Origin of the sequence: Allobosea sp. TAF32, from assembly GCF_052113585.1 — a bacterium.
GTDB lineage: Bacteria > Pseudomonadota > Alphaproteobacteria > Rhizobiales > Beijerinckiaceae > Allobosea.
Genome location: NZ_JBFRDM010000009.1, coordinates 1 through 461373 on the forward strand (window position 1 = coordinate 1; position 461373 = coordinate 461373).

A 461373-nucleotide genomic window follows, 5' to 3' on the forward strand; every position below is an offset into this window, starting at 1 on the left:
GACAAGGAACCCGAGTTCCTGTTCGTGCCGCCGGACCAGGTCCGGAAGGTGGCCGAGGAAACCGGTGCCATTCCCTATGATGTGCCCGGCGTCGAGTACACGCATGTCGGAGAGGGATGCAGCTTCGACACTTTCGTCGAGAAGCACGATCTCGCCAAGGATGCGGCCATCGCCACGGTGGCAGCCATCGTCCGCGGAGCCGATACCGACAGGCACGATCTCACGCCGCAATCGGCCGGGCTGCTGGCGATCTCGATGGGGCTGCGCGATTTGTCGCCGGATGATCATGAGGTCCTGAGGAGCGGCTTCATCATCTACGACGCGCTTTATGCCTGGGCATCCCGCCGGAAGGGCGAAACCCATAGCTGGCCACCGGCGGCGAACGCTGCTGCGGCCTGAGGTCGTCCATCGGGCATCGGAGCGAGCCCGTGCCATGCATCGTGGCGGAACCAGCGCTCTGGCGGCCGCTGTCACCTGCCAGCCCTGCTACCCGCGCGCGTTTTCCTGTCAGCTCCCGCTGCGCGGCCCCGAGGCGGTGGAGCGCGCAGATCTTGGCATTCCCTTACAGGTCAGTGCTCTGGGGAAGAATGACGAGGTCGCGGATCGTGACGTTGCGCGGCCGCGTCAGCATGAAATGCACGGCCTCCGCCACCTCCTCAGCTTCGATCAAGCCACCGCGAGCGCGCTCCGCATCGAGCTTTTCCTGTGGCCAGTCAGCGATCAGCGCCGTCACCACCGGGCCAGGCAGGACCGCGCCGACGCGCAGGCCGTGCGGGATGACCTGGCGGCGCAGGGCATGGACGAAGGCCTGCACCGCATGTTTCGAGGCCGTATAGACCGGCTCCCACACCACCGGCACGACCCCTGCCACCGAGCTGGTGACGAGGATGTCGCCGGTCTTGCGCGCGATCATGTGCGGCAGCACGGCATGGATACTGCGAAAGACCGCATTGACGTTGAGGTTCAGCATGCGGTCCCAGGCATCGGGGTCGCCCTCGCTGACGGGGCCGCCGACATAGGCGCCGGCATTGGCATGGAAGATGTCGAGCGGGCCGGCCTTGTCGAGGATACCAGGCAGCATGCCGGCGACCGAGGCGGGATCGCTGAGGTCGACGACGAGCGGGATCGCCGCCGAGCCGAGGGGCTCGCAAACCTGCGCGAGAGCCTTGCTGTCGCGATCGACGAGGACGACGCGGGCACCGGCGGCGAGCAGCCGTTTCGCGCAGGCAAGGCCGATTCCCGAGGCTGCGCCGGTGATTGCCGCGACTTGTCCGGTCAGTTCCTGGGTCACGACGGGGTCTCCGATAAGGCTTGAGTCCGGGCGGGCGAGATGACCTCGCGCGCCTGGCGCGCGGCCCCTTGCAGTGTTTCGAATGCGGTAAAGCGTCGATCGTGAATCCGTGCGATCTCAGCGCCGGCGGGGGTGAAGACGGCTGCACCCTGCGCCATGTCGGTCATGGCTTGCGCGAGGTCGGGGAACGCCCCGGCAGCGGTTGCGGCAAGCATGGCCGAGCCGAGCAGGACGGGGTCGACATCATCAGGCACCAGCACCGGCAGCCCGGCGCAATCAGCCAGGAGCTGCCGGATCAGGGGTTGGCGGCCGGCGCCGCCGCTGAGCACGATGGCCTCGACGACGGCGCCCTTCGCCCGGCTGGCCTCGACGATCTGGCGCAGGCCGTAGCCGATGCCGGTGAGCCCGGCGATATAGAGGGCGGCGAGATGATCGAGGTCGTGCTCCATGCCGAGCCCGGCGATCAGCGCGCGCGCATGCGGATCGGCATGGGGCGAGCGGTTGCCGAGGAAATCCGGCACGACGACGAGCCCCTCGGCGAGATGCACCGCGTCCGAGGGGCTGGCGACATGCTGCGCGACACGGGCGGCGAGCCAACCGGGGAGGGCGATGCCTTGCGTCTCGGCCCAGTGCCGTGCCTCGGGCGTCGCGGGATGGAAGCCGATGAGCTGCTCGATGGCGGCGCCTGCGCCGGATTGGCCACCCTCGCTCAGCCAAAGGCCCGGCGCCATCGCCGAGAAATACGGCCCCCAGATGCCGGGGATGAAGATCGGCTCGCGGCTGCTGGCCATGGTGCAGGCAGAAGTGCCGAAGACATAGGCCATGCGCGTCAGCGCCGTACCATGCGGCGAGCGCACACCGACCGAACCGACACCACCGGCATGGGCGTCGATCAACCCGGCCGCAACGGCAGTGCCGGCGTTCAGGCCGAGTTCGGCGGCGGCATGTTCGGTGAGCCCGTTGCCGAGTGCCGTGCCGCCCGGAACGATCTCGGTGCCGATCCGCTTGAATTCATCATCCGGGAGGTCACCGAGGCCGATCTGGCGGAAATAGCCGGCATCCCATCGCTCCTCATGGGCGAGATAGGTCCATTTGCAGGTCACCGTGCAGGTCGAGCGCGCGAGCGAGCCGGTCGCGCGCCAGCTCAAGAAATCGGCGAGGTCGAAGAACTGCCAGGCCGCATCATAGGTCGCGGGCAGCTTCTCCTTGAGCCACAGCAGCTTCGGCGTTTCCATCTCGGGCGAGATCGTGCCGCCGACATAGGCGAGAACGGGGTGGCGCGTGGCGTTGATGCGCTCGGCCTGCTCGATGGCGCGGTGATCCATCCAGACGATGATGTCGCGGCTGGGCTTGCCATGCGGCCCGACGGGGAGGGGCGTGCCGCCCGGCCCCAGCACGACCAGCGAGCAGGTCGCATCGAAGCCGATGCCGGCGATCGCGTTGGGACTAAGCCCGGTTTGCCCCATAGCCTCGCGCACACTGGCGCAGACGGCCTGCCAGATATCCGCGCTCGATTGCTCGGCGATATCAGGCCCGTCCCGGTAGAGCGCAATGTCGCGCTTGGCCGTCGCGACCATGCGCCCGTCCCGGTCGAAGATGCCGGCCCGGGCACTGCCGGTGCCAACGTCGATGCCGATGAAATGCCCGGTCATGTCAGGCCGCGGCACGGTTCGGCGGCCCGGCGCGGGTGCCGTCGGGATTGCGCAGGTAGACGCCGCGTTCGAGCTGCTGGCGGCGCAGTTCTCCGACATCGATATCGGCCGGCGGGCGGTTGCCGCGCACCGAGATCTTGGCGGCGCGGCCGGCGGCCTCGCCCATCGCCATGCAGGTCGCCATGACGCGGATCGCGCCCATCGCCTCATGGGTCGCCGAGATGCTGCGGCCGGCCACCAGCAGATTGCCGATCTTCTGCGGCACCAGCGAGCGATAGGGAATGTCGTAGCAGTCGCCGCACCAGATCAGCGTGCAGCCGTCATCGGATGGGCGGTGGATGTCGATCGGGTAGCTGGCGACCGCGATGGCGTCGTCGAAATGCGTGCAGGCGAGCACATCCTCCTGCGTCATCACGTATTGGCCGAGGATGCGGCGCGTTTCGCGAATGCCGAGGAAGGGCGCCGTCTTGGTGAAATAGGCCTTCTCGAAGCCCGGTACGTAGTTCACGAGATAGGTGACGATGTCGTCGATCTGGGCGCGGCCCTCGATCTCGCCCTTGGTCAAGCTGCGGGCGTCGGTGCCATCAGTGCCCTTGACGCGGGTCATGTTGATCCAGACCTCGCCCTTCTTCAGCCCGGTGATGATGATCGTGCGCTCGTTCGGGATCTTCAGGCCGCGCTCGGCCTTGGCCTTGGCCATCAACTCGCGCATCCCGACGACGATGAACTGGTGGTTCTGGCCGAAATACTCGGCCGGGATGAAGTCGGTGAGATAGGTGCGCGCAGCCGGCGGCGCGTTGGCGATCGAAAGCCTCAGCGCATCGGTGTCGACACCGGCGAGGCAGAACATCAATGTCGGCGGCTGCATGCCGCCCTCGGCGTTGCCCTTCTCGGTCGGCACCCCGGCGCTGTAGGCGACGTCGGCGTCGCCGCTGCAGTCGATCACGACCTTGGCGAGGATCGCGGTGCGGCCGCTCTTGCTCTCGGTGATGACGCCGCGGATCGTGTCGTTCTCGACCAGTGCGCCGGCAAAGAAGGTGTAGAACAGCACGTCCACGCCGGCCTCGGTCAGCATTTCCAGCGCGACGGTCTTCACCGCCTCGGGCTCGACCAGCGTGATGCCCATATGGAGCGGGCAGGGCCGGTGCTCGCTGGCGCCCTGGCGCTCCCGGCGCAGGCGCTCGATGAATTTCTGCGGCAGCCCATCGATGATCTGGTTGCCCTTCTGGCCGAGGAAACCGAGCACCGGCAGGCCGATCGTCATGTTGCCGCCGACGAAGCTGCGGCTTTCGATCAGCCCGACGCGCAGGCCGTCCTCGGCCGCCGCCAGTGCAGCGGTGATTCCGGATGGGCCGCCGCCGACGACGAGCACGTCGTACTCGGCCGAGACGGGAATGGAGCGGGCCGGCTCCTCGATGGAGCGGGGCGATGCGGTCGACATGACGATATGTCCTTCAGAGTTAGACGATATGCGATGCGCCTGCGGGGCGTCTTGCCCCGCAGGTTGGAAGATCGATCAGCCCGGCATCATCGGCTTGACGCGTTCGATGATGGCGGAGACCGCGTCCTTGACCGGCTTGCGGCCGAGCACGGCGAGCTGGACCTCCTCGAGGAAGATCGCCTGCGCGCGGGCCGCTTCCGGGAAGGGTGGGAAGGCGCCGCGCGCCGTCGCCAGCACCTTAGCCTCGACCGCAGCGAGCGCGTTGCCGGCCTTCAGCTTCTCGTCCGCATAGGTCGAGACCCGCACCGGACCGTTGCCGTTCATGGCCATGCCGAGCGTCACACGCTTGCTGGAGACTTCCCTGATGAAGCTCCAGGCCAGCGCCTTGTCCCTGGCGTTCTTCGGGATCGACATCGCCCAGGCCTCGACGACCGAAGCCATCGGCATCTTGCCCTGGATCGCCTTGGAACCGGGGAAGGGGACGGCCTTGATCTTGCCGGGGAATTTGCTCTGCTCGGCATTGTTGAGCTGCGCGCCACGGGCGAAGGGCAGCACGGTGAAGGCGGCGCGGCCCTGCTGGAGCCATGTGACCTGATCGTCGTTCTTGGTCGTGGCATAGCTGCGCGGCAGGCTGCCGGCTTCGAACATGCCACGCAGTGCCGCCAATCCCTGCTCCAGCGCCTCGCGGTTCGGCACCAGCTTGAGGTCGGGGCTGATGAAGTCGCCTCCATAGGCGCGAGCGAACATCACCGGGAAGACGGCGAGGTCGCTCGCCAGCACCATGCCGGTGACAGGCGTGCCGGCCTTGGAGGTGAAACTCGTCTTCTTCGCCTGCTCGATCAGCTCTTCCAAAGTCGTTGGCGGGCCGGAGATGCCGGCCTCCTCCAGCAGCGCCTCGTTGTAGAACAGTCCTTGCGTCGCATGGCGGATGGGTATGCCGATCAGCTTGCCGTCGACTGTCATGCCTTGCACTAGGCCGGGCGCGATGTCGCCGAAATCCTCGATTCCCTCCTTGTCCTGATACTGGCCCAGAGGCTCGAACAGCGCGGCGATCTGCGAGGTCGGCCGGTTGTCGATGAGATAGCCGACACCGTACTCGGTCTCCTTCAGGCTGGCCTCGCGGAAGAGCCGGTCCTGCAAAGGATTGGAGTCGAAGGTCGTGAAGGCGGTCTCGGCGTCATTGGCCTTGCGCCAGCCCGCCATCAGGTCGCCGTCGCCGCTGCCGAGCACGGTCTGGTGGACCTTGTGGCTGAGCACGTTCAGCGTCTTGCCGACGGCGAATGCCGGGGCGATTGCGAGCGCAGCGGCGGCACCTGCTGTGCTGGCGACGAAGGCACGGCGGGTGAGCTTGGTTTCAGGCTTGTTCGACATTTTTTCCTCCCTCTTTTTGGTTGGCTATCCCTTCGTCGAACCGGCTGTGAGTCCGGCCACGAGGTAGCGGTTCATGAAGACGACGAAGATGAGGACGGGCACGAGCTGCACCGTCGCGGCCGCGAAGAGGATCCCCCAGTCGACCCCATCGATGGAGCCGATCATCTCTGAGATCACGAGCGGGGCGGTCTTGGCCTTCGTCGCCGTGAAGATGAAGGCGAAGAGGAATTCGTTCCACGAGAACACGATGACGAAGACCGCGACCGCGAGCACGCCCGGCATCGCCAGCGGCATGATGATCTGGCGCAGGATGGTCATGCGGCTGGCGCCATCGATGGAAGCCGCCTCGTCCAGCTCGCGCGGGATCTGGTCCATGAATGTGCGCATCAGCACCGTGCCCAGCGAGACGAAGAAGGTCGCGTAGAGCAGGATCAACACGAGATGAGTGTCGCTGAGTCCGAGCCAGTTCACGATCGGGAACAGCGGCAGCGTCACTACGATCGGCGGGATCAGTCTGACGATGATCAGGCTGCCCATGCTGGCGTTGAGCCAGCGGCCGGAATTCCGCGAATAAACATAGCCGGCGCAGGCGCTGGCGACGATGGCGAGCAGCGTCGCGCCGACAGTGATCAGCAGGCTGTTGAGCAGCCCCTCGAAGAACACGCCCCACGAACGCCAGAGCTCGACGTAGTGCTTGAAGGTCGGCGTGAACAGCCATTTCGGCGGCACGGCGAAGATGTCCTGCCCCGGCTTCAGCGACGACAGGGCGATGAACAGGATCGGGAACAGCGACCAGAACAGGATCGCGGCGACGGCGAGCGCCTTGCCGCCACCGATGAGGAGACGCTCAGTGCGCATGAGCCACGCCTCCGCGCTTGAGCAGGAAGACGTAGGCGCCGGCGAGCAGGAGCGAGATCACGACCATAATCCAGGCGGTCGCCGCGGCCGAGCCGAAGGCGTTGAAGCTGAAGGCCTCCTGATAGAGGTAGATCGCGACCACCTCGGTCGAGCGCGCCGGGCCGCCCTTGGTCAGCAGCCAGGCCTCCGAGAACAGGCGGAAGGCGAAGATGTAGCGGAAAAGCAGGGCGATCAGCATGGCAGGGCCGAGCAGCGGCAGCGTCACGCGGCGAAAGGCTTGCCAACGCGTCGCGCCGTCGATCCGGGCGGCTTCGTAGAGCTCGGCGGGGATGGCGAGGCGGGCCGCATAGACGATGACGAAGGTGAAGGGCAGGTGCAGCCAGATCGTCAGCAGGCCGATCAGGATCATCGCGTGCGACGGCTCGAAGGACCAATCGAGCGTCGGCAAGCTGAGCGCCCGCAGCGCCAGCGTGATCGGCCCGGCATCGGGGTCGAACAGGAAGCGCCACATTACCACCGCCGTGACCTCGCTGACCGCATAGGGCGCGAGCACGGCGACGAGCAGGAAGCGGCGGAAGGGCAGGCCGCTGGCGAAGAGCAGGGCCATACCCAGCCCGACGGCAAGCTCCAGATGTACGGCCACGACGACGAGAACGACCGTATTGAACAACGCGCTGCGGAAGGCGGGATCGGTGAGGACGCGCCAGTAGTTCTGCAAGCCGACGAAGCTCGGCGCCTGGCCGAAGCTCGAGGTGTTCAGGCTCAACCAGACGACATAGAGCGACGGCAGCACGATCACGCTCAGGATGAGCAGATGCACCGGCGCCAGCAGCGGCAATATCCGTGCCGTTCTCTGTAGTTGCACGCATTTCCTCCAAAACTTCTTTCGCTCCGGGCTCTGTCGGCCCGGTGGCTCGGACGGGGGCGTCCGCAGTGGATGTCGGTCAGTGCACCGGCTTGGGCGAGGCGGTCGGTCTCTCCGTGTCCGGAAGTGGATCGGGTGCGCCGGCGTGGCCGCCAGCCGCCGCGATGGCGGTGAGATCGCGCACGGAGTCGCGGATTTGCAGGCTGGCTTGCAACACCGAATGCCCGGGGGCAGCCTGGTCTCCGGACATGCGTGCACGCAGGCGCCGCCAGGCGGCTGCGGCGATCTCGTCAATCGGCTGGCGGATCGCGGTGAGGCCGGTCTTGCGAGCGCTCATCCAGGGATAGTCGTCGAAGCCGACGACCGAGACGGGGTCGGGGATGTCGATCCGCAGCCGCGCCAGCGCCGACAGCGTGCTCAGCGTGGTGACGTTGGTGAGTGCGATGATGGCGCTCGGCTGCGCATGCCGTTCGAGCCATTGCAGGAAAGCCGTGGCGCCGCGGTCGGCGTTCGAGCCGAGTTCGACGACCGTCGGCTCTCGGCCAAGCACGCTCCCGATCAGGTCGCAGGCGCCGCGGACACGCTCGCGGATCGGCGAGATGCCGAGGCTGGAGGCGGCGACGAGAATATCGCGATGTCCCTTTGCGAGGAGATGCCGCGCCGCGATCTCGCCCGCCTCGCGGTTGTTGATCGCCACGGTATCGACGACCGATCCCTCTGGCTGTACGCGGTCGGCGAAAACGATCGGAAGGCGGCCGACCTCATTGCGTAGCGCTTCCGGAACCGCATCGGAGCAGGGGACTGCGATCAGCCCCGAGGGGCGCCAGGCCAACAGGGTGCGCAGCCGCGATTGCTCCAGCCCGAGATCGTCACGGGAGCTCGCGACAAGAATGTCGTAGCCGTCTTGCTGCGCGAGAACTTCAAGCTGCGAGACCAGCGAAGTGAAGAAGACGTCGTCGAGATCGGGCACGAGCACGCCGACCACGCGGGCCTGGCCCGAGCGCAGCTGCGAGGCCGCCCGGTCGACCTGATAGGCGAGTTCTTCCGCGGCCTTCAGCACGCGCTCGCGCAGATCGGCATTCACCGGCTTGTTGCCGCTGAAGACGTTCGAGACGGTCGCAATGGACACGCCAGCGCGAGCTGCCACCTCCCGGATCGTTACGCGCCCGCCTTGCATCCGCGCCTCGTTAAACGTTTTACAGTAAAACGTTTAACGGGTTCGAGGCTCGACTGCAAGAGCGTTTCTGCTGCGGTCGGCGGGATCGCGGTCAGATGCTATGCCGACTTATGATGTGCGCCTGGTCCAGGATTGTTGCCACGATCCTGATGGGACGCGCACGAGGCTCTGTTTCGCTCGGGGTCCGGAGGGCGTGTTCAGGTGGTGAGCGGGACAGGCTGACGCCAGGGTCGGTACTCACCCGCCGTGACGCGTGCGATTTGGATCTCGGTTGGAGGCTCGATCGTCGCATATCGCTGGGTGCCGCTGGACCAGCGCCGCCGCGCGATCCAATCGTCTCGGTGACACGAAAAAGTGCCCGGCCCACCGAAGTGGAGCCGGGCCGTGCTGCGATCAATCAGAGCGTCGGTTCGACACGCAGGTTCTGGTCCCGGTGTTCGCCGCCGAGCGTCGCCGCCCAGGCCGCGGCGGCCGCTCCCACCAACAGAGCAGCCGCAGTCAGGAACGCGGTCAGAACCGCGATCTTTCGCGCGTGCTCCGCCACCTGCTTGGCCGTTTCCTTGGCCTGCGAGAGCCGGGTATAAGCATCGTCGATGCGCTTTTGCGCATCCTGCTCGCTGATGCCCGACCGCGCGGCCAGCCGCGATGCCAGATAGTCCCGGTCGCTCGGCTCGATCTTGCCGTTCTTCAGCGCGTTGACAAATATCCGGGAGGCCTCGTCGCGCTCCTGGGCCGTCGGTTGCTGCTGACCGTTGGCGCGCATGACGTTGTCGAGCGCCATCGCGAGCGGATCGACATTCTGGGACACCAGCGATCCCACGCCCGAGCTTGCGCTGGCGATGCCACTGGCGGCCGTCTTGGCGGCTCCGAACAGCGAGGAGGTCGCGACGAAGGTGATCAGGAGCGCGCCCGTCGCCCAGACGAGCAGGCCATGGGCGGCGTCGCGCACCTTGCGCTCGTCGCCGTTGGCGTCGAAGCTCGGCTGGCGCATGCGGCCGGCGAGATAGCCACCGGCCATTGTCGCCGAAGCCATGACCCAGAGTGCCCAGAGTGCTGCTGCGACCGCCAGAGCGGTGGCACTGGAGCTCTTCTCGAAATCGGCGGAGACCATCGAAAGGCCGATCGCCGAGCCGAAGACCGTCATGATGGTCGAGATGGCAGTCGCGATCACCGCGCCGCCGATGATCGGCCCCCACTGCACATAGGAGCGGTTCTCCTTGTTGACGGTCACGGGGGCGACGACGACGTCCGTTCCAGACATGGACATGGCGAATTCCTATCGAAGACCGAGGAACGACAGGATGGCCATGATGACCACCACGAGACCGACGAGATAAATAATGCCATCCATGAACCCCTCCTGCAGGCGAGCGAAAGTGAGGGCGAAACGGTTGGCGCTGGGGATAGGTTCCGGAAGAACGCGCTTTGGAAGGATTGCCCGGTGGTCGGCGAGCCATGGCGCATCGCGATGTTTCGCCATCGACGCCAGGGCCCTTGCCCGAGACTCGCCACCTCTCGACCTTCAGGCCCAAGAATTTACATATTAGATTTGATCGCTGCGCCGATCACGGCGCAGATCTATGTGCCCCGCGCCCGTGCGATCGCATTGATGATTGCTGATGGACTGTAGGGCTTGGACACGACCACTTCGCCATTGGCGCCCACCTCCGAGATGTCGCCTGTCGCAAACACCACGCAGAGCGAGCTGATCTGCTCTCTCGCTTCTCGAGCGAGTTCGACGCCCGACGCGCCGGGCAGCTTCACATCGGTGACGAGCACATCGACCGGACGATCCTGCAGAATGGACAGGGCCTCTTCGGCACTGCTCGCCTCCAGAATCGAGAAGCCAGCATCCTCAAGGATGTCGGAGGTGTTCATGCGGATCAGCGCGTCGTCCTCGACGATCAGGACGCTCGCAGGTTTCGGTGCGGCAGGTTCTGCTCCGCCGCCCTCACCTGGCGCCTGATCCGTCTTTTGGGGAGTGCGTGCCTTCTGGCTCGACAGCACCAGGCGGATCTTTCGCGCCAATGCTTCCCGCGTATACGGCTTGGACAGGAGCTCCACGCCCGCATCCAGACGGCCGCCATGAACGATGGAGTTCTCCGTGTAGCCCGACGTGAACAGCACGGCGAGATGCGGAAGGCGTTCGCGCGCGAGCCTCGCGAGCTCGGGGCTCTTCAATTGTCCGGGCATCACCACATCGGTGAACAGCAGATCGATGGGGACGCCGCTTTCGATGACGTGAAGCGCGCTTGTCGCGTCGCTGGCCCGCAAAACGCGATAGCCGAGATCGGTCAGCAGCTCGATCACCGTGCCGCGAACCTGCTCGTCATCCTCGACCACCAGAACCGTCTCGGTGCCCCCGGCAATCGGGCTGTTGTCGACGGCCGTTTCGACGGCCTCCTTCTGGAACGATCGGGGCAGGTAGAGCCTGACCGTGGTTCCGTGATCGAGTTCCGAATAGATTTTGACGTGGCCGCCAGACTGCTTGACGAAGCCATAGACCATCGAGAGGCCGAGCCCGGTGCCTTTTCCCTCCGGTTTCGTCGAGAAAAACGGGTCGAAGGCTTTCGCCAACACCTCGGGCGACAGGCCGGAGCCGGTGTCGCTCACGGCGAGCATGACATACTGACCTGCCGCCACGTCGCGGTGCCTGGCGGCGTAGCTGTCATCGAGATGCGCATTGGCAAGGTCGATCGTCAGCTTCCCCGAACCGTTCATGGCATCGCGGGCGTTGATCGCCAGGTTGAGCAGCGCGTTCTCGACCTGCGTCGGGTCGATCAGGGAATTCCACAGCCCTCCGCCCACGACCGTCTCCACCTCGATGCCCTCGCCGAGGGTGCGGCTGAGCATGTCGTCCATGCCGCGAACGAGACGCCCGAGATTGACGACCTTGGGTTCGAGCGGCTGCCGCCGGCCGAAAGCGAGCAATTGCGAAGCGAGCTTCGAACCGCGGGCAACGCCCGTCATGGCATTGGCGATGCGGCGCTCGGCCTTTTCGTCCCCGGCGACATCCTTGGCCAGGAGCTGCAAGTTGCCCGAAATCACCTGCAGCAGATTGTTGAAGTCATGCGCCACCCCGCCGGTCAGCTGGCCGATCGCCTCCATTTTCTGGCTGTGGCGCAAAGCCTCTTCCGCAGCGATCAGCTTCTGCGTGCGTTCCGAAACGATCTGTTCGAGCGTCTCGTTTAGCTTGGCCAAAGCCAGCTCGGCCTGGCGACGCGCCGTAATATCCTGAAAGAGCACCGCGACCTGTCGTTTGCTAGCCGGCTCGATCCGGATCGCTGCCAGCTCCAGGAAGCGCCCGGTGGCGACGAGCTCCTGCTGAAAGCGAATGGGCGTGCCCGTTCGGAGGACGGCGCCATAGCGCTCCACCCATGCGTCGGCTTCAGCTCCGACCATCTCGCGCAGCTTCTGACCGACGACATTCGGAATCCCGGCATGCCGGGCATAGGCGGCATTAGCCTCGATATGAATGTAGTCGCTGTCGGGCCCGTGCGGTCCATCGAAGAACTCGATGATGCAGAAGCCTTCGTCGATCGCGTCGAAAAGGCCCTTTTAGAGGGCGGTGCTCTCGGACAGAATGCGCTCGGCCAGGCTTCGCTCCGTCGTGTCGCTTCCCTGCACGAAAATGCCGGTCACATTGCCCTGCGGACCGACGAGCGGCTGATAGACGAAATCGAGGAAACGCTCCGAAATCGGGCCGCCAGGCCGAGCCTGAATCACGAATCTTGCGCCAGACGCCGTATACGCCTTGCCCGATCGATAAACCGCGTCGAGGATCCGGACGAAGCCTTGCGCGTCCGCTTCGGGCAGCGCTTCGGCGACGGTCTTGCCGATAAGATCGCGACCACCCGCCAATTCCAGATAGCTCGGATTCGCCAGCTGAAAACGATGGTCCGGTCCCTGCAGCAGCGCCATGAAGGTCGGCGCCTGATCGAACATCTCGGAGAGGAGCGAGGCGATATTGACGTCGCTGGCGGGCAAGGCCGTTTTCCTGGAAGCAGAGTGGTTGATCGGTCGTACGGTATCTGCGAGCCCCGGCAAAGCGCCTCAGCCCGATCGAGATAGTCTAGTGCCGGAGTATCCGTTGCCCGACACGCTCCAGATCGGCAACGAAGCGCGCATACTCACGAGATCGGGCTTCCTCATCCGGCAGGCGGAGAAGAAAGGACGGATGAACGGTCGCCAGCAGCGGCGTGCCGTCTTGAAGCGCCATCTCGCGATCCCGGGCGCTCGCCAGCGAGCCGGCATGCCCCGTCAGCGAGCGCAGAGCCGTAGCGCCCAGCGCCACGACGAGCGGGGGCTTCACGAACTGCAATTCGAGATCGAGCCAGAAGCGGCAAGCGCTGATCTCCCCGACATTGGGCTTCTCGTGAATGCGGCGCTTGCCGCGCAGCTGGAATTTGAAGTGCTTCACCGCATTGGTGACGTAGGCGCGGCTGCGCTCAAGGCCGGCCTCGCGCATCGCCCGATCGAACAACTGCCCTGCGGGCCCGACGAACGGACGGCCCGCAAGGTCCTCCTGGTCACCCGGCTGCTCTCCGACGAAGAGGACGGGCGCGTCCAGCGGGCCTTCGCCGAAAACCGTCTGCGTGGCGTTGCAATGAAGATCGCAGCGCCTGCATCGTTGCGCCGCCATGGCTGCTTCTTGCCAGGACGTGATGGCCGATTCATCGGGGGAAAGCTCGGGCCGGCGCCGAAGCTGCCTGACATGTCGTTCGGGTGGCTGCGTCGGGGCGCGCATGACCATATCCTCTGCTCGCCGGGTTGCGCTTGCGATCAGAGGCACAATCAGTTCGGCCTCGGGTAGGTTCCGCCAGTATTTTGCAGGCATCTCGCTTTTCATCGCTTGCGGCTTGAGGCGGGCCGGGTTGAAGATATTGGCGTAGTAGGTGAGCCAGTAGGTCTCCATGGCATCGCCGTCCGGAGCGTCGGCTTTGCAGGCGGCTGCGCCGAGTTGCAGGACCGTGCCATCCCAATGCAGCGGTCCCTGCGGCGTCATGATCGACCAGATCATCGTGCCGAAGCGCGCCGTGAAGAATGCCGCCGCCCGTTCGAGGATGAAGTGCTCCGGCTCGAACCAGGCGATGAAGGGTCCGTTCTCGCCCGCACCCGATACGGCGCGGAAGCGCACGAAGGCCGTCATCTTGTGCAGGTCACGACGAACCGAGCGGGCCATCGCGTCGGCGCGCGCGACATCGGGATCGACACTGTCTTCCAGCAGCCGCGGCTCTCGCTGCAGGCGTAACAGCAGGCGGTGAAGCAGGGCGAAACGCCCGGCATCCCGATGGCAGATGACATTCTCGGCAAGCTCAATGAAGCGGCGGGGTACGGTAAGCGCGGCAGATTCGGCATCGGCCGGCGGGATGCGCTCCGTCGCGAACAAGTCGGCACCGTCTTCACCCGTCAGCCAAGCGACGGCCTCCGGCCGGATGCCAGCAAGCGCCAGCCGGCGCGCCTCGCGGCGCCATCCCGCAAAGTCGGCAGGCCCGTTCAGCCGGGCCGCGATCACGGGAACAGCGTCAGCTGCCGCGGCGGCGGCATCAACCGGGCGCGCAGATTGGGGGCTTCGAGCGCGCTGCTCGGTTGCCAGCCCTCCGCCAGGATGAAATGCCGGACCGTCGCGAGCGAACGCGTCAGCCGCGCGACATCCTCCAGCCGCAGCCGGCGGAAACGGCGCGAGGCCAGTATGCGATCGACACTGCGCGCGCCGAGCCCGGGCACGCGCAGCAAGGTTTCGCGGCCGGCCCGGTTCACATCGACGGGGAAGCGGCCGCGTTCGCGCAGCGCCCAGGCAAGCTTCGGGTCGATATCGAGATCAAGCATCTCGCTGCGCCCGAGGATTTCTTCGGTCTCGAAGCCATAGAAGCGCGTCAGCCAATCGGCCTGATAGAGCCGGTGCTCGCGCATCAGGGGCGGCGGCTGGAGCGGCAATTGGCGCGAGGCGTCCGGGATCGGGCTGAAGGCCGAATAATAGACGCGCTTCAGGCCGAAGCTGCCATAAAGCCAGGCGCTGCGCTTCAGGATGGCGGCGTCGCTTGCGCCGTCGGCGCCGACGATCATCTGCGTGCTTTGCCCGGCAGGCGAGAAGGCCGGGGCCTTCGTACCCTTGTCGCGCTCCTCGCGGGCTTCGTCGATCTTCAGCTTGAGGCCGCCCATCGCGCTCTTGATCTCGGCCGCCCGCTTTTCGGGGGCGAAGCGCGTCAAAGCCGCCTCGCTCGGCAATTCGACATTGATCGACACCCGGTCGGCGAAAAGCCCGGCGCGCTCGATCAGATCGCGGCTCGCGCCGGGGATCAGCTTGAGATGGATATAGCCGCGGAACGCATGGCGCCGGCGCAGCGTTTCGGCAACACGGATCAGTTCCGCCATCGTGTAATCGGCCGAGCGGATGATGCCCGAGGACAGAAAGAGGCCTTCGATATAATTGCGGGGTAGAAATTCAGGGTCAGCGCGACGACTTCCTCGACCGAAAAGCGGGCGCGGCGGACATTGCTCGACGAACGGTTGATGCAGAAGACGCAGTCGAAGCTGCAGAAATTCGTCAGCAGGATCTTGAGCAGCGAGATGCAGCGGCCGTCGGGCGCGTAGGAGTGGCAGATGCCGGAACCCGTGGTCGAGCCCAGGCCCTTCCCGTTACGCGAATCCCGTTTGGTGGTGCTGCTCGATGCGCAGGAAGCGTCATATTTCGCGGCGTCGCTGAGGATTTCGAGCTTTTCCAGAACCGAAAGCTGCGCCATCGTCTTTCCTTTCGTTCCCTATATGTTCTTAGCGTGCCCCGAATCTGGATTCAAGCCAACCTGGCGGATGATCGTATCGCTGGATCGGGGCAGCCAAACAAATCAGCATTGAAGGCAGCGCCGCATCCGCGGATTTTGCATTATGGCGGTATCGATACGGTACGATTCTGGATGCTCGCGGAATGATTGAGATCAGACGTTTCCTACGCGACGAGACCAACGAGCTTCATCGTGAACTCGACGCCATTGTCGGAGGATTCTCGAACCGCGCCGAATATGCCCGCTTCCTGCAAGGCACGTTTTGCCATCGGGCGCCGGTCGAGGCCGCATTGCTAGGCTGGGCCGCGCAGCCTTCCTCCCGGTGGCCCCGCAAGCTCGTGCCCGAGCTGAAGGCGGATCTCGCCGGCCTGTCCATCCCCTTGCCGATGACCGAACCTTTCCATCTGTCAAATGACATGGCTGCGTTCCTGGGGGCTGCCTATGTTCTCGAAGGCTCGGCTCTAGGGGCTCGCGTGCTCGTGAAGGGAGTGGAGGGCCTCGGGTTCGGACCTCAATTTGGCGCACGCTACCTCTCGGCCCAGGCCGCCTCGCTCGATAGCTGGCGCGAACTTTTGGCGGCGCTCGAGGGGCTCGACCGGCAGGGATGGGGTGCTGCAGCGCAATCGGCGAGAGCCGTCTTCCTGCACGCCATCCAGGCCTTCAGATCGGAAGTACTCTCTCCCGCATGACGACCGTTGACCTGACGAACTGCGATCGCGAGCCGATCCATATTCCCGGTAGCGTGCAGCCTCATGGCTGCATGATCGTTTGCGATGCCGAGGTGGTGACGATCAGGCGCCATTCGACCAATGCGAGCGCCTTCCTCGGCCTCAAGGAGTTCGAGCTCGTCGGGCGCAAGCTCGAAGAAATCCTCGGTGGGCCGGTCGTGCACGAGATGCGCAATGCGCTTGCCCGCTCCGGGGTGCCGTCGCGGGCTGGGCTGATGCCGCGCTATCGCCTGGCCGCGCTGGATCGCGAACTGGACATCTCGATCCATTCCTTCAAAGGCAACGCCATCATCGAGTTCGAGGCGAGCGTCCCGGCTGGGCCGAGCTCGCCGCTCGAATTCGCGCGGACATTGGTCGGGCGGCTCTCCGATGTCACGAACCCGGCCCAGCTCATCAAGAATGCGGCGCGTCTGCTCAGGGCCGTGCTCCAGTACGACCGGGTGATGATCTATCAGTTCGCGCACGATGGTTCCGGCAAGGTCGTCAGCGAGGCGAAGCGACCGGACCTGGAGAGCTTCCTCGGCCAGCATTTCCCCGCGAGCGACATCCCGCAGCAGGCCCGGCAGCTCTATATCCTCAATCCCATCCGCGTCGTTTCGGATTCGAGCGGCGAACGCTTCCCGATCACTCCGGTGCTCGATGCGGCCGGGGAACCGCTTGACCTCTCCTATGCCCATCTGCGCAGCGTCTCGCCTATCCATTGCGAGTACCTGCGGAACATGGGCGTCTCGGCCTCGATGTCGGTGTCGATCATCGTCGACGGCGCGCTCTGGGGGCTGATCGCCTGTCACCACTATCGCCCGCGCTCGCTCTCGATGAACCGCCGGATAGCGGCGGAGATCTTCGGCGAGTTCTTCGCGCTGCAGCTCGGTGCGCTCACACAAAAGCAGATGCTGCTCGCAGCTGAACGGGCGCGGGATTTCCTCAATGGCCTGCTCTCGTCCGCTGCGCATGTGACCGATGCCTCGGGCTTCCTCGGCCAGCATCTCGCCGAATTCCGCAATCTGGTGGAAAGCGACGGCGTCGGTGTCTGGGTGCAGGGCGAGTGGCGTGCCGAAGGGAGCGCGCCACCGGCCGAATTTGCGGAGGAACTCGCAGCCTTCGCAGGCGAGGTCTGCGACGGGCGCATCTGGGCAACGACGGCGCTGGCCGAGGCGCTGCCCGCCGCGCGCGTCCATGCCGATCGTTTCGCCGGAATTCTCGCCATTCCGCTCTCCCAGATACCGCGCGACTATCTCTTCTTCTTTCGCCGGGAGCTGGTCCATACAATCGAATGGGGCGGCGACCCCAACAAAACCTACACGACCGGCCCCCATGGCGACCGCCTGACGCCGCGGCAGAGCTTCGCGGTCTGGAAGGAGACGGTGGCCGGCCATTCCAAGGTCTGGACGCCGGTCGAGCGCGAGCTGGCCGAATCGGCGCGCCGGACCCTTATCGAAGTCGTATTGCGACAGAGCGAGCTTCTCGCCGACGAGCGGAACAAGGCCGAGATCCGCCAGAAGATGCTCAACCAGGAGCTCAACCACCGGGTCAAGAATATCCTCGCCCTGATCAGGTCGATCGTCGCCCATCCGCTCGCTGAGGGGGCGACGATCGAAGCCTATGTGACCTCGCTGAAGGGGCGCATTGAAGCGCTCGCCATCGCCCATGACCAGGCTATGAGAGCGAGCGGGGGAGGGGTGCTGCTCGATCTCGTCAATGCGGAAGCCTCGCCCTACCGGACAAGCGGCGGCACGATCGCGGTTCGCGGTCCGGCCGTCTCCCTGGACGCTCGCGCCTTCTCGGTCGTCGCTCTCGTGATCCATGAATTGATCACCAACGCCGCGAAGTATGGCGCGCTTTCCGTCAAGACCGGCGAGCTCACCGTCGATTGGTCGGCCAGCGCCGGAGGCGATTGCGAGATCGTCTGGAAGGAGCGCGGTGGGCCGCCGGTCAAGCCGCCGTCGCGTCAGGGCTTCGGCAGCATCCTGATCGATCGCAGCATTCCGTTCGACCTCGGCGGTCGCAGCGATTTGACCTTCGAGCCCGAGGGCATCACGGCCAAGTTCTGCATTCCCGCCAAATTCGTCCGCTGGACCGAGGACACGACCGTACCGGTCGATGCTCCTGCGCCTGTCCGCGGCAAGCCCGGCCGGCCGCTCGAAGGCAAATGCGTGCTGCTGGTCGAGGACCAGTTCATCATCGCGATGGATTGCGAGGACATGCTGGCGAGGCTGGGCGCCAGGCAGGTCGAGGTCTGTGCGAACGTCTCCGAGGCCTTGTCGTTCCTGACCCGGACGGTGCCGGATCTGGCGATTCTCGACGTCAATCTCGGTTCCGAAACCTCGGAGCCGATCGGCAATCGCCTGCGCGAGCTCGGCGTGCGCTTCCTCTTCGCGACAGGCTATGACGATCTCGCGATCCTCGGGGTCGCCGAAGCGGCGACGCTGCGCAAGCCTTACAATGTGGCCTCGCTCGAGGCCGCGCTCCGCAAGCTTTCGGCAGGCGTCTAGCTTGCGGGTGTTCGGCGCAGCTCAGGCCGCGTCGGAACGCGGAGGCGCCAGCTCGGCCAGCGAGAGGTCCATGACGGCGCGGGTGCCACGGCCGCCGGTATCCTCGTAGCGCAGCTCGGTGGCGAGGCTCTTGGCCATCGCGCGGACGATCTTGCTGCCGAGACCGGTTCCCCTGATCGGACCCGTGCCGCTCCAGCCGACGCCGTCGTCGACGACCTCGAGCGTGACCTTGTCGCCGTCGCAGGAGAGGCTCACCCGAACCTCGCCGTTGCCGCTCGGATACGCGTATTTCAGTGCGTTGGTGACCAGCTCGGTCGCGATCAGCCCGATCGAGATCGCCTTGTCGGTTTTCGCCAGCACGGGTTCCGCCTCGAAGCGGATCGTCGGCATCTGGCCCGAGCCTGCCAGCGACTGCGCGAATTCCTCCAGCAGGGAGCGGAGATAGCCGGCCAGGTCGACGGCGCGGACATCGTCGGAGGTGTAGAGGCTGCGATGGAGGTTGCCGATCGCAGTGATCCGGGCCTGCGTCTCGGCTAGCGCTGCCTTCGCGCCGAGGTCCTCGACCGAGTTGGCCTGCATCCGCACGAGCGAGCCGACCAATGACAGGCTGTTGGCAACGCGGTGATTGACCTCGGCCAGCAGCGTCACCGCCCGGTCGCGCGCCGCCCGGACTTCCTGCTCCGCCTGTTCGCGGGCGCGAGTCAGGCGCGTCTTGACGACGGCATGTTCCAGCGCTGCCCGCAGCAGCACCTCGAAATCATCGCCGACCGTCTTGACGACATAGTCCATGGCGCCGGCCTTGAGCGCGGTCACCGCGATCGACAACTCCGACGATGCCGTAACGTAGATGATCGCCGGAGAAGCGGCGTCGGTGGAAAGCGCTGCGAGGACATCGAGGCCGGAAGCCGTGCCGAGATCGTGGTCGAGGATGATGACATCGATCCCGCCGGCTTCTGCGCGCGAGAGGCCTGCCTCGGCAGTCTCAACATGCTCGACGACATAGTTGTGGCGCGCGAGCATGCGCTGCACGAGCCGCCCCAGCGTCGCGTCGTCGTCGATATAGAGAACGTTGATCGGCCGGTTCGGCATCAGCGGCGGCCACGCAAGCGGGTCATGGTGTTTCCGGAACCTGGATTACGGAGAAGAACAGCCCGAGCTGGCGGATCGCATGGGCGAAGCCGTCATAGTCGACGGGCTTGGTGATGTAGACGTTGGCGCCAAGGTCGTAGCAGCGCTGGATCTCGCGGCTGTCGTCGGTGGTGGTGAGCACGACGACCGGCGAGCGCCTGGTATGGGCATTCGCCTTCACCTTCTCGAGGATGTCGACGCCGCCCATGTCCGGCAGGTTGAGATCGAGCAGGATGAGCAACTGGCGGCCGGCGCTGACGGCGCCGGAGCCGTCGGCGCCGAACAGGTAGTTCAGCGCATCCGTCCCGTTGGCGAAGGGGATGATCTCGTTGCTGACGCCGGCGCGGCGGATGTTCTTCTCGATGAGGCGGGCATGGCCTTCATCGTCCTCGATCATGATGATCGAGACGGGCGTTCCATTGGTCACGCTTTGGCACTCCGTCTGTAGGCCGCAAGGTCGGGGGGCAGGGTCACGGTAAAGGTCGTGCCCTTTCCAAGTTCTGAGCGCACGGCAATGTCGCCGCCGAGATTGCGCACCATCGTGCGGACATGGGCGAGGCCGATGCCTTCGCCAGCCGTATTCTGCGCGCCGGAGCGGCGAAAGAGCTCAAAGATGCGCTCGTGATCTGTCCCCGCGATGCCGCGTCCATTATCCTCGATTTCGATCTTCACCCAGCCGCGGCGCTCCCGTCGGCTCCGCACGGATATCCGGATCGGGCGATCCGGAGCCCGGTATTTGATGGCATTGTCCAGAAGGTTGCCCATGATCTGATCGAGTGACAGGCGATCGCTGACGAGGCGGGGAACCTGTGAATCAATCTCGATCCCGCCGCCTTCCTCCGCGCTGGCCTGATGGTGGACCGCGGCTGCCGCCGTCTCGATGAGCGCGGTGAGGTCGACGCTCTCGGCCCGCAATTCGCGCCCGCCCTCGCGCGAGATCTTGAGGATCGCGTTGATGAGCCCGTCCATCTTGCGCGTCGATGAGCGGATGAAGCCGATCGCCTCGGCGACATCGATGCTCAGTGCCTCTTGCGCCGCGGCCTTCTGCTCCGGGGAGGCTGCGTTTCCGGCCGTGACATAGGCATCGATCGGCTTGAACATCGCTTCCAGCTCGCTGGTAAAGCCCATGATGTTCACCAGTGGCGCCCGAAGGTCATGCGTTACGATATAGGCGAAGCGCTGGACCTCCTCGTTCGCCTTGACGAGCGCATCGGTACGTTCGCGCACGCGCTCCTCTAGGCCGGCATTGAGAAGCTCGACTTCCCGGCGCGCGGCGACAAGTTCGCGCGTGTAGCTGATGATCGTCCAGCTCGCCGCGCCAGCCATCGCCAGGATGAGAAGCGCCCCGACGATCGTGGTCCAGCGCAGCCGGGTCGAGGCCGTGACCTGCGCGTCGATCGCCTCCCTGAGTTCCGTTTCCGAAACCTCCAGAATCGCGGCGAGATCGGAGCGCAAATCATCCATCAAACGCTTGCCCGTGCCGCTGCGGACCAGGCTCAGCGCCGTCTCGGTGTCGCCCTTGCGGGTCGCGTCGACCGTGGCGGCAAGTTCCGTCATCTTCTGGTCGAGCTCGTTGTCGACCCGCTGCAGGATCGGGCCGATCTCGGGCAGCCTGGCTGCAGCCCGTTCAAGCCGGGCGCGCTGGTCCGGAAGCCGGGAGAACGCCGTGTTGTAGGGAGCAAGATAGCTCTCGTCGCGCGTCAGCAGGTAGCCGCGCTGACCCGTCTCCGCGTCCTGCACCAGAGACAGCAGATCGGCGGTGGCGCTCCTCACCGCGCGCGCCGCGGTCACCTCGCCGAAATAGCGCTCGCTTGCCGTCGTCAGCCAAAGCGACGTTGCGACGATGACGACCAGTACGGCGATGCCGATGGCCAGAAGCAGGGCGTTCGAGCGTTGGAAGAACGCCTGGGAGATAGGCATGCAGAGGACCAGCGGGAGAGGTTCACCTCTCTGCGCCAATCAAAGTGCCAAGAGCAATATCAAATGACATTGCCACGCCTTCATCCTTGTGCATCGCGCAGAGGTGGATGTGGCGATCGCAACAAGAGAGCATCGGCTTGGAGCGCGGCCGCGTACAGAGCCTGCCCTTCAACCTCGTCTCTTGGGATCTGAGGCCGCGGGAAGACCCTCCAGGCGCAAACTGGCCATGTAGATTTCCGTCCCCTCCGCATCCTCGACGGTGACCGAAAGCGACATGTGGTCGCCATTTGGCAGCTTTTCGCGGTTCAAGGCAGCGAGCAGCTCTTTGGCTGCATTTCGCGCGGACTGGTCATCGGGCAAATCGGTGCCTTCCTCGTCGATTTCGAGCTTCTCTCCGTCGCGCGTATGAAAGAAGTAGCTGGGCATGCCTGCCTAATTCAGCCGAGGCCAACCTGTTCCTCAATCGCCCTCGATTTTGGTGGCGCCCGGCTGGAGATGAAGATAGTCCGGATCAAAATCCGCCAAGCGGCAGAGCCCCTTCCAGTCCAGAACCGTCAGGCGATTTGCCCGGATGCGAACAAGCCTGGCCTCCCGGATTTCTCGAAGCTTCTTGTTCATGTGAACCGTGGAAAGGCCGAGTGCATCGGCGATTTCAGGCTGCGTCAAAGGCAGATTGCAGGTCACGCCGTCTGACAAGCCGATGGCTGTCATCTTGGTGATGAACTCGCAGAACAGGTGGGCGATGCGGCTGGGTGCCGAGCGCCGCCCAATGCCGACCATCCATTCGCGGTAAATCGAGGCTTCGATCAGCGTTTCGCGCCAGAACGCTTCGGAAATTCGATAAGATGCCCGAGTGAGTGCTCGGACGGCATCATGGGGGATCAAGCCGACGATCGCCGGCGTGAGCGCTCCCAGGCAGTGATCCATGCGCTCGATGAGCAGCGAATGGATATCGGGAATGTCGCCCGGGAGGTGGAGCGACAAGATCTGACGTGCACCATCGCCGACAATTTTGTAGCGGCAAACGAGGCCTTCGGCGACGAGGCAGCACTGCTTCGTGACCTCACCTTCACGGACGATGTCCTGGCTGGCTTCGAAGCGCTTCAGGGTGAGCGGCAAATCCAGCAGCTTCTCCCTCTCGACAGCAGGCAGGGGGACATGCGTTTCAAGCTTCAGAACGAGCCGTTCCAGATATTGCCGCTTCTCCATTCGCTCCCTGCCGTTTCAGGTGGCGCCATACCAAGACATATCCATTCAGTTTCATGTGCACGTCAAATTCCGCGCCTGGCAGAACGCAACCACACTCCTTGTCCAACACCGCCGCATGCCCGGCATCCTGGCTCCCACACCGCCCTTGGGGCCTCGGGGCGGCGTCCGCTGTCCGCCGCCTCGAGACGACTGAATCAGGGCCTCGCACCGGGCGCGGCGACGGCTTTTTCAGCGATATCGGCGCCAGTCGGAACCATTGCGCGGTCCCGATGTTAAAGCGGCGCCTTCCGATGGGAGCGCTGCATCGCCGCCTCGCGCCGGCGCCTGTCACCTGGATTCTCCACTAGCGAGCGGTGCCCATGCGAAGTCCGGCAGGCAATACGGAAAAATCGGCTGAGCATTCGCCGTCCCATCGGGCACTCTTCGGCCTGGACGCCCTAAACTTCTTCCTCGCCGACGTGCGCGACGGGCTGGGGCCTTATCTCGCGATCTATCTCATCGCCGTGCGAGGCCCCGCGCAAGGCTGGAACGAGGCTACGACCGGGCTCGTCATGACCATTGCCGGCATTGTCGGGCTCATCGCTCAGACGCCGGCTGGCGCGCTCATCGACAGGAGCCGCAACAAGCCGGCGATCATCATCGCCTCGGCCGTAGCGGTGACGCTGTCTTGCCTGGCCTTGCCGTTCATCGGCAATTTCTATCTCGTGATCGGCACGCAATCGGTCGCGGCGGTGGCGGGTGCGGTCTTTCCGCCGGCATTGGCCGCGATCACGCTGGGCCTCGTCGGGCCGAAGCTGTTTTCCAGGCGCATCGGCCGAAACGAAGCTTTCAACCATCTCGGCAACGCCGTGTCGGCGGCGATCGCCGGGGCGACGGCCTATGTCTTCGGCCCGATCGTGGTGTTTTGGCTGATGGCCGTGCTCGCCGTCTTCAGTATTGGCGCCATGCTGCTGGTACCGCAGAAAGAGATCGACGATGATGTCGCGCGTGGCTTTGACGAGACGGTCGACGACGAGCAGCCCTCCGGGCTGAAGGCGCTTCTGCAGAACCGCCACCTGATGCTGTTCGCCTTGCTCTGTGCCATCTTCCACCTGTCCAATGCCGCGATGCTGACCTCCGTCGGCCAGTTGCTGACACATGTGGTCGGCAAGGAGCAGGCGACGTCCCTGATCGCCATCTGCATCGTCATCGCGCAATGCGTCATGGTGCCGATGGCGATGATGGTCGGCGCCAAGGCCGACGCCTGGGGCCGCAAGCCGATCTTCCTCGCCGCTTTCGGTGTTCTCGCCCTGCGCGGCGCGCTCTATGTCGTCTCCGACGATCCGTTCTGGCTGGTCGCGGTTCAGGCGCTCGATGGAGTGGGAGCCGGCATCTTCGGCGCACTCTTTCCGGTCGTCGTGGCAGATCTCACCCGCGGTACCGGCCGCTTCAACGTGTCTCAGGGCGCGGTCGCGACGTTCCAGGGTGTCGGCGCCTCGCTTTCGGCCTCGCTCGCGGGCGTCATCATTGTCGAGGCCAGCTATTCGGCAGCTTTCCTGACGCTAGCCACGATAGCCGGTTGCGGCTTTGTCCTCTATCTCCTGGCCATGCCCGAGACACGCAGCTATCAGCCTCCAACCGACCGTGGCGCAGCTCCGTCCGGGGCTGCGATCAGCGAAAGGGCAGTGTAAGCGGATGACCGGCTGGGGCCTCGGCGTGACCCAGATCGCAGCGATAGCGATCTTTATCGTCACCTATGTCGCGATCGCCATCGGCCGGATGCCAGGCCTGCGCGTCGACCGGGCGGGTGCGGCGCTCATCGGCGCCGCTCTCATGGTCGCTTGCGGAGTGCTCCCTTTGGAGGAGGCCTACCGCGCTGTCGATCTCGACACCATCGCGCTGCTCCTCGGCATGATGATCGTCGTCGCCAATCTGCGACTCTCCGGCTTCTTCCGCATGGCCACGGGCTGGGCGGTCGGAAGGGCCCACTACCCGGCGCTGCTGCTGGCGGCGGTCGTGGTGACGACGGGCGTCCTCTCCGCCTTCCTAGTCAACGACGCCATCTGCCTGGTGATGACGCCGATCGTGATAACCCTGACACGCGCACTCGGCCGCAACTCCGTGCCCTATCTCGTGGCCGTGGCGCTCGCCTCGAATGTCGGATCGACGGCGACGATCACTGGCAACCCCCAAAATATGATCATCGGCAACCTGTCGGGGATCTCCTATGGCGCTTTTGCGGGAGCGTTGGCGCCGGTCGCCGCGCTCGGCCTCCTCCTGACGATCTTGCTCGTCGTAGCTCTCAACCCCAGCGAATACGTCACCAGGCAGACGCTGCCGAGCGTATCGGTGCCGGCGCATTATCATAACTGGCTGGCCGCCAAATCGGCGCTCGTCGCGCTCGGGATGATCGTGTTGTTCTTCCTGGGCCAGCCCGTCGCAAAGGTGGCGATCTGCGCAGCCGCGCTGCTTCTCCTCACCCGCCGGATCGCACCGAGAAAGGTTTATGCCGAAATCGACGGTCCGCTGCTGCTTATGTTCGCCGGCCTCTTCGTCGTCGTGCGCGGGCTGGAACATGCAGTGCTGACGAAGGATGTCGTCGCCCAGGCGGCGCATTTCGACCTCGGCAATGTCGCGGTATTGACCGGCGTCACTGCCGTGCTGTCGAATCTCGTCAGCAACGTTCCGGCCGTGCTCGTGTTGAAACCCTTCATCGAGCAGTTGCAGGAGCCACAGAGAGCCTGGATCGTCGTGGCAATGGCTTCGACGCTTGCCGGCAACTTCACCCTGCTGGGATCCGTGGCGAACCTGATCGTCGCCGAGCGCGCGGCCAAGGACGGTATCACGATCGATTTCTGGACCTATTTCAGAATCGGCGCGCCGCTGACCCTCGTCACGATGACCGTTGGAATACTCTTGCTTTCGTAACGGCGCCGCCGGCTGCAGCGCCGATGTGGCGATGTGCCGAGGTCTGCTTTCGGGCCGAGCGCCAGGTCCCGCTCATAGCGCGGGACCGCATCTGAACTCGGCATCGCTTTGGCTGCTGCCGATGGGCTTAGACGCATGCCCAGCCGGCCGGTGGTTCTTGCGCGGATGCAGGGGAGGTGCAGTGCGGGCAGATGCGCGCATGCCCGCAGAATGCGCGGCAGAGGGGCGGGAGGCCGTCGACGATGTTCCAGGAGGCGCTCACGCACCTCGTTTTGCCATCGGCGTGCCTGGGAGATTTTTCCTTGCGACACCATAGCCTTAGGATGTGACCAAAGACCTGGAGGCATGCTGGCGGAAGGGGTGGGATTCGAACCCACGGTGGGCTTGCACCCACGGCGGTTTTCAAGACCGCTGCCTTAAACCACTCGGCCACCCTTCCGGCCATGGTTCAATGCAATCGGGGCCGCCGATTTGCAAGGGGGCTGTCAGGTTTAGACCGCAGTTTTCGGATGAAACGAGCCATAGTTCCCAGACGAAGCCAATGCGCCTGGCTCCGTGCGGCAATAGTGGCGTTAAGGTCACGCCCGGTGGAAAAGATGGCGAAGGTCTGTCGCGCAGGTTGACATGCGCCACTGTTCGGACACCTTTGTGCCCGCTCAAAGACAGGGACTCCTGTTCGGCGAATCCTCGGTGCAGGTATTTCGCTGTTTAACGATCCCTTAAAGGAATTGACCGAAAACTCGGTCAAGCCGCGCGTGCGGCTTGGGCGAAGCCGTGGTTTTTGGCGCAGAAAGCGGAAGAGCAAAACGATGCGGGACGCTAGCTTTTCGGCCAAGGAGCTCTCCTCCAGCGTGACCGGATCGCCGCCAGCGTCTTCTTCCGTCTCGTCCATTGCGCGTCTCGGCTGCGTCGTGCTGGCTGGCCTGTTCGTCGCCAACTGCGCCGGCAATCAGACCGCCGGCCGTCGCTCAAAGGAGATCGGCGCTTTCCCGCAGTGGAAATACGGCCCCGCCAGCCCGCGCGTCGTCGCGGACGGCGAGGAGGTGCCGAAGGGCGGCGGTCGCCAACTCGTCGGCAAGGCCTATTCGGTCGCCGGCAAACGCTACGTGCCCTATGAAAAGCCTGTCGGCTATGCCGCTGTCGGCCTGGCCTCGTGGTATGGCGAGGCCTTCCACGGTCGCCGCACGGCCAATGGCGAGGTCTATGACCGCAACAGCATTTCCGCCGCGCACCCAACGATGCCGCTGCCGGCCTATGCGCGTGTCACGAACCTTCTGAACAATCGCTCGATCATCGTGCGCGTCAACGATCGCGGCCCCTATCACGGCAATCGCCTGATGGACGTTTCGCAGAAGACTGCCGATGCGCTTGCCTTCCGCCATCTCGGGACGGCGCGCATCAAGATGGAATATCTCGGCCAGGCCTCGCTCGCCGGCTCTGACGACAATCTCCTGCTTGCAACGCTCCGCACCGACGGCAGCCAGGCGCCGATCCCGGGCACCAGCGCACGGACGATGGTTGCCAGCACAGAAGGGGTAGCCACGACGCGCACGCGCAGCGCCGATATCGACGCTCCCGCCCTGGTGGCGGAGCCGGAGCCCGTTCCGGTTCCCGAGGTCAGCCAGCCCGTCGCGCAGGCCTATGCTCCTCAAACGACGCGTGTGATCTCGCCGTCGTCGCCGGTCATGGCCACGCTTGCATCCGCCGGTCCCGCGGCTTCCGCAGCCATGCCGGTCCGCGCCGCCCCGCTGCCGCCGAGCCGGCCTTTCGATCTCGATACCATCGCCAACGCCGGAAAGCCGGTTGCGGTTCCCGCTGCGCTGCGCTCCACGCTGCCGCCGCCGCGCGGCACGTCCGCAAGCCTGCTGAACGTGCCCGAGAAGGGGCTCGCCAGGACCCAGCCGGTCAACCGGCTCGCTTTCCAGGCCGTGTTGCCGCCGACGCGCAACTGAAGCCAATTTTCTTGACCTGATGCCGGGCGCTCTGCTTCACATCGAGGCATGAGCGCCTTTCGTGATGCGAACCTGTCTGCTGCGGCTCTGCCGCCGGTTCGGTGGTTGGGCGCCGGCGTGGTTGTCCTGCTCTGGGCTCTCATTCTTGCCGCTCCGGTTCGTGCCCAGAACTTCCAGTCGCAGGCGCCTTTTGCGGTCTTGCTCGATTCGGATACAGGCGCCGTCCTCTACGAGAAATCGGCCGACGAATTGATGGTCCCGGCGAGCATGGCGAAGCTCGCGACGGTGCTGGTCGCCTTTCAGGACATCAGCGCCGGCCGCCTGTCGCTCGACAGCGAGATCGGCATCTCCGAGAACGCCTGGCGCAAGGGCGGGGCGCCTTCGGGTGGCTCTGCGATGTTCGCCATCGTCAACAGCCGCATCAAGCTGTCCGATATCCTGCAGGGCATCATCGTTCAGTCCGGCAACGACGCTTCGATCGCCCTGGCCGAAGCGATCGCCGGCGATGAGGCGACCTTTGGACGGATCATGACGGAGCGGGTGCGTGCGCTGGGGCTCACCAAATCCGTCTTCCGCAATGCAACCGGCATGGCTGATCCGCAGCAACGGGTGACGGCGCGCGAGCTCGCCCTGCTCGCGGACCACATCATCAAGACCTATCCGGAACTCTACAAGATCTTCGGCCAGCGCGAGTTCACCTGGAACAAGATCAGACAGCAGAACCGCAACCCGCTGTTGACGATGGATATCGGCGCCGACGGGCTGAAGACGGGGAATATCGACGAGTCGGGCTTTGGCCTGGTCGGCTCGGCTGTCCAGAACGGCCAGCGCCTCATCGTCGTCGTCAATGGCCTCAAGACAGCGCGGGACCGGGCGGCTGAAGCCCGCAAGCTCCTGGAATGGGGCTTCCGCGCTTTCGAGCGGCGGCAACTCTTCGCCAATGGCGAGACCGTGGGAGAGGCTAGCGTCTATGGCGGCGAGAAGGGGCGCGTCGCGCTGCGCAGTAAAGGGGCCATCAGCCTCCTCCTGCCGCGGGGCAGCACGGAGCGCCTCGCCGCGCGTATCGTCTATCGCGGCCCGCTTATCGTTCCCGTCCAGGAGGGGGCGGAAGTGGCCCGTCTCATCGTGACGCGCGGCGATATCAAAACGCTGGACGTGCCCCTCTATGCAGCCGAAACGGTGCAGGCCGGCACGCTGCAGAGCCGCGCGCTCGATGCGCTGTTCGAGGCCACGACCGGCTGGGTCCGCAAGGCGCTGGGCCGGAGCTGAGCGGATCGACATGGACAAGGGACGATTCATCACCCTCGAGGGCGGCGAGGGCGCCGGCAAATCGACGCTGGCGCGCGCATTGGCGGGGCGGCTCGGCGAGGCCGGCTTTGCGACCCGGACGACGCGCGAGCCTGGCGGCTCGCCCAAGGCCGAGGCTATTCGCGAGATGATCCTGGCGGGGCAGGCCAAGGACTATGGCGCCTTCGCCGAGGCCCTGATGTTCTCGGCAGCACGGATCGACCATATCGACAGCCTGATCCGCCCTGCGCTCGAAGGCGGCGAATGGGTGATCTGCGATCGCTTCATCGATTCGACGCGGGTCTATCAGGGCGTGCTGGGCAAGATCGACCCGGCTCTGCTGGCCGCGCTCGAATCCGTGACCGTCGCCGGGCTGATGCCGGATCTCACCCTGATCCTCGATCTCGATCCCGAGATCGGCCTCGCCCGTGCCGCAAAACGGCGCCGGCCCGGAGAGGCGGTCGATCGATTCGAGGGCGAAACGCTGGCCTTCCATCGCAATCTGCGCCAAGCCTATCGCGACATTGCCGCCCGGGAGCCGCGGCGCTGCGTCCTGCTCGATGCAACGCTGTCGCCCGAGGCGCTTGCGGAAGCGGCGTGGAGGGCGGTGGGCGAGCGCCTGCAAACCAGACCGGAAGCGTGATGCGAGAGACCAGCGACGAACCCGACCGGCTGCCGATTGCGCCGCACCCGCGCGAGACGCTGAGCCTGATCGGCCACGAGGCGCAGGAGCGCGCCTTTCTCGATGCGGTCTCGTCCGGCCGGATGCATCACGCGTGGCTGCTCGGCGGGCCGGAAGGCATCGGCAAGGCGAGCTTCGCCTATCGGGCGGCGCGCTTCATGCTCGCTGCCGGCGATCCGCGGATGCGCGCCGCGCAGAAGCGCGATCTCGCCATGCCCGGGAGCGACCCCGCCTCGCGGCGCGTCATGGCGCAGTCGCATCCCGATCTGCATGTGCTGCGGCGGGTGCCCAAGCCGGACGGCAAGAGCTACACCAGCAACATCCCGGTCGATGCGGTGCGACGGGTCATCGACCGCTTCGGCGCGAGCGCCGCCGAGGGCGGATGGCGCGTCTGCATCGTCGATTCCGCCGAGGATATGGAGCGCTCCGCCGCGAATGCGCTGCTGAAGCTGCTGGAGGAGCCGCCGCCGCGGGCGCTGTTCCTGATCGTCGCCCATGCGCCGGGCCGCATGCTGCCGACGATCCGCTCGCGATGCCGCCTCCTGACCTTCGCCCCGCTCGACGAAGCCGGAGTGATGGAGGCCGGAAGCCTGGCGCTGGAGCGGATGCAGGCGCCGCTCGACGGCTCGGCATTGCGGCGAGCCGCGAGCCTTGCCGAAGGCTCGGTGCGGCGGGCGCTGACCTATGTCGATCCCGAGACGCTCGCCCTGGTCGAAGCGGTGAGGGCGCGCCTCGACGCGTTGCCGCATGTCGACACCCCGGCGCTGCTGGCCCTGGCCGAGGATGTCGCCGGTAAGGCCGGAGAGCGCGATTTCGCGGTGATGATCGAGACGGTGCAGGGCTGGATCTCCGACCACCTGCACGCGCATGCTGCAGCGCAACCGGCGCGTCTTGCACCACTTGCGGAGGTATGGGAAAAGCTTGGACAGCAGGCGCGAGAGGTCGAGACGTACAACCTCGACCGTCGACCGCTGGTGATGACGATGTTTCATGATCTGTCGGCTGCGGTTTCCCGCTCGCGCGCAGCGTGAAGCGAAGCTCTCGGACAGATGATGGCAACCGCCCCGAAATTCTACCTGACGACCGCGATCCATTACACCAACGGGCCGCCGCATATCGGCCACGCCTATGAGATGGTGGCGGCCGACGCGATCGCGCGGTTCAAGCGGCTGGATGGCTACGACGTCTTCGCCATGACCGGCACGGACGAGCACGGCCAGAAGGTTCAGCGCACGGCGGCCCAGAACGGCCTGTCGGCGAAGGAGTTCGTCGACAAGATCGCGGCGCGGTTCCAGGAGATGGAGCAGCGCCTCGGCTGCTCTTTCGACCGCTTCATCCGCACGACCGACCCCGACCACGAGGTCTCGACCGACGAGCTTTGGCGGCGCATGGAGGCCAATGGCGACATCTATCTCGCCAAGTATTCCGGCTGGTATTCGGTGCGCGACGAGGCCTTCTACGGGGAGGAGGAGACGACTCTCCAGCCCGACGGCACGCGCCTGGGGGGGCAGGGGACGCCGGTCGAGTGGGTGGAGGAAGAGAGTTACTTCTTCCGCCTCGCCAAGTACCAGGACGCCCTGCTGAAGCTCTACGATGAGGTCCCGGACTTCATTTCGCCGGAGACGCGCAGGAACGAGGTCGTCTCCTTCGTCAAGGGAGGACTCGAGGATCTCTCGATCAGCCGCACGACCTTCGACTGGGGCCTGCCGGTGCCGGGCGCCCCGAAGCACGTCATGTATGTCTGGGTCGACGCGCTCAACAACTACCTCACCGGGACGGGCTTCCCCGATCCCGCGAGTTCCCGCGCGCATTATTGGCCGGCCGATGTCCACATCATCGGCAAGGACATCGTGCGCTTCCATGCGGTTTACTGGCCGGCCTTCCTGATGTCGGCGGGGCTGCCGCTGCCGAAGCGCGTCTTCGGCCACGGCTTCCTGCTGAACAAGGGCACGAAGATGTCGAAGTCGCTCGGCAACGTGGTCGATCCCTTCGACCTCGCCGAGACCTATGGCGTCGACCAGCTGCGCTATTTCTTCCTGCGCGAGGTTTCCTTCGGCCAGGACGGCAATTACAGCCATGATGCCATTGTCGGGCGGATCAATGCCGACCTCGCCAACGACCTCGGCAATCTGGCGCAGCGCTCGCTGTCGATGATCGCCAAGAACTGCGAGGGCAGGGTGCCACCCTGCGGGACGCTGACCGAGGCGGACAAGGCCATGCTCGCCATGGCCGACGGCGCGCTCGCGAAGGCCCGCGACATGATGAAGGATTTCGCCCTGCATAGCCTGCTGGCCGATATCTGGGCGGTGGTGGCGGAGGCGAACCGCTATTTCGCCGCCAACGAGCCCTGGCGCCTGACCAAGACCGATCCGGCGCGCCGCGACACCGTGCTTTACGTCACGATCGAGGTGATCCGGCAAGTCGCGATCCTGGTGCAGCCGGTGATGCCGCAGGCAGCGGGCAAACTGCTCGACCTCCTCGGCGTGCCCACTGAGGCGCGCAGCTTTGCTGCGCTTGGTGAGATCGGACGTCTGGCCAGCGGGACACCTCTGCCGGCGCCGAGCGCGGTGTTCCCGCGCTATGTCGAGCCCGAGGATGGTCAGGCGGCGTGATGGTCATCGACACACACTGCCATCTCGACTTTCCGGACTTCGCGGCGGAGCTGCCGGCTTATATCGCGCGGGCCGAAGCCGCGGGCGTCGGCCGGATGGTCACGATCTCGACCCGCGTCGCGCGCTTCGCGGATTATGCTGCGATCGCGGAGCGCTTCCCGTCGGTCTGGTTCTCGGTCGGCACCCATCCGCATCAGGCGCATGAGGAGCTCGACATCACGGCCGAGCGGTTGGCGGAACTGTCGGGCCATCCGCGCTGTGTCGCGATCGGGGAGGCCGGGCTCGACTACCACTACGATTCCAGCCCGCGCGACGCGCAGGCGCAGGGGCTGCGCACCCATATCGCCGCCGCCCGGATGACGCAGTTGCCGCTCGTCATCCACGCCCGCGAAGCGGATGACGACATGATCGCGATTCTGCGGGAGGAAACCGGGAAGGGCGCTTTCCCGGCGATTCTGCACTGCTTCACGGCGGGAGAGGCGCTCGCCATGGCCGGCGTCGAACTCGGCTTCTACGTATCCTTCTCCGGCATCCTGACCTTCAAGACCTCGGAGAACCTGCGCCGCATCGCGCGGATGGTCCCGCGCGAGCGCCTGCTGGTCGAGACGGATGCGCCCTATCTGGCTCCCGTCCCGTTCAGAGGCAAACGCAATGAACCGGCCTATGTCGTTGAAACGGCGAAGGTTCTGGCGGATGCGATCGGCGTGCCCTTCGACGAAGCCGCTCGGATCACCACCGAGAACGCCCGGCGCTGCTACTGGAAGATGGACCACGCCGCGCCGGTTGCGCGGGTCGCCTGATCCCGCGCCATGACGCTGACGGCTACGATCCTCGGCTGCGGTTCCTCGGGTGGCGTGCCAAGGCCTGGCTCCGGTTGGGGGGCCTGCGACCCGAGCAATCCAAAGAATCGCCGGCGTCGCTGCTCGATTCTGCTGACGCGTTCGGGACCGGACGGCACGACCCGGGTTCTCGTCGATACTTCTCCGGACCTGCGTGAACAGCTCTTGTCCGCCGAGGTGGAGGCGCTCGACGGCGTGCTGATGACGCATGACCATGCCGACCATAGCCATGGCATCGACGATCTACGCGCGCTTGTCCTGCATATGCGCCAGCGCATCCGCATCTATGCCGATACAACCACACAAGCCTCGCTGCGCACACGCTTCGGCTATCTCTTCGAGACGCCGGCGGGCAGTTACTACCCGCCGATCCTCGATCTCGACCAGATCACTGCCGGACGCAGCCAGACGATCGACGGCGCGGGCGGACCGATCGAAGCGCTGCCATTCCGGGTCGAGCACGGGCCGAATTACGAAGCGCTCGGCTTCCGTTTCGGCTCACTGGCCTATCTGCCCGATGTCAGCCTGATCCCGCCGGCAGCAATGGAAGCCATGGCCGGCCTCGATATCCTGATTCTCGACTGCCTGCGCGAGACGCCGCATCCGAGCCATTTCCATCTGGCTCAGTCGCTCGATGCCATCGCCGCGCTGAAGCCGCGACGCGCGATCTTGACCAATCTCCATGTCGATCTGGATTATGCGAGCCTCGCCAGCCGCTTGGCGGACAATATCGCAGTGGCATTCGATGGAATGACGCTGACGATTGCCGAATAGGGCAACCATCCCGGCGCTCAAGCGCTCCCAAATGGTGAGGTTCGTCCTCGGAATGGGCCGACACCGGGCTCTCCCGGCGGCGTGGTGGCCGCCGAGGATATGGCCGAGGCTTGCCGGGCATGCCTGGGGGTAGCGAATGCTACGCGATGACCGGCCTGCGCAGCGGCGAAGCTGCGTATCAGACAAAATGAGGTCGGAGAGGCCCGGCCGCAGCGTCACATCGCAATTGTCGGGCGCAGCGTGCTAGCCCGAGGCTCCATCTTAGCCTATGCGGGTCTTTGCTCCGAATATGCGCGAACCATCACGCTCATGGCGCCCAAAGCCGGGCATTCCGCATGGAGGCGATCGCCCGGCTCGATAGGTCCAACTCCCTGGGGTGTCCCGGTATAAACGATGTCGCCGGGATAGAGCGTATAGAATGAGGATGCGAATTCGATGATGCGCGCGACATCGTAGATCATGTCGGCCGTCGAAGTGCGTTGCTTGATATCGCCATTCCGACGCAAGGTCAGTTCAAGATCGTTCGGGCTGGGAATTTCGTCGGCCGTGGTCAGCCAGGGGCCAAGAACAGAGTAGGAGTCAATCGACTTCCTGAAGCTGCGGTCCTCCGTTCCGCGGACGGTGATATCCAGGCCGAGGCAATATCCGGCAACATGGTCAAGGGCGTCCATGCGCGAAACACAGCTCGCCGTCTTGCCGATGATGGCGACGAGTTCGATTTCATGATCCGTGCGTCGATCGGGAAAACGAAGGGCGATCCCCTGGGAGGGGCCGACAAGAGATGACGTTGCCTTCAGAAACAGACCCGCCTTTCCGATCTCGGGAATATTATGGCCGGGTGAAATGTTGCTCGCCTGCATCTCGAGGATATGGGCCATGTAGTTGACCGGGGCGGCGACAATCTTGCCGGGAAACTTCACCGGAGACAGGAGATCGACCTTGTCCAGCGAAAAGGAACGAAAGCTCGTCAGACTGTCCGGCAATGCTTTGCGAAGGTCTCGTATGCTCCATACGAAAGGATCGCCCAAATCATCAGCGGCAATTCTGGATGACAAGCTCTCGGCCAGTTCGGTAACGTCGAAAACCCTGCCGTCCGATACCACGCCGACATTGTCGTCATTAAAGCGGCACAGCTTCATCATTCAATCCTTCTTCTTTGCGTGCCGCCGTATGCCGGGTCGAAACTTGCCCAGGATGGTGCTCAGCGCATGCGATGGCGAACCGGATAAAGATGAGCATACCGATAGTTGGTATGCTGTCAAATGACGCGCGGCTTATGCGCGCCGCCCCGCACGAGCGGCGCGCTCCCCCGCCGATCAGAGCGTCAGGCGCCCCCCGACGCGTCGCGCTTTCGAGAGGTTTTGCTCGGCTTGGCGACCTTCACGTCGATCGGCTTTTTCGGCCGCGAGATGTTCTTGCGTGCCGCGAAATCTTCGAGCAGCTCGTCATTGAGCGGCGCGCGGCTGAACGTGTTGTTGACCCGAACGATCTGGGTCAACATTTCCATGAAACGGCGCTTATCCGGCGCGCTGAGAGGGGCGAGAATGCGCTCCTCGCAGCGATTGATCATGGGCTCGATCTGCCTGACGACCTCCTGGCCGCGCTTCGTGGCGTTCAGGAGCTGGCGGCGTCGATCCGTTTCGGAACGCTCTCGCGTGATGAGACCTTTTTCCTCGAGGCGGTCCAAGACCTTGACGATCGTCGTCTTGTCGAAGGCGATCATGCTGCTCAGACTGGCCTGATCGACGTTGGGGATCTCGTCGATCATATGCAGTGCTGCATATTGCACGGTTGTCAGACCGAGCTCGCTCGTCTCCTCAAGAAAGATCGCGACGGCAATCTGGTTCATGCGGCGGATCAGGTGGCCGGCTCGCGAGTAGAAAACTTCAAGCGTCATTTCGGAACGTGCCTGAACAAGATTCGGACAATCTTTGCAGCGGAAGTCGCCTTCAAGGCGACCCAAGAATCGCGAATGTTATCGTTCAACGTCGCAGAGGACTAGGCTCAGGCAGGACTATGCTCGGGCCCGATATCGACCGGTCAGCTCCGAGCCCGCTCCTGTCCGTCAAGCCATGCCGCCATCACACATCGAAAAAGACGGTTTCTGCTGCACCTTGCATGTGAACGTCCCATCGGTATTCGTCTGGCGTCGTTGACGACGGGCGCGCGACCAGCGTGTGGCGCCGTTGTGGATCGACCAATCCCAGAACATGGTCCTGCTCGTTCGCGTGCTCGTCGCCGAAGTAGATGCGCGTCACGAGATGCGTGAGCTGCCCTCTCATGAACAGGGTCACGTTGATGTGCGGAGCTTGATGGCGACCGTCGGTACTTTCTGGGCGCCCGGGCTTGATCGTCTTGAAGCTGAAGGAGCCATCGTCACGCATGGGAATCCGGCCGAACCCGAAAAAGGACTGATCCGGCTCTTCGTTTCGTCGGTCTTCGGGATGATGGTAGCGTCCGGTCGCATCCGCTTGCCAGAGCTCCAGAACCGCATCGGGAATCGGCTGGCCGTCTCCGTCCAGTATCGTCCCGGTCACGGTGATGCTCTGCCCCTGCGCCGCCGCAAGTGTCAGGTCGGTCGTGTAAAGGGCTTCGAACCCGATGTGGAAGTACGGCCCAACGGTTTGGGATGCTGTCAGCGTCATGGTCACGGGCGGCTTCCTTCAGTGGTGCTCGGGGGTCGCGTCGCGCCCGCGCAGAACGATGTCGAAGCGGTAGCCCAGGGCCCAGTCGGGTTCGGTCACGTCGAGGTCAAATCGCGCGATCAGGCGTTCACGCGCCTTCTCGTCATGGATGCTGTTGTAGATCGGGTCATAAGCCATCAGCGGGTCACCGGGAAAATACATCTGCGTGACAATGCGGGTGAGAAAGCTCGGCCCGAAGACGGAGAAGTGCAGATGTTGGGGGCGCCAGGCATTGGCGTGGTTCTTCCAGGGATAGGAGCCCGGCTTGATCGTCACGAAGCGGTATTGCCCAGCCGCGTCGGTGACCGTACGCCCGGCGCCGCTGAAATTGGGATCGAGCGGTGCGGCATGCTGGTCATTTTTGTGGAGATACCGGCCGGCGGCGTTGGCCTGCCACAATTCGACGAGCGTGTGAGGGACGGGGCGCCCATCCTCGTCGAGCACGCGGCCGGTCACGATGATCCGCTCTCCGAGAGGCTCGGCCGCATGCATGCGGGTCAGATCGTGGTCTTCGGCGCGAATGCGTCCATGACCGAAGACAGGGCCGGTGATCTCCGAAAGCTGGTGCGGGATCAGCACGAGAGGCTGCTTGGGGGCCCGCTTTATGGTGGATGTGTAGTCCGGGTAGAGGTGAGGCGGGTGAATTCCGGCCGAAGGCCGGCGATAGCGGACGAGCGTGGTCATTGTGAGCGATCTCCGTCTTGGCGCCGTCAGGCTTCCTTGAATGCTTCTTCTCGTGTCCGGCGCAGGGCGGGGAGCACGACGGCGGCGAGCAACGCGGCCGAGACGATCAACAGGCCCAGGCTGATAGGTTCGGTCGTGAACACGGTCGGGTCGCCGTGGGAAAGGATCATCGCCCGGCGCAGATTCTCTTCCATCATCGGCCCGAGGATGAACCCGAGCAGCATCGGCGCGGGCTCGCAGCCAACCTTGAAGAAGACGTATCCGAGCGTGGCGAAAATCGCGGCGAGTACGACCTCGAACGCGGAGTTGTTCACGGTATAGACGCCGATGACGCAGAAGAAGAGAATGCAGGGAAACAGGAAGCGATAGGGAACTGTCAGCAACCGGACCCAGATGCCGACGAGTGGCAGATTGATCACCACGAGCATCAGGTTTCCGACCCACATGCTGGCGATGACGCCCCAGAACAGGCTGGGCTGCTGGGTCATGACGCTCGGGCCCGGTGCCACGCCCTGGATCATCAGCGCGCCCAGCATCATCGCCATGACGGGGTTCGAAGGGATGCCGAGCGTCAGCATCGGGATGAACGAGGTCTGCGCACCGGCATTGTTGGCTGATTCAGGGCTCGCGACGCCCTCGATCGCGCCATGTCCAAAACGGGACGGATCCTTGGCGATCTTCTTTTCGATGGCGTAGGCCGCAAAGGAACTCAGCAAGGCGCCGCCACCAGGCAGAACGCCGAGGATCGCGCCAATGCCCGTGCCACGCAGGATGGGCATGATCGACGCGCGCATTTCATCGCGCGACGGCATCAGCGAGCCGATGACCCTGCTCGCGGACCGGTCATGCCGATGCTCGAGATTGCTGATGATCTCGAACATGCCGAAAAGCCCCATCGCAATCGGCATGAAGCCGATGCCGTCGATTAATTCGGGAATGTCGAAGGTGTAACGAAGGTCGCCCGTATTGAGGTCGGTTCCGACAAGTCCCAGGAGCAGGCCGAGACAAGTCATGGCGAGGGCTTTCAGGAGCGAGCCCTGCGCGAGCACGACGGCTCCGACGAGGCCTAGCACCATCAAGGAAAAGTACTCTGCCGGGCCGAACTGCAGCGCGACCCGGGTCAGAGGCGGGCTGGCCAGCGCTATGAGCAGCGTCGAGACGGTGCCGGCGAAGAAGGAGCCGATGGCGGCGACCGCAAGCGCAGCGCCAGCGCGACCGCGACGTGCCATGGCGTGCCCGTCGAGACAGGTGACGACTGAGGTGGACTCACCGGGCGTATTGATCAGAATCGCCGTGGTGGAACCGCCGTACTGGGCACCATAGTAAATCCCCGCCAGCATGATGAGCGCTGCCGTCGGTGTCAGATAGAACGTAATCGGCAGCAACATCGCCATCGTCGCCACCGGGCCGATCCCCGGCAGGACACCGATGAGCGTTCCGATCAGAACGCCAACAAAGCAGAAGAGAAGATTCATGGGGGTGAAGGCGACGGAGAGGCCGAGGGCCAGGTTGTCGAAGATTTCCATGGGTTCTACCTCCAACCCGCAAGGATTTTGATCGGCAGTCCGAGAACAAAGACGAACAGAACCGAGGCTGCGATTGCGAGGCCGATGGAGAGGGCGGCCATCTCCCGGAACTTGAATTCGTGGCCGGCGAGGGCGCCGATCATGATCACGGCGATTGTGCCGATGGCCAGGCCGAGACGGTCGACCAGGGCCGCGAAGGCGAGGACGCCCGCGACGATCAGGATCAAAGAGCGAATGTTGAAATAGGTAATCGGTTCGCCGCCGATCGCCACGCCGCGGATCGCGATGGTCGCCCCCAATCCGACGAGGAGCCAGCACAACAGCGTTGGCAAATATCCCGGCCCCATTCGCAGCGCGGAGCCGACCGGGTAGTTGCTTCCAAGCCAGAGGCCGAGACCCCCCAATGAGGCGAAGATGAGGCCGGCGAGGACTTCCTGATTCAGATGAAGCCGCATGCTCATGCTCCTTCCGCGATGGCTGCGAATTGTTGGGACCGCCGGTGATTCCGGACCTCGCCTTCGTCTGCGTTCCCCACGGTGGATTCCGAAGGGGGCAGATCCGCAGGCGTCACCATATGGGCGATCTGATAGAAACCGGAGACGGGTGAACCGGCGGCGCCGCGCCGGATCACCTCGTCCGGCGGAAGCAATCTGGCGGTCGCGCTTTCCAGGTTTGCGGCGCTATAGCCTTCGACGACAAGGATCCAATCGGCGGTGTCGTCGGCGCGACCGCGCAGCGCCTGCTCATGCGTAGCTTGCGGCGCCCAAGCGGGCGCATGCTCGAGGAGATGCGCGCCTACGACGCCTGGTTGCGACATGAGCGACGGCAGTGCGGTTTCGACGAGCCACCGGCGAAGTTCGCTTGAGCCCGCGCCATCGTCGCGCGGGGTCAGGCGAACGGCCTGGATATAGGCGCCGATTCCCGAGCCGTGGCTCGCGGTCACCTGGCTCGGGGTGCGGCTCAGGCGTTGGACCAACGCCATGATGGAACGAGTCCATACGGAGGGATTGTTCAGGCGGGCCAGATAGGCGGGTGAGGCGATTGTCGCGAGTTGGTCGACTTCGTAGAGAACGAAGTATCGCGGGGCGTTGCCACTTATCGAGACGCCCCGTCTGGCGCGCAGGAAGCCCGGAATACCAAGGCGTTCCAGGAAGTGTTCGTTCGAATGCCACTCGTCATGCGCAGCATGGTGTTCCGGCGCGATGTCGCACCACATGACGAGCGCACCCTTGCCCAGCAAAGGCATGACATGCTCCATCTCATCGAGCTGAGGTTTGGGAGAACGGCGCAGCAGGCTGCGCCGAGACGTTACTCGGCGCGCGCGCCAGAGGCCTTGACGACCTGGCCAAGACGCGTGGTTTCAGACGCCATGACGGCGGCAAACTCTTCGGGCGAGTTGCCGATGATGTTCACTCCGAATTCCGTCATGCGAGCGACGACATCGGGATGCTTCAGTGCTTTGATGAATTCGGCATTGAGCTTGTTGATCACCGGCGCGGGCGTATTCGCCGGCGCCGCGATGCCGAACCAGGCGCTGAGCTCATAGCCAGGAAATCCCGCCTCGGCCATGGTCGGCACGTCCGGCAGCATCGCCGAGCGCTTGCTGTCGGTGACGGCCAGCCCCTTGAGATTGCCGTCGCGGACCAGCGGACCAGAGCCGGGAATACCGTCGAAGATGAGATCGAGCCGGCCGGCCAGCAGGTCGGGAAGGATCTGTGCCGTGCCCTTGTACGGCACATGGACGACACTGCTTCCCGTCCCGGACTTGAACATCTCTCCGAGCAAATGGCCGCCGCTGCCGATGCCTTGCGAAGCGAAGGAGAGGGGCTTCGCTTTGGACAACGCGACAAGATCAGCCGGTGTCTTGGCCGGGCTGTTTTTCGGCACAGCCAGCACATGCGACATGCTGAAGATTTCAGTGACCGGCGAGAAATCCTTCACCGGGTCGTAAGAGAGCTTGGCATAGAGGGATTGGTTGATGGCGTGGCTGCCGATATTTGCCAAGAACAGAGTATAGCCATCCGGCTTGGCCTGCTTGACCACCATCGCGCCGACCTGACCGCCGCCGCCCGGCCGGTTGTCGATCACCACCGGCTGGCCAATGCTGTCGGATACTTTGGCCGCGACAAGCCGCGTTGCTTGGTCAGCGACGCCTCCCGGAGGAAACGGCACGACGATCGTGATCGGCTTTGACGGGAAATCCTGTGCCGCTGCGGAGGCGATGCCTGCGGCGAGTACAAGGGTGGTAAGGAGCGCTAGTCCCCGATGCTTTGACATGATGTCGTTTCTCTCCCAACTGGAATAAGTCCGCCTTTTTTGTTTCGATCCGATGCCGGCGGGGCCTTCGAATCCTTTGCGCCACGTTCAGTGGATCGAACCGAGATGAACTGAGGTGTCGTGCTTCCTGATTGTTTTTCGCGATGATTTCACGCGGATTTGCGGGGCGACTGCAGGTCTTCCGCAGAGAAGCCCGCCAATTTGCGATAGCGATCCTGCCAGGCCACGAGTTCTGTCTGCGATATGACGTCGTTGATGTGGTCGAAGCGCTTTCCGCCTGTCCGTTCCTCGACGACACGGAGGATGGCGTCCGGCGCCTGGCTGCGATTGGCGATGACGACGTCGCCGGTGGCCTTCAGGCGCTTCGACTCGTACTCCTTGAGGGCGGCGAGCGGATCGTCCCCGCCGGACAGGAGAACGGCGATAGTGTTGGCGTCGATGATCGCCTGGGCAGCGCCATTGGAGCCGCGTGGCATCATGGGGTGAGCGGCATCGCCGAGAAGGGTAATGCGCCCGGCAGTCCAGAACCGCAGAGGATCCTGATCCACCATCGGATATTCCAGGATCACGTCGGCGGCACGGAGCATCGCGGGAATATCCAGCCAATCGAACCGCGCATGTTCGAAATGGCCTATGAATTCCTCGACGCTGCTCCCCCGGTTCCAGTCGCGCGTCTGCTCATTCGGGCGTGACAGTTCGATCACCCAATTGATGAGCTGCCTGCCTTCGCCGTCGATGTCGTTGCGAATGGGATAGGTAATGAGCTTACCCGTCTCATAGGTCCCCATATAGACCATGCTGGCGCCGCTCAGGAACGGCTTCCATCGGGTCGCGCCGCGGTACTGCGTGGTGCCCTGATAGCGTGGCTTCGCCTCTTCGGGATGGAATTGCTTGCGCGCGGCGGAATGGACGCCGTCGCAGGCGATGACGATGCTGGCCCGCACTGTCTTGATGACGACGCCGGCTGCATCCCCGAAATGCACGATGGCCTCGTCGCCAGCCTGATCGACCGCGACGCAACGGTGGCCGAAGGTGATCGCGTCGCGTCCGAGACGGTTCAGGACCGCCTCGACGAGAACGGTATGAAGGTCCGCACGATGGATCGAGACCTGCGGCCATTCATAGCCCGCGAATTGACCGCGGGGTTCCGAGTAAACATGCTGGCCATGGCTCGTGTAGAAACAATACTCCCGCGTCGGAATCCCTTTTTCGACGAGGCGCTCGACGATCCCGAGCTCACCCAGCTCCCGGATGGCATGCGGGAGCAAATTCAACCCTACGCCCAAGGGCTTGAACTCAGGTGCGCCCTCATAGAGCCGACACCTGATCCCCACCCTTTGCAGCGCCAAGGCGAGTGTCAACCCACCAATGCCCGCTCCAATGATCAGGACGTCCAGATCCTGTTTTTGAGCCATTCTTCCCCCCGTTTCAGGTCGACAGCAGCCAGTGATGACCAGCGCTCACCGACGCGTTTCTTCTCGCAGGTGGCCAATACGGTCGGTCAGCGCGCGATCCGTCATCAGGAAGAGTGTCGCAGGGCCGGAGGTGGCGTTGTGCTCGATCCACTGCCAGCGCGGCAGCGTGAAGACGTCATGCTGCTTCCACTCGAAGCGGGTATCGCCGATCTGGCTGACACCCTCACCTTCGATGACGACGACCATGGCCGTCGCGGTCGTGCGCATCGGCACCGTCGCACTACCCGGCGTCAGGCCGAGGGCGAAGCAATCGAGGGTCGGCATGATCGGACCGCCATCGACCGGGTTGATATAACGCAAGCGACGTGACCCGTCCGCCGCGGGCGGCATCGCCTTCAGGGCTCCCGACACACGGCTCCACGAGTAACGGTAGAGTGGCGAGTAGGGGACGGTGACGTCGCCCTCGGGCAGCACGCCGCCTTCGCACAGACTTGCATCGTCCATCTGTGCAAGGCCGCGATCGGGGATCGGGCCAGGCCCCACCTCGAAGAAGACGGTGCCGAGCTGGCGCGCGAGCGGGTAGTCGAGTCCATCGAACCAGACGGCCCGGGTCTTTCCCGAGTGATGGTGCTCGTGCCAGCTCCAGGCAGGCGTGAGAATGAGGTCGCCCGGCTCCATCGGGCAGGGCTTGCCGTCGACGACCGTGACCGCGCCGTCTCCCATCATGGCAAGCCGCAGCGCGGCGAGGGTATGGCGGTGAGCGTGCGCCGATTCGCCCGGCTCGAGAATCTGAAGGCCGCCCGAGAGCGTCGGCGTCGAGAATACGGTTCCGGGGAAGGCCGGATGGGTGAGAAGCAGCACCCGGCGTTCAGCCTCCTGCATGCTGATCTCGCGGGCCGACCTCTCGATCAGCTCCGACATCGATGCCCACGGCCAGATGATGGGTTCGTAGTACTGCGGCTCCCGCGTGTTGAGACGCATGTAGCGGTCCCAAAGCGGTTGAACGTTCACAGCCTCCATCGCCTCCAGGAGACCGGACTTGCTGTCCGCGCTATCGGGCCGCTCGGCCAAACCACGTCGCTCGCTCATCGCTCTTCCTCCGATCCGGCTTTTTGTGTCGCCGGGCTTGCCTCAGTATGGACTATCACCAATAATTGGCGTACCAACTAATTTGTCAAGCGGTTCTTGGAGCCGAAAGAAAAGCTGGGGGTCACGCCAATGTCACAGAGTCGCGATCGGTGCCCGACCGCGAAGCGAATGGAAGCCGACCGTTCGCGAGCGCAGGCCGAATCCCAGAGGCGATGTCAGATCATCGGCCTGCGAGGGGCCGGCACACAGCAGGGCATCTTTGTCATGCGCGGGAAGGCCGACAGCTTGCGCGCTACAATCAATCTCGCCCGGAAGCACTGAGGGGGCAAAGCAATGACAATCCGTGTCGCCGCCATTGAAGTCAGTCATTGGCATGCGCTTTATGATGCCGCCTATCTGCGGCAGATTCATCAGATGCCGGACGTCCAACTCGTCGGCTTGCAGGATCCCGATCCGAACGTCGCCGCATGGACAGCGGCGCAACTGGGCGGCGGAGTGGCGGTTTTCACCGACTATCGCGAGATGCTGCGCGCGGTGAAGCCTGATTTCGTGATCGCGCTCGGGCGCCACAGCGCGATGGCGGAGGTCGGGCATCACCTGCTCGACGAGGGGCTTCCTTTCCTCATGGAAAAGCCGATGGGTTTCGATGCGCGGGAGGTGCTTGCGCTGGCGGAGAAGACACGAGCGAAGGGCGGCTTTGCCGCCGTGCCGATGCCGCAGCGCAATTCCGCCTTCGTGCGCAAGGCAAGGGGGATGATCGACGAGGGCAGGTTCGGGCCGCTGTCGCATATCTACATGCGCATGAACCGCTTCTCATCGGCTCGCTATGTCGCGTGGAATTCGGCCTGGATGCTCGACCCGTCCCAGTCGAACGGCGGCGCGCTGCGCAATCTGGGCGCCCATGGCTTCGATGCCTTCTTGCATCTGACCGGGGAGGACGCCGAGATCACCGGTGCCCAGATCAGCCGGCGTGCCTTGGGAACCTCAGTCGACGATTACGCCTCTGTGCTGATCCGCTCGAAAAGCGGTGTGCTCGGGACATTGGAGGTCGGCAACGCCTATCCGCGTCGCACCGCGGAAGGCGGCCCGTACAAGGGGCCGAGCCGCGACAAGTTTCTGGACGGTGCGGATGGCGAATGGAAGGTCTCGGGCCGGGATGCGCTGCTCATGTCGAAAGACGGCGCGCTGCGCCTCGTCACGTCGGACGATGAAGAGACCGCCCCGAGTACTCCGACGACAAATCCGAGCTACGAGGTCATTGCCGAAGCACTCCGCCGTTGGAAATCCGGCGATCGTCCCGAGGTGGACGTCTACGACTGCTATCGGGCCGTAAAGCTCATCGACGAAGCTTACGGTGTCGCCGAGCTGCATGGATAGCGCGCCGTTGGCGCGACCTTGCCAAACGACACAAAGACGTTCCCGGGAGACATGTCTTGAGTAAACTACGATTGTCCGTCGCGATCGGAGGCTATGATCGCAACCGCCCGTTGATCGATGGCGAGGTCAAGATCGACGGGGTGGACCCGGTCTTCATGACGCTCGATCCGGAGGAGATCTTCTTCCGCGCTTTCCGTCATACGGAGTTCGACATCTGCGAGCTGTCCTTCAGCAGCCACGTGGTCAAGCTGGCTCAGGGAACCAGCCGGTATGTGGGCGTGCCCGCCTTCGTGTCGCGCGCCTTTCGCCACACGTCGATTTACGTCCGGTCCGACCGAGGCATCCGGGAACCGCGCGACCTGATCGGCCGCCGCATCGGCATCCCCGAGTATCAGCTCACTGCCTGCGTCTGGGCCCGCGCGTTCCTCGAGGACGATTTCGGCGTGAAACCGTCCGATGTCGTCTGGGTGCGAGGTGGCATCGAAGAGCCGGGGCGGCCGGAGAAGATCAGACTCGATCTCCCCTCGCAGATCCGTATCGAGAACGCTCCCGAAGGACGATCGCTCAACAGTCTCCTCCTCAGCGGCGAGATCGACGCGTTCATCGGCCCTCGCGCTCCGTCGTCATATGATCAGGGGAACCCCTTGGTCACGCGCCTGTTCGCCGATCCGACGGCCGCGGCGATCAGCTATTTCAGGCACACGCGCATCTTCCCGATCATGCACGTCATCGGCGTCCGTCGCGAGCTGGTCGAGGCCCAGCCCTGGTTGCCGGCGGCCTGCCTCAAGGCCTTCGAGAGCTCCAAGAATGCCGCGATCCTGAAGCTGACGGACACATCGGCGACGAAAGTCACCCTGCCATTCGTCGAGGAACAGCTCAAGGCTGCGCGGGATCTGATGGGGCCGGATTTCTGGCCTTATGGCGTCGCGTCGAACCGCCCTACCATCGAGGCGTTCCTCGACCATCACCACAGGCAGGGGCTCTCGTCGCGACGGGTAGCGCTTGAGGAGGTGTTCCATCCCTCGACCCTGGACGCCCATAAGATCTAGCCCGAACCGGCAATTACCCGGCGGTCGGCCGCGGCATCGGCTCCTGCGCCGGTCCCGGCCAGGGCAGCACACCGTTCCGCGCGCATGAGGCTCCCATCAAGCGCGCGGAACTGCGGCACGTCGGGGGTAAGAAAGCTGGACGATGTCAAACAACGATACAGGGCCGGGGCACTCGGTTCATCGTCGCCGGCTTTATTTCAAATCAGCTTGAGAGCGCCCTTGTAGAGAGCGTCTACCGCGTGTAATTTTGATATAATTCCTTGCCGAACGCAGTATTCCATCATTTTCTCGATGGATGAGCGCATCGCTTCCGCGCCATTGATATTTGGCGTATTCGGGTCGGCCGGCGCAGCATCCGCGCTCTGATTCAGGAGGCTCACGATCTCCTGGACCGCGCCCGGCTCATCCGCGACGAGCCGGTCGGATACGACGGCGACATGGTTGATCTGGTAGTGGCCGAAGCACTGGTGCCAGGCCGCGGGATCGCGGGGCAGGCCATTGTCGATGACGGCCGAGAGACCGGCGCGCTCGGAGGGCACGAGGAGCGCCGCATCGAGCTCTCCGGCGAGCAGCATGTCCCGCAGCCCGGATGCGGCGGGAGCGCGCCGTACCGTCGCCGGAGGATTGGCTGAGGGCAGGTGGGGCTCCTCGACCGTGACCCATTCGACGGCGTCGGCCGGAAGGTCCCAGAGTTCGTCAAGCAGGCCGCGGACCCAGGCCGGGCTCGTCTGCGCATAGGCTCTGACGCCGATGCGTTTGCCGGCGAGTTGCCCCGGCGACAGCTTGCCTCGGCGCGGATCATGGACCAGGGCAGGGTGCTGAACGCGGTGGTTGAGCGTGATCGGCAGGAGGCTGAGAGGCCGGCCGGCCTCATACGCCTGCAGGAAGGTCACCAGCGCAAGTTCGCCGAAGGCGAAGCCCGGATCGTTCAGGAATTGCTTGAAGCCATCCTGGATCGGTTGGGCCTGGACATAGGAGATGTCGAACATGTCGGAGCGGAGCGCGCCGCTCTTGAGTGCCTTTGTGCGCGGCGTGTCGTCCAACAGCGCCTGCAGCACGGGCCGCCACCGTGGCGATTGTGAGAGCATGATCGTTTGGACTCCTGTCTGAACGCCGGCCTGCCAGTGCGAGTTGCGCGCATGCACGAGGCAGGTGTCGCGCTCGATCCTAGGCCGCGAACAGCACGGCTCCTTCCGAGGGGACCCAGAGATAGACCTGCGAGGACGCGACGTCGGCCTGCGATTCCACCTTCGCGATCGATCCAGCGACGTCGAGTTCATATTGGAAACGAGCGCCCAGATAGCTGCATGACAGCACGCGGGCCGACAGGACGGCGCCATCTTCTCCCGGACGCTGTTCCTTCGACTGCAGCAACCGCATCCTGTCCGGGCGAACCGAAATGCGAACCGAACTTTCCAGCGGCAGGGTCCGGTGGCTTTTCAGGCGCAGGAACTGGTCTTCGCCGATGCTGACGACGTTGCCGTCGGCGGTGTCGTTTCCGACGACCCGGCCCGGGAAGAAGCTGCTGGTGCCGATGAAGTCGGCCACGAAGGGGTCGGCGGGGCTGGCGTAGATCTCATGCGGGGTGCCGATCTGGACGATGCGGCCCTTGTTCATGACCACGATGCGGTCGCTGAGCGCGAGCGCCTCGCTCTGGTCATGGGTGACATAGATCGTGGTCAGCCGAACCTGATCCTTGAGCTGGCCGAGCCAGACGCGAGCGCGCTCGCGCAGCTTGGCGTCGAGATTGGAGAGCGGCTCGTCGAGGAGCAGGACGTCCGGCTTGTAGACCAGCGTGCGGGCGAGCGCGACGCGCTGCTGCTGTCCGCCGGAAAGCTCATGCGGATAGCGATCGGCATAGCTTTCCATTTCCACGAGTCCGAGCGCCTCGGTCACCCGCCGGTCCTTCTCGGCGCCCTTGACCTTCCTGAGCTTGAGCGGAAAGGCGACGTTGTCGCGCACGCTCATATGGGGCCACAACGCATAGGACTGGAAGACGAGCCCGAAATTGCGCTGTTCCGCCGGCAGAGAAAAGCCGTTTTGTCCATCGAACAGCACGGTCTCGCCGGTGCGGATCGAACCGTCCGTCGGCTGGTCGAGCCCCGCAACCGCCGCAAGGGTCGTCGACTTGCCGCAGCCCGACGGGCCGAGAAGGGTCACGAATTCGCCATCGGCAATGTGAAGGTCGAAGTCGCTGAGGGCCGTCACGGCGCCGAAGCGCTTGGTCAGTCCCTGGATGATGAGCTCAGTCATAAAGCTTGACCTTGAAGAGCGTCCGCGCAGCGAAGATGAACAGCACCGTCAGCAGGATCTGGACCGTTGCCAGAGCCGACAATGTGCCCATCTCGCCGAGGACCCAGTATTGGAGGAGCGTCGTTCCGATGACCTCGCTGCCGGGCGCGATCAGGAAGATGGCGATGGAGTATTCCTTCAGGAAGTGGATGAAGAGGATCGCGAAGCCCGAGAACATCGCCGGCTTGATGAGGCGCAGGACGATTGCACGGACCGTCGTCAGCCAGTCCGCGCCGACGACGCGGGCGGCTCGATCGAGATCCGGGCCGATCTGAAGGAGGGCAGGCGAGAGGCTCGCGAAGGCCGTGGGAATATAGCGCATCGTGTAGGCCACCATCAGGACGACGATGCTGTTGCGCAGCCAGCCGAGCGGCGGAATGAAGACCATCGCATAGAAGAAGCCGATGCCGGCGATCAGGCCGGGGATCGCGCGCGGGAACAGCGCCACATATTCAAGCGCGCGCCGGAAGCGGAAGTCGGAGCGGTGAACGACGAGGGTCAATGCGGCGATGAAGGCAATCGCCACGGCGCTGCCGACGATCGCGATGACGAGGGTGTTGCCGATTGCGCGGAGATTGGCTTCCGACGAGAAGACAGCGGCGAAATTGTCGAGCGTCAGGACGTCCGCCATCGGCACGAGCGGGCTGAGGAAGCGCGTAAAGGCACGCAGCACCAGCACGCCGAGCGGAAGCACGATGAATAGCGTCGTATAGGTGAAGAGGAAGCCGAAGGCGATCCAGCGCACCGCACCGAGATCGAAGAGCCGCTTGCGGGAGGCCTTGCCGCCGACGGTGACGTATCGCCGCGCATTGCGCAGCATCCGTCCTTGAAGGAAGACCAGGATGGACACGATGACCAGGAGAAGCGTCGCCGCCGTCGCGACCAGGCCGTAGTTCGGGCGGGGCGCCGCGACGCCCTGGGAATAGAGATAGGTCGTCAGAAGCGTGATGCCGCCCGGCTCGCCGAAGATGAGGGGGATCGACAGCATCTCCAGGGAGCTGGTGAAGCTGAGCACGCTGCCATAGAGGATCGCCGGCGTGAGCAGCGGCAAGGTGATCGAGAAAAGGGTGCGTGCCGCACCCGCGCCGCAGCTGCGTGCCGCGTCTTCCAGCGCGGGGTCGGCGAGCTTGGTCGAGCCCAGGCAATAGAGCGCCGCCAGGGGTGATTGCGAGATGCCGGCGACGAGCGCCATGCCGCCCAGCGAATACAGATTCCAAGGCTGCTCGCCAACGATCCCCTGCACCCACAAGGTGATGTACCCGGCCGGCCCGTACATCAGGAACCAGCCGAACGACAGGATCAGATGGGAGATGAACAGGGGCCAAAGCAGCATGCTCCCGAAAAGGCGGCGCCCGGGCACATTCGTGCGGCCGATCAGGACGGCGCTGACCACGCCCAGGACCTGTGACACGATCGTCGAGATGAAGGCGAAGACCAGCGTGTTGTAGATGATCGTGCCGAAGCCTTCCGAGCCGAACAGATCGGAGTAGTTCCTGATGCTGAGCTGCGCCTGCTCGTCATAGAGCGGCCGGTCCAGCACGGATTGGTACAACAGCGGCAGGATCGGCCCTGCGACCAGGACCAGCGCCATGACGGCGATGATGTATTGCAGGATGACGCTGCGCGCGGGGTGGTTCGCCACTCCCGAGGCGAGCCCTGTCCGGCGCTGCATCGCGCGCGCGTCGAATGCGGGGATGTCCAGCTGGCTCATGACGGTTCCATTCGTTTCGTACCGTCGGTCAGGCGCGGTTGGCGTCGCGCCATTTCCGCACGAAGGCTTCGTGGTCGTTCACCAGGCCGCGGTCGTAATTGACCAGGATCGCATTTTCCGTGCCGATTTCCCGTTCGATCTGCGAGAAAGTCTCGGCTCCGCCGACGCTCTCGGACGTGACGGATGGCCTGACCGGCGTGCGCGAGCCTGCCGCCAGCGCCTTTTGCCCGGTCTCCGACAGCATGAAGTCGAGAAGCAGCTTCGCCGAATTCGGGCGCGCCGACTTGATGGGGATGCCGAGGCCCCGGAAGACCATCGGCGTGCCGTCGCTGATATAGCTCATGCCGACGATGCGCGCGCGCGCGGGATCGCGGACTGCCATGCGGGCGGCCGAAGATCCGCAGAAATAAGCCAGGACATATTCGCCGGTGGTCACCTTCTCGACCATCGGACCGGCCGAGCGCTCGAACCGCGTCTCCGGCCCGAGAGTGCGGTACCAGTCCCAGACTTTGTCGCCATGGTGCCTGGCGAAAAAGTAGTGGGCGTTGTAGCCGTAGGACGTCAGGTTGGCGCTGTAGCTCGTGAGCTTGCGGCGAAATATGCCAGGATTGGCTTTCACCTTCTCGACGAGATCGGCGAAACTGGTCGGCCAGAGCTTCTCCGGCAGAAGCGCCTTGTTCCAGAGGAAGACGAGCGGATCGAGCGCGGCTGTGTAGAGTCCGGGGCTCGGACGACTCCAGACCGGATAGGCACCGGCTTCCGGCGAGGCGTAAGCCAGGATCTGGTTGCGATCGATCATGTCGATCCAGGCGTCGGGCGCCACGGTGACGATGAGATCCGCCGTGCGGCTGCCGGTCGCGGATTCCGCGAAGTAGCGCTCCATGGCTTCGTTGGCGTTGATGTCCAATGTCTGGACGGAGATCCAGGGATACGCCGCCTTGAAGGCCTCAAGCGTCGGGCGCCATTGGCCCGGCGACATGTTCGAGTACGCAATGAGATCCGGCTCGGCACGCGAGGCCTCGATGAGCCTCGCGTAATCGGGCGGATAGTTCGCAGGTATGTTCTGCGCCGAAGCCCTTGTCGCGGACATGGCCAGTCCGGCCGCACCCATCCGCAAGAAACCACGCCTGTCCATCATCGGTCATCCTCCCATTTTTTTATCGTTGGAGATGTTTAGTAGGATCGCGAGCTCATCGCTCCTTCGCGGAAACGTATTTCAAACCCGCCCGCGCCAGCGCCGGCCTCATCTCGTAGATGTCCAGGCCCAGTTCGCCGGCCGCGAGGCGCGCGCGGCGCTGGCTTTCGCCGGCGATCCGTTTGCGCGCCGCCGCCAGCACCGCTTCGGCACGCTGACGCGGCAGCACCAGAACCCCGTCGTCATCCGCCACGACGACGTCTCCGGGCTGCACATGAGCTCCGGCGCAGACCACCGGCACATTCACCGAACCCAGCGTCGCCTTGACCGTGCCGCGGGCCGAGATGACGCGGGACCACACCGGGAAACCCATCTCCGTCAGCGAGCTGACGTCCCGGACGCCGCCATCGATGACGAGCCCTCTCACGCCCCGCGCCTGAAGCGAGGTCGCAAGCAGATCGCCGAACATGCCATCGCTATTCGCGGCGGTGCAGGCGACCACGAGGATGTCGCCGGGCTGGCATTGCTCGACGGCGACATGCAGCATCCAGTTGTCGCTGGGCTGGGCCAGAACCGTCACGGCCGAGCCGGCAATTGCGGCTCCCGGAAAGATCGGCCCCAGATAGGGGTCCATCAAGCCCGGCGCGCGGCCGGCTGCCTCATGCGACGTCGCGACGCCGCATTTGCCGAGCTCGTCGATGATCGCTCCGGCGGCGCGCTCGATATCGGTGACGACGATCCCGAGCTCGCTCATGCGAAGGCCTCCACCGCCTCTGGATAGGCGGAGCTGTAGGCCTCGCCATAGGTCATAGGCCGCCCGGAATTGCGCCCGCCCTGCATGCCGCGGTTGAGGGCCACGCGCTCATAATAATCCCAGAGATGGCGCTGGGCCGGCAGGGCCTCGAAAGCCCTGCGCTTCACCTCCCAGACCTCGGTGATGTTGAGAATCCGGTCGGGCCGGAAGCCGCATTGCTCGGGCTGATGCGGTTCGAAGGCGTAGAGCTGGGGCGCATTGTAGCTGACCTGCGGACCGGGCTTGTGACCGGCCGCCTGCGCCACGATGCGCGCCTCGCGGGCAAAGCGGGCGGCCTCCGGATGGTCGACATTGTACGGGTCGGCATCGGCATGCGTGAGCACGAAGGAGGGCATGAGTTCGCGATAGATATCGATCATCCGGTCGAGCATCGCGGAGGTCAGATGCAGCGGGTAATCACCGGCGTCGAAGAACTCGATCTCGGCGCCGAGCACGGCCGCGGCAGCCTCGGCTTCCGCCTGCCGCGCATGTTTGCAGGCTTCGAGGGTCATGCCAGGCTGCTTCCATGCGCCCTGGCTCTCGCCCCGCTCGCCGAAGGAGAGGCAGACGATCTTCATTCGCACGCCGCGGCGGGCGTGCAGGGCGATTGCGCCACCGGCGCGCCAGACGAAATCGCCGGGGTGGGCGCTGACCACCAATCCGCTTGCAGGTGCCGTCACGTCTTGCTCTCCAAAACTGCGCCGATGAGATCGGCCGAAGACAAAAGCCGGTTGAGGTCAGGGCCCGCGATCACGCCCGCCTTGTCCATGAGGGCGATTTCCTGGGCCGTGTGCCCGATCTCCGTCAGGATCTCGACGGTGTGCTCGCCGAGCGTCGGCGGCTGGCGCTCGATGCCGGGGCGTGCGCCATCGAAGCCGACCGGCAGGGCAGGGAGGCCGAAGGTCCTGGCATCCCCGCTGAGTGTGGTGACGGCGACGTCAAGCAAGCCTCCGCTTGCGAGCAGATGCGCGTCATCGAAGAGATCGGTGGGCTTGCCGACCGGGGCGAAGGGAATCGAGGCGGCCACGCAGCGCTCCTGCACGGTGTCGCGCGCAAGCGGCAGCAGCGCTTCCTGGATGCGCGGCAGTAACCAGCTCCGTTCGGCGTTGCGCAACGCGTTGCTCGCCAGCCGCGGATCGCCCGCGAGTTCCTGCAGGCCGAACATCTCGACGAAGCGGCTCCATTGCATGTTGCTGGTCACGCCGATGAAGACCTGCTCGTCGCGGGCGACGTCGAACACGTTGTAGATGGCCCACGCCCCGTGCCTGATCGGCATCGGGCGAGGGTCGTTGCCCGTCGCGGCGAAACCCGCCATATGCGTCAGCATCAGGAAGGCGCCGGTTTCGAACAGGGCGCTGCCGACCTTCTGGCCCTTGCCGGTGCGATTGCGCTCCGAGAGCGCGGCGAGGACGGCGGTGACCCCGAAGATCCCTCCAAGAATGTCGGTGATCGACGATCCCGCCCGAAGCGGCCTTCCGGGCGGGCCGGTCATATAGGCGAGGCCGGTCTGGAACTGGATGACCTCGTCGAGTGCCGGCCGCCTCTCGTAGGGGCCGCCGAGAAAGCCCTTCAAGGCGAGATAAAGCAGGCGTGGATTGACTGCGCTCAGCTCTTCATAGCCGCAGCCCAGCCGCTCCATCGTTCCGGGACCGTAGTTTTCGATGACGATATCGGCACCGGCGACGAGACGGTGGACGGCCCGGCGTCCCTCCGGATTCTTCAGGTCGATCGCGAGACTGCGCTTGTTGCGGTTGAAGCCCGGAAAGAACCCCGCGCCAAATCCCGGCAGGCTGCGGGTGTGGTCGCCTTCCGGCGCGGGCTCGATCTTGACGACGTCCGCTCCAAGGTCGGCAAACAGGAGACCTGCCGTCGGCCCCATGATCATATGGCTGAATTCGAGGACCTTGAGCCCTCGCAACGGCTTGGCGGACATCAGGCGGAACCTCGCAGGGCGTCGAGCGAACCGGCGTGGATCAGTTCGCTGGGGAGGGTGTGGCCGACGATGGCTTCGGCCATCCGCCCCACCTCGATCAGGGCATCCAGGTCGACGCCCGTTTCGACGCCGATTTCGTGACAGAGAAGGACGAGTTCCTCGGTGCTGATGTTGCCGGCCGCGCCCTTCTGGCCGGCGAAGGGGCAGCCACCGAGCCCGCCGACCGTGGAGTCGAAAAAGTCGACGCCCATTTTCAGGCCTGCATAGGCGTTCGCGACCGCGAGACCCCGGGTGTCGTGGAGATGCAGCGTGATGCGCTTGTCGGGCCATTTCGCGCGGACCTCGCCGACAAGCGCCTCGACGCGCGGCGGCGTCGCCCAGCCCATCGTATCCGATAGCGAGATCCGCTCGATCTCGACACCGGCTTCGGCGGCGACGCCGAAGCCGTCCTGCAACGTCGCGATCACCTGCTCGCGCGAAACGTCTCCCTGATAGTTGCAGCCGAAGGCGGCCATCACGCCGACCCGCTTGACGGGCACGCCGCGCGCGATGTGGAGAGCCGTCTGCCGGCGGCTCGCCTCGACCTGCTCGGCATGGCTGCGATTGAGATTTCTGCGCGTGAACGCTTCCGAAGCCGTCAGCGAGATCGAACCGTAGAGCGTGAGCTTGTCGGCAGCGGCGAGGGCGCGGTCGAGGCCCTTCTCGTTGAACCACAGCGCCGTATAGCTGACGCCGTCTTTGGGCTTCATCTGCGCGACGACGTCGTCGGCGTCGGCCCAGCCCGGAACGACCCGTGGATTGACGAAGGAGCAGACCTGAATGCGCTTGAGGCCGGTCTCGGCCAGCGCCTCGATCAGCCGCACCTTATCGGCTGTCGCGATCGGGCCCGGCTCGATCTGGAAGCCCTCGCGCGGGCCTTCCTCGTGAATCTCGATGGAGGCTGGAAGATCAGCCATGCGCCCGGAAACCTCCCAAAAGACTCGGCGGTCAGTGGCGCCGCGAGTTCGTTGCCGCCAAGTTGCGTGCCGGGAGCGATATCGTCCAATATATTTTAAGGGGTCCCGTGAAAGCCTGAACGTATCACTGGGCCGGCATCATCGAGGCAGTTCCCCATGGAAATCCGGCATGTGCGCTATTTTCTGGCAGTGGCGGAGGAAGCAAGCTTTCGGCGTGCAGCGGAGCGGCTGAACATCAGTCAGCCCCCGCTGAGCAGCCAGATCCGCGACCTTGAGAAGGAGTTCGGGACGACGCTGTTTCACCGCACCACGCATGGTGTGGAATTGACGACCTCCGGGAAGTTTCTGCTCGAGCCGTTCCGGGACCTTCTCGATCGCTTCAACGACACGCTCGCCTTGGCGAAATCCGCGGGCCGCGGAGAAGCCGGCCGGCTTCGCATCGGCTTTCTGGCGTCGGTTCCGATGCATGAGATGTTCCCGCGCATTCTGAGAGCGTTCCGCCAGCGCTATCCCAATGTTGCGCTCGACATGTCTCACCTGCCGACCGGGACCCAGCTGCAGATGCTGGCGAATGATCAGCTCGATCTCGGCTTTCTGCGCCCGCTCGTGCCAAGCTCGCCGCTCCGGAGCATCCAGATGATCGAGTTATGGCGCGACCGGCTCGAGGTCTTCTTCTCGGCAGATCATCCTCTTTCACGCCGCGACGGCCCGGTCGAGCTGGACGCCCTCGCGGATGAGGACTTCGTCGCGTTCAAGCGGCAGGTCGGCAGCGGCCTATTCGAGCACACGCTGGCACTCTGCAAACGTGCGGGTTTCGTGCCCCGGGTGGTGCAGCAGAGCAGCGATGGCGGCGCGTTGCTCGGCTTCGTCGGCGCGGGCCTGGGCATCGCGATCCTGCCGCGGGTTTACGCTTCCAAAGGGTTGCCGGGGATCGACCATCGCGAGTTGCGCGCGCGCGATGCGAATACCGGAATAGCCCTGGCGAAGACCTTGAACAAGACGGCGCCTCTCGCGGAGCGTTTCCTTCGTCTCGTGGAAGAGGTTCGTGATGCGGGCGCGGATGATCGGGCGAAGCCACCCTCTGGTTGAGCAGGATCTGGGTCGATAAGCCCTTGCTTTGAAAGGGATGATCCGCACGACGTTCCACGCTACCTGCTCAGGGAGCTCTTCTGCCGATTTGGCCCTGAGGAAGGGGACCGCGAAGACGTTTCTGACGCTGCGCGCGTTCTCTGCCGACGCGCTGTCTTCCGGCTTTGGGCCGAGGCGGACAGAATGCGCTTGAGCCCCGCTAAAAATGCGGCGCCTGAGAGTGCAGACCAACGCCCCCGGCCGATCGGAGCACCGAGCGATCGAAAAAAACGCCGGAGACTGGATAGGTGCCGGCTCCCGATGCGCCTCGTGTCCCACATAGCTGACGTAATGGAAGCATCGTCTTGCTGATTTAACCGTATGTTAATTCGCTTGTTTACTGAGTCTCTAAACTGGCAGAGTATTGGGGCATGCAGGATAAGTCCCGTCCCCGGATATCGATAGCGATCGTCGACGACCATCCGCTGCTGGCGGAAGGGATCGCGACCGTTCTGTCGCGCCGCGACGATTTTGTCGTGGCAGAGATCGGCGCGAGCGCGGCCGACATTATTGATATCGTCGACCGGCGGATCTGCGACGTGCTGATCGTCGATCTCAACATGCCCGGCGACGTCTTCGGTGCGTTGGCCGCGCTGCGTGACATCGCGCCTGCTTGTCGCGTCGTCGTCTTTACGGCCTCGACCGACACCGATCATGCAGTCAGGGCTCTTGGTGCCGGAGCCGCCGGATATGTGCTGAAGGGCAGCAGCGCGAGCGAATTGCTCGACGCGGTGGAGGCTGCACTGCGCGGCGAAGTCTACATCACTCCCGCCTTCGCGGCGAAGGTGATCAGCGCCCTGAACAGCAAGGCCGCCGAGAAGCAAGCGGTGATCAGCACGAAACTGAGCGTGCGCGAGGAGCAGATCGTTCGCCTTCTGCTATGCGGCAAGCAGAACCGCGAGATCGCCCGGAGCCTTGAGCTGAGCGAGAAGACGGTCAAGAGCTACATGACCAATCTGATGACCAAGCTCAGGGCACGCAACCGGCTCGAGGTCGTCATCGCCGCCCAGAAGATGAAGCCGAGCGATTTCTCCTCGGCGGGGCGCTGAGGCGGCTTCGACCGAGCTTGCTTGGACCCAGCTTGCTCGTCTCTGCCCGCTAGAGCCCCGTCGTCGGTGAGCGTCGGCGCACCGGCAGCAGCGCCCTGAGCTGCAGTCCGCCCTGCGGTTGCGGCGTGATGGTCAGGCTGCCGCGCAGGGCTTTCACCCGGGTTTCCAGCCCCCGCAGGCCGAGCCGCGGCCGCTGCAGGGTGGGCTCGGGCTGCTGGGCCTCGTTTCCGGGGCCGTCGTCGGAAATCACGATCTCCAGCGTTTCGGCAGCAAAGCGCGTCGCGACATGCTGGCCGCGTCCCTGTGCGTGCTTGTATCCGTTCATCAAAGCCTCTTGAACGACGCGGAAGGCGCAGAAGCGGATCGCCTCCGGCATCTGCTCGGGGAGATCGACGAGGTTTCGGCCGACGGCCGTACCGGTCTGCTGCTCATGTCGCTTGATCGCGGCCTCGATCGTGTCAGACGGCGAGAGGTCGCGGATTTCGGGCAGGACCAGCCCTGCGGAAAGATTGCGCAGCTCGGCCAGCGTCTGCTGGATGAGGCGCTCCAGCGGTGCCCGCAGCTCCGGAGGCTTGTCGGGGAGCCGGAGCATCAGCAGGCTGAGCATCTGGATCGGCCCGTCATGGAGGTCGGCGCCGATGCGGGCGAGATAGACCTCGTTCGAGACGGCCGAGTCGAGCCGGGCCCGGTCCGCAGCACGGCGGAGCATGTTGTTCCGTCTGGCCAGTGCGGAGGCACGCGCGAGATTGGCTGCCAGGAGCGATTGCTGCGAGCTGATGGTCCGGCTGGCGCGCCTGATCGTGAGGGAGAGCAGGAAACCGATGATGATCGCGACGTTGAGAATCAGGAACCAGGTCGCGTAGCGCAACTGCACGACTTCGCGGTCGAGCGAGTGGCTCACCTCATAGAATTCGCCGATGGCAACGATTGTCCGGGTGCCGGGCTTGTAGATCGGCGCGTAGCTTTCGAGCAGCCCCGGGTCGTCCCGACCATCGCCGTGGCTGTCGTTCTGGATGGACACCAGAACCCGGCCTTCCAGGAGCGTGGCGAGCCGCGAAGGTTGAAGTCGCGCCGCCTCCTTCGCCTGGCCGGTGCTGTAGACGAGTTGACCGGATCGGCTCCAGATCTTGATCATGGTCACACGCTGGCCGAGCCGGCTATCGGCGATCAACGCCTGGATTCTCTGCTTGCTCTCTTCCGTCAGCGCGTCTGCATGCTCGAGTTCGAGGACATGGGGGGCGAGAAGGGCTTCGAGGTAATGGGCCCCGATCTCGGCCATGCCCTGCTCCCAGCCATTGCGAATGCGGCGCTCGACCCAATAGCCAAGGGTGACCATCGACAGCCCGACGACGAGCGAGGCGGCGATGGTGAAGCGGCGCTCCAGGCTTTGCGCGGTCCATCGCCGCCGCAGCCTATCGAGAGCGGATACGGACTTTCGTCGGTACTCGGCGCCATCCAAGGTCGATGTATCGCCCCCGACTTCGGGCCCTAAATCTTTCTCGACCTTTCCATCTACCGGGTTGAGCATCCGTCAGGCACTCTGTTGCTTAACAAAGTATTAAATCGGGGATGTCTGCGGTCTGTTTTGTAGGAAGACGCGGGGCAAGACGGCGTCGATCGGCAAAATCTACATTAGATCGCGAAATTTGTCTTTAGGTTAACGCTGCGGAAGGTGGTTTCCGCAGTTGGGCTTTCGCGCGCCGATTTGGGAGATCCCGGCTATGGTCAATATCGTCAGGCACGATCTCGAGTTCATCCTGCGGCAGATCAAGATCGCCGAGGCGCATTCGAGCGGAACGCCGCTCGACCAGATCTATGTCAATGATCAGGGCGATATCGTTCCGGAAGGAACGGCCGGCACCGTGCTGGCGATCAGCCATCCGCTCGCGCCCTACGGCCTCAGGACGGTGGATGGCAGCTACAACAATCTCGTCGCGGGACGCGAGGAGTGGGGGGCGGCCGACAACAGCTTCCCGCGGATCACGACGCCGTCCTATCGCGCCGAAGGCGATGACAGCATCAGCTTCGGCCCCGGCGGGACCGTCGGCGGGAACTACGGTCCGACCGGTTCGGTTGCCGATGCGGATCCGCGCATCATCTCCAACCTGATCGTCGACCAGACGCTGGACAATCCGGCCGCCATCTATGCGGCTCTCGTCTATGCCGGCCTGTCCGGCGGCGCACTCAACGCTGCACTCCAGGCCATCGTCCAGGCCAAGGCCGCGCTCGATGCGGCGATCGCGGCTGGGCCCGGCCAGGCGGCCACCATCGCCGCGCTCCAGGCCGAGGTCACCACCGCTGGCGGCGCGCTCACCGACGCCCAGGCCGATGCCGCCGATGCCGCCGCAGCTCTTCAGGCCGCTGCGGCCGCGAGCACTGTCGAGCAGGATGAACTCGCCGCGGCACAGCAGGCCACCGCGCAAGCGGAGGCGACTTTCAGCGCTCTGATGGCGGATGGCGACAACTCGCCCGCGGGCCAGGCTGCGGAGCAGGCGGCATTGGCTGCCTGGCAGGCCGCCCAGCTCGCCGAGGATCAGGCCGTGGCCGAGGCGAATGCCGCAGCATCAGCCGTGGCCGGCGCACAATCCGTCGTGGTTCAGGCAAACGCCGCCGTGCTCGCAGCGACGGCCGAGCTCGCCACGGCGCAGGCCAATCTCGCGGCCGCCCAGCATGTCGAGCTGGCCGAGACGCAGCTCGATACGCTGCTCCAGACGCATGGCGTCGAGATGGAGGGCAACACCGTCATCATCCCGAATGTCGCACCCGACGAGGGGCTGTCGGCGCCCTACAATTCCTGGTTCACGCTGTTTGGCCAGTTCTTCGATCACGGCCTCGATCTGGTCCAGAAGGGCGGCAACGGCACGATCTACATCCCGCTGCAGCCGGATGACCCGCTCTATGATCCGGCGCACCCGGAAACCAATTTCATGGTGCTCACGAGGGCGCCGACGAACGCGACCAATCTGACGACCCCTTGGGTGGATCAGAACCAGACCTACACCTCCTCCGGCTCGCACCAGCTCTTCCTGCGCGAATACGCGATGGTCTCGGACCCGGATTTCCCGGGGCTGGTTCCGGTCGCGACCGGCAAGCTGCTGGAAGGCACGCGTGGCCAGCCGCAGGGCGAGCACGGCGGCCTGGCGACCTGGGCCGACGTCAAGGCGCAGGCCAGGGCCGTTCTCGGCATAGAGCTGGCCGATAGCGATGTGCTCAATGTGCCGCTCTTCGTGATGGACGATTACGGTCAGTTCGTTCGGGGCCAGAACGGCTTCCCGCAGATGGTCACGAGCCTGGGGGCCGACAACAAGTTCGGCGGCAGCGGCGCAGATGCCGACACGGTCGTCGAAGGTAACCCGGCCGCTCCGATCTCCACGGCAGGCGCGGTCCGCACCGGGCACGCCTTCCTCGACGACATCGCGCACGCCGCCGTGCCGGGTCTGGTGGACCATGACCGCAATCCGGCGACCCCGATGATCCTGAAGACGGCGGACACCGATGACGCTGCGGGCAACGAGATCCCGGTGAACGAGTTCGGCGTCGCCGTCACCTATGACAACGAATTGCTCGACGCGCACTACATCACCGGCGACGGGCGCGGAAACGAGAATATCGGCCTGTCGGCGGTGCACCACATCTTCCACTCCGAGCACAACCGTACGGTCCAGCAGATCAAGGAGAAGGCGCTGGCCGCCGCGGACCTTGCCTTCCTGAACGAATGGCTGCTCACCGACGTCGCCGCGCTGCCGACGAACCCGCAAGCGATCGCCGCGCTGCAGTGGGACGGCGAACGGCTGTTCCAGGCTGCCCGCTTCTCGACGGAGATGCAGTACCAGCACCTCGTCTTCGAGGAGTTCGCCCGCAAGATTCAGCCGGATGTGGACGCCTTCGTCTTCAACCCGTCGACGGATATCAATCCCGCGATCTTCGCCGAGTTCGCGCATGTCGTTTACCGCTTCGGCCACTCGATGCTGCGCGAGGAGATCGCCGTCACCAACGCCGACGGTTCGGATGGCAGTCTCGCGCTGTTCGATGCCTTCCTGAATCCGCTCGCCTTCGGTTCTGCGACGGTGGATCATGCGGCTGCCGCAGGCGCGATCGTGCGCGGCATGACCAGCCAGGTCGGCAACGAGATCGACGAATTCGTCACCCATGTGCTGCGCAACCAACTCGTCGGCATTCCGCTCGATCTGGCGGCGCTGAACATCGCCCGCGGCCGGGAGGCCGGCATTCCATCGCTGAACGAGGCGCGCGCGCAATTCAAGGAGGTCGCCAACGGCGACACCCAGCTGGACCCCTACACGAGCTGGACCGACTTCGCGCTCAACCTGAAGAATCCGGCCTCGATCGTGAACTTCATTGCGGCCTATGGCACGCATTCCACGATCGTCGCCGCCACTACGACGGACGCCAAGCGCGATGCCGCGATGAAGCTCGTTTTCGGCGGCACCGGGGCTCCCGCCGACCGGCTCGATTTCCTCAATGCAAAGGGAGCCTATGCCGGCGGCAGCCTCGGCGGCCTGAACGATGTCGATCTCTGGGTCGGGGGCCTCGCCGAGAAGAAGATGGCGTTCGGAGGCATGCTCGGCTCGACCTTCTCCTTCATCTTCGAGCTGCAGCTGGAGAACCTGCAGAATGGCGACCGGTTCTATTACCTGTCGCGCGTCCAGGGGCTCAATTTCCTGAACGAGCTGGAGAACAACTCCTTCGCCAAGATGGTTCTCGCCAATACCGATCTCGGTGCGCAGGGCTACGCGGTGCCGGGCGACATCTTCTCGGTGCCGGACCATGTCATCTATCTGGACGCCAGGGAGCAGGCGAAATTCGGCATCGCGGAACCGGAGAACGACGATCCCTTCCTCGAGGCGCTGTCGAGCTTCGTCGAGCGCCGGGACGCCGCCGGAAACCTGATCGAGTACGAGCGCAACCCCGACGGCACCTTCGTGCGTGATCAGGCCGGCAACGTCATCGTCGCGGCCGGGAGCCAGGGGGCCGGCCAGATCGCTGCCCATCTGCGCGTCAACAGCAACGACCACGTCCTCATCCAGGGCACGAACGGCAACGACGTCATCATCGCCGGGGGCGGCGACGACAGCGTCTGGGGACGAGGGGGCAACGACCGCATCGAGGCCGGCTACGGCGTCGACAAGATCCATGGCGGCGACGGTGACGACATCATCACCAACAGCGGCACCGATATCGGCGAAGTCGACATGCTGCACGGCGAAGCCGGCAACGACGTCATCCATGGCGGCAGCGGCCTTGCCCTGCTCTTCGGCAACGAGGGCAAGGATGTCCTCATCGCCGGCCCCGACGGCAAGGAGGCTTTCGGCGGCCTGGGAGACGACTTCATTCTCGGCGGCGAGGGCGGCGACTTCCTGCTCGGCAACGAGGGCGACGACTGGATCGAAGGCGGCGGCGGCTTCGACACCACAGCCGGCGACAACTCCGAACTGTTCTTCAACTCGACGATCATCGGCCACGACGTGATGTTCGCCGGGACCGACGAGCATGATTTCGACGCCGAATCCGGCGACGACATCATGGTCCAGGGCGAAAGCGTCATGCGCAACGAGGGCATGCTCGGCTTCGATTGGGCGATCCACAAGGGCAACAATCAGAATGCGGAATCGGATCTCCTCGTCCCGATTTTCACAACCGACCAGCAAGACATCCTTCGCGACCGCTTTGACGCAGTCGAAGCGCTTTCGGGCTGGGACAAAAACGACACGCTGAAGGGCGACAACCGCGCCGATCCCGCGCTGGGCGGCGAGGGGGGCGGCGGACTTGCCGGCGCCGAGAATACGATGACCGGCCACCAGCTCACCCAGGCGGGCGTCGACCGCATCACGGGGTTGAGGGACGTGCTCGGCAACTGGGTGGCCGCCGCGCCGGCCGGCTCGACTGCGGAGCAGCGCGAGCAGATCGTCGCCTTTGACGACGGCAATATCCTGCTCGGCGGCGGCGGCAGCGATACCATCGAAGGCCGTGGCGGCAACGACGTGATCGACGGCGACGCCTGGCTCAATGTGCGCATCGCGATCCGCGACACCAACGGCGTCGAGATCGCCACGACCGACGGCCTCGCCAAGCCGATCGCGCTGACCGAGGCCGGGCTGGCGCTCGGCTACCAGGGCTGGGCCGGCGAGCCCCTCCACACGCTGATGCTGTCCGGCGCGATCAACCCGGTCCAGCTCAACATCGTCCGCGAAATTCGTGCGACGAATGGCGCGGGCGACGTCGATACGGCGGTCTTCAGCGACAACTTCGCCAACTACACCATTACCCGCGACAGCGACGGCTCACTGCTCGTCAGCCACGACACAGTGACGGTCGGCCTCACCTCCGACGGAACGGACAAACTCTGGAACATCGAGCAACTGCGATTTGCCGATCGGACCGTCAGCCTGTCGGCGCCGCAGCTGAGCCTCAACGCCTACGATCCCGGCGGCAACTACGCGGATAATTTCGGCACGGCCAACTACGGCAACTCGAATGGCAGCCTGAACTGGGGACCGGACTGGGTCGAGACCGGTGATGACGGCAGCGCGACGAGTGCGAACGGGCAGATCCGCATCAACGGCGGAACGCTGCAGTTCGATGCGGGAAACGGCGCCACGCTGGAGCGTGCGGTCGACCTGAGTGCGGCTTCCTTCGCCAGGCTGAGCTTCCAGGCGAATCCGGACAATCTCGATGCGGGCGAGCAGGTCGCGGTCTTCTTCGCCGCTGACGGCGTCAACTTCGTCGAACTCGCCACCATCACAGGCGATGGCGGCGCGACGCAGCACTCTTTTGAGCTGGCGGGGCCGTTCGCCGCGACGGCCGCCTTGCGCTTCGTGGCCTCGAACATCAGCGCCGCCAACGAGCTGGTGTCGATCGACAACTTATCGATCGACCTGCAGCGGCCAGCGGTCGCCCCGACTGTCAATCACCAGGCGACCTTCACCGAAGGTGGCGCCGGCGTGGCAATCGCGTCCTTGCCTGGGATCACGGAGGACAGCGGCACGATCAACGCGGCCACAGTCACGCTCACCAATGCGCAGGCCGGCGATTCTCTCTCCGCGCCTGCGACCTTGCCGGGCGGCATCACGCGCACGATCGACACCTCCGTTCCCGGTGTCGTCACGATCCGGATGACGGGCGCCGCTTCGGTCGCGAACTACCAGGCGGCCATTCAGATGGTCACCTTCAGCAACAGCTCGCAGGATCCGGGCGCTATCGACCGCGTCGTCCATGTGAGTGTCACGGACACGCTGCTCAGCAGCAATGTCGCGGTCAGCACGATCCATGTGGTGCCTGTCAACGACGCCCCCGTGGCTTCGAACGACACGGTCATCACCAACTTCGCCACCGTCCCTTTCGCTATCCCCGAATGGGCGCTGCTTGCGAACGACACCGATGCCGACAGCGCTGCGCTCGACATTACGGCCGCCCAGATCAACAATGCGAGCCTGGCTGCGATAAGCCTGACGGCGAATCCTGGCTCCGTCACGGTGACGGACAACGCCCAGGCGGGTGGCACCTTCACCTACACCGCCAGCGACGGCACAGCGACCGATACCGCCCAGGTCACGATCACCCGCGACACCACCGGCACGATCGATGGCACGGCTGCGGCGAACATCCTGATCGGGGACGGCGGCAACAGCACTTTCGCCGGCGGCGGCGGCAACGACGTCATCCTGGCCGGAGCAGGCAACGACACGATCAATTGGTCGGCGGGCGTCCTCACCAATGACGGCCGCGATTTCGTCGATGGCGGCGCCGGGACGCTCGATCGTTTCGTGGTCAATGGCAGCATCCTGGCCGAGACCTTCGTGGTCTATGCCCGCGCCGCGGCGCCCGCCGCCATCGTCGCGACGCTGCGCCCCGAGACCGAGATCGTGATCACGCGCAACGGCGCGGTGATCGCGGAGCTCGATAATATCGAGGAGATCACCATCAATACGGGCCTGGGCGCGGATACCGTCCAGGCAGTCGGCGACTTCTCGCCCACCAGCCTCAACTTCAACACGATCACCATCAACGGCGACGGCGGCGACGACACCGTCGACATCTCGACGCTGGCCTCGGCACACCGCATCGTGTTCCGGTCGAATGGCGGCAATGACACGATTGTCGGGACTTTGCGGCCGCAGGACGTGATCGAGCTCCCCGACGGCGCCCTGCCGGAGGACTATGAATTCACGACGGACGAGAACGGCGTCACGACGATGACGAGCGCGACGCACAGCATCTGCTTTACGGCGGGCGACGAGGGTTTGCCCCAGTTCGGCTCCGGCAATCACCCGGACGATGACGACGATGATGACGACGCGCCGACCTATCCCGGCGACGACGAAAACGACGACGAGGATCCGGTCGGCTCCGGCGACGATGACGACGATGACGACGATGACGATCCGTCCTGCGGCTGCGACGATGATGACGACGGCCCGGGGACGCCGGCGCCCAATCCGAACCCTGCGAGCGGCGGCACGTTGCGCAGCGGAACAGCGGCGGCCGATGTCCTGATCGGCACGGCGGGTGCCGACAACATCATCGGCCTCGGCGGCGACGACACGCTGACCGGCGAGGCCGGCGCCGATGCGATCTCGGCAGGCGAAGGGGCTGATTTCGTCGATGCTGGCGACGGCCGCGACGTGGTCTTCGCCGGAGCGGGCGACGATCAGGTCTTCGGCGGTGGCGGGGCCGACATGCTCTATGGCGAGGCCGGCAACGACCGGATCTTCGGCGGGGCGGGCAACGACCTGATCGATGCCGGCGCCGGCAAGGACACCGTGGTCGGGGGGAGTGGGGACGACCTCATGATCGGCACGGCCGGCGACGACGACGACACCTATTTCGGTGACGAGATCGACGGCGGCAGCGGTTCGGATACGCTCGATTTCTCGACGATCACGGCGAATCTGACCGTCGATCTTGGGAACGGCGCGCTTGGTCGCGGCAGCGCGGTCAGCAGCCAGACCGGCACCGATACGCTGTGGAGCATCGAGAATGTCGCGACCGGCTCGGGCAACGACACGATCACGGCGAGCGATGCGGTGAATGTGATGGAAGGCGGCTCGGGCAACGACACCTTCCGCTTCCTCAGCACGCAGGGCGCGGATGGCGACACCATCCTCGACTTCCAGCCCGGAGACCGGCTCGATCTCAGCGCGATCGACGCGGATGCGAGCCAGGCCGGCAACCAGAGCTTCACTCTGGCCAACGGCGGAAGCTTCACCGCCTCGGCCCAGCTTACGGTCACCTACGAGACCCGTGCGGATGGCGACTACACCATCGTCAAGGGCAATGTCGATGCGGCGACGGATGCCGAGTTCCAGATCAACCTGAAGGGCAGTCACAACCTGACAGCCGGCAGCTTCATCGTCTGATCGAACCGGCGGCGGGCGGGCGGACCGGGGGGCCGCCCGCCCGATCCTTCTTTACTCGATAGTCCTCGCACTCGCATTTTCGGGGGCCATAATGGCACCGTCCAAGACGCTTTCCTCCGCCCGCAAGCGCGACGCCGCCCGGCTGACGCACGGGTTGCGCCGCGTCGCGCTCTTCCTGTTCGCCGTCTCCGGCCTCATCAACGTGCTGGCGCTGACCGGCTCATTCTACATGATGCAGGTCTACGACCGGGCGCTCACCAGCGGCAGCATCCAGACCCTGGCGGCGCTCTCGGCACTCGCCATCGGACTCTACCTTTTCCAGGGCTGCTTCGACATCATCCGCTCGCAGGTGCTGGTGCGTGTCGGCGCGCGCTTCGATAACGAGATCGCGCCGATCGCGCATCGCGTCACGATCGACATGCCGCGCTTCGGCTTCTCGACGGTGGAGGCCACGGAGAGGGGCCGCGACGTCGACACGGTGCGCAGCTTCCTCGGCGGGCAGGGGCCGGGCGCCTTGTTCGACCTGCCCTGGATTCCGCTCTACCTCGCCTTCGTCTATTTGCTGCACCCCTGGCTCGGGGCGCTGACGCTGGCGGGAGCGGTCGTGCTGACGATGCTGACGCTGCTCAGCGAGGTGACGACCCGGCACATCAACAATGAGACCCGGCAGGCGGCGATCGCGCGCGGGGCAATCGCCGACAGCAATGCCCGCAACGCCGAGGTGCTCAAGGCGATGGGCTTCGCGCCGCGCGCGGTCGAGCGTTTCGACGCGGTGAATCGCGAGCACCTCCTGCTCCAGACGCGTTCCAGCGATCTCGGTGGCACCTTCGGCGCCATCTCGCGCGTACTGCGCATGGTCCTGCAATCGGCGACGCTGGGGCTCGGCGCCTATCTCACCATCAAGGGCGAGCTCTCCGCCGGTGCCATCATCGCCGCCTCCGTCGCCTCGGCCCGCGCGCTTGCGCCGGTCGATCAGGCGATCGCCAACTGGAAGCCCTTCGTCGCCGCGCGCATGGCCTTCCAGCGGTTGCGCGAGACCATGACCGCGCTGAGCAAGGCGGTCGAGCCGATGGAGCTGCCGGCCCCGCGCCGGTCGCTGAAGATCGACAAGATCACGGTCGCCGCACCGGGCAGCGGCCAGGTGTTGCTGAGCGAGGCGAGCTTCGATGTTCAGGCCGGCACGGCCGTCGGCATCATCGGCCCGAGCGGCGGCGGCAAGACCACGCTCGTCCGGGCGATCACCGGCATCTGGCCGATCCTGCGCGGCGCGGTGCGCCTCGACGGCGCCGAGCTGGAGCAGTGGCCGGAGGAGACGATCGGCCGCCATCTCGGCTATCTGCCGCAGGAGGTCGCGCTGCTCGACGCCACTGTCGAGGAGAACATCGCGCGCCTGGCCGAGAATGCCGATCCGGCAGAGGTCGTCGAGGCGGCGATGGCCGCTGGCATCCACGAGATGATCCTGCGTCTTCCCCAGGGCTACAAGACCCAGCTCGGACCGCAGGGCACCGCGCTATCCGCCGGCCAGCGCCAGCGCATCGGGCTTGCCCGCGCCCTCTATGGCAATCCCTTCCTTGTCGTCATGGACGAGCCCAACTCCAATCTCGACGGGGAAGGCGAGGCCGCCTTGACCGCCGCGATCGGGCAGGTGAAGGCGCGCGGCGGGATCGTCGTCATCGTCGCCCACCGCCCCAGCGCGCTTCAGGCCGTGGACGATGTCGGACTGATCCAGGCCGGCAAGCTCGTCGCCTTCGGCCCGCGTGACAAGATCCTCGCGCCGGCTCAGCCGCGTACCGCCGCTTCGCCCAGCGCCCCGGCTGCGGTTCAGGCAACAGCCGAGCGCGCCGCCTTCATGCCGCGGGCGGTGGGGATCGGCGAACATCCGGCAGCTCTTCACGGACGGGTGACGGCATGATCTCGATCAAGGCTGCAAAACCGGCGGAACAACCGCTTCCCGACTCCGCCCAGATCTACCGCAAGGCGCAGGATGCGGCCATTGCGGCGCCGCGCTGGCCCGGCGTGCTCGCTCTCGCCGTGACGGCGGTCGTGCTCTATCTGAAAAGCCTGTTCCCAGGCGAGGCGAGAACCGACGCCTCGGCGTCCCCCGCTGCGAAAGATGACGCGCAGCCTGGGGAAGCGCCCCGCAGGCCATCCCTGGCTGAAGGGGATGAGGCGTCGCCGGCCTCGGGCGAGCAGGTCGACGAAACGGGGGCGCTGGGCAACGAGCCGGCCGCTGCCAGGGCCGTCGGTTCGGGGGCGGCGGGGCCTGATGTGCCCGGCCTGCCCGATTTCCTCAATATCGACTCGCGACTGATCGACTACGAGCTGCTACCCCTGCCGCGCTATCCCTCGCCGATCTTCGAGTTCGGATTGGGGTTTTCGGCGAACAACGACAATGGCTGGCGCAGCTTTTCGTTGGCTGCGATTTCCGGTGGCGGCGCGCCGGCGCGCGCGGGCACGGACGGTGGCGGCCAATCCGCACGCTCCGGCAAAGAGGACTGGGAGGGGCCTGGCGACCCGCGACCGAAGCCCGGGCCCGGCGATGATGACGGCGACGACACGCCGGAAGAACCGCGCAACCGCGCCCCGCGCATAGCCGGCCCTGTCCAGCTCGCCGATATCGGCGGTTGCCAGACCCTGATGATCGCGAGCCTCGCTCTGCTCGCGGGAGCGACCGATGCCGATGCCGATCCGCTCGTGGTGGTTGGCCTCAAGGCTTCCTATGGTCAACTCACCGCGGCCGAAGCTGGTTGGGTCTTCAAGCCGCAAGCCGGCTGGTACGGCACGGTCACGCTGACCTACTGGATCAGCGACGGCGAGGCTTATGTGCAGCAGACGGCCACGCTTCGCGTGCTCGAATTCCTCGATCTGGCCGGCACCGCCGGCGATGACACGCTGCTCGGCAGCGACTGTGCCGACCGTATCGCGGGGCTCGGCGGAAACGATATCGTTGACGCACGCGGCGGGAACGACGTCATCGTGACCGGAGCGGGCGATGATCACATTGTCGGCGGGGCCGGCAGCGACCAGATCGACGCGGGAGCGGGCAACGATATCGTCTTCGGTGGCGCCGGGAACGACGTCATCCGCGGCGGTGCCGGCAACGACAGCCTGCACGGCGGCGACGGCGACGACACGATCTATGGCGAAGACGGTGACGACGTGATCACCGGTGGCGCCGGCAACGACATCATCGATGCCGGGCCGGGCAACGATACGATCGATGCCGGCCCCGGCGACAACACCGTCCACGCGGGGCCGGGCGACGATATCGTGACGGCCGATGGCGGCAACAACATCGTGCTCGCCGAAGCCGGCGACGACCGGGTGATGCTCGGTGGGGGCAACGATGTCGTCCGCGCCGGGACGGGCAACGACCATGTCAGCGCAGGCGGCGGCGACGATCGCGTCTTCGGCGACGAGGGCTGCGACCAATTATTCGGAGACGCCGGCAACGACGTGCTCGACGGTGGCGCCGGCAGCGATCATGTCTCAGGCGGGGCGGGCAACGACTGGATCGTGGCGACGAGCGATGCTGCCGCCGATTGCTATGATGGCGGGGAGGGGCAGGACACGCTGGATCTCTCCGCCACCGAGCACGGCGTCACCGTCGATCTGAAGCGTGGCAAGGCGCTTGGCATCGAGATCGGCTCCGACACGGTGGTCGATTTCGAGACCATTCTCGGCGGCAGCGGCAACGATTGCCTGATCGTCGGGGAAAAGGCCGTCACGTTGAGCGGCGGGGAGGGTGATGACCGTTTCGTCTTTGCGGTCGAGGACGACCCCGAGCGGACCGACGATCTCGTCCATCAGATCCTCGATCTCGAGGCCGGCGACCGCATCGTCATCAAGCAGTACCAGCTTCGCTCACGCGATGACGATGATGACGGCGATGATGATCAGGATGGCGACGGTTTCGGCCAAGCCTATGGCGACGGCAACGACAGCCGCCCCTTCCGCTTCCGCATCGAAAAGATCGGCGAGCACGAGCGCACCTACGTCGACGTCTATGTCGAGCAGGCGGAAGCGAAGGATTTCTCGATCGAAATCTACGGCAGTCACAAGCTCTATTACGTCTGAACGCAGAAAAGCCGGCCGCATTGAACGGCCGGCATGGGGAACGCGCCGATGAACGCCCATAATCACGATTTCACCGCTGCTTTCGCAAAGTCCCCGCACGAGACGCAGGATGCCCGCCTGAATTTCCGGCTGCGCAGCCATGTCGTCGTCGGTTCGGCGCTCGCCTTGCTTCTCGTGCTCGGCTGCGGCGGCTGGGCCGCGACTGCCGCGCTGAATGGCGCTGTCGTGACGCAAGGAACGGTCAAGATCGACCAGAATCTCAAGGAGGTGCAGCACCGTGACGGCGGCATCGTCCAGTCGATCGCCGTGCGGCAGGGCGATCGTGTCGCGGAAGGCCAGGTGCTTTTCCGGCTCGACGATGTCCAGACGCGCGCCGAGCTTTCGATCATTCATTCGCAGCTCGCCGAGAATCTCGGCCGCAAGGCCAGGTTGCTCGCCGAGCGCGACAATCTCGCGAGTGTCGCCTATTCGCCGGAGATTGCGCGGCTCTCCGACGAGGTCGACCATATCCTGGAAGGCGAGACGCGCCTGTTCACCGGCAACAAGGCCAACCGGGACAGCCGCAAGGAACAGCTGGAAATCTCGATCGTCCAGTCCGGCGAGGAGATCCGTGGGTTGGAGGCGCGCCAGGTCGCGAAGGTCGAGGAAATCCGCCTCGTCGAGCTGGAGCGCGCCAAATATCTCAGCCTTTTCCAGAAAGGTTTCATCGATGGCGTGAAGGTCTTCAACATCAACCGGGAATGGGCCCGTCTGCTAGGCGAGCGCGGCGAGATCGACGCGACGCTCGCCCGCGCCAAGCTGCGCATCAGCGATGCCCGCCTGCAGATCATCGCAATCGACGAGACGGCAAGGACCGAAGCCCAGCGCGAATTGCGCCAGGTCGAGGCCAAGCTGTCCGAGCTGAGCGACCGCCGCGTTGCCAACGAGGATCGGCTCGCGCGCATGGAGATCCGGGCGCCGATCGCGGGCACCGTCAATGAGCTGATGATCTTCACCGTGGGAGGCGTCATCACGCCGGCAGCTCGGCTTGCGACTGTCGTGCCACGGAACTCGACGCTGATGGTCGAAGTGCGCGTCGCGCCGAACGATATCGACCAGGTTCATGTCGGCCAGACGGCGCGCATGCGCTTCTCCGCCTTCAATCGCAACACCACGCCGGAGGTGTCGGGAAAGCTGGTCCATCTCTCGCCGGCAACGACAAAGGACCCGGTGAGCGGGCAGAGCTTCTATATCGGGGAGGTCCAGATCCAAGACGCGGCGATCGCCCTCGGCGACCGTCAATTGCTGCCCGGCATGCCTGTCGAGGTCTTCATTTCGACGGGAGATCGCACGGCATTGTCATATCTGATCAAACCACTCATGGATCATGCGGAACGGGTCTTCCGAGAACGCTAGGATTCCGGGCTTCGGAGCCGGATGCGCGCGCTGGAAACCACCAGCCTGATATTCGGATGCCGACGGGGGTCTCCTTCCACGAGCTGCCCGAAGGCCTCGAGGTCAAGTTCGTGCCTGCTTTCGGGGTCCGTTAGGTGCGTCAGTGCGCGGCATCGGGCCGGGCCGCGAGAGGTTGAGACACCGGCTGGCCGACACCGCGAGCAAGCTGGCCAAGGCAGAGAGCTGGACCGCCAATTTCCAGGTCCCTGCCGACCGGACGGCGCTCTTAGCAATCTGGATGCCGGCGTCGCCCGGGGCGGCCGCCGGCCTGGAAGGTCGCATCGACCTTCCAGGTATAGTCACGCGCATAATCGCCTGGACACCATTTGTCCTTTGGACTGCCCGTATGGGCAACGTCTGGACCGGGGGGCGATGCCGCAGCCTAGGCCGGCAGGACGACCACCTTCGTCTTGACCGGCGTTTGCGAATAGAGATGGATCATGTCCTGGCTGAGCAGGCCGACACAGCCGCTCGTGATGCCTGAGCCGATCGATTCAGGCTCGCTGCTGGCATAGATCGTGTAGAGCGTATAGGCGCCGTTCTGATAGAGATAGAGCGTGCGGGCACCGAGCGGATTTTCGAGGCCGCCCGGCATGCCGCGGGCGTATTTGGCCGCCTCGGGCTGGCGCTTGATCATTTCCTTGGGCGGTGTCCAGGTCGCCCATTCGGCCTTGCGCCCGACATAGGCGTCACCGCTCCACCGGAACCCGTCGCGGCCGACATTCGCACCGTAGCGGGTGGCGTTTCCACCCTCCTCGACGCGGTAAACGTAGTAGTTGCCGGGATCGACGATAATCGTGCCTGGCGCTTCCTTGGTGTCATAGCGCACCGTACGGCGATAATATTTCGGATCGACCTTGCTGATATCCGCCGCTGGGATCGGGAATTTCTCCTCAGGCGCCGGCCCGTAGAGTCTCTGCGCTTCGGCGAAGCTCATGCCGTCAGAGACCGCGCAACCGCCGAGCCCGAGCGCGCCGACGCCAACGGCCGATCCGACCAGAAACGATCGGCGATCGAGAAGTCCAGGCCCCGCCATCCTTCGCGTCTCGCCGACATCGGCATTCCCACCGCGCGTGATCATGATCTGGCCGTTTTCCATGTCCCGTTACCCGCTGAACGTCTTGCTGGGCCGACATTGCCGTCACATGGCGCGGCTGGCAAGCGTGGCTTTCGCTGCGCCGGGCTTTCGCCGGCACCGCAAAAGTCGATGCGATCGCTCAATCTCGACCCGCGCGGCACCCGGCCCGGCGCGATCGGAGGAGGCTGCGATAGCGCGGCGTGCCCCTTCCGCGGCGGATCGGATTGGCCCCGCCGGGAGGCGGTTGCCCTGGAACGATTCCGCGCGTCACACGTTTAGAGTCGTGCGTGTGGAGTTGGGGCCATGTGTGCGCGGCGCATTCTCAGAGCCGGACTGAGCGGACATACGCTTCAGGGGCCGCTTACCCGACGACGGAAGCTAGAGCGCCTCTTCACCGATCCGATGCCTGAGCGTGTCGAGCCCTGTCTCGCCCTGCTGAGCAGCAAGGCGCCGACGGGGCGCGACTGGTCTTACGAGATCAAGTGGGACGGCTACCGCCTCGCGGTCCACATCGAGCGCGACCAGCGGGTTCGGATCATCACGCGCGGCGGTTATGACTGGACGTCGCGTTTCCCGGTGATTGCTCACGACGCCCTGCAACTTGGTGTCGGCAGTGCCATCATGGACGGGGAGGCGGTCATCGTCGACGACCGCGGCGCCCCGGATTTCGGCGCGCTGCAGAAGGCTCTTGGCAGCCTCGGCGGCACGCAGAGCGCTTCCCGGGCAATCTTCTATGCCTTCGACCTGCTTTATCTGAACGGCCATGATATCCGTGCGCTCAGCTGCGAGGAGCGACGGGGCATTCTTGAGGACATCCTGGGCGATTCCCCTCACAATTCCGTCCATCTGAGCGAGGACATCAACGCGGATGGGCCGGCATTGCTGCGCCTGGCCGGCGAGATGGGGCTGGAGGGCATCATTGCGAAGCGGCGCTCCGCTCCCTATCGATCCGGGCGAGGCGGAGATTGGCTCAAGATCAAGTGCGTCCAGTCGGAGAGCTTCGTCATCATCGGCTATGAGCCTTCGAACGAGGCTCTCGGCGGCGTCGGCCGCATACTGGTCGCGGCTCGCGAGGATGGCCATCTCGTCTATGTCGGAAGCGTGCTGGCTGGCTTTTCCGAAGCCAGCGCAACGGCCCTGCGGAGGCAGATGGACCGGATTCTCACCGAAAAGCCCGCTGTGAACATGACCGGCCGGAGCAAGGCATATCGTTGGATCAAGCCGGAGCTGGTCGCGGAGATCGAATTCCGTGCCTGGACCGACGACGGCAAGCTGCGCCACGCATCTTTCAAGGGGTTGCGTGAGCGCGCCGACGAGGCATCGATCTACGAGCTGTCGGATCAGTAAGCACTCCGGCCCGCTGGCGGCGCGGTCATCTGGCGCGTCGACGAGCCAAGCGCATCCGCGATCTGAGGCGGCGCAGGAGCGCGCTGCCCGGTCACGTCTCACCATGAGGGAGCCGATCATCGAAGAATGAGGCCCCCTCGTTTCTCGCGGACGTTCGCTCCTGCCCTCATGAGACACGCGCCTGTGCCCGGGACAGGCGGTCCGAACTACGCTCGATGACCGACCATGCGCAGAAAGGCCGCGAGCCTTGGATGGGTCGCAGCGTTCGCCAGCTCCGCTGGCCTGCCGCGCTCGATCACGCGGCCGGCTTCCATGAACCAGATCTCGTCGGCGACCTCGCGGGCGAAGCCGATCTCATGCGTGACGCAGATCATGGTCATGCCGGCCGCGCAAGCCGCTTCATCGCAGCCAGAACCTCGCCGACCATCTCCGGATCGAGCGCCGGGGTCGGCTCGTCGAACAGCATCACCTCGGGATCCATAGCCAGGAAGCGCGCTCGCCGCACGCGTTGCGGCGAGCGCCCAGCAGTCATGCGATTCCACGGCGCGCAGCCTGCCGAGGGATTAGGCCTTGGACCGCGCGCCGGCATGACGTACCCGCATCCTGCGGAGGCCGGCTTGAGCTGGGCTTCGATAACCACGCCTGCTGCCGATTCCAGCGGCGTGGCCAGCCAGAAGCTGTCCAGCGCTTCAGGCCGACGCCGACACGTCGTGCTTGGTCGTCCCGCGGATGACCGCCGGGTGGCGCTCGTACCAACCCTTGCTCCGGTTGACGATCGCGACCACCGACAGCATCACCGGCACCTCGATCAGCACTCCGACGACCGTCGCAAGTGCCGCGCCCGAGTTGAAGCCGAAGAGGCTGATTGCGGCTGCGACGGCGAGTTCAAAGAAGTTGCTCGCGCCGATCAGCGCGGAAGGACCGGCCACGCAATGCGCCTCGCCGCTCATTCGGTTGAGCAGGTAGGCCAGGCCCGAGTTGAAATACACCTGGATCAGGATCGGCACCGCGAGCATCGCGATGATGAGCGGCTGCGCCAGGATCTGCTCGCCTTGGAAGCCGAAGAGCAGCACCAGCGTCGCCAGCAATGCCACCAGCGAGATCGGCGCGAGAATGCCGAGGAGGCGGTCTAGCGTGGCCGGGCCGCCCTGAGCCAGGAGCTGGCGCCTCACGAACTGGGCCACGATCACCGGGATGACGATATAGAGAGCGACCGACAGCAGCAGCGTGTCCCAAGGCACGGTGATGGCCGAGAGGCCCAGCAGCAGGGCCACGATCGGCGCGAAGGCTACGATCATGATCGCGTCGTTGAGGGCTACCTGGCTGAGCGTGAACAGGGGCTCGCCCTTTGTCAGATTCGACCAGACGAAGACCATCGCCGTGCAGGGCGCCGCAGCGAGGATGATCAGGCCTGCGATGTAGCTGTTGATCTGATCCGCCGGCAGGTAAGGCCGGAAGAGCCAGGAGATGAAGATCCAGCCGAGCGCGGCCATCGAGAAGGGTTTGACCGCCCAGTTGACGAAGAGGGTGACGCCGATGCCGCGCCAGTGGCGCCCGACCTCGCCCAGCGCCGCGAAATCGATCTTCAGCAGCATCGGCACGATCATCAGCCAGATCAGCACCGCCACCGGGAGGTTGACCTTGGCGATCTCAGCCGCGCCGATCACCTGGAAGACGCCGGGCACAGCGTGGCCGAGCGCGATGCCCGCGACGATGCAAAGGCCGACCCAGAGGGTAAGATAGCGTTCGAAAGTCGACATCGCTCTCAGGCGGGGCTGGATGAATCGACGACCAGCTCACCGTCTTCCTTGCGGAACTCGCCGAGCTGCGGGGGCAAGAGGTCGAGCACACGCTCGGACGGGCGACACAGCCGAACGCCCTTCGGCGTCACGACGAATGGTCGATTCAGGAGAATGGGGTGGGCTTCGATGGCGTCGAGCAGGGCTTCATCGCCGAGCGAGGAATCGTCCAGGCCAAGCTCGGCATAAGGCGTTCCCTTTTCGCGTAGCGCCTGGCGCAGCGTGAGACCGGCGCGATCGACGAGCTCGCGCACCATTCCGCGCGAGGGCGGTGTCGTCAGGTACTCGACGACGTGCGGCTCGACACCTGCATTCCGGATCATCGCGAGCGTGTTGCGGGAGGTCCCGCAATTCGGGTTGTGGTAGATGACGACATCCATCTGAAATGACTCCGGCACAGACGTTTCGTGCTCAGGCCGCAAGGCGCAAGCTGTTCAGCGAGGGGAAGGGAGCGGCGCCGATCCGCAGCGGTCTAGGCGGTTTCCTCGATTTCGTTCGCCGTCGGCGAGGTCGCGCCGCAGGCCGAGACCGCCGCGCCCAGCGGTGCGCAGATCTCCGTCCGTCCGCCGCAGCAATCGTGCAGCAGAAAGGTGACGAGGCGCTGCACCGCTTCGAGGTTGGCGCGATAGATGATGGAGCGGCTCCGGCGTTCGGTGCGGACCAGCCCGGCCCGCGCCAGGACACCCAGGTGCGACGACATGGTGTTCTGCGGCACGGCAAGGCGCCGCGCTATTTCTCCCGCGGGCAGACCTTCCGGCTCATGCTGCACCAGCAAGCGAAACACGTCGAGGCGGGTCTGCTGCGCGAGAGCTGCAAGGGCCAGAATGATCTGCTGTGATTCCATAAATCGAGGTTAGTGGATATATGGATGTTCTGCAAGCCGCCGCCGCTCGACCGTGGTCGGGCAGGGCAGGGGAATTCGTTTTCAGGCGTCCGACATCAAGGCGGCGACGCGCTCGCCGACCATCATGGCCGGCGCGTTGATGTTGCCCGAGGGAATGGTCGGGAAGATCGAGGCATCCGCGACGCGCAAGGCGTCGATGCCGTGCAGCCGCAACCGGGCATCGACGACTGCATCGCGTGGGTCGGGACCCATCCGACAGGTCCTGCAGGGGTGGAAGACCGAGTAGGCGTTCGCGCGGATGTCGGCGACATGCGCCTCCGCGTCGATGGCCTCCGGCCCCGGCCGGATTGCGGAATCGATCACGGCGGAGAGTGTGGGGGTCGCCGCGAGCCGGTGCAGGTAGCGGGCGCCCGCAAGAAGTTCGCCGAGATCCTCTGGCTCGGCGAGGTAGTTCGGCGCGATCTCCGGTGCGACGTGGGGATTGGGCGAGCGGATCGCGACATGGCCGCGGCTGAGTGGCCGGCAGGGCGAAACGCTGAGGCTGAAACCGGGAAAGAGGTCGGGCTTCATCAGGGCGCGCACACCGGGGATCGCGCGCTCATAGCTCAGCGGCGAGAAATAGAGCTGCATGTCCGGCCGTGGCAGCTCGGGTTTGGTGCGGAAGAAGCCGCCGCCCTGGTTGACGCTGAGCGCGAGGGGCCCGCGCCGCCGCAGCAGGTAGTTCGCGGCCATGCCGATGCGGGCCGGCCAGGATAAGAGCGCGTCGTTCAGGCTCGGAAGCTTCGAGCGGTAGACGTGATCGTAGCAGAGATGGTCCTGCAGGTTACGGCCGACGGCTGGCAGATCGAGCAGCGGCACGATGCCGTGTTGCTTCAACAGTTCCGCCGGGCCGATCCCCGATAGTTGCAGGAGCTGCGGCGTGTTGAAGGCACCGCCGGACAGGACGACTTCCCCGCGGGCGCGAAAGCGCAAGGTTTCGCCGCCGCGCCGGGCCTCGACGCCGACGGCGCGCCGGCCGTCGAACAGGATGCGCGTGACATGGGTGTCGGTTTGCAGCTTCACGCGCCCGCGCCGCCGCGCCGGATGCAGGAAGGCGCGTGCCGCCGATTCGCGTCGGCCGGCGCGCGTCGTGATCTGGTAGAAGCCCGCGCCCTCGCTGGTCGCGCCGTTCAGGTCCGGATTGAAGCGAAGGCCTGCTTCGCCCGCGGCCCTGACGAAAAGGGGTGTGAGCGGATGGACTTCTCCGGCGACATCCTCGACATGGAGCGGCCCGCCTGCGCCATGCCAGTCGGAGGCGCCCAGCGCATGGTCCTCGATCCGCTTGTAGGCGGCGAGCACCTCGGTCCAGCCCCAGCCGGGGTTGCCGAGCCGTTCCCAGGCGTCGAAATCCTCGGCCTGGCCACGAGCATAGACCATGGCATTGATCGCGCTGGAGCCGCCGACGATCTTGCCCCGCGGCTGGTAGATTTCGCGTCCGTTCAGTTCCGGCTGCGCCGTGGTCCGGTACATCCAGTTCAGGCGGGGATGGTAGAAGGTCTTGCCGTAGCCGATCGGCAGATGGACCCAGGGGCTGAGATCGCGCGGCCCGGCCTCGATCACCAGGACCGAGCCTTGGCCCGCCTCCGCCAGCCGGCCGGCGAGCACGCACCCGGCCGAGCCCGCTCCGACGATGATCACGTCCCATTCCGTCAAGATGCTCGTCCTAGCGATGCTTTGAGGGTGTATTGGCCAGCGTTTCCGCCTCCGCTCCTAGGAAGAATTGGGTCTCTCGCTAAGGGCCATTCCCGCTGAAACGCCAGTCCAGTTCTCGCCTGCGGCGAGGCTGTCGATGCTGCCGCGCAGGTCGCGCGCACCGGCCCGGATTTCCGCCGGCGTGAAGCCGCTGAAGCCGAGCACGAGACCGTCCCGCGCGACGGGTTCGAGGCAGAAGCGACTGATCGGCGCGACCGTCACGCCGCGACGGGCCGCTGCCTGTGTCAGTACGACGGCATCCAACCTGTCCCTGAGGAAGGCGACGGTATGCATGCCGGTTTGCGTGGGCACCACCTGCAGGTCCGGCGCCAGATATTCGCGCGCCGCTTCTTCCAGCGCCTGGTAGCGCTCCTGATAGAGCTTGCGCATGCGTCTCACATGCGTCGCGAAATGCCCCTCGACGATGAAATCCGCAACGATGCCTTGCAGCGCCGTCGGCACGCCCGGCGAGAAGGCCTCGAGGCAGATGCCGATCTGCTCGACCAGATGCGACGGCGCGACGAGGAAGCCGAGCCGCAGCGAGGGAAACAGCGTCTTCGAGAAGGTCCCGACATAGATCACCCGGCCGCTGCGGTCGATGCTCGTCAGCGTCGCCATCGGGGCGCCCTGGAAGCAGAATTCGCCGTCCCAGTCGTCCTCGATGATCCAGGCGCCGTTGGCCTCGGCGGCGTCGAGCAAGGCGAGGCGCCGCTCCAGACTCATCTTGGCGCCAAGCGGCTGCTGATGCGCAGGCGTCACGAAGGCGAGCCTGAATTCGGGCGCGCGGCGCAGTCCTTCCTCGACCACGAGGCCGGCCTCGTCGACCGGAACGGGCACGATCTCGACTCCCGACTGGATCATGCTGTTGCGCGCGCCGATCGCGCCGGGATCCTCGAACCAGACCTTGTCGCCGGGATCGAGCAGCGTGGCCGCGATCAGGTGGAAAGCTTGCTGAGCTCCCGCCACCACGAAGACCTGCTGCCATTCGCAGGCGATGCCGCGGTTGAGCCGCAGATGCGCGGCGATGGCCTGGCGCAGCGGCCGTGCACCGTGCGGATCGGGATAGCCGAGCACCTGATGGCGCGCCTTGCGCCAGTGCTTCCCGGAAAGCCGCGCCCATTGCGCCATCGGGAAAGCGTCGAAGGCCGGCATCGCCGTGGTGAAGGCGCGGGGCTGGTGCGGCAGGCGCGTGCCGAACAGCTTGGATGCCGTGTTCATCGCCTGCGCCAACTTGACCCGCGCGGTGGGCGCGGCAACGGCCGCGGCGGCCGGAGCAGGGCGCTCGTTAGCCAGCGCCTGGCTGACATAGGTGCCGGAGCCGACGCGGGTCTCGATCAGCCCTTCGGCGGCGAGCCGCTCGAAACTCTCGACGATGGTGGTGCGGGCAACCCTGAATTCCTGCGCCAGCGTGCGCGTCGCCGGCAGGCGCTCGCCGACCTTGAGGGTGCCGCCGAGGATCAGTTCGCGCAAGCCCGCGCAGATCTGGACGCTGAGCCCATGCTCGCCCGCGCGGTCGAGCACGATCGACTGGAGCAGGGCGCCTTCCTCGCGTTTGACCATGGCGCCTCGTTTGAGAGTGGACTGTCAGTTTGACGAGAATGGACCTTGGGATCAGGCCAATTCAAGTCCCTCCTTGCGCCGAAGCTGTCCGCGGTTCGCCGGTCGGCGATCGCGAAACGGGACAGCGCCAGCGATGAAGATCACCCGGCTCGAAAGCTTCTCGACCCAGGACGTCGGCTTCGTCCGCGCGACATGCGAGGATGGCAGCCAGGGCTGGGGCCAGTTCTCGCCCTATAATGCCGACATCACCGCGACCGTCTTCCACCGGCAGGTCGCGCGCTGGGCCGTCGGCGAAGACGCCTTCGCCGTCGACGAACTCGTCGCGACCATCGGCGAGCGCGAGCACAAGTTTCCGGGCTCCTATCTCTGCCGCGCCATGACGGGGCTCGATACGGCCCTATGGGACCTGCGCGGGCGGATCGAGCGGAAGAGCGTCTGCGAACTGCTCGGCGGCACGCCGCGTCCCTTCCCGGTCTACGCCTCCAGCATGAAGCGCGGCGAGATCACGCCGGAGGCGGAGGCCGAGCGCTTCCGGCGCCTGCGCGACGCCCACGGCTATCGCGCCTTCAAGTTCCGGGTCGGGCGGGAATGCGGCCGCGATATCGACGAATGGCCGGGGCGGACGGACGCGATCGTGCCGCAGATCAGGCGGGCGCTCGGCGCCGAGGCGACGCTGCTCGTCGACGGCAATAGCGGCTATTCGCCGGCCAAGGCCATTGCTGTGGGCAAGATGCTGCAGGATCACGGCATCGTCCATTTCGAGGAGCCTTGCCCCTATTGGGAGCATGCCTGGACGCGCGAGGTCCGCGAGGCGCTCGATCTCGACGTGACCGGCGGCGAGCAGGACTGCGACCTCGCCGTCTGGCGCGCCATGATCGACGGCGGCGTGGTCGACGTCGTGCAGCCGGACATCTGCTATATCGGCGGCGTCGGGCGGATGCTGAAAGTGGCGCGCTGGGCCGAGGCCGCCGGCCTGCCAGTGACGCCGCATTCGGCCAACCAGTCTCTGGTGACGGTGTTCACGCTGCACATCATGGGCGCGCTCGCCAATGCCGGGCCCTATGTCGAGTTCTCCATCGAGGGACCGGATTATTACCCCTGGGAGCAGGGCCTTCTGCGCAACCCGCCGCAGGCGCGCGACGGCATGGTCGCGATCCCCGACGGGCCGGGCTGGGGCGTCGAGATTGAGCCGTCCTGGCTCGACAAGGCCGCCTATCAGGTCACGGAGATCGGCACGTGATCGTGGACCGCGCCGAGCTCATCGGCGAAGCCCAGCGGACGGGTACGCTCGCCGGCCTGCCGAGCGGGCATTTCATCGAGGGGCGCTTCGCCGAGTCCGTCTCCGGGCGGCGGATGGAGAGCTTCGATCCCGGTCGGGGCAAGGTTTTCGCCTTGGTCGCAGCCGGTGGTGCCGAGGATATCGACCGTGCGGTGGCGGCGGCGCGTAGGGCTCTCTCCGGCCCGTGGTCGCGTCTCGGCCCGGCCGCGCGGGGCGAAATTCTGATGCGCGCAAGCCGCCTGATCGCGGAGCGCTCGGCCCGTTTCGCCGTGGTCGAGACCCTCGATTCCGGCAAGCGGCTCGTTGAGGCCGAGGGCGATGTCGGCGGCGTCGTGAAGGCCTTCGCCTATTGTGCCGGCGCGGCCGACAAGCTGCATGGCGACAGCATGCCGCTCGGCCCCGACCATATCGGATTGACGATCGAGGAGCCGGTCGGCGTCGCCGCCCAGATCGTGCCCTGGAACTACCCGCTCTCGACTGCCGCGCGCGGGATTGCGCCAGCGCTCGCCGCCGGCTGCTCACTCGTGGTCAAGCCAGCCGAGCAGACGCCTTTCTCCACGCTCATGCTGGCGGAGTTGCTTGACGAGGCCGGTCTGCCGGAAGGCGTGCTCAATGTCGTCGCCGGGACCGGCACTGAGGCGGGCGCAGCCCTCGTCGCCCATCCCGGCATCGATCACATCACCTTCACCGGCTCGGTTGCGACCGGGCAGCGCGTGATGCGCGCCGCGGCCGAGCATGTCACCCGGCTCGTGCTGGAGCTTGGCGGAAAGTCTCCCCTCGTCGTGCTCGCCGATTGCGATATCGACGCGGCCGTTGCCGGGGTCATGGAAGCGATCTTCGAGAATGCCGGGCAGATCTGCTCGGCCGGCTCGCGCCTGATCGTCGAGGAAGCGATCGCGCAGCCCCTGCTCGAACGCCTCGCCGCAAGCGCGCAGGCATTGCGGCCGGGCCATGGCCTGAGCGATGCCGGGATCGGGCCGATCAACTCGCCGGCGCAGCTGGCGCGCGTCGATGCCCATGTCGACCGCGCCCGCGCCGCCGGGAACCGCATCCTGGCCGGAGGCGCAATCGTGCCGCCGGAGGATTGCGGTGGCGGCTGGTTCTACCAGCCGACCATCGTGCTCGCTGATGGCCCTGACGATCCGCTGGTGCAGGAGGAAATCTTCGGCCCGGTGCTGACGGTCCAGATCGTCGCGGATTTCGAGGCAGCGATCGCCGCCGCCAATGCCACCTCCTATGCGCTGGTGGCGGGCATCTACACGCGCGATCACGCCAAGGCCTGGCGTTTCGCAAGGGCGGTCGATGCTGGCCAGGTCTACATCAACGAGTTCTTTGCCGGCGGCATCGCGATGCCCTTCGGCGGCAATCGCAAGTCCGGCTTCGGCCGCGCAAAAGGCATGGCGGGCTTGCGCAGCTACTGCAAGCTCAAGAGTGTAGTGGCGCGAGTCTGATCCGGGGGGATGACGAAGACGATGCCGAGCGATCTGTTCGCGAGCGATTTCAAGGCTGCGCCCTATTGGTGGGATGAGGTGCCCCGGCCCGACCTGCCGCGGACCGATCCCCCTGCACAGGCGGAGGTCGTCATCGTCGGCTCCGGCTATACCGGCCTGCAGGCGGCGCTCCAGACGACGCGTGGCGGGCGTCGTACCGTCGTGCTCGACACGGAGGCCGCCGGCTTCGGCTGCAGTACCCGCAATGGCGGGCAGATCTCCACCAGCGTGAAGCCCGGCCATGCCGAGCTGGTTCGGCGCCATGGCGAGAAGCGCGCCTTCGCGATCATGCAGGAGGGCCGGAACTCCTTGCGCTTCATTGGCGACTTCGTCCGTGACGAGGAGATCGACTGCGATTTCGGCGTCGTTGGCCGTTTCCACGCGGCGCATGCGCCGGGCAAATATGAGGAGCTGGCCCGCAGTGTCGGAACCCAGCCGAAGGGGCTCGAAGTCGCCTGCCATGTCGTGCCGCGTTCAGAGCAGCGCACGGAGATCGGCTCCGATCTCTACCATGGTGGCGTCGTCTATGAGAGCCACGCCTCGATCAACCCGGCCCGCTACCATCAGGGGCTGTTGCAGCGCGTCGTCGCGGCCGGTGCCGAACTCGTGCCGCATTGCCCGGCGACGGGCATCGAGCGGATCGGGCAGGATTTCCTGGTCCAGACGCCGCGCGGCATGATCCGCACCCGCGACGTCGTCATCGCCACCAACGGGTATACGGGGCCGCTGACCGGCTGGCTGCGCCGCCGCGTCATCCCGATCGGCAGCTATGTCATCGCGACCGAGACGCTCGATCCGGGGCTGGTCGACAGGCTGATCCCGCGCAACCGCATCGTCAGCGACACCCGCAAGGTGGTCTATTACTATCGCGCCTCGCCGGACAGGCGGCGGATCATCTTCGGCGGCCGCGTCTCGCTGAGCGAGACCGATCCGCGCCGCAGCGGGCCGAAATTGCACGCCGCCATGAGCGGGATATTCCCGGAACTCGCGGCCAGCAAGATCAGCCATTCCTGGTGCGGCTTCGTCGCCTACAGCTTCGACGAGCTGATGCATATCGGCCGCCATGACGGGATGCACTATGCGATGGGCTATTGCGGCTCGGGCGTCGGCATGGCGAGCTATCTCGGCATGCGGCTCGGCCAGCAGGTGCTCGGCCTGGCTGAGGGCAAGACCGCTTTCGACGGCCTGCCCTTCCAGACGCGACCCTTCTACAGCGGCAAGCCGTGGTTCCTCGCGCCTTCGGTGCTCTACTACAACCTGCTCGATCGAATGGCCCGCTGACGCAGCTGGAGTGGCCGCCCCGAATTCTCAGAGTGGACCTTATCGCCAGACCAATTTCGCCGAACTCTGCATAAGGCAGGGAGTGTGGACGCCGTTTGCCGGGCCAACCGCGCTCACATCGCCAGGGAACGCACTGAACAAGAACGTATCGTTCAAAGGGAGAACCGACACATGCCGCGCCAGCCGATGACGCCGACGAGAACCGCCCTGGCCCTCATCCTGGGCCTGCTGAGCGCTGCGCCCGCTTTGGCGCAGGAACTGACCGTCGTCTCCTTCGGCGGCTCCTATCAGGAGGGGCAGAGCAAGGCGTTGTTCCAGCCCGCCGCCAAGGCGCTGGGCATCAAGATCAAGGAGGAGACCTATACCAGCATCGCCGATCTGCGCCTCAAGGTGAAGGCCGGCGCCGTGACCTGGGACGTCGTCGCCAGCGGCTCGGGCAGCGCGGCCCGCGCCGGCGCCGAGGGCATCCTGGAGAAGCTCGACTACAAGGTGATCGACACCTCGAATTTCCTGCCCGGTACGGCGCAGGATTACTGCGTCGGCGGCGACGTGTTCTCGACCGTGCTCGCCTGGAACACCAAGACCTATGGCCAGAACGGCCCACAGAGCTGGGCCGATTTCTGGGACGTCAAGAAATTCCCCGGCAAGCGTTCCTATCGCAAGGGCGTCGCCGGCGCGCTGGAGCCGGCGCTGATGGCCGACGGCGTTCCCGCCGAGAAGGTCTACGAGGTCCTGTCCCAGCCCGGCGGCATCGAGCGCGCGATCAAGAAGATCCGCGAGCTCAAGCCTCATATCGCGGTCTGGTGGAGTTCGGGCGCGCAGCATGCCCAGTTGATGAAGGACGGTGAGGTCGACATGATCACCGGCTGGAACGGCCGTTTCGACGTCGCCGCCAAGGACGGCGCAAAGGTCGCCTACACCTTCAACCAGGGCCTGCTCGACTATGACTGCTTCGCGGTCGCCAAAGGCGCGCCGAACAAGGACCTGGCGATGAAATTCCTCGCCGAGATCAGCAAACCGCAATACCAGGCCGAGTTCACGAAATACATCACCTACGGCCCGACCAACAACAAGGCCTATGAGGGTGGCGCGATCGACGCGGCCTATGCCAAGACGCTGCCGTCCCATCCCGACAATGCCGGCAAGCAGCTGACGATCGATCTGGACTGGTACATCAAGTACGAAGCCCAGGCCTCCTCCGCCTACCAGAACATGCTGACCGAATGAGGCTGGCCGGCGACCACGAGCGGCCGCGCGATGCGGCCGCTTCAGTACCGGGTTCCGCGACGGCCCTGCCGATCGCGGTCCGCCGGCTGAGCAAGGCCTATGGCGCGGTGCCGGTTCTGGACGAGATCGATCTCGATGTCCGGCCCGGCGAGTTCCTGACCCTGCTCGGCCCGTCCGGCTCGGGCAAGACGACGCTGCTGATGGCGATCGCCGGCTTCCTGCGGCCCGACAAGGGCAGCATCCGCTTCGGCGAGCGCGAGGTCGTTCGTCTCGCGCCGCACAAGCGCGAGATCGGCATGGTCTTCCAGAACTACGCGCTGTTCCCGCACATGGATGTCGCTGGTAATGTCGGCTTCCCCTTGCGGCTGCGGCGCGTGCCGGCGGCCGAGACCGCGCGTCGGGTCGAGGCGGCGCTTGAGATGTTCCAGCTCGGGGGCTTCGGCAGCCGCCGTATCGACCAGCTCTCCGGCGGCCAGCGCCAGCGCGTCGCGCTCGCCCGCGCCATCGTCTTCGAGCCGCGCATCATCCTGATGGACGAACCGCTCTCGGCTTTGGACAAGCAGTTGCGCGAGCGCATGCAGATCGAGTTGCGCCAGCTCCATGAGCGCCTCGGCACGACCACCGTCTATGTCACGCACGACCAGCGCGAGGCGCTGACCATGTCAGACCGCGTCGCCATCCTCGACCGCGGCCGCATCGCCCGCATCGACACCCCGCGCGCGATCTATGACGATCCCCGCAGCCGCTTCGTCGCCGAGTTCATCGGCGAATCCTCCTTCCTCGACGTCGCGGTGACCGACGGCGCCGCCAGGGCCGGCGGCGCGACCATCCGCGCCAAGAACCTGCCAATGCAGCACGGGCGCTGCACGATGGTGCTGCGGCCGGAGCGTCTGCATCGGCTGGGGCCAGGCGAAGGCGAGGGGATGAACTGCTTCGACGGCCGCGTGACCGGCGCCGTCTACCAAGGCGACACGCTGCTGCTGCAGGCGGCGCTCGGCGACGGCAGCCCGGTTGCGCTGCGCCTGACGACCCGCGGCGGCGAGGGGCCGCCGCCTGCACCCGGGACGCCCATCCGCATCGGCATCGCCGTCTCCGACACCGTGCTGCTGCCGGGCGAGGCGCGGGGCGCGTCGTGACGACCGCTGGCACTTTCGCGTCCGCCGGCCCGGCCGGGGATGACCACGCCGCAGGCTTGCGGCGCGACCAGTGGCGCGAGCGCATGGGGCTGGCGGGGCTGGCCGCGCCCGCGCTCCTGCTCGTCACCATCACCATGCTCGTTCCGGTCGGCTGGCTGTTCGGCCTGTCATTCCTCGACGATAGCGGCGCGCTGAGCCTTGAGAATTACCGGCGCATGCTGGCCGAGCCCTCCTATGGCCGGACCTTCCTGACCACCTTCGAGATCAGCCTCGCAACCACGCTGATCTGCATCATGCTCGGCTATCCCCTGGCCTACTTCCTGTCGCAGCTGCCGCGACGGGCCGCCAATCTCTGCATGATCGCGGTGCTCCTGCCGTTCTGGACGTCGCTTCTGGTGCGTACCTATGCCTGGCTCGTGCTGCTCCAGCGCAGCGGGCTGGTGAACACATGGGGCATGAAGCTCGGCCTCTGGAGCGAACCTTTGCAACTCGTGCACAATCTCGGCGGAACGCTGATCGGCATGGTCCATATCATGCTGCCCTTCATGGTCCTGCCGCTCTACGGCACGATGCGCGCGATCGACCGCAACCTGCTGCGCGCTGCCGCCAGCCTCGGCTCGACGCCGGTCCATGGCTTCTGGACGGTGTTCTTTCCGCTCTCGCTGCCGGGGCTCGCGGCTGGCGCCTCGCTCGTCTTCGTGCTCTGCCTCGGCTTCTACGTGACGCCCGCCATGCTCGGCGGCGGCAAGGTAACGATGGTCTCGAACCGCATCGCCAACGATATCGAACTCTTCTTCAATTGGGGCGCTGCGAGCGCGCTCGGCGTCGTGCTCCTGGTGATCACGCTCGCCGTGCTGGTGCTGGCGGCGCGCCTGTCGCGCGGTGCCGGCCTGTTCGGGGCAGGGCACTGAGATGAGCTGGCTCGATCGTCCCGCCAGCGACACGCAGATCAGCCATCGCGCGCGCCTCTGGCTCTATGGGCTCGGCGCGCTGGTCCTGGCCTTCCTGGCCATACCGACGCTGATCGTCATCCCGATGTCCTTCTCCCAGTCGCAATATCTGGAGTTCCCGCCGCGGGAATGGTCGCTGCGCTGGTACGAGGCTTATTTCTCCTCATCGAGCTGGATGGCGGCGACCGCGACCTCCTTCAAGGCCGGCTTCTGCACGGCGCTGCTTGCGACGCCACTAGGCACGCTCGCGGCCTACGGCCTGCACGCCTCGCGGCTGCGCTTCGCGGGGCTTGCGATCCTTGCGCTGCTGACGCCGACGATCGTGCCGGTCATCCTCGTCGGCATCGCGCTGTTCTATGCCTATGTGCAGCTCAAGATGGTCAATTCTTTCCTCGGCATCGTGCTGGCGCATACGATGCTGGCGGTGCCGATCGTCATGATGATCGTGGGCTCGGCCCTGAAGAGCTTCGATCTCGATCAGGAGCGGGTCGCGCGCAGTCTTGGCGCCACGCGGACGCAGGCCTTCCTGCAGGTGACCGCCCCCCAGATCGGTTTCGCCCTCGTCACCTCCGCGGTCCTGTCGTTCCTGACCTCCTTCGACGAGGTCGTCGTTGCGCTGTTCGTCTCGGGCGGCGACAATGCGACTCTGACGCGGATGATGTTTTTGGCGCTGCGCGATCAGATCGACCCGACCATCGCGGCGATCTCGACGATCATGATCGTGATGACGTCGCTGCTGCTGGCCGTGTCGCAGTTCGTCGGCAAACGGGACGTCTAGCGATCGTGCGGCTCGTGCGAAACCGCATGCCTGTCCGCGATCCCTTCACATCCGCATGGTCGACGTCATCCCATCGGAAGGCGAGAATTCGCTCCGAAGCCGTCCTCGATCGAGAACTGCCGGCCGCGAGACCGGCCCTGGCGCCGAGGCAGACCGTCCACTAACAATCGCATCGGGCCGGTCGGGTGGGGGGCGGGTCAAACCCGGATCACTCCCGTTCGTGCGCCAATGTGATTCCAGAACCTGGTCCGGCCTAAAACAAGATTGAGCAGCAGGGGCTATTCTCGGCAACACAGGCGCTGACAGGTCTAGGGATGGATACTTCTACGCTTCAAATTGTCCATAGGGTGATGAGCGAACGGAGCATCCGGGGCACTGCCCGGGTGATGAGGAAGCCGGTTTCGAGCATTGCCGCGGCGGTCGACCGGCTTGAGAGCGAGATTTCGGTGCCGCTTGTGCAGAAGGCTGGGACGAGCGTTGTCCTGACTCTCGAGGCTGAGAGGCTTTCTCCTGCCATCAAGCAGCTCGCCGACCACGTCCAGGACATCATGGCGATCGGCAATCGGCGCGACATTTCGCTGAGCCTGAGCGCGTTGACCCGCTTTGCACATGTCGCCGAAACCGGCAGCATCCGCCGGGCGGCCAAGTCTCTTGGGCTGGGCCAACCCCAGCTTGCCCGCCAGATCGCGCATGTCGAAGCGACGCTCGGCTGTCGTCTGCTCAATCGCCACGTCGCCGGCTCGACGATGACGGAGGCGGGAAAGCGGCTGGTAAGGTCGACACGTGCTCTCGAAGCGATATGGAGCGAACTTGCACATTCGGCCGCCGGACGTTCCCGCCGCAGTGCCGCGACGATCCGGCTTGGCTCGATCATCCCCATGGGCCACGACAGCTTCGTCGCGACGCTGCTCGCCTCGCTCGTCGCGACCTGGATGAACGACAAGCCCCGCCAACCCCTTCTGGTGGCCAGCACGACGACCGAAGGGCTCATCGCCGGCCTGAAGAGCGGCACCTACGATGCGGTTCTCCTGAACAGCGTCACCGTCCCGACGGATTTCGAGAGCTATCTGATCGCCCGGTCGCCGCTGTCGCTCGTTGGTCCGTCGGAGGTCATCGAACTGGGGGAGGGCAGGGACGACCTGGCCAGGATCGTGCTTGGCTCACCCATCGCCGTCCCGAGCCCAAGAAGCGGGCTACGCCAGATCATCAATCGCCTGCTGGCTGAAACCCTTACCGAAACCGAGCTCGACAGGCTGAAGGTGATCGAGCTGGATTCGATGCCCGTCATCATCAATCTCGTTCTGCATCACGGGGCTGTTTCGGTCCTGCCGTCGGAATCGGTCGCCCGAATCCGCGGCGACTTGCGCCAAATCCCGCTGCCTTCCGAATTGGCTCTGCCTTATTGGCTCGTCTGCGGCAAGAACGAGAGTGGACGCCAGACCGCCCGCGCCATCCTGAAGGTGCTCGCGGGGCTGGGCTATGGCGACAAGGCGAAATAGCGCCAGCAGGTTGGGAGGTACGATCGGCATCGCCGTGGGAGCGGACGGCTGCGCATTTCGCCCTATCGTTCGGAAATGGTGATTAGAACGATCCTCCCTTCCAATTGGCGATTTTCGAAATTTTTCCCAATGCTGCGCCGAACTATGCTCATTTCATCTAAGTAGCTGATATTGCTCGAAAATGAATCGAAACGTAGGCCGCGATGGTGCATACCGTACGCTAGTCTGCAGATTCTGGGATATCCCAAAACATATACACCTTGACGCGAGGTCATAGGGGCCTTCTCAGCGGTCGGAAGCTGTGCTTGGCTACCCCGATAAGAAGACCTTCAGGGGAACCAATGCGTATCATAACTGCCCGCGAGGCGGCCGCTCGGCTGCGCGACGGGATGAGCGTTGCTGTCTCCGGTTTCGGAGGATGCTGCCATCCCGAGGCGATCACCGCCGCGGTCGAGGACAGGTACCTCGCCGAAGCCGCGCCTCGCGACCTGACCCTACTTTTTGCCGCCAGTGCCGGCGACCGCAAGACCCGCGGGATGGGCCATTTTGGCTATGAGGGGCTGGTCAAGCGCGTCATAGCCGGCGGCTGGCGCGGAACCCCGCGTCTCGGCAATCTCGCCCTCGAAGAGAAGATCGAAGCCTATTGCTGGCCCCAAGGGGTCATCGCCCAGCTGTATCGGGCGATTGCCGCCGGCCAGCCGGGCGTCATCACCCATATCGGGCTGGGCTCGTTCATGGACCCGAACAGCGGCGGCGGGCGGATGAACGCCTCGACGCGCGAGACCCTCGTCGAGCGCGTGTCCCTGCGCGGCCGGGACTGGCTGCTCTACCCGTCCATGCCACTCGACTGCGTGATGCTGCGTGGCACGACGGCCGACGAGGACGGGAACGTTACGATGGAGGACGAAGCGTTCCCGCTCGACGTGCTGGCGATGGCCCAGGCAGGGCGCAATTCCGGCGGCGTGGTGATGGTGCAGGTCAAGCAGGTCGCCCGGCGCGGTTCGCTGGCGCCCGGCGATGTGCGCATTCCCGGCACCCTGGTCGACTATGTCGTGGTTTGCGAGGATCCGGCCCAGCACGGCATCAGCTTCGGCGAGACCGACAACCCCTCCTATACCGGCCGGTTGCAAGCCGCCGCCGGCAGTCTCGAGCCGCTTGCGCTGTCGGTGGACAAGGTCATCCAGCGCCGCGCCTTCCAGGAACTGCTCGGGCTCGATCGCCCGGTCATCAATCTCGGCATCGGCATCCCGGCTGGCATCGGACGCATCGCCAGCGAAGAGGGGCTCGACGGCTATACGGTCACCATCGAATCCGGTGTCATCGGCGGCGTGCCCGCCGAGGAACTGTCGTTCGGCGCTGCGATCAATCCATCGTCGGTGATCCCGCAGGCATCCCAGTTCGACTTCTACGACGGCGGCGGCCTCGACATCGCCTTCCTCGGCATGGCCGAAGTGGACGTGCGCGGCGCGGTCAACGTCAGCCGCTTCGGCAAGTCGATCGTCGGCGTCGGTGGTTTCACCAACATTTCACAGACGGCGCGCCGCATCGTCTATGTCGGCGCGTTCTCGACCGGCGGCACCGAGATCGAGATCCGCGACGGCAGGCTCGCCATCGTGAACGACGGGCGGCTGTGCAAGATCGTCGACCGGGTGGCGCAGGTCAGCTCCGACCCAACCTTCGCGCCCGCCGGGCAGGCACAGATTGTCGTCACCGAACGGGCGGTCTTCAAGGTCTTGGACGGCCGGCTGACGCTGACCGAAGTGGCCCCCGGCATCGACGTCAGGAAGCATGTCCTCGAGCGGCTGCCGGACGGCGTCGCGATTGCCGATCACCTCGCAACGATGGATGCCCGTCTCTACGCGACGCGTGCAATGAAGGACTTCGCCGCATGAACATTCGCGAGGCAGTTGTCATCGTCACCGGTTCGGCCACGGGCGTCGGCGCGGCCGCCGTCCGGCAGTTCGCCGAGCGGGGCGCGCGCGTCGCGGTCAACTACAACCGCAGCAAGGCCGAGGCCGACGAGACTGCCGATGCCTGCCGGGCGCTCGGGTCCGAGGTCATCGTGGTGCAGGGTGACGTCGCCGATGACGGCGCCTGCCGGGCGATGGTCGGCGCGGTCGTGGAGCGTTGGGGTCGGCTGGACGCGCTCGTCAACAACGCCGCCATGACGGTGAAGTCGAATCCCTTCGACCTGGAAACCCTGTCCGCCGGCGACTTCCACGACGTCTTCGCCGTTAACGTCATCGGTGCCTACCAGATGTGCAGGGCGGCGATCCCGCCGATGCGGGCCAGCGGCGGCGGCGCCATCGTCAACGTCTCCTCCAATGTCGCCTTTACCGGGGGAGGCAGCTCTCTCGCCTATACCGCGTCGAAGGGTGCGCTGAATGCGCTGACCCTGGCGCTTGCGCGCACCTGTGGGCCGGACATCCGGGTCAACGCCGTCTGCCCCGGCGTGATCGACACGCGCTGGATGCGCCAGACGCTCGGTACGGAGGCCTATTCCGCGCTGGCACAGCGGTTTTCCGAGACGGCGCCACTGGGCCGCGTCGCCACGCCCGACGATGTCGCCGGCGCCGTGGTGTGGCTGGTCGAGGGCGCCGACTTCGTCACCGGAGAATTGCTGTCGGTCGATGGCGGGGTGCGGCTGGGCGGCGGCGTGCGCAAGCAGGCGCCGCGCACGGGGGACGGTTCGTGAGCCTTCCTGCCGGCTCGATCCTGGATTTCGCCATCCCCGAGACGCGCCAGACGGTCACGGCGAGGGACGCGATCCTCTACGCCCTGTCCGTGGGTTACGGCGGCGCACCGCTGGACCCCGCGCATCTGCGCTTCCTTTACGAGGCCGACCTGGCGACGGCGCCGACGCTCGCCAACGTCGTGGCGCATGCGGGCCCATGGATGAAGCAGGTGGGCGTCGACTGGAGCCAGGTCGTGCACGCCGAGCACCGCCTGACCATCCATCGCCCGATGCCGCTCGACACGCCGCTGGTGTCACATACGCAAAGCCTGTCGGTTGTCGACCGGGGTGCCGGCAAGGGCATGTTCGCGGCATTCGAACGCGTCGTGTCGAACGAGGCGACCGGCGAGGCGGTGGCGTCGATCGTGCAGACCAACGCCTGCCGGGGCGACGGCGGCTGTGGCTCCGCCGGTACGCCGCCCGAACCGCTGCCGCCGGTTCCCAATCGGCAACCCGACGTCTCCTGCCAGTTGGCCATCGCCGAGGACGCGGCACTTCTCTACCGGCTGAACGGCGATCTCAATCCCTTGCACGTCGATCCCGCGGCGGCCGAAAGGGGTGGTTTCCGCCGGCCCATCCTGCACGGGCTATGCACGTTCGGACATGCCGGCTACGCGCTGTCGCGGATGGCCTCCGGCTCCGGGCTTGCCGCGCTCGCCGCGATTGCCGCCCGCTTCACCGCACCGGCGTTTCCGGGGGACACGCTGGAATTCCAGATGTGGCGCTCCGGCCAGGACATCCGCTTCCGATGCACCGCGCCGTCGCGCGGCGCGACGGTTCTCGACAACGGCGTGGCGCGGCTCGCATGACCAGCCAATTTCCCTATTCGGTTCGAGAAGCGCCGCCTCCGAGCCCATTCAGCGAAGACGGACGCCGGCAGCCTCCGGCGGAAAGAAACGAGAGCATGACCAGCACGCCCGAAACCGTGGTGTTGAAGACCCCTCCGGCGACGATCGGCGACATCGTCGCCATCGCGCGCCATGATGCCCGCATCGAAATCTCGCCCGAAGTCGAGCAGCGTATGGCTGCCGCGCGCGCTGTCGTCGACCGTTATGCCGAGCTGAACCTGCCCGCCTATGGGCTCACGACCGGGCTCGGCGCCGGTGTGGACACGCGCCTCGCGGCCGACGATCTCGTCACTTTCCAGATCAGGGTGCCGCAGGCGCGCGCCGTCGGCGTAGGAGCGGCTTTGCCGCGCGAGGCTGTCCGGGCGATGATGGCAGTCCGGGTCGCCGGCATGGCGGCGGGTGGCTCGGGCGTCTCGCCGCGCATCGTCGGATCGATGGTCGCGGCGCTGAACGCCGGCTTCCATCCGGTCGTTCCCTCGCTCGGCTCGATCGGCGCCGCCGACCTCGCCCCGCTCGCGCATATGGGGCGGGCGCTTCTCGGCTATGGCGAGGCGGAGTTCGGCGGCGAGGTGATGCCGGCCCTCGAAGCACTGAAGAGGGCGGGCCTGGAGCCGCTCGCGCTTGGGCCGAAGGACGGCCATGCGATCGTCGTCGCCAACAGCCTGTCGGTCTCCCAGGCCTGCCTCGTCCTCCATGACATCGAACGCCTGTTCGAGTGGTCGCTGCTGTCGGTTGCGCTGAACTTCGAAGGCTTTCGCGCCAATACGACTGCCTTCGACGACCGCGCCCTTGCGGCACGGCCCGCCTTCGGCCAGCGGGCCGTCGCGGCGCGCCTGCGGGAACTCCTTTCAGGCAGTTCGCTGCTCGCGGAGGGGGCGGCGCGGCGTCTGCAGGACCCGCTCAGCTATCGCTGCGCGCCGCAGGTCTGGGGGGCGCTGTCGCATGCTATGGCGGAGGCCAGGGAAGCGACCGAGATCGAGCTCTCCAGCTCGGGCGACAACCCCGTCGTCCTGGCTTCGGAGGGGCTCATCCTCTCGCACGCCAACTTCGACCTGACGGCCTTCGTTCTGGCCTGGGAACGGCTGGGGCAGGCGCTGGCGCATTGTGCAGCGGCGACGGCCTACCGGACCATGAAGATCATGTCGCCCGGCATGTCGGACCTGCCGCGCTTCCTGACCTCGATGGGCCAGAACCGCTCCGGCTTCGCCACCGTCCAGAAGACCGTGTCGGCATTGGAGGCGGAAATCCGCCATCTCGCCGCGCCGGTCTCGCTCACGCCGATCCCTGTCGCCGACGGCGTCGAGGACCAGGCCTCGATGGCGCCGAGCGTTCTGGCGAAGACGGCGACCATCGTCGAGCGGCTGCGCTACCTCGTGGCGATCGAACTCATAGCCTCCGCCCAGGCGGTCGATCTGCGGGGCGTGCAAGACGAGCTCGGCGCCGGGTCTGGCGATGCCTACCGCTTCGTGCGCAGCCTGGTCGACCCGCTGGGAGAGGACCGGGCGCAGGGGCCGGATTTCATGTGCCTCGCGGACGCCATTTCGCACGCCGCTCCGGCGGGGAGGGACTGACAGGACGGCCGAACGAAGCCGCAGGACCCGGGAGGAAGACGGCCAGGCGCAGCCGGCCGGTCCAATGGAGACGCCTACCCAACGCTGCAATACAGAGGGAAACAACAATGAAGAAGTGGACCACGAAGGCTATCGTCGCAACCATCGCGATGGCGGCAGCGACACTGCAGCTGGCTGCGGCGGAACCGATCAAAGTAGGCAGCAAGAATTTCACCGAGCAGTACATCCTGGCCGAAATGTATGCCGCCGTGCTGGAAAAGGCCGGTTTCAAGGTTGAGCGCAAGATCAATCTCGGCGGCACCCTCATCGCCCACCAGGCGCTGACCACAGGTCAGATCGATCTCTATCCGGAATACACCGGCACGGCGCTGTCGGCCGTGGTGAAGGGCGAGACATCGACCGACCCGCAGAAGGTCTATGATGAGGTCAAGGATTTCTACGCCAAGAAATTCAACCTCATCTGGTTGAGGCCAACCGGGGTCAACAACGGCTACGTCATCGTCGTGCGCCGCGAGACGGCTCAGCAGAACCAGCTCAAAACCCTCTCCGACCTTGCCAAGGTGTCAGGTTCGATGGTCTTCGGCGGTGGGCCCGAATTCCCCGAACGCAAGGACGGCCTCCCGGGCCTGAAGCTGGTCTACGGTGCGGTATTCAAGGAATTCAAGCAGTTCGCCAAGCTCGGCCTGCGCTATGACGCGCTGCAGCAGAAGGACATCGACGGGGCGAACGGCGCTGCGACGGATTGGCAGATCGTATCGCAAAACCTCGTGGCTCTGGACGACGACAAGGGTTTGTTCCCACCCTACTACGTTGCCCCGGTGGTTCGCCGTCAGACGCTCGAGGCCAATCCGAAAATCGCCGAACTGCTCGAGGCCGTCGGTACGCAAATCGACAACGCGACGATGCGCACCCTCAACGCCCGCGTCGAGAAGGACCGCGAAGAGCCTCGCGATGTCGCCGTGTCCTTCCTGAAGGACAAGGGCCTGCTCCGCTGACGCCCGGTCCCTTGCCGGCCGGGACCTCCCGCTCGGCAAGGGACCGTCCCTGACGTCGACCCCGACAGCACGGCAACCGGCCCCTATCGGTTGGCTGCGGCCGGCAGCGAACGCGCATGCCGATCTCCCTGCCGGGTGCAGTCCCGGCAGAGGAGGGGGCGCGACCTTCCATTCGAACTGAAATCTGGGAAGACGAGAAATGCAGGAAATCTGGATCGACTACATCAACGCCTTGGACACCAAGGCGCTGGAGCTGACCAACGACGAAATCCTCGATGCGGTGTCGGAAGCGCTGGCCGCGCAGGGGCGGGGCGAGACGGTGATCGAGCCTAGGGTTCACCTCGTTCCCGAGAGCTCCGACAAGGGGCACTTCAACGTGCTGCGCGGCTATGTGAAGCCGCTCGACTACGCCGGCGTGAAGGTGGTCGGCGATTTCGTCGACAACTACAAGGTCGGCTTGCCCTCCGAAATGGCAGTGCTGAATCTGTTCGATCCGCGCACCGGCATGCCCAAAGCCATCATCGACGCGACGGCCATCACCGACATGCGTACCGGCGCGATCACCGCGCTCGGCGCCAAGCATCTGGCGCGCAAGGACAGCAAGATCCTGGGCCATGTCGGCGCGCGCGGCACGTCCTACTGGAACGTCCGCCTGCTCGACCACCTGTTCGATTTCGACGAGATCCGTGTCCATTCGCGCCGCCCCGAGAGCCGCGAGGGCTTTGCCGCACGGCTGGAAAAGGATCTCGGCAAGAAAATCATCGTGACGGACAACTGGGAGGATTGCCTGAAGGGCGCGGACATCATGGTGGAGGCGAGCCGCCTGCCCGAGCCCACGCCGCTGTTCAAGACAAGCTGGGTGAAGAAGGGCGCCTTCGTGGTTCCCTACGGAACGATGAGCGCGCTGGAGTTCGATCTCACGGACATCATGGACAAGGTCGTCGTCGACGACTGGGGCCAGTGCCAGCCGGGACGTCCCTTCGGCGCGCTGCGCCGACATGTCGACGAGGGCAAGGTAACCCTGGAGACGCTGCACGCCGAGATGGGACAGATCGTCTGCGGCGCCAAGCCGGGGCGCGAGAGCGACGACGAGACCATCCTGTTCTGGCATCGCGGACTAAGCAGCACGGACGTGGCGCTGGGTGCGGCGATCGTCGCGAAGGCGAAGCGCATGAACCTCGGCCAGAAACTCCGTTTTGCCTGACCGCATCATGAGCGACGCCAAACTCATCGCCTGTTCGCGAATGTACAATGTCTCGGCGGGCGTGCGCGTCCGGTGGGACGACCTGTTCGCGTGGCTGAGCCAAGAGGCCGGTGTGGCGCTGGACATCGTCGCTCACGCTTCGCCCGCGCCGCTCGCCGAACTCTGGGAACGGCGCGACATGGGGGCCGTGTTCATGTGTGGCTTCCCCCTGTCGCGCTGGTGCGAGGCGCAGCGTCCGACGATCCTGGCCGCACCCGTGGCGGAAGCGCCGTGGGCCGGCGGGCGACCCTATTATGCCAGCCACATCGTCGTGACCGAAGACGGCCCAATCAGATCGGCCGCGCAGCTTGGGACCGCAACCTGGGGATGGACGGTGCGGGATTCGCAGTCGGGGTACCACGCGCCGCGCGGCTTGCTTGCCGACCTCCTGCAAGGGAAATTGCTCGGGCGGTCGCCGGTGGGGCCGCTACTGAACCCCTCCGGCGTGGTGGAGGCGCTGCGCTGCGGCCGCATCGAGGCGGGCCCGATCGACGCCTACGCCTACGAATTGTTGGCGATGCATCAGCCGGACGCATTGGCCGGGCTGCGGATCGTCGCGACAACTGAACCGACACCCTGTCCGCCGCTCGTCTCGTCTCCCGGCGTGCCCGCCGAGATGCTGTCCACGCTGCGGCAGGCGCTGCTGCGGGCGCATGAGTGCGAGGACGGGCGTGGGCTGCTGCGCCAGCTCGGCCTAGCGCGGTTCGCGCATCCCGACGTGGCCGACTACCGGATCCTCGCCGAACGCGCGGATGCGGTCGACCGGAGGCTCGCCGCGTGGTGACGCCAGAGCCAACCAGCCTGAGCTGCGTCGTTTGATCGGCAGAGGTAACGGGCGGGTCTCCCAGGGGACCTGAGAGCTAGGAGCATCGTTTTGACTTGGGTTCCAAAGAATATCCCCCGGCTCGCCGAGGCATTGATGGAGCATCTGTACCTGGTCTTCTCCTCGGTGGGGATCGCTTTGGTGGTTTCGCTTGCCGTCGGCATCTGGGCCGCCCGGCGTCCAAGGACTTTCACCAGCATCATTCTGGTGACGAGCATCCTCTTCGCCATTCCCAGCCTCGCGCTGTTCGCCTTGCTCATCCCCGTGATGGGCATCGGGCCGGCGCCTGCGATCCTGGGGCTCGCCGCCTATTCGCTGATGATCCTGGTCCGCAACATCGGCACGGGGTTCCAGGCGATCCCGGATGAAATCCTCGAGGCGGCGCACGGCATGGGCTACGGGACCGCCCGCAGGATCTGGGAGGTCGAGCTGCCGCTCGCGATGCCGTACATCGTCGGCGGAATCCGCCTCGCGGTCGTAACGGTCATCGGCATCGCGACCGTCGCCGCCTACATCAATGCCGGCGGTCTCGGCGTCATCATCTTCCAGGGCATCGACCAGAGGTTCCCCGAAAAGATCATCGCCGGCGGGCTGCTGACCTCGGCTCTCGCGCTGTCGGCCGACTACTTCCTCACATTGATGGAAAAGGCGCTGCGCCGGCGCAATGGGAGGCAAGCCCGATGATCGTCATCGAAGCTTTTCAGTGGATCGCCGCAAATCTCGGCACGTTCACCGGTGCGTTCAACCGGCATATGGCGATGAGCCTGATTTCGCTGGGCGTCGCGCTGGCTATAGCCCTTCCGTTGGGCGTCGCCGTGGCAAGATCGCCGCGCGCCGCCTTCGTGACGGTCAACGTCGCCGGCGCCGCACGCTCCATCCCGAGCCTCGCCATTCTGGCAGCCGCCATGCCGATCATGGGCATCGGCCTCTGGCCATCGGTGATCGCGTTGGTCGTTCTGGCCGTCCCTCCACTGCTGCTGAATACGATCATCGGCATACGGGAAGTCGATCCGGCTGTCCTTGATGCCGCCAACGGGATGGGACTGGGGCGAGCGGAGATTCTCTGGCAGATCGAACTGCCGCTGGCCGTGCCCTCAATCCTTTCCGGCGTCCGCACGGCGGCCATCCAGGTCATCGGCGGAGCCGCCCTCGCATCCTTCATCGGCGGCGGCGGCCTGGGCGATTTCATCAATGCCGGCATCGCCATCATGGACATGCCGCGTCTCCTGGTGGGGGCGATCCCGATCGCGCTTCTGGCGATCTTTGCGGAGCTGGCGTTCGGCTGGCTCGAACGCAGCGTTTCCTACCGGCTCTGACAGCGGAACAGGGATACCAAGATGATACGCCTCGAAAATGTGACCAAGAACTTTGCCGGCAGCGATCGCCCTGCGGTGGACAATCTCGAGCTTCACATCGAAGCCGGGACGACCGTTGCCATGATCGGCCCTTCGGGCTGCGGCAAGACGACCACCATGCGCATGATCAACTGCCTGGAGACCCCGACCCGCGGCCGGGTTCTGGTGAACGGCCGCAACGTCGCCGACACCGATCCGAAGCAGCTACGCCGAACCATCGGCTACGTCATCCAGCAAGTCGGTCTGTTTCCGCATATGACGATCGCCCGCAACATCGCCACCGTGCCCCGCCTGCTGGGCTGGGACAAGGCGCGGACCGACCGGCGCATCAACGAGCTTCTCGAACTCGTGAGCCTCGATCCGAGCGTCATGCGCGATCGCCTGCCTCATGAACTGTCGGGCGGCCAGCGGCAGCGTGTCGGCTTCGCCAGGGCCCTGGCTGCCGATCCCGCCATCATGCTGATGGACGAGCCCTTCGGCGCCATCGACCCGATCACCAGAGTCCGTCTCCAGGACGAATTTCGCCAGATCCTGAAGAAGGTCAGCAAGACCGTCGTCATCGTCACGCACGACATCGACGAAGCGATCAAGATGGGCGACCGCGTCGCGATCATGCGCGACGGTCGGTTGCTGCAATACGACAGCCCCGAGGCGATCCTAGCCAATCCGGCCAATGCATTCGTCGAGAACTTCCTCGGTCCCGATCGGACCATCAAGCGGCTCAGCCTGATCAATGTCGCGAGCGTGATGGCGCCGCCCCGTTCGTTCGCCGAGGGCCCTCAGATCTCGCCGGATGCCAACCTGCATGTGGCGCTCGCATCCATCCTGGGCAAAAATCTCCAAGGCTTGGACGTCAAGGCACCGGACGGCACGGTCGTCGGTTATCTCGACCGAGATGCCATCCTTGCCTGTAACGTTGAACCTCATCCGGTTTGAAGTTCGCTCCGGTCCGACGATCCAATTCATCAATGGCGGCTCAGTCGCTCCAGGACCGCTCCATGCAGCGCCGGGCTGCCGCTTGCCACGACGCAGCGATGGCCCGAATGGATCGTGAGCTCCCGGCCCTCCCAATCGGTGATCGCACCGCCGGCATTGCGCACGATCGGCGTCAGCGCGCAGTAGTCGAAGGGGTCGAGCCCGCCGTCGACGCTGATGTCGAGCGCTCCGTCCGAGACACGGCCATAGGCGTGACAGCCGCCGCCATAGACGCACCATTTCGTATCGTTCCGGAGTCGTTCGAAGGCCGCCCGCTCACCGGCATCGAAGGGTTCGGGATTGCCGTTGCCGAGAATGGCATCGGGCAGCGACGCGCCCTTGCGGGTCTGCACCGCCTCGCCGTTGCGCTGCGTCGGCAGCCCGTCGCCGCCGATCCAGCGCTCGGCCGTGACGGGGTTGTCGATGATCCCGAGGATCGGCGTACCCTTGTAGGCCAGCGCGATCAGCGTGCCGAAGGTCGGGATACCGGTGATGAACGCCTTGGTGCCGTCGATCGGATCGATGATCCAGACGAAGTCGCGGTCGAGGCCGAAGGATTCGTATTCCTCACCCAGGATGCCGTGATCGGGGTGGGCGGAGGCGAGCTCGCGGCGCAGGCGGTCCTCGACGCGGCGGTCGATCTCGGTGACCGGGCTGCGATCGGCCTTGGTGTCGAAGCTGCGGCCCCTGGCGATCGCGTCGCGGATGATTGCGCCGCTCAAGTCGGCGAGCCGCCCGCCGAAGCCGGCGAAGGCGTGGATGTCAGGTTTGGACATGGGCTTCTCCGGCGATGACCGCCGTGGACTTGGCGGGCGCGCGCTGGTGTCTCGCGAGCCGGTATTCGAGGGCTCGCAGGGCTGCGGTCAGGATGGCGGCGATGACGAGATAGATCGCGGCTGCGGTCACGAAGAGCTCGTAGGGCGCGAAGGTGCGCGCCACGATCGTGTTGGCGGTGCCGGTCAGCTCCATGATCGTGATGGTGCTCGCCAGCGACGTCGCCTTGAGCATGCTGACGACCTCGTTGGCATAGGCCGGAAGAGCGAGGCGGAAGGCGCGTGGCAGGATGATGACGCGATACGTCATCGGTCCGGACATGCCGCAGGCATGGGCCGCCTCGATCTCCCCGGCCGGCACCGCCTGGATCGCGCCACGCAGGATATTCGCCGTATAGGCGGCGGTGTGCAGTGCGAAGGTCAGGACCGCGCAGAACCACGGCTCCCGGATGAAGGGCCAGAGCGCGCTCTCGCGGATGAAGTCGAACTGCGACAGGCCGTAATAGACCAGGAAGATCTGGACCAGGAGCGGCGTGCCCCTGAAGAAGGAGATGTAGAAGGCGACGACCGCGCGGACCGGAGCGGGCGCCTCCAGCCGGGCGATCGCCATCGGCACGGCCAGCACCAACCCGAGCACGAGGGCGGTCGTCAGGAGTTGCAGGCTGAGCCAGGTGCCCTCGATCAGGGCGGGCAGGCTCTCGATCATCAGGGCCGGGTTCATCGCGCCAGCTCCCGTTCGCCGCGGCTGGCGCGGCGTTCCAGTTGGGCGACGAGCAGACCGTTGCTGGTGGTCAGTGCGTAGAAAATGATCGCGGCGATCAGGTAGAAGCGGAACGGCTCGCCCGTGACCGCGGTCGCCATGGTGCTGACCCGCATGACCTCTTCCAGCCCGACGACAGAGACGAGGGAGGTGTCCTTGATCAGCGAGATCCAGTTATTGCCGAGGCCCGGCAGGGCGAAGCGCCAGATCTGCGGCAGGCGCACCGTCGTGAAGGCATCCCACCAAGAGAAGCCGAAGGCTTCCGCCGCCTCGATCTGGCCTTTCGGAATGGCGAGGAAGGCGCCGCGCAACACCTCCGCGGCATAGCCGCCGAAGACGAGGCTGAGCGCGAAGACGCCCGCCGCGAAGGCGGGAATCTCGACGAAACCTGCCGCCGCGCCGATCGATTTCGCGAGTCCGGTCAGCGTGACCGAACCGCCGAAATAGATGATCAGGATGATCAGCAGCTCGGGCGTGCCGCGCATCGCCAGGGTGAACAGGAAGCCGAGCTGCCGGACCGGCCACCAGCGGGAGAGCTGGGCGAGCGCGCCGAGAATGCCCCAGACGAGCCCGAGCGCCAGCGCGGCGAAGGCGACCTCGAGTGTCGTCAGCGCACCGTGCAGGAGCTGGCCGCCCCAGCCCATCAGGATATCCATCGCGACCTCCGCGGCTCTCCGGCTTGGCTCGCTCGCCAGCGGTCAGGGGAGGACGCTGAACGACCAGTAGCGATCATTGATCGCCTTGAAGGAGCCGTCCTTGAACGAGGCGTTCAGCGCCGCGTCGATCTCGTCGCGGAGCGCGCTGTCCTCCTTGCGCAGCGCCACGCCGACGCCGGGACCGAACAGCGCGACGTTGTTGATCTCAGGGCCGACGAAATGGAATTTCTCGCCGCGCGGCTTCTGCAGGAAATCGCCGTCAAGCTTGATCGGCCCGGCAAAGGCGAGGTCGATCCGGCCCGATTGCAGGTCGAGCAGCAGGTTGTCGACCGTGTCGTACTGAGCGAGCTTCACGCCGGGGAACTCCTTGGTCATGAACTGCTCGTAGGTCGAGGAGCGCTGGAGCCCGACGGTCTTGCCGGCCAGTGCCTTCGGGTCCGGCTTGCCGTCAGCCGAGACCGGCTGGACGTTCAGCGTCTTGGCGCCGACGAAGCGGGCTGTGGAGGAGCGGTAGGGCACGCTGAAGTCGATCGACTTCTTGCGCTCGTCGGTGATCGACATGCTCGCCACGATCAGGTCGAACTTGCCGGCGAGCAGCGCCGGGATCATGCCGTCCCATTGCTGGCAGACGAAGACGAGATTGACGTTGAGGCGCTTGCCGATCTCGCGGGCCACGTCGATGTCGAAGCCCTGCAGCTCACCCTTGGCGTCGCGGAAATTGAAGGGCGGGTAGGTACATTCGCTGCCGACCTTGACGTCCTTCGCGGCTGCGCCCGCGGTGAAGGCGCCGAGCAATCCAGCGGCGACGAGAAATGGCTTCAGCATGTCGATCTCCCCTTTTGTCTGACGGCTCGATTCACAGGATGCGCTGCAGGAAGGCGCGGCAGCGCTCGGAGCGCGGATCGCCGAGGACCTGCTCGGGCGGGCCGCGCTCCTCGACGACGCCGCGGTGCAGGAACAGGACCTCGCTGGAGATCTCGCGGGCGAAGCCCATCTCATGGGTCACGATGATCATCGTGCGCCCTTCGGCGGCGAGCGTGCGCATCACCGCGAGCACCTCGCCCACAAGCTCGGGATCGAGCGCCGATGTCGGCTCGTCGAAGAGCAGCAGCGCGGGCTCCATCGCGAGCGCCCGGGCGATGCCGACGCGCTGCTGCTGGCCGCCGGAGATATGGGCGGGATAGGCGTGGCGCTTTTCGATCAGCCCGACCTTTTCGAGATAGGCCTCGGCGCGCTCTGTCGCCTCCTTGCGGCTCAGCCCAAGCACCTTGATCGGCGCCACCGCAATGTTTTCCAGAACGGTCAGGTGGGTCCAGAGATTGAAGCTCTGGAACACCATGCCGATACGGCTGCGCATCCGGTTGATCTGCTTGCGGTCGAGCTTTCCCTGGCCGGCGCCCTGCTGCGTCAGGCGGACCGTCTCGCCCTCGAAGCGGATGGTGCCGGCATCGGGAAACTCGAGGAAATTGATGCAGCGCAGGAAGGTGCTCTTGCCCGAGCCGCTGGCGCCGATCATCGTGACGACGTCGTGGCTGCGCGCCGTCAGATCAAGCCCCTTGAGGACGGCAAGGTCCCCGAAGCTCTTCCTGACACCCTCGACTTCCAGGACAGTGCTGCGTTCGACGTTCATGAGAACTCCGCTGGTGCGGAGAACATGCGGGGCGGGGAAGGACCTCCCAAGGTCCAATTTTGCGATTTCGCTGGGGTCCAGTTTCGGCCTGGATCGAAAGCGCGCAAGCGCCGTTACTTGACGGTTTTGCAGGCCGCCTCGACGGCACGCACCACCGCTTCGGCGCAGGCCGGCAGATTCTCGGTGCCGGTATTGCCGAAGCCGATGACGAGTCCGCGCCGGGCCGGGCCGCGGCAATATTGCGACAGAGCCGGGCAGTCTAAGCCCCAGCTCAGAAGCGATGCGGCGGCGGCGGTATCGTCGAACGGGACCCGGGACCTGATCGTGAGATGCAGACCCGCCGTGACCTGCGGGACAGTGAAGCGATCGCCGAGGCGCCGCCGCAGATGTTCGCCGAGCAAGAGCGAGCGCTCCCGGTAGATCGCCCGCATGCGCCGCAAATGCGCTGCCAGATGCCCCTCCGCCATGAAGGCGGCGACCAGCGCCTGGTCCGGCTGCGGCGCGTAGAGCGAGAAGACGCGCTGCGCCTGGGTGAAGGCTTCGATCAGGTTCGGCGGCACAACGAGATAGGCCAGCCTGAGGCCCGGTGCCAGAGCGCGGTTGAACGAGCTGGTATAGATGACGCGGGCATGGGGACCAGCGGCGAAGAGCGGTGGCTGTGCCTCTCCCGACCAGCGGATCTCACTGTTGAAATCGTCCTCTAGCACCCAGCTGCCATGGGTCTGTGCCCAGGCGAGCAGCGCCTGGCGCCGTGCCGGCGGCATCGAGCATCCGAACGGGTATTGCTCGACTGGAGAGATGACGACCAGTTTCGGCAGCGCCCCGACCTCAGCCCGGGTCGGGAGCGCGGCGGCGTCGAGCCCCATCTCGTCCACCGGAAGGGGGTGGATGCGCAGGCCGCTGAGCTCGAAGGTGGCGAGCTCGGCCAGGTGGCCGGGGTCCTCGACCGCGACGGTGTCGCCGACGTCAAGCAGGACATGGGCAACGAGCGCAGCCGCCTGGAGGGTGCTGCCGATGACGATGACCTGTTCCGGCGCACAGGCCAGGCCTCGCGCTTCTGCCAGATAGGCGGCGATCTGGTGGGTGAGGCCGGCGCGAGGATGGCCCACGCCATAGCCCGTTTGCGAGATGGCGCGCGAACGCCAGTGCCGCGCCGCGATCCGGCTGAAGATCTCATAGGGAAATTCGTCGAGCGCAGGCATGCCCGGACTGAGGCCCAGCATCTCCGAGCGCTCGGGTGGGAGGCGAAATTCGATCAAACGGGCCGCACGTTCCGACAACACGGTCTCGCCGGACGGCGGTGTGGACAAGCCGGGCGTAGCTCGTGTCTGGTGATCCTCGGGCAGGATCCTGTCGACGAAGGTACCGGAGCCATGGGCGCGCCGGACATAGCCTTCCGCCTCCAACCGGTCATAGGCCTGCACCACCGTATTGCGTGCGAGCGATAACTCCTTGGCCAGGATGCGGCTGGGCGGCAGTCGCGTGCCGCGCGGAAGCATCCCCTCGACGATGCCGGCGCGGAACCGGGCGAAGATCTGCTCATAGAGCGGGATATCGCTATCGCGCTCGAGCCTGATCAGGTTCCAGACGGGATAGTTGAACTGGTTGGCCATTCGCCCTCGTCAGGCTGACACGCTCCTTCCGAATGGACGCGGACGCCGGATTCTCCAAGCGGATTTCGCGGTGGTCCTCCCGCGCCAAGCTCGATCTCTGGGACCTCGCGGCCGGTTGATGCGGCATCCCGTCGGAGGATGCACGATGCTTGTCGAAGCTCGGCAGGTCCATCAGCGCCTGGCCTGGAATACCGGGTGCATCACCGGCCCTTTGCGGAGCTTGGCAACGTCAGGTGCCCAAGTAAATTCCGGCGAACTCGCACAGGCGCCGCTTTGGCGGCTTCCCAAATGAGAAGGGTCGTCACTCCTTCAGCCAGAGAAGTGACGTCCGGGACAATGAAACCGTCAACTCCTGCCCGATCTGGAAGATCTCGCGACCGGATTGAAACGGTGCATCCACCGCCACCTCCGTTTCCCCAACCCTGACGAGATAGCGGACGCTCGCCCCGAGGAATTCGCGCCCTGCTACGGAGCCAGGTAGCGAGATGCCGTCGGCATTCCCAGCCAGAGTCGCATGCTGCGGGCGAAAGACGAGCTTGGCGCCGGGAGCGACCTCATGGCCAACCGGCAGAACGAGGCCTCCGGCAAGCTCGAAGCCTCGGCCGTCGGCAGTGGCCCGTCCATCGAGGATGTTTGCGCTTCCGAGAAAATTCGCGACGAAAAGATTGGCTGGATTCTCATAAAGCTCCATCGGCGTCCCGACCTGCTGGACGATCCCGTCATTCATGACCGCGATCCGATCGCAGATCGTGTTTGCCTCCTCCTGGTCGTGGGTGACGAAGATCGTGGTCAGGCCGAGACGCTGCTGCAGGTCGCGCAATTCGCGGCGTACATGCACCCGCATCTTGGCATCGAGATTGGAGAGCGGCTCGTCGAGCAGCAGCACCTTGGGCTCGACCGCGACGGTACGGGCGACCGCGACGCGCTGCTGCTGGCCGCCGGAGAGCTGCGAGGGCCGCCGCTCGGCGAGATGGGCGAGGCCGACGAGGCCCAGTGCCGCCTCGACGCGGCGCTCGACCTCGGCGCGCTTCACGCCGCGCTCCTCCAGCCCGAAGGCGACGTTGCGGCGCACCGTCATATGCGGCCACAGCGCATAGGACTGGAAGACCATGCCGACGTCGCGCTTCCACGGCGGCAGGTCGGTGATGGGCTTGCCGCCGATCCGGACCTCGCCGGCATCGGCATGGTTGAAGCCGGCGATCAGGCGCAAGAGCGTGGTCTTGCCGCAGCCGGAGGGGCCGAGGAAGGCGAAGAACTCGCCAGGCTTGATCGCCAGGTTGATGTCCTTGAGCACATGGTTGGTGCCGTAGGAGAGGTTGACGCCTTCGATGTCGACTGAGACGGCGGGTGTGGTCAGGGAGACGGTCGCGTTCATGATCAGTGGCCCATTCCCTTGGCCTTCTGGCTGCGTTCGATGATGAGATGGGAGAGGAAGGTGCAGGCCGCGACGAGGATCACCGCGACGACGCCGAGCGCGGCACCGGGGCCGCGGCCCGCCGCCGACTGCATGAAGACATAGAGCCCATAGGCCAGCGGCGCGTCGGAATTGGACTGCACCAGCATCAGCGTCGCCGAGAGCTCGACGGCCGCCGTCGAGAACGAGGTGACGAAGCCGGCAAGGATGCCGCCAGCCATCAGCGGCACGACGATGCGCCGGACCGTGCGCGCCTTGGTAGCTCCCAGGTTCTCGGCGGCTTCCTCGAGCGAGACCGAGATCTGCTGGAGCGCCGCATAGCAGGCGCGCAGGGCATAGGGCAGGCGCCGGATGGCGAGCGCCATCACGATGGTGATCCAGAGCGCGGCGAGAGGCGTCCCGTCCGGCAGGGTGATGCCGTAGAAGGTTCGCAGGTACCCGATGCCGAGCACCACGCCGGGGATCGCAAGCGCGGCTGTCGCCATCCAGTCGAGCCATTCGCGGCCGACGAGCTTGGTCCGCAGCACGAGATAGGCGATGGCGACGCCGAGCACGACGTCGATGCCGCCGGCGATCGTCGCGTAGATCAGCGTGTTCTTGATGTAGACCGAGCTCTCGCCGAAGACGCGGGCGTAATGCGCCGTCGTGAAGGCGTCGGGCAGGGGCGAATAGGACCAGATCGTCGCGAAGGAGAGCAGCAGCAGGCCCAGATGCGGTGCCAGCACCAGCGCGAGGATCAGGATGACGATGCCGTAGCCGAACACGGCCTCCATCGGCGTCATCACGCGCTTGGCGAGGCCGCCGCCGCCGCGCTGCGTCGTGGCGTAATCGCGCCCCTTCAACGCCCTTGCCGAGAGCCACATCGCCGTGACCGAGGCGACGATCAGAACGACCGAGATGACATAACCCATCGGGTCGGCGATGCCGATCGAGGTCACCCGCAGATAGGCCTGTGGCGCCAGCATGTCCTTGACGTTGAGCAGGAGCGGGGTCGCGAGGTCGTCGAAGACCTTGACGAAGACCAGCGAGGCGCCGGCGAGATAGCCCGGCATGGCGAGCGGGAAGACGATCCGCCGAAACAGCCGGAAACCGGAGGAGCCGAGATTCTGCGCGGCCTCTTCCATGGCGCGGTCGACATTGCGGAGCGCCGCCGAGAGATTGATCAGGATGAACGGGAAATAATGGACGGACTGGACGAAGATGACGCCGTTCAGCCCCTCCATGAAGTCGATTTTGAAGCCGAACCAGTCGTCGAGCAGCAGGTTGATCGAACCGTTGCGGCCGAAGAAGAGCTGCATCGCCACCGCCCCGACGAAGGGCGGCATGATCAGCGGCAGGAAGCCGAGTGTCTGGACGATGGCCGCGCCGCGGAAGACGAACCGTGTCGTCAGATAAGCCAGCGGCAGGGCGAAGACCGAGGCCCAGACCACCGACATTGCAGAGACATAGAACGAGTTCCACAACGAGCGCATGAATAGCTCTGTGCGAACGAAATCGTAGAAATTGACCAGCGTGAAGGTCGAGGTGCCCTTCTCGGTGAAGGCGACATAGATCACCGTCGCCACCGGCAGCACCAGGAACATCAGGAGGAAGGCGGCGATCGCCAGCGCCAGCGCGACCTGGCCGGGCGTGCCGGCGATGCGACGGGGGCGGGGAGCCGAGGTCGGAATGGCTGTCATGAGATCGCTGCGCGGGCTGTCATCCCGTGCGCGCCGCGGCATGAAATGCCGCTGCGCAGACACGGGACCGTCTTCAGGAAAGGCGCCTCTTCGTCACGCGGTCCCGCATCTGCGCCGCAGCGCGCTCGGGATGACATGCGCGGTAGAGCTTATTTCGCAGCCTTGAGAGCCTCTTCCGCCTTGGCCTTGGCCTTGGCGTAGTTGTCGCGGGCGAAGCTCGCCCACTGACTCTCGACCTCGGCCTGGCGGGCGCCCTTCTCCTTGGCGCCGGTGAAGGCGCCGCGCAGCTCCGCGCTCGCGGCCTGCGCCTCGTTGACCGGCATGGCGGCGAGCAGCACGCGGGCTTCCTCGGCCAGCGCTTTGGCCTTGTCGTTCGGCTTCTTGGCCAGGGCCGCATCGACCTCGTGCAGCACCTTGCTGACGCCCTTCAGCGCATCGAGCTGGAAGGAGATCAACTGGTCGAACAAGGTGTCGACCACCGCGGTGCGCTGCTCCGACTTGTCGACATCGAAGCCGATCATCTTCTGGAAGCGCGGATCGGTGAAGGGGTTCGGGTAGTCGGCGCCGGCCTTGGCATAGACGGCGGGATTGACCGGCAGGCGGCGGATGCCGGGCTCGAGCAGCACCTCCTGGCCGGCGGGCGAGAGCAGGAACTCGATGAAGGCTTCGGCAGCCGCCTTGTTCGGCGGGTTGGCGACGATGCCGACATTGGCCGGGACCACCGTCGTCACGCTCGGATAGACGAACTTCACCGGGAAGCCCGAGGCCTGGGCCGAGAAGGCGAAGAAGTCGATGACGATGCCGACGCCGACCTGGCCGGAATTGACCTGTTCGGGCACGCCGAAGGAGCGCTCGTTGATCGAGCGGAAATTGCCGGCCATCTCCTTGATGGTACGCCAGCCCTTGTCCCAGCCCTCGCCCTGCAGGATCGTCTCGATCGTCAGGTGGGTCGTCCCGGAGCGCGACGGCGCCGCGATCGCGACATGGTCGTAGAAGATCGGCTTGGCGAGGTCCTGCCACTCCTTGGGCTCGGGCAGTTTGTTGGCCTTGGCATAGCGGTCGTTCCACATGATGCCGTAGCCGGAGGCGGCAAAGCCGAAATAGTAGCCCTGCGGATCGTTGATCGGATAGGAGCCGATCTTGTCGGGGATGCCGGTCGCCTTGGGCTTGTAGGCGGTGAGCAGCTTCTTGCCCTTCAGCACCTCGAAGGCGTCGGGCGCCGAGGCCCAGAACAGGTCGACCTGGTTGTTGGCCTTGGTCTCCTCGACATATTTCACACCGGCATTGGTGTTGCGGTTCTGCACTTCGAGCGTGACGCCCGGAACCGCCTTCTCGAACGCCTTCTTGATTGGATCCGTGACATCCTTCGAGAATGAGGTCACGACCGTGACCTTGCCCGACGACGTCTGGGCGAAGGCCACTGCAGGCAGGCTCACCGCGCCCAGCGCGGCGGCGATCACGAAACGGCGCGTCAACATTGTGAATCTCCCTCCGAGGTATTGTTGGTTGGGGTGAGCCCGGCGGAACTGCTCATTGTTCCACTGTCCGGCTCCCAGGCGAATGTCGGCAGGCAATAGCGCGGCGCGCCGGCGTTGCGGGCGAACAGGTCCTCGCAGCTTCGCCGAAACGCCTGGCTGCCTTCGTTCCAGCTCAGTTCGTCGCGATGAATGCCGCCGGCGATGAAGAGGCAATCCACGCCGGCGCGCGCCGCGCCGGCCAGGTCGTGTTCGAGCGAGTCCCCGATCGCGAGCAGGCGGTTGGGAGGCAATCCCAGCCGCTCCAGACAGGTGCGATAGATGCGCGCCTCCGGCTTGCCGTGATAATGCACCGTCCCGCCCATCCGCTCATAGGCGAGAGCGACTGCTCCGGGCGCCTCGAGCAGACGCCCGCCCGGATGGACACGGTGGCGATCCGGGTTGCCGCAGATCATCGGCAGCCCCAGTCGCAGAGCTCGTTCGAGTACGGCCCGCCACCCGGCGGCCGACTGCCTCTCGGCATCGATGCTGAGCGTGAAGAGAAAATCCGCCTCCTCGGGGGCTTCCACGAGAGTGAGGCCCAGGCCGTCGGCGAGATGTTGCTCGCCGGGCCGCGTGAGCGGCAGGCAACGCTGGCCGAGGTCTCGGTAGCCGGGCTCATCACGCCTCAACAGCGCATCCCGGGCATCGTCGCCGGCGGAAACCACAACGTCGTAGAGGTCGCGGTGAAAGCCCATACTGGCGAGGATCGCGTCGTTCTCGCTGCCTCCGCGTCCCGAGTTCGAGAGGATGATGACGCGCTTGCCGGCTGCTCGAAGCGCCCGAAGGCAGGCCACGGCTCCTTCGTGAGCGGCAGCGCCGTCGTGCAGCACCCCCCACTGATCCAGCAGGAACCCGTCATAACGCCCGGCCAGCTGCGCCACGCCCTCCACGAAGATTGTCTGCCGATGCAGATCAGACGATGCGAGAGCGGACATAGGCCGAAAGCGCCTCGCTGATGATGACGATGCCGAGGATGGCGATCAGGATGACGATCGCCTGCGACCAGGCGAACTGGTTGATCGAGGCGTAGAGCAGGAGCCCGATGCCGCCAGCGCCGACGAAGCCGAGCACGCTCGACTCCCGCACATTGATGTCCCAGCGATAAATCGAGGTGCCGATCAGCACCGGCAGGATCTGCGGGAGGATCGCGATGCCATAGACCTGCAAGGTGCTTGCGCCGGTCGATTCCACCGCCTCGATCTGGCCGCCATCGACCTCCTCGATCGCCTCGGCGACGAGCTTGGCGATGAAGCCGATCGAGCGGGCCGCCACCGCGCAGATGCCGGCGACCGGCCCCGGCCCGAAGATCGCGACGAAGAGGAGGCCCCAGATCACCGTGTTGATCGAGCGCGACAGCACCAGCATGGAGCGTCCGATGAGCCAGGTCGCCTGGTTGTAGGTGGTGTTGCGCGCCGCGAGGAAGGCGACCGGTAGCGTGAAGACGATGGCGATCATCGTGCCGAGCGTCGCGATGTGCAGCGTCTCGATCAGCGGCTGGACGATGCGCGGCAGATAGGACCAGCGCGGCGGCCACATCCGCGCGATCAGGTCCGCCGCCTGCTCGTGGGCATCGGCGAAGAAGGCCCACTCGATGTCGAGCGCCGAGACCGACCACGCCGCAGCGACCGCGATGCCGCCGAGCCAGAGCCAGTGCACGATGCGCTCGCGCAGCGAATAGCGTTCCCACTGGTCGGGATAGCGGCGCATCGGCGCGCGGTCCTGCGGGAGCTGATGCGCCGTCATCTCAGCCTCCGCCTGGCCCAGTCGCTGAACCATTCGCCGAAGGCGACCATCGCCGCGATCGTCAGCAGGATCGCGCTGGCGAAGTCGAAATCATAGCGCGAGAACGAGGCCGAGAGCGTCTGGCCGATGCCGCCGGCCCCGACGATGCCGATCACGGTCGAATGCCGGAGGTTGGAATCGAGCCGGTAGATCAGCACGCCCAGCATCTTGACCAGGACCTGCGGGACGACCGCGTAGAAGAAGGTCTGGCCGAAGCTCGCGCCGGTGGCACGGATCGCCTCGACCGGGCCCGGCTTCATGTTCTCGATATCCTCGGCCAGCATCTTGCCGAGGAAGATCGCCGAGGAGAAGGCGAGCGTCAGCAAGCCGGCAACCGGGCCGAAGCCGAACAGCTTCACGAAGAAGATCGCGATGATGACCTCGTGGAAGGTCCGCCCCGTGACGATGAAGGCGCGTGCCAGCAGATAGAGCGGCCGGGGCGAGAGATTGGCCGCGGCCGCGATGCCGATCGGGATCGACAGCACCGCGCCGATGATCGTCGCGGCGATGGCGATCTGTACGCTCTCGACCATGCCGGTCAGCAAAAGCTGCCAGCGGCCGAAATCAGGTGGAACCATGCGTGCGAGGATCGTCCAGGCGCGTGGCAAGCCGGCGAGGATGCGGGCCGTGTCGACATTGAGCGTCGAGAGCGACCAGACAAGATAGGCGCAGACCAGCGCCCAGAAGGCGAGCCGCCGGTCGGGGCTGCCGAAGATGCTGGGCGCACGCCATTTGCTGGGATGGGAGGCTGCCGCCACCGTCATGACAGTGCGCCGAGCGGGGCCATCGTAGCGCTCGCGGGAAAAGTCTCGGCCTCCTCGTCCTGTGGGGTCGACCAGTCCTCCTCGCCATAGATTCGCGTCAGCGCCGCATCGGTCAGGGCCGGGGCCTCCGCATCAAAGACGACCAACCCGTCCTTCATGCCGATGATGCGGTCGGCATGGGCGCGGGCGAGCGCGACGTCGTGGATATTGATGATGGCCGGTGTCTGGCGCTCAGCGACGAGCTCGCGCACGAGGCGCATGATCTGGCGCGACGTCTTGGGATCGAGGCTCGCGGTTGGCTCGTCGAGGAGCAGCAGGTCCGGCCGCTGCATCAGGGCGCGTGCGATGCCGACACGCTGGCGCTGCCCGCCGGAGAGCGCGTCCGCCCGCTGGTTGTGGTAGCCATCGAGGCCGACGCGGTCGAGCAGGGCGAAGGCCGCCTGGATATCTTCGGGCGGGAAGCGGTAGCGCAACGAGGCAAGGAGGCCGGTATAGCCGAGCCGCCCCGACAACACGTTCTGCATGACGCTGAGCCGCTCGACCAGATTGTATTCCTGGAAGATCATGCCGATGCGGCGCCGTGCGGCGCGCAGGCCACGCCGGTCGAGCGCGACGATATCCTCGCCGGTGAGCCGCACGCTGCCCGCAGTCGGCTCGACCAGCCGATTGATGCAGCGGATGAACGTGCTCTTGCCGGCCCCCGAGGAGCCGATCACCGCCACGAGCTGCGGCCTGTCGATCACGACATCGACCCCGCCGAGCGCCTTCTTGCCGGTTGGATAGACCTTGGTCAGCCCCTCGACGGCCAGCAGCGGCGCGCCGCTGCCTGCCGCCGCCCCGAACGCAGCCGACATCAATCGCCCTTCAGCTTCGAGAGGCCGTCCTGGGTATAGGTGATGCCGCTGTTGCTCTGGATCAGGATGATGTCGCTCCAGGCGTCCTTGTAGCTGAGCTCCTTGAAGCCTTTGGTGTCCTTGAACTCCTTGGCGAGCGCGGAATTAAGGAAGTCGAAGGTCAGGAAGGCCTGCTTGATCCTGGCCTGCAGCTCGGGCTTGAGGTCATGGGCGAGACCGAAGGCCGTGCGCGGGAACGGGCTCGACTCATAGACGATGCGGATGTCGTCGCGCTTGAACATGCCGCGATCGGCCATACGCTCGACGACGCTGGAGGCGACCGGCGCCGCATCGTAGTCCTTGTTGACCACGCCCATGATCGAGTTGTCGTGCTTGCCCGAGTAGAGGACCTCGTAGTCCTTGCCGGGTACGACGCCCTTCTCCTTGAACAGGATGCGCGGCGCGGTGTCGCCGGAGTTCGACGAGGGCGCGACATGGGCCACGCGCTTGCCCTTGAGATCAGCGATGCTCTTGATCGGCGAATCCTTCGGCACGATGAGCTGGAGCGTGTAGCCGATCGAATCGTCCTTCTTCGCCATTGCGACAATCGGCACGAAGCCTGCGAGATTGACCGCAAACGGCGTCGGTCCACTGGCGACGCCCGCGATGTGAAGGCGCCCGGAGCGCATCGCCTCGACCTGCGCGGCATAGGACTCGGCGCCGAACCATTTGATCTTCTTGCCGGTGACCTTGCTCAGATGGGCGAGGAAGTCGGCGAAGACGTTTTCGTAGACCGACGGATCTTCGACCGGCGTGTAGGAGAAGATCAGCGTATCGGGGTCTTTCTGTTTCGCCGCATCGGTCGGCGTGTCGGCGAGCAAGTCGCGATTGGCGTCGCAATAGCGTGCATCGAGCGTCCCGCGGTTCGCACAATCCTGCGCCTGCGCGGAGCCCGCGAGCCCGACACCAAGAGCGAACAGGCAAAGGAACGCGGTTTTGACGCGCAGCATGGCAACCTCCCCGGAAGCGGCGCCTGTGAACAGCGCTCGTGTAAGATTTCTTCCATCCTGATCAATATCGATCAGCGTGACAAGGGTTGCCGGCTACTCAGATGCCACTGCGCCTCCTAGGCGACCAGCCAGCGACTGCCGCTCTTGAGCCAGGCTTGGCGTAGCGGCTCGGTCGGTTCGGCATCGACGACGAACAGGTCTACCATGCCTGGCTCGGCGATCCTGGCGGTGCCGACTTGGCCGAATTTGCTGTGGTCTGCGAGCACGGCCGTCTGACGAGACCGGGCCATCGCCGCCTGACGAACGGCAATCTTCTCGAGATCGAAGTCCATCGGCGCACCGTCGTCGTCGAAACCACCGGCGCCGAGAATTGCATAGTCGAAGCGGAAACCCGCAATCATGCTGATGGCCTGCTGGCCAACGAGGGACCCGTTGGCACCGCGGGTGATTCCGCCTGTGACTACGACCTCGAACACGCCGCCTTGGCAGAAGATCTGTGCGACCGAAACACTTGCGGTCACGACACGCAGTCCCGGCTTCCCTAGCAATGCACGGGCTGCGGCTTCTACAGTGGTGCCAACGTCGAGGAACACCGAAGCGCCTGGTGGAACGACGTCCGCCAGAGCCGCTCCGATCCGCTGCTTGCCCTTGGGTGAAATGGTGAGCTTCTGGGCGTAGGCCGAGCGGATGCCGCCCGACGCCAGGCCCGCGCCGCCATGGAAGCGTTGCAGATAATTCTGTTCCTGCAGACGGATGATTTCGCGCCTGATTGTCTGGGTCGACACGCCGAAGCGGGCTGCGAGAGTCTCGATCGTCGTGAAGCCGACTTCCTGCACAACGGCGAGAATCTGTTTCTGGCGAGAGGTGAGGCCGAGCGTCGGCATATAGCTCCACCGGCAATGGGGGGAAGTTCGATTCCGAGCCCTAGTAACAACGAATGAAAAAATGGGCCAAGCCCTGTCGTGCCGCGCATCGGCGCATCCTATGCGAATGCGGCACTCGGCCTCGCCAAGCGCCCGACGGATGCAACATTGGCGAGGTTGGCATCAGAGCTTCAGCGTAGCCAGCACTTTTCTAAGTCCCGGCTCTTCCACAAGGTCGGCCGCGTCCTTCAGGCTAAACCAATGTCGCAGGCGCTGTGCCTGTTCGGGCCAGTGGGACAACTGCTCTGTGACAAGCAATGGATAGAGGCGAACTTTGCAGAGCCTGAATTCCGCTTCCATTCGCTTCCAATAGAGATACCGCCCGACGGCCTTCTTTTTCATCAGCCCAACCGCGCCAGCTTCTTCACGCGCCTCTCTTGCTGCTGCGTCATGAGCTTTCAGTCTCTTGATCGGCCACCCCTTTGGCACGGTCCAGCGTTTTGTCGAACGCGTAGTGACGAGCAGAACCTCCCAAGAACCGGCGGCTGTCCGTCGAAGCGGTAACGCTCCGACTTGCAGATTAGCCTTGCCGTTTTCCCGGGGTTTCTTCATTGCACCAGTGTGGTTTCGAGACGCCGCGCTTTCTGGCGGACTCACAGGAGCCCGGCGAGACGATCTCGCCAAGTACGCTATTGCTCAGCTGTGGCGACCGGGGCAGGGGACAGCGCGGCGTTGAGCCCGGCGGCGAAGCCGTCAGGCAGCGGCGCCCCATCGATCCAGCAATGGCGGACGATGGCGATCCGGCCCGAATCGATCAGGCTGTTTTCGTCGCCGGGCCGGCTCGTATGAGGCCGGCCGCGCCGGATGCGCCAGACGATGCGCTCGCCATCATCTGACTTTACATCGGCCGCTCCGGCGATCTTGTCGCGGCCAATCGTGGCGAGGCCTGCCTCTGCCGGCAGGTCTTTCGGCAGGTTGACGCTCAGATAGGCGCCCTCGCGACTCCAGAGCGCGCGACGCTGCCAGAGATTCTCGATCAGGGCGGCGAGTGCCGTGATATCCCGTTCCTCGGATGCGCCGCCCTTGGTGCGGGAGAACCCGATCGCCGGAACGTCCCAGAAGCTCGCCTCGCGCGCAATTGACAGCGTGCCGGAATAGGCGGCGTCTTCGGCGGCGTTGCGACCGTCGTTGACTCCGGACAGGACGAGATCGGGACGGCCTCCATCGCGGAACAGCACGGTCATGGCGGCGACGACGCAATCGGCCGGGGTGCCGTCCAACGCGTAGACCTGCTGCTCGCGACGGGTCAGCGTCAGGTCGCGATCGAAGGAGAGATGGTGGCTTGCTGCCGTCCATTTCCGCTCGGGGGCGACGACCCAGATATCGGACGCCACGCGGGAGGCGGCCTGACGGAGCAGCGCGATCCCGGCTGCGTCGATGCCGTCGTCATTGGCAATGAGGATGCGCATGGCTCAGATCTCGATCTTGTCGCCGGGCTTCAAGTCGGCCACGAGGCGGGGGATGGTGGCGGCGAGATTGCGGGCAGTTGCGGCGTCGCAGGAATGGGCGAGCACGCGACCGGCACCGTTGGCCGCGGCGATGGCGGCATTCTCCGGCAGCGTGGGATGGGTTGGGAACCGCAGCCAATCGGCTTTTCCGGCAGCGCGCAACGCATCGGCAGGGCTGCCTTTCGGGATATGGCCGGTCAGCAGCACAGGATGCCCCGCGCGCTCCGCCTGGTGGAGCGCAGCCTTGGAGGGACCTGCGAGCCCCATTCCGTCGTCGCAGAGCAGGGCGGCCGGAGGCAGCGGCTGCCCCTCTTCCCAGAGGAGTGCAGCGGCGAGGCGGTGCGACAAAACCTCGGCGATGCCGGGCTTCAGCCAGCCGCTGGCGGCGATCTGTGCGGCAAGGGCGTTTCGCATCGAAGGGTGGATTGCGATCGGCCCCCCGATCAGCCCGATCAGTTCGATTGAACGGCCGGATAGCGGGGTCGGCAAGACACTCCCTTGCGGATGGCGGTCCAGCCAGCGCGTGATGGCAGCGCCACGCTCGGCGGCGGGGACATTGTCGGCACCATAGGACGCATCGACGAGCAACAGGTCGCTGGCTGGCAGCGGGTCCATCGCGAAGACGGGGCTGGCCGGCACGACATCGCCACAGTAAACAAGCCCGCGCCCGCCCGCGGAAAGATGGCACCAGACGCCGCCCACGACATGGCCGCTGCGGCCCGTATGAATGGTCAGCGGACCGATGGCGAATTCCCGGCCGGGCGCGATGGTCTCGATAGCGGCCATCCGCACGAGCGCATGCTCTTGCGGCGTCGCATAGGCGGCGAGTGTGGCGTCGGCTTCAGCCGCACTCTCGGTCGTCATCAGGATCCGGCCCATAAAGCCATGGGCGAGGCACCAGCCCAGTGCCGCGACATGGTCCTCATGGGCATGAGTGACGATGATCGCATCAAGGCGCTCGAGCTCGGACGGGCTGATCGCAGGGTAGTAGCTAGGGCCTCGCGGCACGCTGGTGTCGACACCAGCATCGAGCAGAAGACGCGTCCCGCCTTCCTCGACGCCGATGCAGGTGCGGCCCTTCTCGCCGACGCCGCCATGAATGGTCAGTTTCATACGCAGATCTCATACGGCCGATGTCATGCGGCCTTGTCCGTGACGCCGTGCTCCGGAATCACCCAGCCATCATTGATGGCGATGCGGATCGCCTCGCCTGCCTGGGCGGGGGCCGGCTCGGCGGCGTCGAGATGCAGGATGACACCTTCGTTCGCGGCCGGCCGTGCCTCGAGCCGAAAGTACCCGCCCTGATAGGACAGCCGCTCGACATCGGCGGAAAGGCCGCTGTCTCCTGCGGGCGCGATGCCGATGTCGCGTGCACGCAGGCAGAGCTTCGCCCGTTCGGTGACGGTCTGGTCGGGCCGGCAGCGCACTACCGCCTCCACGCCAAGCACGCTGACCTTGCAGCGGCCGGCCTGCGGCGCGGAGAGAACCGCCGCGGGCAGGACCATGCCCTCGCCGATGAAGCCGGCGACGAGGGCGTTCGCGGGTTCCCGGTAAAGCAAGGAAGGCGTAGCGAGCTGGAGCAGCCGGCCACGGTCCATCACGGCGATACGGTCGGCCAGCGCCATCGCCTCGGCCTGGTCGTGGGTGATGTAGACCATGGTCGTTCCCGTGCGCTCGTGGAAGCGGGCGAATTCGTCCTCCATCGAAGCACGCAAATGCACGTCGAGATTGGCCAGCGGCTCGTCGAGCAGCACCAGCGAGGGCTCGGTCACGAGGCATCGGGCGAGCGCGACGCGCTGGCGCTGGCCGCCGGAGAGCATGCCGGGGCGGCGCTCGGCGAAGCCGTTCAGGCCGACGAGGTCGAGCGCTGAAGCGACGCGACGCGCCCGCTCGGGATCGCGCACGCCGGCGACGGTGAGTCCATAGGCGACGTTCTCCGCCACCGTCATATGCGGCCAGAGCGCATAGGACTGGAAGACGATGCCGAGTTTGCGGTGCTCGGGCGGAACATGGGATTCCGCTGACGAGACCAGCCGGTCGCCGATGCGTATTGAGCCGCCGTCGAGCTTGTCGAAACCGGCGATCTGACGCAGCAGCGTGGTCTTGCCGCAGCCAGAGGCGCCGAGCACGGCGAGGAATTCGCCGTCCGCGACATCGATCGAGACGTCGTCGAGTGCGATAAAGGAGCCGAAGCGCTTCTGCGCCCGGTCGATGGTTAGTCGCGCCACGGCAGGACTCCCTGGTGCAATCTCTGGGCGAAGAGGGTGGTTGAAGCCATCAGCCCGACGGTGACGAGCACGGTGATCGTCGCCAGCGCCGAGGCATAGGTGGAATCACCGCCCTGCTCGAACGAGAAGACCACGACGCCCAGCGTCTCGGCCCCCGACGACCAGAGCAGTGCGGAGACGGTGAGTTCGTTGAAGGCGGTCAGGAAGATCAGCAGCGCTCCGGCGACCGCGGCAGGGGCGACCAACGGAAAGATGACCGTGACGAGGCGGCGCGGCAGGCCGGCACCCGCAATCTGTGCAGCCTCCTCCAGTGTGCGATCGACCTGAAGATATCCGCTGACGACGGGTCTCAGGCCAAGCACGAGGAAGCGGGCGAGATAAGCGAAAACGATGATCCAGATCGTGTTGTAAAGCGAGATACCGAAGATCGGTCTGAGGAAGAGCAGAATGGCGGCGATTGCGAGCACGACGCCCGGCATCGCATAGGGCAACTCGGCGGCAAGGTTCAGCAGGCGCAGGGTCCGGGATTTCTTCCAGACGAGGAAATAGCCGAGCGGCACGCAGATCAGCACGATGGCGAGCGCCGCCCCGGCCGACATCAGGAAGCTGTTGACGAAGGCGCGCTTCGAGGCGGCGTGCTCGATCAGCACATAGGCATAATTGGCGAGCGTCGCCGTCGCTGCATTGAGCGGCACGCCGAAGGCCGGGATCAGCGACGTCGTCAGCAGGCCGAGGAAGGGCAGCGCCAGGACGAGGACCGCGAAGGTCCAGAGCAGGATCTCGACCGGCGCCCGCCAACGGCCGAGCTCGAAGGGCCGCGCGGCGCTGGAGGTCGTGGTGATGCGGAAATCGCGACGGCGCATCATGAAATCCTGCAGCAGGATGCCCGCCATCGCGATGGCGCCGATCAGCAGGGAGAGGATCGCGACTTCGGAGAGCACGCCAGGGCCGAGGCCGGCCAGGCGCTGATAGATCAGCGTCGGCAACACCAGGAAGTTGCCGGGGATGCCGAGGAAGGCCGGTATGCCGAAATTGCCGAGGCAGGAGACGAAGCAGAGCGCTATGCCGGCGACGAGGGGCGGCGTCATCAGCGGCAGCACGACGGTGCGCAGCACCGTGAGCGGGCCGGCGCCGGCGGCGAGCCCGGCCTCGATCAGTTCCTTCGGCAGAGCGCGAAGCCCCGCACGCAGGGTCAGAAAGACCAGCGGCGCATATTGGATGCCGAGCAGCAGTATGATGCCTTCGCGAGAATAGAGCGGGTTGCGGCTGCCGAGCGGCGGAGCCAGTCCGATCAGCTTGAGCAGCGTGCTCGACGGGCCGAAGAGCTGCAGCCAGGCGAGAGCCGTGACCTGCGGCGCGATCATCAGCGGCAGGACGAAGCAGAAGGTGAAGGCGTTGCGGGCGCGGATGTCGGTCAGCGTCGCGATCAGCGCGACCGCGCCGCCGATCAGGACCGCGAGCACGGTGCCTGCTATCGCCGTGACGAGGCTGTTCCAGGTCGCAGTCCAGGTCGCCGGGCTGGCGAGCACCTTGCCGAGCGCGGTCGTCGAGAGCTGGCCGCCAGGGGCGAAACCCTCGACGACCAGTCGCCCGATCGGTAGCAGCGACAGTACGGCGACGAGACCGACGAGACCCCAGAGAAGGCCCGCCTCCTCGACGCGCGTACGAAGCGTCGCGGTATCAGCGAGGGACATGCGCACCCAGCCGGCTCAGTTGCCGAACATGGTGGCGAAGCGGGCCTTGTCGGCCTCCGTCGCCTTGACCACGGCCGGGATGTCCGAAGCCATCACGTTGATCTTGGTGCCCTCCGGCAGCCAAGACGGCGAGCCGACGCTGGGCTTGGCCGGAATGTAGCCCATGGCGAGCGCCAGCTTCTGGCCGTCATCGGAGAGGATGAAGTCGACGAAGGCCTTGGCGGCAGCCACGTTCTTGGTCGTCTTCACGATGGCGACGGGCTCGGTTACGGCGGGCGCGCCCTCCTTCGGGAAAACGAAGTCGATCGGCGAACCCTGCTTCTTGGCGTTGTAGGCCATGAAATCGACCAGCACGCCATAGGCCTTCTCGCCGGTGGCGACCGAGCGCAGCACCGCGCCATTGCCGCGCACCGCCACGGCCTCGTTGGCCCTCAGCCCCTCGAACAGCTTCCAGCCGAGATCGGGACGCGCCGTCATCGTCGACAGCATGATCGCCGCAGCGCCCGAATAGAGCGGGCTCGGCATCGAGATCTGTCCCTTGTAGCCCGGCTTGTCGAGATCGGCCCAGGAAGCCGGTTTCTCCTTCGCGGCGGTATTGTAGGCGATCCCGGTCGTAATCAGCTTGGAGCCGAAATAGCTCTTGTCCTTGTCAAAGGACCCTTCCAGCAGGCCTTCGGTCTTCGCGCCGGGATAGGCGAGAAGCTGGTTCTGTGCCTTCAGGATTTCCATGCTCGCCGCGTCCGCGATCAGCAACACGTCCGCGCCGGGCTGGCCGGCGGAAATCTCGGCCGCAAGCTTGCCCATCACCTCGGTCGTGCCGGAGCGGAAGATGTCGATCTCGACATTGGGGTAGGCCTTCTTGAAGGCTGCGGTGGTCTGGGCGGCATCCTTCTCGGGCTGTGAGGTATAGAGTACCAGCTTGCCCGAGGGCGCCTGGGCGAAGGCCGGGGCAGCCGCGAGCAGGGTGCCGAAGGCGGCGGCGATCAGGAACCTGCGTTTCGTCGGGGTCATCGTTTTGTCTCCTCCGTTATTTGCCGCCGACCTTTACGCTTGTCGCGTCGGTCGATCTCGATCATCGATGGTCTATGGCCGGCGCCCGTTGAGGTGCCGACGGTGACGTTCAATCACAAAATGACTTCGGGGTTCTCCACCGCCTCCCGCAGGTCGGCCATGAAGCGGGCGGCTGCCACCCCGTCCACGATGCGGTGATCCGAGGAAAGGGTGAAGTTCGCCATCGGCCTGAGCACGATCTGCCCATCGCGCCCGACCGGCTTGTCGAGCGTGCGCCCGATTGCGAGGATCGCCCCCTGCGGCGGGTTGATGATCGCCGTGAAGCTGTCGACGCCATACATGCCAAGATTGGAAATGGTGAAGGTGCCGCCCCCGAGCTCTGCCGGCGTCAGCGTGCGCTTCGCCATGCCGTCGCGCAGCCTGGCGAACTCGCGAGCCATGGCAGGCATGTCCATGCCGGCGGCATCGCGCAACACAGGGACGACGAGGTCGCCATCGCGTTCCATGGCGATGCCGATGTCGACGCGCTCGTGGAAGCGCGTCGCCTCGCCCTCGGCCGAGGCGTTGATGACCGGGTGGTCACGCAGGATGCGTGCGGCGATGCGCGCGATCAGCACGGTGATGCTGGGCTTGGGTGCGCCGATCCGCTCATGCCGAGCCGTGAGACGGCGCAGCAGCTCGCGCGCCGCGCTCATCTCGATCTCGGAGGTGAGATAGAAATGCGGCGCCGTGCGCATGCTCTCGGAGAGCCGGCTCGCGACGATGCGTCGGATGGCGGAGAAAGGTTGCAGGCGGCCTTCGGAAGCGCTGGCAGGCGTCGGCGCCGGGCGAGCCTCCTGCGTCTGAGTGCAGCGGGGCCGCTGCTCCAAATGACGCTTCACATCCGCTTCGCCGATGCGCCCGCGCGGCCCCGTGCCGGCCACTGTCTTGAGGTCGAGCGCATTCTGGCGGGCGATGCGGCGGGCGAGGGGCGTCGCGCGCAGGCCCGGCGCCGCGGATTGAGCCGCAGAGGCGCCTGACGCCGGGGCCGCGCCTTCAGGGTTGGAGGTGGCAGCCGCCACGGAAGCCGCAGCGGCTGCCGGCTCGGACGGCGTGGTGGCGGCCTCGCCGTCGAGGTAGATCCAGGCGACGGGCGTTCCCACCGTGATCGGCACGCCGGTCTCGAGCTTGATACCGCGGATCGCGCCGCTGGCCGGCGCCTCGACCTCCATCACGGCCTTGTTGGTGCCGATTTCGAAGATCGTGTCGCCCTGGCGGACAAGATCGCCTTCCTCGACATGCCAGGCCTCGATCGTGCCCGTCTCCATGTCCATGTCGACCTTGGGAAGGATGACCTCGACCGGCATCAGGCTTCCCCGCGACGCACGAGATTGGCTGCGGCGACGACGATGTCGTCCTCCTGCGGGACGGCGGCCTTTTCCAGCACCGGATTGTAGGGGATCGGCGCATCGGCGCCGCCCAGCCGGATGATCGGCGCGTCCAAGAAATCGAAGACCTCGCTCTCGGCGATCATCGCCGAGATCTCGGCACCGATACCCATTGTCTTCACGCCCTCGTAGACCACCACGAGGCGATGCGTCTTGCGCACGCTCTCGGCAATGGTCGTGAAGTCGATCGGGCGGATCGAGCGCAGGTCGATCACCTCCGCCGAGATGCCATCGGCCGCGAGACGCTCGGCCGCGGCCTCCGCCTTGCGGGCCATGATCGAGGAGCCGACGATGGTGACGTCCGTGCCCTCGCGGCGGATCGCCGCCTGGCCGATCGGCACGCGATAGGCCTCGGCCGGGACATGGCCCTTGGTCTTGTAGAGCAGCTTGTGCTCGAAGATCAGCACCGGGTTGGGGTCGTCGATCGCTGCGAGCAGCATGCCCTTGGCGTCATGCGGGGTGCTTGGCTGCAGGACCTTGAGACCCGGCACATGCGCGAACCAGGCTTCCAGGCTCTGGCTGTGCTGCGCGGCGGCGCCGGTGCCCGAGCCGCCGGGGAGGCGCACCACCATCGGGACGCTCGCCTTCCCGCCGAACATGAAGCGGATCTTGGCCGCCTGGTTGACGAGTTGCTCCATGGCAAGCGTAACGAAATCCGAGAACTGGATCTCCAGCACCGGCCGCATACCGGTGATCGCCGCGCCGACGGCGGCTCCGGCAATACCGAGTTCGCTGATCGGGGTGTCGATCACGCGCTCCTTGCCGAAGCGGTGGACGAGATCGCCGGAGACGCCGAAGGCGCCGCCATAGATTCCGACGTCCTCGCCGAAGAGGAAGACGCGTTCGTCGGCCTCCATCGCCTGACCAAGCGCCTCGCGCACGGCCTCGGCATAGGACAGCTCGCGGATCTCGCTCACGGCTTCGAGCGTGTCAGAGGGCATAGACGTCACGGGTCAGGTCTTTCGGATCGGGGTCCGGGCAGGCGCGGGCGAATTCGACGGCAGCGTCGATGTCGCTCTGGGCATCCTCCTCCAGCTTCATCAGTGTCGTAGCGTCGAACCGGTCATGCGCCTTGAGCTCGTCCTCCAGGCGCCGGATCGGGTCCTGCGCCCGCCACTCCTCGATCTCCTCCTTGGTCCGGTAGAGATTGCGGTCGCTCTTGGAATGGCCGCGCCAGCGATAGGTCTTGCACTCGATCAGCGAAGGGCCTTCGCCGGCGCGGGCCCGCGCAATCGCTTCGCGCGCCACCGCCGCGACGCCGGCGAGATCGTTTCCGTCGAGGCTGTGGCCCGGCATGGCATAGGCGGCGGCACGATCGGCGACATTCGCCACCGCCATGGCGCGCGAGATGTCCATCGACATGCCGTATTTGTTGTTCTCGCAGACGAAGACGACCGGCAGCTTCCAGATCGAAGCCATGTTGAGTGCTTCGTGGAAGGCGCCCTCGTTCGAGGCGCCGTCGCCGAAGAAGACCATGCAGACGCGGCCGTTCTTCTGGGCCTTGATGCTCATGCCGACGCCGACCGCGATCGGCAGGCCGCCGCCGACGATGCCGTTGGCGCCGAGATTGCCGCCCTCGACATCGGCGATGTGCATCGAGCCGCCGCGGCCCTTGCAGTAGCCGGTCTCCTTGCCGAAGAACTCGGCGAACATCAGCTTGGGCTCGGCGCCGCGCGCGATGCAGTGGCCATGGCCGCGATGGGTCGAGAGGATGTAATCGTGCGCTTCGAGCGGCAGCGTCGTGCCGACAGCGCTCGCCTCCTGGCCGATCGACAGGTGCATCGTGCCGTGGATCAGGCCGCGCATATAGCTCGCCTCGGCCGCCTCCTCGAACTTGCGGATCAGGTGCATCCGGGTCAGCGCGCGGGCCACCGTCCCGTCGTCGAGCGCGGCGAGTTCGGGCCGCTGGTTGGGCCTCGGCGCGGCGCTCGCCATCTCGTCCGTCTTGCGTGCGCTCATGCCTGGGCTCCGGAGGTTAGCGCGGCGATCATCGCGTCCTGAGCGCGGCGCACCTCCACGATCTTCAAGCGCTCGTCGGGGGTGGCGTCGGCGAGCGTGATCAATTCGCCCTTGGCGACGGCCCGCGTCATGGTCGCGCCCTGCGCGAGGCCGATCGGCAGGGCCTTGCGGGCCTGCGCGTCGGCGCGGGAGAGGGCGAAGCCGCGATAGCCGTATTCGCCGATGGCATCGAGCGTCTCGCCGGCCGCGAGATCGCGCTTGGCGATGCAGCCGACCTCGGAGGTCGGCACCGGCAGCGGGCGCATATGACTCTGGTTGAAAATGACGGCGGCGGCGGCCGAGAGGGGCACTTCCAGGCTCGTCAGGTGATAGGGCCGGAAGAAGGAGTAGTAAGGGCCGGGGCCCAGATGCAGGTCGCTCATCCGCTCGCGGACGCGGGGATGGCGCATCTCGGCGACGGCGAAGACGCCGGGCGCGACGCCCTTGGCCACGGAGAAATCGACCACGCCCTTGTGCGAGAGCAGGCCGCCTTCCTCCTTCGGGCAGAAATAGTTCTGCAATTCGTCCTTCGGCGCGGCCGGGCCGTGCATGCCGGGGATGTCGGGGATGAAGCCGCAGGCGTTGGCGATGGCGACCATCTCGACCATCGTTTTCGAGCCATCGACGAATTCGACGAGCATGCGTGGGTTCATGTTCCGGCGCGTGGCTTCCTCGACATAGTCGGCCGGCACGGCGTCGATGCGGAAGGGGTTGTTCTTGCCCTTGCCGGCGGCGACGACGGGATAACCCATGGCGCGCACGAAATTGATCAGTTCCATCGCGGCGGCGGGCTCGTCGCCGGCGCCGAGCGTATAGACCACGCCGGCCTTGGCAGCTTCGACCGCGAGATAGGAGCCGATGGTGATGTCGGCCTCGACATTCATCATCACGATATGCTTGCGCGCGGCGATCGCGGTCAGCGCGACGCGCGAGCCGGCCTCGGGATTGCCGGTGGCGTCGATGATGACGTCGACATGGGGCGAACGGCAGATCAGGTCGAGCGAGGTCGTGGCGGCGATGCGGCCCTTGCGTCTGCTGGCATCGAGCCCGGCCTCGTCGGTGACGTTATCGACTTCGCCCTTGCGCCCGGCCAGTGCGGCCGCCTCCGCGACGCGATCGGGCGCGATGTCGGCGACGGCGGCGATCTCGATGCCGGTCATCTGGGAGATCTGGACGACGATGTCTGTTCCCATTTGGCCGGCGCCGATCAAGCCGACACGAACGCGCTTGCCGGAGGCCTCCCGCAAGTCGAGGGCCTCGGCCAAAGACAGGCCGGCTATGGGCGCGCCTGGAGGCAGTTGCGTCAGAAGCGCAGCCATCGTTTCGGAATCTCCCTAAGGACATATGTTCTTTGCTTGGAACAAAAGATCGTATCTTTTGTTCTGTCAATAGCCCATATGTGCAGGCCTATTGCGTTTCGCATTGCGATGCTGCGATGTTGGCAACGAGTGCGGGGCAGCTTGGCGACGAAACGGTGGAAGACACATTCGATTCTGGACATTTCCCGCGTGAGGAGTCGGTTGCGGATGCGAAAGTTCGTGCGGCCTGGCTCTATTATGTCGAGGGGCTGACGCAGGAGCAGATCGCAGACCTTCTCGGCCTCAGCCGGATCAAGGTGGTCCGCATGCTGGCCGCGGCGCGCAGCGAAGGCCTGGTTAAGATCAGGATCGAGGCGCGCTCGGCCCGGCAGGTCGGGTTGGAGCGCGGGCTGGTCACCACCTTCGGACTGCAGGAGGCGGTGGTCGTGCCGACGGCGCGCGATCCGGCCAACATCTCGGCGCTGGTCGGCCATGCCGCGGGCGTTTGGCTTTCGGACCGGCTGCAAGACAACATGTCGCTTGCGGTCGGCTGGGGGCAGACGCTGCACCAGGCGCTACGCGGCATCCAGCCGCGACAGATCGAGGCGATGTCGGTCGTGTCGCTCCTCGGAGGACTGACCCATTCGCGCAGCATCAATCCGTCCGCCGTGGCGCGCCGCGTCGCCGACATGTTCGGAGCGGATTGCTTTCAGCTCACGGCGCCGGTCTTCGTTTCAAACCCCGAGCTACGGGAGGCGCTCTGGCGCGAGCCGACGCTACGGGATCTGATCGATCGGGCGCGTGCGGCGGACCTCGCGTTGATCAGCGTCGGCGATCTCGCCCCGGATTCGACGCTGTTCCGCGAAGCGATCCTGCCTCGTGCCGATCTGGTCTCGCTGAAGAAGGCGGGTGCCGTCGGCGACCTCGTCTGCCATTTCGTCGATGCCGAAGGGCAATTGGTCGATCACCCCGTCAACCAGCGCGTGATGGCGATCAGCCCTGCGGACCTGCGGGGTATCGGGCTGGTCGCGATCGCCGCCGGCGGCGCGCATAAGGAGGGAGCGATCCGCGCAGCCCTGCGTGCGAGCGGCGCCAAGGTCCTGATTACGGATGAAGGCGCCGCCGAAGGCCTGCTGGCCGGAAACGCCGAAGCACGACAGAGTGAATGGCGCGCACGCGCATAGAAGAGATTCGGGAGGGTTCGATGGTCAGCAATTTAGGGCAATTCGCACAAAACTCGCTTCAGTTCCGCCCTTCAGACGTTCGCCTCATGCTGGAGCGCGTGCATTCTCATGTCGTCAAGCCGCGCATGTCGGCTGAGGAACTGCTCGAAGTCGTCCAAAGATTGGGCTTCGCAACGGTCGAGGCCTTCGGGGACAAGATCGGCCTTGAGCCGCGAACCTCTGAGAGCTGGGCTCGCTACGGCCTTTCGCGCGATGCTGCACAATTGCTGTTGGCTCTCTTGAATTATCGCCAGCGTCTGCTCGCAGCGATGGACGACTTCGAGAAAACCACGCAAATCCCGCTGGACGGCTTCTTCGAAGACCAGCAGCTGCCCTAAACGCGAGCAGTGCCGATGCCTGCGGGCGAGAGCCTGCTGAGCGCACTGACTTCCGCCCTAAACAATTGAGTGGTGCTGATAATACCTGCTGCTGAGGCGCGCCGCCCGCTCCGATTGGGAACCCACCCAGTTAGCAGCTGTCGTTGCGGACTACTTCGCCATGGTATCGCCCGCACCCGGCGCTTATCGGCTCCCGCGTCTCTTCAAAACTTCCTGAGGCGACTGTTCCGGGCGATGAAATCGGCGAGGTAGGAAGCCTCGCTGGACGCGGCGGAGTGAGCATAGAGCCCGACATCGATATAGGGAGACCGGGGAAAGGAGCCCGAACCATCCAAGATGCGACAGTCGCTTGGCACCGTCGCGGCGATCATCGGTCCGATGCCAATTCCGACACGCACGGCGGTGATCATGGCGACCAATGTCGACGCTTCGCAGACGACGCTCCATCTGCGCTTGAGGCTCGCAAGGGCAGCCATCGTCGGCGCGCGCCACGGGCAGGATTCCGCGAACATGATGATCGGCAAGGGCGCGTCGGTCGATAGAACCAGGTCTGAGCGCGCAATCCAGTGCAGTTCCTCGTTCCAGACCAAAATCGGCTTGCGAGCAATCTGAGAGACGTCGCAGATCGTCACATCGAGCTTGTCGGCCTCGAACAGCGAGGCGAGGCGGCGGTTGGGCTCCACGATGATATCGATGTCGATTCTCGGATTCTGATCGCGGAATGCCTTGAGGATCTGGATCAGACGCGTCGCCGCGAAATCCTCGACGACGCCGAGCCTGACCCGTCCTTCGATCTCGTCCCCCTGAAATCGCCGCCGTACCTCCTCGTTCAGGGCAATCATCTCGCGCGCGTAGGTCGCGAAAAGCTGGCCGTCTGCGGTCAGCGTCAAGCCGCGCGAGGAGCGCTCGAACAATTCCTTGCCGACCAGGTCCTCCAGCTTGCGAATCTGCATGCTGACGGCAGCCTGGGTGCGATTCAGGGTGTTCGCCGCGCCATTCACCGTGCCGATTTCGGCGGCAGTCAAAAAGGCGCGCAGGAGGTAGGGGTCGAGATTCATCGTTCACATATCATTATATTGCGGGCGCGCAGAGTCGCCCAAAGTTCCCTTGTTTCTCATATGATTACAAGATCTGGAGTGCCAGGCGCGTTCGCGTGCCTTCCGGCTCGGCATTCAGTTTTCCTTATGCCCTCTCCAGTCTTTTGAGGCTATCCGGGACGGAGCCGGGGTGCCACCGTCCAGGCCAGATAATGCGTCGCTTCTCGAGGGCCGATACCCGGAAGGCGACGAAGCCCGGATGGTGAAGCGACAATCATGCCATTTGATATTCTCGACCTGGAAGACTTGCGCGCGCGCTATGGCAGCGCCGGCGGCGGAGAGATGTTCGATCCGCATTTCCGGGACGTCGCGCGGCAGATCTTTCGCGATTCCGACGGCCGCAAATGGCCGTTTGCCGATCCTGCCACGCTGCTGGATGGGCCCTTCATCGCTAATGGCCTGACCCCGAAAATTCTGGAAACCCTCGATGTTGCCCTGATCGGGGTTCCAATGGATCTCGGCGTGACCAATCGCAATGGCGCCCGCTTCGGGCCGCGAGCCGTCGGGGCGATCGATCGGGTCGGCCCCTACGAACATATCTTGCGGCTGGCGCCGATGGGCACGCTCGCCGTTGCCGATGTCGGCGACGTGCCGATGAGAAGCCGCTTCGATCTGGCGGAATGCCATGCCGATATCGAAGCCTGCTACCGCATGGTGTCCGGGACGCGGGCCGTCCCGCTTTCGGTTGGCGGTGACCATTCGATGACCGGCTCGATCCTCAAGGCATTGGGCGCAGGGCGTCCGGTCGGAATGATCCAGATCGACGCGCATTGCGACACCGCCGGTCCCTATGAGGGCTCGAAGTTCCACCATGGCGGCCCGTTTCGCGAGGCCGTTCTGGCGGGCGCCCTGGACCCACGCCGGACGGTGCAGATCGGAATTCGCGGCGGCGCGGAATATCTTTGGGAGTTTTCCTACGCCTCGGGCATGACCGTCATCCACGCCGAGGAACTCGTCGAACAGGGCATTCCAGCCGTGATCGCGAAGGCCCGCGAGGTCGTCGGCGATGGCCCCACCTACATCACCTTCGACGTGGACAGCCTCGATCCGGCATTTGCGCCGGGGACCGGCACGCCGGAGGTGGGCGGCCTCCTGCCGCGAGAGGCCTTGCAGTTGCTGCGCGGATTCGCCGGCCTCGATATCATCGGCGCGGATGTCGTCGAGGTCGCTCCCCAATACGATCCGACCAGCAATACCGCGCAGATTGCCGCGCAGGTTCTGTTCGAGCTCCTATGCCTCATAGCACTGAAGAACGGTGAAAAACCGCAATAATAACCAGCAATCGATCAGAGGGGATTACAATAATGGATAAATTCGAAGGTCGCGGCTTCTTCAGCCGTCACGTTTCGCGCCGCTCTTTCATCAAGGCGGGTGCAGCAATCGGTCTGGGTACATCTGTCGGCGCATCGCTGCGGCCGGCCCTGGCCGCGGATGATCAGGTTCTGAGCCTGCTGAGCTGGCCTGGGCACGCGGGCCCGGAGGTCGTCGGCGAGTTCGAGAAGAAGTACAACGTCAAAGTCCAGGCCAAGGAATATACCGGCGGCGAGGAGATGCTGGCGCTGCTGCAATCGTCACCCCCGGGCACTTTCGACGTCGTCCTGACCGACGCCGAATACGTCACCATGCTCGCTCAGGCCGGAAAGATCGACGCGCTCGATCCGGCCCAATATCCGCTGAACGATTTCTGGCCGCAGTTCCAGAAATTCCCGACCCATTGGAAGGACGGCAAGCTCTACTCGCTGATGAACAGCTTCGGCTATCTCGGGCTGGTGTACAACAACACGAAGATCTCGGCCGAAGAAGCCAAATCCTACAAGATTCTCTGGGACAAGAAAGTCGCCAAGAAAGTCGGCATGTACGATTGGTATCTGCCCAATATGTCGTGCCTCAGCATGTATAATGGCAACAAGCCGCCCTCAGACCTCAATAAGGCGCAGTTCGAAAAGCTCAGCCAGACCTTGCTGTCGCTGTCGCCGCAGATGTCCGGCATCGGCCCGTGGTCGTCTGTCTTCTCCTCGCTGACCAATGGCGAGGCCTGGGTCATGCCGGGCGTCGGCGCCTGGGCAGCCATTCTCCTGCAGAAGAACGGCGTGCCCATTACCGCCACCATTCCCGACGAGGGGGCGGTGCAATGGACGGAGTCGCTTTCGATCGTCTCTTCGTCGCGGAAGAAGGATCTCGCGGTCAAGTTCCTGCAGTACCGCGCCTCGCCCGAGGGGCAGGTGAAGACGGCGACGAAATCGTCCTATGTCGCGTCGATGCCCAACAAGGCCGCCTGGGAACTGCTCAACAAGACGGACCCGAAGATGGCCGATCTGCTGGAGCATCGCCTCGATACGCGCAACGTCATGACGGAAATCACCGAGGGCAAGATCCAGATTCGCGGTTTGCCGACGCAGCAGTCCATCGAGGAATGGACCGACGTCTGGACTCGATTCAAGAACGCGTGATCGTCATGGCCGGTGGCAGCTCGCTGCCACCGGCTCGCTGTCCTTCTTTACGGGAACTCAAGACAATGCCAGGCGACGCGACCCGCGAAGGCCGCGCCAGCGGTGGAAGGAGCCTGTTCGGAGTGGCCCTCGGCGCTCCGATGCTGGTCTGCCAGATACTGCTGTTCGTGGTGCCACTCGGCTTCCTCGTCATGATGACGTTCTGGAGCGTCCGAAACTTCGCGCTTTCACCCGATTTCACCTTCGCCAACTGGAACAAGGTGCTCTCGACCGGCTATTTCTGGGATATCTATCTGCGCACGCTGCTCTATGCGCTCCTTGCCGCAGCCATCACGAGCCTCGTGAGCTTTCCGGGGGCATTTTACCTCGCCTACCGCGCTTCGGCCGGCGTTCGCCGCATCGTCGTCTTCCTGCTGATCACACCGTATTTCACCAGCTATCTCGTGCGCATCTACTCCTGGAAGATTCTGCTCACGGATCAGGGCCTGATCAATCTCGCTCTCGGCGGGCTCGGGCTCGGCCCCTTCCGGATGTACAACAACCTGTTCGGAACGATGGTAGGCTATGTCACCCTCTGCTTTCCGCTGGTCCTGCTGATCCAGTTGATCAGCCTGTCCAATGTCGACCGGCGCCTCATCGAGGCCGCCCATAATCTGGGGTGCGGCCGCCTGCGCACGGTGTTCGCGGTCGTCATCCCCTCGGCCAAGATCGGACTTGTCCTGGCTGGGACATTTGCCTTCGTCCTCGCCTTTGGCGACTTCGTCAGTCCCACTCTTCTGGGTGGCAGCAAGCCGCCGGTCCTGAGCATCCTCATGGTCGACACGGTGCGCTCGGGCTCGGATTGGCCCCGTGCCTCCGTCATCGCCATGGTCATGGTCGTGACCCTGCTGGCGGCGGGCCTCGGCGCCCTCAAGCTCGCTTACGGAAAGCAGGGAGCGGCAGCGCGATGACCAACCGTCTGATCGGCTGGGCGCTGCTCGGCTACGTCGTGCTCATGATCGCCTTCATTCTGGCGCCGATCGTCTCGAGCTTCGTTTTCTCCTTCAATGCAGGGCGCTTTCCGAGCCTGCCCTGGCAGGGGTTCAGCACGGATTGGTATGTCGCGGTTCTGACCGAGCCGGCCATCCGGTCGGGGCTCGCCAACAGCCTGATCGTGGCCGTGTGTTCGGCCGCGATCGCGACCGTCCTCGGCTTCACCGCTGCCTATACCGACTATCGCTACAATTTCACGGGTAAGGCGGTCTATGTGGCGCTGGCGATGCTGCCGCCAAACGTCCCGGTGATGATCCTCGGCCTCGCCATGCTGGTCTACCAGAGCCAGCTTTCCCTCGCGGGCGCCCTGCATTCGGTGATCATCGCCCATGTGATCTATTGTGCGCCCTTCGCCATGGCGCTGATCCGCCTGCGCCTGTCGCAGATGGATCCCGATCTGGAGGCGGCCGCCTGGAATCTAGGGGCTGGCCAGACACAGGCGCTACGGCATGTCATCCTCCCCTTTGCGCTACCGTCGATCCTGGCCGCCTTCTTTCTGACGATGGCCGTTTCTTTCGACGAGTTCGCGATGGCCTGGTTCGTCTCCGGCTTCAACGAGACGCTGCCGGTGCGGATTCTGGTCCTGCTGCAGCGGGAGGTCAGCCCGCGGGTCAACGCGATCGGCAGCATCGTCTTCTTCGTGACCATCCTCCTGGCGCTTGTGGCGCTGGCCTTGTTCTCCTGGCGCCGGACCGGCGACCGTCCTGAGCGCCCCCCGATTTCTTCGAACAAAAGCGACGCGTGATGAACTCGCCCCTGCTCGTTCTCGATAAGGTTGAAAAGGACTATGGCGGTTTCACTGCGGTGAAATCGATCGATCTGGTCGTCGAATCCGGCGAGTTCATCGCCATCATGGGTCCCAGCGGCTGCGGCAAGACCACGACGCTCCGCATGATCGCCGGGCTCGAAGTGCCGACGGCCGGCGAGATCCGGCTGCGCGACAAGGTGTTGAACCATGTCGACCCCTGGCAGCGCCAAACCCCGCTGGTCTGGCAGAGCCTGGCCCTCTTTCCCTTCCTCAACGTTCGTCAGAACGTCGAATTCGGCCTGAAGATGCGCGGCGTCGATGCCTCGGCCCGGCGCGCAAAGGCCGATGGCTGGCTCGAACGCCTCGGTCTCGGAGCCTTCGCGACGCGCCCGGTCACGCAATTGTCCGGTGGTCAGCGCCAGCGTGTCGCCTTGGCCCGCTCGCTCGTCCTGGAACCTGAACTACTGCTCCTGGACGAGCCGCTGAGCGCGCTCGATGCCCATCTCGTCGTGAAGATGCAGGCCGAATTGATCCAGCTGCAGAAACAGCTCGGCATCACCTTCTGCTATGTCACCCACAGCCAGTCGGAAGCCTTCGCCATGGCAGACCGGGTGGTGATCATGAACGGCGGAACGATCCAGCAGGTCGGCGCTCCCCGGGAGATTTTCCGCAAGCCTGCGAACCGCTTCGTGGCGGAGTTCATCGGCACCAACAACATCATCGCCGGCAAGGTTCGCTCCGATGGCGGTGGCTCGATGATCGAGTCGGGCTTCGGCATCCTGCAGCTTCCGCGCAGCAGCGATCTAGCACCGGGGCGCAAGGTCGAATTGGTGATCGGCGCCGATTTCCTGACGCTGTCGCGCGAGCGTCCCGATCTGCCGAACCTCGTGCCGGTGCGCGTCCTCGGCGAGCAGTTTGTCGGCTCGGTCGTGGTGGTTCATCTCGACGCCGGCGACGAGCGCAGCCTTCGGGCCCAATTGCCCTTGCACCAGTTCGAGCAGCTTGCGCCGGCGCATGGCGAGGCACTGTTCGCCGGTTGGCAGCCGGGCAATGCCTATGTCCTCGAAACCTGATCGTCCGAGAGAATACGGGGAAATGACGTGACCAGCTTCCGAATGACCGAAATGACGTGGCTCGAATACCGCGATGCGATCGCGCGCGGCGCCACCCTGCTGGTTCCGGTCGGCGCGACCGAGCAGCACGGCCCGCATCTGCCCCTTTCGGTCGACGTCATCCTGCCCACGGCAGTGTGCGAAGGCGTAGCTGAGGGCGGCGGCTATCTCGTCGCGCCGCCGCTGGCTTACGGCTACAAATCCATGCCGCGCTCCGGCGGAGGGCAGCACTTTCCGGGCACGACGAGCCTCGATGCGGCGAGCCTGATCGCGCAGGTCAAGGACATCTCGCGCGAATTCGTGCGGCATGGCGTGCGCAACATCGCGTTCATCGTCGGCCACACCGAGAATCTCTGGCATGTCAGTGAAGGATGCGATCTCGCCTACCGCGAGAACGCACACCTCGCCGATGGCCTTCGCATTCTCAATGTCGGCTACTGGCAGTTCCTGCCCGCGGAAACCGCGACTGCCATCTTCGGCACGACGCAGATCGACTGGGACCTTGAGCACGCCGGCATCATGGAGACTTCCATGATGCTGCATCTGCGGCCCGACCTCGTCCATATGGAGCGCCTGGTCGAACATGCGCCGTCCCGCGTGCCGGGTTACGAGCTTTGGCCGCACGACATCGAAGCCGTTCCATCGGATGGCGTGCTCAACACCGCGACCGCGGCGACCGCGGACAAAGGCAAGCAATTCCTCGATGCCTATGTTTCCAGCCTGACACAGGCATTGAAGCAGGCGTTCGATCGAACTTAGAGCCGTATGGTTTGGAGTTTGAGCGCCAGAGCGCTCTCCGGTGGTCGCGTACCCGCTCGGTTCTACCATGCGGGTTCGCCCAGCGGCACGCCGGATGACTCAGCTTCGAGCTTTTTGACCGCCTGCGCGATGGTCAGACAGCAGGCTGGAAATAGAATTCCAAGACGCTCATCGGCTCAAGATAGCGGAAGTCCAAGGCCTGGTCGAAAGCCGTGCCCAGCATCTCCTTGACGCCGACGATCGCCAGATAGGGCGTCGTCTTGAACAGCGCGATCATGTAGCTGGCGCAGGTGCGACGACGACCTTCAGCATCTGCGGCGTCAGCACGAGCAGCTTGGTCTGCCAGCGACATAGCTGAAGTATTCTCGATCGCGATATTGCGTCGGAGCACGCTCTCTATTTGCTCCTGGTAACGCACGATATTCGGCGCCAGGAACGCGACAGATAGTTATACCCGCCCCTTATCAGATGGCATTCCATCAGCCCGTCGACGTCTCGAATGCCGGCCTCGAACTTGGTGATGTCGTCGATCCCGTGGTGACCCGGTGTCACTTCGTGAACACGGTCACGCTGCTCGTTAGTTTCGCGAGGTCGAGCCTTGCTCCATAGCCCTGATATACCCCAGGATGTTGATGTCGATCCGATCGAGCTTGTGATGCCCAGCCATGTGCTGCCTTGAGCTTACGGATCGAAGGGGAGGGCGAAACTCGCCTTCACCCGGTCCATCACCACCAGAGTTTTGAAGCCCTTGATGTCGGGGTTTTCATAGAAGAACCGGCGAGTGAAGCGCTCGTAGTCCTCCATGTCCCGCGCCGTGACATGCAGCACGAAATCCGCATCGCCGGTGACATAGAAGCCGATCATCACCTCCCTGGTCGCCCGGATCGAGGCCTTGAAGCGGTCGACGATGTCGGCCCGCTCGCGCTCCAACGTCACCAGCACCAGCATCGAGAGCGGCCGCCCGACGGCGCGCGGCGAGACGATGGCGACATCGGCCTCGATCACGCCTTCATCGCGCAGGCGCTTGAGGCGGCGCTGGCAGGCGGTCGCGGAGAGACCGACGCGCTCGCCGAGTTCGGCTGTCGTCAGCCGGTTGTTCTGCTGGACCGCATCCAGAAGTCTGCGATCCAGGCTGTCGAGTTCGATCATTCTGAAAACCTGCGTTGTTTCGTCGATCTAAGCCGAAAATCATCGTGAAAGCGCGTGCTTCGACGGCATGGGACGCATTCTCTGCACTAGCGTCCTCGCCACTCAATCATCGAAGCGGAGGATGTGATGCAGGGTTTATCCGCGAAAGCGCTGAAAGAGCTGAAGCGTTCCGACCTGCTGGAGAGCCGGGCCTTCGTCGATGGCAGCTGGCGCGCGGCGGACGAGCAGATCCCGGTCGTCGATCCCGCGACGCAGGAAACCATCGCGACCATTGCTTCGCTGCCGCTGGAAGCCGTTGATGAGGCAGTGGCTGCAGCCGTCGCTGCTCAGAAGCTCTGGCGCGAGACCCTGCCTGTCGAGCGCGGCCGCTTGCTGCGCGACTGGGCGGCGGCGATGCGGCGCAATGTCGACGATCTCGCCGTGATCATGACCGCCGAGCAGGGCAAGCCGCTGGCGGAATCCCATGGCGAGATCGCCTATGCCGCGGCCTTCCTCGATTGGTTCGCGGCCGAAGGCGAGCGCAGCTATGGCGAGACCATCCCGAGCCATCTGCCGGGCAGCCGACTCTCGGTGCAGATGCAGCCGATCGGGGTTGCCGCCGCGGTTACGCCGTGGAACTTTCCGAGCGCGATGATCACCCGCAAGGCCGGCGCGGCGCTGGCCGCCGGCTGTGCGATGGTGGTGAAGCCCGCTCCCGAAACGCCGCTCTCGGCGCTGGCGCTGGCGAAGCTCGCCGAGGAGGTCGGCTTCGGCATCTTCCAGGTGCTCACCGGCGATGCCGCGCCGATGGCGCATCGCCTGCTGGCGCATGCCGAGATCCGCGCCTTCTCCTTCACCGGCTCGACGGAGATTGGCCGCCTCCTGCTCGGCCATGCCGCACAGACAGTCAAACGCACTTCGCTGGAGCTCGGCGGCCACGCGCCCTTCATCGTCTTCGACGACGCGCCGCTGGACAAGGCGGTCATCGGCGGCATCGCGGCGAAGTTCGCGACCTCGGGGCAGGACTGCCTCGCTGCCAACCGCATCTATGTCCAGCGCGGCGCCTATGAGCGCTTCGTCGCGGCTTATGCGGAGGCCACTGCCCGCCTCAAAGTCGGGCACGGTCTGGAGGAGGGCGTCGATATCGGCCCGATGACGCGCCCCTCCGTCGCCGCGAAATGCCGCGAGCAGGTCGCGCAGGCGATCGCCGCTGGTGCCCGGCTGGTCGCGGGCGGGCAGGACAGCCCGCTCGGCGGAAATTTCGTCCAGCCTGCGGTGCTGGCCGACGTCACCGACGACATGCTCATCGCCCGCGAGGAGACCTTCGGCCCGGTCGCCGCGATCCTGCCCTTCGATACCGAGGAGGAGGTCGTCGCCCGCGCCAATGCAACCGAGATGGGGCTCGCCGCCTATCTCTACACCGAGGATCTGCGCCGGGCGATGCGTCTCACCGACCAGCTCGAATACGGCATGGTCGCGGTCAACACGCCGAAATTCACCGGCGCGCCGATCCCCTTCGGCGGCTGGAAGCAGTCCGGCCTCGGCCGCGAGGGCTCGCGCCACGGCCTCAGCGAATATCTCGAAGCGAAATATGTCTGCTTCGGCAATCTGGCAGCGTAATCAAGGAGATGAGACAATGACGATCGACGTCGCGGCGATCGGCGCGCTGGATCGCGCCAGCACCCTGCACCCCTTCACCCAGCTCAAGGACTTCGCCACCGGCAAGCTGGGCGAGCCCACCATCGTCGAGACCGGCAAGGGTATCCGCATCCAGGACGCGACCGGCCGCAGCTATATCGACGGCTTCGCCGGGCTCTACTGCGTCAATATCGGCTATGGCCGCACCGAGGTTGCCGAGGCGATCTCCCGGCAGGCCTATCGGCTGGCCTATTACCATTCCTACGCCGCCCACACGACCGACGAACTCGCCATCCTATCCGATCGCCTTGTGAAGATGGCGCCGGGCAGGATGAGCAAGGTCTTCTACGGGATGTCGGGCTCCGACGCCAACGAGACCCAGGCCAAGCTCGTCTGGTACTACAACAACCTGCGCGGCCAGCCGCGGAAGAAGAAGATCATCTCGCGCCTGCGCGGCTATCATGGCTGCTCGGTCGTCTCCGGTTCGATGACCGGGATGAGCTTCTATCACGACCATATGGATCTGCCGTTCTCCGGTATCCTCCACACCGGCGCGCCGCACCACTACTGGGGTGCGCAGCAAGGTGAGACCGAGACCGAGTTCTCGAAGCGCCTTGCCGTCGAGCTTGAAGAGCTGATCCTGCGCGAGGGGCCGGAGACTGTCGGCGCCTTCATTGGCGAGCCGGTGCTCGGCACGGGCGGCATCACCCCGCCACCGGAAGGCTACTGGACCGCGATCCAGGCGGTTCTGCGCAAATACGACGTGCTGCTGATCGCAGACGAGGTCGTCACCGGCTTCGGCCGCATCGGCGCGCCCTTCGGCTCGCATCTCTACGGCATCGAGCCGGACCTGATCACCGTCGCCAAGGGTTTGACCTCGGCCTATTTCCCGCTCTCCGCCGCGATCGTCGGCGAGAAGGTCTATAAAGTGATGGAGGAGGGCGCGGACCGGGTCGGCGCCTTCTCGCATGGCTACACCTATTCCGGCCATCCCATCGGCGCGGCAGCGGCGAATGCGGTGCTCGACATTGTCGAGACGGAGGATCTGGCGGGCAAGGCGCGCGATGTCGGCGGCTATTTCCAGGAGCGGCTGAAGGCGGTCTTCGCGCAGCTCCCGATCGTCGGCGAGGTCCGCGGCGTCGGCATGCTCGGTGCGCTGGAATTCGTCGCCAACCGCGAGTCCAAGACGCGCTTCGATCCCGCCCTCAAGGTCGGCGCCCGCATTTCCAAGGCGGCGCGCGATCGCGGGCTGATCGCCAGGGCGATGCCCCATGGCGAGATCCTCGGCTTCGCGCCGCCGCTGGTCACGACCACCGACGAGATCGACGAGATCGTCGCCATCGCCGAGAAGGCGGTGCGGCAGGTGATGGGCGAACTCGCCCGCGACAAGGTCGCGCTCGCCTGAGATGGCGCTCCCAAGCGGCTCAGGCCATGAAAAAAGGGCCCGCCGATCAGGCGGGCCCTGCGGGGCTGGGAGAGTCGTCCGGCCCAGCGGCGTCAGGCGTTCACCAGTTCCCGCTTCATCTCTTCCATGTCCTGGAAGCGATCGGCGAGGCGGGGATGGGCGCGGCTGTTGTCGGCGGCGCCGATCGCGACCAGCACCTCGTCGGCGGCCGGAGCATCCGGAATCAGGAACTGGGCGGTGAGGAAGTGGGAGCGCTTGCCGGTCTCGGTCTTGTGGATCATCGGCAGCGAGAGCAGCGCGCCCGGCGCGTTGCGGGTGTTGGTGAAGCTCAGATAGGCCGTGCCCTTCACCGCATCGCGGAACATGTTGCCGAAGCGCAGCGTGTGGATCAGCGCCGAGGCGTGCTCGATCTCGCCATTGGTGCCGACGGCGGCAGCCTTGCCATAGGCCTCGACGTGCTCGGCCGGCATCACGGCGACGAGGCGTTTCGTCAGCTCCTCGCCGAGCCGGGGCGCGATGCGCAGGATCTCCGGGCGCAAATTCTCGACGAATCCCTTGCCCGCCCAGGGGTTGTGCAGCACGGCGGCCACGACGACGAAGCGCACCGGCTTGTCGGCGGCCTTGCCGCCCTCGATGAAGGTTTCCTCGACAAAGGTCGAGATCTTGCGAAGGCCGTAATCCATGGCGTGTCCACCTGTTGCGATCGTGAATGGATGGGAGCAGCCTAGCCAGGCCGTTCCCGTATCGTCTTCCATCGGAACGCGGGAAGAAACTCATGGATCGACCTGCGATGCGGCGTAAGATCGCCTGCGGTCGGTAGGGAGAGACCCATGGCGGATCAGGCCTCGCAGATGCGTTCGTTGCGCGATGTCGCAAGCCGGATCAATTCCGGCGGCGATCTCGACACGGTGCTCCGCGATCTCATCCGCGCTGCCTGCGAGCATGGCGGCTGGGCGCTGGGGTCGATCATGGCAATCGACGCGCCTCATGGCGACGCTCATGTCGTCGTCCGCCATGATCCGACCTTGCTACGCCGACGTCTGGAGGATCGCTGGGAGTTGGCCACCAGCCCCGCCCTGATCGCGCTCCAGCGCAATGAGCCCGTCCACATCCGGGACGCGCGCGTCTCGGAGGAGTTTCCGGGCTATCGCCGGGAGGCCTTCGAACGCGACTATCGCACCGTGCTGGTGCTGCCGATGAGCTGCGCAGACGCGCAGGGGCGGGCCATGGTGCTGAACGTCGTCTCCCGCGACATTCAGGACGTCTCGGCCGACGACCTCGCCTTCATGAGCATGATCGTCCATCTCGGCGGCATCGCCGTCGAGCGCGAGCATCGCTTGCGCGCAGAGCGCCAAGCGGCCGAGCAGTTGCAGAACGCATTGCAGACCCAGACCACGCTGCTGCAAGCGGTTCTGTCGGGCGGCTCGACCGCGGCGCTCTCGACAATGCTGGCCGAACTGCTGCCGGAAGCGATCCTGGTGGTGGATTTCGCCGGCAATGCGCTCGCCGCCAGCCGCTCGCCGGCGCCGCTGCATTTCGACGATGCCGCCTGGCAGCGGGCGCTCGACGGCGCGATCGGCGCCCAGATCACGGCCGCCGCACGCGACGCCGTGGCAGTGGGCCGCACCGAGCCTCTGGTTCTGCGCCTCGACGTTGGAGCTCAGCGGCTGCAGATCACGGCGCGGATCGAGGCGCTCGATGTCGATGGGCAGGCTGTCGGCGCGCTGGTGATCTTTCCGGAAGCCGGGGAGGGCGCCGGCGATCTCCGGCGCCTGCTGCTCGACAGCGTGAAATTCGCCTTGAGCGTCCAGATGATGCGCAGCGTCATCCGCTTCCGCTTCGAGACGCGCACGCTGACGGAGCTCTTTTTCGAGATCGTGGAGCGGCGCTGGCGGGATGCCGACGACATCGTCCAGCGCGGCCGGCGACTCGGGCTGGCGCTGGGCGCTCGGGCCCGGATGATCGTGGTGGATTTTCCCGACGGCCCGTCCTTGCCGGCCGATATCGGCATTGACTGCCATCATGCCGTAACGCGGCTCGCGCGCCAGATGAACCTGCCGATCAATGTCATCGCGGTCGGCGGGGGGCTCGTCTGCCTCGTTCCCGAGGAGAAGAGCGGCGAGACGGAGCGCGCCGGGAAGCTGGCGCGCCGCATGGTCGAGGTGCTCCGCCACAGTTTCAGCCGCGAGCCGATCGCCGTGCTCGGTGGCATCTGTGACGGGCTCGAGAGCTATCCCAAGGAATGGGATCGCTGCTGGCGGATGATCCGCATCGCGCGTTCCTTCGGGCGCAGTGGAACGTTGTCGGCCTTCGATTTTGGCCCGATGCCGATGCTGATCGGCGCCGCGGAGTCGGTGGATGTACGCAGCTTCGTCGATGGCGCGATCGGTGCGGTGATCGCGCATGATCGCAAGCACGACACGCCGTATCTGGCGACGCTTGCGGCCTATCTGCGCGAGGGCTGCCGCGCCCAGGCCTGCGCCGATGCGATGGGGCTCCACGTCACGACGTTGCGCTACCGGCTCTCGCGGATCCAGGATCTTTTCGGCATAGATCCGGAGACCGCCGACAAGCGCTTTGCGATCGAGCTTGCCATCCGGCTGCACGGCGTCATCGAGAACACCGAAGCGACGGTGGCCTGAGGCGAAACTCGCTTCCACCGATCCGGCGAAACATTTCCGGAATTTGTCCAGCTATTCCTAGGAAGCGAACGGCAGCCTCGGCGCCTAGCCTCTTACCACGATCCCGCATTGATCGAGGTGAGGCGGATGCTCGCTCCCGCGGAAAAGACAGCAACGGCAATCGATCCGGTCGCGCTGCGACGCGCTTTCGGAACCTTCGTCACCGGCGTCACCGTGATCACGACGCGCGATGCCGAGGGGGCACCCCGCGGCATGACCGCGAACTCCTTCACCTCGGTTTCGCTCGATCCGCCGCTGCTTCTGGTCTGCGTCGGCAAGAGCGCCCATAGCTACGGCGCCTTCAACAGTTCCGGCGCCTTCGCGGTCAATCTCCTGCACGAGGCGCAGACCGATATCTCGAACCTGTTCGCCTCAAAGGCCGCGAACAAGTTCGACGCGATCAATCATGACCACGTCCATACCGGCGCGCCGGTGCTCACCGATTGCCTGACCTGGTTCGACTGCACCGTGCATAGCCGCGTCGATGCCGGCGATCACCTGGTGCTGATCGGCGAGGTGCAGGCGTTCGGTACGAGCCCTTCCGCGCCACTCGGCTTCTGCCGCGGCCGCTATGCGAATGTGAAGGATCCGCTGCCGCCGGGCTGGCTTGAATCCCAGGGTATGATCGTCGGTTATCTGATCGAGTCCGACGGCAGGCTTTTGCTGCGGTCGGATGGCAAGGGCGGCTGGGTGCTGCCGAGCGCGAAGCGCCGCATCGCCGATAGCGAGCTGAAGCTCGACGGTGGCGAGGCGCTGACGCTCCTGCCCGACGACACCTTCCTCTACTCCGTCTTCGACGTCACCGACGGCGATCCGGGCTACCTGATCTACCGCGCCCGCCTCGCACAGGCAGCGGCCTCGCAACCGCTTTCCGCCGGCTTGCGCTTCTTCCCGATCGACCAGCTTCCCTATGACGAGATTCCGACCCGGGAAATCTCCTCGATGCTGCGCCGCTACGTCCGCGAGAGCGCCAGCAAGCGCTTCGGAATCTACATGGATTCCGATGATGGCGGCCGCCTCGCCATGGTCGGCGATGCGCAGCCCTGGGCCAACCTTCCGCAAATCTGAGCTGGCAGAGCGACCATGAAGACGACCGTCAAATCTCTCGAAGGTTCGCGCCAGGGCCTGTTCATCGATGGCGCCTTCGTCGCGCCCAGGAGCGGCGCCTACGTCGCGTCATACGATCCGACCACGGCCGTGCCCTGGTACGAATTCGCCCAGGGCGACGCCCATGATGTCGACGCCGCCGTGCGCTCGGCCAGGGCCGCCTTCGTCAACCCGGCCTGGCGTCGGATGACGCAGACCGAGCGCGGCAAGCTGGTGCGCCGTCTCGGCGAGCTTGTGCTCGCGAACGCCGACGAGCTCGCGATGATCGAGTGCCGCGACAACGGCAAGCTGCTCAAGGAGATGCGCGCCCAGATGCGGGCGATCCCGGACTCCTATTTCTACTTCGCCGGCATGGCCGACAAGCTTCAGGGCGATACGATTCCGGTCAACAAGCTCGACTCGCTGAACTTCAACCTGCGCGAGCCTCTTGGCGTGATTGGCATGATCATTCCCTGGAACTCGCCGCTGATGATGCTGACCGGCACGCTGGCGCCCTGCCTCGCTATCGGCAACACCATCGTCGTGAAGCCTTCTGAGCACGCGACCGCCTCCAGCCTCGCGCTGGCCGAACTCGCGATCGAGGCCGGCATGCCGCCGGGCGTGATCAATGTCGTCACCGGCGACGGCGCCACCACCGGCGAGGCGCTGACGCGCCATCCCGGCATCGCCAAATACGTCTTCACCGGCTCGACTTTCACGGGCCGCAAGATAGCGGCCAATGCCGCGCACCACCTCGCTCCCTGCCAGATGGAGCTCGGCGGCAAGTCACCTCACGTCATCTTCTCCGATGTCGATATCGATCGCGCGGTGAACGGCGTCGTCTCCGGCGTCTTTGCCGCCGCGGGCCAGACCTGCGTCGCGGGCTCGCGCTGCTTCGTCGAGCGGCCGATCTATGATCGTTTCGTCGAGGCGCTGGTCGAGCGCACGCGCCGCATCAAGGTCGGCCATCCGCAGAGCGAAGACACCGATATCGGTCCGGTCGCGCTCGCCTCGCAGCTCGCCAAGGTCGAGGACTATGTCGGCTCGGGCGTGCGCGAGGGTGCGAAGGTCGCGGTCGGCGGGCGGAAGCCGCAGGACGGCGAGCTGGCCCGCGGCTGGTATTTCGAGCCGACCGTCATGGTCGAGGCCCGCAACGACATGCGCTTCATGCGCGAGGAGATCTTCGGGCCGGTCGTCGGCATCGTGCCGTTCGAGACCGAGGCCGAGATGATCCAGCTCGCCAACGATACCGAATACGGCCTCGCCTCGGGCATCTGGACCAAGGATATCGACCGGGCGATGCGTTTCGCCCGCGAGATCGATGCCGGCACCGTCTGGATCAACACCTACCGCTCTGCCGCTTACATGTCCGCCAATGGCGGCATGAAGAACAGCGGCTACGGCCGCCGCGGCGGCTTCGAGGTCATGCGCGAGTTCTCGCGCCTGAAGAACGTTCTCATCGACTACTCGGGCGCCATGCAGGACCCGTTCGTGATCCGCCTGCGCTGAGCGGCCCACGGCGTGAGCCAGAACGACGGAGGAATGCCATGAAATTCGCTGTTTCCATCAGCATGGAGCGCTTCTCGCCGGACGAGTCCATGCAGGACGCCGTCAGGAACTTCCGTGCGCTGGCGAAAGTCGCCGACGAGGGCGGCTTCGAGACGCTATGGACCGCCGAGCACCACACCATCGAGTGCACGATCTCGCCGAACCCCTTTCAGACACTGACCTGGCTCGCCCAGCATACCGACCGCATCCGGTTGGGCACCGCGACGCTGGTGGCGCCCTACTGGTCGCCGATCCGCCTCGCCGGCGAGGCGGCGCTCTGCGACCACCTGACGGGCGGGCGCCTGGAATTCGGCATCGCGCGCGGCGCCTATCAATACGAGTTCGACCGTATGGCCGGCGGCATTCCCCAGCAGGAAGGCGTCGCCTTCATGAAGGAGCTGGTCCCGGCGGTGCGGAAGCTCTGGGCCGGTGACTACGAGCATGACGGTCACTACTGGAAGTTCCCGCTCGCCACCTCGGTGCCCAAGCCCTTGCAGCAGCCGCACCCGGCGATCTGGGTGGCGGCACGCGACCCCGGCACCTTCGACTGGGCGGTGGGCATCGGCGCCAATATCCTCTCGACGCCGCTCTCGGCGCCGCCGGCTGAGGTCGGCGTGCTCGGCGAGAAATTCCGCAAGGCGGTGGCCGATCACCCGGAGCGCCCGCGTCCGCGCCTGATGATGCAGCGGCGCACTTGCGTCTACGACCGGCAGGCGGATTGGGAGCTCGCCGTGCGGCACTCGGTCGACTATGGCGGCTATTTCGAGAACCTGATGCAGAACAGCGGTGCGGTAAGGAACGGTTTCCCCGAGGCCATTCCGTTCGAGACCATCGCCAACCGCGACAACTACAATCCGCAGGCGGTGCGCGACAATCTGATGTTCGGCACGCCGGACGAGATCATCCGCAAGCTGCAGGTCTACGAGGATGCCGGCGTCGACCAGTTCGCGCTGGGCCTCTCCTTCAACCTGCCTTTCGCATTGCAGATGAAGACGCTGCGGCTCTTCATCGACGAGGTGATGCCGCATTTCGCCGCCCGCGAGCGCGAGAAGACCAAGGCGGCGGCGCAGGCTCCGCGCCTGGCCGCGGTCGGGCACTAAGGCGATGGCTGGCGCGACATTGCCTGCCCGGCGTGCCGAGCCGGCGCAGGGACCGCAAAGCCTGACCGTCGGCGGCGTCACGCTGAATTACCGGATCGAGGGGGAGGGCGAGCCGCTGATCTGTATTCACGGCGTCGGCTCCTATCTCGAGGCCTGGGAGGGCGTGGTCGAGCGCCTCTCAGACCGTTTCCGCATCCTGAGCTTCGACCTGCGCGGCCATGGCCGCTCGAGCAAGCCGCGCGGCCGCTACGAGATCGACGATTTCGTCGGCGACGTGCTGGCACTGGCCGATCATACCGGGTTCGGCAGCTTCAACCTCGCCGGCTTCTCGCTTGGTGGGCTGATCGCACAGCGCCTGGCGCTGACGCATCAACAGCGCATCCGCCGCCTCATTCTGCTGGCAACCGTCGCCGGGCGCACCGAAGAAGAGCGGGAACGTGTCGCCGCCCGACTTACCGCCCTGCAGGCGGGCGATCGCGGCTCGCATTACGACGCCTCGCTCTCGCGCTGGCTGACCGAAGACTTCCAGGCGAAGAACCCGGAACTCATCGCCAAGCTGCGCCAGCGCAATGCGGAGAACGACCCGGAGTGCTATGCTGCGGCCTATCGCGTGCTGGCCCAAACGGATTTCGGCGGGCTGCTCGACCAGATCCGCGTGCCCGTCCTGATCGCGACCGGGGAAGAGGACGCCGGCTCCAATCCGCGCATGGCGCGCTACATGCACGAGCGCATTTCCGGCTCGAAGCTGCACATCCTGCCGGGCCTGCGCCACTCGATCCTGACCGAGGCGCCCGAGCAGGTCGCCGGGCTGATGCGCGGCTTCCTCGGGGACGGCAGGGAGGAGCGGCAGCCATGATCGTCGAAGAACGCATCTACCGGATCCGCAACGGCCGGATGGGCCGCTATCTCCAGTTGGTCCGCGAGGAAGGGCTGGCGATCCAGCAGCCGATCCTCGGGCATCTGGTCGGCTATTTCACCACCGAGATCGGGGCGCTCAGCCATGTGACCCATCTTTGGGCCTATGCCGATTTCGAGGACAGGACGCGCCGGCGCCAGCAGCTCGCGGACGACCCGCGCTGGCAGGCCTTCCTGCCCAAGCTGTCGGAGAACATCGAGCAGGCCGAGAACCGGATCCTGCTGCCGACGGATTTTTCGCCGCTCCGCTAGCAGCGGCCGCCTGCGTTTTCCTCCAGGGGGACGAGGGAGAGGAACGTTCCTCCATCGGATCGCAGGAAGACGCGTCATCCCCGCCGGCACTTAATGGTGTCGGCAGGCAGGTCGAACAAGCCCGATCAATCGGGCGCCGAGAAGAGGGGTCCGGACATGACCGAGCGACTGCAAATCCAGAATCTGTACAAGATATTTTCGAGCACGCTCCGCCCGGCGCTGGAGATGCTCGCGAAGGGCGGCAACAAGAACGAGGTCTTCGAGAAGCTCGGCGCGGTGGTCGGGCTCAACAACGTCTCGCTGAGCGTGCCCGAGGGTGCCATGTACATGGTCATGGGCCTGTCGGGCTCGGGCAAGTCGACGCTGGCGCGCTGCATCAACCGGCTGAACGAGCCGAGCGGCGGCAAGATCCTGCTCGACGGGCGCGACATCGTTCCGCTGGGCGAGGAGGAGCTACGCGAGGTGCGCCGCACCCGCATCTCCATGGTTTTCCAGCATTTCGCACTGCTGCCCAACAAGCGCGTCATCGAGAATGTCGAATTCGGCCTGAAGCTGCGCGGCATTGCGCCCGGCGAGCGGCGCCGCCGCGCCGAGGAGGTGCTGAGCGTCGTTGGACTCGGCCGCTGGGGCTACCACTTCCCGCATGAGCTGTCGGGCGGCATGCGCCAGCGCGTCGGCCTCGCCCGCGCGCTGGCGACCGACGCCGACATTCTGATCATGGACGAAGCCTTCAGCGCGCTCGACCCGCTGATCCGTACCGAGATGCAGGACGAATTGCTGCGCCTGCAGCGCACGCTGAACAAGACGATCCTGTTCATCACCCATGATTTCCAGGAGGCGCTGAAGCTCGGCACCCGCATCGCCATCATGTCCGATGGTGAGCTGGTGCGCGAAGGCACGCCGCAGTCGATCGTGCTGGAGCCGGGCAGCGACTATGTCGCCGCCTTCACCCGCGAGGTCGACCGCGCCCGGCTGTTCGATGCGCGTTCCGTGATGCGGCCGGGCGAGCCGATCCTGCAGTCGGAGCGCGGAGCGCTGATCGGCGAGGCCGGCGGCGCCGGCTTCGTGCTCGACCGCGACGGCAAGGTGCTGGGGACGCTCGACGCCGAAGCTTGCGGGCAAGCCCGTGCAGGCGGCGAGATCGCCGCCCCGAGCGGCGATTATGTCAGCGTCCCGCCCGGCGCGAAGCTCCTCGACGTGGCCCGCAGCTATCGCGACGGCCGCCCGATCGCGGTCGTCGACGATGACGGCAAGTTCATGGGGTCGCTCGGCGCCGACGACATCCTCGCCCGCATCTCATCCACCACTCCCAAGCCCGCTTCGGTCGGAGAGCATCATGCTTAAAGCCGACGATCTCGCCGTTTTCCCGATCGACGCCTGGATCCAGCAGGGCGTCAGCTGGGTCGCGCTCAATCTGCGGCCGATCTTCCTCGCCATCAAATGGCCGGTCGAGAACCTGCTGAGCCTCAATGACTGGCTCCTCCACGCCATTCCGTTCCCGCTCTTCGTGGTCGGCTTCTTCCTGCTGGCCTGGCGGCTCTCCACGCCCGGCATCGCGATCTTCAGTGCGGTATCGCTGATCGTGATCGCCATGCTCGGCGTCTGGAACGAGGCGATGACGACGCTCTCGCTGATCTCGACCGCCATCGTCTTCTGCGCCGTCATCGGCATTCCGATCGGCATCTGGTGCGCGCGCAGCGACCGGGTCTGGAACGTCGTCCGCCCGATCCTCGACATCATGCAGACCACGCCGAGCTTCGTTTATCTCGTGCCGGTGGTGATGCTGTTCGGCGTCGGCACCGTGCCCGGCGAGGTCGCGGTCGTGACGGCGGCGGCGCCCCCGCTGATCCGCTTCACCAATCTCGGCATCCGCATGGTGGAGCACGAGATCGTCGAGGCCGGTCTCGCCTTCGGTGCGGACAAGCGCCAGCTCCTCTTCGAGATCCAGCTGCCGCTGGCTATCCCGACCATCCTCGGCGGCCTGAACCAGACCGTCCTGACGGCGATGGTGCTCTCGGTGGTCGTCGCCATGATCGGTGCGGAGGGCCTCGGCCTCGTCGTGCTGCAGGGCCTTGGCCGCCTCGATGTCGGCCGTGCTGCTGTGGGCGGCATCGCCATCGTGCTCCTCGCCATGGTGCTCGACCGGATCACGCAGAAGCTCGCCGCTCCCAAGGCCGGTGGCAGGGCAGCTGCACGCGCCTCGTTGCTCGGCGCGGTCGCGCGGCTGTTCAAGGGCGGTCGGCCGGACGAGACCGTCCAGGCCGTGGCACCGGTGAAGCAGGCGCTCTGAACGCGTTGCGGAGCCTCCACGCCGCGGGAGGTGCTCGCACTCAAGGAATGGCCGGGACAGCGCAGCGTTCCGGTTTTTAAGACCCGTCGCAAGGGCGGGCAGGGGAAAGCAACCACGGCCGGCACGGTCGACGACGAGGAGAACAGTTGATGACCATGACCAGATTGAAGATGCTGACGGTGGCAATGGCCGCTGGCGCGCTCGCCTTTGCGGCGGCGCCTGCTCAGGCGCAGGAACTGCCCGGCAAGGGCAAGACCGTGCGCTACGCCCAGAGCGACAGCCTCGGCGCCAACTACGTCACCGCCCAGATCGTGATGAAAGCGCTGAAGGAGCTCGGCTACGACGTCAAGCTCAGCACCGTGAACACGACGCTGTTCTTCCAGGCGGCGGGGCAGGGCGATCTCGACCTTGCGACCGACGTCAACTTCCCGCAACGCGAGCCGGGCTTCCGCGCGGTGGAGAAGGATGCCGAGATCGTCGGAGGCGGCATGATCGTCGGCGGCGGCATCAACGGCTACCTGATCGACAAGAAGACCGCTGACGCCCACAACATCACCTCTCTGATCCAGATGAAGGACCCCAAGATCGCGGCGCTGTTCGGCAAGGACGGCAAGGCCGACCTGATCAACTGCGATCCCGGCTGGTCCTGCGGCGACGTCGTCGATTTCCAGCTCGACAAGTTCGGCCTGAAGGACAACGTCAAGTCGATCCGCGGCAAGTACGAGGCGCTGATGGTCGAGGCCGTGGCCCGCGTGAAGCGCGGCGAGCCGGCCTTCTTCTATGCCTGGAGCCCGTCCTGGGTGAACAACGCGCTCGTTCCCGGCAAGGATGTCGTCTGGCTGCCGACGCCGGAGGACGCGCTGCCGCCCTCCGTCCCGAACAAGGGTTCGGCCCTGGTCAAGGGCGTCAAGGGCTGCGCCGGCGGCGCCGATCCCTGCCGCATGGCCATGGCCTCCTGGAACTGGGGTTCGGTCGCCAACAAGAAGTTTATCGCCGCGAATCCGGCTGTGAAGGCGCTCGTCGAGAACATGAAGTTCCCGCTCGAGGACTGGTCCCACTGGGAGTTCAATATTAACAAGAACGGCGGCAGCAACGCCCTCATCACGAAGATGGCCGAAGAATGGGTTGGTGCGCACAAGACCCAGTTCGACAGCTGGGTCGCGGCCGGGCGCGCTGCGAAGTAAGCGAAGGCGATATTTCAACGCTTTGGAAGGGCGGGGCCGGTTTCGGCCTCGCCCATTTTTTCGAACTCGGACTGTTGAGCAGCAGCCATAAGCCTCCGCAGAAACTGCTGCGGCGAGGCCGCCCTCACACGAGAATAGATCCACGGCAACATCGTGCGACCAAAGTTGATAAGTGCAGCGCCCTGCTTCATTTGCCTGAACCTAGGCTCCGCGAATTCACATTCAGTTGATCGATTGCTTTCCCCGAAACGTCGCCTTGAATTGATCTAAACGCAGTGTCCCTATGTCGGTCTGGGCGTTATGGGCATCGGCTTAGGATCGCCTCATGCAGACTGTGGAATGCGCCGTCTCGAGCGTCGATGCTTTGGTAGCGGCCACCAAGGGCGCGGGTATCCAGCGAATCGCCGTTCACGGCAGTCTGACGAACGTGCCGTCGATCCGTCTGTCTCCCGGGCTGAGCCGCGGACGGATCGAATTGCGCGGCGTCACGACGACTGGCTGCGTTCGGATCCTCGCCCGCGACAAGGTTCGCGCAGGCCATGTCGATGTGAACGGGCTCGATATCATCGCGGCCGATGCTCGGAGCGAGACAGAACGCCCGCACGGATATGGCGTCTATGTCATCACTGGCGCGTTCGAGATCGAGTTCACCGGCGGCATCAAGACTAACGGAGCCGGCGTAGCTCCCATCGAACAACATGGCGCGATCGAATCCCTGCGCGTGAGCGGCGGCTTGGTTGCCGCCGGCGGAGGCTTCGACAGAATCTGACGGGGTGCCGGGTCTCCCCGCGCGATGATCGGAGGAGGAAAGCGATGTCCAGCGAACCGATCCGCGATCCCGTCAAGGACCATCTGCTGACGCCAGAGAATGCGGCCTTCATCATCATCGACGACCAGCCGGTGCAGGTGAAATCCATCGCCTCGATGGACCGCCCGTTGCTGATCGCACCACTATCAATTCTTGGGAAGATGTCGAATTCCGCAAGGCTGTCGAAGCAACCGGCCGCGAGAAGCTCGTTTCAGCCGCGGACTGAGCGGCCTCAAACCGCCGCGCCTAAATGGAGGTTTCGATGACCGTACATAAAGTTGGCTACCTTATCGGCAGCCTCGCCAAGGGATCGATCAATCGCAAACTCGCGAAGGCGTTGGTCCAACTTGCGCCCCCGGAGCTGGAAATGTCGGAGGTGTCCTTCAAGGATCTGCCGCTCTACAGCTACGACTACGATACTGATTTTCCGCCTTCTGCACGCGCCTTCAAGGATGCGCTCGCTGCCGTAGAGGCCGTCCTCTTCATCACGCCGGAGTATAATCGTTCGATCCCCGGCGGGTTGAAAAACGCAATCGACTGGGCCAGCCGCCCCTATGGCAAGAATTCGTTCACGCGCAAGCCATCTGCAGTCATCGGCACGTCGCCCGGCGCGATCGGAACGGCCGTCGCCCAGCAGAGTCTACGCAGTGTGCTCAGTTTCTGTAATTCGCCGCAGATGAACGCTCCTGAAGCCTATATTCGCTTCACTCCGGGCCTGATTTCCGATGATGGTGAGGTGAGCAATGAAGAAACCGAAGATTTCTTGCGAAACTATATGACCGAATTCCATACCTTCATCGCAAGGGTTCTTTCAGTCCTGCCTCCGGACGCGTAGGGGGCGGACTATTCCGACGCCGACGCTGTCGGCTCAAATCCGCCGGCGTCGCGACTGCAACATCGGACATATGTCATGCAGGCTTCAAAAGCGCATCCTGATCCTGGCCGCCGGCTTCTGCTTTTCGGACTTGTTTCGGCCTACACGGCATCCTTGATCCCGTGGGCGCTGGCTCAGGAAGCGACGGACGCAGACCATGGCGCGTTCCTGGCGCTGTCGGCCATCCTGGCAGGGCGCCCGTCGCTCGACGCGGCACAGTCCCTGCGTCTGTTCGGCGCCCTTGTGGCCGACGATCCCGGTTTTCCTGCTGCAACGAAGGCGCTGCTCGACATGATCGAGCAGCGCAAGATCGATCCCATGCAGTTGCAGAAAACTTTGGACGACGAAAAGTCGTCACTGGCGCCGTTGCCGACCCGGATCGTGACGGCCTGGTACATGGGCATCGTTGGGGACGGGACCAAGGCGCGCTGCCTCGCCTTCGAGACGGCGCTTAATGCGCAGACCGTCGCCGACGTTTTGAAGCCGCCGACCTATGCCTACGGCGCCTATGGCAGTTGGGCGCGAAGCCCGATCTGAGGAAAACACGATGGCCGATACGCTGTCAGCGGACTTCGTCGTCATCGGATCGGGGATCATCGGTTCGCTGGTCGCTCGCAAGCTTGCGCTCGCCGGCGCGTCGGTTCTCATTCTCGAAGCCGGCCCACGCGTCACGCGTGGCGAACTGGTCGCACGCTTCCGCAATTCGCCGCGCCGCAGCGACTGGATGTCGCCTTATCCGCCCGCGGCCTGGGCACCGCATCCGATCTATCAGCCGGAGCCGAACAACTATCTCGTACAGGCCGGACCCTACCCCTACGCCGCCGAGTATGTTCGGCAAGTCGGCGGCACGACATGGCATTGGGCGGCCCAAGCCTGGCGCAATCTGCCCAACGATTTCAAGATCAAAACCTTGTATGGCGTCGGCGTCGACTGGCCGATGAGTTATGACGACATCGAGCCCTTCTACCAGGAGGCCGAGGAGATCATGGGCGTTTCGGGCGCGCCCGACACCGGCTCGCCGCGTAACAAGCCCTTCCCGATGGAGCCGGTCGCCGAGCCTTTTGCCATGCGCCGCCTGCGAGAGCGGCTCGCCTCCGACTACCCGGTCGTGACCAACACCACGGCGCGCAACAGCCGGCCCTATGACGGCCGGCCGGCCTGCTGCGGCAACAACTCCTGCCAGCCAATCTGCCCCATCGATGCCCAGTACCATGGTGGGCTCGCGGCGGCCGCCGCCGAGACGGCCGGGGCAAAGCTGGTTCCCAACGCCAATGTCTACAAGCTCGAACATGACGAGAAGGGCCGCATCGCGGCGGCGCTTTACTACGATCCCGACAAGGTCTCGCACCGGGTCACCGGCAAGACCTTCATAGTCGCTGCCAACGGCATCGAAAGCCCGCGCCTGCTGCTGCTGTCGGCCAGCGGCAAGTTCCCGAAGGGCCTCGCCAACAGCTCCGACATGGTCGGCCGCAATCTGATGGATCATCCGAGCACCTCGCTGACCTTCGACGCCGACGAGGAGGTATGGCTGGGACGGGGACCGCAAAGCCCGAGTTCGATCAATACGATGCGCGACGGCGCGTTCCGCTCCGAGCACGCTCCCTACCGGCTGGATTTCACCAACATCTCGCGTGTCGATGGTGCCACGAAAAGTCTAATCGCGGCCGGCGTTTATGGTACGGAACTGGAGAAGCGCCTGCGCTACAGTGCGGCCCGCGAGATGAACGTGAAGAACGTGCTCGAGGTGCTACCGGATCCCGAGCACCGTATAACCCTGAGCTCCGAGAAGGATGCGATGGGTATTCCGAAGCCCGAAGCGCATTATGCGATCGCCGACTACACTAAGCGTGGTCATGAGCGCTCCCAGCAGGACTTCCGCCGCATCGCCGAACTGATGGGTGGGACCAACCTGCGCTTCAGCAGGGACGGCGACTTCGCCAACAACCAGCACATTTGCGGCACGCTCAGCATGGGCAGCAACCCCAAAATCTCAGTCTGCGATCAATGGGGACGTGCGCACGACCACGAGAACCTTTTCCTGGCGAGCACCGGCGTGCTGCCGACTTCCGCGACCTGCAACTCGACGGAGAACGGCCTGGCGGTCGCCCTGCGCTCGGTCGCGCATATTCTGGGGCGGAAGAGCGCCTCGCTTGCCACTCCGATGAGCGAAGCGAAGAGATGAGCCGCGCGATGCATCGCCTGTTTTCCGGTTTCGCGCTTACCCTGGCGTTGTCCGTGCCCGGCACGTCAGACGCGCAGCAGTCCACCGGGGCCGGGGTCGATCAGATCGCGCATGGAAAATACCTCGCCACGGCATCCGATTGCATGGCCTGCCATACGGCGCCCGGCGGCGCGGCCATGGCCGGCGGCCTTTCCATTGCCACGCCCATCGGCCCGATCGTTGCCACCAACATCACGCCATCGAAGGCAAACGGCATCGGCAATTACACGCTTGAACAGTTCGACGCCGCGTTGCGCAAAGGCGTGCGGGCGGACGGCAGGCAGCTCTACCCAGCGATGCCCTATACCTCTTATGCGCAACTATCCGACGACGACGTCGCCGCGCTCTACGCCTATTTCATGAATGACGTGGTGCCGATCGAAACTCGCCCTGCCGAAACGAAACTGCCGTTCCCGTTCAACATCCGCCTGTCGATGGCCGCCTGGAACCTGCTGTTCCTCGACAAAGGCCCGTTCAAGCCGGATCCCGCGCATAACGCCGAATGGAACCGGGGCGCCTATCTCGTGCGTGGGCCGGCGCATTGCGGAAGCTGCCATACACCGCGCAATCTGTTCATGGCGGAAAAGACGTCGAGCGAAATGGCCGGGGGCGAGGTTGGCTTCTGGTATGCGCCCAACATCACATCCGACCCCAACAGCGGGATTGGTGGATGGAGCGTCGAAGAACTGGTCACCTATATGCGCGACGGCCACGCTTCAGGAAAAAGCCAGGCCACTGGCCCGATGGCAGAAGCAATCGACTACAGCTTGCGGTTTTTGACCGAGAAAGACCTGAAGGCGATCGCGATTTACCTTAAAACGGTTTCGCCTATTCGCGATCCGGCCGACACGAAGCCGGTCTTTGACTGGGGCGAACCGTCAGATGAACTGGCGAGTATCCGCGGCGTGGCGCTGCCGTCGAACCCGGACGCCATGAGCGGTCCGCAGATTTACGATGCTTATTGCGCAACCTGCCACCAGGCGCAGGGACAGGGCAGCTTCAAGGGCGGCCTGCCGTCGCTGCTGCACAACACCGCGTTGGGCAGGACCAATACCAACAATCTGGTGATGGTCATCCTGGATGGGCTGCGCCGCCAGCCGGATGTTTTTATGCCGGGCTTCGCCAAGGAGCTTTCGGATACGCAGGTTGCAACCCTGAGCAACTATCTGATCCAGCATTTCGGCAACCCGGCGGCCAAGGTCTCTGTCGAACAAGCAGCCTCGGTTCGGAGCGGAACAACAAGCACCGTCCTCGTCACTCTCGCGCAGTCGGCCATGGCGGCGGGGGGGCTTGTCGTGATTGGCCTTATCAGTTGGTTCCTTGTGCGGCGGAATAAAAGCAGGCGCACAGCGCAGATCGGAAGATAATCTCGTTTTTGACTGTTGCGCATGCAGCACTGGCAGCATTTGGAAGACTAGGAAGGTGATGGCGACGTAATTCCGGAATCGCGACCGCGAGATAGGATATCGGCGTTACGCTGACGGATCGTAGTTATACTCAGGTCAAATAGCGCCTCGAAACAATGGAAGATTTCGCGATCGCGATGGTCGATGAGCTTGAGCCTCCTGCGAACAGCCGCAATCGCTTCACCGGCGGATACTAGCCAAGGGCAGGAGGAGATTATGATGGCTGGGCATGCCTACTCCCGAAGTGCATCTGCAGTCCTGGCGGACATGGCCAAGCTGCTGCCCGATCTCGAGGCGCTCTATAAGGACGTTCACGCGCATCCCGAACTGTCGATGCAGGAGACGCGAACCGCGAGCCTCGCCGCGGACAAGCTCAGGAAAGCCGGCTTCGAGGTGACAACTGGGGTGGGTAAGACGGGCGTGGTCGGATTGCTTCGCAACGGCGAGGGGCCGACGGTCATGCTGCGGGCCGACATGGACGCGTTGCCGATCGCCGAGAACACTGGCCTGGACTATGCCAGCAAGGTCACAGCGACGGATGCCGAAGGCAGCACCGTCCCGGTAGGCCATATGTGCGGCCATGACATGCACGTCGCCTGGCTGGTCGGTGCGGCGACGTTGCTGTCGCAGGCGCGCGGTGCCTGGAAGGGCACGTTGATGGCCGTCTTCCAGCCCGGCGAGGAAACCGCGCAAGGCGCTCAGGCGATGATCGATGACGGTCTGCTTCAACGTTTCCCAACGCCCGATGTCGTGCTTGGCCAGCATGTCATGGTCGGCCCCGCCGGCAGCGTCGCCGGAAGCGCTGGACCGATCACGTCCGCTGCAGACAGCCTGCAAATCCGCCTGTTCGGGCGCGGCGCGCACGGGTCGATGCCGCAGGCCAGCATCGATCCCGTCGTCATGGCGGCATCCGTTGTCCTGCGGCTCCAGGCTATCGTGTCCCGCGAGGTTGCCGCAAACGACGCGGCAGTGGTCACTGTGGGCGTGCTACAGGCAGGCACCAAGGAAAACGTCATACCCGACGACGCCGTCATCAAGCTCAATGTGCGTACGTTCGACGAAGGCGTGCGCAAGCATGTGCTCGCCGCCATCGAGCGGATCGTCAACGCTGAGGCCGAAGCCTCCGGCGCGCCGCGCAAACCGGAGATCACGCCGCTCGATCGCTACCCTCTGAACGTCAATGACGAAGCCGCCAGCAACCGCATCGCCGCAGCGTTTCGCGGGTATTTTTCGCCCGATCGGGTGAAGCATACTGGTCCCGCCCCTGCGAGCGAGGACTTTGGTTGCTTCGGCACCGCATGGCAGGTGCCTTCGGTATTCTGGTTCGTGGGTGGCAACGATCCCAAGGTCTATGCCGAGGCCAAGGCGGCCGGCAAGCTGAACGAATTGCCGGTCAATCACAGCCCGCAATTCGCGCCGGTTCTGCATCCTACGCTGGAAACGGGCGTCGAGGCACTGGTTGTCGGAGCGCTCGCTTGGCTGGGCGCAAAAACAACATGAACTGCTCCACCCGATTGCGACGGAGGTCAGTCTCAGTTGAATGCTGTTCGGTGCTTTCGTCCGGATGCGCCAGGATTTCGCGGGCGGATTCGTCATGATCGCGATCGAAACCTTTGTGCGAATTCTCGACCTGGGCGGCACCTTCGTTTTCGCGATCAGCGGGGCGGTTGCCGCAGTCAATCGCCGCCTCGATATCTTCGGTATCCTCGTCCTATCGTTCGTCACCGGCAATTTTGGCGGCATCACTCGTGACGTCCTCATCGGCGCCATCCCGCCTGCCGCTCTGACGGATTGGCGGTATCTGCTGGTCTCAGTCCTGGCCGGGCTCATCACCTTCTTCTGGTATGCAGGCGTCGACAAGCTGCGTAGCCCCGTCCTCTTGTTCGACGCGGTGGGCCTTTCGTTTTTCGCGGTGGTCGGTGCACAGAAGGCGCTCGAGTTCGGACTAAACCCGGTGATGTCAGCGCTTCTGGGAATGATGACCGGAATCGGCGGAGGCATGACGCGCGATGTTCTGCTTGCGGAGATTCCACACGTGTTGCGTTCCGATTTATACGCCGTCGCAGCGCTGACCGCCGCGTCTTTCGTGGTTGTCGGCCATGTGCTCGGCCTTTCCTATGGCGTTTCAGCGCTGGCTGGAGCCGCCGTGTGCTTCGGCCTTCGTTTCATGGCGATCAGGCGTGGTTGGCATCTTCCGATTGCGCATCTCTCCGCGCAGCGGCGTGCCGAAAGAGATAATTCGGACGACGAGCGACGGCGATGAACTCCCCAACCAGCATCCTCGACCAGGCGAACGCTCAGGGGGAAGCGAAAATACAGCTGCACCGCATGGGCGATGATCGCCGGCGGGAAACGATGGCCCGTGTAGATGATGGGCGGAAGACCTATACGGTTACTCGACCAATGAGGAGGTCGATGTCGTCGCGATGGCGCGCCGCGCCGGCCATGCCATCGGGCTTGCTAATTTCGTTGCAACCAAACCCCTGTCTGATCCCCCGGTCCGAGGCGGCGCGCGCATACCGTCGGCCGGCGCATCGACACCGCCCGCCAAATCCGGTCGCGTTCAGGGAGCCCGAGGCCGCAGCGGCGGTGCACCGGCCAAGCCCCCCAGCCTCGCATCGATCGAGTATTTGCCTGCTCCCGTGACGTAGAGCAGGAAGAGGCCACCCATGATGCTGACGTTCTTGTAGAAGTTGATCATGTTCTCATAGTGGTCGGCCCCGGCCATGGTCCAGAAGGGATGACCGATGAACGCGCTGGCAATGGTGTAGAGTGCCAGCACCACTGCCAGGGGCCGTGTCCAGACACCAAGAATGACTGCGATGGACACGAAAAACTCGACGACGATCGCCACGAGGGTGGCAATCATCGGCAGGGGAACGCCGGTCTGCGTCATGTAGGCAACGGTCCCGGAGTAATCGGTGAGCTTGCTCCAACCGAATATCAGGAACAGCAGAGCAAGCAGGATTCGAGCAATCAGAATGACCTCATCCTTGATCCTCTTGGCGCCGAAGTCGGTCATGATCCGCCTCCATGTTCATCGGTGGGTTGCGATCTCTGCCGGGTGCCCTCAAACACTCTAATTTTACTCCCTTTTGGATTCCGGAGTAGGGTTAATTGCGCCTTCGAAACTGAACGCCTCGAGGACTTCTTCTACGATTTGCCGATCCAGATGCCCGAGCTCGTCGTGTCGCAGATCTGCCACCCGCGGATAGATGCCGATGCCGGCCATCGCTGGCTCCGTGCACTGGTATTCGAAGCGTTCGGCAAGGGTCCTTAATCACACGCGAAGCCCGCGGCCGCCGCCAGGGGAACTTGGGGCCGTGGTCAGCGCCGCGCTTTGCAATGCTTTCAGCACGACCAAGGCCAAGGTCAACCACCGGGTCGCGCCAAAAGCGGAATCACGATCTGTCCCGGGAGCGGGCTTTCCTGATGTCAGCCACGGGGCAACTCGGCTACGCGATATCTGGTCAAACTGAACCGCTCGAAAGCGGACATTCCGAATGCCGGGTATCGGCCATCAGCGGAAGCTCCGTGGGTAGCCAAGCTTGATCCGCTTGGCCTCTCCACCCAAAAAGAAAGATAGCGGTTGTCAGCGGGGAGGGGACGGGGAAGTGGACGGCGACGCAGTGAATGGCTTCCAACCAACGCGCACAATCGCAGGCACGACGCCTTTCTGAACCAAAACAAGCGCGCGTCACTAAAGGGGTGGCTGGACAAGCTTTCTAAATGGTGAGGACTCAATCAATTCCGGGGGCTGACACACACAGTGGACAAAATGTGCCGCATAAAAACCTTCTAGGGCGGCGCCCGACGGAGTTCGGGGCCTGAATTAGCCATTTTCTTTCATGTCCGGGAGGCTTGCCAAGAGCCTCCCGCCCGGCGGCCGTTCTTGCGCAGAGCAGGGCCTGCTGACGATCAGCGATGGCGCCAATGCGGCGGACGCCGGCGCTGACGACGATGGCGCGGCGGCTGCCCGTGCTGGCGCTGGCGGTTGTAGTGCAATTGCGGCCGCTGCTGGCTGAAGGCGGCGTCGGCCTCGTCCAGCGCGCGCGCGATCTCTACCGTGACCGGCCGATCGCCGCCGGGGAGAAAGCCGGTTTCGGCAGCGGCACTTTTCGGCGCCAGGCCGACGCCGCCTAGAAGGCCCAACAGGAACAGGCGCCTGTCCATCATACCGTTTTGCTCCCTTTACCGGCACGGATTCGCCGGCCTTGCAGCCCGGGCGCGCGTTCCGGCCTGTGTTGCGTTTGAGACATCCGCATAGCCCTCTACGAGGCCAGCGAATTCCTGTAGAGCTTCCCGTCCTTCATGATGACGGCGAGGCTCCGATCAGGCTGCTCAATGAGCTTGAGATCGTCGAGCAGGTTTCCGTTCACGACAAGAAGGTCCGCCAGCGCTCCCGGTTCGATGACACCGAGCTTACCGGGGTAGGGGTTGCGCGGGCCGGACAATGCCAGGAGCTCGGCATTGCCTGCGGTCGCCATGCGCAGCGCTTCGGCGTTACTGTACCATTGGCCGAGATGAGTGAGCATCACGCCCTGGCGGGGCGTCATCTCGGGCGAGAACAGCAGGTCGGATCCCCAGGCCGTCTTGATGCCGTGCTTCCGGACGAGTTCGTAGGCCCGCGGCGTGCTGGCGAAGACCTGCAGCATCCGCTCGCGGCTCGGCCCCGTCAGCGGCACGGAATCCGCCTCGGTCAGGAAGGGCTGGATGCTCAGCCAGATGCCCTTCTGAGCCAGCAGGCCAGCGGTTTCCTCGTCCATCAGATGGGCGTGCTCGATGCAGGCGGCGCCCGCCGCCACCGCGCGCTGGACCGTGCGCGGCGCGTAGGCATGGACGGTGACATAGGTGTTCCAGTCGCTGGCGATGGCGACCGCCGCCCGGAGATCGCTCTCGCTGAATGTCGTCATGTCGAGCGGGCTGCGCGGCGAGGAGACGCCGCCGCCGCCCACGAGCTTGATCTGCGAGGCGCCCTGCATCAGCTGCTCGCGGATTCTCATTCTGAGGTCGCCGACATCGTCCGCGATCGCGGCAGCCCCCATGCTTTCGATCAGGCTGAGGCGCGCCGGATCGCGCGGGATGTCGCTCAGCATGCGCAGGTCGCCATGCCCGCCGGTCGTCGTGATCATCGCGCCCGAAGGAAAGATGCGCGGCCCAGGGATGATGCCCGCGTCGATAGCCTGCTTGAAGGCGAAGACCGGTCCGCCTACGTCACGGACCGTGGTGAAACCGCGCAGCAGCGTGCGGTTTGCTTCGGCCGTCGAGGCCGTGAAGATCGAGCCGGGCTCGCCGGTCATCAGTGTCGGCGCGGGAACGGCTGCGAACAGCGTATGCCAATGGGCATCGATCAGGCCCGGCATCAACATGCGGCCGCCGCAGTCGATCACCGTCCAGTCTCCCTGGGGCGGATTGTTGCTGGTTTCGAGCGCGGCGATCCGATTGCCCTCGACCAGGACCTGCGCGCCCTGTTGGAGGCTGCTGGACTTGCCGTCGAACAGGCTGACCTGCCGGAACAAGGTCTTGATCGGGGGACGCGTGCCCTGCGCCCGAGCCGGCGCGACCGCTGCGCCGGCCAGCAAGGCCGCTCCCGTCAGGAGGCCCCGGCGCGTGAAGGCATCGAGGCGCTGCGAGGCCTGGACGAGCATCGGGTTGGAGCAGCCGCAGGCTGCGCCGTGGATCAGGTGCTGATATTTCTTGCCCACGCGGATCATGCTTTTCCTCCTGGGCAGCAGGATGCGAGGCGCGTGGAGCGCGCCTCGCGGATCAGGCTTCGAAGACCATCATCCGCCGACGTCACGGCGGTCCCATGACCTCCGGACCGAATGATCGGCGACCGTCAGGGGCAGCGCGCCTCGAAGGTGCGGCCGTAGCGGTCGCGATAGATGCAGTTGTTGGGGGTGGTCGCGCGCCCGATCACGGCACCCGTGATACCGCCGATCGCGGCACCGACAGCCGCGCCACGCCCGCCGCCCGCAATGCCGCCGATCGCAGCTCCAGTGCCGGCGCCGATGAGTCCGCCGCCCAGCGTCCGCTGATCGGCCGAGTCGGCATTGCAGCCCGCGAGGACCAGGCCAGCCGCAAGTAGAGCAAACTTCCAACGCATCGTATTCCTCCCTCAGAAGCGCCAGATCAATGGCACGATGAAAACCGCGACGACGAAGAACCAGATCAGGAGCGGCAGCCCGAGCTTCCAATAGTCGCTGAAGATGTAGCCGCCGGGGCCCATCACCATCAGATTGGTCGGAGTGGCGATCGGCGTCAGGAAGGCGCCGGCGGCGGCGACGGCGGTGCTCATCAGCACGGGGCGCGGCGAGATGCCCATGCTGGCGGCGGCGGCGACGCCGATCGGGATGACGATCAGCGCGGTCGCTGTGTTGCTGATGAGCTGCCCCATGATCGCGGTCAACACGAACAGGCCGGCGAGCAGCGCGGTAGGGCCGGCATCGCCGACCAGGCCGACGAGTCGGTCCGCGAGCATCTTCGCCGCGCCCGTCTCGATCATCGCGGTCGAGAGCGGCATCATCGCGCCGACCAGGATCACGGTCGTCCAGCTGATCGCGCGGTAGGATTGTTCGACTGTCATGATGCCGCAGAGGATGATGGCGCCGGCCGCCAGCAGGCCCGCCACGGCGGAGGGCACCACACCGGTCGCCAGCATCAGCACCATCGCGAACAGGATGATGATCGCCTGCTTGGCTCCCGGCCCCATCGGCACGGCCTGCCGCCGCACCAGCTCCGGTGAGCTGACGACCAGCACGTCCGGGTCGTCGAGATGGGTGTCGAGCGCTTTCCACGTGCCCTGAAGCAGCATGGTGTCGCCGGCTTGCAGCATGACGCCGGCGGCCTTGGTTGCGCCGACGGTCGGAGCCGCGCTCGCGCCGCGCTGGACGGCGAGTATGATCAGGTCGCCGCTTTCGGTGACCATGCCCGGAAACACGGACTGGCCGATCAAGCCGGAGCGCGGCGGGATCACCACCTCGGCCAAGCCCGAGCGGCGGTTGAACAGGGTTTCCTCGCTGTCGCCGGCCCCTTCCTCACGGAAGGCGAGATGCATCTTGGCCGAGAAATTGGCAGCCGCCTCGGCGTCGCCGCGCAGCAGCAGATAATCGCCCTCGGCGATGGTTGTCCGACGCAGCGGGCCGGCCGTGTTGCCGTCCTGGACCGCCACCAGTTGAAGCCCGGGCCATTCGTCCAGCGCGATCGCGCCGGATGACGCTCCGACATAGGGGCAGCTCGCGCGGACACGCAATTGATGGAGGCCGCTTGCCAACCCGTATTGCTCGACCAGCGTGCGGGCATGGCGGCTGAAATCAGCCGGCATGGTCGCGCCATTGCGCTGCGGCAGCAGCTTTTCGCCGAAGAGGATGATGATCGCCATCGTGCCGGCGAGCAGAGGGATGCCGGCCAAAGCGAATTCGAAGAAGCCGAAGCCGCCGACGCCGGCGTCGAGCCCGGCTTCGGAGACCAGCACGTTCACCGGCGTGCCGGTGAGCGCAAGCATGGAGCCGGCATGACCGGCGAAGACCAGCGGCATCAGCAGCTGCGACGAGTTGCGCTTGAGCCGGACCGCGATGACGACGACGACCGGCAGCAGCGCGGCGACCGCGCCATTGAGGCTGATCAGCGCGACGAGAAGCGCGACCAGCGCCATCATCATCAGCAGCAGACGTGTTCGGCTTTCCTCACCCGCGCCCTTGATCAGGAGCTGGCCCGCCCAGGCAGTGACGCCCGTCACCTCGAGGCCGGAGCTGACGACGAAGAGCGAGGCAATAAAGATGACGGCGGGATCGCCCAGGCCGCTCAGCGCTTGCGGCAAGGTGAGGACGCCGGTCGCCCACAAGCCGAGCGCCGTGCCCATCGCGACGAGCACGACGGGCACCTTGTTCGTGACGAACAGGACGACGGCAATCGCGATGATGATGCCGGTATAGGCGATCGGACTCACGCATCAGCTCCTTGTGGGTCCTGCTCGATCGCAGACCCTGCTTGGAAGGGTCTCAGTCCTCGAGCGTCGCCATCAGGATGCCGAGCCGGCAGCCCTTCTCGTACTCGGTCAGGTTCACATATTCCTTGATCGTGTGGATCTCGGCCTGGCCGGCGCCGATCGTGATCGTCGGCACGCCATGCTTGTCGAGCCAGTTCGCGTCGAGGCCGCCATTGGAGAACAGGTAGTTCGGCTCGATGCCGAGAATGCCGAGGGCCTTGGCGGCGCGCTTCACCACCGGCGAATTCTTGTCGAGCTCGAAAGGCGGATAGGCCGGCTTATGGGTGAAGGTCACCTTTGCGGTCTCGCCGCCATCGTCCTTGACCTCAGCTTGCGCCTTGGCGAAGGCGGCCTTGAAAGCCTCGGCGATCTTCGTGGCGAAGGCGGCCTCAGGGCTGCGCGCTTCGCCGCGGATATAGGCGTAATCCGTCACGACATTGGTGGCGTCGCCGGCTGCGACCGTGCCGCCCTTGCCGCCGAAAATGCCGACATTGCTGGTTCCGCGCCCGTCCGGCTTGACGATCTTGCCGAACCAGCCCTCGCGGCGGGCCTCCGCTATGGCGATCGAGCCGACGAGCGTGGCCGAGATGCCCTTTTCGGGCGCGACGCCGGCATGCGACGCCTTGCCGGTGATCTCGACCTCCCAGTTCTCCTGGCCGACCGCGCCGATCAGCAACTCGGAAGCGAGCTGGCCATCGACATTGACGCACATGACGGCGCCGCCGAGGTCCTTCGGATTCAGCTCGCGCGCGCCGTGCAGGCCGCTTTCCTCGCGCACCGTGAACAGCAGCGTGATCGGCGGATGCGGCAGCTTGTGCTTGATTAGCGTCTCTGCGAGCACGACGAGCAGGGCGACGCCGGTGCGGGCATCGCCGCCCAGCGCCGTGGTGCCGTCGGAGACGATGCGGTCACCCTCGCGCTTCGGCTTGGCGCCGGCGCAGAGCGGCACAGTGTCGAGATGGGTCGAGAACAGCAGGCGCGGGCCGGCCTTGGTGCCCGGCAGGTCCACGATCAGGTTTCCCGTCTCGGTCGGCAGGGGAATGCGCTTGTTGGCGTCGTCGAAGCGGATGGCCGAGGCGGGCACGCCGACGGCCTTGAGCGCGTCGCTGACCGCGGCGCCGATATTCGCCTCCTTGCCGGTCACGCCCTCGACCGAGAGGAAGCGCATGAGATGGGCGATGGCGGCTTCGACATCGAGCGGGATGGATGGTGTCGTCATGATCTGCATCCGGTCGGGTTGAGTTGGCGACGGGGGAGGCCGGCGAAGAGGCTCACAGCCCCCAGGGCAGGCCGAGCATCTTCCAGACGGCGAAGAGCGCCGTCCACAGCACGAACATCCACACGACATAGGGCAGCATCAGCGAGACCACGGTGCCGACGCCGGCGTTCCTGTCGTATCTCTGGATGAAGCCGACCACGAGAGCGAAATAGGCGTTGAGCGGCGTGATCGCGTTCATCGGGGAATCGCCTATGCGATAGGCGGCGAGCACGGCCTCGGGCTCGACGCCGAGCTTCATCAGCAGCGGCACGAAGACCGGAGCGAAGATCGCCCATTTCGCGATCGCGCCGGTCAGCAGGAGGTCGATGAGCGCGACCACGACGATGAAGCCGAGCAGCAGCGGCAGGGCGCCGATATTGGCTGCCTGCAGCATCCCGGAAAGGCTCAGCGCCATCACCGTGCCGATATTGGTGTAGGTGAAATAGGCGACGAATTGGCTGAGCACGAAGAAGAGGAAAATCGTGCCGCCCATGTTCTTGATCGATTTCTCGATCGCGGCGATGACCTCCGACAGCGTCCTCAGGGTCCCGGCGCCGATGCCGTAGGCCCAGCCGGTGATCAGGAACATCAGCATGATCAGGGCGATCAGGCCGTTCATGAAGGGCGAGTTGCCGATGAGCTCGCCGGTCGTCGGGTTGCGCAGCGGCGCGCCCGCGGGGAGCGTCAGCAGGCAGAATACCGCGATCAGCGCGAGCAGGCCGAAGCCGGCGAAGCGAAGCCCGCGCGACTCCGCCTCGGACAGCACGGCGCCCTGCTCGGTGACGGTTCCCTCGGCCGCCAGCTTCGGATCGTAGGCTCCAAGGCGCGGCGAGATCATCTTGTCGGTGATGAAGGCGATGATGACGGTCAGGAACAGCACCGAGGCGATCGAGAACCAGAGATTGGAAGCCAGGCCGATCGTGCGGTTGGGGTCGACGAGGCGCGCCGCATCATTGGTGAACTCAACCAGAACGGCGTCGAGCGGCTTGATCAGCATGTTGACGGTGAAGGCTCCGGCCACTGCAGCGAAACCCAACGCCAGACCGGCAACCGGATGGCGCCCGACAGCGAGATAGGCGATGCCGGCCAGCGGAATCAGCACGAGATAGCCGGCGTCGGCCGCGATGCTGGCGAGGATGCCGACAAAGGCCAGGATATAGGTCAGCGCCCAGTGCGGGGAGACGATGACCAGCTTGCGGATCAGCGCGGTGACGAGCCCCGATTCCTCGGCGACGCCGGCGCCGATCATCGCGACGATCATCAGCCCCACCGCCGTGAAGCTCATGAAGTTCGGGATCAGCGACGAATACATGAAGCGGATGCCGTCGATCGTCAGCAGGCTTTGGATCGCCGTGCTCGCCGTCTCGATCTTGTGCGTGTCGGGATTGATCCGCTCGAAGGTGACGGCGGCGCCGAAGAGCCCGAGCACGGCCGACAGGACGATCACGATGCCGATGAGGATCAGGAAGATGATGACGGGGTGGGGAACCATGTTCCCGACCTTCTCGACGGTGTCGAGGAACCTCTGCATGGTTGTCTTCGGCGCGGCGGCGTCAGTCGTCATCGCTCTTATCCCCCTTGAGCCAAGGCCCTCGACGCAAGATCAGCGGCAGGCCCGCACGACCCGATGATGGGCGCCGACAAGACTCCGAGTCTCGAAAGCGAACCATAAATCCGGGCACGGGGAGGGCATCGGCAGAGAATCCCAAACTTTGGGCCCCCTGTCCCAAAGTTCAGCCGGTCACGGCGGCAGGAGATGCTTTCGCTTGCCGTGGGCCAGGGGGTTTCCTACGGTCTGCTGCGCATGCGAAATGCCGCCTACCGGTAACCAACGAGTCGAAGCGATGCCAGCTCGGGGCAAAGAAAATGGCCGCGCAAGCTGGGCGGGGGCCGGCTGCGCGACCGACGGCAGGATTCAGCCTGAGCTGCGCGCGCATATCGGCCGGATGGTTCGATGCCGTCTTGCTCTCCTGGTATTTGCCGTCGGTCTCGGCGCTTGCGCCTCGACGCCGCAGGGGCTGCTGCAGCCCGTCGCCGCGGCGCCCGGAACCGACCGGGTCGATATGCTGGCTGCAACGACGCGCGCAGCCTCGCCCGATCCCGGTATCCTCTTCACCGGCGACCGGGGCGAGCATGTTTCGTTCAGCAATATCATCGTCTCGATCCCGCGTGAGCGCGAGGCCGGCACAATCCAGTTGCCGCGCTCGGTTCCCGGCAATCCCGCCACGGATTTCGTCGTCACAAGCGCGACGCCGGTGCCGAAAGCCAAACTCGTCGACTGGTTCCGTTCGACGAGCGGGCGGTCGAAGCGCGTCTTCGTCTTCGTCCACGGATTCAACACGCCGTTCGACCGCGCAGTCTTCCGTTTCGCGCAGCTGGCGCATGATGCGGATGCCGATGCGGCGCCCGTGCTGTTCTCCTGGCCATCGCGCGGCTATCTGCTCGACTACAGCCGCGACTTCGACAACGCCTCCTACTCGCGCTCGGATCTGGCGGATCTGCTGAAGGTGGCGGCTGCGAGCCCCTCGGTTCGGGAAATCTTGATCCTGGCCCATTCGATGGGGAGCTGGCCAGCGGTCGAAGCGGTCAGGCAGATCGCCCTCAGGGATGGCGGCGTCCCGCGCAAGATCAGCAACCTCATCCTGGCATCGCCAGATCTCGATGTCGGGGTCTTCCGCCGTCAGATCGAGGATATGGGTCCGAAACGACCGCAGATCACCCTGTTCACGGCACAGCACGACCGGGCACTGCAGCTGTCCCGCTTCATTTCGCGCGGGGGGACCCGGCTCGGCGGTATCGACCCGACGCAGGAGGAGTACCGCACCCAGTTCGCGGGGCTGTCCGGGATCACCGTGATCGATCTGTCCGCGATCAATGCGGGGGACAGGATCAACCATGATCTGTTCGCGGCCAGCCCGGACGCCGTTCGCCTGATCGGCGACAGGTTGCTGCAAGGCCAGGTGATCACCGATGTCGACGTCCCGGCACCGCTGGCTGCTGCCGGGGCGATCGGCTCGGCGGCGACACTCCTCGTCACCGCGCCGATCAGAGTGTTCGATGCCGCAGCGACGCCATAGGGTTGACGGCCTAGGTCGATGGTGCCAATATTTGACTGATATAATAAATTTGAAATACTGAATAAGCAATATTGATCTTGTTTCGGTTTATTGACTTCGATCAATTTCAATCGACTTCGGGTTGTGTTGGAATTTCACCTTACTTCTGACGAGCGTCGAATGATCGGAGTGTCCGATGCCGGCTTTCTCTCATGGCGGAGTGAGGAAGGACGCCAGCGTGTTTTCCGTAGCGCATTTTTGCACTGCAGAGCTTCACGCGAAGGATCAATTTGACGCTTGGCGGTCCTTGCATGGGAACACCATCGAGCTTTTCCCGACGCGCGAATCCCWGGCGGGATTCGCCGCCGAATTCTCCTCATGGCGCGTGGGTGAGCTTGCTCTGACGCATGTCGTCTATTCCGGCGCGCCGGACAGGCAATGGCGGCACCGGCCCAAATCCTATCTCGATCATTGGTGCGTCGTGCTGGCGCGGACGAAGGCTGCGAATGGCGTGCTGCACGAAGAGCTGAGCTTCCGTTCGCTGGCGCTCCCTTATGAGGGGAGAGCCCGGGACAGCGAGGTTATCACCCTGTATCTCCCGCGCGACCAGCGCGTTGCCGACGAGCAGCGCTTCGATTGGGCGCATGATCTGGCCGTGAGCCAGGATTTCGCGCCGCTGCTCATCGGCTACTTGGACAGTCTGGTGCGACAGCTGCCGCACGTCACCGCGGAGCATGCAGCAAGCCTCGAAATGCCGACCAGGGCGCTCGTTGCGGCCTGCATCATCCCGCAATCGGTTTACCAAGAGGCGGCGAGGGCGCCTCTTGGGTCGGTTCTCGTCGACAGGGCCCGCAACGTCGTGCGCCAGAACATGGCCTCGCCGGATTTCGGCCCTGAACGGCTGGCCCGCCTGCTGGCGATGTCCCGCTCGAAGCTCTACCGGCTTTTCGAGAACTGTGGCGGGGTGGCTCATTTCATCAACAGGGAGCGGCTGCGCGAAGCCCATCTCCGGTTGAGCTCGCAGCGTGAAACGCTTTCGATCCACGCGATCGGAAGCGAGGTCGGCTTCGTCGATCATTCCACCTTCAGCCGGGCCTTTCGCCGCGAGTTCGGCTACAGCCCGACCGAAGCGCGTGAGCAGGGGATCGTGCGCGCCTTCACCGATGAGCGGGGCGAGGCGATCGAAGGCTGAACGATGCGGCTTCGAGCACGTGCCAGAACGCCGCGTTTCGGCCGGTGGACCTCAGATTCCGCTGTTCGGCAGGTCCCGCTAGCGAGCCCGGCCGCTGGCCTGCCCAGGGGGCGGCTTTCGCTTCTCTACGCATGTCTGTTCTTCGAACTTGGGGTCAATCTCCCGTTCTTCCCGCTCTGGCTGCAAGCCCAGTCTCTCGACGCCGACGCCATCGGCATCGTTCTGGCGGCGCCGTTGCTGATCCGAATTATCGCGAATCCCACGGTCGGGGCGTTCGCGGACCGGAGCGGACGCATCTCGGCGACGCTTGCGGTCTGCGCGGCGCTGGTTGCTGCCGGCACCTGCCTCCTGACCGTGGCGCGCGGCTTCTGGCCGATCCTCGCCGTCGTCGTCGCCATTGCTCTGGCGCAGGGCCCATTGATTGCCTTGGCCGACGCGATGACGCTCGGCCGTCTCGCCGAAACGCCGCGATCCGAGCTGACTTACGGGCGCATCCGGCTGTGGGGATCGCTCGGTTTCGCGGCAGCCAATCTCGCAGCCGGCTGGTCGCTCGAATGGTTTTCGACCTCTTCGATCGTCCCAATGCTGCTGCTCTCGTCCGTCCTCACGGCGGCGGCCGCTACCAGCTGCATGGCCCCCCGATCGAACGGCCCGCGCGCTGCCGAAGCGAGCGAAGCGCGGGCGGTGCGCCCATTGCTGCTCATCGGCACAATTGCCGGCGCTGCCTTGGTGCAGGCAAGCCACGCCGCATACTATGGCTTCGGTACGCTCCATTGGCAGGCAGCCGGGGTTCCCGGCGCAGCGATGGGCGGGCTCTGGGCGCTCGGTGTCCTGTCCGAGGTCGTGTTGTTTTCCTTCCTTGGCTACCGCGTCAAAGGCGTCTCGAGCGCAGCTGGCCTGCTGGTCGGCGCGGCGGTCGCCACCATCCTGCGCTGGGGAGCGATGTCGCAGGATCCGAGCCTTTCCACGCTAGTGTTTCTCCAGTTGACGCATGGGGTGACATTCGGCGCTACGCATCTTGCCGGCATCTTTCTCCTCGCGCGGCTGGCGCCGGGCGGAATGCAAGCCAGTGCCCAGGCCTGGCTCGCCGGCAGTTGGGCCGGCGCCATGGGCGTCCTGACGACGCTTTGCGGCCTGCTCTACGAGACGTGGGGAGAGCAGATCTACCTCGTCATGGCCGTTGTCGCCGCGGCCGGGCTCTCCCTGTTGCTGGCGGTTGCCCTAGGTCTGCGCCGTGTCTCGACGCGGGAACCGTTGAGCGTGACCTAGCGGGAGAGTGACCTTTCCCAACAATGGGATGAGCAGCCCAGAGTTGGGATTCTGAGCTAATCCACGCCTCCTCGGCTGTTGCTAGCGTCGATCCAGGGTCCCGAAGAGCTTTGCTGGGCGCAAACGCGCTTGCGGATGCGCGACGCGGCAGCCGTCAGAGGAACAGTTCGATGCAGAGGCGAGGCTTACGGCGTCCGGGGCCGACACGGCACCGGGGGGCTTCCGCGGAGCGGGCATGAGGCGCAGCGAAGCTTCATCGCGCCTGGGCTGCGTCGCGGCCGCGGCCGTCGTCGCGCTCGGCGTCGCCTCCTGCAATCGGGAGGAGAAGGAGGCTCCGCCTCCGGTGCGCTATGTCCGCACCGTGACGGTCGAGGCGCCGCGCCAGGCGCCCGATCTCGCCTTCACCGGCCATATCGAAGCGCAGGATCAGGCCTCGCTTGCGTTCCGCATCGGCGGACGGATGGCTGAGCGCCTTGTCGGCGTCGGCGCGAGCGTGAAGGAGGGAGAGATCGTCGCGCGGCTCGACCCCGAGAACGAGCTCAACGATCTCCGCTCGGCCCAGGCTGCGCTCACGGCCGCGCAGGGCGATCTGCGCAAGGCAGAGAACCAGTTCCAGCGGCAGAGCCATCTGCTCGATCGCCACATCACCACGCAGGCCGATTTCGAGGCCGCCCAGCAGGCGCTCACGGCGGCCCGCGCGCAGGTCGACGCCGCCCAGGCGCGTGTTCGCTCCGCCGAGGACGTCGTCGGCTTCACGACGTTAACGGCTGACGCGCCGGGCATCGTGACGCGCGTCGGTGCCGAGCCTTCCGAGGTCGTCACGGCCGGCCGGATGATCGTCCAGCTCGCGCGGCGAGAGGGCCGCGACGCGGTCTTCGAGATCCCGGCCGATCTGGTGCGTCAGCTCACGCCCGGCATGCCGGTGCGGGTTGCGCTGACCGGGGAGGCGGGAGCGGAGGCGACCGGACGCGTACGTGAGATCGCGCCGCAGGCGGACCCGGTGACCCGGACCTTCCGGATCAGGGTCGGCCTCACCGACCCCACGCCGGCCTTCCGGCTCGGCGCCGCGGTCTCGGGCTCGATCCGCGCCGGCGCGAGCGGCGCCATCACCATCCCCGCGACGGCCCTGACGCAGCGTGATCAGGCGACAGGGGCATGGGTGGTCGACCCCAAGAACCTGACGGTCTCGCTGCGGAAGCTCGACGTCGCTAGCGCGGACCCGGCGGCGGTCAGGATCGCCAAGGGCTTGGACATCGGCGACATCGTCGTCACCGCCGGTGCGGGGCTTCTGCGTGAAGGCCAGCGCGTACGCCTGATCGGAGCGGAGCCGCGATGAGCTTCAACCTCTCGGAATGGGCGCTGAAGAGCCGCTCGGTCGTGATCTATCTCATGATCGTGGCGGTCGCGGCCGGAATCTTCGCTTTCATCCGGCTCGGCCGCAACGAGGACCCGGCTTTCGTCATCAAGACGATGGTGGTTTCGGCGGTTTGGCCCGGCGCCAGCATGGAAGACACGCTGAGCCAGGTCACCGAGCGCCTCGAGCGGCAGCTCGAGGAGACGCCCGGCCTCGACAGCGTGCGCAGCTACACCAAGCCCGGCGTGACGACGATCTTCGTCAACCTCAAAGGTGAAGTGCCCGGCCGCCTGGTCCAGGACACCTGGTACAGAGTGCGCAATCTCATCGCCGATATGCGGCACACACTTCCGGCCGGCACACTCGGGCCGTTCTTCAACGACCGCTTCGGCGACACGTTCGGCATCATCTACGGCTTCACCTCGGACGGCTTCTCCAGCCGCGAGCTGCGCGACCATGTCGAGACCATCCGGTCGCGCCTGCTGCTCGTGCCCGATGTCTCGAAGATCGAGATCATCGGCGCGCAGGATGAACGCATCTTCATCGAATTCTCGGTGAGAGAGCTCGCCAATCTCGGCCTCGATCGTTCCGCGCTGCTTGCGGCGCTCCAGGCGCAGAACGTGGTACGGCCGGCGGGCGAGGTGCAGACGCAGGACGAGACGTTCTCGGTACGGGTGTCCGGCGCCTTCCAGTCCGAGGCCGATCTGCTCGGCATCAACTTCCCGGCCGGCGACCGGATGGTACGCCTCGCCGACATCGCGACGATCAGGCGCGGGCAGGTCGATCCGCCGACGCCGATGTTCCGCGTCAATGGGCGCGATGCGATCGGGCTTGGCATCGCCATGCGCGAGGGCGGCGACATCCTGGCGCTCGGCAGCAACATCAAGAAGGCGATGGCGGGGATCACCGCCGGCCTGCCGCTGGGCATCGAGCCTTATCTCGTCGCCGACCAGGCCGTAACGGTCTCGCACGCGATCAACGACTTCATGACCTCGCTCTGGCAGGCGGTCGGCATCATCCTCTTCATCAGCTTCATTAGCCTTGGCGTGCGGCCGGGCCTCGTCGTCGCGCTCGCGATCCCGCTGACGCTCGCCATCGTCTTCGCCTGTATGCTGGTCGCCGGCATCGACATGCAGCGAATCTCGCTCGGCGCGCTCATCATCGCGCTCGCGCTATTGGTCGACGACGCCATGACCACGACCGATGCCATGGTCACGCGGCTGGCCGCAGGCGACGCGAAGATGAAGGCGGCGACCTTCGCCTTCGACAAATACGCCACTGCGATGCTGGCCGGCACGCTGGTGACCATCGCCGGCTTCGTGCCGATCGGCTTCGCGGCGAGCTCGGCCGGCGAATACACCTTCTCGCTCTTCGCGGTGGTGACGATCGCGCTCGTCGTATCCTGGTTCGTGGCCGTCCTCTTCGCTCCGGTGCTCGGCGTCGCCATGCTGAAGGCACCTGACGCTTCGGCCCAGGGCAAAGAGCCGGGGCGGGTCGAGCGCGGATTCCGCTCACTGCTCTCCGGCGCGATCAGGCTGCGCTGGGTGACGATCGCAGTGACGCTCGGCCTGTTCGTGGCGTCGATCCTGGCGCTGGCGCTCGTGCCGCGGCAGTTCTTCCCGGCCTCGGACCGGCCCGAGCTGCTCGTCGACCTCACCCTGCCGCAGAACGCCTCGATCTATGCGAGCGAGGATCTCGTCGACCGCTTCGAGGCCTCGCTGAAGGGTGATCCCGATGTCGAGCGCTGGAGCACCTATGTCGGCCGCGGCGCGATCCGCTTCTACCTGCCGCTGAATGCGCAGCTTCCCAACGACTTCTTCAGCCAGGCCGTGATCGTCGCCAAGGACGTGGCTGCGCGCGAGCGCTTGCAGAAAAAGCTCGAGGCGCTTCTCGCGAAGGACTTCCCCAATGTGGTCGGGCGCGTCTCGCCGCTCGAGCTCGGCCCGCCAGTCGGCTGGCCCGTGCAGTACCGCGTGAGCGGCCCGGACATCGCCGAGGTCCGCACCATCGCGATGCAGCTCGCGCAGGTCGTCGCGTCGAACCCCAAGGCGCTCCAGATCAATTTCGACTGGATCGAGCCCGCCCGCGAACTGCGCCTGCGCGTCGACCAGGACGAGGCGCGCCGGCTCGGCCTCAGCTCCGCCGCGGTCGCCGCGATCGTCAACACCGTAGTCTCCGGCACGGTCGTCACCCAGGTGCGCGACTCCATCTACCTCGTCGACGTCGTCGTGCGGGCCCAGGACGCCGAGCGCGCCTCGCTCGACACACTACGCAGCATGCAGGTCGCGCTGCCGAGCGGCCGCTCGGTGCCGGTCTCGCAGTTCGTGAGCTTCAGCTACGGGCTCGATGCGCCGCTGATCTGGCGTCGCGACCGGGTGCCGAACCTGACGGTCTCTGCCGATGTGCCGCCCGGCACCTTGCCGGATGCCGTCGTCGGCGCACTGCAGCCCTCGGTTGACGCGCTGCGGAAGACGCTGCCGGCCGGCTACGACATCACCGTCGGCGGCACGGTCGAGGAGAGCGCCAAGTCGCAGGCATCGGTCATCGCCGTGATCCCCGTGATGCTGCTGATCATGTTCACGGTGCTGATGGCGCAGCTCAGGAGCTTCAGGCTCTTCGCCATCGTGCTCAGCATCGCGCCGCTCGGACTGATCGGCGTCGTCGGAGCGCTGCTGCTTTCCGGCAAGCCGCTCGGCTTCGTCGCGCTGCTCGGCATCCTCGCTTTGATCGGCATCATCACCAAGAACGCGGTGATCCTGGTCGGACAGATCGAGGACGAGCGTGCAGCCGGCAAGGGCGTGGTCGAAGCCGCCATCGACGCCGCCGGCACGCGCTTCCGCCCGATCATGCTGACGGCCATCTCGACCGTGCTCGGCATGATCCCGATCGCGCCGACCGTGTTCTGGGGGCCGATGGCCTTCGCGATCATGGGCGGCCTGCTGGTCGCGACCGTGCTGACCCTCGTTCTTCTGCCTGTCCTCTACGTCACCGTCTTCGGCGCAGCGAGCGCGGGCGGCAGGGCGGGGCGGACGGCCGGTGCGGGAGGCTCCCTGTCATGAGCGCGATCGCGACGAGGCGGATGCCGATGAACGGGTTGGGACGGGTCGCCGCCGCCGCGCTACTGGGAACAGTCCTCGTTTCCTGCAGTAGCGAGAAGGCGCCGCAGGCGGAGGGGAGGCCGGTCGGGGTCGTCACGGTCGAGGCCGGGCAGTTCTCCGACGACATCCAGCTCAGCGGGGAGATCCAGGCGAAGAAGGATGTCGGGCTCGCCTTCCGCATCGGCGGGCGCGTCCTCGAACGCCCGGTGAATGTCGGCGACCGGGTGAAGGCGGGGCAGGTCATCGCAAGGCTCGAACCGGCCCTCGAACAGAATGCGCTGGCGGCAGCCAAGGCGGCGCTGGAAGCTGCCCGCGGCGAGGTCGACACGGCGCGCAACACCTTCGAGCGCCAGGAGCGCCTGATGGCGCAGGGCTTCACCACGAGGCCGCGTTTCGACCAGGCGCAGCGCGCCCAGGAAACCGCGCAGGCCCGGCTGGAGAATGCGGAGGCGCAGCTCGAGCTGGCGCGGGACCGGCTCGGCTTCACCGAATTGCGCACCAATGTCGACGGCGTGGTGACGGCGCGGCAGATCGAGCCCGGGGAGGTCGTGCAGCCCGGTCAGGTCGTCGTCCAGATCGCCCGCGACGACAGCCGTGATGCGGTCTTCAACGTGCCGGCCGCCGTGCTCGATACCCATCTCAGCGACGCTCGGATCCGCGTCGCGCTGGCCGATGCGCCGACGGTGACGGCCTATGGCGCAGTGCGCGAGGTCGCCCCGCAGGCCGATCCGGTGACGCGGACCTTCGCCATCAGGGTCGGCTTGCAGAATCCGCCCGAGGCGATGCGGCTCGGCTCCACCGTCGTCGGCACGGTCGAGCTCACCACCGCCGCAATCGTCTCGATCCCCGCGAGCGCGCTGACCCAGCAGGGCCGCTCGCCCGCCGTGTGGATCGTCGATCCCGTCAAGTCGACCGTCTCCCTGCGCAGCGTCGATGTGCTGCGCTTCGATCCGGGCAAGGTCATCCTGTCACAGGGGCTGGAGCCGGGTGAAACGATCGTCTCGGCCGGTATCCAGGCGCTGCATCCCGGTCAGCGCGTCAGGCTGTTGCCCGAGCAGCGATCCGGCTCGCGCCAGGAGGCCGCTGCTTCGCCGCAGCGACCGTGACGCGGCGGCAGGAGCTGGCGCGATACCAGGTCAAAGCGTTTCGAAATGTGGCCACCGACACGATGTTTCCCCGGCAGAGGGCATCCATGGAGATCATTCCGGCAGTCGGAGAAGCGGAAAAGCTCGGGGCCGAGTTGCTCGTCCTCGGCGTCTTCGGCGATGGCCCGCTGACGGGGTCGGCTCGGGCCGTGAACGATCGCTGCTCCGGCCGGCTCGCCGGCATCCTCGGCCGGGCCGGTCTCGGAGACGCCGTTGGCGCCATGCATATGGTCGGGCCGTTGCCGGGCGTCGCGGCGAAACGACTGCTGCTGGTCGGCCTCGGACGTGCGGAGACTTTTTCGGACAGGGCCTATCGCCAGGCACTCTCCGTCGTGGCCAAAGCCCTCAATGGCGACCCCGCTACCGAGGTAGTCGTGACGCTGGCGGAGAACGAGGTCCCGCGCCGGACGCTCAGCTGGCGGATGCAGCAGGCGGGGCGCATCCTCGCCGATGGCCGCTATGATTTCGGATTGCCTGACGTGCCCATTCGGGAGGAGCGGCGCAACATCATGCTGCTGGTGCCGCAAACCCTGACCTCGGAGCTGGTCACGGCGCTTCGGCAGGGCGTGGCCATCGGAGAGGGCGTCTCCTTCGCCAAGGAGCTCGGAAACCTGCCGCCGGATTTGTGCACGCCGACTTTCATCGCGCGGACGGCCGAGGCGATGGCGAACCAGTTCGGCTTCAGCGTCGACGTGCTCGGGCGGCGCGAATTCGAGGAACACGGGCTGGCGGCGTTTCTCGCCGGAGAACAGATCGCCGCTGGCGACTGCAAACTCATCGTCCTGAGAAGTGACCGGCGCTTGGCGACGGGCCGGCCGATTGTCCTGATCGGTAACGGCGTGGCGGCGCTGGACGCGCTGCCCGAGCATGAGCAGCGCCTGCATCGCGCCCCGATCCGCGACATGCGCGGGATCGCCAGCGTGCTGGGCGCGATGCGGACGGTGGAACGGCTCGGCCTCGCTCTGAATGTCGTGGGGCTCATCGTCGCCAGCCAGGGTTGGACACCGCGTCAAGGCGGATGGCGCCCAGCCGCGCCGAAAGCAGTCCGGCGCCGGCAGGCACATGAGTCCTCGCTGCTCGGCGACGTGCTCGGCTACGCCGCGCAGTTTTCGCCGAGCTGCGTCATCGATGTCGCAGCGCTGACGCGCGCCTGCGTCGTCGCCTTGGGCAGTCATGCCAGCGGCCTGTTCGCCAATGACGAAGCTCTTGCATCGGAACTGATGAAATGCGGTGGACGGTCTGGCGATCGCGTCTGGCGGCTGCCGCTATGGGATGATGATCCGGCGTCCTCTGCGGCCGGTGAGGCGGACCCGGCCGACGAACCGCCCGACGCCATCGCCGCCGCCTCCGATCTGGCCCGCTTCGCCACCGCCTATCCCTGGGCGCATCTGGACATCTCCGGAACCGCTTCAACCGCCGGCCGAATCCGCGGCGCTACGGGGCGTCCTGTCCCGCTGCTGGCCGAATTCCTGATCGGCAGGGCACAGGCGGTACCCGGCCAGTCAATCTTTCCCCCCCGCCCGAACCCGGAGCTACACTCATGAGCGATCTCGTTTTCATCGCCTTTCCGACCGAACAGAAGGCCGAGGAGGTCCGTCAGAAGGTCCTCTCGCTTCAGCGCGAATACCTGATCGAGCTCGGCGACGCCGTCGTCGTGGTCAAGGACGACAAGGGCCACGTCAAGCTGAACCAGATGATCAACCTGACCGCCACGGGCGCGGCTTCCGGCGCGCTCTGGGGCACGCTGATCGGCTTCATCTTCCTGTCGCCGCTCATCGGCACCGCGATCGGCGCCGCCTCGGGTGCGCTGGGCGGCAAGTTCAGCGACATCGGCATCAACGACCAGTTCATGAAGGATGCCGCCTCGGCGCTCCAGCCGAACACCGCCGGTCTCTTCCTGCTGATCCGCAAGATGACCACCGACAAGGTTCTGGCCGATCTCAAGGGAACCGGCGGCACGTTGATCAGCACCTCCTTCGATGAAACGAAGGAAGCCCAGCTGCGCGAAGCCCTCTCGGCCGTGGCGGACACGCAAGCGGCCGCGACGTGACCCTGGACTGGAGCCTGGGAGCGGAGGCCGCCGTCTGGGCGGCGTCGACCGCGCGTCTCGAGGATTTCCGGCCTCTGCTTCCGGCGGAGGAGGAGATCGTCGCCAGGCTCCAGTCCGGCAATTTCGACAGGCTGGGGGATGGCATCCTGCCGACGCAGGCGGATCCGACCCGGTCGGTTCGCGCCGCCTTCCTGCGCTTCCTGATCCTGGGCGGCGAGCCGGGCTTCCGCCCGCATGAGAAGGGCGTCCTGATCCGGGGCGCCTGGATCACGGAGGTCCTCGATCTCGAAGCCTGCCGCGTCTTCCGCGATATCGGCCTGAACGACTGCCATTTCGAGGCGACGCCGATCCTGCGCGCGGCGATCATCAACCGGCTGTTCCTCGATGGCTCGCGGCTTCCCGGCCTGCAGGGCGAGCGATTGGAGGCGCGCGGCGGGGTCTATCTGCGCGGCGCGGAGGTCGAAGGGGCGGTCAATCTCGACCAAGCGCGGCTCGGCGGGAACCTGCAATGCGATGGTGCGGCGATCCGCAACCGCGGAGACTATGCGCTGCTGGGCCGCAGCCTGGAGGCTCGCAACGTGCTCCTGCGCGGGGCGATGTTGCGCGGCGGGATCAACCTGTCCGGCGCCGTGCTGGCCGCCGATCTGGATGCGGCCGGTGCGAGCATCCCCGCTTTCGATCGAATGGCGCTCGACGCCGGCGAGATCGCCTGCCACGGCAGCGTCGTCCTGCGCGGCACCCGAATCACGGGGGAGGTGCGGCTGACCGGCTCGGCCATCGCCGGCGATCTCGATTGCTCCGGCACGACCGTGGAAAATGCCGGGAAGACGGCCATCGAAGCGAGCCGTGTCGTGGTCAAGGGCGCGTTCTTCCTGCGGCGCGAGGCAAGGCTGGACGGCACGCTCGCACTCACCGGCGCCTCGATTGGCACGATCCATGACGAGGCAGCGAGCTGGCCGAGGGCCGGTGACCTGCTCCTCAACCGCTGCCGCTATGGCGCCTTCATCGACGGGCCGGTCGATGCCGAGAGCCGTCTGGACTGGCTGGCGCGTCAAACGCCCAAGCGTTGGGGCGAGGATTTCTGGCCGCAGCCCTACGAGCAGCTCGCCGCCGTCTTTCGCGAGATGGGCCATGGCGAGGATGCCAGCTCCGTCCTCGTCATCAAGGAACGCCTGCAGCGCAGGGCGCGCCGCGCCCGGACGGAGAACCCGGTCTGGCGGGTAATTCTCTTCGTCGCCGACGGCATCCTCGGGATCACGCTCGGATACGGCCGCAGGCCGCTTTTCGCGCTCGTCTGGCTGGTGTTCTTCTGGCTCGTGGGCGTCGCGATCTTCGCTTATGCCGAGCGCCAGGGCGCGCTGATGCCCAACAGCGCCGTGGTGCTGCGCGCGCCCGAATGGACCTTGTGCGGCATTGAGCGGAGCGAGCAGCGCCCGCTGGTCGCCACCGGCCCCTCGCAAGGGCTGGCGGCGCCCGGCCAGAACCAGCTCGCCTGCTTCCGGCAACGCTGGGAGGCCTCGAGCTACCCCGCCTTCAGCCCCTGGATGTATTCGCTCGACACGCTGCTTCCTGTGCTCGACATGGGGCAGCGTACCTTCTGGCGGCCGAATCCGACCAAGCCGGGGGGACGGGCCGCCATCAACTACTTCTATTTCCAGTCGGTCGTCGGCTGGGCCTTGAGCCTGCTCGCCGTCGCGGGCTTCTCCGGGCTGGTGAAGTCGTCGTGAGGCGGCCTGTTCTATCAACAAGGGTGAAATCGTGAGCAAGGCACCTTCCACTTCCAGCAGCGCCAGCGATGAGCGCGGCAGTGCAGCGTCGCGCGAGCCGCTCAACATCGATCTCGCCTTGCAGGGCGGCGGCGCACATGGCGCCTACACCTGGGGCGTGCTGAACCGGATCCTCGAGGAAGACTGGCTGACGATCGAGGCTATCTCGGGCACCTCGGCCGGCGCCATGAACGCCGCGGTCCTCGCTTCCGGCTATGTCACGGGCGGACGGGCCGGCGCGCGCGAGGCCCTGAACGAATTCTGGCGGAAGGTCTCGGACGCTGCGCGCTTCAGCCCGTTCCAGCGTTCGCCGCTCGATGTCCTGCTTGGGCGCTGGACGCTCGACACCTCGCCGCTGTTCGTGGCGATGGACATGATGTCCCGCGTCGTCTCGCCCTATAGCCTCAACCCGATGGGCACGAACCCGCTGACGGACATCCTCGCCGAGGTGATCGACTTCGAGGCGCTCGCGAAATGCCCGATCAAGCTGTTCATCAGCGCGACGAATGTCCGGACCGGCCGCAACCGCGTTTTCCGGAACGCCGAAATCACCCCCGAGGTGCTGCTCGCCTCGGCCTGCCTGCCGACCTTGTTTCAAGCCGTCGAGATCGACGGCGACAGCTATTGGGACGGCGGCTACTCCGGCAACCCGACCATGACCCCGTTGATCGAGGAGAGCAACGCGAGCGACACGATCCTCGTCCAGATCAATCCGGTCGAGCGGCCGGGCACACCGCGGACGGCGCGCGACATTCTCAACCGCCTCAACGAGGTCTCCTTCAACGCGGTTCTGCTGAAGGAGCTGCGCATGATGGCTCTCCTGCAGCGTGAGGCAGTCTCCGGCTCGGGCGAGGGCGCCCGCTGGGCGCGCATGCGCATCCACCGCATCGCCAGCGACGCGATGACGGAGCTCGGCTACTCTTCCAAACTCAATGCCGAGTGGGAGTTCCTGACGATGCTGCATGACGAGGGCAGGCGCTCGGCCGAGATGTTCTACCGGACGCATCGCGACGAGATCGGAAAGCGCTCGACGCTCGATCTCGCCGAGTTCACCAAGGGGGTTTGACGGGTGTCTTTGAAATCGAGCCGTGTCGGCGACGCTCCGGATGCGGAATTGGGCGGGCCTATGACGAGTGGCGGCATCTATCAGGCGGCCCAGGTCGTCGTTGCGACGATCCTCGTCGTTGCGGCGCTGTCGATCGCGAGTTCGGTCTTCGCGCCGGTCGCCTTCGCGCTGTTCATCATCGCGCTGGTCTGGCCCCTGCAGAAGATGCTTCAGGGCTTTCTACCGCGGCTGCTCGCGCTCGCGGTCAGCGTAATCGTCATGACCGTCGCGTTCGTCTATGTCGGGTCGCTGGTGGTGTCCGCGTTCGGACGTGTCGGGCGCTGGATCGTCAGCGACGCCGCCCGCTTCCAGGCTTTCTATGACCAGATCACACTCTGGCTCGAAGGACACGGCATAGCGGTCGCGGGAGCCTGGTCGGAGGCGTTCAGTGTCGGCTGGATGCTGCGCACCGCGCAGACCGTGACCGGCCGCCTGAACAGCACCATGAGCTTCTGGCTCGTTGTTCTCGTCTACGTCTTTCTCGGGCTGCTGGAGGTCGACGATTTCGGCCGCAAGCTCAAGGGCATGCGCAACCGCGCCGCTGGGGCCTTGCTGCTGCAAGGCAGCATGATGACGGCGGCCAAAATCAGGCGCTACATGCTGGTGCGAACGCTGATGAGCCTGATCACCGGCGTCCTGGTCTGGCTCTTCGCCAGAGCCGTCGGGCTGCAACTGGCCGAGGAATGGGGCTTCATCGCCTTCTCGCTCAACTACATCCCGTTCCTCGGGCCGCTCGTCGCCACCGTCTTCCCGACGCTGTTCGCGATGACGCAGTTCGGCTCCTGGCAGGCGGTGGTCGCGGTCTTCGCCTGCCTCAACCTGATCCAGTTCGTCGTCGGCAGCTATGTCGAGCCGCGCGTGGCCGGCAGTGCGCTCTCGATCTCGCCGGCGACAGTGCTGTTCTCGGTGTTCTTCTGGAGCTATCTCTGGGGTGTGTTCGGCGCCTTCATCGGCGTGCCCATCACCATCGCCTTCCTCACCTTCTGCGCCCTGCATCCGTCGAGCCTGTGGCTCGCCGAAATCTTCGGCTCGCCGCAGAAGGAAGATAAGGTCCCCGAAGGCGCGCCCGTCACGCCGTAATGGCGGGCGGTGCCGGCGCGATCAGGATGCGCTGCGGTTCGAGCAGCGCGATCCCCTCGGGCGCTGCCGCCAGCGTGTGAATGTAGAAGCAGGTTGGCTCCGCATTCGTCGCCTCCATGACCGGGGAGGGCGCGGAGACGATCTTCAGCGCGCCGCAGCGCCCGATCCAGTCGATATGGCGGTGGCCGTGCATCGCGACCATGCGGGCGGCGACGGGCCGCAGCAGCCGCAAGAGGCGGCTGCCGTTGATCAGCGCGGTTCCGATCCGCTCCGAAAAGGCTTTCGCCGGTTTCGGATATTCGATCGGGTGGTGATGGAGCGCCAAAATCCACCGCGCCTGCGGGAAGGCGCGGGCCGCGGCGATGGTGGCCTGCATGTCCTCCTCGGCGACCAGCCCAAGAGCGTTGGTGAAGGAGAAATGCGCCTCGGCATTCGAGTTGAGCAGGATGACGCCGAGCCCGTCCGGTTCCGCCGGCGGCAGCACCATCGGAAAGGCATCCGCCCAGACGGCTTCGAGTCCCACCGCTCGGCGCAGGCCGCCGGCGTCGGCGAAGGCGGCGATCTTCTCGCGATGCGGTTCAAGCGCCGCGCTGAGGCTGCCTGCGAGCCTGGTCCGGCGCTGGTCGAAGACCTGCACGCGCTCGCCCTGCAGGGCCGCCATGGCGGAAAGGGTCCGCATCTGGCGCAGGTGCTTGCCCGGGCTTCCCGGCAGCTCGAGCCGGGCGGGATTGGCGCGGTCGACGATGTTGACGTCGTGATTGCCCGGCAGGATCAGGCAGCGACCGGCGAGGGCGGGATGGCGTTCCATCGCGTCGAGGAATTCGCCCCACTCGGCCGAGCGCCCGGCATCGGTCATGTCCCCGGTGATGAGCAGCAGGTCGAGCGGCTCGCTCTCGTGGATCTCCGCCAGCCTGTCGAGCACCTGCAGGAAGCGTTCGTTGCCGCGCGGACCGGCGCGCCCGCTTTCGATCCGGAAGCCATAGCGCTCGCCGACGACATGGACGTCGGAAAGATGGGCGACGCGCCATCGCCGCGCCGATGCGGCCGCGGTGTCGAAGCCGCCGAGGTCGCGTGGCTGATCCATCAGGCCGTCGGCCATGCCCCAGAGCAGCGACGCCACCGCCAGATAGACCGACATCAGCGCGACGGCATTTGCGAGAGCCGGCACGACGAGCCGCAGCGGGTCGATGAAGTCGGCGAAGCCGCCCGACCAGCGTGTCGCCGGCCAGACCAGGGCGAAGACCGCCCCGGCGACGGCGCAGCCCAGCAAGCCTGCCCCGATCGCGCTGCCTGCCCGCAATCGTGCGCGCTTATCGGGATCGGCTCCGACGGAACTGAAACTCTCCGCAAGATGCTGCAGCCCTTCGCGGCAGACCGCGTAGCCCGGCTGGACCACCAGAGCGTTCAACGACCAGAAGCTCTTCTCGGCGATGCGGAACAGCGGCCGGAAGCCATACCAGCCGACTATGCCGACAAGTGCGAGCAAAACGAGCGAGCCGATCCCGGCCAGCGCCACCACGCGGCCCGATACGGATGCGAACCACGCCGTCACCACCAGCGGAGCTGCGCCCAGCAGGAGGCTCGGCAGCAAGGCGCCCAGAACCCAGGCGAGCGCGAGCTTGGGCAGGCTGATCTCGCCGAGCAGACTGCCGGCGATCGCGATCAGCGAGTGCTTCTTGGTGCTGCTGGCATCGTCCTCGGCGTCGCCGTTGCGCGGTTCGATGATCATGGACACGGCACCCCGGCGGAGCCGAGAGCTGTGATTGGCGAAAGCCTTGGCCGATTCATGCGATCCCCGGAGTGCGGCATGGAACGCATCCTGCTCATATCGGGCGGGCCACTGCCAGCAGCGCAGGCGAGAATGGGACGCGGCGCACAGGAGTGAGACGTCGGGCTGATGTTGCCCGCGGAGGTGGAAGCTACCTTGGTCTCACGGCCCGGCAGGGCACCCACCAGAGACGGGCGGATGGAATGAAGGCGGCGGCCGCAGCCGACGACGCGCCCCTCTCGGCGCTCTTCGCCCGAGGGCTTGGGCTGCTGCTGCTTTGGGTGATCCTGATGGGACCGGCGCTCGAGGATTTGCCGGTCGGGCTGGTCGCCAGCGCCTGCGGAGTCTGGGCCAGCACGGCTCTCTGGCCGCCCGGCGGGAAGCTCTCATGGATTGGCCTCCTTGGTTTTCTGGCTCGCTTTCTCCCGCAATCCGTCGTTGCAGGTCTCGACGTGGCGCGGCGCGCCTTTGCACGCGAGCCCGACCTGCAGCCCGGTTTTGCGACCTGCCTCTTCTTGATCCCTGCCGGCCTCGCGCTCGACTCGGCCTGCGCCGTGATGAGCCTGCAACCGGGCAAGCTGCCCGTTTCCGCCGAGCCCGACGGGACGTTGCTGATCCACTGCCTCGATCTGCGCGAGGCCGTGGCCGAGCAGGTCGCCGAAGACGAGGCGGCATTCCTGCGCATCCTCGGACCGGGGCGGCACGATGGCTGATTTCCTCACCGGGGCCGCGCTCTTCATCCTGGCCGTAACGGCGATAGCGCTGTTCCGCGTGCTGCGTTCCGGCATCGTTCCCGAACGCATGATGGCCGTACAGCTGCTGGGGACCGGCGGAGCGGCGGCCCTCCTGCTGCTGGGAACTGCTTCCGGATCGGCGGCGACGAGCGATGTCGCGCTGCTGCTCGCGCTGTTCGCGGCGTTCTCCTGCGTCGCCTTCGTGCTTGGCGCCGACGGGCCGGGCGCCGATGGGGATTCGTCGAAGGAGCGGCAGTGAGCGGCCTCGCCGACATCGTCACAGTCGTTCTCGCGACGGCGGGAGCGCTGCTCTTTCTCGCCGGCACGCTCGGCTTGCTGCGCTTCCCCGATACGTTGAGCCGGCTGCACGCCATCAGCAAGGCGGACAATCTGGGGCTCGGCTTGATCGTTCTCGGTCTCCTGCCACAGGCGGCGAGCGTCACGGGCTCGCTGAAGCTGATCTGCGTCTGGCTGCTCGCTCAGCTTTCGGCCGCGACGGCGAGCCAGCTGCTCGCGCGCGCCCTCCGCCGCGACCGGGCCGAGCCATGACGCTCCTGCTCGATCTCGCGCTCGTCGCCTGGCTGCTGGGGCTCGCGGCCTATGTGGTCGCGCAGCCGGATGAACGCAGCGCGATCATCGCCTTCCTCGCCTTCGGGCTCCTGCTCGGGTTGGTTTGGGTCCGGCTCGCGGCGCCGGACGTCGCGCTGACGGAAATCGCCATCGGAGGGGGCGGGACTGGCATCCTGCTGCTGCGAGCGGAAGCGGCGCTGCGCGGCCGCGGCAAGCATGAGGAAGCGATGACGCGCGCCGGCAAGCTCGCCGTGGCCGTGGGCTGCGCCGCGATCTCCGCAGGGCTCGCCTTTGCCGTGCTGACTCTTTCGGCGCCCGCTCCGACGCTGGCGCCGCCCGCTTCGGAGGCGCTGGGGACGACGGGGCTTGGCAACCCCGTCACTGCCGTGCTGCTGGCCTATCGCGCGCTCGACACCCTGCTGGAGAAGGTCGTCGTGCTGCTCGCGCTGATCGGGGTCTGGTCCCTGGCGCCTGACGGGGTCTGGGGTGGCGCCCCGGAGGTGAAGCCCGCCGCCGTTCCGGGGCCGCTGGCCTATCTCGCGCGCATCCTGCCACCCTTCGGAATCGTGATCGGCGTCTACATGTTCTGGGTCGGGGCCGACGCGCCGGGCGGCACCTTCCAGGCCGGCACGGTGCTTGCCGCGATGTGGCTGCTGGTGATGATGGCGGGTCTCCGTCCACCGCCCGATACGGCGCGCCCGCTGCTTCGGCTTGCGCTCACGGGCGGCCCGGCCCTGTTCCTGGCGATCGCCTTTCTCGGCTTCGCTGTTGCCGACGGCTTCCTCGCCTATCCGAAAGGGCTCGCCAAGCCGCTGATCGTGGCGATCGAGGCGGCCCTCACTCTGTCCGTCGCCGCGGCGCTCGCCATGCTGGTGGCCGGCCCGGCCCGAAAGGCGCCCACACGATGACGGCGGCGCTGCAGCCCGGCATTCTGTTCGGCCTGTGCGGCGCTGCGCTCGTCGGCATCGGGCTCTTCACCATCGTCACGAGCCCCGTCCTGCTGCGGCGGATCGTGGGCTGCAACATTCTCGGCGCGGGCATCTTCCTCGTCTTCGGCGCCGTCGCGCGGCGGGGCGCCGCCGCCGGCTTCGAAGCGGACCCGGTGCCACAGGCTCTGGTCATCACCGGGATCGTCGTCGCCTTTTCGGCGAGTGCGCTGGCCGTTGCCCTGCTGAAGCGGCTCTCCGAGCTGAATGTGGGCGATCAGTCAGATGCCTCCGCGCCGGCCGAACGGCGGAGCGGGTCATGACGCCGCTCGTCCATGCCACCACGCCGGGCGGCTTCCTGCTGGTTCTGGCCGTGATCCTGCCGGTCTGTGCCGTGCTCGCCATCCTCGCCTGCGGGCCGCGCAGCGCGGCGCGGATTGCGATGACGACGTTTGCGGCCGGGCTCGCCGTTGCCGTCGCGATCGCCTTCGAACTCGCCTCCAGCGGCACGGCGCTGTCCTATGTCGTCGGTGCCTGGCAGCCGCCGCTCGGTATCGCGCTGCGGGCCGACGGGCTTTCGGGTGCCATGCTCGTCATGACGGCGCTGGTCGTCGTCACGGTCGGCCTTTTCGCACGAACCCAGCACAAGCTTCATGAGGGCGCAGACGACGGGCGTGCGCAGACGACGTTCTGGCTGATGCTGCTCGCGCTCTGGAGTGCATTGAATGCCGTCTTCGTCGGCGAGGACCTGTTCAATCTCTATGTCGCGCTGGAGCTGCTGACCTTCGCAGCGGTGCCGCTGGTCTGCCTCGACGGCCGGGCGGAAACCGTCAAAGCCGCGCTGCGCTACCTGTTGTTCGCGCTGATCGGCTCGCTGCTCTACTTGCTCGGGACCGGGCTGATCTACGGCCAGTACGGCACGCTCGACCTGCTCGCGCTCTCGCGCCTGAGCCGGCAAGATCCGGCGCTCGCGGCGGCACTGGCGCTGATGATCGTCGGGCTTCTGGCCAAGGCGGCGCTGTTCCCGCTGCATCTGTGGCTGCCGCCGGCCCATGCCGGGGCGCCCGCGCCGGCAAGCGCCGTGCTCTCGGCGCTGGTGATCAAGGCGCCGATCTTCCTGATCCTGCGGCTGGTGCTCGATGTCGCTCCGCCGCAATCGGCCGCGATCGCCGGCCAGATGCTGGCCGTCCTCGGCGCGACCTCGATCCTGTTCTGTAGCGTCATGGCGCTCCGGCAGGCCCGGCTCAAGCTGATGATCGCCTATTCGACGGTCGCGCAGATCGGCTATCTCTTCATCGTCTTTCCGCTGGCGGCCGGCAGCGCCGAGCTGCCGCCCTGGGGAACGATCGCTTGGACCGGCGGCGCGCTCCAGCTCATCTCTCACGCGCTGGCGAAGGCGGCGATGTTCCTTGCGGCCGGCGTCATCGCCGAGGCCTACGGCCATGACCGCATTGCCGATCTCGGCGGCTTCGGCCGGGTGCTGCCGCTCAGCGCGGCGGCCTTCGGCCTCGCCGGGCTGTCGCTGATGGGCATTCCGCCAAGCGGCGGCTTCGTCGCCAAATGCCTGTTGCTGACGGCGGCGGTCATCCAGGGCAATCCCTGGCTGGCCGCGACGATTCTGGCCGGCGGGCTTCTCGCCGGAGGCTACGTCTTCCGCGTGATCGACAAGGCACTCGCCGTCCCCGCCGTTCCCGTCGCGCCGCGACGCAAAGTGCCGCGCCGGCTCGAACTCGCGGCGCTGGCACTGGCCCTGGCCGCCGTTCTGCTCGGCTTCGTGCCGCTGCGCCCCTTCGGCTTCCTGCAGATCGGCCGCGACGGCCTCGCCACGGCGTTGGCGCCATGACTGCCGCCGGTCTCCTCCTAGCTTCGGCCCTGCTCGTGCCGCTCCTGCTTGCCGCGTGCTGCCTGTCGGCCTGGTTCCGGGCGAGGGTGCTGGCCGTGCTCGTCATTGCCCCGCTCCCGGCGCTTGCGGGGGCCATCTTCGTGCCCGAAGGCCGCTTCGCCTTCTTCCCGGCTCCGTTCAGGCTGACGCTCGTGCTCGACCAGCCGGGCGCGATCCTGCTCGGGGGAGCAGCGCTGCTCTGGAGCGCGGCTGGCGCCTATGCAGCCTCATCGATGGCTCGCGATCCCGGTGGGTCGCGCTTCGCCATCTGGTGGCTGCTGACGCTCGCGGGCAGCCTCGGCCTCTTCATCGTCGGCGATGTCGTGAACTTCTATCTGCTGTTCACGCTGGCGAGCCTCGCGGCCTATGGCCTGATCATCCATGAGCAGAGCGCTGCCGCGCACCGGGCCGGCGTCATCTATGTCGTGCTAGCACTGCTGGCGGAGGCGTTCCTGCTGATCGCGCTGGTGATGCTGGCGGCAGGCCATCCCGACGCCAACCCCCAGATCCGCAGCGTCGTCGCCGATCTCTCGGCCAATCCGATGCGCGACGGCATCGTCGCGCTGTTCATCCTCGGCTTCGCGCTGAAGATGGGGCTGGTGCCGCTCCATGTCTGGCTGCCCCTGGCGCATCCGGCGGCGCCGACCCCGGCCTCGGCGGTGCTGAGCGGCGTCGTGGTCAAGGCCGGCGTGATCGGGCTGATCCGCTTCCTGCCCTTCGAGGCCGGGATGCCGTTCGCGGGTGCCGTCCTGATCGGCGCGGGCCTCGTCACAGCGTATTACGGTGCCATGCTCGGCATCACCCAGCGGCGCGCCAAGACGGTGCTGGCCTATTCCACCGTGAGCCAGATGGGGCTGCTCGCCGTGCTGCTCGGCGTCGGCCTCGACACGGCCGACCCGGCCGCCACCCATCTGACGGCCTACTACGCCGTCCACCACACGCTGGTGAAGGGCGCGCTCTTTCTCGGCATCGGCATCCTCGCCGCAACCGGCGGGCGTCGGCTGACGCCTGTTCTGCTGCTGACGGCCGTGCTGGCGCTGAGCCTCGGCGGCCTGCCGCTGACCAGCGGGGCGCTGGCCAAGCTCGCGACCAAGCCGATGCTCGGCTATGGTTGGCTCGCCGGCGCGATGACGCTCGCCGCCGCGGGCAGCACCGCGCTGATGGTGCATTTCCTGCTGATCGTCCGCCGCGACACGCTCGACAACCCTGTCGGATCGCCGCCGCTCGGGCAGCTCCTGCCCTGGCTCGTCGTGCTGGCCGCCTCGCTCGTCATCCCCTGGTCGCTCTATCCGGCCGTGTCCGGCGAACCCATCGCCAGCCTGCTCGAGCCCGAGGCGCTCTGGAAGGTGAGCTGGCCGATGCTGCTGGGCGCGGCGGTGATGCTCTTCGTCGACCGCTGGCCGCAACGCCTGGGCAGGATTCCGGAGGGAGACATCGTCGTCCTCGCGCAAAAGGGCGGCCCGTTGGTTCGTGGCATCTCGAACCGCATCGGAGAAATCGATGTGCATCTCCGGCGCTGGCCCGCCGCCGGGTTGGGGCTGATCGCCCTTGCCATCCTGCTCGGCGGCGCTTTGATGCTCAGGACCTGACGAAGGCCTGCAGGAGACCGCTGCGTGACACCGATCGAAAGTACCGCCGTCGTCACCGTGGCCGCGATCGTCCTGTTCACCTGGAACAGGCTTCCGGTCGTCGTGGTCGCGATCGGGGCGGCGCTGGCGCTCTGCGCCACGGGCGTGGTGACGCTCGAGCAGGCCTTCGCCGGCTTCGGCGACCGCGCCGCCCTTTTCGTCGCCAGCCTCTTCATCATCAGCGCGGCGCTGGACAAGACCGGCGTGACCGCCTGGGCGGGGCAATATCTGATCGCCAAGGCCGGCAGCGATGGACAGACGCGTCTGCTGATCATCATCATGGTCGCGGCCGGCTGTCTCAGCGCGCTCATCAGCGGCAGCGGCTCGGTCGCAGCCCTCATGCCGGTGGCGGTCATGGCCGCGGTGCGGCTGCGCCAGTCGCCGGCCCAGCTCCTGATGCCGCTCGCCTTCGCCTCCCATGCCGGCTCCAACCTGCTGCTGACTGGAGCGCCCAAGAACATCCTGGTGTCCGAGGCGCTGGAGGATGCCGGCCTGCAGGGATTCGCTTTTGCCGAGTTCGCGCTCGTCGGCCTGCCGCTGCTGGCGGGCACGATGGCGATCATCCTGCTGCTGGGCAAACGCCTGCTGCCGCAGCAGAGTAGCGCGCGGCTGCCGGCCGATTTTAGCCGGCACGCTCAGACTCTCGTTGAGCATTACGGGTTAAGCGACGGGATTTTCAGGCTGCGCGTGCGCTCGACCTCCTCCTATATCGGTGTCAGCCCGCTCGAGGTCGATCTCAACGCGGACGGGCGGCTCGGCCTGATGGCCGTGCAGGCGGGAGCTTCCGGCACACCATTGCGGGCGCCGGCCATTTCCGAGGGGGACTATCTCCTCGTGCGCGGCGATGCGGAGGCCGTCGCGACGCTGGCAGCCGACAAGCATCTCGCCCTGCGCGACGACCCTGCTCAGAAAGGCTTGTTCAGCCGCCGCTCGGGGCTGGCGGAGGTGGTGATTCCGCCGCGCTCGGCACTGATCGGCCGTGCGCTCTTTCCAGGAATGGTGACGGACAGTGGCGATCTCGTCGTGCTGGCCGTCCAGCGCGCGGGGGTCGATCTGGAGCCGGGCGATGCTCTCTTGGCCGGCGATACGCTGCTGCTCGAAGGCAGTTGGGAAGCGCTCGATCTCCAGCTCGACGATCCCGACGTGCTCGTCGTCAACTCGCCCGACCTCGTCCGGCGCCAGGCCGTGCCGATGGGCGCGGGCGCCGGAGTGGCGCTGGCGGTGTTGACCTGCCTCGTCGCCGCGCTCGCGACGGGTATCCTGCCGCCGGCCGTCGCCGGGCTGCTCGGTGCCGGGGCCCTTATCGCCGCCGGCATCATGACCGTCGAGCAGGCATACCGTGCGATCAACTGGACGACGGTGATCCTGATCGCGGCGATGATGCCGCTCTCCACCGCGATGGTGCAGTCGGGCGCGGCCAAGGTCGTGGCCGACCATCTCGTGGCTCTGACGGGCGGGGCAGGGCCTATCGTCTTCCTCGCCGGTCTCTTCGTGCTGACGGCGAGCCTCGGCCAGGTCATGAGCAACACCGCGACGACGATGCTGGTCATTCCGATCGCAATGGCCGCCGCTGCCGGCATGGGCGTATCGCCGCGGCCGGTGCTGATGAGCCTGTGCGTCGCCGGCTCGGCCTCGTTCCTGACCCCGATCGCGACCGCGACCAACATGATGGTCATGGGGCCGGGCGGCTACAGCTTCAACAGCTACTGGAAGCTCGGCACACCGCTGATGCTCTGGTTCTTCGTAATGGCGGTCTTTTACGTACCGCTGATCTGGCGGTTCTGAAGGGTTGCCGGCGCCCCGACCTCAGGCCGAAGGCCCTTCGAAGCGCTTCCAGCTCCAGAGGGCGACGAGCACGATCAGGGACCCGATAAAGGCGGCAATCACATCCCTGAGCGAAATCGCGATGTTGTCGAGACCCGGCAGGATCTGAAACCAGCGGAAGAGCAGTCCGCCGACCACGGCGCCCGCCAGACCCACGGCGAGATTCCGCAGGAGGCCGAAGCCGCGCTTGTCCCATTTGATCGTGAGGCCGGCGAGGCCGCCGCCGATCACCCCGATGATGATCCAGACAATCACATGATCGAGCGTCTGCATGTTCCCCCCCAAGTCGCGATCGATGGCGGGACGACGTTCGCTCTGGCCGCCCGCAGAAACAACGCTAGAGCATCGCCGCACGTCTTCGATTCGCGGAAATGCTCTAGTTCTTTGTTTTACCGCATTTTCTTCACGCGAGACGATACCCGCGACGCTCGAAAATGCTTTAGAAAGAGACCCAGTGGCACCGGCGAACAGGCCTTCCCCACCGATCCCAATGGGTCCGGCAAACCCGCCGGCGGCGGCGATTATGGCGGTGCCAGTGCCGATAGTGATGCCGGCGGTGGACCGGGTGGCCCCTGCGATTCTGGGACCAGTCGATCGGTGTCCCGTCGGGCAGCCTGAGTTCCTGATCCGGCAATGGCGTCGGCTGCCGCGGCGCCGCTTCGGCCTCGAGGGCCGGCAGGGCCAGGGCGGACCCCGTTGCAAGGGCAAGCAATCCGAGCAGAAATGAACGTCGTTCCATGGGATACGCTCCAGACTGGCTTCGGAAATGACAATGTAGGGCGTCCGAAGGGCGGGGCCAACATCTTCGGCACCTCGCAAGGCCGCTTTCAAACCATGTCGTTACCGGAACATCTTGGTCAGAATCGCCGCGACATGCCGCAGGGCGACATCCTTCAAGCGTCGCCGGTGCTAGGCGATATGGAGCGAGAAGCCCAGCACCGCAGCGGCGACGGAAACGAAACCAGCCCCTCGCAGGATGACAGCACGCGCGAAGGCCGCAGGGCGACCATGTCCGAGCCGTGCAGCCGTGTCTGGACCATCTGGAAATTCGGCACGACGAAGCCGACGCGCCGCGTCAGGCCGCGGCCGGCGAATTCCGCATCGGGAGCGATGGATCGCGAAAACGCCTGCACCCCGCCAGAAAGTCGCTGAGTCACGGCCGCGCGACGACGAGGCGCAGCGAACCTTCGAAGCTCGGCTGGCTGCGCAGGAAGCCGTAGCAGGAATCCCAGGCTCCGGATTCGAGGTCGCCCTGCAGATGGGCAATCGAGGCGGCGCTCTCGGCGTCGCTGACGAAGCTCCAGGCTGAGCAGGCCGAACGAGCGCCCGGCTCCAGGAAGAGTTCCGGCCGGCCGTAATAGGCCTCGTTGAAGCCGTCGCGGCAGGCGAGGGGGATCGGCACCGCGACGATCTCGACATCGCCGCCCAGGACCTTGCCGATATGGCCGAGCGAGGGATAGCGCCGCGCCTCCGTCGCCAGAACCTTGGGGGCATAGTGGTTGAGCCAGAAGGCCTCGACCAGCTCCGGGTCGCAGGAGAGGATGACGACGGGGCCGCGGGTCACGCGGCGCATCTCGCGCAGGCCGGCATCGAGATCCTGCCATTGATGCACGGTGAAGGTCGCCATGCTCGCGTCGAAGGCTTTGTCGGGAAAGGGCAGATTCTCGGCTGTCGCATCGATCGCCACGGCAATATCGGCCGGCCGCTGCGCCCGCATCGAGGCGGAAGGCTCGACCGCCGTGACGTCGCGGTTGCGCGGCTCATAGGAGCCTGCGCCGGCCCCGACATTGAGGATGCGACCGGCCGGGCCGAGCGCGCTCTCGATCAGCGCGGCGATAGCCGGCTCCGGTTGCCGATAGGAGGCATAGCCCTGGCCGATCCGGCCGTAATCGGCATCTCCCGCGCTGCCATCGGCGCGGCGCAGGCTGGTGGCGGCATTGAGGTCAGTGGTCATTCAGGGCCTCCGAGGCCATGGATTGCCAGAACGGCAGGATATGGTCCCGCGTCAGCAGGGCGGTCGCAATGCGCAGCCGCCGGGTCGTCCCGATCAAAGGTCGATTCCCTTTCAGATGGCGCGGGGGAGGATTGCCATGACGCGCGCTCCTTCGGAAAGGGCTTTGGCGCCGGCCTGTCGATGGTGGTAGGACAGCCATCGGACTTCAAAGCCCTTCAGCGAGACGCAGGACCATGTTCGAGGCACAGCGCATCGACACGACCGACAAGGCCGCATTCTATGACGAGCTGACGACGCAGCTCGAAGCCCTGCTCACCGGGGAGAGCGACCCGATCGCCAACGCGGCCAACACCTCGGCGCTGCTCTACCAGATGATGCCGGAGCTGAACTGGGCCGGTTTCTATCTGATGCGGAACGGGGAACTCGTACTCGGGCCCTTCCAGGGCAAGCCGGCCTGCGTGCGTATTCCCGTCGGGAAGGGCGTCTGCGGAGCCGCAGTCGAGCGCCGTGCCTCGGTTCTCGTCGAGGATGTCCATGCTTTTCCCGGCCATATCGCCTGCGATTCGGCCTCCCGCTCGGAGCTTGTCGTCCCGCTGATCGGCCGTGACGGCGTCATCGGCGTCATCGATCTCGACAGCCCCTCGGTCGCGCGTTTCGACGCCGCCGATCAGGCCGGGATCGAGCGCATCGCCGCGATCTATCTTGCCGCCTGCGGCGAGGGCGCCCGTCTCGCCAAAGCTTCCTGAGCCGAGCGGTGCCCTCGCTTAGCCTGCGCATCCAGCTCGATCCCGAGGGGCGGATAGGCCCCGGCAAGATCGAACTGCTCGAGCAGATCGCGGCGCAGGGTTCGATCTCGGCTGCGGGCAGGGCGATGGCGATGTCCTATCGGCGGGCCTGGGAGCTGGTCGAGGAGCTCAATACCCTGTTTGGCAAGCCTGTCGTCGAGCGCCAGACCGGCGGCCGCAATGGCGGCGGAGCCCGCGTGACCGATCTCGGTCAGGCCCTGATCACGCGCTTCCGGGCTGTCGAGCGGGCCGCTGCGGCGGCCGCGAGCGAGCACCTTGCCGCGCTTCAGGCCGAGATCGACCGGCCGACGAATTCCTGAAGCGCAAGCCGGCGCCCGGCCTCGCATCCATCGAAGAACGGATATGCGGAAACGTCCGGGCCGGTTTGGGCGCCGGAAAGACGACTGCGCACAGACACAGCTCTAAGCTGGTCAGCCTTGACATCCGCAGCCTATTCGAACAGGCGTATCGCATATGCAGAATGAGTTCTGCAGGTCTTTTTTGTAATTTTTCTAATGAGGAAGCGGCGGAGCCTAAGTATTCGGAATGATCTCTTGGCACGAAGCCAATGGCCGTGTGCAGAGAGCGCAAACCGGAAGACTCCGAGCCGGCAGCAGCTGGGTAAGCTTACCTCCAGCGAAGACTGGACTTGGTTATGATGCGTGCGTTTCGTCTGGCTCTCGTCGCAGCGGGTCTCTCGGCGCTGTCCGGGCTTGCCGTCCACGCTCAGGAGGCTCCTGCTGCTCAGGTCCAGCCGGCCACCCCGACCAATCCGCTGCCCTCGGTTCCGCCTCAGTTCGCCATCAATCCGCCAAGCACCGCGCATCCGCCGCTGACGACGGAGGCTCCATCGGCGCCCACTGCCGCGCCGGCTGTGGCAGCGGTGCTGCCGCACGACCTGTCGCCCTGGGGTATGTTCATGGCCGCCGACATCGTCGTGAAGGCCGTGATGCTCGGCCTCGCCTTCGCCTCGCTGATCACCTGGACGATCTGGCTTGCGAAGGCGATGGAACTCGCCGGCGCGAAGGCCGCGGCCGGCCGGGCACTGCGCCGTATCGAGGCGGCTGACAGTCTCGGCGCTGCGGCCAGCGCTGCAGCTTCGAAGAGCGGCAAGCTGCGCGGCGCCGTCGGGGAACTCCTCACGGCCGCGCTCTCCGAGACCCGGCGCTCGGCCGATCTCGGTGAGGACGGCACCAAGGAACGCGTCGCCATCGCGCTTTCGCGCGTTGAGGCTCGGGCCGGGCGCTCCATGGCGCGCGGAACCGGACTGCTCGCGACCATCGGCTCGACGGCACCCTTCGTCGGCCTGTTCGGCACGGTCTGGGGCATCATGAACGCGTTCATCGGCATCAGCCAGGCGAAGACGACCAATCTCGCCGTGGTGGCGCCCGGCATCGCCGAGGCGCTGCTGGCGACCGCGATCGGCCTCGTCGCGGCGATCCCCGCCGTCATCATCTACAACGTCTTCGCCCGTGCGATCACCGGCTATCGCGCCACGCTTTCGGATGCTTCCGGCGAGATCCTGCGCCATCTCTCGCGCGATCTCGAGCGGCACCATCGCGCCGTCGCGGCCACTCCCCGTTCGGCCTCCTCCTCGGCGGCCGCGGCCGCATCCGCGCTCGTGCCGGCGGAGTGAGCCATGGCCATTTCCCTCAAGGACCCGCAGGACGGCGACCTCAACGAAGTCAGCGATATCAACGTCACGCCCTTCATCGACGTCATCCTGGTTCTGCTGATCATCTTCATGGTCGCCGCGCCGCTCTCGACCGTCGACGTCGCTGTCGACCTGCCGGTGTCGAATGCGCAGCCGCAGCCCCGGCCGGACACGCCCGTCTTCCTCACCGTCAAGGGCGACCTCTCGCTGGCGTTGGGGAACGACTCCTTGTCCCGCGAGGCGCTGCAGGCCGCGCTCGACCAGCGCACGAACCGGGACCGCGAGCAGCGCGTATTTCTCCGCGCCGACGGCACCGTCGCCTATCGTGAGCTGGTGGAGGTGATGAACCTGCTGCGTAACGCCGGCTATCTCAAGATCGCTCTCGTCGGCCTCGAGGATACTGGACAGGGCGCCGCCGCGGCGGGGGCCAAGCCATGAGCCTGGAACGCCGCTCCCTGTCGCGCTTCGCCCCGGCCGCGCTGCGCTGGAGCGTGGCGGCGCTCGTCGTCGCGAGTGCCCATGGTACGGCTGGCTGGGTCGCGGCGAACTGGCAGCGCGCCGAGGCTGCGATGGGCTCGCCGCCCGCCGCCGTCATGATCGAGCTTGCGCCGCTCGCCGTCGCGCCCGCTTCGGCACAGCAGGATATCGCGCCGGGGCCGGAGTTGGTCGAGGCGCAGCCCGAGCCTGAGCCGCCGACGCCAGAGCCTGTCGAGCAGCCCAAGGAGCCAGAGCCGCCGCCGCCGGAGCCCGAGCCGGTCGCGATTCCGGAACCCGAGATCAAGATTCCAGAACTGCCGCCGCTGCCTGACGCTGCCGCCGTGCTGACGCCACCGCCGAAGGAGCAGCCGAAGCCGAAGYCCAAGCCGAAAGTGGTCGAGCGGCGCAAGCCGGTGAACCCGGACAAGCCGAAGGCGGAGCAGACCACGGCGCCGATCGCACAGGCGCAGGCCGCCCCGCAGGCCGCGGCGCCTGCCTCGGGTGCCTCGCCCGCTGCGCCGGCTGCCAATGCCAGCTGGCGGGGCTCGTTGATCGCCCATCTCAACCGCTTCAAGCGCTTCCCGAACGGCGCCAGTCCCGGTACCGTGCAGGTCGCGTTCAGCATCGACCGGGGCGGCCGGGTTCTGTCGGCGCGGCTGGTCCGTGGCTCTGGTGATGCGGCTCTGGACGAGGAGGCGGTCGCAATGATCAGGCGGGCGAGCCCCGTGCCGGCGCCGCCGGACGGCATCGGTGGCAGCGCGATCGCGCTTGCGGTGCCCGTCCGGTTCTCGCGCTGAGGTAGATGGGGAACCCGGACGCCATTTGCGCGTCGTCGCGTTCGCAGCCAGTGCGCAAAGGAGACGCGCCATGGATATCGGAAAGCTCGCAGCCGGCGCTCTTCTGGCGGTCGCCTGCAGCGGCTGCGGAACGGAAGCCGAGCTGCGCGCGGCAGACGAGGCGCGCTGCCACTCATTCGGCTTCCGCACATCGAGCGAAGGCTTTGCGAACTGCCTGCTCCAGCTCGATCTCAATCGCGCCGCGGATCGGCGTGCCCGCTTCGACCGATACGATGCACCGCCCGGCTGGTACTACGGCCGCAATTGGTGGTGAGCTAACCACCTTCCAGACAAGAAAAAAGGGCCACGCCCGAAAGCGCAGCCCAAGTCTAGGGAGGAAACGCCCAAGGAGGGCGACGCAACATCTCTGCTGCGCTGCGCACTAGATAGGAGCGTCACCTCGCTCCCGCAAGAGGAAAAGGGCAGCAGCACTGACTTATTTTTCAGCTGCGATTAATCTCTTGATATCAAAAAGTTTTCTTGAAATTTGCGGCGGCGGCGATGAGTTTCTCGGCAGTCCTGCTTCTGCTGCATTGCCGAGACGCTGTTGACAATCGGCTGGCATCGATTTTCATATGCATGCAAATGAATCCGCTCCTGCCGCATCGCGTGGCGGGTGGTATCGGCGCGCAACGCGGCCGAAGCGGGCGAGGACAGCCTGATGCAGATCGATCGTCGCAGTTTCATCGCCGGCGTCGCCGCCGTCGGGGCTCCGGGCTTGGTGCGCGCCCAGGGGGCCGGGCCGATCCGCATCGGCGAGATCAACTCCTATACCGCCCAGCCGGCCTTCCTGAAACCCTATCGGCAGGCCTGGGAACTGGCGCAGGAGCAGATCAACGCCGCGGGCGGCGTGCTCGGCCGCAAGCTCGAGACCGTCTTCCGCGACGATGCCGGCAAGCCCGAGGATGCGGTGCGCCACGCCGCCGACCTTGCCACGGCCGAGAAGGTCGACATCATCGCCGGCGGCTTCCTCTCCAATGTCGGCCTGGCGCTCGCCGACTACGCCAATCAGAACAAGCGGCTCTACGTCGCCTCCGAACCGCTGGCCGACGCGCTCGTCTGGTCGAAGGGCAACCGCTACACCTTCCGCTTGAGACCCTCGACCTACATGCAGGCGGCGATGCTGGTGGAGGAGGCGGCGAAGCTCCCGGCGAAGAAATGGGCGATCGTCGCTCCCAACTACGAATACGGCCAGTCGGCGGTGAAATGGTTCAAGGAACTGCTGCTCAAGGCACGCCCCGACGTGACCTTCGTCGCCGAGCAGTTTCCGGCGCTCGGCCGGATCGATGCCGGCGCCACCGTCCAGGCGCTGGAAGCCGCGAAGCCCGAGGCGATCTTCAACGTCACCTTCGCGGTCGACCTCGCCAATTTCGTTCGCGCCGGCAATACGCGCGGCCTGTTCGAGGGGCGCCAGGTCGTCTCGATGCTGACTGGCGAGCCCGAATATCTCGACACGCTCGGCGCCGAAACGCCGGAAGGCTGGATCATCACCGGCTATCCCCATGCCGACCTGCAGACGCCGGAGCACGTCAAGTTCCGCGACGCCTACAAGGCGAAGTACAACGACTATCCCCGCCTGGGCTCGGTCGTCGGCTACGAGACGGTCCAGGCCATCGCTGCGGCGCTGGCGAAGGCCGGCTCGACCGACAACGAGAAGCTCGTCGACGCCTTCGAGGGGCTGAAGATGACCTCGGCCTTCGGCCCGATCGAGTTCCGCAAGATCGACCACCAATCGACGCTCGGCGCCTATGTCGGCAAGAGCGCGCTCCGGAACGGCAAGGGCGTGATGGTCGACTGGAGCTATCGCGACGGCGCCAAGTACCTGCCGAGCGACGACGAGGTCCGCAAGCTGCGGCCGGCGGTCTGAGGGCGTTGAAAGCCAGCGCGTCATGCTCGGGCTTGACCCGAGCATCTCTTGACGCATGAGGCTCCCGAGCCTCTTTTGGCGGACGATTCTCGGGACTACGCTGCGCTTCGCCCGAGAATGACGGAGCGAAGCGCCGGCATCACCGGATGCCACCACCGCTAAGATCCCCACCGTCTGAGACCTATCGCTTCGCCCGAGACGACATGCTGGATCTCGTCCTCACCCAGACCCTGAACGGCCTGGCTTCGGCATCGTCGCTCTTCCTGGTGGCGTGCGGGCTGTCGATCATCTTCGGCGTCACGCGCATCGTGAACTTCGCCCATGGCTCGCTCTACATGCTGGGCGGATATCTCGCCTGGACGCTGGTGACTTGGTTCGGCCCGGCTGATCCCTTGGGCTTCTGGGGCGGCGTGAGCCTGGCCGTGCTGCTCACCGGCGTCGTCGGCGTGCTGATCGAGGTCACGATCCTCAGGCGGATCTATCAGGCGCCCGAGCTGTTCCAACTGCTCGCGACCTTCGGCGTCGTGCTGATGCTGCAGGACATCGCGCTGGCGACATGGGGCCCCGAGGACAAACTCGGCCCGCGCGCACCGGGCTTCCGCAGTTTCGTCATCCTGTTCGACAACCGTTTCCCGAGCTACGATCTGCTTCTGATCGCGGTCGGCCCGGTCGTGCTCGGCTTGATCTGGCTGCTGTTCCATCGCACACGCTGGGGCGTGCTGATCCGGGCCGCGACTGAAGATCGCGAGATGGTCAGCGCGCTCGGCGTCAACCAGCGCCTGCTCTTCACCTCGGTCTTTGCCTTTGGCGCCGCGCTGGCGGGGCTTGGCGGCGCCCTCCAGCTCCCGCGCGAGGCGATCAACCTGCATATGGACCTGTCGATGATCGCGGAGGCCTTCGTCGTCGTGGTTGTCGGCGGGCTCGGCAGCGTGACCGGAGCCTATCTCGCCGCCGTGTTGATCGGCGTGCTCCACGCCTTCGGCATCCTGATCCTGCCCAAAATCACGCTCGTGCTGGTCTTCCTGGTGATGGCGGCGGTGCTGATCGCCAGGCCCCACGGCTTGCTCGGCAAGGCCGCCGCCGAGCCGCGCGGCCATGCTGGCCAGCTCTTCCTGCTGCGCCCGGCCGATGGCGCGGCCAAGCTGTTTGGCACGGTCGCGCTCGCCCTGCTGGTCATCGCGCCGCTCGTCGTGCCCGATCATTTCGTCCTGACGCTGACCGATCTGGTGATCTTCGCGGTCTTCGCCGCCTCGCTGCATCTGCTGATGGGGCCGGGCGGCATCATCTCATTCGGCCATGCCGCCTATTTCGGCCTCGGGGCCTATGGCGCGGCGCTGGCGGTAAAATGGCTGGGCGCATCGATGGAGCCTGCGCTCGTCTTCGCGCCCGTGATGGCCGGCGTCGCTGGGGCGATCTTCGGCTGGTTCTGCGTGCGGCTCTCGGGCGTCTACTTGGCCATGCTGACGCTGGCCTTCGCCCAGATCGCCTGGGCAACAGCCTTCCAATGGGTGGATCTGACCGGCGGCGACAACGGCATTCTCGGCGTTTGGCCCTCGGCGTGGGCAGTCTCGAAGACGGCGTTCTACTATCTCGCGCTGGCCACCGCCGTGCTTGTGATCCTGACCCTGCGCCTCATCATCTTCGCACCCTTCGGCTACGCCCTGCGCGCCGGCCGCGACAGCCCCTTGCGGGCGGAGGCGATCGGTCTCGATGTCGGGCGCCTGCAATGGGCCGCCTTCGTCATCGCCGCGATCGCGGCCGGTATCGCCGGGGGGCTCTTCGCCTTCTCGAAGGGCTCGGTCTTCCCCACCTATATGGCGATCCCGCGCTCGGTCGACGCGCTGCTGATGGTGTTGCTCGGCGGCGTGCAGACGGTTGCCGGGCCGGTCGTCGGCGCCTTCGCCTATATGGGGCTGAACGAACAGCTCGCGAAGATGACGGCCTATTGGCGCTTCGGCCTCGGGCTGTCGATCGTGCTGTTGGTCGTCCTGTTCCCGCGAGGCTTGGTGGGCACCTGGCTGTTCTGGCGCGCCCGGCGGGACAGCGCGGCGCAAGCGGCCGTGGCGGCATGACCCCACCCATGGCCCCCGTGCTGGAAGCACGCGACCTCGCCCGATCCTTCGGCGGGGTGAAAGCAGTCGATGGGGTGTCCTTCTCGGTCGCGGCCGGGCGGCTGGTCGCGCTGATCGGCCCCAACGGCGCCGGCAAGACGACCTGCTTCAACATGCTGAACGGGCAGCTCAAGCCCGACCGCGGCGAGGTCCTTCTCGCTGGCCAGCCGATCACCGGGCTTGAGCCGCGCAAGATCTGGCGCCTCGGCGTCGGCCGCACCTTCCAGATCACCGCGACCTTCGCCTCGATGACAGTGCGCGAGAACGTCCAGATGGCGCTGATTTCGCATGTCGGCGAAAGCTGGCGCCTCTTCGGCCGCGCCAACGGGCGCCACAGCGAGGCGGCGGACGCGCTGCTTGATCAGGTCGGCATGACCCAGCAGGCGGAGCGCGCCTGCGGCGTGCTCGCCTATGGCGACCTGAAGCGCGTCGAGCTTGCGGTCGCGCTCGCCAATGCGCCAAAACTCCTGCTGATGGACGAGCCGACCGCCGGCATGGCGCCGCAGGAGCGCATCGCGCTGATGGCGCTCACCGCCCGCATCGCCAGGGAGCGCGGCATCGCCGTGCTGTTCACCGAGCACGACATGGACGTCGTCTTCGCCCATGCCGACCGCGTGCTGGTGCTCGACCGCGGCCGGCTGATCGCGGCGGGAACCAGCGCCGAGGTTCGCAACGACCCGCAGGTGCGGGCGGTCTATCTCGGCTCCGGCGCGACCTCGGGAGGGCATTGATGGCGGCGCTCCTCGAACTCGCCGGCGTCGAGGCCTGGTATGGCCGCGCCCAGATCCTGCACGGCGTCGGCTTTTCGGTGGGACAGGGCGAGGTCGTCGCGCTGATGGGGCGCAACGGCGCCGGCAAATCGACGACGATGAAGACGGTGATGGGGCTGGTGCCGCAGCCGCAGGGTTCGATCCGCTTCGACGGCAAGGAGATCGCCGGGCGCGAGCCCTTCGCCATCGCGCGGCTCGGCATCGGCTATGTCCCGGAGGACCGGCGTGTCTTCTCGGAGCTGACAGTGATGGAGAATCTCGAAGTCGGCCGCCAGCCGGCGCGGGCGGGTGCGCCGCACTGGACGCCGGAGCGGCTCTTCGATCTCTTCCCCAATCTCGGCCGCATGCGCGACCGGCCGGGCGGCGCCATGTCCGGCGGCGAGCAGCAGATGCTGACCATCGCCCGCACGCTGATGGGCAATCCGCGCCTGCTCCTGCTCGACGAACCCTCGGAGGGGCTGGCGCCGGTCATCGTCGAGGCGATGGCGGAGACCATTCGCGTGCTGAAAGGCGAGGGGTTGTCGGTCCTGCTTTCCGAGCAGAACCTGCATTTCGCCGGCAGCATCGCCGACCGCGCCGTCATCATCGAGAAGGGGCTGATCCGCTTCGACGATACGATGGCCGCTCTCAAGACCGACGAGGCGGCGCGGAGCCAGTATCTGGCGGTTTGAAGCCGGCGAGCAGCCGCCGCATGACGTCGAGCAATGGCTCGATCTCGCGCTCGGCCATCGGCTCGAGCGCGGCGACGGTGATCGCCTTGGCGCGCTCGACATAATCAGGAAGCAACTCGCGGCCGCGCGCGCCGAGCTGCACCAGCACGCGGCGCTTGTCGTCGGGATCGTGCAGGCGCTCGACCAGCCCGCGTTCGGCAAGCCGGGTCACCACGCCCCGGATGGTCGCGGGGTCCATCGCCGTCATGCGGCCGAGCTGATTCTGGGAGATGCGTCCATCGGCGGCGAGGCGGCACAATACCGCGAATTGCGGTGGCGTTGGCCCATCCTGGCCCATCATCTCGAGGAACATCGCGACATAGCGCTGCTGCATCTGCCGCAGCAGGAAGCCGAACTGCTCGTCCAGCACATAGCCGGCGAGATCGACCGGTTCGGGAGTGGCGGAATCAGCCTGACCACTGGCCGAGCGATGATGCCGGCCGAGCCCGTCTTCCGATTCCTCTGTGCGATCCATGCTGGCTCCGGGCGGCGATTCTGCCGGCTGGCCGGCAGGGGTCATTGTCCCGGATCATATGTATTCATTCAATCGCGCAGGCTAGCACAGCCGTCATGCTCGGGCTTGACCCGAGCATCTCATGAAGGAAGGGCGCACCCATCGGTGCGAGATTCTCGGGTCACCGCTGCGCGGCGCCCGAGAATGACGGCAAGCCCGTCGCTATCAGCCCAGCGACATCGTCAGCGGCGGCTTGACCTCGGGCGGCAGCGGCGAGGTGTAGCCTTCCTTGCCGAGGCGCGCCTTGTGATCGGCCTTGGCGGCTTCCATCAGGGCGGGGTCGCTGAGCACGGCGGCGCCGGTCGCAGCCATCGCCTTGGCGACATGGACCATCGCCTTGTGCGCGGCCGGCGACTTGCCCTGCGCCACCACCTGCCAAGTGTGGAACGGCGTGCCCATCGCCACCGTCGGCGCATGGGCCTGCACGGTCGGCACCGCCCAGCTCACATCGCCGATATCGGTCGAGCCGATGGCCGGATTGCGCTTGGCATCGCGCGGCACGAGGAAGTCGGCGAGCGGCGCGCCGCTATCCGGCATGCCGACGGTGCGCCAGATCGAGGCGATCTCCTGCGGCGAGAGCGTCGCTCGAATCTTCTCGGCATAGGCCTTGTCGGCGTCGTCGAAATGCGGCGCGCCGAGATCCTCCATCACTTTGTGCATGGCTTCTTCGAGCGGCGTGTTGGCGACGAGGTCGGAGACGGCGCTGACGATCCGCATCTCCATCTTGGTTTCCGTCATCAACGCAGCACCTTCCGCGATCTTCTTCACGCGCTGCACGAGCTCCAACATGCCGCGCAGGTCACGCGCACGGATCGAGTAGCGGACCCGCGCATGGGCCTGCACGACGTTCGGCGCGATGCCGCCAGTGTCGAGCAGCGCGTAGTGGACGCGCGCATCGGACGGCATGTGCTCGCGCATATAGTTCACGCCGACATTCATCAATTCGACGGCGTCGAGCGCCGAGCGGCCGAGATGGGGCGCCGCCGCCGCGTGCGAGGCGCGGCCGGTGAAGACGAAATCGGCGCGGGTATTGGCCAGCGCCAGCGCCGGGGCGACCTCCCAGAAGCTCGACGGGTGCCAGCTAATCGCGACATCGGCGTCGTCGAAGGCGCCGGCGCGGACCATGAAGGCCTTGGCGGCGCCGCCTTCCTCGGCCGGGCAGCCATAATAGCGCACGCGACCGGGGATCTTGTTCTCGGCCAGCCAGTCCTTCATCGCGACGGCAGCGAGCATCGCGGCGGAGCCGAGCAGGTTGTGACCGCAGCCATGGCCATGGCCGTTGGTCTCGATTTCCTTGTGCTCGGCGAGGCCAGCTTCCTGCGAGAGGCCGGGCAGGGCGTCGTATTCGCCGAGGAAGGCGATGACCGGGCCGCCTTCGCCGGCCTCGCCGATCACGGCGGTCGGGATATCCGCGACATTCTCGGTGATCTTGAAGCCCTGGTGCTTCAGCTCGGCGATATGCTCGGCGACCGAGCGCTTCTCGGTGTAGCACACCTCCGGCATGCCCCAGACCCGGTCGCTCAGCGCGATCAGTCGCTCCTTGTTTGCATCGACATGCCGCCAGAGATCGTTTCGATTGTCCATTGTCGTTCCGCCTGGAGAACGCCTGGGCGCTCCCCGTCTTTCGTTGAGAGGCGGATTCCCCGACGGGGCCGATGCAGCCGGGCCGGACCCGCCTCTGGTGGGCAGCGGCATATGAGCAATCTCGGCCGGCGCCGTCCAGACATTCAGCGCATGGCGGAACAGCGTCTCAGGCTTTGCCCTGCACCGGCGAGGTGGCGGCGAAATCGGCGAGGATCGGGCAATCCGGCCGGTGGTCGCCATGACAATGCGTCGCAAGGTGGCGTAGCGTGTCGGCCATGGCCTTGAGCTCTGCCGCCTTTTCCTCGAGCTCGCGCACATGCGCCATGGCGAGGTTCTTCACGTCGGCGCTGGCCCGGCTCTTGTCGCGCCAGAGCGCGAGCAGTTCGCGCGTTTCCTCCAGCGAGAAGCCGAGATCGCGCGAGCGGCGCACGAAGCGCAGCGTATGGACGTCGTCATCGGCATAGACCCGGTATTGCGCGGCTGTTCGGGCCGGCGGGGTGATCAGGCCGATGCTCTCGTAATAGCGGATCATCTTGGCGCTGACGCCGGAGCGGGTCGCGGCTTCGCCGATATTCATCTCAGGTCTCCTGTACATGCGAAACCGGAACTTGGAAGCGCTTCAACCGCAGTGCATTGCTGACGACGCTGACGCTCGACAGCGCCATGGCGAGCCCGGCGAAGACCGGCGAGAGCAGGATGCCGAAAGCCGGGTAGAGCACGCCCGCCGCAACCGGGATCAGCAAGGCATTGTAGCCGAAGGCCCAGGACAGATTCTGGCGGATATTGGCGATCACCGCCTGCGACAGGGCGATGGCGCGCGGCACGCCTATCAGGTCGCCCGACATCAGCACGACATCGGCGCTCTCGATGGCGATGTCCGTGCCGGTGCCGATGGCGATGCCGACATCGGCCTGGGCGAGGGCAGGGGCGTCGTTGATGCCGTCGCCCACGAAGGCAACCTTGGCGCCGCGCTGCTGCAGCGCTTTCACCACCTCGGCCTTGTCCGTCGGCAGCACCTCGGCCCGGACTTCGTCGATGCCGAGCTGGCGTGCGACGGCTTCTGCCGTGCGTCGGTCGTCGCCGGTCACCATCGCGACCCTGAGGCCGAGCTTGTGCAAGGCGGCGATGGCCGCGGGCGTCGTCTCCTTCACAGCATCGGCGACGGCGATAACGGCAGCGATCCGGCCGTCGATCGCGGCATAGAGCGGCGTCTTGCCCGCTTCCGCCAGCGCCTTGGCGCTGGCCGCGAAGGGCACGATGTCGAGCTTCGCCTCTTGCATCAGCCGGTGCCCGCCGATCGCGACCTTGCGACCTTCGACCGTCGCGGTGACGCCGCGGCCGGGATCGCTGGCGAAATCGGCCGGTTCGGCGAGCGCGAGCCCGCGCGCTTTGGCCGCCGCGACCAGCGCCTGTGCCAGCGGATGCTCCGAGCGGTTCTCGGCCGAGGCGACGAGGCGCAGAATCTCGTCCACCGCGAAGCCGGCAGCCGGCTCGATGTCGGTGAGTTCCGGCTTGCCCTTGGTCAGCGTGCCCGTCTTGTCGAGCGCGACGATCTCGACGTCCTTCAGCGCCTGCAAGGCGTCGCCCTGCCGGAACAGGATGCCGAGCTCGGCGCCGCGGCCGGTGCCGACCATGATCGAGGTCGGGGTGGCCAGGCCCATGGCGCAGGGGCAGGCGATGATGAGCAGCGCGACGGCATTGACCAGCGCATGCGAGAGCGCCGGGCTCGGGCCGAATGTCAGCCAGACCAGGAAGGTCGCCAGCGCCAGCGCGATCACCACCGGCACGAACCAGAGCGTGACCCGGTCGACCAGCGCCTGGATCGGCAGCTTGGCGCCCTGCGCGGCCTGGACGGTCCGCACGATCTGGGCCAGCAGCGTGTCGGAGCCGACCTTCCGAGCGGTGAAACGCAGCGCGCCCGAACCATTGACGGTGCCGCCGGTGACGATGCTGCCGGCCTGCTTGCGCACGGGGGCGGGCTCGCCGGTGATCATGGATTCGTCGACGAAAGAGGTGCCGTCCGCGACCTCGCCATCGACCGGAACGCGCTCGCCCGGCCGGAGGATGACGACATCGCCGGGGCGGACGCTCTCGACGGGCACATCGCTCTCGGCGCCGTCACGCAGCACGCGGGCGGTCTTGGGCTGGAGCGCGATCAGGCTGCGGATGGCGGCGCTGGTCCGCCCCTTGGCGCGAGCCTCGAACCAGCGGCCGAGCAGGATCAGCGTCACGATGACGGCGCCGGATTCGAAATAGGTGCCCTCCGTTCCCGCCGGTAGCAGATTCGGCAGGAAGGTCGCGACCGTCGAGTAGAGATAGGCCGCGCCGGTGCCGAGCATGACGAGCGAATTCATGTCGGGCGCGAGCCGCAGCAGCGCCGGGAAACCCTTGCGCAGGAAGACGAGGCCCGGGCCGAACTGCACGATGGTCGCGAGCGCGAAGGAGAAGACGCGCACGTTCCATTCGCCGAAGGTGCCGGCGAGCCAGTGGTGCAGGGCAGGGACCATGTGGCTGCCCATCTCGACGACGAGCAGCGGCAAGGTCAGCAGCCCGGCGAGGATGACCGAGCGCAGCAACTTGCCTTGCTCTTCGTCCCGGGCGGCCTGCTGGCGCGAGGCCGCGTCGCCATCGGCGGCGACCATCGGGCTCGCCTCGTAGCCGGCGCCGGCCACGGCCTTGACGAGAGCCGGGACGATCTCGTCGCCGGCGAGCGTCTTCACGCTGGCGCGCTCGGTGGCGAGGTTGACGGTGGCCTCAACCACGCCCGGCACGGCGCGCAGCGCCTTCTCGACATGGCCGACGCAGGACGCGCAGGTCATTCCCGAGACCGACAGCTCGATCATCGTCTCGACCGGCGTGTAGCCGGTGTGCCGGATCGCGGCCTCGATCTGCCCGAGATCGGTGCCGCCCTTGGCGAAAGTGACATGTGCCCGTTCGGTCGCGAGATTGACCGAGACCGCATCGACGCCGGGCACCGCCGCGATGGCGCGCTCGACATGGGCGACGCAGCTCGCGCAGGTCATGCCTTCCACGCCCAGATCGAGCGTTTCGAGTTCGTTACGGGGCCTGTCGATGACCGTCATCGCCGTCTCCTTTAGGGTGATGACGAGCGATATAGGGCTTCCCATGGTGGGAAGGTCAAGGGGTGTGATGGGCTTCGAATTCTCCGATCACCGGTTTGGCCGTCATGCTCGGGCTTGACCCGAGCATCTCATGCCGAAAGAGGCTCTTTTCATCTCATCCTGCCTAAGATTCTCGGGTCTGCGCTTCGCTTCGCCCGAGAATGACGCCCTGACCGTCCGGATCAAGGCATCTCGACCGAGACGCTCTTGATCACCGCATGGACCGGCTTTCCGGGCGCCAACCCGAGCAAGGCAACGGATTTCGCCGTCAGACGCGCCGCCAGCTTCGCCTCGCCGCAGGCGATGAGCAGATGCACGGTGCTGCCGCCGAAACCGCTCCGCTCCCCGATCTCGGAGATTGTGCCGGACAGCGCGTTGAGCGCGCTGATGTCCCCGGGGCGGCCGAGGCTGAGCATGACGTCGCTCGCCAGGATGCGGACCTTGATGCGCTGGCCCTGCTGAAGCGCGCCGCGCGCGATCGTCAGCGGCCCGGCCGGAGTCGTGAGCCGCGCCAGCCCGAAAGCTTCCTCGAAGCCGGCGACCTTGGCCGAGAGCAAGGTGCTCGCTTCCGGCGCACCCGGCCGCGCCGCCAGATCGGGGCGGGCGAGAATCTCGACTGTCGGACCGCAAGCGGCGATGCGCCCGTTCTCGACCATGGCGACGGTGGTGGCGAGGCGCGCGACTTCTGCCAGTGCGTGCGAGACATAGACGATGGGTATGCCGACCTCGTCGCGCAGCCGCTCGATATGCGGCAGGATCTCGGCCTTGCGCGCTTCGTCGAGCGCGGCCAGCGGCTCGTCCATCAGCAAAAGGCGGGGCTGCGCCAGCAGGGCGCGGCCGATGGCCACCCGCTGCTTCTCGCCACCCGAGAGGGTGCCCGGCCGCCGCAGCAGCAGATGGCCGATGCCGAGCAACTCGAGCACCTTGTCGAGTTCGGCCGGCTTGCGCTGTCGGCGCGGTACGAACCAGTGCCCGAACAGCAGGTTCTGGCGCACGGTGAGATGGGGGAAAAGCCGGGCCTCCTGAAAGACATAGCCGATGCGCCGGCGGTGCTTCGGCAAGCAGATGCCACGTTCGGTGTCGACCAGCGTCTCGCCATCGACGCGGACATAGCCGGAATCCGGGCGGATCAGCCCGCCGATGACATTGACGAGCGAGGTCTTGCCCGAGCCCGAACTGCCGAACAGCGCGGTCAGGCGCCCGTCGGAGGTGAAGGAGGCATCGAGCTTGAAGTCGCCGAGCCGGTGCCGGACCGCGATGTCGAGAGCGGGCTTCATTCGATGTCGATCCGGCGACCGACGATGCGCGCCATCACTTCGGAGAGAAAGAGCGCCGCGACCGAGATCACGATCGAGATCAGCGTCAAGCGCAAGGCGCCGGCATCGCCGCCGGGCACCTGCGTGAAGGTGTAGATCGCGGAGGGCAGGGTCTGCGTCTCGCCGGGGATGTTGGAGACGAAGGTGATCGTCGCCCCGAATTCGCCCATCGCCTTGGCGAAGCACAGGATCATGCCGGCGATGATGCCGGGCAGGCAGAGCGGCAGGGTGACGACGAGGAAGACCCAGATCGGGCCGGCGCCGAGCGTGCCGGCGGCGGCTTCCAGCTTGCGGTCGACGGCTTCGATCGAGAGACGGATGGCGCGGACCATCAGCGGAAAGCCCATCACGCCGCAGGCCAGCGCCGCACCCGTCCAGCGGAACGAGAAAACGATCCCGAACCAGTCATAGAGGAACTGCCCGATCGGCCCGCGCCGGCCGAAGCCGATGAGCAGCAGATAGCCCGTCACCACCGGCGGCAGGATCAGCGGCATATGGACGATGGCGTCGAGCAGGGACTTGCCCCAGAAGCGCCCGCGCGCCAGCAGAAGCGCGACGCCAAGCCCGAGCGGCAGGCTCGCGAGCATGGCCGTGCTGGCGACGATGAGGCTGAGCCTCACCGCCGTCCATTCTTCGGGCGAAAGCCAGTCGGTCACGAAGAGGTGGCGGGCTTGTTGAGAACCGTGAAGCCCTGCTTCTCGAAGACGGGCTTGGCAGCGGGGCTGCGCAGATAAGTCAGGAAGGCCTGCGCGTCGGGATTGGCCGAATCCTTGGTGATGGCGACGGGATAGACGATCGGCGGATGCGAATCCTCGGGGAAGGTCGCGACGACCTTGACCTGCGGGTCGGCGGCCGCGTCGGTCGCATAGACGATGCCGAGCGGGGCCTCGCCGCGCGAGACCAGCAGCAGAGCGGCGCGGACATTGTCGGCTTGCGCGATCTTGTCCTTCACCTTGTCCCAGGCGCCGAGTTTTTCCAGCGCAGCCTTGCCGTATTTGCCGGCCGGGACGGAATCGACATTGCCCATGGCGAGGCGGCCGGAGCCGACCGCGCCCGCGACATCGGCGCCGGGCTTGAGGTCGAGCTTGGCGGTCGAATCCTTGCTGGTAACGAGCACGATGCGGTTGCCGAGCAGGCTGACGCGGGTGTCCGGCTTGATCAGGCCCTTGCTGGCCGCATAGTCCATCCAGTCGAGATCGGCCGAGACGAAGAGATCCGCGGGGGCGCCGTTCTCCAGCTGCTTCGCGAGTGTGTTGCTGGCGGCGTAGGAGATCTTCGGCGCGGGCTTGCCGCTCTCCCTAACCCAGTTGGCGGCGGCCTCGTCGAGCGCATTCTTCATGCTGGCAGCGGCGAAGATGACGAGGTCCTTCGTCTGCGCCTGAGCGGTGTCGAAGGCGGGGGCGGAACTCACGGCAAGTGCCAGGCCCATGCCCAGCAGGGTGCGACGCTTCAACATGCTGTTCCTCGCTCGAATTTATCGTTGTATATCGATGGATATAACGATGGTTGCCGCGCCCCCCGAGCCAAGTCAAGGCGCCGTCGCAGTCGGGTTGTCGCAAGGAAAGGACGAGCCATGAAGATCAGCGCGCGCAATCAGCTCAAGGGCAGGATCGTCGAGATCACCAAGGGCGCGACGACGGCCCATGTCCGCATCGATATCGGCGGCGCGATCGTGACGTCCTCGATCACCAATGCGGCGGTGGACGATCTCGGGCTCACCATCGGCAAGGAAGCCTACGCCGTGGTCAAGGCGTCCGACGTGATGATAGCAATCGACTGAGGAGGTCGGCCGGCATGGTCCGCGAGAACGAAATCCGCGAGAAGGAGGTCGCCGTCGCGCCGCCACAGGCGACCGATGCCGGTCTCGCCTTCATCGGCACCATCCGCACGCCCTGGACCTCGCGGCTGACCTGTCCGCGCCAGGGCAGGGCGGACGGGCCGATCTGCCGCATCGAACTCTTCCCGCCCTGGAACGAGGCCCTGGATGGCGTCGAGCGCTTCGAACGGCTCGAGGTGCTCTACTGGCTGCACCAGTCGCGCCGGGACCTCGTCCGCCAGAGCCCAGCCAACAACGGCGAGACCCACGGCACGTTTGCCTTGCGCACGCCGGTGAGGCCCAATCCGATCGGCACCTCGACCGCGACGCTGGTGGCGCGGGAAGGGCGGGTGTTGCTGGTGCGCGGGCTCGACTGCCTCGACGAGACGCCGCTCCTCGACATCAAGCCGGACCGCACGCTGTTCACGCCGATCGCGCCGCCGCAACCCGGCGATTTCGAGACGGGTTGAGGTTTCCCCGCTGAGAACGCCGTCGTTCTCGGGCGTAGCGAAGCGCAGACCCGAGAACCCTAGCCGGAGATGCTCGGGGCAAGCCCGATCATGACGACGGCGTTTCTGCAGTCCCGCTCAGCCGTGCGGATGCTTGTGAATCGGGTCGACCCAATAGACCTCTTCCGGCTTTTCGACCGGGTCGACATCGGTGATGTTGACCACCACCGCCTCGTTGTCCGAGCGCACCAGCACGCATTGCAGCGGGTTGTCGGGATCGGCGTTGATCTCCTGATGCGGCACGAAGGGCGGCACATAGATGAAGTCGCCCGGCCCGGCCTCGGCGACGAATTCGAGCCGCTCGCCCCAGCGCATGCGGGCCTTGCCGCTCACCACATAGATCACGCTTTCGAGCTCGCCATGGTGATGCACGCCGGTCTTGGCGTTGGGCTCGATCGCAACCGTGCCGGCCCAGATCTTCTGCGCGCCGACGCGGGCCTGGTTGATCGCGGCTTGCCGGAACATACCGGGCGTCTGCGCCGTGTTGGGATCGAGCTTGTCGCCGGAGATGACGCGCACGCCATCATGCTTCCAGCGCGGCTCGCCGTCATGGCTGTGATCGTGCGGGTGGTCGTGCGAATGATCGTGGTCGTGGTCCATGGCAGTCTCCCGATCAGTCCTTCTTCGCTGGCCCGGTCGCCACAGGCCGCTGGCCCATGCCCCATTCGGACCATGAGCCGTCATAGATCGCCTTGGCCGGCTTGCCGACGGTCTCGAGCGCCGTCGACAGAATCACGGCCGAGACACCCGAACCGCAGGTCATGATCGAGGGCTTGTCGAGATCGACGCCGGCATCCCGGAACAATTCCGTGATCTCCTCGGGAGACTTCAACCTGCCATCGGAGGTGAGTTGGGATGACGGAAGGTTGAGCGAGCCGGGAATATGGCCGGAGAGGAGACCGGGACGCGGCTCCGCCGCTTCGCCGCGGAAGCGGTCGGCCGCGCGCGCATCGACCACTTGGATCGCCTGCGAGGCCGTGGCCCGCGCCACGTCCTCGGCATTCGCGACGGCGCCGTTGTCGAGCCGGGCGGTGAAGCTGCGGGGTTGGCGCGGCTGCGGACTGTCTTCCTCGACGGGACGGCCCTCGGCGAGCCATTTCGGGAAGCCACCATCCAGGATAACGACGTCTCGTGCGCCGAACACCTTGAAGGTCCAGCGCACGCGCGGCGCCGAGAAGAAGCCGAGCCCATCATAGACGACGATGCGCATGCCGTCGCCGATGCCAAGCGCGCCGACGGCCGCCGCGAATTCGGGGGCGGATGGCAGCATGTGGGGCAGGGACGAGCGGCTGTCCTTGATCTTCTCGATATCGAAATGGACCGCGCCGGGAATGCGGCGCTGGGCATATTCGGCCGCTCCGTCGCGCTTCTGCGCCGGCAGATACCAGGAGGCATCGACGACGACGATATCGGGCGCGTTCAGGCGCTCGGCGAGCCACTCGGTCGAAACGAAAACGTCTTCACGGGCCATAGGCGTATCCTCTGGGCAAAGTCTTATCTGATGATCGGATCCGCTCCGTCATTCCGGGCTTGCCCCGGAATCCATCATGGAACGCGATGGATTCCGGATCGGCGCGGCCTCGAAATGACCGTGACGGTCCGTCGAAAGCCAATCTCAGGCCAGCGCGATGCGCACGCGCCGGTTCTGTTTGCCCTTCTTCTCGATATCGGTGACGCTGACGAGGCCGATCTCCGCCGTGTTGCGGACATGGGTTCCGCCGCAGGGCTGCAGGTCGATGTCGCCGATAGACACGAGCCGGACGCGGCCCGAGCCGCGCGGCGGCTTGACCGACATCGTCTTGACCAGGCCCGGATTGGCGTCGAGCTCCTCGTCGGTGATCCAGCGTTCGGTCACGTCAGCAGGGCGCGCGACCAAGGCCTGGAGCTTTTCGGTGATTTCGGCCTTGTCCAGTCCGCCTTCCGGGATGTCGAAATCGAGCCGCCCGTCGCCATCGCCGATCGATCCGCCCGTGACGGGGAAGGGCAGCACGACGCTGAGCAGATGGAGCGCGGTGTGCACGCGCATGCGCTTGAAGCGGCGCTCCCAGTCGAGCACTGCCGTGACGGCATCGCCCGGCGCCGGCAGCGCCTGTCCCTCAGCGGCAACATGGATGACGCGGCTCTTGTCCTCGGGATCGTAGATCGTGGTGCCGATGGCGACGATGCCGCCGTCCGTCAGGCGGAGATGCCCGACATCGCCGGGCTGGCCGCCGCCGGTCGCGTAGAACACCGTACGGTCGAGGATGACGCCGCCGCGCTCGTTGACGGTTTGGACGGTCGCAGGCGTCTCCTGCAGATAGGCATCCTGGCGAAACAGCAGTTCGGTCGGCATGATCTCGTCAATCTCGTGGGTCGCGCGAAACGCGCCTTCGCCGCGCAGACTGCACCGATTGCCGCGACAGTGCCACAGCCTTGGCGGGATAACGGGGATGATTTGGACCGCATGGCTTCCGGCATCGCGTTTCGATGCCTAGATGGCTGTTCCGATCAAACCGGAGCCGCCGATGGCCTTGCCCCGCATGACCCCGCAGGACGGCGTCGCCTGGATCACCGGTGCCAGCTCCGGCATCGGCGCGGCGGTCGCGCTCGAGTTGGCGCGGCGCGGCTGGACGGTCGCGATCACCGCGCGCAGGACCGATGCCCTCGAAGCGGTGGCGCGCGAGGCTGAAGGCCTGCCGGGCCGGATCGTAGCCCATGCCGGCGACGTGACCGACGCACAGGCGATGCGGGGAGTGACGGAGGCCATCGAGAGCATTCACGGGCCGATCGCGCTGGCGTTCCTGAATGCCGGCATCGCGTGGGGGCAAGGCGGCAGGATTGATGCCGAGACGGTCGAAAGGGTTGTCGCGGTCAATCTGCTCGGTGTCGTGAAAAGCCTCTTCGCCGTGGAGCCGCGCATGGCTGCCCGCGGGCGCGGCCAGATCGCGGTCAACGCGTCGCTGGTCGGGTACCGTGGCCTTCCCGGTGCTGCCGCCTATGGTGCCGCCAAGGCGGGCGCGATCTATTTCTGCGAGGCGCTGCGCTTCGATTGCAAGGCAGCCGGCATTCGCCTGCAACTGGTCAATCCCGGTTTCGTCGACACGCCGATGACGCAGGGCCGGCGATTCCCGATGCCGTTCCTGCTGACGGTGGAGGATGGCGCCCGTCGAATCGTCGAAGGCTTCGAGCGCGGCGGCTTCGAAATCACCTTCCCGCGTCGCCTCGCCTGGATCCTGAAGGCGGCGCGGCTATTGCCTTATCCGATCTATTTCGCGCTGATGTCCCGCTTTGCCGAGCGGCCTGACTGAGCGTTGCTTCAACGGTTGCGGATTTCGGCGAAGGCATCGAGCGCGCGCTGGCGCCCGAAGGCGAGGTCGACGAGCGGGGCCGGATAGGTCTCGCCGATTCGCACTCCCGCCGCGCGCAACGCCATCTCGGACGCCTTCCACGGCTCGTGGATGTCGTCATCCGCGAGCCCGGCCAGCTCCGGCACCCATTTGCGCACATAGCCGCCGGCGGGGTCATGGGTCGCGCCCTGCGTGACCGGATTGAAGATGCGGAAATAGGGCGAGGCGTCGGCGCCCGATCCCGCCACCCATTGCCAGCTGGCAGCGTTGTTGGCGGGGTCGGCATCGACCAGCGTGTCCCAGAACCAGGCTTCGCCGGCGCGCCAGTCCTGCAGCAGATGCTTGATCAGGAATGACGCCGTGACCATCCGGACACGGTTGTGCATCCAGCCTGTCGCCCAGAGCTCGCGCATGCCGGCGTCGACCAGCGGGATGCCGGTCTGTCCGCGCTGCCAGCGGCTGAGCGCTTCCCTGGCGGGTTGCCAGGGAAAACAGTCGAAGCGCTCATCGTAGTTGCGTGTCGCCAGCTCGGGATTGTGGAAGAGCAGGTGGTAGGAGAATTCCCGCCAGCCGATCTCGGACAGGAATTTTTCCGCATCGCGTTCCGATCCCGCCGCCTCGCCGGTCGCGCGGGCATGATGGAGCGCATGCCAGATCTGGCGTGGGCCGATCTCGCCGAAGCGTAGATGCGGTGAAAGGCGCGACGTCGATTCGCGGCCCGGCCGGTCGCGGCCTTCGGCATAACCCGCCAGTCCGCCGGCGAGAAAATCGTCGAGTCGGGCCGAGGCGCCGTCTTCTCCCGGCGTCCATTCCGCCCGCATGCCCCCGGCCCAGTCGGGCTTCCGGGGCTCGAGCCCGAGATTCGGCAGGGTAACGCTGAGAGGCTCGATCGAATCGGGCAGGGCAACCGCCTCGATTCGCGCTGGCGCAGGAATCGGAGCCAGCGGCTCGCCCTTCTGCCGGGCGGCGCGCCAATACGGCGTGAACACCTTCATCGGCTGCCCGGTCGTGGTGGTGACCTGCCAGGGCTCGTTCAGGAGATGGCTGTTGAAGCTATGGACGCTGATTCCGCACCGCGACAGTTCTTCCTTGAGCTGGCGACCGAGCGCGATCGCCTCTGCCTCGTAGCGGCGATTCCACGTGACCAGCCGGATCCCGGCCGCTGCCGCGACGCGTGGAATCAGCGCAGCCGGATCGCCTTGCATCAGCACGAGCTCGCCGCCCTTCTGCGCCAGCGCATTGCCGAGCGTGTCGAGCGAGCGCGACAGCCACCAGCGCGAGGCTGCGCCGAGCGGGCGACGATCGGGGCTGGTGTCGAGAATATAGAGGCAGAGGACCGGCCCGGCCTGCGCCGCGGCGGCGAGGGCAGGGTTGTCAGCCAGTCGCAGATCGTTCCTGAACCAGTGCAGGGCGTGTTGGGCCATCATTCCTCACCCGCGGGGCGCAACATCGCGCGCACGCCAGTCATGCCGGCACAAACGCGGCAGGCGGCTATACAACGGTTAGCCTGGCACAAATTTCAGGTTGGCGGGCTCGAAACAGAGCAACCGCTTCCATTCGTGCAGGCCAGCCCCGCCATGCTCCATGGTGCCGTACATGAGCCAGCGAAGGCCTTGGACTTGAGGGTCCTGTCGATCCGTGAGCCAGCGGGCCACCTCAAGGAAAAGGAGCTTCACGGCGCCCGTTTTGAGATAGTCGCCATGCCCCATGATTTCGTGTGTGCGGCACATATTGCCGACGCGCCTCAGCGAAATATACGCAATGAGCCGTTCACCGTCCTCGTCCTGAATGAAGGCGCCCCATGTCAGTGTCCAATGCGAGGAGCAGGACGGCGCGGAGGGTGGGGCAAGCGTATCGACGAGATTTGGCCCGACGCCGAACCATGCGGACAGCACCGGCCCCCCGGAACGGAAGCGTTTGGAGGCGGCAATAGCTGCGATGCTGGCGGTATAACTCTCCGCTTGAATGGGTGTGCAGCTGACGCCCAGGCGGGCGGCCTTCTTGCTCGCACGTACGATGTTGCCGTGGGAGCGCTTCGCAACGGCACGGATATACGAGTCCGATGTCGGAAAACGATCCAGGTCCAACAGCATGGCGGTAGGAACGGTCCAACGCCGAAGGCCCGACCGAGGCGCGTTTCGCTCATGGAAGCGACGCGCATCGGAAATAATATGGCTGCACAAGGGGTGCACGCAGCGTTGCGGCGCTTCGGGCTCCAGATGCGCGATCGGCAGGATCTGATCAGGCTTAAGGCCGAAATCGCGCAGCCGTGCTTTTCGCGTTACCGACAGCCAAGGATCGAGCGACTTGTGAAGTTGGTTGGTGAGCGACTTCGCGAGTGTCATGGCGAGCTTTTCTGGCGGTCCTAAAACTGAGAACCGACCCTGCGACCCAGATATATGACAGTTCGCGACATGGCGATAAGCAAGTGGCGACTGCTGTCGCGGTCCGCACGGCGCATCGGAGATTTGGCCACGCAATCGGCCCAATAGCGTTCTCGGCGATGTTGAAGGCAAATCACCGAAGCAGGCGGCGATCTACGCGAAGAGGGCGAACCGCCGCCGCCTGGCCGGATTCGGCGCAGCGAAAATCACGCTCTCCACGGGCAAAAGCGCGGATAAAATCGTCCCGCCGGGAAGCGGGTGGGCGAAAACCGGGACAAATCGGGGAAAAAGCGCAAGGAAACCAGCGCTTGAAAATCTGTTGGAGGCCTCGCCCGGAATCGAACCGGGGTGCAAGGATTTGCAGTCCTCTGCGTAACCACTCCGCCACGAGGCCTTCCGGCGAAAGCGGCGTCTGCCGCTTCAGCGAAAGCGCTATAACCACAAGCCGCAGTTCGCCGCAAGCCGGCATCGCACAGTCCACAGCGTTGATGACAAATCTGCTTCGTTGGCTCGCAAGGGGCTTGCGCTGCCGGGGGCGCCCCGCTATGACCCCGCCACGTTGTTCCCGGATAGCTCAGCGGTAGAGCAATCGACTGTTAATCGATTGGTCGCAGGTTCGAATCCTGCTCCGGGAGCCAACATTTCCCCCCGAAATCGTTAGCCCGCCCAAACGCCCGCAGCCTTGTTGCGATGCAAGGCGCGCTTGCCTTTTGCTCGTGGGTCGAACACAAAGCAGCCGTGACGGCGCTGAGCCGGTCGCGCGGAATGTGCTCTTCGTAGCCGCTCCGTGCGCGGTGCCAGCGCAGACGGAGAGTTCAGGGTTATGGAAGGTTTCAGCGGGCTGCGCCGCAACATGGTCGATTGCCAGTTGCGTACCTATGACGTGACCGATCGGGCCGTTCTGGCTGCGGCCGATGCGGTCCCGCGCGAGGTGTTCGTCCCGGAAAATTTCGCGCATCTTGCCTATCTCGATCAGTCGACCGCCTTGCCGGGCACCGGGCGTGCGCTGATGGCGCCGATGGTCATCGCCCGCATGATCCAGCTGCTCGACCTGCAGGCGGGCGAGGATGCGCTCGAATATGGCGGCGGGTCCGGCTATGGTGCGGCTCTGATGGCCCATGTCGGCGCCAAGGTGACATTGTGGGAGCCCGACTCGGCCGCTCGCACTCTTGCTGAAGGCGCGCTGCGCGCCGCCGGCGCTCGCCAGGTCACGATCACTGCCACGCAGCCTGCCAGCGAATCGTTCGACGCGATTCTGGTGAGCGGCTCTTGCGAGACCGAGCCGGAATCGCTCTTCCCCTTGCTGCGTGCCGAGGGGCGGCTGGTCGTGGTCGAGGGGGCAGGCCGCGCCGCCCGGGTCAAACTCTATCGAAAATCCGCGGATATCGTTGCCGGCCGCCCGGTGTTCGACGCTGCGGCTCCGGTTCTGTCCGAGTTCCGCCGACCGGAGGCCTTCATCTTTTGAGCGTTTGCATTTTCGAAAGGAGGGTGTCGCATTTTTGTGGCAGGTTCCGAGGGAAATGCTCCTGACGGCACCCATGCGTTGGCTCGCGGCGTCGGGCAGAGTATGAAATTGAGACTTATGCCGAGGCTGGGGCGTAGCCTGGGCGCGACTTCAGTGCGCACACGAGGCGTCCAGTGAAAAGACAATACGACAAGATTTCCGGGTTCGGGCTCTCCGCCATCATCGCCTTGGCGATGTCAGGCGGCTGGGCTTTGCCTGCGGCGGCCCAGTCGATGGAAGCCGCGCTGGCTCGGGCCTATTCAGGTAACCCGACGCTGAATTCGCAGCGCGCATCGGTGCGCGCCGTAGACGAGAATGTTCCGCAGGCTCTTTCCGGATATCGTCCCCGTATCCAGGCTTCGGCCGATATCGGCGCGAGCATCTTGGAGACCGACACCCCGGCTGGCAGTACGTCATCGGGCCTTCACAACAGCACTGTCAGTCGGCTGGCGCCGCGCGGCGCCGGCGTTTCGATCACGCAGAACATTTTCGACGCCGGCAAGACCCGCAACTCGGTCGGCCAGTCCGAATCGCAGGTGCTTGGCGCACGCGCTACCCTGCGCAATACCGAGCAGAATGTGCTGCTCGATGGCGCGACGTCCTATATGAACGTGCTGCGCGACACGGCAATTCTCAGCCTGAACCGTAATAACGTCGAGGTTCTGGAAGAGCAGCTGCGCCAGACGCGCGACCGATTTCAGGTCGGCGAGGTGACGCGAACCGACGTCGCGCAGGCCGAGGCGCGGCTGTCCTCCGCGCAGTCGCAGGCGATTCTCGCCGAATCGAATCTCAAGACCTCGGTGGCGCGGTTTCGCCAGAATATCGGTATCGAGCCCCGTTCGCTGACGCCCGCCCGTCCGGTCGAGAACCTCCTGCCGAAATCGCTGCCGCTGGCGCTGAATCATGCGCTCGGAAATCATCCGGCGATCGTCGCGGCCCTGCACGGCGTCGATGCCGCCGAGTTGCAGGTGAAGGTGACGGAAGCTGACCTCTATCCGACCTTTGGCGTCACCGGCACGGTCCAGCAGCGTTACGACAGCACGTTCTTCGGCGACAACCGCCTGTCGGCGACCATCGTCGGCGCGCTGACGATCCCGATCTATGAGGGCGGGCAGGTCTATTCCCGCACCCGCCAGGCCAAAGAAACGGCCGGGCAACGCCGGATCGACGTCGATACGCAGCGCGATACGGTTCGCGCGGCGGTCGTCTCCGCCTGGGGCGGGTTGGAAGCGGCCAAAGCCCAGATCATCGCCGCGCAGGCTCAGGTCGAGGCGTCCTCGACGGCGCTTGCCGGCGTGCGCGAAGAGGCCAAGGTCGGCCAGCGAACCACTCTCGACGTCCTGAACGCGCAGCAGGAGCTGGTCAGCGCGCGTTCGAGCCTGGTGACGGCGCAGCGCGATCGCGTCGTCGCGTCCTATGCGGTGCTTTCGGCCGTCGGCAAGCTCTCCTCGCAGACGCTCAAACTCAAGGCGGAGACCTACGAACCCCGCCAGCACTACGATCAGGTCAAGGGCCTGTTGTGGGGCACGCAGACGCCTGACGGCCGCTGAGGCTCTCCTTAAATGCGGCTGGCCATGATGCCGGCCGCCTCGAGCATCGGACCGAAAAGTGGCATTCACTTTTCGGACGAACCCGATGCTCAAACAAAGAAAGATCGCCATTGCGCGTTCGACAGGACGCGCGGCGATCGGGGCCGGCGCATTCGCGCAACAGCGCCGATTTCTCCTGTGGGAGAGGCCGTCATCGCCTTGTCTGCCCGATAAGTCGTGGAATACTCAGCTCTTGGAGCAGCGTTGATTCCATCGGCGCGCCCGTTGTCGAAACGGTCAGGCCTTCATGAGCGCGCAAGCCAAGCCCAACGAACCGTCGATGGAGGAGATTCTCGCCTCCATTCGCCGGATCATTTCGGACGATGAGGCGAAGCCGGGCGAGGCTGCTGCCGCTCAGGTTCTGCAATCGGAGCCCGAGCCCGAGCCGGCCACGATAGCAGCTATCGACGATGACGTGCTTGATCTGGGAGCCGAAGCCGCTCTGATCGCAGCCCCGACAGCTGCGCCTGCAGCTGAAGCGGAACCAGCCCCACCGATCAGCATCGTCGACGATTCCGACATCGCCTTCGCCGATGAGCAGCCGGCCGTTGCTGTTGCTGCGCCGCCGCCTCCTGCGCCGGAACCGGCTCCCGTCATCGCTGCGTCGCCCGCGCCTGCCGTGGACATGGCAAGCCTGCTGTCGGACCAGGCCAGCTCGGCCGTGACCAATGCTTTCGGCCAACTCGCCAGCACCGTGCTCAGCAACAACGCCCGGACGCTGGAAGACCTGGTCAAGGACATGCTCAAGCCGATGCTCAAGACCTGGCTCGACGACAACCTTCCGACGATGGTCGAACGTCTGGTCCGCTCCGAGATCGAGCGCGTCGCCCGCGGCGGACGCAGCTGACCGGCTCCAAGGCCCGCCCGCTCCTGCGGCCGCTCATGGGGGCAGGCGGAGCGCGATCAGGTCTCGGTTCGTTGCGAGCTTTCCCGTGGAGGGCTGACGGGTTGCACTCTGCGCCGCCGGATGGCGGCAGGCGCTGCCTGGCGGCGCCGTGGCTGCCGAGCCCGGCTGTCGAAGGCCCCGGCTTCCCTGAGCCGTTCGAGCCCGTATCCGGCGACAGCGAGCAAGGTCGCGGGCGCGCCAAGCCGCGACACCAGCATCGTCAGCCCGACCGCAATCGGACGCGGATAGCGCCCCGAGGCGGCCTCGACGGCGAACCATGCCCCGAGGCCATGAACAATGAGCTTCAGCATCGTTTTTCCGTTCAGAAGCAGAGCCTTAGAGGACAACCTTGCGGTGTTCTCCGAGTTCGGGTTTCGCACCGGTCAGAGCCGCCGCGGCCATCTTGACGCTGGTGACAATCTTGCCGGGGCTGTCCCAGAACTCGGCCATTGCGGGCCGCACGCGCAGGATGCGAATGTTGGGATCGTTCTCGTCGTCCCAAAACGCCTTGTTGCTCGGCTCCCATAGCGCACGCACGCGGGCGGGATCGTCGACCAAGCTCGCCGTGCCGCTGATCGACAAATAGCGGTGTCCGCTCGTGTCGGAGAAGGCGAGGCAGACATTATCGTTGATCTGGATCTCGTCGTCCTTGTGATGGCGGCGATCCGTCAGGAAGTAGATGGCGTCCTCCTCGCGCTTGCCATGGGCGTGCATCGGGCGTGCCCGAAGCTCGTCGCCATTACCGTCATGGGTCACGAGCATGGCGAATTTGATCGAGTCGATGAGGTCCCAGACGCGGTTCTGATCGTTGTGAGGCATGTCGGTATCTCCCGTTGCAGCTGTTTGGGATGCAACGGATCGCTGCGTGGCAGGTTCCCTCCGGCGTTCAGGCTTTGGCGAGGGAACAATGGCGACCCCCGCGCGTAGGGAGTGGCGCGCCGCGCCCGCTTTCGGCGCAGCGTGCTTTCCTTTGTCGTTGTCCGCTTAGGGGGATTTGTCATGGCCAAGCCTGCCACGAAGACTGCGCCGAAGACCTCCGCATCCGCGAAGAACGTCAAATCGAGCAAGATCGATCTGGCTTCGAACACCAAGACGAAGGTCGTCGGGCTGCTCAACGAACGACTTGCCGACGGCATCGATCTGGCGCTGGTCACCAAGCAGGCGCACTGGAATCTGAAGGGACCGGGCTTTATCGCCGTGCATCTCATGCTGGACGGCTTTCGCGACGACCTCGACGAGCATGTCGACACGGTCGCGGAGCGGATCGCGCAGCTCGGCGGCATCGCGCTCGGCACCGCGCAGACGACGGTCGCGGCGACCTCGCTCAAGCCCTATCCGACCGAGATCGTGTCGGTTCAGGATCATCTCCACGCACTGATCGAGCGCTATGCCGACACCGGCAACAAGGTTCGCGACGCGATCGACGCCTGCGCCGAGGCTGGCGACGCCGACTCCGCCGACATCCTGACGGCCTATTCGCGCATGCTCGACAAGTCGCTCTGGTTCCTGCAGTCAAACCTTGGTTGAGCCGCTTCAGCGCAAGGCTGACGATTGCGCGTCATCGAAAACGTTGACGGGCGCCCTTCGCATGCGCTCTTAAGACACGAGACCTTTTGGCCTGTGATCTTCCGGCCGGGGCAGGTTCCCCGGCCTTTCTGCGTTCGAGCGATGTGATGATGGATAAGACTTTCGAGCCGGCAGCCGTCGAGGCCCGGATCAGCAAGGCCTGGGACGAGGCTGAAGCCTTCAAGGCGGGCAGGGGCTCCGCCCCCGGGGCCGAGCCCTATTGCATCGTGATCCCACCGCCGAACGTCACCGGCTCGCTGCATATGGGCCACGCGCTCAACAACACGCTGCAGGACGTGCTCTGCCGCTTCGAGCGCATGCGCGGCAAGGACGTGCTCTGGCAGCCCGGCACCGACCACGCGGGCATCGCGACCCAGATGGTCGTCGAGCGCAAGCTCGCCGCCGAAAACCGCACCGACCGCCGCACGATGGGGCGCGAGGCCTTCCTGGCCGAAGTCTGGAAGTGGAAGGAGGAGTCGGGCGGCACGATCTTCAACCAGCTCCGCCGTCTCGGCGCTTCCTGTGACTGGTCGCGCGAACGCTTCACCATGGATGAGGGGCTGTCGGCCGCCGTCCTCAAGGTCTTCGTCGGCCTGCACAAGCAGGGGTTGATCTATCGCGCCAAGCGGCTGGTGAACTGGGATCCGAAATTCCAGACCGCGATCTCGGATATCGAGGTCCTGCAGGTCGAGAAGACCGGCACGTTCAAATGGGAGCGGGGCGGCGAGGAGCCTTTCGACGCCGCCAAGCTCGACAAGGCTCTGAACCGCGACCCGAACGGCCATCTCTACTATTTCAACTATCCACTAGAAGGCGCGACCTACGACGCGGACGACGCCTCGACCTTCATTACCGTCGCCACGACCCGTCCCGAGACGATGCTTGGCGACACCGGCATCGCCGTTCATCCGGACAACGAGAAGATCGGCCATCTGATCGGGCGCAATGCCGTGCTGCCGCTGGTCGGCCGCGTCATCCCGATCGTGCCGGACGACTATGCCGATCCGGAGAAGGGCACCGGCGCGGTCAAGATCACCCCGGCGCATGACTTCAACGATTTCGAGGTCGGCAAGCGCCACAAGCTCGATGTCGTCAACATCCTCGACGGCGAGGCGCGTATCCTGCTCGCCGGCAACGAGGATTTCCTGGCCGGTTCCAAGCCGGAAGCCGAGACGCTCGCGCTCGACGGCCTCGACCGTTTCGTCGCGCGCCGCCGCGTCGTCGCGATGATGGCCGAGCGCGGCTATCTCGCGAAGGTCGAGCCGCATGGCCATACCGTGCCGCATGGCGACCGCTCTGACGTCGTCATCGAGCCCTGGCTGACCGACCAGTGGTATGTCGACGTCAAGCCGCTGGCCGACCGCTCGATCAAGGCGGTCCGCGACGGCCGCACGACCTTCACGCCTGAGAACTGGACCAAGGTCTTCTACGACTGGCTGGAGAATATCGAGCCCTGGTGCGTCTCGCGCCAACTCTGGTGGGGCCATCAGATCCCAGCCTGGTATGGACCGGACGGCGAGGTCTTCGTCGCCGAGTCGGAAGCTGAGGCGCAGACTTTGGCGATGGCGCATTACGGCGACACCGTCGCGCTCAAGCGCGACGAGGACGTGCTCGACACCTGGTTCTCCTCGGCGCTCTGGCCCTTCTCGACGCTGGGTTGGCCGGAGCAGACGGCCGAGCTGAAGCACTATTACCCGACGGCGACGCTCGTCACCGGCTTCGACATCATCTTCTTCTGGGTCGCCCGGATGATGATGATGGGCCTCAACTTCATGGACGAGGTTCCGTTCCGCGAGGTCTATCTGCACGCCATCGTTCGCGACGAGAAGGGCGCGAAGATGTCGAAGTCGAAAGGCAACGTCATCGATCCGCTCGTGCTCGTCGACAAATACGGCGCCGACGCGCTGCGCTTCACGCTGGCCGCCATGGCGGCGCAGGGCCGCGACATCAAGCTCGCGACTTCCCGCGTCGAGGGCTACCGCAACTTCGCGACCAAGATCTGGAACGCCGCGCGCTTCGCTGAACTGAACGGCTGCCTGCGCGCTGCCGATTTCGACCCGGCCGCCGTCAAGCAGCCGCTGAACCGCTGGATCCTCAGCGAAGCCGCGCAGGCGGCCGAGGAGGTCGCGGCCGGCATCCCCAGCTTCAAGTTCAACGAGGCGGCGGGCGCGGCCTATCGCTTCGTCTGGAACCAGTTCTGCGACTGGTATCTCGAGCTTGCCAAGCCGGTGCTGCAGGGCGAGGGCGTCGATGCCGCGGCGAAGGCCGAGACGCAGGCGACGGTCGCCTACGTCATCGACCTGATCTGCCAGCTGCTGCACCCGTTCATGCCCTTCCTGACCGAAGAGCTCTGGGCGCAGAAGGCCGAGGCCGGCGCGCAGCGCAAGCTGGCGACGGGCGATGCTTCGCTGGTCTGCCTCACCCGCTGGCCCGATCTTTCGGCGCTCAAGGATTCGGCGGCCGAGGCCGAGATCGGCTTCGTCGTCGACCTGATCTCGGACATCCGCTCGGTGCGCTCGGAGGTCAACGTTCCCGCCGGCACACAGGCGCCGCTCGTCCTCGTCAACGCTTCCGCAGCGACGCGGGCGACGATCGAGAGCTGGCGGCCGATGATCGAGCGTCTCGCTCGCGTCTCCGACATCGCCTTCGAGGCGGCTGCGCCGGCGCAATCGGCACAGATCATCGTGCGCGGCGAGGTGGCGGCGCTGCCGCTCGCCGGCCTGATCGACCTCGACGCGGAGCGCACGCGCCTGACGAAGGAACTCGCCAAGCTCGATCAGGACATCGCGATCGTCGAGAAGAAGCTGGGCAACCCCGATTTCATGGCCCGCGCACCGGAAGAGATCGTCGAGGAGAACCGCGAGCGCAAGGCTGCGGCCGAGGCCCGCAAGATCAAGGTCGCGGAGGCCCTGACGCGGCTGAGCTGAGCCGCTGGTGTGGGCATTCATCAGTCTCGCCGTCATGCTCGGGCTTGACCCGAGCATCTCCTACCGAAGGAGGCTCGTGCGCCTCCCGTCCCGAGATTCTCGGGTCAAGCCCGAGAATGACGCTCTGTCACGGGCCGGAATGACGATTGGGAGGTTGGTAACGACGCAATCCGGTCACGGCAATGTCGTCAAATTGACGTTGATCCAAGAGAGGACTGGCAATCTCTCGCGGACCCCGCTTAGATGCGCCCGACGCAAATCCGCCATGCAGAATGCGTGGCGGCCAAAGGACCGGCTGTTCAGAACCCATGCTCAAGCGAGCTTATGACTGGTGCGTTTCGTACGCCTCCCATCCTGCTGCCCCCTGGCTGCTCTTCGCCATCACCTTCGTTGAAAGCTCGGTCAGCCCGCTGCCGCCGATCCCGCTGTTGATTCCGATGTGCATCGCCCGGCCGGACCGCGCCTGGTTCTATGCCGGCATCTGCTCGCTCGGTGCGGTGCTCGGCGGCTATCTCGGCTATGCCATCGGCGCTCTGCTCTACGAATCGGTCGGCGCCTGGCTGATCGGCATCTACGGGCTGCAGGACAAGGCCGCGCACCTGATCTCCTCCTCGCAGGACTACTGGTTCTGGGTTCTCGTCACCAAGGGCCTGACGCCGATTCCGTTCAAGATCGTCACGATCATGTCGGGCTTCCTGCATTTCGACCTGTGGAAGTTCACCATCGGCATGGTGGTGTCGCGCACCACCTTCTTCCTGATGATCGCTGTGGCCTTGCGCTTCTATGGCGACGACATCCGCATCTTCATCGAGAAGCATCTGCCGATGACCGCGCTCGCCCTCCTTGCCATCATCGTCGGCGGCTTCTTCGTCCTTCCCATGGTGCTCTGAGCGGCGGCTTGAAAACGCCAGCCTGATCCTAAGGAGCGCCTTCAGGCGCGTCTCGAAGGATGGCCTAGATCTCTCCTGAGTCTCCTGGAGCATCCTTCGAGAGTCCATTCCCGGCGGAATGGCTCCCGAGGATGACGGCTTGAGGGAATTTGCAGGCGGGTCTGAGCGGCCGCTGCGTCAGCTGCCGCACTCAACTTTGTGACATCGCCGCAACACACCGATGAGATCGGCGCCCCGCGCTCTCGCGACTATCGCAATCGCCGCGATGCCGCCACAAACGGCGCCCAGCAAAACGGGGCGTTAAGTCCCTGAGATATATTCAAATTGGAACTAACGTGCGGGTATCGGATCGGTTCCGGGCCGCTGTTGGGTATTCGGGGGTGCGATTGCTCCCGGCGTGCATGGCGTGGCACATCTTCGCGCCGTGCTGGCCGGGGGACGGGACGAGTGGCGATGGATACGCGTGTGTTCGACAAGTCGAGGCTGCCGAGCCGCCATGTGAGCGTTGGCCCGGCCAAGGCCCCGCACCGCTCCTATTATTATGCGATGGGCATGACCGCGAAGCAGATCGCGCAGCCCTTCGTCGGCGTCGCCTCCTGCTGGAACGAGGCGGCCCCCTGCAACATCTCGCTGATGCGCCAGGCCCAGGCCGTGAAGAAGGGCGTGGCGTCCGCGGCCGGCACGCCGCGCGAGTTCTGCACCATCACCGTCACCGACGGCATCGCCATGGGCCACCAGGGCATGAAGTCGTCGCTCGCCTCGCGCGAGGTCATCGCCGACTCGGTCGAGCTGACCGTGCGCGGCCATTGCTACGACGCTCTCGTCGGCCTGGCCGGCTGCGACAAGTCTCTGCCCGGCATGATGATGGCGATGGTGCGCCTCAACGTGCCGTCGATCTTCATCTATGGCGGCTCGATCCTGCCCGGCACCTTCAAGGGCCGCCCGGTCACGGTGCAGGAGGTGTTCGAGGCCGTGGGCAAGCATTCGGTCGGTGCGATGTCCGACGAGGACCTGAAGGAGCTTGAGGAGGCCGCTTGCCCCTCGGCCGGCTCCTGCGGCGCCCAGTTCACCGCCAACACCATGGCGACGGTCGCCGAGGCGATCGGCCTGGCATTGCCCTATAGCTGCGGCGCGCCGGCGCCCTACGATGTCCGCGACACCTTCTGCTACACCGCCGGCGAGATGGTGATGGAGCTGATCGCCCGGAACATCCGCCCGCGCGACATCGTCACCCGTAAGGCGCTCGAGAACGCCGCGATGGTCGTCGCCGCCACTGGCGGCTCGACCAATGGCGCGCTGCACCTGCCGGCAATCGCACATGAATGCGGCATCGACTTCGATCTCTTCGAGGTCGCCGAGATCTTCAAGAAGACGCCCTATATCGCCGACCTGAAGCCGGGCGGAAAATACGTCGCCAAGGATATGTTCGAGGTCGGCGGCATTCCGCTCGTCATGAAGAGCCTGCTCGATGCCGGCTTCCTCCATGGCGACTGCCTGACCGTCACCGGCCGCACCATCGCCGAGAATATGGCTTCGGTGAAGTGGAACGATCAGCAGGACGTCGTCTACCGTGCCGACAAGCCGATTACGGTCACCGGCGGCGTCGTCGGCCTGCAGGGCAATCTGGCGCCCGAAGGCGCGATCGTGAAGATCGCCGGCATGCCGGAAGATCAACTCGTCTTCACCGGCCCCGCCCGCTGCTTCGACCGCGAGGAGGACGCCTTCGAGGCTGTCAGGAACCGGACCTACAACGAAGGCGACGTCCTCGTCATCCGCTATGAGGGTCCCAAGGGCGGCCCCGGCATGCGCGAGATGCTGTCGACCACCGCCGCCCTCTACGGCCAGGGCATGGGCGACAAGGTCGCGCTGATCACCGATGGCCGCTTCTCAGGCGCGACCCGCGGTTTCTGCGTCGGCCATGTCGGCCCCGAGGCCGCTGTCGGCGGCCCGATCGGCCTGATCCGCGACGGCGACATCATCGAACTCGACGCCATCACAGGAAAGCTCGCAGTCCGCCTTTCTGATGCCGAACTTGAAGAGCGTCGTAAGGGCTGGAAACCGAGGAAAACCGACTACAACTCCGGCGCGCTGTGGAAATACGCGCAGACGGTTGGCTCCGCCAAGGGCGGCGCAGTCACCCATCCAGGAGGGGCGGCCGAAACCCATTGCTATGCGGATATCTAGCTCGACCATAGCATGCCTGTTCCTGTTCCTGGGTGGCCAGCAGGCCGCCTGGGCCCAGGATCTTGCAGGCGGAAAGCCGGTACCGCCGCGCGCTATTCCGGGCGCCGCGCTGCCGGAACCGGGCGATTCCCTGTCGGGAGCCCCCGGAGCGGCGATCGTCGCTCCCGCACCCAATACGCCGACGGGGCATACGGCGCTGCCGCTCGTGCCGTTCAACAGCGCGCGCGATGCGTTGCGGGCCTGGATGCGCGATTCCTCTGCCGGCGATAAGGTCGGCGCCGTTCGCGCACTCGAATACGCCGCCTCGCAGGGGCACCTCACCGCGCAGTACAAGCTGGGCCGGATGTATGCCGGAGGCGAGGGCGTTCCGGCCAATGATCTCAAGGCCTTCGAGTATTTCTCGAAGATCGCGGACGAGAATGCCGACGCCATTCCGGGCACGGCCGAGGGCCGTATCGTCGGCAGCGCCTTCGTTGCGCTGGGCGGCTACTTCTCCGACGGCATCAAGGGCAGCTATGTGAAGCCCAACCCCGACCGGGCTTTCGACATGTTCAATTATGCTGCCTCCTATTTCGGCGACCCGGACGGTCAGTACAATCTCGGCCGCCTCTACATGACCGGCCAGGGCACCAGCCGCGATCCGCGGCAGGCGGCGCGCTGGATGAAGCTCGCTGCCGAGAAGGGGCATGCACCGGCGCGCGCCGCTTTCGGCGAGATGCTGCTGCGCGGTGGTGAGGGCGTGCCGCGTCAGCCGGTGCTCGGCCTGATGTGGCTCGCCATGGCCCGCGAGGGTGCCGACCCGGCGCGCGAATCCTGGATCATCGAGCGCCACGCTGCCGCCTTCGCCGCAGCTTCGGCTGCCGATCGCTCGGCGGCGCTGGCCCTCGTCGAGCGCCAGCAAATGGCGAGCTCGCGCAACAGCGGCAACAGCAACAACGGCCAGAACTAGGGCGCCGTCATTCTCGGGCTTGCCCCGAGAATCTCAGGACGCGAAGGCGCTGGTTGCCGCCCTCAGTTCAGCTCGACCATCACGGGCACGTGGTCGGACGGCTTGTCCCAGCCACGGACATGCTTGGCGATCCTCACTCCCGCGAGCCTGTCCGCGGCTTGTGGAGAAAGCAGCAGATGGTCGATGCGGATGCCATTGTTCCGCTGCCAGGCGCCGGCCTGATAATCCCAGAAGGTGTAGACTCCGCCGGCATCGGTCGTGCTGCGCACAGCCTCGGTCAGTCCGAGATTGATCAGCCCGCGGAAGGCGTCGCGTGTCTGCGGCAGGAACAGCGCGTCGCTGACCCAGGCGGCGGGATCGCGGGCGTCGCGCGGCTCGGGGATGACGTTGTAGTCGCCGGCGAGTACCAGCGGCTCCTCCTGCTCCAGCAGCATCCGGGCATGGGCGGTCAGCCGCTGCATCCAGCCGAGCTTGTAGGGATATTTCTCGGTGTTGGGCGGGTTGCCGTTCGGCAGATAGATCGAGGCCACGCGCACCACGCCGTCGCCCAGGGGCAGCACCCCTTCGAGATAGCGCGCCTGTTCGTCGCCATCATCGCCGGGCAGGCCGCGCCGGACATCCTCCAGCCGGGAACGGCTGAGAATCGCGACGCCGTTGAAGGTCTTCTGGCCGTGGGTCTCGACCTGCCAGCCGGCCGCCTCGATCTCGGCGCGCGGGAAATCGGCATCCACGCACTTGATCTCCTGCAGGCAGAGCGCGTCGGGCTCAGCCTCCTTCAGGAAATCGAGCAGGTGGCCGAGACGCTGGCGCACCGAATTGACGTTCCAGGTGGCGATACGCACGAGACGCTCCGGGTTAGGCAGGGCGCAGGATAAGCGGGATCGCCGCCGTCATGGCAAGCCGCTTTCCACCGGGAAAAGAAAACTCCCCGCATTGCTGCGGGGAGCGAACATCCGGGATCGGATTGTCGAGCCCTGTCAGGGGCAGGCGCGAACCACACCGCCCTTGGCGATATAGGTGCCGGTTTCCGGGTTGTAGGACCTGAAGCGGCGCGAGCAGTAGGCCACCGCGTCGACATCCTCGATGCCGTAGCCATAGGCAGGCGCGGGCGCGCCATAGACCGGCGCCGGGGCCGGATAGCCGTAGTAAACCGGGGGTGGCGGCGGAGCGGCGAGCGCGCCGGCCGCCAGGGCCCCGCCGATGACGCCAGCTGCGATGCCGGCGCCGACCGCCGGGCCTCGGTTGTAGCGATAGTAGCGAGGGCCGTAATAGCCGTAGGGTCGCCACTGCACGCTCTGCAGCAGGCTCGAAGCGACCTTGGCCGAGGCGATGGCTGCAGAGGCCGGAGCCAGCGGCGCTGCCGAAGCGGGGGCGGCCATGGCGCCGCAACCGGCGAGAGCGGTGACGACGACAAGCGTCCTGATCATGACGAAACTCCTCTGCTGTCCTGTGCGAGTGGAACTCGGCATGTTCCCCCGGTCGGTTTCAACTCTAGCGATCTGTCGATCCCGCGCAAAGACTAGCAGGCAATCCCGGCGCAAATAGGTCGTCACAACATTGTGGCTGTTGGGTGCCAGAGCATCGATTGGCGGGTTGCGCAGAGGCGTTTTCCTCGCCATCTAGCGTCTCTCCACCCAAAAACCTCGTCGTACATTCGAAGGATCAGGACCCGACCATGGCCTCCGGCAGCCCGCCCTCCCACTTAGGCGCCACTGGCGCGATGAAACCCCTGCCGGCGCTCATCTTCAGCTCCCGCTGGCTGCAGCTGCCGCTCTATATCGGCCTCATCGTGGCTCAGTGCGTCTATGTCTTCCTCTTCCTGAAGGAACTCTGGCACCTCGTCACCCATGCCTTCGATTTCAGCGAGCAGCAGATCATGCTGGTCGTGCTCGGCCTGATCGACGTGGTGATGATCTCGAATCTGCTGATCATGGTCATCGTCGGCGGCTACGAGACCTTCGTCTCCCGGCTGCGGCTCGAAGGCCATCCCGACCAGCCGGAATGGCTGAGCCACGTCAATGCGAGCATCCTCAAGATCAAGCTGGCGATGGCGATCATCGGCATCTCGTCGATCCACCTGCTCAGGACCTTCATCGAGGCCGGCAATATCGGCATCGTCGGCAGGACCGCGAACTACACCGAGACAGGCGTCCTGCTGCAGACGCTGATCCACGTCGTCTTCATCTTCTCCGCCATCGGCATCGCCTGGGTCGACCGGATGACGGTAAGCGGCAAGAGCCACTGAGCCGCGACGCCAGGACAAAAGAAAACCGCCCGGCTGCAAGCAGCCGGGCGGTTTTGTTTTCGAGGCAGGATTACTGCCCGCGCCCGGTCCGGGCGGCGAAGCGGATCGCTTCCTCCGCGGCGCGGAACAGGGCCTTGGCCTTGTTGATGCATTCCTCCTGCTCGGAGGCCGGGTTCGAATCGTAGACGATGCCGGCGCCGGCCTGGACATGCATGCGCCCGTCCTTGACGACGGCCGTGCGCAGCACGATGCAGGTGTCCATCTCGCCATTGGCGCCGAAATAGCCGATGCAGCCGCCATAGGCGCCGCGCGCATCGTGCTCGAGCTCGTCGATGATCTCCATCGCCCGCACCTTCGGCGCGCCGGAGACCGTGCCCGCCGGGAAGCCGGCGATCAGCGCCGAGAGTGCATCGTGCTTGGGATCGATCACTCCCTCGACGTTCGAGACGATATGCATCACCTGGCTGTAGCGCTCGATGAAGAAGGAATCGGTCACCTTGACCGTGCCTATCTGCGCGACGCGGCCGACATCGTTGCGCCCGAGATCGAGCAGCATGAGATGCTCCGCGCGCTCCTTCGGATCGGCCAGCAATTCCTCCGCCAGTGCCTCGTCCTCGGCCTCCGTGGCACCGCGGCGACGCGTGCCGGCGATCGGGCGGATGGTGACGGTGTCGTCCCGCAGTCTGACCAGGATCTCCGGGCTCGAGCAGACGATCTGGAAATCGCTGAAGTCGAGATAGCAGAGGAAGGGCGCCGGGTTGATTCGCCGCAGTGCGCGATAGAGCGCGAAGGGCGGCAGCGCGAACGGCGCCTCGAAACGCTGCGACAGCACGACCTGGAAGATGTCGCCGGCGCGGATATACTCCTTCGCCTTGGCCACCATCTCGTTGAATTCGGCCTCGCTTGTATTCGAGATCGTCGCCGGCTCCGGCAGGTTGGCGATGTCGATGTCGGCCTCGGCGGGCAGGGGGCCTTCCAGCGCCTGCACCACCGCTTCCAGCCGCTCCTGCGCCCGCTCGTAGGCGTGGCGGGCGGCGACGCCGGGCATGTGCCGCACCGGCGTCACGACATGGATCTCGTCGCGCACCGAATCGAACACCACCATCAGCGTCGGCCGGGTCAGGATGGCGTCGGGCAGGCCGGTGCCGGTCTCCTTCGGCTCCGGCAGCCGCTCCATCAGCCGAACCATATCGTAGCCGAGATAGCCGAACACGCCGGCCGCCATCGGCGGCAGATCTTCAGCCTCCGGAATCGCGCTCTCATCGAGGAGCGCACGCAGGCTCTCGAAGGCCGGCCGCGGATCGGTGAGGAAGCTGTCGCCCAGCGCGGTCCGGCAGAGCGAGGCTTCGCCCTTATGACAGCGCCAGATCAGGTCCGGCTCCAGCCCGATCATCGAGTAGCGGCCGCGCACGGCGCCGCCTTCCACCGATTCGAGCAGGAAGGCCGGGCCGGAAGTGGAGCGGCGCAGCTTCAGGAAGGCCGCGACCGGCGTTTCGCAGTCGCCGACCAGAACCTGCCGCAGGAGTTGCGGTGCGCCCGTCTCATAGATCTGCGCGAAGCGCTCGAACTCCTGAAGGGGCTGCATCGTCAATTCTGCGCTCCGCCCGTCGCATTGCGGAAGGCAGCCTCGTTGATGCTGACACCCAGCTCGGCCTGACGCTTGGCGACATATTGCACCAAGATGTCCTCGCTGACGCTCGACGAGAGCGCCCGCTCGAAATTGCCAGCTTCCTGCGTGGTGCGGACGTAGGGCGGAACGGTCGCCGAATCGACCTTGAACAGGATGCGCCCGCCATCTGCGCCGGCCGCCGAGCCGCTTTTGCCGGCGGCAGTACCGAAGATCTGGCTGACGACGGTAGCCGGCAGCTCCGGGCGCTGGTCCTGACGGCCGATATCGGCGGCGGTCTCGATGGTGAGCCCGACTGAGGCGGCAACCACGTCGAAGTTCTCGCCCTTGTCTAGCCGCTCGGTCAGCTCACGCGCCTTGGCGGCGAGCTTGGCCGCCGTCTCGTCGGCGCGCCACTGCTTCTCGACCTCGGCCTTGACCTCGTCGAAGCCGCGCTCGCGCGCCGGGTCGATCTTGGTGACGTCGAACCAGACATAGCCGGTTTCGCGCGGCAGGCGGATCGCCTCGTTATCGACGCCGATATCGGAGCGGAAGATCGCCTGCAGCGTCGCGTCGCCGCCCGGCAATGCCTCTTCCTTCGAGCCGTCGGGCCGGCCGAGCGTGGCGTTCAGCGGACCTGCGCTGCGCAGCTTCAGGTTGAACTCCTTGGCGATCTCGGCGAGCGGCTTGGCGGCGGCGCGCTGGTCCTCGATCTTGTCGTGCAGCTCGGTGATATGCCCGGCCGCGCGGCTGGTCGCGATCTCCTGCTTCAGCTCGGCGGCGACCTCCTCGAACGGGCGCACATGCGCGGTGTCGACCTTCGTCACACGCAGCAGCACCGTGCCGAAGGCGCTGGTGACCGGTGCGCTGACGCCTTCCTGCTCGAGAGCGAAGGCGGCCTCGCGCACGGCGGCGTCGAAGACCTGATCGCGGGTGAAAGTGCCGAGCGTCAGGTCGTTGAAGGCGACGTTCCGCTCGGTCGCGATCTCGTCGAAGGTCTCGCCGCCGTCGATCTTGGCCTTGGCAGCCTGGGCTTCTTCGACATTCGGGAAGGCGATCTGCTGAATGGTACGGGTCTCGGCCGTGGTGAAGCGCTGGGCCTTGACCGCCTCGTAGCGCGCCTTGGCCTCCTCATCCGTGACCTTGGCCGGATCGGCGAGCGCCTCGGCCGAGATCGCGAGGATGTCGGCCGTGCGGTATTCCGGCGCGCGGAAGGCGATCTTGCGGTCGTTGAAGAAGGTCTTGAGCTGGTCCTCGGTCGGCGCCGCAATCTCGCCGGCGGCGCTCGCAGGCATCCGCGCAAAGGTGACGGAGCGCTTCTCGTTGCGCAGGCGGCTGCCGAGCTCCTGCAGGGCAAGGGGGGCGGTGAGGCCACCGACCAGCATCTCGGAGAGCTGCTGGCGCAGGATGGTCGAGCGCTGGAGCGCGACATAGCTCTGTTCGGTGTAACCGTTCGAGCGCAGTAGCTCGTTGAAGCGTGCCGAAGAGAACTGGCCGGCGCCGTCGCGGAAGACCGGATCGTCGAAGATCAGGTTGCGGATCGTGTCGTCGGAAACGGCGAGCCGCATGCCCTGCGCCGTCTGGTCCAGCGTCGCCTCGGTCAGCAGGCGAGAGAGCGTCTGGCGGTCGAGGCCGAGCGCGCGCGCCATCTCGGGCGAGATCTGGCGGCGCTGCTGGCGGATCAGGTTCTGCAGGTCGTTCTGATAGGCCTGGCGCATCTGCTCGAGGCCGATCTCGGTCTTGCCGACCTTCGCCACCTCGTTCCGCCCATAGCCGCGGAAGATGTCTCCGACGCCCCAGATCGCGAAGGCGAGGATCAGGACGCCGAACATGACGCTGACGACGAACTTGCCGAGAAAACCCTGACTCGCCTTGCGGATGCCCTGCATCATCATGGAAGGTGTCTTTCCCTGAACCTGTTCGTGGCGCGGATTTATGCCCTGCGCGCGTCTGTTTCGGCGCTGCTTATAGGAACCGGCGGCGAAAGCCGCAATCGCCGTAGCGGAATCGTGTCGCGAGGTCGCATGCGATTGCGGCGGCGGGCGCGCGTTGCTAGAGCCCAGCGATCAATTTTCGGAGGAAAGACGTGACGCGCAGCATCAGGCCGCTGGTAGCCGGCAACTGGAAGATGAACGGCCTCAAGGCCGATCTCGCCATCGCAGCCGAAGTCGCGAAGGGCTACGACGCCGCGCTGAAGCGGGGTGTCGACATCGCCATCTGCCCGCCCGCCACGCTGCTGTTCACGACTTCGGCGACCCTGATCGGCACACGCATCGCCACCGGCGGGCAGGATTGCAGCACGCAAGGCTCCGGCGCCTTCACGGGTGAGCTTTCGGCCGCGATGCTGGCCGATGCCGGCGCGAGCTTCTGCATCGTCGGCCATTCCGAGCGCCGCACGCTCCATGGCGAGAGCAATGCGACGGTCAAGGCCAAGGCCGAGGCGGCGCAGAAGGCGCTGCTGGTGCCGATCGTCTGCGTCGGCGAGACCAAGGGCGAACGCGAGGCCGGCAAGGCGCTCGCCATCGTCGAGGAGCAGCTGCGCGGCTCGATTCCGGAGGGGTCGACGGCGGGCACGCTCGTGGTCGCCTATGAGCCGGTCTGGGCCATCGGCACCGGCCTGACGCCGACGGCCGCCGACGTCGCCGAGATGCATGCTGCGATCCGCACCGAGCTCGGCCTCCTCATCGGCAAGGCCGCGGCGGCCGGCGTGCGGCTGCTCTATGGCGGCTCGGTCAAGCCTTCCAACGCGGCCGAACTGATGAACGTCGCCCATGTCGATGGCGCGCTCGTCGGCGGCGCAAGCCTGAAGGCCGAGGAATTCCTGGCGATCGCTCGCGCCTGCAACGGCTGAGCCGGAGCAGGGCGCAGGGCTGATCGGCCGTCACTGAGGGGTGGCGCTGTCGGCGCACGCATGTTATGTGCGCCGCCGAATTCGCCTCGACCTTTCGAGGAGGAGCGGGTGGCCCTTGCCGGCAGCCCGCGCCATATCCATTTCGTGAGACCATGCAGAACGTTCTCATCGTCATCCACCTGATCATCGTCGTCGCGCTCGTCGGCGTCGTGCTGCTGCAGCGCTCGGAGGGTGGCGGCCTCGGCATGGGCAGCGGCGGTGGCGGCGTCGGCGGCTTCATGACCGGCCGCGGCCAGGCCAATGCGCTGACCCGCGCAACGGCGATCCTCGCGGCTCTCTTCTTCCTGACCTCGATCGTGCTGGCCGTCATGGCCAATCGCGGCCGCGTCCAGCGCTCGATCATCGACGGCGCTCCGGCGACGACCGCGCCTGCGGCCCCTGGCGCGCCTGCGGCTCCGAGCGCCCCGAATGCCGGCGTGCTCGACCAGCTCCGCCAGATGCAGAACCAAAGCCAGGGCGGCGCACAGCCGCCGACGCCGCCAGCGGCGCCGCAGCAGTAAGCAGGGCAGGGCCGGGAAACCGGCCCTTCTCTTTTGAGTTTGGAGGGGCCGGGCGACCGGCCTTCTCTTTTGTGGACAAGCGCTCAGGGCAAGGCGGGACTGCACTGAACGCGCTTAGCGAATCGAACCCGTGGCGATAGAGGTGAACTCCCATGACGCGGTATGTTTTCATCACCGGCGGCGTGGTGTCCTCGCTTGGCAAAGGCCTGGCGGCGGCGGCTCTCGCAGCCCTTCTGCAGGCTCGTGGCTATAAGGTCCGCCTGCGCAAGCTCGACCCCTACCTCAACGTCGATCCGGGCACGATGAGCCCGTATCAGCACGGCGAGGTCTTTGTCACCGACGACGGCGCCGAGACCGATCTCGACCTCGGCCATTACGAGCGCTTCACCGGCCGGCCCTGCAACAAGGGCGACAACATCACCACCGGCCGCATTTACATGGACATCCTGACCAAGGAGCGCCGGGGCGACTATCTCGGCGCGACGATCCAGGTCGTCCCGCATGTCACCAACGCCATCAAGGAATTCATCCTCGACGGCAACGAGGATTACGACTTCACGCTGGTCGAGATCGGCGGCACTGTCGGCGACATCGAGAGTCTGCCCTTCCTCGAAGCCATCCGTCAGACCAACCAGCAGCTGCCGCGCGGCCAGTGCATCTTCATCCACCTGACGTTGCTGCCCTACATTCCGACCGCTGGTGAACTGAAGACCAAGCCGACCCAGCATTCGGTCGCTGAGCTGCGCTCGATCGGCATCCAGCCCGACATCCTGCTCTGCCGCACCGACCGCGAGATCCCGCGCGAGGAGCGCCGCAAGCTCGCGCTGTTCTGCAATGTAAGGGAGACCGCGGTCATCGAGGCTCGCGACGTCGCCTCGATCTATGACGTGCCGCTGTCTTATCATGCGGAAGGGCTCGACAACGAGGTGCTCGCCGCCTTCGGCCTCGATGCTTCGAGCGAGCCGGACGTCACCAACTGGAAGCGCATCTCCGAGCGCGTGAAGAACCCGGAGGGCGAGGTCACCATCGCCGTCGTCGGCAAATACACCGGCATGAAGGACGCCTATAAGTCTCTCATCGAGGCGCTGACGCATGGCGGCATCGCCAACAACGTCAAGGTCAATCTCGACTGGATCGAATCCGAGGTCTTCGAGAAGGAGGATCCCGCGCCCTTCCTCGAACATGTCCACGGCATCCTGGTGCCGGGCGGCTTCGGCCATCGCGGCGCCGAGGGCAAGATCAAGGCGGCGACCTTCGCCCGCAATCGCAAGGTGCCGTATTTCGGCATCTGCTTCGGTATGCAGATGGCGGTGATCGAAGCGGCGCGCTCGCTCGCCGGCATCGACAACGCCAACTCGACCGAATTCGGCCCGACCCAGGAGCCGGTCGTCGGCCTGATGACCGAGTGGATGCGCGGCAATGAGCTGGAGCAGCGCGCCGCCGACGGCAATCTCGGCGGCACCATGCGGCTCGGCGCCTATGCCTCTACGCTCGCCGCGGGCTCGAAGATCGCCGAGATCTACGGCTCGACCGAAATCTCCGAGCGTCATCGCCACCGCTACGAGGTCAATATGGGCTATCGCGAGCGGCTGGAGGCGAAGGGCATGCGCTTCGCCGGCCTGTCGCCGGACGGGCTGCTTCCGGAGACGGTCGAGTATCCCGACCATCCCTGGTTCATCGGCGTGCAGTATCATCCCGAGCTGAAGTCGCGCCCCTTCGAGCCGCATCCGCTCTTTGCGAGCTTCATCGAGGCGGCCAAGGCTCAGAGCCGCCTGGTCTGATCCGGCCTAGCCCGAAAGGCGGCAGCTAGGGCGCAAGGAGTGTCGGCAAAGAGCCGACACTCGCTGTCCGCAAGGGCACGTGGCGATCTGCTTTTCCGGAATCACCGTCGCCCAGGGTGACGGTGCTGCTCGAAGAAGACCCGCCGGCGGGGCCGGGAATCGGGGTCGGCGAACGCCACGACCGCCACCACTCTCAACTCCGGCCTTCGCGACGACTCCCAGAAGACCGTGCTCCCGCAGCGCGGACAGAAATGGTTCGGGACGCGAAGGCCGCTATCGGCTGGCCGGTTATAATCGGCATGGCCGCCTGAAGTGACGATGGCCTCGCGAGCAAACAATGCCGCGACCCCGTAGGCGCTGCCTGTTCGCATCTGGCACTCGCGGCAATGACAGAGCGCGACGATGGCCGGTTCTCCCTGACAAGCGACGCGCAACTGGCCGCAACTGCAGCGCCTCTCCCGGATCGCCATGCGGTTCATCCTCCCTTCGAATGACGGCTGACGCAGTTTTTCGGATAGTATTGGCGGCGCGCGGCAACCGTAGGTATATAGTGGCCATCGGGCGGGCATCGGGCAGGGTGGCATGACGATCTCCATGGCGGGCCTGCCCGCGTTCCTCCTCTATTTCGCCGTTGGCGCGGCGCTGATCGCCGCCTTTGCGGGGCTCTATCTGCGCATGACGCCGCATGACGAGATCGCCCTGATCCGTGATGGCAATCTCTCGGCGGCGGTTGCGCTCGGCGGCAATGTCGTCGGCTTCTCCTTGCCGCTGGAGCAGGCAATCTCCCAGGCGAGCAGCATTCCCGACTGTATCCTCTGGGCGGTCGCGGCGATGATCATCCAGTTCGCGGCCTATGGTCTCGCGCGCCTCCTGATCCCCGAGCTGTCGCGGAAGATCGAGGAGGACGGGTTGCCGTCGGCCGTGATGCTCGCGGTCATCGCCGTCGTGTCCGGAACGCTGGCCGCGGCCAGCATGACGGAATGAGGCGGCCATGAAGCGCTCGTCTCAAATCGGGCTCGCTGCTGCCGGTGTCCTCCTCGTCGCCACGGTCTGGTCGATGACAGGGGACGAGAGCGAGGAGAACCTCGTCTACAACAATCTGAGCGACTGCCGCGCGAGCGGTCAACTCAGCGCCCAGCAATGCGAAACGGCCTTCGCCGAAGCGACGGCCACGCGGCTCAAGGATGCGCCGAAGTTCCGCAATCAGAACGAATGCGAGGCGCAATACGGCGCCAATGGCTGCAGCTCGGCAAGCATCGGCGGAGCGCAGTATTTCATCCCTGCACTCGCCGGCTTCATGCTGGCGCGCGGCCTGGCCGGCGCGCAGCCGCTGCTGCCGCCCACCACCGCAGCTTGCCCGCCGGGATCGCCGCTGCCGGAATGCCAGCAAGCGCGCAGCGGCAGCTCGTCATCGGGCTCCTCCGGCGGGAGCAGTTCGTCCAGCAGCAGCCGTTCGCGGGCCTATTCGACGACAAGCGGACGCGGCGTCACCGCAGCCTTTGCGACGGGTGCGCGGAGTGGCAGCGCCGCAACGACCAGTGTCTCCTCCCGCGGCGGCTTCGGTTCGATCGCGCGCTCCTATTCCTCGCATTCCTCGTCCTGAGATGCGCCGCGTCACCCTCCCGCCACGCCCGGACTGGACCGATCAGGTCGAGCGTCTGGGCTTCGCCTTCCACACCATCGACGGCGAGACCTATTGGGATGAAAGCGCTGCCTACGCCTTTAGGCTCGACGAGATCGAGCGGGACATCGAGGCGCCGACCGAAGCGATCGAGCAGCTGTGCTTCGCCTTCATCGAGAAGGCATTGGCGAGCGAGGAAATCCTGGGCCGCCTCGCTATCCCAGCCGAGCATTGGGACTATATCCGCCGGAGCTGGCAGCGCGGCGAGCGCAATCTCTATGGCCGGCTCGACCTCGCCTATGACGGGCATGGGCCTGCCAAACTGCTCGAATACAACGCCGATACGCCGACGGCGCTGTTCGAATCGAGCGTCGTGCAATGGGACTGGCTGGAGCAGGCGATGGGGCGCGGCGCGATCCCGAAGGGCTCCGACCAGTTCAATTCGCTGCACGAGCGCCTGATAGCCGCCTTCGCGGCGTTGCGCGAGCCTTCTCCCTACCGCCTGCATTTGACCTGCGTGCAGGGCAGTGCCGAGGACAAGGGCACGGTCGACTACCTGACCGACTGCGCCGTCCAGGCCCGTCTCGATGCGCGCTTCACCTATATCGAGGAGATCGGCCTGCTCTCGGATGGGCGTTTCTGCGACGGCTCCAACCAGCCGATCGAGACGCTGTTCAAGCTCTATCCCTGGGAATGGCTGTTTCGCGAGAGCTACGGCGGGGCGCTCGCCGGGTCGCAATGTCAATTAGTCGAGCCGCCCTGGAAGGCGCTGCTCTCCAACAAGGGGCTGCTCGCCTGTCTCTGGGAGATGGAGCCCGGCCATCCCAATTTGCTGCCGGCCTTCTTCGAGGGCGATCCGCGCTGTGCGACGCTGTCGACGCGCCGCGTGCGCAAGCCGCTCTATTCGCGCGAGGGCGCCAACATCACGCTGATGGAACGCGACCGGGTGCTCGACAGCGATGACGGCCCCTATGGCGCGGAGGGTCATATCCTGCAGGATGCGGCGAGCAACCTGTTCTCGGCCGACGGAAACTACGCCGTTCTCGGCTCCTGGCTCGTCGCCTCGCAGCCCTGCGGGCTTTGCCTGCGCGAGGATGCCTCGCCGATCACCAGGAATACCTCGCGCTTCCTGCCGCACTTCATCGAGCCATAAGCGCGGCAGGCACATGACCGCGCCGTGAAGTGTTGCTAGCCTTGGGTTCCTGACGCCTGTCGAAAGAGCCTGCCATGCCTGCCACAGCCTCCACGCCCCGCGGCCTCGACCATCTCGTCATCGGCGTGCGCGATCTCGATGCCGCATGGCGCTTCTACGAGAAGCTCGGCTTCCGCGTCGGTACCCGCAATCGCCACCCTTGGGGCACCGAGAACCGAATCGTGCAGTTCCCGGGCTCGTTCCTTGAACTCGTCACCATCGCCGACCAGAGCGCGATCCCGCCGCATGGCGAACGCCGCTTCTCCTTCGGCGCCTTCGTTCGCGATGCGCTGGCCGGGCAGGGGGAGGGGCTCTCGATGCTGGTGCTGGAAAGCACCAATGCCAAGGCCGACGCGGCCACGTTCCAGGCTGCCGGAATCGGAGATTTCGAGCCTTTCTTCTTCGAGCGTCAGGGCACGCGGCCGGACGGTTCCACTGTGCGGGTCGCCTTCGAACTCGCCTTTGCAGCCGATTCCCGCGCGCCTGAATGCGGCTTCTTCGTCTGTCAGCAGCTCGAGCCGCAGAACTTCTGGAACCCGGATTTCCAGCAACATGAGAATGGCGCGACAGCCCTGACCTCGGCCGTGATCGTCGCTGAGGAACCGGCGCTGCACAGGGCCTTCCTCACCACCTTCAGCGGTGGCGCCGAGGTGCTGGAAGGCAATGAGGACTATGTTCTCGCTCTGCCGCGCGGCCGCATCGACGTGCTCGATCCCGAAGCTGCTCTTGGCGCCTATCAGGTCGAGCCGGACACCACGCCGGCCCGGTTCCTCGGTTTCTGCGTCGCGGTGCCGAGCCTCGATGCGATGGCGGAGCGCCTGACCGCGGCCGAGATTCCCTTCGTGCAGAACGAGGAACGGCTCTTCGTCCAGGCAGAGGATGCCATGGGCTGCATGATCGCCTTCGAGCAGATCTGAGCCTGCCGCCACGCTGCCGGGCGTCAGCCCCTTCACGCGATAGGGGCTGACTCAGCTCTTGACCTCGACCGGCGGCAGCGAGGCCAGGAGCCCGATCAGCGCGCGATCGTGCAGCACGACCATGCGCTCCTTCGGCTTGAGCCAGATCGCCGCATCGTCGACCGTCTCGGCATCGACGAGCTTGGCCTGGGCGACGGCACGGTCCGGCTCGATCTCGCCGCGCCGGCGTGACTGGCCATAGGGCAGCATCAGCTCATGGGCGTGACGCAGCTCGGCATCGGCGTGAAGCGCCTTGATGCCATCGGCATCGTCGAAGCCGGCCTTCTCGAACTCGGCCTGCAATTCGTTGGCGCGCAGCGCGATGGCCGGAGGAGCGCCTTCCTCCGGCGTCATCAGCAGCTTGTGGCGCTTGAGCCATAGGCCGATCGCGAGCTGGCCGGAGGCCCAGGACAGCGGAATCGCCAGCACGAGGCCGACGATCGTCGGCGACATCCAGGCGAAGAGCGAGGTCGCGATCATGAAGGCCGACAGGCCTGTCACGACGCCGAGCACCGTATGGGTGCGGTGGCGGCGGATGATGTCCTTCAGCGGAATCGAGCCGTCGTCGCGGCGCTGCGGATTCCAGCCCGTGTCGCGGCCGAGCAGGATCTGGAAGACCGAGCCGGACTGGATCAGCATCATGATCGGCGCGAAGAAGGCGGAGAACAGCACCTCGATCAGGGCGGAGACCACGAGGCGGATCGCGCCGCCGCCGGCACGCCGCAGCTTGTTGTTGAACAGCGTCAGCAGCAGGCCGAACAGCTTGGGCGCCAGCAGGATCGCCATGGTCAGCGCGAACAGGCGCAAGGCGCGTTCGGGGTCGAACCGCGGCCAGACCGGGAAGAGCGTGAATTCCTGCGTGAAGTACTCGGGCCTGGCGTAGTTGACCTGCAGCACGATCAGGATACCGACGACGAGCTGCATCAGCCAGAGCGGCGAGGCGAGATAGCCCATGATGCCGGTGGCGAAATGTTGGCGCGTCGGCGCCACGAAGCCCTTCGCACCCATGATACGCGAATGCTGAAGGTTGCCCTGGCACCAGCGCCGGTCGCGGACGGAGATGTCGATCAGCGAGGGCGGGCTTTCCTCGTAAGAGCCCGTCAGGTCCGGCAGCATGTAGACAGACCAGCCGGCACGGCGGATCAGCGCTGCCTCGACGAAGTCATGGCTCAGCACATGGCCGCCGAAGGGCGGCTTGCCCTTGAGATCGGGCAGGCCGCAATGGTCGGCGAAGGCCTTCGTCCGGATAATGGCGTTGTGGCCCCAGTAATTGCCGTCGCGTCCGGACCACATGGCGAGGCCGGTGGCGATGACGGGGCCATAGACACGCGCCGCGAACTGCTGCAGCCGCGCGAAGAAGGTGTTGCGGTTGATGATCAGCGGCAGCGACTGGATGATGCCGGCGTCGGGGTCGGCCTCCATCGCGGCGGCAAGCCGCACGATGCAGGTGCCGGTCATCAGGCTGTCGGCATCGAGCACGACCATGTGCTCGTAGAGGCCGCCCCAACGCGTGACGAAATCCGCGATGTTGCCGGCCTTACGGTGATGGTTCTTCGGGCGGTGGCGGTAATAGATGCGGGAATTGGGCCCGATCCGCTCACGCAATGCCAGGAAGGCGCGCTCCTCGGCCACCCAGACATCCGGATTGGTCGTGTCGGAGACGATGAAGTAGTCGAAATGGTCGCCGAGCCCGGTGGCCTCGACCGACTCGCGGATGGCGGCCACCGCCGCGAAGATGCGCGCCGATGATTCGTTGTAGATCGGCATCACCACCACGGTGCGATGCTTCAGGCTGTCCGCCCGCTCCGCACGACCGGCGCCGAAGAGCACGCCGAAGAAGCCGAGCAGGGCGCTGGTGAAGGCGAGGGCGATCCAGGAAAAGTTGATCGTGAACAGCACGAGCAAGGCGTACTGCAACGACGTCGTGCGGCTGACCGACACGACGTTGTACATCTCCCAGGCGCCATAGGCCGTGAGCGCGAAGCCGCCGCCGAAGACGAACAGGCGCTTCAGCCAGGGCGTCTTCCAGTTGGCCGGCGCCGCGGGCTTGCGCCGTTCGGAGGCGCTCCAGCTCCGGAAGGACTGAACCGGCATGATCAGCCGGTCTTCGGGCGGAGTGGCAGGTTCGCGGGCGGGGTTGAAGCTGCGCGCCTCGGTTTCCGCGATCTCCTGGCGGGGCGCGGTTACCACGTCCATCGATTCAACCATGTTTCCGAGACGGGCTGGCCGCCGGATTGCAGGACGAGCCTGAGCTCGGAGAGCGCTTCGGTGCCCGGATCGACCTCGAACCCGACGCGCATCATCTTGCGCTCCGGATAGGGCCAGAGCCGGACGCCATGCACCGCGCCGGGCTGCGCGGTCACGGTTGCCCGCGTCGAGGCGATCAATCCGGCATCGCCGAGCTTGTCGCCGGCGAATTCGACGATGAAGCGGCGGCGGCGACCCTGCGAGCCCTTGCCCTGCCGGGTGCGGGTCGCGATCGCAAGCGGCGGCCGGTCGGGCGGCTGCCAGCACCAGGCCTGTCGATAGCTGATCGAGGTTTCGCTGCCGGCAGCCAGCGGCTGCTTGGGCCGCCAGTACATGATGATGTTCTTGTTCAGCTCGGAGTCGCTGGGGATCTCGATCAGCTGGACGGAGCCTGCGCCCCAGTCGCCGAGAGGTTCGTTCCAGACGCTGGGCCTGAGCTCGAAGCGCTGGTCGTCGTCTTGGAACGCGGTGGGATCCCGCTCGCGCTGCACCAGGCCGAAGCCCTTGGGGTTTTCGTCGACAAAGGAAGAGACCTGCAATGTCGCGGGGTTGCTCACCGGCCGGTAGATCCATTCACCGCCGCCCGACTGCATCTGAACGCCGGAAACCTCCCCGATCGACGGCCTGAGGTCGTCGAAAGTGCGCCGGCTTTGCGGGCCGGAGAGGAAAGTCGCGCTCGTGCAGCCGAAGCCGACATGCTCTAGTGCCTGCCGAGCGAACAGGGTCATCTCGACATCAATGAAGGTCACGTCGCCCGGGCGCAGCGTCATCCGCGCCGCGCCGGTCACGCTCTCCGAATCGAGCAGTCCGTGGATCACCAGCGAGCCGGTGGCCGGGCTCGGCCGCTCGATCCAGAAGGCGCGGAAGAACGGCAACTCCTCGCCGCGCTGCTCGCCCGGCCGCAGGATGAGCGCGCGCGACATCGCGCCGAAATTCTGGCCGCGGGCGAGCGCTCTGAAGAAGGTGGCACCCTGGAAGATCGCGACCTCGAACGGCCGCTCGAGCCCGGCCGCGATCCGCATGCCGGAGAATTGCAAATCGGCATTGGCCGGGGGAGGTGTGACGCGGCCATAGTCGAACTTGGCGCGATCGAAGCCGACGCGGCGCACGGTGCCGTCCTCGACCGTGAACAGGCTGACGGGGTTGGAGAACACAAAGCCGCGATGCAGTGGCTCGACGGTGAAGCCGCGATTCTCACCGGCCCAGATCGTCGCCTCGGGACGCGTGCGAATCCCGGCGAACTGGTCGGCCGGAAGCGTCGCATAACCTTCGGGAAGGTCGGACGCTCCAAGCGGGATCAACGGACGCTGTGCCAAGGTGCGGGCGGCATCGACCACCAGGGCCGGGTCGAAACGCTGTCCATCGGCGAGAGCGGGAATGTTAAGGGCGGCCGCGCCTGCCGGCGTCTGGGCCGCAGCCGGCGCGGCGAGAGACAGCAGGGCCGCCCCACCAGCCGCGCCCTCCAGAAACTGTCTGCGATTCAAGGGATTCGACATCTTTTCCAAACTGCGCGGACGACGCCCTCGTCCTCCGCGCTTCTAGATCATTTCCAGTTCGGCTGAAAAGCGGCTCCGATCAGGAAATTAGTGGTGATCGCACCCGCTGGAGAGGGTATCCCAGAACGACTTGTAACGGCGGATGAACGGCGGCCGTCTTCGGGACGCCCTCATTTTGCCATTTCGACTTTGGCAAAAGCCGCAGGGATCGGCTATCCACGCCGCCTGCAACGCCAGCATGCGCGAAAGCGACCGTGAGGAGCGGGCAGAAATCCAGTCATGCCCGCAGGGGAAACGACAAAGATGACCGAAATACAGCCGGCTCGCTCTTGCCTTGCGATCGTTCTGGCGGCCGGCGAAGGCACCCGCATGCAATCGCGCACCCCGAAGGTGCTTCATCCCGTTGCCGGTCTTTCCATGCTGGGCCATGTCCTGTCCTCGGTCTCGCAGGCCGGCGCGGACGCCGTTGCCGTCGTGATCTCATCCGAGCGTCCCGAGGTCGGCGAGGAGGCTTTGAAGCTCCTTCCCGCGGCGCGGATCGCGACGCAGCACGAGCGGCGCGGAACCGCCCACGCCGTGCTGGCGGCCAAGGAAGCCTTGAAGGACGGCCACGGAGAAATCCTGGTGGCCTTCGCCGACACGCCGCTCGTCCGGCCGGAAACATTCCTGGCGCTGCGCGGGGCGCTTGCCGGCGGAGCGGCGGTCGCCGTCCTCGGCTTCGAGGCACGCGACCCGGCCGGCTACGGCCGGCTCGTCGAGCATGATGGCCACCTCGAGGCGATCGTCGAGCACAAGGATGCCACATCGGCGCAGCGGAAGATCAAACTGTGCAACGCCGGCCTCATGGCGCTCGCCGGCGAGCACGCCCTGGCGATTCTCGAAGCGATCGACGACGAAAACGGCCAGCGGGAATTCTACCTGACGGACGCGGTCGCAATCGCGCGGTCGCGTGGGTTGGACGCCGTCGTCCTGAGGGCACCGGAAAGCGAAGTCCAGGGTGTCAACGACCGGGCGCAGCTGGCTGCGGCGGAAGCGGAATTCCAGCGGCGCACGCGCAACGCGGTCATGCTCGGCGGCGCGACGCTAATCGCCCCGGAGACGGTCTTCTTCAGCTTCGATACCGAAATCGGCCGCGACGTCGTGATCGAGCCCAATGTGATCTTCGGACCGGGCGTGCGCGTCGCCGACGCTGCCTTGATCCACGCCTTCTCGTATCTCGAAGGCGCTTCCATAGGCCAGGGGGCGAATGTCGGCCCCTTCGCCCGGCTGCGGCCGGGCGCGAGGCTTGCCGAGAGGTCAAAGGTCGGCAACTTCGTCGAGGTGAAGGCGTCGGATATCGGCCCGGGCGCCAAGGTGAACCATCTGACTTATATCGGGGATGCGACGATCGGCGCAGCCGCCAACATCGGCGCCGGCGCGATCACCTGCAACTATGACGGCTTCGCCAAATCGAAGACGACGATCGGCGCGAATGCCTTTATCGGCTCGAACTCCTCGCTGGTTGCGCCGGTGGCGATCGGCGAGGGTGCCTATATCGGCTCCGGCTCGGTCATCACCAGAGACGTTGCCCCGGATGCGCTGGCCATCGGCCGCGGCCGGCAGGTCGAGAAAGAGGGCTGGGCGAAAACGTTCCGCGCGGAAGCAATGGCGCGGAAAGCTGCCAAGAAGGCCGCGGAATAGTCGGAATTCCGAGAGAAGCTGGCGAACGGCCGTTCACAGTTCGTCATTTAGATTGATTGGGCAACCGCTTCTTCTGCAGCTAAGCGGTATCGCCAGCAGCAACTATTCGAAGGGTTCGCCCATGTGCGGCATCGTCGGGATTTTGGGCAAGGAAGCGGTAGCGACGCAGATCGTCGAGGCGCTGCGGCGACTCGAATATCGCGGCTATGATTCCGCGGGTGTCGCGACGCTGGAAGCCGGTCAGCTCGCCCGTCGCCGCGCCGAGGGCAAGCTCAGGAATCTCGAGGTCCGCCTGTCGACCGAGCCGCTCGACGGGTTGATCGGCATCGGTCACACCCGCTGGGCCACCCATGGCAAGCCCAACGAGACCAACGCCCATCCGCACGCTACAGCGAAGCTCGCCGTCGTCCATAACGGCATCATCGAGAACTTCCGCGAGCTGCGCGCCGCGCTGCAGGCCGACGGCTACGTCTTCGAGACGGAGACCGACAGCGAGATCGTCGCCCATCTCGTGACCCGCGAGCTCGATCGCGGCAAGTCTCCGGCCGATGCGGTCCGCGCGAGCCTGCCGCTCCTGCACGGGGCCTTCGCGCTCGCCTTCCTGTTCCACGGCCAGGAAGATCTGCTGATCGGCGCCCGCAAGGGCTCGCCGCTCGCGGTCGGCATCGGCGACGGCGAGATGTATCTGGGCTCCGACGCGCTGGCGCTGGCGCCCTTCACCAATCTGATCGCCTATCTGGAGGAGGGCGACTGGGTCGTGCTCAACCGCCGCGGCGCGACGTTCTACGACAAGACCGGCGCGGAGGTGGAACGCCGCGCCCAGCGCGTCGCGGCCGGAGCCTTCCTGGTCGAGAAGGGCAATCACCGCCATTTCATGGCGAAGGAGATCTACGAGCAGCCGGAGGTCATTGGCCATACGCTGACGCAGTATCTCGACATGGCCAATGGCGCGGTGCGCCTGCCCTTCGGCGACAAGATCGACTGGAAGGGCCTCTCGCGCCTGACCATCAGCGCCTGCGGCACCTCCTATTATGCCGGCCTCATCGCGAAATATTGGTTCGAGAAGCTCGCCCGCCTGCCGGTCGAGATCGATGTCGCGTCCGAGTTCCGCTACCGCGAGGCGCCGCTGCCGGAGCACGGCCTCGCGCTCTTCATCTCGCAGTCTGGCGAAACCGCCGACACGCTGGCCGGGCTGCGCTACGCCCGCCAGAACGGGCAGGCCATCCTCTCGGTCGTCAACGTGCCGACCTCGACCATCGCGCGCGAGAGCGATGCGGTCGCGCAGACGCTCGCCGGCCCCGAGATCGGCGTCGCCTCGACCAAAGCCTTCGTCTGCCAGCTCGCGGTTTTCGCCTCGCTCGCGCTGGCTGCCGCTCGTGCCCGCGGCACGCTCTCGGCCGAGGAGGAGGCTGGCCATGTGCAGCACCTGATCGCGCTGCCCGGTCTGATCGCCAAGGCGCTGGAGCTGGAGCCCGAGATCGAGAAGCTCGCGCGCGAGCTCTCCAAGTCCAAGGACGTGCTCTATCTCGGCCGCGGCACCAGCTTCCCGCTCGCGCTTGAGGGAGCCCTGAAACTGAAGGAAATCAGCTATATCCACGCGGAAGGTTATCCCGCAGGTGAGCTGAAGCATGGGCCTATCGCGCTGATCGACGAGGACATGCCGGTCATCGTCGTCGCGCCGCATGACGCTCTCTACGAGAAGACCGCCTCGAACATGCAGGAGGTCGCGGCGCGCGGCGGCCGCATCATCCTGATTACCGACGCAAAGGGCGCCGCCGAATGCGGCATCGAGCCCGAGGCGACGATCATCATGCCCGACATGGATCCGACCTTCGCGCCGATCGTCTACGCCCTTCCGATCCAGATGATCGCCTATCAGACGGCCGTCTTCATGGGCAAGGACGTCGACCAGCCCCGCAATCTGGCGAAGTCCGTCACGGTGGAGTGACGTGGAGGGTGCGGCGCATGCCGCATCCTGCCAGCGTTCGGGTATCAATGGTCGGGGCGGGTCGAGACGTAGAGGCCCGCACCGATCAGGCAAATGGCCGTCGTCGCCAGCGCGATCGGCGGCGCGCTTGTTTGCGTCAGCAGCACGAAGCTCAGCACCATCGATCCACAGGCGGCATATTTCGCCCGCCGGGCGATGGCGCCGGTCTCTCGCCAGCGCTTGACGTGCGGTCCGAGCTTCGGATGGCCGATCAGCCAGGTCTCGAACCGCGGCGAAGAGCGCGAGAAGCACCAGGCCGCGAGAATCAGGAAAACGGTGCCGGGCATAACCGGCAGCATCAGCCCGACGATACCGAGCGCCGTGAAGACCCAGCCGGCCGCAAACAGAAGCGGCCGCGGCCAGCGGCTTTGCGGCTGATCGTCGTCGCTCACGACCTCGTCCTTGCTTGCATGAAGCGCGGGGCCAGAGCATTTCCGCGTTTCTCCGAATCGCGGAAATGGTCTATCTCTTTGTTTTGGCGCATTTTCTTTACGCGAACCGCTCGAAAATTCTCTAGCGGATAGCTCCGCCTCGCTTATCTTGTCATATCGCGGCGTGAGACTGCGTCTGCAAGCAGGCTGGAGGCCGCGCCGGTGCCCAGGGGAGAGAGATGACCGCCGGCCCTTCCGATCCCCGCCTCATTCTTCCGACGGAAATCCTGCGCCCGACCTGGGGCGCGCGGCTGCGCCGCTATTTCCTGACCGGCCTCGTCATCGCCGCGCCGCTCGCCATCACCGCTTCGGTGACGTGGTGGTTCATCAATTTCATCGACGGGCTGGTGAAGCCGCTCATCCCGAACTCATACCTGCCCGACGCCTATCTGCCTTATCCGATACCCGGTTTCGGCCTCATCATCGCGCTGGTCGGGCTGACGCTGCTCGGCTTCCTCACTGCCAATCTCGTCGGCCGCTCGCTCATCCGCGCCGGCGAGGCGATCCTCGACCGCATGCCGGTGGTGCGCAGCCTCTACAAGGGCGTGAAGCAGGTTTTCGAGACGATCTTCTCGCAGTCGGGCACCTCCTTCCGCAAGGTGGGGATGGTGCAGTTTCCGCAGCCCGGCATGTGGTCGATCGTCTTCATCGCGCAGGAGGCAGCGCCCGACATCGCCGGGCGCCTGCCGGATGGCGAGGAACAGATCGGCGTCTTCCTGCCCTGCACGCCGAACCCGACCACGGGCTTTTTCTTTTACCTGCCCCGGCGCGAGGTGGTGGAGCTCTCGATCTCGGTCGAGGACGGCGCCAAGCTCATCATGTCCGCCGGGCTGATCCAGCCCGGAGAGCAGAACGGCAAGCCGAAGATCGAAACGAAACCTCCGGTCACCGCTTGAGCGGCACCCAGATCTCGACAGTGCCGTTTCCGGTCGCGCCGTCGAAGCGCTCATCCATCACCTCGAGAGTGACGCCCATCGCCGGCTCTCGCCCCGATTTCGGGAACCAGTCGCGCCAGATCGCCTCATAGGTCTGCTTGATGCCGGTGATATGGCCGCGATGCTCGAAGACGGCGCAGAGCTGCTCCGGCACGCTGAGCCGCACGAACTCGTCCGGAAGTCCGCCGAAGGATGAGACCTCGGCCCCGGCGATATAGTCGAAGGCGCCGTTGTCATCGCAGTTATAGCTCGCACCATAGGCGACATAGCCGCGCTGGCCGGGGATATGGCCGAAATGCGGGGCGATCTTCTGCCAGAGCAGCGGGATGCCTTGCGTCTTGTCCATTGAGAAATGGCCGCTGAACCCGGCGATCAGCATAGGCTTGCCGGTGACGATGCGCGGTTCGGCGATGGGGGCAGGGGTGATGTCATGCATGTTCAACGACTCCACGAGAGCGAGCGATGAGAGGTCGCGCCGGGCGCGCAGCTCTTCCGGCGTGATGCCGAACTGCTCACGAAAGGCGCGGGTGAAGGCTTCGTGGGAGCCATAGCCCCAGTCGAGCGCGACCGTGAGGATATCGGGCGCGCCACCGGCAAGCTGGCGTGCTGCCTCCGACAGTCGGCGCTCGCGCACATAGCGCATCACCGAGCGGCCGGTCGCCACGCCGAAGGCGCGGCTGAGATGGAAGCGCGAGACGCCGCTGACCTCAGCGATCTCGTCGAGCGTGAGCTCGGCGGTAAAGCGGCTCTCGATGCACCAGATGGCTGCCTTGACCGGGTCCATGCTCTCTCCACGAAGCGCCGACACCATGGCGCAGGCAAGACGGCCGCGCTTGATCAGGATTGCTGCAGAACCACCCCGTCATTCTCGGGCGCAGCGAAGCGCCGACCCGAGAATCTCTTTCACAAGGAGGCTCCCGGGCCTCCGCGTCAGGAGATGCTCGGGTCAAGCCCGCGCATGACGACCAAGCCTATCCCGCCCTGAGCAGCCGGATCGCGACATCGCGCTCGAACAGGTAGAGCAAAACCCGGATCGCCTGCCCACGCGGGGTCTCCAGATGCGGATCGCGCTCGATCAGGAGCCGTGCATCGTCGCGGGCGGCTGCCAGAAGGTCTCCATCGGTCTCGGGGCGGGCGATGCGCCAGTCCGGCGAACCCGATTGCTTGGTGCCGAGCACCTCGCCTTCGCCGCGCAGCCGCAGATCCTCCTCGGCGATGCGGAAGCCGTCCTCCGTCTCGCGCATGATGGTGAGCCGCGCCTCGGCGATCGGCCCGAGCGGCCCCTTGTAGAGCAATAGGCAGGTCGAGGCGGCCGAGCCGCGCCCGATGCGTCCGCGCAACTGGTGCAACTGCGCGAGGCCGAAGCGCTCGGCATGCTCGATCACCATGACGCTGGCATTGGGCACGTCGACGCCGACCTCGATGACGGTGGTCGAGACGAGAATGCGCGTCTCCCCGGCGACGAAGGCGGCCATGGCGGCGTCCTTATCGCGGCCGGGCATCTGTCCGTGCAGCAGGCCGACCTTGGCGCCGAAGATCTCCTGCAGCGCTTCGTAACGCTCCTGTGCGGCGGCGACGTCGAGCGTGTCCGATTCCTGCACCAGTGGGCAGACCCAATAGGCCTGCGCCCCGCTCTCGACCGCCCGGCCGATGGCGCCGACGACCTCGTCATAGCGCTCGGAGGAGATGGCGCGGGTCACGATTGGCTTCCGCCCGGCCGGCTTCTCGGCGAGGATCGAGACGTCCATGTCGCCGAACCAGGTCAGCGCCAGTGTGCGCGGGATCGGCGTCGCGGTCATCACCAGCACGTCGACGGCCTCGCCCTTGGACCCCAGCAGCAGGCGCTGGTGCACGCCGAAACGGTGCTGCTCGTCGACGACGGCCAAAGCCAGATCATGGAAGGCGACGCCCTCCTGGAACAGCGCATGGGTGCCGACGGCGATGTCGATCGAGCCATCCGCCAGCCCCGCGAGCACCTGCTTGCGGCCGACACCCTTCTCGCGTCCGGTCAGCAAGGCGAGCTTCAGCCCAGCCTGCTCGGCCAGGGGCGCCAGCCTCTCGGCATGCTGGCGGGCGAGGATTTCGGTCGGCGCCATCAGCACCGACTGCCGCCCGGCTTCGGCGGCCGCCGCCATCGCCATCAGCGCGACCACGGTCTTGCCCGAGCCGACATCGCCCTGGAGCAGGCGCAGCATCTTCTCGGGCCGGGCCATGTCGGAATGGATATCGGCGATCGCCTCGCGCTGGCCCTCGGTCAGCTCGAAGGGCAGGGCGGACTGGATGCGGAAGCGTAGGCCACCATCGCCGGTGGTGGCGCGTCCGGCGATCTTCTTCTGCTGGCGGCGCACGAGGGCGAGCGCGATCTGGCTCGCCAGCAGTTCGTCATAGCCGATCCGGCGCCGCGCGACGGTGTCGCCCTCGGCCGCCTTGCGATCGGCGGGATGGTGCAGCGCTTCGATCGCCTGATGGAACGAGGGGAAATCGCCCTTGGCAAGGAAAGCGGGATCCTGCCATTCCGGCATCTCCGGGCAGCGCTCCGCCGCGGCCTGCACGGTCCGCATCATCATGCGCTGGCCGATGCCTTCGGTCAGCGGATAGACCGGCTCGAAGGCGGGCAGGGTGGCCGCGAGTTTGGGATCGAGGATGCGCTCGGGATGCACCATCTGGCGCATGCCTTCCCAGAGCTCGAGCGTGCCCGAGATGATCCGGTAGGCACCGATCGGCAGGGTCTGGGCCAGATGCCGGGAATCGGCGTGGAAGAAGACGAGGGTGACGTCGCCGGTCTCATCCTCGACAAGGATGCGATAAGGCGCCTTCTTGCCGGCCGGTGCGGCGCGATGCTCGCTGACACGGGCGGTGAAGGTCGCGATGTCGCCGATCGGCGCGTCCGCGATCGTCGGGCTCGGCCTGCGGTCTACCGCACCGGTCGGCAGGTGGAACATCAGATCGACCACGCGCGCAGCCTGCGTCTCATCGCCGAGAAAGCGGTCCAGAACCTTGCCGAGTTTCGGCCCGACGCCGGAGAGCGCCGTGACGGGAGCAAAGAGCGGATCGAGGATCGAAGGGCGCAAGATGTCTCGCGAAACTGTCAGGAGCGCGAAGATCGCGGTGGCTTGGCCGCTGACTTCACCGGGTTAGGTCGTTATATAACCCGCACAGGCAGGCTCCGCGACGGGCCGGCCCGTTTGTCATTGCGCCATCCCCCAGGTTTTCGGACCTGACCTTTCCTTGCCGAGGTTCCCATGTCCGGCTCGACCCGCTCCAGCGCCGATCTCGACCCGCGCCGCCGCAAGATCCTCTTCCGCGCCTGGCATCGCGGCATGCGGGAGATGGACCTGATCATGGGCCGCTTCGCCGATGACGCCATCGCCGGCTTCGACGATGCCGAGCTCGACGAGTTCGAGCGCCTGATCGAGGTGTTGGACCGGGATCTGCTGAGCTGGGTGACCGGAGAAGCCACAGTGCCCGAGAACTACGACACGGAACTGTTCCGCAAGCTCAAGGCTTTCCACCATCACGACAAGCCGATCCATGTGTGAGCGGCCCCATGGCCGTCATGGTCGGGCTTGACCCGACCATCTCTGAATCGGAGCCCGCTCGTCCCGAGATTCTCGGGGCAAGCCCGAGATTGACGCCCTTTCGCAGAATGACGCCTTTCCGATGAGCATTCCTCCTCCCAGCCAGATCGCCAAGCCGCAGCTCGACCGCATCCTTGATGCGCTGAACCGCGGCGACAAGCCGACACTCGCCGGCGTGCCTGATGGTTTCGACGCCGTCGTCCTCGCCGACCTGACCCGCGCCTGCGCCAAGAAGGCGGAAGGGCCGGCGCTGCTCGTCTTCATCGCCCGCGACGGCCAGCGCCTGCAGGTGCTTGAAAACGCGCTGCAATTCGTCGCCCCAGATCTTGAGGTGATGAGTTTCCCGGCCTGGGACTGCCAGCCCTATGACCGCGTCTCGCCGGCGCCCGCCATCGTCGCGCACCGGATGACGACGCTCTCGCGCCTCGCCAAGACGAAGTCGGGCGAGCGGCCGCGCCTGCTGCTGACCACCGTCAATGCCGCGCTCCAGCGCGTGCCCGCCTTCGGCAAGGTGGCGTCGGAGAGTTTCTCGGCGGCCCCCGGCAACATGGTCGATATCGAGGAGCTGGCGCGCTGGCTCGACATCAACGGCTATTTGCGCACCTCGACCGTGCGCGAAACCGGCGAATTCGCCGTGCGCGGCGGCATCGTCGACCTGTTCCCGCCGGGCATGCCGGCGCCGATCCGGCTCGACTTCTTCGGGGACACGCTGGAGTCGATCCGCACCTTCGATCCGGAGACGCAGCGCACCACCGGGCAGCTCCGTGGACTCGATCTCGTGCCGATGTCCGAAGCGCAGATGACGAGCGAGAGCATCCGCCGCTTCCGCCAATCCTACATCTCGACCTTCGGCACGCCCGGCCGCGACGACACGCTCTATGAGGCCGTCAGCGAAGGCCGCCGCCCGGCCGGCCTGGAGCACTGGCTGCCTCTGCTCACCGAGAAGCTCGACACGCTCTTCACCTATCTGCCGGACGTGCCCTTGGTGCTCGACCATCAGGCCGAGGACGCGGTCGGCGAGCGCATCAGCCTGATCAAGGACTATTACGACGCCCGCAAGGCAGCGCTCGACCAGGGCGGAGCAGGAGGCATTCCCTACAAGCCGCTGCCGCCGGACGCGCTCTATCTCTCGCCGGCGGATTGGCGAGGCATCGTCGATGCCTCGGGCGTCGCCACGCTCACCCCCTTCCAACTGCCCGACAGCGAAGGCAAGCTCATCCTCGATCTCGGCGGCAAGCAGGGGCGCAGCTTTGCGGCCGAGCGCGCCGGCGATTCCGGCAGCGTTTTCGAGGCGGCCGTCGCCCATGTCCGCGCGCTCGAAGCCGACGGCAAGCGCGTCATCCTCGCCGGCTGGTCGGAAGGCTCGCGCGAGCGCCTCGCCCATGTTCTCGAAGACCACGGTCTGAAGAGCGTCCAGATGACGGGCTCGCTGCGCGCGGCCTTCGATCTCAAGCCCGGCACCGTCGCGCTCGCTGTCTGGGGCTTCGAGACTGGCTTCGAGGCCGGGCGCCTCGCCGTCGTCGGCGAGCAGGATATCCTCGGCGACCGCCTCGTCCGTCCGCGACGCAAGACGCGCCGGCCGCAGGATTTCATTGCGGAGCTCTCCTCGCTCGCACCGGGTGATCTCGTCGTCCATGTCGATCACGGCATCGGCCGCTTTATCGGTTTGAAATCGATCACGGCCGTCGGCGCGCCGCATGACTGCCTCGAAATCCACTATGCCGGCGATTCCAAGCTGTTCTTGCCTGTAGAGAACATAGAACTGCTTTCCCGCTATGGCTCGGAGGACACCGAAGTCCAGCTCGACCGGCTCGGAGGCGGCGGCTGGCAGGCGCGCAAGGCCAAGCTCAAGCAGCGCATCCGCGAGATGGCTGGAAAGCTCATCCAGATCGCGGCAGCGCGCGCGCTCAAGGATGCGCCGCGCCTCGTTCCGCCGGATGGGGTCTACGACGAGTTCATCGCCCGCTTCCCATACGAGGAGACGGAGGACCAGCAGAACACCATCGACGCGGTGCTGGACGACCTCGCGGCCGGCAGGCCGATGGACCGGCTCGTCTGCGGCGATGTCGGCTTCGGCAAGACCGAGGTCGCGCTGCGCGCAGCCTTCGCTACGGCGCTGAACGGTAAGCAGGTCGCGGTCGTCGTGCCGACGACGCTGCTCGCCCGCCAGCACTACCGCAATTTCGCGGATCGATTTGCCGGCTTACCTGTCAATGTCGGACAAGCCTCGCGCTTCGTCGGCTCGGCCGATCTCAAGGCGGTCAAGCAGGGCGCCAAGGACGGCACGATGGACATCGTCGTCGGCACCCACGCGCTGCTCGGCAAGGGCGTCGACTTCAAGGATCTCGGCCTCGTCATCGTCGACGAGGAGCAGCATTTCGGCGTCGCTCATAAGGAGAAGCTGAAGGAGCTGCGGGCCGAGGTGCATATGCTGACGCTGTCGGCGACGCCGATCCCGCGCACGCTCCAGCTCGCCATGACCGGCGTGCGCGAGCTCTCGATCATCGCGACGCCGCCGGTCGATCGCCTCGCCGTGCGCACCTTCGTCACGCCCTTCGATCCGCTGATCGTGCGCGAGGCGCTGCTGCGTGAAAGATATCGCGGTGGGCGCTCCTTCTATGTCGTGCCGCGTATCGAGGACATTGCCGAGGTCAAGGACTTCCTCGACAAGCAGGTGCCCGAGTGCAAGGTCGGCATCGCCCATGGCCAGATGGCGGCAGGCACGCTGGAAGACGTAATGACCGCCTTCTATGACGGCCAGTACGACATCCTGCTCTCGACCACGATCGTCGAGTCGGGTCTGGACATCCCGACGGCGAACACGCTGATCGTCCACCGCGCCGACATGTTCGGCCTCGCCCAGCTCTACCAACTCCGGGGGCGTGTCGGCCGCTCGAAGACGCGCGCCTATGCGCTCTTCACCGTGCCGGCCAACCGCAAGCTGACCGAGCAGGCCGAAAAGCGCCTCAAGGTGCTGCAATCGCTGGATACGCTCGGCGCCGGCTTCCAGCTCGCCAGCCACGATCTCGACATCCGCGGCGCCGGCAACCTGCTTGGCGATGAGCAGTCCGGCCATATCAAGGAAGTCGGCTACGAACTCTACCAGCAGATGCTGGAGGAGGCTGTCGCGGCGCTCAAGGCCGGCATCGAGTTCGAGGCCGAGACGCAGTGGTCGCCGGCCATCCAGGTTGGCGCGCCGGTGATGATCCCCGAGCACTATGTCGCTGACCTCACGCTCAGGCTGACGCTCTACAAGCGCCTCTCGACCATGGACGACGATGCCGAACTGCAATCCTTCGGCGCCGAGCTGGTCGATCGCTTCGGCCCGCTGCCGGAGGAGGTCAACCAGCTCCTCGAGATCGTCGCGATCAAGGCGCTGTGCAAGCGCGCCAATGTCGAGAAGGTCGAGGCCGGGCCGAAGGGCATCATCGTCGCCTTCCGCAACAACGAGTTCGCCAACCCGGAAGGGCTGGTCGGCTTCGTCGCCAAGCAGGGCACGCTGGCGAAGGTGCGCCCCGACATGCGCGTCGTCTTCATCGACGATTTCGAGACGGTCGAGCAGCGCCTGAAGGCCACGCGCCGGCTGCTGACCGATCTCGCGCGCATCGCCGAAAGGAAAAAGGCGGCCTGAGCAGCCGCCTTTCACCTACAGATCGAAGAACACCGTCTCGTTTTCGCCGGCGAGGTTGATGTCGAGCCACCATGTTCCGTCCGACTTGCGCTCGGCGATCAGGGTGCGGCGACGCGCTTCGGGCACGAGGTTGAGGATCGGGTCGGAGTCGTTGCCCTCGCCGTCGGCGAAATAGAGCCGGGTCGGCAGCCGCTTCAGCAGCCCGCGGCCGAAGACCGAAAGCGCGATATGCGGCGCCTGCAGGCTGTTGCCGGGGCCGGGCACGCGGCCGGGGCGGATAGTGCGGAAGCGGAAGACGCCGTTCTTGTCGGTCGACGCCCGGCCGAAACCGACGAAATGCCGGTCGAGCGGTACCTCCTCACGAAGATCGTCCGGGCTGGCATAGCGGCCCGCCGCGTTGGCCTGCCAGATCTCGATCATCGCGTCCTCGATCGGCTTGCCGTCGGCATCGTAGACGCAGCCGGCCAGCGCGATGACCTCGCCTTCGGGCGTCCCCGAGACATTCGAGCCCGACAGCAGGAAACGCTCCGGCGGCATCAGGTCCGGCCGCGCGCCCATATCGGAGCGCTCGACGAGGTCGGCGCCGCCCTTCCACGGCAGGCCGTAGTGGAAATAGGGGCCGACCGTCTGCCAGGGCGTCTGGCCGAAGAGCGCCGCGTCCTGATTGTCGTGCCGCGGGGCGGCGTTGCGGGTTTCCAGGTCCCCACTCGTCGAGTCAGTGGTCGTCGTCATGATCGTCCTCGAACGGTGTCTGATCGCGGCCCTTGAGCACGATGTCGAAGACATAGCCCAGCGCCCAATTCGGCACGGTGGTGCCGATGTCGAAGCGCGAGACCATGCGCTGGCGATAGGGCATCGGCACGGCGTTGGCGATCGGATCGATCTCGATCAGCGGATCGTCGGGGAAATACATCTGCGTGACCAGCCGGGTCGCGAAGGCCGGCCCCAGCAGTGAGAGATGGATATGGGCCGGGCGCCAGGCGTTCTTATGGTTGCCCCAGGGATAGGCGCCGGGCCGGATCGTGACATAGCGGTAGCGGCCCTCACCGTCGGTGACGACGCGGCCGACGCCGGTGAAGTTCGGATCGAGCGGCGCCGGCCAGTCGTCCTTGGCGTGGATATAGCGGCCAGCGGCATTGGCCTGCCAGATCTCGACGACAGTGTTCGGAACGGGCCGGCCGTCCTCGTCGAGCACGCGGCCGGTCACGACGACGCGCTGACCCTGCGGCTCGCCCTTGTGCTGGGCGGTGAGGTCGGACATCGCCGGCCCCATCAGCCGGGACCAGTCGCTCGGGCCGGTCACCTCGGTCAGCGTCTGCGGGACCATGATCGGCGCCTGCCGCGGGCTGCGGGCCACGGTCGAGCGGTAATCCGGGAACAGCGAGGCCGGCTGGCCCTGGTCCGGTGCCGCATAGGGAAGGATGAGACGGCTCATGACATCGTGCCTCCGTCAGGCGACAGCGGGAAGGGACAGGAGCGCGCGCGCCTCCGCCACCGAGGCGGGATGGCGCGCATATTCGGGGCACAGCGCGACGATGCGCCCGACCAGCGCCGCATTGGACGGCGCAAGCGTGTCGCGATCGAGGCGGACATTGTCCTCCAGCCCCGTCCGGCAATGGCCGCCGAGCTCCAGCGACCAGCGATTGAGCGTGATCTGGTCGCGCCCGATCCCCGCGCCGGTCCAGGTCGCGGCCGGGGCGAGCCGCTTCAGGGTCGCGATGTAGAATTCGAAGACGGCTCGATCGACCGGCATGGCGTTTTTGACGCCCATCACGAATTGAACATGCAGCGGCCCGGCGATCGCGCCCGCCTTCTCCATCTCGGCGGCCTTGAAGATCATCGACAGGTCGAAGGCCTCGATCTCCGGCTTGATACCGTGGCTCTTCATCTCGGCGGCCAGCCAGTCGACCAGCTCCGGACTGTTTTCATAGACCCGCGTTGGGAAGTTGCAGGAGCCCGTCGACAGCGAGGCCATGTCGGGCCGGAGCGGCAGCATGCCACCGCGCTCGCGGCCTGCGCCGGAGCGGCCCCCCGTCGAAAACTGCACGATCATGCCGGTGCAATGTCGGCGCAGCCCTTCGAGCAGCCGCCCGAAGCGTTCGGGATCGGAGCTTGGCGTGCCGTCATCATTGCGGACATGGGCATGAACCAGCGTCGCGCCCGCCTCGAAGGCTTCCTGTGTCGACTCGACCTGTTCCGCGACCGTGATCGGGACCGCGGGGTTATCATTCTTCGTCGGCAGCGACCCCGTGATCGCGACGGTGATGATGCAAGGAGAGGTCATCGTCAGATCCTCAGCCATGGCTCGGGGCGGGAACGCTGATCGGGCGGGCGAGCCTGGATTGCGCCGTCAGGCGGATGCCGGCATTGGCAGCGCCATAGCCGGCATAGCCGTCGCGCTGGACGATCTCGAAGAACAGCCCGCCATCCAGAGTCTGCGTATAGGCCTGCCGGAAGATGCCCGAGGCATCGCCGTCGTAGAGGATGTTCAGCGCCTTCATCGCATCGATTTCCTGTTCCGACAGGTCGGAGCGGGCCTCGAGGTCGTCATAGTAGTTCTCGGGGATGGGCAGCATGGCCACGCCGTTCGCAACCAGCCGCTCCACCGTCGCGGCGATGTCGTCGGTCGCCAAGGCGATGTGTTGCACCCCGGAGCCGAAGAAATCGGTGATGAAGCGGGCCGAGAGCGTGCGGTGGCTCTGCGAGCCGTTGAGGATGAGCCGGAGCCCATGGCCCCTCTCGCCATCGAGTCCGCTCTCGATGACCTGGCTCTGGACGACGCCGCCGGGATCGAGCACGGCCTGGCTCGGCGCCTTCTTCGTTTCGAACAGCGAGGAGTAGAACAGCAGCCAGGTCAGCATCTCCTCGTACTGCATGCTCTGCGAGACATGGTCGACGCCGGTCAAACCGGCATCGCGTCCGGTTTCCTCCGTCGCCTCGAAATCGACCTCGGCCCAGCGGCCGAGCGCCGAGGCGTGGTCGAGGAAATAGACCAGGCTGCCGCCGAGCCCGCGCACGGCCGGGATATCGAGCTCGCCCGGCCCGACCGCGCCGGCATGCGGCACGTCGAGCAGGGCCGTGGCACGGGCGATCGCGGCCTGCGCATCCGGCACGCGCAGCGCCAGAGCGCAGACCGAGGTGCCGTGGGTGATCTGGTAGCTATGGGCGAAGCCGTCGGCCTCGCTGTTCAGCACGATACGGATATCGCCCTGACTCCAGAGATCGACATCCTTGGAGCGATGCGCGCCGGAACGCGCAAACCCGAGCGCGCGCAGCAGCTTCTCGAAGCCCGGCCGTTCGGCCTCCGACACGGCGAATTCGATGAACTCCACCGCCTCGACCGGGGCCGGCGGCGGCATCGGCACTGCGCCAGGCACCGGCTTGCCGATCTGGCGCGCGGTCTCGTCGAGCAGCCAGATCAGCGAGCGATGGCCGTCGAGCGCGACGGAACGGGCGGAGCCTGCCCGGAAGCGGTCGTTGAAGATCTCCAGTGACAGCACCCCGTCATAGCCGGTCGAGACCAGAGCGCGCATGAAGCCGGAAAGGTTGAGATCGCCCTGTCCGGGCAGACAGCGCCAGTGCCGGCTCCATGACAGCGGGTCCATCTGCAGCAGCGGCGCGTCCGCCATCTGCACCATCGCGATCTTGTCGCGCGGGATGGTGCCGATCGCCGAAAGGTCGAGCCCCCGCGCCAGGATGTGGAAGGAATCCAGCACGATCCCGACTTCCGGCCGGTTCGCGCGGCGCACGATCTCCCAGGCGTCGCGATAGTCGAAGACATGCCGCCCCCAGGCCAAGGCTTCATAGCCGACGCGCAGGCCCCGTCGGCCGGCCCGCTCGCCGAGCTCGATGAAATCGGCCGCGAGCCGGTCGATGCCGGAAAGTGCTTCAGGCGAGACGCTGGAGCAGACGAAAAGCAGATCTGTCCCCAGCTCCTGCAGCAGATCGAACTTGCGCTCCGCCCGGTCGAAGACGCGCTGGCGGCGAGCCTCCGGCATGCCCTCGAAATCGCGGAAGGGCTGGCAGGTCACGATCTCCAGGCCGAGATCGCCGCAGATGCGCCGGACTTCCGCCGGGGAGCCGGGGAAGGCGATCAGGTCGTTCTCGAAGATCTCGACCGCCGTGAAACCGGCGGCAGCGATGGCTTCGAGCTTTTCCTGGAGCGTGCCGGAGACGCAGACGGTGGCGATCGATGGAATCACGGGATTGCCTCCTCTCAGCCCAGCCGCGCCACGGCGCGCAGATCCTCGGCCGTGGTCGTGGGCAGGCCGAAGAACTCCAGATAGGCGGGGATCTGCTCGAACAGCATATCGGTGCCGACCTGCACCGCACAGCCGCGTGCGCGTGCCGCCGCCAGAAACGGCGTGATTTCCTGCGCCATCACGACCTCTCCGACCAGGGCGGAGGAGGGCAGGCGGGCGACATCGAGCGGCAAGGGATCGCCCGGCTTCATGCCGAGCGGCGTCGCATTGACGATGATGTCGAAGCCCTCTGGATCGTTCGAACCGGTCGTGACGCGCAGGGCAGGGTAGTGCGCAACCAGCCGCCGGCCCAGCTCCTCGGCCATCGCCCCATGGGTATCGAACAGGCCGAGTTCACCGACACCGGCCTTCGCCAGCGATGCGGCGATCGCCGAGCCGACGCCTCCGGCGCCGACGACCAGCGCGCGGGCGCCAGCGAGCTTGCGCCCCTTGCGCAGGACACCGCGCACGAAGCCTTCGCCGTCGAACATGTCGCCGGCAAGCCGGCCGTCCGGCTCAAGGCGCACCGCATTGCAGGCGCCGGCGATCGCGGCGGTCGGGGAGAGCGTGTCGACGAGGCCGGTTGTGGTCACCTTGTGCGGCATGGTCACCAGCGCGCCATGCGCGTTGGATAGCCGGAAGAACAGCTTGAGAAAGTCAGGGTAATCCTCGCTGCGGCAGCCCATCGGCACGACGACGGCGTCGATCCCATCCCGTTCGAAATAGGGGTTGTAGATCATCGGCGCCTTGAAGCTCTCGGTCGGAAAGCCGAGATGGCCGATCAGCCGTGTCGTGCCCTTGATCATGCCGAAGCCCTCGCTGACGCAGGTTCGGTCGCCACCTCGACAGGGCCGCCGGAGCGCGCCGCCTGTTTCACCGCCTCGATGACCGCGAGCGTCGCCAATCCCTCGCGGCCGGAGACGAGCGGCTCTTCCTCACCGCGGATCACCGCGCAGAAATGCCGGATCTGGGCCTGGAGCGGATCCTCCGGAACGAATGGGATGCGCTCGCGCTTCAGCGGCTCCCACCAGCCGCGCTTGTCGGTATGGCCCCACAGTTCGAGTGCCGGGATCGTCAGCGATCCATGCGTGCCGCCGATCTGGTAGCAGGACTGATCCTGCTGCGGATAGGCCGGGTTCTCGCCGGTCGTCAGCTCCCAGCTCCAGGGCGAGACCACGGTGTCGGAGGCGCTGACCGTGCCAAGCGCGCCATTGGCGAAGCGCAGGATGGCGACGGCCGTCTCCTCGGCCAGGTTGCCGCGCACCGCATTCGAGCTTTGCGCCTGCACCCCGACGATCTCGCCGCAGAGATAGCGGAACAGGTCGATATCGTGGATCAGGTTGATCAGGATCGGCCCGGCGCCTTCCTGCCGGCGCCAGTCGACGTCGAAATATGCGTCCGGCTTCACCAGCCAGAACTGCCCGGTCAGTGTCAGGACGCGGCCGAGCCGGCCGGCGTCGATGGTCTCGCGCGCCTTTCGGATCATCGGATTATGGCGCCGGTGGTGGCCGACGAGCAGGGGCACACCCGCAGCCTCCGCCGCCTGAACCAGTTTGCGCGCGCCGTCGACGCTATCCGCAATCGGCTTCTCGACCAGCATCGGGATGCCGGCCGCCGCCAGCTCCAGCCCGTTGGCGACATGGAGCTGGTTCGGCGTGGCGACGATGACGCCGTCAGGCCTCGCGCTGGCGGGGACGGCGTCGAATGCCGGGTACCACGTGACGCCCATCTCCGCGGCGAAGGCCTTGCCGGCTGGCGCCGGGTCGATGATCGCCGACAGGAGCGCGCCCTCTTGGGCCCTGACATGGGCGGCGTGGCGCTTGCCGATCAGGCCCGCACCCATCACCGCGATTTTGACCGGAGCCATCGGATCGATCCTCAAGCGGCCTTGTCGTCGATCAGCTTGGCGATGCGCCGCAGCCCGAGCTGATAGCCCTGCGTGCCGAAGCCGGCGATGACGCCGTCTGAGCGCAGCGAGACATAAGAATGGTGGCGGAAGGCCTCGCGCTTATGCACCTGCGAGATATGGCACTCGATCACCGGCCCCTCGAAGGTGTTGAGCGCATCGAGCAGCGCGACCGAGGTATGGGTGAAGGCGGCGGGGTTGATGACGATGCCGGCGCCGTCCTCGCGCGCCTCATGGATCCAGTCGATCAGCTCGTATTCGCGGTTGGACTGATGGAAGCGCAGTTCCAGCTTCAGCTCCTCGGCCAGCATCCGGCAATCGCGTTCGACATCGGCCAGGGTCTCGTGACCGTAGATATGCGGCTGGCGTTTGCCTAGCAGGTTCAGGTTCGGGCCGTTCAGGACGTAGACGAGGCGGGACATGGTTGCGTTCCGTTGCAGGCGTTTGGGTTCAGTGCTTGTGGAGGATTTCGCCGAGAAACTTCCGGGTCCGCTCCTGGCGCGGGTTATGGAAGAACTCCTCGGGCGGCGCCTCCTCGACGATGGCACCGTTTGCCATGAAGATAACGCGGTTCGCCACCTGCCGGGCGAAGCCCATCTCATGTGTGACGCAGATCATGGTCATGCCTTCGTCGGCGAGCGCGATCATGGTGTCGAGCACCTCCTTGACCATCTCCGGGTCGAGGGCCGAAGTCGGCTCGTCGAACAGCATGACCTTGGGCTTCATGCAGAGCGCGCGCGCGATCGCGACGCGCTGCTGCTGGCCGCCAGAGAGCTGGGCGGGATATTTCTCGGCCTGTTCGAGAATCTTGACCCGGCCGAGCAGCTTGCGGGCGGTGGCCTCGGCTTCCGCCTTGCTCGCGCCGAGCGAGCGCATCGGCGCCAGCATGCAGTTCTGCAGCACGCTCATATGCGGGAACAGGTTGAAGTGCTGGAAGACCATGCCGACCTCGCGGCGCACCGCATCGATGGTCTTCGCGTTGTCGTCGACCTTGGTGCCGCTGACCCGGATCTCACCCTTCTGGTACGCTTCCAGATGGTTGATGCAGCGGATCAGCGTCGACTTGCCGGAGCCTGAAGGCCCGCACAGGACGATGCGCTCGCCCTTGCGGACTTCGAGGTTGATGTCGGTCAGGGCCAGAAAGTCGCCATACCATTTCTCGACATGCGTCATGGCGATCATGGCATCCGCCGCAGCGGCGCTCTTGAGGACTGGCTGGTTCATGGTCCGGGCTCCGGTCCCCAAGCATTTTTGCGCGAAGTGAACGCCGGTTCGCGCGAGGAAATGCGATCAAACAAGGAGTTGGAGCATCTCCGCGCTTCAGAGCAGCGCTGAGATGCTCCGGAGCGCTCAGCTCGCGGTGAAGGTGATGCCTTCGAGGCTGTCCGGGAACTTGTGCACCGGCACCTTCATCCACTTGTCGTAGACCTTCTGCAGCTCACCATTCGCCTTGATCTTGTCGATGAAGGTGTTGAGCGCCGCGTTGATCTCCTTCTCGCCGAGGCGGGTGCAGGCGCCGTTGTAGAGGTTCTGGAACTCCAGCTTGTTCTCGAACTCGCCGGGGCGACCCTGCTCGACGCGCTGCATGTAGAAGATGTTGCCGCCGAGCGCCTGGACCTGGCCGGAGACCAGCGCCTGGATCGAGGGCGCGTCGCCGTCATAGCGACGGATCGTCGTGCCGGCCGGCGCGTTCTTGGTCACCTGCGTGTCCTGCGCCGCACCCTTGGCGACGCCGATCGTATAGCGCGCCATATCCTCGTTGGTGGTGATCTTGTCCTTCTTGGGACCGATCAGCACGATGGTGTTGGCGACATAGGGCTTCGAGAACTGCACGGCCTTGGCGCGCTCCGGCAGCATCGCCATCGTGGCGAAGAGCACGTCGACGCGGCCGGTGGTCAGCGCCGGGATGCGGTTGTTGACCTCGAGCGGCACGAACTCGACCTGCACGCCGAGCTCCTTGGCGAAGAGCGTGGCGATGTCGGCGTCGAGGCCATCCTGCTTGCCGGCGCTGGTCACGAAACCCCATGGCGGGTTATCGCCCTGGATGCCGACCACGATCTTGCCCTTGGCCTTGATCTCGGCCGGGGTGATCGCCTGCGCCGGGCTGCCGACCAGGGCGGGCAGGGCCAGCGCGGCTGCGCCGGCGATCAGCAGGCTGCGGCGGGTGGATTTCATCTTCGTCATGTTTCTCTCCCTTTATAGTTGGTGGTTGGTCTAGGCGTTGAACCGGGATGCTCAGCGCGCGGCGATGGCCATGCGCTTTTCCAGATGCGAGCCGTAGAGCGAGAGCGGCCAGCACAGCAGGAAGTAGAGGACGCCGACGATCCCGAAGACGAGGAGCGGCTGGAAGATCTGGTTGGAGACGATGTTGCCGGCCCGCGTCAGCTCGGTGAAGCCGACGATGGCGGCAAGCGAGGTGCCCTTGATCAACTGGACCAGGAAGCCGACCGTCGCGGGCAGCGAGATGCGGATCGCCTGCGGCAGGATCACGTCCCGCATCCGCGAGACATAGTGTAGGCTCAGCGCCTTGGCGGCCTCGGTCTGCCCTTTCGGGACCGCCTCGATCGAGCCGCGCCAGATCTCGCCGAGATAGGCGCTGGCATGCAGCGTGAAGCCGATCGCGACCGCGACCCAGGCATCGAGCTTCAGCCCGACCAGCGCCAGCCCGTAATAGACGACGAAGAGCTGCATCAGGAGCGGCGTACCCTGGAACAGGGCGATATAGCCGGCGGTGATCCGTTCCAGCAGCGAACGTCCGGACGTGCGCATCAGCGCGATCCCGAGCCCGGAGACCGAACCGAAGACGAAGCCGATCGCCGACAGCGCCACGGTCCATTTCAGGCCGGTGAGGAGGAAGAGGAATTCGTTCCAGCCCATCGCGCCCTCACTTCACCGGATAGCTGAAGTAGCGGGTCGAGATCGCCGAAAAGAAGCGCATCATCACCCAGGAGATCACGAGGTAGAACAGCGTGATCGTGCCGTAGACCTCGAAAGAGCGGAAACTGTCGGACTCGATCCGCTGCGCGACCGAGGTCAGCTCATAGGCGGAGATCGCCGAGGCGACCGAGGTGGTCAGCGTCAGCAGCACGAACTGGCTGGTCAGCGACGGGAAGATCGCGCGCATCGCCGGCTTGAGCACGATCAGCCGGAAGACCTGCGCCTTGTGCAGGCCAAGCGCCAGACCGGCCTCGATCTGGCCCTTGCTGATCGACTGGACGCCGCCGCGGATGATCTCGATGGCATAGGCGCCGCCATTGATGCCGAGCGCGATGATCGCCGTCGGCGTCGGGTCGAGGCGCAGGCCCGTCAGCGGCAGCGCGAAGTAGATGAAGAAGATCTGCACCAGGAAGGGCGTGTTGCGGATGATCTCGACGAAAGCCCGCACCAGAAAGCGCACGGGGGCGAAGCGGGAATCCCGCAGCACCACGCCGCCGATCCCGATCACGATGGCCAGCGCCATCCCGCTGAGCGCCAGCAGAAACGTGCCGAGGCAGCCCATCAGGAGGTCGGGCATGCCCTCGATCACGGGAGTGAAATCGAGCTTGTAATTCATGGCGCTTCCCAAAGCGGCCGACCTTCTCGAGAAAAAGGGGTCGGTCCGGGTCCCGTCTGTCTTCGCGGCCCTTCTTGCGAGGGCCTTTTCAGTCGCTCACGCAGCTTGCATGAGGCCGATGGTATGTTAATTGTACCACTTAGTTCATTTGGTCAAGCGAAATTAACCGAGCTGTCCATTTGGGTGCCGCCGAAGGTCGGCGGGGCAGCAGGGCGCCGGGTAGAACATGAGCAAGGCAGCGATCAAACCGCGGGGAACGAGCCGGAAATCGGCGTCCTGGACCCAGGACCCGGAGGGCGTGCGCCGCAGTATCCTGGAGGCGGCGCGGCTGGAATTCGTCGAGAACGGCCTGAGCGGCGCCCGCGTCGACGAGATCGCAGCCCGAACCGCCACCAGCAAACGGATGATCTACTACTATTTCGGCGACAAGGAGGGGCTCTACCGCGCTGTCCTTGAAGAGATGTATGAGCGCATCCGCAGCTTCGAGCGTGGGCTCGACCTTGCGAGCCTGGAGCCGGAAGAGGCGATCGCGCTGCTGACGGGATTCACCTTCGACTATCACGCCGAGAACCCGGATTTCGTTCGGATGGTGATGATCGAGAACATCCATCATGCCCGACACCTTGCGTCGTCCGACAGGATCTCCGCCCTCAACCTCTCGGTGATCGACATGATCCGCGAGGCCTATGAACGCGGCGTCGCGGGGGGCGTGTTCAGGCCGGGGATCGAAGCGATCGACATCCACCTGACGATCAGTGCGCTCGCCTTCTACAACGTCTCGAACCGCGCGAGCATCCGCCAGATTTTCGGCCACGACATGGGCGCGCCGGAGGCTCTGACGCGCCGCAGGGCCGCTGCGATCGATACCATGCTGCGCACGCTGCGCCGCTGAAGGCCGCCGCTCCGCATCGTCGATCCGGCTTGCGGCGATCAAAGCCATATTCAGGCCTCCACCAGCCCGGCCATCGCCTGGATGGCAAGCTCATAGCCGGCAGCGCCGAGCCCGATGATGATCCCGGTCGCCGTCCGCGATACCAGCGAATTGTGGTAGATGCTCTCGCGCGCATGGACGTTCGAGATGTGCAGCTCGATCTTCGGGCGCTCGAACATCTTCAGCGCATCGAGCAAGGCTACCGAGGTAAAGCTGTAGCCGGCCGGGTTGATGATGATGCCGCAGGCCTCCTGCCGCGCCTGCTGCACGCTTTCGACCAGCTCGCCCTCGAAATTCGTCTGGCGGAAGTCGACGGTGAAACCGAGCGTCTTCGCCTTGGCCGTGCAGCGCTCGCCGATCTCGGCCAGCGTCGTGCTGCCATAGATAGCCGGCTCGCGCTGCCCGAGCAGATTCAGATTGGGGCCGTTCAGGATGTAGATGCAGCCGCGCCCGGCTGCCGGCTTCCCGCCTGCCGACATGATGACCTCCCGAGATCCTTCGCTGCGGAGTCCACGGCTCCATCGGCTTCTTGTGGCGACCATCCTACTCGGTGCCCGATTCAAATCAACCGATAATTCGTAGATCGTCTGCTATTCCATGAATGAGCAGCTTTAACGGTTGGCGCGCTCGGCCGAAGGGCTTAATCTGCGTGATGATCAGGAAAGGGGATGTCATGGCGGAAGCGGCAGCGGATAGCGGCGGCGAGGAGATCGCCGCTCTGTCCACGGGCGAGCAGGCTTATGAGCGAATCCGGCAGGATATCGTCTTCGGGCGCCTGCAGCCCGGCCAGCGGCTGACGCTGGACAAGCTGCGTCCGGTTTATGGCGTCGGCATCAGCACGCTTCGCGAAATCCTGAATCGCCTTGCGCCGGAGGGATTTGTCGTGGCGGAAGGGCAGCGCGGCTTCCAGGTCGCGCCCTGCACGGCCAGCGAACTCCGGGAGCTCGCCGACCTCAGGCTGTTGATCGAGAGCCACGCGCTCGCGCAATCTTTCGCAGCCGGCGACATGGAATGGGAAGGGCGCGTCGTCGCGGCCCATCACAAGCTCGCCCGCATGGAGGAGCGCCTGCTGGCCGGCGACGATTCCGGCACGCAGCAGTGGAAGCGCTACGATTTCGAGTTTCATCAGGCGCTGGTCTCGGCCTGCGGCTCAAAGGTGCTGCTCGATCTTCATGCCGGGATTTATGAGCGCTATCTGCGCTACCAGATGGTGTTTTTCATCTTCTGGGGACCGACCTCGATCGGCGAGCACCGCGCGCTGCTCGATTGCGCGCTGCACCGCGATGCAGGCGAGGCGCAGCGGCTGTTGCACGGCCATATCCACGGCTGCATCGACGTGGCTCTGGAGCGGGGTTTGTTGGATTAGCGGACCGGCCCCTCAAGGGGCCGGTCCCTGTTTGAATGATGGTGCGCTCAGGTCCGATACCAGGCTGCCAGATTCCAGGTCGTGACCTCCCAGCCGGAGATATCGGCCTCCAGGTTGTTGGCCGAGGCACCGACGACCGTGCGTGAGAGGATCGGCAGCAGGATATTGGCCTCGCAGAAAATCTCGTTGACCTTGATCAGCAGCGCGGCGCGCTTGATCGGGTCGAACTCCTTCTGGGCGGCCTTGTAGGCCTTGTCGGCCTCAGGGTCCGAGTAGCGCGAGACGTTGCGGCCCAGCCACTTGTTCTCCTTGTTGGCGATCTCCCAGGAGACGAGCTGATTGAGGAAGCGCTCCGGATCGGGCTGCGGCTGCGTCGTGGTGTACATCTCCATGTCGCAATACAGCTTGGTGTAGGTATCCGGGTTGGCCACGTCGGAAGAGAAATAGACCGACGCCGTGACCGACTTGAGCTCGAGGTCGATGCCGACGCGCTGGCAGGCCTGCTTGATGATGGCCTGGGTCTTCTGGCGCGGGGCGTTGATCGAGGTCTGGAAGACGTATTTGAGCTTCTTGCCGTCCTTTTCGCGAATGCCGTCGGCGCCCTTCTTCCAGCCGGCGTCGTCGAGGATCTTGTTGGCCTTGTCGATGTTGAATTCGTATTTGAGCTTGGGCGACTTGAACTGTTTGGGCTCGTTGACGAAGCTCGCCGTCGCGGTGCCACCGCGGCCATAGATGAACTTCTGGATCGAATCGCGGTCGATCAGCAGGTTGATCGCCTCGCGCACTTTCGGATCCGACAGCGTCGGATGCTTGGTCTTGACGCTGGAGCGCTCGCCGTCGACCTCGGTCCACGGATCGGTCGTGTTCAGGATGATGAACTCGATGTCGCCGCCGGGAACCGCCACCACCTTGCCGCGACCGCCGGTCTCCATGCGCTTGAGGATCTCGTCCTCGACCTGCATGTTCCAGGCGTAGTCGTATTCGCCGGTCTGGAGCACGGCACGCGCCGCCGAAACCGCGTCACCACCGCCCTTGGCTTCGAGCGTATCGAAATGCGGCTGGTTCTTGACGTGGTAGTCCTCATTGCGGGTGCCGGTGAGGATGTCGCCGGGCTTGAAGTCGACGAATTTGTAGGGGCCGGTGCCGACGGGCTTCAGGTTGCCGGGCGCCTCGCGCGACTTGGCACCTTTGTAGTCGCCGAAATGGTGCTTCGGGATGATCATGCCGGCGACGCCGACGAAGGGATCGGCCCAGAACGGCGTCGGGTCCTTGAAGATCACCTTGACGGTGTGATCGTTGATCTTCTCGACCTTGATGTTGGTGTAGGAGCCGGTGGTGTAGGCGGCGGTCGCCGGATCGGCGGCATATTCCCAGGTGAAGACGACGTCGTCGGCGGTGAACGGCTTGCCGTCATGCCACTTCACGCCCTGCTTCAACTTCCAGATGACCTCCTTCCCGTCGGCGGAGAGGCCGCCATTGGCCTTGCTCGGAATCTCCGCGGCAAGCTGCGGGAAGAGGTTGCCTTCCTTGTCCCAGCCGGCGAGCGGCTCGAAGAAGATGCGCGAGGCGATCTGGTCCTTGGTGCCCGAGGCGAAATGCGGGTTGAGCAGGGTCGGCGCCTGCCAGAGCAGGATCTTCAGCGCCCCGCCGCCGCCGGCCTTGGTCGGCTTGTATTGCAGCGCGGCGTTTGCCATTGCCACATCGTTCCATGCCAGGATCTGGCTCGCGATCGGAGCTGTGATGCCCACTGCCGCCATCCTCTGGATGAAGGATCGTCGCGACAGCGCGCCAACCTTCACATCCGCGACGAGGCCGCGGATTTCCCGTTCGTCCATTCTCTCTCTCCCGATATCAGTTGGAATCCCCCGGCGTTGAATCGCCGTTCGTTGTTATGGGCGCCCCCAGAATGCATGGGAGGGGAAGGGCGTCCAGAAGTTCCGATGCTGCGATGCCGCAAGAAAACGCCGGGTTTCGCCGGTTGCAGGGCTCGCGGCGCTTGAGATGGTGACGACTTCATCGAACGAGTTGACCCGGGCGGCATCGCTCCGTATGTCAGCGCCTCGGTGAGGGCGGGTAGCTCAGTGGTAGAGCACGTGACTTTTAATCATGTGGTCGTGGGTTCGATCCCCACCCCGCTCACCACAACAGCAAAAATCCCAGGCCGCGCCTTCCGTTAACTCGCCGGAAACCAAGTTTTCCTAGCGTGGCGCCATGGTTATCCGCCGCGGCCTCCGCTCGATCTTCGTGACATTGGCGCTCTATCTCGTCTCGGGAGCAGCCGTGGCCTATTTCATGTTCCATGCGCAGCATGGCGCGCGCGGCCTCGAGGCACGCGGCGCCGTCCGTGAGTCGCTGCGCGATATGGAAGCGGAACTCGCCGGACTTGTCGCCGAGCGCAAATCCTGGGAACATCGTCTCTCGCTGGTGCGCGACGAAGCTGTCGATCGCGATCTGCTGGAAGAGAACGCGCGCGCCATTCTCGGTCGTACGCATAAGAATGACGTTGTCATCATGGGCCGCTGAGGGCTCTGACGGTACGGCATTTAGTCCCGGACGTATCGATTAACTGAAATCAGGTTACGGGAAGTCTATCTCGATTTTTCAACAGCTTAGCTAATGCTGCATTGCGAGATAGCGTGCTCGCCAAGATTTTTGCGATCCTCTAAAACAAAAGTCGAAAGACCTTGGAGGACCGCCTGATGGCTGTTGCTGCGCGTAAGTCGAAAGCTCCCGCTCAACCGAAAGCCGCCGCGAAGGCGCGGGGCGCCAAGGAGGGGGCTGGAAAGACCTCCGCCGCGCTCAGCAACACGCCGAGCTTCACCAAGGAAGAAGATCTCCACGCTTATCACGAAATGCTGCTGATCCGGCGCTTCGAGGAGAAGGCCGGCCAGATGTACGGCATGGGCCTGATCGGCGGCTTCTGCCACCTCTATATCGGCCAGGAAGCCGTGGTCATCGGCATGCAGATGGCCTCCAAGGACGGCGATCAGGTCATCACCGGCTATCGCGACCACGGCCACATGCTGGCCTGCGGCATGGAATCGCGCGGCGTGATGGCTGAGCTGACCGGCCGGCGCGGCGGCTATTCGCGCGGCAAGGGCGGCTCGATGCACATGTTCAGCCGCGAGAAGAACTTCTATGGCGGCCACGGCATCGTCGGCGCGCAGGTATCGCTCGGCACGGGCCTGGCCTTCGCCGACTGGTATCGCGGCGACAACACGGTCTCGATGACCTATTTCGGCGACGGCGCCGCCAATCAGGGCCAGGTCTACGAGAGCTTCAACATGGCCGAGCTCTGGAAGCTGCCGGTCGTGTTCGTCATCGAGAACAACCGTTACGCCATGGGCACCGCGGTCAGCAGGGCTTCGGCGCAGACCGACTTCTCCCGCCGCGGTGTTTCGTTCAACATCCCCGGTGAACAGGTCGACGGCATGGATGTTCGCGCCGTCCGCGACGCCGGCCTGCGTGCGGTCGAGCACGCCCGCTCCGGCAAGGGGCCCTACATCCTGGAGATGCAGACCTACCGCTATCGCGGACACTCGATGTCGGACCCGGCGAAGTACCGTTCCAAGGACGAAGTTCAGCGCATGCGCGAGGAGCACGATCCGATCGAGCAGGTCCGCGCCCGCCTGATCCGCGACTTCAAGATCGGCGAGGACGAGCTCAAGGCGATCGACGCCAAGGTGCGCGAGGTCGTCAACGACGCGGCCGAGTTCGCCACGCATGACCCCGAGCCCGATCCGTCCGAGCTCTACACCGACATCCTGCTGGAGCCGGCGCAGGGCTGAAAGCCCGGCGCCTCTGGCCCGCTCACCGTCTTTCCCCGCGTCTTAGATTCCGGGTGCGTTCATGCCGATCGACATTCTCATGCCTGCCCTTTCTCCCACCATGGAGGAAGGAAAACTGGCCAAGTGGCTGAAAAAAGAGGGCGATCAGGTCAAGGCCGGCGACATCATCGCCGAGATCGAGACCGACAAGGCGACCATGGAGGTCGAGGCGGTCGACGAGGGCATTCTCGCCAAGATCCTCGTCGGCGACGGCACCGAGAATGTCGCGGTCAACACGCGGATCGGCGTGATCGCGGCTGACGGCGAGGACGTCAGCGCCGCAGCGAGCGACAGTGCCACGACGGCCACGCCCCAGCCCAAGGCCGAGGCAGCGCCTGTCGCGGCGAAGGCCGAAGAGGCGCCGGCTGCCAGTGCGCCGCAGAGCGTGCCGGCCCAGGCCAAGGCCTATGACGCCTCTTCCGAATTCCCGGCGGGCGCCGAGATCGTCAGCCAGACGGTCCGCGAGGCGCTGCGCGACGCCATGGCCGAGGAGATGCGCCGCGACGGCGATGTCTTCGTCATGGGCGAAGAGGTCGCGGAGTATCAGGGCGCCTACAAGGTCACGCAGGGCCTGCTGCAGGAGTTCGGCGCCAAGCGCGTCATCGATACCCCGATCACCGAGCACGGCTTTGCCGGCATCGGCGTCGGCGCGGCGCTCTCCGGCCTCAGGCCGATCGTCGAGTTCATGACCTTCAACTTCGCCATGCAGGCGATCGACCACATCATCAATTCCGCCGCCAAGACGCTCTACATGTCCGGCGGCCAGATGGGCTGCCCGATCGTCTTCCGCGGGCCGAACGGCGCGGCCGCCCGCGTCGGCGCCCAGCACAGCCATGACTACGCCGCCTGGTATTCGAACGTGCCCGGCCTCAAGGTTGTCGTGCCCTACAGCGCCTCCGACGCGAAGGGCCTGCTGAAGAGCGCGATCCGCGATCCGAACCCGGTGATCTTCCTCGAAAACGAGATCATGTACGGCAAGTCCTTCGATGTGCCGAAGGGCGACGACTTCCTGATCCCAATCGGCAAGGCCAAGGTCGTCCGCCCCGGCACGGACGTGACCATCGTCTCCTTCGGCATCGGCATGACCTATGCGCTCGGCGCGGCCGAGGCGCTGGCGAAGGAAGGCATCGAGGCCGAGGTCATCGACCTCAGGACCATCCGCCCGATGGACATCGAGACCGTCGTCGCCTCCGTGCAGAAGACCAATCGCTGCGTCGCGGTGGAGGAGGGCTTCCCGCAGTCCGGCGTCACCGCCGAGATCGGCATGAAGATCATGGAGGCGGCGTTCGACTATCTCGACGCCCCCATGGCCCGCGTCACCGGCAAGGACGTGCCGATGCCTTACGCGGCGAATCTCGAGAAGCTCGCCTTGCCGAATGTCGGCGACGTCATCGCGGCGGCCAAGGCCGTCTGCTATCGCTGAGAGGGGGCTGACCGATGCCGACAAACATCCTGATGCCCGCCCTCTCTCCGACGATGGAAAAGGGCAATCTCGCCAAGTGGCTGAAGAAGGAGGGCGATACCATCAAGTCCGGCGATATCATCGCCGAGATCGAGACCGACAAGGCGACCATGGAGGTCGAGGCGGTCGATGAGGGTATCCTCGCCAAGATCGTGGTGCCGGAAGGCACGGCGGATGTCGCCGTCAACGAAGTGATCGGCGTGATCGCAGGCGAAGGCGAGGATGCCAAGAGCATCTCCGCCCCCGCGGCTGGCGGCGCTGCGCCTGCCAAGGCCGAGGCTCCGAAGGCTGAAGCGCCAAAGGCAGAGGCTCCGGCTCCCGCGGCAGCTCCGGCCGCCCCGGCTGCTTCCGCTCCCGTCACAGCCCCGGCCAAGCTTAATGGCAGCCGGCCCTTCGCCTCGCCCTTGGCGCGGCGCATCGCCAAGGATGCCGGGCTGGATCTTGCCGCCATCGCCGGCTCCGGCCCGCATGGCCGCATCGTCGAGAAGGACGTCGAGGCTGCCAAGAAGGGCGGCGGCGCCAAGGCCGCTCCCGCTGCGGCTCCCGCCGGTGCTCCGGCTGCCAAGCCTGCCGCCGCGCCGCTCGCGGCCGGCCCCTCCGACGAGGCGGTCAAGAAGCTGTTCGCGCCGGGCTCCTATGAGGAGATCCCGCATGACGGCATGCGCAAGACCATCGCGCGCCGCCTGACAGAGGCCAAGCAGACTGTCCCGCATTTCTACGTCACGGTCGATTGCGAACTCGACGCGCTGCTGAAGCTGCGCGCGGAGCTGAACGCCGCCGCGCCCGAGAAGGACGGCAAGCCGGCCTACAAGCTCTCGGTCAACGACATGGTGATCAAGGCGCTGGCGTTGGCGCTCAAGGCCGTTCCGGATGCGAACGTGTCCTGGACCGACAACACCATGCTCAAGCACAAGCACGCCGATGTGGGCGTCGCGGTCTCGATTCCGGGCGGCCTGATCACGCCGATCATCCGCGATGCCTGCCACAAGACGCTGTCGCAGATCTCCAACGAGATGAAGGACATGGCTGCTCGCGCCAAGGCCCGCAAGCTCAAGCCCGAGGAGTACCAGGGCGGCACGACGGCAGTGTCCAATCTCGGCATGTTCGGGGTCAAGGACTTCGCGGCCATCGTCAATCCGCCGCATGCGACGATCCTGGCGGTCGGCGCCGGCGAGCAGCGGGCTATCGTCCGAAAGGGCGAGCTCGCGGTTGCGACGGTGATGTCGGTGACGCTCTCGACCGACCACCGCGCCGTCGACGGTGCGCTCGGCGCCGAGCTACTGCAAGCGTTCAAGGGCTATATCGAGAAGCCCATGGCGATGCTGGTCTGAGGCGGCGGGAGAAACACCATGGCTGACTACGACATCATCGTCATCGGTTCCGGCCCCGGCGGCTATATCGCCGCCATCCGGGCCGCCCAGCTCGGCTTCAGAACCGCGATCGTCGAGCGCGAGCATCTCGCCGGGATCTGCTCGAATTGGGGCTGCATCCCGACCAAGGCGCTGCTGCGCTCGGCCGAGATCCTGCACTATGGCGAGCACGCCAAGGATTACGGGCTGGTTCTGGAAGGCTCGTTCAAGGCCGATCTCGACGCCGTGGTGAAGCGCTCGCGCGGCATCGCTGTCAGGATGAACAACGGCGTCCAGTTCCTGATGAAGAAGAACAAGGTCGACGTGATCTGGGGCGAGGCCAAGCTGACCAAGCCCGGCACGATCACTGTTGCGCCGACAAGCAAGCCGGCGATGCAGCCGCAGGGCCCGGTGCCGAAGAACGCCAAGGGTGAGGGCACCTATACCGCCGACCACATCATCGTCGCGACCGGCGCCCGGCCGCGCGCGCTGCCGGGCCTTGAGCCCGACGGCAAGCTGATCTGGACCTATTTCGAGTCGATGGTGCCGGCGAAGATGCCGAAATCGCTGCTCGTGATGGGCTCCGGCGCCATCGGCATCGAGTTCGCCTCCTTCTACCGGACGATGGGCGTCGACGTGACCGTGGTCGAGGTGCTGCCGCAGGTCGTTCCCGTGGAAGATGCCGAGATCGGCGCCTTCGCGCGAAAAGCCTTCGAGAAGCAGGGCATGAAGATCATCACCAGCGCCAAGGTCACGAAGGTCGAGATATCGGCGGACTCCGTTACCGCCCATATCGAGGACGAGAAGGGCGGCAAGCAGACGATCACCGCCGACCGCATGATCTCGGCCGTCGGCGTCGTCGGCAATATCGAGAATATCGGGCTGGAAGCGCTGGGCGTGAAGACCGATCGCGGCTGCATCGTCATCGACGATTTCTGCCGCACCAACGTCAAGGGCATCTACGCCATCGGCGACGTCGCGGGGCCGCCGATGCTGGCTCACAAGGCCGAGCATGAGGCGGTGATCTGCGTCGAGGCGATCAAGGGCTTGCATCCGCATCCGATGGACAAGTTGATGATCCCGGGCTGCACCTATTGCCACCCGCAGATCGCCAGCGTCGGCCTGACCGAGGCCAAGGCCAAGGACGCCGGCTACGAGATCAAGGTCGGCCGCTTCAACTTTGTCGCCAACGGCAAGGCCGTGGCGCTCGGCGAGGACAGCGGCCTGGCCAAGACGATCTTCGACGCCAAGACCGGCAAGCTGCTCGGCGCCCATCTGGTCGGTCCCGAGGTCACCGAGCTGATCCAGGGCTTCGTCGTCGCGATGAACCTCGAGACGACCGAGGAAGAGCTGATGCACACCATCTTCCCGCATCCGACCCTGTCGGAGGTGATGAAGGAAAGCGTGCTCGACGCCTACGGCAAGGTGCTGAACGCCTGAGCCGGGATCTCGTCATGCTCGGGCTCGACCCGAGCATCTCGTGATGGCCCGGGAGCCTCGTCCTGCAAGAGCTTCTCGGGTCGCCGCTTCGCGCCGCCCGAGAATGACGCTTCGACTTGGCGGCGGCCTGCCTGCGCTCCATATTGGTGCCATGCCGCCACGCACCCGCAAACCGCCCAAACCCGACCGCGTCGTTCGCGACGAAGAGGTCGAGGTTCTGCCGCCGCGCCGGACGCTGCCGCTCGACTGGAGCGTCGTGTTGCCGACCGTGGCGTTCGGGACCGTCACGGGCTTCGTCGCCAGCCTCGTGGTTGGTGGTGGCGGGTTGATCCGTCATTCCGTGGTCGGCGTGCTCGGCATGCTGGTTGGGCAGGGCATCGTGCGGTTGACCGGGTGGCGGCTGAATACCGGCTATGGCTTTCTCGACGATGCCGGAATGGCAGTGCTGGGCGCGATCCTCGTCATCCTGCTGGCGCGCTTCATCGCCTGACAGGAACCGCGGGCCGTCATTGTTGTCTGGACGCGCATTTGCGCATGGCTAGGGGGACTTCTTCGATGGAAAGCTTTGCCGCCACCATGGCCCAGCCGGGCTACGGCTTTTTCATGACGCTGCTGATCGGCGTGCTCGCCGGCTGGATCGCCGAGCGCCTGACCTCGTCCGATCACGGCCTTTTCACCAACATGCTCGTCGGCGTCGCCGGGTCCTTCGTTGGCACGCGAGTGGCGGAGCTGCTCGCGATCCCGGTCTTCGGCTTCTGGCGCACGCTGACCGCGGCCATCGCCGGCGCCGTCATCATCATCGCGATCTGGAATGCGGCGCGCAGCCGCAACTGACGCCCCCCGCGCGCGGCCCGGCAGTTGCGGGAGCGCGCTTTGGGGATTAGCTAGGAGGGAGCCGGGAGTGCCGGCTCCTGCTTTTGAAGCCCGGACCTCGATATGGCGCTTGTTCTCGACCTGCTGAACCGCGATCCGCGGCCCAATGCCGGCAATCCGAAGGCGCAGCCGGCCCAGCCCGCAGGCGAGGTGCGCCATCCCGAGAAGCAGAAGCGTCCCGAAAACCCGGTCCTGCGCAAGCCGGACTGGATCCGCGTCAAGGCTCCGGGCTCGCCCAAATGGGCCGAGACCAAGGCGATCGTGAAGGCCGAGAAGCTGGTCACGGTCTGCGAGGAGGCCGGCTGCCCCAATATCGGCGAGTGCTGGGAGAAGAAGCACGCCACCTTCATGATCATGGGCGACACCTGCACGCGCGCCTGTGCCTTCTGCAACGTCAAGACCGGCGTGCCGCAGCCGCTCGATCTGGAGGAGCCGCGCAAGGTGGCCGATGCCGTCGCCAAGCTCGGCCTCGAGCATGTCGTCATCACCTCGGTCGATCGCGACGATCTCAAGGACGGGGGCGCCGAGCACTTCGCCAACGTCATCCGCGCGATCCGCAAAGCGTCGCCCGGCACCACGATCGAGATCCTGACGCCCGATTTCCTGCGCAAGCCGGGCGCGCTTGAGGTGGTGGTCGCGGCCAGGCCCGATGTCTTCAACCACAATCTCGAGACGGTTCCGGGCAGATATCTCAAGGTGCGCCCCGGCGCGCGCTACTTCCATTCGCTGCGGCTGCTGCAGCGGGTGAAGGAGCTCGACCCCTCGATCTTCACCAAATCCGGCATCATGGTCGGCCTCGGCGAGGAGCGGAACGAGGTTCTCCAACTGATGGACGACCTGCGGTCCGCCGATGTCGACTTCATGACCATCGGCCAGTACCTCGCGCCGTCGCGCAAGCACCACGCCGTGATCCGCTTCGTCACCCCCGACGAGTTCAAGAGCTTCGAGACCATCGCCTATGCCAAGGGCTTCCTGATGGTGTCCTCGACGCCGCTGACCCGCTCCTCGCACCATGCCGGCGAGGATTTCGCGCGGCTGCGTGCGAACCGGGCGGCGCGGCAGGGCCAGTAGCGGCTTCCACCATGCCGATGTTCAACAGCACCCGCCGGGTGAAGCACTCACCCGAGCAGATGTTCGCGCTTGTTGCGGATATCGAGAAATATCCGCAGTTCCTGCCGCTCTGCGAGGGGCTGACGGTGCGCCGACGCACGCCGCGGGAGGGCGGCGGCGAGGTGCTTCTGGCCGACATGACCGTGGGCTACAAAGCGATCCACGAGACCTTCACCAGCCGCGTCACGCTCGATCCTGCCAACCTCAAGATCCTCGTCGAATATGTCGACGGTCCGTTTCGCCATCTGGAGAACCGCTGGAGCTTCAAGCCGCTCGATACGGGCTGCGAAATCGGCTTCTTCATCACCTATGAGTTCGCCAGCCGCATGCTCGGCCTGCTGATGGGCGCGATGTTCGACAAGGCCTTCCACAAATTCTCGGAGGCCTTCGCGCGCCGGGCGGATGCGGTCTATGGCGGAGCCGCGTCAAAGGCAGTGACAGGCAATTGATCGCGGCGCTTGGCTGACGCTCGGCCAGCGATTGATACCTTCCGGCGATCTGGCGCCGCCTGTCCCGCCGAGACAGCTCAGCGCGCAGCGTCCCGCAGCAGTTCGAGCGCGACGATCACGGATAGCCGCCGGATCTCGTCGCGCGACAGGTTTCCGAAGCGCATTTCGCGGTGGACGGTTCCGGTGGCCGTCGCGCAGGCAAAATGCACGAGGCCGACCGGCTTGCGCTCGGTTCCTCCGCCGGGACCTGCGACGCCGGTGATCGCCACAGCCAGATCCGCCGACAGCCTGGCGCGCCCGCCTTCGGCCATGGCGCAGGCGACCGGCTCGCTGACCGCGCCATGGGCCGCGAGCAGATCGGTCGCCACATCGGCAAGCGCTGTCTTGGCTGCGTTGGAATATGTCACCAGACCGCCGTTCACGACGTCGGAGGAGCCGGCAATCGCCGTGAGCGCTCCCGCGACAAGGCCGCCCGTGCAGGATTCGACGGTGGCGACCTTGAGACCGGCCTCGCGGCACAGGGCCAAAACGGTCTCGGACAGTGTCGTGACTTCGGCATCGAACATCGCGCTACTCCGCTTCGGGCAACCGGATCGTCGCCGTTCCCAGCGCGACGAGCCCCTCGCGCCGGCCCGTGAAGCCCATGCGCTCGGAGGTCGTCGCCTTGATTGCGACCTTCTCGACGGGAATGCTGGCGGCCGCTGCGATCGCGGCGCGGATGGCCTCGCGATGCGGCCCGACCTTCGGCGCCTCGCAAACGATCGTCAGATCGAGATGGTCGATGCGCCCGCCGCGCAGCCGCACCCGTTCGGCGGCGAAAGCCAGGAACTGTGCGGACGCCGCGCCGCGCCATTGCGGGTCGCTCGGCGGAAAATGCGTGCCGATATCGCCATCGGCCAGCGCACCGAGCAGGGCATCCGTCAAGGCATGGAGCGCCACGTCGCCATCCGAATGGGCTACGACGCCGCGTTCATGCGCGATCCTGACGCCACCGAGCCAGACATGATCGCCCGGACCGAAGGCGTGGACGTCATAGCCGGTGCCGACTCGCGTCACGAGCGTCTGCCCGGCGCGTGCATCCATGCGGCGGAAATCCTCGGCACGGGTCAGTTTGATGTTGGCGATCTCGCCCTTGAAGGTCGCGACGGGGTGGCCGGCCCATTCCATCAAGGCCGCATCGTCGGTGAAGCCGTGCAGCGCCACCGCTGCCGCAGCTTCATGCGCCGCCAGGAGCGGTTTGAAGCGGAAAGCCTGCGGGGTCTGGACGGTGACGAGCTGGTCGCGCGGCGGAGTCTCCGCGACATGGCCGGCGGCATCGATGCGCTTGACCGTGTCCGTGACCGGCAGGGCGGGGATCGCTGCCAATCCGCCGTCGCCGAGCGCGCCGATCGCCGCGCCGATCAGCGCCTGCGAGACGAAGGGGCGGGCGGCGTCATGGACCAAAACGATACCGTCGAAACCCTCGCGTGCAAGCGCGAGCAATCCGCGTCGCACCGAATCCTGCCGGGTCGCGCCGCCCGGCGTCGGAGCCGCGAGGCGGTCGTCGTCAATCCCGGCGACGGCATTGGCGTAGCGGGCTTCATCGTCCTCGCCGATGACGACCACCACACGGCCGATGGCGGACTCCACCAGGAAGGGCGCGAGCGCGCGTGCGAGGACCGGCACGCCATCGACCAGCCGGTACTGCTTCGGCTCGCCTGCGCCCGCGCGCAAGCCACGTCCGGCAGCGACGAGCAGCGCGGCCACCGGAGCGCCGGTATCGGCATGGTCGGAAGACGACAGGGGTTCCGCGGAATGGCTGTTCATGCGGCAGCCATAGCCAATTCCGGCGGCGCTGGGCAGGGGGTGACTCTGCTGCAATGCAGCATCAACCTCTAAGCTCTTGCGCTCCCGCAGCATTGTCCAATAAATATGCATATCGAGAGTTGCCTTAAAAGCAGGCTTGGCCGTTTGAACATCGCAGGAATATCCATCGAAACCCGGGCCTTTCTTGCACCGATGTCCGGCGTGACCGATATCGTCATGCGCCGGCTCGCGGCGCGGCGCCATGCCGGGATCGTCGTTTCGGAAATGGTGGCCTCGGACGAATTTGTCCGCGGCAGCGAGGAAGCGCGCATCCGCGCGGAAGGCGAGGGCGTCTCGCCCCATGTCGTCCAGCTCGCCGGCTGCGATCCTTATTGGATGGGCGAGGCCGCGCGGCTGGCCGAGGCCAATGGCGCAGCCATCGTCGACATCAATATGGGCTGCCCCGCGAAGAAAGTGACCGGCGGCTGGGCCGGCTCCGCGCTGATGCGCGATCTCGATCACGCCGTGGCATTGGTCGAGGCGGCGGTCGCCGCCACCGCCGTGCCGGTGACGGTCAAGATGCGACTGGGCTGGGACGACGCCTCCCGCAACGCCCCGGAGCTCGCGCGCCGCGCAGTCGCCGCAGGAGCGCGGATGATCACCGTGCATGGCCGGACCCGCCAGCAATTCTACAAGGGCAAGGCAGACTGGCGCGCTATCGCCGCAGTGCGGGCGGCCGGAGATTTTCCGCTGGTGGCGAACGGCGACATTCACGATGTCGCCGATGCCGAAGCCTGTCTCTCCGAGTCGGGAGCCGATTTCGTCATGATTGGACGGGCGGCTCTCGGGCGGCCCTGGCTGGTCGGCGAGATCGGTGCCGCGCTCGACGGTCGCAAGCTGGCGCCGTTGACGCTGGCCGAAAAGCTCGGCGTCGCGCGGGAGCATTATGAAGGCCTGCTGGCCTTGATGGGAGCAGCCCATGGCGTGCGCCACGCCCGCAAGCACCTCGCCGCCTATGCCGATGAGGCTGTGGCGGAGGGCTGCGAGCCGAATCCCGAACTGCGTCGGACACTGCTCACGTCGGAAGAGCCTCGCCAGGTGCTGACGGCGCTTGCGGGGCTGTTTTCGACCGAACGAAGCCGCGAAGCGGCCTGAGACGGAAAGGAAGGGCCGATGACGGCGCTATTTGCCGACAAGGGGCTCGCGAGCGAGCGTACCTATCTGCTCGACGCTATCGAAATACAGACGCTGAACGTCCTGCCGATGCCTGTCCTGGTCATCGGCGAAGGGCATGTGGTCATCTACGCGAATACGGCGGCGGAAGATTTCTTCCAGTCGAGCGCCTCCATGCTCAAGCGCCAGCGCATCGACGATCTCGTCGCCTTCGGCTCCCCGGTCCTCGGGTTGATCGAGGAGGTGCAGCGCCGCGGCGCGAGCGTCAGCGAATACCGCCTCGACTTCGGCTCGCCGCGCCTCGGCAGTGATCGCACCGTCGATGTTTTTGCCTCTCCCTTGCCCAGCCAGGGCGACGCCGTCGTCCTGATGCTGCAGGAACGGACAATTGCTGAAAAAATGGACAGACAATTGACGCATCGAGGGGCAGCTCGGTCGATCACCGCACTCGGTGCCATGCTCGCCCACGAGATCAAGAACCCGCTCTCCGGCATCCGCGGGGCGGCGCAATTGCTGGAAGGTTCGATCTCGGATGCGGATCGCATGCTGACCCAGCTCATCTGCGACGAGACGGACCGGATCGTGAAGCTGGTCGAGCGCGTCGAGCTGTTCGGTGACGAACGGCCGAGCGAGCGCGACGCCGTCAATGTCCATGACGTGCTCGATCATGTGAAACGGCTGGCGCAGTCGGGCTTCGCCCGCCACATCCGCTTCTCCGAAGTCTACGATCCCTCCCTGCCGCCCGTCGCGGGCAATCGCGACCAGCTCGTCCAGGTCCTGCTGAATCTGGTCAAGAACGCCGCCGAAGCCATTGGCGAACATGCGATAGACGGCGAGGTCACGCTGACGACGGCCTATCGCCCGGGCATCCGTATGCAGGTTCCCGGGTCGTCCGAGCGGATCGCGCTGCCGCTCGAAATCGTCATCCGCGACAACGGCCCGGGCGTGCCGCATGACCTCGTTCAGCACCTGTTCGATCCCTTCGTCACCACCAAGGCACAGGGAAGTGGCCTTGGACTTGCACTTGTCGCCAAGGTGATCGGCGATCACGGCGGAATCGTCGAATGCGAGTCCGTTCCCCGCCGCACGCAATTCAGGATCCTTCTGCCGCTGCACCAGCTTGGTCAGGGCAGTCAACGCAAGGCCTAAGCGAACACATGCCGACCGGTCATATCCTCGTTGCCGACGACGACGCCGCGATCCGCACCGTCCTCAATCAGGCGCTCGCCCGGGCCGGCTACGAGGTCCGTACCACCGGCCAGGCCGCGACGTTGTGGACCTGGGCCGCCCAGGGCCTCGGCGACCTGATCATCACCGACGTCGTGATGCCGGACGGGAATGCCTTCGACCTGCTGCCGCGCATCAAGCGCGTGCGGCCCGAGCTGCCGATCATCGTGATGAGCGCGCAGAACACCTTCATGACGGCGATCAAGGCGTCCGAGCGCGGTGCCTACGAATATCTGCCCAAGCCCTTCGACCTGAAGGAGCTCGTCGCCATCGTCGGCCGCGCCATGTCGCGCCCCCGCGGCGAGGCCGCACGCAGCCACGCCGCCGAGCCGGAGGACATCCCGCTCATCGGCCGCTCTCCCGCGATGCAGGACGTCTATCGCGCGCTGGCCCGCCTGATGCCGATCGACCTGACCGTGATGATCAACGGCGAGTCGGGCACCGGCAAGGAGCTCGTGGCGCGCGCCCTGCACGACTACGGCAAGCGCAAGAACGGCCCCTTCGTCGCCATCAACATGGCGGCGATCCCGAAAGATCTGATCGAATCCGAATTGTTCGGTCATGAGAAGGGCGCCTTCACCGGGGCCCTGACCCGCTCCTCCGGCCGTTTCGAGCAGGCGGAAGGCGGCACGCTCTTCCTCGACGAGATCGGCGACATGCCGATGGAGGCGCAGACCCGCCTCCTGCGCGTGCTCCAGCAGGGCGAATATACGACCGTCGGCGGGCGCACCCCGATCAAGACCAATGTCCGGATCATCGCCGCGACCAACAAGGATCTGCGGATCTCGATCGCGCAGGGCCTCTTCCGCGAGGACCTGTTCTTCCGGCTGAACGTCGTGCCGATCCGGCTGCCGCCCCTGCGCGAGCGCGTCGAGGACATCCCCGATCTCGTGCGCCACTTCTTCTCGCTGGTCGAGAAGGAGGGGTTGCCGCGCAAGCAGGTCGATTCGGAAGCGATGGACGTGATGCGTCGCTACCGGTGGCCCGGCAATGTCCGCGAGCTCGAGAATCTGGTGCGCAGGCTGGCGGCGCTTTATCCACAGGAGACGATCACCGCCCCCATCATCGAGGCCGAATTGCAGCCTGCTGCGGCGGGGCCGGGCTATTCCGGCAGCTCGGCCGCCCCGGAACGCGCGGAGACGCTGTCCGGCTCGGTCGAGCGCCATCTCAGCCAGTATTTTGGGGGGTTCGGCGACAACATTCCCCCGCCGGGCCTCTATCACCGCATTCTGCGCGAGATCGAGCCGCCGCTGATAGCTGCCGCGCTGGCGGCCACGCGCGGCAACCAGATCCGTGCCGCCGAGTTGCTCGGCCTCAATCGCAACACGCTGCGCAAGAAGATCCGCGAGCTGGACATGCAGGTTGTCCGCTCGCCGCGTTGAGGGCGCGCGAGCTCGCCTTGTCTATGTCATATTTTGACAACACCGTTGCGGCGGCGCATCAGTGGCGCCGTTAGGCGGCGCCATGCTTCGGCGGTGCTGCATCGGAGTTGTCAAAACACGTGTCCGCTTCCGCAACTGAAGCCAGAATGATGCCGCGCGGCGAGGAGAAATCCCGCCGCGTCTCCGGCTGGATCGGCGGGATCATCGTCTTTCTGGCGCTGGTCTCGGCGCTGCTCACCTTCCTCGTCCTGTCGGGCGCGACGCCGATCGCCCCGGTGCATGAGGTCGTGATCGGCGTCTTCGTTCTCAATGCGCTTCTGATTCTGGCTCTGCTCGTCGTCGTCGCCATCGAGGCGGCCGTGCTGATCCGCGCCCGCAAGGCGGGAGCTGCGGCGGCCGGGCTGCATGTGCGGATCGTCGGCCTTTTCAGCATCGTGGCAGCGCTGCCGGCCGTTCTCGTCGCGGTGATCGCAACCGTCACCATCGAGCGGGGCCTGGAGCCCTGGTTCTCGGACCGGATGCGGGATGCGATCTTCAAATCGGTCGAGGTGGCGGATGCCTATGCGGCGAGCCAGTGCCGCTCGCTGGGCCGCGAAATCCGTGTGCTCGCAGACGATCTCACGCGCGCCAAACCTGCCTATGACGCCGACCGCAAATGGTTCGAGAACTTCCTAACCTCGCGCGCGACAGCGCTCGGCGTCCCCGTCGCCGCGATCATGCAACCGCCGGACAAGGTTCTGGTGCGCGCCAATATCGACGTGTTGAAGGACGCTCCCAAGCCTGATCAGGCCGCTTTCGACGACGCCCAGTCGGCACCGGAGCCGATCTGCGTCATCCCGCGCACCGGCCGGGTCTTCGGGGCGGTGGTGAAACTGCCCGCCTACGGCAACAGCTTCCTGCACATCGCGCGGGAGGTCGACCCGCTGGCGGTCGAGTTCCCGGCGGTCGCGCGTGGCGCGGCTGTTGAATATCTGTCGATCGATGCTCGCCGCAAAGGCGTCCAGGTCGCCTTCGCTTCGATGTACGGTCTGATCGCGCTGATCCTGCTGCTCTCGGCGATCTGGCTTGGCCTCAGCTTCGCCAACGGCCTGGTCGCTCCGATCAGGCGGATGATTCATGCCACCGATCAGGTCTCCAGCGGCAACTTCTACGTCCAGGTGCCGATCCGAAGATCGGAAGGTGACCTGGCCCATCTCGGAGAGACCTTCAACAAGATGACGGCGGAGCTGCGCCGCCAGCGCGACAGCCTGGTAACGGCGAGCGAGGTCATCGACAGGCGACGGCGCTTCACCGAGACCGTGCTCTCGGGCGTCTCGTCGGGCGTGCTGAGCCTCGATGGCGATGGCCACATCACGACGATCAATCGCTCGGCCGAGGCGCTCCTGGGTACCGGCGGCCGCCTGCTGGGCAGGCCGATCGCCGAGATCGCCCCCGAGGTCGCGGGCCTGGTCGCCGACGCGCTGCAGGGCCGGCAGCGGCAGATCTCGGGGCAGGCGACGCTGACACGCGCCGGGCAGGACCGCATGGTCAATATTCGCGCCGTGCGCGAAGGCGAGGGGCTCAGCGCCGGTCTCGTGGTGACGCTGGACGACATCACCGATCTCGTCTCCGCCCAGCGCACCGCCGCCTGGGCCGATGTCGCCCGGCGCATCGCTCACGAGATCAAGAATCCGCTGACGCCGATCCAGCTTTCGGCCGAGCGGATCAAGCGCCGTTTCGGCCGCGTCATCATCGAAGGCAAGGATGTCTTCGACCAATGCACCGACACGATCGTGCGGCAGGTCGAGGATATCCGGCGCATGGTCGACGAGTTCTCCTCCTTCGCTCGCATGCCGAAGCCGTCGCTGGCGCGCGAGGATATCGTCGAAACGGTTCGTCAGACTGTCTTCCTCTGGCGGGTCGGCAACCCGGAGACGACGATCGAGGAAAGCCTGCCGGCGGAAGCCGTCTTTGCCCGCTTCGACCGCCGCCTGATTTCCCAGGCTCTGACCAATGTCATCAAGAACGCGACGGAAGCGGTCGAGGCGGTTCCGGCCGACGAGCGCGGCCAGGGTCGCATCGACGTCCGCCTGGAGCGGCGCGACGACGGGCGCGTCGTCATCGAGATCATCGACAACGGCAAGGGGCTGCCGGCCGACCAGCGCCAAAAGCTGCTGGAGCCCTATATGACGACGCGCGAAGGGGGCACCGGTCTCGGCCTCGCCATCGTCGGCAAGATCCTGGAGGACCATGGCGGCGGCATCGAGCTGCTCGACCGCCCGGACGCCTCCAGCGGTGCCAGAGGCGCCCGCATCCGCCTCTGGTTCCCTGAAACCGGCCCTTCCGAGGCCAATGGCGGCGATGATGCCGCCCGGCCGGGTTCCGGCCCGGTCACTCATGATTCGCAGAATGGGATAGGTTGATGAGCGCTGACATCCTGGTGGTGGACGACGAAGTCGATATCCGCGATCTGGTCGCCGGCCTTCTCGAGGACGAAGGCTACCGGACCCGCAAGGCGGGCTCCGCCGACGAGGCGCTGGCCGCGATCGCGGCGCGGCGGCCGAACCTCGTCTTCCTCGACATCTGGCTGCAAGGCAGCCGCCTCGACGGCTTGCAGGTCCTCGAGCTGATCAAGGAGAGTCACCCGGATCTCGCGGTGGTGATGATCTCCGGCCACGGCAACATCGAGACGGCGGTGTCCGCGATCAAGAGCGGTGCCTACGACTTCATCGAGAAGCCGTTCAAGGCGGACCGGCTCGTCCTCGTCGCCGAGCGTGCGCTGGAAGCGTCGCGGCTGCGCCGCGAGGTGCGGGAGCTCAAGACCCGTTCGGTCCAGGCCAACCGCATCGTCGGCCGCACGACCGTCGTCAACCAGCTCCGCCAGACCATTGAGCGGGTCGCGCCGACCAATGCGCGCGTCCTGATCACGGGCGAGCCGGGCTGCGGCAAGGAGCTCGCGGCGCGGACGCTGCACGAGGCGTCCACCCGCTCGCACAGCCCCTTCGTCGTCATCAATGCGGCGACGATCACGCCCGAGACGATGGAAGAGGAGCTCTTCGGCGTCGAGGGCGGGGACGGGCGCTCGCGTCGCGTCGGCGCGCTTGAGGAGGCGCATGGCGGCTCGCTCTACATCGACGAGATCGGCGACATGCCGCGCGAGACGCAGAACCGCATCCTGCGCGTGCTGGTCGACCAGAACTTCCAGCGCGTCGGCGGCGCGACGCGGGTCCATGTCGACGTCCGCATCATCTCCTCGTCGAGCCGCGATCTCGCGCAGCTGATCGCCGAGGGGCATTTCCGCGAGGACCTCTATCACCGCCTCAGCGTCGTGCCGATCCGCGTTCCCGCGCTCTCCGAACGGCGCGAGGACGTGCCGGAGCTGATCGAGTTCTTCATGGACCAGATCTCGGTGGCGAGTGGCCTGCCCAAGCGGCGGATCGGCTCCGATGCGATGGCCGTTCTGCAGTCGCATGAGTGGCCGGGCAATGTCCGCGAGCTGCGCAACAATGTCGAGCGGCTGATGATCCTGACCAAGGGCGATCCGACAGCGGAGGTGACGATCGAGATGCTGCCGGCCGAGGTCGGCGCGATGGTGCCGACAACGCCATCGGGCTCGGGCGGCGAGCGGCTGATGAGCCTGGCGCTGCGCGATGCGCGCGAAATCTTCGAGCGCGAGTATCTGATCGCACAAATAGCGCGCTTCTCGGGCAACATCTCGCGTACCGCCGAATTCATCGGCATGGAGCGCTCCGCCCTGCACCGGAAGCTCAAGTCACTCGGTGTCGGCTAGCCTTTCGTAGGGTGCATCTGCACGCCACGCAGATGCACCTGCGAAAAAACGCGGCATTGCTGCACTTGCGTTGAAGACGAACTCGACGATCTAATGGAGCGTCGGTGTTCCGAGGCTGGCGGAATGCGCCGCCGACCCGAACGGAACGAACTGGATCGCGGGCGTAAACCGATCGTCGATCCCAACAACAGGGACTACCCATGGCCGCAGAGCGGGCTCAGAACCTCCAGGACACTTTCCTCAATCACGTTCGCAAGCAGAAGATTCCGCTGACGATTTTCCTTGTCAACGGCGTGAAGCTGCAGGGCGTCGTCACCTGGTTCGACAATTTCTGCGTGCTGCTGCGCCGCGACGGCCATTCGCAGCTCGTCTACAAGCATGCGATCTCGACCATCATGCCCGGCCACCCGGTGCAGCTGTTCGAGCCCGAGGAAACGGACAAGAACTGAGTTGGCGACAAGCCACAAGGACGACAAGGATCGGGCGGCCACGCGGGTCACAGGCGCGAAGCCGCTCGACGAGATCGAACGCGACATCGCGGCGAATACGCGCGCCTTCGTCGTGGGACCCTATCTGCAGAAGCGCGGCGTTTCCGTCGACGCCAACCAGCGTTCCTTCGCGGCGCGGCTGGACGAGGCCGTCGGCCTCGCGGCTGCGATCGACCTGACCGTCGTCGAGCCGGTCCAGGTGCTGTTGACCGCATTGCGGCCCGCGACCTATCTCGGCAAAGGCAAGGTCGAGGAGCTCGCGGAGCGCATCAAGATCGAGGAAATCGGCCTCGTCGTGATGGACTGCGCGCTGTCGCCGGTTCAGCAACGCAACGTCGAAAAGGCCTTCGGCTGCAAGGTCATCGATCGCACGGGCCTGATCCTCGAGATCTTCGGCCGGCGGGCGCGCACCAAGGAAGGCGCGCTCCAGGTCGAGCTTGCGCATCTCAACTACCAGAAGAGTCGGCTGGTGCGGTCCTGGACCCACCTTGAACGTCAGCGCGGCGGCTTCGGCTTCCTCGGCGGCCCCGGCGAGACGCAGATCGAGGCCGACCGGCGCATCATCCAGGAGCGCATGACCAAGATCGAGCGCGATCTGGAGAGCGTGAAGCGAACCCGTTCTTTGCACCGCGCGAGCCGGAAACGCGTGCCTTATCCGATCGTTGCGCTGGTTGGTTACACCAACGCCGGCAAATCGACGCTGTTCAACCGGCTGACTTCGGCCGAGGTGCTGGCGCAGGACATGCTCTTCGCGACGCTCGATCCGACCGCCCGGGCGATCAAGCTGCCGCATGGCGCCCGGATCATGCTCTCCGACACCGTCGGCTTCATCTCCGACCTGCCGACGCAGCTCATTGCCGCGTTCCGTGCCACGCTGGAGGATGCGATCGAGGCCGATGTCCTGCTGCATGTCCGCGACGTCTCGCATGAGGACACGCAGGCGCAGGCCGCGGATGTCCAGGCGATCCTGCGCGATCTCGGCATCAACCCGGATGACGGCCAGCGCGTCGTCGAAGTCTGGAACAAGGCGGATCTGCTCGATGCGGCCGAGCGCGAACGCCAGCTCGGCGTCGCGTCGCTGCGTCCCGCCGAAACGCGGCCGGTTCTCGTCTCGGCGCTGACCGGCGAGGGCATCGATCGCCTGACCCGCGCCATCGAGACCCGGATCGCCTTGAGCCGCCCAGTCTACGCGCTCGAACTCGCGCCCGGCGATGGCAAGTCGCTGGCCTGGCTCCACGCCAACGGCGAAATCCTGGAGCGCGCGGACGCCGAGGACGGCAGGCTTAAGCTCGTCGTCCGCCTGCCGCCGGAGCGGGAAGGGGCCTTCACGGCCCGATTCCCGCAGGCCGAACGTCAGGGGTGACGGCCGGCGACGTCAGGTGCCGTTTATTGCTCGGATATGATCGGATTCTGCTGGTTGTTCACGGAGCCGCGGTCATCTCGCGCTTGACCCGGGATCTATGCCAGCGCGTTTCCGAGCACGGTTCAGCCATGGATACCGGCTCGGTGCTTCGCTCCGGCCGGGGTTAGCTGCACCCCTACGAAAGCCCGCGTGATCCGGCCCCGGAGCTCGTCTGCTCCTGGCGGCGACTATCGTGATCAGATCGCCTTCTCGGCCTTCTTCACCGCCTGCCAGAGCGCTTCCATCTCGTCGAGGCTCGCCTCCTTTGCGGTTCGGCCTTCCGCTTCAAGTTTTGTCTCGATACCCTTGAAGCGTCGCTCGAATTTCGCATTCGCGGCGTTGAGGCACGCCTCCGGATCGGCATCGACATGTCGGGCGAGATTGGCGATCACGAAGAGCAGATCGCCGATCTCCTCCTGGATGGCGGCCTTGTCGCCGCCAGCGAGCGCCTCGTCGATCTCCCCGGTCTCCTCGCGGATCTTGTCGAGCACGAGCCGGGCGTTGTTCCAGTCGAAGCCGACGGTCGAGGCGCGGGCCTGCAGCTTCCAGGCGCGGGTGAGGGCGGGCAGGTTGTGCGGCACGCCGGCGAGGACGCTTCTGTCCTCCTGCAGCGGCGGCAGGCCGGCTGCTTCGCGCGCCGCGGCCTTGGCCGCCTTCTCCTCGGCCTTGATGCGGTGCCACAGCACTTTCACTTCGGCCGGCGAGAGATCCCGCGCATCGCCGAAAACATGCGGATGCCGGCGGATCAGCTTGCTGGTGATCGCTTCCACCACATCCGGGAAGGCGAAGGACCCTTCCTCCTCGGCCATACGGGCATGAAAAACCACCTGCAACAGGAGGTCGCCCAGTTCGTCCTTGAGGTCGAGCTTGTCGCCGCGCGCGATCGCATCGGCAACCTCATAGGCCTCTTCGACGGTGTAGGGAGCGATCGATGCGAAATCTTGCTCCAGATCCCAGGGACATCCGGTTCCGGGCGCACGCAGCGCCGCCATGATCTCGATCAGCCGTTCGATGTCGCGAGAGGGCTTCAACGCTGTCTGTCCCCATGATCTGCGGTCAAGCATTGCTGCGCGAAAAAGTGGGAACCGGTTTTTCGCTGAAGCAATGCTCTAAACTTTCAGAATCGATCACGTTTTTCGCATTCGGATGTTTCAATCCGAATGCGACGTGATCTAGCTTCCTCCCATGATTCAAGTCACCCCGTCCATCGCCATCGACGAGAGCGAGATCGAGGAGAGCTTCGTGCGCGCCTCGGGGCCCGGCGGCCAGCACGTCAACAAGGTCTCGAGCGCTGTGCAGATCCGCTTCGACGTGCGCCGTTCGCTGTCGCTGCCGAACGAGGTCGCCATCCGCCTGATGAAGCTCGCCGGCAGCAAGCTGACGCAGGATGGCGTCATCGTCATCGTCGCCCAGACGCATCGCAGCCAGAAGCGCAATCGCGAAGAGGCCGTCGAGCGGCTGCTGGAGATGATCCGCGCCGCCGCGGTCCGCCCCACCGTTCGACGCGCGACGAAGCCGACCAAGGCGTCGAAGGAGCGCCGGCTCGCCTCGAAGGATCGCCGCTCCGGCGTCAAGGCCGGCCGATCGAAGCCTGCGGCCGACTAGCATGTCCGACAGCGCACGCCAGCCGGGGCAGGGGGCTCGCCCTGCCCGCGCCCCGCGGCGCATCACCGCCGACTATCTCCAGCGTGCGGCGATGCACTATCTTGAGCGCTACTCGGCCCCAGCCGCTCAACTGCGCCGCGTGCTGGCGCGCAAGATCGCCGTGAGCTGTCGGCATCACGGCGACGATCCCGCGCATCACGCCGCCGCACTGGACGATGTGATCGCCCGCTGCCTGTCCAGCGGATTGATCGACGATCGCCGCTTCGCCGAGGCGCGGGCGGCGACGCTGAGGCGCAAGGGGCAGTCGAGCCGCAACGTTATGGTCAAGCTGACCGCCAAGGGGATAGAGCGCGATCTTGCGGGCGAATTCGCGAACACCCATGCCGACGACGAAATCGCCGCCGCCCACATTGCCGCGAAGCGCCGCCGGCTCGGCCCCTGGCGCAGGCCGGACGAGCGGGCCGCCTGCCGGCAGAAGGATCTCGCCGCCCTGGCGCGGCTCGGCTTCGGCTACGCGACGGCCCGCAGCGTCATCGACGGCGATGCCGATAGCGCGTCCTGAACTTCAGGCTTCACTGAGGCGGCCTCACTCAAGCTTGACCTGAGCGTCCTTCACCACCTTGCCCCAGCGCTCGACCTCCGCCGTAACGAAGCGCCCGAAGGCGTCGCCGCTCAGGCTTGGGATCGGGGAGCCGTTCTTCTTCCAGGCCGCATCGATGGCCGGGGACTTCAGCGCTTTATCGACCTCCGTCCGCATCCGCGCGACGATCTCGGGCGGCGTTCCCTTGGGAGCCCAGAGCGCATACCAGGTCGAGACCTCGTAGCCGTCGAGGCCCGCCTCCTTGGCCGTCGGAACATCGGGCACAGCCTCCGAGCGCGTCGGCGAGGCAACGGCCAGAGCCCGCAAGGCGCCGCTCTGGATCTGGGCTGCCGAGGAACCGAGCCCGTCGAACAGGATGTCGACCTGCCCGGCGACGGTATCCTGCAAAGCTGGGCCGGCGCCGCGATAGGGCACATGGGTCAGCTTTGTCCCTGTCGAGAGCTGGAACAGTTCGCCGGCGAGATGATGCGTCGTGCCGTTGCCGGCCGAGGCATAGTTGAGCTTTTCCGGGTTCTTCTTGGCGAAATCGACCAGCTCGGCCACGGTCTTCGCCTGGACCTTGCCGGGATGGACGACGATGACCTGCGGCGGCTGGGCAACGACGGCGATCGGGATGAAATCGGTCTCGATGCTGTAATCGAGCTTTGGATACAGCGCGGGCGCGATGGCGTGGTGGGCGGCCCCGACGAAGAAGGTATACCCGTCCGGCTTTGCCTTCGACGCCGCGGAGGCCCCGACTGTCCCGCCGGCGCCGCCGCGGTTTTCGATGATGATGCGCTGGCCCAATTGCTGATCGAGCTGCGCGGCGAGCGGCCGCGCAAACGCGTCCGTACCGCCGCCGGCAGGGAAGGGCACGATGAAGGTGATCGGCCGCGCCGGCCAGGCTTCCGCCCACGCCGGAGCATGCATGGCCAGTACGGATGCGGCGGCGGTCGCCGCGATGAAGTATCGCTTCGTGATCATCGGCTCTCTCCCAGGGCGAGGCTCTTGCCGGCCTTCGCTGCGTGTCCGACAATGCGGACCGTCTTGCGGATTAGGCCATCGGGACAATCCGTTTGGCAAGCGCGTGGCCGAGATGCGTACCGGTTCCGCAATCTCGACTTGCGGCATCGAGCAGAGATTGGCAGGCGAAGATCATGAGCCGGCTCGACAGTTTCATCCGCCGTCTGAAGGCCCAGCGCAGCGTGCTGAACTGGGCAGCCGATTTCGCCGCGGGCAAGGACGGCCTGATCCTTGAGCTCGGCCTCGGCAATGGCCGGACATACGACCATTTGCGCGCGAGATTGCCCGGCCGCGACATCCATGTCTTCGAGCGCTCGCCCAGCCCGAATCCCCAATCGATGCCCCCGCAGCACCTCCTCATCATCGGGGAGATGGAGCAGACATTGCCGGCCTTCGCCGCCCGGCATGGCGCCGCGGCGATTTTGATCCATGTCGATGTCACGACGGGCGTGCCCATGCGCGACCGGGTGGCCTTCGCATGGCTGCCAGGACAAGTGGCGGCATTGGTGCAGCCCGACGGGCTGATCGTCAGCGGCTGGCCGCTCGACGATCCCGCCTTCGAGGCCGTGCCGCTTCCGGCCGAGATACCCGAGGAGCGCTATTTCGCCTATCGGCGCCGCGGCGCCGGCTGAAACCATCGTGGAGGGACGCGGCAAATCCGAAAGCCTGGGGACCAGGCTCGGCTTACGGGTGCGGCCGGTTCTGTTGAAGCTCGATATCGAAGCTTCGTTCGAGAACCTCGTTCTTGTCGTTGAGCACCGCGTATCGCGCGCGATAGGTGCCGCTTGCCCACCCGGCCGGTGGTTTCCGCAGACCCGCGAAGATCAGCGTCTGCGCCTGATTTCGCTCGAGCGGCGAGGCTTCATGCCTGGCGATCACCTGGCCGGACGGATTGCTCACGACGATCGATTGCACGTCGCCGATCTTGAGGCCGATGCCGCGGACATAGGCGACGAGCGCGGGGGCTTCGATGCCCGGGGGCGGCTCGGATTCGCCAGCCTCCAGCGTCGCCATCGTCACCGAGGCGGCAGCAAAGCCTGCATTCAACACCCATCGCGGCCTGTAGGCGAGCAGGGGCGCCGATGCGGGCTCCCAAAGCATGCGACCGCCGCCGCATGAATGAGGCGGCGCCTCGTAGGCGAAGGGGTCTGCGATCTCGCCGCGATAGCGGACGATGAAATGAAGATGCGGATATTCGGTCAGGCCGGACAGGCCGATCTGCCCGATCGCCTGACGCGCTTCGACCCGGTCGCCGACCTCGACGCGCAGGCTGCCGCGAGCCATGTGGCAGTATTGGGTCTGCCAGCCGGCCGAATGCTCGATCACGACGGCATTGCCGCATTCGGTGCCCTTCACGGCCGCCGCGCCGCTGTCGCGAACGGACATATCGGCGATGCCGTCGCGTCGCCGGACGATGCGGCCGGCGGCGGCAGCCAGAACCTCGACCCCGGCGCGCTGGGCAGCCATGGTCGGCAGGCGGAAATCCGTCCCGTTATGGCCGTCATAGGAGAGGGTGCCGCACTGAAAATCCCGCGCCGAGGATGTGGGGTCGGCGTCGACATAGTTTTGGATGAAGCAGTTGCGGCCGGGCTCGCAGGCGACCGGCAGGGCGAAGATCGGCGCCTCCCCGGCAAGGGCCGCCGGGACAACGAGAACGGCGACGGCCGCGGCCATGCAAAGACGATGGCCGCCGCCCGTCACATCAAGCCTCCTCATGCCGAAACAGGGGCTGCCCGCTGCATGAATTGGGAGGATGTATCTCTTCGGGAAAGAGCTGATCGCGACATCCCTCGACGAAGGGTGACAACGTCAAAATATAGAGCAGGAAAAACTCGATCTGCCGATTGATGCCGAGCTTGAGCATGATGCGTTTGATATAGGTCCTGACGGTCGCTTCCGTGAGATCGAGCGTCTGGCCGATCTTCCATGGCGGCTCCCCGCCCAGGATGCGCATCACGATTCTTTCCTCGGCCCAGGGCAGGCCGAAGGCCGTCGCAATCCGCTTGGCCCCCGCTGCCGGATCGATCTGCGGGATGACGACGAGCAGCCGGTCCATGTGCCGCTCGGTCGGCGCCGCGCCGATCCAAGCGAAGGCAAAGGCGCGATGGTCTGTCGACAGGGGAATGATCGTGTTCGTCCAGCCTCGCCCTGAGCGGGATGCCATCGTGTCGCGCAGCGCGTGGCGCAGGAGGTTGTTGACGAGGGAGTTGGGGCCGGCGAGGGCGCCATGGTCGAGGCGAACCGGGTTCTTCGCCTGAAGCATCTGCCGGCCTGCATCATTGGTTTCGAGGAGGCGTAGCTGGTGGTCGACGGCGAAGGCCGGAAAGGCCAGCTCCTGCAGCAGGGTGTCCAGACTCAGGTTTTCGTGTCGACGTTGCGTGAAACCCTGGGTCGTCGCCCAGATCACGCTCGCGGCGCGCGAGATGCAGACCATCTCCGCGGCCGAGAGGGAATGCGGCCGCCAGCCTGCCAGGAAAACCAGATCATTTCCGTCGCTCGCAGGCAGGCGCCCTGCAAGCGCGTATCCGGCCTCGCCCGCCTCCCGCCCGAGCAATTCCGCTATGAGCGTATCGGTCGCTTCGACCGCGAACAGCCCGGCGCTCTGCCAGTCCGGCCGATGCACCAGATGCGTGATCGCATCCGCCGAGGGCTGCACGTCACTGTCAAAGCCGACACGAACGGCGGCTGCCGCAAAGCCGTTCGGCGGGGCCAGTGTCAGGACAAAGCATCGCTTGCATTCGAGCAACCCGAGCATCGCCCGTCCGAAAGCTTCCAGGGCGAGAAGCGTCGCGGCTCTGCCAGGCGGCGTCGGCATGATGGAATCGTCCCGCAACATCGAGGCCTCCTCCGTCGCATTGATCCCCCGCCGTGTTGTTCAACTCTCCTTGAAGGCGCGCTGCACGCGTAGCATCAACGGCTGCAGCAGGTATTCCGCGAAAGTCCTGCGCCCGGTCTCAATGAAGATCTCGACGGGCATGCCCGGCTGAAGCGAGGCGAAATAAGGAGTGAGCTCCGGCGCTTGCTGGAGGTCAACCTCGGCCTTGTAGAACGACCTGCCTGATCTCGGGTCGATGAGCGCATCGGCCGTGACCATCGTGACGGCCCCGGCGAACAGGGGCGTGCGTCTCGAGTTGAGCGCGAGAACCCGCACGCGCGCGGGCTGCCCGACCCTTACCTCGTTGCGATCGCTCGGCTTTACCTCGCCCTCGACGATCAAACGATCCTGCATCGGAACGATGTCGAGCAGGGTTTCACGCGGATTGAGGACCGCGTTCAGGCTCCGCGTGTTGAGGCCGACGACGATACCTGCTTCCGGTGCGCGGATCTCGCTCCGAACCAGCATGTCGCGTGCCGCCGCTATGCGGTGGCGCGCATCGGCGATCCGTTCGCGCGCGGCGTGGCTCTGCTTGGCGATGTCCTCGAGCCAAGCGTAGACGGTTTGTCGACGCCTGTCCTCCAGCTCGGCGATCTTGCCTCTTGATTGGGCTACCGACGATGCATTTGTCGCAATCTGGGCTTCGACATCGGCTTCGGCTCGTTTGAGCGCAAGAACCTTCGGTCGCCGAGCCAGTCCCTTAGCCAGCAGAAAGTCTGTATCCTTGATTTCCTCCTGGAGGTAGGCGAGCTGCCGCACCAGGCCGCCAGAGCCGCTCTGAAGCCCTCGGATTGCTTCCTCCAGCTGCAATATCTGCTGATCGATGAGCTTGCGCTCCCCTTGGAGCGAGGTGGCCCTAGCCGCGAATTCGGAAAGCTGCGTCGCCATTGCCGACCGCGCCTCCCTGTTCGTCGTGTTGGTTTGCAGTTCGTCGGGGAACGAAACCTCGGCTGCGCCTGCCTGTTCCGCCTCAAGACGAGCCTCCATCGCAAGATCGGCGAAGAGCTTGGTTTCGAGAACCCCGATATTGGCCTCGATCTGCGTCGTGTCGAGCCGAGCGAGGAGCTGGCCGCGTTCGGCCTGCTCGCCTTCGCGGACGAGAATGGCTTTGACGATCCCGCCTTCGAGATGCTGCACCGCGCGGTGCTGCGACAACACCTTCACCACGCCAGGTGCGATGACCGCGCTCGCGAGCGGCACGGCTGCAGCCCAGGTGCCGAAGATGCCGAAGAGAAGGATCAGGAGCACGGCCCCCCAGCGCACGAGGGAGGTGGTCTCCGACCGTGGAAGATCCGTTAGCTGGGCCAGGTCGGGGCCGACGGCCCGGATGAGTGCGGCGGGCCGGCCGTCCTGCACGACGCTGAGCCCGCGCGACGGGGAGGGGGGGGCGACGGCAGGCATCAGCGCCTCCTGTCGATGATGTCGGACCTGGCCTTCTCATTCGGGGCAGGGCGTGAATGACGCATCGGCGTCGCGCCTGCCATGGTCTGCGGGAGCACTTCGCAGGGAGGACCAAACGCCACCTGGACGCCGTCCCGCAGGAAGAGAATGAGGTCCGCCACAGTGAAGAGGCGCGGGCGATGCGTGACGATGACCAGCGTGGTTCCCCGCGCTTTCGCCTCCCGGATCGCTGCGCACAGCGCCTCCTCGCCCTCCGGGTCGAGATTGGAGTTGGGCTCATCGAGCAGGATCAGCCTGCGCTTGCCGAAGAGCGCGCGGGCAAGCCCGATGCGCTGGCGCTGCCCGCCGGAGAGCTTGCTGCCATCCCGGCCGATATCGGTCTCGTAGCCGTTCGGTAGCGCCAGGATCATCTGATGCGCGTTGGCTTGCCTGGCGGCCCCGATCACGTCGGCATCGGTCGCAGTTTCATCGAAGCCGGCGATCGCCTCGGCGACGGTGCCACCCAATAATTCGACATCCTGGGGAAGGTAGCCGACATAGCGGCCGAGTTGATCCGGGTCCCAGTGCTCGAGCGAGGCGCCGTCCAGCCGAATCGTGCCCGTCGTCGGCTTTTCGAGCGCCGCGATCATTCGCAGCAATGTCGATTTGCCCGCACCTGTCGGGCCGATGACGACGATGACGCTGGCCGGGGGACAACGGAAGCTGATGCCCGCCAGGGCCGATCGCCTCGCATTCGGATTGCGAAACGCGACAGCGTTGATGTCGAGCGCGCCGAGGGGAGGCGGGAGGAGGGTCCGGCCCTGGCAAATCAGGGCGGAGGCGGCGGCGGCGCGCACGTGAACCCAGGCATCGCGCGCCGAGGTCAGCGTGCGCAGCCCGGCGACGAGCTGCTCCATCGGCGCCAAAGTGCGGCTGATGAGGATCGAGCTGGCCATCATGCTGCCGCTGAGCACTTCGTTCTGCAGCACCAGCCAGGCGCCGGTCCCGATCGCCGCGACCTGGAGCATGATCCGGACCGCGCGCGCGAGCGAGGCGATCAGGGCCACCCGCTCATTCGCCTTGACCACGGGCGCCAGCGCCGCGTCGTTGAGCCGGAGGAATTCGCGGATCGCTCCATGCGTCCACCCCATCGCCCGGACGAGGCTGGCATGGCCGACGATGCCGTCCAGGGCGCGTTGCGCGCGCAGGGCCGTCCCGGACGCCTCCGCCAGCTCGGCACGCGCCACACGCCCGCTCACGAACGCCAGCAGGAGCAGGAGCAGGGAGCCCATCAACGCAATCGTGCCGTACCACGGGTGGATCAGGTAAAGCACGGCGACGAAGGCCGGCAGGAAAGGCGCGTCGATCAAGGTCGAGGCGGTCCCGCTCGACAGGATGTTCCGGAGTTCGCGCACCCGGACCATGTCGTGAGTGCCGGCCTCGTTCCGCTTCGTCGAGTCCGTGATCGCCGCCTTGAGCACGAGCGGCGCGAGCAATCGCTCGAAGCTGACGGCGAAGCGCCCGAGCAGGCGATTGCGCAGGATGTCGAAGCAGGCGCTGAAGCCGAGCGCCACGACGGCGAGGCCAGTCAGCCCGACGAGCGTGTCGATATTGCCGCTCGTGATCACCCGGTCGAAGACCTGGATCGAATAGAAGGGCAGGATCAGCAGGAGCAGATTGATCGCTACGCTGAAGACGACGACCCAGAGCAACGCCCGCCATCCCGGGATCGCCATGAGAAGCCTGCTGCCCCTCAATAGGGCGGCGTCGGCGGTGACCCTGGTGCGGAACCCAGGGTTCCTGCGGCTTGCAGACGCGTCGGACATGTGTCCTCGGACTGAAAGAAGCGCTTGCGCGATGTTGCGGGAGGATGAAGCCGACCCGAAAAGCCGATGGGACGAGCTCATGCTCCGGCGCATTGGAGCGTGACGGGAGGCTGGCTTCAGATCGCGCCGTTTGGCGGACGCATCCGAAGCTGCGAAATTCCGATCCGGGGAGGGGAGCCCCTGTTGCCCAGCCATGTTGCTATCGGGAAATTCTCTAGCGCCCACGCCACCGCAGCCATGATCTCGCCTCCCTTGATCCAGCACGCCCCTTCGTGGATTTGCGCAACCACCGGACTTGGCCGGTGCCGCTTTGCAGCCATGGAAGGGCGGCCCGAAAGCGGAGAGGCGACGCTAGGGAAGCTTATCCTCCGGCATAATCCCCATTTGGTGACAGAAACGGTTTGAGGCGATGACCACCTGCAAGTGTCAGCGATCCGGGGATGCCGGACTTACCGGCGGCGTCGGTGCGCTTGCCTCGATAGCTGGGCCGAATCCATTCGGCGAATATTTGCATTGATTGCCGCGCAAATAGCAGCGTTGAGCGCTCGAATTCCCATAGATTAAGCCAGTTAGACTTGGGAAGTGAGCCTGGAATAGCGTTGGCCTCGACGGCTTTTGTCTCCAAATGGGGATTGCGCCGGCCCCCTGCATCTTCCTAGCTTTCGCCACCTTCGCAAATTTCTCGATCCGTGACGATCGATACCCTGCGCAAGACCGCGCATGGGCGGGCGCGTGCCTATGCGAGGGGCTCTGCAGCAGGGAGAACTGCCATGGCGATTATCAATGGTACACCCGGCGACGACATCATCCCCCCTCCGGATACGAGCGGTGACGACATTATTCACGGCTTCGCCGGCAATGACTCGATCGACGCGGACGGCGGCAACGATTTCGTCAGCGGCGGAGCTGGTGACGACGATATTCTCGGCGGCGTCGGCACTGATACGCTCGATGGCGATGCCGGCAACGACACGATCAGCGGCGGCGACGGTGACGACGTCGTCAACGGCAATGCCGGCAACGACATCCTGGCCGGCGATGCCGGTGACGATACCGTCAGCGGTGGCGCCGGCGACGACAATATTCTCGGCGGCGAGGGCAACGACACCCTGTCCGGCGATGCCGGAAACGACACGATCGGCGGCGGTGATGGCGACGACGTCATCAACGGCAACGCCGGGGACGATACCCTGTCCGGGGATGCCGGGAACGATACCCTCAATGGCGGCGCCGGCAACGATACCGTCGATGGCGGTGATGGCGACGATATCCTCAACGGGGCGGCAGGTGCCGACACGCTGAACGGCGGGGCCGGGGTCGACACGATGGACGGCGGCGCCGGCAACGACACCTTGAACGGCGATGCCGGTGACGACGTCATGAACGGCGGTATCGGGAACGATACGCTGAATGGCGGCGACGGCAATGACGTCATGAACGGCAACGCCGGCAACGATACGATGAGCGGCGATGCGGGCGCCGATATCATGGAGGGCAACGCCGGCGACGACGTCATGGACGGCGGCGATGGCGACGACACCATGGGCGGTGGCGATGGCGACGACACACTGGAGGGCGGAGCCGGTCTGGATACGCTCAATGGCGGCGACGGCGATGATACGCTGAGCGGCGGAGCGGATGCGGATACGCTGAATGGCGACGCCGGCGACGATGAGCTGAGTGGCGGGGACGGCAACGACACGGGCCACGGCGGTGACGGCAACGACGCCCTGACTGGCGGGGCCGGAAACGACACCCTCTGGGGCGACGCCGGAGACGACGAGATCAAGGGTGACGCCGGCAGCGACGAGCTCCATGGCGGCGAGGGTAACGACGAGCTCGACGGCGGAAACGGCGCCGATAACCTATACGGCGACGCTGGCGATGATCTGCTGACGGGCGGCGCAGGCACCGACACCTTCCATTTCGGTGACGGTGCTGACACTCCGTTTGGCGATGACGAAGTCACCGACCTCAATGCGGGGGACGAGGACGTCATCGAAGTCGATGTTGCCGACCCGGCGACTGTCGAGGTGACGGTGGACGATTCCGGCCCCAGCGTCGTTCTCGATTTCGGCTTCGGCACCATCCAGATCGACGGTGTTTCGGGCGGCGGCACGTTCACGTCGATCGACGACATCAACAACGCGCTGGGATACGATGCCATCACGCTCGTGTGACATCGCCTTGTCGAGGGCGGCGGCGCTGGTCGCCGCCGCCCGCCGCGAACCGGGCATCCCGTTTCCGCATCGTGCCATTGGGGGCTGTGAGGTCACGCGGAAGAGGTCTTCGTCGCTTTTTTGCGACAGCCGGAACCCGCGCGCTCCCGAAGTCCTAGTGAAGGTCGGCGACAGGCCTCGCGCGGGCAGACAGAGCTCTGTGGCGTGGACGACGTTTGATCGTCCGGGAGGGCACGCGACGACGACAGGGGACGTCGCTCCCGGCAGCAAGAGCTGTTGCAACCGGATTGAAATGTCTCAGGTTGCAGCAAGTTAGAAATGTCACAGGGCGCTACGGAGCCTCTGCCGGGGCTGCGGAGAGCCCATGTTTCGCAGCAGCGCCGGCAGAGGCGGTGCGATTGGCTTTTTTCGCCGCGGCGTGGCGATCGGCGAAAGAGATCGGTCCTCGGCGTCCTTTCGGGCGCGGGATGTAGCCGCCGGCTTCGCTGTTCGTCTTGGTTCGCACCGGTCGGATCTCATCCTGGCGAGCCTTCACCCACGCAAGAGCTTCCGAAAGCCGCTTGTTCTCGACAATTGCGGTGTGCGTCACACGCTGCTTCTTGTCGAACACGCGATGAGGCAGAGCGATGCCTTTCCAGCGCACCTCGAGCCGACCATCAGGATACTCGTAGGTCTCGACGTATTTGCCGACCAGCCCAGTCGTCAGCGGCGTCTCATCCAGAATGATCCGCTTGCTGTCATAGGAAAGCGCCAGCTGTTGCGTGACATAGCGCTGTTCCCGCCAGGCCAGAATCGTGTCGAGCTGTCCGGGCGCCCGCTCCAGCGGACGATGGAGATTCTCCGGCCGCGCCGCCGCCGTCGCAAAGCGCTCGTTGAAGCGCGCCATGAAGGCAGGAAGATAGGCGTTTGCCGCCTCGATCGTCGAGATTCCTTCGAGCCGCAACTCTTTCGCGAGGCGGTCCTGCAGCGTGCGGTTCACGCGTTCCACCCGCCCTTTGGCCTGGCTCGAGTTCGCACACAGGATCTCGATGTTCAGTTCGCTCAGTGCTCGGCCGAACTGGGTCATGCCCTGACCGCCTTGAGCCTGCGGCTTCGACACCCGGAAGATGGAATGCTTGTCGGAATAAAAGGCGAGGGGGCGTCCGTGGCTCGTCAGATAGCCCTTCAACGTCTCAAAATACGCAAAGGCGCTCTCTGATGGGACGAAACGAAGCCCGACCAGGCGCCCCGTCGCATCGTCGATGAATACGATCAGCGTGCAGCGCGGGCCACGATCCTCGAACCAACGATGCTCGCTGCCGTCGATCTGAACCAGCTCGCCAAAATGGTCGCGACGAAGCCGTGGCTGATGAAACTGACGCCGCTGCTTGCGCGAAAGCCAGAGACCTTCCTCGCTCATCCACTTGCGCAGCGTCTCCCGGGAAACGCTCAAGCCGTGGCGTTCAAGAAGCATCTGGCTGGCAAAGGTCGGCCCAAAATCCCGATAGCTCTCGGTGACATAGGCCATGGCCATCTGGCGAACATGCGGTCCCAGCAAACGGTTGGAGGGTCGCCCGCGAGCGCGATGGCGCAGGCCCGCCGCACCGTGATCCGCAAACTGTCGCGCCAGACGATGCGCCTGGCGCCGCGTCACGTCCATGAGGTCGGCTGCCGCGGTCATCGTCAATCGGCCCGCAAAGACCGATGCCAGCACCTCAGCGCGGCGAAGCTCCCGTTCGCTCATCTCCACCCAGCCCATGCCAGACTCCAACGCACGTCACGGCGGAGGAGTGTGACATTCCTAGTTTGCCACGGTGAGACATTCTAACTTTGCGCCTACATTCCGGGCGTTGATTTGGCTCGATACCCTCAAGGGATCGCTCGCCCGTTCGACGCGAAGCTCCCATTTGTCAGCAATCGACCGACTGACTGTACGAAGCTGCGCATCGTCGTCATGGAACGGATTGCCTCGACCGATTCCTCGCCGACGCCGATTGAGACGCGATCGAGGACGTCTTGGCAGGTCTTTTGGTCCGTCTCAGAAACGAAGCAGAGCTTGCTGATGCTCCGCTTAGGCCTTCGGGGTGGTGAGACCACCCTCCTCGTTGCCAATTCGATCAAAGATGATGTCGACTCGGAAGCCCGCACCATCCTGACGCACCACTGACCGTTCCCACGCTCGCGATCGGACTACAGATGCTGTCCTGGCTCAGGGCGCTTGGCGCCAACGAAAATGGCCCGGCCAGCCGGAGCTGACGCGGCCATAGAATTCGGTCTTCTCTCCCGATCAGATGCGCCCAAACCAAGCCTGCTGCAATGAACCCGAGGAGCAGATCTCTGATTTGCCAAGCATCAAGGGCTAGGGACACCGCAAATAATACGTCGATCACGATCGAAACGCTGCGTAAACTTAGGCTATCAGGGCAAATTTAAAGAAACAGACGGTTTTCGGCCGTAATATCGCATGGGTCAATTGCTGACGAACCCGTTTGGGGGAAGAGTGACGGGCGGACTGCTGGGCCGCAGCGCATGAGCACAAAATGGCCCGGCCCCCTTTCGGAGACCGGGCCAGATGAGAGCTGAGCCGGTTGGACCGGCTAAACCATCGACGAGCCTCAGAAGCTGACCCTGATCTGGGCCGATCCGCCGAGGCGGCTGCCGCTCGAGGCAAGTTCGCCGTCGAGGTTGAGGCCAAGCGAGACGCGCTCGCTGAGTTTGGCGCTGATGCCGGCGGCGACCAGCGCGCTGTTGCGGTCGACTTTGGCTCCGGTCGCGGCGAAGGCCAAGCCAGGGAGGCCCACGAAGCTCGCAGTCAGGTCGGCATCGCGCTGGAGATAATGCGCCCAAGCAGCGCGAACATATCCCGTGACCGGCATGCCGCCGAAGACGCCGTCCGCATCGAGCTGCAGGCCGAGTTCGCTGCGCGACGTCACCTCATTGCGTTTGCCGACGGCGAGCGCGCCGGCGCTGGCGCCGCTCCAGTTTGCCTCCAGTACCGCCGGATTGCGCGCCTGCGTGGCCTGGATGGCGGCGAGCGGCGAGAGGCTGAACCCGCTCCAGCTGAAGGCCGCTACGCTTGCCTGCAGGCGTCCGCTCCAGGCTGTGGTCTCGTAGGATGACGACAGGCTGCTACCGAGTGCCGGGATGCCGCGGCTGACGTCGTTGTCGAGCCGGGCATAGCTCGCTGCGGCACCAAGCTTGACCGGACCGAGTTGCGTGACGCCGTAGACGCCGGCCTGGAAGACATCCGCGTCGATCTTGCCGACCAGTCCGGGCAGTGAAGCCCGAGCCTTGCCCCCTGCGATCGCAAGGCCGGCGACAGTGCCGGGCATCAGCCGAACGTCGATACCGGTCGCGATATGGGCGTCGTCGATCGTGCGCCGGGCCGAGCCAATCGCCGCATCCCCGTCGGTGCGACCGTAGGAGCCGAAGGCCGAGCCCCAAACCGAATAGATCGGTGCATCGAGCCTCGCCGGCGCCGCGGGCTCATCAGCACCCTTACGCACCAACCCCGAGAAGGCCGCCGCTCCTGGACCGGGCGCAGCGAGGCCAAGCCTGCCCGCCGCCATCGGATCGAGCATGGCGCGCAGGAACTGATCGGCCGCGACGTTTGCCAGCGCCGGCGCCGCGGTGTGGATTTCGCCAGAGAGTTGGTTGACCGCGGCCGGGATCGCCGCCGCCGGCAGGTTGTAGATCCCGAACAGCGAGGACGGGTCGCCCCCGGCTGCAACCGCCCGATCGATCACCGACGCGATCGCAAAGGCGTTGGCCGGGGCGACGACGCCGAGACGGGGCGAGGTGGGCGCCGGTGCCGTCGGATTCTCGACGATCGGCACCAGCGGCTTCGGAGCGAGCGTCAGTTGTACGTCGGTGGCGGTGTAGTTCACTGTCGTGGTGACGCCATCGCCGAAGCTTCCCGTCGTGTTGACGGGACTGAAGGTGCCGGTGCGTCCCGCTGCCGCCGACAGCAGCGTGTAGGGGCTGTTGAAGGAATAGGCGCCACCGAGCGGAATGATCTTCAGCGTGCCAGCAAGCGCCGCCGTGCCAGTGACGTTGACGCGGTCCGATACCGCGCCCTGGATCTCGGCCTCGTATACCGAGCCGGCGGTCAGGGTCAGATTGCCGTTGACCGTCATCCTACCCGGTGAATTGCCCGGAGCGAGGGTTCCGGTGATGACGACGCCTGGAACCTGGCCCGAGCCGCTCAAGCGCCCGGCCGCCCCAATCGTAAGCCCCGAGGAGGAAGCGATTGAGCCGTTAACGACGAGCGTGCCGCCAGTGATGGACGTCGCGCCCGTATAGGTATGCGTTCCGCTCAAGGTCAGCGTGCCCGGCCCAACCTGCTCGACGCTGCCGCCTCCTGAAATGACACCGGCATAGGAGACGTTGTTCGATCGATTGTAGACCAGCGAACCATTATTGTTGATCGAGCCGACATAGGCTCCGGTGCCGCCAAGCCAGCCAGAAGTGCCGCCAGTTCCGAGCTGAAGCGTGCTACCTGCATCGATGGTCACGGGAGCCCGCGAACTGCTCGTGCCGGTCAGGATGATCTTGCCGCCACCGGTAATCGAGATCGCTCCCGTATTCGGTCCGGTCACAACTCCGGCGTAAGTCATCTCGTTCGAGCGATCGAATACGAGCGTTCCATAGTTGGTGACGTCGCTGGTAATCGAGCCCGTGGTGCCGCCATTGCCGATGCGCAGTGTTGCCCCCGCAGAGATGCCCGCCCCTCCCGTGAAGTCACTGGCGCCAGAGAGAACCTGTGTGCCGCCCGTAATTTGCAGGCCGCCGGATCCGTGCAGCGCGCCAGCGAAGGTTCCGGAAGCGTTGTTCACGATCAACCCGGCCGCGCCAAGCTGCACCGTGCCCGTCGCCGCGCCGGTCAGCGCCTTTATCTGAGCGGATGCAGCAGCGGTAACATCGAATGTGCCGTTCACCTCGACGCCGCTAGAGGCGTTGACGCGCCCCTGCCCGGACAGCGCGAGCGTGGTGCCGGGAGTGATGGTGGTGGCGCCGGTATAGCTATTCATCCCGGTCAACGTGACTTTTCCCGCCCCGTTTGCGGTGAGGCTGCCACTGCCGGAAATGTTTCCATTCAAGGTGAGTGTTGTACCGGCATCTGGCGAGAAGGTGCCCCCTCCCACGCCCAGCGTGATGCCACGAGCCGTTGTAATATCGGCAGTCGTCGCCAGCGCCCCGCCCGACAGCGTCAGTCCGCCAGCCACTGCGCCTAACGCACCGTCGGTGCTGATAGCGAGCGCGCCGCCAGTCACAACCCACGGCGTCGTGCCGGTCGTGCTATTCGTCAACGTCCAGGTGCTTGTCCCAGCTTTAGAGAAGGCCTCAAAGCTTCGGAACTGACCACTTCCCCCGAACTGTGAAGCGTCGAATGTCGCATTGGTTGAGCCGCCAAGGATCAGCGTGTCGGTGCCGCTACCGCCCTGCACAACACCACCGATCGTCGCTCCGCCGTGGAGTTCGAGGCTGTTTGCGCCGCTGGTAAAGGTGATCGCATTCGCCTGGGTCCCATCGCCACCAACTCCCCCAGCAACAGAACCGGAAGACGAAACGACCAGTTGCGCGCTGGTCGCGGTGATGCCGACACCGCCGGCCCCGGCAACTCCGCCCGCTCCGGTCCCGGCTCCGCCGCCGGTTCCGCCGGCAACCGATCCATTGATCGTGACGACCCCAGCCGTACCCAGGGCGATGCCCGTTCCCCCCTCGCCCGCCGCGCCGCCGGGTCCATTGCCCATGCCGCCGCCGTTACCGCCTTTGACATCCCCGTTGAAGGTGAGATCACCAACACCGCTGGTGAACAGCAGCCCGATTCCGCCGCTGCCTCCACTACCCTTCTGGGACACGCCACCGCCGTTGCCTCCGGCGCCGCCATTGCCGCCGGTGATATTGACGCTGTAGGTGCCAGTTACGCCAGCTCCGGTAACAACCGCGCCGTAACCGCCGGCGCCGCCTCCTCCGCCGCCGCCGGTCGAAGCTCCCCCGTTTCCGCCGTTGCCGCCCTTCGCATCAATGACAGGAAGGGCCGCCCCGACCGCTCCATGGGCACCACCGCCGCCGCCGCCTGCGCCCTGCGTTGAGCCGTTGGAGCCGTTTGTACCGTCTGCTCCGGGGCTTGCGCCTCCCACACCGCCAGTGCCAAGCGCGCTTGCGGCACCACGACCGCCAGCGCCACCGGTAATACCTGCGCCACCGCCGGCGCCGCCGCCGCCGTTAACTGTGCCCGTTCCCGCGACACTGCTGCCACTGCCCGCGGTTCCGTTTCCGATCGCACTGTTGACGCCACCAGTGCCACCTGGTCCGGCCCCCCCTGTGCCGCCAGCACCGCCGCCTGCCAAAGTTGGACTGGCGGCGACCAAGGTTAGCAGTGCGACTCCTGAGAGAAGGGCCGTGGCCCGCACAGGCCAAGTTCGAACGACAATTTCATTCCTCTTGCCAGTCAGGCAAAAATGCAGCGCAGGCGTAGGCATCGGCGTATCCTCAGTTCCCCGTGCTTACCGGTGTGGCGGCCAACAACTGGCAGCCTCGAACGGAATGTGCTCGGGTCCGCCGAAAGGTCGACGGCAAATCGCAAGCAAAAAGAAATGACTTCGCCGCAGCACGTTGCAACGATTCTCAGACATCCATCGGTAACGGACCCTAAGTAAGGCATCAAGCTTGGGAGTTGCGAAAGCCACCCAAATTGCAGCGGTCGCTTGGCCACCTAGCTGGCGGCCGGCCAATTCTTGATGAGAAGAGCCGAGGAGAGTGGCCGTTTGCGCCGGCCACGCGGTCTTGCGGCGGTCAGCCGCTTGAATCCGTCCGGCACCGCGCTCGCGATCGGGCCGGCATCAAGAAGTATCCGCAGTCACCAGATGCTGGCGCGCGATGGACAGGGCGACTGACCGCCAATCTCAAGCCGCTGGAGCGGGCCGGCGGCAAGCTCGCCGTGCCGGGGCCGGCGATCGGCGGCGAGAGGTCCTTCGCCACGACGATGGCGGCTGTGATGCGGGCCGCCGTGCGCTCGCAGCTTGAGAAGAGAGCTCAATGGCTCTCCACCCGGATTTTTGCGCCTGCGCCTAGATGTTCCCGGGTAAGTATTCGCATCGGGACATCCCTGGCGGTATCGGTCACAACTTCCCTCAAGCGGCGCCACAGGCCTTCGCGGACGCCGTCCGTCGAAGCCGACAAATACGTTTGATGCGGCGCGCTCTCCGGTTCACTGTTCCAGGACGAGCCGATTGACAGGGAGAAATCCATGCCCTTCACGCTCAGGATCAACGGCAAGACTCATCGCGTCGACGTTGATGACGACACGCCGCTTCTATGGGTCTTGCGGGACGTTCTCGGCATGACTGGAACGAAGTTCGGTTGCGGAGCCGCATTATGCGGCGCCTGCACCGTTCATATTGACGGCGTCGCCACGCGCTCCTGCGTCACCCCGATCGACAGCATCGGTCAGTCGCAGGTGACGACGATCGAGGCCATCGGCATGACACCGGTCGGGGCGAAGATCCAGAAGGCCTGGCTCGACCGAGAAGTCGTGCAATGTGGCTACTGCCAATCCGGACAGATCATGTCGGCCACAGCGCTGCTGACGCAGAACCCTCACCCGAGCGATGCCGATATCGATGACGCCATGAGCGGCAATATCTGCCGTTGCGGCACTTATCCGCGCATCCGCGAGGCGATCAAGCTCGCAGCCGGCACTGGCGGCTAGGGAGGCGATGATGATCCGGGATCGCAACCCAACCACCACATGCGACCGCCCCCCGTCGCGGCGAGGCTTCCTCGCGGCAAGTGCCGCAGTTGGAGGCGGCTTGATCTTGGGTCTCAACCTCCCAGTTGGCCGCAGCGAGGCCGCCAGCCCTGCTTCGTTCACGCCCAACGCCTTCGTGCGGATCGGCAACGACGGGCGCGTTGTCCTGACCATGCCCTATGTCGAGATGGGCCAGGGTACCTACACCGCGATCCCGATGCTGATTGCCGAAGAACTTGAGGTGAGCCTCAAGGACGTCAGCCTCGAGCACGCGCCCCCCAATGAAAAGCTCTACGCCAACCCTCTGCTCGGCGTGCAGGCGACCGGCAATTCCAACGCTGTGCGAGGTGCATGGAAGCCGTTGCGCGAGGCAGGAGCCACAGCCCGAATGATGCTGGTCGCAGCGGCGGCAAAGCGTTGGGGCGTCGAGGCGACGTCATGCCGCGCCGAGAATGGCGAAGTGATCCATCAGCCCAGCCAGCGCCGCCTCAAATACGGCGAATTGGCTGCGGAAGCCGCGAAACTCCCAATTCCCACCAGCGTCGCTCTCAAATCACCGGATGCGTTCAAGCTGATCGGCTCGCGCGCCAATCGGCTTGATACGCCGGCGAAGGTCAATGGCACGGCCCTCTACGGCATCGATGCGCGCCCGTCGGGGGTCAAGTTCGCGACCCTCGCACAATCGCCGGTGTTCGGAGGTCGCCTGAAGCGTGTCGATGATACCGCAGCCAAGGCCGTCAAGGGCGTCCGTCAGATCGTCCGGCTCGACGACGCGGTGGCGGTTGTCGCAGACCATATGGGCGCTGCGAAAAAGGGCTTGGCCGCGCTCAAGATCGAATGGGACGACGGTCCGAACGCGTCGCTCACCACGGAAGCGATCGCGCAGGACCTCGAGCAGGCGGTTCGCGCCCCCGGCACGGTGGCGCAAAATATCGGTGATGCTGATAGCGCCATGGCGCAGGCCGCCACTAGGATCGACGCGGTCTATCAACTTCCGTTCCTGGCTCACGCCACGATGGAGCCGATGAACTGCACGGTCTATCTGCGCAAGGATACATGCGAGATCTGGCTCGGCACCCAGGCGGTGGCGCGGGTTCAGGCGATGGCTGCGAAGGCTGCGGGTCTGCCTTTGGATCGGGTGATTGTCCATAATCACCTGATCGGCGGCGGCTTCGGACGACGGCTGGAGGCCGATGGAGCGGTTCGCGCCGTCGAGATCGCCAAACAGGTCAACGGCCCGGTCAAGGTCGTGTGGACGCGCGAGGAAGACATCCAGCACGACATGTATCGACCGTACTGGCTCGACAGGATTTCCGCTGGCCTTGATGAAAAAGGTCGGCCGGTCGCCTGGATCAACCGGTTCGCGGGCCCCTCCGTCATCGCCCGCTGGCTGCCGCCGGCTTTCCAGAACGGGCTCGATCCCGATTCGACGGAGGCTGCAATCGACCTGCCTTACGACCTGCCGAATTTCCATGTCGAGTTCGTCCGGCGGGAACCGCCGGGCATTCCAACGGCCTTCTGGCGCAGCGTCGGCCCCTCGCACAATGTCTTCGTCACCGAGAGCTTTGTCGACGAGATGGCTGCGGCAGCCAAACAGGACGCAGTCGCATTCCGCCGCTCGCTCCTCGGCAAGTCGCCGCGGGCAATGGCTGTCCTTGACCTAGCCGCAGAGAAGGCGGGCTGGGGCCAAGCCCTGCCCCAGCGCACTGGTCGAGGCATCGCGTTGCAGCACGCCTTCGGCAGCTACCTGGCGACCGTAGCTGAGGTTCAGGTCGCTTCGGATGGCGCTGTGCGCGTTCGCCGGGTCGTCTGCGCGATCGACTGTGGAATCGTCGTCAACCCGGACACGGTCGAGGCACAGCTCCAGGGCGGAGCGATTTTCGGCGCGACGGCGGCGCTTTACGGGGAAATCACACTGAAGCAGGGCCGCGTCGAACAAGCCAACTTCGACACCTATCAGATCATGCGGATCAACGAAGCGCCGGTCGTCGAAGTCCATATCGTCAAGAACGCCGAACTGCCGGGCGGCATCGGCGAAAATGGCACGTCCGCAATCGTTCCCGCCATCGCCAACGCTATATTTGCCGCCACGGGCAAGCGGCTCCGCAAGATGCCCGCAGATAGCAAGTTGCTGAAGGAGGCGGGCTAGGCGACCGAACAAGAAGGCCGGCGGAGACTGTTCCTTGCTCGGCCGCGCGTCTTCTGTCGACAAGCAGGGCCGCCGCGCGCACCCTAAATCCTCACGCAGGTCATCGACATCAGGGAGGATCAATCATGAAGCTCCAGAGTCAGCTGACGCTTGCCGCGGGCTCGGCCGCGATGATCATTCTCGGAGGCGTCGCCCTATCCGCACAGGATAAGTATTCGTTGCAGTCGCCGAGCGGAATCGCCTTCTCCGACTTCAGGGGTTACGAGGATTGGTCGGTCGTTTCCTCGGCTCGCACCGACGAGGTGCTGAAGGTCATCGTCGCCAACCCGATCATGATCGACGCCTACAAGGCAGGGATTCCAGGCAATGGACAGCCGTTCCCTGACGGCTCCAAGATCGCGAAACTCCAATGGAAGCCGAAGAGGAGCACAGAGGCGCCGTTCATCGTCGATGTGCCCGATACCTTTTCTCAAGCTTTCGTCATCGAGAAGGACAGCAAGCGCTTTCCGGACAGCGGCGGCTGGGGGTACGCCTTGTTCAACTACGAGGCCGCATCGGACACTTTCACAGCCGATTCCAGCCCCTCAGACTGCGGCCACGTTTGTCATGTGAAGGTGAAGGCCAAGGACTACATTTTCCATCCTTACCAGAAGAGATGACGTCAGGTCCTGGAGCGATCGGCGGACTCAACAGGCGATGCTCGTGCCGGTCAGAGCTTGGACCGTTGACGGATGCGCTCTGTCAGTCGGGAAGCCCTTGCTTCCGTCATTTGTTCGCACCTGCCGCAACTTGAGCGCTTTTCCGGCTCTTCATTCAGAACGAGGCTGGCACATATGCCGAGCGTCGCCAAATGATCAGAGGGGGCATTCACGCCGATCGTCGAGCATCTCAAAGGGGCGAACCGGGCTCCCATCGACGTTGTCGCCGGCGACGCGTTGGCGTCCTCGACGCCGACGACGTGCATTCGGTGTGGCTGTGCGGCTTGGCGGCTCGCTAGGTCAACATGGCGCCGGACCAGCGTCGCGAAACGTCAGCTCCGCTCTCTGGCAGATGCTCAACGTCCGCAGCTGGCGCGACCTGGTGGTTGGTCTCGGCAGATATCGGTCAATTTCATCGCTATTGTTGCTATAGGTCGGCTCCTCAAATGTGAGCGCAACGCAGGAGCGGATTATGACCGAGCGATTTGAACGGCACCGCCAACCCTGGACCTCCGAGGAGCTCCAGAAGCTGAAATTGCTGGCTGGAAAGGGCATGGCCTTGAAGGCGATTGCGAAAGCGATGACTCGTAGCGAGGAATCCATCAAGGACCGCGCAAAACGCGACGGCATCGGTATCGCCAAACTCCGCTAGAATCGGAGCCTCAAGAGCCGGCATCTCGTGCCAGAGCCGCTCGCGTCCGCTCCCAGGAAAGTGGCGATATGAGGTTGTGGCGCCTCCCCGTCAGCCAAGCTCTTGCGGCTGTCGCCGTAAGGCCGCCGCTGTGGCCGGCCACGACCTGCCCTTCCCCCTTGTCATGGACCGCCAGGCGCTCGACCATGGTTGCTGTCGCCTGGTTCATGCCGACGACCTCGACGGCGATGTCGTTGTGCCGGAACTTGAGCACGACGCGGTCGAGCGCGTTGATGGCCGTGATGTCCCAGAAATGCGCGGCGCCGAGGTCGATGACGACGTGTCTGACCTCCTCCTCGCGGAAGTCGAAGGCGGCATGGAAGGCCTCGGCGGTGGCGAAGAAGATCTGACCGCTGACGCGATAGATGCGCTTCCCACCCGCGCGCTCCGAGGCCACCGCGAAGAAGCGCGTGACCTTGTGCGCGAAGAACAGTCCGCTCAGCACGACGCCGAAGAGCACGCCCTTGGCGAGATCATGCGTGGCGACGACGACAGCGACCGTGCCCAGCATGACGAAGCTGGAGCTTTTCGGATGGATCAGCAGCGTCTTCAGCGAGCGCCACTGGAATGTGTTGATCGACACCATGATCATCACCGCGACGAGTGCTGCCATCGGGATCTGCGCGACATAGGGCCCGAGCACGACGATCAGGAACAGCAGGAAGCCGCCGGCCCAGAAGGTCGAGAGGCGCCCGCGGCCGCCCGACGAGACGTTGATGACCGACTGCCCGATCATCGCGCAGCCGGCCATGCCGCCGAAGCAGCCGGCCACGATGTTGGCGAGGCCCTGGCCGGCGCATTCGCGGTTCTTATCGGAGGTCGTGTCGGTCATCTCGTCGACGATCGCCGCCGTCATCAGGCTTTCGAGCAGGCCGACCATGGCGAGCGTCAGCGCATAGGGCGTGATGATCTTCAGCGTCTCGAAGGTGAGTGGGACCTGCGGCAGCGCGAAGAACGGCAATTCGCTGGGCAATGCGCCCATGTCGCCGACGGTGCGGATGCCCAACCCGAAATACATCGATATCCCGGTCATCAGCACGATCGTCACCAGCGGCGACGGCACCGCCCGGGTCAAGCGCGGCAGCAGGTAGATGATCGCGAGGCCGGCGGCGGTCATGGCATAGACGACGGGGCCGCGCCCGAGCAGTTCGGGCATCTGTGCCAGGAAGATCAGGATGGCGAGCGCATTGACGAAGCCGGTCACGACCGAGCGCGAGACGAAGCGCATCAGGTTCCCGAGCTTCAGGCTGCCGGCGATGATCTGGAAGACACCGGTCAGCAGCGTCGCCGCCAGCAAGTAATCGAGGCCGTGCTCCTTCACCAGCGTGGTCATCACCAGGGCCATCGCGCCGGTCGCGGCAGAGATCATGGCCGGGCGCCCGCCGGCGATGGCGGTGATGACGGCGATGCAGAAAGAGGCGTAGAGCCCGACCTTCGGATCGACGCCGGCGATGATCGAGAAGGCGATCGCTTCCGGGATCAGAGCAAGCGCGACGACGGTGCCGGCAAGGAGCTCGCGCGTGATGTTCGAAGCCCATTCGCTCCGCAGATGAGAAATGGTCATGACAAAGCTTCCCGCTCCGGACGGTCGCAGCCTCCGGGCAATCAAGAACGGCCGCGTGCAAGCGGCGGCGGATGAGGGAAGCCGGCGCTAGGGCGGGCTCAGGCGCGTGCGGAAGAACCTGATGAGCGCGATCATGCCGCAACCCATAGCAGGCCTATGCTGCAGGGCAACGACGCTGGGCGCTTGGACGATATGCCGTCACGGCAGCCGATCTGCTGGTGTCCTCTTTCACCCGCGCAGGAGTAGTTCGACGAGAGCCTGGGTGTTCTTGGCGTTATATTTCCTGAGCAAGCGGGCTCGGTAGATGTCCACCGTGCGCGGACTGATATCCAGCGCCTTCGCCACTTCTTTCCCGGTCCTCCCATCGATGAGCAAGGTTGCAATATCCCGCTCCCTGGGGGTCAGAGTCGTCCTCAACGACTGACCTGATGGCTGAGCCCTGTCGAGCTCCGAGAAGACCCAGAGGGTATGCGCGTGCGCATGTTCCGGAGTGTAGGTGAAGCCGCTGACCCGAACCCAGAACAGATCGCCGTCGAGCCGGCGCATGACACGGTCATCCGTGTAGCTGCGTTCGCTGGCCAAACGCTCGCCGACTCGGGCGCCCGTCTCCTCATAGTCCGTCTGGGTCGGGTAGAGCCGCTCGAAGGTCGCGCCGACCATATCGGCGATCGAGCCTCGAAAGATTCTGGCGAACTCGTGGTTCCCGGCCACGATAGTCCGGTTCCTGCCGACCGCCAGGCCGACCGGCGCATTCTCGAACGCCTCCCGATAATCCACGTCCATCACGACGACCTCCACGCGGGTGATCCGAGCCGGAATGCCGCCCGAACACTTAAGTGTTCGACACCTATAGCATTAAGCGTATAGGTGTCATAGCGTCCCAGGACGATAAGAGCCGAGCCGCCATGCGGTTTCGAGCAGATGAAGGGCCGACGAGCTTCGTCGAAGCCCTCGGGGAACCGCGACATTGGACAGCCATGACACACGCGCAGTTGGAGATCGCTGATCTCTCGATCCATTTCGGAGGCATCCGCGCGCTCGACGGCGCCTCCTTTGCAATCCAGCCGGGCATTACCACCGGACTGATCGGCCCCAATGGCGCCGGCAAGACGACCTTGTTCAATTGCATCTCGGGGCTGACGCCGGGGGCGACCGGAAAGGTCCGTTTTTGCGGTCGCGACATTTCCCGGGAGGAGCCTCAGGATATCTCGCGCGCGGGTCTGGTCCGCTCGTTTCAGCTCGCACGTGGCTGCGAGAACATGACGGTTTTCGAACACCTCATGCTGTATGGCCCACGCCAACGCGGAGAAGGACTTCTCGGCGCCCTCCTCGGCAATCGCGAGGCACGTAGGCAAGAGGAGGCGCTTCGCGAAGAAGCGCTGGACATGGCGCGACGGCTCAAGCTCGCGCATGTCCTCGACAACCTCGTGACGCGCCTTTCCGGCGGCCAGAAGAAGCTGCTGGAAATAGGCCGGGTTCTGCTCGCGAAGCCGAAGATGATCCTGCTCGACGAGCCCATGGCGGGCGTGAACCCGACGCTGGTCCAGGAAATCGCCGACCATCTCGTCGAGATCAGGAAGAGCGGGATATCGATCGTCCTTATCGAGCACGAAATGGAGCTGATCGAGCGCCTTTGCGACGAGGTCATCGTCATGGCGAGCGGTCGCTTCCTGACGCGCGGCAGCTTCTCAGAAATCGCTGGAAACCGTGACGTACAGGAAAGCTACCTGGGGATGCGTCGCCAATGACCGACCTTGCTGTCCGTGGAATTCGAGGCGGCTATCCCAACGCCGAGGAAATCGTCAAAGGCATCGACCTGGATGTCCGAGCCGGTGATCTGACCGTCATCATCGGCCCGAACGGGGCGGGAAAATCGACATTCCTGAAACTCGTGGCCGGTCTTCTGAGACCGACATCGGGCGAGATCAGCCTGCAAGGCAAGTGTCTTCAACCCGGGAACGCGCAGGCGGCTTGCAAGAGCGGGATGAGTTTCGTTCCGCAGGAGCGGAACGTCTTCGCAAGCCTGACGATCCGCGAAAACCTGGAGATGGGCGGGTATCTCATTCGAAAGGGTTTGAAGGACCGGATCGACGAGCAGCTATCGCGCTTCCCGCTCCTGAAGACCAAGCTCCGCGACAAGGCCGGCAACCTGTCGGGCGGCCAGCGTCAGGTGCTCGCCATGGGCGTCGCGCTCATGACCAGCCCAAGCGTCCTCCTCCTCGACGAGCCCACCGCCGGGCTTTCGCCAGCAGCCGCCGACGAAGTCTTCGAACTCGTCCGCGGCCTGGCGAAGTCGGGCCTCGCGGTGCTGATGGTCGAGCAGAACGCTCTCCTGGCTCTCGAATACGGAACAAAGGGCCTTGCCCTGGTCGCTGGGCGGAAGGCCCGCGAGGACACCGCTTCGTCGCTGCTAGCGGACGATGAGGTGCGTCACCTGTTCCTTGGCCGCCGCGAACATGGCCAGGGCGCAAAGCACAAAACAGAACAAGGGGATCGTCACGAGCAAGTTTGACCGCCGTGATTTCCTGGTCGGCGCCGCGGGCGCCGGCTCCCTCGCCACCTTTTGGCCGCGGGCAGTGCTGGCCCAGGGCGCGCAACCGATCAAGATCGGGATCGTCATCCCCCTGACCGGAGCGACCAGCCAGTTCGGCGCGACGATGAGCGCCGCCGCAAAGATCGCCGAGAGCGATATCAATGCTGCCGGGGGTGTGGCGGGCCGGCCGATCCAGGTTCTGATCGAGGACGACCAGAGCAACCCGGAGGCTGCCGTTCGTGCGGCGCGCAAGCTGATCGACGTCGACAAGGTCGTCTCGATCGGCGGCTCTTACGCTTCGGCCGTAACCTCCGCGATCGCGCCCCTGTGCTACGAGAGCAAAACGGCGCTCTTCACGTCTTCGGGCGCGGACAGCATCACCAAGACGCCGCACAACGGCTACATCTTCCGCACGTCTCCCACCGTGACGCTGCAAGGCACCCGGGTTGGTCGGTACGCGCTGGAACTCGGCGCCAGGAAGATGTTCTTCCTCGGGCCGCAGACGCCCTTCGCCCAGTCCTACATCGATATCATCTCGAAGCTGTTCAAGGATGCGGGTGGATCCGGACAGGGGCTGATCTACGAGGACAAGCGGGCCAGCTATCGCACCGAGATCGACCAGGCGCTGCGGACGAACCCCGATGTCATCGTGCTCGGCGGCTACGTGCCCGATACCTCCGTCGTTCTCAAGGACCTCTATCGCGCCGGCTTCGGCGGCAAGAAGATCGGATTCTCCTTCGGGGTGAATCAGGTTCTGGCCGACGGTGTCCCCCACGAGGTGTCGGAAGGGACCGCATCGCTCGTACCATCGGCATCCGAGGATTCGACGGCCTACAAGACGCTCATCGGCAAGATGGGGCGGCCGGCCCTCGATAGCTATTCGTGCCAGGTCTACGACCATGTTGTGCTGACCGCCTTGGCGCTGGCTCAGGCTGCGGTCGCGTCGCCGAGCGGCACGGCGGTGCGCGACACCGTCAGGGCAATCTCGCAAGATGCGAAGGGTGAAAAGGTCAGCGACGTCGCCAAGGCGCTGAAGCTCATCGCAGACAAGAAGCCGATCAACTATGACGGCCCGAGCGGTCCGCTCGAATTCGCCGCCAATGGCGACGTCGAAGGCGTCTTCTTCCGATATGAGCAGGTTCAGAAGGGGAAGATGTCCCTTCTGAAGGTTGCCTGAGCGAATTCGGGCGAGCGAGCCGTGTTCACCGAAATCGCACAATATGTGCTGAACGGCCTCGTGCTGGGAGCGCTGATCGCGCTGCCGGCGCTCGGTCTGACGTTGATCTTCTCCGTGCAGGGTTTCGTCAACTTCAGCGTCGCCGCGCAGATGACCGTCGGCGCGTATGCCGCCTGGTACGCAGGCGCCCATCTGGGGTGGTCGCCGGTCCTGATGCTGCTCTTTGCATTCATGGTCCCGGGTATCCTGGGCGTTGCGACCGACCGTCTCGCGCTCGCTCCCATTCGGCGCCAATCAGGGGCCCATACCGCCTTGATGCTGGCGGTCGTCTCGATCGCGCTCAACCTTGCGATCGAGAATGCACTCCGCTTTCTCTTCGGGAGCGATCTGAACAGCTTCGATCTTCCGATCGAACGCAACGTCCAGGTTTGGGGGCTGAGCGTCGGCCCCCAGCAGCTTCGCAATCTCGTCACCGCACTCGTCATCGCCGTCGCGCTCGCCGCATTCTTCTCGCTCACCCGCTGGGGCAAGGCGATGCGGGCCGTCGCCGATAACACCGACCTCGCCAGATTGAAGGGCATCGAGCCGCGCAACCTGTCGAACCTCGCGACGTTCATCGGGATGGGGCTGGCCGGCATCGGCGGTTCCCTGCTGGCGATCGATACGAGCGTCGACCCCTCGACCGGCTCGCGGCTGATCCTCATCATCTTCGCGGCGAGCGTCCTCGGCGGATTGACCAGCCTTTATGGGGCCGTCCTGGGAGCCCTGATCATCGGTCTCGTGGGCGAGGTCGCGATGATCGCCATGCCCCCGGTCTATCAATCCCTCACGGCCTTTCTTGCCATCCTCTTCATCCTTCTGGTGAAGCCGACAGGCCTCTTCGCCGGAGCGGCAGGAGTCAGGAAATGACCTCCTATCTTCTGTTCATCGGGACCATCACGGCGATCTATGCCCTGCTCTCCCTTGGACTCGTCGTGAGCTGGGGCCAGGCGGGCATGGTCAATCTCGGCCTGGTCGGCTTCTTCGGCCTTGGCGCCTATTGTTCCGTGCTGCTGACAAAGCTGGGAGCGCCGATCGGTCTTGGCTGGGTCGCCGCCGCGGCTCTGTCGGCTGCGATCGGCGTGGGGTTCTGCCTGCTGACCCGAACGCTTCGGGGCGACTATCTCGCCATCGTGACGCTCGGCTTCGGTGAGGGCCTGCGTCTTGTCGAGCTCAATGAGCGCTGGCTCACGGACGGTAGCGACGGCATCTCGGGTATCCGGGCGCCATTCAAGCACGCCCTCGGCGAGCTCTATCCCTGGTTCTATTTCGCCTTGGCCTGGACCCTCGTCGCATTGGTGGTCTGGGTGCTCGCCCGCGTCCTCAGCAGCCCGTTCGGCCGAGCCCTTCGTGCCGTTCGCGACGACGAGAAGGTGGCCGCCGTTGCAGGCAAGAACGTGCTGCGGCTGAAATGCCAGGCCTTCGGTATCGGCGCCGCGCTTTTCGGCCTGGCCGGGGGCCTCTATGCCCACTTCACCAGCTACATCTCGCCTGACAACTTCGTCGTGCAGCTCACCATCTATATCTTCCTCGCGGTGACGGCGGGCGGCTACAGCAGGTTGGTTGGCGCCGTCTTCGGCTCCCTCGCGGTGATGACGATTCTGGAATCCTCGCGTTTTGCCGCCGAGTTCATTCCGGGCCTGAGCGCGGTGCAGATCGCTTCGCTCAGGGAGTTTGCGATCGCCGTCGCGCTGATCGTGATCATGCAGCTCCGGCCACAAGGCGTCTTCGGCCTCCGAAACGAGCGATCGGGCTCACTCAGCGCCGGTGCAGCAACACCTGCAGCAGCTATCGGCCCCGTCGAAGCGAGAATGCCATCATGACGATGCCATCGGCCGCCAGCGCGCCGGGAGATGAATTCGCGGCCATGTTCGCCGCGTCGGGCATGCCCGGCTTGGCGGCGGCGACCCAAAGATCTCGTGGCCGTGAGCCCCGTCGTTATCTCAAGCTGACGGGCGCCCGCATTATCGACGGAACCGGTGCCCCGCCCTGGGGCCCGGCCGACCTGATTGTCGAGAGCGGCCGCATCGTGATCCTGGCCAAGACCGGCAAGGCGAAGCTGCCCGAGGAAGCTCGCGCCGAGGATATTCTGGACATCGACTGCTCCAGGAAGTTCCTCACGCCGGGCTTCATCGACTGCCATGCCCATATCGGCGCTCCGTTCCATGCCAAGAATGGACCGCAGCCGTCGGCCGACTACATCTACAAGCTCTGGCTCGGCCACGGGGTCACCACCGTCCGCGAGACCGGATGCTTCAACGGGCTGTCCTGGACATTGCAGCAGAAGGCGGCGGCCGAGGAGCATCGGATCGACGCGCCTCGGATCATGGCCTACGCGCCGTTCCCGGCGACGACCGACTATGTCAAGAGCTTGCACACGCCGGAACAGGCGGCCGCCTGGGTTCGCGCCGTGAGGGCGGCCGGTGCCGACGGCGTCAAGTTCTTCGGGACGCCGCCGGCACTGATGAAGGCGGCGCTCGAAGAGTGTGCCCGGCACGACCTGCGAAGTTGCTGCCATCACGCACAGCTCGCCGTCGGCCGGATGAACCCGCTCCAGACGGCCGATTGGGGGCTCAGCAGCACCGAACACTCCTACGGTATCCCCGAGACGCTGCTCGAAAACCGGACCTTGCAAGCCTTTCCGCCGGACTACGATTACGGCGACGAATATCTGCGCTTTTCGGCGGCGGGCCAGACTTTTATGCAGGCCGCCCGTCCTGGTTCGCCGAAGTGGGAAACGGTGCTCGGGCGCTTCCTCGAAGCGCGTCACAGCTTCGTGCCGACCTTCAACGTCTACGATGCCAACCGCGACCTGATGCGCACGCGGCGGGCGGATTGGCACGAGCGCTTTACCGATCCGACGCTCTGGGCCTATTTCCAGCCCCAGCGCGGCGGGCACGGCGCCTATTGGTATCGCTGGTCGACGACGAACGAGATCGAGTGGCGGGAAACGTTCCGTCTCTGGATGCGCTTCGTCAACGACTACAAGAACCTCGGCGGGCGCATCGCCGTCGGCAGCGATTCCGGCTTCATGTTCCAGACCTACGGCTTCGGCTATGTCCGGGAGCTGGAGCTCTTGCAGGAGGCCGGGTTCACCCCGCTTGAGGTGCTGCGTTCCGCCACCGCCTGCGGCGCCGAGCTTCTGGGCATCGATCAGGATACCGGGACGCTCGAGATCGGCAAGCGCGCCGACATCCTGATCCACCGCAGCAATCCGCTGAACGATTTCAAGCTGCTCTACGGCACCGGCACGATGCGGCTGAACGACGCCACGAAGTCGGTCGATTGGGAGCGCAGCCTCGAGACCGTGATCAAGGGTGGCCTGCTCTATGACCCGGCCGAACTCCTCGCGGACGTCGAGGCGATGGTTGCGGCAGCCCGGCAGGAGGCGTGATGGATCGCCCTGCCCCCACCACGGACCGGCCGGAGTTCATCGTGCTGACGGGCCCTTTGGGATCCGGCAAGACGACGCTGCTCTCGGACCATCTCTCCTTTGCGGACACCTCCGACACCGGCGTCCTCGTCAACGATGCCGGCGAGGTCAATATCGACGGGGCGGTGATCAGCGCCGACCATCGAAATCTCGCTCTCGCCACGCTCGATGGCGGTTGCGTCTGCTGTTCCCTCGGCAGTGATTTGCAGGAGGGGATCGACGCCTTGCTGCTGGCCCGGGCGGAGCGGCATCTGGCACCTCCGCGGCGGATCATTCTCGAAACAAGCGGCCTCGCCGAACCCGCCCCGATCATCCGCGCCCTGCGCGCGATCCGGCAAGTCGCGTTCGATGTCCGAATCATCGCCACCTTCGACGCGTCGGCCCCATTCGTCGGCGACAACTTCCTTCTGCACTATGCATCGCAGCTCGCGGCCGCGCAGACGATCGTGATGACCAAGCTGGATCGGCTTTCCCAGCGGGAATGGAACCGCTGCGCCGCCGAAGCTCAAGGCTTCAATCCCCTGGCGGCGCAGGTCCTGACGGATCAGCCTCGCGAGCGGGCGCTTTTGGCGTTCTCGGCGCAGGGCGATCGATCTGTCCCCGGGACAGCTCGTTTCTCTGCGATCGCTGCCACGACCTCGCGCATCACGGTAGCCTTCGCGGAATGGAAGCCGGATGCCTCCTGGAGCTCGATCTCCGAATGGATCGAGAATCTGGCCGGATTCTTCGGAACCCGTCTCCTACGGTTGAAGGGCCTCGTCAGGCCCGAGGGGCATCCGGATCCCATGCTCATCAATGGCGTCGGCGATGCGTTCTCCCCTCCCCGTCGGATGCGGGTGAAGGACGATGTCGGCCTCGGCCTGATGCTGATCCTGCGCGACGTCACAGCCGGCGATCTCTTCCAGCCCTTCGGTGGCGAGAACCAGCCGATAGTGAGGGTTCGATGATCGCGCACGACGACATCCGGGCCTTTCTCGCCGTGCTGACGAAAGCGACGAGCGAGAAGGCTATCTTTTCCGCCCTGGAAGAGCATTCCGCAGGACTTCACGCTCATCTGCTCTTCACCTGCCTGCGCTTCGACTACGACGACCTGGTCATGTCGCGTCTTTACTCGAACCGGGAGGACGTCAGCCCTACCGGCGGCTCAAAACCGCTGCCGAGCAGCCCGTGGGCCGAGCGGCTGATCCTGGAAGGCAGAAGCTATGTCGGCCGGAGCCGGCAGGACATCAAGGACGTCTTCTTCGACCACGAGGCGCTGTGGGCGATCGGTTGCGAGAGCGTGATGAACATCCCGGTGCGCTGGCTGGATCGAACGGTTGGCTCGATCAATATTCTCGGCAGAGCGGCGCAGTTCGAGGAAGAAACGGCATCGCGATTTTCGGTCTACGCGCAATTGGCGGTGCCCCTCTTCCTCAAGACGGTCTGACCGGGATGCGTTCATTTCCAGCCCAAACCCGTTGCGATCACCCCGATGAGGCCGGACCAGCACATCGTGCTGCGTTGCCGCGGCGTCGTCTCGCTCGTCAGTGGGAGAAGCACGCCGCCGGCCGGGCCAAGCAGTTGCAGCGGCTTATAAATTCGAGTTCCGCAGCGCCCTGCCCCGAGTGCACGCGAGCGGCAGATGCCGCTGTTTCACCGGTCGCATTCAGCAAGAGCTGCGGATTGCGCTTGCAGGTTTTCTCGCTGTTGCGGCGGAACACGCGGCACATTGAGGACAGACAGGAGATGCCGACCGGGGCTGCTGGCAAGACTTCATCGATCGCCATGCCGCCGCCCTCAGGCGCCGACCATCGTTTCGTTCCCTCAAAGACAGGACAAGACCGATGAAACTCACAGACTTCAAAGCGCTCACCTTCGACTGCTATGGAACGCTGATCGACTGGGAAACGGGCATGTTCGAGGGACTAAAGCCGCTCACCAGCCGGCTCGCGACGCCCCTCACGCGCGATCAGGTGCTGGAAGCGCACGCCCGCCACGAGTCGTCGCAGCAGTTGCAGACGCCGGCGAAGACTTATCGCGACCTCCTGCCGATCGTTTACAAGCGACTGGCCGAGGAATGGGGTCTCGCCGTGACATGGGACGAGTGCGTGGCCTATGGCCAGTCGGTCAAGAACTGGCCGGCATTCACCGACTCCGCCGGCGCCCTCCAATACCTCAAGCGGCACTACAAGCTCGTGATCCTGTCTAACGTCGACAATGAGAGCTTCGCCGCCAGCAACGCGAAGCTCCAGGTCGAATTCGACGCGATCTACACGGCCGAGGATATCGGCTCCTACAAGCCGTCCGATCGCAACTTTGACTACATGCTCAAGAAGCTGGAGACGCTCGGTATCCGCAAGCACGAGGTCCTGCACACTGCCGAAAGCATGTTCCACGACCACGGACCGGCGAACAAGCACAGCCTGGCATCCTGCTGGATCTATCGCCGCTACGACCAGGATGGGTTCGGCGCGACGATGCACCCGGGCGACATGCCCAAGTATGATTTCCGCTTCAACAGCATGGCCGATCTCGCGAAGGCGCATCAGGAAGCGCTTCGCGGCTGATCACGAGGGGAGAGACGCGGGAATGGCGGGCGCACCGAGACTTGATCGCATCGACATCAACATCCTCGCGCAGCTCCAGCAGAACGCCAGGTTGACCAATGTCGACCTGGCGGACGCGGTGGGGCTGTCCCCGAGCCCCTGTCTTGCTCGCCTGCGACGTCTGGAGGAAGCGGGCTATGTCGTCAGCTACAATGCCCGCATCCAACTGTCGAAGCTTGTCGACCACATCACCGTCTTCACCGAAGTGACGCTCAACGACCATCGCCGCGAGGACTTCATCAAGTTCGAGGTCGAGATCAAGCGCTATGAGGCCCTCCAGGAGTGCCATCTGGTGAGCGGAGGGTACGACTACCTGCTGAAATTCGTGACCAAGAATGTCGCGCGTTACCAGGAACTCATGGAAGGCATCCTGGAGCGCAACATCGGCGTGGAGAAGTACTTCAGCTACATCGTGATCAAGACGATCCTCGATAAGGGGCACGTCCCGGTGAAGTACATTCTCGACCAATAGGGCCGCCAGTCCGCTGCGGATCAATTCCGACAGGCTGTCTCGTAGGGTCACCATCGCTTCGAGGAATACAACTCGGTGCTGCCCACGTTGCTCGCTCGTTCCAGTCCCTCGAAACGCAACATCAGGAAGAACGCTGCCCCCATGGATGCCATCGCTCGGGTGCTTTCCAAACTACCGCAGGACATCGTGACCTGCGACCAGGACATCATTGCCGCCTACACGACCGATTTCCGGGAGTTGTATTCCGGCAGTACCCGGGCATTGCTGCGGCCACGGGATACCGCGGAAGTCCAGGCGATCGTCCGGGCCTGCGCGGAGGAGCACGTTCCGCTCGTCCCCCAAGGCGGCAACACGAGCTACTGCACCGCGGCCACGCCAAGTCGCAGCGGCGACGAGCTCGTCGTCAGCCTCGAGCGCATGCACCGGGTGCGCGACCTCGACCCCGGCAACCTTTCCGTCACGGTGGATGCAGGAATCATCCTTAGCGAGCTTCAGCGCGCCGCCGACGATGCTGGCCTGTTGCTCCCACTCTCGCTCGGCTCGCAGCAGTCCTGCCGGATCGGCGGCAACCTGTCGACGAATGCCGGCGGCGTTTCGGTTCTGCGTTATGGCATGGCCCGGGACCTGGTTCTCGGGCTTGAAGTCGTGCTCCCCGATGGCGCGCTCTACAGCGAGCTCAGCCCGCTGCGAAAGAACAACTCGGGTTACGACGTGAAGCAGCTCTTCATCGGCGCGGAGGGCACGCTCGGCATCATCACAGGCGCTTCGCTCAAACTGACGAGGAAACCGCAGCAGACGATCACCGCGTTCCTCGCGATCAGGCATATCGAAGATCTGGCCGGGATTCTCGATGCCGCCCAGCGCGAAACAGGCGAAGCGATCACCTCCTTCGAATATGTCTCGCAGACGTCGTTGCAGCTCCTGTTGGCGTCACGGTCTGACTTTCGTCGCCCCCTCGCGGACCCAGCCGATCACTACGTCCTGATGGAGGCATCAACGTCGTCTGCTCAACCTCGAGGAGGCGAGCACCCAACTGCTCGCAGAATTGATGGAAAGCGGCCTCGTCACTGACGGAGCGATCGCGTCGAGCGGACAGCAGGCCGCGGACTTCTGGCAATTGCGGGAAAATATCCCGGAGGCCGAAGTCCATCACGGAGGCTCGGTCAAACATGACGTTGCCGTTCGCACGTCCCGTCTCGCGGCGTTTATTCAGGCAGCTTCGAAAATCGTGAACGAGAACCGTCCCGGGGCCATCCTCTCCGTGTACGGCCACGTCGGTGACGGTAACGTCCATTTCAACGTCGTCGCGCCGCAGGGCGTTTCCGCGCTTGAATTCAAGGCGGGGTTCGAGGAGCAGGTATCGCCGAAGATCTACGAACTCGCTTTCGACATGGGCGGGACCTTCAGTGCCGAATACGGAATCGGACGCGTGAAGCTCGACCTGCTCGCCCGTTTCGGGGCTCCGTCGAAGGTCGACATCATGCGCCTCGTCAAACAGGCACTGGATCCGCAGAAACTGATGAACCCTGGAAAAGTGATACCGAATGTCGACTGAGGTCCTTGGGCGGCCTCGCAGACAAGTTCGCGCTCGCACCCAGGCTTGCATCGGAGGCCGGCCGCAGATGTGGCGTGCTCTCCAGCACAATTTGAGGCGCCACCATCTCAGCGGCCGCGCTCGATATACGCGCCTCAGACCCCCGGTGAAATTCCACGAGGCGCTGAAACGTCTTTTCTGCCCCCGGTGAACGCGAAGCTCACCGGGGTAGCCTGATTGCCTTAAGCCGCCTTGGCCGCCTCCGTGCCAGCCAGCACCTCACCGAGGATGTGCATCGCCTCGTCGAGATCCGCATCGGAAATGACGATTGGAGCGAGGAAGCGGACGATATTGCGGTGAACGCCGCACTTGATCACCAGCAGGCCCCGTTCGCGTGCGCGTTCCATGATCTGATGGGCCCGGTCCGCATCCGGCGCCTTGGTCTCGGCGTCGGTCACGAATTCGAGCGCGCGCATGAAGCCGAGCCCACGCACCACGCCGATATCGGGATGCTTCGCCTTCAGCGCATCGAGGGCAGCCGACAGCTTCCCGCCGAGAACCCCGGCGCGCTCGACGAGACCGTCCTGCTCGAAGGCGTCGAGCACAGCCAGCGCCGCGGCGCAGGCGACGGCGTTGCCGCCATAGGTTCCGCCGAGGCCTCCCGGAGTCGGCGCGTCCATGATCTCCGCCTTGCCGACGACGCCTGAGATCGGGAAGCCGCCGGCCAGACTCTTGGCGACCGTGACGAGATCCGGCTGGATGCCGGAATGCTCGAAGCCGAAGAGCTTGCCGGTCCGGCCGAAGCCCGTCTGGATCTCGTCGGCGATCAGCACGATGCCGTGGCGCTGCGTGATCTCCCGAAGCGCCTTCATGAACGCGACGGGAGCCTCGAGGAACCCGCCATCGCCCTGGACGGGTTCGATGATGATCGCAGCGACGCGATCCGGCGCGATTTCAGTGGCGAACACCTCTTCCAGGGCCGCAATCGCATCTTGCGAGGATACGCCGCGATAGCTGTCCGGGTAGGCCGTATGGTAGATTTCGCCCGCGAAGGGGCCGAAGTTCTGCTTGTAGGGCTGGGCAAAGCCGGTGAGCGTCACTCCAAGCAATGTGCGGCCGTGGAAGCCGCCGCGGAAGGAGATGATGCCCGGACGATTGGTGTAGCCGCGGGCGATCTTCACCGCATTCTCGACCGCCTCCGCGCCGGTGGTGAGGAAGACGCTCTTGTACGGGGCCCCCTTGCCGACGAGCTTGTTGAGACGTTCGGCCAGAGCGATGTAGGGCTCATAGGCCGCAACCTGGAAAGCAGTATGCGTGACGCGCTTGAGCTGTTCCTGGACGGCGGCCACGACGCGCGGATGGTTGTGCCCGACATTGATGACGCCGATGCCGCCGACGAAGTCGAGATAGCGCCGACCGGCCTTGTCCCAGAGATACCCGCCCTCCGCACGATCGATGACGATCGGATGGGCGGTCAGAATGCCGCGCGGAATGTTGTCGGCACGCGCCGCCAGAAGCTGTTCGGAAGTCCGCTGATCGACAGGCATGGGTTTTCCTTTCTGTTGGAACGAAGCGCGTTTTCGTCAGGCGAAGTCTTCCAGCGTGCCGACGACCGGCGCTCCGGCGTCGGGATCGACCACGCAGGCACGCCCTGGCGAGACGTTCTCGGCGGTGATGCCGAGGGCGGCGAGATCGGCCGGGATGGAGGTATTGAGCGCGAAGCTCGCGGCGAGGCGCGCGGCAGCCGCGCCAGCCATCACGCCATTGCCGCCCTGCCCGGCCAGCCAGATGAAACCGGGCTGCTCCGGGTCTCGCCCGATGACCGGTTCATGATCCGGAGCAAAGGTCCGCAGGCCGCCCCATTTGTGGACGACCGCCCTCACCTCCATCGTCGTGCAGCGATGGATCCGGTCGATCGCCACGGCGACTTCCAATTCGTCGGCCTGTGCATCGCAGGGAGCGGACGGTGCCATGTCGACGGGCGACACCATGATCCGGCCCGCTTCGGGCTTGAAATAGAAGGTCTCGGCGACGTCGAAGGTCATCGGCCAGCTTTGGATCGTGCGGCCTGCGGGCGGATCGAAGACGACGGCGGTTCTGCGGAAGGGGACGACGTTCCGAAAGGATAGGCCGGCGAGTTCGGCGATCTCCTGAACCCATCCGCCAGCGGCATTGACCACGACCGGAGCCTCGAAGCTGCCCCGAGGGCTTGAGGCCCGCCATGTCCCACCTGCGTGCTGAAGCGACTGAACCCGCGCGTCGAGGACGAATGTCCCGCCGTTCTTCCGAAGCGCCCTCAGATAGCCCATGAGGAGAGCGTTCGTGTCGATATCCTTGCAGTCGGGCTCGTAAAGCGCCGATACGAATTCACTGTCTCGGACCACCGGACAAATCCTCAGAGCCTCCGCGGCCGTGGTCATTTCGATCGTCGCGCCGCGTCGGAGCATTTCGTCCGCCTGGCCCCGAAGCTGGGCCTGCTCTCCGTCGCGGGCGAGGAAGAGCGCGCCACGGGGCGTGACCAGCGGAACGTCGGTGAAGCCATCCGGAGGCGTCTCCAGAAAGGCTCGCGACGCCGTCACGAGCCTGCTCCACAAGGCCGGACCGTAATTTTCGGACATCACGGCGGCCGACCGGCCCGTCGAGTGGTAGCCGGCAGAGGCTTCCATCTCCAGCACGACGACCTTGCCGTGGCGGCTCAGCTCGTAGCCGACCGAAGCACCGGCGATGCCTCCGCCTATGACGATGAAATCCGCGGTTTCCATGATTTCGGTCCCTCAGAAGACCTGCTCGCCCAGTCCGACCTCGTTGGTCGGCGACAGCAGCTTCACGTTGCCGGCGGCGTCTCGCGCGCCGAGGATCAGGATTTCCGATTGGAAGCCGGCGATGTTCCGAGGCGGCATATTGATGACGCAGGACACCAGGCGGCCCACGAGCTCGTCGGCGGCATAGCTGGTGATCTGGGCGCTCGACCATTTCTTGCCGAACTCTGCGAAATCGACCTCGACCTTGTAGGAGGGATTTCGGGCACGCTCGAACGGCAATACCTGCACGATGCGGCCGATCCGAATGTCGATCTTCGAAAAATCCTCGTAGACGATCTGATCCTTGGTCATTTTCCAGCCCCGCATATTCGCCTTACAGAAAGCACTGCCTGCCTGGCTGGATCGGCAAGAAGTGAAGCCGCATTCGCGCTTTGCGATCGATCTCGATGCTCCTTTCAGCAGATCGTGCCGTGGTTCGCGAAGCATGATGCCGACAACCCGTCGGAGGTCTGGCATGACGATCGCTACCCAGTTGAAAGATCCCTCGCTCTTCAGCGAGCTCTGCTACGTCGATGGAGAATGGGTGGGAGCGAACGACGCCTCGACCTTTGCCGTCGACAATCCCGCGAGCGGGGCGATCATCGGCAACGTTCCTCGGTGCGGAGCATCGGAGACGGAGGCAGCCATCGCGGCCGCAGAGCACGCCTTCCACTCCTGGAAGACGCGGACCGCCGCCGACAGGGCGCATCTCCTGGAGCGCTGGCACGGCCTCATGATGGAGCACAGCGAAGATCTCGCGCGCATCATGACGCTCGAGCAGGGCAAGCCGCTGGCCGAGGCGCGCGGAGAGATCGTCTATGGCGCCTCCTTCGTGAAGTGGTTCGCCGAAGAGGCGCGTCGCGTTTACGGCGAGACCATTCCTGCCGCGACCACCGACGGCCGCATCATCGTCCAGAAGCATCCGATCGGCGTCGTCGCCGCGATCACGCCCTGGAACTTCCCGAACGCGATGATCACGCGGAAGGCCGCGCCCGCCCTTGCGGCCGGCTGCACCATCGTGATCAAGCCCGCCGAAGCCACGCCCTTCTCCGCACTCGCGCTCGGCGTGCTCGCCGAGCGCGCTGGGATTCCGAAGGGGGTGATCAACATCCTGACGGGGCAGCCCGCCGAGATCGGCGGGGCCCTGACGCGCAGCCCGCTCGTGCGGAAGCTGACCTTCACCGGCTCGACCCGCGTGGGCAAGATCCTGATGGAGCAATGCGCTGCCACGGTGAAGCGCGTCGGTCTCGAACTAGGTGGAAACGCTCCGTTCGTGATCTTCGACGACGCCGATCTCGATGCCGCAATCTCGGGCGTCATGGCCAGCAAGTTCCGCAACGGTGGCCAGACCTGCGTCTGTGCCAACCGCATCTTCGTCCAGGACGGCATCTACGACGCCTTCGCGGGAAAGCTCGCAGCCGCGGCAGCCAATCTCGTCCTCGGCGACGGCCTGGCGGACGGCACCACGATCGGCCCCATGATCAACCGGGCAGCCATCGACAAGATCCAGCAGCACGTCGACGATGCGACCGCGCGCGGGGCCTCGGTCGCCCTCGGTGGCAAGGTCCGTTCCGGGCTGTTCTACGAGCCTACGGTGCTGAAGGGAGCCACCGTGGAGATGAAGATCGCCAGCGAGGAGACCTTCGGCCCGGTGGCTCCGCTGTTCCGCTTCTCGGAGGAAGCTCAGGTCATCGCCCAAGCGAACGACACGCCATTCGGCTTGGCTTCATACCTTTATACCCGGGACATTTCCCGCGCATTCAGGGTGGCGGAGGCTTTGGAATTCGGAATGGTCGGCATCAACGCCGGGTCGGTTTCGACAACGACCGCTCCCTTTGGCGGCATCAAGGAATCCGGTCTCGGTCGCGAAGGGTCTCACCACGGCATCGAGGAATTCCTGGAGATGAAAACGCTTCATCTCGGCGGCATCTAGGACATCCGAACATGGAGCAGCGCATTCTTCCCGCCGAAATCCAGGATGCGCCGAATCTGACAGAGAAACGCCCACCTCGCGCAGGCAGTCGTTCCAGGTCTCAATCCACAGGAGCCAACGGGATCCCGCGAAAGCATGTTAAAGTGCTTGGATCTCAATGACGTCAGGCGCAGGCCGAAATCTCTGCAGTCTGACGCAGGCCACTGGCAGCCCAGCTTCCTCGATCATCAGCCGCCCGAGGCCAACCTTGTCGTCTGGCGCCTGCCGGTGCCAGCTTTCCAGCCGATCAACATGCGCCGTGATACCGATCGCCTCAGCCATTTTCTCTGCATCGCGCCTGACTGCCGAGCTGGGCAGAACGACGCGAAGAATGAGCAAATGCCTCGATAGCTCAAAAGATCCGTCATCGGAGCTGGGCACACTTTTGAGAACCTCGGAGTAAAGTGCTTCCCAAAATTCCTCGGCGCCCGGGAGAACGAGCTCGAACGGAACCATCGTCAAATGCTCGAGGTCGTTGTCGAGCGCCGCGACCTGATGCCGTTGCCTTACCGGCAACGCTTCGGTGGAAGCGAACTGCCAAACCCGATCGACCAGATAGCGTTCCAGGTGACGCAATTCATGGGCCTCGATTCGATGGTCGAGGTCGCCACTGACTACGACATGAGCGGTCCGGGAGTTGGGATCGACCTTGGCAAAGGAGCGGTTCCAGAGATCGAAGAACCCCGCTTCGCTGGGCGCGGGGCGACGTATTCTAACAAGGTAGCCTGATTGCTCCTCGATATCTTTTGCGAGAATTCGGGCTTCTTGGCTCACTCGAAGACTGGAATCGATCCGCATCCGTTATCCCTGTCGCGCTCCCGACGGCACTGGAGGCATTGATAGGGCCGAAGCAACAGATGGTCGAGCCGGCCAGCGTGTGCCCTCTATCGCCTCGATCCGAGCCAGCGCCTAATCAGCGACCGATGGGCGTTGGCCACCAACCCAATCGATCATTGGAGCGATCGAGATGTCTCCGGGCGCCTCGCGCCAACCGCTGACATTGGATTATCGCCAGAAAGCGGACACTCATCTCCCGCGGCGTATCGCTACAGAGGCCAGGCCCATGAAGTCGTTCGTTGCGTTATCTCGACGAGTTACCGCCAGTTGGCCGAAAGCAGCATGCGCGGCGCCTGCGTCAGGCGTCGCGCGCCCTCCATTTCCACAACGACGCTTTCGCTGAAGCCCAGCCCGCCCGCAGACACATACATATGGAAGACCATGCCCTCCTCCAGCCGCCAATCGGAGCTCGGCAGGAAAACGCGGGAAAAATCGCTGGGCCGCGGAGTTCGGCCGTAGAGACCCAGCGTATAGCCGCTCACGTTGTCATAGGCTGGCCGCAGGCCCTCGGCGAGAACAGCCTTTCGGAGGATGGCATCGACATCGCGCGCGACAGCGCCTGGCTTCATGGCCGCGAGCTGCCGGTCCTGCAGGGCGACGAGGCGTGCGGCGAGCGACGAAAGCCCGCGGCGATCCTCGCCGATCAGGACCGGCCGCATCAGGCGTGCGCCGTAATTGCGGACCTTCGGGATCAGCTCGACGTGAAGGATGTCGCCATCCCGCAGCGGCTGCGCCGTCATGACGCCATGCAGGAACTCATGGTCGCCGATCCCGGGGACGATGGGGCCGGTTTCGCCGGTGTCGGCCCCGTTCTCGAGGAAACAAGCCGCAGCGATCGCGGCCGCTGCACGCGGCGAGAGCCCCGGCCTCGCCTGAGCGGCAATGGCCGCCATGGCCTTGTCGGCGATGCAGCCGGCATCTCCGATCAGGCAGATCTCCAGCGGCGATTTCACGGCCCTGAGCAGATCGCATGCCGCAGGCAGGTCGATGAAGCGCACCTCCGGCAGCAGGGCGCCCAGCTTGTCGCGCGTGGCGGCGGTAAAGCCGTAGGAGCTGTGATCGGCCCCGATACGGGCGCCCGCCAAGCCGCGGCGGCGCAGCTCATCGGCCATGATCGCATGGGGCTCGGCCGTATCGGCATAGCCGACGATGTCGGAGAACCAGCAGGCGGCGCGGCAAGGCCCGGCATCGAGCTCGCGCAGCACGAACCAGGGCTCGCCCTCGCGCGGCAGGAAGGCCGCGCGATACATCGTCTCGGAGACGGTGTAGCCCGTCAGCCATGCCAGGAATTCGGCATGGTCGACGAGCATGATGTCCACGCCGGCCTGCGCCATCGCGGCGCGGGCCCTAGCGACCCGTCCCGCGAATTCCTCACGCGGAAAGGGCGGGCTCACGCGACCTCGCAGATATCCAGGATCGTCAGCATGTAGATGCGGATCATGTCGAGGAAATCGCGGATCTCGACGCGCTCGTCGGGCATGGTGTTGTAGCGCCCGCCCGGTCCGCAGACGACGCCTTCCATCCCGGCCTCGGCATAGAGATGGCCGGCATCGGTGCCGAAGAAGCCGGGCGGCTTGATCGCGCCGGTCGGCTGCTTTTCGCCGCGCACGGCTTCATAGGCGGCGTTGACGGTCTTGACGATGCGGGCGTCCTTGGCGACCTCGAAGGCGGGCATCGACTGGTGCCCTTCCTTTTTCTCGATGCGGATCGTGGTCTTCAGGCCGGGGAAGCGCTCTTCCAGCGCGGCAAGCTCACGCTGCATGTCGGCGAGCGCACCGGCTTCCGTCTGCCCCGGCGCATAGCGGCCGGAGCCCTTGAGCTTGCAGAAATCCGCGACCTGCGGCGCGCGCCATTCGTGCAGCTCCTTGCCGAGCGCGCCATGGACGACGCCGACATGGACGCGGTTGATCGATTCATGCTCGGGCGAAGGCGCGCCCGAGAAGGTCATCGCATTGAGGCGCGGGACGAGATCGCAGGCCGCCATGATCGCGTCGACCGCCTGCTCGCGCTTGGAGAGGTGGCGGGTGTTGCCGGTGAGTTCGATGACGAAGGAGAAGGCGCAGGCATGCATCGTCACGGCCTGCAGGTCGGTCGGCTCGCTATTGACGAAATAGTCGGCGCGGATGCCGTTGCGGATCGCCGCGACGGTGCCGACGCCGCCCTGCAATTCGCCGACGACGAAGGTCAGGATCACGTCGCCCTTCAGCTTCACTCCGGCATCGATCAGCGTCTTGACCGCGCAGTAATAGGCGGCGTCGCCCGCCTTCATATTGGAGACGCCGATTCCGTAGATGAATTCATCGTCGACGAGGCCGCCCCAGGGGTCGACCGTCCAGCCTTCGGTCGCCGGGTTGGTATCGAGATGGCCGTTGAACAGCAGGCTTTTGCCCCCGCCCTGCCCCGTCCAGCGACCGATGGCGTTGGCGCGTCGACCCTCGTCGAAGGGTTGCGCCTCCGCCTCTATGCCCATCGCCTTCATCTGATCGACGACATGGTAGACGAGCGCCTTCTCGCCTTCGGTCTCGGAATAGCTCTTCTGCTTCACCCAGTCCGAAAGCAGCGCCAGGCAAGCCTTCTCGTCGAGCGAATGGATCAGGTCGCGGGGGTTCATGCGTGTGGCCTCTGATGTCAGGCGGCAGCCGTGGCCGGGGCGGGCACGGCTTCGAGCAGCGATTGGGTGTAGGGGTGGAGGGGCCCGGTCGAGAGCGTCGCGATGTCGACGAGATCGACGAGGTCGCCGCGATACATCACCGCGATCCGGTGGGCGATCTGGCGCACCAGATTGAGATCGTGGGTGATGAAGAGATAGGCCGTGCCGAAGCGCTTCTGCAGATCGACCAGGAGCTCGACCACCGATGCCTGCACGGAGACGTCGAGCGCCGAGGTGATCTCGTCGCAGATCACCAGTTTCGGCTTCGAGGCGAAGGCGCGCGCGATGGCGACACGCTGCTTCTCACCGCCGGACAACTGGTGTGGATAGCGCTCGGCATAGGAGGCGGGAAGCCGGACCTGTTCCAGCAATTCGCCAATCGCCGCCGCGTCCCGGCGGGCGCCCGGTCCGCCATAAAGCGCGAGCGGGCGCGACAGGATCTCGCGGATGCGCTGGCGCGGATTGAGCGAGGAATCCGGATGCTGGAAGATGATCTGGACGTCGCGGCGATAGGTCCGGTCCATGTCGCCAAGACCCGTGATCCGCCGCCCGGCGAAGCGGATCTCGCCCTCGAAGCGGTTGAGCCCCGTCATCGCCTTGGCGAGCGTCGACTTGCCGGAGCCGGATTCGCCGACGATGCCGAGGATTTCGCCGGGCATCACCGAGAGGCTGACCTCGCGATTGCCGGTGAACTGCGTGTTCGCCCGGCCGAGTAGCCCGCCAAGGAAAGGCTTGCGGCCATAGAGCACGCTGACCTTCTCGACCTCGACCAGCGGTTTGCCGGTCTCCGGTCCTTGCGTCCCGACCAGCCTGTGGTCCGGCCGCGGCACCGCGGCCAGAAGTTTCCGGGTGTAGCTGTCCTGCGGACGGGCGAAGACTTCGCCGACGCCGCCCTGCTCGACGATCCGGCCGCGATGGATCACCGCGACCTTGGTGGCGATCTGCGAGACCAGTGCGAGGTCGTGCGAGATATAGAGCGAGGCGACGCCGGTCTCTTCCTGCAGTTCCTTGAAAAGATCGAGGATCTGGCGGGCGGTGATGACGTCGAGCGCGGTCGTCGGCTCATCGAAGATGATGCATTCGGGCTGGCAGGCGAAGGCTGTGGCGATGACGACGCGCTGCTTCTCGCCACCGGAAGCCTCATGCGGATAACGCCGCATCATCTCTTTCGGCACCTTCAGGCCGACATGGGCAAGCCGTTCCTCGCCTTCGGCCCAGGCCTGTTTCCGGGTCAGGCCGCGATGGCGCACCAGCACCTCGGCAAGCTGCTCGCCAAGCGGCAGTGTCGGGTTGAGCGAGGTGCTCGGGTCCTGGAAGACCATGCCGATGCGCTTGCCGCGGATCGCGTCGATCTCGGCTTCGGACGCCTTCAGCAGCTCCTGCCCGGTCAAACGGATGCCGCCCGCCTCGCGCGCAGTCGCGGGCAGGTAACGCATGATCGCCCAGGCGAGCGAGGTCTTGCCGGAGCCGGATTCGCCGACGAGGCCCAGCACCTCGCCCTTGGCGACCTGGAGGTTGACATCGTCGAGGGCTCGCATGAAGCCGGTCGGCGTCGCGTAGTCGAGGCTGAAGCCGGCGATGTCGAGGATCGTGCTCATCGCGTCAGGTCCTCGGGTTCAGCGCGTCGCGCAGGCCGTCGCCGAGCAGGTTGAAGCCGATCGCGACCAGCGCGATGGCGAGGCTCGGCCACAGGATCATCCAGGCGCTGAGATGCATGAAGCGGCGGGCCTCGGCGACCATCAGCCCCCATTCGGAAGCCGGCGGCTGCGCGCCCAGCCCGAGGAAGGAGAGCGTCGCGAACAGCATCACCGCGAAGGCGACGCGGATCGTCATCTCGACAATGATCGGCGCCACCACATTCGGCAGCATCTCGCGCCCGACGATGAAGGTCGCGCTCTCGCCCCGCGCGATGGCGGCATTCACGTAATCCTGCTTGCGCACGGAAAGCGCGACCGAGCGCGTCACCCGCGCCATGCCGGGCGCGAAGGCGAGCGCGATGGCGAGCAAGGCGTTGAGGCTGCTCTTACCGAGCAGGTTCACGATCAGGAGCGCCAGCAATAGGCTCGGGATCGACATGATCGCGTCGACGGTGCGCATGATCGCCTCGTCGCTGCGCCCGCCCAAGAAGGCGGAGACGGTGCCGATCACCGCGCCGACGAGCGTACCGAGCACGGTAGCCAGCACAGCCAGGACGACAGTGGCGCGGGCGCCGTGCAGTAGGCGGCTCAGGATGTCGCGGCCATACTGGTCGGTGCCGAGCCAGAACTGCGCACTGGGCGGCTTGTAGCGCATCAATGGCGCCATCTTCTCGGGGTCGTAGGGGGCAAACCACGGCCCGACGATCACGACGAACAGGATCAGGCCGACGATCAGCAGGCCGAGCGCGCCTTGCGGCGAGCGCAGCATGCGCTTGAGGATCTCAATCATACTGGATCCTCCGGTCGAGCCAGGCATAGGCGATGTCGGCGAGGAAATTCGCGACCGCATAGGTCGTCGCCATGATCAGCGCGCCGGCCTGGATCGAAGGCAGGTCGCGCGCCTGGATCGCCACGATGAGCTGGCGCCCGATGCCCGGCAGGGCGAAGATCTCCTCGACCACGATGACGCCGCCGAGCAGGTAGCCGACATCGAGCGCGACGATGGTGATGGTCGGCAGCAGTGCGTTGCGCAGCGCGTGCTTGAACAGCACCTGCCGCTTCGACAGGCCCTTGAGACGCGCGGCGCGGATATAGTCGGAGTGCAAGACGTCGACGAGTTCCGACCGCACCATGCGCGAGACATGCGCGATCAGGATCATCGACACCGTCAGCACCGGCAGGACGAGGTGCTTCAGGCCTCGCAGCGGGTCTTCCGTCAGCGGGACATAGCCCGTCGCCGGCAGCCATTGCAGCCAGTCGGCCAGCACGAGCACCATCAGCGTCGCCGTGACGAATTCCGGCAAGGAGACGCCGATATAGGAGAGGAAGCTGACGCCGAGATCGGCCGCCCGGCCCCGTCTGACTGCGGCGACGATGCCGAGCGGGATCGCCACCGCCAGCATGAGCAGGATCGAGAACAGCGCGAGCAGCAGCGAGCGACTGAGAGCCTCCAGCATCGCCGGCGCAACCGGCTGGCCGGTGCGCATCGAGAGGCCGAAATCGCCGCGCACCACGCCGCCGAGCCAATGCAGATACTGCATCCAGATGGGGTCGTTCAGCCCCATCTTGAGGCGCAGCGCCGCCAGCGCGTCCGGCGTCGCGTTCTCGCCGAGCATCATGACGGCGGCATCTGCCGGCAGGATCTGGGTGATCGCGAAGACGATCAGTGACACGACCAGCAGCGTGTAGCCGATCAGCAGGATGCGCTTGAGGATATAGGCTGGCGACACGCCCGCGGCCCCGTTTCGGCTCAGCCGCGCTTCGGCGCGTTGGCGCCGAGCGAGACATGGTCGAGCCGGAAGACCGCGCCACGCGGATGGAGCTGATAGCCCTCGACCCAGTCGCGCTGCCCGCCGAGCAGGTCGAAGAAGGCCGGGATGATCGAGGGAACCTCGTCATACATCAGCTTCTGCGCCTCGGCGTAAAGTGCGCGGCGCTTGGCCTCGTCGACCGTGGCGCGCGCCTCGAAGACCAGCTTGTCGAAGGCGGCATTGTTCCAACGCGTCTCGTTCCAGGCGGCGTTGGAGGTGTAGAGCAGCGAGAAGATGGCGTCGGCCGTCGCCTGCATGTTGTAGAAGCCGACATAGAACGAGCCCTTCTTCCAGACCTGATCGAGATAGGTCGCATGCGGCATGGTCTCGACCTTGATGTCGAAGCCGGCGGGCTTGGCCATCTCGCGCAGCGCGACGGCAAGCTGGGTGCGCTGACCCGGTCGGTCGGAGGCGATCAGCGTCGCCTCGAACCCCTTCGGGTAGCCGGCCTCGGCCAGCAGCGCCTTGGCCTTGGCGATGTCGGCCTTCTTCGCCGGCAGATCGGCGTAGAAGCGATAGGCCGGGTTGAGGGCTGTGTCGTTGCCGGCCGAGCCGAAGCCCTCGGTGACGAAATCGACCATGGCGGCGCGGTCGACGGTGAGCGCCAGGGCCTGGCGCACACGTACATCGTTGAAGGGCTTCTGGTCGCAGCCGAAATTGACGTTGCAGAACTGGCCCGAGGGCACGCGCAGTGCCTTGACGCCATTCGCCTTTTGTAACCGGCCGAACTCGGTCGGCGGGGTCGTGCTGATCAGGTCGGTATCACCCGCGATCAGAGCGGAGGCCTCGGCGCTGACATCCGGGAAGACGACGACCTCGATCTTGTCGAGATAGGGCCGCGCCTTGTCGTAGTAGGCGTCGTTGCGGGCGACCAAGATCTGGCGCTCCGGCTCGAAGGATACGAGCTTGAACGGGCCGGTGCCGATCGCCTGACGGTCGAGCTTCTCCAGCCCGCCCTTGATGACGGCGGCCGGCACGATCTTGGCGTTGGTATAGGCCAGCGTCACCGGCAGATCGGCGAAGGGCGACGAGAGATTGAACACGACGGTCGCATCGTCCTTTGCCGAAACCTTGGCGATCGGCCCGACATTCTGGCGCGCGGGCGAGGCGGTCTTGGCGTCGAGGATGGCCTCGAAGGTCGCGACCACGTCGGTCGCCGTGCAGGGCGAGCCGTCGTGGAAGCTCAGCCCCTTGCGCAGGACGAAGGTCCATTCGGTCAGATCGGCGGAATTCGTCCAGGACTCCGCCAGATCGGGCTCGGCACTCATATCGACCTTGAGCCGGGTCAGGCCGGAATAGAGCAGTTCGGCGACGAGATATTCCGGGTTCACGCGGGTGACGAGCGGGTTGAGCTTGGATACCGCCTGGTCGACGCTGACGCGCAGCGTGCCGCCCCGGCGCGGCGTCTGCGCGAAGGCCGGCAGGCCGCTCATGGCGAGGCCGCTCAGAGCGGCGGAGGCAGCGAGGAAATCGCGGCGATGGATGCTCGGCATGGGACGCTCCTTCAGCTCTGTGATGTCGGCAGATCGGGGTTGATGTCGGGCCTGAAATCGGCGGCGAGATAGGCGAGCACGGCTTTGGCCAGCGAGACGATGTCGGGCACGGTCGTGTATTCGCCGGGCGAATGGATGTTGCGGTCGGGCCGGCCGAGCCCGCCGAGCAGCACTTCCGAACGGCCGGTGGCACGCTGGACCCAACCGAAATCGGAGCAGCTCGCGGCGCCCCATTTGCGGAACTCGCCCGGTGCATAGCCAAAGCCTTCGCCCATCGCGGCCTGCCAGCGCGGCCAATGCGGCCCGGAAGGGTCGGCTGTCGGCATGAGGTGGCCGACCAGCGCCGTCTCGACCGAGAGGCCGGGAACGGTGGCGGTGCTGCGGCGGATCACATCCTCGATCTCGGCCAGCGCATCCCCGAAGCGCTCCTCGGGGGCGTAGCGCCGGTTGATGGTCAATTCGAGCAGCGCGGGCACCTGCCCTCCGGCCGTGCCGCCCTGAAGAGCGGCGAGGTTGAGCTGGGCGGCGAGCGGCGGCTTGCCGGGCGGCGGCGGCAGGGCCGAGACGCGGGTCGCAACCCTGGCCTTCAGCACCGCCAGCGCATTGAGCAGCGGCAGCGCGGCCTCGATCGCATTGAGGCCACCACCGCGACGATTACCCTCGCCGGCATGGACGGTCTGGCCGTGAATGCGGACGATCAGGTTGAACAGGCCAAAGCAACCGGCCCAGACCCGGGCCTCGGCGCTGCCGTTGAAGTTGAGGATGTGCCCCGGAACCCGGCCCTGCTCGGCGAGATAGCGAATGCCGGGATAGAGGCCGCCCTCTTCGTCCGTGCAGAACAGCAGCACTGGATCATAAGCCAGTTCGACCCCGCAGGCTTTGGCCGCCCGCAGAGCCAGCAGGATCGCGGCGATGGAGCCCTTCATATCGGCCGCGCCGAGGCCGATCAGGCGCTCGTCATCGCGTTCCATCCGCAGCGGGTCGGTTTCCCAGCCTGCCGCGGCGGGCACCGTATCGACATGGAAGTAGAGGCCGCAGGCTGGCCGCCCGCTCGCGCGGCTGGCGATCAGGTTCGTGCGTGCTCCGGCGGCGGGGCCGTGCGGGACGTACCAAAGCGCCTCGGGAACCGCGACGCGCTCGCTCTCAAAGCCGAGCGGAGCGACGAGCTCCTCCAACAGCCCCGCAAAATCGTCATAGCCGAGGCCCGGCGGGAAGGAGGTATCGACTGCGATCATCCGGCCGAGCTCGGCGACCGCGCCGTCGACATGACCGGCAATCCAGCCGCCGGCCTGCGCCAGCACGGTTTCCTGATATCGAGGCGAGGAAGCTTCCGACATCGCTCAGTCCGCAAAGGCCGCGCTTGTCCGGCGCCGGCCCGATCTGCGATGGAGCACTTGAACTGCCGCAACTGGCAACACCATTTGCGGACCTCCTTCTTTCATATAAACTATATAGAAATAGGACAGACTGGCATGCCCCCTGTCAATGCCAAAAAAGCGTCGAGCGCTGCCGCCGGAACAGGCAATGGCGCCGGCGCGTCCGCGCCGGTCCTGCCGAATTTCGGCGCCGGCGAGGCGGCGCCGCTCTATGAGCGCGTGAAGCGGCATATGTCGGAGGCGATCCTGGTCGGCGAGTGGCCGCCCGGCATGGTGCTGCCCAGCGAAACGGCTTTGGCCCAGGGCTTCGGCATCGCCGTCGGCACGGTGCGCCGCGCCATGAGCGATCTCGTAGCGGAGGGCCTGCTCTCGCGCCGGCGCAAGACCGGCACCGTCGTGACCGGGCGGACACCGCATCACAGCTTGCGCTTCTTCTTCCAGTATTTCCGCTTGCATCGCGCCGATGGCAGCCTGGTGAAATCCACCAGCCAGTTCCTGAGCATCAAGGCGCGACCGGCCACGGCGGAAGAGATCGAGCGCCTGCAGATTTCCACGGGCGGCATCGTCGCCATCCACCGCATCAGGCATGCCGACGGCCGCCCCGTCATGCACGACAAGCTGCTGCTCGCCGAGGAAAGGGTGCCGGACCTGCCGCGCGAGCCGGAGGCGCTCCCGGCCTTACTCTACCTGCATCTCCTGGAGCAATACGGGATTCGGATCTCGGCCGTCCGCGAACAAATCACGGCCGATCTGGCGAGCGCCGAGGACATGGCGCTACTCGACCTGCCTGAGCGTCAGGCCGTCCTCACGATCGACGAGGTCGCGTACGATCAGGCCGGCGTTCCCACAATCCTCGGATGGCACCGTGCGACGACCGCCTCACATGCCTATGTGAATGAAGTCCGGTAAGAACGCGCCAGGTGTGGACGGTTCTCCTTTGGCAAGGGCTATTGAGCGTTCTGTAGGGCTGGTCGGTGCGGGCATGTGTCGACGGTCGGCTTCGCGGGGCAGCCGCCCTCTACGGCACGCTACGACGTGGATTTCTAGGCCGAGCGCCTCGCCCGGGCGAAACGGCTCACCTTCGCTCTAGACCGCGGGGACGCATCCATTGAAGCGGCGGCAGGTATCAGCGGCACCGGTTTCGACATCGGAATGACATAGATGCTCGGTACCCGGCGAAGCCAAACCAAGCCGCCAGCACGTTAGGAATTGCTGTGAATGTTCCCGTAACAGGGCGCTTCGTCTTCAGGCGTGCCGAGCTTTGGGCTGACGGCGTGATCCATGCCCTGGGCGTTACCTTGGGGCTGGCTGCCGTCGCAGCTTTGATCGTTCAGGTCGCGAACAGTGCTCCGTTGTTCGATTTGATCCCCGTATCAATCTACAGTGCGGCCCTCCTGACGGTTCTCATCGTCTCGGCAACCTACAACATGTGGCCGATCTCGCCCCGCAAGTGGTTCATCAGGCGCTTCGACCATTCGGCGATCTACGTCCTCATCGCCGGCACCTACACGCCGTTCCTGATGAAGCTGAGCGGGAGCATTTTCGCCCAGGCTCTCCTGATAATCGTATGGCTCGCGGCGGCGACCGGCGTCGTCATCAAGGTGGCTTTGCCGGGTCGGTTTGATCGCCTGTCGATAGCGCTCTATCTCCTGATCGGGTGGAGCGGTCTTCTGATCTGGGAAAGCGTCAGCCTCCTCCCAGCGACTACCGTGTGGCTGATCGTTGCAGGCGGTCTTCTATATTCGATTGGTGTCGTTTTCCACGTCTGGCAAAGTCTGCCGTTCCAGAATGCGATCTGGCACGGCTTCGTTCTTATTGCTTCCGGCTGCTTCTATGGGGCTGTGTTTCGGGCCTATGCGATAGCGCCGACGGCGTGAGCTGTGGCCGCCATCGGCAACCGCTTGGCCTCACCGCTCTATTTCCGCGATCTGGCTGAGCTCTTCAGGCGTAAGCTCTAGAGGCCCAGGCCTCCAGATACCCGGGTCGCTTAAACTGCTTTGCCGTGATTGGCAGACGAGTGGCGCCTCGCGCCAACACCGCAAGTTGGATCGGTGCCGAAAAGCGGTCGTTAGCTGATATCCAGACGGGAGCTCGGCAAGAAGGTCGTGGCGGCTGTCACAGCTGCAGGCCGCCATCCACCGCGATCTCGGCGCCGTTGATATAGCTGCCCTCGGGCGAGCAGAGCAGCAGGGCGATGCCCGCGCAATCCTCGGGGTTGCCCAGCCGGCCCAATGGAATCCGGGTAAGAATCTGCTCCTTCCGGCCTGGTTGGGCGAGGACGGCGCGGTTTCGGTCCGTCAGGATCGCTCCGGGCTTGACGATGTTGAAGGTGACGTCCGGAGCCTGCGTCGTCCGGGCGAGGTTCAGGATCATGTTGGTCTGCGCGGCCTTGGTGGCCGCATAATAGAAATGCGTCGGATTGGGGCGCGCCTCCTGCACGCTGCCGATCGCGATCAGCCGGCCGAAGCCACGTGCGAGCATGGCGGGCAGGAAGGCCTGTAGCAGCCGAACGGTGGCGTGGAGATTGATCTCAGTCTGGGCGCTCATCGCCGCTTCCGAGACCGCGTCCCAGGTCTCCAGCATTTCGACGGAGGCACAGAGCACGAGGATATCGGGCTCGGTCACCCGCGCCTTCAGCTCATTCGCCATGGCTGGCGGGACTGCGGGCTCCGCGAGGTCGGCAATCAGGGGCGAGGCCAGGAGGTTTCGCGCCTGCAGGTCGGCCACCGCAGCGGCGGCAGCGCCGGCATCCCGATCATGGATGATCGCATGGGCGCCGGCCTCGGCGAGACGCGTCGCGATCGCAAGGCCGATGCCGCGTGCCGCGCCGGTGACAAGCGCCACGCGGTCTGAAAGCGCTCCAGCCATCAGCCGAGCAACGGCTTCACGCGCGCGGTGGCATCATCCATCGCCTGCTGCGCCGGCTTGCGGCCGAGCACGGCGGCTTGCGTTTCCTCGATGAAGATGTCGTGGGCGCGGGCCTGCTCGTCGAAGGCTGGCAGATGGATGCGCGAGGCCTTGAGCGCGGCGGCCTCGTCGGCGGCATAAGGCATCGCCGCCTTCAGCTTCTCGTCGGCATAGGTCGAGATGCGCACCGGGCCGTTGCCGTTCAGCGCCATCGCGGTCGTGCCGGTTTTCGAGGAGAGCGCGCGGATGAACTCCCAGCTCAGCGGCTTCTGCTTGGCGCTCTTCGGGATCACCAGCGACCAGAACTCAACCGTCGGCGCGTAGGCGACCTTGCCGGCGAGGTCGGCGGCCATTGGCGGCAGCAGCGACTTGAAGCGGCCGCCATATTTGCCCTTCGACGGGTCGTTATAGGTGACGAGGCGGGCGAAGGGATTGATCGTCATCGCCGCCCTGCCCTGCTGCATCCAGGTGGTGATCTCTTCGTTGTTCACCGTCGCGAAGTTCCTCGGCAACACGCCGGCCTTGTAGAAATCGGCGAGCAGGGTGAGCGCCTTCACCATCGGCGGCTCGGCCGCGACGGCCTTGCCGTCTGATGTCATGTAGTCGCCGCCGAGGCAGCGGGCGAGCGTCAGGAAGTTCGAGGCGAAAACGGCGGTGAAGGCGAGGCCATAGACCTGCGTGCCGTCCTCGCGCTTGAAGGTGAGCTTGCGGGCAAGCTCGGTCAGCTCCTCGAATGTCGTCGGCAGCTTGGTGACGCCGCGCTCTTCCAGCAGGGCCTCGTTATAGATCAGGGCATTGGTCGCGTGGCGGACGGGGATGCCGTGCAGGGCTTCGCCGACCTTGAGCGGGGCGAGCAGGCCCGGCGCGAAATCATCGAAAGCCTCGATCGGCGCCTGCTTCATCAAGCTGTCGAGCGGCTCGAAGAGCTGGAGATTGCGCGGCACGGCACGGCCATTGACGAGATAGGCGACGTCGATCGAGGTCTCGGACAGGGAGGCTTCGCGCAGCAGCCGCTCATGAACGGCGTTGACGTCGCCGAAGGTGACCCAGTTCACATCGGCGCCTTTGGCTTTGCGGAAGGCTTCTGTCGCATCGCCGCCGGGGCCGGTGGTCGCTGCGTTCTGGTGGACGCGGTGGCCGAGCGCCGTCAGAGTCTTCGCCTGGGCGAAGGCGCCACGCGGGAAAAAGGCCGAGGCGGCCGCGGCGCCGATGAGCGCACCAAACCGGCGGCGCGAGATGCGGGATGTCATCGAGTGTCCTCCGGTACTGTTCTCGTTGTGCTGTTTTTCGCGAACGTCAGGCGGGCAGCAGCGGCTGCACGCGCTTGACCAGCGCGGCCATCGCCTCCTCCGGCGTCTTCATGCCGAGCACGGCGGCTTCCGCCTCTTCCTTGAACAGGTCGCCGGCACGCGCCGCCTCGTCGAAGGCCGGCATCGGCACGCGCGCGACCTTCAGCACCTTCAATTCCTCGGCGGCGTAGGGCACAGTTCCGGCAAAGCTCTGATCGGCGTAGGTCGAGGCGCGCACCGGGCCGTTGCCGTTGAGCGCGGCCTTCAGCGTCGCCTCCTTGGAGGCCATCGCCTTGATGAAGCTCCAGGCGAGGTCCTTGCGCTTGGCATTCTTTGGAATGACCATCCCCCAGAACTCGACCTTGGCCGGGGCGGCGTCATACTTGCCGGCGAGCGTCTTCGAGGCGGGAACCGCGATCGTCTTGATCTTGCCGGGGAATTTCGATTTCTGCGGGTCGTTGTAGATGCGATTGCGGCCCATGCTCTGCAGGCTCATCGCAGCGCGGCCCTGCTGCATCCAGACATTGACGTCCTCGGGCGAAAGCGTCGCGAAATTGCGCGGAAAGGCATTGGCCTGGAAGAGCGCGCGCAGCGTATGGATCGCGTTCAGCATCGGCGGTTGGTCGGCGACGCATTTGAAGTCGGGCGTGATGAACTCGCCGTCCCAGGCGCGCGCGAGGTCGATCACGTTGGGATAGGTCACGCCCGGCGTGCACAAGCCCACGACCTGCGTGCCGTCGCTGCGGCGATAGCTACAGGCCTTGGCGATCTCGATCATCTCCTCGATCGTCGCCGGCGGCTTGGAGAAGCCCTTTTCGGCCAGGATTTCCTCATTGTAATGCAGGCCGGAAGAGGCGTGACGGAACGGGATGGCGAGTTGCTTGCCGCCAACCTTCATGCCTTCCATCAGGCCGGGGAAGATGTCGGGGATGTCCTCGACCGGATCCTTCCCGAGGTAGCCGTCGAGCGGCTCGAACAGCGTCGCGGCGCGCGGCACGACCTGGGTGTTGACCACGAAGCCGACATCGACTGAGGTCTCGCCGAGGCTTGCCTCGCGGAACAGGCGCTCCTGCAAGGGGCCGGTGTCGAAGGTCGTCCACTGGACGGTGACGCCGTTCTTCTGCGCCCAGTCCTTGGTGATGTCGCCGCCCTGCGCGCCGGTCGCCACCGTCTGCATGACGCGGTGGGTGAAGACGTTGAACGGGCCGCTCTGTGCCAGCGCGGCCCCGCCGAGCCCGGCGAAGCTCACCCCAAGAATGCCGGCCCCGAACTGTCTACGATCGAGCGTCGTCCTCTGGTTCATGCTGATCCTCCCTGTGGTTCGCGAGTTCCGCGATGGCGGCTTCTGCCGCTTCGAAATGCTTGTTCATGGCGGCAAAGGCCGCAGCCGGATCGCTCGCCCGGATCGCCTCGACGACGCGGACATGCCGTTCGAAGGTGCGCTGCCAGTCCTCAGGCCCCCTCGCCTCGCGCGAGTTGAAGATCTCCATGACCTCGCGGATCACCGGGCGCAGGCCCCGGATCTGGAAATCGAGCAGGCGATTCCCGGACGAGGCGGCGACGGCCTCGTGAAAGTCGAGATCGGCCTCGATCCAGCGCGGCACATTGCCCAGCGCATCTTCCATCCGGGCGAGAATGAGATCGAGCTTCTCGATATCGTCGGCCGAGCGCCGCTCCGCGCTATGGGCCGCGATCGGCGGCTCGAGGATGCGGCGCAGTTCCACCGCCTCGCTCAGGCCGTTGGCGCGGCCGCGCACGGCGAAACGATAGAAGCGGTCGAGCGGGGCGGCGTCGAGCGCCTGCACCCGCGTCGGCTTGCCCTGCTGGATATGGACGACGCCCATGGCCGCGAGCTGGCGGATGGCTTCGCGCGCGATCGGCTTGCTGACGCCGAAGGAGGCCGCGATGCGCGCCTCCGATGGCAGGGAGTCCCCGGGCTTCAGGCGCCCCTCATGAATCGCCTGCGTGATGCGCTGGATCACCGCATCGCCCAGGCGCATCGGCACGACATCGCCACCCGCGAACGGGTCGTCTGCATCCAGAACGGAACGGGCGAGATCGCTCATCAATGTCCTCCGGCGGTGATCATTGACAGGTGCCGCGTTCCTTGGCAACTGTTCAACTTATCTGATAAGTAGATGCCGCTCAGCGGCGCGTCTCGGGAGGGCCATGCCGCATGTCGGCCAGCCGCATCGCCAGAATTGACGTCCATCCGCTGCGGGCGACGCTGCCCAAGGTCCAGCGGACCTCGCAGGGCGACTACCCGGCGATCGAGATCGTCGTGGTCGAGGTCGAGACTGAGGACGGCACGATCGGCTTTGGTGAAGGTTTGTGCCGGCGCGGTGCGGCCGGTTATGCGCGCTTCATCGAGGACGCGCTGGTGCCGCGCCTGATCGGGCGCGACGCTGCCGACCGGCGCGCGCTCTGGAAGGCGATGCGCGCGGCGCTCTCGGGCCGCCCCGGCGGACAGGTCGTCGAGGCGATCGCGGCAATCGATATCGCGCTATGGGACATCGCCGGAAAGCAGGCGGGGCTGCCGATTCACAAGCTGCTCGGCGGCATGGGGCGCAAGGAGGTCGCGGCTTACGCCTCCTCGATCAACTGGCTCGATGATGCGACTGTCGAGGCCGAGGTGGTGGCGGCGCTGAAGGCCGGCTTCCGCGAGATCAAGGTCAAGCTGGGCCACCCGCTCCGCGATGCGGTGGCCCGCGCGAAGCTCATCCGGCGACTCGCGGGTGACGACATCRCCCTCTATGTCGACGCCAACTGGGCCTATGACGTCGACGACGCGCTGATCGTCGGACGGACGCTTACCGATCTCGGCTACGGCTTCTTCGAGGAGCCGATCGCGCCTGGTGATCGCGAGGGGTATCGCCGCCTCGCGCAGCACCTGCCGATCCGGCTTGCGGCCGGCGAAAGCGATTTCGTCGCGGGCGAGGCGCTGACCATGCTGCAGGACCGCTCGCTCGGACTGATCCAGCCCGACGTGACGCGCTCCGGCGGCATCACCGAGACTTGGCGCATCGCCGAGCTCGCCGCGACTTTCAACACGGCCTATGCGCCGCATGTCGGCTGGTCCGGTGCGATCTGCGTCGCCGCCAGCTTGCAGCTCGCAGCGGCGGCAGAGAGCTTCCGCACCTTCGAATGCATGGTCTACGAGAACCCGCTGCGCGACGCCTTCACTAAGCCGCTCGTCGGCGAGGGTTCGCAGCTCGTCGACGGCAAGCTCGCGATCCCGCAAGGGCCGGGGCTGGGCATCGAGATCGACCGCGAGGCGCTGAAGCGCTTCGGGATCGCGTGAGGCGGCGATGGATTCGAGCGCTTCCCTTCCATCCAAGCTCCGCCGTCATCCCGGACAAGCGGCGCAGCCGCGCCGATCCGGGATCCATCGAAAGGTGTCGAACTCTACGATGGATCCCGGGTCTGCGCTTCGCTTGCCCGGGATGACGGAGCGGTTTGGAAGAGCGGGATGGGTGAAATCTGAAGCGCGAGTGCTCTCATGACCACCCGCACGCCCATTTCCGCCATCGCGCTGGTCACGCCTGTCCAGCTCATGATCGGCGGCATCATCTTCCTGCCGGCGATCTATGTCTTCTGGCTCAGCCTCAACCAGTCTTCCTTCGGACAGGCGGCGACGTTCGTGGGGCTCGCCAACTACGCCAAGGTTCTGGCCGATCCGTATTTCTGGAAGGCGCTGCTCAACACCGTCATCGTCGTCGCGATCGTGGTGCATGTCGAATTGCTGATCGGGCTCGGCATGGCGCTGTTCTTCGCCTCGGGCGTGCCGTTTCGCCCTCTCCTGCTCGCCATCGTGCTCGCGCCCTATGCGGTGAGCGAGGTCTCGGCGGTGGTGATGTGGCGCTATTTGTTCGAGCCCGATGTCGGGATGATGAGCCGATTGCTGGCCACGATCGGCCTGCCGCCGATCGAATGGGCGGTGAACCCGAGCCATGGCCTCGCCATGGTCAGCCTGCTCTCGATCTGGCTGCACCTGCCCTTCTCGTTCATCATCCTCTATGCCGCGCGGCTCTCGATCCCCAGCGATCTTTATGAAGCGGCCTCGATCGACGGCGCTTCGCCCTGGACCTCGTTCCGCCGCATCACGCTGCCGCTGCTGATGCCGGCGCTGCTGATCGCGGCCTTGTTCCGCTACATCTTCGCCTTCCGCCTGTTCTCCGAGGTCTGGCTGATGACCGGCGGCGGCCCGGCACGCTCGACCGAGGTGATGGCGGTCTATCTCTATCTCGAGGCCTTCCGTTACAACGCCTTCGGCTCGGCCGCCGCTACTGGTTGGCTCCTGGTACTCGCCTCGCTCCTGCTCGCGCTGTTCTATCTGCGCCGGCTCTACCGGGAGATGTTCGCGCGTGCCTAAGCTCTCCCTGCCCAAGGTTTTGCGCCATCTCCTGAAATTCGTCGGCGTGCTCGCGGTCGTCGCCTGGTCGCTCGTGCCGATCGGGCTGATCGCGATGTCGTCCTTCAAGGCCGACCGCGACATCTTCTCGACCACCGGCACCTTCTCCTTCGCGCCGACGCTGGCGAACTACCAGGCGCTCTGGAGCCGCTGGGGCGATTTCTTCTTCGGCCTGTGGAACAGCTTCCTCGTCACGGTCGGCGCGACCGTGCTCGCGGTTGGCGTCTCGCTGCTGGCCGGCTTCGCCTATTCGCGCTTCGCCTCGCGCGGCCTGCAGACCTCGGCCTTCTTCCTGATCTTCATCCGCCTGATCCCGCCGATCGTGATCACGCTGCCGCTCTTCCCGGTGGTGAACTGGCTGGGCCTCAACGACACGCATTTCATCCTGATCCTGCTCTACGCCACCTTCTTCGTCTCACTGGGGACAGTGGTGATGCGCACCTTCATCGACCAGATCCCGCGCGAACTCGACGAAGCCGCGATGGTCGACGGCGCCTCGCAGATGCAGATCATCGCCCGCGTCATCCTGCCGATGGCGGCACAGGGCATGCTCGCGGTCTCGGTCTTCGTCATCGTCTATGCCTGGAACGAGTTCCTCTTCGCCTTCATCTTCACGACGACCAAGGCGAAGACGGCGCCGCTGGTGATCTCCGAGATGATCGGCGCCGTCGAGGGCGTCGAATGGGGCGTGCTCTTCGCGGCCTCCACCGTGCAGCTCGTGCCCGTGCTCGCCTTCGTTCTCCTCATGCAGAAACACCTCGTCGCTGGCCTGACCGCCGGCGCGGTGAAGGGGTAAGGTCCAATGAACCCTCCCGTCTCCCAGCTCGACGACATGCGCCGGGCGCTTCGCGAAAGCGACCCGCAGCTCAGTCGCTTCGATCCGCTGCCACGCATCATCTGCCTCGACGATTTCGACCGCGGCATGTGCGGCTGGACCCAGCTCGTCGGCAATTACGAGGACACGCTCGACGCGATGCTGCCGGGCTATGCCCAGCACAGCCACGCCATGCTCTCGACGCTGCCGAGCTGGGATTTCGGCTCGCATGGCGGCGTCGACGGCTCCTATGCGCTGAAGATCGCCACCCGCCCGAAGAAGGGCGCGCAGAACGTGGCGATCAAGCGCCTGACCTTCCGCAAGGCCGGGCCGATCCGGCTCGAGGCCTATTTCACCTTCAAGCCCGAGGCGACGGAGCTCGCGCTCTCGGAGACCGACATTCGCTCCTTCGGCTTCCTCTACGATCTCCAGATCGGCGATACGTCAGGACCGGGCGACCGGGTGATGCCGCACCTGCGCTTTCTCAACGCGCAGGACGGGCAGCACATCCAGAAATGGCAGTTCAAGCGCCGGACGACGCCGATCAAACCGATCGGCACCGCCGGCAAGACGATCACGCATTACCACCTCGCGCCCGAGGACTGGGAGGATCTGCCGGGCGGAGAGCAGCGGCTCTGCTACAACGAGATTCCGACCAAGGTGAACTGGCACTATCTGCGCTTCGATTTCGACCTCGCCGCGATGCAGGCGACGCGCTTCCAGGTCAATGACCGGGTCTTCGCCATGGACGGCTTCGACTGCATCCGCATCCCCGCGATGAAGAACCTGTGGTGCATGCTGAACCTCGCCTTCTTCGCCGAGACGGATACCGACAAGCGCGCCTTCGCCTATCTCGACTCCGTCTGCCTGTCGGGGGATTTCTGATGCTGCCCGAAAACCTGACTGCCGTCGTCGCCCGCAACGAAACCTGGACGGGGACCAGTGCGACAGAGCCCTACGAGGCCGGCTGGGCGAAGGAGGCGATCGTCTTCGTCAGAGCGCTGAAGGACCCCGAAGGATCTCTGCCGAAGGCGCGGATCGAAATCTCCGCCGACGGCATGCACTGGTGCCATGAAGGCTCGGAGTTCGCGCTGCCGGCGGCGAAGGACGCCGTTACTTGCCAGCGCCTGTCGCATTTCGGCAATTTCCTGCGCGTCGCAGCAACGCTACCCGATGGCGCCGCAGTGACCGTCCTGGTTACGCTTCATCTCAAAGCTTGACCGCGCGGGTGCACGACGCGCCACTTCCGGACGCTGGGTGTTCGCCCCTGACCCGACATCGCGCGCCAGCCCTCACGAAATTGCATCGCGCGGCCTCGGTCTGTGTCGTGCTAAAGCTCCTGGCGCGGCTCCACGACCTGCCGAACTGCATCGCGCAATTCGGCGCGCGATTTGTCCCGGGAGTAGAACATATGTCCCCCCTCAAACAGCGATAGCTTAACCCGTCTGGGATCGCCGAGAGCGGGAAGTTGGTCGAGCAGGAGCTTGCTTTCGAGGTACGGCGTGACGAGGTCGGCGTAACCATGGGCGACGAGCACGCGGATATGAGGGTCCAGCGCCAGAAGCTTCCGCAGCTCCGAGATCGACTCCCGATCGCCCCGCCCCGGGCCGTAACTCCAACGATTGCTGACTTCGTTGTTGAGCAGCATATATCGCCCGTCGGGGCTCCATTTCAGATCGTTTGCGTAGTGAATCAGCATCGCGCTCGTCAGCGGTGCGGTCGCCGCCTCCAGGACGGCATCCGGCGCCCGGCTACGAGCGGCATCCGGCTCGGGATCCATCGCGGCAACCGCTCCGTCATAAGGGCTGCCGACGACAAAGTCCTTTCGCCCTGCCTCGCGCAAAAAGGTGCCATTGTCGATCTTGCCACCGCGGCGCTCGACAAGATCCCGATCGAGCCCCGTGAATCCCGCGACGCGTTCAACGATGCGAGCGCGAGCCTGGGCGTCGCGCGGCCCCTTCAAGAGATCGATAACGTATTCGCCGGTGGCATAAGCCTCGACCTCCGCGAGCCGCTCGGGCGAGAATTTGCCTCTTGCCTCCAAGTGGGTTGCTGCCAGGGAGGGCAAAGAAACCGCCCATTTCAGCGGCGTGTCGCGCGCGTCCCGCTGGAAGGTGAAGTCCAGAACCGGCGAGATCAGGATCAGGCCGGAAACGCCGATGCCGTCCGAGGTCTGTAATTCGCCGGCGATTTTGGGAGCCCGGAATCCACCGTAGCTCTCGCCAACCAGATAGACGGGCGAGCCGATCCTGTCGTTCGCCCTCAACCAATTGACGATGAAGCGCGAGAGCGAGCGATAGTCACCCTCGACGGACCAGAGCATGCCCCGCGCGTCGTCCGCGCCAGATGAGAACCGGCTGAACCCGGTTCCAACCGGATCGATGAAGACGAGATCGGCGAAACTGAGCCAGGTCTCTCGATTGTCTACCAGGGTTGGCGGAACAGACGGCGCATCGCCCGGTCGCCCGAACGCAACGCGTTTGGGTCCGAATGCCCCGACATTGAGAAAGGCTGAAGCGGCGCCCGGTCCGCCATTGAAGGCGAAGATCACCGGACGGCGACGCTGATCGGCCTTTTCGCCGGCGAGCGAGCGCTGATAGGCAATATACGCGATCTCTCCCAGAACTCGGCCGGAGGCTTCGCGCACCGGAAGTGCGCCCGCAATGGCGGTGTATCGCAGAAGGCCTTCATCCAGAGCGAGTTCATGCTGTGTGATCGACGCGGGCGGCAGACTGGACGCCGTGACCACTCGCCGTTCCGCGACCTCGGCCGAGGGCTTGGCTCCAGCGGCCGGACTGTTGGCCGCCCCCTCCTGTGCATAAGCAGTTGCCGCGCTGAACAGGGCGACAAGCAAAGCGATCGTCACCGACCAACCACTCGGACGCCCGGCCGTTTTCCTTGGATGCGTCACTCGACCGACCCCTGCTTCAAGATTGCGGTGAATGTGCTCACCGATCCAATGACCATAGCCCGCCCCAAGATCCGGTCTGCAGGCAAAGGCTTCACAAATCCGGGACCTGCCCCGACCGCCTGCCCCCCGCGTTGCTGAAGCTCGCCGCCCTCGCCGAGCTCTCGGCTCCGATCGCGATCTCGCTCGGATCCGCCCTACCGAGCATCGAGCGATCGAAAATGCATTGCGCGTGCTTGGCTCGTTGCGCGAGCGAGGCCCCCGAGAAAGCCGGCTTTGCTGGGCGGTGTGTCCTTCGGCCGATGCAACTGGAGGCTGGCTCCCGCTTTGGCAGCGAGCATGCGCGGAGCGCCCGGAGTGTCGTCGATCCAAGCGAACTACCCCATTTGTGCTCGTTGTGGGCTTGGGCATATCAGCCTAATATCGCAACGGGCGCTGGGGTAACTCAGTGGGAGCATGACCATGTCTCACCGCGTGCCATTTACCCCGGGTGATCTGACCGATCATCAATTGGGCGCTGATGACACTCTTGCCGGCGATCCGACCAACACTGTTTTGATTGGCGACGCCGGCGGCAACCTGCGTGATCATTCCCGGGGCGGCAACGACACGTTCAGCGGCGGCGCCCCTGCCAGCTACACCTTCTACGGTGACGCGGTCGGCAACGTGCTCGACCATGCTCAGGGCGGCAACGACTCTTTCAGGGGTGCGCTCAGCTCCACCAACACGGCCTACGGTGACGTGGGTGGCGACATGCTCGACCAAGGCAAGGGCGGCAATGACGCCTTCACGGGTGGAGGCCTCTCCACCAACACTTTTTTCGGCGATGCGGGCGGCCGGATGTCCGGTCAGGCTCAGGGCGGCGATGATCGTTTCGTGGGCGCTGCCCTGTCCAACAACATTTTCATCGGAGATGCGGGCGGCGATATGTCCGGCCATGCTCGGGGCGGCAGCGACAACTTCATCGGCGCCAGCAACCAGGCCAACAACACCTTCTATGGCGACACGGTCGGCAGCATGCTCGACCATGCTCGAGGCGGCAACGACAGCTTCACTGGCGGCGGCCAAGATGCCGACAACAGTTTCTACGGTGATGCGCTCCGCGACATGTCGGATTTCGCCCAAGGCGGCAACGACGATTTCACGGGTGGCGGCGCCTTCAGCAACAACGTTTTCGCCGGCGACGCCGGGCGCAGCATGTCCGGTCATGCGCGGGGCGGCGACGACAGTTTCACAAATAATGGCGCCTTTTCCACCAACTTTTTCTACGGTGACGCGTTCGACATGGTCGACTTTGCCAAGGGCGGCAACGACACCTTCACCAGCGGTCCCGGCTCCAGCAACACTTTCTTCGGTGATGCCGGCCACAACATGTTCGGCCGGGCTCAGGGCGGCGATGACGTCGCGTTCTTTGCCGGCAATGAGGGACTATCCGCGCAGTTCACGAATGCGGCCTATGGCGACGCGCAGACGATGTTCGGCGATGCTGCCGGCGGCAATGACCGCCTGTCGGGCGGCGTCGGTTCCGGGGATGTCGTCAACCAGTTCTATGGCGACGCGCAATCCATGCGCGACGCGGCGAGAGGCGGCAACGATACGCTGACCGGTGGCAGCAACAGCGGCGCAGGCACCGTTGCGAACAGCCTCTTCGGTGACGCCGCAACCCTGTCAGGCTTCGCCAGGGGCGGCAATGATACCTTGATCGCCGGGACAGCAGCATCCGGATCCGCGGTCAGCAACGACATGTGGGGCGACGGACAGCTGAGCGACCACGCGCGTGGCGGCGCCGATCTGTTCCTGTTCAAGGATTCTGGTTCGATGACGGTCGGGACCAATAACACCATCGAAGATTTCAGTCAGGCCCAGCATGACAAGATCGGGTTCAGCGGTGTGGCGGGCGTACATTCCTTCGCTGATCTGACTATCGCGCAAAGCGGCTCCGACACCGTCATTGCCGCCGGGGCGGACCAGGTTACGCTGCACAATTTCACGCACATGCTGACGCATAGTGATTTTTTGTTCGCCTGAAAGCAAAGCGGGGTTTGCCGGCGGCTCGTTCAGCGGAGCGCAGCTGTCGGAAGTTCCGGAAAATCTTGCCTGCCGTTGGCCGAAGGCGGATCTCTGGTGAGATCCGCCGGGGCCATAGGGTGGGCCCTGTCTGACCCGTTCACATCTGCTTAGGGATGGCTGCCTTGCTTCCCAAGCCCTCTTCCAATGCTGCCAGCGAGGCGTTGGCATCCTGCCGCTCCGCCTTCCTGGCGGTCGCGCTGTTCTCTGCCCTGGTCAACGTGCTGATGCTGACCGGGTCGATCTACATGCTGCAGGTCTATGACCGGGTGCTGCCCTCGCGCAGCGTGCCGACGCTGGTCGCGCTCTCGATCATTGTCGCAGCCCTCTACATTCTGCTCGGCCTGTTCGATTGGCTGCGCCAGCGCATCATGATCCGGATCGGGATCGTGCTCGACCGCCAACTCAGCGCGCCGGTGGTCGGCGCAATCCTCGGTACGCACCTGCGCGGCGGGCCGGGCGGCATTCAGCTCTCACGCGATCTCGACAGCGTGCGCGGCTTTTTCTCGGGGCTCGGGCCGACGACGCTGTTCGACCTGCCCTGGATCCCGCTCTATGGCGGCCTGTGCTTCCTGCTGCACCCTTCTCTCGGCTGGACCCTGGTCGCCGGCGCGGCGATCCTCATCTTCATCGCCTTGCTGACCGAAGTGCTGACGCGTGGCCCCGCGCGCGAGTCGTCTCGCGCGGGTGCCGAGCGCTCGGCCCTGCTCGAGGCCGCCAGGCGCAATGCCGAAGTGATCGGCGCGCTCGGCATGGAGCGGCGCGTCGCCACTCTGTTCGACCGCATCAACGACCGTTACGTCGTGACCAATCTTGGCTCGTCCGATCTCGTCAGCACGCTCGGCACGATGTCGAAGACCATCCGCTTCATGCTGCAGTCGGCCATGCTCGGCCTCGGCGCTTGGCTGGTGATGAAGAACGAGGCCTCCTCGGGCGTGATGATCGCCGCCTCGATCCTGAGCGGCCGGGCGCTGGCGCCGATCGAACTCGCCATCGGCAGCTGGCGGCCCTTCATCGGTGCCCGCCAGGCCTGGCAGCGGCTGAAGGCGGCGCTGGCGGAGCCGCGCGCCCATCCCTCCATCGCGCCGGACCGGCCGACGGAGCGGCTGGTGCTGGAACATGTCTTCGTCGCGGCGCCGGGCGCCCAGAGCCCGATCGTGAAGGATGCAGGCTTTGCGCTGAATGCGGGGCAAGGGCTTGCGATCATCGGCCCCTCCGCCTCCGGCAAGTCGACGCTGGCGCGGGCAGTGGTCGGGGTCTGGCCGCTCATGCGCGGCAGCCTGCGTCTCGACGGCGCGACGCTCGACCAATGGGCCCCCGAGCAGCGCGGCGGGATCATCGGCTACATGCCGCAGGACGTGCAGCTCTTCGCCGGCACGGTGGCGGAGAACATCGCCCGCTTCGATCCGGACATCAGCGAGGAGGCCGTTCTCGCCGCAGCCAAGGCGGCCGGCGCCTACGCCATGATCCTCGGCCTGCCCAGGGGCTTCGAGACGCCGATCGGCGAAGCCGGCAGCCTTCTTTCCGGCGGCCAGCGGCAGCATATCGCGCTCGCCCGGGCGCTCTACCGCGACCCATTCCTGGTTGTGCTCGACGAGCCGAACGCTAGCCTCGATGCTGCGGGCGATGCGGCGCTCACCGCCGCCGTCGGCAGCGTGCGCGAGCGCGGCGGCATCGTGATCGTCATCGCCCACCGCCCCTCGGCGCTCGCTGGCACCGACCTCGTCCTGATCCTGGCCGAGGGCCAAGTCCAGGCGTTCGGGCCGAAGGAGGAGATCCTGCGCAAGAGTCTGGCGGCTGCCCCGGCAGCGGCGGGCGCCGGCTTCCAGGCTTCGAAGAGGATCGTGACAACCGATGCGCACGGCTAACGAGAACGTGGTGGGTGGGCACCTGTCAGGTGCGAGCCGGAAGATCGCGCGCCGCCTCGATCCCCCCCGCGATATCCGCCGGGCGGCTATCGCCGGCGTCGCCACCATCGCCGTGCTCTGCGGCACGGTCGGGCTCTGGGCCGCGACGGCACCGCTGGCGGGCGCGGTCATCGCCTCCGGGAAGATCGTTGTCGAGAGCAATGTCCGCCGCATCCAGCATGCAGCCGGCGGCATCGTAGCGGAGATCCGGGTCAAGGACGGCGACCACGTCAAGGCCGGCGACGTCCTGGTCAGGCTCGACGAGACCCATGCCAGGGCAAGCCTGGCACTGATCGAGATCGAACTGCGCAGGTTCCAGGCCCGCAAGGCCCGCCTCGAGGCCGAGCGCGACGGCAAGGCCGAGGTCGTCGTCCCAACGGAGCTGGCGGAGCGGGCGAGAGCGCCGACGGTGATCCAGGCCCTGGACAGCGAGCAGACCCTGTTCCGCACGCGACGCAGCGCGGCCGAGCTGCAGCGCTCGCAGTTCCGCGAGCGCATCGTCCAGTCGCGCGAGGAGATCAGGGGGATCGCGGCCCAGATCGAGGCGAAGCAGGCGCAGGCCGGCTTGATCAAGCAGGAGCTCGACGCCGTACAGAAGCTCTACGACCAGAACCTCGTCGCGCTGTCGCGGCTGACGGCGCTGCAGCGCGAGGCCTCGCGACTCGCCGGCGAGCAGGGCAGCCTCATTGCCGACACGGCCCGGGTGAAGGGGCGCATCGCCGAGATCGAGTTGCAGATCCTGCAGATCGACGAGGACCTGCGCCGCGAGGTCACGACCGAGCTGCGCGATGTCGACGGCAAGATCGCCGATCTCTCCGAGCGGCGCATCGCAGCGGTCGACCAGCTCGACCGGACCGAGATGCGCGCGCCGCAGGACGGCATCGTTCACCAGAGCACGGTGCACACGATCGGCGGCGTCATTTCGCCGGCGGAGCAGATCATGCTGATCGTGCCCGAGACGGACGGGCTCGTCATCGAGACGCGCATCGAGCCGGCCATGATCGACCGGTTGCGCATCGGCCAGGCTGTCGTATTGCGATTTCCTGCTTTCGACAGTCGCACGACCCCCGACCTGGAGGGGCGCCTGATCCGGATCTCGGCCGACGCCTCCACTGACGAGAAGACGGGTGTCTCCTTCTACACCGCCCGCATAAGCCTGGGGCTGAACGAAGTGAAGCGGCTCGATGGCAAGGTGCTGCTTCCGGGCATGCCAGTCGAGGCCTTCATCCAGACCGGCCTGCGCACCGCCTTCGTCTATCTCGTGAAGCCGATCGAGGACCAGATCGCGCGATCGTTCCGATACGATTGATGCCGATCGAGGCACCGCCCGGCGGCGTTCCGCGGCGGCCTGCCCAGCCGGCCGCTCAGAACGGCCGGGCGCGGCGGCGCATGGCGGCGCCGGCAGCGCGGGGCTTTCCCCTGCCGGCGCTGGCACGCATCGCCAGCGGCTTCAGCAGCTCGGCGAGGATGAGATAGAAGGCCGCGATGGCCAGAATGGACAGTAGGATCGGCACCGGCAGCCCAATGAAACCGAGCGGGTGTCCGACCGGCGTCAGCGCCAGGATCAACGCGATCGCCAGCGCGCCCAGCGAGGTTGCAACAAGGAAGCGGTGCGGCCGGCTGCGCCAGCAGGGAGCCGCCGTGCGGATGACGAAGATCACCAGGATCTGTGTCAGGATCGACTCGACGAACCATGCGGTCCTGAACATCTCCACACCGGCGCCGAAAACGCCGAGCAGAACGGCGAATGTCGCGGCGTCGAACAGTGAGGAGAGCGGGCCCATGACGAGCGTGAAACGCAGGACGGCGTGCATGTCCCAGCGTCGCGGTCGCTCGAGGTCGGCGGGATCGGCCTCGTCGAAGGGGATGCCGACCTCGGAGAGGTCGTAGAGGATATTGTTGACCAGGATCTGCAGCGGGTTGAGCGGAAGGAACGGGAGCACCATCGAGGCCAGTGCCATCGAGAGCATGTTGCCGAAATTCGAGCTCGTGCCCATACGGACATACTTCATGATGTTCGCATAGGTGCGCCGCCCCTCGGCGATGCCCTGCGCGAGCACGCCGAGATCGGGCGCGAGCAGGACGATCGCGGCCGCCTCGCGCGCGACTTCCGTGCCGCCCTCGACGGACAGGCCGACATCGGCGGCGTGGATGGCCGGCGCATCATTGATGCCGTCGCCGATGAAGCCGACCGTGTGCCCTGCCCTGCGCAGCGCCAGGACGATGCGCGCCTTCTGCTCCGGCGCGACCCGGATGAACAAGTCGATGTTGCCGATCCGGGCGGCAAGCGCAGCGTCACCCAATGCCGCGATCTCCTCGCCCGTCATCAGGCCGCGCGACGGGAGCGCCAGCGTTTCCGCCAGATGGCGGACGACGGGAGCCGCATCGCCGGAGATCACCTTGACGCGCACGCCGGCCGCCGCGAGCTGGCGAACGGCTGCGCCTGCCGAGGTCTTCGGCGGATCGATGAAGGCGGCGCAGCCGGCAAAGACGAGCCCGGCCTCGTCCTCGCGGACCAGCGCATCGGTTCCCGGCGCCATGAATCGGCGGGCAATACCGAGCAGGCGCAGCCCCTGCGCGCCCTTGGCATCGATGAGGGCGAGCAGCCGGCTTCGGGCCGCGTCGTCAAGCCTGACGACATTGCCATCCGCTGCCTCGAACCGATCGCATAAGGCGAGCAAGGCCTCGGGAGCGCCTTTGACGATCATCTCCCGTTGGTCGCCTCTCGCTACGAGGACCGAGGAGCGGCGCCGCTCGAAATCGAAAGGCAGATCGGCCAGAGGACGCCAGGAGCCGTCATCGTCTTCGGAGCCGGCGAGCAGGGCGGTGTCGAGGTTGTTGCGCAGCCCGCTGCAGAAGCGGCTGTTCACCCTCGCGAGCGCGGTCACGTCGGCATTCTCGATGCCGTCGCAGCCGAAGCTCCCGACATGGGCGATCCGCGCTTCCGTCAGCGTCCCCGTCTTGTCGGTACACAAGACGTCCATCGCCCCGAGATCGTGTATCGCGGAGAGGCGCTTCACGACGACCTTGCGCGCAGCCATCCGCATGGCGCCGCGCGCGAGCGTCACCGTCATCACCACCGGCAGCAGCTCCGGCGTCAGGCCGACGGCAAGCGCGACGGCGAACAGGAAGCTCTCGATCGACAGACCGTGCCGCACGAGCTGCGTCAGCAGGACGAACAGAACCAGGAAGCCGGTGAGGCGCAGGATCAGCATTCCGAGGCTGTGAACACCCCGTTCGAAGGCTGTCGGCGGCTCGCTCGCCTGCATGGAGCGGGAGATCGAACCTAGCCGCGTATCGGCACCCGTCGCGACCACGAGCATCCTGGCCTCGCCGGCGACGAGGCTCGTTCCGCCGAAGAGCGCGGTATCGGTTCCGTCGTTACTCCGGTCGGATACCGCCGCCAGCTTCTCGACGGGAAAGGGCTCGCCGGTGAGCACCGCCTCGTCGGCCATCGCGTCATGGCTCTCGAGGATCAGCCCGTCGGCCGGGATCAGATCGCCGGCACGGAGCGCGACCACGTCGCCCGCCACCACCTCCCTTACCGGAATCTCGACCGGCCGCCCGCTCCGAACGGCCGTGACTTGAACCGCAACGGTGCGCCGCAAGGCATCGACGGCGTTCTCGGCCTGGGTCTCCTGGAAGACATCGAGGGCGATCGAAGCCAGCACGATGAGGACGATGATGATTAGGCTCTGCCAATCGCCCGTAACGCCCGAGATCAACGCGGCGATCAGCAGGATCGCGATCAGAGGCTCCACAAGCCGCTTGGCGATCTTGAACGGCAGTCCGCGCCGCAGGCTGGCCACCGCGAGATTGGGTCCGCAGCGGCGCAGACGCTCGGCCGCCTCCGCATCGCTCAAGCCATCCGGGGTCGCCCCGAGGCGCTGCAGCGACGCGCAGCGGCCTTCCCGCCAAAACTCGCCCTCGCCTGCCGCCGCCGCTTTCGCTGGTTCCATGGTCATCCCGGGCTCCCGCTGATGCTCCCATCGATCGCGGTGATGATCCTGTCGCGGCGGCGGGCCAGATCCATGCTGTGGGGCACCATCAAAAAGCCGGTGCCGGAGCGCCCATTCGCCTCGCGCATCAGCCCGAACACGCCATCGGCCGATTTGCTGTCGAGGTTGCCCGTCGGTTCGTCGGCCAGAATGAGATCCGGCTGCTGAACCGGCGATGGCGTCACGCGCTGGTCCATGGCTCTGCCGCTTACGGCGTGATGGCAACCTTGAGCACGCCGTCACGCTGATGGGAAAACAGCTCGTAAGCGTCCTTGATGCGCTCCAGCGGATATCGGTGCGTGACCAGCGGCTCCAGATCGACGCGGCCGGAAGCGACGACCTCGATCAGGCGCCGCATCCGCTCCTTGCCGCCGGGACAGAGCGTGGTGACGATGCGGTGGTCGCCGAGGCCCGCGGCGAAAGCCCCGAGCGGGATCGTCAGGTCGCTGGAATAGACGCCCAGCGACGAGAGCGTTCCGCCCGGCCGCAGCACGCGCAACGCCGCGGAAAAAGTTTCCTGCCATCCAAGCGCCTCGATCGCGACGTCGACGCCCCTGCCCTCCGTCAGCCGCATGATCTCGTCGACCGGGTCGCTCTTCGAGAAATCGACGATCTCGTCGGCTCCCAGCCTGCGTGCCACGGCCTGCCGCTCGGGGATGCTCTCCACGGCGATGATCCGGGTCGCCCCCATCAGGCGCGCTCCGGCCGTGGCGCATAGCCCGATCGGTCCTTGCGCGAAGATCGCGACGGAGTCGCCGATCCTCACGCCGCCGCTCTCGGCACCGGAGAAGCCGGTCGACATGATGTCGGGACACATCAGCACCTGCTCGTCGGTCAGACCGGAGGGCACATGGGCGAGATTGACCATGGCGTCCGGCACGAGCAGATATTCGGCCTGCGCCCCGTCGATGGTATTGCCGAAGCGCCAGCCACCCATCGCCTTGAAGCCGTGGCGCTCGCCGGGGCCATCCTGCGAGGCGCAGCCGCAGAGGCAGGCGGCGCTGTGTCCGGACGGCGTGATCGCACCGGCGATCACGCGCTGGCCCTCCCGGAAGCCCCTCACCTGAGATCCCAGCTTCTCGATCACGCCGACTGGCTCATGGCCGATGGTGAGGCCGCGTGCGACCGGATACTCGCCTTTGAGGATATGAATGTCGGTGCCGCAGATCGTCGTGGTCGTGATGCGCAGCAGCGCGTCGAGCGGCCCGACATCCGGAATCGGCTTGTCTTCGAGCTCGATGCGGCCTGGCTCTCGGAAGACGGCGGCGCACATCATCTTGGGGCGGCTCGTCCGCCCGGCCCCCGGAGTGGACAATGCGCTGGACTGAAGCATTGGCGGCATGTTCGCTCTCCGAAATCGCCGTTGTGGTTTCGCAGCCCCAGCTTGCCGCGAATCCGCGCCGCTGCATTTGATTCAGCGCAAACGCCGGGAACGCCTGTCTCGTTTTGATGAGAATCAATGCGGCCGGCCTGTTTCCGCTGCTCGATAGGCACCATGAACAGCGCTATCGATGCGGAGGTTGGCATGAAGGACTTCACTCAATCGTCAGGCGCCTCGGCGAAGGCACGAGCCGTCGGCAACGCTGCCTATCGCGACATCGCGGTTCATCTGGACGGTTCGCCGGAAGATGAGGTCCGCCTGGCTCACGCTGAAGCGCTCGGGGCGCGGCACGCTGCCCGCATCACCGGGGTCTTTACCAATCTCCTGCCCGACCCTGCCATTTTCGTCGGTGAATTCGGCACCTCCGCCATCGGGCAACTGGTCGATGACGTAACCGAGGAAGGAGATGCCAGCGAGAAGCGGCTGCGCCAGCGATTGACGCGCCTCGACCCTGCGCATGAGTTGCGCCGTGTCGATGCTTTCCCCGGTATCCTCGAACAGGCCGTCGCCACGGAAGCCCGCTGGAACGACCTCTTCATCGCGACCTGCCCGCGCGACGATAGTCAGGCACGCTGGCGCCCCCTGCTCGAGCGCGTCATGTTCGATGGCGGAAGAGGGCTCTACCTCGTGCCGCCCAAGGCCCTGCCGCGTTCCGCGATCCAGACCGTCCTCGTCGGATGGACCGACACGCGGCAAAGCGCCCGCGCCGTGGCCGAGGCTTTGCCTCTGATCGTTCAGGCGACGCAGGTCCATGTCGTCACGGTCCGGGAGGAAGCCCACGGACGGATGGGCGGCGCCGAAGTCCTCGCCGACATCTGCGCCCATCTCGCCCGTCACGGCGTCGAGGCGACGGCAACCGTTCTCGACACCGAAACCTCCGCGGGCGACGCCATCCTGGCCGAAGCCCGCAGGATCTCGGCAGACCTGATCGTCGCCGGAGCCTACGGCCATTCGCGCTTCAGGGAGTGGGTTCTGGGCGGCGTGACTGCGGATCTGCTCGGCAGCGCTCCCGTGCCGCTTTTCCTCGCGCACTAGCGCAGCCGCAGCCGTCTGCCTGCCGGCTTATCCGATCGGCAGCACCTGCGGCTCGGGTGTATGATGGTGCGCAGCCGGAGAGTTATCCATGGCTTCGACCGAACGAGACATGGCTCCGGACAGCGGTGAGGTCGCCATCCGCGTTCGGGACCTTTCAGTCGCGTTCGGCGACAAGACCGTGCTGGACCATCTCGACCTCGACGTCATGCGCGGCGAGGTTCTCGGCGTGATCGGCGCGTCCGGATCCGGCAAGTCGGTCCTGGCACGCACCATTCTGGGCCTTGTGCCCAAGCGAAGCGGCGTCATCGAGCTCTTCGGCAGGAACATCGATGATCTGCGGGAGAACGAGAGGCGATTGCTCGAACAGCGCTGCGGCGTCATGTTCCAGCAAGGCGCCCTGTTCTCATCGTTGACGATCGCCGAGAATATCCAGCTGCCGATGCGCGAGCTCTTGCATCTGTCGCCGAGCCTGCTCGCCGAGATGGCAATCCTCAAGCTCGATCTCGTCGGATTACCGCCCGATGCAGCGGAAAAATATCCCGCCGAGCTCTCTGGTGGCATGACCAAGCGGGCGGCCCTGGCACGTGCCCTCGCCCTCGATCCCGAGGTCCTGTTTCTCGACGAGCCGACGTCAGGGCTCGATCCGATCGCGGCCGATGCGTTCGATCAGCTTTTGCTGACCCTGAAGGCGAGCTTGAACCTGACGGTGATGATGATCACTCATGACCTGAGCAGCCTTCATACGACCTGCGACAGGGTCGCGGCCATCGCGCACGGCAAAGTCATCGCCCTCGGGTCGCTACAGGATCTGCTCAAGCACAAGGATCCCTGGCTCAGGCAGTATTTTGCCGGGGAGCGCGGTCGTACGATCTTCGCGGACGAGATCACCGCCTGATGCCGCGCAGGCACCGCTTGGGACGGAGATGCTATCGACCCATATCGTGCAGGTATTTCAACGCCGGCGCCTGTTCGAACGTGCTTCGAAGCACGACGTCGATGTTCTCCTCGGCCGCGATCCTCGTCCATTCCGTCGCCGCGCCATGCCGGGCAATCTGGTCGATCACGACGCCGGGCGTGGCGTCGGAGGGATCGCCACAGCGCGCCGAGACCCGTCGCACCAGCGTCTCTTGCGGCGCCTGCAGCCAGAGGCCGCAGAACGGCATGCCTGCATGGCGAGCCACCTCGCCGATCCGTTCCCGGTCCACGCGCCGATCGAAGACGGCATCCGCGACGGCCGCGTGACCTTGCGCCAGCGTCGCTTCTGCAACCTGCATCATCGCGGCATAGGTCCGGGCGGAAACGTCAGCGCTATAGCCATCCGCCGACAGGCGGGTCTCTGGGGCGACGCCGCACAGCTTCTTCCGAATGCGGTCGCTCGCGGCGATGCGGGCCCCCGGCGGCGGCCCAAGCGATGGCGCGAGCTTCGCCGCAAGCGTCGACTTCCCGGAGCCGGAATAGCCGCCGACAGCGACCAGCACAGGTGACCGCGCCTTCAGAAGGTTGCGGCAGAGCTGGAGATAGGCGCGTGCCTCGGCCAATCGAGAGGCCTTCGGTCTGCCGCTATCCACTGCGGTCACATGCGCGCGCACGGCGGCCCTCACCGCCATGAAGAACGGTAGCAGGCACAGGCCGGACTCGTCGTCGATGGCATCGAGATAGCGATTGAAGAGCACGTTCGCGAGCGTCTCGAGCTTGCGATGCCAGAGGTCCATGAGAACGAAGGCGAGATCGTAGAGGATATCCACGGTCGCCAGATCCTCATCGAACTCGAGACAATCGAAGAGCAACGGCTTACCCTCGATCAGGCAGATGTTGCGCAGATGCAGATCGCCATGCCCGCGCCGAACCTTTCCCTGGCGCGCCCGCTGGTTCAGCAAGCCGGCATGGCGCGCGAGCGCTTCGCGGCACCCCGCGATCACCGGTTCGACCTCGCGATGCGGGAGAAGCTCCGCATTGGCGAAAGCTCGTTCATTGACCGAAAGCACGCGCTCCATCCGCCTCGCTCCCTCGCCGTCCGGCGAGATGGGCGCCGCGCGATGAAATCGCGCGATCGCACCGGCGAGCGCAGCCATGTCGGGCGCGGTGAGATGCTTTCTCTCTGCCATCCGATCTAACAGGAAATTGTCGTTGAAGCGTTCCATTTCCAGGACGGCATCGACCAATTCGCCCCGGCCGTTCAGCGCAAGATCGCCGTTCTGCTCCCGCGTGATCCGGTGGACCGCGCGATAGAGGTCGGGAGCGGTCCGGCGATTCAGCAGCAGCTCTTGCTCGCACATCGCCAAGCGTCGTTCCGGCGTCGACAGATCGACATAGGGCAGCTTGACGGGTCGTTTCAGCTTGAGGGCCCGGGAGCCGATCAGCAGGACGATCGAGATGTGGGTGGAGACCATCTCCATCCACTCCGCGCCGCCTCCGAAAGCATCGCACGATCCGAGATAGCAGATCGTTTCATTCTGGCTGGCAACCTGCATGACAAGGCTCCCCTCGGACGAGCCACTATTCTTCAGTCCCCAAAAACGACATTGATGCTTGTCAATATGGACGGCCTGACGCCCCTGCAAAGCGGAACGATTTCAGGATGAGCTGGCCGCCAAGCGTCTCGCGTCCTCGATCGGTTTTCGTCCTTGACGCGGATCAAGGACCGGGGGGCGGCGCTGCGATTATCTGAGCTGGTTGCACCTTAGGGGGCTGCCATGCCCGAAGCGAGCGCATGTGGCTGGATCGCCAAGGTCGGGCGCTCCTGGCGAAACTGGCGCGACCGTGCCCCGGCAATCGTCAACCAACTCGACGAAAAGCCTGCCTTCTCTTTCTTGCTGCATTTGCGCGCCTTTATCAGTCTCGTTCGCGAGATCATTTCCCGCTGAAGTCGCCCCGGTCATCGCAAGGAGCAACGCCATGAACCTACGGATTCCGCACGACGCATGGGTGATCATCTGCGATGCCCGCAAGGCGATGTTTCTGCGAAACGAAGGCAGCCCGACGCTCCTCAAGCTCGAAGTCGAGCAGATCAAGCAGGCCTCGCCTAACCCGCCGAACGGTCAGCAGGGAGCGGATCGGCCCGGTCGCATGCAAAATGCCGTCGCGCCCACCAGCGCGACCGACGAAACAGACTGGCATGACCTGGCGGAGAAGCAGTTCGCACGCGAAACCGCGGCTGCCCTCAATCTTGCCAGCCAGTCCGGTCGCTCGCGAGGCATCGTATTGGTGGCGCCCCCGCGTATCCTCGCGGTGCTCCGGCAGCACCTCGACGAGCAATCGCGCTCTCGCATCGTCGCAGAGGTCGACAAAGACCTGACCAAGCATCCGATCCACGCGATAGAACGGCTTCTGACCGGCGCCTAGAAGGGAAGCGCGTCTCAATGCGGGTATCGAGGCCGGCTGCCGAGGCGAATTGTCTCGGGACGACGCCGGCTTGCCTTGTTGGCGTTCGAGACGGCCGGTCGCAGGTCTTGTCCGCGAGGACATATGTAGCAGCAAGTTGCGGCAATTCGTTCATGCCCTATGTGAGCCATGCGGATCTGCCGCCATCCGTGCGCGGTCATATCCCTGAGCATGCGCAGGATATCGACCGCGCGGCCTTGACGAACGCCGAAACAAGCGCAGCTTCGCGGGGCGAACGCGAATATTGGTGTCGCTTCAGTCGCCCCTTTCATGGGCAGGATGGCGCATCTTCCAATCGCGGACTGCGTCCTTGAGCGCCTCCAACTCCCGGAAACTGGTTCCATCCTGTACGAGGAGCGCTTTGATGCGGTGCCTCGCGAGCGCATAGTCCTGAGCGGTCTCGATCGTGAACCTGGGCGGGTCTGACCTGCAGGATTCCGGCCCGTGCGTGATTGCCGTTTTCATGGGCTACCTCCGCGGACGATGGAGTGCCGATCATACTCCGAACGCGCGAGCCGGCGTTTGCGCCAGATCAAGCCCGGCTCGGCGACCGCTCGGGCCGCACGCCGCTGCATCGCGCCAGCGCACCGCGATCATGACGTCGAGCGGCGGTCAGGCTCGATCGCCTTCGTCGGCCAGCTTCTTCTCGAGGCGATCGAGAAGCTCGGCCTGCGCCTCCAGGATGCGCCGCCGAGCCTCGGGAAGCGAAAACCACGCCGCCCTGTCGATTTCGGGAAAGCGGCGGATATGGCCGCTGCCGCGCGGCCATTCTATCTCGGCCTCGCTGGTGCAGCGACTTTGTTCCGCGGCAAGGTCCCCCCTCAGCGCAAAGGCTTCGACGACCTTCCCCGCCCGTTGCCGAATGCACCCGAGCGGAATGAGAGGCCCTTCGGGCGCCGCCCCCACTTCTTCCGTGAATTCCCGCCGCGCAGTCTCCTGTGCTGTCTCGCCCGGCTGCGGCTCGCCCTTGGGGATAGACCAGGCTCCAAGATCCTTGCGCTGCCAGAACGGGCCGCCCGGATGGACGAGCAGAACCTCTGCGCCCTCTTCCGCCAGGCGATACATCAGGATGCCGGCACTGAAGGAAGCCATCGAAAAACCTCGGCCGCGGTCCGAATTTGCGATGCGTCAAGGACCGGGCGACGCGCCCCGAGGAAACTCCGCACTGCCGCAGCTCAGGCGGCTGAGACAACGCAGGAGGTTCACATGCCTACGATGAAGCCTGTCTCCGACTCCCTTCCCGCCGACCAGAACGGGGCCACCGCCATGATCGATGAAGGCATGCAGCTCGTCAAAGCGCAGTTCGGCTCGGCGACCTTGCTGCCGCAGAAGCTCTGGGAAACCCAGTTCGCCATGGTCTCCGAAGTCCTGGCCTTCATGGGGCGCCGAATGCAGGCCCAGGCCGAATTCTGCGCCAAGCTCGGCCGTTGCAAGGAGATCGCCCAGGCGGTCGACGTTCATCAGGATTTTGCCAGGGGCATCGGAGGCGCCTACGCCGACGAAGCCGAGAAGCTGTCGACGCTCGCCCGCCGGAATATGGATGCCTGGACTGGGATCAGCGCCCAAGACACGTCGAACTGGCCGGGCCCCCGGAAGGCCGCGGCCTGAGAGGCTGCCCTTGGAGCCCGTCTGAGCGCCCGCAAGGCAGCTCGGACGGCTCATCCGCCAGCCTTCTACAGCTGACTGCCGTCAGGCTGCTCCGCCCCGCGCTCTTTGGCAGGATGTGCGCATTCGGGCATGTGCCGGGCACGGCGCCAGGCGGAACGGCCGAGTGGACGGGATTGTCCGCGGCACCGGCAGAAACTCTTCGCCAAGATTCGCCTTGAGAGCCGTATAATCCTTGAGCTTGATCAAGGCCGGCTCGGCATCGCGTCGGCATCCTTCCGTTGCGCGTTGGCCGGAGAAGCCGATGAAAGCGATGGTTCTGAAGGTTCCTGGCCAACCGCTTGTCGAGGAGCGGCGCCCCGATCCGATACCGCGCTCCGGGGAATTGCGGATCAGGGTCGAGGCCTGCGCGATCTGCCGCACGGACCTGCATGTCGTCGACGGCGAGTTGCCGGGCCTGCAATGCCCGCGCGTGCCCGGTCACGAGATCGTCGGCCGGGTCGATTTGCTCGGGCCGGGCACCGCCGACGCACTTCTGGGAAGGCGTGTCGGTGTCGGCTGGCTCGGGCACACCTGCGGACACTGCCCCTATTGCCGCAGCCTCCGGGAAAACCTCTGCGACGCTCCGGAGTTCACCGGCTATACGCGCGACGGCGGCTTCGCCACTCATGTCGTCGCCGACGCGGCCTACGTCTTCCCGCTGGACGATTTTCCCGATCCCGTCGCCGCCGCGCCGCTGATGTGCGCGGGACTGATCGGATGGAGGAGCCTGCGCAGCGCGGGGGCAGCGCGGCGGATCGGCCTCTACGGCTTCGGGGCGGCCGCTCATATCCTGGCGCAGATTTGCCGTTGGCAGGGCCGCGAGGTCTACGCGTTCACGCGCCCGGGCGACGAGGCGGCGCAGGCCCATGCGCGCTCGCTCGGCGCTCGCTGGGCCGGCAGCTCCGAGGAAAAGCCTCCCGAGCCCCTCGACGCCGCGCTGATCTTCGCGCCCGTCGGAGCGCTCGTGCCGCTGGCCCTGAGTGCCGTGGTCAAGGGTGGACGCGTCGTCTGCGGCGGCATCCACATGAGCGACATCCCGAGCTTCAGCTACGGCTTGCTGTGGCAGGAGCGCGAGCTGGTCTCCGTCGCCAATCTCACGCGGGCCGATGGCCGCGAATTTCTGTCCGTTGCGCGGCAGGCCGGCATTGCAACCAAAACGACGACCTACCCGCTGAACCAGGCAAATGAGGCGCTGTCCGCACTGCGCAGCGGGATGTTGCAAGGTGCGGCGGTGCTCATTCCATGAAATTCTCGCATTTTATCGCGGCGATAGCCGAGCCCCCGCCCACGCATGCGCAGGGCTTCGCCCTGCCCTCCTCGTTCCTGCGCTTCGTCCTCTGCTCGGGCGGCTGGCATCAGGCCGCGGTCTGTGCGTTGTCCGTCGCCGTCTTCCTTCTCAATGCCGCTCCGATCGAAACGCAGCGGCGCATCATCGACGCGGCCGTCCATGCCGGCAGCCTCTCCACGATCCTGACTCTCGTCGCGCTGCAATTCGCCCTCCTGCTGACCTTCGGGCTGGCGAAGCTGGCCATGAACATCTACCGCGCCTGGCTTGGCGAATGCGCGACGCGGGATCTGCGCCTCGTGGTGACCCGCAGGCTGGAGGGCCAGGACGCCGAGGACTCCGCCCTCACCAATGGAACCGGCCTCGCCATGATCCTTGGGGAAGCCGACGACATCGGCGCGTTCGTCGGCTCTAGCCTCAGCCTTCCCATCGTCGAGATCGGCTTTCTGGCGAGCGTCTTCATCTATCTCGCCGTGCTCGACCTCAAGATGATGGTCGTCAGCCTTCTGATCCTGATGCCGCAATTCGTGTTCGTGCCGCTGATGCAACGGGCGATCAACCGACGCGTCGCGCAGCGAACCCGCATTCTGCGGCGCTTCGGCGAGGAGATCCTGTCTCCGTCGAGAGCGGAATCGAGCGCGCGTCGACTGGACGAGGTCTTCACGATCAACCTCGGCATGTTCGAGATCAAATTCTCTCTCAACTTCCTGATGAACCTGACCTATTCCCTGGGCAACCTGCTGGTGCTCGGGATCGGCTGCATTCTGGTCATCCAGGGACAGACCGAGATCGCGACCGTCGTCACCTTTCTGTCCGCGACCGCACGGATCGTCGACCCGTGGAATGACGTGGTCGACTGGGCGCGAGGTCTGGCGCTGACGACCGTGAAGTACCGGCTTGTCACCCAGGCGATCGAGGCATCGCCCGGCGGCGTTCCGGACTTGTCCACGGCGGCGCATGGCGGCGCCGACGTTCGTTTGGTGCCGGCTGACGGCTGGAGATCCTCGTCAGCATCCGGGCGCGCGAACGGACCGACGCGCGACCTGCCATCCTGAAGTACGATTTGCAGGTATCGCGTGTCCGCCCGCAGGCGGCTACGCTCCGCCCCATCAGCCCGCCATCATCTTCGGCAAGGCGGTCACGATCTGCGGGAACAAAGTGATCAGCACGAGCAGCAGCATCAGCACGCAGAAATAGGGGATCGCCGCCTTCGTCACCGCCAGGATGTTCTTGCCGGTGATGCTCTGCAGCACGAACAGGTTGAACCCGACCGGCGGGGTGATCTGCGCCGCCTCGATCAGGATCACCACGAAGATGCCGAACCAGAGCAGGTCGATGCCGGCCGCCTGCACCATTGGCAGCATCACCGAGGAAGTCAGCACGATGATCGAGATGCCCTCGAGGAAGCAGCCGAGGATCAACATGAACACGGCGAGCACCGCCAGCAGCGCATAGGGCGAGAGGTGCATGGCCTCGACCCAGCTCGCCAGGGACCGGGGGATGTCGACGAAGGCGACGGCGATCGTCAGGCAGGCGGCGCAGGCGATGATGAAGGAGATCATGCAGGAGGTCCGCGTGGCCGCCATCAGCCCTTCCATGAAGTTCTGCCGGGTGAGCCCGCCACCGACCGCTGCGAGGCTGAGCGCTCCGATCACGCCGATGGTCGCGGCCTCGGTCGGGGTGGCGATGCCGCCATAGATCGAGCCGACGACCGAGCCGATCAGAAGCGCCACCGGGATCAGACGCCGCGAGCGGTAGATCTTCTCCAGAAAGGGCACCGGCGGCTCGGCCGGCGGCATCCTGTCGGGGTTCAGCAGACTCCAGATCGCCGTATAGCCCATGAAGAGCGCCATCAGCAGCAGCCCGGGCAGGACGCCGGCGATGAAAAGCCGCGCGATCGAGACCTCGGCCGTCACGCCATAGACGATCATGATGATCGAGGGCGGGATCAGCAGGCCGAGCGTGCCGGAGCCCGCCAGCGTGCCTATGGTCATGTTGAGCGGATAGCCCCGCTTCTCCAGCTCAGGCACGCTGATGCGCCCGATCGTGGCGCAGGTCACCGCCGACGAACCGGCGACCGCCGCCATGATGCCGCAGCCGAGCACGTTGACATGGAGCAGCCGGCCCGGCAGCCGCGACACCCAGGGCGCCAGCCCCTGGAACATGTCCGCCGACAATTTGGAGCGGAACAGGATCTCGCCCATCCAGATGAAGAGCGGGAGCGAGGTCAGCGCCCACCCCCAGCTCGAATCCCAGAGCGTCGAGGCGATCAGCGAGCCCATCGGCGCGCTGGTGAAGAGCCCCATCATCACCATGCCGACTGTGAGCAGCGAGAGCGCGACCCAGACGCCGCCCGCGAGCAGCAGGAGCAGGGAGCCGGCAAGGACCAGCGAAGCAAGAACGGTCGTGTCCATCATCGGCCCCTATGCCACCGGCCTGTCGAGTTCGATCTCGTCGGGTGCCTCGTAGCGAGGCTTGCCGCCGGTCAGGAGCCAGAGGAGTTCGTCGATGAAGGCGATCGCCAGCGCGGTCACGCCCAGGGCGACGCCGGTTTGCGGTATCCAGAACGGCATCGCCAGCAGGCCTGGGCTGACATCGTTGAATTCACGCGATTGCAGCGCCAGCGCGCTGACATGCCAGGCAAGGAACGACACGACCACCGTGCCCAGCAAGCAGTTGAAGAGCTCGACGCCCCGCCGCCAACGCTTCGGCAGACGGTCGACGATCAGATTGATCCGAACGTGGCCGCCGCGCCGGAAGGTGTGGGCGAGGCCGAAGAAGGTCGAGGCCGCCAGGCACAAGCCCGCCGCCTCGGTGGCGTCTATCGTGACGCCCCGCATCCGCCCGACGATCTGGGCGACGATGGCCAGCCCGATGCCGACCATGAAGACGGCGGCGAGATAGCCGCACGCCTCATAGAACCTGTCGAGAACCCCACGTATCACCGGTCACCCCGCTGGCCACTGTTCATGGAATGGATGGCGCGCAGGCGGGCCGTCAGTTGAGGCTCTTCTGATAGGTTTCGTAAACGGCTTTCTCCTCGGCGCTGGCCGTGGCCAGCCAGTCCTGGACCATGCCCTTGCCGGCGGCTGCGATGGCGTCGAGAACGTCTTTCGGCGACTGGGCGATCGTCACGCCATGGCCCTTCAGGACGTTCTCACGCTCCTCGCCGGCCTTCTTCGACATCTCCCAGCCGCGCTTGGTCGCGGCCTCGCCGGCTTCGAGCACCACCTTCTGCGTTGCCGGATCGAGCTGGCGGAACGCGCGCTCATTGACCAGGATCGCGTTCTTGTTGTGCATCGTCCCGGTATAGGTGAAGTGCTTGACGTAATCCCAGATCTGGACGTCGGTCCCGGTCTGGGCGCTGGTCCAGAGCGACTGGATCATGCCGGTCGAGAAGGCCTGCGGCACCTCGGCGAAGGGCAGGATCAGTGCTTCCATGCCGAGCTTCTCGCCCATGATCTGGGTCTGCTTGGAATAGATCCGCAGCTTCTGCCCCTTGAGGTCGGCGAGCCCCTTCAGCGGCTCCTTGGTGTAGAAGCCCTGCCCCGGCCAGGCGACGTAGGAAATGGCGCGCAGCCCGTTCTTCTTGAACATTCCGTCGAAGAACGGAGCCTGGGCCTCCGTCAGCTTGGTGGCCTGGTCGTAGGTCGTCGCAACGCCGGGGATGTTGTCGAGATTGTACATCGCCGCCTCGTTGCCGTAGACGCCGAGGCGGATCTCGCCGATCTGGATCTGGCCGGACTGGACGGCGCGCTTCACCGCATCGAGCTTGATCAGGCTGTCGTTGGAGCGCAGATCGATCTTGAGCTTGCCGCCGCTCTTCTCCTCGATCTCCTTGATCATCTGGCGGATGTTCTGGGTGAAGAAGCTGCTTTCCGGATAGCCGGAGGCCATCGTCCAGCTCGTCTGGGCGGTGGCGGGAGCGGCTAGCCCGAGGCTCAACGCAAGGGCGGCGGACGCAATCAAGGCTCTGCGGTTCATGGTTCCCCTCGTTCTTGTCCCGCTGCGGCGAGACCCGCGCGAGTTTCAGGAGCCGGAACCGGGCCGAGGCTCGATCGGCGGCTAAAGGTCAGTCGAGCGCGTTATCGCGATAGCATCCAATTGAAATTATCTGTTGTTGCGATAGATTTTGTTTATTGGCCGATGGTGCGGCCCGAAAATTGCTTGTCTGGAGGCTACGGAGGCGGATGCCGAACTGGACCTTGAAGCAGCTCGAAAGCTTCGTCTGGGTGGCCAAGCTCGGCAGCTTCAGGGCTACGGCGGAGCGGCTGAACACGACGCAACCCAACATCTCCGTGCGCATCTCTCAGCTCGAATCCGTTTTGGGGGTGCGGCTGTTCCATCGCGACTCCGGCTCGGTCGCCTTGACGCCAATCGGCCATTCCCTGCTGGGGCAAGCCGAGCGCGTGCTGCAAGCCTCGGAGGAGTTCTCGCAACAGTCGATCCGCTCCGATCAGCAGATTGGCATTCTCAGGCTCGGCGTAGCCGAGCTCATCGCCCAGACCTGGCTGCGCGACTATCTGCTCGACCTGCGGCAGGTTTTCCCGAATGTCGATGTCGAGCTCAGGGTCGACCTGACGATCAACCTGCGTGAGGAGCTGGTTTCGCGATCGCTCGACCTGTGCCTGCTGAACGGCCCGATCTCGAACTTCAACATCACCAATGTCGATCTCGGCTCCGTACCCTATCTGTGGGTGGCCTCGCCACGGCTCGGGCTCTTCGGCTCGGATCTGGCGACGATGGCCTCGCATACGATCCTGACCCATGCGCGCAACACGCGCCATTTCGTCGAGCTCTCCGCGCATTTTCGAGACAACTGGGAGAGGCCGGTTCGGATCGTGCCGTCGAGCAGTCTCGCAGCCAGCCTGCAGATGACCATCGACGGCCTCGGCATCGCACCGATGTCGCAGACGCTCGTCGAAAGGCTCCTCGACACGGGAGAGCTTGTGGAATTCCCCTACGAATGGAAGCCCAGCGCACTGATCTTCACCGCCTCATATGCTCATACGCCTGCCAGTTTTCTGCTGAAGCGGGCCGCCGAGCTCGCCGGCGAAAGGGCTGCGCGGCATCATCAGGGCGATGCGCGACGGCCCGTGGAGGCTGCGACGTGCTGATTCCAGCGATAAAGTTATCTTATCGAGTTATATAGAAAATAATAATTCGACGGCATCGGCTGCCCATTCCATCTTTCCTCCCTCAGACAACGGAGGCGAGTGAGCCATGTCCATTCTCGGGGCCCGCCTGGGCGTCGATATCGGGGGAACCTTCACGGATGTCGTGCTCGAACAGGGCGGGCAGAGATACTCGACGAAGGTACTGACGACCTATTCAGCGCCCGAGGATGCGATCATCGAGGGGATGCACAGGGTCTGCTCCAAGGCGGGCATCGCGGCTTCCGCCGTCGGGCAGATCATCCATGGCACGACCCTGGCGACCAATGCGCTGATCGAGCGGCGCGGCGCCAAGACGGCGCTCATCACCACCGAAGGCTTCCGCGACGTCATCGAGATGCGGACCGAAAGCCGCTTCGAGCAGTACGACCTCAATCTGACGCTGCCGGAGCCTCTGCTGGCGCGCAACCGCCGCTACACCGTTAGGGAGCGCATGGATGCACGCGGCAAGGTCCTGATCCCGCTCGATCGCGCCGCCGTCGAGGCGCTGGCCGACGAGCTTCGCGACGCCGGCTATGAGAGCGTCGCGGTCGGGCTGCTCCATTCCTACGTCAACGATGCCCATGAGCGGCTGATCTATGACGTGCTGGCCGAGCGGCTGCCCGGCGCGATGGTCTCGCTCTCGTCGGAAGTCTCGCCGCAGATGCGCGAATACGAGCGCTTCAACACGACGATCGCCAACGCCTACATCAAGCCGCTGATGAAGAGCTATCTCGTCCGGCTGAAGGGGCGCCTCGCGGCGGAAGGCGCCGTCTGCCCGATCTTCCTGATGCATTCCGGCGGCGGCATCATCTCGCTGGAGAGCGCCTCGGAATTCCCCGTCCGCCTGGTCGAATCCGGCCCGGCGGGCGGCGCCGTCTTCGCCGCCGACATCGCCGCCCGGCATGGCCTGAAGAAGGTGCTGTCCTTCGATATGGGCGGCACCACCGCGAAGATCTGCCTGATCAAGAACTACACGCCGAAGACCGCCCGCGTCTTCGAGGTCGCCCGCACCTATCGCTTCAAGAAGGGCTCGGGCATGCCAATCTCGATCCCGGTGATCGACATGGTCGAGATCGGGGCCGGCGGCGGCAGCCTCGCCCATGTCGATTCGATGAACCAGATCCGCGTCGGCCCGGAGAGCGCGGGCTCGGAGCCCGGCCCCGCCTGCTACGGCCGCGGCGGCACCCGCCCCGCCGTGACCGATGCCGACGTCATCCTCGGCAAGATCGACCCGCAGAACTTCGCGGGCGGCACGATCCCGCTCTTCGCGGATGAATCGGCCAGCGCGCTGAAGGGCGAGATCGGCGGCAGGCTCGGCATGGACGCCGAGGAAAGCGCCTGGGGCGTCGCCGAGGTCGTCGACGAGAACATGGCCAACGCCGCCCGCGTCCATGCCGTCGAGAACGGCGAGGACCTGTCGGAATACACGATGATCGCCTTCGGCGGCGCCGCCCCGCTGCATGCGGGCCGGCTCTGCGAGAAGCTCGGCATCAGCAGCTGCCTCGTACCGCCGGGAGCCGGCGTTGGCTCGGCCATCGGCTTCCTGCGGGCGCCGTTCAGCTTCGAGGCCAACCGTACCCTGTTCATGCGTCTTGCCCAGTTCGACACGGCGCGCGTGGCCAGGCTCTTCGACGAGATGGAGGAGGAAGCGGTGCGGGTCGTGCGGTCCTGCGGCTGGGCCGGCGCGATCCAGGCCGAATACAAGGTCTATATGCGCTATGCCGGCCAGGGCTGGGAAATCCCGGTGACGCTGACGCCGGAGGAAGCCCGCGCCGCCGATCCCGCCGTCATCCTGCAGCGCTTCGAGCACGAATACGCCAATCTCTTCGGCCGCACGGTGAAGGGCCTCGCCGCCGAGATCACCGTCTGGTCGGTCAATGCCCATACGCCGCAAGCCGCGATCGCCCCGGTCGCGCCCCTGGCGGAAATGCGCGATGCGCCGGCGGACGGCAGCCGTTCCGTGTTCGATGCGGGGCTCGGCCGCCGCGTCACGGCCGATGCCCATAGCCGCACCGCCCTGCCCGCCGGCAGCACGGTCAGCGGCCCCGGCATCATCACGGAAGACGAGACCACCATCGTCCTGCCGTCGAGCCGCATCGGCGTCACGCTGAACGATGGCTGCATCGACATCCGCCTCGCCGAAGCCTTGCCTATCGCCTCCGTCGCCGCGCGGAAGGAGCCCGCCCATGTCTGATATCTCCAAGGTCGCCTATCAGGTCATGTGGAACCGCCTGATCTCGGTCGTCGAGGAACAGGCCCAGGCGCTGATCCGCACCTCCTTCTCGACCTCGGTGCGCGAGGCCGGCGACCTCTCGGCCGGCGTCTACAACGATAAGGGCGAGATGCTGGCGCAGGCGGTGACCGGCACGCCCGGCCACGTCAACGCCATGGCCGATGCCGTCGCGCATTTCATCCGCCGGATCGGGCGCGAGAACATCGCCGAGGGCGATGTCTACATCACCAACAACCCCTGGGAAGGCACTGGCCACCTGCACGACATCACCGTCGTCAGCCCGTCCTTCCACCGCGGCCGCCTCGTCGGCTTCTTCGCCTGCACCGCCCATATCGTCGATATCGGCGGGCGCGGCTTCGGCGCCGACGCCAACTCGGTCTATGAGGAAGGCCTGCATATCCCGATCATGAAGTTCGTCGACCGCGGCACGGTCAACGAGACGCTGGTCACGATCATCCGCGGCAATGTCCGCGAACCCGATCAGCTCGTCGGCGACGTCTACGCGCTGGCCACCTGCAACGAGATCGGCCATCGCCGCCTGATCGACATGATCGTCGAGTTCAGGCTCGCCGACCTCGCCGGCATCTCCGACTTCATCCTGAGCAATTCGCGCCAGGCGACGCTCGACAAGATCGCGGCGCTGCCGCGCGGCCAGGCCGAGGGCCATATGCGGATCGACGGCTACAGCCGGCCGATCGACCTCTGCGTCAGGATTTCCATCGAGGCCGATGGCGTGCTCTGCGATTGGGCAGGCACTTCCGGCGTCGACAAGAACGGCATCAATGTGCCGCTGGTCTATACGAAGGCCTATACCTGCTACGCGCTGAAATGCGCGATCGCGCCGGAGATCCCGAACAACGCGGCCTCGTTGGAGCCTTTCCGCATCACCGCGCCCGAGCACACCATCGTCAACGCGGTCTGGCCGGCGCCGGTCGCGCTGCGCCACATCATCGGCCATATGGTGCCGGACACGATCTACGACGCGCTCGACAAGCTCCTGCCCGGCCTGGTACCCGCCGAGGGCGCCGGCAGCCTCTGCAACTTCCAGGTCTCGCTCCGGCCGCGCAGCGACGGCCCCTGGCCGGCCGATGCCGTGCGGGCCGAGGTGTTGACCTTCAACTCCGGCGGCTCGGGCGCACGACCTGCACTCGACGGCATGAACGCCACCGCCTTCCCGTCCGGCGTGATGACGATGCCGGTCGAGGCGACCGAGCAGGTCGGCCCGGTGATCGTCTGGCGCAAGGAACTCCGGCCCGATTCCGGCGGCAGCGGCCGCCATCGCGGCGGCCTGGGCCAGCATATGGAGGTCGGCGCCTGGGAAGGCTACGAATTCGACATCCAGGCGATGTTCGACCGAGTCCATCACCCTGCCCGCGGTCGCCGCGGCGGCGGCGCCGGCGCGCCGACGACGATCGCGCTCGACGACGGCATGGCGATGAAGGGCAAAGGCAAGCAATTCGTGCCGCATGGCCGCAGGGTCGTCATGGCCTTCCCCGGCGGCGCCGGCTATGGCGCGCCGGAAGAGCGGGACCAGCGCAATGTCGAGCGCGACCTGGCCCTCGGATACATCTCCGCCGACGTCGCGCAGGCCGATTACGGCCTGGCCGAGAACCGCGCGGCAGATGTCCTTGCGATATCGCGGCGCGGCGAGTTGCCCCGCTAGAGACCGGCTCGGGGGCAGCCAGGGAGCTGCCTCCCATTTTCGGAATGCTGAACGATGAAAATGCCTTCCAACAAGTTCCTCGCCGCGATCCGCAGCGGGCAGCCGCAGATCGGCCTCTGGCTGAGCCTGGCCAGCGGCTACGCCACCGAGGCCGTCGCTGGCGCCGGCTTCGACTGGCTCCTGATCGACACCGAGCACTCGCCCAACGACCTGGCTTCGGTCATGACGCAATTGCAGATTCTGGCCGCCCATCCCGTGACGCCGATCGTGCGCCCCGACTGGAATGACGCCGTCCTCATCAAGCGTCTCCTCGATATCGGGGCGCCCGGCCTGCTCTTTCCGATGGTCCAGACGGCCGAAGAGGCCAGGCAGGCCGTCGCGGCGACGCGCTACCCGCCGCGTGGCATCCGGGGCGTCAGCGGCTGCACGCGCGCCAATGGCTTCGCTCGCCTGACGGACTATTTCAGCCGGATCGAGGAGGAAACCGCCGTCATCGTTCAGGTCGAGACGCGGGCCGCCATCGAGCAAGGCCTCCAAATCGGCCAGGTCGACGGCGTGGACGGCGTCTTTTTCGGTCCCGCCGACATCGCGGCGGATCTCGGCCTGCTGGGCCGGCCGAATGATCCGGCCGTCTGGGATGTCATCCGCCCGGCGGCGCGCCGGCTCATCGACGCCGGCGTTCCAGTCGGGACGCTCGTTTTCGATCCCGCCTTCGCGAAAAGTCTGCTGGCTGAAGGTTTTGCGTTCGTCGCCTGCGGGTCCGACGCCGTGCTGTTGGCGCGGGGGGCCGACAGGCTTCTCGGCAGCATGAAGAACTGACCCGCAAGGTCGGGACGCCGCAGGTGGAGGTGCGGTTGCTGCACTGAGGCGGAGATTGCGACAGCGCGCCATGTTCGCAGCTGATGTCGGAGCTCAAGCTTGGGGAGGTCGCGATTTCGCATCGCGCACCCCTCCACCGACCGAGATACTCGCGCAGACGGCGCCTTGATCGACGCCGGATGAAAACCCGGCAGGCCGAGGCCCGCCGGGTGATAATTTGGGAGCCTTGGGGCGCCTGCTCAGCCGCGTGGCGCGAAGGCCTTCAGCGTCGCCGCTGCGAGGGCCGACTTCAGGACGGCGCCGAAGATGAAGGGGGTCGCGCCCACGGCGATCGCCTTCGGCAGGCCGATGAGGACGCCGAGCCAGGCCACGCCAATCACCAGGCAGAGCGCATTGCCGGCCAGCATCACAGCGAAGGCGAGTCCGACGCGGCTGCCGTTCCAGCCGCGCTCGGCGAGCCAGCCCGCGAGAGCCGCGGCGAAGGGGAAGGCCAGCAGGTAGCCCGCCGTCGGGCCGGCGAAATAAGCCGCGCCGCCAGCGGCACCGGCGAGGACCGGCAAGCCAATGAAGCCCTGCAGCAGCCAGGCGATGACGGTGACGGCACCAAGGCGCCAGCCATAGAGCGCGCCGATCAGAGGCACGGCGAAGGTCTGCATCGTCATCGGCACCGGATACATCGGCACCTTGATCTGCGAGGACAGCGCCAGCAGCAGGCTGCCGACGATCACGGCCCCCGCCCGCCAGGCGAGCGAGCGGCTTTCCAACCGCAGCGGGCTGAAGGGACGGCTGAGGGCAAGATCGGTCATGGTCACTCCTTCGTCGCGATCAAAATTATCTATAATTCTGATTTTTGATCTATGAGAGAACCCATATCTCATCGGAAAAGGCAAGCGCGCCCTTTGTGCGATGCCTCTGCAAGCCAGGAAATCCTGCGTCCGGACGAAGCGTCATTCTCGGGCGGAGCAGAGCGGAGACCCGAGAATCTCTTGCCGGAAGAAGCAAGGGGAGCCCTGTTCGCCAGGAGATGCTCGGGTCAAGCCCGAGCATGACGGCTATCGCGATGTGCATGTTTACGAAGGCCGAATTCGCAGCTTTGGCGTACCCTCTAACCAACGATCGCGAAGGCCCCGCGCGTCGCGCCCGAGGCGGTGCGGACAGGCCGCTCGCCGATCCACTGGGCATGTCGCGCCAGCGTCGCTGTGGCGGTTTCCAGATCGCCGCCGCGGAGCGCGCTGAGGATGGTGCGATGGTCGTGATCGGTGCGCGATTCCCATTCCGAGCGCCAGGCCGAGAACAGGAAGCGGGCGCTCGCCGCATGCAGATCGTCGATCGTCGCGAGAAGGCGCTTCATGCCGCAGGGCGCGACGAGCGTGCGGTGAAAGCGGCGATTCGCCTCCTCCCAGGCCCGGACGTCGGTCGCGGCGTCGCAGTCGCGGCGGGCCTGCTCGGCCTGGTCGAGAATGGCGGCGGTGAGGTGCGGCGCGGCATGGCGCAGCGCCAGAACCTCCAGCGCCGCGCGCATCGCCGCGACCTCCTTCACCTCCGACAGGTCGAAGGAGGCGACGCGGACGCCGCGCCGCGGCTCACTGATCGCCAGCCCCTGCGCCTCGAGCCGCCGGAAGGCCTCGCGCACCGGGACATGGCTCGTTTCGAACTCCTCGGCGATATGGTCCTGCCGCAGCCGCGCTCCCGGCTCGATCGTTCCGGCGATGATCCGCTCCGCCAAAGCCCTGGCGATGCGGACGGCGATGGTGTCGGCAGGCTTCGTCATGATTTATAGATAATTCAACGGCACGCCGGAGTCGATTGCGATCGGCCCAGTGGTCCCCATATCAGACCCTCGCCGCTGCTGACGCTTTCTGTCAGGACGACGGCAGCAGCCGGGACGGCTGCGTGCTATTCATGCCGGGCAGATCGCCGCGAGGCTGGAAAGGCCCGGCTTTTGCCCTATCTGTAGCGCTTCACCGCAACGGACGCCCCGATGGCCCGCAAGACCGATACCGCCGCCGCCCAGGCTGCTGCGCTGGAAGACATGTTCGACCGCAACCGCGTGGCCGATCCGAACAGCCGCGCCATCACCGTGCGCGGCGCGCGCGAGCACAATCTCAAGAATGTCGATCTCGCGATTCCCAGAGACAAGCTCGTGGTGTTCACCGGCCTCTCCGGCTCGGGCAAGTCCTCGCTCGCCTTCGACACGATCTATGCCGAGGGCCAGCGCCGCTATGTCGAGTCGCTCTCGGCCTATGCCCGCCAGTTCCTCGAGATGATGCAGAAGCCCGATGTCGACCAGATCGACGGGCTCTCGCCGGCGATCTCGATCGAGCAGAAGACGACCTCGAAGAACCCGCGCTCGACCGTCGGCACCGTCACCGAGATCCACGACTACATGCGCCTGCTCTGGGCGCGCGCGGGCATCCCCTATTCGCCCGCGACCGGCCTGCCGATCGAGAGCCAGACCGTGCAGCAGATGGTGGATCGCCTCACCGAACTGCCGGAGAAGACGCGCGGCTACCTGCTCGCGCCGGTGGTGCGCGGACGCAAGGGCGAGTTCAAGAAGGAGATGGCCGACTGGCTGAAGCGCGGCTTCCAGCGCGTCAAGGTCAATGGCGAGTTCTACGAGATCCCGGACGCGCCGCCGCTGGACAAGAAGTTCAAGCACGACATCGACGTGGTCGTGGACCGCATCGTGATCCGGCCCGATCTCGGCGCCCGCCTCGCCGACTCGCTGGAGCAGGCGCTGGAATTGACCGACGGCATCGCCGTCTTCGAATATGCGGATGAGAAGGAGGAGAACGGCGATGCCCGGCGCGTCACCTTCTCGTCCAAGTTCGCCTGCCCGGTCTCCGGCTTCACCATTCCCGAGATCGAGCCCAGACTCTTTTCCTTCAACAACCCGTTCGGCGCCTGCCCGGTCTGCGACGGCCTCGGCCACGAGATGCGGATCGACCCGGACATGATCGTGCCCGATCATGCGCTGACGCTGAAGAAGGGCGCGATCGCGCCTTGGGCCAAGTCGACCTCGCCCTATTACGGCCAGACGCTGGAATCGCTGTCGAAGCATTTCGGCTTCTCGATGACAAAACCCTGGTCGGAGCTGCCGGAGAGCGCCCGCAAGGCGATCCTGTTCGGCACCGGCACCGAGCCCGTGCGCATGGCCTATAATGACGGCCTGCGTTCCTATGAGGTGAAGAAGCCCTTCGAGGGCGTCATCACCAATATGGAGCGGCGCTGGAAGGAGACGGAATCGGACTGGGCGCGCGAGGAGATCGGCCGCTTCATGTCCGAGACGCCCTGCGCCGCCTGCAACGGCTTCCGCCTGAAGCCCGAGGCGCTGGCGGTGAAGATCGACATGCGCCATATCGGCGAAATCTCGCAGCTCTCGGTCAAGGACGCGCTGGACTGGGTCACCGCCCTGCCCTCGCGCCTGTCGAAGAAGCAGAACGAGATCGCCCCGCGCATCCTCAAGGAGATCCGCGACCGCCTGACCTTCCTGCTCGATGTCGGGCTGGAATACCTGACGCTGGCGCGCGGCTCGCGCACGCTCTCGGGCGGCGAGAGCCAGCGCATTCGCCTCGCCAGCCAGATCGGCTCGGGCCTGACCGGCGTGCTCTATGTGCTGGACGAGCCCTCGATCGGCCTGCACCAGCGCGACAATGAGCGCCTGCTCGGCACGCTGCGCCGGCTAAGGGACCTCGGCAACACGGTGATCGTGGTCGAGCATGACGAGGACGCGATCCTGACGGCCGACTATGTCGTCGATGTCGGCCCCGGCGCCGGCATCCATGGCGGCGAGATCGTCGCCAAGGGCACGCCGCAGGACATCCTCGACGATCCCAACTCGCTCACCGGCAAATACCTCACCGGCGAGCTGAGCGTCGCGATCCCCGACAAGCGCCGCAAGCCACAGAAGGGCCGCAGCCTCAAGATCGTCGGCGCGCGCGGCAACAACCTGCGCAATGTCGATGTCGAGATCCCGCTCGGCCTGTTCACCTGCATCACCGGCGTCTCCGGCGGCGGCAAGTCGACGCTGGTGATCGACACGCTCTACAAGGCGGTGGCGCGCAAGCTGAACGGCTCGATCGAGCACCCCGCCCCGCATGACCGCATCGAGGGCATCGAGCATCTCGACAAGGTCATCGACATCGACCAGTCGCCGATCGGCCGCACGCCGCGCTCGAACCCGGCGACCTATACCGGCGCCTTCACGCCGATCCGCGAATGGTTCGCCGGCCTGCCGGAGGCGAAGGCGCGCGGTTATCAAGCAGGCAGGTTCAGCTTCAACGTGAAAGGTGGACGCTGCGAAGCCTGCCAGGGCGACGGCGTCATCAAGATCGAGATGCACTTCCTGCCGGATGTCTACGTCACCTGCGACGTCTGCAAGGGCAAGCGCTACGACCGCGAAACCCTGGAGGTGAAGTACCGCGAAAAATCGATCGCGGATGTGCTCGACATGTCGGTCGAGGAGGCCAAGATCCTGTTCAAGGCGGTGCCCTCGATCCGCGACAAGATGGAGACGCTGCACCGCGTCGGCTTAGACTATGTCAAGGTCGGCCAGCAGGCGACGACGCTCTCCGGCGGCGAGGCGCAACGCGTAAAACTCTCCAAGGAATTGTCGAAGCGCGCCACCGGCCGCACGCTCTACATCCTCGACGAGCCGACGACCGGCCTGCATTTCCACGACGTCGCCAAGCTCATGGAGGTGCTGCACGAGCTGGTCGACCAGGGCAATTCGGTGGTGGTGATCGAGCACAATCTCGAGGTGGTGAAGACCGCCGACTGGGTGATCGACATGGGCCCCGAAGGCGGCGACGGCGGCGGCCAGGTGGTGGCCGAAGGCACGCCGGAGGATATCGTCCGCATCGGCAAGGGCCACACCGCGCGCTTCCTCAAGGAAGTGCTCGACCGCCGGCCGATCAAGAAGGGCAAGGTGCAGCGGCAGGCGGCGGAGTAGCTCTTTTCAAAACTGGCCAATCAAAGCGCCGTAGTTGCCCAAATCGATCTATGTTCGTCGTTTACTTAGTTAGGTCCCCAGGGTTAGGCTGCCTCTTTGTAGTCATAATAATCGAGATGGCTCTTCAGGGGGGATATTTTGGGGGATTTAGTCGAGGGTGACGATGGCTTGCCGGCTGAAGATGTCGGAGCATGGGCTAAAGAGAAGCACACTTACCTTTGCCGTTATATTGATATTTCTCGCGGAGCGCGGCAGAAATTCATTGGCTCGGGAAAGGCTGGGGCAACTTACATAGATCTTTTTTGCGGCCCCGGCCGCGCACGCGTGAGCGGAGGCGAGTTTATTGACGGTAGTTGCGTCGCCGCATGGAAGAAAGTGTCGAAGGCGGAGCTCCATTTTCTCGTGTTTTAATTGCCGATCTTGACCAGAAGAGGCTGGACGCTGCCAAAATCCGACTGGAAAAAGCTGGAGCGCCTGTTGAGGTGTTTTGCGGAAAAGCAGTTGATACAGCCGGAACTATTATCAATAGGACATCGGAGTACGGCCTTCATTTTGCGTTCTTGGATCCATTTAACCTTGGCGACCTAGATTTTCGAATTTTCAAGGTTTTGTCTCAACGCAAACGTATGGATGTTATAGCTCATTTGAGCAAAATAGACCTTCAGCGCAATCTCGGCAGGAATATTGCCGCAGATATCTCCGCGTTTGACGCTTTCGCACCGGGTTGGCGAGACATCATCACTGTCGAGCAAAATCAACGCGGCATCCGCGCGGAGCTTATAGATTATTGGAGGAATATTGTATCAAAGGCTGGCTTTAGCGCTTCGCCGGAAATGAAGCTCTTGAGAGGCTCACGGGAGCAGCATTTGTATTGGCTGTTGTTGCTTGCTAGTCATGACCTAGCGCATCGCTTTTGGAATGTCGCAGCCAACACAGACGGGCAAGGGAAGCTTGATCTCTAAAGAGCGACGCTAGGCATATTATCCCAGATTTGCCCCTTGTAAGACCGACCCGCGGCTTTTTTGTTTTTGCCGCCCCACTGCTTGAAGAAAAAAGCGGCGTCGGCGTCGACGCACATATCAAATATTTCGTCGATCCAGACGGGGTCCATCGCCCGCGCGTGAGGACCTGATTCACCACCTACAATTGCCCAATGGATATTTTCGAGGCTTCCACCGGCAACGGAACCAATTAGCGGTTCGAAGGATACGAAACGAATAGCTGCAGGCACCTTACGAAGATCATCAAGGCGATGAATCACGCGCGCGTCTTCAACGGAAGCGCCCAGCCATACGTTAGGGAGGATATCAAAACCAGACCGGAGTACTTCAGCCATCCGATCTGGCCTCTTGGTTAGGATTTGATAGGTGTGCCGGCGCGTCCTGGACATTACGGCCCACACCCTTTGAATAAATGCAACAGGCACATCCGGATGAAATAGATCTGACATCGAATTGACGAAGACATTTCGAGGTTTCGCCCAACGCTCCGGAATTTCAAGGGCGCCCTCGTCAAAGTAGAGCTTTCCCGTCCATTTCGCGCGGCCGCCGCTCTTTCGGGTGAGCCTCGAATACTTTTCGACGCCCATCGCGTCCAGCCGCGCTGCCATACGCATAGCGTAGCAATTCGTGCAGCCGGCTGACATGATCGAACATCCAGCGACAGGATTCCACGTCGCATCAGTCCATTCGATTGTGGTTTCCGCCATCGCCTCGTCTCCAATGTATTCACGATGAAACCAACGTGGTTAACAGCGGGTTCATCTAGGAGAGCAATTTTCAGGACCTGTGTGCCAACGAATGGCGGCAAAGATTAGACATGCCCCGTCCGGGATGGGTAAAAATGAGGCGTCGCGGTTCCCTCGCCTTCCGTCTTGGCGGAAGCGCCTTCCATGGGTTAGGAGAGCGCCCCCACAAAACGCGATGGAGGGTGCCATGAGCAAGAACAAGCACGACTTCACCGACCAGCCGTCCTTTTGAGGTCACGAGCAAGCGTCGGAAGTCCTACCCGTCCGAAACCCGCGTGAAGCGCGGCGTCCGCATCGTCCATGGCGATGTCGAACTGCACGAGAAGCTCGGCCGCAACGATCTCTGCGTCTGCGGCTCCGGGCGCAGATTTCAAGAAATGCTGCATGCCGGGCGGCCGTTTCGACGGCTCCGATCGGGATGACTACTTTCAGGGAGTGACAAAGCAGCCTCGCCTCGCCGTCATGCTCGGGCTTGTCCCGAGCATCCGCGTCTTGAGACGCTGATGGCGGGCGATGGCCAGCGATGAAGGCGTGCCCCGGTCGCTCCTGCGCGAAGACGTGGATGGTCGCCACAAGGGCGACCATGACGGCGGAGGGCGATCGCGACGCCGAGAGCCACCGCCTCGATCAGGCCAGTTCCTCGTAAAGGTCGTTCCACTCGGGGTTTCCGGCCATGATCGTGCGGGTCTTATAGGCGCGGTACCAGCGCTTCATCGAGGTCTCGCGCTGGATCGCGGCCTCGATCTCGTCGTGCCATTCGTACCAGACAAGGCGCTTCAATCCGTATTGCCGCGTGAAGCCGGCGATCAGCCCCTCGCGATGTTCGTGAATGCGTCGGCCGAGATCGCTCGTCACGCCGATATAGAGCGTGCCGTTGGGTCGGTTCGTCACGATGTAAACCCAGCCGCCCTTCTGCTTCATGGCTTCAGGATGCGATTGCGCGGGGGCGGCGGCAAGGGCTCCGCCGTCATGGTCGGGCTTGTCCCGACCATCCACGTCTTGCGCCGATGGCGGGGGCCGGCCAACCACGAGGCGCGCGGCGAGTCGTTCCCGCGTGAAGACGTGGATGGTCGCCACCAGGGCGACCATGACGGCGGCGGGCGACCATGACGGGAAGAGCTTCCGGCAGCAAACTTATCCCCGCCCCTCCTCACCCGCCCTATCCTGCCCTCGCCCATCACCCAAACGGGGCGGCCATCCGGAGGTGTGCCAGTGGCTGGGTGAGGGTCGGCGCCTGCGGCTGGTCTCACAAGCCAGACTCGGGAGGCTTCGGGGCACCGCCCTGGGGACACTACGGTCCCTGTGCGAGGAGCTCGCTGGAAGGCTCGGCCGGTGACGGACGGGCAAGGCAGGACGCGACGACCCGCTGAGGGGAACTGGCGTCCGGGCCGGCCCATCCTGAACCGCCCTGCCCGATAAGCGCGGCCCGGAGCCCAAAATCGCCGGAGGCGGAGCGCCACGGGGCGTGCGACGGGTGGCTCAATCCCGCCGCGCCGCAGCCTGGCTCAACGGTTGCGGATTTCCCTCGCGCCTCGCGGCGCTCCGCCAGCCCTGTCTCGTCACCCTTGCGACCCCGCCGCGCGCCAGCGCGGGCGGATGATCCCGCGTGCCTCGCCCGACCGGAGCCCCGCCATGCCGAAACGCCAAAACCTCTTCGCCGATATCCCGCCGATCACCGATTTCGAAAGCTGCCAGAGGGCGCGGCCGCTGATCCTGCAGCGTCTCGGCGATATCATCGGCGTCTGGGAAGCCTGCGAGAACAAGAGCTGCATCCGGGCGCGGAGCTGCCAGCGCAGCGACGGGGCCTGCCTCGCCGCCTTCATGCAGGCGGTGCCGGACGGGGAGCGCCGGGAGTTTCGCTACGCGCTGGAGAACCGCAGCAAGGGGCTCGCCCCTGACGAAGCGATCGCGCGGGCGCAGGCGCGCGTCGCGGAGGAGAGTGCGCGGCAGGGCGAGTAACAGGGCGTCATTCTCGGGCGGAGCGCAGCGCAGACCCGAGAATCTCTGGCCGAATGAGGCGTCGGAGCCTCCTCGTCATGAGATGCTCGGGTCAAGCCCGAGCATGACGCGCATCGGCGCAGTCGCGAAGCTGGCTTACGCCCCTCGCCGTCCCCTCAGAACCGGTCGATAATCGTCACGCCCATGCCCTCGAAACGGTCCATCGCCATCAAAGCGGGGATCGATTCGGCGAGGTCGATGCGGCGGCCGACGAGCTGCTGCGGGGTGAGCTTGCCGGCGCTGATCATGTCGAGCATCGCGCCATAGCGATGCGCCTGCATGCCGTGGCTGCCGAGGATTTCGAGCTCGTGGGCGATGACCTGCGCCATCGGGATCGGCGGCGTCGCCTGCTCCGCCAGCAGCAGCCCGACCTGGATATGCTTGCCGCGCTTGCGCAAATTCGCCACCGAGTTGAAGCAGGTCTGGGGGTGGCCGAGCGCATCGAGCGAGATATGGGCGCCGCCGCCGGTGACGTCGCGCACGGCGGCGACGACATCGGCTTCCGTCTTGGCGTTGATCGTCACCGCGGCGCCGACCTCGCGGGCGAGCTTCAGCTTGTCGTCGGAGATGTCGACGGCCACGACATTCGCGCCGAGCGCATTGGCGATCATGATCGCGGAAAGGCCGACGCCGCCGCAGCCATGCACCGCGACCCATTGCCCGCCCGTGACCTTGCCCTGGTCGACCACGGCGCGGAACGAGGTCACGAAGCGGCAGCCGAGGCTGGCGGCCGTGGCGAAATCGATCTCCTCGGGCAGGCGCACGAGGTTGAAATCGGCCCGGTCGATGCGGACATATTCGGCGAAGGAGCCCCAATGGGTGAATCCGGGCTGGAACTGGTCGTCGCAGACCTGCTGGTTGCCGGAATGGCATTGCGGGCAGGAGCCGCAGCCCGCGACGAAGGGCACGGTGACGCGGTCGCCCTCGCGGAAGCGCACGACGCTGCGGCCGACCGCGGCGATGACGCCGGCGAGCTCATGGCCCGGCACATGCGGCAGGCGGATATCGGGGTCGTGGCCGACCCAGCCATGCCAGTCGCTGCGGCACAGCCCGGTCGCCTCGACCTTGATGATGACGCTATGCGGCTCCGGCACCGGGTCCGGCAGGATGCGCAGTTCGGGGGCCTGCCCGAAGGCTTCGTAGACGACGGCTTTCATGGGGCGGGCCTCCTTGGGTCGATCGCCCGTGTCATGCGGCACCGCCGGCGGAATCGTCAATTGCGACGGATCGCCGTTCCTCGCCTGCGCGTCTTCCGCCGGCAAGCGCGGGCGCTGTCCTCGGTCGTTCAGGCTCCGCCGGTCTTCAGCGCATCGATCGGGAATTTCAGGTAGCGCCGCCCGTTGGCTTCAGGCTCCGGCAGGCGCCCGCCATTGATGTTGACCTGCAGGGCATGGAGGATCAGGCGCGGCATCGGCAACGTCCGGTCGCGGGCCTCGCGCAGGGCTACGAACGCGGCCTCGTTCCGGCATTGAACGATGTGGGTATTGGCGGCCTTCTGCTCGGCGACCGTGCTTTCCCAGCGGGCCGGCCGGCCTTCCGGCCTGTAGTCATGGCCGGTGAACAGCCGCGTCCGGTCCGGCAGGGCGAGGATGGCCTGGATCGAGCGCCAGAGCCGGCCGGCATCGCCGCCGGGAAAATCGGCCCGCGCCGTCCCGCTGTCGGGCATGAACAGCGTGTCGTGGATGAAGGCGGCGTCGCCGACGAGATAGGCGATCGAAGCGAGCGTGTGGCCGGGCGTGAACAGGACCCGGACGGGCAGCTCGCCGATCCGGAACTCCTCGCCATCGGCGAAGACGCGGTCCCATTGCGAGCCATCAGCCGGAAAGCCCGGCCAGTTGTAGATGGCCTTCCAGAGCTTCTGGACGTCGACGATGCGCTCGCCGATCGCGGTCGGCGCGCCGGTCCGGCTCTTCAGATAATGCGCGGCCGAGAAATGGTCGGCATGCGGGTGGGTGTCGAGGATCCACTTGAGAGCGAGGCCTTCGGCATCGAGATAGGCGAGCAGGGCATCCGCGTTTTCGGTGCCGACAGCCCCGGATTTCTCGTCGAAATCGAGAACCGGATCGATGATCGCGCATTGCCGCGTGGCCGGGTCGGCGACGACGTACTGGATCGAGCCGGTCGGCGGGTCATAGAAGCCCCGCACCGACGGCCTGAGCTGCGTGATGTCCACTTCGACGCTCCCCTGCCTGCGCCAACGCCGGAGGCGACCGCAGCAACGGCAACGTCGCTGGGCCGGTCGGCACCCGCCACATCCGTGCGGGTGCCAGAGCCTTCTCAGGCCGTAGGTTGCTTCGTCTTGCGGAGATAGGGCAGGACGCGCTCGAAGAGGCCGAAGCGCTTGGTAGCGTCCTCGTCGGAGACCGAGCCGGCGATGACGACATCCTCGCCCGGCTTCCAGTCCGCAGGGGTGGCCACAGGGAACTTCGCCGTCAGCTGGATCGAGTCGATCGCGCGCAGGATCTCCTGGAAGTTCCGGCCCGTCGTCATCGGATAGGTGAGCGTCAGCTTGACCTTCTTGTCCGGGCCGATGAGGAAGACCGAACGCACGGTCTGGTTGTCGGCCGGCGTGCGGCCTTCGGAGGTGTCGCCGGCCGAGGCCGGCAGCATATCGTAGAGCTTGGCGACCTTGAGCTCGCTGTCGCCGATCATCGGATAGGTGACGTTGTGGCCGGTCGCGGTCTGGATGTCGGCCTTCCATTTATGGTGGCTCTCCACTGGATCCACGGAGATGCCGATGATCTTGACGTTTCGCTTGTCGAACTCGCCCTTGATGCCGGCCATCATGCCGAGCTCGGTGGTGCAGATCGGGGTGAAGTTCTTCGGATGGGAAAACAGCACCGCCCAGCTGTCGCCGATCCAGGCATGGAACTGGATCGGTCCCTCCGTCGTATCGGCCGCAAAATCCGGAGCCGTATCGTTGATCCGCAGGGTCATGGCTTCCTCCAGCTCGTCTTTCGTTATGGAGACGGCTCGCAAGCTCGGCCGCATCACCGAGCGGCTGTCGCCAGGTCACGTCATAAGAGCGCGTCCTTGGCAACGGGCGTCCGGCCTTGTCAGCGCGCGACGCAATTCTCGCACGAATGCCGGCCGCTCTGCGAGCCCCTATGCGCGAGGAAATGGCCGTCCGTATGGCTTAGCCAAGCCGGCGCGTGACGCCACCCTTGATCACCGGCGGCGGCGGCGGGCCCAGATAATAGGCGCCGCCCAGGCCAAGGCCGGCCCCAAGGGCAGGCCAGCCCGGATCGGCATAGGCGTTCAGCTCCCAGCAGCGCAGCCTCTGGCGCTCCGCCTCGGTGGTGGCGTCGTTGCAGCGGGAGACCTGCGAGCGCTGCCAGAAGGCCGCGGCCGGCAGCGACGCAGCCGGCAAAGTGCCGCCGGCCAGCAGCGCCAGGAGGAACAACCTGTTCATCGCCTCTTCCCGTCCAGTCTCAGAACCCTATGATGACCGACTGCCCTTGCCGAACGCTTAAGCGGGGCCTTCGAACCGAAGCGCGCCGACGAGCGCAGGATCGCCGGGTACGCCGCGAGGCGGTACCGCGAGCCGGACGAGCAAAGGAGATCGCAACGTGAAACTGCCCATCGTCATCCATAGCGACGAGGACTACGATCGCGCCCAGCAGCGGGTGAAGGAATTGAACGCGATGCCGGACACTCCCGACAAGGAGAAGGAGTTGCACGCCATCGCCGAAGCCATGCTCTCCTTCGAGCTTCGCCGCGACGACGCCGACGATTGAAGCCGACGCTCGACGGAAATCGTTTCGCGCGGCGCCCCCAAACATGATCTCACGAAGCGGATGGCGCCGCTTGGCAGCGCGGAAATGCCCTAGGAGTCGTTGCTGGCGTTGAGCTCTTCGGGGCGCAGCCCCTCATCGGGCGGACCGGCCTGCGCGCCTTGGGCCGCGGCCCATTGCGAGACGATCTCGGCGATCAGCTCGGCATGCGTGCGGGGCGGATTCTGCATCGTGATGTGGTGATCGAGCGCTGCCAGAACCTCCCGGCTCAGCGAAACCGTAACCATAGCCGGCGACATCACAGTTTCCTCCTCGGATGGAACAGGGCCGCGCTCGCGGCGTTCTTCCTCCGCAGCATACGAGCACGGCCTCGTTTTGCGAGCAAATTATTTCAGAACCGAATCGAAGACAACTGTCTTCGCGCGGATGTTGCTGTCGAAACGGTTCGATTAATACTCGATAACACGTAATTTGAAACAAATCTGCCTCGCGGTTGTTATTGGAGCGACCCGCATCATCGCGGAAATATTAAGGAGGAAAACATGATCAGACATGTTGTGTTCGCTTCTGTCGCAGCGAGCCTGCTCGCGGCCAGTGCGCTTGCGCAGACCAACGCTCCCTCGCCGCCGTCCTCGGCACCGTCAGCCTCGACCTCGGCAGCGAAGAGCACCCCGGCGCCAACCAATCTCGCCGGCCAGGGCAAATGGCGCACCACCAAGCTGATCGGCGTGGATATCTACGGGCCCGACGACAAGAAGGTCGGCGACGTCACGGAAGTGATCATGGACAAGACCGGCAAGGTCGAGATGGTGACCGTCGGCGTCGGTGGGTTCCTCGGCATCGGCACGAAGGATGTCGCGATCCCCTTCGATCAGGTGAGCTGGAGTGACCAGCCCATGGCTTCCCCCGCGCCCGCGCCTGCTTCGCCGGGTGGCGGTGCGGCCGGAACCGGTGGAGCGATGCCGGCAACCCCTCCTGCCGCAGCGGCGCCCAAGGCGCCCGCGATGTACCCGGACCACGGCAAGATCACGATGACGAAGGATCAGCTCCACGCGGCGCCTGCCGTCACCTATTCGGGCACTTGAGTGCCCCATGCTCGGGAAACCGAACGAAGCTCGCCCCGCAAGGGCGGGCTTCTTCTTTTCGGTTCAACGCTTCAGCCCATGGACAGGGCGCGGAGCAATGGCGGGATCGCCTCCGGCAGATCGTCCGCGATCAAACCCATGCCGAGCGTTTCTCCAGCGCGGCCATGCAGCCAGACGGCAGCACAAGCCGCCTCGAAGGCGCTCATCCCCTGCGCCAGCAGGCCGGTGATGAGCCCGGCCAGCACATCGCCTGAGCCGGCGGTCGCCAGTGCGGCCGAGCCGGTGGAATTGATCGCTGCCCGCCCGTCAGGCGCGGCGATAACCGTATCCGCTCCCTTGTAAACAAGGATCGCGCCCGAGCGAGCGGCGGCCTTGCGCGCCCGCTCCAGCTTCGAGGCTTCCGTCGCGATCGCAGGCTCACCGCCGAACAGGCGCTGGAACTCCCCTTCATGCGGCGTGAACACGCGCGCACAGGCGGCGTTCCGGGTCGAGACGTCCTCGCGCAACGAGGTCGCATGCAGGGTCAGGGCGTCGGCATCGAGCACGACCGGCCTGTCGCTCGCGAGGGCCGAGCGGACCAAAGCGACCGCGCGCTCGTCAAGCCCAAGGGCCGGCCCTGCCGCAATCGCAGAGATTCGCCGGTCCAGGAGGAATTCCGAGAACGCCTCGCCATCCGCGACCGGGCGCTGCATCAGCGCATCCGGGCCGCGCGACGCATGGGCTGCCAGAGCCCCGGGAGCGCACAGGATCGTCGCAAGGCCGGCGCCGATCCGCAACGCTGCCCGCGCGCTCAAACGCGGCGCGCCGACGCCCGCGACACCGCCTGCGGCGACGGCGACCGCTCCGCGCCGGAACTTGTGCGTGTCGAGGCCGTGATGCGGCAAGGCAGCGAGCCAGAGCGCCGGCTCATTGTGGAAAGCTCTGGGTGCGATCTCGGACAATGCCGTCGCGGCCGGGATTCCAATATCGGCCACGACGATCCTTCCGCAAAGGGAACGCCCCGGCAGCAAGAGGTGACCCGGTTTGAGCCGGAAGAACGTCACGGTTTCAGTCGCGCGAACAGCGGGGCCTTCGGCCAGGCCGGTATCCCCGGACACGCCGCTGGGGACATCGACGGCGATCACCGGGCGGCCTGCGCGATTCATGAGCGCGACGGCTTCGGCGGCTTCGCCGGCGAGCGGCCGTGCGAGGCCCGCGCCGAACAGCGCGTCGATATAGAGATCTACTGCCCCGTTGGCAAGCGATGCCAGCGGCAGAACCTGCCCGCTCCATTGCGCGAAGGCGAGCGCGGCGTCGCCCTGGAGGGCGTCCGGCGAGCCCAGCAGCGCGACTTTCACAGTGAGCCCGCGCGCCTGCAGAAGCCGGGCTGCAACGAATCCGTCACCGCCATTGTTGCCAGGACCGCAGGCGATCGCGACCGTGGCGCCCTTCTCGACGCGCCGCAGCGCCGCCTCGGCAACAGCGCTTCCCGCGCGCTCCATCAGAGTGATGCCCGCCATACCGGCGCCAATCGCAACGCCGTCCACTCGCCGCATCTCGCCGGTCGAAAGCAGGGCGAGATCCGATGGCTGCGTCGCTTCGGCTTGAGAGATCGTCATGCCGCATGATGGGACCGTCTGGCCCAATATCGCAAGACGATGCGGATCAGGCCGATTGCTGCTGAATTAATCATATGACCTATTTTTGTGCTGTTTTTTGCCTCCTACACAGGCGAAGGAATGGGGCCTGCCGCATGGCGGGGCGTTTGCGCCAATGCTATGAGCAGACGTACGGTCGCAATCATCCGAAAGCCGAGGGGCTCCCAGCCCGCGCCGACGGATTTTTGCAGTTCTTTTCCGGCACGCGCCGGAGCCTGAAGCGCAGTGGAGGTCGATCGGCGCATGAAGAAGATCGAAGCGATCATCAAGCCCTTCAAGCTGGACGAGGTGAAGGAGGCGCTTCAGGAGGTCGGTCTGCAGGGGATCACGGTGCTCGAAGCCAAGGGCTTCGGACGCCAGAAGGGCCATACCGAACTCTATCGCGGCGCCGAATACGTCGTCGACTTCCTGCCGAAGGTGAAGATCGAGATCGTCCTGAGCGACGACATGGTCGACCGCGCCATCGAGGCCATCGTCAAGGCTGCCCAGACCGGCCGCATCGGCGATGGCAAGATTTTTGTATCAACGGTCGAGGGGGCGATCCGCATCCGGACCGGCGAGACCGGCGCGGACGCGATCTGAGATCTTTCCCCCGCATCACGGAATCAAAGGCCGCGGCTGGATTGGAGCCAGCGACGGCCCACGAGTTTGAAAACTGCTGGCAAGAGGAATGCTGAAATGAAAAGCGCCAAGGATGTCCTCAAGGCGATCAAGGACAATGACGTCAAATACGTCGACTTCCGCTTCACCGACCCGCGCGGCAAGTGGCAGCACGTGACGTTCGACGTCGGCATGATCGACGAGGACATCTTCGCCGAGGGCACGATGTTCGACGGCTCCTCGATCGCCGGCTGGAAGGCCATCAACGAGTCCGACATGCTGCTGATGCCGGACCCGACGACCGCGACGATGGATCCGTTCTTCTCGGCCGCCACGATGGTCATCAACTGCGACGTGCTCGAGCCCGGCACCGGCGAGCCCTATGGCCGCGACCCGCGCGGCATCGCCAAGAAGGCCGAGGCCTATCTGAAGTCGACGGGCATCGGCGACACCGTCTATGTCGGCCCCGAGGCCGAGTTCTTCGTCTTCGATGACGTCAAGATCGCCGCCGATCCGTACCATACCGGCTTCAAGCTCGATAATGTCGAGCTGCCGACCAACGGCTATGCCGATTACGAGGGCGGCAATCTCGGCCACCGCATCGCCACCAAGGGCGGCTACTTCCCGGTCCCGCCGCAGGATTCCGCTCAGGACATGCGCGGCGAGATGCTGGCCGCCATGCAGTCGATGGGCGTGGTCGTCGAGAAGCACCACCACGAGGTCGCTTCGGCCCAGCACGAGCTCGGCATGAAGTTCGACACGCTGACGCACACCGCTGATCTCATGCAGATCTACAAGTACGCGATCCACAACGTGGCCCAGAGCTACGGCAAGACCGCGACCTTCATGCCGAAGCCGATCTATGGCGACAACGGCTCGGGCATGCATGTCCACCAGTCGATCTGGAAGAACGGCAAGCCGGTCTTCGCCGGCAACAAATATGCCGACCTGTCGCAGGAGTGCCTGTGGTACATCGGCGGCATCATCAAGCATGCCAAGTCGCTGAACGCTTTCACGAACCCCTCGACCAACTCCTACAAGCGCCTCGTCCCGGGCTATGAGGCTCCGGTGCTGCTCGCCTATTCGGCGCGCAACCGCTCGGCTTCCTGCCGTATTCCGTGGACGACCTCGCCGAAGGCCAAGCGCGTCGAGGTCCGCTTCCCCGATCCGATGGCGAACCCCTATCTCGCCTTCGCGGCCATGCTGATGGCCGGCCTGGACGGCATCGTGAACAAGATCGATCCCGGCCCGGCGATGGACAAGGACCTCTACGACCTGCCGCCGCGCGAGCTGAAGAAGATCCCGACCGTCTGCGGTTCGCTGCGCGAGGCGCTGGAGTCCCTCAAGAAGGACAACGCCTATCTCAAGGCCGGCGGCGTCTTCAACGACGATTTCATCGAGAGCTATATCGAGCTCAAGATGCAGGATGTGGCGCGCTTCGAGATGACGCCGCACCCGGTCGAATTCGCGATGTACTATTCGTATTGAGCGCGGCTCAGGGGAGATCTTCTCCTGACCGCGATCTGTCTCGCGATCCAGATGACGAACCGGGGCGGCGACGCCCCGGTTTTTTGTTGGAGAATGGCGAGCCGCCCCCGTTCGTTGTGAGTATGTCAACGTTGGAGAGGCTATAGCCGCCCGGTTGAAGCCGCAGCGGCCTGCCGGCGACAGGGTACGGCATCGATTGGATCACCGATCGATGCGCCGGTGAAGCTGACTGAACGGTAGAGTTGTTGGGTCGCGACGACGACATCGCTGAAGGCGCGATATCCTGGCGTGTGTTGTGCCTCGCTGTCGAAGTGTTTGGTGGACGCGTCGGTATACGGGTGCCGGAAGGGGCGGGATAAGTCATGGGTGCGCTGTTTCGAATCCGGGATCTGGCGATCAAGGCCCTCGTGCGGCGGCAATGGGGTGAGCTGCGCCGTCATTCTCCCCGGCTTGCGGTCATCCCGCATGAACATGTCGGGCTTGCCGTCCTCACCAACGGCCTGTACGAGCGCGAGGAGCTCGCCTGCCTGACGGAACTGATCCGGAACCTTGCTCTGGGCGAAGGCATCTGCCTCGATATCGGCGCCAATATCGGCAATCATGCAGTGGTCTGGTCAGGTCTCTTCGACAGCGTCGTCTGCTTCGAACCCAACCCGCAGATGAGCGCTGTCCTGCGCGCGAACCTGGCCCTCAACCATTGCACCAATGTCCAGGTGGCCGAGGTTGGGCTGGGGCCGGAAGACGCCGAACTCCCTTTCTCCTTCCACGAGGAAGGCAATGACGGCACCGGCACCTTCGCGAAGGGGAACGGCGACAGGAGCTTGCCTGTGCGCCACGGAGACCGCCTTGTCACGGAGCTTGGCCTGGATGGGCGCGCGATCACCTTCGTGAAATGCGACGTCGAGGGCTTCGAGCACTCAGTCTTCCAGGGCTTGTCCGAAACCCTTGCGCGGCATCGGCCCGTGATCGCCTTCGAAAGCAATTCGGCAGAGCTCGGCGCGTCGAGCTGGAACGTCCTGCGCAGCCTTGGGTACGACCGCCTCTACATGCTCAGGCATACCGCTCACACGGCCTCGCCGCTCACGCGAGAGTTCGTGCGGCTATTCCAGGGGCACGAGTGCCGGATCGAACCTATCGACGCCCCTCCTGCCTTTTCCGCCAATCTGCTTGCGGCCGCACGGCCATTGACCTGAAACAAGCCTACGCCGTCGCAGCAAAGGCAGCCCGATAGCTGGCGCGCAGCGCCTCGACATGACGACCGAGCACCGGCGGCTCTGCCCAGAAGGCCTGATGAGCCGCTCGCCCGAGACGTGACGCGAAAGCGTCGTCGCGCAAGGCAATGAGAGCTTCGGTCAACGCTCCGGCTTCGACGGCGGGGAGAACAAGGCCGTCGATTCCATCACGCACACGACCGGCGGCGCCGATCGTGCGCGGCACGATGGGCGGGACACCCTGCGCCATCGCCTCGCCCACGGTCAGCGGCCCTGTCTCATACCAGAGCGATGGCACCACCAGGCAGCGGGCGGCGCGGAGTTCGGCGAGGACCGCATAGGAATCGAGCCAACCGGTGATCTCGGCATCCGGGTTGAGGCCAGCGACCGCAGCCTTGATCTCATCGTCCCCATCACCCACGAACCGTAAGGCAACGCCGGCTTCGCGAGCCGCCTGCGCCAGGACCAGAATGCCCTTCTCCTGGGTAAGCCGGCCGACGAAGGTGGCATGACGGCTTTTGGCCACGTCCGCAGGCGCGTGCGGCGTCGCGTTCATCATGTTTTCGATCACAACATGCCGTGCCGTGCGTGGCAGGAACGGCTCGGCGACGTCGCGAGCAAACGCGCTGACATGAATGAAGAGCGGCCTTTGCAAACCCCGCAGCGCCTTGTCCGAACGCCATTGCCGGGCGACGCGGACCAGCTTGTGGATATAGGAGGCGCGATCGCAATTGGCGGTGACGCAACCGATCGACATCGGCCTCCTCCGACAGGGCGCTCCGGCCTTGAAGTCGAAATAGCCGCCGACCGGACAGAACGAGAAGTAGTCATGCATCGTGATCGCGACCGGCATCCCGCTCTCGCCCGCAGCGGCGATGGCAGCCGGGCTGAAGGCCTTGGTCCATTGGTGGAGATGGACGAGAGTCTCGCCGCGGGGCTGCTTCGCAAGCAATTCGCTCAGGAAGGCATGCGCCCGGGCGTTCCAGATGCCCTGGCGCGCGGCTGCGACCTTGCTGCCGACCTGCCAGACCTCCTCACCGGCGAAATGCGCGACATCGATCAGCGGGTGATCGAGACGGTCTGAAACCGGACCGATCGCGTAGGCGAAGACGACTTCGACGCCGGCCTCGGCCAAGCCGCGGGCGCTCTCGATTGCCACCTTGGCGGCGCCGCCGTTGATCCAGCCGAAATCGCTGACGATGACCACGCGCATGAAGAACTCCAGAGATCATTCCAGCGGCAAGGATGGCGGGAGCCTCGGCGTGGCGCGAGCAGGCTTGTCCGGCCAGGCGGTCTCAACGAGCGATCCAGCGGACAAGGATGAGCAAGGGGTAGGCGCTCATGACGAGCGCGATGGCGAGCGCGGCACAGGTCGCGAGCATGAGGTTGCCCGCGAACCAGATCGTGCAGAGCCAGGACAGTGCGAGCGCGGTGCCCGACAGGGCGATCGGCGGCCAAGGCATGGCGAAGGACTCCCGGCGCAGCATGAACCATCCGAGCGCCAGCGCCGCGGCGGCGCCGGCGGCAGCGCCGGCAACGATCGCCGTGTCGGTGCCGGCAAGGAACCACGCCACGCCGAGCGCGCCCGCACAGGTCAAAACGCAGTCGAGAGCTGCGAGCCCCAGGATGGCGGTCAAGCGGCGTTGCAGATGCACGGGCGCCGGCAGCACGGTCTGGGCGAGTGCCCGCAGCATCGCCATCAGCATGACGAAAGGCGCGGTCCGCAGGAAGGCCTCGCGCAGCCCCACGGGAATGACGAGCTGGGTGGCGAGGCCGAGCACGGCGATGATTCCAGCGGCTCCGATCAGCGAGAGGCCCACCAGCAGCGCGTAATAGCGGCCCAGTTCGGCCTGCATCGCCTTGGGATCGCCCTTGCGATCGAACTGGGCGACCAGTTCGGGAAAGCGGATCGCCTGAAGCGACGAGGTGATCATGATGAAGGGCCGCTGCAACAGATCGAGCGCCAACATGGGCCCCGCAGCGGCCTGGCCGAGCGAGCCGAGCAAGACGGTCTTGAGAGCGAGCGGCATGAGCAGGGTCGCGACGCCGGCGCCGGCCGTGATCCCGCCATAGACCAGATGCCGCGTGGCGATATCGGCCTGCCAATGCATGGCAAGAGGCATCACCCGGCGCGACCGGGCCCAGGCGATGACGCAGTAGATGATGTTTCCGGCCAGCACCCCGGCCAGCACATGGGCGAAATCGGGGCTGATCGCAGCGCCGGCGATCGTTGCCGCGGCCAGGATCGTCGCGCGTGCACCCTGGAGCCAGGAGAACAGCCTGAACTCCTGCCGGAAACGCAGCATGGTCAGGTGCAGTTCGCCCGCACCCTGCAGGATCGCCGCCATCGCGCCGAGCAATCCCAGCCAGACCGGAGCGCCGAGGAGCGGGGCAAGGAAGGCTGCGAGCAGGCAGAGGCCCGCGCTTCCCGCGAGCTCGACCATGATGACTCCGCGCTCGGCCTGTTCGCTGGTCTTGTCCGGGCCCGGATAGAAGCGGCTGGAGGCGGCGCGGATCCAGTGGAAAAACGCGATATCGGCAAACTGCACGATGGAGGCGAAGAGCGAGTAGGCAGCGTAGTCCGACGCCGGCAGCAGATTGGAGACGACGATGAGGAGGCCGAAAGCCAGGAGCGATTGATAGAAATACGCGCCCAATGCGGTGATCTTGGCCATCAGGCGGCCACTCCGCCTGCGATGCGCGCGGCGGAGCCATCTTGAGTCCCGCCGAAACCGATACCGGAAGCCATGGAAATTCTACCCTCCGGCCAAAGGCCTTAGGGCAAAAAGGTTGATACTTCCGCGCTGTCCGCCTGAAGGATCAGTAGAAATGAAGGGCCGTCAGGCCGGCCGATGCAGCAATCGCCGCGAGCCACCACAACCAGCGGCCCGCATGGCTTTCGGCCTGGGTCAGCGGCGCGCCGATGACGTCCTCATGCCCGAAGCTCTCACCCGCAAGCCGCGCGGCACGCTGCAGCCCTGCGATTCCCGTAACCGGCACTGAGCGACGCGACACCACGGCCATTTCTTCCCCCTGCCCCGATCATAGCTCATTGCGGCTGTCCGCATAGGCCCGATCTGTTTCCGATCCTCGACGGCGATGGTTAACGCAGACTGAACGCGTCCAGTTCCGATGCCCCTTGTGCCAGGGCAACGTCACATGCCGATGACGACCGGTGCACCGTTCCAACGAGAGAGTTCCGATGTCTCGGGGGACTGTCTATAAGCGGAGCGACGAGGCGCGACGCCCGACGCCGCTGCCGAGCCGGATCGAACTCCGGATGAAACAAGCACATCGCAAAATCCGTCCTTCATGCACTAGAATTGGACGGAACGAATCAGGAAACGTTAGGCAGTGATGGACGAGAACGGCGATCTTTTCGGTGGGGAGCCGGAGCGGCCTCGCGCGGCTGATCCCAAGCCGGAAGCGCGCTCGCCGGCCGCGGCTCCGAAGGCGCCCGCGCCCGCAGGAAACGGCGCGCGCAACGGCACTCTTTCCGAGACCGGCTATGACGCTTCCGCAATCGAAGTGCTCGAGGGGCTGGAGCCCGTCCGGCGCCGGCCCGGCATGTATATCGGCGGCACCGATGAGCGCGCCCTGCACCACCTCTTCGCCGAGGTGATCGACAACGCCATGGACGAGGCGGTGGCGGGACACGCCACCTTCATCGATGTCGAGCTGTTCGAGGACGGCTCCATCGCGGTGACGGACAATGGCCGCGGCATCCCGGTCGATCCTCATCCGAAATTCCCGGGCAAGTCCGCGCTCGAAGTCATCATGACGATACTGCATGCCGGCGGAAAATTCGATTCCAAGGCCTATGAGACTTCGGGCGGCCTGCACGGCGTCGGCGTCTCCGTCGTTAATGCCTTGTCCGACCGGCTCGAGGTCGAGGTCGCGCGCGGCAAGACGCTCTACCGCCAGATCTTCTCGCGTGGCCTGCCGCAGGGGCCGCTGGAGACGGTCGGCGCCGTCGCCAACCGGCGCGGCACCAAGGTGCGCTTCCATCCCGATCCTCAGATCTTCGGCGAGGGCGCGCATTTCTCGCCGGCCCGCCTGTTCCGCATGGCGCGTTCCAAAGCCTATCTCTTCGGAGGCGTCGAGATCCGCTGGACCTGCGCGCCGTCGCTGCTGAAGCCGGAAGGCGATGTCGCGGCGGAGGCCGTGTTCCGTTTCCCCGGGGGCCTGCGCGACTATCTCGGCCGCGAGATCGAGGGCAAGGACCTCGTCGCCGAGCCGATTTTCTCCGGCAAGATCACCAAGGAAGGCGGCCACGGCTCGCTTGAATGGGCGGTGGCCTGGCTCGCGACCGGCGAGGACGGCTTCTCCTCCTCCTATTGCAACACGATCCCGACGCCCGAAGGCGGCACCCATGAGCAGGGCCTGCGCATCGCCTTGCTGCGCGGACTGCGGGACCATGCCGAGCGCATCGGCCAGTCCAAGCGCATGGCGCAGGTCACCTCCGACGACGTGATGGCGACCTGCGCGGCCATGCTTTCGGTCTTCATCCGCGAGCCGGAATTCCAGGGCCAGACCAAGGATAAGCTGGCGACGCAGGAAGCCTCCCGCATCGTAGAGGGCGCCGTTCGCGACGCTTTCGACCACTGGCTTGCGGCCGCGCCGCAGCAGGCGCTGCGCCTGCTGGACTGGTCGGTGGACCGCGCCGAGGAGCGGCTGCGCCGGCGCCTCGAAAAAGAGGTCTCGCGCAAGACCGCGACGCGGAAGCTCCGCCTGCCCGGCAAGCTCGCCGACTGCTCCAATGCCGGCGCGGCTGGTTCCGAACTCTTCATCGTCGAGGGCGACTCGGCCGGCGGCTCCGCCAAGCAGGCGCGCAACCGTTCCAACCAGGCGATCCTGCCGCTGCGCGGCAAAATCCTCAACGTTGCCAATGCGACGCGCGAGAAGCTTCACGCAAACCAGCAACTCGCCGACCTGATCCTGGCGCTGGGATGCGGTATCGGCACGCAATTCCGCGAGGACGATCTTCGCTACGAGAAGGTCATCGTGATGACGGACGCGGACGTCGACGGCGCCCATATCGCCTCGCTGCTCGTCACCTTCTTCTGGCGCCAGATGCCGCGCCTGATCGAGAAGGGCCATCTCTACCTCGCCGTCCCGCCGCTCTACCGGCTCCAGCATGGCGGCAAGAGCATCTATGCCCGCAACGATGCTCATAAGGACGAACTGCTGGAGACGGCGTTCAAAGGCAAAAAGCCGGAGATCTCGCGATTCAAGGGCCTCGGCGAGATGATGCCGGCCCAGCTCAAGGAAACCACCATGGATCCGAGCAAGCGCATCCTGCTCAAGGTCATGGTGGACCACGAGGCGAAGGAAGAAACCTCCGATACGGTCGAGCGGCTGATGGGCAACAAGCCGGAAGCACGCTTCACCTTCATCCAGGAACGCGCTGCCTTCGCCGGGGAGCTGATCGACCTGTGAGGAGCGAGCCCACCAACTCTGGGGGGCTGGGCTTCACGGCCGCCGGGCTGTCCGACGCGGCCGTTGCAGGCAGGGTTCGCGCATGCCGAACCCGCCTCACCCTACCGAATGCCATGACCGCAAGCACCGGACCGCGCCGGGCGACTGGCCGCTGACCCTATGGCCGAGCCTTCTCCACCTCCATCTCGACGCGACGGCGATCTGGCGGCAGCCGCCGGGAGCGCCTCCTGGGACGATATCCGGATCTTTCACGCCATCGCCGTCGGCGGGTCGATGGCCGTGGCGGCGGCGCAGCTCGGGCTGAGCGAAGCCACCGTCGCGCGCCGGCTCAAGGCGCTCGAACGCGACCTCGGCCTTCAGCTTTTCACGCGCGAAGCCAATCGCCTCGCCCCGACGGCGATCGGACAGGGGCTTGCCGCTGAAGCCGGCGAGATCGAGGCTGCCGCCCGCCGCTTCGCGATCCGCGCAGAGGCTGCGAAGCCGCTCGCCAATGCTCCGGTGCGCGTGACCGCGACGACGTCGATCAGCCTCCTCCTGACCATGCATGCGACCGCGATCTCGGCCGCGGCCGGCGGCGTCGAGATCGTCATCATCAGCACGCGCAGCAGGCTCGACCTTGCCCGCGGCGAGGCCGATATCGCGCTGCGCATGAGCAAGCCGCCGACCGAGCCGGGCCACTACGCCCAGAAGCTCGGCCGGTTGATGCAGGCGCTCTATATCCGACAGGACGTCGATCCGGCCACGGCCCCGATCATCTCGGTCAACCGCGAGACTTCGTCCCGGATCGACGACTATATCATGACCTATGCCGCGGGCCGGCCGATCGCAGCGCGCGTCGGCGACTCGGCGGCGCGCTACGAAAGCATCCGTTCCGCCGGCGCCCTGTCGATGGCGCCCTGCTTCATGGGCGATGCGGATTCGACACTGCGCCGGCTGGAGCCGCCGCCGGAGCGGACCGGCGACGACATCTATCTGGTCTCGCATGAGATCTCGCGCAGCCGGCCCGGCGTCGTCGCCGTCCTCGGCGCGCTGCGCAAGCTTTTCCGCGAGCAGCGATCGCTCCTGGCGGGCGATACGATCAAGCCGGTGGGGATCACTCAAATCGAGCGGTTCCCGGCAAGAACCGGCTAACCAAGCTTTTACGGCTCTTCCGTAAGGTCGTCTGCGGTTCTCGTGAGGTCACGAGACGCGGAGAGTGCGCCATGCGCCTGATCGAACTGTTCTGGAAGAACGACCGCGGCACGGTGGTCGCCGATGTCGCCAAGGCCGGCGCGGCCATCGCTTTCCTGTCGGTGATCGCCGCCAACTTCATGTCGAGCCGCATCGAGCCGCTGGACAGGGAGCGCATGGCGGCCGTCAGTCTCGCCGCCTCCAAGCGCCAGCCGGTCGATCCGCTGACCACGGGCTCGATCACGAAGGCGGCCGGCGACACCCGGCTCGATCCCTGCGCCCTGCCCCGCTGAACTCAATCGAGCCAGCGCAGCAGCTCCGCGGTGACCCCATCGGGCGCTTCCAGCGTCGAGAGGTGGCCGCTGCCCGGGATAACGGCCAGTCGCCCGCGCCCGTGGACCAATGCGGCCATTTCGCGGGCCTCGGAGAGCGGCGTGATCTCATCCTCCTCGCCAACGAGAACCAGCACCGGGCAGGTCGAGCTGGCCAGCGTCGGCCGCGAGTCCGGCCGTTGCATGATCGCCCGCTGCTGGCGAATGAAACCGTCCGCCCCGACATCCTCCGCCATCTGCCGCACGAGGAGCCGCAGCGGCTCGTCGGCGAGCCGCGCCGGCGCCACGAGCTTCTGCCAGAGCAGGGTCGTGACGTTGTCGAAGGCGCCCTTCTCCGCCAATGCGATCATCTGTTCGCGCGGAACGTTGGTCTCAGGCGTTGCCGGCTTGGCGGTGGTGCCGAGCAAGGCAAGGCGCGTCACCCGCTCCGGGGCCTGTCGCAAGACCTCGAAAGCGACATAGCCGCCCATCGACAGCCCACAGAGCGCGAAGCGGGGCGGCGCAGCCGCCAGTAGGCGCTGCGCGATGCCTGAAAGCGCATCGTCCAGACTGTGCTCGGCGACCAGGATCGGGCGACCATCGGCAAGCGCGGGCCATTGCGGAGCGTAGAGCGCGGCGTTGGCGCTCAGCCCGGGAACGAGGACAAGCGGTTCCTTCATGAGGCCAAAGCAGTCCCTTCAAGGTTAGATGATTGACTTTGCCGCGTTTTCTTTGCATTCCACACGGGTCCGAAGGCGCGCAGGAAGTGTTGTCGCGCCAACGCGGTGGTCGAGCAGGTCGTCCCACCGCGTTTCACCGACCCTGAAGAAGCGCCATACGCGATGTCATTTGCCGAACTCGGCTTGAGCGAAAAGGTCCTGACGGCTGTCACGGCCGCAGGCTATAGCACGCCGACCCCCATCCAGGCCCAGGCCATTCCGCATGTTCTTGCCCGCAAGGACGTTCTGGGCATCGCCCAGACGGGCACGGGCAAGACCGCAGCCTTCACGCTGCCGATGCTCACCATCCTGGAGAACGGGCGCGCCCGCGCCCGGATGCCGCGCACGCTGATCCTCGAACCGACGCGCGAACTCGCCGCGCAGGTCGAGGAGAACTTCGTCCGCTATGGCGTCAACCAGAAGCTTTCGGTGGCGCTGCTGATCGGCGGCGTCTCCTTCGGCGATCAGGATGCCAAGATCACCCGCGGCGTCGATGTACTGATCGCGACGCCCGGCCGCCTGCTCGACCATGTCGAGCGCGGCAAGCTCCTGCTGACCGGCGTCGAGCTCCTCGTCATCGACGAAGCCGACCGCATGCTCGACATGGGCTTCATCCCGGACATCGAGCGGATCTGCAAACTTGTTCCCTTCACGCGGCAGACCTTGTTCTTCACCGCGACGATGCCGCCCGAGATCACCCGCATCTCCGAGCAGTTCCTGCATAATCCGGTCCGTGTCGAGGTTTCGCGCCCGGCAACGGCGGCAACGACGATCACCCAGCGCCTGATCGCCTCCAATTCGCAGGACTTCGAGAAGCGCGAGACGCTGCGCCGTCTCATCAAGGGCGCGACCGACCTGCAGAACGCGATCGTCTTCTGCAACCGCAAGCGCGACGTCGCCACGCTGCACAAATCGCTGTTGCGCCACGGCTTCCCGGCGGTCGCCCTGCATGGCGATATGGACCAGTACGCCCGCATGGCGGCACTGGAATCCTTCCGCACCGGCGAGAATCCGATCCTCGTCGCCAGCGACGTCGCCGCGCGCGGCCTCGACATCCCGGCCGTCAGCCACGTCTTCAATTTCGACGTGCCGACCCATGCCGAGGACTATGTCCACCGCATCGGCCGTACCGGCCGCGCCGGGCGCGAAGGCGCCTCCTTCACCATCGTCACCCGCCATGACGACAAGCTCGTCGCGGCGATCGAGAAGCTGACCGGCCAGACGATCGCCTTCGAAGGCGGCAGCGTCGCCGACCTGCCTCCCGGCGAGCCGCGCGAGGAACGGCGCGGTCGCCGCGACGACAAGCGCCCAGCGCGCGGACGCGGGCGGCCGGAACGCGGGCCACGCGCTGCCACCGAACCGGCCCCCCGCCCTCAAGCGGCCGAGAAGGCCGAGGACAGCCCGCGCAATGCCGGTCGCCGCCAGCCCGTCAGGCCGGACGCCGAGATTGCAGCTGCGCCGGTCGCTCATCGCGAGCAGGACAGCGCGCGCCGCGGCCGGAATTCTCGCTCGCGCGACGACGATGAAGGGCCTCAGGTCAAGGGGTTGGGCGATCACGTGCCGGCCTTTCTGCTCCGCCCGGCCCGCGTCGGATAACCTTGCGTCATCAACCCGATTTTAACGTCGTCTGGCTAAGTTGGTCGTCGCTGCTGCGGGAACACCGCAGCGGCGGACGGGCGCATGCCGCCGTATAGACGGACAGGATGTCCCGCTTCGATTGGATCAATCGAAGCTGACGTGGCCGAAAGCCACGACCCGGCTTCATACCGGAATGGCGAAGGCATGGACGACGAAGCTTCGGTTTCCGCCCGCACCAACGATCTCGCCGAGCGCGTCGTCGCCGCCATGCGGCACCACGGCTCGCCGAGCTATCCTCGCGCTTTCGAGGTCTGGTACGCGCATCTGAGCGGCGAGATGCCCGCCGTCAGCATGGCGATGAACGCCATCATCGCCGGCAATGAGGGCAATGTCACCGCTGCCGACATCGACAGCCTGTACGAGCGCTTCATCAGCACGGAACGCTTTTCCCGTCAGGCCGAGCGCACCAGCCTGCAGGTCCTCGGCGAGATCGACGCCATGATGGAGCTGGTCGACAAGGCGCTGGGGTCGAGCGAACTTTTTCACGGCCGCCTGACGGCGATGTCGGAAGACGTGCCGCCGATGACCGACCGGCAGAAGCTGCGCGAATGGGTCGAGGCGCTCGTGCTCTCGACCCGCGAAGAGGTGACGCGCAAGGCCCAGCTCGAAGCCGAGTTGCGCAACAGCTCCAACGAGATCCGCAACCTCCGCGAGGCGCTGGAATCGACCCGTGCGGAAGCCTTGACCGACCCGCTGACCGGGCTCGCCAATCGCCGCCATTTCGAGGAGATGCTGCAGAAGTCGATCGATCAGGCGACGCTGCGGCGCGAGCCTTTCGCTCTGGTGATGGCCGATATCGACTTCTTCAAGCGCTTCAACGATGCCCATGGCCATCTCACCGGCGATCAGGTCCTGCGGCTGGTCGCCCGCACGATGAAGGACAAGTTCAAGGAAAAGGCGGTCATCAGCCGGTTCGGCGGCGAGGAATTCGCGATCATCCTGCCGGAGGCCGACCTGATCGCCGGCAAGTTCGGCGCCGAAACGGTGCGGCAGGCCTTGTTGACCCGCGAGCTGATCAAGCGCTCGACCAACGAAAATCTCGGCCGCATCACCATCTCGCTCGGCGTATCGACCTATCGACGCGGCGACACCGCAGGTTCGCTGGTCGACCGGGCCGATCAGGCGCTGATGCAGGCCAAGCGCGACGGCCGCAACCGTACCGTCACCGAGGACGTGCTGGAGACGACGAGCCGGGTGGCCTGAGCTTTCAGGCGGCGGCCTCGCGGGCTGCCTCCAGAGCGCACCCGGTCCAGTCCGGGAGGGCTTCGCCGCTCTCGCGCGCGTCGTCCGGCAGCGACCAATAGCTCGTCCGGCGCGGCATGCCCTTGGCCTCGTCGCTGAAGGGCTCGCTTCCAGCGCCCTCGAAAAGCGGGATGCTCGATGCGGCCGTCTTCAGATAGACCGTGCCGTCGAGCAGCAAGGCGAAGATCGGCCCGTCATCGGCATCGTTGCCGACGCCGCCGAACATGCTGCGTGTCCGGACTCTGATGACTGGCGCAAGAACCGCCTGACCGCGGCCTCTTCCACCGCTCAGGAAGCCGTGAGTGCGCTCTCGCTGCGCGGCTTGATCTCGACCGACTCGCCGCAGCCACAGGCCGAAACCTGATTGGGATTGTTGAAGACGAAGGTCGAGGAGAAGCGGTCGGTCTTGAAGTCGAGCTCGGTGCCCAGCAGGAACAGCACCGCCTTGGCGTCGACAACCACGGTCGCGCCCTTCTCGGTCACGACGTCATCGCCCTTGTTGACCGCCCGCGCGATCTCGAAGGTGTACTCCATCCCGGCGCAGCCACCCTTCTTGACGCCGACGCGCAAGCCGAGCGCCGGCGCATCGCCATCGGCCGACTGCGCCATGATCTCACGGATGCGTGCAGCCGCGGCGTCGGTCAGCGAGATGACCTTGAGGCCCGGTATCGAAAACATTCCTCGTCCCTCCTCGACCGGGTTCAAGGCCCGGTGAAGCAAGATTGCTGCCCTAACATAGGGATCGCGGCGGCTCGCGTCGAGATGGATGCGCCTGGATCGCCGTGCGTCCTTTCGGACGCAAGGTGCGATCTCTGCCTTTGTCCGACATTGGATTTCTCCGAAAAGTGGAGTCCACTTTTCGGTCCGATGGCAGCCATGCAATCTCCGGCCTCGCGCCCATCGCCAGATGCATTGCGCATCGGGCCGGGGCATGCACTCTGGCTTCCTCATCCGATCTGTCCGCCAAACTCCCGGAAGAACCATGCCTCATCGCCTGCATCGCCCCGAATCGCTGCGCGCCCTCGTCCTCGACATGGTGGTGAAGGCCGGCTGGACGGAAGCGGAGGCGCAGGAAACCGCCGAGCATCTCGTGCTCGCCAATCTGAGCGGGCATGACAGCCATGGCGTCGGCATGATCCCGCTCTATTTCCAGTCACTGGCGGACGGCAATCTCGATCCGAAATCGCAGCCACAGGCCCGGGTCGACGCCGCGCCCTTCCTGATCATCGACGGAGCGGTCGCGCTCGGCCAGCCGAATGCGCGCAAGGCCGTGGACCGCGCCGCCGAGATGGCCAGGGCCGGCGGCGTCGCCATCGTCAACCTGCTCGATTCGCATCATATCGGCCGGATCGGCCACTATGCCGAGGTCGCCGCCGCCGCCGGTCTGATCTCGTTCTTCTGGGTCAATGTCGCCGGCCGGCCGCCGATCGTCGCGCCCTATGCCGCCAAGGAGGCGCGTTTCGGCACGAATCCGCATGCGATCGGCATTCCAGTGCCCGGAGGCGAGCCGCTCATCCTCGATTTCGCGACGAGCCGCATGGCCCATGGCAAGGCCCGCGTCGCCCTCAACAAGGGCGAGCAGGTGCCACCCGGCTACATCATCGATGGCGAGGGACGCCCGACGACCGACCCGGCCCATGTCTTCATCAGCCCGGACCACCCGCTCGGCGCGCTGCTGCCCTTCGGCGACCACAAGGGCGCCGGCCTCTCGCTCATCGCCGAATTGCTCTCGGCCGGGCTGATGGGCGCGGCGCGCATCGACCAGAAGCCGCAGAAGACCTGGATCATCAACTCGCTCTTCGGTGTAATCATCGACCCGGCCCGGCTGGAGCCGGACGCCGAGCTGCGCAGGAGCCGCACCGAAAGCTACCTCGCCTTCGTGCGCGCGGCGAAGCCGCAGGACCCTGCCAATCCGGTGCTGGCGCCGGGCGATAAGGAGCGCAGGGTCCGGGCTGAGCGCGGCGCCGCGGGCATCCCGCTCGACGAGGAGACCTGGTCGCAGATCAAGGCCGCAGCGGCGCGCCACGGCATCGACGCCGAGAGCTACTGAGGCCACGATGTCGCCCGACTCCTACAACGCCTTCTGCGCCGCGCTTCCGGCGACGAGCCACGTCGTTCAGTGGGGCGGCGCCGATGTCTGGAAGGTCGGCGAGAAGGTTTTCGCCATCGCCCGGCAACAGGAGGACGGCGAGATGGCCGTGAGCTTCAAATGCTCGCCGATGGCCTTCGACATCCTCAGGGAGCAGCCGGGCCTCAGGCCCGCGCCCTATCTCGCCTCGCGCGGCATGAAGTGGATCCAGTGGCTCACCGGTGAAAGCATGCCGGACGACGCCTTGCAGGACTATCTGCGCGAGAGCCACCGCCTCGCCGCCGCCGGGCTGACGAAGCGGGTGCGCGCCGAGCTGGGCCTATAGGAACGCTTCGCCCCGGAACATCTGCGCGCAGGAGCCGCCGACGGTGGCGCGGATACCGTCCTCGCCGCGGCGCGCGGTCAGGTGCAGCAGGCTCGGGCGGCCCATCTCGACGCCCTGCGTCAGCTTGAAGCTCGCATCGTCCTGGCTATTGAGAGAGAGCAACAGGGCCGCGACCGTGGCGCTGGCGCTGCCGGTAGCGGGATCCTCCCATGTGCCGCTGATCGGCGCGAACATCCGGGCGCGGATATCGGCGACGCCGTCCCGGGCATAGAGGAACAGCGAGAAGCGCCCCTCCAGCCCGGGCGTGCTGTCGCGAACCGCCCGGAACCGGCTCAGGTCCGGCGTGGCGCGGGAAAGCGCTTCCACGGTCACTTCGGCGAGGACGAAGAAGACGCCGACCGACGCACGAAGCGGCTGGTGGTTCGTCACCACGATATCCGACGGCGCGAGACCTGCGCAGGCCGCGATCGCGTCGGCCGGAAGCTCGATGCTTTTCGTCAGGGGCTGCGGCGCGGCGATCGTCGCGCCGGTGACGGCACCGGAAGCATCGCGTGCGACCTTGACCTCGACTAGCCCGGCAACTTCCTCGAAGCGCAGCACACCGCCGCGGTCTCGCCCGTGGCGCGCGAGCACGAACGCCGTGCCGACATTCGGATGTCCGGCAAAAGGCATCTCATGCGTACGCGTGAAGATCCGGACCCTGGCGTCGTTGGCCGGATCGTCCGGCGGCAGAACGAAGGTCGCCTCGCTGTAGTTCATCTCCGCCGCCAGCGCCTGCATCTGGGTGTCGGAGAGACCACGCGCATCGGTGAAGACGGCGAGCTGGTTGCCGCCGAAGGGGCGGTCGGTGAAGACGTCGACGGTCTCGTAGGGATAGCTGGGCATGGCGGGCTCCGGAAGGCGGCTCAGGCTCCAGATCGCCGGGCGTCCTATCGGACGCGAAGTGGCGATCCAGTCCCTTGTTAAGCATCGAATGTCCTCCGAAAAGTGGATTCCACTTTTCGGCCCGATGCTTCAGCCCTTCCTGCCAGTGCAGCGCGCGGAATGCCAATGAAGCGATGGAATGCGATCCATCACGCCGGCATGCGGCCGGCGCCTCTCACCACATATCGAGCGCGACGCGGGCCTCGTCGGACATGCGCGACTGATCCCAAGGTGGATCGAACGTCATGTTGACCGTCACGCCCGCGATCCCCTGCACGGTACTGACAGCGTTCTCGACCCAGCCCGGCATTTCGCCGGCGACGGGGCAGCCCGGCGCTGTCAGCGTCATGTCGATGGTGACCTGGCGGTCATCGGCGATGTCGACGCGATAGATCAGGCCGAGTTCGTAGATGTCGGCCGGGATCTCGGGATCGTAGACCGTCTTCAGCGCCGCGACGATGTCGTCGGTCAGGCGGTCGATCTCCTCGGGCGGAAGCGACGTGCCGGAGCCGACCTGCGGCTCGTTCGGCTTCAAGCCGTCTTCCTTCAACGCGATGGGCTCGGAGGTGGCCAAGGCTCAAAATCCTCGATTATCAGGCAAAAAGGCTCTCCGCCTTCCGCAGGGCTTCCACCAGCTTGTCGACCTCTTCCAGCGTGTTGTAGAGGCCGAAGGAGGCGCGGCAGGTCGATGTCACCCCATATCGTGCCAAAAGCGGCATGGCGCAATGGGTGCCGGCGCGAACTGCGACACCAGCGCGGTCGATCACCGTCGCGACGTCATGGGCGTGGGCGCCCTTCATCTCGAAGGCGACGATCGCGCCCTTCTCCCGCGCCTTGCCGAAGATGCGGATGGAGTTCATCTCGCCGAGACGTTCCATCGCATAGGCGCCGAGTCTGGCCTCATGCGCCGCGATGTTCTCGCGGCCGAGCGCCATCATGTAGTCGAGCGCAGCGCCCAGCCCCACAGCCTCGACGATCGCCGGCGTGCCGGCCTCGAAGCGATGCGGTGGGTCGTTATAGGTCACCGCATCCTCGGTGACGGTGACGATCATCTCGCCGCCGCCTTCATAGGGCGGCAGCTTGTCGAGCCATTCCTTGCGGCCCCAGAGGATGCCGGAGCCAGTCGGCCCATAGGTCTTGTGGCCGGTGAAGGCGTAGAAGTCGCAGCCCAGGGCCTGCACGTCGACCGGCAGATGAACCGCGCCCTGGCTGCCGTCGACGACGAGCGGAATGCCATGCGCCCGGCAGATCTTCGCGACCTCGGCGATCGGCACGATGGTCCCGGTCGCGTTCGACATATGCGTCAGCGCCACCACCTTGGTGCGCGGCGAGATCAGCTTCTCGAATTCCTCGATGAGGAAATTGCCGTCCTCGTCGATCGGTGCCCATTTCAACACGGCGCCGTGGCGCTCGCGCCAGTAGTGCCAGGGCACGATGTTGGAATGGTGCTCGAGGATCGAGACGATGATCTCGTCGCCTTCGCCGAGGTCCAGATGGCGCCCGAGCGAGGATGCGACCGTGTTGAGTGCCCCGGTCGAGGAGCGCGTGAAGACGATCTCTTCGAGATGCCTGGCATTGAGGAAGCGACGGGCACTTTCGCGAGCTGCCTCATAGGCTTCGGTCGAAGCGTTCGCGAGATAGTGCAGCCCGCGATGAACATTGGAATAGTCCTCGCGCATCAGCTTTGTCATCGCCTCGATCACCACCTCGGGCTTCTGCGCCGAGGCGGCATTGTCGAGATAGACGAGCGGCTTGCCATAGACCTCGCGCGACAGGATCGGGAAATCCCGCCTGATGGTCTCGACGTCATAGGGCTTCAGCATGGGCTGGCCGGTAACCGCGTTCATCCTCACGCCTTTCCGGAACCGGGCTGCCGGTCGGCGACGAGCGCGCCGGCATGCCCCCAATCCTCCCGCTCAATCTCCTGGATCACAATATGGGTGTTCTGCGGGTTCTTGCCGAGAACCTTCACGAGCGTCTCGGTGAACTCCTTGACGATCTGCGCCTTCTGCTCCCGCGTCGCGCCCTTGGTGATCTGGAGGTTGATGTAGGGCATCAGACGGTGCTCACCTCGGAAGCGGCCTCGCGGGCCTTGAGCCAGGATTCGATCTCGACCATCACCAGATCGCGCACGTTCTCGTCGGCGATGAATTCGGCCGCCTCGCCGGCGAAGGCCTGCAGCACCAGCGCCTCGGCCTGCGGCCGCGGCAGGCCGCGCGCCATCAGGTAGAAGAGCTGCTCGCCGTCGATCTGCGCGACCGTCGCGCCATGGCCGCAGACCACGTCGTCGGCGAAGATCTCAAGCTCCGGCTTGTTGAACATCGTCGCGCCGTCATTTAGCAGCAGCGCGTTGCTCTTCATGCTGCCATCGGTCTTCTGCGCATGCTGGCGCACGATGACCTTGCCCTGGAAGACGCCGGTCGACTCGCCGCTCGCGATCGTCTTGAACAATTCGCGGCTGGTGCCGTGAGGCACTTCGTGGTCGACGATCAGCGTGACATCGGCATGCTCGGAACCGCGGAGCAGGTTGACGCCGCGCAGGCCGATCTCGCTGTGCTCGCCGGCATAGCGGACGAAATGCTGCTGGCGCAGCGTGCCCGCCTTGGCGACGAACGCGAAGGAATCGAACTTGGCATGAGCGCCGACGGTCGCGAGCAGGCTCTGCACCTGCACGCTTGCCGCCGATTGCCGCGTCACGACGCGGACATGCTGGATCTCGCTCTTGTCGCCGGTCTCGAAGACGATGGCGCCGTTGATCTGCTGTGCGGCGGAACCCGCGGCTTCGCTGACTTCGACGATCGTGCCCTTGGCGCCCTTGCCGGCGAGGACGACCGAGCGGTGGAACACGGCCCGCTCCTCCTCGCCCGAGGCGAGCGAGACGATCACGACGGGCTGCTCGAGCTCGACGCCATCGGCCAGCTCGACGAAGACGCCATCGCGCATCAGCGCAGTGTTGAGCATCAGGCCGGTGTCGTCATTGCCGACCGAGGGGCCGGCCAGAATGCCGGTCAGGTCCTCACGCGGCGAAACTAGCGCATCGGCAAGCGACTGCACCGAGACGCCTTCGGGGATCGCGTCGAGCGTGGACAGCTCCGGCGCAAAGGTACCGTCGACCAGCACGAGGCGCAGGCCGCCGAGCTTCAGCGCGGCCAGCCGCGCCTTGACCGCCTCGGTAGCGACCGCGCCGTCAGCGAGCGGACGCGCCTCGCGCAGCAGCGTGCGGAGGTCGGTATAGCGCCAGGATTCGAGCCGGCGATGCGGCAGGCCCTTGGCCTCGAAGCCGGTGAAGGCATCCTCGCGCAGCTTGCGCACGGCCGGGCCGCCCGGCAACTCAGCCTTGCTGTCCGCATATTGCTGGATCAGCGTCTGCTCGGCCGCCGTCTTCAGCGGGGTGACGATGGCCATTACGCCGCCTCCCCATAGGAGGCATAGCCGCTCTTCTCGAGCTCCAGCGCCAGCTCCTTGCCGCCGGTCCTCACGATCTTGCCCTGCGACATGACGTGGACGGTGTCCGGCACGATATGGTCGAGCAGGCGCTGATAATGAGTGATGACGAGGAAACCGCGGCTCTTGTCGCGGAGCGCGTTGACGCCCTCGGCGACGATGCGCAGCGCGTCGATGTCGAGGCCGGAATCGGTCTCGTCGAGGATGCACATGGACGGCGAAAGCAGAGCCATCTGAAGGATTTCCATGCGCTTCTTCTCACCACCGGAGAAGCCGACATTGAGCGGCCGGCGCAGCATGTCCTTGGCAATGCCGAGCTTGTCGGCGGCGGCGTTCACCTGCTTGATGAAGTCCGGGGTCAGCAGCTCGTCCTGCCCGCGCGCCTTGCGCTGGGCGTTCATCGCCGCCTTCAGGAAGGTCATGGTGGCGACGCCGGGGATCTCCAGCGGGTACTGGAAGGCGAGGAAGATGCCGGCAGCGGCGCGGGCATCGGCCTCCATCTCCAGCACGTTCTGGCCGTTGAGCAGGATCTCGCCGTCGAGAACCTCATAGTCCTCCTTGCCAGCGATGACATAAGACAGGGTCGACTTGCCGGAGCCGTTCGGCCCCATGATGGCGGCGACCTCGCCGTCATTCACGGTGAGGTTGAGGCCATTGAGGATCTGCTTGTCCTCGTCGGCGATCTTGACGACCAGATTGCGAATTTCGAGCATCTTCAGAGTTCCATTCTGCAGGAGATGGTGGGGTCAAGCCCGGCCATGACGCGCTTCATCCTGGCGTCATGCCCGGGCTTGACCCGGGCATCTCGGAAACGATCGGGCGTCAGCCCACGGAGCCTTCAAGGGAAATGGTGATCAGCTTCTGCGCCTCGACGGCGAATTCCATCGGGAGCTGCTGCAGCACCTCCTTGACGAAGCCGTTGACGATGAGCGCCACCGCCTCCTCCTCGGAGAGACCGCGCTGCTGGCAGTAGAACATCTGGTCCTCGCCGATCTTCGAGGTGGTCGCCTCATGCTCGAAGATCGCGGTCGCGGTCTTGGCCTCGATATAGGGGATGGTGTGCGCGCCGCACTGGTCGCCGATCAGCAGCGAGTCGCAATTGGTGAAATTGCGCGCGCCGGTCGCCTTGCGGTGGGCCGAGACCATGCCGCGATAGGTCGAGTCCGACTTGCCGGCCGCGATGCCCTTGGCGATGATCTTGGAGGTCGTGTTCTTGCCGAGATGCAGCATCTTGGTGCCGCTATCGACCTGCTGTGCCCCGTTCGATACGGCGATCGAGTAGAACTCGCCGCGCGAGCCGTCGCCGCGCAGGATGCAGGACGGATATTTCCAGGTGATCGCCGATCCCGTCTCGACCTGCGTCCAGGAGATCTTCGAGTTCTTGCCGCGGCAGTCGCCGCGCTTGGTCACGAAGTTGTAGATGCCGCCCTTGCCCTCGGCATCGCCCGGATACCAGTTCTGCACGGTTGAGTACTTGATCTCGGCATCATCAAGCGCGATCAGCTCGACAACGGCAGCGTGGAGCTGGTTCTCGTCGCGCTTCGGCGCCGTGCAGCCTTCGAGATAGCTCACATAGGCGCCTTCGTCGGCGATGATCAGCGTGCGCTCGAACTGGCCTGTGTTCTGCTCGTTGATGCGGAAATAGGTCGACAGCTCCATCGGGCAGCGCACGCCCTTGGGAATGTAGACGAAGGAACCGTCAGTGAAGACAGCGCTGTTGAGCGTCGCGAAATAGTTGTCCGTCACCGGCACGACCGTCGCGAGGTACTTCCTCACCAGCTCGGGATGCTCCTGGATCGCCTCCGAGATCGAGCAGAAGATCACGCCGGCCTTGGCGAGCTCCGCCTTGAAGGTCGTCACCACCGAAACGGAATCGAAGACAGCATCGACCGCGACGCGGTTCTCCGGCGCGACGCCGGCCAAGATCTCCTGCTCCCGGAGCGGAATGCCGAGCTTCTTATAGGCATCCAGAATCGCCGGATCGACCTCGTCGAGCGACTTCGGCGAAGCGCCCTTCTTCGGCGCGGCATAGTAATAGAGATCCTGATAATCGATCGGCGGGTACTGCACGCGCGACCAGACCGGCTCGGTCATGGTCTTCCAGCGGCGGAAGGCGTCCAGCCGCCATTCGAGCATCCATTCCGGCTCGTTCTTGCGGGCCGAGATGTAGCGGACGGTGTCCTCGGTGAGGCCCTTGGCCGGCTTTTCGACCTCGAGCTCCGTGACGAAGCCGTATTTGTACTCGGTCACGTCAATCGACTTGACCTGATCGATGGTCTCCTGGACCGCTGCCATGTTCAGTCTCCAGTGCGGGTTCAAGGGCCCGCCGGTTCAGTCTTCGTGTTGCGGAACGCTCAGGCGGCAGCCCGGGCGCTCCGATTGGTGTCCGCGGCCACGAGCTTGCCGTAGGCCGCGAGGAAAAGATCGATATCCGCCTCGCAGGTGGTCCATCCGAGCGAGGCCCGCAAGGCCCCGGCGCTCATGGCGAGGTCGACTTTCATCGCGTCGAGCACATGCGAGCGCTTGACCTTGCCCGAGGAGCAGGCCGAACCGGAGGATAGCGCTGCCCCCGCAAGATCGAGCTTGATCAGCAGCGTCTCTGCCTTGAGGCCCGGCGTCGCGAAGGCGCTGGTATTGGGCAGGCGTGGTGCCGCCTGGCCGAAGATCGCCGTCTCCGGCGAGAGAGCCGAAAGCCCCTCTTCCAGCCGGTCGCGCAGTTGCGCGAGCCGCTCCGCCTCCTCGGTCAGAAGCTTGCGCGCGACATCAGCCGCTGCGCCGAAGCCAATGATTCCCGGCAGGTTTTCAGTTCCCGCGCGCCAGCCTCGCTCTTGCCCGCCACCGCGCATCGGCTTGTCGGCAAGTTCGAGCGCGCCGGTGCGGAAGACGATCGCGCCGACACCCTTCGGCCCGCCGATCTTGTGTGCCGAGAGCGTCAGCACATCGGTGCCAAGCGTCGCGATGTCGATAGCGATCTTGCCCGCCGCCTGCACGGCGTCGTTGTGCAACAGGCCGCCATGACGATGCACGATCTCGGCTGCCTGAGCGATCGGCTGGATGACGCCAGTTTCGTTGTTGGCGAGATGGATCGAGACGAGCGCGCGCGCGCCGGGATGATCCGCCACGAAGCGGGCGAGCCGTTCGTCGAGCCAGGCGAGATCGACCAGACCGTTCCCGTCGACCGGGATCGCCTCGACTGCCCCAGTGGCGAAACGGTGCCCCTCGCGCACGCAGGCGTGCTCCGTCGCGCTGTGGAGCAGCAGGGAAGCGGGCGTGCGAATGCAATCGCGGCCGCCGTCACAATCCATCAGGCCAGGCGAAAGCACCGTGACATTGGCCTCGGTGCCGCCGCTCGTGAACACGACGTTCGAGGCCTTGGCACCGATGAGCGCCGCGACCTGCTCGCGCGCATGCTCCAGCGCGCCGCGTGCGGCGCGGCCTTCGCCATGGACGGAAGACGGATTGCCGGGCAGCGAAAGCGCATGCGCAACCGCCTCCACCACCTCCGGCCGGACCGGGGTTGTGGCGTTGTGGTCGAGATAGGCGCGTCCCGCCGTCACGATCCTGCTTGCTCCATCTTCGTCAATGCTCGGCTCGCCGATACGAAATGCTTGAAATTGCACCTGTGCGCCGTGCTATAGCCGCCCATCCGAACTGGCCGGAACGGTCGAAGCGCGGTTCGCATGGGCGATCCACCGTTTTGTTCTCGACTTGTTCACGGCTGTTAGAACTATTCTAAGCGCTCTTCATCTAGGGCGCGCATGGTGGCGCCGTCAAGGGTGGCCGGGTTTCGAGCGGGCATGCGCCCGCTTTCTGCCCGCCTGCGCCGGCGTCCCCGACAGGAAGCGGTGAGACGATGCCAGAGGTGATTTTCAACGGGCCGGCAGGTCGGATCGAGGGCCGCTACCAGCCCGCCAAGAAGCGCGGCGCGCCGCTGGCGATCATCCTGCACCCGCACCCGCAATTCGGCGGGACGATGAACAACCAGATCGTCTACAACCTGTTCTACACCTTCGTGAACCGCGGCTTCTCGGCGCTGCGCTTCAACTTCCGCGGCGTCGGCCGCAGCCAGGGCCAGTTCGACCACGGTGCCGGCGAGCTTTCGGACGCCGCCGCCGCGCTCGACTGGATGCAGGCGCTCAACCCGGAGGCCAAGAGCTGCTGGATCGCCGGCGTCTCCTTCGGCGCCTGGATCGGCATGCAGCTGCTGATGCGCCGCCCGGAGATCGAGGGATTCCTCTCGATCGCGGCGATGGCGAACCGCTACGACTTCTCGTTCCTCGCGCCCTGCCCGTCCTCGGGCCTGTTCGTCCATGGCTCGGAGGATCGCGTCGCCCCGGTCAAGGAAGTCATGGCGGTGATCGAGAAGGTGAAGACCCAGAAGGGCATCCAGATCGAGCATGCCGTGGTCGACGGCGCCAACCACTTCTTCGACGGCCGCGTCGAGCAGCTGATGGAGCAGGTCGGCGTCTATCTCGACCGCAAGGTCGGCCCCGAGATCCTCAAATCCGAGCAGGAACAGGCCTGACCTGGACGCTCAGACGGCCGGGACGGCAACGCCCCGGCTTCCGGCGAGAACGGGCAGCTTCATGCAAGCTGCCCGGGCTTCCCCGAGAACCCAGTCGCGGAACAGCCTGATCTTGCGCTCGCGCTGGCGCTCCTGCGGGTAGACGACCCAATAGGAACGCTCGTCGCGAACGGCATGGTTGATGGCGAAGACCAGTCGCCCGGCTGCGATGTCGTAGGCGAAGAGTTCCGGTATCGCCATCGCGACACCATGCCCGCGCAGCGCCGCCTGAATGCTCATCGCCTGCATCTGCAGCGCCATCGTCGCGCGCCCTCCGAGCTTGGGCACATCGACGCCGACATCGGCGAACCAGCTCTTCCAGCAGATATCCATCGGACTCAGCATCGGCGCCCGCAGCAGGTCCCGAGGCTCGCGCAGCTGCAATTGCTCGCGCAGCTCCGGCGTGCATAGCGGCGCGTAATGACAGGCAAACAGCCTTTCCGCCACGAGGCCGGGCCATTCCCCCAGCCCGTAGCGCAGCGCGACATCAACCGATTCCGTCGCAAAATTGACGAGGTGCTCTGTCGTTCCTACCCGCACCTCAAATTGCGGATTCTCGACCTGGAACTGGGCCAGGCGCGGCGACAGCCAGGTGATCGCCATGGTCTGCAGCGAGGAAATCGTCAGGACGGTCTGGTTCTGCTCGCAGATGTCGCGGAACACCGTTCCGATATCGGCGAGCGCCTTGCCTACTGGCCCAGCGAGCCGCTGGCCGATCGCGGTCAGCACGACCTGGCGCGGCTGACGCACGAACAGCGGCGCGCCGACACGATCCTCCAGCAGCCGGATCTGATAGCTCACCGCAGCCTGCGTCATCCCGAGTTCCTCGGCCGCACGGGTAAAGTTCTGGTGGCGCGCCGCAGCCTCGAAGACGCGGACCGCGGCAAGGGGCGGAAGCTTCGGCGGTGGCGGTTGCACGGGCATATTGAAGCATAAGCTGTCTTTATGGCAGGTGACAATCTTCCGCTTTGTCGCCGCGCTCTGTCTGGCCCAGTTTCATCCGCACAAAGCGGGCGGGAGCGCTCGCCTCCGAGAGGATCACATCATGACCTGCGCCTCCCCTGCGGCGCCGCTGGAGACGTCCGGCGGCTCGTCCCTTCTGCACGGCCTGTTCACGCTCTGGCAGCGCCACGCGGCCGGCATCCGCGCGCAGCACCGCCTGGCGGCACTCGACGATCGCGCGCTCCGTGAGCTCGGCCTTCCGCGTGATGTCGTGGAACCGCCCCATCCCCGAGACGCCATCGATCCGTGGCTCAATCGCATTCCGGGATAAGGTCGGGAGCGCATTCCCAGCAAAAGCGATTTCCACTTTTCCGCCCGATGCTCTAGACGACGGCGGAACGACCTCCATCAGATCGCAAGCCGCCATGACCACCTACAAGTCCGATTTCCTGCGCGTGCTCGACGAGCGCGGCCTCATCCATCAGGTCTCCAATGCGGAGGGCCTTGATGCTCTGTGCCGGCAGGGAACGCAGACGGCCTATGTCGGCTATGACGCGACCGCGACCAGCATTCATATCGGCAACCTGATCTCGCTGACGATGCTCTACTGGTTCCAAGAGACCGGCCACCGCCCGATCACGCTGATGGGCGGCGGCACCTCGATGGTCGGCGACCCCTCTTTCCGCGACGACCAGCGCAAGTTGCTGACGGTCGAGGAGATCGCGACCAATATCGAAAGCATCAAGCGCGTCTTCGGCCGCATCCTGCGTTATGGCGACGGGCCGACCGACGCGATGATGGCCAACAATGCCGACTGGCTGCTGAAGCTGAACTATGTCGAGTTCCTGCGCGATGTCGGCCGGCATTTCTCGGTCAACCGCATGCTCTCATTCGACTCGGTGAAGCTCAGGCTCGACCGCGAGCAGTCGCTGTCCTTCCTCGAATTCAACTACATGATCATGCAGGGCTACGACTTCGTCGAGCTCAACCGCCGCTATGGCTGCCGCCTGCAGATGGGCGGCTCCGACCAGTGGGGCAACATCATCAACGGCGTCGATCTCTCGCACCGGATGGGCGGCCCGCAGCTCTATTGCCTGACGACGCCGCTGCTGACGACGTCTTCCGGCGCCAAGATGGGCAAGACCGCCAATGGCGCGGTCTGGCTCAATGCCGACGTCTTCAGCCCCTATGATTTCTGGCAGTATTTCCGCAACACCGAGGACGCCGATGTCGGCCGCTTCCTCAAGGTGTTCACGCGGCTGCCGATGGACGAGATCGCCAAGCTGGCCGCGCTCGGCGGCGCCGAGCTCAACGAAGCGAAGAAGATCCTCGCCACCGAGATCACCGCCATCGTTCACGGTCGCGAGGCCGCCGAAGCCGCTGCCGAGACGGCGCGCAGGACCTTCGAGGAAGGCGAAACCGCCGCCGACTTGCCGAGCGTGGCGATCCCGCGCGGCGAGATCGAGCCGGGACTGGGCGTGCTGACGGCCTTCGTCAAGGCTGGGCTCGTGCCTTCGACAGGCGAGGCCCGCCGCCAGGTGAAGGCCGGCGGCCTGCGCGTCAACGATGCGGTGGTGTCCGATGAGCGCGCGACGCTCGGCCTCGGCGATCTGTCCGCGGATGGCGCGATCAAGCTCTCCTTCGGCAAGAAGAAGCACATCCTGCTGCGGCCCGAATAAGCCTCGGCAGCACTCCGCTCAGCGCGGCGGCGCCTGCCCCGGCTGGACCGGGCGTTGAGCCGGCGCGCCGCCGAGCGGATCGACGAAGCGACGCAGGATGCCCGGTGCGATCGCCGAGAGCGGGTTGATGGTCATGGTCGGCGCGCTGGCCGGGCCCGAAATCCGGAAGTTCACCGCGAAGAGGCCGCCATACTGGCTGCCGCCGCCGAGCAAGGCGCCGACCACCGGCACCTGGGCGAAGGCGTTGTTGAAGGCATAACCCGGCACGAAGGTGCCGCCGATATCGACGCGGTCACGCCCGTAGTCGACATGGCCCTGCAAGGTGAAGCCGACCTGCTGGCCCCAGATCACCATCTCGGAAACGTCGAGCCGGCTGGTCGAGCGAGTGAATTCGGCCTTGAGCTTGGTGAAGGCGACCTCGGAGGTGTCGATACGCTGCTCCTCGGCGCGGTCCCCCGAGAAAGCGCTTGCGGATTGGGCCCCGACCACGCGGCGCAGGGCCGGCTCGTCGCGCACGATGAAATTCCGGAACATCAGATCGCCGCTCTGGCTTGGTCCCGCCCCCATGGTCAGGACGAGATCACCGCCATGGGCCCTGTTGTAGAGATCGAGGAAGCGCAGCAGCGAGCCGCCATTCTCGGATTGCACGACAAGGCGCTCACCCTGTCGGCCCTGGCGCGCCGTCACATCGGCCTTGCCGATCCGGCCCTGGAAGTTTGCCGTCCGGATCTCGCCGCCCCGCCTGGAAAGCTTGAGCGTGCCGTTGGTGATGGCCTCGTTGTTGAAGCCGGTCAGGATCGGCACGTCGAGGTCGACATCGTAGTCGCCATCCCTGGCTCCCGCCTTGTCCCCGCCTTTGGGCGATGGGGCTGCGCCCTGGATATCCTTGATGAAGGGGCGCAGATCCGCGACGGCGCCGCGCACCGAGAGTTTGGTGACGTTGCCGTCCCGCCTCAGGTCGAGCTTCAGATTGTCGCCGGGAGAGATACGGAACTGCGACAGGCTGGCGGCGTCGAGGCCGTTCTGTCTGTTCAGCTCGACGCGCCCCTTGATCAGGGCGGGCGCCGCATCGAGCGTAAAATCCTCCAGATCCGGCCCGTCAGCGTCGTTGACATAGAGGAAGCTGAGCTTGCCCGCGCGGCCGGCCGGCTTGCTCAGGCCGGGAACGACGCCATCGAGCGCGACCTTGGTCAGATCGATCTCGACGCGCGGCGGTCCATCGCCGCCCTTGCCGAGAACCTTCGTGACCTTCACGGGGAGCGTTCCCGAAATGCCGGAATCCGCGCCGAAGCCACGCCTCTGCCGGGCTGCTGCGTCGAGGTTGAGCTGGAGGGTGGCTTCGCCCTGCCCCTTGCCGCTCTGCTTCAGCTCGATGGTGGCCTTGTCGCCGCCGATGCGCGCATCGCCCTTCAGGGCCAGACCGTTGCGATCGACATTGACGGAAAGATTGCCGCCTTCGAGCCTCTCGCTGCCCAGGAGCGTATCCGAGCTGACATTCGTCAGCGTCCCTGTCGCGGCCACCGTAATCTCGTCCGGCTTCAGATCATTTGCGAGCGGCAGGCCGATGGTGACCTTGAGGTCGCTGGTGCCCTTGATGGCGCCAGGGTCGATCTGGCCCAGATTGAAATCCTTCAGGGACGGAAAGGCGAACAGCGCGGCCAGCGAATCCATCGAGCCCTGCGACCGGAAGCCGATCCGGGCCGGGGCCCGGTGCACCGCGTAGTCGGGCATGGCGAAGCTGCCTTCGCTGAGCAGCAGCTGCCGTCCGTTGCCAAGCTCGGCGGTGGCATTGCCGATCGCCAGTTGCACGGTCCGTCCCGTCACCTTGCCGGTGACGGTCGCATCCGCCAGCGGCGGCAGGCCGGGATCGGGCAGATAGCGCACCTGATCGGCATCGATCAGGACCGAAAGGGCGCCGTCCGGCAGACCATGGCCGCGGATCAGGCGGGCATGATCGGCCGCCGGCAGATCGAGATCGACCGACAGCGACTTCATCCGGCCGGCTGCGAGCTGATGGTGCAAGGTCTGATGCACATGGGTTGAGGTGAATTCAGGCCAGATCGCGAGGAGCGCCCGCACGTCGGAATCACGCGCCTTGATCGTGAAGCGCTGCTGCGGGGATTCGCCCTGCTTCTGGACAAAGGCGGTCATGTCGACGGTCGCGGCAGGTCCGCGGATCGCCGCCTGCTCGATCGTCACCGTGGCGTTCGCCGGGTCGATTTTCAGCGCTGCCTTCAGGCTGTCGATGCGAACGGCAGGGTCCGTGGCATCGAGGCCAGCGAGCTGGCCCCCGGCATCGATCGCAGCGACCCAGGCCCCGTTGTCGGCGCGGAGCGAGCCGGTCCCGATCAACTGCGTCGTACCGGCCCTGAACTCGGCCTTGCGGATGTCGAGCTGCGTGAGGTCGGCGCCGCTCGCCAGTTCGAGATGGACGGAATCGACCGCCATCGGCGGCATCGGGCCATCCGGGAAACGCACCTGGCCGGCGCTGATATCGATCTGCGCGGTAATCGACTTGCGTCCGTCCGGCGTCTGGCGGAGCGTCGCCTTGCCCTGGAGCGGCAGGCCTTCCAGGCTCACCCCGGTGCCCAGGGCCAGCGCCACGATCTCGGCCGGCTCGAAGCGCAGGATGTCGATGTCGGCTCGCTGCGTGCCGTCGGCCTCGGTCGACAGATCGACGGCGATGTCCTTCCAGCGCTGGCCGGTGCGCCCCTTCATGGTCAGCCGGGTTCCGCGCTCGCCGGTGCGGGTGAGCCTGATCTCGACATCCTCGAGGCCCGCCTTCTGACGACCGTCGGGATCGACGAGCGCCAGCCGGGCACCATTCATGCCGGCGGTCTCCAGCGAGCCGAGCAGCCCGTCGCCGCGCGCCAGCATCGAGATCGCCCCCATGATACCGGTGAAGGCGTTCCATTGCGCGGCATCCGGCAGCGACGGCGTTGGCGGCGTCTCGGCGGGCGCCGCGTCGGCGTTGACGACGAGAACGCCTTCCTTGTTGACGCCGAGGCGGACATTGACGCCGCGCAGATCGACGGAAACCAGCCGGATATCGCCCTTGAGCAGCGCGAGCGGCTCATAGCCGAGAACGGCCTCAGGCGCGCGGATGATCGCGCCACTGGCATGCCGGAACAGGACCTGGCGAACCTTGAGCTGGGAATGGCCGTCCGTCCGGCTGAGCTCCGCCGATGCAGCCTCGACCGTCCAGCCCGGCCCCAGCCGCTCCTCGATCGCCGCGGAGATGCGCCCCTCCAGCCCCGACAGCGGGATGATCCCGGTCGCCAGAAGCGTGACCGCTGCGCCCGCCAGAACCAGGATGGCCACCGTGATCGCGACGCAGATCGTCGCCAGCCCGGCTTTCGCGCCGCGCTTCACGATCTCGACCTCACAGGCTTCGCGTTCGGCCTGCGTTTCAGCACGCCGCGAAGCCGTGGCCCCTACTTCCTCATCCGCCAAGATGCGCGTGGTCCTTTTCGGCGCCGGGCATCGGCCTGCCGCAGAGTGCGTCTGTTCGCCTCTTGCCGCAATCCCGCCAGACGGCATGCATGTCGATGAGGCCAGACGAAGCGATTCGGCAATCCGGAAAGGACATGCCACTTGCTTCGCTGGCCGATAGTATCGCCGGCCTGCCTTATCGTGTTCGGCGGTCCATGCAGCGAGAAGGCGACAAAAGGAAGGCGACGGCCATGACATTGCAGGAAGGTAATCCGGCCCCCGATTTCAGGCTGCCGCGGGACGGTGGCGGCGAGATCAGCCTGTCGGAGCTGCGCGGCCGGAAGGTCGTGCTCTACGCCTATCCGAAAGACAACACCCCGGCCTGCACGCAGGAGGCGATCGCCTTCAACCGCCTGCGACAGGCCTTCGCGGATTGCGGGACAGAGATTATCGGCGTGTCGCCGGATTCCGTGAAGCGTCACGGCAATTTCAAGCGCAAATATGAGCTGGACTTCGCTCTGCTGGCCGACGAGGAGCAGAAGCTCGCTTCCGCCTACGGCATCTGGGTCGAGAAGAGCCTATATGGCCTCAAATTCATGGGGATCGAACGGTCGACCTTCCTGATCGACGCCGAGGGCCGCCTTGCCCGGATCTGGCGCAAGGTCAAGGTCGCCGGCCATGCCGAGGACGTGCTGGCTGCAGCGCAGGACTTGTAAGCCGGCGCGTCAGAATTTGCGAAAGATTAACCCTAACGATCTCTAATTGCGGCATCGGCAGCGTTCTTTCCGGTTCCGCGTATGCATCATCAGTCACAAACGGGCCCCGCTCTCTCGGCCGTCGGCCTGGTCACCCACAAGACCTACACGATCCGCCGCTCGACGATGCTCGCCGGGCTCGCCTGGCTCGCCCTCACCACGGCCTGCTCTGGCGGCGCCGCCTGGTACATCCTCAGCCGGGACGACCTCGCCGCCCGGCTGATAGCCCGCGAAACCACCCGCCAATACGCCTATGAAGACCGGATCGCGGCATTGCGCGCCGATATCGACCGTTATGCCAGCCGTGCCCTGCTCGACCAGGACGGCGTCGAATCACGAGTCGACGAACTCGCAACCCGGCAGGCCGAACTCGAATCGCGCCAGTCTCTCGTCACCGCCCTCGCCGATTCCCTGCAATCGAACGGCCTCGCGCCGGCCGCGAAGCTGCCGCTGCGCGCGAACGTCATCAAGCCGGCCGAGCCGATCCGCGCTTCCGGCGTCACGAGTTTCGCGCCGATCATGCCGACCAAGCCGATGCCGGCCCCGGAAGCGCCGCCGCTGCGCGGCGCCGAGGCCAATGCCGCCGAGGGCTGGCAATCGGGCGAGGCGCCGGCCGAGCCGCCCGCCAAGCGCGTCGAAGCCACGCTGACCCGGCTCGACAAGGCGATGGCGAGCACGACCGAAGCCCAGATCGCCGCGCTGAAGGACATGGACGAAACGCTGGCCGCGACCCAGAAGCGGCTCCGCACCGCGTTGGCGGAAACCGGCCTCGACGCCGAGCGCCTCTCGCCCCCGGGCAATGCAGGTGGTGTCGGCGGCCCCTTCGTCCCGGTCAAGCTCGACCCCGCCGCCGGCCCGTTCGAGGCGACGCTGACCGCATTGCAGCCGCGCATGGCCTCGGTCATGCGCCTGCGCGGTGTGATCGATCAGCTCCCCCTCGCCCGGCCGATGGCCGGCGACCACGATTTCACGTCGAATTTCGGATACCGGACCGACCCCTTCACCCGCGGGCTCGCCCTGCATACCGGCGTGGATTTCCGGGCCGAGACGGGAGCCTCGATCCTCGCCACCGCGCCCGGCAAGGTTGTCGCCGCCGAGTACAATGGCGGCTACGGCAACATGGTCGAAGTCGAGCACGCCAATGGTCTGAGCACGCGCTACGCCCATATGTCGGCGATCTCGGTCTCTGTCGGCCAAATCGTGAAGACCGGCTCGGTTCTCGGCCGCGTCGGTTCGACCGGCCGCTCGACCGGCCCGCATCTGCACTACGAGACCCGCATCAACGACGAGCCGGTCGATCCCACGCGCTTCCTGCGCGCCGGCGGCAAGCTCCTCGCCAACGCGCTCTGAGCCTCGGCCAAAACGAAAAAAGCCGCGCAGGTCGCGCGGCTTTTCTGTGTGGAAGCGGTGGATCGCTCAGTCGATGTCCTCGACCTCGACCTCGGTTCCGTAGACGCGCTGGGCCAGCGATGCCTCCATGAACGGGTCGAGATCGCCGTCGAGCACCGCGGAAGGGTCTGTCGAGGCCACTCCAGTGCGCAGATCCTTCACGAGCTGATAGGGCTGCAGCACATAGGATCGAATCTGATGGCCCCAGCCGATATCGGTCTTCGAGGCCTGCTCGGCATTGGCCTTCTCTTCGCGCTTCTTCAGCTCGACCTCGTAAAGCCGTGCGCGCAGCATGTCCCAGGCCTTGGCCCGGTTCTTGTGCTGCGAGCGCTCCTGCTGGCAGGAGACCGCGATCCCCGTCGGAAGATGCGTGATACGCACGGCCGAATCGGTCGTGTTGATGTGCTGCCCGCCCGCGCCCTGCGCGCGATAAGTGTCGATCCGGCAGTCCGACTCCTTCACATCGATGACGATGCGGTCGTCGACAACCGGATAGACCCAGACCGAGGCAAAGGAAGTCTGACGCCGCGCGTTCGAATCAAAGGGCGAGATGCGCACCAGCCGATGCACGCCGGATTCGGTCTTCAGCCAGCCATAGGCGTTATGCCCCTTGAACTGGAGTGTCGCCGACTTGATGCCGGCGGTGTCGCCGTCCTGATATTCGAGCGTCTCGACCTTGAACTTCCGCCGCTCGCCCCAGCGCCGATACATGCGCAGCAGCATCTCGGCCCAGTCCTGGCTCTCGGTACCGCCCGCGCCGGGATGGATCTCGATATAGGTGTCGAGCATATCCGCTTCGCCGGAGAGCAGCGTCTCGACCTGAAGGCGCGCCGCTTCGTCCTGAATGGCCTTGATCGCCTGCTCGCCCTCGGTGACGGTTGCCTCGTCCTCCTCCATCTCGCCAAGCTCGATCAGCGTGAGCGCGTCGTCGAGCTCGCGTTCGAGCTTGGTGATGCCCTCGATCTGGGTTTCCAGCGAGGTTCGCTCGCGCATCAGCTTCTGCGCGGCTTCGGCATCGTTCCAGAAATCGGGTCCCTCCGAGAGGGCGTTGAGTTCCGCTAGGCGGCGCTGGGCTTGATCCCAGTCAAAGATGCCTCCTCAGCAGTCCGATCGACTGCTTGGCGTTATCGAGTTGCGTCTGGATTTCGGGGCGCATGATTCCGTCGAAACGTCCTTGTGAGCTCTGTGTTCGAGCGTTGAGATAGGGGTGAAAGCCGCGGCTGTAAACGCCCGCCTTGGCCTGAACCTGCGAGGGCGAATGCAATCTCGAATAGCAAAATGCCCGGAGCAGAACTCCGGGCACCGCAAAACGGTCGTCCGCTCAGTAGAGGCCGCCGGTTCCCGAACCGATGGCGCGGCCACCGGCGCCGGGGCCGACGGAGAGCGGCGCGCTGCCGTCACCCGCCGCACCGATCACGGAATAGCTGTCCGGCGGCGCGGTACCCGGCTTGAAGGCTTCGAGAATGCCGCCCTCGCCGCCAGCCCGCATACCGGTCTTCGGATCGACGCGGATCAGCTTGATGCCGGCCGGCACGCGGAACGGCGTAGCCGGCTTGTCCTTCAGCGCGACCGTCATGAAGTCGCGGAAGATCGGCGCGGCATACTGGCCGGCGGTGGCGGAGGTGCCGAGCGACTTCGGCTTGTCGAAGCCCATATAGACGCCCACCGCGAGGTCCGGCGAGAAGCCGACGAACCAGACGTCCTTGGCGTCGTTGGTCGTGCCGGTCTTGCCGGCGAGCGGCTTGCCGACCGACTTGACCACCGTCGCCGTACCGGCGTTGACCACGCCTTCGAGGATCGAGACCATCTGGTAGGCGGTCAGCGGATCGAGCACCTGCTCGCGGTTATCGATCAGGCGCGGCTCCGACTGGTTCGCCCACTTGTCGGCGTTGCAGCCTTCGCAGACGCGCTGGTCATGGCGATAGATGGTCGTGCCCGTGCGGTCCTGGATGCGGTCGATCAGCGTCGGGCGGATGCGCCGGCCGCCATTGACGAGCATCGAATAGCCCGCCGTCATACGCATGACCGTGGTCTCGCCAGCGCCGAGCGCCATCGAGAGGACGGGCTGCAGATCGTCATAGACGCCGAAGCGGCGGGCATATTCCGCGATCAGCGGCATGCCGACATCCTTGGCGAGGCGCACCGTCATCAGGTTCTTCGAGAACTGAATGCCGTAGCGCAGCGTGCGCGGGCCGGTGAACTTGCCGTCGTAGTTCTCCGGGCGCCACATGCCGAGGCCCGGGCCCTGGTCGATCTCGATCGGGGCGTCGAGCACGATGCTCGACGGGGTGTAGCCGTTGTCGAGCGCCGTCGCATAGACGAATGGCTTGAAGGAGGAGCCCGGCTGGCGCAGCGCCTGCGTCGCGCGATTGAATTCCGACTGGTCGTGCGAGAAGCCGCCGACCATGGCGAGCACGCGGCCCGAGAACGGGTCCATCACAACGATGGCGCCATTGACCTCGGGCAGCTGGCGCAGGCGCGCAAAGCCGGGCCGGCTTTCCATCGGCTCGACATAGACGACATCGCCAACCGAAACCGCCTGCGAGACACGCGCCCGGCGCGTCCACTTGATGCCGTCGGCGGCAAGCGTGACGGTCTGGCGCTCCTTGTTGAGGTGGCCGGCATTGTCGCGCAGCGGATGCAGGCCGAGCTTGGCGCTGTCGCCATTGGACTCGAGCACGACCGCAAGCCGCCAGGGCGCGACGTCGCCGAGGACAGGCAGTTCGCCGATGGCGCCGCCCCAGTCCTTGCCGGTGTCGAGCTTCTGGATCGCGCCGCGCCAGCCACGCGCCTCGTCGAAGCGCACGAGGCCATCGACAAGCGCCTTGCGCGCCATCAGCTGAGTCTTGGGATCGACGGTGGCGCGGACAGACAGGCCGCCCTCAAGCAGCTTCTTCTCGCCGTAGCGGTCCTGAAGCTCGCGCCGGATCTCCTCGGCGAAATAGCCGGCCGCGATCTGGTTCGGCGAAACCGCGCGCGGATTGACGCCGAGCGGTTGCTTCTTCGCTTCCTCGCCGACCTCGCGCTTGACGTAGCCGTTCTCGACCATGCGGTCGATGACGTAGTTGCGGCGCTCGATCGCACGGTCGCGGTTGCGGAAGGGATGCAGATCGGAGGGCGCCTTCGGCAGGGCGGCGAGATAGGCCGCTTCCTGAAGGTTGAGCTCGTGGACCGATTTGCCGAAATAGTTCAGCGCGGCGGCGGCTATGCCATAGCTGCCCTGCCCCGGGGCCGGCGCGCCGAGATAGATCTCGTTCAGATAGAGCTCGAGAATCTTGTCCTTCGAATAGGTCGATTCGAGCTTCAGCGCGACGAGCGCCTCGCGGATCTTGCGCTCAATCGACTGCTCGGGGCTCAGGAAGAAGTTTTTCGCGACCTGCTGGGTGATGGTCGAGGCGCCCTGCGGCCGGCGGTTGGCGCTGCGGTTGCGATAGTTGGAGATCGCGGCGCGGACGAGACCTTCGGGGTCGACGCCCATATGCTTGTAGAAATTCTTGTCCTCGGCCGAGATATAGGCGTCGACGACGAGCTTCGGCACAGCCTGGATCGGCAGGTACAGACGCCGCTCGCGGGCATATTCGGCGATCAGACTGCCGTCGCCCGCATGGACGCGCGTCATCACCGGCGGCTCGTAATTCCGAAGCTGGGCGTAGTCGGGCAGGTCCTGCGAATAATGCCAGATCAGGCCGCCGGCCAAGGCAGCAACGATCACGAAGGCGATCGCGCCGGCGGCGAACAACCATCCGAAGATTCGCAGAATGAACCGCATCTCAGGCCTTGGACCCCATCTCTGCCACCCGACGGGCGCCAAATCGGGGCGCGTCGCAAATCAGAGCTATAACATGACGTAGATGGCGGAACCGTGGCCTTGCGACCACATTCGGCATGATCCGACACTGGGTCGGAACGCAGCGGCACCACCGCGATACCGGAGCATCCAGCGCGGCTTCTCCGAATCGCCGCGACGCTCCATCTCCCTGTTTGGTCGCATTTTCTTCGCGTGACCAGTATTCGCCTCGCTCGAAGATGCTCTAGTTGCGATTCTCCGCTGCCTTGCCGACGGAGGCGCGCTCCCTGGCGAAATAGTCTTCCACCGCAGCCGAGACCGCCGTCACCGCCTTGCCGCGCCATTCGGGCGAATTCAGCAGTTCGGCGTCCTTTGGGCTCGACATGTAGCCGAGCTCGATCAGCACCGAGGGCACGTCCGGCGCGCTCAGCACCCAGAAACGAGCCGAGCGCAGCGGAATCTTGTGCATCTTGATCGAGCCACCGAGCTTGTCGACGAGGTTGCGGGCGAACACGCCGGTGAAGGTCCGCGTCTCGCGGCGTGCCAGATCCATCAGGATGCCCGCGACATCCTGAACCTCCTCGCGCGTCTCCAGGCCTGCTGCCGCATCCGCCTCGTTTTCCTTGGCGGCGAGCTTGGCTGCTTCGGCGTCGGTCGCCCGCTCGGAGCGGGTATAGACGGTGGCGCCACGCACATCCTGCGCCTGCATCAGCGAATCGGCATGGATCGAGATGAACAGGTCGGCCTGCTCGTCGCGGCCCGTCTGCACCCGGTCCGAAAGCGAGACGAAACGGTCGTCGTCGCGGGTCATCACGACGCGATAGCGGCCGGAGGCTTCCAACTGCTCCTTGAGCGCCTTGCCGAAGGCGAGCACGACCGATTTCTCGGAGATGGAAGCAACCATGGTGCCGGGGTCGATACCGCCATGGCCGGGATCGATGACGACGACGCGGCGCGTCTCGCCGCGGGGCTTGGCGGCGGGAAGCGCCGGCGCAGGCGCTTCCTGCACTTTCTTTGCCTTGGCCGCCTCGGCCAGGAAATCGGCACGCGCAGCCTTCTTCAGCTCGATCGTGAGCTCGCCGAAGCCGCCGCGCACGGGTTTCACCTCGGTCCTGGCGATCGTGGCCGGCTGCGAAAGATCGATGATGATTCGGGCCCTGTCGGCGGTGAAGAGGCCGTAGCGATAGGCGCTGACGAAGCCGGCAGCCTTTTTCGCACTGCCCTGGATCTGGAAGTTGGTCGACGGCATCTCGACGATGACGCGGTCCGGCGAGGCTTGCACCCAAGCCTCGATCTCGACCATCGAAGACATCGTCATGGTCAGGCGCACGCTGTCGCCGCTCTGCTCGAGGCGCGCATCGGTCGCGACCGGATACTCGTTCTGCGGCTTGCTCTCGCTGCGCGCCGGCACGGAGGCGAATATGAGCCCGCAGGCCAAGGCGATGAAGGCGGCACCCCGCAGGATATTGCGGGACGATCGACCTTCCGGACCCTGAACAGCGTGGCGCATGCGCGAAAACAGCTGGAAAATCCCGTTCGATATTACCAAGGCTTAACCATAACGGGGGTGAAATCTTAAGAGGCGGTTACCACCTCTCAAGGAGGGCGTGAACCGCTCGGGGACCGGGTCGGCGAAATGCGGCTGTCATGTGACTTGCAAATCACCATCACCTGTCTGTAATGGAATTGGCTGCCCGTCAGCCTGCCCATGGGACACACCCGGATCGAGCGATCCGTCGGCGTCCGGTCAGGCTGTGCCACCTTCTCCCTCGGGAGCGGCGGCGGGTAGCCACAACGGATCGTCCGCAGACGGTTGGTACGGGGATTGCGAGTGTTCTGCGCCCCACCTTGTCTCGCGAGCGTGCAAACGCGATGGGCCGGCCGCCAGGCAGACGCATCGCAGGTCAGGACAGATGACGGGGCAAAAGACGACGCTAGCACCTGAGGTGAACCGTCCGAACCTGCGGGACCGCGCCGGGCTTCAAGCCCGAGCAGCGCTCCCGAGCCGTATTCCTGTCCAGGCTAGTCTTTCCCACCTCCTGCAACATGCCGGCTCGTTCCGGCCTCAGCGCGGCGCCCCTGGCCGCGGCGGCGGATTCTCATCCGTAGCCGCGCCTGCACAGGCGACCGCGCCAATGGAAGTTTCATATGGCCAACAAGATGCTTATCGATGCCACCCACCCGGAGGAGACCCGGGTCGTGGTGGTCCGCGGATCCCGCGTCGAAGAGTTTGATTTCGAATCCGCCAGCCGCAAGCCGCTGCGGGGGAATATCTATCTCGCCAAGGTGACGCGCGTTGAGCCGTCGCTTCAGGCGGCGTTCGTGGAGTATGGCGGCAATCGGCACGGATTCCTCGCCTTCTCCGAAATCCACCCGGACTACTATCAGATCCCCGTCGCCGACCGGCAGGCGCTCATCGAGGACGAGGCGCGTGCCGAACGCGACGAGGAGCGCGACGAGGAGCGCCGCGAGAAGCGCGGCCGCCGCGATCGCGGGCGCCGTGGCGACCGTGACCACCGCGCCAAGAAGGCCGCGGCCGACGAGACCGTCTCGGCCGAGGTCGAGGCGAATGGCGAGGACCGCGTCGAGACCGACGGCAAGGAAGCCGCCATGGTCAACGAGGGCGCGCCGGCCTTCGGCGAGTACTTCGCCCCGGCAGTTGCCGAATCGACGACCGAGGACGCCGCCGAGAATGCCGCCCCGCTGACTTTCGAGACGGTCGAGGCGACCGCCTCGGCGAATGAGGACTCGGCTTCCGTGGAAGACGCCGAGGCTTCGGAAGTCGAGGCCCGCAAGCCGTCCGAGGACGAAGGCTCCGAGGATGGCGACGACGAGGAGAACGGCGAGGAGGCCGAAGAGGCTCCCGAGCAGCTCGGCGGCGGCGACGCCCTCGACGACATGCCGGAGCGCCCGCACCGGCAGTCGCGCCGCCAGTACAAGATCCAGGAGGTGATCAAGCGCCGCCAGATCATCCTGGTCCAGGTCGTCAAGGAAGAGCGCGGCAACAAGGGCGCGGCGCTCACCACCTATCTCTCGCTCGCCGGCCGCTATTCGGTGCTGATGCCGAACACCGGCAAGGGCGGCGGCATCTCGCGCAAGATCACCAACGCCGAGGACCGCAAGCGCCTCAAGGAGATCGCCCAGGAGCTCGAGGTTCCCGAGGGGATGGGCCTCATCCTGCGCACGGCCGGCGCCTCGCGCACCAAGGTCGAGATCCGGCGCGACTACGAGTATCTGATGCGGATGTGGGAGAGCGTGCGCGAGCTGACGCTGGCCTCTGTCGCCCCGGCGCTGGTCTATGAGGAGGGCAACCTCGTCAAGCGCTCGATCCGCGACCTCTATAACAAGGATATCGACGAGGTTCACGTCGCCGGCGAGGAGGCTTATCGCGAGGCCAAGGACTTCATGCGCATGCTCATGCCGAGCCATGCCAAGAGCGTGAAGCCCTATCGCGAGCAGACCCCGCTATTCGCCAGCTTCGGCGTCGAGAGCCAGCTCGACGCGATGTTCTCGAACACCGTCACGCTCAGGTCCGGCGGCTATCTCGTGATCAACCAGACGGAAGCGCTGGTCGCGATCGACATCAACTCGGGTCGCTCGACCCGCGAGCACAATATCGAGGACACCGCCCTCAAGACCAATCTCGAAGCTGCAGAGGAAATCTCTCGCCAGCTCCGCCTGCGCGACCTCGCCGGCCTCATCGTGATCGATTTCATCGACATGGAGGAAAACCGGAACAATCGGGCGGTCGAGAAGAAGCTGAAGGAGTGCCTCAAGGACGACCGCGCCCGCATCCAGGTCGGCCGCATCTCGGCCTTCGGCCTGCTGGAGATGTCGCGCCAGCGCATCCGCACCGGCGTGCTCGAAAGCTCCTCTGTCCCGTGCCCGCATTGCGCCGGCGCCGGCATGATCCGTTCGACGTCGTCCGTCTCGCTGCAGATCCTGCGTGCGCTGGAGGAGACCCTGATCAAAAGCGCCTCGCACAACCTCACCGTCCGCACCCGGCCGGAGGTCGCGCTCTACGTCCTCAACCAGAAGCGCGCGCATCTGGCCGATCTCGAGAACCGGTTCGCTATCGCGATCACGGTCTCGACCGATCCGAACCTGCTCGGCACCCGCTACTTCGAGGTCGAGCGCGGCGAGTTCGTCGGCAATGAAGGCCGGGTGATCCCGACCAGCTTCAAGGCCGAAGCCATCGCCTCCGATGTCGATGACGAGGCGCTGGATGCTGCGGCCGAGGCTGCCGCGCTCGATGCCGAGACCGGCGACAACGAGACGACTGCCAGCGAAGCCCAGGACGAACGCGGCGAAGGCGACCGCGAGAATCGCCGCCGCCGCCGTCGCCGCCGTCGTCGGCGTGGCGGAGAGCGCGACGACCAGGGCCAGCAGCTCGAAGCGGGTCACGGCGAGGACGCCGAGGGCGATGAGGGCGAGGACGGAGACGACGCGGCCGAGGGCACGGATGTCGAGGTCGTTGCCGAGGCCGTGATCGAGGCTCCTGCCACTGAGGCCGCGCCGGAACCGGCTGCCGAAGAGGCGGCGCCTGCGGAGCCGGCAAAGCCGAAGCGCAGCCGCGCCCGCAAGCCGAAGGCCGAGGCCAAGGAGGTTGAAGCCAAGACGGAGACGGCCACGGCCGAAGCCGCGCCGGCGGAGAAGCCCAAGCGCAGCCGCTCGCGCAAGAAGGTCGTGCCGATCACCGAAGGCGGGGAAGCCGCTGCCGAGACCGCTCCGGCCGCTGCCGAGGCGCAGCCTGAGGCCCCGGCCGCAGTGCCCGAGCCCGTTGCAGCCCCGGCCGAGCCCACTCCGGCGCCTGAGCCGGCTCCCGCTCGGGCCCCCGCGGAAGAGCCCGTTGCGGTCGTGCTGACGGAGCCGGACCCGAACCGCCCGAAGCGCGGCGGCTGGTGGAACAGGCTCGCCGGCCGCTCCTGAGCGCTCGCTTCCGAAACGATCGATGCAAAGCCCGCCGCCACCAGCGGCGGGCTTTGTTTTTCGGGGGCGCTTGGCGGCCGCGTCTCGACCCGGCATTGTGGTCGCCGGCTGATCGCCGGGACGGGAGGAAGCAGATGCCGCCGCCTCGAAACAGGGAACGTGACGTTCTGCTCCTCCTGTGCGCGGTGGGGCTGATCGGTCTGGCCTATCTCGCCTGGCGCGCAGTAGGCTGGTTCGGCGTCGGGCTCGTCGGGCTCCTCGTCGCCTTCCTCGCCGTCAGGATCGAGCTCGAAGGCAATCGGCCGATCGGCCCGCAAATGACGCCCGATCTCCACGCCGAACAGTATCGCTCCGAGGCGGGCTTGCACCACGCCGAGCGCGCGCATCGCAGTGCCGAACGTGGCGCCCTCGCCCGTGCCGCGCGCCTCGCCAGCCTGTTCGGCGGCGGGTTGACGGTTATCGGTTTCGGCCTGTTCTTCCTGCTTTAGAAGCGAGACCCGCTCAGCTCGCCGCTGGTGCGAGCGGTGTCGGAGGCGGCACCGTCGCGATCGCCGCTGCCGCGCTGGATTGCGCCCCGCCCTCGCCGCCGCGCACCGTGACCGCGTTGGACGCGAAGGGAATGTGGGCCTCGTTCAGCGAACGATAGACGCGCTTCAAGGCCTCGCGCTGCAGCATCGACGCCTGATTGGGCTTCCCGGTGAACTTCAGCCGGACCACGATCGCCTGGTCGGTGATATCAGCCACGCCTTGCATCTTGAGCGGCGCGATGAAGTGCGGCCCGTATTCCGGGTCTTCCAGCAGCGCGAGGCCGACCTTCTTGATGGCCTTGCGGGCCTGCTCGATATCGGCGGAGTGATCGAGGCGAACGTTGAACTTCACCGTCGCCCAGTCGCGGCTGGCATTGGTCAGCGACTGCACCTGGCCGAAGGGCACGGTGTGGATCTGGCCGCTCTGATGACGCAGTTGCATCGAGCGCAACGAGATCTTCTCGACAGTTCCCTTGAGCCGGCCGGTATCGACATACTCGCCGACGCGGAAAGCATCCTCGAGCATGAAGAACACGCCGGATACGATGTCGCGCACCAGGGCCTGCGAGCCGAAGGAAATCGCAAGGCCGAGAATTCCGAAACCCGCCAGCAGTGGGCCGATGTCGACGCCGAGACGCGACAGCACCACCAGGATGGTGAGGCCGAGCACTGCGCCCAGGACGACGCCGCGCAGCACCGGCAGCACCGTCGCAAGCCGGCTCGGCACTCCCTCATCATGGGCTACGTCCTCGTCGGCGGGGCCGACGACACGGCGCTGCGGCGTGTAGGCGTCGAAGAAGGCGTGGAGGAAGACGAGCGCGACCCAGCCGGCGAAGGCGAACACGGCGACGCCGACCGTTTGCCGCATGACGGCAGCGAACTGCGCAGAGCTGACGCCAAGAAGAAGTCCGGCCCAAAGCCGTGCGATAATGTAGAAGCCGGCCGCCCAGATCACCCCCAGAGCGGCGGCCCGGACAGCGGCACTGCCGGCGCTCAGGATCGGTGTGACACCGTGCTTTGCCTCGCGCCGGGCCGCACGGCACCGAAGCCAGCTAGCAAGCCCGACGGCAACGATGGGGATGATCACGATCGCCACCTGGGTCAGCGCCGAGGCCTCCGCCCAGCGCCCGCCATTCGACATCATCGCCGCGGCGCTGCTGACCATCCACAACAGGACCGTCGTCGCGATATAGAACCACGCTGTCCCGGCCGCGATCAGCCGCCGGATCGGGCCGGGCTCGGGGGAGCCGGACAGGACCAGCACCGCGAGATCATGCCGGCCGTCATAGAACCACCAGATCTTGAAGAGCGTGATGGCGAGCCCTGTCAGCGCGATGAGCCCCGTCACGGGCCGCGGCCCGGAGCTGACCTGGTTGGCCAGCAGAATCCCTGTCACGATCAACGGCGTCAGAACAGAATAGACAACCAGCCGGCGGAAATGCCGCTCGGCACGCGGCAGTGGCATGATACGGCGTTCGGGAGCATCGGGCGAAATCAGGAACCGGCCGACGGCAATATAGAGCGCGCCGATCGCGGCGCCGTTTGCGGCCGTCGTCAGGGCCTGCATGGCGAGGTCGTCCGCCGGCAGCCAGGCGTTGCGGGCCGTTCTCGCCACGGCGAGTGCCAGCAGGATCGTCGCGACATCCTGGAGTAGCCCCCATGAGGAGGCGATGAGGCGCGGAGTGAACTCCGGCCCCAAAGGCCGACGCTTGCGCGCGAACCAACGGGCGGTCGCGATCCGGAACGCGAAGGCGATGGCGAGCGCGAGGCAGACGATCCCGACGATCCGCCAACCGGCGGTGGGCCCGTCGCGGCCGTTGAGATTGCGCTGCCAGGAGCGTTCCCAGTCGGCAGGCAGCTCGGTGACCGAGGGAATGGAGGCGCCACTATATTCGACGCCGTCGACGAAACGGTCGACGAGCGCACTGGCCTCGGCCTGGAAACCCTCCTCATCCGCCATCGAGATGGCCGGTGCGGGAGCTGCCGCAGCTGGCTTGGTTTTAGCGGTCGGCGCGGGCGCGGGCGGCGGCGCCGCGGCCGGCACGCCGCCGACCCGGATCTCCACGGGCCGACCCGACAGCGCATCGACCATCCTGCGGATCGTTTCGGGCGTCTCGTCGCCGCGAAGATTGAGGACGACCGGGGCCTGGGTTTCGGCGCGCGCCGTTCCCGCCAAGCCGAAGCCGAGCAGAAGAACGAGCGAAACGAGCGCACAGATCAGGATCGCTGAGGAGAGCGCTGAAAGGCGCCTCGCAGAAGCCCTGCCGGCTGCAGCGACGTCCATGGCCAATCTCCCCCTTCTCCGAAGCGGAGAATGCGGAGCTTCTGCGGATTCTGGCAAGGGGGACGAGGCACTATGCCTCAGCGATTCTTGAGCCAGCCACCGATGCGAGAGACCGCCTCTTTGCATTCCGCCAATGAGCCTGCGAAGGAGAGCCGCACCGTGCGGGCGCCGCGCCCTTCGTCGAAGTCGAGCCCCGGCGTGATCGCGACGCCGGCCTCTTCGAGGACACTGCGGCAGAAGGCCATGGAATCGTTCGAATATCGGCCGATATCGAGATAGATGTAGAAGGCGCCGTCGACCGGCAGGAAGTCGCCGAGCCCGATCTCGGGCAGGGCCTTGAGCAGGAAGGCGCGGTTTTGTGCATAGCCCGCCTTGATCGCCTCGCATTCCTGCGTCGCATCGAAGGCCGCCTCTCCCGCCACCTGGCTGAGATAGGGCACCGAGATCGACAAATTCTGCTGGAGCCGCTCGATGGTGCGCACAAGCCGCTCGGGCACGATGAGCCAGCCGACGCGCCAGCCGGTCATGCAATAGTATTTCGAGAACGAGTTGACGACGATCGCGTCCTGATCGGCCGCGAGCGCCGTCGTGGCGGGCGCGTCATAAGTCAGCCCGTGATAGATCTCATCCGAGATGTACCAGAGCCCGAGCTTGCGGCAGCAGGCCGCGACCTCGGCGATCGCGTCCGGCGCCATCACCACGCCGGTCGGGTTGGCCGGGCTCATCGTCAGCACGCCGGCGAGCGGCTTCTCGCGATGGGATCGCTCGATCAGCTCGGGCGTCAGCGCAAAGCGCGTCTCGGGCCCAACCTCGATCGCGACCGGCTCAAGCCCGAGCGCGATCAGGATATTGCGATAGGCCGGGTAGCCTGGCGCCGTGATCGCGATCCGCGAGCCCGGCTGGAAGCAGGCGAGGAAGGCGAGAATGAAGCCGCCGGAGGAGCCCGTCGTCACCACGACACGTTCGGCCGCCACGTCGACGCCATAAGCTTCGCGATAATGGCGTGCGATGCGATCCCTCAGCGAATCCGTGCCGAGCGCCTGCGTGTATCCGATCCGCCCATCCTCGAGCGCCCGCGCCGCGGCGGCGCGGATCGAGGCCGGAGTCGGCGCCGAGGGCTGGCCGACCTCCATATGCACCACCGAGCCGCCGCGACGCTCGATCGCGGCCGCCTGGTTCATCACGTCCATGACGATGAAGGGGGCTACACGCTCGGCGCGCTCGGCGAGCGCAGGCAGCGCAGCGGGCGAAAACGGGGGCTTCTGCATCGACTTGTCCGGTTCATCGAGGGGCCGAGCCCGCGTAGCCGAGGCAGCGCCGGCCCGCAACCGCCACCCTGCTGGCAGAGCTGTGATTTGACCTTCGGGCGGCGAACACACACAAGCTCGCGCATACGAGTGCTTTGTTCCGTTGGATCGTTCTGCGCCCAGCGGCTTTGAAAGGACAACCAGATGGCTTTCCGGACCCTCACCAGCCTGGCGCGCGCCTGCCTGCGGCCTGCCGGCCTCGCGCTTGGCCTCTGGCTCGCGGCCTCCGCCGCGCCCGCCATGGCGCAGGGCCAGCCTCTCTCGCCCGAGCAGCGCAAGGCGGTGACGGACCTGATCCGCGAGACGCTGCTGAAGAACCCCGAGATCATCCAGGATGCTCTGATCGAGCTCGAGCGCCGCAACACCGTTGCCCAGGCCGAGGCGCAGCGCGGTGCCGTCGCCGCCGAGAAGGCGCGGATCAGCGATCCGGCGACCTCCGTCATCATCGGCAATCCCGAGGGCGACATCACCCTCGTCGAGTTCATGGACTACAACTGCGGCTTCTGCAAAAGGGCGATGGAGGATGTGACGGCTCTCGCCAAGAGCGATCCGAAGCTGCGCGTCGTGCTGAAGGACTTCCCGATCCTCGGACCGGATTCGGTCGAGGCGAGCCGCGTCGCCGTCGCCGCCAAGAACCAGCTCCAGGGCCAGAAGTACTTCGATTTCCACAACAAGCTGATGGCCGTGAAGGGCAAGGTCAACGGTGCCAAGGCGCTCGACATCGCCAAGGAGATCGGTGCCGATGTCGCGCAACTGAAGAAGGATATGGAGGCGCCCGCCACCAAGGCCGCGATCGAAGATACCGTCGCGCTCGGCGACAGGCTCGGCCTGACCGGAACGCCGGCCTTCATCGTCGGCGACGAGATCGTCTTCGGCGCCGTCGGACAGGCCGCTCTCAAGCAGAAGATCGACTCCGTGCGCCGCTGCGGCAAGACCGAATGCGCCGGCTGAGGCCGGTCACCGCCCCCCTGCAATGAGACATGCCGGGCTGGCAGGCGCCGTTCAGGCTTCCCCTGCCGGCCCGCAACGTTTATGAGGGCGGCTCCTGCCGTCTGCGAGCGGCGCCGGAATCAACGCCCTTACATGGTCTCCGTCCGCGTCCTGAACGGACCCCACCCCAATCCGCCTGCACCACGCGGGACGGCTAGCTGCGGCGGCGGGCACGCTGAACCCGTGTTCGACGCCATGGCTCTGCTGCCGGACGGGTGGGCGGCGAAGGCCATCTGAATCCGAATGAACGGGCTCGCGGCGCAGGCCGCGGCCCATCCGAGAATCTAAAGAAGACGGTGACACCCGCCATGGCGACCAAGAGCCCGATCGATCCCGAACTTGTCCGCGAGCTCGCCGAGCTCCTGAACCAGACCGATCTCACCGAGATCGAAGTCGAGAAGGGCGATCTGCGCGTTCGCGTCGCCCGCAGCATCACCACGACCGTGCAGGTCCCGGCCGCGGCGCCCCTGGCGGTCGCAGCCGCCCCCGTCGCGGCAGCCGCCGTCGAAAGCAAGCCGACCGCCGCCCATCCGGGTGCGGTCAACTCGCCGATGGTCGGAACCGCCTATCGCCGCCCCTCGCCCGAGGCGAAGCCGTTCGTCGAGATCGGCAGCATCGTGAAGCAGGGCGAGCGCATCCTGCTGGTCGAGGCGATGAAGACCTTCAACGACATCGTCGCGCCGCGCGCCGGCAAGGTCACGGCCATCTTCGTCGAGGACGGCCAGCCCGTGGAATACGGCGAGCCGCTGCTGGTGATCGAGTGAGCGTGGCGCCGCTCGCCGCCCGGTCGGATTTGGGTTTCAAGATGTTCGACAAGATTCTGATCGCCAACCGTGGAGAGATCGCGCTGCGCGTCCTGCGCGCCGCCAAGGAGCTCGGAATCGCCACCGTCGCGGTTCACTCCACGGCCGACGCCAACGCCATGCATGTGCGCCTTGCCGACGAGAGTGTCTGTATCGGCCCGCCGCCGGCGCGCGAGAGCTACCTCAACGTCCCCGCCCTGATCGCCGCCTGCGAGATCACCGGCGCCGACGCGGTCCATCCCGGCTACGGCTTCCTGTCCGAGAACGCCCGCTTCGCCGAGATCCTGGACCAGCACAACATCACCTTCATCGGCCCCAAGGCCGAGCATATCCGCGTGATGGGCGACAAGATCGAGGCCAAGCGCACCGCGAAGCGCCTCGGCATCCCCTGCGTTCCCGGCTCGGAAGGCGGCGTCAGCGATGATGGCGATGCGCTGCGCATCGCCAAGGAGATCGGCTTCCCGGTCATCATCAAGGCCGCGGCCGGCGGCGGCGGGCGCGGCATGAAGGTCGCGCGCAGCGAGGAGGAAATCCTCGTCGCGCTCCAGACCGCCCGCACCGAGGCCAAGGCCGCCTTCGGCGACGACGCGGTCTATATCGAGAAATACCTGGAAAAGCCGCGCCATATCGAGATCCAGGTGCTCGGCGACGGCCGGGGCAACGCCATCCATCTCGGCGAGCGTGACTGCTCGCTGCAGCGCCGCCACCAGAAGGTCTGGGAGGAAGGCCCCTCGCCTGCCCTCAATGCCGGCGAGCGCGACCGGATCGGCGATGTCTGCGCCAAGGCGATGTCCGAGCTCGGCTATCTCGGCGCCGGGACGATCGAGTTCCTCTACGAGGACGGGAAGTTCTACTTCATCGAGATGAACACCCGCATCCAGGTCGAGCATCCCGTCACCGAGATGATCACCGGCATCGACCTCGTCAACGAGCAGATCCGCATCGCCGCCGGCGCGCCGCTCTCGCTCAAGCAGTCGGACATCGTCATTGAGGGCCACGCCATCGAGTGCCGGGTCAATGCCGAGCATCCGGCGACCTTCCGGCCCTCGCCCGGCAAGATTGCATCGTTCCACACGCCGGGCGGCCTCGGTGTGCGCGTCGATTCCGCCGCCTACCAGGGCTATGCCATCCCGCCGCACTACGACTCGCTGGTCGGCAAGCTGATCGTCCACGGCCGGAACCGCGACGAATGCCTGATGCGCCTGCGCCGCTCGCTCGACGAGTTCGTCGTCGACGGCGTCGACACCACGCTGCCGCTGTTCCGCACGCTGGTCCGCAACCCGGACATCCTCAACGGCGACTACAACATCCACTGGCTCGAGAAATTCCTCGCCGCCGGTGGCATGGGCGAACCGGAAGCCTGAGAGCGCCGGCAGCTCCGGAAACGACAAAGCCCCTCGCATCGCGAGGGGCTTTTGTTTTGACGATCACGCACTCCTCAGCGGAACCGCAACGACATTCCCGGGCGGGCCAAAGGCCTGAGCCCGGGAAGTCCCCGAGCCCTCATCCTGAGGAGCGCCACAGGCGCGTCTCGAAGGATGTTGCCGGGGGGCGCGAGACATCTGGAACATCTTCGAGACGCCGCGTTCCGCAGTTCCTCAGGATGAGGGCTCGATTCTCAAACGTCGCTCAGATCGTCTCCAGCAGGCCCTTCATCAGCGCCTGCCGCGGAGCGATCGAGGAGATCAGCGCGTATTCCTGCAGCGTGTGCGCGCCGTCGCCGTCAATGCCGAGACCGTCGAGGGTCGGCACGCCGAGCGCTGCGGTGAAGTTGCCGTCCGAGCCGCCGCCCGTCATCGGGCAGTCCTGCAGGTCGAATCCGATGCCGGCCGCGACCTTCTGCGCCTGTCCGAACAGCTCCGCCACCATCGCCGATTTTTCATAGGGCGGCCTGTTCATGCCGCCGGTGATGCGCAGCTTCACATCGGGATCGTGCGGCTTGAGGCTGAGGATGCGGTTCTCCATCATCACGCCATCGGCGAGCGTGGTCACGCGGCAATCGACGCTGAACCAGGCGTGCTGCGGGATGACGTTCGCGGCCGTGCCGCCGCCGACCAACGCGACGCTCGTCGTAATGCCGCGGGCATAGTCGGTCATGCCCTCGACGGCGAGGATCTGGTGCGCCGCCTCGCGGATGGCGCTGCGCCCATCGGCATGGCGCGAGCCGGAATGGGCCGGCCGGCCTTCGAGCCTGACATCGAAGCGGCCGACGCCCTTGCGCGCCGTGACGATCCTGCCGCCTTGCCGCGCCGGCTCGGTGACGAGCACCGCTGCCGATTTCCGGCCGATCTCCTCGATCAGCCCGCGGCTGGTCGGCGAGCCGATCTCCTCGTCAGGCGTGAACAGGAAGACCAGCGGCCGTTTGGCGCTGCCGGCGGATGCGACCTGCTTGAAGGCCTGCAAGGCAAGCCAGGCGCCGCCCTTCATGTCGTAGACGCCGGGACCATAGAGCCGGTCGCCCTCGATCCTGACCGGCAGCTCCTTGGCGCTCGTGCCGACCGGATGCACCGTGTCGAGATGCGACATCACCGCGACGGCCGGCTGGCCGTTGTCGAGGCCCGCGCGCAGCATGACCATGTCGCCGAGCCCGTCACGACCCGGGATGCGCTCGACCGCGATCGGCAGCCCTTCCACATCCTTCTGGACGAGGTCCATCATGCCGTTCAGCCCGGCGGGATGGCTCGTAGGGCTCTCGAGCGCGACCCAGACGGAGAGCGCGGCGACGGCATCGTTCTGATTCATGGGGGCATTTTCTCCAAAGATGCGGTGGCCCGGAAGGCCATCTCCTGCTGGCACCCGGCGCGGCTCAGCGTCCCGCCAGGGCGGCTTCAGCCGCCGCTGCGATCGCAAACAGCGCCGCATCGCCGCCGCCGGCCCGCGCCAGCATCAGCCCGGCCGGCGCCTCGCCCCCACGATGCATCGGCAGCGAGATCGCGCAGCCATCCATCATGTTGATCAGCGTCGGGTTGCGCAGCATCAGCAGGTTGATGCGGGTGAAGGCCTCGTCGTCTTCCACGAGTTCGGCGATGGCCGGCGCGACGGTCGGCACGGTCGGCATCGCCAGCACGTCGAAGCCCGAAATATCCTCGCGCATCGCCGCGACGAAGGCGGCCCGCGCATGGGTGAGCTCGATATAGTCGGCGCAATCCTGATTGCGGCCGCGCAGCACCCGCGTCCGCACGCGCGGGTCGTAGCCATCGCCCTTCGCCTCGATCAGGGCGCGGTGATGGGCGTAGGCCTCCGAGGCGGCAAAGCCACCCTTGGCGTTGAGTCGCGCAACCTCGGCGAAGCGTTCGAGGGGCGCATCGATCACGGCGGCGCCGGCCTTCGCAAGCAGCTCCAGCGCCCGGTCGAAGCTTGCCGCGACATGCGCGTCGAGCCCGTCGAGCGCGATCGTCTGCGGCACGCCGATGCGCAGGCCCTCGAGGCTGGCCGGGACGTCCTTCGGCAGCTCCGCTCCGCTCATGACCTCGTGCAGGATACGGCAGCATTCGACGCTGTTGGCGAGCGGGCCGATCGAATCGAGCGTCTGCGACAGCGGGAAGGCGCCCTCGCGCGGCACGCTCGCGGCCGTCGGCTTGTAGCCGACGATGCCGCAGAACGCCGCGGGGATGCGGCAGGAGCCGCCGGTGTCCGAGCCGATTCCGGCATAGGCCATGCCGTCCGCGACCGACACGGCGGCCCCCGAGGAGGAGCCGCCGGGAATGCGGCGCGTCGCGCGGTCATAGGGCGAGGCCGGCGTGCCGTAATGCGGGTTGAGGCCGAGCCCCGAGAAGGCGAACTCGGTCATGTTGGTCCGCCCCATCACGATGAAGCCGGCGCGCCGCAGCCGCGCGATCGCCGGCGCGTCGCGCTCGGCCGGGACCGCATCGGCCAGCACGGTCGAGCCGGCCGTGGTCGGCTCGCCGGCGAGGTCGAACAGATCCTTCACCGAGATCGGGATGCCTGCGAAGGGCGACGGCGCGAGCCCGGCCGTCCGCAGTTTATCCATCGCCTCGGCCGCGGCGAGCGCCGCCTCGCGATGGACCTTGATAAAGGCGAGCGTTCCCTCTCCCTGCGGCGCGTCGATCCGGGAGAGCGCCTCGCGCACGAGGGCAAGCGAGGTGGTCCGGCCGGAGGCGAGATCATCGGCAAGGACGGAAAGGGTGCGAGCCATGATGTTGTCGGGACCAGGTCGAGGCGGAGGATATCGAGGAGCAGGCAGCCTGCCCTTCGGAGGGAGGCAGCGCATGTTTGGCATGCTGCGGACCAACAGCATAGCTATGCGCAGGCAAGGCGGCCCCGCCGCGATCGCGGGCGATCCCCGCGCTGCCAGAGCGCACGACATCTTCCTGTGAACTGTTTCGCAGGCAACGTGAATTCAGCTCTTGCCAAGCCGGACCGCATTGATTAGACCCCGGCTCACCAACGCGGCGCCCCGAAGCGCCCCATCGTTGGGGGATCGTCTAACGGTAGGACCCCAGACTCTGACTCTGGTTGTCTAGGTTCGAATCCTAGTCCCCCAGCCACTTTTAAGTGGCAAGCGTTGGCGCCGAGGGCGCGAGCAGGCAATCCTGGATCCGAACAGGTCACGCCGATAGCCCGGATTTGATCCAGCGACGTCCGATGCCTGATAACGCCCGGAATCCGAGGCTGCCGTCTGGCAACCTCGGAATCGAGTCGTCGGATCAGAGGTCCATTCTGAACGAGTAGCTGGCGCCAAGCCCGACCGTGAACTGGTCACGCTGGCCGATCGTGCGGACAAGCGGCGAGCGCGCGGCCTCGTCGATCATCCGGTCATAGCGCGCGAACAGCGTCGTCGACCATTGCTCGGACCAAGTGTATTCGAGTGCCGTCGCGACGCCCAGGCTCTTGGCGCCGCCTGAGGGCCGATATGGCGTCAGATAGCCGTTGATCAGCGCTTCCGGCGCCGTCACGCCGAAATTGGTGCGCATGTAGGACGCGTTACCCAGCGAGAGCCGCGGGCCCGCCGACAGCGTGAAGCGCCCCAGGCGCTCGACCCAGTCGGCCGAGAGGTCGGCAACGATGCCGTGGTGCCCGTTGAAGCCCTGGCGAACCTCGATGCGCGTGCGCAGGCGATCGAGTATCGGCCAGAACTCGGCGAAAACGCCGGCCTCGATCGCCCACGGAACGTCTCGCATGCCGAAAAGCTTCGGGCTCGACGACGAATAGCGCCCGCTTTTCCAGCTCCCCGCCACGCCGAAGCTGAAGCGGTTGGTTTCATAGAGCGCGAAATCGAGACTGTCGTCGGGCGCGCTGAAGCCTTCCGGCTCGCCGACGCGGCGCCAGCTGAGCGAGGGCATGAAGGACGGGCCCACGGCATTCGCCCCCTCGTATTTGGGACCCATCTGGAACGATCCGCCGAGCGTCACGATCCAGCCCTTGGCTGGCGTTGCGTCCGTCAAAGCCGGGCTCGGCTCGGCAGCCGCCGCGGACGTCGCCGACAGCAGAACGAGGCAGCCAATCTGTCCAAAACCGATACGCGACACGGTTCCTCCATGCGCGGCAAACGCGCCAAACATCATTCTGGCGCGCTTTCGCGACAGTGCCGCTACATGCCCGCCAATCATTCGATTACCGTCCGACCAACCCGAATATCGAGCTTCTTGATTCTATGCCAGAGGCTGCGTTCGGCAATGCCCAGCATCCTTGCCGCTTTCACCTGCACGCCCTCGCTCCGGCGCAGCGCCTCGACGATGAAATCCCGTTCGATCCGTTCCAGTTCGGCGTCGAGATCGCGCGGCAGCGCGTCGCGGCCGGCCCGGCGCGGCCCCTCGAACAGATCGCGCGGGAGATCCTGGACATCGATCTGTGAAGTCTTGGCAACGATGAGCGCCCGCTCGACGCAATTGTGCAGCTCGCGGATATTGCCCGGCCAGTCATGTCCCGCCATGGCTGCGAGCGCGGCGGGCGAGAAGCCGGCAACCCGCTTGCCGATCGTTTCCGAGAGCGTCGCCAGAAAATGCGTCGCCAGAAGCGGAATGTCTTCAGGGCGCTCGCGCAATGCAGGCAGCTGGATCGGAAAGACATTGAGGCGATAGAACAGATCTTCCCGGAAGCTGCCCGCGGCGACCGCTTCGCGCATGTCCTTGTGCGTCGCCGCGATCAGACGGACATCGACGCTCTGGCTGCGATTCGCGCCGACCGGCTCGAAGCTGCGCTCCTGGACGACACGCAACAGCTTGGCCTGGATCGCAAGCGGCATGTCACCGATCTCGTCGAGGAAGAGCGTGCCGCCCTCGGCCGCGGCGAAACGGCCGACCCGATTGGCCAGCGCGCCGGTGAAGGCGCCCTTGACGTGGCCAAAGAGCTCGCTCTCCAGCAGAGTTTCCGGAATGGCGGCGCAATTGACGGCGATGAAGGGCCGCCCCCGGCGCGGGCTGTTGAAATGGATCGCGCGGGCGACCAGTTCCTTGCCCGTGCCGCTCTCCCCATTCAGCATGACGGTCGCCCGGGTCTCGCAGACCTCGGTGACCTGCTCGATCACGCGGCGGAACGACGCGCTGTTGCCGATGAGCGTATCGAAGCTGTGGCGCCCTTCCAGCTCGCTGCGCAGGCGCTCATTGTCCCGCACAACATCGGCAAGGCGCAGCGCGCGCCTGATCGTCGCCGCGACATCCTCCATCTCGAAGGGCTTGGCGATGTAGTCGAAGGCCCCCTCCTTGATGAGCTCGACCGCATCGCGCACGGCGGCGAAGGCCGTCAGGATGATGACGGGAATATCCGGCCAGCGGCTGCGCACCTCACGCAGCAGGTCGCGCCCATCCATCACCGGCAGCCGCAGATCGGTGAGCACGAGGTCGAAGCGCGACTGGTCCAGTGCCACGAGGGCCGCCTGCACGCTCGTCACCGCGGTCGTGCGATAACCGAGATCCTCCAGCGCGGCGGCCAGCACGTCCGCCAGACGCTCCTCGTCATCGACCACCAGGATGGTGTGGCTCACACGTCCTCTCCCGTCTTGACCCGCGGCAATGCGAGCGTAAAGGCCGCGCCCTGGCCCGCCATGCATTCGCAAGCGACCGTTCCGCCATGCGCCGCCGCCACGCTTTGCACCTTAGCGAGCCCCAGCCCCGTACCTTTCGCCTTGGTGGTAAAGAACGGATTGAAGACCTCGCCCCGGATCGCTTCGGGAACGCCAGGCCCTTCGTCGCGGATCGTCAGCGACACTGTGTCTGAATTCACCGCCAGGCTGGCGTGAATGGCGCCGCCCGAAGGCATGGCATCCATGGCATTGAGAACCAGATTAAGGCAGGCTTGGTGGAGCTGGTCGGGGTCCCCGCTGATCAGGGCGCCCTTGCTTCGGTCGTCGATCTGAAGGGTGATGCCGCGCCGGGCAAGCTCGGGAGCCGCAATGGCTGCGACCCGCTCGATGACATTGCGCAACGGGAATCGGCTGTGCACGAGCGGCCTCGGCTGGGCGAAGTCGAGAAAGTCGCGCATCAGGGTCTCGATCCGGCGGACTTCGTCGATGACATAGCCGAGCATCTTGCTCTCGGTTGCGCCGAGCTTGGAGCGATTGCGCACCACCTCCGTCGACGTCTTGATGATGCCGAGCGGATTGCGAACCTCGTGCGCAATCACCATCGCCGCCTGCCCCAGCGCGGAAAGCCTGTCGCGGCGGCGCAATTCCATTTCGAGATCATGCAGCTTGCCCAGCTGCTCGGCCATTCCATTGAATCCCGCGGCGAGCTGCGCGATCTCGCGCCCGCCGCCGGCGGTGACGCGTTGACCGAAATCACCCGCTGCAATCGCCCGGACGCCGCGGGTCAGGGCGCGCAACGGCCGCACGAGCACCTCCGACATCATTATGCCGACGATAATCGCGATGCAGCTTCCGAAGAGGAATATGCCGAGGAACAGCCGCTCGCGGCCGAGCTGCTCGAAGAACCCCGCTTCGCTGCGCAGGCCGATAAAGCTGATCGCCACCAGCTTGCCGTCGATGCCGCGAAAGCCGGTATAGACGGCGCGGTAGGCGCCCCCTTCGGCGTCCGCATCGAAGATTTCCTCCTCGCCGGCATCAAGCCGCGCCAGGATCGCCTTCGGCACGACGACCTTCCGATCGCTATGCGTCTGCACGATCGGTTCGAGCTCGCCGTCGAAGTCGGAGAACAACCGCACTTCCAGCGACGTGACGACCTTGATCCCGCCCAGGTAGTTGTCGTCGAGCCATGAGCCCACGAGAAGATTGGCGGACTGCCCGTTGATCTGGATGGACTGGACGGCTCCCGCCATGATCCAGCGCTGGCCGTCCGCAACGATCCTGAACAATCCCTGCCCCGTCTTCTCGGGCAGAGACCCGACGGCGGAGAAACGGCGCGAGGAGAAGATGATTTCGCCGCCGGGGCGATAGACCGCGATGAGATCGTAGCCGACCGAGCTCAGCACGCCGAATTCGCGCTCGACCGTATGCTGCATCTTGACGTCGCTCGGGCTCCGCTCCAGCCGGCTGCCGATGACCCCGGCGACGCGCTGCGCCTCCTGTGCGGCTTCCGAGACCTCCAGCCCGAAGAAGCGCGACGTCTCGCCCAGCCAATGACCGACATTGTCCTCGAACGCATTGGAAATCAGCTTCGCAGCGACAAAGGCCGAGGCCAGCATCGCCGGCACGATCACCAGCAGGAATCCGATCACCAGCCTGAGCCTGAGCGTGGTCATGCGGGTGGTCACGACGAGCCCCGCAACGGCGGCGGGCCGCCTCCCCGTTCTGCGGTACGCGATCTCGCGTCGTTCACGGCTGCTTCGTCCAGGTGTCGTCGTCGCAGATCAGGCCCCCTAGGACGCAGCCGCGCACCACCAATGTGCCGGGCGCCGCGAGCTCCATCGTCGTGCGGTAGCTCTTGCCATCGGCGGGATTGTAGCCGTCGCCCACGAGCTTTCCGTCCCCGCCCGGAGTGAACCCGCTCAGAACCTGGATGCCGAGAAGCGAGCGCGCGCGCAGTCTGGCATCGGGATTGAACTGGTCGAAACGCGGCTCCTTCAGCCAGACGATGCGGCCACACAGCGCTGCCCCGCAGCGGGCGATCGCGATTTCCGACTCCCCGTCGGAATCGCGCCAGCGCCCGACGACATCCGTTGCAGGGCCGGCGCCGGCCGGCAGGGCCCCCAGGAGCGCGGCAACGGCGAGCGCAATCCGCAAACTACGGGTGCTCATTTTCATGCTCCCCACCGAGCAGGATCACTCCGGCAATGATCAGGGCGATGCCGACGGCGCGCAGGAGATCGATCCGCTCGCCGAAAGCCGCCCAGGCGAACAAGGGCACGGTGATATAGACCAATCCCGTCATCGGGAAGGCACGGCTAAGCGGCATGTCGCGCAAGATCGCCATCCACACCACGAAAGTTCCGAGATAGCCGACGATAGCGAGCCAGACGCCGGGAAGCTCCATGGATCGCGTCAGCATCGCGAGGCCGAAATCCATGTCGCCAAGCCCATCCGCGCCCCATTTGAAGGCGAGCTGCGTGCCGGTGTCGAGCCCGATGAAAGCCAGCCAGATCGCAAGCTGGCGCCAGCGCGACGGCGCTTCGGCGGGTGTGAAGGCAGTCATGCAGCTTTCTTTCCGGCGTGTTCGGCAAGATCGGGATCGAAGCGGTCGAAGCCGAGCCATGGGCTCAAGCGACGCAGCGCCCATTGCAGGGGCGCACGGCGATGGCGGACATGGATGGTGGAGGCAACGAGCCGGCTGCCAAAGCGAAGCTTGGACGCGTAGGCGGTCTGGCCGCTCTGGAACAGGCGGATGCCGCGTTCAAGACAGAAGCGCACATTCGCCATCCAGCTCACCACATAGAGATTGTGCTCACGCGCGAGCGGGTAGCGCATGCCCAGGAACTTATCGATGACGCGATTGGCCTCGACCAGCAGCAGGTTGAACGCCGCAAGCTCGCCTCCGATCCAGTAGAGCACGAAAACGGCCTGCTCGCCCAAGGCCCGCGAAATTCCGGCGAAATAACCGGGCGGCAGCAGCTCGAGCTCGCCATAGTCCAGGCCGCTTTGCGCGCGCGTGGATTCGTAGAGGGCGTCGATCTCCTGCTCGAACCCGGAGATGTCGGTGCGGAACTCGATCCGGACATCGCCTGCCTTCGCGAGCTTGCGCCTGACGTCCTTGCGCGTCGCCGCCGACAGCGACGCCAGATAGGCGGCCTCGTCCGGGAAAGGCAGGTCGAGCACGGCGACCGGCAGGCTGGCCAGGCGCGCAAAGCCTGCCCCGCCCAGGAAGGCGCCGGCCTCCCGTTCCTGCTCGGGCGCCAGATCCTTCCAGACGACCAGATGCGCGCCTTCGGCCACGGCCTGCTGCTGGAGGGTTTCAGCCATTTGCCGAAAGGCAGCGGCCCGGCCAGCCGAATCCAGCCGCGGCGAAAAGCCGAGATGGCAGCGCTCGCCATAGGGAGAGCCGACGCAGAGGGCCTTGAGGGTGACAAGGCCGGGCACATGGCGGAACAGCGCCTCGCCAAGCCCGCGCAGCGGGCCCTGAAGCGGTGTATCGAGTCGGTAGTTCAGCCGGAAGAACGGCGCGACCCCGATCACCTCGCCTTGCGCCTCGAAGACGATCGCCGCCATGCGCAGCCCGACCCCGGAAGCGGCCGCCGCCGCCTCGCAGGCGCTGTAGTAGGCGTGGCACTCCGCCTCGCCGGGCAAGCACGCATCCCAGGCCGCGGGCTCGATTGCGGCCACGCTTGCGACGATCCGGGCGGCAAGCCGGCTCATTCGGCTGCGACGACGCGCAGTCCCGCCGCCTTCTCCCGGACCTCCCGCTTCGCCAGCCGCGCCGCGAGCGCAAGCGAACGCTCGACGACAATGCCCCGCTGCTGGTCGATCGTGACGAGGTGATAGCTGTCGTCGAGGATCACGGCATCGACGAGGCCGCCCAGCCGGCGCTGGATGTAGAACGCGTTCGACAGGCTGGCGACATCGTCCTCGCGGGCATGCACGAGCAGCGCCGGACAGGTGATCGTCGGCATCTCGCGCCGCGTCTGGTCGATCAGCGCCCACATTTGCTGGAGTGCGCCGGACGGCGTGCCGAGCAAACCTGCCTCGGAACTGTCGCCGCGCGTGATCGCGGCGGTGATCAGCGCGCGCGTGCGCAGATCCTTGACGCCATAAGGCTCGCGCTCGACGAAGCTGTAGCGGCGGCCGAAGGGCGTGTTGATCAGCCACTTCAACAGGAAGGCATAGCGCGGGATCGACCAGCCATCGTACCAGAGGGTCGGCGCGTAGAGCGCAAGCCCGTCAACGGCTTCGGGCCGCGCGGCAGCGACATGCATCGCCAGGACGGCACCCATCGAAAGACCGCCGACGATGACGCGATCGCAGATCAGGTGCATCCGGTCGAGTTCGTCGATGACGCTCTGGGCCCAATCGCGCCAGCCCGTCGCCAGAAGCTCGCTTTCTCCGGCGCAGTGGCCGGCGAGTTGCGGGCAGTGCACCGTATGGCCGGCCTGGTTGAGCGCGCGCGCTACGAGGCGCATCTCGGTCGGGGTTCCGCCCAAACCGTGGATCAGAAGGAAGCCGGTCCGGCCACCGGCATAGCGAAGGCTGAAATCGCGCGTCGTCACGTCTCGTTCCGTCAGACTGTTCGAGCGACGATGACCACGCCGCAGGTGATGAGGACAGCACCAAACCATTGCCGGGAACCGACACGCTCGCCGAGCAGAACCGCGCTGGCGAAGGTGATGGCGAGGAAATTGAGGCTGGCAATGGGAAAGGCGATCGAGAGCGGCACCTCAGCGAGGATCCGCAGCCAGATGAAGAATTCCGCCACATAGGTCAGCACGCCGGCCATCGCCCAGCCGGAGCGGCCGAGCGCGACCGTGAGTTCGCGCAGCCCCGCACCCTGCGGCAACCTGTCGGCACCGAGCTTGAGGCAGAGCTGGCCGACGACGTCGCAGACGATCGACAGGATGAACCAGAGGACGATGTTCACGGTCACGGCAGCACCCGCGCAAAGCAGTCGATGAGTTCGGCGTTCACCCGGGCATTGACGGCGAGCTCTTCCGAAGAAGGCCGCAGCGGCCGCGGATGATCGAAATAGGCGAGCGCCGCGCGGAACGGGTCGGAGAAGCGCGGCTCGGACCAGTCGCCGCAGACATCCACCCCGACGATGCGACGCGCGCCCGCCAGGCGCTCGATCGCGCCCAGCAGATGAGTCAGCGGCAGATCGCCCTGGTCCCAGTTGGTCAGCGCCTCGTCCCGCCCGAGGACGTCCTTGTCGATGCTGAGCCAGATATCCCTGGTCGGGATCGTGGCGACGAGGTCGTCGAGGAAATGAGCCCAGTCCTCATCGGCCAGATTGCGCCAATGCAGATGGTTTCCCTCCTGCCGGAAACTCGCAACCGTTCCGTATCGACCCCAGACGCGCGAAGGCGCGTGCCGCCAGGGATAGAGCGAGATCCGCTCCTCCGCGACCGCCCTGAGATTGGCGAATTGCCATTCTGGGCGCACGAGATCGCCGCTGCAGGGACCGATGGTGATGACCTTGCGGACCTGGGGCAGCTCCAGCGCCCGGTTGACCCAGGCGCCGCAATTGACCGTCGCCGGAAACTGCACCCAGTCGGGATGGTTGTCGAAATGGACGACCGTCACCGGCTCGGAGACTCCTGCAATCAGCAGCGCCGCGAGGTGATGGAAATCCCCGGAACCGTAGAAGTAGACAGGTGGTCCGCTCCCGCCGCTGTCCTCTGCCGCCAGTTGCTCGAGCAGCCGCGCGCGCGCGCCGCGGCTCGCCACGATGCGCAGGCGCGCGGCAAGATGCGCCGCATCGATGCGGGAAGCTTCTCCCGCGTCGATGCGGCGGCGCAGCGGCTCCTGGCGCGCGACGCTGCCATCGAGATCGATCACCTGCAGGCGCAACAGCCTTCTCCAGTCGGATCAGGCGCCAGCCACGCGGGCGAAGAGCTGGTCCAGGAGGGCGATCGCCAGATCGATCTCCTCGTAGCTCATGGTCAGGGCCGGCGCGAGCGTGATGACGTTCTTGTAGTAGCCGCCGATATCGAGCACGAGGCCGTAGCGCCGGCCATCGAGCTCCAGATCGGCCTTCATGCCCTCGTCGCACATCAGGTCGACCAACCGCTTCGACGGCGTATAGCTGTCATGCGGCTCGCAGATCTCGATGCGCAGGGCCATGCCGAGGCCGTCGACCTCGCCGACGATCTTGTGACGCTTCTGAAGGTCCTTCAGCCCATCGAGGAAATACGCGCCCTTGGCCATGACCATGGTCTCGTAATCCTCCTCCTGCATCATCTTCATCGCCTCGAGCGCGACGGCCGTGCCGAGCGGGTTGGCGTTGAAGGTCGAATGCGTGGAGCCCGGCGGGAAGACGGTCGGGTTGATCAGCGCTTCCTTGGCCCAGACGCCGGAGAGCGGGTTCAGCCCATTGGTGACGGCCTTGCCGAAGACGATCACGTCGGGCTGGACGCCGAAATGCTCGATCGACCAGAGCTTGCCCGTCCGGTAGAAGCCCATCTGGATCTCGTCGACGACGAGCAGGATGCCGTGGTCGTCGAGCACCTTCTTCAAGCCGGTGAAGAAGTTGGGTGGCGGAATGACGTAGCCGCCCGTGCCTTGCAGCGGCTCGACATAGAAGGCCGCATATTCGGCCTGGCCGGCCTTGGGATCCCAGACGCCGTTGTATTCGCTCTCGAAGAGCCGGGCGAACTGCTGCACGCAGTGTTCGCCATACTCTTCCTTGCTCATGCCCTTCGGCCCGCGGAAATGGTAGGGGAACGGGATGAAGTGGGCGCGCTCGCCGAAATGGCCGAAGCGGCGGCGATAACGGTAGGACGAGGTGATGGCGGAGGCGCCGAGCGTGCGGCCGTGATAGCCACCCTCGAAGGCGAACATCAGGCTCTTGCCGTTCGAGGCGTTGCGCACGAGCTTGAGCGAATCCTCGACCGCCTGCGCGCCGCCGACATTGAAATGGACGCGCCCCTTGGTGCCGAACTTGCGCTGGGCATCCTTGGCGATCATCGCCGCGAGCTCGATCTTCTCGCGGTGGAGATATTGGCTGGCGACCTGCGGCAGCTTGTCGATCTGGCGTTTCAGCGCGTTGTTGAGGCGCGGATTGGCGTAGCCGAAATTGACGGCCGAGTACCACATCTGCAGGTCGAGGAAGCGGTTGCCCGCCGCATCGAGCATGAAGGAGCCCTCGCAGCCCGAGAAGATCTTCGGGAACTGTGTGTAGTGCACGGTATCGCCATGCGAGCAGAACTCCGCCTCGAGTGCGAGCAGGCGGGCCTCCTCGGCGGTGACCGAGGCCAAGTTCACCGCAGCAGGAGCGGCTGCAGAACGGCCGTGCTGGGGAAATCCGTCATCCATTGATCAAGTCCTTGATGTGATGGCTCGCTGCGGCCGGGACGACGCCAGTCAGCATGTCGTCGAGGGCACGCGCCGCTTCCGCGAGCCGGGAGAATGGGCGGTGTTCCACCCCAGCCTGGTCGCAATGGGCGATCAGGCCGTTCTTGGCGAAGACGATGTCAGCGCGCTCGGCCAGGCAGAAATCGGACCGGCCGTCGCCGACGAGGATGGTGGCAGGCCGCCCCAGGCTGGTAGCCACGCTGCATTTGCAGGTGCCGCTGTTGCAGCTTCCATCGCGGGACGCATGCGGCGAAGTCAGGCGCCAGCGATCCACTCCGACCGGTTCGAGGTGATTGGCGATAACCGGCAGCCCGGCGAGCCCGGCCCGACGAAGCACGGTATGAATCGTGCGGTCGAGCCCGTCCGAAACCACGGTAACGGGCACGCCGTGGCGCTGGCAGACCCGGACGAAGAAGGCAAAGCCCCAGTCGATCGCGAAGCTTTCAACGAAGCCGTCGAAAGCATCGGGCGAGGCGCGCAGCAGCCCGACCTGCCGCTCCATGCACTCCCGCGAACCGATGAGTCCGGCGACCCAGTCATCCTCGATCGCTTCCCAACCGGGCTCGGCGAAGCGGGCCAGGACACAATCCGTCGTGTCCTTCTCTGAAATCGTCCCGTCGAAATCGACGATGGCCTGCCATTGCATCTGCGCGGAAGCTCCCGTTTCGCGGAGCTGCCAATGGCAAGCGTCGTGCCATCACGCAATGCATTGATTTGATTAGGCTTTCTTGCCCATCCAACCGGTGGATTCCTCACAAAATTGAGGTCACCATCAAATTTTGGAGCATCGCGGCCAATGGAGTACAAACTCGGACATGCGCGCCGAAGACATCTGCGAAAGAGCGGCGATCGCCAGTTGCCCCTCCACCAACAGCGCCATTCAAGCGGCTGCGCCTGCGGATGGCGACAGGCGCCGCAAGACGCGCCTATCCCGCGCTCAGTGTGCGCCGCACCGCGTCCTGCCAGCCCCTGACCTTGCGCTCGCGCTGGCTGGCCGCCATGGCCGGCGAGAAGCGGCGCTCCAGCCGCCATTGGTCGGCAAAGCGTCCGGGCTCCGGGAGGAGCCCGGCGTCGAGCCCGGCGAGATAGGCTGCGCCCAGCGCCGTCGTCTCGAGCACTGTCGGCCGGTCGACCGGCAGATCGAGGATGTCGGCGAGGCGCTGCATCGTCCAGTCCGACGCGACCATGCCGCCATCGACCCTGAGCACCGAGCGACCGCCCTGCCCGGCCTCCGGCCAGTCGGCATGCATCGCCTCGATCAGGTCGAGCGTCTGGTAGCAGACGCTTTCGAGGGTGGCGCGGGCGAATTCGCGCGGGCCGGAATTGCGGGTCAGCCCGAACATCGCGCCACGGGCATGGGCGTCCCAGTGCGGTGCCCCGAGGCCGACGAAGGCCGGCACCAGATAGACGTCGTGCTCGGGATCGGCCGCCTCCGCCAGCGGGCCGGTGTCGCTGGCCTTCTCGATGATGCCGAGGCCGTCGCGCAGCCATTGCACCGCAGCACCCGCGATGAAGATCGAGCCTTCGAGCGCGTAGGTCCGCTTGCCGCCGAGCTGATAGGCGACCGTGCTGAGCAGGCGATGCTTCGAGCGGACCGGCGTGTCGCCGGTGTTGAGCAGCGCGAAGCAGCCGGT

Annotated in this window: 405 protein-coding genes, 5 tRNA genes and 6 pseudogenes (1 of these 416 only partly in view); 211 read left to right on the forward strand and 205 right to left on the reverse strand. The window is 65.7% G+C overall.

Going from position 1 to position 461373, the window contains the following annotated elements:
* Positions 1-399: chromate resistance protein ChrB domain-containing protein (locus tag AB4Z16_RS19925; protein ID WP_441513092.1), on the forward strand; the 399-nt coding region annotated here is incomplete at its 5' end.
* A gap of 163 nt (positions 400-562) precedes the next feature.
* Here AB4Z16_RS19925 and AB4Z16_RS19930 read toward each other — a convergent pair.
* From AB4Z16_RS19930 to AB4Z16_RS19990, 13 genes and pseudogenes are all read right to left on the reverse strand, one after another.
* Positions 563-1291: an SDR family oxidoreductase gene (locus AB4Z16_RS19930; RefSeq protein WP_441513093.1), complete on the reverse strand. Its 729-nt coding sequence runs from the start codon at positions 1289-1291 to the stop codon at positions 563-565.
* Positions 1288-2943 carry an FGGY-family carbohydrate kinase gene (locus AB4Z16_RS19935; protein ID WP_441513094.1) on the reverse strand — a complete coding sequence of 552 codons (1656 nt, stop codon included), beginning with the start codon at positions 2941-2943 and terminating at the stop codon, positions 1288-1290. Before AB4Z16_RS19935 ends, AB4Z16_RS19930 begins: the two co-directional genes overlap by 4 nt.
* Before the next feature lies 1 nt (position 2944).
* Positions 2945-4384 carry an FAD-dependent oxidoreductase gene (locus AB4Z16_RS19940; protein WP_441513095.1) on the reverse strand — a complete coding sequence of 480 codons (1440 nt, stop codon included), beginning with the start codon at positions 4382-4384 and terminating at the stop codon, positions 2945-2947.
* Positions 4385-4459: 75 nt separating this feature from the next.
* A complete protein-coding gene (locus AB4Z16_RS19945; RefSeq protein WP_441513096.1) occupies positions 4460-5755 on the reverse strand; it encodes an ABC transporter substrate-binding protein in 1296 nt (431 codons plus the stop codon).
* Between the two features lie 24 nt (positions 5756-5779).
* A complete protein-coding gene (locus tag AB4Z16_RS19950; protein ID WP_441513097.1) occupies positions 5780-6613 on the reverse strand; it encodes a carbohydrate ABC transporter permease in 834 nt (277 codons plus the stop codon).
* Entirely contained in the window at positions 6603-7478 is an 876-nt protein-coding gene (locus AB4Z16_RS19955) for a carbohydrate ABC transporter permease (RefSeq protein ID WP_441513098.1), read from the reverse strand. The genes AB4Z16_RS19950 and AB4Z16_RS19955 overlap by 11 nt, the downstream gene beginning before the upstream one ends.
* Before the next feature lie 79 nt (positions 7479-7557).
* Positions 7558-8625, reverse strand: coding sequence for a LacI family DNA-binding transcriptional regulator (locus tag AB4Z16_RS19960; protein WP_441513099.1), 1068 nt, complete (start codon positions 8623-8625; stop codon positions 7558-7560).
* A gap of 427 nt (positions 8626-9052) precedes the next feature.
* On the reverse strand, positions 9053-9922 hold the full coding sequence (locus AB4Z16_RS19965) for a hypothetical protein (protein WP_441513100.1): 870 nt from the start codon (positions 9920-9922) through the stop codon (positions 9053-9055).
* A gap of 9 nt (positions 9923-9931) precedes the next feature.
* Positions 9932-10135, reverse strand: coding sequence for a hypothetical protein (locus AB4Z16_RS19970; RefSeq protein ID WP_441513101.1), 204 nt, complete (start codon positions 10133-10135; stop codon positions 9932-9934).
* Positions 10136-10233: 98 nt separating this feature from the next.
* Positions 10234-12126: pseudogene (locus tag AB4Z16_RS19975) on the reverse strand (response regulator); the annotation flags it as partial.
* 87 nt (positions 12127-12213) lie between these two features.
* Positions 12214-12600: a PAS domain-containing protein gene (locus AB4Z16_RS19980; RefSeq protein WP_441513102.1), complete on the reverse strand. Its 387-nt coding sequence runs from the start codon at positions 12598-12600 to the stop codon at positions 12214-12216.
* Positions 12601-12727: 127 nt separating this feature from the next.
* Positions 12728-14170: a UdgX family uracil-DNA binding protein gene (locus tag AB4Z16_RS19985; RefSeq protein ID WP_441513103.1), complete on the reverse strand. Its 1443-nt coding sequence runs from the start codon at positions 14168-14170 to the stop codon at positions 12728-12730.
* A pseudogene (locus AB4Z16_RS19990) lies at positions 14167-15398 on the reverse strand (putative DNA modification/repair radical SAM protein). The gene AB4Z16_RS19985 and the pseudogene AB4Z16_RS19990 overlap by 4 nt, the downstream one beginning before the upstream one ends.
* Positions 15399-15580: 182 nt before the next feature.
* On the opposite strand from AB4Z16_RS19990, the gene AB4Z16_RS19995 reads away from it, so the two are divergent.
* On the forward strand, positions 15581-16126 hold the full coding sequence (locus AB4Z16_RS19995) for a biliverdin-producing heme oxygenase (RefSeq protein ID WP_441513104.1): 546 nt from the start codon (positions 15581-15583) through the stop codon (positions 16124-16126).
* Entirely contained in the window at positions 16123-18657 is a 2535-nt protein-coding gene (locus AB4Z16_RS20000) for an HWE histidine kinase domain-containing protein (RefSeq protein WP_441513105.1), read from the forward strand. The genes AB4Z16_RS19995 and AB4Z16_RS20000 overlap by 4 nt, the downstream gene beginning before the upstream one ends.
* Positions 18658-18678: 21 nt before the next feature.
* On the opposite strand, the gene AB4Z16_RS20005 is transcribed toward AB4Z16_RS20000, so the two are convergent.
* From AB4Z16_RS20005 to AB4Z16_RS20025, 5 genes are all read right to left on the reverse strand, one after another.
* Positions 18679-19746 carry a response regulator gene (locus AB4Z16_RS20005; protein ID WP_441513106.1) on the reverse strand — a complete coding sequence of 356 codons (1068 nt, stop codon included), beginning with the start codon at positions 19744-19746 and terminating at the stop codon, positions 18679-18681.
* Between the two features lie 22 nt (positions 19747-19768).
* Positions 19769-20182: a response regulator gene (locus AB4Z16_RS20010; protein ID WP_441513506.1), complete on the reverse strand. Its 414-nt coding sequence runs from the start codon at positions 20180-20182 to the stop codon at positions 19769-19771.
* A gap of 26 nt (positions 20183-20208) precedes the next feature.
* Positions 20209-21705, reverse strand: coding sequence for a sensor histidine kinase (locus AB4Z16_RS20015; protein WP_441513107.1), 1497 nt, complete (start codon positions 21703-21705; stop codon positions 20209-20211).
* Between the two features lie 168 nt (positions 21706-21873).
* The gene (locus AB4Z16_RS20020; RefSeq protein WP_441513108.1) at positions 21874-22131 is read right to left on the reverse strand and encodes a DUF6894 family protein; all 258 of its coding nucleotides are present in this window, start codon (positions 22129-22131) and stop codon (positions 21874-21876) included.
* A gap of 33 nt (positions 22132-22164) precedes the next feature.
* Positions 22165-22914, reverse strand: a complete 750-nt coding sequence (locus tag AB4Z16_RS20025) for a Crp/Fnr family transcriptional regulator (protein WP_441513109.1) — start codon at positions 22912-22914, stop codon at positions 22165-22167.
* Positions 22915-23273: 359 nt separating this feature from the next.
* Here AB4Z16_RS20025 and AB4Z16_RS20030 point away from each other — a divergent pair, with 359 nt between their 5' ends.
* On the forward strand, positions 23274-24584 hold the full coding sequence (locus AB4Z16_RS20030; RefSeq protein WP_441513110.1) for an MFS transporter: 1311 nt from the start codon (positions 23274-23276) through the stop codon (positions 24582-24584).
* A gap of 4 nt (positions 24585-24588) precedes the next feature.
* Positions 24589-25821 (forward strand): anion transporter, encoded by a 1233-nt coding sequence (locus tag AB4Z16_RS20035; protein WP_441513111.1) that lies wholly within the window; start codon positions 24589-24591, stop codon positions 25819-25821.
* A gap of 349 nt (positions 25822-26170) precedes the next feature.
* Here AB4Z16_RS20035 and AB4Z16_RS20040 read toward each other — a convergent pair.
* Positions 26171-26260: transfer RNA gene (locus tag AB4Z16_RS20040), tRNA-Ser, on the reverse strand.
* A gap of 370 nt (positions 26261-26630) precedes the next feature.
* On the opposite strand from AB4Z16_RS20040, the gene AB4Z16_RS20045 reads away from it, so the two are divergent.
* Genes AB4Z16_RS20045 through AB4Z16_RS20075 form a run of 7 tightly spaced genes read left to right on the forward strand, consistent with a single transcriptional unit; the run spans position 26631 to position 33967 of the window.
* A complete protein-coding gene (locus tag AB4Z16_RS20045; RefSeq protein ID WP_441513112.1) occupies positions 26631-27773 on the forward strand; it encodes a septal ring lytic transglycosylase RlpA family protein in 1143 nt (380 codons plus the stop codon).
* Positions 27774-27821: 48 nt separating this feature from the next.
* Positions 27822-29042 carry a D-alanyl-D-alanine carboxypeptidase family protein gene (locus tag AB4Z16_RS20050; protein ID WP_441513113.1) on the forward strand — a complete coding sequence of 407 codons (1221 nt, stop codon included), beginning with the start codon at positions 27822-27824 and terminating at the stop codon, positions 29040-29042.
* Between the two features lie 10 nt (positions 29043-29052).
* Positions 29053-29703 (forward strand): dTMP kinase, encoded by a 651-nt coding sequence (tmk, locus tag AB4Z16_RS20055; RefSeq protein WP_441513114.1) that lies wholly within the window; start codon positions 29053-29055, stop codon positions 29701-29703.
* Positions 29703-30773, forward strand: coding sequence for a DNA polymerase III subunit delta' (locus AB4Z16_RS20060; protein ID WP_441513115.1), 1071 nt, complete (start codon positions 29703-29705; stop codon positions 30771-30773). Before tmk ends, AB4Z16_RS20060 begins: the two co-directional genes overlap by 1 nt.
* A gap of 21 nt (positions 30774-30794) precedes the next feature.
* Positions 30795-32354 (forward strand): methionine--tRNA ligase, encoded by a 1560-nt coding sequence (metG, locus tag AB4Z16_RS20065; RefSeq protein WP_441513507.1) that lies wholly within the window; start codon positions 30795-30797, stop codon positions 32352-32354.
* The gene (locus tag AB4Z16_RS20070) at positions 32354-33154 is read left to right on the forward strand and encodes a TatD family hydrolase (protein ID WP_441513116.1); all 801 of its coding nucleotides are present in this window, start codon (positions 32354-32356) and stop codon (positions 33152-33154) included. The genes metG and AB4Z16_RS20070 overlap by 1 nt, the downstream gene beginning before the upstream one ends.
* 9 nt (positions 33155-33163) lie before the next feature.
* A complete protein-coding gene (locus tag AB4Z16_RS20075) occupies positions 33164-33967 on the forward strand; it encodes an MBL fold metallo-hydrolase (RefSeq protein ID WP_441513117.1) in 804 nt (267 codons plus the stop codon).
* A 266-nt stretch (positions 33968-34233) separates the two neighbouring features.
* On the opposite strand, the gene AB4Z16_RS20080 is transcribed toward AB4Z16_RS20075, so the two are convergent.
* The 10 genes from AB4Z16_RS20080 to AB4Z16_RS20125 all read right to left on the reverse strand — a co-directional run bounded on the left by AB4Z16_RS20080 (position 34234) and on the right by AB4Z16_RS20125 (position 43642).
* Positions 34234-35109 carry a fumarylacetoacetate hydrolase family protein gene (locus AB4Z16_RS20080; protein WP_441513118.1) on the reverse strand — a complete coding sequence of 292 codons (876 nt, stop codon included), beginning with the start codon at positions 35107-35109 and terminating at the stop codon, positions 34234-34236.
* A gap of 182 nt (positions 35110-35291) precedes the next feature.
* Positions 35292-35930, reverse strand: a complete 639-nt coding sequence (locus tag AB4Z16_RS20085; protein ID WP_441513119.1) for a MarR family winged helix-turn-helix transcriptional regulator — start codon at positions 35928-35930, stop codon at positions 35292-35294.
* Positions 35931-36048: 118 nt separating this feature from the next.
* Positions 36049-36612, reverse strand: a complete 564-nt coding sequence (gene pcaG / locus AB4Z16_RS20090; protein WP_441513508.1) for a protocatechuate 3,4-dioxygenase subunit alpha — start codon at positions 36610-36612, stop codon at positions 36049-36051.
* An 18-nt stretch (positions 36613-36630) separates the two neighbouring features.
* On the reverse strand, positions 36631-37335 hold the full coding sequence (gene pcaH, locus AB4Z16_RS20095; protein WP_441513120.1) for a protocatechuate 3,4-dioxygenase subunit beta: 705 nt from the start codon (positions 37333-37335) through the stop codon (positions 36631-36633).
* 26 nt (positions 37336-37361) lie between these two features.
* Positions 37362-38861 (reverse strand): tripartite tricarboxylate transporter permease, encoded by a 1500-nt coding sequence (locus AB4Z16_RS20100; RefSeq protein ID WP_441513121.1) that lies wholly within the window; start codon positions 38859-38861, stop codon positions 37362-37364.
* Between the two features lie 5 nt (positions 38862-38866).
* A complete protein-coding gene (locus AB4Z16_RS20105; RefSeq protein WP_441513122.1) occupies positions 38867-39316 on the reverse strand; it encodes a tripartite tricarboxylate transporter TctB family protein in 450 nt (149 codons plus the stop codon).
* A 2-nt stretch (positions 39317-39318) separates the two neighbouring features.
* Entirely contained in the window at positions 39319-40107 is a 789-nt protein-coding gene (locus AB4Z16_RS20110) for a hypothetical protein (protein WP_441513123.1), read from the reverse strand.
* 62 nt (positions 40108-40169) lie between these two features.
* Positions 40170-41138 (reverse strand): Bug family tripartite tricarboxylate transporter substrate binding protein, encoded by a 969-nt coding sequence (locus tag AB4Z16_RS20115; RefSeq protein WP_441513124.1) that lies wholly within the window; start codon positions 41136-41138, stop codon positions 40170-40172.
* A gap of 149 nt (positions 41139-41287) precedes the next feature.
* On the reverse strand, positions 41288-42553 hold the full coding sequence (locus tag AB4Z16_RS20120; RefSeq protein ID WP_441513125.1) for a flavin-dependent oxidoreductase: 1266 nt from the start codon (positions 42551-42553) through the stop codon (positions 41288-41290).
* Positions 42554-42598: 45 nt separating this feature from the next.
* Positions 42599-43642: a cupin domain-containing protein gene (locus AB4Z16_RS20125; protein ID WP_441513126.1), complete on the reverse strand. Its 1044-nt coding sequence runs from the start codon at positions 43640-43642 to the stop codon at positions 42599-42601.
* 333 nt (positions 43643-43975) lie between these two features.
* Here AB4Z16_RS20125 and AB4Z16_RS20130 point away from each other — a divergent pair, with 333 nt between their 5' ends.
* Together AB4Z16_RS20130 and AB4Z16_RS20135 are read left to right on the forward strand one after the other, a co-directional pair.
* Positions 43976-45019 carry a Gfo/Idh/MocA family protein gene (locus AB4Z16_RS20130; protein WP_441513127.1) on the forward strand — a complete coding sequence of 348 codons (1044 nt, stop codon included), beginning with the start codon at positions 43976-43978 and terminating at the stop codon, positions 45017-45019.
* A gap of 56 nt (positions 45020-45075) precedes the next feature.
* Positions 45076-46068 carry a substrate-binding domain-containing protein gene (locus AB4Z16_RS20135; RefSeq protein ID WP_441513128.1) on the forward strand — a complete coding sequence of 331 codons (993 nt, stop codon included), beginning with the start codon at positions 45076-45078 and terminating at the stop codon, positions 46066-46068.
* Between the two features lie 197 nt (positions 46069-46265).
* Here AB4Z16_RS20135 and AB4Z16_RS20140 read toward each other — a convergent pair whose 3' ends face one another.
* The 8 genes from AB4Z16_RS20140 to AB4Z16_RS20175 all read right to left on the reverse strand — a co-directional run bounded on the left by AB4Z16_RS20140 (position 46266) and on the right by AB4Z16_RS20175 (position 54888).
* Entirely contained in the window at positions 46266-47156 is an 891-nt protein-coding gene (locus AB4Z16_RS20140; RefSeq protein WP_441513129.1) for a type 2 periplasmic-binding domain-containing protein, read from the reverse strand.
* A 79-nt stretch (positions 47157-47235) separates the two neighbouring features.
* Entirely contained in the window at positions 47236-48321 is a 1086-nt protein-coding gene (locus AB4Z16_RS20145) for an ABC transporter ATP-binding protein (RefSeq protein ID WP_441513130.1), read from the reverse strand.
* The gene (locus tag AB4Z16_RS20150; RefSeq protein WP_441513131.1) at positions 48314-50071 is read right to left on the reverse strand and encodes an ABC transporter permease; all 1758 of its coding nucleotides are present in this window, start codon (positions 50069-50071) and stop codon (positions 48314-48316) included. Before AB4Z16_RS20150 ends, AB4Z16_RS20145 begins: the two co-directional genes overlap by 8 nt.
* A 28-nt stretch (positions 50072-50099) precedes the next feature.
* Positions 50100-51161, reverse strand: a complete 1062-nt coding sequence (locus AB4Z16_RS20155; RefSeq protein WP_441513132.1) for an ABC transporter substrate-binding protein — start codon at positions 51159-51161, stop codon at positions 50100-50102.
* Between the two features lie 100 nt (positions 51162-51261).
* Positions 51262-51960: a 4-carboxy-4-hydroxy-2-oxoadipate aldolase/oxaloacetate decarboxylase gene (locus AB4Z16_RS20160; protein WP_441513133.1), complete on the reverse strand. Its 699-nt coding sequence runs from the start codon at positions 51958-51960 to the stop codon at positions 51262-51264.
* Complete coding sequence (locus tag AB4Z16_RS20165; protein WP_441513134.1) at positions 51957-52679, reverse strand: PIG-L deacetylase family protein; 723 nt, start codon at positions 52677-52679, stop codon at positions 51957-51959. Before AB4Z16_RS20165 ends, AB4Z16_RS20160 begins: the two co-directional genes overlap by 4 nt.
* Complete coding sequence (locus tag AB4Z16_RS20170; protein ID WP_441513135.1) at positions 52676-53932, reverse strand: CaiB/BaiF CoA transferase family protein; 1257 nt, start codon at positions 53930-53932, stop codon at positions 52676-52678. The genes AB4Z16_RS20165 and AB4Z16_RS20170 overlap by 4 nt, the downstream gene beginning before the upstream one ends.
* The gene (locus tag AB4Z16_RS20175) at positions 53932-54888 is read right to left on the reverse strand and encodes a hydroxymethylglutaryl-CoA lyase (RefSeq protein WP_441513136.1); all 957 of its coding nucleotides are present in this window, start codon (positions 54886-54888) and stop codon (positions 53932-53934) included. The genes AB4Z16_RS20170 and AB4Z16_RS20175 overlap by 1 nt, the downstream gene beginning before the upstream one ends.
* Positions 54889-55044: 156 nt before the next feature.
* On the opposite strand from AB4Z16_RS20175, the gene AB4Z16_RS20180 reads away from it, so the two are divergent.
* Positions 55045-55977, forward strand: a complete 933-nt coding sequence (locus tag AB4Z16_RS20180) for a LysR substrate-binding domain-containing protein (protein ID WP_441513137.1) — start codon at positions 55045-55047, stop codon at positions 55975-55977.
* A gap of 410 nt (positions 55978-56387) precedes the next feature.
* Positions 56388-57065: a response regulator gene (locus tag AB4Z16_RS20185; RefSeq protein ID WP_441513138.1), complete on the forward strand. Its 678-nt coding sequence runs from the start codon at positions 56388-56390 to the stop codon at positions 57063-57065.
* 49 nt (positions 57066-57114) lie between these two features.
* Here AB4Z16_RS20185 and AB4Z16_RS20190 read toward each other — a convergent pair whose 3' ends face one another.
* A complete protein-coding gene (locus AB4Z16_RS20190; RefSeq protein WP_441513139.1) occupies positions 57115-58524 on the reverse strand; it encodes a sensor histidine kinase in 1410 nt (469 codons plus the stop codon).
* Between the two features lie 262 nt (positions 58525-58786).
* Here AB4Z16_RS20190 and AB4Z16_RS20195 point away from each other — a divergent pair, with 262 nt between their 5' ends.
* From AB4Z16_RS20195 to AB4Z16_RS20210, 4 genes are all read left to right on the forward strand, one after another.
* The gene (locus AB4Z16_RS20195) at positions 58787-66439 is read left to right on the forward strand and encodes a peroxidase family protein (RefSeq protein WP_441513140.1); all 7653 of its coding nucleotides are present in this window, start codon (positions 58787-58789) and stop codon (positions 66437-66439) included.
* A gap of 91 nt (positions 66440-66530) precedes the next feature.
* Positions 66531-68351, forward strand: coding sequence for a type I secretion system permease/ATPase (locus tag AB4Z16_RS20200; protein ID WP_441513141.1), 1821 nt, complete (start codon positions 66531-66533; stop codon positions 68349-68351).
* The gene (locus tag AB4Z16_RS20205) at positions 68348-70516 is read left to right on the forward strand and encodes a calcium-binding protein (RefSeq protein WP_441513142.1); all 2169 of its coding nucleotides are present in this window, start codon (positions 68348-68350) and stop codon (positions 70514-70516) included. The genes AB4Z16_RS20200 and AB4Z16_RS20205 overlap by 4 nt, the downstream gene beginning before the upstream one ends.
* A 48-nt stretch (positions 70517-70564) precedes the next feature.
* Positions 70565-71911 carry an HlyD family type I secretion periplasmic adaptor subunit gene (locus tag AB4Z16_RS20210; RefSeq protein ID WP_441513143.1) on the forward strand — a complete coding sequence of 449 codons (1347 nt, stop codon included), beginning with the start codon at positions 70565-70567 and terminating at the stop codon, positions 71909-71911.
* A 421-nt stretch (positions 71912-72332) separates the two neighbouring features.
* Here AB4Z16_RS20210 and AB4Z16_RS20215 read toward each other — a convergent pair whose 3' ends face one another.
* Positions 72333-73031, reverse strand: a complete 699-nt coding sequence (locus AB4Z16_RS20215) for a L,D-transpeptidase (RefSeq protein WP_441513144.1) — start codon at positions 73029-73031, stop codon at positions 72333-72335.
* A 399-nt stretch (positions 73032-73430) separates the two neighbouring features.
* Between AB4Z16_RS20215 and ligD the strand changes: the two genes are divergently transcribed.
* Positions 73431-74375: a non-homologous end-joining DNA ligase gene (ligD, locus tag AB4Z16_RS20220; protein WP_441513145.1), complete on the forward strand. Its 945-nt coding sequence runs from the start codon at positions 73431-73433 to the stop codon at positions 74373-74375.
* A 206-nt stretch (positions 74376-74581) separates the two neighbouring features.
* On the opposite strand, the pseudogene AB4Z16_RS20225 reads toward ligD, so the two are convergent.
* From AB4Z16_RS20225 to pdxR (AB4Z16_RS20250), 6 genes and pseudogenes are all read right to left on the reverse strand, one after another.
* A pseudogene (locus AB4Z16_RS20225) lies at positions 74582-74901 on the reverse strand (ATP-binding cassette domain-containing protein); the annotation flags it as partial.
* Between the two features lie 163 nt (positions 74902-75064).
* Positions 75065-76135: an ACR3 family arsenite efflux transporter gene (gene arsB / locus AB4Z16_RS20230; RefSeq protein ID WP_441513146.1), complete on the reverse strand. Its 1071-nt coding sequence runs from the start codon at positions 76133-76135 to the stop codon at positions 75065-75067.
* 5 nt (positions 76136-76140) lie between these two features.
* Positions 76141-76554 carry an arsenate reductase (glutaredoxin) gene (arsC, locus tag AB4Z16_RS20235; protein WP_441513147.1) on the reverse strand — a complete coding sequence of 138 codons (414 nt, stop codon included), beginning with the start codon at positions 76552-76554 and terminating at the stop codon, positions 76141-76143.
* Positions 76555-76646: 92 nt separating this feature from the next.
* Positions 76647-77018, reverse strand: coding sequence for an ArsR/SmtB family transcription factor (locus AB4Z16_RS20240; protein ID WP_441513148.1), 372 nt, complete (start codon positions 77016-77018; stop codon positions 76647-76649).
* 81 nt (positions 77019-77099) lie between these two features.
* Positions 77100-78710, reverse strand: a complete 1611-nt coding sequence (locus tag AB4Z16_RS20245) for a GMC family oxidoreductase (RefSeq protein WP_441513149.1) — start codon at positions 78708-78710, stop codon at positions 77100-77102.
* A gap of 57 nt (positions 78711-78767) precedes the next feature.
* Positions 78768-80309, reverse strand: coding sequence for a MocR-like pyridoxine biosynthesis transcription factor PdxR (pdxR, locus tag AB4Z16_RS20250; protein ID WP_441513150.1), 1542 nt, complete (start codon positions 80307-80309; stop codon positions 78768-78770).
* 133 nt (positions 80310-80442) lie between these two features.
* Between pdxR (AB4Z16_RS20250) and AB4Z16_RS20255 the strand changes: the two genes are divergently transcribed.
* The 18 genes from AB4Z16_RS20255 (at position 80443) to AB4Z16_RS20340 (ending at position 100454) form a co-directional block, all read left to right on the forward strand.
* On the forward strand, positions 80443-81549 hold the full coding sequence (locus AB4Z16_RS20255; protein WP_441513151.1) for a mandelate racemase/muconate lactonizing enzyme family protein: 1107 nt from the start codon (positions 80443-80445) through the stop codon (positions 81547-81549).
* Positions 81546-83039 carry an aldehyde dehydrogenase family protein gene (locus AB4Z16_RS20260; RefSeq protein WP_441513152.1) on the forward strand — a complete coding sequence of 498 codons (1494 nt, stop codon included), beginning with the start codon at positions 81546-81548 and terminating at the stop codon, positions 83037-83039. Before AB4Z16_RS20255 ends, AB4Z16_RS20260 begins: the two co-directional genes overlap by 4 nt.
* A 9-nt stretch (positions 83040-83048) precedes the next feature.
* Entirely contained in the window at positions 83049-84359 is a 1311-nt protein-coding gene (locus AB4Z16_RS20265) for an NAD(P)/FAD-dependent oxidoreductase (RefSeq protein WP_441513153.1), read from the forward strand.
* A gap of 171 nt (positions 84360-84530) precedes the next feature.
* Entirely contained in the window at positions 84531-85586 is a 1056-nt protein-coding gene (locus AB4Z16_RS20270) for an ABC transporter substrate-binding protein (RefSeq protein WP_441513154.1), read from the forward strand.
* The gene (locus tag AB4Z16_RS20275) at positions 85583-86722 is read left to right on the forward strand and encodes an ABC transporter ATP-binding protein (protein ID WP_441513155.1); all 1140 of its coding nucleotides are present in this window, start codon (positions 85583-85585) and stop codon (positions 86720-86722) included. The genes AB4Z16_RS20270 and AB4Z16_RS20275 overlap by 4 nt, the downstream gene beginning before the upstream one ends.
* Positions 86719-87633 carry an ABC transporter permease gene (locus AB4Z16_RS20280; protein WP_441513156.1) on the forward strand — a complete coding sequence of 305 codons (915 nt, stop codon included), beginning with the start codon at positions 86719-86721 and terminating at the stop codon, positions 87631-87633. Before AB4Z16_RS20275 ends, AB4Z16_RS20280 begins: the two co-directional genes overlap by 4 nt.
* A gap of 1 nt (position 87634) precedes the next feature.
* The gene (locus AB4Z16_RS20285; RefSeq protein ID WP_441513157.1) at positions 87635-88450 is read left to right on the forward strand and encodes an ABC transporter permease; all 816 of its coding nucleotides are present in this window, start codon (positions 87635-87637) and stop codon (positions 88448-88450) included.
* Positions 88451-88764: 314 nt separating this feature from the next.
* Complete coding sequence (locus AB4Z16_RS20290; RefSeq protein WP_441513158.1) at positions 88765-89949, forward strand: LysR family transcriptional regulator; 1185 nt, start codon at positions 88765-88767, stop codon at positions 89947-89949.
* A gap of 341 nt (positions 89950-90290) precedes the next feature.
* Entirely contained in the window at positions 90291-91841 is a 1551-nt protein-coding gene (locus AB4Z16_RS20295; protein ID WP_441513159.1) for an acyl CoA:acetate/3-ketoacid CoA transferase, read from the forward strand.
* Complete coding sequence (locus AB4Z16_RS20300; RefSeq protein ID WP_441513160.1) at positions 91838-92644, forward strand: SDR family NAD(P)-dependent oxidoreductase; 807 nt, start codon at positions 91838-91840, stop codon at positions 92642-92644. Before AB4Z16_RS20295 ends, AB4Z16_RS20300 begins: the two co-directional genes overlap by 4 nt.
* Positions 92641-93492, forward strand: a complete 852-nt coding sequence (locus AB4Z16_RS20305) for a MaoC/PaaZ C-terminal domain-containing protein (RefSeq protein ID WP_441513161.1) — start codon at positions 92641-92643, stop codon at positions 93490-93492. The genes AB4Z16_RS20300 and AB4Z16_RS20305 overlap by 4 nt, the downstream gene beginning before the upstream one ends.
* 95 nt (positions 93493-93587) lie before the next feature.
* Entirely contained in the window at positions 93588-95102 is a 1515-nt protein-coding gene (locus tag AB4Z16_RS20310; protein ID WP_441513162.1) for an HAL/PAL/TAL family ammonia-lyase, read from the forward strand.
* A gap of 107 nt (positions 95103-95209) precedes the next feature.
* Positions 95210-96097: a glycine betaine ABC transporter substrate-binding protein gene (locus AB4Z16_RS20315; RefSeq protein ID WP_441513163.1), complete on the forward strand. Its 888-nt coding sequence runs from the start codon at positions 95210-95212 to the stop codon at positions 96095-96097.
* Positions 96098-96296: 199 nt separating this feature from the next.
* On the forward strand, positions 96297-97301 hold the full coding sequence (locus tag AB4Z16_RS20320) for an ornithine cyclodeaminase family protein (protein WP_441513164.1): 1005 nt from the start codon (positions 96297-96299) through the stop codon (positions 97299-97301).
* Between the two features lie 7 nt (positions 97302-97308).
* Complete coding sequence (locus AB4Z16_RS20325; protein ID WP_441513165.1) at positions 97309-98124, forward strand: phosphate/phosphite/phosphonate ABC transporter substrate-binding protein; 816 nt, start codon at positions 97309-97311, stop codon at positions 98122-98124.
* A gap of 90 nt (positions 98125-98214) precedes the next feature.
* Positions 98215-98847, forward strand: a complete 633-nt coding sequence (locus AB4Z16_RS20330) for an ABC transporter permease (RefSeq protein ID WP_441513166.1) — start codon at positions 98215-98217, stop codon at positions 98845-98847.
* Positions 98844-99479, forward strand: coding sequence for an ABC transporter permease (locus tag AB4Z16_RS20335; protein ID WP_441513167.1), 636 nt, complete (start codon positions 98844-98846; stop codon positions 99477-99479). The genes AB4Z16_RS20330 and AB4Z16_RS20335 overlap by 4 nt, the downstream gene beginning before the upstream one ends.
* 21 nt (positions 99480-99500) lie before the next feature.
* Entirely contained in the window at positions 99501-100454 is a 954-nt protein-coding gene (locus tag AB4Z16_RS20340; protein ID WP_441513168.1) for an ABC transporter ATP-binding protein, read from the forward strand.
* Positions 100455-100483: 29 nt separating this feature from the next.
* On the opposite strand, the gene AB4Z16_RS20345 is transcribed toward AB4Z16_RS20340, so the two are convergent.
* From AB4Z16_RS20345 to AB4Z16_RS20465, 25 genes are all read right to left on the reverse strand, one after another.
* On the reverse strand, positions 100484-101269 hold the full coding sequence (locus AB4Z16_RS20345; protein WP_441513169.1) for an inositol monophosphatase family protein: 786 nt from the start codon (positions 101267-101269) through the stop codon (positions 100484-100486).
* A complete protein-coding gene (locus AB4Z16_RS20350; RefSeq protein ID WP_441513170.1) occupies positions 101256-101987 on the reverse strand; it encodes an ABC transporter permease in 732 nt (243 codons plus the stop codon). The genes AB4Z16_RS20345 and AB4Z16_RS20350 overlap by 14 nt, the downstream gene beginning before the upstream one ends.
* Complete coding sequence (locus tag AB4Z16_RS20355; protein WP_441513171.1) at positions 101984-102682, reverse strand: ABC transporter permease; 699 nt, start codon at positions 102680-102682, stop codon at positions 101984-101986. Before AB4Z16_RS20355 ends, AB4Z16_RS20350 begins: the two co-directional genes overlap by 4 nt.
* Positions 102683-102724: 42 nt before the next feature.
* Positions 102725-103507, reverse strand: coding sequence for a transporter substrate-binding domain-containing protein (locus AB4Z16_RS20360; RefSeq protein WP_441513172.1), 783 nt, complete (start codon positions 103505-103507; stop codon positions 102725-102727).
* A 31-nt stretch (positions 103508-103538) separates the two neighbouring features.
* On the reverse strand, positions 103539-104312 hold the full coding sequence (locus AB4Z16_RS20365) for an ABC transporter ATP-binding protein (RefSeq protein ID WP_441513173.1): 774 nt from the start codon (positions 104310-104312) through the stop codon (positions 103539-103541).
* Positions 104313-104425: 113 nt separating this feature from the next.
* Positions 104426-105925 (reverse strand): MocR-like pyridoxine biosynthesis transcription factor PdxR, encoded by a 1500-nt coding sequence (gene pdxR / locus AB4Z16_RS20370; RefSeq protein WP_441513174.1) that lies wholly within the window; start codon positions 105923-105925, stop codon positions 104426-104428.
* A 301-nt stretch (positions 105926-106226) separates the two neighbouring features.
* Positions 106227-107300, reverse strand: coding sequence for an ABC transporter ATP-binding protein (locus tag AB4Z16_RS20375; RefSeq protein ID WP_441513175.1), 1074 nt, complete (start codon positions 107298-107300; stop codon positions 106227-106229).
* 2 nt (positions 107301-107302) lie between these two features.
* Complete coding sequence (locus AB4Z16_RS20380) at positions 107303-109018, reverse strand: ABC transporter permease (protein WP_441513176.1); 1716 nt, start codon at positions 109016-109018, stop codon at positions 107303-107305.
* A gap of 149 nt (positions 109019-109167) precedes the next feature.
* Complete coding sequence (locus AB4Z16_RS20385; RefSeq protein WP_441513177.1) at positions 109168-110496, reverse strand: ABC transporter substrate-binding protein; 1329 nt, start codon at positions 110494-110496, stop codon at positions 109168-109170.
* The gene (locus AB4Z16_RS20390; RefSeq protein WP_441513178.1) at positions 110490-111470 is read right to left on the reverse strand and encodes a TIGR01459 family HAD-type hydrolase; all 981 of its coding nucleotides are present in this window, start codon (positions 111468-111470) and stop codon (positions 110490-110492) included. The genes AB4Z16_RS20385 and AB4Z16_RS20390 overlap by 7 nt, the downstream gene beginning before the upstream one ends.
* Positions 111448-112278, reverse strand: a complete 831-nt coding sequence (gene phnE / locus AB4Z16_RS20395; RefSeq protein WP_441513179.1) for a phosphonate ABC transporter, permease protein PhnE — start codon at positions 112276-112278, stop codon at positions 111448-111450. The genes AB4Z16_RS20390 and phnE (AB4Z16_RS20395) overlap by 23 nt, the downstream gene beginning before the upstream one ends.
* Entirely contained in the window at positions 112275-113081 is an 807-nt protein-coding gene (phnE, locus tag AB4Z16_RS20400; RefSeq protein WP_441513180.1) for a phosphonate ABC transporter, permease protein PhnE, read from the reverse strand. The genes phnE (AB4Z16_RS20395) and phnE (AB4Z16_RS20400) overlap by 4 nt, the downstream gene beginning before the upstream one ends.
* On the reverse strand, positions 113078-113893 hold the full coding sequence (gene phnC / locus AB4Z16_RS20405; protein WP_441513509.1) for a phosphonate ABC transporter ATP-binding protein: 816 nt from the start codon (positions 113891-113893) through the stop codon (positions 113078-113080). Before phnC ends, phnE (AB4Z16_RS20400) begins: the two co-directional genes overlap by 4 nt.
* Before the next feature lie 41 nt (positions 113894-113934).
* Entirely contained in the window at positions 113935-114924 is a 990-nt protein-coding gene (gene phnD / locus AB4Z16_RS20410) for a phosphate/phosphite/phosphonate ABC transporter substrate-binding protein (RefSeq protein ID WP_441513181.1), read from the reverse strand.
* Positions 114925-115040: 116 nt separating this feature from the next.
* Positions 115041-115808: a DeoR/GlpR family DNA-binding transcription regulator gene (locus tag AB4Z16_RS20415; RefSeq protein ID WP_441513182.1), complete on the reverse strand. Its 768-nt coding sequence runs from the start codon at positions 115806-115808 to the stop codon at positions 115041-115043.
* A gap of 162 nt (positions 115809-115970) precedes the next feature.
* Positions 115971-116399 carry an NUDIX hydrolase gene (locus AB4Z16_RS20420; protein ID WP_441513183.1) on the reverse strand — a complete coding sequence of 143 codons (429 nt, stop codon included), beginning with the start codon at positions 116397-116399 and terminating at the stop codon, positions 115971-115973.
* Between the two features lie 77 nt (positions 116400-116476).
* Complete coding sequence (gene surE, locus AB4Z16_RS20425) at positions 116477-117256, reverse strand: 5'/3'-nucleotidase SurE (RefSeq protein ID WP_441513184.1); 780 nt, start codon at positions 117254-117256, stop codon at positions 116477-116479.
* A gap of 3 nt (positions 117257-117259) precedes the next feature.
* A complete protein-coding gene (locus AB4Z16_RS20430) occupies positions 117260-118408 on the reverse strand; it encodes an MBL fold metallo-hydrolase (RefSeq protein ID WP_441513185.1) in 1149 nt (382 codons plus the stop codon).
* Between the two features lie 23 nt (positions 118409-118431).
* Positions 118432-119523, reverse strand: a complete 1092-nt coding sequence (locus tag AB4Z16_RS20435; protein ID WP_441513186.1) for an ABC transporter ATP-binding protein — start codon at positions 119521-119523, stop codon at positions 118432-118434.
* Entirely contained in the window at positions 119511-121217 is a 1707-nt protein-coding gene (locus AB4Z16_RS20440; RefSeq protein ID WP_441513187.1) for an ABC transporter permease, read from the reverse strand. Before AB4Z16_RS20440 ends, AB4Z16_RS20435 begins: the two co-directional genes overlap by 13 nt.
* 15 nt (positions 121218-121232) lie before the next feature.
* Positions 121233-122228: an ABC transporter substrate-binding protein gene (locus AB4Z16_RS20445; RefSeq protein WP_441513188.1), complete on the reverse strand. Its 996-nt coding sequence runs from the start codon at positions 122226-122228 to the stop codon at positions 121233-121235.
* A gap of 113 nt (positions 122229-122341) precedes the next feature.
* Complete coding sequence (locus tag AB4Z16_RS20450; RefSeq protein WP_441513189.1) at positions 122342-123574, reverse strand: dihydrolipoamide acetyltransferase family protein; 1233 nt, start codon at positions 123572-123574, stop codon at positions 122342-122344.
* Positions 123574-124596, reverse strand: coding sequence for an alpha-ketoacid dehydrogenase subunit beta (locus AB4Z16_RS20455; protein ID WP_441513510.1), 1023 nt, complete (start codon positions 124594-124596; stop codon positions 123574-123576). The genes AB4Z16_RS20450 and AB4Z16_RS20455 overlap by 1 nt, the downstream gene beginning before the upstream one ends.
* Positions 124586-125614, reverse strand: coding sequence for a thiamine pyrophosphate-dependent dehydrogenase E1 component subunit alpha (locus AB4Z16_RS20460; RefSeq protein ID WP_441513190.1), 1029 nt, complete (start codon positions 125612-125614; stop codon positions 124586-124588). The genes AB4Z16_RS20455 and AB4Z16_RS20460 overlap by 11 nt, the downstream gene beginning before the upstream one ends.
* Entirely contained in the window at positions 125611-126972 is a 1362-nt protein-coding gene (locus AB4Z16_RS20465) for an NAD(P)H-dependent oxidoreductase (protein WP_441513191.1), read from the reverse strand. Before AB4Z16_RS20465 ends, AB4Z16_RS20460 begins: the two co-directional genes overlap by 4 nt.
* 116 nt (positions 126973-127088) lie before the next feature.
* On the opposite strand from AB4Z16_RS20465, the gene AB4Z16_RS20470 reads away from it, so the two are divergent.
* Both AB4Z16_RS20470 and AB4Z16_RS20475 read left to right on the forward strand, forming a co-directional pair.
* Positions 127089-128135, forward strand: coding sequence for a sugar-binding transcriptional regulator (locus AB4Z16_RS20470; protein WP_441513192.1), 1047 nt, complete (start codon positions 127089-127091; stop codon positions 128133-128135).
* Complete coding sequence (locus AB4Z16_RS20475) at positions 128117-128512, forward strand: hypothetical protein (RefSeq protein ID WP_441513193.1); 396 nt, start codon at positions 128117-128119, stop codon at positions 128510-128512. Before AB4Z16_RS20470 ends, AB4Z16_RS20475 begins: the two co-directional genes overlap by 19 nt.
* Positions 128513-128715: 203 nt before the next feature.
* On the opposite strand, the gene AB4Z16_RS20480 is transcribed toward AB4Z16_RS20475, so the two are convergent.
* The gene (locus tag AB4Z16_RS20480; RefSeq protein ID WP_441513194.1) at positions 128716-129570 is read right to left on the reverse strand and encodes a LysR family transcriptional regulator; all 855 of its coding nucleotides are present in this window, start codon (positions 129568-129570) and stop codon (positions 128716-128718) included.
* Positions 129571-129825: 255 nt separating this feature from the next.
* Here AB4Z16_RS20480 and speB point away from each other — a divergent pair, with 255 nt between their 5' ends.
* From speB to AB4Z16_RS20510, 6 genes are all read left to right on the forward strand, one after another.
* On the forward strand, positions 129826-130881 hold the full coding sequence (gene speB, locus AB4Z16_RS20485) for an agmatinase (RefSeq protein WP_441513195.1): 1056 nt from the start codon (positions 129826-129828) through the stop codon (positions 130879-130881).
* A gap of 32 nt (positions 130882-130913) precedes the next feature.
* Positions 130914-132059, forward strand: a complete 1146-nt coding sequence (locus tag AB4Z16_RS20490) for an ABC transporter substrate-binding protein (protein WP_441513196.1) — start codon at positions 130914-130916, stop codon at positions 132057-132059.
* Positions 132060-132181: 122 nt separating this feature from the next.
* On the forward strand, positions 132182-133009 hold the full coding sequence (locus AB4Z16_RS20495; RefSeq protein ID WP_441513197.1) for an ABC transporter permease: 828 nt from the start codon (positions 132182-132184) through the stop codon (positions 133007-133009).
* Entirely contained in the window at positions 133006-133836 is an 831-nt protein-coding gene (locus tag AB4Z16_RS20500) for an ABC transporter permease (protein ID WP_441513198.1), read from the forward strand. Before AB4Z16_RS20495 ends, AB4Z16_RS20500 begins: the two co-directional genes overlap by 4 nt.
* Positions 133836-134912, forward strand: coding sequence for an ABC transporter ATP-binding protein (locus AB4Z16_RS20505; protein ID WP_441513199.1), 1077 nt, complete (start codon positions 133836-133838; stop codon positions 134910-134912). The genes AB4Z16_RS20500 and AB4Z16_RS20505 overlap by 1 nt, the downstream gene beginning before the upstream one ends.
* 27 nt (positions 134913-134939) lie before the next feature.
* Entirely contained in the window at positions 134940-135710 is a 771-nt protein-coding gene (locus AB4Z16_RS20510; protein WP_441513200.1) for a creatininase, read from the forward strand.
* 133 nt (positions 135711-135843) lie between these two features.
* On the opposite strand, the gene AB4Z16_RS20515 is transcribed toward AB4Z16_RS20510, so the two are convergent.
* The gene (locus AB4Z16_RS20515; protein ID WP_441513201.1) at positions 135844-136128 is read right to left on the reverse strand and encodes an ABC transporter permease; all 285 of its coding nucleotides are present in this window, start codon (positions 136126-136128) and stop codon (positions 135844-135846) included.
* A gap of 263 nt (positions 136129-136391) precedes the next feature.
* Positions 136392-136859, reverse strand: a complete 468-nt coding sequence (locus tag AB4Z16_RS20520; RefSeq protein WP_441513202.1) for an Lrp/AsnC family transcriptional regulator — start codon at positions 136857-136859, stop codon at positions 136392-136394.
* Between the two features lie 126 nt (positions 136860-136985).
* Here AB4Z16_RS20520 and AB4Z16_RS20525 point away from each other — a divergent pair, with 126 nt between their 5' ends.
* Both AB4Z16_RS20525 and AB4Z16_RS20530 read left to right on the forward strand, forming a co-directional pair.
* Positions 136986-138458, forward strand: a complete 1473-nt coding sequence (locus tag AB4Z16_RS20525) for an NAD-dependent succinate-semialdehyde dehydrogenase (RefSeq protein ID WP_441513203.1) — start codon at positions 136986-136988, stop codon at positions 138456-138458.
* 16 nt (positions 138459-138474) lie between these two features.
* A complete protein-coding gene (locus AB4Z16_RS20530; RefSeq protein WP_441513204.1) occupies positions 138475-139881 on the forward strand; it encodes an aminotransferase in 1407 nt (468 codons plus the stop codon).
* Positions 139882-139973: 92 nt separating this feature from the next.
* On the opposite strand, the gene AB4Z16_RS20535 is transcribed toward AB4Z16_RS20530, so the two are convergent.
* Positions 139974-140564, reverse strand: a complete 591-nt coding sequence (locus AB4Z16_RS20535) for an amino acid synthesis family protein (protein ID WP_441513205.1) — start codon at positions 140562-140564, stop codon at positions 139974-139976.
* Positions 140565-140711: 147 nt separating this feature from the next.
* Here AB4Z16_RS20535 and AB4Z16_RS20540 point away from each other — a divergent pair, with 147 nt between their 5' ends.
* The 17 genes and pseudogenes from AB4Z16_RS20540 to AB4Z16_RS20620 all read left to right on the forward strand — a co-directional run bounded on the left by AB4Z16_RS20540 (position 140712) and on the right by AB4Z16_RS20620 (position 158509).
* Positions 140712-142523, forward strand: coding sequence for a helix-turn-helix domain-containing protein (locus tag AB4Z16_RS20540; protein WP_441513206.1), 1812 nt, complete (start codon positions 140712-140714; stop codon positions 142521-142523).
* 126 nt (positions 142524-142649) lie between these two features.
* Positions 142650-143630, forward strand: coding sequence for a flavin reductase (locus tag AB4Z16_RS20545; RefSeq protein ID WP_441513207.1), 981 nt, complete (start codon positions 142650-142652; stop codon positions 143628-143630).
* A 15-nt stretch (positions 143631-143645) separates the two neighbouring features.
* Positions 143646-145157 carry an aldehyde dehydrogenase gene (locus AB4Z16_RS20550; RefSeq protein ID WP_441513208.1) on the forward strand — a complete coding sequence of 504 codons (1512 nt, stop codon included), beginning with the start codon at positions 143646-143648 and terminating at the stop codon, positions 145155-145157.
* 38 nt (positions 145158-145195) lie between these two features.
* A complete protein-coding gene (locus AB4Z16_RS20555) occupies positions 145196-146296 on the forward strand; it encodes an LLM class flavin-dependent oxidoreductase (RefSeq protein ID WP_441513209.1) in 1101 nt (366 codons plus the stop codon).
* Positions 146297-146300: 4 nt separating this feature from the next.
* Positions 146301-147152: an alpha/beta fold hydrolase gene (locus AB4Z16_RS20560; protein WP_441513210.1), complete on the forward strand. Its 852-nt coding sequence runs from the start codon at positions 146301-146303 to the stop codon at positions 147150-147152.
* The gene (locus AB4Z16_RS20565) at positions 147149-147463 is read left to right on the forward strand and encodes an NIPSNAP family protein (protein WP_441513211.1); all 315 of its coding nucleotides are present in this window, start codon (positions 147149-147151) and stop codon (positions 147461-147463) included. Before AB4Z16_RS20560 ends, AB4Z16_RS20565 begins: the two co-directional genes overlap by 4 nt.
* A gap of 156 nt (positions 147464-147619) precedes the next feature.
* Positions 147620-148807, forward strand: a complete 1188-nt coding sequence (locus AB4Z16_RS20570) for a quaternary amine ABC transporter ATP-binding protein (RefSeq protein WP_441513212.1) — start codon at positions 147620-147622, stop codon at positions 148805-148807.
* Positions 148800-149753 carry an ABC transporter permease gene (locus AB4Z16_RS20575; protein ID WP_441513213.1) on the forward strand — a complete coding sequence of 318 codons (954 nt, stop codon included), beginning with the start codon at positions 148800-148802 and terminating at the stop codon, positions 149751-149753. Before AB4Z16_RS20570 ends, AB4Z16_RS20575 begins: the two co-directional genes overlap by 8 nt.
* 149 nt (positions 149754-149902) lie before the next feature.
* Entirely contained in the window at positions 149903-150937 is a 1035-nt protein-coding gene (gene proX, locus AB4Z16_RS20580) for a glycine betaine/L-proline ABC transporter substrate-binding protein ProX (RefSeq protein WP_441513214.1), read from the forward strand.
* A 334-nt stretch (positions 150938-151271) separates the two neighbouring features.
* Entirely contained in the window at positions 151272-151706 is a 435-nt protein-coding gene (locus tag AB4Z16_RS20585) for a hypothetical protein (protein ID WP_441513215.1), read from the forward strand.
* 44 nt (positions 151707-151750) lie between these two features.
* Positions 151751-151965 (forward strand): annotated as a pseudogene (locus AB4Z16_RS20590) (hydrolase); the annotation flags it as partial.
* 42 nt (positions 151966-152007) lie between these two features.
* Entirely contained in the window at positions 152008-152580 is a 573-nt protein-coding gene (locus AB4Z16_RS20595; protein WP_441513216.1) for an NADPH-dependent FMN reductase, read from the forward strand.
* A 75-nt stretch (positions 152581-152655) separates the two neighbouring features.
* Positions 152656-153156, forward strand: a complete 501-nt coding sequence (locus AB4Z16_RS20600) for a sugar dehydrogenase complex small subunit (RefSeq protein ID WP_441513217.1) — start codon at positions 152656-152658, stop codon at positions 153154-153156.
* 10 nt (positions 153157-153166) lie between these two features.
* On the forward strand, positions 153167-154801 hold the full coding sequence (locus AB4Z16_RS20605; RefSeq protein ID WP_441513218.1) for a GMC family oxidoreductase: 1635 nt from the start codon (positions 153167-153169) through the stop codon (positions 154799-154801).
* The gene (locus AB4Z16_RS20610) at positions 154798-156207 is read left to right on the forward strand and encodes a c-type cytochrome (RefSeq protein WP_441513219.1); all 1410 of its coding nucleotides are present in this window, start codon (positions 154798-154800) and stop codon (positions 156205-156207) included. The genes AB4Z16_RS20605 and AB4Z16_RS20610 overlap by 4 nt, the downstream gene beginning before the upstream one ends.
* 306 nt (positions 156208-156513) lie before the next feature.
* Positions 156514-157746, forward strand: a complete 1233-nt coding sequence (locus AB4Z16_RS20615; protein ID WP_441513220.1) for a M20 family metallopeptidase — start codon at positions 156514-156516, stop codon at positions 157744-157746.
* Positions 157747-157786: 40 nt separating this feature from the next.
* Positions 157787-158509 carry a trimeric intracellular cation channel family protein gene (locus AB4Z16_RS20620; RefSeq protein WP_441513221.1) on the forward strand — a complete coding sequence of 241 codons (723 nt, stop codon included), beginning with the start codon at positions 157787-157789 and terminating at the stop codon, positions 158507-158509.
* Between the two features lie 14 nt (positions 158510-158523).
* On the opposite strand, the pseudogene AB4Z16_RS20625 reads toward AB4Z16_RS20620, so the two are convergent.
* The 3 genes and pseudogenes from AB4Z16_RS20625 to AB4Z16_RS20635 form a co-directional block, all read right to left on the reverse strand.
* Positions 158524-158634 (reverse strand): annotated as a pseudogene (locus AB4Z16_RS20625) (IS6 family transposase); the annotation flags it as partial.
* Positions 158635-158809: 175 nt separating this feature from the next.
* Positions 158810-159268, reverse strand: a complete 459-nt coding sequence (locus AB4Z16_RS20630; RefSeq protein ID WP_441513222.1) for a DoxX family protein — start codon at positions 159266-159268, stop codon at positions 158810-158812.
* A 63-nt stretch (positions 159269-159331) separates the two neighbouring features.
* Positions 159332-159478, reverse strand: a complete 147-nt coding sequence (locus tag AB4Z16_RS20635; protein ID WP_441513223.1) for a hypothetical protein — start codon at positions 159476-159478, stop codon at positions 159332-159334.
* A 701-nt stretch (positions 159479-160179) separates the two neighbouring features.
* Here AB4Z16_RS20635 and AB4Z16_RS20640 point away from each other — a divergent pair.
* Positions 160180-160389: a hypothetical protein gene (locus AB4Z16_RS20640; protein WP_441513224.1), complete on the forward strand. Its 210-nt coding sequence runs from the start codon at positions 160180-160182 to the stop codon at positions 160387-160389.
* Between the two features lie 128 nt (positions 160390-160517).
* Here the strand turns inward: AB4Z16_RS20640 and AB4Z16_RS20645 are convergent, their stop codons facing one another.
* The 5 genes from AB4Z16_RS20645 to AB4Z16_RS20665 all read right to left on the reverse strand — a co-directional run bounded on the left by AB4Z16_RS20645 (position 160518) and on the right by AB4Z16_RS20665 (position 167055).
* Positions 160518-161960 (reverse strand): metal-dependent hydrolase family protein, encoded by a 1443-nt coding sequence (locus AB4Z16_RS20645; protein ID WP_441513225.1) that lies wholly within the window; start codon positions 161958-161960, stop codon positions 160518-160520.
* Positions 161961-162085: 125 nt separating this feature from the next.
* Positions 162086-162352 (reverse strand): YMGG-like glycine zipper-containing protein, encoded by a 267-nt coding sequence (locus tag AB4Z16_RS20650; protein WP_441513226.1) that lies wholly within the window; start codon positions 162350-162352, stop codon positions 162086-162088.
* A 12-nt stretch (positions 162353-162364) separates the two neighbouring features.
* Complete coding sequence (locus AB4Z16_RS20655; protein ID WP_441513227.1) at positions 162365-164194, reverse strand: SLC13 family permease; 1830 nt, start codon at positions 164192-164194, stop codon at positions 162365-162367.
* Between the two features lie 52 nt (positions 164195-164246).
* Entirely contained in the window at positions 164247-165452 is a 1206-nt protein-coding gene (locus AB4Z16_RS20660) for a M20/M25/M40 family metallo-hydrolase (RefSeq protein ID WP_441513228.1), read from the reverse strand.
* A gap of 52 nt (positions 165453-165504) precedes the next feature.
* A complete protein-coding gene (locus AB4Z16_RS20665; protein WP_441513229.1) occupies positions 165505-167055 on the reverse strand; it encodes an AbgT family transporter in 1551 nt (516 codons plus the stop codon).
* A 382-nt stretch (positions 167056-167437) separates the two neighbouring features.
* On the opposite strand from AB4Z16_RS20665, the gene AB4Z16_RS20670 reads away from it, so the two are divergent.
* From AB4Z16_RS20670 to AB4Z16_RS20720, 11 genes are all read left to right on the forward strand, one after another.
* Positions 167438-168568, forward strand: a complete 1131-nt coding sequence (locus AB4Z16_RS20670; RefSeq protein WP_441513230.1) for an alpha/beta hydrolase — start codon at positions 167438-167440, stop codon at positions 168566-168568.
* Positions 168569-168932: 364 nt separating this feature from the next.
* Positions 168933-169739 carry a helix-turn-helix transcriptional regulator gene (locus tag AB4Z16_RS20675; RefSeq protein WP_441513231.1) on the forward strand — a complete coding sequence of 269 codons (807 nt, stop codon included), beginning with the start codon at positions 168933-168935 and terminating at the stop codon, positions 169737-169739.
* Positions 169740-169742: 3 nt separating this feature from the next.
* Complete coding sequence (locus AB4Z16_RS20680) at positions 169743-171008, forward strand: MFS transporter (protein ID WP_441513232.1); 1266 nt, start codon at positions 169743-169745, stop codon at positions 171006-171008.
* A 235-nt stretch (positions 171009-171243) separates the two neighbouring features.
* On the forward strand, positions 171244-172344 hold the full coding sequence (locus AB4Z16_RS20685; protein WP_441513233.1) for an efflux RND transporter periplasmic adaptor subunit: 1101 nt from the start codon (positions 171244-171246) through the stop codon (positions 172342-172344).
* Positions 172341-175421, forward strand: a complete 3081-nt coding sequence (locus tag AB4Z16_RS20690; RefSeq protein ID WP_441513234.1) for an efflux RND transporter permease subunit — start codon at positions 172341-172343, stop codon at positions 175419-175421. The genes AB4Z16_RS20685 and AB4Z16_RS20690 overlap by 4 nt, the downstream gene beginning before the upstream one ends.
* The gene (locus AB4Z16_RS20695) at positions 175418-176566 is read left to right on the forward strand and encodes an efflux RND transporter periplasmic adaptor subunit (protein ID WP_441513235.1); all 1149 of its coding nucleotides are present in this window, start codon (positions 175418-175420) and stop codon (positions 176564-176566) included. The genes AB4Z16_RS20690 and AB4Z16_RS20695 overlap by 4 nt, the downstream gene beginning before the upstream one ends.
* An 86-nt stretch (positions 176567-176652) precedes the next feature.
* A complete protein-coding gene (locus AB4Z16_RS20700; RefSeq protein WP_441513236.1) occupies positions 176653-178149 on the forward strand; it encodes a M17 family peptidase N-terminal domain-containing protein in 1497 nt (498 codons plus the stop codon).
* Positions 178146-178655 (forward strand): DUF1269 domain-containing protein, encoded by a 510-nt coding sequence (locus tag AB4Z16_RS20705; protein WP_441513237.1) that lies wholly within the window; start codon positions 178146-178148, stop codon positions 178653-178655. The genes AB4Z16_RS20700 and AB4Z16_RS20705 overlap by 4 nt, the downstream gene beginning before the upstream one ends.
* Positions 178652-180382 (forward strand): bactofilin family protein, encoded by a 1731-nt coding sequence (locus AB4Z16_RS20710; protein ID WP_441513238.1) that lies wholly within the window; start codon positions 178652-178654, stop codon positions 180380-180382. Before AB4Z16_RS20705 ends, AB4Z16_RS20710 begins: the two co-directional genes overlap by 4 nt.
* A 118-nt stretch (positions 180383-180500) precedes the next feature.
* A complete protein-coding gene (locus tag AB4Z16_RS20715; protein WP_441513511.1) occupies positions 180501-181487 on the forward strand; it encodes a patatin-like phospholipase family protein in 987 nt (328 codons plus the stop codon).
* 60 nt (positions 181488-181547) lie between these two features.
* Positions 181548-182606 carry an AI-2E family transporter gene (locus AB4Z16_RS20720; protein ID WP_441513512.1) on the forward strand — a complete coding sequence of 353 codons (1059 nt, stop codon included), beginning with the start codon at positions 181548-181550 and terminating at the stop codon, positions 182604-182606.
* Here the strand turns inward: AB4Z16_RS20720 and AB4Z16_RS20725 are convergent.
* Positions 182596-184335, reverse strand: coding sequence for a metallophosphoesterase family protein (locus tag AB4Z16_RS20725; RefSeq protein ID WP_441513239.1), 1740 nt, complete (start codon positions 184333-184335; stop codon positions 182596-182598). The two genes, AB4Z16_RS20720 and AB4Z16_RS20725, sit on opposite strands and share 11 nt — an antisense overlap.
* 242 nt (positions 184336-184577) lie before the next feature.
* On the opposite strand from AB4Z16_RS20725, the gene AB4Z16_RS20730 reads away from it, so the two are divergent.
* From AB4Z16_RS20730 to AB4Z16_RS20765, 8 genes are read left to right on the forward strand one after another with little or no spacing between them, the layout of a single operon-like run.
* Positions 184578-185087 (forward strand): Na+/H+ antiporter subunit E, encoded by a 510-nt coding sequence (locus tag AB4Z16_RS20730; protein WP_441513240.1) that lies wholly within the window; start codon positions 184578-184580, stop codon positions 185085-185087.
* Entirely contained in the window at positions 185080-185367 is a 288-nt protein-coding gene (locus tag AB4Z16_RS20735) for a monovalent cation/H+ antiporter complex subunit F (RefSeq protein ID WP_441513241.1), read from the forward strand. The genes AB4Z16_RS20730 and AB4Z16_RS20735 overlap by 8 nt, the downstream gene beginning before the upstream one ends.
* Positions 185364-185657, forward strand: a complete 294-nt coding sequence (locus AB4Z16_RS20740; RefSeq protein ID WP_441513242.1) for a monovalent cation/H(+) antiporter subunit G — start codon at positions 185364-185366, stop codon at positions 185655-185657. The genes AB4Z16_RS20735 and AB4Z16_RS20740 overlap by 4 nt, the downstream gene beginning before the upstream one ends.
* Positions 185654-186586, forward strand: coding sequence for a hydrogenase subunit MbhD domain-containing protein (locus AB4Z16_RS20745; RefSeq protein ID WP_441513243.1), 933 nt, complete (start codon positions 185654-185656; stop codon positions 186584-186586). The genes AB4Z16_RS20740 and AB4Z16_RS20745 overlap by 4 nt, the downstream gene beginning before the upstream one ends.
* Positions 186583-186927, forward strand: coding sequence for an NADH-quinone oxidoreductase subunit K (locus tag AB4Z16_RS20750; RefSeq protein ID WP_441513244.1), 345 nt, complete (start codon positions 186583-186585; stop codon positions 186925-186927). Before AB4Z16_RS20745 ends, AB4Z16_RS20750 begins: the two co-directional genes overlap by 4 nt.
* Positions 186924-188447, forward strand: coding sequence for a complex I subunit 5 family protein (locus AB4Z16_RS20755; protein WP_441513245.1), 1524 nt, complete (start codon positions 186924-186926; stop codon positions 188445-188447). The genes AB4Z16_RS20750 and AB4Z16_RS20755 overlap by 4 nt, the downstream gene beginning before the upstream one ends.
* Positions 188444-190075 carry a complex I subunit 5 family protein gene (locus AB4Z16_RS20760; protein ID WP_441513246.1) on the forward strand — a complete coding sequence of 544 codons (1632 nt, stop codon included), beginning with the start codon at positions 188444-188446 and terminating at the stop codon, positions 190073-190075. Before AB4Z16_RS20755 ends, AB4Z16_RS20760 begins: the two co-directional genes overlap by 4 nt.
* Before the next feature lie 24 nt (positions 190076-190099).
* Complete coding sequence (locus tag AB4Z16_RS20765; protein WP_441513247.1) at positions 190100-191899, forward strand: SLC13 family permease; 1800 nt, start codon at positions 190100-190102, stop codon at positions 191897-191899.
* 21 nt (positions 191900-191920) lie between these two features.
* On the opposite strand, the gene AB4Z16_RS20770 is transcribed toward AB4Z16_RS20765, so the two are convergent.
* Positions 191921-192211 carry a GlsB/YeaQ/YmgE family stress response membrane protein gene (locus AB4Z16_RS20770; protein WP_441513248.1) on the reverse strand — a complete coding sequence of 97 codons (291 nt, stop codon included), beginning with the start codon at positions 192209-192211 and terminating at the stop codon, positions 191921-191923.
* A 450-nt stretch (positions 192212-192661) separates the two neighbouring features.
* Here AB4Z16_RS20770 and AB4Z16_RS20775 point away from each other — a divergent pair, with 450 nt between their 5' ends.
* Positions 192662-193090 carry a hypothetical protein gene (locus tag AB4Z16_RS20775; protein WP_441513249.1) on the forward strand — a complete coding sequence of 143 codons (429 nt, stop codon included), beginning with the start codon at positions 192662-192664 and terminating at the stop codon, positions 193088-193090.
* A gap of 1 nt (position 193091) precedes the next feature.
* On the opposite strand, the gene AB4Z16_RS20780 is transcribed toward AB4Z16_RS20775, so the two are convergent.
* Positions 193092-193892 carry a class I SAM-dependent methyltransferase gene (locus tag AB4Z16_RS20780; protein WP_441513250.1) on the reverse strand — a complete coding sequence of 267 codons (801 nt, stop codon included), beginning with the start codon at positions 193890-193892 and terminating at the stop codon, positions 193092-193094.
* Positions 193893-194125: 233 nt separating this feature from the next.
* On the opposite strand from AB4Z16_RS20780, the gene AB4Z16_RS20785 reads away from it, so the two are divergent.
* The 10 genes from AB4Z16_RS20785 to AB4Z16_RS20830 all read left to right on the forward strand — a co-directional run bounded on the left by AB4Z16_RS20785 (position 194126) and on the right by AB4Z16_RS20830 (position 203063).
* Complete coding sequence (locus AB4Z16_RS20785; protein WP_441513251.1) at positions 194126-194638, forward strand: GAF domain-containing protein; 513 nt, start codon at positions 194126-194128, stop codon at positions 194636-194638.
* Positions 194639-194646: 8 nt separating this feature from the next.
* Positions 194647-194997: a winged helix-turn-helix domain-containing protein gene (locus tag AB4Z16_RS20790; protein WP_441513252.1), complete on the forward strand. Its 351-nt coding sequence runs from the start codon at positions 194647-194649 to the stop codon at positions 194995-194997.
* 335 nt (positions 194998-195332) lie between these two features.
* Complete coding sequence (exbB, locus tag AB4Z16_RS20795) at positions 195333-196313, forward strand: tonB-system energizer ExbB (protein WP_441513253.1); 981 nt, start codon at positions 195333-195335, stop codon at positions 196311-196313.
* 3 nt (positions 196314-196316) lie between these two features.
* A complete protein-coding gene (exbD, locus tag AB4Z16_RS20800; protein ID WP_441513254.1) occupies positions 196317-196769 on the forward strand; it encodes a TonB system transport protein ExbD in 453 nt (150 codons plus the stop codon).
* A complete protein-coding gene (locus AB4Z16_RS20805; protein WP_441513255.1) occupies positions 196766-197605 on the forward strand; it encodes an energy transducer TonB family protein in 840 nt (279 codons plus the stop codon). The genes exbD and AB4Z16_RS20805 overlap by 4 nt, the downstream gene beginning before the upstream one ends.
* A 70-nt stretch (positions 197606-197675) precedes the next feature.
* Positions 197676-197918: a hypothetical protein gene (locus AB4Z16_RS20810; RefSeq protein WP_441513256.1), complete on the forward strand. Its 243-nt coding sequence runs from the start codon at positions 197676-197678 to the stop codon at positions 197916-197918.
* Between the two features lie 387 nt (positions 197919-198305).
* Positions 198306-199511 (forward strand): ABC transporter substrate-binding protein, encoded by a 1206-nt coding sequence (locus AB4Z16_RS20815; RefSeq protein ID WP_441513257.1) that lies wholly within the window; start codon positions 198306-198308, stop codon positions 199509-199511.
* Positions 199512-199717: 206 nt separating this feature from the next.
* Entirely contained in the window at positions 199718-201583 is a 1866-nt protein-coding gene (locus AB4Z16_RS20820; RefSeq protein WP_441513513.1) for an ABC transporter permease, read from the forward strand.
* Positions 201580-202353 (forward strand): ABC transporter ATP-binding protein, encoded by a 774-nt coding sequence (locus AB4Z16_RS20825; protein ID WP_441513258.1) that lies wholly within the window; start codon positions 201580-201582, stop codon positions 202351-202353. The genes AB4Z16_RS20820 and AB4Z16_RS20825 overlap by 4 nt, the downstream gene beginning before the upstream one ends.
* On the forward strand, positions 202353-203063 hold the full coding sequence (locus AB4Z16_RS20830; protein WP_441513259.1) for an ABC transporter ATP-binding protein: 711 nt from the start codon (positions 202353-202355) through the stop codon (positions 203061-203063). The genes AB4Z16_RS20825 and AB4Z16_RS20830 overlap by 1 nt, the downstream gene beginning before the upstream one ends.
* Here AB4Z16_RS20830 and AB4Z16_RS20835 read toward each other — a convergent pair.
* The 7 genes from AB4Z16_RS20835 to modA form a co-directional block, all read right to left on the reverse strand.
* Positions 203020-203577 (reverse strand): MarR family winged helix-turn-helix transcriptional regulator, encoded by a 558-nt coding sequence (locus AB4Z16_RS20835; RefSeq protein WP_441513260.1) that lies wholly within the window; start codon positions 203575-203577, stop codon positions 203020-203022. The two genes, AB4Z16_RS20830 and AB4Z16_RS20835, sit on opposite strands and share 44 nt — an antisense overlap.
* Before the next feature lie 204 nt (positions 203578-203781).
* Positions 203782-205200 carry a M20 family metallopeptidase gene (locus AB4Z16_RS20840; protein WP_441513261.1) on the reverse strand — a complete coding sequence of 473 codons (1419 nt, stop codon included), beginning with the start codon at positions 205198-205200 and terminating at the stop codon, positions 203782-203784.
* 166 nt (positions 205201-205366) lie between these two features.
* Positions 205367-205777 carry a Cu(I)-responsive transcriptional regulator gene (cueR, locus tag AB4Z16_RS20845; RefSeq protein ID WP_441513262.1) on the reverse strand — a complete coding sequence of 137 codons (411 nt, stop codon included), beginning with the start codon at positions 205775-205777 and terminating at the stop codon, positions 205367-205369.
* A 1-nt stretch (position 205778) separates the two neighbouring features.
* Positions 205779-208283, reverse strand: coding sequence for a heavy metal translocating P-type ATPase (locus AB4Z16_RS20850; protein WP_441513263.1), 2505 nt, complete (start codon positions 208281-208283; stop codon positions 205779-205781).
* 221 nt (positions 208284-208504) lie between these two features.
* Positions 208505-209599: a molybdenum ABC transporter ATP-binding protein gene (modC, locus tag AB4Z16_RS20855; RefSeq protein WP_441513264.1), complete on the reverse strand. Its 1095-nt coding sequence runs from the start codon at positions 209597-209599 to the stop codon at positions 208505-208507.
* Complete coding sequence (gene modB / locus AB4Z16_RS20860) at positions 209596-210294, reverse strand: molybdate ABC transporter permease subunit (RefSeq protein WP_441513265.1); 699 nt, start codon at positions 210292-210294, stop codon at positions 209596-209598. The genes modC and modB overlap by 4 nt, the downstream gene beginning before the upstream one ends.
* On the reverse strand, positions 210291-211094 hold the full coding sequence (gene modA, locus AB4Z16_RS20865) for a molybdate ABC transporter substrate-binding protein (RefSeq protein ID WP_441513266.1): 804 nt from the start codon (positions 211092-211094) through the stop codon (positions 210291-210293). Before modA ends, modB begins: the two co-directional genes overlap by 4 nt.
* A 117-nt stretch (positions 211095-211211) precedes the next feature.
* On the opposite strand from modA, the gene AB4Z16_RS20870 reads away from it, so the two are divergent.
* Positions 211212-211418: a TOBE domain-containing protein gene (locus AB4Z16_RS20870; RefSeq protein WP_441513267.1), complete on the forward strand. Its 207-nt coding sequence runs from the start codon at positions 211212-211214 to the stop codon at positions 211416-211418.
* Between the two features lie 14 nt (positions 211419-211432).
* Positions 211433-211924 (forward strand): tRNA (N6-threonylcarbamoyladenosine(37)-N6)-methyltransferase TrmO, encoded by a 492-nt coding sequence (gene tsaA, locus AB4Z16_RS20875; protein WP_441513268.1) that lies wholly within the window; start codon positions 211433-211435, stop codon positions 211922-211924.
* 117 nt (positions 211925-212041) lie between these two features.
* Here the strand turns inward: tsaA and AB4Z16_RS20880 are convergent, their stop codons facing one another.
* The 3 genes from AB4Z16_RS20880 to AB4Z16_RS20890 all read right to left on the reverse strand — a co-directional run bounded on the left by AB4Z16_RS20880 (position 212042) and on the right by AB4Z16_RS20890 (position 214295).
* On the reverse strand, positions 212042-212563 hold the full coding sequence (locus AB4Z16_RS20880; protein ID WP_441513269.1) for a cupin domain-containing protein: 522 nt from the start codon (positions 212561-212563) through the stop codon (positions 212042-212044).
* A 13-nt stretch (positions 212564-212576) separates the two neighbouring features.
* A complete protein-coding gene (sseA, locus tag AB4Z16_RS20885) occupies positions 212577-213434 on the reverse strand; it encodes a 3-mercaptopyruvate sulfurtransferase (RefSeq protein ID WP_441513270.1) in 858 nt (285 codons plus the stop codon).
* A 144-nt stretch (positions 213435-213578) separates the two neighbouring features.
* Positions 213579-214295, reverse strand: coding sequence for an alanyl-tRNA editing protein (locus tag AB4Z16_RS20890; RefSeq protein WP_441513271.1), 717 nt, complete (start codon positions 214293-214295; stop codon positions 213579-213581).
* A gap of 172 nt (positions 214296-214467) precedes the next feature.
* On the opposite strand from AB4Z16_RS20890, the gene AB4Z16_RS20895 reads away from it, so the two are divergent.
* Positions 214468-215250, forward strand: a complete 783-nt coding sequence (locus AB4Z16_RS20895) for an SDR family NAD(P)-dependent oxidoreductase (protein ID WP_441513272.1) — start codon at positions 214468-214470, stop codon at positions 215248-215250.
* Positions 215251-215258: 8 nt separating this feature from the next.
* Here the strand turns inward: AB4Z16_RS20895 and AB4Z16_RS20900 are convergent, their stop codons facing one another.
* The 3 genes from AB4Z16_RS20900 to AB4Z16_RS20910 form a co-directional block, all read right to left on the reverse strand.
* A complete protein-coding gene (locus AB4Z16_RS20900) occupies positions 215259-216713 on the reverse strand; it encodes a cryptochrome/photolyase family protein (RefSeq protein WP_441513273.1) in 1455 nt (484 codons plus the stop codon).
* 78 nt (positions 216714-216791) lie between these two features.
* Positions 216792-217634, reverse strand: coding sequence for a hypothetical protein (locus AB4Z16_RS20905; protein WP_441513274.1), 843 nt, complete (start codon positions 217632-217634; stop codon positions 216792-216794).
* Between the two features lie 359 nt (positions 217635-217993).
* Positions 217994-218067 (reverse strand) — tRNA-Cys (locus AB4Z16_RS20910).
* Between the two features lie 169 nt (positions 218068-218236).
* On the opposite strand from AB4Z16_RS20910, the gene AB4Z16_RS20915 reads away from it, so the two are divergent.
* From AB4Z16_RS20915 to AB4Z16_RS20930, 4 genes are all read left to right on the forward strand, one after another.
* Positions 218237-218311 (forward strand) — tRNA-Asn (locus tag AB4Z16_RS20915).
* Between the two features lie 185 nt (positions 218312-218496).
* Positions 218497-219138, forward strand: coding sequence for a protein-L-isoaspartate O-methyltransferase family protein (locus tag AB4Z16_RS20920; RefSeq protein WP_441513275.1), 642 nt, complete (start codon positions 218497-218499; stop codon positions 219136-219138).
* Between the two features lie 173 nt (positions 219139-219311).
* A complete protein-coding gene (locus AB4Z16_RS20925; protein ID WP_441513276.1) occupies positions 219312-220727 on the forward strand; it encodes a TolC family outer membrane protein in 1416 nt (471 codons plus the stop codon).
* Between the two features lie 286 nt (positions 220728-221013).
* Entirely contained in the window at positions 221014-221613 is a 600-nt protein-coding gene (locus tag AB4Z16_RS20930) for a PopZ family protein (protein WP_441513277.1), read from the forward strand.
* A 56-nt stretch (positions 221614-221669) separates the two neighbouring features.
* On the opposite strand, the gene AB4Z16_RS20935 is transcribed toward AB4Z16_RS20930, so the two are convergent.
* Together AB4Z16_RS20935 and AB4Z16_RS20940 are read right to left on the reverse strand one after the other, a co-directional pair.
* Positions 221670-221963, reverse strand: coding sequence for a hypothetical protein (locus AB4Z16_RS20935; protein ID WP_441513278.1), 294 nt, complete (start codon positions 221961-221963; stop codon positions 221670-221672).
* A gap of 25 nt (positions 221964-221988) precedes the next feature.
* Positions 221989-222471 carry a pyridoxamine 5'-phosphate oxidase family protein gene (locus AB4Z16_RS20940; protein ID WP_441513279.1) on the reverse strand — a complete coding sequence of 161 codons (483 nt, stop codon included), beginning with the start codon at positions 222469-222471 and terminating at the stop codon, positions 221989-221991.
* 180 nt (positions 222472-222651) lie between these two features.
* On the opposite strand from AB4Z16_RS20940, the gene dps reads away from it, so the two are divergent.
* The 5 genes from dps (at position 222652) to AB4Z16_RS20965 (ending at position 230168) form a co-directional block, all read left to right on the forward strand.
* Entirely contained in the window at positions 222652-223179 is a 528-nt protein-coding gene (gene dps / locus AB4Z16_RS20945; protein WP_441513280.1) for a DNA starvation/stationary phase protection protein Dps, read from the forward strand.
* A gap of 146 nt (positions 223180-223325) precedes the next feature.
* Positions 223326-226145 (forward strand): valine--tRNA ligase, encoded by a 2820-nt coding sequence (locus AB4Z16_RS20950; RefSeq protein WP_441513281.1) that lies wholly within the window; start codon positions 223326-223328, stop codon positions 226143-226145.
* A 308-nt stretch (positions 226146-226453) separates the two neighbouring features.
* Entirely contained in the window at positions 226454-227035 is a 582-nt protein-coding gene (locus AB4Z16_RS20955; protein ID WP_441513282.1) for a YqaA family protein, read from the forward strand.
* A 453-nt stretch (positions 227036-227488) separates the two neighbouring features.
* Complete coding sequence (gene ilvD / locus AB4Z16_RS20960; RefSeq protein ID WP_441513283.1) at positions 227489-229219, forward strand: dihydroxy-acid dehydratase; 1731 nt, start codon at positions 227489-227491, stop codon at positions 229217-229219.
* Entirely contained in the window at positions 229206-230168 is a 963-nt protein-coding gene (locus tag AB4Z16_RS20965) for a tetratricopeptide repeat protein (protein WP_441513284.1), read from the forward strand. Before ilvD ends, AB4Z16_RS20965 begins: the two co-directional genes overlap by 14 nt.
* Positions 230169-230230: 62 nt before the next feature.
* Here the strand turns inward: AB4Z16_RS20965 and xth are convergent, their stop codons facing one another.
* Together xth and AB4Z16_RS20975 are read right to left on the reverse strand one after the other, a co-directional pair.
* Positions 230231-231010, reverse strand: a complete 780-nt coding sequence (xth, locus tag AB4Z16_RS20970) for an exodeoxyribonuclease III (protein ID WP_441513285.1) — start codon at positions 231008-231010, stop codon at positions 230231-230233.
* A gap of 135 nt (positions 231011-231145) precedes the next feature.
* The gene (locus AB4Z16_RS20975; RefSeq protein ID WP_441513286.1) at positions 231146-231595 is read right to left on the reverse strand and encodes a BA14K family protein; all 450 of its coding nucleotides are present in this window, start codon (positions 231593-231595) and stop codon (positions 231146-231148) included.
* 248 nt (positions 231596-231843) lie between these two features.
* Here AB4Z16_RS20975 and AB4Z16_RS20980 point away from each other — a divergent pair, with 248 nt between their 5' ends.
* Entirely contained in the window at positions 231844-232413 is a 570-nt protein-coding gene (locus AB4Z16_RS20980; RefSeq protein ID WP_441513287.1) for a TIGR00645 family protein, read from the forward strand.
* A 70-nt stretch (positions 232414-232483) separates the two neighbouring features.
* Here AB4Z16_RS20980 and trpE read toward each other — a convergent pair whose 3' ends face one another.
* Both trpE and AB4Z16_RS20990 read right to left on the reverse strand, forming a co-directional pair.
* Positions 232484-233998: an anthranilate synthase component I gene (gene trpE / locus AB4Z16_RS20985; RefSeq protein ID WP_441513514.1), complete on the reverse strand. Its 1515-nt coding sequence runs from the start codon at positions 233996-233998 to the stop codon at positions 232484-232486.
* Positions 233999-234000: 2 nt separating this feature from the next.
* Positions 234001-235914 (reverse strand): peptidylprolyl isomerase, encoded by a 1914-nt coding sequence (locus AB4Z16_RS20990; protein ID WP_441513288.1) that lies wholly within the window; start codon positions 235912-235914, stop codon positions 234001-234003.
* Positions 235915-236105: 191 nt separating this feature from the next.
* On the opposite strand from AB4Z16_RS20990, the gene tpiA reads away from it, so the two are divergent.
* The 3 genes from tpiA to AB4Z16_RS21005 all read left to right on the forward strand — a co-directional run bounded on the left by tpiA (position 236106) and on the right by AB4Z16_RS21005 (position 239211).
* Complete coding sequence (tpiA, locus tag AB4Z16_RS20995; protein WP_441513289.1) at positions 236106-236870, forward strand: triose-phosphate isomerase; 765 nt, start codon at positions 236106-236108, stop codon at positions 236868-236870.
* Between the two features lie 152 nt (positions 236871-237022).
* Positions 237023-237430 carry a preprotein translocase subunit SecG gene (gene secG / locus AB4Z16_RS21000; RefSeq protein WP_441513290.1) on the forward strand — a complete coding sequence of 136 codons (408 nt, stop codon included), beginning with the start codon at positions 237023-237025 and terminating at the stop codon, positions 237428-237430.
* A gap of 152 nt (positions 237431-237582) precedes the next feature.
* The gene (locus tag AB4Z16_RS21005) at positions 237583-239211 is read left to right on the forward strand and encodes a CTP synthase (RefSeq protein ID WP_441513291.1); all 1629 of its coding nucleotides are present in this window, start codon (positions 237583-237585) and stop codon (positions 239209-239211) included.
* A 101-nt stretch (positions 239212-239312) separates the two neighbouring features.
* Here AB4Z16_RS21005 and AB4Z16_RS21010 read toward each other — a convergent pair whose 3' ends face one another.
* Positions 239313-239807, reverse strand: coding sequence for a GFA family protein (locus AB4Z16_RS21010; RefSeq protein ID WP_441513292.1), 495 nt, complete (start codon positions 239805-239807; stop codon positions 239313-239315).
* Here AB4Z16_RS21010 and AB4Z16_RS21015 point away from each other — a divergent pair.
* From AB4Z16_RS21015 to AB4Z16_RS21030, 4 genes are all read left to right on the forward strand, one after another.
* Entirely contained in the window at positions 239794-240195 is a 402-nt protein-coding gene (locus AB4Z16_RS21015; RefSeq protein WP_441513293.1) for a DUF350 domain-containing protein, read from the forward strand. The genes AB4Z16_RS21010 and AB4Z16_RS21015 overlap by 14 nt on opposite strands.
* A gap of 7 nt (positions 240196-240202) precedes the next feature.
* On the forward strand, positions 240203-240814 hold the full coding sequence (locus AB4Z16_RS21020; RefSeq protein WP_441513294.1) for a DUF1190 domain-containing protein: 612 nt from the start codon (positions 240203-240205) through the stop codon (positions 240812-240814).
* A 1-nt stretch (position 240815) separates the two neighbouring features.
* A complete protein-coding gene (locus AB4Z16_RS21025; protein ID WP_441513295.1) occupies positions 240816-241985 on the forward strand; it encodes a glutathionylspermidine synthase family protein in 1170 nt (389 codons plus the stop codon).
* Positions 241986-242059: 74 nt separating this feature from the next.
* Positions 242060-242941, forward strand: a complete 882-nt coding sequence (locus AB4Z16_RS21030; protein WP_441513296.1) for a VOC family protein — start codon at positions 242060-242062, stop codon at positions 242939-242941.
* 51 nt (positions 242942-242992) lie between these two features.
* Here the strand turns inward: AB4Z16_RS21030 and mdoH are convergent, their stop codons facing one another.
* Complete coding sequence (mdoH, locus tag AB4Z16_RS21035; RefSeq protein WP_441513297.1) at positions 242993-245176, reverse strand: glucans biosynthesis glucosyltransferase MdoH; 2184 nt, start codon at positions 245174-245176, stop codon at positions 242993-242995.
* On the reverse strand, positions 245164-246711 hold the full coding sequence (locus AB4Z16_RS21040; protein ID WP_441513298.1) for an OpgD/OpgG family glucan biosynthesis protein: 1548 nt from the start codon (positions 246709-246711) through the stop codon (positions 245164-245166). The genes mdoH and AB4Z16_RS21040 overlap by 13 nt, the downstream gene beginning before the upstream one ends.
* A 315-nt stretch (positions 246712-247026) precedes the next feature.
* Here AB4Z16_RS21040 and glmU point away from each other — a divergent pair, with 315 nt between their 5' ends.
* Complete coding sequence (gene glmU, locus AB4Z16_RS21045) at positions 247027-248403, forward strand: bifunctional UDP-N-acetylglucosamine diphosphorylase/glucosamine-1-phosphate N-acetyltransferase GlmU (protein WP_441513299.1); 1377 nt, start codon at positions 247027-247029, stop codon at positions 248401-248403.
* Between the two features lie 121 nt (positions 248404-248524).
* Positions 248525-250351: a glutamine--fructose-6-phosphate transaminase (isomerizing) gene (glmS, locus tag AB4Z16_RS21050; protein WP_441513300.1), complete on the forward strand. Its 1827-nt coding sequence runs from the start codon at positions 248525-248527 to the stop codon at positions 250349-250351.
* A gap of 44 nt (positions 250352-250395) precedes the next feature.
* On the opposite strand, the gene AB4Z16_RS21055 is transcribed toward glmS, so the two are convergent.
* Entirely contained in the window at positions 250396-250782 is a 387-nt protein-coding gene (locus tag AB4Z16_RS21055; protein WP_441513301.1) for a YbaN family protein, read from the reverse strand.
* Between the two features lie 218 nt (positions 250783-251000).
* On the opposite strand from AB4Z16_RS21055, the gene AB4Z16_RS21060 reads away from it, so the two are divergent.
* The gene (locus AB4Z16_RS21060) at positions 251001-251717 is read left to right on the forward strand and encodes a DUF502 domain-containing protein (protein ID WP_441513302.1); all 717 of its coding nucleotides are present in this window, start codon (positions 251001-251003) and stop codon (positions 251715-251717) included.
* Here the strand turns inward: AB4Z16_RS21060 and AB4Z16_RS21065 are convergent.
* Both AB4Z16_RS21065 and recG read right to left on the reverse strand, forming a co-directional pair.
* Positions 251707-252540 carry an AraC family transcriptional regulator gene (locus AB4Z16_RS21065; RefSeq protein WP_441513303.1) on the reverse strand — a complete coding sequence of 278 codons (834 nt, stop codon included), beginning with the start codon at positions 252538-252540 and terminating at the stop codon, positions 251707-251709. The two genes, AB4Z16_RS21060 and AB4Z16_RS21065, sit on opposite strands and share 11 nt — an antisense overlap.
* Positions 252541-252727: 187 nt before the next feature.
* A complete protein-coding gene (gene recG, locus AB4Z16_RS21070; protein WP_441513304.1) occupies positions 252728-254827 on the reverse strand; it encodes an ATP-dependent DNA helicase RecG in 2100 nt (699 codons plus the stop codon).
* A gap of 171 nt (positions 254828-254998) precedes the next feature.
* Here recG and AB4Z16_RS21075 point away from each other — a divergent pair, with 171 nt between their 5' ends.
* Entirely contained in the window at positions 254999-255295 is a 297-nt protein-coding gene (locus AB4Z16_RS21075) for an FAD assembly factor SdhE (RefSeq protein ID WP_441513305.1), read from the forward strand.
* Positions 255296-255416: 121 nt separating this feature from the next.
* Positions 255417-258965 carry a transcription-repair coupling factor gene (gene mfd / locus AB4Z16_RS21080; RefSeq protein WP_441513306.1) on the forward strand — a complete coding sequence of 1183 codons (3549 nt, stop codon included), beginning with the start codon at positions 255417-255419 and terminating at the stop codon, positions 258963-258965.
* Positions 258966-258980: 15 nt separating this feature from the next.
* Here mfd and pcaG (AB4Z16_RS21085) read toward each other — a convergent pair whose 3' ends face one another.
* The 11 genes from pcaG (AB4Z16_RS21085) to AB4Z16_RS21135 all read right to left on the reverse strand — a co-directional run bounded on the left by pcaG (AB4Z16_RS21085) (position 258981) and on the right by AB4Z16_RS21135 (position 268665).
* Positions 258981-259697 (reverse strand): protocatechuate 3,4-dioxygenase subunit alpha, encoded by a 717-nt coding sequence (gene pcaG / locus AB4Z16_RS21085; RefSeq protein ID WP_441513307.1) that lies wholly within the window; start codon positions 259695-259697, stop codon positions 258981-258983.
* Positions 259681-260400 carry a protocatechuate 3,4-dioxygenase subunit beta gene (gene pcaH, locus AB4Z16_RS21090; RefSeq protein WP_441513308.1) on the reverse strand — a complete coding sequence of 240 codons (720 nt, stop codon included), beginning with the start codon at positions 260398-260400 and terminating at the stop codon, positions 259681-259683. Before pcaH (AB4Z16_RS21090) ends, pcaG (AB4Z16_RS21085) begins: the two co-directional genes overlap by 17 nt.
* Before the next feature lie 15 nt (positions 260401-260415).
* Entirely contained in the window at positions 260416-261249 is an 834-nt protein-coding gene (locus tag AB4Z16_RS21095) for a 3-oxoadipate:acetyl-CoA acetyltransferase (RefSeq protein ID WP_441513309.1), read from the reverse strand.
* Between the two features lie 10 nt (positions 261250-261259).
* Complete coding sequence (locus tag AB4Z16_RS21100) at positions 261260-263167, reverse strand: bifunctional sugar phosphate isomerase/epimerase/4-hydroxyphenylpyruvate dioxygenase family protein (RefSeq protein WP_441513310.1); 1908 nt, start codon at positions 263165-263167, stop codon at positions 261260-261262.
* A 14-nt stretch (positions 263168-263181) separates the two neighbouring features.
* On the reverse strand, positions 263182-264012 hold the full coding sequence (locus AB4Z16_RS21105; protein WP_441513311.1) for a shikimate dehydrogenase family protein: 831 nt from the start codon (positions 264010-264012) through the stop codon (positions 263182-263184).
* Positions 264009-265073: a Gfo/Idh/MocA family protein gene (locus tag AB4Z16_RS21110; RefSeq protein ID WP_441513312.1), complete on the reverse strand. Its 1065-nt coding sequence runs from the start codon at positions 265071-265073 to the stop codon at positions 264009-264011. Before AB4Z16_RS21110 ends, AB4Z16_RS21105 begins: the two co-directional genes overlap by 4 nt.
* 11 nt (positions 265074-265084) lie before the next feature.
* On the reverse strand, positions 265085-265534 hold the full coding sequence (gene aroQ / locus AB4Z16_RS21115) for a type II 3-dehydroquinate dehydratase (protein WP_441513313.1): 450 nt from the start codon (positions 265532-265534) through the stop codon (positions 265085-265087).
* A 28-nt stretch (positions 265535-265562) separates the two neighbouring features.
* Positions 265563-266294, reverse strand: coding sequence for an amino acid ABC transporter ATP-binding protein (locus AB4Z16_RS21120; protein ID WP_441513515.1), 732 nt, complete (start codon positions 266292-266294; stop codon positions 265563-265565).
* A gap of 168 nt (positions 266295-266462) precedes the next feature.
* Positions 266463-267296 carry a transporter substrate-binding domain-containing protein gene (locus tag AB4Z16_RS21125; protein WP_441513314.1) on the reverse strand — a complete coding sequence of 278 codons (834 nt, stop codon included), beginning with the start codon at positions 267294-267296 and terminating at the stop codon, positions 266463-266465.
* A gap of 51 nt (positions 267297-267347) precedes the next feature.
* A complete protein-coding gene (locus AB4Z16_RS21130; RefSeq protein ID WP_441513315.1) occupies positions 267348-267989 on the reverse strand; it encodes an amino acid ABC transporter permease in 642 nt (213 codons plus the stop codon).
* Positions 267990-267996: 7 nt separating this feature from the next.
* Entirely contained in the window at positions 267997-268665 is a 669-nt protein-coding gene (locus tag AB4Z16_RS21135) for an amino acid ABC transporter permease (protein WP_441513316.1), read from the reverse strand.
* A 226-nt stretch (positions 268666-268891) separates the two neighbouring features.
* On the opposite strand from AB4Z16_RS21135, the gene AB4Z16_RS21140 reads away from it, so the two are divergent.
* Entirely contained in the window at positions 268892-269557 is a 666-nt protein-coding gene (locus AB4Z16_RS21140) for a TetR/AcrR family transcriptional regulator (protein ID WP_441513317.1), read from the forward strand.
* A 50-nt stretch (positions 269558-269607) separates the two neighbouring features.
* Here AB4Z16_RS21140 and aroQ (AB4Z16_RS21145) read toward each other — a convergent pair whose 3' ends face one another.
* A complete protein-coding gene (aroQ, locus tag AB4Z16_RS21145) occupies positions 269608-270075 on the reverse strand; it encodes a type II 3-dehydroquinate dehydratase (RefSeq protein WP_441513318.1) in 468 nt (155 codons plus the stop codon).
* A gap of 194 nt (positions 270076-270269) precedes the next feature.
* Between aroQ (AB4Z16_RS21145) and AB4Z16_RS21150 the strand changes: the two genes are divergently transcribed.
* A complete protein-coding gene (locus AB4Z16_RS21150; RefSeq protein ID WP_441513319.1) occupies positions 270270-270962 on the forward strand; it encodes a GntR family transcriptional regulator in 693 nt (230 codons plus the stop codon).
* A gap of 47 nt (positions 270963-271009) precedes the next feature.
* On the opposite strand, the gene AB4Z16_RS21155 is transcribed toward AB4Z16_RS21150, so the two are convergent.
* Positions 271010-272797, reverse strand: coding sequence for a peptide ABC transporter substrate-binding protein (locus AB4Z16_RS21155; RefSeq protein WP_441513320.1), 1788 nt, complete (start codon positions 272795-272797; stop codon positions 271010-271012).
* 232 nt (positions 272798-273029) lie between these two features.
* Between AB4Z16_RS21155 and AB4Z16_RS21160 the strand changes: the two genes are divergently transcribed.
* The 10 genes from AB4Z16_RS21160 (at position 273030) to AB4Z16_RS21205 (ending at position 281472) form a co-directional block, all read left to right on the forward strand.
* Positions 273030-273104 (forward strand) — tRNA-Lys (locus AB4Z16_RS21160).
* A 69-nt stretch (positions 273105-273173) separates the two neighbouring features.
* The gene (locus tag AB4Z16_RS21165) at positions 273174-273485 is read left to right on the forward strand and encodes an FtsB family cell division protein (protein ID WP_441471074.1); all 312 of its coding nucleotides are present in this window, start codon (positions 273174-273176) and stop codon (positions 273483-273485) included.
* Positions 273486-273661: 176 nt separating this feature from the next.
* Positions 273662-274750 carry a pyruvate dehydrogenase (acetyl-transferring) E1 component subunit alpha gene (pdhA, locus tag AB4Z16_RS21170; RefSeq protein WP_441513321.1) on the forward strand — a complete coding sequence of 363 codons (1089 nt, stop codon included), beginning with the start codon at positions 273662-273664 and terminating at the stop codon, positions 274748-274750.
* Between the two features lie 61 nt (positions 274751-274811).
* Positions 274812-276212 (forward strand): pyruvate dehydrogenase complex E1 component subunit beta, encoded by a 1401-nt coding sequence (locus AB4Z16_RS21175; RefSeq protein ID WP_441513322.1) that lies wholly within the window; start codon positions 274812-274814, stop codon positions 276210-276212.
* A 14-nt stretch (positions 276213-276226) separates the two neighbouring features.
* A complete protein-coding gene (locus tag AB4Z16_RS21180) occupies positions 276227-277582 on the forward strand; it encodes a pyruvate dehydrogenase complex dihydrolipoamide acetyltransferase (protein WP_441513323.1) in 1356 nt (451 codons plus the stop codon).
* An 18-nt stretch (positions 277583-277600) separates the two neighbouring features.
* On the forward strand, positions 277601-279040 hold the full coding sequence (gene lpdA, locus AB4Z16_RS21185; protein WP_441513324.1) for a dihydrolipoyl dehydrogenase: 1440 nt from the start codon (positions 277601-277603) through the stop codon (positions 279038-279040).
* 103 nt (positions 279041-279143) lie between these two features.
* Positions 279144-279530 (forward strand): GlsB/YeaQ/YmgE family stress response membrane protein, encoded by a 387-nt coding sequence (locus AB4Z16_RS21190; RefSeq protein WP_441513325.1) that lies wholly within the window; start codon positions 279144-279146, stop codon positions 279528-279530.
* A gap of 65 nt (positions 279531-279595) precedes the next feature.
* Positions 279596-279874, forward strand: a complete 279-nt coding sequence (locus tag AB4Z16_RS21195) for a GlsB/YeaQ/YmgE family stress response membrane protein (protein WP_441513326.1) — start codon at positions 279596-279598, stop codon at positions 279872-279874.
* A gap of 102 nt (positions 279875-279976) precedes the next feature.
* The gene (gene lipA / locus AB4Z16_RS21200; protein ID WP_441513327.1) at positions 279977-280984 is read left to right on the forward strand and encodes a lipoyl synthase; all 1008 of its coding nucleotides are present in this window, start codon (positions 279977-279979) and stop codon (positions 280982-280984) included.
* A gap of 11 nt (positions 280985-280995) precedes the next feature.
* Complete coding sequence (locus AB4Z16_RS21205) at positions 280996-281472, forward strand: type II toxin-antitoxin system RatA family toxin (RefSeq protein WP_441513328.1); 477 nt, start codon at positions 280996-280998, stop codon at positions 281470-281472.
* Between the two features lie 77 nt (positions 281473-281549).
* On the opposite strand, the gene AB4Z16_RS21210 is transcribed toward AB4Z16_RS21205, so the two are convergent.
* Both AB4Z16_RS21210 and AB4Z16_RS21215 read right to left on the reverse strand, forming a co-directional pair.
* Complete coding sequence (locus tag AB4Z16_RS21210; protein ID WP_441513329.1) at positions 281550-282038, reverse strand: CinA family protein; 489 nt, start codon at positions 282036-282038, stop codon at positions 281550-281552.
* Between the two features lie 4 nt (positions 282039-282042).
* The gene (locus AB4Z16_RS21215; RefSeq protein WP_441513330.1) at positions 282043-283278 is read right to left on the reverse strand and encodes a bifunctional 2-C-methyl-D-erythritol 4-phosphate cytidylyltransferase/2-C-methyl-D-erythritol 2,4-cyclodiphosphate synthase; all 1236 of its coding nucleotides are present in this window, start codon (positions 283276-283278) and stop codon (positions 282043-282045) included.
* 105 nt (positions 283279-283383) lie between these two features.
* Here AB4Z16_RS21215 and dusB point away from each other — a divergent pair, with 105 nt between their 5' ends.
* The 7 genes from dusB (at position 283384) to hflX (ending at position 292659) form a co-directional block, all read left to right on the forward strand.
* Positions 283384-284412 carry a tRNA dihydrouridine synthase DusB gene (gene dusB / locus AB4Z16_RS21220; RefSeq protein WP_441513331.1) on the forward strand — a complete coding sequence of 343 codons (1029 nt, stop codon included), beginning with the start codon at positions 283384-283386 and terminating at the stop codon, positions 284410-284412.
* A 108-nt stretch (positions 284413-284520) separates the two neighbouring features.
* On the forward strand, positions 284521-285579 hold the full coding sequence (locus AB4Z16_RS21225) for a two-component system sensor histidine kinase NtrB (protein WP_441513516.1): 1059 nt from the start codon (positions 284521-284523) through the stop codon (positions 285577-285579).
* 8 nt (positions 285580-285587) lie between these two features.
* Positions 285588-287039, forward strand: coding sequence for a nitrogen regulation protein NR(I) (ntrC, locus tag AB4Z16_RS21230; RefSeq protein ID WP_441513332.1), 1452 nt, complete (start codon positions 285588-285590; stop codon positions 287037-287039).
* Positions 287040-287158: 119 nt separating this feature from the next.
* Positions 287159-289441, forward strand: a complete 2283-nt coding sequence (locus tag AB4Z16_RS21235; protein WP_441513333.1) for a sensor histidine kinase NtrY-like — start codon at positions 287159-287161, stop codon at positions 289439-289441.
* On the forward strand, positions 289441-290808 hold the full coding sequence (ntrX, locus tag AB4Z16_RS21240) for a nitrogen assimilation response regulator NtrX (RefSeq protein ID WP_441513334.1): 1368 nt from the start codon (positions 289441-289443) through the stop codon (positions 290806-290808). Before AB4Z16_RS21235 ends, ntrX begins: the two co-directional genes overlap by 1 nt.
* Before the next feature lie 200 nt (positions 290809-291008).
* The gene (gene hfq, locus AB4Z16_RS21245; RefSeq protein ID WP_038365847.1) at positions 291009-291257 is read left to right on the forward strand and encodes an RNA chaperone Hfq; all 249 of its coding nucleotides are present in this window, start codon (positions 291009-291011) and stop codon (positions 291255-291257) included.
* 73 nt (positions 291258-291330) lie between these two features.
* Complete coding sequence (hflX, locus tag AB4Z16_RS21250) at positions 291331-292659, forward strand: GTPase HflX (protein WP_441513517.1); 1329 nt, start codon at positions 291331-291333, stop codon at positions 292657-292659.
* A gap of 236 nt (positions 292660-292895) precedes the next feature.
* Here hflX and mazG read toward each other — a convergent pair whose 3' ends face one another.
* The gene (gene mazG / locus AB4Z16_RS21255; protein WP_441513335.1) at positions 292896-293729 is read right to left on the reverse strand and encodes a nucleoside triphosphate pyrophosphohydrolase; all 834 of its coding nucleotides are present in this window, start codon (positions 293727-293729) and stop codon (positions 292896-292898) included.
* Positions 293730-293883: 154 nt separating this feature from the next.
* Between mazG and arfB the strand changes: the two genes are divergently transcribed.
* Together arfB and AB4Z16_RS21265 are read left to right on the forward strand one after the other, a co-directional pair.
* A complete protein-coding gene (gene arfB / locus AB4Z16_RS21260) occupies positions 293884-294303 on the forward strand; it encodes an alternative ribosome rescue aminoacyl-tRNA hydrolase ArfB (protein WP_441513336.1) in 420 nt (139 codons plus the stop codon).
* Between the two features lies 1 nt (position 294304).
* Positions 294305-294865: a regulatory protein RecX gene (locus AB4Z16_RS21265; protein WP_441513337.1), complete on the forward strand. Its 561-nt coding sequence runs from the start codon at positions 294305-294307 to the stop codon at positions 294863-294865.
* Between the two features lie 24 nt (positions 294866-294889).
* Here AB4Z16_RS21265 and AB4Z16_RS21270 read toward each other — a convergent pair whose 3' ends face one another.
* The gene (locus AB4Z16_RS21270) at positions 294890-295867 is read right to left on the reverse strand and encodes a Bug family tripartite tricarboxylate transporter substrate binding protein (RefSeq protein ID WP_441513338.1); all 978 of its coding nucleotides are present in this window, start codon (positions 295865-295867) and stop codon (positions 294890-294892) included.
* Between the two features lie 173 nt (positions 295868-296040).
* Between AB4Z16_RS21270 and AB4Z16_RS21275 the strand changes: the two genes are divergently transcribed.
* Positions 296041-296538 carry a class I SAM-dependent methyltransferase gene (locus AB4Z16_RS21275; RefSeq protein ID WP_441513339.1) on the forward strand — a complete coding sequence of 166 codons (498 nt, stop codon included), beginning with the start codon at positions 296041-296043 and terminating at the stop codon, positions 296536-296538.
* 52 nt (positions 296539-296590) lie between these two features.
* Here AB4Z16_RS21275 and AB4Z16_RS21280 read toward each other — a convergent pair whose 3' ends face one another.
* Genes AB4Z16_RS21280 through AB4Z16_RS21295 form a run of 4 tightly spaced genes read right to left on the reverse strand, consistent with a single transcriptional unit; the run spans position 296591 to position 301897 of the window.
* Positions 296591-297607, reverse strand: a complete 1017-nt coding sequence (locus AB4Z16_RS21280; RefSeq protein ID WP_441513340.1) for a M23 family metallopeptidase — start codon at positions 297605-297607, stop codon at positions 296591-296593.
* A 1-nt stretch (position 297608) separates the two neighbouring features.
* Positions 297609-298742, reverse strand: a complete 1134-nt coding sequence (locus AB4Z16_RS21285) for a helix-turn-helix transcriptional regulator (protein ID WP_441513341.1) — start codon at positions 298740-298742, stop codon at positions 297609-297611.
* 39 nt (positions 298743-298781) lie between these two features.
* Positions 298782-300182 (reverse strand): HlyD family type I secretion periplasmic adaptor subunit, encoded by a 1401-nt coding sequence (locus AB4Z16_RS21290; RefSeq protein WP_441513342.1) that lies wholly within the window; start codon positions 300180-300182, stop codon positions 298782-298784.
* On the reverse strand, positions 300182-301897 hold the full coding sequence (locus AB4Z16_RS21295) for a type I secretion system permease/ATPase (protein ID WP_441513343.1): 1716 nt from the start codon (positions 301895-301897) through the stop codon (positions 300182-300184). The genes AB4Z16_RS21290 and AB4Z16_RS21295 overlap by 1 nt, the downstream gene beginning before the upstream one ends.
* 860 nt (positions 301898-302757) lie before the next feature.
* Here AB4Z16_RS21295 and AB4Z16_RS21300 point away from each other — a divergent pair.
* Positions 302758-304167: a calcium-binding protein gene (locus tag AB4Z16_RS21300; RefSeq protein ID WP_441513344.1), complete on the forward strand. Its 1410-nt coding sequence runs from the start codon at positions 302758-302760 to the stop codon at positions 304165-304167.
* A gap of 331 nt (positions 304168-304498) precedes the next feature.
* On the opposite strand, the gene AB4Z16_RS21305 is transcribed toward AB4Z16_RS21300, so the two are convergent.
* The gene (locus tag AB4Z16_RS21305; RefSeq protein ID WP_441513345.1) at positions 304499-305905 is read right to left on the reverse strand and encodes an ISNCY family transposase; all 1407 of its coding nucleotides are present in this window, start codon (positions 305903-305905) and stop codon (positions 304499-304501) included.
* Between the two features lie 856 nt (positions 305906-306761).
* Positions 306762-310520 (reverse strand): autotransporter domain-containing protein, encoded by a 3759-nt coding sequence (locus tag AB4Z16_RS21310; protein WP_441513346.1) that lies wholly within the window; start codon positions 310518-310520, stop codon positions 306762-306764.
* Positions 310521-311398: 878 nt separating this feature from the next.
* Between AB4Z16_RS21310 and AB4Z16_RS21315 the strand changes: the two genes are divergently transcribed.
* From AB4Z16_RS21315 to AB4Z16_RS21330, 4 genes are all read left to right on the forward strand, one after another.
* Positions 311399-311860, forward strand: a complete 462-nt coding sequence (locus AB4Z16_RS21315) for a (2Fe-2S)-binding protein (RefSeq protein WP_441513347.1) — start codon at positions 311399-311401, stop codon at positions 311858-311860.
* Between the two features lie 10 nt (positions 311861-311870).
* Positions 311871-314048 carry a xanthine dehydrogenase family protein molybdopterin-binding subunit gene (locus tag AB4Z16_RS21320; RefSeq protein WP_441513348.1) on the forward strand — a complete coding sequence of 726 codons (2178 nt, stop codon included), beginning with the start codon at positions 311871-311873 and terminating at the stop codon, positions 314046-314048.
* Between the two features lie 125 nt (positions 314049-314173).
* The gene (locus AB4Z16_RS21325) at positions 314174-314707 is read left to right on the forward strand and encodes a cytochrome P460 family protein (RefSeq protein WP_441513349.1); all 534 of its coding nucleotides are present in this window, start codon (positions 314174-314176) and stop codon (positions 314705-314707) included.
* A 511-nt stretch (positions 314708-315218) separates the two neighbouring features.
* On the forward strand, positions 315219-315398 hold the full coding sequence (locus AB4Z16_RS21330) for a hypothetical protein (protein WP_441513350.1): 180 nt from the start codon (positions 315219-315221) through the stop codon (positions 315396-315398).
* 130 nt (positions 315399-315528) lie between these two features.
* Here the strand turns inward: AB4Z16_RS21330 and AB4Z16_RS21335 are convergent.
* Positions 315529-317001 (reverse strand): annotated as a pseudogene (locus AB4Z16_RS21335) (SulP family inorganic anion transporter); the annotation flags it as partial.
* Between the two features lie 228 nt (positions 317002-317229).
* A complete protein-coding gene (locus AB4Z16_RS21340; RefSeq protein ID WP_441513351.1) occupies positions 317230-317799 on the reverse strand; it encodes a helix-turn-helix transcriptional regulator in 570 nt (189 codons plus the stop codon).
* A 38-nt stretch (positions 317800-317837) separates the two neighbouring features.
* Here AB4Z16_RS21340 and AB4Z16_RS21345 point away from each other — a divergent pair, with 38 nt between their 5' ends.
* The 8 genes from AB4Z16_RS21345 to AB4Z16_RS21380 are packed head-to-tail and all read left to right on the forward strand — an operon-like array spanning position 317838 to position 325609.
* On the forward strand, positions 317838-318749 hold the full coding sequence (locus AB4Z16_RS21345; protein ID WP_441513352.1) for an ABC transporter ATP-binding protein: 912 nt from the start codon (positions 317838-317840) through the stop codon (positions 318747-318749).
* Entirely contained in the window at positions 318746-319513 is a 768-nt protein-coding gene (locus AB4Z16_RS21350) for an ABC transporter ATP-binding protein (protein ID WP_441513353.1), read from the forward strand. Before AB4Z16_RS21345 ends, AB4Z16_RS21350 begins: the two co-directional genes overlap by 4 nt.
* On the forward strand, positions 319458-320711 hold the full coding sequence (locus AB4Z16_RS21355; RefSeq protein WP_441513354.1) for an ABC transporter substrate-binding protein: 1254 nt from the start codon (positions 319458-319460) through the stop codon (positions 320709-320711). The genes AB4Z16_RS21350 and AB4Z16_RS21355 overlap by 56 nt, the downstream gene beginning before the upstream one ends.
* A gap of 21 nt (positions 320712-320732) precedes the next feature.
* A complete protein-coding gene (locus tag AB4Z16_RS21360) occupies positions 320733-321620 on the forward strand; it encodes a branched-chain amino acid ABC transporter permease (protein ID WP_441513355.1) in 888 nt (295 codons plus the stop codon).
* On the forward strand, positions 321617-322573 hold the full coding sequence (locus AB4Z16_RS21365; RefSeq protein WP_441513356.1) for a branched-chain amino acid ABC transporter permease: 957 nt from the start codon (positions 321617-321619) through the stop codon (positions 322571-322573). The genes AB4Z16_RS21360 and AB4Z16_RS21365 overlap by 4 nt, the downstream gene beginning before the upstream one ends.
* Positions 322570-324144 (forward strand): amidohydrolase family protein, encoded by a 1575-nt coding sequence (locus tag AB4Z16_RS21370; protein ID WP_441513357.1) that lies wholly within the window; start codon positions 322570-322572, stop codon positions 324142-324144. The genes AB4Z16_RS21365 and AB4Z16_RS21370 overlap by 4 nt, the downstream gene beginning before the upstream one ends.
* On the forward strand, positions 324144-325130 hold the full coding sequence (locus AB4Z16_RS21375) for a CobW family GTP-binding protein (RefSeq protein ID WP_441513358.1): 987 nt from the start codon (positions 324144-324146) through the stop codon (positions 325128-325130). Before AB4Z16_RS21370 ends, AB4Z16_RS21375 begins: the two co-directional genes overlap by 1 nt.
* The gene (locus AB4Z16_RS21380; protein ID WP_441513359.1) at positions 325127-325609 is read left to right on the forward strand and encodes a GAF domain-containing protein; all 483 of its coding nucleotides are present in this window, start codon (positions 325127-325129) and stop codon (positions 325607-325609) included. Before AB4Z16_RS21375 ends, AB4Z16_RS21380 begins: the two co-directional genes overlap by 4 nt.
* A gap of 97 nt (positions 325610-325706) precedes the next feature.
* On the opposite strand, the gene AB4Z16_RS21385 is transcribed toward AB4Z16_RS21380, so the two are convergent.
* Positions 325707-325949, reverse strand: a complete 243-nt coding sequence (locus AB4Z16_RS21385; protein ID WP_441513360.1) for a hypothetical protein — start codon at positions 325947-325949, stop codon at positions 325707-325709.
* A 57-nt stretch (positions 325950-326006) separates the two neighbouring features.
* Between AB4Z16_RS21385 and AB4Z16_RS21390 the strand changes: the two genes are divergently transcribed.
* From AB4Z16_RS21390 to AB4Z16_RS21405, 4 genes are all read left to right on the forward strand, one after another.
* A complete protein-coding gene (locus tag AB4Z16_RS21390) occupies positions 326007-326729 on the forward strand; it encodes a haloacid dehalogenase type II (RefSeq protein ID WP_441513361.1) in 723 nt (240 codons plus the stop codon).
* A gap of 22 nt (positions 326730-326751) precedes the next feature.
* Entirely contained in the window at positions 326752-327240 is a 489-nt protein-coding gene (locus AB4Z16_RS21395) for an Lrp/AsnC family transcriptional regulator (protein ID WP_441513362.1), read from the forward strand.
* 141 nt (positions 327241-327381) lie between these two features.
* Positions 327382-328311, forward strand: a complete 930-nt coding sequence (locus tag AB4Z16_RS21400; protein WP_441513363.1) for an FAD-binding oxidoreductase — start codon at positions 327382-327384, stop codon at positions 328309-328311.
* Positions 328289-328795 (forward strand): FAD-binding oxidoreductase, encoded by a 507-nt coding sequence (locus AB4Z16_RS21405; RefSeq protein ID WP_441513364.1) that lies wholly within the window; start codon positions 328289-328291, stop codon positions 328793-328795. Before AB4Z16_RS21400 ends, AB4Z16_RS21405 begins: the two co-directional genes overlap by 23 nt.
* A 221-nt stretch (positions 328796-329016) precedes the next feature.
* On the opposite strand, the gene gabT is transcribed toward AB4Z16_RS21405, so the two are convergent.
* The 3 genes from gabT to AB4Z16_RS21420 are packed head-to-tail and all read right to left on the reverse strand — an operon-like array spanning position 329017 to position 331887.
* Positions 329017-330321 (reverse strand): 4-aminobutyrate--2-oxoglutarate transaminase, encoded by a 1305-nt coding sequence (gabT, locus tag AB4Z16_RS21410; protein ID WP_441513365.1) that lies wholly within the window; start codon positions 330319-330321, stop codon positions 329017-329019.
* A gap of 36 nt (positions 330322-330357) precedes the next feature.
* Positions 330358-331536, reverse strand: a complete 1179-nt coding sequence (locus AB4Z16_RS21415; RefSeq protein ID WP_441513366.1) for an NAD(P)/FAD-dependent oxidoreductase — start codon at positions 331534-331536, stop codon at positions 330358-330360.
* Between the two features lie 12 nt (positions 331537-331548).
* The gene (locus AB4Z16_RS21420) at positions 331549-331887 is read right to left on the reverse strand and encodes a tRNA-binding protein (RefSeq protein ID WP_441513367.1); all 339 of its coding nucleotides are present in this window, start codon (positions 331885-331887) and stop codon (positions 331549-331551) included.
* Positions 331888-332050: 163 nt separating this feature from the next.
* Here AB4Z16_RS21420 and AB4Z16_RS21425 point away from each other — a divergent pair, with 163 nt between their 5' ends.
* The gene (locus tag AB4Z16_RS21425; protein ID WP_441513368.1) at positions 332051-333508 is read left to right on the forward strand and encodes an NAD-dependent succinate-semialdehyde dehydrogenase; all 1458 of its coding nucleotides are present in this window, start codon (positions 332051-332053) and stop codon (positions 333506-333508) included.
* A 138-nt stretch (positions 333509-333646) separates the two neighbouring features.
* Here AB4Z16_RS21425 and AB4Z16_RS21430 read toward each other — a convergent pair whose 3' ends face one another.
* The 8 genes from AB4Z16_RS21430 to AB4Z16_RS21465 all read right to left on the reverse strand — a co-directional run bounded on the left by AB4Z16_RS21430 (position 333647) and on the right by AB4Z16_RS21465 (position 343312).
* Positions 333647-334345, reverse strand: coding sequence for a hypothetical protein (locus AB4Z16_RS21430; protein WP_441513369.1), 699 nt, complete (start codon positions 334343-334345; stop codon positions 333647-333649).
* Between the two features lie 296 nt (positions 334346-334641).
* Complete coding sequence (locus AB4Z16_RS21435) at positions 334642-335778, reverse strand: M24 family metallopeptidase (protein WP_441513370.1); 1137 nt, start codon at positions 335776-335778, stop codon at positions 334642-334644.
* Positions 335775-336995: a M20 family metallopeptidase gene (locus AB4Z16_RS21440; protein WP_441513371.1), complete on the reverse strand. Its 1221-nt coding sequence runs from the start codon at positions 336993-336995 to the stop codon at positions 335775-335777. The genes AB4Z16_RS21435 and AB4Z16_RS21440 overlap by 4 nt, the downstream gene beginning before the upstream one ends.
* Before the next feature lie 17 nt (positions 336996-337012).
* A complete protein-coding gene (locus AB4Z16_RS21445) occupies positions 337013-338632 on the reverse strand; it encodes a dipeptide ABC transporter ATP-binding protein (RefSeq protein ID WP_441513372.1) in 1620 nt (539 codons plus the stop codon).
* Positions 338633-338636: 4 nt separating this feature from the next.
* The gene (locus AB4Z16_RS21450; RefSeq protein WP_441513373.1) at positions 338637-339461 is read right to left on the reverse strand and encodes an ABC transporter permease; all 825 of its coding nucleotides are present in this window, start codon (positions 339459-339461) and stop codon (positions 338637-338639) included.
* On the reverse strand, positions 339454-340401 hold the full coding sequence (locus AB4Z16_RS21455) for an ABC transporter permease (RefSeq protein ID WP_441513374.1): 948 nt from the start codon (positions 340399-340401) through the stop codon (positions 339454-339456). Before AB4Z16_RS21455 ends, AB4Z16_RS21450 begins: the two co-directional genes overlap by 8 nt.
* 20 nt (positions 340402-340421) lie before the next feature.
* Positions 340422-341975, reverse strand: a complete 1554-nt coding sequence (locus tag AB4Z16_RS21460; protein WP_441513375.1) for an ABC transporter substrate-binding protein — start codon at positions 341973-341975, stop codon at positions 340422-340424.
* 11 nt (positions 341976-341986) lie between these two features.
* Entirely contained in the window at positions 341987-343312 is a 1326-nt protein-coding gene (locus tag AB4Z16_RS21465) for a M20 family metallopeptidase (RefSeq protein ID WP_441513376.1), read from the reverse strand.
* 135 nt (positions 343313-343447) lie between these two features.
* On the opposite strand from AB4Z16_RS21465, the gene AB4Z16_RS21470 reads away from it, so the two are divergent.
* Both AB4Z16_RS21470 and trhA read left to right on the forward strand, forming a co-directional pair.
* Positions 343448-344260 (forward strand): GntR family transcriptional regulator, encoded by an 813-nt coding sequence (locus AB4Z16_RS21470; protein WP_441513377.1) that lies wholly within the window; start codon positions 343448-343450, stop codon positions 344258-344260.
* Between the two features lie 299 nt (positions 344261-344559).
* Positions 344560-345228 carry a PAQR family membrane homeostasis protein TrhA gene (gene trhA / locus AB4Z16_RS21475; protein WP_441513518.1) on the forward strand — a complete coding sequence of 223 codons (669 nt, stop codon included), beginning with the start codon at positions 344560-344562 and terminating at the stop codon, positions 345226-345228.
* Positions 345229-345466: 238 nt separating this feature from the next.
* Here trhA and AB4Z16_RS21480 read toward each other — a convergent pair whose 3' ends face one another.
* Genes AB4Z16_RS21480 through AB4Z16_RS21495 form a run of 4 tightly spaced genes read right to left on the reverse strand, consistent with a single transcriptional unit; the run spans position 345467 to position 349613 of the window.
* Complete coding sequence (locus AB4Z16_RS21480) at positions 345467-346195, reverse strand: SDR family NAD(P)-dependent oxidoreductase (protein WP_441513378.1); 729 nt, start codon at positions 346193-346195, stop codon at positions 345467-345469.
* A gap of 23 nt (positions 346196-346218) precedes the next feature.
* Entirely contained in the window at positions 346219-347508 is a 1290-nt protein-coding gene (locus AB4Z16_RS21485) for an ABC transporter substrate-binding protein (RefSeq protein ID WP_441513379.1), read from the reverse strand.
* 46 nt (positions 347509-347554) lie between these two features.
* On the reverse strand, positions 347555-348850 hold the full coding sequence (locus AB4Z16_RS21490; RefSeq protein ID WP_441513380.1) for an ABC transporter substrate-binding protein: 1296 nt from the start codon (positions 348848-348850) through the stop codon (positions 347555-347557).
* Entirely contained in the window at positions 348822-349613 is a 792-nt protein-coding gene (locus tag AB4Z16_RS21495) for a FadR/GntR family transcriptional regulator (RefSeq protein ID WP_441513381.1), read from the reverse strand. The genes AB4Z16_RS21490 and AB4Z16_RS21495 overlap by 29 nt, the downstream gene beginning before the upstream one ends.
* 110 nt (positions 349614-349723) lie before the next feature.
* Here AB4Z16_RS21495 and AB4Z16_RS21500 point away from each other — a divergent pair, with 110 nt between their 5' ends.
* The 5 genes from AB4Z16_RS21500 (at position 349724) to AB4Z16_RS21520 (ending at position 353992) form a co-directional block, all read left to right on the forward strand.
* Positions 349724-350848: a mandelate racemase/muconate lactonizing enzyme family protein gene (locus AB4Z16_RS21500; protein ID WP_441513382.1), complete on the forward strand. Its 1125-nt coding sequence runs from the start codon at positions 349724-349726 to the stop codon at positions 350846-350848.
* A 198-nt stretch (positions 350849-351046) separates the two neighbouring features.
* Positions 351047-351919 carry a carbohydrate ABC transporter permease gene (locus tag AB4Z16_RS21505; RefSeq protein WP_441513383.1) on the forward strand — a complete coding sequence of 291 codons (873 nt, stop codon included), beginning with the start codon at positions 351047-351049 and terminating at the stop codon, positions 351917-351919.
* Positions 351912-352754: a carbohydrate ABC transporter permease gene (locus AB4Z16_RS21510; RefSeq protein WP_441513384.1), complete on the forward strand. Its 843-nt coding sequence runs from the start codon at positions 351912-351914 to the stop codon at positions 352752-352754. The genes AB4Z16_RS21505 and AB4Z16_RS21510 overlap by 8 nt, the downstream gene beginning before the upstream one ends.
* 6 nt (positions 352755-352760) lie before the next feature.
* Entirely contained in the window at positions 352761-353657 is an 897-nt protein-coding gene (locus tag AB4Z16_RS21515) for a DUF6772 family protein (RefSeq protein ID WP_441513385.1), read from the forward strand.
* Positions 353657-353992, forward strand: coding sequence for a hypothetical protein (locus AB4Z16_RS21520; protein ID WP_441513386.1), 336 nt, complete (start codon positions 353657-353659; stop codon positions 353990-353992). Before AB4Z16_RS21515 ends, AB4Z16_RS21520 begins: the two co-directional genes overlap by 1 nt.
* A 110-nt stretch (positions 353993-354102) precedes the next feature.
* Here the strand turns inward: AB4Z16_RS21520 and AB4Z16_RS21525 are convergent, their stop codons facing one another.
* Positions 354103-355638, reverse strand: a complete 1536-nt coding sequence (locus tag AB4Z16_RS21525) for a S10 family peptidase (RefSeq protein ID WP_441513387.1) — start codon at positions 355636-355638, stop codon at positions 354103-354105.
* 504 nt (positions 355639-356142) lie between these two features.
* Here AB4Z16_RS21525 and AB4Z16_RS21530 point away from each other — a divergent pair.
* The 3 genes from AB4Z16_RS21530 to AB4Z16_RS21540 all read left to right on the forward strand — a co-directional run bounded on the left by AB4Z16_RS21530 (position 356143) and on the right by AB4Z16_RS21540 (position 360963).
* Entirely contained in the window at positions 356143-357708 is a 1566-nt protein-coding gene (locus tag AB4Z16_RS21530; RefSeq protein WP_441513388.1) for a hypothetical protein, read from the forward strand.
* Positions 357709-357863: 155 nt separating this feature from the next.
* Positions 357864-359615 carry a type I secretion system permease/ATPase gene (locus tag AB4Z16_RS21535; protein ID WP_441513389.1) on the forward strand — a complete coding sequence of 584 codons (1752 nt, stop codon included), beginning with the start codon at positions 357864-357866 and terminating at the stop codon, positions 359613-359615.
* On the forward strand, positions 359602-360963 hold the full coding sequence (locus AB4Z16_RS21540) for an HlyD family type I secretion periplasmic adaptor subunit (protein WP_441513390.1): 1362 nt from the start codon (positions 359602-359604) through the stop codon (positions 360961-360963). The genes AB4Z16_RS21535 and AB4Z16_RS21540 overlap by 14 nt, the downstream gene beginning before the upstream one ends.
* 55 nt (positions 360964-361018) lie before the next feature.
* Here AB4Z16_RS21540 and mgtA read toward each other — a convergent pair whose 3' ends face one another.
* Genes mgtA through AB4Z16_RS21555 form a run of 3 tightly spaced genes read right to left on the reverse strand, consistent with a single transcriptional unit; the run spans position 361019 to position 364985 of the window.
* Positions 361019-363619, reverse strand: coding sequence for a magnesium-translocating P-type ATPase (mgtA, locus tag AB4Z16_RS21545; RefSeq protein WP_441513391.1), 2601 nt, complete (start codon positions 363617-363619; stop codon positions 361019-361021).
* The gene (locus AB4Z16_RS21550; protein WP_441513392.1) at positions 363616-363849 is read right to left on the reverse strand and encodes a hypothetical protein; all 234 of its coding nucleotides are present in this window, start codon (positions 363847-363849) and stop codon (positions 363616-363618) included. The genes mgtA and AB4Z16_RS21550 overlap by 4 nt, the downstream gene beginning before the upstream one ends.
* An 11-nt stretch (positions 363850-363860) precedes the next feature.
* On the reverse strand, positions 363861-364985 hold the full coding sequence (locus AB4Z16_RS21555) for an NAD(P)-dependent alcohol dehydrogenase (RefSeq protein ID WP_441513519.1): 1125 nt from the start codon (positions 364983-364985) through the stop codon (positions 363861-363863).
* A 162-nt stretch (positions 364986-365147) separates the two neighbouring features.
* On the opposite strand from AB4Z16_RS21555, the gene AB4Z16_RS21560 reads away from it, so the two are divergent.
* Both AB4Z16_RS21560 and AB4Z16_RS21565 read left to right on the forward strand, forming a co-directional pair.
* On the forward strand, positions 365148-366068 hold the full coding sequence (locus AB4Z16_RS21560; RefSeq protein WP_441513393.1) for a universal stress protein: 921 nt from the start codon (positions 365148-365150) through the stop codon (positions 366066-366068).
* Positions 366069-366156: 88 nt separating this feature from the next.
* Positions 366157-366963 (forward strand): ABC transporter ATP-binding protein, encoded by an 807-nt coding sequence (locus AB4Z16_RS21565; RefSeq protein ID WP_441513394.1) that lies wholly within the window; start codon positions 366157-366159, stop codon positions 366961-366963.
* A 31-nt stretch (positions 366964-366994) separates the two neighbouring features.
* On the opposite strand, the gene AB4Z16_RS21570 is transcribed toward AB4Z16_RS21565, so the two are convergent.
* The gene (locus AB4Z16_RS21570; protein WP_441513395.1) at positions 366995-368539 is read right to left on the reverse strand and encodes a bifunctional aminoglycoside phosphotransferase/ATP-binding protein; all 1545 of its coding nucleotides are present in this window, start codon (positions 368537-368539) and stop codon (positions 366995-366997) included.
* A 222-nt stretch (positions 368540-368761) separates the two neighbouring features.
* Between AB4Z16_RS21570 and AB4Z16_RS21575 the strand changes: the two genes are divergently transcribed.
* Both AB4Z16_RS21575 and AB4Z16_RS21580 read left to right on the forward strand, forming a co-directional pair.
* Entirely contained in the window at positions 368762-368932 is a 171-nt protein-coding gene (locus AB4Z16_RS21575; RefSeq protein ID WP_441513396.1) for a hypothetical protein, read from the forward strand.
* 61 nt (positions 368933-368993) lie between these two features.
* Positions 368994-369410, forward strand: coding sequence for a host attachment protein (locus tag AB4Z16_RS21580; protein WP_441513397.1), 417 nt, complete (start codon positions 368994-368996; stop codon positions 369408-369410).
* 651 nt (positions 369411-370061) lie between these two features.
* Here the strand turns inward: AB4Z16_RS21580 and AB4Z16_RS21585 are convergent.
* Positions 370062-370541, reverse strand: a complete 480-nt coding sequence (locus AB4Z16_RS21585) for an NUDIX hydrolase (protein ID WP_441513398.1) — start codon at positions 370539-370541, stop codon at positions 370062-370064.
* Between the two features lie 114 nt (positions 370542-370655).
* Here AB4Z16_RS21585 and AB4Z16_RS21590 point away from each other — a divergent pair, with 114 nt between their 5' ends.
* From AB4Z16_RS21590 to AB4Z16_RS21600, 3 genes are all read left to right on the forward strand, one after another.
* Complete coding sequence (locus AB4Z16_RS21590; RefSeq protein ID WP_441513399.1) at positions 370656-371057, forward strand: phasin family protein; 402 nt, start codon at positions 370656-370658, stop codon at positions 371055-371057.
* A gap of 301 nt (positions 371058-371358) precedes the next feature.
* The gene (locus tag AB4Z16_RS21595) at positions 371359-372342 is read left to right on the forward strand and encodes a zinc-dependent alcohol dehydrogenase family protein (protein WP_441513400.1); all 984 of its coding nucleotides are present in this window, start codon (positions 371359-371361) and stop codon (positions 372340-372342) included.
* Positions 372339-373436 (forward strand): ABC transporter ATP-binding protein, encoded by a 1098-nt coding sequence (locus AB4Z16_RS21600; RefSeq protein ID WP_441513401.1) that lies wholly within the window; start codon positions 372339-372341, stop codon positions 373434-373436. The genes AB4Z16_RS21595 and AB4Z16_RS21600 overlap by 4 nt, the downstream gene beginning before the upstream one ends.
* Positions 373437-373490: 54 nt before the next feature.
* Here the strand turns inward: AB4Z16_RS21600 and AB4Z16_RS21605 are convergent, their stop codons facing one another.
* The 3 genes from AB4Z16_RS21605 to AB4Z16_RS21615 are packed head-to-tail and all read right to left on the reverse strand — an operon-like array spanning position 373491 to position 376365.
* Positions 373491-374795, reverse strand: coding sequence for a TRAP transporter large permease (locus tag AB4Z16_RS21605; RefSeq protein ID WP_441513402.1), 1305 nt, complete (start codon positions 374793-374795; stop codon positions 373491-373493).
* 9 nt (positions 374796-374804) lie between these two features.
* Positions 374805-375326 carry a TRAP transporter small permease gene (locus AB4Z16_RS21610; RefSeq protein ID WP_441513403.1) on the reverse strand — a complete coding sequence of 174 codons (522 nt, stop codon included), beginning with the start codon at positions 375324-375326 and terminating at the stop codon, positions 374805-374807.
* A 52-nt stretch (positions 375327-375378) separates the two neighbouring features.
* The gene (locus AB4Z16_RS21615; RefSeq protein WP_441513404.1) at positions 375379-376365 is read right to left on the reverse strand and encodes a TRAP transporter substrate-binding protein; all 987 of its coding nucleotides are present in this window, start codon (positions 376363-376365) and stop codon (positions 375379-375381) included.
* 206 nt (positions 376366-376571) lie between these two features.
* Between AB4Z16_RS21615 and AB4Z16_RS21620 the strand changes: the two genes are divergently transcribed.
* The 4 genes from AB4Z16_RS21620 to AB4Z16_RS21635 all read left to right on the forward strand — a co-directional run bounded on the left by AB4Z16_RS21620 (position 376572) and on the right by AB4Z16_RS21635 (position 382252).
* Positions 376572-377498, forward strand: a complete 927-nt coding sequence (locus AB4Z16_RS21620; protein ID WP_441513405.1) for a LysR family transcriptional regulator — start codon at positions 376572-376574, stop codon at positions 377496-377498.
* A gap of 106 nt (positions 377499-377604) precedes the next feature.
* A complete protein-coding gene (locus AB4Z16_RS21625) occupies positions 377605-379731 on the forward strand; it encodes a hydantoinase/oxoprolinase family protein (protein WP_441513406.1) in 2127 nt (708 codons plus the stop codon).
* Entirely contained in the window at positions 379724-381433 is a 1710-nt protein-coding gene (locus AB4Z16_RS21630; protein ID WP_441513407.1) for a hydantoinase B/oxoprolinase family protein, read from the forward strand. Before AB4Z16_RS21625 ends, AB4Z16_RS21630 begins: the two co-directional genes overlap by 8 nt.
* Positions 381434-381487: 54 nt before the next feature.
* Positions 381488-382252 (forward strand): HpcH/HpaI aldolase family protein, encoded by a 765-nt coding sequence (locus AB4Z16_RS21635; RefSeq protein WP_441513408.1) that lies wholly within the window; start codon positions 381488-381490, stop codon positions 382250-382252.
* Between the two features lie 239 nt (positions 382253-382491).
* Here the strand turns inward: AB4Z16_RS21635 and AB4Z16_RS21640 are convergent, their stop codons facing one another.
* On the reverse strand, positions 382492-383058 hold the full coding sequence (locus AB4Z16_RS21640) for a biotin transporter BioY (RefSeq protein ID WP_441513409.1): 567 nt from the start codon (positions 383056-383058) through the stop codon (positions 382492-382494).
* Between the two features lie 299 nt (positions 383059-383357).
* The gene (locus AB4Z16_RS21645) at positions 383358-384023 is read right to left on the reverse strand and encodes a GntR family transcriptional regulator (protein WP_441513410.1); all 666 of its coding nucleotides are present in this window, start codon (positions 384021-384023) and stop codon (positions 383358-383360) included.
* Between the two features lie 261 nt (positions 384024-384284).
* Here AB4Z16_RS21645 and uvrA point away from each other — a divergent pair, with 261 nt between their 5' ends.
* The 3 genes from uvrA (at position 384285) to tcmP (AB4Z16_RS21660) (ending at position 388165) form a co-directional block, all read left to right on the forward strand.
* Positions 384285-387203, forward strand: a complete 2919-nt coding sequence (uvrA, locus tag AB4Z16_RS21650; RefSeq protein ID WP_441513520.1) for an excinuclease ABC subunit UvrA — start codon at positions 384285-384287, stop codon at positions 387201-387203.
* 168 nt (positions 387204-387371) lie between these two features.
* Complete coding sequence (tcmP, locus tag AB4Z16_RS21655; RefSeq protein ID WP_441513411.1) at positions 387372-387614, forward strand: three-Cys-motif partner protein TcmP; 243 nt, start codon at positions 387372-387374, stop codon at positions 387612-387614.
* Entirely contained in the window at positions 387569-388165 is a 597-nt protein-coding gene (gene tcmP, locus AB4Z16_RS21660) for a three-Cys-motif partner protein TcmP (RefSeq protein WP_441513412.1), read from the forward strand. The genes tcmP (AB4Z16_RS21655) and tcmP (AB4Z16_RS21660) overlap by 46 nt, the downstream gene beginning before the upstream one ends.
* Here tcmP (AB4Z16_RS21660) and AB4Z16_RS21665 read toward each other — a convergent pair.
* Entirely contained in the window at positions 388162-388911 is a 750-nt protein-coding gene (locus AB4Z16_RS21665) for a DUF5131 family protein (RefSeq protein WP_441513413.1), read from the reverse strand. The genes tcmP (AB4Z16_RS21660) and AB4Z16_RS21665 overlap by 4 nt on opposite strands.
* Before the next feature lie 314 nt (positions 388912-389225).
* Between AB4Z16_RS21665 and AB4Z16_RS21670 the strand changes: the two genes are divergently transcribed.
* Positions 389226-389372: an SEC-C metal-binding domain-containing protein gene (locus tag AB4Z16_RS21670; protein WP_441513414.1), complete on the forward strand. Its 147-nt coding sequence runs from the start codon at positions 389226-389228 to the stop codon at positions 389370-389372.
* Positions 389373-389577: 205 nt separating this feature from the next.
* On the opposite strand, the gene AB4Z16_RS21675 is transcribed toward AB4Z16_RS21670, so the two are convergent.
* The gene (locus AB4Z16_RS21675) at positions 389578-389871 is read right to left on the reverse strand and encodes a GIY-YIG nuclease family protein (RefSeq protein WP_441513521.1); all 294 of its coding nucleotides are present in this window, start codon (positions 389869-389871) and stop codon (positions 389578-389580) included.
* A gap of 711 nt (positions 389872-390582) precedes the next feature.
* On the opposite strand from AB4Z16_RS21675, the gene AB4Z16_RS21680 reads away from it, so the two are divergent.
* Complete coding sequence (locus AB4Z16_RS21680) at positions 390583-390909, forward strand: hypothetical protein (protein ID WP_441513415.1); 327 nt, start codon at positions 390583-390585, stop codon at positions 390907-390909.
* Positions 390910-391064: 155 nt separating this feature from the next.
* On the opposite strand, the gene AB4Z16_RS21685 is transcribed toward AB4Z16_RS21680, so the two are convergent.
* The 4 genes from AB4Z16_RS21685 to AB4Z16_RS21700 form a co-directional block, all read right to left on the reverse strand.
* Positions 391065-392105, reverse strand: a complete 1041-nt coding sequence (locus tag AB4Z16_RS21685; protein ID WP_441513416.1) for a zinc-dependent alcohol dehydrogenase family protein — start codon at positions 392103-392105, stop codon at positions 391065-391067.
* Positions 392106-392233: 128 nt separating this feature from the next.
* A complete protein-coding gene (locus AB4Z16_RS21690) occupies positions 392234-393121 on the reverse strand; it encodes an MBL fold metallo-hydrolase (RefSeq protein ID WP_441513417.1) in 888 nt (295 codons plus the stop codon).
* Between the two features lie 104 nt (positions 393122-393225).
* Positions 393226-393885 carry a peroxiredoxin gene (locus AB4Z16_RS21695; RefSeq protein WP_441513418.1) on the reverse strand — a complete coding sequence of 220 codons (660 nt, stop codon included), beginning with the start codon at positions 393883-393885 and terminating at the stop codon, positions 393226-393228.
* A gap of 199 nt (positions 393886-394084) precedes the next feature.
* Positions 394085-394360, reverse strand: coding sequence for a hypothetical protein (locus tag AB4Z16_RS21700; protein WP_441513419.1), 276 nt, complete (start codon positions 394358-394360; stop codon positions 394085-394087).
* A gap of 157 nt (positions 394361-394517) precedes the next feature.
* On the opposite strand from AB4Z16_RS21700, the gene AB4Z16_RS21705 reads away from it, so the two are divergent.
* A complete protein-coding gene (locus AB4Z16_RS21705; protein ID WP_441513420.1) occupies positions 394518-394685 on the forward strand; it encodes a hypothetical protein in 168 nt (55 codons plus the stop codon).
* A gap of 89 nt (positions 394686-394774) precedes the next feature.
* On the opposite strand, the gene AB4Z16_RS21710 is transcribed toward AB4Z16_RS21705, so the two are convergent.
* Positions 394775-394981: a hypothetical protein gene (locus AB4Z16_RS21710; protein WP_441513421.1), complete on the reverse strand. Its 207-nt coding sequence runs from the start codon at positions 394979-394981 to the stop codon at positions 394775-394777.
* A gap of 243 nt (positions 394982-395224) precedes the next feature.
* Between AB4Z16_RS21710 and AB4Z16_RS21715 the strand changes: the two genes are divergently transcribed.
* Positions 395225-395767 carry a PRC-barrel domain-containing protein gene (locus tag AB4Z16_RS21715; protein ID WP_441513422.1) on the forward strand — a complete coding sequence of 181 codons (543 nt, stop codon included), beginning with the start codon at positions 395225-395227 and terminating at the stop codon, positions 395765-395767.
* Between the two features lie 71 nt (positions 395768-395838).
* Here the strand turns inward: AB4Z16_RS21715 and AB4Z16_RS21720 are convergent, their stop codons facing one another.
* Positions 395839-397365, reverse strand: a complete 1527-nt coding sequence (locus tag AB4Z16_RS21720) for an NAD(P)H-hydrate dehydratase (protein ID WP_441513423.1) — start codon at positions 397363-397365, stop codon at positions 395839-395841.
* 282 nt (positions 397366-397647) lie between these two features.
* Here AB4Z16_RS21720 and AB4Z16_RS21725 point away from each other — a divergent pair, with 282 nt between their 5' ends.
* From AB4Z16_RS21725 to AB4Z16_RS21735, 3 genes are all read left to right on the forward strand, one after another.
* A complete protein-coding gene (locus tag AB4Z16_RS21725; protein ID WP_441513424.1) occupies positions 397648-397986 on the forward strand; it encodes a P-II family nitrogen regulator in 339 nt (112 codons plus the stop codon).
* Between the two features lie 96 nt (positions 397987-398082).
* Positions 398083-399492: a type I glutamate--ammonia ligase gene (gene glnA, locus AB4Z16_RS21730; protein ID WP_441513425.1), complete on the forward strand. Its 1410-nt coding sequence runs from the start codon at positions 398083-398085 to the stop codon at positions 399490-399492.
* Between the two features lie 362 nt (positions 399493-399854).
* The gene (locus tag AB4Z16_RS21735; protein WP_441513426.1) at positions 399855-400685 is read left to right on the forward strand and encodes an FkbM family methyltransferase; all 831 of its coding nucleotides are present in this window, start codon (positions 399855-399857) and stop codon (positions 400683-400685) included.
* A gap of 7 nt (positions 400686-400692) precedes the next feature.
* On the opposite strand, the gene AB4Z16_RS21740 is transcribed toward AB4Z16_RS21735, so the two are convergent.
* The 3 genes from AB4Z16_RS21740 to AB4Z16_RS21750 all read right to left on the reverse strand — a co-directional run bounded on the left by AB4Z16_RS21740 (position 400693) and on the right by AB4Z16_RS21750 (position 403727).
* Positions 400693-401916 carry a glycosyltransferase family 4 protein gene (locus tag AB4Z16_RS21740; protein ID WP_441513427.1) on the reverse strand — a complete coding sequence of 408 codons (1224 nt, stop codon included), beginning with the start codon at positions 401914-401916 and terminating at the stop codon, positions 400693-400695.
* Between the two features lie 82 nt (positions 401917-401998).
* Positions 401999-403378, reverse strand: coding sequence for a hypothetical protein (locus tag AB4Z16_RS21745; RefSeq protein WP_441513428.1), 1380 nt, complete (start codon positions 403376-403378; stop codon positions 401999-402001).
* A gap of 145 nt (positions 403379-403523) precedes the next feature.
* The gene (locus AB4Z16_RS21750) at positions 403524-403727 is read right to left on the reverse strand and encodes a hypothetical protein (RefSeq protein ID WP_441513429.1); all 204 of its coding nucleotides are present in this window, start codon (positions 403725-403727) and stop codon (positions 403524-403526) included.
* Between the two features lie 333 nt (positions 403728-404060).
* On the opposite strand from AB4Z16_RS21750, the gene parE reads away from it, so the two are divergent.
* From parE to AB4Z16_RS21765, 3 genes are all read left to right on the forward strand, one after another.
* Positions 404061-406142, forward strand: a complete 2082-nt coding sequence (gene parE / locus AB4Z16_RS21755; protein WP_441513522.1) for a DNA topoisomerase IV subunit B — start codon at positions 404061-404063, stop codon at positions 406140-406142.
* A 159-nt stretch (positions 406143-406301) separates the two neighbouring features.
* On the forward strand, positions 406302-407273 hold the full coding sequence (locus tag AB4Z16_RS21760) for a LysR family transcriptional regulator (RefSeq protein ID WP_441513430.1): 972 nt from the start codon (positions 406302-406304) through the stop codon (positions 407271-407273).
* Positions 407274-407344: 71 nt separating this feature from the next.
* Entirely contained in the window at positions 407345-407605 is a 261-nt protein-coding gene (locus AB4Z16_RS21765) for a hypothetical protein (RefSeq protein WP_441513431.1), read from the forward strand.
* 2 nt (positions 407606-407607) lie between these two features.
* Here AB4Z16_RS21765 and AB4Z16_RS21770 read toward each other — a convergent pair whose 3' ends face one another.
* Positions 407608-408303, reverse strand: coding sequence for an alpha/beta fold hydrolase (locus AB4Z16_RS21770; RefSeq protein WP_441513432.1), 696 nt, complete (start codon positions 408301-408303; stop codon positions 407608-407610).
* Positions 408304-408465: 162 nt separating this feature from the next.
* Between AB4Z16_RS21770 and AB4Z16_RS21775 the strand changes: the two genes are divergently transcribed.
* Complete coding sequence (locus tag AB4Z16_RS21775; protein ID WP_441513433.1) at positions 408466-409938, forward strand: DEAD/DEAH box helicase; 1473 nt, start codon at positions 408466-408468, stop codon at positions 409936-409938.
* A 186-nt stretch (positions 409939-410124) separates the two neighbouring features.
* Positions 410125-411183 carry a GGDEF domain-containing protein gene (locus tag AB4Z16_RS21780; protein ID WP_441513434.1) on the forward strand — a complete coding sequence of 353 codons (1059 nt, stop codon included), beginning with the start codon at positions 410125-410127 and terminating at the stop codon, positions 411181-411183.
* Between the two features lie 4 nt (positions 411184-411187).
* Here AB4Z16_RS21780 and AB4Z16_RS21785 read toward each other — a convergent pair whose 3' ends face one another.
* Together AB4Z16_RS21785 and AB4Z16_RS21790 are read right to left on the reverse strand one after the other, a co-directional pair.
* The gene (locus tag AB4Z16_RS21785; protein WP_441513523.1) at positions 411188-411574 is read right to left on the reverse strand and encodes a TfoX/Sxy family protein; all 387 of its coding nucleotides are present in this window, start codon (positions 411572-411574) and stop codon (positions 411188-411190) included.
* The gene (locus tag AB4Z16_RS21790) at positions 411511-411900 is read right to left on the reverse strand and encodes a HesB/IscA family protein (RefSeq protein WP_441513435.1); all 390 of its coding nucleotides are present in this window, start codon (positions 411898-411900) and stop codon (positions 411511-411513) included. Before AB4Z16_RS21790 ends, AB4Z16_RS21785 begins: the two co-directional genes overlap by 64 nt.
* Before the next feature lie 304 nt (positions 411901-412204).
* Between AB4Z16_RS21790 and AB4Z16_RS21795 the strand changes: the two genes are divergently transcribed.
* Both AB4Z16_RS21795 and AB4Z16_RS21800 read left to right on the forward strand, forming a co-directional pair.
* On the forward strand, positions 412205-413272 hold the full coding sequence (locus tag AB4Z16_RS21795; protein WP_441513436.1) for a malate/lactate/ureidoglycolate dehydrogenase: 1068 nt from the start codon (positions 412205-412207) through the stop codon (positions 413270-413272).
* A 7-nt stretch (positions 413273-413279) separates the two neighbouring features.
* Positions 413280-413636 (forward strand): MmcQ/YjbR family DNA-binding protein, encoded by a 357-nt coding sequence (locus AB4Z16_RS21800; RefSeq protein ID WP_441513437.1) that lies wholly within the window; start codon positions 413280-413282, stop codon positions 413634-413636.
* Here the strand turns inward: AB4Z16_RS21800 and AB4Z16_RS21805 are convergent.
* The 8 genes from AB4Z16_RS21805 to AB4Z16_RS21840 all read right to left on the reverse strand — a co-directional run bounded on the left by AB4Z16_RS21805 (position 413631) and on the right by AB4Z16_RS21840 (position 421564).
* Positions 413631-414521 carry a PhzF family phenazine biosynthesis protein gene (locus tag AB4Z16_RS21805; RefSeq protein ID WP_441513438.1) on the reverse strand — a complete coding sequence of 297 codons (891 nt, stop codon included), beginning with the start codon at positions 414519-414521 and terminating at the stop codon, positions 413631-413633. The genes AB4Z16_RS21800 and AB4Z16_RS21805 overlap by 6 nt on opposite strands.
* Positions 414522-414735: 214 nt before the next feature.
* Positions 414736-415095, reverse strand: coding sequence for an SUF system Fe-S cluster assembly protein (locus AB4Z16_RS21810; protein ID WP_441471087.1), 360 nt, complete (start codon positions 415093-415095; stop codon positions 414736-414738).
* A gap of 58 nt (positions 415096-415153) precedes the next feature.
* On the reverse strand, positions 415154-416407 hold the full coding sequence (locus tag AB4Z16_RS21815; protein WP_441513439.1) for an aminotransferase class V-fold PLP-dependent enzyme: 1254 nt from the start codon (positions 416405-416407) through the stop codon (positions 415154-415156).
* Positions 416408-416409: 2 nt separating this feature from the next.
* The gene (locus AB4Z16_RS21820; RefSeq protein WP_400506761.1) at positions 416410-416616 is read right to left on the reverse strand and encodes a tautomerase family protein; all 207 of its coding nucleotides are present in this window, start codon (positions 416614-416616) and stop codon (positions 416410-416412) included.
* Positions 416616-417965, reverse strand: coding sequence for a Fe-S cluster assembly protein SufD (sufD, locus tag AB4Z16_RS21825; protein ID WP_441513440.1), 1350 nt, complete (start codon positions 417963-417965; stop codon positions 416616-416618). Before sufD ends, AB4Z16_RS21820 begins: the two co-directional genes overlap by 1 nt.
* A complete protein-coding gene (gene sufC, locus AB4Z16_RS21830) occupies positions 417965-418717 on the reverse strand; it encodes a Fe-S cluster assembly ATPase SufC (protein WP_441513441.1) in 753 nt (250 codons plus the stop codon). Before sufC ends, sufD begins: the two co-directional genes overlap by 1 nt.
* Before the next feature lie 109 nt (positions 418718-418826).
* Positions 418827-420299: a Fe-S cluster assembly protein SufB gene (sufB, locus tag AB4Z16_RS21835; RefSeq protein ID WP_441513442.1), complete on the reverse strand. Its 1473-nt coding sequence runs from the start codon at positions 420297-420299 to the stop codon at positions 418827-418829.
* Between the two features lie 59 nt (positions 420300-420358).
* The gene (locus AB4Z16_RS21840; protein ID WP_441513524.1) at positions 420359-421564 is read right to left on the reverse strand and encodes a cysteine desulfurase family protein; all 1206 of its coding nucleotides are present in this window, start codon (positions 421562-421564) and stop codon (positions 420359-420361) included.
* A gap of 293 nt (positions 421565-421857) precedes the next feature.
* Between AB4Z16_RS21840 and AB4Z16_RS21845 the strand changes: the two genes are divergently transcribed.
* Positions 421858-422529 (forward strand): alpha/beta hydrolase, encoded by a 672-nt coding sequence (locus AB4Z16_RS21845; protein ID WP_149129147.1) that lies wholly within the window; start codon positions 421858-421860, stop codon positions 422527-422529.
* Positions 422530-422538: 9 nt separating this feature from the next.
* On the opposite strand, the gene gcvA is transcribed toward AB4Z16_RS21845, so the two are convergent.
* The gene (gene gcvA, locus AB4Z16_RS21850) at positions 422539-423486 is read right to left on the reverse strand and encodes a transcriptional regulator GcvA (RefSeq protein WP_441513443.1); all 948 of its coding nucleotides are present in this window, start codon (positions 423484-423486) and stop codon (positions 422539-422541) included.
* Between the two features lie 127 nt (positions 423487-423613).
* Between gcvA and AB4Z16_RS21855 the strand changes: the two genes are divergently transcribed.
* Together AB4Z16_RS21855 and tyrS are read left to right on the forward strand one after the other, a co-directional pair.
* Positions 423614-423841: a hypothetical protein gene (locus tag AB4Z16_RS21855; protein WP_441513444.1), complete on the forward strand. Its 228-nt coding sequence runs from the start codon at positions 423614-423616 to the stop codon at positions 423839-423841.
* Between the two features lie 94 nt (positions 423842-423935).
* A complete protein-coding gene (tyrS, locus tag AB4Z16_RS21860) occupies positions 423936-425189 on the forward strand; it encodes a tyrosine--tRNA ligase (protein ID WP_441513445.1) in 1254 nt (417 codons plus the stop codon).
* A gap of 18 nt (positions 425190-425207) precedes the next feature.
* Here the strand turns inward: tyrS and AB4Z16_RS21865 are convergent, their stop codons facing one another.
* Entirely contained in the window at positions 425208-428642 is a 3435-nt protein-coding gene (locus AB4Z16_RS21865; RefSeq protein WP_441513446.1) for a hypothetical protein, read from the reverse strand.
* Between the two features lie 230 nt (positions 428643-428872).
* Here AB4Z16_RS21865 and AB4Z16_RS21870 point away from each other — a divergent pair, with 230 nt between their 5' ends.
* Positions 428873-429337 carry a peroxiredoxin gene (locus AB4Z16_RS21870; protein ID WP_441513447.1) on the forward strand — a complete coding sequence of 155 codons (465 nt, stop codon included), beginning with the start codon at positions 428873-428875 and terminating at the stop codon, positions 429335-429337.
* 81 nt (positions 429338-429418) lie between these two features.
* On the forward strand, positions 429419-430726 hold the full coding sequence (locus tag AB4Z16_RS21875; protein ID WP_441513448.1) for a M23 family metallopeptidase: 1308 nt from the start codon (positions 429419-429421) through the stop codon (positions 430724-430726).
* Positions 430727-430792: 66 nt separating this feature from the next.
* Here AB4Z16_RS21875 and prfB read toward each other — a convergent pair.
* The 3 genes from prfB to AB4Z16_RS21890 all read right to left on the reverse strand — a co-directional run bounded on the left by prfB (position 430793) and on the right by AB4Z16_RS21890 (position 436062).
* Positions 430793-431921, reverse strand: a protein-coding gene (prfB, locus tag AB4Z16_RS21880) for a peptide chain release factor 2 (protein WP_441513449.1) whose coding sequence is annotated in 2 segments (ribosomal slippage) — positions 430793-431851 and positions 431853-431921 — 1128 coding nt in all. Because the reading frame shifts where the segments join, the coding sequence is not laid out codon by codon here.
* Between the two features lie 165 nt (positions 431922-432086).
* Entirely contained in the window at positions 432087-434534 is a 2448-nt protein-coding gene (locus AB4Z16_RS21885; protein ID WP_441513450.1) for a penicillin-binding protein 1A, read from the reverse strand.
* A 262-nt stretch (positions 434535-434796) separates the two neighbouring features.
* The gene (locus AB4Z16_RS21890) at positions 434797-436062 is read right to left on the reverse strand and encodes an N-acetylmuramoyl-L-alanine amidase (protein WP_441513451.1); all 1266 of its coding nucleotides are present in this window, start codon (positions 436060-436062) and stop codon (positions 434797-434799) included.
* 638 nt (positions 436063-436700) lie between these two features.
* On the opposite strand from AB4Z16_RS21890, the gene AB4Z16_RS21895 reads away from it, so the two are divergent.
* Positions 436701-439481 (forward strand): Rne/Rng family ribonuclease, encoded by a 2781-nt coding sequence (locus AB4Z16_RS21895; protein WP_441513452.1) that lies wholly within the window; start codon positions 436701-436703, stop codon positions 439479-439481.
* A gap of 134 nt (positions 439482-439615) precedes the next feature.
* Positions 439616-439969 carry a hypothetical protein gene (locus AB4Z16_RS21900; RefSeq protein ID WP_441513453.1) on the forward strand — a complete coding sequence of 118 codons (354 nt, stop codon included), beginning with the start codon at positions 439616-439618 and terminating at the stop codon, positions 439967-439969.
* A 13-nt stretch (positions 439970-439982) separates the two neighbouring features.
* Here AB4Z16_RS21900 and AB4Z16_RS21905 read toward each other — a convergent pair whose 3' ends face one another.
* Positions 439983-442292, reverse strand: a complete 2310-nt coding sequence (locus AB4Z16_RS21905) for a mechanosensitive ion channel family protein (protein ID WP_441513454.1) — start codon at positions 442290-442292, stop codon at positions 439983-439985.
* 77 nt (positions 442293-442369) lie between these two features.
* Positions 442370-443560 (reverse strand): pyridoxal phosphate-dependent aminotransferase, encoded by a 1191-nt coding sequence (locus tag AB4Z16_RS21910; protein ID WP_441513455.1) that lies wholly within the window; start codon positions 443558-443560, stop codon positions 442370-442372.
* Between the two features lie 183 nt (positions 443561-443743).
* On the opposite strand from AB4Z16_RS21910, the gene AB4Z16_RS21915 reads away from it, so the two are divergent.
* The 3 genes from AB4Z16_RS21915 to accC all read left to right on the forward strand — a co-directional run bounded on the left by AB4Z16_RS21915 (position 443744) and on the right by accC (position 446756).
* Positions 443744-444550 (forward strand): DsbA family protein, encoded by an 807-nt coding sequence (locus AB4Z16_RS21915; RefSeq protein WP_441513456.1) that lies wholly within the window; start codon positions 443744-443746, stop codon positions 444548-444550.
* A gap of 347 nt (positions 444551-444897) precedes the next feature.
* A complete protein-coding gene (gene accB / locus AB4Z16_RS21920; protein ID WP_441513457.1) occupies positions 444898-445353 on the forward strand; it encodes an acetyl-CoA carboxylase biotin carboxyl carrier protein in 456 nt (151 codons plus the stop codon).
* Positions 445354-445394: 41 nt separating this feature from the next.
* The gene (accC, locus tag AB4Z16_RS21925; protein ID WP_441513458.1) at positions 445395-446756 is read left to right on the forward strand and encodes an acetyl-CoA carboxylase biotin carboxylase subunit; all 1362 of its coding nucleotides are present in this window, start codon (positions 445395-445397) and stop codon (positions 446754-446756) included.
* Between the two features lie 265 nt (positions 446757-447021).
* On the opposite strand, the gene AB4Z16_RS21930 is transcribed toward accC, so the two are convergent.
* Both AB4Z16_RS21930 and AB4Z16_RS21935 read right to left on the reverse strand, forming a co-directional pair.
* The gene (locus tag AB4Z16_RS21930) at positions 447022-448134 is read right to left on the reverse strand and encodes a M20 family metallopeptidase (protein ID WP_441513459.1); all 1113 of its coding nucleotides are present in this window, start codon (positions 448132-448134) and stop codon (positions 447022-447024) included.
* Between the two features lie 64 nt (positions 448135-448198).
* Positions 448199-449548: an amidase gene (locus tag AB4Z16_RS21935; protein WP_441513460.1), complete on the reverse strand. Its 1350-nt coding sequence runs from the start codon at positions 449546-449548 to the stop codon at positions 448199-448201.
* Positions 449549-449826: 278 nt separating this feature from the next.
* Between AB4Z16_RS21935 and AB4Z16_RS21940 the strand changes: the two genes are divergently transcribed.
* Positions 449827-449900: transfer RNA gene (locus AB4Z16_RS21940), tRNA-Gln, on the forward strand.
* Between the two features lie 159 nt (positions 449901-450059).
* On the opposite strand, the gene AB4Z16_RS21945 is transcribed toward AB4Z16_RS21940, so the two are convergent.
* From AB4Z16_RS21945 to glpK, 12 genes are all read right to left on the reverse strand, one after another.
* Positions 450060-450881, reverse strand: coding sequence for a MipA/OmpV family protein (locus AB4Z16_RS21945; RefSeq protein WP_441513461.1), 822 nt, complete (start codon positions 450879-450881; stop codon positions 450060-450062).
* A 77-nt stretch (positions 450882-450958) separates the two neighbouring features.
* On the reverse strand, positions 450959-452335 hold the full coding sequence (locus tag AB4Z16_RS21950) for a sigma-54-dependent transcriptional regulator (protein WP_441513462.1): 1377 nt from the start codon (positions 452333-452335) through the stop codon (positions 450959-450961).
* On the reverse strand, positions 452332-454059 hold the full coding sequence (locus AB4Z16_RS21955; RefSeq protein WP_441513463.1) for a sensor histidine kinase: 1728 nt from the start codon (positions 454057-454059) through the stop codon (positions 452332-452334). Before AB4Z16_RS21955 ends, AB4Z16_RS21950 begins: the two co-directional genes overlap by 4 nt.
* 61 nt (positions 454060-454120) lie before the next feature.
* Complete coding sequence (locus AB4Z16_RS21960; RefSeq protein ID WP_441513464.1) at positions 454121-454543, reverse strand: DUF2147 domain-containing protein; 423 nt, start codon at positions 454541-454543, stop codon at positions 454121-454123.
* A complete protein-coding gene (locus tag AB4Z16_RS21965) occupies positions 454530-454937 on the reverse strand; it encodes an EamA family transporter (RefSeq protein ID WP_441513465.1) in 408 nt (135 codons plus the stop codon). The genes AB4Z16_RS21960 and AB4Z16_RS21965 overlap by 14 nt, the downstream gene beginning before the upstream one ends.
* A complete protein-coding gene (locus AB4Z16_RS21970) occupies positions 454934-456061 on the reverse strand; it encodes a GNAT family N-acetyltransferase (RefSeq protein ID WP_441513466.1) in 1128 nt (375 codons plus the stop codon). The genes AB4Z16_RS21965 and AB4Z16_RS21970 overlap by 4 nt, the downstream gene beginning before the upstream one ends.
* A gap of 29 nt (positions 456062-456090) precedes the next feature.
* Positions 456091-456942, reverse strand: coding sequence for an alpha/beta hydrolase (locus AB4Z16_RS21975; protein ID WP_441513467.1), 852 nt, complete (start codon positions 456940-456942; stop codon positions 456091-456093).
* 11 nt (positions 456943-456953) lie between these two features.
* A complete protein-coding gene (locus AB4Z16_RS21980) occupies positions 456954-457316 on the reverse strand; it encodes an EamA family transporter (RefSeq protein WP_441513468.1) in 363 nt (120 codons plus the stop codon).
* Positions 457313-458236, reverse strand: a complete 924-nt coding sequence (locus AB4Z16_RS21985; RefSeq protein ID WP_441513469.1) for an arginase family protein — start codon at positions 458234-458236, stop codon at positions 457313-457315. The genes AB4Z16_RS21980 and AB4Z16_RS21985 overlap by 4 nt, the downstream gene beginning before the upstream one ends.
* 18 nt (positions 458237-458254) lie before the next feature.
* On the reverse strand, positions 458255-459700 hold the full coding sequence (locus AB4Z16_RS21990) for an aspartate aminotransferase family protein (protein ID WP_441513470.1): 1446 nt from the start codon (positions 459698-459700) through the stop codon (positions 458255-458257).
* Complete coding sequence (locus AB4Z16_RS21995; RefSeq protein ID WP_441513471.1) at positions 459693-460385, reverse strand: MtnX-like HAD-IB family phosphatase; 693 nt, start codon at positions 460383-460385, stop codon at positions 459693-459695. The genes AB4Z16_RS21990 and AB4Z16_RS21995 overlap by 8 nt, the downstream gene beginning before the upstream one ends.
* 280 nt (positions 460386-460665) lie before the next feature.
* Positions 460666-461373 carry the 3' portion of a glycerol kinase GlpK gene (glpK, locus tag AB4Z16_RS22000; protein WP_441513472.1) on the reverse strand. The gene runs 795 nt beyond the window's last position, so 708 of the gene's 1503 nt are visible here — the last part of the coding sequence; the start codon falls outside the window, past its right edge; its stop codon occupies positions 460666-460668.

Coding starts and splice junctions, on each gene's coding strand:
- AB4Z16_RS20130 (WP_441513127.1), top strand. CDS start 43,976: ATGACAATCCGTGTCGCCGCCATTGAAGTCAGTCATTGGCATGCGCTT.
- AB4Z16_RS20870 (WP_441513267.1), top strand. CDS start 211,212: ATGAAGATCAGCGCGCGCAATCAGCTCAAGGGCAGGATCGTCGAGATC.
- AB4Z16_RS21460 (WP_441513375.1), bottom strand. CDS start 341,975: ATGCCGAGCATCCATCGCCGCGATTTCCTCGCTGCCTCCGCCGCTCTG.
- AB4Z16_RS20745 (WP_441513243.1), top strand. CDS start 185,654: ATGACGCTCCTGCTCGATCTCGCGCTCGTCGCCTGGCTGCTGGGGCTC.
- mdoH (WP_441513297.1), bottom strand. CDS start 245,176: ATGGACGTGGTAACCGCGCCCCGCCAGGAGATCGCGGAAACCGAGGCG.
- AB4Z16_RS21780 (WP_441513434.1), top strand. CDS start 410,125: ATGGACGACGAAGCTTCGGTTTCCGCCCGCACCAACGATCTCGCCGAG.
- AB4Z16_RS20940 (WP_441513279.1), bottom strand. CDS start 222,471: ATGCCTCACAACGATCAGAACCGCGTCTGGGACCTCATCGACTCGATC.
- AB4Z16_RS21275 (WP_441513339.1), top strand. CDS start 296,041: ATGAGCCGGCTCGACAGTTTCATCCGCCGTCTGAAGGCCCAGCGCAGC.
- AB4Z16_RS20830 (WP_441513259.1), top strand. CDS start 202,353: ATGGCGGCGCTCCTCGAACTCGCCGGCGTCGAGGCCTGGTATGGCCGC.
- sufC (WP_441513441.1), bottom strand. CDS start 418,717: ATGCTCGAAATTCGCAATCTGGTCGTCAAGATCGCCGACGAGGACAAG.
- AB4Z16_RS21120 (WP_441513515.1), bottom strand. CDS start 266,294: ATGATCGCCATGACGCATGTCGAGAAATGGTATGGCGACTTTCTGGCC.
- proX (WP_441513214.1), top strand. CDS start 149,903: ATGACCATGACCAGATTGAAGATGCTGACGGTGGCAATGGCCGCTGGC.
- AB4Z16_RS21495 (WP_441513381.1), bottom strand. CDS start 349,613: ATGAGCGATCTCGCCCGTTCCGTTCTGGATGCAGACGACCCGTTCGCG.
- glnA (WP_441513425.1), top strand. CDS start 398,083: ATGAAAAGCGCCAAGGATGTCCTCAAGGCGATCAAGGACAATGACGTC.
- AB4Z16_RS21485 (WP_441513379.1), bottom strand. CDS start 347,508: ATGACATCCCGCATCTCGCGCCGCCGGTTTGGTGCGCTCATCGGCGCC.
- AB4Z16_RS20600 (WP_441513217.1), top strand. CDS start 152,656: ATGCAGGCTTCAAAAGCGCATCCTGATCCTGGCCGCCGGCTTCTGCTT.
- AB4Z16_RS21695 (WP_441513418.1), bottom strand. CDS start 393,885: ATGACCCTGCGGATCAACGATACGGCTCCGGATTTTGCGGCCGATACG.
- AB4Z16_RS20075 (WP_441513117.1), top strand. CDS start 33,164: ATGACGCTGACGGCTACGATCCTCGGCTGCGGTTCCTCGGGTGGCGTG.
- AB4Z16_RS19935 (WP_441513094.1), bottom strand. CDS start 2,943: ATGACCGGGCATTTCATCGGCATCGACGTTGGCACCGGCAGTGCCCGG.
- AB4Z16_RS20315 (WP_441513163.1), top strand. CDS start 95,210: ATGAAGAAGTGGACCACGAAGGCTATCGTCGCAACCATCGCGATGGCG.
- AB4Z16_RS20385 (WP_441513177.1), bottom strand. CDS start 110,496: ATGTTGACGCGCCGTTTCGTGATCGCCGCCGCGCTGGGCGCGGTGAGC.
- AB4Z16_RS20375 (WP_441513175.1), bottom strand. CDS start 107,300: ATGAACGCGACCGTCTCCCTGACCACACCCGCCGTCTCAGTCGACATC.
- AB4Z16_RS21565 (WP_441513394.1), top strand. CDS start 366,157: ATGGCTTCGACCGAACGAGACATGGCTCCGGACAGCGGTGAGGTCGCC.
- AB4Z16_RS20720 (WP_441513512.1), top strand. CDS start 181,548: ATGACGAGTGGCGGCATCTATCAGGCGGCCCAGGTCGTCGTTGCGACG.
- AB4Z16_RS21635 (WP_441513408.1), top strand. CDS start 381,488: ATGAAAATGCCTTCCAACAAGTTCCTCGCCGCGATCCGCAGCGGGCAG.
- AB4Z16_RS20445 (WP_441513188.1), bottom strand. CDS start 122,228: ATGACCCCGACGAAACGCAGGTTCCTGATCGCCGCCGCCTTCGGCACC.
- AB4Z16_RS20215 (WP_441513144.1), bottom strand. CDS start 73,031: ATGATCACGCGCGGTGGGAATGCCGATGTCGGCGAGACGCGAAGGATG.
- AB4Z16_RS20810 (WP_441513256.1), top strand. CDS start 197,676: ATGGATATCGGAAAGCTCGCAGCCGGCGCTCTTCTGGCGGTCGCCTGC.
- exbD (WP_441513254.1), top strand. CDS start 196,317: ATGGCCATTTCCCTCAAGGACCCGCAGGACGGCGACCTCAACGAAGTC.
- AB4Z16_RS20195 (WP_441513140.1), top strand. CDS start 58,787: ATGGTCAATATCGTCAGGCACGATCTCGAGTTCATCCTGCGGCAGATC.
- AB4Z16_RS21930 (WP_441513459.1), bottom strand. CDS start 448,134: ATGAATCAGAACGATGCCGTCGCCGCGCTCTCCGTCTGGGTCGCGCTC.
- AB4Z16_RS20345 (WP_441513169.1), bottom strand. CDS start 101,269: ATGTCCAAACCTGACATCCACGCCTTCGCCGGCTTCGGCGGGCGGCTC.
- AB4Z16_RS20730 (WP_441513240.1), top strand. CDS start 184,578: ATGAAGGCGGCGGCCGCAGCCGACGACGCGCCCCTCTCGGCGCTCTTC.
- AB4Z16_RS21210 (WP_441513329.1), bottom strand. CDS start 282,038: ATGTTCGATGCCGAAGTCACGACACTGTCCGAGACCGTTTTGGCCCTG.
- AB4Z16_RS20670 (WP_441513230.1), top strand. CDS start 167,438: ATGGTTCGATGCCGTCTTGCTCTCCTGGTATTTGCCGTCGGTCTCGGC.
- AB4Z16_RS20835 (WP_441513260.1), bottom strand. CDS start 203,577: ATGGATCGCACAGAGGAATCGGAAGACGGGCTCGGCCGGCATCATCGC.
- AB4Z16_RS20725 (WP_441513239.1), bottom strand. CDS start 184,335: ATGATCATCGAACCGCGCAACGGCGACGCCGAGGACGATGCCAGCAGC.
- AB4Z16_RS20695 (WP_441513235.1), top strand. CDS start 175,418: ATGAGCGCGATCGCGACGAGGCGGATGCCGATGAACGGGTTGGGACGG.
- gabT (WP_441513365.1), bottom strand. CDS start 330,321: ATGCCTGTCGATCAGCGGACTTCCGAACAGCTTCTGGCGGCGCGTGCC.
- AB4Z16_RS20050 (WP_441513113.1), top strand. CDS start 27,822: ATGAGCGCCTTTCGTGATGCGAACCTGTCTGCTGCGGCTCTGCCGCCG.
- AB4Z16_RS20365 (WP_441513173.1), bottom strand. CDS start 104,312: ATGAACGTCGAACGCAGCACTGTCCTGGAAGTCGAGGGTGTCAGGAAG.
- AB4Z16_RS21515 (WP_441513385.1), top strand. CDS start 352,761: ATGAACCCTCCCGTCTCCCAGCTCGACGACATGCGCCGGGCGCTTCGC.
- AB4Z16_RS20760 (WP_441513246.1), top strand. CDS start 188,444: ATGACTGCCGCCGGTCTCCTCCTAGCTTCGGCCCTGCTCGTGCCGCTC.
- AB4Z16_RS21190 (WP_441513325.1), top strand. CDS start 279,144: ATGACGCTTCGACTTGGCGGCGGCCTGCCTGCGCTCCATATTGGTGCC.
- AB4Z16_RS21555 (WP_441513519.1), bottom strand. CDS start 364,985: ATGCTTCAGTCCAGCGCATTGTCCACTCCGGGGGCCGGGCGGACGAGC.
- AB4Z16_RS21400 (WP_441513363.1), top strand. CDS start 327,382: ATGGATGCCATCGCTCGGGTGCTTTCCAAACTACCGCAGGACATCGTG.
- AB4Z16_RS21645 (WP_441513410.1), bottom strand. CDS start 384,023: ATGACGAAGCCTGCCGACACCATCGCCGTCCGCATCGCCAGGGCTTTG.
- AB4Z16_RS21585 (WP_441513398.1), bottom strand. CDS start 370,541: ATGGCTTCCTTCAGTGCCGGCATCCTGATGTATCGCCTGGCGGAAGAG.
- AB4Z16_RS20930 (WP_441513277.1), top strand. CDS start 221,014: ATGAGCGCGCAAGCCAAGCCCAACGAACCGTCGATGGAGGAGATTCTC.
- AB4Z16_RS21995 (WP_441513471.1), bottom strand. CDS start 460,385: ATGCAATGGCAGGCCATCGTCGATTTCGACGGGACGATTTCAGAGAAG.
- AB4Z16_RS20310 (WP_441513162.1), top strand. CDS start 93,588: ATGACCAGCACGCCCGAAACCGTGGTGTTGAAGACCCCTCCGGCGACG.
- AB4Z16_RS21225 (WP_441513516.1), top strand. CDS start 284,521: ATGCCTGTCCTGGTCATCGGCGAAGGGCATGTGGTCATCTACGCGAAT.
- AB4Z16_RS21205 (WP_441513328.1), top strand. CDS start 280,996: ATGCCGATGTTCAACAGCACCCGCCGGGTGAAGCACTCACCCGAGCAG.
- arsB (WP_441513146.1), bottom strand. CDS start 76,135: ATGTCGACTTTCGAACGCTATCTTACCCTCTGGGTCGGCCTTTGCATC.
- AB4Z16_RS20205 (WP_441513142.1), top strand. CDS start 68,348: ATGATCTCGATCAAGGCTGCAAAACCGGCGGAACAACCGCTTCCCGAC.
- AB4Z16_RS20780 (WP_441513250.1), bottom strand. CDS start 193,892: ATGACCACTGACCTCAATGCCGCCACCAGCCTGCGCCGCGCCGATGGC.
- AB4Z16_RS20690 (WP_441513234.1), top strand. CDS start 172,341: ATGAGCTTCAACCTCTCGGAATGGGCGCTGAAGAGCCGCTCGGTCGTG.
- AB4Z16_RS20900 (WP_441513273.1), bottom strand. CDS start 216,713: ATGGCCCAACACGCCCTGCACTGGTTCAGGAACGATCTGCGACTGGCT.
- AB4Z16_RS21420 (WP_441513367.1), bottom strand. CDS start 331,887: ATGACCAAGGATCAGATCGTCTACGAGGATTTTTCGAAGATCGACATT.
- AB4Z16_RS20275 (WP_441513155.1), top strand. CDS start 85,583: ATGAGGCTGGCCGGCGACCACGAGCGGCCGCGCGATGCGGCCGCTTCA.
- AB4Z16_RS21060 (WP_441513302.1), top strand. CDS start 251,001: ATGACCGCCGGCCCTTCCGATCCCCGCCTCATTCTTCCGACGGAAATC.
- AB4Z16_RS21355 (WP_441513354.1), top strand. CDS start 319,458: ATGGCCAGGGCGCAAAGCACAAAACAGAACAAGGGGATCGTCACGAGC.
- AB4Z16_RS21385 (WP_441513360.1), bottom strand. CDS start 325,949: ATGGCGATCGATGAAGTCTTGCCAGCAGCCCCGGTCGGCATCTCCTGT.
- AB4Z16_RS20005 (WP_441513106.1), bottom strand. CDS start 19,746: ATGCCGAACCGGCCGATCAACGTTCTCTATATCGACGACGACGCGACG.
- AB4Z16_RS21750 (WP_441513429.1), bottom strand. CDS start 403,727: ATGGCCGTGGTGTCGCGTCGCTCAGTGCCGGTTACGGGAATCGCAGGG.
- AB4Z16_RS21805 (WP_441513438.1), bottom strand. CDS start 414,521: ATGCCCAGCTATCCCTACGAGACCGTCGACGTCTTCACCGACCGCCCC.
- AB4Z16_RS21560 (WP_441513393.1), top strand. CDS start 365,148: ATGAACAGCGCTATCGATGCGGAGGTTGGCATGAAGGACTTCACTCAA.
- tsaA (WP_441513268.1), top strand. CDS start 211,433: ATGGTCCGCGAGAACGAAATCCGCGAGAAGGAGGTCGCCGTCGCGCCG.
- AB4Z16_RS20705 (WP_441513237.1), top strand. CDS start 178,146: ATGAGCGATCTCGTTTTCATCGCCTTTCCGACCGAACAGAAGGCCGAG.
- AB4Z16_RS20145 (WP_441513130.1), bottom strand. CDS start 48,321: ATGACTGAGCTCATCATCCAGGGACTGACCAAGCGCTTCGGCGCCGTG.
- AB4Z16_RS21470 (WP_441513377.1), top strand. CDS start 343,448: ATGCCCCCTGTCAATGCCAAAAAAGCGTCGAGCGCTGCCGCCGGAACA.
- AB4Z16_RS21490 (WP_441513380.1), bottom strand. CDS start 348,850: ATGAACCAGAGGACGACGCTCGATCGTAGACAGTTCGGGGCCGGCATT.
- AB4Z16_RS21135 (WP_441513316.1), bottom strand. CDS start 268,665: ATGAATTACAAGCTCGATTTCACTCCCGTGATCGAGGGCATGCCCGAC.
- AB4Z16_RS20010 (WP_441513506.1), bottom strand. CDS start 20,182: ATGATCGAGGACGATGAAGGCCATGCCCGCCTCATCGAGAAGAACATC.
- AB4Z16_RS21640 (WP_441513409.1), bottom strand. CDS start 383,058: ATGACCGATCTTGCCCTCAGCCGTCCCTTCAGCCCGCTGCGGTTGGAA.
- AB4Z16_RS21725 (WP_441513424.1), top strand. CDS start 397,648: ATGAAGAAGATCGAAGCGATCATCAAGCCCTTCAAGCTGGACGAGGTG.
- AB4Z16_RS20700 (WP_441513236.1), top strand. CDS start 176,653: ATGGAGATCATTCCGGCAGTCGGAGAAGCGGAAAAGCTCGGGGCCGAG.
- AB4Z16_RS20415 (WP_441513182.1), bottom strand. CDS start 115,808: ATGCCGACGCTCGGCCTCACCTCTCGCCAGAAACAGATTCTCGCCGTT.
- sufD (WP_441513440.1), bottom strand. CDS start 417,965: ATGGCCATCGTCACCCCGCTGAAGACGGCGGCCGAGCAGACGCTGATC.
- AB4Z16_RS21465 (WP_441513376.1), bottom strand. CDS start 343,312: ATGTCGGAAGCTTCCTCGCCTCGATATCAGGAAACCGTGCTGGCGCAG.
- speB (WP_441513195.1), top strand. CDS start 129,826: ATGCCATTTGATATTCTCGACCTGGAAGACTTGCGCGCGCGCTATGGC.
- AB4Z16_RS21960 (WP_441513464.1), bottom strand. CDS start 454,543: ATGAGCACCCGTAGTTTGCGGATTGCGCTCGCCGTTGCCGCGCTCCTG.
- AB4Z16_RS20895 (WP_441513272.1), top strand. CDS start 214,468: ATGGCCTTGCCCCGCATGACCCCGCAGGACGGCGTCGCCTGGATCACC.
- AB4Z16_RS21795 (WP_441513436.1), top strand. CDS start 412,205: ATGCCTCATCGCCTGCATCGCCCCGAATCGCTGCGCGCCCTCGTCCTC.
- glmU (WP_441513299.1), top strand. CDS start 247,027: ATGACCGAAATACAGCCGGCTCGCTCTTGCCTTGCGATCGTTCTGGCG.
- pdhA (WP_441513321.1), top strand. CDS start 273,662: ATGGCTGTTGCTGCGCGTAAGTCGAAAGCTCCCGCTCAACCGAAAGCC.
- AB4Z16_RS21735 (WP_441513426.1), top strand. CDS start 399,855: ATGGGTGCGCTGTTTCGAATCCGGGATCTGGCGATCAAGGCCCTCGTG.
- AB4Z16_RS20420 (WP_441513183.1), bottom strand. CDS start 116,399: ATGAAGAAACCCCGGGAAAACGGCAAGGCTAATCTGCAAGTCGGAGCG.
- AB4Z16_RS21380 (WP_441513359.1), top strand. CDS start 325,127: ATGATCGCGCACGACGACATCCGGGCCTTTCTCGCCGTGCTGACGAAA.
- AB4Z16_RS20990 (WP_441513288.1), bottom strand. CDS start 235,914: ATGATGATGCAGGGCATCCGCAAGGCGAGTCAGGGTTTTCTCGGCAAG.
- AB4Z16_RS20290 (WP_441513158.1), top strand. CDS start 88,765: ATGGATACTTCTACGCTTCAAATTGTCCATAGGGTGATGAGCGAACGG.
- pdxR (WP_441513150.1), bottom strand. CDS start 80,309: ATGGTCAAACGCGAGGAAGGCGCCCTGCTCCAGTCGATCGTGCTCGAC.
- AB4Z16_RS21325 (WP_441513349.1), top strand. CDS start 314,174: ATGAAGCTCCAGAGTCAGCTGACGCTTGCCGCGGGCTCGGCCGCGATG.
- AB4Z16_RS21590 (WP_441513399.1), top strand. CDS start 370,656: ATGCCTACGATGAAGCCTGTCTCCGACTCCCTTCCCGCCGACCAGAAC.
- AB4Z16_RS21305 (WP_441513345.1), bottom strand. CDS start 305,905: ATGGGCTGGGTGGAGATGAGCGAACGGGAGCTTCGCCGCGCTGAGGTG.
- AB4Z16_RS21155 (WP_441513320.1), bottom strand. CDS start 272,797: ATGGACGAACGGGAAATCCGCGGCCTCGTCGCGGATGTGAAGGTTGGC.
- AB4Z16_RS20045 (WP_441513112.1), top strand. CDS start 26,631: ATGCGGGACGCTAGCTTTTCGGCCAAGGAGCTCTCCTCCAGCGTGACC.
- parE (WP_441513522.1), top strand. CDS start 404,061: ATGGACGAGAACGGCGATCTTTTCGGTGGGGAGCCGGAGCGGCCTCGC.
- AB4Z16_RS20660 (WP_441513228.1), bottom strand. CDS start 165,452: ATGACGACACCATCCATCCCGCTCGATGTCGAAGCCGCCATCGCCCAT.
- phnE (WP_441513179.1), bottom strand. CDS start 112,278: ATGACGGCGCATCAGCTCCCGCAGGACCGCGCGCCGATGCGCCGCTAT.
- dps (WP_441513280.1), top strand. CDS start 222,652: ATGGCCAAGCCTGCCACGAAGACTGCGCCGAAGACCTCCGCATCCGCG.
- AB4Z16_RS21450 (WP_441513373.1), bottom strand. CDS start 339,461: ATGATTGAGATCCTCAAGCGCATGCTGCGCTCGCCGCAAGGCGCGCTC.
- AB4Z16_RS20175 (WP_441513136.1), bottom strand. CDS start 54,888: ATGGCTGATCTTCCAGCCTCCATCGAGATTCACGAGGAAGGCCCGCGC.
- AB4Z16_RS20070 (WP_441513116.1), top strand. CDS start 32,354: ATGGTCATCGACACACACTGCCATCTCGACTTTCCGGACTTCGCGGCG.
- pdxR (WP_441513174.1), bottom strand. CDS start 105,925: ATGGCCAACCAGTTCAACTATCCCGTCTGGAACCTGATCAGGCTCGAG.
- AB4Z16_RS21910 (WP_441513455.1), bottom strand. CDS start 443,560: ATGCAGAAGCCCCCGTTTTCGCCCGCTGCGCTGCCTGCGCTCGCCGAG.
- AB4Z16_RS20210 (WP_441513143.1), top strand. CDS start 70,565: ATGAACGCCCATAATCACGATTTCACCGCTGCTTTCGCAAAGTCCCCG.
- AB4Z16_RS21890 (WP_441513451.1), bottom strand. CDS start 436,062: ATGCGCCACGCTGTTCAGGGTCCGGAAGGTCGATCGTCCCGCAATATC.
- AB4Z16_RS20160 (WP_441513133.1), bottom strand. CDS start 51,960: ATGAGCGAGCTCGGGATCGTCGTCACCGATATCGAGCGCGCCGCCGGA.
- AB4Z16_RS20595 (WP_441513216.1), top strand. CDS start 152,008: ATGACCGTACATAAAGTTGGCTACCTTATCGGCAGCCTCGCCAAGGGA.
- AB4Z16_RS20825 (WP_441513258.1), top strand. CDS start 201,580: ATGACCCCACCCATGGCCCCCGTGCTGGAAGCACGCGACCTCGCCCGA.
- AB4Z16_RS20335 (WP_441513167.1), top strand. CDS start 98,844: ATGATCGTCATCGAAGCTTTTCAGTGGATCGCCGCAAATCTCGGCACG.
- AB4Z16_RS21330 (WP_441513350.1), top strand. CDS start 315,219: ATGACCGAGCGATTTGAACGGCACCGCCAACCCTGGACCTCCGAGGAG.
- AB4Z16_RS21010 (WP_441513292.1), bottom strand. CDS start 239,807: ATGGAGATCGTCATGCCACCCTGCCCGATGCCCGCCCGATGGCCACTA.
- AB4Z16_RS19945 (WP_441513096.1), bottom strand. CDS start 5,755: ATGTCGAACAAGCCTGAAACCAAGCTCACCCGCCGTGCCTTCGTCGCC.
- AB4Z16_RS20750 (WP_441513244.1), top strand. CDS start 186,583: ATGACGGCGGCGCTGCAGCCCGGCATTCTGTTCGGCCTGTGCGGCGCT.
- AB4Z16_RS21005 (WP_441513291.1), top strand. CDS start 237,583: ATGACGCGGTATGTTTTCATCACCGGCGGCGTGGTGTCCTCGCTTGGC.
- AB4Z16_RS21625 (WP_441513406.1), top strand. CDS start 377,605: ATGTCCATTCTCGGGGCCCGCCTGGGCGTCGATATCGGGGGAACCTTC.
- AB4Z16_RS21395 (WP_441513362.1), top strand. CDS start 326,752: ATGGCGGGCGCACCGAGACTTGATCGCATCGACATCAACATCCTCGCG.
- ntrX (WP_441513334.1), top strand. CDS start 289,441: ATGAGCGCTGACATCCTGGTGGTGGACGACGAAGTCGATATCCGCGAT.
- AB4Z16_RS21285 (WP_441513341.1), bottom strand. CDS start 298,742: ATGTTGCGGGACGATTCCATCATGCCGACGCCGCCTGGCAGAGCCGCG.
- AB4Z16_RS21820 (WP_400506761.1), bottom strand. CDS start 416,616: ATGCCCTACATCAACCTCCAGATCACCAAGGGCGCGACGCGGGAGCAG.
- AB4Z16_RS20430 (WP_441513185.1), bottom strand. CDS start 118,408: ATGAAACTGACCATTCATGGCGGCGTCGGCGAGAAGGGCCGCACCTGC.
- AB4Z16_RS21540 (WP_441513390.1), top strand. CDS start 359,602: ATGCGCACGGCTAACGAGAACGTGGTGGGTGGGCACCTGTCAGGTGCG.
- AB4Z16_RS20030 (WP_441513110.1), top strand. CDS start 23,274: ATGCGAAGTCCGGCAGGCAATACGGAAAAATCGGCTGAGCATTCGCCG.
- AB4Z16_RS20150 (WP_441513131.1), bottom strand. CDS start 50,071: ATGAGCCAGCTGGACATCCCCGCATTCGACGCGCGCGCGATGCAGCGC.
- AB4Z16_RS21300 (WP_441513344.1), top strand. CDS start 302,758: ATGGCGATTATCAATGGTACACCCGGCGACGACATCATCCCCCCTCCG.
- AB4Z16_RS21430 (WP_441513369.1), bottom strand. CDS start 334,345: ATGCGGATCGATTCCAGTCTTCGAGTGAGCCAAGAAGCCCGAATTCTC.
- pcaG (WP_441513508.1), bottom strand. CDS start 36,612: ATGACGCTGACAGCATCCCAAACCGTTGGGCCGTACTTCCACATCGGG.
- AB4Z16_RS21760 (WP_441513430.1), top strand. CDS start 406,302: ATGGCCGAGCCTTCTCCACCTCCATCTCGACGCGACGGCGATCTGGCG.
- AB4Z16_RS21320 (WP_441513348.1), top strand. CDS start 311,871: ATGATCCGGGATCGCAACCCAACCACCACATGCGACCGCCCCCCGTCG.
- metG (WP_441513507.1), top strand. CDS start 30,795: ATGGCAACCGCCCCGAAATTCTACCTGACGACCGCGATCCATTACACC.
- AB4Z16_RS21620 (WP_441513405.1), top strand. CDS start 376,572: ATGCCGAACTGGACCTTGAAGCAGCTCGAAAGCTTCGTCTGGGTGGCC.
- secG (WP_441513290.1), top strand. CDS start 237,023: ATGCAGAACGTTCTCATCGTCATCCACCTGATCATCGTCGTCGCGCTC.
- AB4Z16_RS21885 (WP_441513450.1), bottom strand. CDS start 434,534: ATGCGGTTCATTCTGCGAATCTTCGGATGGTTGTTCGCCGCCGGCGCG.
- AB4Z16_RS20105 (WP_441513122.1), bottom strand. CDS start 39,316: ATGCGGCTTCATCTGAATCAGGAAGTCCTCGCCGGCCTCATCTTCGCC.
- AB4Z16_RS21290 (WP_441513342.1), bottom strand. CDS start 300,182: ATGCCTGCCGTCGCCCCCCCCTCCCCGTCGCGCGGGCTCAGCGTCGTG.
- AB4Z16_RS20015 (WP_441513107.1), bottom strand. CDS start 21,705: ATGCCTATCTCCCAGGCGTTCTTCCAACGCTCGAACGCCCTGCTTCTG.
- uvrA (WP_441513520.1), top strand. CDS start 384,285: ATGTTCGACCGCAACCGCGTGGCCGATCCGAACAGCCGCGCCATCACC.
- AB4Z16_RS21605 (WP_441513402.1), bottom strand. CDS start 374,795: ATGGACACGACCGTTCTTGCTTCGCTGGTCCTTGCCGGCTCCCTGCTC.
- modA (WP_441513266.1), bottom strand. CDS start 211,094: ATGTTGAAGCGTCGCACCCTGCTGGGCATGGGCCTGGCACTTGCCGTG.
- AB4Z16_RS20525 (WP_441513203.1), top strand. CDS start 136,986: ATGCAGGGTTTATCCGCGAAAGCGCTGAAAGAGCTGAAGCGTTCCGAC.
- AB4Z16_RS21415 (WP_441513366.1), bottom strand. CDS start 331,536: ATGGAAACCGCGGATTTCATCGTCATAGGCGGAGGCATCGCCGGTGCT.
- AB4Z16_RS20955 (WP_441513282.1), top strand. CDS start 226,454: ATGCTCAAGCGAGCTTATGACTGGTGCGTTTCGTACGCCTCCCATCCT.
- AB4Z16_RS20965 (WP_441513284.1), top strand. CDS start 229,206: ATGCGGATATCTAGCTCGACCATAGCATGCCTGTTCCTGTTCCTGGGT.
- AB4Z16_RS20785 (WP_441513251.1), top strand. CDS start 194,126: ATGTTCGAGGCACAGCGCATCGACACGACCGACAAGGCCGCATTCTAT.
- AB4Z16_RS20935 (WP_441513278.1), bottom strand. CDS start 221,963: ATGCTGAAGCTCATTGTTCATGGCCTCGGGGCATGGTTCGCCGTCGAG.
- AB4Z16_RS21775 (WP_441513433.1), top strand. CDS start 408,466: ATGTCATTTGCCGAACTCGGCTTGAGCGAAAAGGTCCTGACGGCTGTC.
- AB4Z16_RS20550 (WP_441513208.1), top strand. CDS start 143,646: ATGAAGACGACCGTCAAATCTCTCGAAGGTTCGCGCCAGGGCCTGTTC.
- AB4Z16_RS20545 (WP_441513207.1), top strand. CDS start 142,650: ATGCTCGCTCCCGCGGAAAAGACAGCAACGGCAATCGATCCGGTCGCG.
- AB4Z16_RS20125 (WP_441513126.1), bottom strand. CDS start 43,642: ATGAGCGAGCGACGTGGTTTGGCCGAGCGGCCCGATAGCGCGGACAGC.
- AB4Z16_RS21665 (WP_441513413.1), bottom strand. CDS start 388,911: ATGGCGGAAACCACAATCGAATGGACTGATGCGACGTGGAATCCTGTC.
- AB4Z16_RS21405 (WP_441513364.1), top strand. CDS start 328,289: ATGGAAAGCGGCCTCGTCACTGACGGAGCGATCGCGTCGAGCGGACAG.
- AB4Z16_RS20640 (WP_441513224.1), top strand. CDS start 160,180: ATGCGGCGGACGCCGGCGCTGACGACGATGGCGCGGCGGCTGCCCGTG.
- AB4Z16_RS20880 (WP_441513269.1), bottom strand. CDS start 212,563: ATGGACCACGACCACGATCATTCGCACGACCACCCGCACGATCACAGC.
- AB4Z16_RS21870 (WP_441513447.1), top strand. CDS start 428,873: ATGACATTGCAGGAAGGTAATCCGGCCCCCGATTTCAGGCTGCCGCGG.
- aroQ (WP_441513313.1), bottom strand. CDS start 265,534: ATGTCCCGCCTCGTCTACGTCCTGAACGGCCCGAACCTGAACCTGCTA.
- arsC (WP_441513147.1), bottom strand. CDS start 76,554: ATGGATGTCGTCATCTACCACAACCCGAATTGCGGGACCTCCCGCAAC.
- AB4Z16_RS21020 (WP_441513294.1), top strand. CDS start 240,203: ATGAAGCGCTCGTCTCAAATCGGGCTCGCTGCTGCCGGTGTCCTCCTC.
- arfB (WP_441513336.1), top strand. CDS start 293,884: ATGATTCAAGTCACCCCGTCCATCGCCATCGACGAGAGCGAGATCGAG.
- AB4Z16_RS20630 (WP_441513222.1), bottom strand. CDS start 159,268: ATGACCGACTTCGGCGCCAAGAGGATCAAGGATGAGGTCATTCTGATT.
- AB4Z16_RS20735 (WP_441513241.1), top strand. CDS start 185,080: ATGGCTGATTTCCTCACCGGGGCCGCGCTCTTCATCCTGGCCGTAACG.
- AB4Z16_RS19950 (WP_441513097.1), bottom strand. CDS start 6,613: ATGCGCACTGAGCGTCTCCTCATCGGTGGCGGCAAGGCGCTCGCCGTC.
- AB4Z16_RS20355 (WP_441513171.1), bottom strand. CDS start 102,682: ATGGATATCCTGATGGGCTGGGGCGGCCAGCTCCTGCACGGTGCGCTG.
- AB4Z16_RS21615 (WP_441513404.1), bottom strand. CDS start 376,365: ATGAACCGCAGAGCCTTGATTGCGTCCGCCGCCCTTGCGTTGAGCCTC.
- AB4Z16_RS20535 (WP_441513205.1), bottom strand. CDS start 140,564: ATGGATTACGGCCTTCGCAAGATCTCGACCTTTGTCGAGGAAACCTTC.
- AB4Z16_RS21740 (WP_441513427.1), bottom strand. CDS start 401,916: ATGCGCGTGGTCATCGTCAGCGATTTCGGCTGGATCAACGGCGGCGCC.
- AB4Z16_RS21130 (WP_441513315.1), bottom strand. CDS start 267,989: ATGGGCTGGAACGAATTCCTCTTCCTCCTCACCGGCCTGAAATGGACC.
- AB4Z16_RS20890 (WP_441513271.1), bottom strand. CDS start 214,295: ATGCCGACCGAACTGCTGTTTCGCCAGGATGCCTATCTGCAGGAGACG.
- surE (WP_441513184.1), bottom strand. CDS start 117,256: ATGCGCATCCTCATTGCCAATGACGACGGCATCGACGCAGCCGGGATC.
- AB4Z16_RS21815 (WP_441513439.1), bottom strand. CDS start 416,407: ATGAACGCGGTTACCGGCCAGCCCATGCTGAAGCCCTATGACGTCGAG.
- AB4Z16_RS20840 (WP_441513261.1), bottom strand. CDS start 205,200: ATGGACAATCGAAACGATCTCTGGCGGCATGTCGATGCAAACAAGGAG.
- AB4Z16_RS20555 (WP_441513209.1), top strand. CDS start 145,196: ATGAAATTCGCTGTTTCCATCAGCATGGAGCGCTTCTCGCCGGACGAG.
- AB4Z16_RS21935 (WP_441513460.1), bottom strand. CDS start 449,548: ATGGCTCGCACCCTTTCCGTCCTTGCCGATGATCTCGCCTCCGGCCGG.
- AB4Z16_RS20460 (WP_441513190.1), bottom strand. CDS start 125,614: ATGAGCGCACGCAAGACGGACGAGATGGCGAGCGCCGCGCCGAGGCCC.
- AB4Z16_RS21595 (WP_441513400.1), top strand. CDS start 371,359: ATGAAAGCGATGGTTCTGAAGGTTCCTGGCCAACCGCTTGTCGAGGAG.
- glmS (WP_441513300.1), top strand. CDS start 248,525: ATGTGCGGCATCGTCGGGATTTTGGGCAAGGAAGCGGTAGCGACGCAG.
- AB4Z16_RS20560 (WP_441513210.1), top strand. CDS start 146,301: ATGGCTGGCGCGACATTGCCTGCCCGGCGTGCCGAGCCGGCGCAGGGA.
- AB4Z16_RS20035 (WP_441513111.1), top strand. CDS start 24,589: ATGACCGGCTGGGGCCTCGGCGTGACCCAGATCGCAGCGATAGCGATC.
- AB4Z16_RS20575 (WP_441513213.1), top strand. CDS start 148,800: ATGCTTAAAGCCGACGATCTCGCCGTTTTCCCGATCGACGCCTGGATC.
- lipA (WP_441513327.1), top strand. CDS start 279,977: ATGGCGCTTGTTCTCGACCTGCTGAACCGCGATCCGCGGCCCAATGCC.
- AB4Z16_RS21065 (WP_441513303.1), bottom strand. CDS start 252,540: ATGGACCCGGTCAAGGCAGCCATCTGGTGCATCGAGAGCCGCTTTACC.
- AB4Z16_RS21105 (WP_441513311.1), bottom strand. CDS start 264,012: ATGATCAAGGGCACGACACGGCTGATCGGCCATCTCGGCTTTCCGACC.
- AB4Z16_RS21150 (WP_441513319.1), top strand. CDS start 270,270: ATGGCGGAAGCGGCAGCGGATAGCGGCGGCGAGGAGATCGCCGCTCTG.
- ntrC (WP_441513332.1), top strand. CDS start 285,588: ATGCCGACCGGTCATATCCTCGTTGCCGACGACGACGCCGCGATCCGC.
- AB4Z16_RS21630 (WP_441513407.1), top strand. CDS start 379,724: ATGTCTGATATCTCCAAGGTCGCCTATCAGGTCATGTGGAACCGCCTG.
- AB4Z16_RS21425 (WP_441513368.1), top strand. CDS start 332,051: ATGACGATCGCTACCCAGTTGAAAGATCCCTCGCTCTTCAGCGAGCTC.
- AB4Z16_RS20650 (WP_441513226.1), bottom strand. CDS start 162,352: ATGCGTTGGAAGTTTGCTCTACTTGCGGCTGGCCTGGTCCTCGCGGGC.
- AB4Z16_RS20320 (WP_441513164.1), top strand. CDS start 96,297: ATGCAGGAAATCTGGATCGACTACATCAACGCCTTGGACACCAAGGCG.
- AB4Z16_RS20180 (WP_441513137.1), top strand. CDS start 55,045: ATGGAAATCCGGCATGTGCGCTATTTTCTGGCAGTGGCGGAGGAAGCA.
- AB4Z16_RS21905 (WP_441513454.1), bottom strand. CDS start 442,292: ATGGACGTCGCTGCAGCCGGCAGGGCTTCTGCGAGGCGCCTTTCAGCG.
- AB4Z16_RS21745 (WP_441513428.1), bottom strand. CDS start 403,378: ATGGCCAAGATCACCGCATTGGGCGCGTATTTCTATCAATCGCTCCTG.
- mfd (WP_441513306.1), top strand. CDS start 255,417: ATGAGCATTCCTCCTCCCAGCCAGATCGCCAAGCCGCAGCTCGACCGC.
- AB4Z16_RS21315 (WP_441513347.1), top strand. CDS start 311,399: ATGCCCTTCACGCTCAGGATCAACGGCAAGACTCATCGCGTCGACGTT.
- AB4Z16_RS20120 (WP_441513125.1), bottom strand. CDS start 42,553: ATGGCTCAAAAACAGGATCTGGACGTCCTGATCATTGGAGCGGGCATT.
- AB4Z16_RS20520 (WP_441513202.1), bottom strand. CDS start 136,859: ATGATCGAACTCGACAGCCTGGATCGCAGACTTCTGGATGCGGTCCAG.
- AB4Z16_RS21165 (WP_441471074.1), top strand. CDS start 273,174: ATGGTTATCCGCCGCGGCCTCCGCTCGATCTTCGTGACATTGGCGCTC.
- AB4Z16_RS21015 (WP_441513293.1), top strand. CDS start 239,794: ATGACGATCTCCATGGCGGGCCTGCCCGCGTTCCTCCTCTATTTCGCC.
- phnD (WP_441513181.1), bottom strand. CDS start 114,924: ATGCTGCGCGTCAAAACCGCGTTCCTTTGCCTGTTCGCTCTTGGTGTC.
- AB4Z16_RS20635 (WP_441513223.1), bottom strand. CDS start 159,478: ATGGCCGGCATCGGCATCTATCCGCGGGTGGCAGATCTGCGACACGAC.
- AB4Z16_RS19980 (WP_441513102.1), bottom strand. CDS start 12,600: ATGTTCGATCAGGCGCCGACCTTCATGGCGCTGCTGCAGGGACCGGAC.
- AB4Z16_RS21550 (WP_441513392.1), bottom strand. CDS start 363,849: ATGGACCAGCGCGTGACGCCATCGCCGGTTCAGCAGCCGGATCTCATT.
- ligD (WP_441513145.1), top strand. CDS start 73,431: ATGCCTGAGCGTGTCGAGCCCTGTCTCGCCCTGCTGAGCAGCAAGGCG.
- phnE (WP_441513180.1), bottom strand. CDS start 113,081: ATGACGGTGGCGGCAGCCTCCCATCCCAGCAAATGGCGTGCGCCCAGC.
- AB4Z16_RS21535 (WP_441513389.1), top strand. CDS start 357,864: ATGGCTGCCTTGCTTCCCAAGCCCTCTTCCAATGCTGCCAGCGAGGCG.
- sseA (WP_441513270.1), bottom strand. CDS start 213,434: ATGGCCCGTGAAGACGTTTTCGTTTCGACCGAGTGGCTCGCCGAGCGC.
- AB4Z16_RS20565 (WP_441513211.1), top strand. CDS start 147,149: ATGATCGTCGAAGAACGCATCTACCGGATCCGCAACGGCCGGATGGGC.
- AB4Z16_RS20025 (WP_441513109.1), bottom strand. CDS start 22,914: ATGGAGAAGCGGCAATATCTGGAACGGCTCGTTCTGAAGCTTGAAACG.
- pcaG (WP_441513307.1), bottom strand. CDS start 259,697: ATGACGACGACCACTGACTCGACGAGTGGGGACCTGGAAACCCGCAAC.
- AB4Z16_RS20620 (WP_441513221.1), top strand. CDS start 157,787: ATGCTGTTCGGTGCTTTCGTCCGGATGCGCCAGGATTTCGCGGGCGGA.
- AB4Z16_RS20020 (WP_441513108.1), bottom strand. CDS start 22,131: ATGCCCAGCTACTTCTTTCATACGCGCGACGGAGAGAAGCTCGAAATC.
- AB4Z16_RS21175 (WP_441513322.1), top strand. CDS start 274,812: ATGCCGATCGACATTCTCATGCCTGCCCTTTCTCCCACCATGGAGGAA.
- AB4Z16_RS20455 (WP_441513510.1), bottom strand. CDS start 124,596: ATGCCCTCTGACACGCTCGAAGCCGTGAGCGAGATCCGCGAGCTGTCC.
- AB4Z16_RS20100 (WP_441513121.1), bottom strand. CDS start 38,861: ATGGAAATCTTCGACAACCTGGCCCTCGGCCTCTCCGTCGCCTTCACC.
- AB4Z16_RS20950 (WP_441513281.1), top strand. CDS start 223,326: ATGATGGATAAGACTTTCGAGCCGGCAGCCGTCGAGGCCCGGATCAGC.
- AB4Z16_RS20265 (WP_441513153.1), top strand. CDS start 83,049: ATGACGAAGACGATGCCGAGCGATCTGTTCGCGAGCGATTTCAAGGCT.
- hfq (WP_038365847.1), top strand. CDS start 291,009: ATGGCCGCAGAGCGGGCTCAGAACCTCCAGGACACTTTCCTCAATCAC.
- mgtA (WP_441513391.1), bottom strand. CDS start 363,619: ATGACCATGGAACCAGCGAAAGCGGCGGCGGCAGGCGAGGGCGAGTTT.
- AB4Z16_RS21390 (WP_441513361.1), top strand. CDS start 326,007: ATGAAACTCACAGACTTCAAAGCGCTCACCTTCGACTGCTATGGAACG.
- AB4Z16_RS21265 (WP_441513337.1), top strand. CDS start 294,305: ATGTCCGACAGCGCACGCCAGCCGGGGCAGGGGGCTCGCCCTGCCCGC.
- exbB (WP_441513253.1), top strand. CDS start 195,333: ATGATGCGTGCGTTTCGTCTGGCTCTCGTCGCAGCGGGTCTCTCGGCG.
- AB4Z16_RS20755 (WP_441513245.1), top strand. CDS start 186,924: ATGACGCCGCTCGTCCATGCCACCACGCCGGGCGGCTTCCTGCTGGTT.
- AB4Z16_RS20060 (WP_441513115.1), top strand. CDS start 29,703: ATGCGAGAGACCAGCGACGAACCCGACCGGCTGCCGATTGCGCCGCAC.
- AB4Z16_RS19995 (WP_441513104.1), top strand. CDS start 15,581: ATGATTGAGATCAGACGTTTCCTACGCGACGAGACCAACGAGCTTCAT.
- AB4Z16_RS21110 (WP_441513312.1), bottom strand. CDS start 265,073: ATGGCTCCGGTCAAAATCGCGGTGATGGGTGCGGGCCTGATCGGCAAG.
- AB4Z16_RS21375 (WP_441513358.1), top strand. CDS start 324,144: ATGGATCGCCCTGCCCCCACCACGGACCGGCCGGAGTTCATCGTGCTG.
- AB4Z16_RS20380 (WP_441513176.1), bottom strand. CDS start 109,018: ATGACAGCCATTCCGACCTCGGCTCCCCGCCCCCGTCGCATCGCCGGC.
- AB4Z16_RS21790 (WP_441513435.1), bottom strand. CDS start 411,900: ATGTTTTCGATACCGGGCCTCAAGGTCATCTCGCTGACCGACGCCGCG.
- AB4Z16_RS21720 (WP_441513423.1), bottom strand. CDS start 397,365: ATGACGATCTCTCAAGCCGAAGCGACGCAGCCATCGGATCTCGCCCTG.
- AB4Z16_RS20680 (WP_441513232.1), top strand. CDS start 169,743: ATGCGGCTTCGAGCACGTGCCAGAACGCCGCGTTTCGGCCGGTGGACC.
- AB4Z16_RS20980 (WP_441513287.1), top strand. CDS start 231,844: ATGGCCTCCGGCAGCCCGCCCTCCCACTTAGGCGCCACTGGCGCGATG.
- AB4Z16_RS20920 (WP_441513275.1), top strand. CDS start 218,497: ATGGAAGGTTTCAGCGGGCTGCGCCGCAACATGGTCGATTGCCAGTTG.
- AB4Z16_RS21680 (WP_441513415.1), top strand. CDS start 390,583: ATGCCGAAACGCCAAAACCTCTTCGCCGATATCCCGCCGATCACCGAT.
- AB4Z16_RS21025 (WP_441513295.1), top strand. CDS start 240,816: ATGCGCCGCGTCACCCTCCCGCCACGCCCGGACTGGACCGATCAGGTC.
- AB4Z16_RS21140 (WP_441513317.1), top strand. CDS start 268,892: ATGAGCAAGGCAGCGATCAAACCGCGGGGAACGAGCCGGAAATCGGCG.
- AB4Z16_RS21715 (WP_441513422.1), top strand. CDS start 395,225: ATGATCAGACATGTTGTGTTCGCTTCTGTCGCAGCGAGCCTGCTCGCG.
- AB4Z16_RS20685 (WP_441513233.1), top strand. CDS start 171,244: ATGAGGCGCAGCGAAGCTTCATCGCGCCTGGGCTGCGTCGCGGCCGCG.
- AB4Z16_RS21505 (WP_441513383.1), top strand. CDS start 351,047: ATGACCACCCGCACGCCCATTTCCGCCATCGCGCTGGTCACGCCTGTC.
- AB4Z16_RS20665 (WP_441513229.1), bottom strand. CDS start 167,055: ATGACGACTGACGCCGCCGCGCCGAAGACAACCATGCAGAGGTTCCTC.
- AB4Z16_RS21030 (WP_441513296.1), top strand. CDS start 242,060: ATGCCTGCCACAGCCTCCACGCCCCGCGGCCTCGACCATCTCGTCATC.
- AB4Z16_RS20905 (WP_441513274.1), bottom strand. CDS start 217,634: ATGACACTCGCGAAGTCGCTCACCAACCAACTTCACAAGTCGCTCGAT.
- AB4Z16_RS20000 (WP_441513105.1), top strand. CDS start 16,123: ATGACGACCGTTGACCTGACGAACTGCGATCGCGAGCCGATCCATATT.
- AB4Z16_RS20440 (WP_441513187.1), bottom strand. CDS start 121,217: ATGTCCCTCGCTGATACCGCGACGCTTCGTACGCGCGTCGAGGAGGCG.
- AB4Z16_RS21445 (WP_441513372.1), bottom strand. CDS start 338,632: ATGAGCACGATCCTCGACATCGCCGGCTTCAGCCTCGACTACGCGACG.
- tcmP (WP_441513412.1), top strand. CDS start 387,569: ATGGAAGAAAGTGTCGAAGGCGGAGCTCCATTTTCTCGTGTTTTAATT.
- ilvD (WP_441513283.1), top strand. CDS start 227,489: ATGGATACGCGTGTGTTCGACAAGTCGAGGCTGCCGAGCCGCCATGTG.
- AB4Z16_RS20505 (WP_441513199.1), top strand. CDS start 133,836: ATGAACTCGCCCCTGCTCGTTCTCGATAAGGTTGAAAAGGACTATGGC.
- AB4Z16_RS21195 (WP_441513326.1), top strand. CDS start 279,596: ATGGAAAGCTTTGCCGCCACCATGGCCCAGCCGGGCTACGGCTTTTTC.
- AB4Z16_RS20480 (WP_441513194.1), bottom strand. CDS start 129,570: ATGAATCTCGACCCCTACCTCCTGCGCGCCTTTTTGACTGCCGCCGAA.
- AB4Z16_RS21845 (WP_149129147.1), top strand. CDS start 421,858: ATGCCAGAGGTGATTTTCAACGGGCCGGCAGGTCGGATCGAGGGCCGC.
- AB4Z16_RS21295 (WP_441513343.1), bottom strand. CDS start 301,897: ATGGCGATCCCGGGATGGCGGGCGTTGCTCTGGGTCGTCGTCTTCAGC.
- AB4Z16_RS20450 (WP_441513189.1), bottom strand. CDS start 123,574: ATGCCGGTCGAGGTCATCCTTCCCAAGGTCGACATGGACATGGAGACG.
- AB4Z16_RS21895 (WP_441513452.1), top strand. CDS start 436,701: ATGGCCAACAAGATGCTTATCGATGCCACCCACCCGGAGGAGACCCGG.
- AB4Z16_RS20540 (WP_441513206.1), top strand. CDS start 140,712: ATGGCGGATCAGGCCTCGCAGATGCGTTCGTTGCGCGATGTCGCAAGC.
- AB4Z16_RS21770 (WP_441513432.1), bottom strand. CDS start 408,303: ATGAAGGAACCGCTTGTCCTCGTTCCCGGGCTGAGCGCCAACGCCGCG.
- AB4Z16_RS20775 (WP_441513249.1), top strand. CDS start 192,662: ATGAACGTCGTTCCATGGGATACGCTCCAGACTGGCTTCGGAAATGAC.
- AB4Z16_RS21700 (WP_441513419.1), bottom strand. CDS start 394,360: ATGAACAGGTTGTTCCTCCTGGCGCTGCTGGCCGGCGGCACTTTGCCG.
- pcaH (WP_441513308.1), bottom strand. CDS start 260,400: ATGAGCCGTCTCATCCTTCCCTATGCGGCACCGGACCAGGGCCAGCCG.
- AB4Z16_RS21365 (WP_441513356.1), top strand. CDS start 321,617: ATGACCTCCTATCTTCTGTTCATCGGGACCATCACGGCGATCTATGCC.
- AB4Z16_RS21685 (WP_441513416.1), bottom strand. CDS start 392,105: ATGAAAGCCGTCGTCTACGAAGCCTTCGGGCAGGCCCCCGAACTGCGC.
- AB4Z16_RS20610 (WP_441513219.1), top strand. CDS start 154,798: ATGAGCCGCGCGATGCATCGCCTGTTTTCCGGTTTCGCGCTTACCCTG.
- AB4Z16_RS20770 (WP_441513248.1), bottom strand. CDS start 192,211: ATGCAGACGCTCGATCATGTGATTGTCTGGATCATCATCGGGGTGATC.
- AB4Z16_RS20240 (WP_441513148.1), bottom strand. CDS start 77,018: ATGGAATCACAGCAGATCATTCTGGCCCTTGCAGCTCTCGCGCAGCAG.
- AB4Z16_RS21440 (WP_441513371.1), bottom strand. CDS start 336,995: ATGAACCCCCGCGACCTGATCCATTCGCTCGACGAGAAGGCTTGCCTG.
- AB4Z16_RS20155 (WP_441513132.1), bottom strand. CDS start 51,161: ATGTCCGCGACAAGGGCTTCGGCGCAGAACATACCTGCGAACTATCCG.
- AB4Z16_RS20295 (WP_441513159.1), top strand. CDS start 90,291: ATGCGTATCATAACTGCCCGCGAGGCGGCCGCTCGGCTGCGCGACGGG.
- tyrS (WP_441513445.1), top strand. CDS start 423,936: ATGACCACCTACAAGTCCGATTTCCTGCGCGTGCTCGACGAGCGCGGC.
- AB4Z16_RS20500 (WP_441513198.1), top strand. CDS start 133,006: ATGACCAACCGTCTGATCGGCTGGGCGCTGCTCGGCTACGTCGTGCTC.
- dusB (WP_441513331.1), top strand. CDS start 283,384: ATGCATATCGAGAGTTGCCTTAAAAGCAGGCTTGGCCGTTTGAACATC.
- AB4Z16_RS21520 (WP_441513386.1), top strand. CDS start 353,657: ATGCTGCCCGAAAACCTGACTGCCGTCGTCGCCCGCAACGAAACCTGG.
- AB4Z16_RS20530 (WP_441513204.1), top strand. CDS start 138,475: ATGACGATCGACGTCGCGGCGATCGGCGCGCTGGATCGCGCCAGCACC.
- AB4Z16_RS20185 (WP_441513138.1), top strand. CDS start 56,388: ATGCAGGATAAGTCCCGTCCCCGGATATCGATAGCGATCGTCGACGAC.
- AB4Z16_RS21765 (WP_441513431.1), top strand. CDS start 407,345: ATGCGCCTGATCGAACTGTTCTGGAAGAACGACCGCGGCACGGTGGTC.
- AB4Z16_RS20490 (WP_441513196.1), top strand. CDS start 130,914: ATGGATAAATTCGAAGGTCGCGGCTTCTTCAGCCGTCACGTTTCGCGC.
- AB4Z16_RS20465 (WP_441513191.1), bottom strand. CDS start 126,972: ATGGCTGCGCTTCTGACGCAACTGCCTCCAGGCGCGCCCATAGCCGGC.
- AB4Z16_RS20115 (WP_441513124.1), bottom strand. CDS start 41,138: ATGTCAAAGCATCGGGGACTAGCGCTCCTTACCACCCTTGTACTCGCC.
- pcaH (WP_441513120.1), bottom strand. CDS start 37,335: ATGACCACGCTCGTCCGCTATCGCCGGCCTTCGGCCGGAATTCACCCG.
- AB4Z16_RS20170 (WP_441513135.1), bottom strand. CDS start 53,932: ATGTCCGCCAAGCCGTTGCGAGGGCTCAAGGTCCTCGAATTCAGCCAT.
- lpdA (WP_441513324.1), top strand. CDS start 277,601: ATGGCTGACTACGACATCATCGTCATCGGTTCCGGCCCCGGCGGCTAT.
- AB4Z16_RS20325 (WP_441513165.1), top strand. CDS start 97,309: ATGAGCGACGCCAAACTCATCGCCTGTTCGCGAATGTACAATGTCTCG.
- aroQ (WP_441513318.1), bottom strand. CDS start 270,075: ATGTCGGCAGGCGGGAAGCCGGCAGCCGGGCGCGGCTGCATCTACATC.
- AB4Z16_RS21600 (WP_441513401.1), top strand. CDS start 372,339: ATGAAATTCTCGCATTTTATCGCGGCGATAGCCGAGCCCCCGCCCACG.
- AB4Z16_RS20350 (WP_441513170.1), bottom strand. CDS start 101,987: ATGAACCCGGCCCTGATGATCGAGAGCCTGCCCGCCCTGATCGAGGGC.
- AB4Z16_RS20360 (WP_441513172.1), bottom strand. CDS start 103,507: ATGCTGAAGCCATTTCTCGTCGCCGCTGGATTGCTCGGCGCCTTCACC.
- AB4Z16_RS21350 (WP_441513353.1), top strand. CDS start 318,746: ATGACCGACCTTGCTGTCCGTGGAATTCGAGGCGGCTATCCCAACGCC.
- AB4Z16_RS20470 (WP_441513192.1), top strand. CDS start 127,089: ATGTTGGCAACGAGTGCGGGGCAGCTTGGCGACGAAACGGTGGAAGAC.
- AB4Z16_RS21855 (WP_441513444.1), top strand. CDS start 423,614: ATGACCTGCGCCTCCCCTGCGGCGCCGCTGGAGACGTCCGGCGGCTCG.
- AB4Z16_RS21570 (WP_441513395.1), bottom strand. CDS start 368,539: ATGCAGGTTGCCAGCCAGAATGAAACGATCTGCTATCTCGGATCGTGC.
- AB4Z16_RS20570 (WP_441513212.1), top strand. CDS start 147,620: ATGACCGAGCGACTGCAAATCCAGAATCTGTACAAGATATTTTCGAGC.
- AB4Z16_RS21575 (WP_441513396.1), top strand. CDS start 368,762: ATGCCCGAAGCGAGCGCATGTGGCTGGATCGCCAAGGTCGGGCGCTCC.
- AB4Z16_RS21915 (WP_441513456.1), top strand. CDS start 443,744: ATGGCTTTCCGGACCCTCACCAGCCTGGCGCGCGCCTGCCTGCGGCCT.
- AB4Z16_RS20475 (WP_441513193.1), top strand. CDS start 128,117: ATGGCGCGCACGCGCATAGAAGAGATTCGGGAGGGTTCGATGGTCAGC.
- modC (WP_441513264.1), bottom strand. CDS start 209,599: ATGAAGCCCGCTCTCGACATCGCGGTCCGGCACCGGCTCGGCGACTTC.
- AB4Z16_RS21125 (WP_441513314.1), bottom strand. CDS start 267,296: ATGACGAAGATGAAATCCACCCGCCGCAGCCTGCTGATCGCCGGCGCA.
- AB4Z16_RS20850 (WP_441513263.1), bottom strand. CDS start 208,283: ATGACGGTCATCGACAGGCCCCGTAACGAACTCGAAACGCTCGATCTG.
- AB4Z16_RS21270 (WP_441513338.1), bottom strand. CDS start 295,867: ATGATCACGAAGCGATACTTCATCGCGGCGACCGCCGCCGCATCCGTA.
- sufB (WP_441513442.1), bottom strand. CDS start 420,299: ATGGCAGCGGTCCAGGAGACCATCGATCAGGTCAAGTCGATTGACGTG.
- accB (WP_441513457.1), top strand. CDS start 444,898: ATGGCGACCAAGAGCCCGATCGATCCCGAACTTGTCCGCGAGCTCGCC.
- tmk (WP_441513114.1), top strand. CDS start 29,053: ATGGACAAGGGACGATTCATCACCCTCGAGGGCGGCGAGGGCGCCGGC.
- AB4Z16_RS20645 (WP_441513225.1), bottom strand. CDS start 161,960: ATGATCCGCGTGGGCAAGAAATATCAGCACCTGATCCACGGCGCAGCC.
- AB4Z16_RS20110 (WP_441513123.1), bottom strand. CDS start 40,107: ATGCCTTTGCTGGGCAAGGGTGCGCTCGTCATGTGGTGCGACATCGCG.
- AB4Z16_RS21215 (WP_441513330.1), bottom strand. CDS start 283,278: ATGAACAGCCATTCCGCGGAACCCCTGTCGTCTTCCGACCATGCCGAT.
- AB4Z16_RS21875 (WP_441513448.1), top strand. CDS start 429,419: ATGCATCATCAGTCACAAACGGGCCCCGCTCTCTCGGCCGTCGGCCTG.
- AB4Z16_RS20390 (WP_441513178.1), bottom strand. CDS start 111,470: ATGTCCGCTCTCGCATCGTCTGATCTGCATCGGCAGACAATCTTCGTG.
- AB4Z16_RS21095 (WP_441513309.1), bottom strand. CDS start 261,249: ATGACCTCTCCTTGCATCATCACCGTCGCGATCACGGGGTCGCTGCCG.
- AB4Z16_RS20975 (WP_441513286.1), bottom strand. CDS start 231,595: ATGATCAGGACGCTTGTCGTCGTCACCGCTCTCGCCGGTTGCGGCGCC.
- AB4Z16_RS20285 (WP_441513157.1), top strand. CDS start 87,635: ATGAGCTGGCTCGATCGTCCCGCCAGCGACACGCAGATCAGCCATCGC.
- AB4Z16_RS20815 (WP_441513257.1), top strand. CDS start 198,306: ATGCAGATCGATCGTCGCAGTTTCATCGCCGGCGTCGCCGCCGTCGGG.
- AB4Z16_RS21800 (WP_441513437.1), top strand. CDS start 413,280: ATGTCGCCCGACTCCTACAACGCCTTCTGCGCCGCGCTTCCGGCGACG.
- AB4Z16_RS21965 (WP_441513465.1), bottom strand. CDS start 454,937: ATGACTGCCTTCACACCCGCCGAAGCGCCGTCGCGCTGGCGCCAGCTT.
- accC (WP_441513458.1), top strand. CDS start 445,395: ATGTTCGACAAGATTCTGATCGCCAACCGTGGAGAGATCGCGCTGCGC.
- AB4Z16_RS21990 (WP_441513470.1), bottom strand. CDS start 459,700: ATGGATGACGGATTTCCCCAGCACGGCCGTTCTGCAGCCGCTCCTGCT.
- AB4Z16_RS19940 (WP_441513095.1), bottom strand. CDS start 4,384: ATGTCGACCGCATCGCCCCGCTCCATCGAGGAGCCGGCCCGCTCCATT.
- AB4Z16_RS21370 (WP_441513357.1), top strand. CDS start 322,570: ATGACGATGCCATCGGCCGCCAGCGCGCCGGGAGATGAATTCGCGGCC.
- AB4Z16_RS21675 (WP_441513521.1), bottom strand. CDS start 389,871: ATGAAGCAGAAGGGCGGCTGGGTTTACATCGTGACGAACCGACCCAAC.
- AB4Z16_RS20605 (WP_441513218.1), top strand. CDS start 153,167: ATGGCCGATACGCTGTCAGCGGACTTCGTCGTCATCGGATCGGGGATC.
- AB4Z16_RS21900 (WP_441513453.1), top strand. CDS start 439,616: ATGCCGCCGCCTCGAAACAGGGAACGTGACGTTCTGCTCCTCCTGTGC.
- trpE (WP_441513514.1), bottom strand. CDS start 233,998: ATGCAGCCCCTTCAGGAGTTCGAGCGCTTCGCGCAGATCTATGAGACG.
- AB4Z16_RS20200 (WP_441513141.1), top strand. CDS start 66,531: ATGGCACCGTCCAAGACGCTTTCCTCCGCCCGCAAGCGCGACGCCGCC.
- AB4Z16_RS21710 (WP_441513421.1), bottom strand. CDS start 394,981: ATGTCGCCGGCTATGGTTACGGTTTCGCTGAGCCGGGAGGTTCTGGCA.
- AB4Z16_RS20615 (WP_441513220.1), top strand. CDS start 156,514: ATGGCCAAGCTGCTGCCCGATCTCGAGGCGCTCTATAAGGACGTTCAC.
- cueR (WP_441513262.1), bottom strand. CDS start 205,777: ATGAATATCGGCGAAGCCGCGACCCGCTCCGGCGTCAGCGCCAAGATG.
- AB4Z16_RS21530 (WP_441513388.1), top strand. CDS start 356,143: ATGTCTCACCGCGTGCCATTTACCCCGGGTGATCTGACCGATCATCAA.
- AB4Z16_RS20140 (WP_441513129.1), bottom strand. CDS start 47,156: ATGCTCTCACAATCGCCACGGTGGCGGCCCGTGCTGCAGGCGCTGTTG.
- AB4Z16_RS19970 (WP_441513101.1), bottom strand. CDS start 10,135: ATGGCGAAACATCGCGATGCGCCATGGCTCGCCGACCACCGGGCAATC.
- AB4Z16_RS21180 (WP_441513323.1), top strand. CDS start 276,227: ATGCCGACAAACATCCTGATGCCCGCCCTCTCTCCGACGATGGAAAAG.
- AB4Z16_RS20270 (WP_441513154.1), top strand. CDS start 84,531: ATGCCGCGCCAGCCGATGACGCCGACGAGAACCGCCCTGGCCCTCATC.
- AB4Z16_RS21075 (WP_441513305.1), top strand. CDS start 254,999: ATGTCCGGCTCGACCCGCTCCAGCGCCGATCTCGACCCGCGCCGCCGC.
- AB4Z16_RS20080 (WP_441513118.1), bottom strand. CDS start 35,109: ATGATGAAGCTGTGCCGCTTTAATGACGACAATGTCGGCGTGGTATCG.
- AB4Z16_RS20300 (WP_441513160.1), top strand. CDS start 91,838: ATGAACATTCGCGAGGCAGTTGTCATCGTCACCGGTTCGGCCACGGGC.
- AB4Z16_RS19965 (WP_441513100.1), bottom strand. CDS start 9,922: ATGTCCATGTCTGGAACGGACGTCGTCGTCGCCCCCGTGACCGTCAAC.
- AB4Z16_RS20255 (WP_441513151.1), top strand. CDS start 80,443: ATGAAGATCACCCGGCTCGAAAGCTTCTCGACCCAGGACGTCGGCTTC.
- AB4Z16_RS20340 (WP_441513168.1), top strand. CDS start 99,501: ATGATACGCCTCGAAAATGTGACCAAGAACTTTGCCGGCAGCGATCGC.